Genomic DNA, 441493 nt, shown 5'->3' with positions numbered 1-441493 from the left:
CTTCTCAAAGAGTGAGCGGAAAAGAGAGGTAAATCCGATAAGAACTATTGATAAAATAGAAATTACCAATAAGGAGTGGGAAGAGGGGGTACTGGTAGAGCTCCTCTTCACGGGCCGCTCCTTCCTGAGGCACATGGTAAGGGTGATAGTTGCAACACTGGTAAAGGTGGGAACAGGGGAGGTTAAACCCCAAGAGGTGAAGGAGATGCTACAGGCAAAAGACAGGAGCAGAGCCCCCTTCCTGGCACCTCCCGACGGCCTCTACCTTGAAAGAGTCTTCTATGACGACTATCCTTACTGAAAACAATTTCCAATTAGGAAGAGGTGGAGATGGCAAAGTTTGTAACGCTCGTAATCCTCGACGGCTTCGGCTACAGCCCGAGGAAAGAGGGTAACGCCATAGCGCTCGCCAATACGCCGTTCTGGGACTACCTGTGGGAGACCTACCCTCACGGGCTCCTGAAAGCCTCCGGTGAGGCCGTGGGCCTTCCGGAAGGGCAGATGGGTAACTCCGAAGTGGGCCACACGAACATAGGGGCTGGAAGGATAGTGTGGCAGGACATAGTCCGCATAACCAAGGCGATGGAGAGGGGCGAATTCCTGAAAAACCCCGTAATAGTTAAAGCCGTAGAAACGGCCAAAGAGAAGGGGAAGAAGCTCCACTTCATAGGACTCCTCTCCGACGGCGGCGTTCACAGCCACATAAAACACCTCTTCGGACTGCTCGACGCGGCCAAGGCGCTGGGCGCTCCGAAGGTGTGCGTTCACGCCATACTCGACGGCAGGGACACACCTCCCAAAAGCGCCGAACCCTACCTGAAAGCCCTACTGGAGAAACTGAAAGAGGTGGGCAACGGAAAGGTTGCCACAATGGGGGGCCGCTACTACTACATGGACAGGGATAAAAGGTGGCAGAGAACGGAGAAAGCCTATAACGCAATGGTTCTCGGCGAAGGGTTCAGGTGCACCGACCCGATAAAGGCCCTCCACGACGCCTACGCCCGGGGAGAAACCGACGAGTTTGTTAAGCCCTACGTTATAAACCCCGACTGTCTCGTTGAAGAGGGAGATGTTCTCTTCTTCTTCAACTTCAGGGCAGACAGGATGAGACAGATAGTTGCAGCCCTCGGCCTAAAGGACTTTAACGGGTTTAAAAGGAAAAAGTGGCCTCAACCTTCCTACCTGGCAACCATGACCCTGTACGACGAAACATTCCCGTTCGACGTTGCATTTCCCCCTCAGGAACTCAAAAACGTTCTGGGGGAGGTTATATCCAAACTGGGCTACAAACAGCTGCGAATAGCGGAGACCGAAAAGTACGCCCACGTAACCTACTTTTTCAACGGCGGCAGGGAAGAGCCGTTTCCGGGGGAAGACAGAATACTCGTTCCGTCTCCGAAAGTGGCCACCTACGACCTTAAGCCGGAGATGAGCGCTCCGGAAGTTACAGAGAAGGTGGTGGAGCGGATAAAGAGCGGCGAGTACAAGCTCGTAGTTCTCAACTACGCAAACCCCGACATGGTGGGCCATACGGGTAACCTTCAGGCAACGATAAAGGCTATAGAGACCGTAGACTCCTGCCTGAAGCAGGTTGTAAAGGCCACCCTCGAGATGGGGGGAGTCTGCGTTGTAACCGCCGACCACGGAAACGCCGAGCAGATGATAGACCCGGAAACGGGAGGCCCTTGGACGGCCCACACAACAAACCCGGTTCCCTTTGTGGTTGTAAAGGGAAGCTGCGGAAGCTACCGGGTAAAGAGAAGAGATAAAAGCGACGTTGAACTCCCCCAAGAGTTTGCAGGAGTTCCAGTTGTTGGGATACTGGGAGACATCGCCCCCTCCATACTCTACATACTGGGAGAGGAGATACCGCCGGAGATGACCGGGTGTGTAATCGTAGAGGGAGACTTTACATAAGAAGTTAGAAAACCTAAATTGATATTTGAACCACTAAGAGAGTGAGGAGGGAGAGATGAGCATGGAAGTTCTTGCCACCAACCTTAAAGAGGCGATAGAGGCGTTCAAGGAGAAGGAGAGCTTCGGCAACGTAAACCTGCACAGGGCCCGCGAGCTCATCAAAGACCTGGGAGCCTACGTTTTAGACGTAAGGCCTCCCGAGCACGTAGAGAGGGAGAACGCTGAAGAAGCCGGCATACCCGGAGCCGTTTACATTCCGTTTACCGAGCTTCACCAGAACCTCGATAGGCTCCCAAAACCCAAGAACCATCCGGTAGTTGTGGGGTGTAAGCAGACAAAACTCGCAAACCGGGTAGCAGGGATACTTGCGGCTCTCGGCTACGTAAACGTTTACGTACTCGATACCGACATAGACAACCTAATAGAGTGCCACAAGGCCCACACCCAAGAGTAGCCTTAACCTTCCGCCACTTCCCTCCGGAAGTGGCGGAGTTCACCCCTGCCCTCCCCTATAAACTCCCCCAAAACCCTCCTCTGAGACTCCGTAAGCTGGTGGAAAGCCACCTCAACCTGCCAGCTCTTATCGCCGTTAAAGGAAAGCTTTAAGTTTTTAATGGAAATTTCAACGTCTACAGCAGAAAAGAGCAGGTCTCCTACGGCCCACTTCTGGGCTATTAAGAGCTCGGGAGCCCACGAAAGCCTACAGCCGGCAAGGGTTAGCTCCTCAACGGGTAGCCTAACACCGTCGACAACGAGAAAAACCTGCAGCTTGGGAGCCACCTTTTCCCCCTTAACGGATTATTTTTTCACTCTGATAAAATACTGCCATTCCAGCAGGAGGAAAACCTATGGCCGGTAGAGACTACAAAGAGACCCTCAACCTGCCCAAAACGGCCTTCCCCATGAGGGGGAATCTACCAAAAAAAGAGCCCGAAATCCTTAAAGAGTGGGAAAAGTTAAACCTTTACAGAAAACTCCTGGATAAACACCAGTGTGATGAAAAGTTCGTCCTCCACGACGGGCCTCCGTACGCCAACGGCCATATCCACATAGGACACGCCTTGAACAAAATCCTCAAGGATATCGTTAACAAGTCGAAGGCCCTCCAGGGCTACCAAACTCCCTTTGTTCCCGGTTGGGATTGCCACGGCCTACCCATAGAGAGGGCGGTATTTAAAAAGCTTAAAAAGCGCAAGCACGAAGTTGACCCGCTGGAAGTCAGGAAGAAGTGCAGGGAGTACGCAAAACAGTGGATAGAGACCCAAAGGGAGGAGTTCATCAGGCTCGGCGTTGTAGGCGACTGGAACAACCCCTACATAACGATGGACCCCAAATACCAGGCAGACATAGTAAGGGAGCTCGGGAAGTTCTACGAGAAAGGGCTCGTTTACAGGGCCAAGAAGCCGGTCTTCTGGTGCCCCTCCTGCGTTACGGCCCTTGCAGAGGCCGAGATAGAGTACGGAGAGGAGGAGTCTCCCTCCATCTTCGTAGCCTTCGAGGTAACAAACGGTAAAGGGGTAGTGCCCGAAGGAACGAGGCTGGTTATATGGACCACAACTCCGTGGACGCTGCCGGCAAACGTTGCCGTTGCGGCAAACCCCGAGCTCACTTACGTCCTCCTCAGAACAGAAAAAGGCAGATTTGTTGTTGCCAAGGAGCTACTCGAACAGTTCAAAGAGCAAACAGGAATAGACGGAGAGGTAGAGAAAGAGCTTCAAGGCGCCGAGCTCGAAGGCGTAGAGTACAGCCACCCGTTCATTGAGAGGAAGGGGCAAGTTGTCCTTGCCGACTACGTTGCCGCCGACACGGGAACCGGCCTTGTCCACATAGCCCCGGGCCACGGCGAGGAGGACTACCAGGTAGGCCTCAGGTACAACCTGCCCGTTCTGGTTCCCGTTGACGACTACGGCAGGTTTAACCAAGAAGCCCCCGAGTGGCTCCGGGGAGAGAAGATATGGCAGGCAAACTCCCTGATAATAGAGAGGCTGAAAGAGAGCGGTCACCTGCTCTTTGCCGGAACGATTTCCCACTCCTACCCCCACTGCTGGCGCTGTAAGGGGAAAGTGATATTCAGGGCAACTCCCCAGTGGTTCATTGCAATGGACAAGGGGAACCCCACTTTACGGGAAGTGGCCCTTAAAGAGATAGACAGGGTTCAGTGGATTCCCCAGTGGGGCAGAACGAGAATCAGGAACATGGTGGAGAGCCGCCCCGACTGGTGCATATCCCGCCAGAGGATTTGGGGCGTTCCAATTGTGGCCTTTTACTGTAAGAAGTGCGGAGAGGTCATATTCAGCAGGGAGATAGCCGAGAGGGTTGCCCAGATTTTCGAAAAGGAGTCGGCAGACGCCTGGTACCAAAAGAGCTGCAGCGAGCTTCTCCCCGAAGGCTTCACCTGCCCCAAGTGCGGCTCTACCGAGTTTGAAAAGGAGACCGACATACTCGATGTATGGTTCGACTCGGGCTCTTCCCACGCGGCGGTTCTCGAAAGGCGCCCGGAGCTTACCTGGCCGGCCGACCTCTACCTTGAAGGTTCCGACCAGCACAGGGGTTGGTTCCAGGCAAGCCTCTTAGAGTCGTGCGGAACCAGAGGCAAGGCTCCGTACAGGGCGGTTCTCACCCACGGGTTCACCCTGGATGAGAAGGGACTGAAGATGAGCAAGTCCCTCGGGAACGTAGTCTCTCCAACAGATGTCGTTAAGCGCTACGGCGCAGACATCCTAAGGCTCTGGGTGGCAAGCGAGAACTTCACCGAAGACGTGAGAATATCCGACAACATACTCAGGGGCGTTGCCGAAGTCTACAAGAAGATAAGGAACACCATAAGGTTTATGCTGGGCAACCTCAACGACTTCACGCCGGCTCAGATGCTCCCCTACGAGGAGCTTGAAGAGATAGACAAGTGGGCCCTCAACAGGTTCCACCAGCTGGTTAACGAGGTTGTGGAGCACTACAACAACTACAGGTTCAACAGGATATACAGGCGCATCTACGAGTACTGCTCCGTTGAGCTGAGCTCCGTTTACTTGGACATACTGAAAGACACCCTCTACTGCGAACACCCCCGCTCTAAAAAGAGGAGAAGCGCCCAAACGGCCATTTACCAAATTCTCTACGGACTTATAACCCTACTGGCCCCGATAATCTCCTTCACGGCAGAGGAGGCCTACTCCCACCTGCCGGGAAGGGAGAAGGAGTCGGTATTCCTCGAGGAGTTCCCGCCCCTGTGCGACGAGCTCGACGGGAAGCTCCTCGAGAGGTGGGACAAGCTCATAAGGGTTAAGTCGCTGGTTAATAAAGTTCTCGAGCAGCTTAGGAAGGAGGGAGTTGCAAACCACTCCCTTGAGGCAGCCGTAACCGTTTACGCAGACGGCGAGCTATACGAGCTGCTGAAGGAATACCAAGAGCAGCTTCCCTACATATTCATAACCTCTCAGGCCGAGGTTAAAAGGCTCTCTGAAGCTCCCGCAGACGCCGTTGAAGACCCCGAACTCATACAAAACGTTAAGGCCACAGGAAGGAGGGCAAGCGGCCAGAAGTGCCAGCGCTGCTGGATGTACAGCGAAACTGTGGGCAAAGACCCCGACTTCCCCGACGTGTGTAGCAGGTGCGCCGGCGTCCTGAGAGAGCTTGAAGGGGAGAGAGTTGAAACGGATTAAGGAGCTTCCCGCCGCCGACAGGCCCCGGGAGAAGCTGATTCAAAAGGGGCCTGCGGCCCTTACAGACTCGGAGCTCCTTGCCATACTCCTCAGAACGGGCTCAAGGGGCAAAAGCGCCCTCGCCCTGGCATCGGAAATCCTGAAGGAGTTCAACGGCCTTCAAGGCTTAACGAGGGCATCCCTAAGGGAGCTCACCTCCATTAAAGGGCTCGGCACGGCAAAGGCGGTAACCCTTGCGGCCGCCTTAGAGCTTGCAAGAAGGGCCTCAAGGAGAGAGGTAAGGCGGATAACCTCCCCGGAAGAAGCTTTCTCCGTTCTAAAACCCCTCTTCGGCCACAAAGAGGTTGAGCACTTCGGAGTAGTAACGCTGGCGGGAAACGGAGTGCTTCTCGGAATCCACGAAGTTGCAAAGGGGGCGGTAAACGCCGCCGCCATAACGCCGAAGGAGGTGTTTCGCCCGGCGGTTCGCGACCTTGCCGAGGCGGTGATACTGTTTCACAACCACCCCAACGGAGACCCCTCTCCGAGCGCCCAAGACCTAAAAGTGACCGAAAGGCTGATAGAGGCCGGGAAAGTTCTGGGTATAGAGGTCCTCGACCACCTGATAGTCACCGAAGAAACCTTCTTCAGCTTTAAAGGAGAAGGCCTTGTTTAACAGGGAGATTCTAAAAAAGTTCAAAGAGCAGAAGGTCCTCGTAATAGGCGACTTTATGCTCGACGAGTACATCACGGGGAAGGTGGAGCGGATATCGCCCGAAGCCCCCGTTCCCATAGTAGAGGCGAAAGAGGTAACCTTCAGGCCCGGCGGCGCGGCGAACGTAGTGGCAAACCTGAGAGCCCTCGGCAGCGAAGTTGTGGCCCTGGGAGTTGTCGGTGAAGACCAGGCCGGCGAACGGCTAAAAACTATGCTCAAACGGCTGGGAGCCGACACCGAAGGGCTGATTACAGACCCCTCAAGGCCCACAACGAGGAAAACCCGGATAATTGCGGGCTCCCAACAGCTGCTCAGGGTAGACTGGGAGAGCCGGGACTACCTTAGCAGACAGGTAGAGGAGAAGCTCTTAAAGTTCCTACTGGAGAACTACAGGAACTTCAGCGCAGTTATCATATCCGACTACGGCAAGGGGGTGATAACCGAGGGGCTCTTTAAGCTTACGGGGAAAATTAAGAGGGAAGTGCCCGTTTTCCTCGACCCTAAGGAGAAGAACTTCCACATCTACAAAGACATAACAACCATGACGCCGAACATAAAGGAGACCTACCAGGCGGTAGGGATTAAACCGGAAACCGCCGAAGAGGCCCAAAGGGCCGGAAAGTTACTCATAGAGCGCTACAAGCTCGACTACGCCGTGATAACAAGGAGTGAAAAGGGAATCTCTATAATTACTGAAAGTGAGGCCTACCACATTCCCACAAGGGCAAGACAGGTATTTGACGTAACGGGAGCCGGCGACACGGTTATAAGCGCATTTGCCCTCTCCGTTGCGTCGGGTGCAACGCTCTTTGAGGCTGCGGAAATCGCAAACCTGGCGGCCGGAGTTGTTGTAGGGAAGCTGGGAACAGCTACGGTAACCGTAGAGGAGATAGAAGAGGCGGCAAATGCTGTGCAGAATCTGCAAAAGTAAGGGAGAGCGAAAGAAGGCCGTTATTTTCATAAGGCACCACAGGCTCGCCCTGTGTAAGGAGCACTTTGTAGAGTGGTTCGAGAGGCAGACTGAGAAGACCATAAAGAAGTTCAAGATGTTCTCAAAGAGGGAGAAGGTCCTCGTGGCGGTTTCGGGAGGGAAGGACAGCCTATCCCTCTGGTTCGCCCTCCACAGGCTCGGCTACGAGACCTACGGCTTCCACGTTTCCCTGGGGATAAAGGGGTGGGATTACTCGGAGCGCTCACTGGAGATGTGCAGGAAGCTCTCTGAGAGAATCGGCAGGCCGCTGATAGTTTTTGACCTAAAGGAGGAGTTCGGGTACACAATAGAGGAGATAGCGAAGGGAACCGGCAGGAGAGACGTCTGTTCTGTGTGCGGAACCTTTAAGCGCTACCTGATGAACAAGGTGGCAAGGGAGCACGGCTTTAAGGTAGTTGCCACCGGCCACAACCTCGACGACGAGTCGGCACTGCTGCTGTCAAACACCATAAGGTGGGAGATAGGTTACCTGGGAAGGCAGGCTCCCGTTCTGCCGGAGGAGGGCGGGTTTGCAAGGAAGGTAAAACCTTTCTGCTTTTTAACCGAGAAGGAAACCGTAAGCTACGCGATTGTGAACAACATCGAGTTTTTAAAGAGCGGCTGCCCGAACGCCAAAGAGGCGACCTCTGCAACTTTCAAAAGGGCCCTTGCCCTCATAGAGCACGAGATGCCGGGAACGAAGCTCAGGTTTTACAAGGAGTTCTTGAAGAAGGCCCGTCCGCTCTTCGAGCGGGAGGTTAAAAGGGAGCTTCAGCTGAACGAGTGCCAGGTGTGCGGCATGCCGACAACGGCGCCGGTCTGTGCCGTATGTAAAGCCCTGGAGAGGTTAAGGGAGAGATGCTGAAGGTAGGGAAGATAGAGTACCTAAACACGGTTCCCGTTTACTACGGCTTCCTCACAGGTAGAGTGAAGGCCGAAGGAGTTGAGTTTGTAGAGGACGTTCCGTCGGAGCTGAACCGGCTGATGAGAGAGGGCTTCCTGGACCTTTCGGTAATCTCTTCCTACGAGTACATAGTAAACCAGGATAAATACCTGCTCCTTCCCGACCTCTCTATATCCGCAAGGAAGAAGGTTATAAGCGTTCTGTTCCTCTCTACCCTGCCCATCCACCAGCTCCACAGGAAGGATGTGTGGATAACGAGGAGCTCAATGACCTCCCGGGAGCTCCTTAAATACCTGCTGAAAAACGTTTACGGGGTTGAGCCCAACTTCCACTACTACTCTATGAAAGAAGAAGACCTACCCAAAAACGCCAAAGCACTGCTCGCAATAGGGGACGATGCCCTGAAGCTCCTTAGGAGCAAAAGGTTCCAGTTCACCTACGACCTTGCAGAGGAGTGGTACAACGTTACCGGACTGCCCTTCGTATTTGCCGTTTGGGCGGTTCGGCGCGACAGCTACAGGGAGAAGAGGAAAGAGGTGGAGCGGTTCTACAAGCTCCTCTTGGAGTCCAGGGAGATCGGACTCAAGAGCTTCACCCAAATCTGCAAGGAGTTCTCGGGCAGACTTGGACTGCCCGAGAGGCTGTGTGAGAAGTACTTGGAGTTTTTGAACTTCCACCTGGGTGAGCAGGAGATAGAGTCGCTGAAGCTCTTTGCCAAGAAGCTCGAACTTCCCCTTAAACCGGAGTTCATAGAGGTTTAACCTTCAAGAGAAGAGAGCTTCTCCCTGAGCACCCTCCTCTCTTCGTCGTCGTGGGCATGGGAGAGAATCACCTCAACGAGCTCCTCAAACGAGCTGCCACCCTTCTCCCTCCACTCAGAGAGGGAGTCCTCAAAAACGGGGTAGGCCATTATCCCGAAGACCTCTCCCAGAATCGAAACTATTTTATCCTCAAGCTCTGGCGTGAGCTTAAAGCCGGTTGCAAACTCCGAAAGCGCCTGTTTAAGCTCGCCCCTGACAAACTCGGCCTCGGACTCCTCAAGGCCGTCAACCAGCTTATCTATAAACTCCTCAAGGGAGTGGGACTCTGCGGCGGTCTCCTCAACTATGAAGCTCGTGGCAATTCCAAAGTAGGGTGCAAGTATCGGGAGTATGCGCTCTACAGCCTCGTCGGTAAGCTTAAAGCCGGCCCTCTTGGTTTCAACCTTCTTGCCGCCGCCGGTAAGGCGGGCAACTATGGAGTTGTGGAAGTCGCGAAGCTCCTTGTCAATCTCCTCCTCGGTAAGGTCGGAAGGGACCGACTTCTCCAGCCTTTTAACGGCAGCACCGTCTTTAAAAATATTGGTTACTATCTTCCCGGAGGATTGGTAGTATTCGGTTTGCAAGTGGTAAACGCTGCTACCTGCCTTAATATCCTGGTTGATGGATAGAGCCATACTCCTTTCCCTCTCAAGGGTTTTGTGATAACATCATTATACGATAAAACATTTATTTAGCCCGCGAGGACATTATGGAGTTAAGAGGGGACTTCACTTCCTACTCCGAGGTTCTCGACCTCCTGCAGATTATAAGCCTCGGGAAGAAAACCGGAGAAGTGAACCTACGGAGCGGCAGCGAGAGCATAACCATCAGGTTCAAAGACGGGAAAATCGTAGACTTCAACTCCAACGTCCCCGTTATTAAGCGTTTAAAAGAGCGGGTCACCTCCGGCGAGCTCCCACTTGCAGAAGCCGCCAAGTTCCTACTCCACTACACAACCCTGTGGGACCAGGGTAAGTTCAACTTCGTAGAGAAAGAGGTGACAGAGGGGATAGGGAGTGCCGACACGCTAAACGTTATGATGGACTTCACCAAAGAGCAGGACGAGCTTCCCGACTCCGTAAGGGAGGTTCTAAAGGAGAACAAGTCCTTCACCCTATCGGAAGAGGCCAAACTCCCAATCACCTTCGACGAAGGCACCTGGCACATGCTCGCCTACCTCTCGAAGGGAACGCCCGTGAGGGAAGTGCTCCTCACAAAGAGCGAGTCCTTCGGCAAGGGCACCCAGGAGATAGAGTTCCTGCTGAAGAACAGGGCCATAAAGGAGATAGAAAGGGGTGCTCAAAACCTCGAAGTTCAAACAGTACAGGAGAGCCAGCCCTCTGCAAGCCCGGTTGTCGGCCAGGATAAGCTGGATAAAATAAAGGAACTTCTAATAGAAACAATGGGCCCCATGGGTGAGTTCCTCATAGACGAAACCCTGGAGGATATGGACCTTTCACAGCTGACAACCGATATGGTTCCCCAGTTCATAGAGAACCTCATAGAGAAGATACCCGAAGCGTGTCTTGTAGAGGGGGAGAGCTGTAGGGAAAAGCTGAGGGAGATGATTACCCTTATCCTAGGAGGAGGTTCTAATGAGTCTTAAAAACCTGAGCGTGACCCAGAAGGTCTTCATAGTATTCGGCATCGTCGTTATACTGGCGACGCTGTCGTTCTTCCACCTGCTCAGCAAAACCTACGACGAGAGCCTAAAAATCCAGGGCCGAAGCATCGCCCAGGAAATCCTCATATTCCGTAAGTGGGCAGCAAGCTTCGGAGGAGTTTGGACGAAGGACAAATACTCACCCGACGTAGGCTACCTGCTCGAGATTAAGAGCAACGGCGGGAACCTCCTTGCCTACCAAGGAGAGGAGAACCTGGGAACAATTCCCGCCTTCCACATGTACCTTCACAACCCGGCCCTTGCAACAAGGGAGCTTTCCAACCTCTCCAACATCGAGTACGGCTGGAGCTTCCACGTAGTTTCCGACAGGTACATGACAAAGGCCGACAAACCCGACCCCTGGGAAGAGAAGGCCATAAAGGAGATAGAGAAGAAGATTAAAAGCGGCGACCGTAAGCACCCCGAGTACTGGGGCTGGGACGGAGACACCTTCAGGTACGCAAGGGCGATTTTCGTTAAAAAGTCCTGCCTGAAGTGCCACGGAACCCCCGACCAGATAGACCCCGTCCTCTACAAGGCCATGGTGGCCAAGTACGGCGAAGAGGCCGTTAAGAGGGCAACGGGCTACAAAGTCGGCGACCTCAGGGGTATCATCAGCGTAACGATACTCCCCGCCGGAATGCTCTCAACGGTTACAGACGTAGTAGACCTGTGGAACGTGGGAGCCCTCATACTCGCGCTCCTCATCTTCTGGTACTTTGCACAGAACGAGATTATCAAGCCGATTGAGAAGCTTACAAAGGCTGCCCACGATATCAGCCTCGGTAAGCTCGACGTTGACCTGGGAGTGAGGGGACTCAAAGAGGAAGAGGTTAAAGACGAAATAACCAAACTGGCAATTGCAATCGACAGGCTCAGGGCAAGTATCCAGATAGCCATGGAGAGGCTGAGGAAGAAAAAGTAAGGCCGACTTTAACTTAAAAACTCTCTGGGCCGCCCCGCAAGGGGCGGCCTTACCATTTGTAAGGAGGTAAAAGTGGAGCTTCCCTTCAAAAGAGAAAGAGAGGAACTCATCAGGGTGGGGCGCATAACCTTTGAAGCCGGCCTTACAGACACCCACGGGGGCAATATCAGCTGCAGGGTCGGCGATTACATACTCATAAAGAAGTCGGGAAAGATGCTGGGCTACCTGAAACCGGAGGACTTCGTTGTAACAACCCTTGAAGAGAACCCCCGGCTCGACCGCTACGCATCGATGGAGCTCATAGTCCACAGGGCGATTTACAGGGAGCTTCCCCACGTAAAGGCGATACTCCACGCCCACGCCCCCTTCACCGTAGCGTGCTCACTGCTCTACGACACGATAGTGCCGGCAGACTCCGAAGGCCGGCTCCTCATTAAAGAGGCTCCCGTTCTAAAGGCGGAGAAGGTGGTATCGTCGGAGGAGGTTGCCCGCAAGCTTCCGAAACTCCTGAAGGAGCACCCGGTTGCCGTTATCTGGAGTCACGGCCCCTTTGCGGTAGGAGGAAGCGCCGAAGAAGCCCTGAAGTTCCTGTCGGCCCTTGAGAATTCCTGTAAAATTCTGGCCGCCTACTCACAGCTCAAAGGGGTGTAACGGTGGAGTGGGAGTTTAAAGAGATATGCATAATCGGCCTGGGCCTCATAGGGGGATCCTTCGCCCTAAACCTGAGGCTGAAGGGCTTCCCAGGGAAGATAACGGCGGTAGATATAAACCCGGAGGCCATCGAAAAGGGACTGGAGCTGGAGGTTATAGACTCCGGCAGCATCAAACACTCAATGGCCGAAAGCGCCGACCTTGTTGTCCTTGCAACGCCCGTAGGGGCCTACGAGCCGGTTTTAAAGCAGCTGAAGCCCCACCTTAACGGCTCTCAGGTGGTTTCAGACCTCGGCAGCGTAAAGGGGAAGCTCGTTTACAGGTGCGAAGAGCTACTGGCAGACACCGCCCCCTTCGTTGGGGGCCATCCGATAGCGGGAACCGAGAAGTCGGGTGTAGAGTCGGCGGTTCCCGACCTTTTCGTAGGGGCGAAGTTCATAGTGACTCCCACAGAGAACACAGACCCAAAGGCCCTGGAGAAGGTTAAAAGGCTCTGGAAGCAGCTGGGCTCGGAAGTGATAGAGATGGCCCCCTACCACCACGACAGGGTCTTTGCCGCGGTAAGCCACCTGCCCCACGTTGTTGCCTACTCTATAGTATCGGCAATAGACGACCTCTCCGAGCAGGTGAATACGAACCTCTTTGAATTCACCGGAGGGGGCTTCAGGGACTTTACCCGAATAGCGATGAGCGACCCGATAATGTGGAGAGACATCTGCCTTGCCAACAGGGAGAACCTGCTCAACTCAATAAAGAGCTTCAAATCGGCCCTTGAAAAGGTGGAAAAGCTGATAGAAGAGGGCAACGGCGAAGGGCTCAAGGAGTTCTTCGAAAAGGCACGGGAGAAGAGGAAGCTGGTAAAGTGAGCCGGAAGAGACTAAAAGAGCTTGTAGAAGAGCTCTCCCAAAAAATAGAGCGGAACGAAAACCCCTTTGTAGTCGTAAGGCAGTTTACAACCTTCTTCGAGGTAGAGTGCCTCAGGTCGATTCAATCTCCCGTTTTTAAGGAGATAGGGGGAACGCTTCAGCGGGCCGCCCTGAAGGTGCTCGAGGAGAACCTTGAGAAGAGGAGAATCCTTTCAGACCAAGAGAGAACGCTCCTTGTAAAGAGAATCGTTGAAGAGGTTGAGAAGGCAGAGTGTAGCTACGGGCGGGCCCAGCTGATAGACAAGAGGATAAGGGGAATTCTCCAGTCGGGAACCGGCGAGGAGGAGCTTCTCTCGGCGGCAGAGCAGATAGAGGACTCAAGGCTGAAAGAGAAGCTCCTCCAAACCGTTGAACTGGTTAAAAGGTTTCAAGAGCTCCAAAAAGAGCTCACGGGCAGGAGCTTCCTCACAGTCTTAAAAGAGGCCACAGAGAGGCTCGAAAGCTCACCGCTCCCCTTTAGCTCCCTGGAAGTTGCAGCTCCCGTTTTCCTGTTTCCGCTGGAAACGGCCTTCCTCAAAAAGTGTCCCCACACCCTCTACTTCTACAGGGCCGAAGGGGAGCTTCAGGGCAAACTCCAGGAGGAGTTCCTGAAAGACTCCGTAAACGTAAGGGAGCTTGAGGGCAACTCCCTATCTCGGGCTTTAAACCGAAAGCCGGCAAAGTCCGAAACAGAGGTGCTCATAAAGAGCGTTTACACCGAGAACGAGCACGCAGTTGCCGCCGTTGAAGGGGTTCTGCTGGCACTGGAGAGGGGAGTAGAACCCCACAGGATAGCCGTGGTGGGAGACTCGATAGACCGGCTGCTACCCGTTCTCTACTCCCTCTTCAAGCAGTTTAAAATCCCCTTCAACTTCCAAACCCGAGGGCTCCCCCTAACCTCCACCGCCGTTGTAAAGGAGTTTCTCCACGAAATCAGGGAGTCGGAGGAGAGCCTGCCGCTTACAGAGTGGCTACGGAGGCTCTGGAGCCGCTCCTTCAGAAAGAGCGACAACCTTGAAAAACAGCTCTTAAAGCTCCTGCGGGAGATAGAGGGGCTCTCGGAAAGGGGCCTCTTCCTCGACCGCAGACTGAACGGCCCCCAGGCCAGGAAGGAGCTCCTAAAGCTCCTCCAGAACAGGTTCTACATGACCGACGACAACGACCCCTTCGGGGTTCACGTCTGCTCCCCCGAGTCGGCGGTGAGCCTCTTCCCCGAAGCGGTTATATTCATAGACCTGTCGGAAGGCTCATACCCGAGGGCGTTCCCCTACGACCCCGACTTCAGCTATGCCGAGAGGGAGCAGATTAACCGGCTCCTCAAGGCCTGCGGCCTCTCCAACCAGCCGTTCCCCTCAAGGAAGAACCTCATAGCTTACGACTTCTTAACCTTCCACAACATACTGTCGCTGCCGCTGAAGCTCTTCTTCGCCACGGTAAACAGAAGAAGGGGAGAGTCGCTCTTCACCTACCTGCTCAGGGAGTTCGCAGGGGCAAAAGAGGCCCCCGAATTTGCCACCCGAGAGGCGGTAAACGCCTTCAGAGTTTACAAAGGGGAGAGAGAGCCGGAAACGGAGCCGGAAAGGGGCATTGTCGGCTGGAAAGACCAAGGGCCGGAGAGGGCCTTTCTGGTTAAGGGTTCAAAGGCCCTCCGGAAGCGGCTGAAAGAGATAACCGTTTCCCAGCTGCTCTCTTACCTTAGGTGCCCCACCGAGGCCTTCATAGAGCTCTTCCTAACGCCGGATACCCAAGACTCTATCTTCAGCGCCGAGGGCACCCTCTACCACAGGCTCATAGCGGCGGGTGACAGCTGGGAGGAGGAGTTCGACCGAGAGTTTGAGAGGCTGTTTAGCCGGCTAAAGGCGGGCGAGAAGAAGCTCGAAATTCTCAAAGAGGCCCTTAAAAAGAACTTCAGCCGTTTCATAAAAAAGGCGGGTCCCATAGAGGGTAAGCATGAAGAGGAGCTCGCCGTTACGGTTGAGGGCACCGTTATCAGGGGGAGGGCCGATTTAATCGTAGAGGCCGAAAAGCTGAAGATAGTGGACTTTAAAAGGGGGAGCGTAAAGGTTAGAGTTACCGACTCGGAGGCCATTCAGCTACTCCTCTACGCTGCGGCCAAAAGCTGCGGAGAGCTTGAAAGCTGGGAGCCGCAGCTTGAGCTCCTTGAGCTCGAGCTCGTGAGCGTTTCACGCAGCTACGAAGCCGGCTGGAGGAACAGGCTGAAGCTCTCAAAAGGCGAGGTTGAAAAGGTAAAAAAGCTCGTTAGAACGGCGGTAAGGGGGATGAAGCTCGGAATATTCGTTCCCCACAGGCTCACGCTCAGGAGAGGAAGAATCGGACTCAACACATACTGCTGCAGAGGTTTTGAGCGGTTCCAGCTGAGCTTTGAAGAGCTCAAGAGAGTAGAAAAACTGCTGAGAGGTGAAGAGTAATGGAGAGGAAAACCCTCTACCCGTTCATAGAGCTCAGAAACGGAGAGCTCTACATAGAGGAGCTTCCCGCCCTGGAAATCGCCGAGAAGTTCTCAACCCCCGCCTACGTTTACAGCGCAAACGCCTTCAGGTGGTGGTTTAACGAGTTTAACTCGGCCTTTTCTCAGGTAGAGCACACAACCTGCTTTGCGGTAAAGGCCAACTCCAACGTTTGGGTTTTGAAGCTCCTTGCCGAGCTCGGAGCCGGTGCAGACACGGTTTCGGCAGGAGAAATCCACAGGGCTTTAACGGCCGGCATCAGCCCGAAGAAAATAGTGTTTGCCGGCGTCGGAAAGAGGCCCGACGAGATAGAGTTCGCCCTGGAGCGGGATATCCTGATGATAAACGTTGAATCGGAGTCGGAGCTGGAAACGGTTAACCGGGTAGGGGAGAAGCTGGGCAAAAAGGCCCCGATTGCCCTGAGGGTAAATCCGGAAGTTGACCCCAAAACCCACCCCTACATCTCAACAGGGCTCCACGAGGCCAAGTTCGGCGTAGACTACGAGCGGGCGGTTGAGCTTTACAAAAAGGCAAAGGAGATGAAGTGGGTTAACCCCGTAGGGATACACTTCCACATAGGCTCACAGATTACCGACACAAGCGCCTTCGGCGAAGCCGCCGAGAAAGTTGCAGAGCTGGTAAAGGAGCTCCACTCCCTCGGAATAGAGGTAGAGCTCTTCGACGCAGGCGGAGGGCTGGGAGTAAACTACAACCCCCAGGAGCCTCCGGTCCCATCAGAGGAGCTCGCTAAACAGCTCATTCCGGCAGTTAAAGAGCTCGGATGTAAGCTGATACTCGAGCCGGGAAGGAGAATATCGGCAAACGCCGGAGTGCTCCTTACAAAGCTCCTCTACATAAAGAGAAGGCCGAACAAAACCTTCTACATAGTAGACGCCGGAATGAACGACCTTGCAAGGCCGGCACTCTACGGGGCCTACCACCACATAGTTCCGGTGGTGAATAAAGGCAGAAAGACCGAAACCGTAGACGTTGTGGGGCCCATCTGCGAAACCGGAGATATCCTCGCAAAGGGCAGAGAGCTTCCCGAGTGCTCAGAAGGGGACATTCTTGCCGTTTTAAGTGCAGGCGCCTACGGCTTCACAATGGCCTCTAACTACAACTCACGGCCCCGCCCTCCCGAGATACTGGTAGAGGGAAGCTCGACAAGGGTAATCCGCCAGAGGGAAACTATCAGCGACCTACTTGCAAGGGAGTTCTAACCCTTCAACCTACCCACACAGAGGAAGACGGGGTACTCCCTGCCCCTCTTCCTTATAACGTTAAACACCTTATAGCCAACGGGCTCAACGCCTACACTCCGGAAAAGCTCCTCAACCTCCTCTTTCGAAAAGCCGAAGTGAAACACCCCCTCGTTGTTGGAGTGGAAAGTGCCGTCCTCTTTATCCAGGTCGCTGACGGCAAGCCATCCGCCGGGAGAGAGCCTCCTAACGAGCTCCCCGAGGAAAGCTCGGGGCTCCTCAACGTGGTGGAGCGTCATGTGGGTTACGGCCACGTTAAAGCCGGAGTAGGGGAAAGAGCCGTTTACAGTTCCCAGGTAGGGAACAACTTTTCCCTCAAGCCCAAGGGCCTCAACTTTTTCCCTTAGAACCTCAACCATTCCGGCCGAAGTATCAACGGCAACAATTTGGGAGACAAAAGGTTCAAGGAAAAGGGTCAAGAGCCCGGTGCCCGCCCCCACCTCGAGAACCTTTCATCCCTTCTCAAGGGGAACGAGCTCTCTAATGGCCCTTGCGCAGAGCTTGGCGTTCTCAACCCGAGAGGGCTTTTCATCCCAACGGCGCGCGGCTTTATCGAAAATCTCCATCTGAGGCTCCGCGGGAATCAAAAGTTACCGGAGATTCTACAAAAGGCGGGAAAATAGGGGAGGGAAAGGAGGGCAGAACGCCCCCCGAAGATTAAACGTCGAAGTAGAGCATAAACTCCATAGGAGTAGGCCTGAGCCTTACGGGGTCTATCTCCTCTTTACGCTTGTACTCTATGTAGTCCTCGAGGAACTGCTCGGTCATTACGCCACCCTTTGTGAGGAACTCGTAGTCCTTCTCAAGGGCGTCGATTGCCTCGGCGAGGGAGCCGGGAACGGTGGGAATATCTGTAAGCTCCTCGGGCGGAAGGTCGTAGAGGTTCTTATCAACAGGCTCGCCCGGGTGAATCTTATTCTCGATACCGTCGAGTCCGGCCATGAGTAGGGCGGTAAAGGCAAGGTAGGGTGCTCCGGAGGAGTCGGGGAACCTGACCTCAATCCTCTTGGCCTTGGAAGATGTAACAACCGGAACCCTTATTGCGGCAGACCTGTTCCTTGCGGAGTAGCAGAGGTTAACGGGAGCTTCGTAACCGGGAACAAGCCTCTTGTAGGAGTTAACCGTGGGGTTTGTAAAAGCACAAACGGCCTTTGCGTGCTTGATGATTCCGCCGATGAAGTAGAGTGCAGTTTCGGAGAGCCCTGCGTAGCTGTCGCCGTGGAAGAGGTTCTCGCCGTTCTTCCAGATAGACATATGGGTGTGCATACCGGAACCGTTGTCCCCGAAGAGGGGCTTGGGCATAAAGGTTGCGGTTTTGCCGAACATCTTGGCAACGTTCTTAACGATGTACTTGGCCCACTGGATGTTGTCTGCGGCCTCTATGAGGGTGCCGAACCTGAAGTCGATTTCACACTGGCCGCCTGTAGCAACCTCGTGGTGGAGGGCCTCAACTACAAGTCCGGCCTCCTCCATCTTAAGGGCCATAATCTTCCTGATGTGGTCGAGCTGGTCGTTGGGAGGAACCGGGAAGTATCCGCCCTTAACCTTTACCTTGTGGCCCAAGTTGGGGCTCTCGTCGGCACCGGTTCTCCAGATACCCTCTACCGAGTCAACTTCGTAGAAGCCGTAGTTCATACCTACGTCGTAGCGAACGTCGTCGAAAACGAAGAACTCGGGCTCGGGTCCGCAGTAAACGGCATCGCCGATGCCGGTGGACTTCAGGTACTCAAGGGCCTTCTTGGCTATGTTCCTGGGGTCCTTGTGGTAGGGCTCTTTTGTAACGGGGTCTACAATGTCGGCAATAACTACAAGGGTGGGAATTTCGGAAAGCGGGTCCACAGTTGCAGTTGTGGGGTCGAGCTTAAACATCATGTCGCTGGCGTTGATGGGCTGCCACTGCCTAATGGAAGAGCCGTCGAAGAAGAGTCCCTGCTCGAAGCTCTCCTCGCTGATTTCGTGGGCAGGGAACGTGATGTGGTGCCACGTTCCGAACATGTCGGTGAAGCGAAGGTCTACGAACTTAATCCCCTCTCGCTGGATAAGCTCTACAACCTCTTTAGCGTTTTGCGGCCTCATAGGTACCCTCCTTATTTAAATTGCGCTGTCTCCTCTTTCACCGGTTCTGATTCTAACCGCGTCTTCAACGGGAATCACGAAAACCTTACCGTCGCCTATTCTGCCGGTTCTGGCGGCGTTTACAATAGTTTCAACAACCTTCTCGGCTATGCTGTCGGGAACAACAACCTCTATTTTCACCTTCGGAATAAAGTCAACAACGTACTCGGCTCCCCTGTAGAGCTCGGTATGACCTTTCTGACGGCCAAATCCCTTAACTTCCGAAACCGTCAAGCCTTGAACGCCGATTTCGGTAAGGGCGTCCTTTACCTCTTCCAGTTTGAAGGGTTTGATGATGGCTTCTATCTTCTTCATGTCGGCTCCTCCCGCTGAACTTGCCAACTATTTTAACAAAGAGCGTGCCAAAGTGGATTTATCCTAAGAGAAACAAGGAATTTAACGGGAGGAGAAAGGGAAAGGGTGCACACTTCTTGTGCACCCCTTACTGAGAGATGCCCTCTTTCTGTGCACACTTACTGCAGAGGCCATAGAACTTGTACTCGATTTCGTCAACAACGTAACCTTTCTGCTCAACTTTCCTGCAGGTGTAGCGGCAAAGGGGGGTCTCAACGTCCTCTATACGGCCACACTTTTTACAGATAAAGTGGTGGTGAAAGTCGGTTCTGCGGTCGAAGTGGGACTGTTTGTTGACAATTATCTCCCTTATCTTGCCCTCGGATGCGAGCTCCTTTAACACCCTGTAAACGGTTCCGAGGCTGATGGTGGGAAGCTCCCTCTTGGCCCGTTCGTAAACCTTCTCGGCGGTAGGGTGGTCGTGAGAATCCATAACCACTTGATACACAACAGCCTTCTGCCTTGTATTCCTCTTCCTCTTCTGCTTTACACCGTCCAAAGTTTTCCTCCGTAATGGTTTGGCACCAATTAATAATAATCATTACCGAGAAAAAAGAGAACCCCTCCCTTTCGGGAGGGGCCTAAGGAGGGAAACCGAGGGGAAAGGAGGTAGAGGGGGGTCGGCCTTAAACTCTGAACTTCTCTTCCGGGTAAGCAGTAATCTTGTGAATGGAAAGGTCGGCTCCGTTGAACTCCTCCTCTTCACTCAGACGGAGTCCGAACACCGCCTTAAGGGAGCCGTAGAGTATAAAGCCGGCTACAAGGGCGTAAACAACCATCAGAACCGCACCGAAAATTTGGGCCGCAAGAGAGACACCGCCTAACCCCCCGAGAAACTTCTGACCGAAGATTCCGGCAGCTATTCCTCCCCATATACCGTTAAAGCCGTGGAGAGGAACAACACCGAGAACGTCGTCGATTTTCAGCCTCTCCTGGAAGATTACAAAGAACTTTATAAAGATGTAAGCGGCAACAACGCCTATAACGAAAGCTCCCACGGGGTTAACTATATCGGAGCCTGCACATATGGCCACAAGGCCCGCCAAAGCGCCGTTGTGGATAAATCCCGGGTCGTTCTTACCAAAGAGCAGGCCTCCGATTATACCCCCGGCAGTTGCCATTAAAGAGTTAACGGCAACAAGTCCGGAGATATCCGTTAACTTCTGGGAACTCATTACGTTAAAGCCGAACCACCCTATTATGAGAATCCAGCTGCCGAGTGCAAGGTAAGGAATGTTACTTACGGGTATGGGCTTAGACTTCCCGCGAACGTAACGGCCCATACGGGGTCCCAAAAGCAAAATGGCCGGCAGGGCTATAATGCCGCCGAGCCCGTGAACAACCATAGAACCGGCAAAGTCGTGAATGGGTGCACCGAAAATGTGCTCTACCCAGCCCTGGAAAGCCGGAGACCAGCGCTCACCCCAAATAAGGGCCTCGAAAATCGGGTAGATAACGCCGGCCAAGAAGAAGCCGGCTATAACGTAAGGCCTAAATTTCATACGTTCGGCAACACCTCCGGACACTATCGCCGATATACACGCGGCAAACATCAACAGGAAGAAGAACCTGACAAGCTCAAGGCCCTGGTCGGAAACAAGGGCCGACGCAGGCTTAATGAAGCACACTTTGTGTGCAAGGGGATAGCCTATAAAGTAGTAAGCTACAGTGGCCACAGCAACGTCAACTATGATTTTCACAAGGGCGTTAACCTGGTTTTTTCTCCTAACGGTTCCCGCCTCCAGAAAGGCAAAACCCGCGTGCATAGAGAGAATCATCACGGCGCCTGCAAGCAGGTAGAAAACGTTAAGCGACTGGACAAGGTGCTTAATGCCCTCTTCAACGGCCATCGCAACCTCCCGTTCCTTTTGTCACGCCAGAGCTATTAGCAAGTTCCGTGCCAATACTCTTTTGGTATTATTCTGGAAAATCTCCGGCGGAGAGGTCCGATGAAAAAAGCTTCCCTTCTGCTTTTGATTCCCGCGCTCTCTGCATCCTGCGCACTCAACCCCTTTGCCTCAAAGGAGCCTCAGTATACACCGCCGCCCGTTCAGTCCCAGGAAGGGGTGGGAATCGAAAAGAGCAAATTTCACGGGGTTAAAAACGTTGTTTACTACATGAAAAAGGCCTTCTCTCCCGTTGAAGGAGAGGTTGTTTTAAACAGCTACGACGGCTACATAATAGACGTAGGCAGAGAACAGGGAGTGTCCGTTGGAGATAGGTTCATATCCCAAAGCGGCGCGGTTTTAAAGATCACATCGGTAAGCAAAGAGTACTCAACCGCCCTTCCAACCTTAGGTAAGCCGGTAATAGGTGAGAAGGTTCAAAGGCTCACCTTCAACAGGGCGTTATTTATAAACTTCGCCGGCAAAAAGGGCTTAGAGCTCTACAGGGAACTGAAAAAAGAGGTTCCCTCCCTAAACCTTGCCCCCTACAAGGAAGGGGAAGCGTTTAAAGAGAAATTCCACCTGAAGTACCCTTCTGACTTCAGAAGGAGAGTCCCGGTTACACAACTTACAGGTTACGACGGCTTCATAGTGGTATCAGATGCCGGAGCAGCCGTTTACGATGCCACCAAGAAGCTGATAAGGCTGTTTCCCTGGGAGGGAACTCCCGTTACCTCTGTAACGTTATCTCCGGGCAAGAACTACAAGGTTGTTTTAGACTTCAAAGCCCACGCAACCAGCCTCTTCCTGAAGAACCTCGACTCCACCCCGGAGCCCGAGCTCCTCGTTACAACCGAGAACGACGTAAGGGTTTATAGATTAATCCCCAACACTTTAACGGTTAAAAAAATTTACCGTTTCAAAAACCCGCTCAGGGGTTCCTACCTGTTCCACACTTGCCCCGTAACGGTAAACGGACAGTCGGCCTTCGTTATAGACGGGTTCTTCCAGAACTCCAAAAGCGTCCGTTCGGGGCTTTTCACCATAAAACAGGGTAAGCTTGTAAAGCTTGCAGAGTCAGACCTCATACTCTCCTGTTTTGACGAAAACGGCGACGGCGTAAACGACACAGTTTGGGGTCAGAAGGTAAGCCGCATAAGCGATAAGCTCTTCAGTAAAAAGGTATGGAAGTTAAAGGTTCAAAACGGCCGCTTTGTGAAGATTTCAAGGGTGAATGTTCCCGAAGGTTTCCAGGTTACAAGCGCTCAGCTCTTTAAAAACCACGGAAAGCAGTTTATGGCCTACTACGACCTCAACTACTACTTCAACGTTGCCCAGGGAACGAAAATCGTATGGCGCTCTCCTATACAAATAGGCGCCTCTCCGAACTCCCTCTACTGGTACAGCAACGATATGATGGTGAGTTACTACATAACTCCCAAACCCGAGCCTACAGATGTAGACGGAGACGGAAACGAAGAGGTTTACTTCTCCCAGAACAAAAACGCCGTTCCCGGCATACTCAGAAACATCTATACCTTCGACGGCGGCAGGATTTTAATGCTCTACTACGGCGCCGGCGGCTTCGACTGGGAGGAGGCGACATCTCCTATTTACAAACTGGGAGGTATAGAGGCTTTCAGCTACTCACCGGAACTCGACGCCTTTGTGGCCGTATTTACATCGGTGAGCATTTTTAAACCTCCCCGCTCTAAACTGCTGATTATTAAGCCCAAGGAGTAGAAATGGTTGAAGAGGCCGCAAAAAAGATTAAAGAGCTACTGAAAGAGGAAGAGTTCTTCGCAGCAGTTGTGGGCGGCTCTGGTATAGAGCTACCGGGAGTGGAGAGAGAGATTCCCTACTCGGAAATTCCCAATATGCCCCTGCCAGCGGTTCCGGGACATAAAGGGGTGGTAAAGCTGCTCTCTCTAAACGGTAAAAAGGTCCTCTTTTTTGAGGGAAGGTTCCACTACTACGAGGGAAGGGAGGACTGGGAAATAAGGTTTATACCCGAGCTCTGCAGTTTACTGGGCGTAAGGGTTTTCATACCAACCTGCGCTTCGGGAGCCGTGTCGAGAAAGGCTGCAGAGTCGGAAATAGGAGTTATCTACGACCATATTAACCTGCTCGGAAGGAACCCGCTTGTCGGACTGATAAAGAGTTACGGAGCAAGAGTTTTTGTAAACGGCAAAAAGTTTTACAGCAAAAGGTTGGTTAACGCTTTTCTAAAAAAGGCCTTAGAGCTCGGGATAGATGCCGTTCCGGCGGTTTTAGCCGCAAACCTCGGTCCTAACTACGAAACTTACACGGAAATTAGACTGCTTGAGGTTTTAGGTGTAGACTGCGTGAGTATGTCTACGGTTCCAGAGGTTATAGCGGCAAATTTCTACGGAATGGAGTGCGTTGCTCTCACCGTGTTCACAAACGATACTTTAAACCCGGAAGCTTCCCATGAAGAGGTTTTAGAGAAAGCGGCCGAAAGGTCGGCAAAGCTCGGTAAGCTCATAGGAGAGGCCCTTATTCATCTTTAAGGGCCTCTAAGTCGTAAGACTTCACAGAGTAACTACCCTGTTCTGTAGAAACGTATTGGAACTCCCGAAAAGGCTGCAAGGAGAGTAGAGCTCCTACTATAGACACTATCTTCTTGCCACCGGTTACATCAAGAATGACCTCTTTTTCTCTAAAACCCTGTTCTTTTAGAAAAGAGTAAGCCTTCTCTACTGCTTCCTGAACTTGGTTGAAGCTCTCAAAAGAAGTTATGGGAATTTCTTTAAACTGAATCTGGGACTCGGGGAAAAGCAACTTAGCTACTTTAAGGAAGAGCGGGTAATAATTAGAGCTCTCCAAAGAAGATATAACAACAACGGAACGAAGCTCCGGTAAATGAAACTTCATAGCTTCAAAGGGCATTCTCCAGCTTCGAATAAATGAACCGTTTACTAACTCCAGTTTCTCTTCAATCGTCTCGGCCTTTCTTAGGGCATCCAAAAGTTCTCGGGAATTTCCCCCTTTACCCGGAACGCTTAAGAAAAGAATCAGTGCTTTTCTCTTCAGAGGCGTTCGCTCTACCGCGTAGAACCTCACGTTAACGAAAAGATACTTGGCAGCAACAAGAAGGAAAAGCAATATGGAACAAGAGCCCCCGAGCATAAAGAGACCTTTTAACCTTTCACCTTCAAAAAGGGCAGTTAAGCCGTCGGGTATCCAACCTGTTATCAGTGAAAGCAAGAGAAATATAAAAAAAAGCAAAACAATAGAAGGCCAATCAGAAAATATCGGGCCAAACTGTGAAGAGAAAGCCTTAGTATAAACAACCCGAATCCGGCTAAACAGCTTCATTCAAGTTTCCCCACAAAACAGCAATCTTAACTTGAAAAACTACCAAAAATCGGGAATCAATTCATCAAAAAGAATACAAAGAAAAAAACACAATCCCGCCGATTTTTTCGGGCATTTCAACGGCGCGCCTCCTCCCCCGAAAACTCTAAAAGAGGAGGTGCGAGGTCGCAATCCCGCCGATTTTCTCGGGCATTTCAACTAAAAATTGAGAAGATTATTAAGATAAGAGAAGGGCGGGAGTGTCGCAATCCCGCCGATTTTTTCGGGCATTTCAACCAGAAGGAAGAGGTGGTCGGGTCACTCGGAGGAGTACCGGTGACGTCGCAATCCCGCCGATTTTTTCGGGCATTTCAACTCGTGATTGACCAGCAAGTTGTTATCCCAGTAGCTCCATCAATGTGTCGCAATCCCGCCGATTTTTTCGGGCATTTCAACTAATAATAAAGTAACCTGGGTGGTGCGCGGCCCTCTGGGCCCCTCGTCGCAATCCCGCCGATTTTTTCGGGCATTTCAACTTGATTTTTCAGACCCTGAATCTGCAACTGACGAGCAGCTAGGTCGCAATCCCGCCGATTTTTTCGGGCATTTCAACCTATTAACGGAAAACTGATTATGCAGCTTACGGGCCTGTCGCAATCCCGCCGATTTTTTCGGGCATTTCAACCCGTTGGTACGAGGAAAACTACGGGGGCTAGGGCCCCCGTCGCAATCCCGCCGATTTTTTCGGGCATTTCAACAATTACTATAGAGACAGACGATCCCAGCTGATGGAGGATCGTCGCAATCCCGCCGATTTTTTCGGGCATTTCAACAAAGCTTTACTTGCAATTCATGAACCTTTAGATTTCTTTAGACCGTCGCAATCCCGCCGATTTTTTCGGGCATTTCAACCCTTGATGGGTAATAATCCTTATAAATCAAGGTATTCATTTCATGCTCAATCTTCATACCATTAATTTCTAAAGGCTTGGTCCAGTACAAGTTAGCAAGCCCTAACAAAAGGCCTATCCGGTTTTGAAAGACCACTTCTACCGCTAATTTTAGCAGATTTCTCACCTGAAGCAAATTAACCCGTAAATTAACCATAAAGCAGGAAATCGGCCGACATTAATGTTAATTAAATAACAGCTTACCGGTGTTTGTTAGCTGCCAGCACAGGCAAAAGAACAGAATAGCCGCAAATTAGAAGACAAGTTTTTGCAATAAACAGAATTATTTTCTGCTAATTTACCTTCTCCTACTGAAACAAGTGAATCCAAATGCTCCACGTATTAAGAAGAAATCACCATAACATGGTTGATAAACGGTAGAAAAACAACTAACTTACTTTTCCAATTTGATAGGGTAAGACCATAAAACCATACAACTTAAGTCAAATTAGACCGAGTTCTACCATGACTCTACGGAGCTTTTCTGAGCAGAGCTGGCAAAAATTTTCGCTTTTAGCGTCGGTATCTGCCAAGCTATTTGAAAAGTGCATAACACAGCTGGGATTCGGACAGTGAGGCAGACCGAAAACATGCCCCATTTCATGGGTCAGTTCTTTCCTGAAACGGGAAAGGAAGAGGCTGTCGTCTTCAGAGATTAAACGTGCATACGAGACTATGCAGCCTTTAAAAGGGTAAGCAACCCCAAAAACGAAGTTTAAGCCATTGGAGTAGAGGTCGTAAGGCGTTAAAACAACGACAAAGAGAGAGTCGGAAGGTTTTAGGGCAAGGGCATGCTGAAGCTGAACCTCGGCAAGAAGCTGAGAGCCTCTGGCTCCGGTAGAATCGGGAGGCAAGGCCCCCTCGAAACGGGGGCTCAGGTTAAACTTTTCCTTAAGGACCTTCTCGGCTTCTTCTTCTACAAAGGGAAGGGCTACTCCCACCGTGTAAAGGGACGCTAAAGCCATCAGTTGTTCCCCTGCTGTTTCTCTTTAAGTATCTCCTCAAGCTCTTCTTTGGAGAAGTGATACTCCTCACCGCAGAATTTGCACTTAACGGAGGCACCGCCTTCCTGAATCAGGGATTTTATCTCCTCTTCCGGCATTGCAACTATACCGCCCTTGGCAACTTCCTTACTACACCTACAGCGGAAAGAGAGCTCTTTAAGGGCAAGCAGTTCAGTAGTAAAGCCTTTGAATATAAGTTCTGCAATCTCTTCGGGCCTTTTACCCTCTTTTATAAGGGTGCTTACAGGGGGTAAAGAGGTAACGTTTTTCTCGAGCTTCTCTACAGCAGACTCGGAAGCGCCGGGAAGAGGTTGGGCAAGGAAACCTCCGGCAGCTTCCACTTTTCCGTCTTCACCCACAAGAACGCCTATAGCCACAGCAGAGGGAATCTGTTCCGATTTAAGCAGGTAGTAGGCAATGTCTTGGGCTATCTCTCCGGAAACAAGGGGAACGGAGCTCTCGTAGGGAGTTCCAAAGCCGAGGTCTTTAACAACGGTCAGGGTGCCTTTACCGACCGCTTTGGCTATATCGAACTTCTTCCTGCCGTTCTCCTCTTTTATGAAGGTTTCTACGTTCGGGTTCTGGACAAACCCTCTTACCTCTCCCTTGGCATTCGCCTCCGCTACAACAAGGCCTATAGGGCCATCTCCCTCTATTCTGAGGAGTACCCTCTGGTTGGTCCCGTGTTTGAGGAGAGAGGTTAACAGAATCGCTCCTGTTAAGGCACGGCCGAGAACCGCCGTTGCCATAGGAGAGAGTTTATGTCTGAGGCGCGCTATCTCACAGAGGTTGGTTGTTTTCACAATGAAGGCCCTGAGAGCGTCTTCCCTGGTTACCGCTATAACGCCGTAGTCTCGGTCTTTAAAGTAGTTCTTGAGGTCTTCTTTTACCTGGTCTGTTAGCTCCTTTACGAGCTGTTCCCTTTGGGGAAGGACTTTAAGGTTTTTCTGCTCCTTCTTCTCCATCTCTACCCTCCAACAGGTTTACTATTTTCTCCGGCAGTTTATCTCTGTTTTGAAGCGTAACTGTAATAACTTTAAATCTACCTGATGAGCGGATTTGGGCAACCAGCGGGTGAACGTCTTTCTGGGGAATGGTAACAAGGGCCGGGCCTTCGCTGAGAATAAGTTGCTCAACAAAGCGAGCAAACCGGCGGGAAAGCAGCTCCATTTTACCTATTTCATCTATAACGGCTACAGAGGTTGGGTTTAACGCAGAGTTGAGAAATGGGAAAAGGAAGGCCTCGAACTCCCGAACGAAAACCTTGTAACGGCCCACTTTATACGGTGAACGGCCTTCTACACTTGCAAGCAGAGCCTCTTTGCCGTCGGTTCTTACAACTTTAAAACCCCAGCGGCGGCCGTTTTTCCTTATCTCTTCGGTCCAGAAACCCACAGCGGGAACGGAAAGAAGAGAAACTGCCCTTTTAACACAGGTGGTTTTACCTATTCCCGGTCTTCCGGTTAGGGCAATTTTCATCAACGGCGCTGCCTCACAACTTCAAGGATGTTAAGGTCGATAATCATGTTATCGTAGGCGGCCAGAGTTTTAACGCCGGTCTCTTTTTCTATGGAAGCAGCAACTTCCCAAGGTTTTGCCGAGAGCATCGTTTTGCCAAAATGGGTCAGAACGGCAAGGGTAGGTTTAACGAATGCAATGATTTCCTTTGCGTCTTTTGCGCTTAGGTGGTCTATTTTTGGATTTGGAGAGTAGAGGGTTGTATTGATTATGAGGAGGTCTTTGGCAGGGGAGTAGGCCTCGAGGAGTTCGGGGAAGAATTTTGTGTCGGTTAGGTAACCGAAGTGTTTGCCGTTCCAATTAAAGATAACGCCGTAAGTTTCAACGCCGTGAACGTGGCGAACCGGGAAAGTGAGTTTAAGGTTTTCAAACAGCATAAGTTCTTTTTTCTCTTCTATTAGAATCGTCTCTTCTATGTTCTGACGGGTATACTCAAGAACTACGGGGTCTTGGTTAACCGCATCGGAAGGACAAAGGAGCTTCCCCTTCTTCCTCTTACCGCCCAAGGTCATGGCTTCAAGTATGTGGTTTACGTCGGCACAGTGGTCCAGGTGGCGGTGTGTAAGCAGAACGGCGTCTGTCCAGAAGGGCTCTATTCCCTTCCTGTGGGCGTGGACAAAGGCTCCGGGGCCCGGGTCTACGTGAAGGTTGTAGCCGCCGAAGTTCCAGTAAAGGCCTCCGGCCTGACGCATGAAGCCGAAGGCAACGTAACGGGCACCGGCAGTTCCAAGGAAAACAAGGCGGTTCTGGAGTGACTCCCTTGTCAGCTTCAAGCCGGACAGATACCTCTCTTACTGTTTCTGACGAACTCTACAAGCTCTCTCACTTCCGGAGAGTCTCCGAACTCCTCAAGGGCCCTTTCAAGGGCCTTCTGAATGGGCTCATCGGACTTAAAGATGACCTCAAAGGCGGCCGTTAGGGTTCTTATGGCCTCCCGGGAGAAACCGCGCCTTTTAAGGCCCACTATGTTTACTCCCTCAAGACGCGCCCTGTTTCCCTGAGCCAAGAGGAAAGGGGGCACGTCTCTGTGAACGGCGGAGGCCCCTCCTACCATGGCGTGTTTACCTATACGGACAAACTGGTGAATCCCCGTTAAGCCGCCGATAACGGCAAAGTCACCTATTTCTACGTGGCCGGCTATCTGAACGGCGTTTGCAACTATGGCGTTATTCCCGATGATAACGTCGTGGGCAACGTGGACGTAGGCCATAAGGAGCACGTTATTGCCCACCTTTGTGACTCCGCCTCCGCCGGCAGTTCCTCGGTGGATTGTCACGTACTCCCTGATTTTTACACCGTTACCTATGATAACTTCTGTATCCTCTCCCTTGTACTTTAAATCTTGAGGCTCAACGCCTATGTGGGAGGCGTATATTGTACAGTTCTCACCTATGGTAACTCTTCCCTCTATAACCGCACCCTTTTTTACAACCGTTCCCCTACCCACTTTAACGCGGGGACCGATATAGGCAAACGGTTCAACGATAACGCCCTCATCGAGCTCTGCACCTTTTTCCACAACCGCAAGGGGGTGAACCTGAGCCATCACTTCCTCGTAATCATCGCCATTATTTGGGCATCGCAAACGAGCTCATCGCCTACGTAGGCCTCTCCTTTCATCTTGGAGAGCCTGCTCTTTATAACGGTAGGTTCAAGGACGAACTTTACCGTGTCTCCCGGGCGAACCGGCTTTCTGAAACGGGCTTTGTCTATTCCCATGAAGTAGACAACGTACTCTTTGGGGGAGATGTCGAAGGACTTGAACATGAGAATGCAGCCCACTTGGGCCATTGCCTCTACGAGGAGCGCCCCGGGAAATATGGGATGGCCGGGGAAGTGGCCCTGGAAGAAGGGCTCGTTCATCGTAACGTTTTTGATGCCGACTATCCGTTTTTTCGGTTCAAACTCAACGATTTTGTCTACAAGGAGGAAGGGGTATCTGTGGGGAATGGTCTCCATAATCTCCACTATGTCCATTACCAACGCTCTATACCTCCGACTTCCCGTATTAGAACCACCGCCTGGGCAGATATGCCCTCTCCTCGGCCTTCAAAGCCCATTCCTTCGGTGGTTGTGGCCTTTACGGAAACTTGAGAGGGAAGTATACCAAGTGCACGAGCTATGTTCTCGGCCATCTGCCGCTTGTAGGGTTTGAGCTTCGGGGCCTGAGCAACCACCACAGTATCTACGTTAACAACTGTGAAGCCCTCCAGCCGGAGGAGCTGGGCCACTTTTTCAAGGAGCCTCAAGCTGGAGATTCCCCTGTACTTCGGGTCTGTGTCGGGGAAGTGTTCTCCTATATCGCCGAGGGCGGCGGCACCTAAGGCGGCGTCGCACACGGCGTGAACGAGAACGTCGGCGTCGGAGTGGCCCTTTAAGCCCTTATGGTAGGGGATTTCTACACCGCCCAAGACAAGCCTGTAGCCGCTTTCGAGCCTGTGGGCGTCGTAGCCTATTCCTACTCTAAACATCTCTCAGGCGAGCCTGCTCTTTATGAGCTTCTCTACCTCTTCCCTTATTACCTTCTCGGCTATTTCGGGTATTACTTCCCAGGCTATTTCCCTTATTATCTGCTCAACTTTCTCCTCGGGCAGACCTGCCTCTACCTTCTTGGCAATCTCCTTCTTAGCCTCCTCCACTACCTTAGACTCCGTAGATTGCGGTTTAACTGGCTCTTCAACGGGTTCCGGCTGAAGCTCAACCGGTTCAAGCTCTATGGTTTCAACGTGTTCTTCAACGGGCAGAACTTGAAGCTCCTCCTGGGGCTCCTCAATAACCGGAATCTCTACCATCTCGCCGGCGGAGGGAGCAACAATTTCGAGCTTCTCCTCAAGCTGAGGCTTGTGGGTCTTTATGTTCCTCAGAAGCTCAACAAGCTCTTCCACCGTGAAGGGCTTCTCGAGAACGGCAGACGCCCCTAAAGAGAGGGCCTTTTCGGGGTCGAACCCCTCTGCACGGTGGCCTATAACCACAACGGGAACGCCCCGGTCTTTGACCTTCTCTATAACCTCATAGGCAGTGCCGTGGGAGAGGGTAACGTCGAGTATCACAACGTCGGGCTTCTTCTCTACGGTCAGGTTTATAACCTCTTTGGGCGTGTAGGCGTGGACAACCTCTATACCCCGTAAAGAGAGGACTTTATCGAAAAGTTCGTGCCAGGTTTTTTTGTCGTCGCCGTAGACTACCCTCATCTGGCTACTCCTTCCAGCTCTTTTTTGATGCGCTCTTTCAGTTCTTCAAGTAAAACCACAAGCTCCTTGGCATTAAGGGCTTGAGCGTCTAAGTCCTTTGTCAGTTCCGAGCCGTCGTCGAGCTTTATAGAGTGGGCAAGGGCGAGAAGTTCGTCTTTCACAAGGGAGGCGTTTATGTTCCTCGAGATGGAAACTGCCGACTCAACAGTATCCAAAAGGTCCTTTAAGAAGACAGGGTCAACAGCAGGCTCCTTAGACTTCTGAGCCTCTATGGCAAGGTTTTGAACGTCGTTACGGAGTATAAGAAGGGAGTCTTTAACCTGGGTCAGGAGGGAGTTATCTATGGAGGGAAGGTTGAACTCTATCTCTTTTAAAATCTCCTCGCTCTTTTCAAGGGCTTCGTAACTGCTGGGAGAGAGGCTAACGGGCAGGGTTGCAAGCTCTTTTTTGAGTTTGTGGATTTCGAGCTGGAGAGCCTCGATTTCCTGACGGATATCCTTCAGCTTGTCCTCGCGGAGCTCCTTGATTTTCGACTTGAGCTCCTCGGCCATTGAGATGGTTCGCTCGGATACACCTATGAGGCGCTCCTCAAGAATGGCAAGGCGCTCTTCTTCTTCCTTTTTCCTTCCCCCCAAGGATTTGGCAATGATGAAGCCGAAAACAAGGCCGATGGCCCCGAAAACGGCAGCTACAACGACTGTGATAAGCTCCCAGTTCATTGTCCTACTTCCCCTTTATTTATTCAAGCTCTACGGTAAGTATATCGTATATTCTACTTACCGGTAAGCCCATAACTGTAAAGAAATCCCCATCTATACGCTCGATAAAGAGTGCCCCCTTCCCCTGAATTCCGTAAGCTCCGGCCTTATCCAGAGGCTCACCGGTGGAGATGTACCACTCTATCTCCGAAGGAGTCAGCCTTTTAAATTTTACAAGGCTCTCTTCGTAGTCGGTTACAACTCTGCCGTTTATAAGCAGCGAAAAGCCGGTAATTACCTTGTGCCACCTGCCGGAAAGACGCTTTAGGTAGAGGCGGGCTTCCTGGGAGTTTTTGGGTTTCCCAAGAATTTCGTCTCCGAGAACAACGATTGTATCGGCGGCAAGGGCCACCTCGCCCGGAAGCAGCTGTTCCTTCGCCGCCAGAACCTTCTTTTCTGCGTTTAAAGTGGCGGTTTTGTAGGAAGAGGGGTGAAGCTCTTCCTCTACAGAAACTTTCACCACCCTGAAGTTAAAGCCGGCCATCTGGAGGATTTCCCTCCTCCTGGGTGAGGAAGAGACAAGGGCCAGTTTAACTTTTTCCACCATCTATCACCCCCAGGGCCTTGAGCATCTCCCGGGCCGCGTCCTGCTCCGCGGCCTTTTTGGACTTGCCCTTACCGTAGGTGGTAATATCGTTTACCTGACACTCAACGGTAAAAGTCTTGTCGTGTTCCGGCCCCTCGGCCTTAACAACCCTGTACTTGGGAAGGACCTTATACTCCCTCTGGGTAATCTCCTGAAGGTAGCTCTTAAAGTCTTTGTAGGTAACGGCGTTTTCGAGAATCTCCCAGAGCTTCTTTAGGAACTTGTTCTTAAAAATCTCCTTGGCCTTTTCAAAGCCCGCATCAAGGTACAGGGCGCCGAAAACCGATTCAAAAACGTCACACAGAATAGAGTCTTTCTCTCTGCCGCCCGTCCTCTTTTCACCTTTACCCAGGTATAAGAACTGGCCCAAGTTAATCGTTCGGGCCAGCTTAGAGAGTGAAGGCTCGCTCACGAGAAAGGCCCTAATCTGGGAGAGCTCACCCTCACTCTTTTCGGGGAAACGCTTTATAAGCTCCTCGCTGACTATAAGGCCTATAACGGCATCACCGAGGAACTCGAGAACCTCGTAGTTCTCGCCGGTATCCTTCTCAAAGGCAAAAGAGCGGTGAATCAGCGCCCTCTTGAGAAGCTCCTTATCCTTAAAGGAGTAACCCAGCAACCTCTCAAGCGCTACCAGTTTATCACCCTCTATCAACCTTCATACCTCTTTAAAACAAGGCAGGCGTTGGTTCCGCCAAAGCCGAAAGAGTTCTTGAGCACGTACTTAACGTCGGCCTTAACGGCCTCGTTGGGAGTGTAATCCAAGTCACACTCGGGGTCGGGCTCTTCGTAGTTAATGGTGGGAGGTATAACCCCCGTCTGAAGGGTCATAACAGAGGCAACGGTCTCAACCCCTCCGGCAGCCCCGAGAAGGTGACCTATCATAGATTTAATGCTGCTTATCTTCACCTTGTAAGCGTAGTCGCCGAATACCCTCTTAATGGCCATAGTCTCAAACAGGTCGTTGAACTTGGTAGAGGTACCGTGGGCGTTGATGTAGTCTATATCCTCGGGTGATATACCGGCGTCCCTAATGGCGTTCGCCATAGCCCTTGCTGCACCTTCCCCTTCGGGAGCAGGAGCCGTCATGTGGTAGGCGTCGCCGCTCGTTCCGTAGCCCACAACCTCGGCAAGAATCTCCGCACCGCGCCTCTTTGCGTGTTCAAGCTCCTCAAGGACAACGATACCGGCACCTTCACCCATAACAAAGCCGTCGCGGTTCTTCTCAAAGGGACGGCTGGCCTTTTCCGGCTCGTCGTTTCGGGTGGAAAGGGCCCTTGCAGCGGCAAAACCGGCAACGGAAAGAGGGGTGATGCAGCTCTCTGCACCTCCGGCCACAACCACATCTGCATCGCCGTACTGTATAGTTCTGAAGGCTTCTCCTATGGCGTGAGTACCAGTAGCGCAGGCGGTAACAACCGAGATGTTGGGGCCCTTGTATCCGAACCTTATGGATATCATTCCGGAGGCCATGTTTATTATCTCCATGGGAACACAGTAGGGGGAAACCCTCTTCGGCCCCTTCTCCCAGAGGATTTTAAGCTGCTGCTCTATGGTGGTAAGGCCCCCTATACCGGAACCCACTACAACGCCGACCCTCTCTTTATCTACGCCGGAGGTTTCAAGGCCGGCCATATCAACGGCCTGCTGAGCGGCGGCCACTGCGAACTGGATAAACGGGTCGAGCCTCCTTACTTCCCGCTTGTCGAAGTAGTCTGCCGGGTTGAAGTCCTTAACCTCGGCGGCTATCTGAACCGGGTAGTTTGAGGCATCGAACTTGGTTATCTTACCTATACCGGACTTGCCTGCCGTAATGTTCTCCCAGAAAGTCTCAAGGTTGCTCCCAACAGGCGAAACAACTCCAAGTCCGGTAATAACTACTCTCCTTGCCATTCTCCCTCTCCTTCTTGTTTTAGAACTTTATGAGTGAAAATACCGGGTATCCCCGAGAGGTTATCTTCTCCCTCCCTCCCAGGAAGGTGAGCTCTATGAGGAAATCGACACCTACGATGTCGCCTCCGAGCTTCTCAACAAGGTCTATGGCGGCGCTCATGGTTCCGCCGGTTGCAAGAACATCGTCTACGAGAACGACCTTCGTTCCCCTTCTAACGGCATCTTCGTGAATCTCTATGGAGTCCTCTCCGTACTCAAGGGTGTAGGAAGCGCTAACGGTTTTGTAGGGTAGTTTCCCCGGCTTCCTTATTATCGCAAGGCCGGCACCGAGTTTATAGGCCAGAGCAGAGGCCAGTATAAAGCCCCGGGACTCTATACCGACAACCACTTCAACGCCGGAGCCTACATACCTGTTTCCCATGTAGTCTATAACTTTCTGAAACGCCCAAGGGGTTCCAAGGAGCGGCGTTATGTCTTTAAAAACGATTCCGGGCTTGGGAAAGTCGGGAACATCTCTGATAAGGGCCTTAAGCTGGTTTATTTCGGCCTCTACGTTAAGGTCGGTAATCTGAGCCATTACTCCTCCACCTTGAGCAGTTTTTTGACAATTTTAACAGCTTCCTGAGCGTCTCCTCCGTAAATTCCTCCTATGGACTCGGCGTACTCCGGGGTAACAACGGCACCACCGACTATAACCGGAACCTCTACTCCGGCATCCCTCAGGGCCTTAATGGTCTCCTCCATTGCCGGTAAAGTGGTGGTCATTAAGGCGCTAAGCCCTACTATATCGGCGTTGTGCTCCTTTGCCGCCCTAACAACTTCGGCGGGGGGAACGTTGGTTCCCAGGTCAATAACGTCGAAGCCGCTGTTTTCGAGCATAGTTATAACGATGTTCTTCCCTATCTCGTGGACGTCTCCGTGAACGGTGGCCATAACTATCTTGCCGCCCAGCTTCAGGTTGCCCCCTTTCTTTTTCATCTCCCTCTTTAAAACCTCGAAGGCGGCCTGAACGGCCTGTGCCGAGCGGAGCATCTGGGGCAGGAATATCTCCCCTTTTTCAAACCGTTTACCTACAACGTCGAGGGCGGGAATAAGGGCCCTATCGCTCACCTCAACAGGGTCAAACTCCTTCAGGGCCTCTTCGGTAGGCCCTACTATCCCCTCTCTGTCGCCCTCAAGAACCTTCTTAAAGATGGTTCCCAGTATACCGGCCGGAGCCTCGGAGTCGGAAGCCTCCTCTGTAGTCTCCCCTTTGGCTTTCTCCTCCGCTTCGTGGGAGAAGGCCTGAGGAACAGTTCCGAGAACTGCGCCGGCTATCTGGCATATCCTCTCAAGGGCCTTCCTACACTCGGCATCTTCGCCTTTAGGAGAGTAGTTCTGAAAACGAGAGACGAACCTTTCGGCTCCCCTGTCCTTCCCTACGAGAACGTCGCTTGCGAATATGGTTTCAACCATACGGGAGTCGCCGGGGTTAACAATGCCGGAGTCGAGCCCGGCGTAAATGGCCATAGCCATAAAGGCCGAGTTTATGAGGGAACGGGACGGAAGGCCGAAAGAGACGTTGCTGACTCCCAATGTTGTGGCAATGCCGAAACGCTCTTTAACGAGCCTTATGGCCTTTAGGGTTTCAACCGTAGAGTCGGGCATTGCGCTGACCGCAAGGTTTAAAACGTCGGCAACTGTGGAGCTTCTATCCACTCCCACCTTCTCGCACTCTTTAAGGAGGCGCTCTATTATCTCTACCCGCTCCTGGGCCTTCTCCTTAAGGCCTTCGTCGTCTATGGCAAGCAGGAGGACGTTTGCGCCGTACTTGGCGGCAACGGGGAGTATCTGTTCAACGTCCTTCTTCTCACCGGAGACCGAGTTTACCACCGGCCTGCCGTCGCACATCTTAAGGGCCTCTTCAACGGCCTTAGGGTCTTTGGTATCGATAACGAGGGGGACGTCTACGGCCTCCATAACCGTTTTAACCGCCTCCCTCATAAGGGAGGGTTCGTCGGCTCCCGGAACGCCTACGTTAACGTCGAGAAGGTCGGCCCCCTCTTCCACCTGCTTTTTTGCCTCCTGCTTAACCAGCGAGAAGTCTTTGGCTTTTAAGGCTTCTTGGAGTTTTTTCTTGCCGGTAGGGTTTATCCTCTCCCCTATTATCCTCGTAGGGTGTCCGGTTCCTATGAGAACGAGCTTCGTCCTGCTGGCAACTTTCACCCCTTTAACGGGGTTCCTCTCTACCGGCTTTAACCCTTCAACGGCCCGTTTTATGGCCCTTATGTGGTCGGGGGTTGTTCCGCAGCAGCCGCCAATTATATTGGCTCCGGCCTTTACAAACTCAACCGCGTACTTTTCGAAAGTTTCGGGAGGCTCGGGATAGACCGTTTTGCCGTTTTCAAGAACCGGAAGGCCGGCGTTTGCGTAAACGATAATCGGGGTGGTGGTAACGGAGGCGGTTCTCTTTATTATCTCGACGAAGCTCTCCGGGCCGAGGGAGCAGTTTGCTCCAACGGCGGCAACGTTGAACCCCTCAAAAACGGCGGCCGCAACCTCCGGAGGCGTTCCAAGGAGGGTTCTCCCGTCTTCCTGGTAGGTCATGGAGACGAGAACGGGAAGGTCGCACACCTCCCTTGCGGCAAAAACTGCGGCCTTCGCCTCCTTTATATCGGACATGGTCTCTATCAGGACAAGGTCGGCACCGGCCTCGGCTCCCGCTTCTATCTGCTCCTTGAAAACGTCTACCAGCTCATCGAAGGTGTAGTCTCCCACAGGCTCAGCGAAAACTCCGGTCGGGCCTACAGAAAGGGCAACAAGGGCTCTACCCCGGGCAGCCTCCTTGGCAAGCTTCACGCCGGCGGCGGTGAGCTCCTTTACCCTGTTTTCAAGGCCGTAGTGGGAGAGCTTTATCCTGTTACTGCCGAAGGTGTTGGTCTCTATGATATCTGCTCCGGCCTCTACGTACTCGGAGTGAATCTCCTTGAGAACTTCGGGTTTTTCAACGTTTAAAAGCTCGGGGGCAAAGTTAACGTCTACCCCCTTGGCCATGAGCATAGTGCCCATACCGCCGTCTAAAACCCAGATTTTCTCCTCTTGTTTGAAAGGGTTGGTCGGCAAGGCTCCTCCAGATGGGGTTATCGGAGGGCAAATTATAACAGCGGTTAACCAAAGTGCTCTTTAACCCGCTCGGCCTCCTGAAGAATCTGTCCCACAACCCAATCCGACTTGGGCTTACCCTTGGGGCAGTAACGCTCCTTCTCCGAGTAGAGACAGCCGCAGTACTGCTGCCGGTAGAGGCCGTGCTCCTTGGAGAGCTCTATCCCCTCTTTCCAGCCCTCCCTGAAGTCGATGTTCAGGAAGGGGATTCCGAACTTCTCCGAGGCGTTTTCGGCAAGGGGCACCATTAGCTCTCTGCTCTGGAACTTGCTGTAAAAGAGGGTGGAGGTGAAGGCATCGAACTTGCCCTTTTTGGCAACGGCAGCCGCCATTTCAAGGCGCATTGAGTAACAGATTTGACACCTTACGGGCTTTTCCTCCCTGAAGGCAACGGCCCTGAACCACTTTTCGGGCTCGTAGGTGTCGAAGTAGATGACCTTAATTCCGTAAACGGAGGAGAGCTTCCTAACGCTCTCCATCCGCTTCACAAACTCGGTGCAGGGGTGAATGTTGGGGTTGTACCACAGGCCTACCACCTGGTAGCCCCTGCTCAGTAGGAGCTCAAGGGGGTAGCAGGCACACGGGGCACAGCAGATGTGAAGGAGAACCTTCACTCTTCGAGCTCCACGTCCAGGTCGGTTTTCACCTGGTTTTTACCGGAACGCTTTGCAAGGTAAAGGGCTTTATCGGCCTTTTCAACGAGAGCCGTTTCATCGAGCCCGTCTCTCATCATGGCAACGCCAACGCTAATTGTAACAGGTATGACCTGGTCGTTGTACTTGAACAGGTGCTTTTCTACCGACTTCCTAAGGCGCTCGGCAACTCTTATCGCCTGGCTGAAGGTAACGCCCGGAAGCAGGATTGCGAACTCTTCTCCGCCGTAACGGGCTATAATGTCCCTGGCCCTGAGCTGGCTTTTAAGGAGCCTTGCAAGCTCCCTGAGGACGTAATCTCCCGCCTGGTGGCCGTAGGTGTCGTTTATCTTCTTGAAGTTGTCTATGTCTATCATGAGAAGGGCGAAGGGGTAGTTCCTGCGGTAGAAGTCGTTCACCATGTCGGTTATGGCCCTGTCGAAGCTGGCCCTGTTGGCAACCTGGGTGAGGAAGTCTATGGAGGCCTCTTTCTTAGTCTGCTCAAGCTCCTGTGTCAGCTTTTTTATCTGCTGATTGGCCTCCTCGAGCTTGTTCTTAAGCTCCTCGTTCTGCTGCCTGATTACGCAGAGCTCCTCGAGAACCTGACCGAGGAGGTCTTTTACGGAGCTGTCGGCAACCCTGTTCCGTATCTCCTTGAAGGAGTTCTCCTTCTCCTCCAAGGTGTTGTTGTGGTCTACTATAACCTCTATGAGCTTCTCTATCTCGGTGACTATCTCCTGGGCCACGCTCTTTAGGAGCTCTCTGTCTTCATCTTCAACTTGAAGCAGAACGGCCTCTACGTTGTCTACGGTCGGGTACTTCTCCTTAAAGAGGCCCATTATCTCAAGGTCGGAGAGCTCCAGGCCGTTTTCGTGGAGGTAGCAGAATATCTCAAACCAGAGGATGTAGTTCTCCGGTATGAGGGGTATGTTGTTCCTGGCCAAGAACTTCAGTTCCTCTTTGGCTATTTGAGTAATTTCCTGAAGCTCCGAAGGGGTAAGTTTCTTCTTCTGGCGCACCTTCTTCAGGAGTTTGCACTCTATTTTCTTCTCCATCTCAGCTCCACCCCCACCCTCTCGAAGTTGTGTTGGAAGGGAACGCTCAGCTTAACGGTCTCTATTATAGCTGAATCAATATTCCAGCGGTTCAAAACCTCTTTAAGCAGGGCTTCCTGAAACTCTTCAAGGTAGGTGTAGGTGTTGCGGGAGAGGCGAAGGATGAGGTTGTGAAGCTCTTGGTAATCTACAAACTCACCGGTAAGCTTCACGCTGAGCTTCACCTGAACTCCTAAGCTCCTCTCCTCGGGGTAGGTGCCGCACTTCAGGTGCAGCCTCATTCCCTCTATAAAAACGCTTCTCTCAACTTTCCCCTGCAACTTTCTCTACCTCCTCAACGAGCCTGTTAAGGGCCTCTTCCTGAGAGAGCTTACCTACAACCTTCCCCTTCACAAAGAGGATGAAGTGCTCTCCCGCACCGGCAATGCCCACGTCGGCAAACTTGGCCTCTCCGGGGCCGTTCACGGCGCACCCCATAACCGCTACTTTTAGGGGCTTTTCAACGTGCTCTAAGCGCTTTTCCACTTCTCTGGCAAGGCTTTCAACGTTCACCATACACCTGCCGCAGGTGGGGCACGAGATAACTTCAACTCCCCTGTGGCGCAGGTCCAGGGCCGAAAGTATTTTGTAGGCCACCTTAACCTCCTCTTTCGGGTCGGCAGAGAGCGAGATTCTCACCGTATCCCCTATACCCTGATAGAGGAGGATTCCCACGCCCACCGCCGACTTTACCGCCCCCGAAAGGAGAGTTCCCGCCTCGGTTATCCCTATGTGGAGCGGGTAGTCGGTCTGCTCGGCAAAAATTTTATTGGCGACAACGGTGCTTTTAACCTCGGAACCCTTTAATGAGAACTTTAGGTTGGTAAAACCCCAGTCTTCAAACATCTTGGCGTAGCTAAGGGCGGCCTCTGCAAGAGCTTCGGGAACGGGAGCTCCGAACTTAAAGAGGAGCTCTTTAGGGATGGAGCCGGAGTTAACGCCCACCCTTATGGCAACGCCCCTTTCCCGGGCAAGCTCTACAATCTCCTTCACCTTTTCCCGGCTCCCGATGTTCCCGGGGTTTATCCTCACGCAGTCTGCTCCGCTTTCAATGGCAAGGAGGGCAAGCCTGTGGTCGAAGTGGATATCGGCTATCAGGGGAATTCCTATCCTCTCCTTTATCGCCTTAACGGCCCGAGCGGCTTCCGGGGTTGGAACGGCGACCCTTACAAGCTCACAGCCGACCCTCTCCAGCTCTTTAATCTGCTTTACCGTCGATTCAACGTCTTCGGTGTAGGTGTTGGTCATAGACTGAACGACTACCGGGTGGCTGCCCCCCACCGGAACGGAGCCTACCCAAACGGTTCTCGTCTTTCTGCGCTCTATCCAGCCCATAAGCTCTCCACATCGGGTAAAACTTTCCATATTTTAACCCCTGCAATGAAGGAGCAGATTAGGAAGAACTTCTCGAGGGCCGCCGACAGGTACGAGCTTCACGCCGCCCTCCAGCAGGCCGCAGGCCGGGAAATCCTGAAGAGGTTACGCCTCTTTCCCCACCCTTACCCGCTCCTGGACGTTGGCGCAGGAACCGGGTGGCTGTTAAAAGGTAAAGGGGTTGTCAGCTTAGATATAGCGCTGGGGATGTGCCGTACCTGCAAAAGCAGGGGGAACAGAGCAGTCTGCGCCGACGCCGAAGAGATGCCCTTTAAAGAGCGTTCGTTCAGAACCGTAGTATCCAACTTTGCCCTCCAGTGGACAGACCTTGAAAAGAGCCTAAGGGAGTGCAGCCGGGTTTTAGAGCCCGGAGGGGCCTTGATAGTCACGGTTCCCGTTGAGGGAAGCCTCAGAACGCTCTTTGAGTGCTGGGAGGCGGCAGGGGGCGGGAAGCTCTTTAAGTTCCCAGAAGAGAAGGAGCTGATGGAGCTGATACGGAAGGAGTTCAAACCGGTGGAGTTCAGCAGGCTGTACCTTAAAAAGCGTTTTAACTGTGCAAAAGAGGCCCTGAAAGCGGTAAACGCAATAGGGGCAAAGAGCCCCCTGGCAAAGCCCAACAGGGCCACCCTGCTGAAGTTCAGAGAGCTCTTTGAAAAAACGCCCCTAATTGAGTACAGGGTTCTCGCTATAACTGCGGTAAAGGATTGAAAAGGAGCAGGAGCCGACCTGCCCCTTCTAAAGCTCTGCCTCTTTGTGGCGGGAAGCGTGACACTGGATATTGACGGCAACGGGAAGGGAGGCTATGTGACACGGGTACCACTCGATTTTCACGTCCAGGGCGGTTACCCTACCGCCGAAGCCCGAAGGCCCGATGCCCAGCTTGTTTATCTCCTCAAGAAGCTCCTCCTCCAGCGCAGCGTAGCGGGGGTCGGGGTTCCTGTGGCCTATAGGCCTGAGGAGGGCCTTTTTGGCAAGGAAGGCAACTTTCTCAAAGGTTCCCCCTATGCCCACCCCAACCGTTATGGGCGGACACGGGTTGGGGCCGGCCTCGCTTACGGTCTTCAGGACGAACTTCTTCACCCCTTCAACGCCGTCTGCAGGCTTTAACATGGCAAGCCTGCTCATGTTCTCGCTGCCGCCTCCCTTTGCGGCAACGGTGATTTTCACCCTATCGCCCGGGACTATGCTGTAGTGGATAACGGCAGGTGTGTTGTTCTTGGTGTTCTTCCTGTCGAAGAGGGGGTCGGAAACGATAGACTTCCGGAGGTACCCTTCCGTGTAGCCTTGGGCAACCCCTTCGTTAACGGCCTCTTCAAGGGAGCCGCCGACAAAGCGGACGTCTTGGCCGATTTCAAGAAAAACAACGGCAAAGCCGGTATCCTGACAGTAGGGAATCTGCTCCCTGGCGGCAATCTCTGCGTTCTCCTGCAGGATGTCAAAAACGTTCTTACCTACGGGGGATACCTCCTTCTCCTTCCCCTCTTTGAAAGCGTTTAAAACGTCTTGGGGAAGGAAGTAGTTGGCCTCCATACAGAGCCTTTTAACGGTTTCCCTGACCTTATCTACGTGAATTTCGCGCATCTCTCCTCCTAAAGGGGCAGCTTCTCAACGAGTCTCTTAACCGACTCAACGGACTTCCTCCAGTCTGCCCACTCCTCATCTGTAAGGTCGAGCTTGATTATCTCCTCTACGCCTTCTTTTCCGAGGATTATCGGAACGCCTACACAGAGGCCGCTTGCACCGTAGTACTCTCCGGCTTCTCCGTCGAGGTAAACGCTGGCAGAGAGAATCTTCCTCTTGTTCCAGAGGATTGCAAGAACCATCTCAAGGATTGAGGCAGCCGGCGCATAGAAGGCACTTCCTGTTTTGAGGAGCCGAACTATCTCTCCGCCGCCGAAACGGGTCCTCTGGATAACCTCCTCGAGCTCCTCCTTAGAGAGGAATTTGGTAACCGGCATTCCGGCCACTGTTGTAAACTTCCTCAGGGGTACCATATCGTCGCCGTGACCGCCTATAACGAAGGCGTTTATGTTCTCAACCGAGATGCCCGTCTTTTCGGAGATGAAGTAGGCAAAGCGGGCCGAGTCGAGAACTCCGGCCATTCCCATCACTTTGTTCTTCGGGAAGCCGGTAACTTTTAAAGCGGTGTAGGTCATTGCATCCAGCGGGTTGGTAACGACAATAACGAAAGCGTCGGGAGAGTACTTCTTAATCTGCTCGGAAACGCTCTTAACAACTTCGAAGTTTTTAAATAGAAGGTCGTCTCGGCTCATCCCCGGCTTTCTGGGGAAGCCGGCGGTGATGATAACTACATCGGAGCCTGCAGTCTCGGCGTAGTCTCCGGTTCCGTGGACGTGAGCGTTAAAGCCCAGAATCGGAGAGGCCTCCATTATGTCAAGGGCCTTACCCTTGGCAACGCCTTCGTTGATGTCTATGAGGGTGATGTCGGCGGTTTCTCTCCTTGCAAGGAGAAGGGCCAGAGTTGCCCCGATGTTACCTGCACCTACTATTGTTATCTTTTTTCTGTCCACACTACCTCCCCTAACGGTTTGATGAAAGCGGTTTCTATTTTATCAAGTGGAGCCCTTGCCCTGGCTTAGAGTCTCCACAGAAGGAAATCCTTAAACCGCTCCCTGTTGTAAATGCCCTTTACGTCTATGAGTATCGGAGGCTCCCCGAGAATGGAGCGGAAGAACTCGGGGGGAAGCTCTTTAAAGCTGTCGTGCTTAACCGCAACAACAACGGCGTCGTAAGGAGCTTCCGCCTCCACCGACTCTATAAGCTCAACGCCGTACTCCCGCTTAAACTCCTCTCCGTCGGCAACGGGGTCGTAAAGGAAAGCCTTCACACCGTAGGAGTTGAGCTCGTTATAGATATCTATAACCTTACTGTTCCTTACATCCTTCACGTTCTCCTTAAACGTTACGCCCATAACCAGAACTTTGGCGTTAAGAACCTGCTTACCGGCTTTTATCATCTGCTTAACGGTCTGTTCGGCAACAAACTTACCCATGTAGTCGTTAATCCGCCTGCCGGCAAGAATAACTTCGGGGTGATAGCCGAGCTCCTGGGCCTTAAAGGTAAGGTAGTAGGGGTCAACGCCTATACAGTGCCCTCCCACAAGGCCCGGCTCAAATTTCAGGAAGTTCCACTTGGTAGCCGCCGCCTCTATAACGTCTCGAGTATCTATTCCCATTCTGTGGAATATGAGGGCGAGTTCGTTCATAAGGGCTATGTTTAAGTCCCTTTGGGTGTTCTCTATAACCTTTGCGGCCTCTGCAGTTTTAATGTTGGGAGCCCTGTAAACGCCCGCCTCTATAACGGAACCGTAAACCTTTTCAAGGAGGTCTGCCGTTTCGTCGTCGCAGCCGGCAACCACCTTAACTATTTTCTCTATGGTGTGTTTTTTATCTCCGGGATTAACTCTCTCCGGGGAGTAGCCAACTTTAAACTCTTCCATGTACTTCAGCCCCGACTCCTTCTCCAGGAGCGGAACGCACACCTCCTCGGTAAGACCCGGGTAAACCGTAGATTCGTAAACAACCACCGTCCCGGGAACCATGTGTCTGCCAACTGTTTTCGTTGCAAGTTTCACAGGTCTTAAATCGGGTATGTTGTGCCTATCCACGGGAGTCGGAACGGTAACGATAATGAGGCGGCACCCTGAAAGCTCCTCCGGCTCGGTTGTAAACTCTACCGAGGCCTCCTCTATGGCCTCGCGGGAAACCTCACCGGTTTTATCGATGCCGGCCTTCAGCTGCGCAACCCTCTCCGGGTTTACGTCAAAACCGACAACTTTAAACTTTCTACCCAGGAGAACCGCCAAGGGAAGACCCACGTAACCTAAGCCTACAACCGCAACCTTTTCCCTTCCCGAGAGGAAATCTTCAAAAGTAGGAAACTCAACCATCTAACAACTCCCTGTAGAGTTTAAGGGTCTTTTCTGCTATTCGCTTTATATCAAACTCGGAGGCCGTCTGCCTGGCCCTCTCTTTCATCTTCCGGTTACGCAAGTTCTCCACCGCCAGCTCAAGACCCCGAACGAGAGACTTTACGCTTGAAGGCTCAACGGCTATACCGTTTTCAAGGTGCTTCAGGTAGCTTCTTATTCCGCCAACGTAAGAGGCAACAACAACCTTTTCCATGGCCATAGCCTGAAGCAGAGAGCCCGCAATTCCCTCGTTGAGTGAGGGGAAAACAAAGACATCTGCCCCTTTAAGCACCTGAGGGATATCACGGCGAAAGCCCAGGTGAAACACCCTGCCCACAAGCCCCAAGCTCTCTGTAAGCTCCCTTGCCTGCCGAGAGTCTGTATCCCTGCCGGCCAACGCAAGGTAGGCGTTAAGGCCCGTTTTATTCAGAAACTCCCTGAAAGCCGGCAGCAGAACGTGCTGCCCTTTAACGGAGGAGAAGTTTGCCACGTTGACAAACAGGAGAGCATCCGGGGGAAGGCCCAGTTCCTCTCTGAAACCGGACTCAACGGCCGGGTTAAACCTGTCCAGCTCCACTCCCGAAGGTATGTAGTGCACCTTCTTCCCAATCAGGGGGACGGAGCGGAGGTAGTCGAAGATGGCCGGGGAAACGGCAATAATCGCATCTGTAAAGAGGTTGTACTTTGTAAGGAGCGAGAAGGGGGAGAGCTTATAGGGAACCCTCCTGCTGTAAACCACCTTCGGCCTCCTGCCCGTAAAGGGAAGGGCACTCCACACGAACCAGTGTGCCTTTGAAATGTGGGTGTTTACAACATCGTAACCGGCCAAAATAGAGGCAAGGGCCTTCGCCTCTTTGAGGCTGAACTTTACGGTGTTGGGAAAGTAAACCCTCTTTATCCCGAGCTTCTCCGCCCTTTTGTCGAGCTCGGTTCCCGGGTAGGTAAGCAGGTGGGTCTCAACTCCCAGCCTGTTCATGTACTTTGCAAGGAGCAGGGCTTGTTCGGTGCCGCCGCTCCAGCCCCTTGCCGTTGTGGCCTGGAGAACTTTCATAGAAGCTCCCTTTCAATTTAAACTTAACCGGTAGTATAGCAGCGGAGGAGAGATGAAGGTTCTGATAATCCAGCTGAGGCAGCTCGGAGACGTTCTCCTTTCCACTCCCCTTGCAAGGGCACTAAAAGAGAAAGGGGTAAGGGTTCACTTTTTAACCTCGGAGGTGGGAAGGGATATAGTAGAGGGGAACCCGTTCATAGACGGCATTGAAACGCTAAAGGAGGGGAGCAGAGAGCTTCTCAAAACAGCGTTGGCCCTCAGAAAAGAGGGCTTCGACGCCGTTATAGACGCTCAGAGAACCGGACGTTCAAGGCTCATAACACTGCTATCGGGAGCTCCCCTTAGGGTGGCCTTTCGGAAGGAGAGGGGAAACCTCTTTTACAACAGGCTCGTAGAGTGGGAAAACAGGGGGTATACCGCCTGGGAGAGGCTGAAGCTCCTTGAGGGTTTAGGCCTAAAATTAGAGAGCTACCGTAACTACCTGCCGGAAATTTACAAGATACCGGAAAACCCCTTTAAGGGAAGGGAATACGCCGTTATAGTCCCTACCGCCAGAAAGAGCCACAAAATGTGGCCGGCCGAGAAGTTTGCGGAGCTCGCGGCAGAGCTCAGAAAAGAGATGGAAGTTATCGTTCTGTTCGGTCCGGGAGAGAGGGAAGCGGCCCTTAAGGTAAACGAACTTGCAGGGGGAGGACTCACAGTTCCCGAGAGCCCCTTCCCCATAAAGGCGGCAGCAGCCGTTATGAAGGGAGCCGGCGTAGTTATCGGCAACAACTCCTTTGCCCCCCACCTTGCGGTGGCGGTGGGCAGCAAGGTGGTTGTTATCGATAAAAAGCGTTCGGGCTGGTTCCCGCCCATCGAGAGGGTAAGGGAAGTTCACGGTAACAACTCCTTCCCCGAGGTTGAGCAGGTGAAAGAGGCGGTTGCCCAGCTACTGAACGGCTGAGAACTGAAGGTCTACAAGCTTTCTGTAGTCGGGAAGCTCCCTGTAGAGCTCTTCGTGGCTGCCCCTTGCAACCAGCTTCCCCTCCTTTAAAAAGAGTATCTCGTCGCTGTTTAAAACGGTAGAGAGCCTGTGGGCAACGGTGAGGAGTATCCGGTCCTTAAACTTCTCGTCTATGGCCTCCTGTATGGCCTTCTCGGTTTCAGAGTCGAGGGCACTTGTCGCCTCATCGAGAATCAGAAGGTCTGGGTCTTTTAAAACGGCCCTCGCTATTGCAATCCTCTGACGCTGTCCGCCCGAAAGTTCAATTCCCCCTTCACCTATGAGGGTGTAGTACTTCTGGGGAAGGCTCTCTATAAAGTCGTGAATCTGGGCGATTTTGGCTGCCTCTATCACCTCTTCCAAGGTGGCTCCGGGCTTGCCAACCGCAATGTTTTCAAAGATGGTTCCCCTGAAGAGAACAACCTCCTGCGAGACCATACCTATCCGTTTCCTGTAGGGAACAAGCTTTAGCTCTTTATAGTCGGTGCCGTTAACGAGAACCCTACCTTCCGTTGGGTCGAAGAAGCGGGGAATCAGGTTCACCAGCGTAGATTTACCGCTCCCGGAGCGGCCCACAACGGCGTACTTCTTGCCCCTCTCAAGGACAAAGGAGAGTCCCTTTAAAACCGCCCTTGAAGAGCCGGGGTACTTAAAGGAAACGGAGTCAAACTTCAGCCACTCTACCGGACCTTTAAGTTCAACGGCCCCGTCTTTTACAGAATACTCGTCGGGAAGGTCGAGTATTCTCTTTACCCTCTTTGCAACGGCAACCGACTGCTGAATCTTGTTGTAGTTCTGGCCGAGCTTCCTTATGGGCTCGTAAGCCATAATAAGGGCAACTATAAAGGAGAAAAAGGCCCCCGGGGTTGTGTGGCCGAGAACAACTTCTCTACCGCCGTAGAAGATGAGGAAACCTACAATCGCAGCCCCGGTAAGCTCAACCACGGGAGGGTAAATCCCCTCGACCAGTTTTATCTTCATAAACTCCCTGAGGTAGCGGGCGTTATCCTTCCTGAAGAGTTCAGAGAGTCTCTCCTCCAGGCCGAACAGCTTTATCTCCCGGGCGTTCCTGACGGCTTCAAAAAGGTGATTCGTAACAACGGCAAGTCTATCCTGCATCCTGTCGGTGTATCGCTTAATCCTCTTCCCTATCCGGGAGATAACAAAGCCTATAAGGGGCAACCCGACAAAGCCTATAAAGGCGAGCTTGTAGTCCTGGTAGAAGACAATCCCTATGAGCCCCAAGGCGGTGAGCAGGTTCCGCACGAACGTGGCTACCTGGCGGGAGGTGAAGTCCTGAAGGAGAGATGTGTCGTTTATAACTTTTGAGACGAAAGTGCCCGGAGGCTCCTTCAGAAAGTACTCAAGGGGAAGCCTTACAACCTTTTCGTAGAGCTCCTCCCTGAGGGAGGCAACAACCCTCTGGCCCAGGTAGGCCATTGTGTAGTAGTTCACAAAGAAAACAACCCCTTTAAAAAGAACAAGCAGGAACAGAATCAGGGGAATCAGTCTAACCATGTGGGCGTCGCGCTCCACAAAAACGGTGTTGATAACCACCTTAACGAAGTAGGCAAGGTAGGAGGTTATCGCGGCGTTGAGCAGAAGCGTAACAACCGCCACGAGAACGAGCAGCTTTAAAGGTCTCAGGTATTTAAAAAGCCAGGTGGGAAAGTCTCTCATCTCAACCCCCTTAAAGTGCGTAAAGGAGAGAGCGGCTCAAGAGCCACACGGGGCCTTTTGTATCCCCGACGGCAAGCCGTTTAACACGGCAGAGGTTACCCGGCCTGTTCCACCCTCTCTCGGTGGTGAAGCACGCCCTGTAGCCCAAAGTCCGGGCAAGCTTAACCAACTGCTCGCTGTAGATACCCCAAGGCCAGGCAACGGCCTCGACCTTAGTGCCGAGCTTGCTCTCGAGGAGCTCTCTTGAGAGCTTCAGTTCCCTCCGGGCCTCCTCAAGGTCTTCAACGAGCAGACTTGTCAGCGGCGTACCCGGAGAAACCTCCCGGCTCAAAGAGAAGACCCTCCAGTCTCCGGGAGGCTTAAAGGGCTTACCGCCACCTAATGCCGCCCTGTGGCTGTAACCGTGGGACTGAACGCTTACAAGGCCCGAGGCCGTTAGGCGGCGAAGCTCTCCCCACGACAGAAAAGCAGAGTTATCTCCCTCTTTAAAAGAGCGCCTGTAAGCTTCTACAGTTGAAACCTCTGAATCAGACGAGAGGTCCCTTACCTCATCGGAGCCGTAAACCCTTCCGGGAGGCACAAAGAGCACAGAGGGAACCCCGTAACGCTTAAGGAGGGGAAAGGCGTAACGGTAGAAGTCGTAAAAGCCGTCGTCGAAGGTCACCAGCAAGGAAGAAAATGGCCACCTACCAAACAAAAACTCATCGAAGCTCAAAGGCCTGAACACCCTGGTAACTACCTTCAGGTGCTCCTCAAACAGCCTCGGATGAACACCGAAACGGGGGTGGACCCTATGGTAAAGGAGAACCGTACAGCCCATCAAAACAGCACCCTCTCTCGGGGCAGTTTACCCGACAGAAGAGAGTCGTAGAAGTTTAAAAGCCTGCCGACGTAGCGGTCAACAGTTAAACCGGAAGCAACGGCCCTTGCCCGCTCCGAGAGCTCAAAGTAGAGCTTCGGCTCCGAAAGCAGCCTATCCATAGCCCGGGCGAAGGAGTCAACCTCCGAAGGGACAACTATCGAAGCTTCAGACAATATCTCCTTACTGGGAACGGCGGGCGTAATAACGGCCGGCAGGCCGAAATAGGCAGCCTCAAGGTGGGCAATCGACAGCCCTTCATACTCGGAAGGAACGAGCAGAGCGTAGGAAAGGGACAAAACAGAGGCCACATCTTTCCTGTAGCCGAGGAAAAAGACCCTCCCTTCCAGGGAGAGACTCCGGGTAAGCTCCTTGAGCCTATCCATCTCGCCGCCCTCACCCACAACTGCGAGAACCGCATCCGGATGCTTACCGGATATCAACTTTAATGCCCTAATGGCAACATCGTAACGCTTCTGAGGAACGAGCCTGCCCAAACAGAGGAAAACCCTCTTGCCCTTAAGGAAAGCAAGCTCAGGGGAAGGACGGGGCTTGAGCCTTTCCGGGTTGATACAGTTGTAGAAAACGTAGTTGGGCCTCTTAAAGAGGTTGTGCTCCCGCTCAACGTAGTCGTAAACGGCTTTTGAAACCGAGAGGAAAGCGTCGGTTCTATAAGAGAGTAATCTGTTGAAGAGCCTGCGTTCAAATCGCTTTTCCCGTTTTATGTTGTGAATGTGAGTAACCACCTTTACGCCACGGTTGAAAAGGAGGGCAAGCCGGGAAAAGTAATCCCCTGAGAACTGCATAGAGTGGACGATGGAAGCTCCCTCCTCCTCGACAAGCCTCTTCAGCCTCACCGCAGTGGGGAGGGAGAAGGTTTTTATATCCTTTAACCCCGAGCCGAGGTTAACAATCGGGATTCTGGCCTCCATGAACTCGGGGAGCTTCTGCCCGGTTCCGGAAAGGTTAACAACCTTAAACCGAACCCCGAGCTCCTGCAGCCGCCGGCAGATGTCAAAGAGTAAATTCTCTATACCGCCAAAGGGCAAACCGCCTACAACGTAGAGAATCCTCACCGACCCTCCGGATTGTTTGCTACAGTTAACTTAACCCAAAAGAGCGCGGGGGCAAATGAAGTTCAGGGTGGTCGTTAGAAGGCTCAGCAGCTACGGCGGAGCCGAGTTCATAGCGCTGAGGTTCGCAAACTACCTACACAAAAGGGGGCTCCTGGAAGAGGTTGTATGCGGCGTCAAGGAGGTAGAAGTCCCCTTCAAAGTAACCGAGCTCGGTTACTTAAAACCGGGTAGGTTTTTAAAAACTCTTTCCTTCCAGAAGAGAGCAGTTAAATACCTGAAAACCAAAGAGACCGTAAACTTCGCCTTCTCCAAAGTTCCCCACTGCCACGTCTACAGGAACGGAGGAGGAACCCACCTGGGGTTCTTAGAGGGCTCTCTGAAGGCCCTTCCTCCGGCAAGAAGGCTAATAAAAAAACTCACCCGAAGCCTAAACCCCGTTAACTACTTCAACCCCATCTTAGAGGGAGAGATATTCAGAAGCTCAAAAGTGATAATAGCCATCTCCTCAAAAGTAAAAGAGGAAGTTATCAAGTTCTACGGCAGAGAGCTCCTTAACAAAATCTACACCGTTCCCAACCCGGTAGACCTAAACCGGTTCAACAGGGAAGCAAAGGAGAAACTGCGAAAATCGGGAAGGGAACTCGTAGGCTTTAGAGAGGGGCGCTTCGTCCTCGGGTTTGCATCCTCAAACTTTACACTAAAGGGGCTGAAACAACTCATAGAAGCCCTTGCCATGTTGCCGAAAGATGTAACCCTTGCAGTAGCAGGGGGAAGAAACCCCAAGAGCTTCCTAAAACTGGCAGAGAAACTGGACGTAGCCGATAGAGTCCACTTCCTCGGCAAAGTGAACAGAATGGAGACCTTCTACGCCGGCATAGACCTGCTCGTCCACCCGTCGTTCTACGACACCTTCGCAAACGTGGTCACCGAAGCCCTTGCAACCGGAACGCCGGTAATCTGCTCCCGGGAAACGGGGGCCGCAGAGTTCATAACGGAAGGGGTTTCGGGCTTCATCCTCAAGGAGATAACGCCCGAGGAGATAGCGGAAAAAGTGGAGGCCGCACTGCCGAAAAAATGGGACTTCAACGTGAAACTGCCCACAGACGAAGAGGTATTCAGTCGCTACGTCTCCTTAGGAGAGCGTAGTTTATCCCGAGGCTAAAGAGAACCGCCGTTTGGACCTCGGCATCTGTAAAGTTGTTCTCGAAGAAGCCGGCGGCAAGGAAGCCAAGGTAACCGGCTGCAAACACAAGGTAGATAATTTTCTCCCTCTGCCAGAATGCACGGAAGTTCTCAAAAAGGGCGTAACCCCAAAAGTACAGGTAGGCCAAAAGCCCGAGCAAACCGTACTTCGACAGGAACTTCAGGTATATGTTATGGGAGAGTCCGTTATGGAGCCTCCTTACGTAGCCGTTACCTTCACACACCTTACGGGGGTAGAACTTCAAACAGGCCTCATACCCCTCCTTAAGGGCAATCTCCTCTGCCCTGTCGCCGGTGCCGAGTAGCAGGTCGGGCAGGGTGTAGTCTCTTTTAAAGGCGGTTAGGTAGGCCGTCCATATCGCAAGCCTATCGGTGTTGCTGCCGTTGGTTGTTGTGTTGCCTATGCTCTCAAACCGGTGTCTCAGCTGGGGAATCGAGAAAAGGGAAATGGCAAAAAGCCCAAAGAGAACAAGCGAAACAACCGCAAACCTCCTGTACTTCGCCTTTAGAAGGGAAACGAGGAAAAGGACGGCGAAAAAGACGAAAGTACCGACCCAGTAAGACCTGCTCTGGCTCAGAACCACCCCCAGAAGGGCAAGGGCAGAGAAGATGGAGAAAAGCCTGTTTTTAAAGAGTCGGTAGAGTGCAAGGTGCAGGAAAAAGAGGGTAAACAAAACCCCACCGGTTGTAAGGGGGTGATTAAGAAGCCCTTTGGCCCTTATAAGGGCAGTATGCAGCTGAAGGTGCGAGAAATCAACGTGTTTAACGTTCTGCCAGGTAACAGCCTCAAAGAGCTGGGATAGAACCATTAAGGCCGTTGAAAAGCCAAGAAGGTATCCCACCTTTTTCAGAAAGTCCCTATCCAGAGCACACCTAAAACCGACAAAGTAGGAAAGGAGGTAGAGCTTCAAATCCGTTGCCTTAAAAATCCTGCCCAGGTTCAACAAGTAGTGCCAAACTTCCGCAGCGAGCAGGAAGCCGAGAGGCCTAAGGGGAGGTAACGGTGAAAGTGCGCCCGAGAAGGCAAGCAGAAGAAAGCCCAAAAGGCCCAAAACAGCGGCACCGTTGTCCAGCGCAACAGAGGTGGGAATTGCAACCGCGAAAAGAAGGGCAGAAACCTTAACCAGGAGCTCTCCAAAGCGCTCAGCAGCCGGAGAGGCGCTCTTTAATCTCCCTTGCGTTGACAAAGGGGTCCCCCTTCTCAAAAAGTGCCCTCACAACGGCAACCCCTGCAGGTTTACACCTGCACACATCTTCAAGGTTCGAGGGGTTAATACCGCCGATTGCGACAACCGGAAGCTCCGAAAGCTCCACGGCCCTGCACAGAAGCTCTACGCCGGTTACCGGGTCGGGGTTCTCTTTAGTGGTGGTAGGGAAAACCGGGCCGAAACCGATATAATCGAGAAACTCCTTCTTTTCGTTGGCTTCCCTTACCTGCTCCAAGTTGTGGGTAGAGAGCCCAACTATAAATTCCTCACCGGCTATTCCCTTAACAAGCTCGAAGGGAAGGTCGCTCTGGCCCAAGTGAACGCCGTCTGCTTCAACTGCAAGGGCAAGGTCGAGCCTGTCGTTCACTATAAAAACGGCGTCGTGGTTACGGGTGGCCTCCCGCACAAGCAGGGCCTCCTCGTACATCTCCCGGGCACTCTTCCTCTTGGCCCTGTACTGGATTACCTTTGCACCGCCGAGAATCGCCCTCTCAACGGCTTCAACTATATTAAAAGGGTTGAGGAAGCGCTCGTCGGTAATTCCGTAGAGGAAGGGAGTTTCGGGAGGGAACTCAACCACTGGACTCTACTCCGGCGGGTTATGTTAATGGTAGGGCCGAGGGGTTTCGAACCCCTGACCTCCACCGCGTCAAGGTGGCGCTCTCCCGCTGAGCTACGGCCCTACGTACGTCGGTGCCTAATATAGGTAAGCCAAAGGCCCAGTGTCAACCCCTACTGGGCCTGAGCTGCAAGCTCCTTCTCAAGCTTGGCAACTGCAGAAGCAACCCTGGACTGCCTGCGGGCAGCTTCGTTCTTGTGAATCGCTCCCCTTGCGGCGGCACGCTCTATCCACTTCATAGCAACTTTGAGCTGCTCTTTGGCAAGCTCAAGGTTCTTCTCCTCAACTGCTTGGAGAACCTTCTTAGCCTCTGTCTTCATCCTGCGCACGTAGTACCTGTTCCTCTGCCTGCGCTTTATGCTCTGACGGAGCCTCTTCTTAGCAGACTTAGTGTTTGGCATTCCGCTCCTCCAAACCCTCTTTTGTTTGCGGAGTGAAGTTTATAGCAAAGAGTGTTTAAAGGCAAGCCCTACTGTTTTATAATGGAAACCGCTCTCTAACAAAGGAAATTTCGGAGGAGAAAGGTGCTGGAACCGGGAACAGAAGCGCCGGATTTCTGCCTACCCAGCGATTCAGGCACACAGGTGTGCCTTAAAGAGCTCAGAGGGAAGTGGGTTGTTCTATACTTTTACCCCAAAGACAACACCCCAGGCTGCACAAAAGAGGCCGAAAGCTTCACCCAGTTGCTGCCGGAATTTGAAAAGGAGGGAGCGGTTGTTCTGGGCGTCAGCCCCGACTCTGTAGAGAGCCACAAAAAGTTCAAGGAGAAAAAGGGGCTTAAGGTTACCCTCTTAAGCGACCCGGAGAAGGAAGTGATATCGGCCTACGGAGCGTGGCAGAAGAAAAAGATGTACGGCAGGGAGTTTATGGGGGTTGTAAGGAGCACCTACCTGATAGACCCGGAAGGGAAAGTTGCCCACGTGTGGAAAAAGGTAAGAGTGAAAGACCACGCCGAGTCGGTTCTTAAAAAACTGAAAGAACTTAAAGAGAGGGAGGAGTGATGAGAAAACTGCTGGTACTCACGGCACTTCTGGCCGTTCCCGCAGCGGCAAACGCAATAGAGATATCTGCGGGAGTCGGCGCCTGGCGCGAAAACCCCAGCGGTTGGGTTGAGTACGTAGACACAAACACCTACGGCACCACAAAGACCAAAGTAGACGTAGACAGCGACCTTAATCTGAGCACGAAGACAAGAGGAGAGGGGTGGTTTAAAATCTCCGGCATCCCGCTACTGCCAGACATAAAGGTGAGCTACACACAGATGAAGTTCTCCGGCAGCGGAATCGTTAACTCATCGTTTACCTTCGGAAAAATCACAGTTCCCACAAAGTCTTACGTTGAGTCTAAGCTCCGGGCAAACCAGGTGGACGCTACCTTAACCTACGGAGTGCCCTTCCTGAGCACGGTTACCGCCGGAAAGGTTAAGGCAAACTTTGGTCTCAACCTGAAAATCATAGACGGCTACATCAAGGTGAGGTATACAAACCCTACAGCCGGAACGGGAGAGGACTCAAAGTCTAAAACCATTCCCGTCCCGATGCTCCACCTGGACGGCGAAATCAGGCCGATAGACCTCATCGGAGTGTCTGCAAGCGGCAACTGGATAGGTTACAGCGGTAACCAGTTCTACGAGTACACCCTTGAGGCAAAGGTTTACCCGATACCCCACGGATTTGTGGGTGTAGGCTACAGGTATCAGCGCTTGAAAATAGACGATATCGGAGGCGTCTCCTCCGACCTCAAGGTTAAGGGTGCCTTTGCCGAAGCCGGATTCTACTTCTAAAGAGGAGGCCTATGAACCGGGCGATAAGGGAGCTTAAAAGCTACCCGATGGACAGGCTCAACAGGGCCAAAGAGGAGATAAAGAGAAAGGGACTTAAGCTGTTCGACTTCGGAACCGGAGACCCAAAGGAGCCCACTCCTTCCTTTATCAGAGAGGCCCTCATAAGGGCCGTTCCCGAGGTGAGCCAGTACCCGACGGTTAAGGGAAGGAAGGAGCTTCGGGAGGCGGCAGCCGGCTGGGTAAAAAGGCGCTTCGGGGTTGAGCTCAACCCCGAAGCGGAGGTGATTCCAACGGCCGGCTCAAAAGAGGCGATATTCCACCTACCCCTCGTTTTTATAGAGGCCGAAAGCGACAAGCGGAAAGTTGTGTTCGGGACTCCGGCCTACCCGGTTTACCTGCGGGGGACTCTGTTTGCAGGCGGGGAGCCCCACCCGGTTGAGTTAAAGTTCGAGGAGAACTTCCTGCTGAGGCTCGACAAGCTCCCCCGCTCGCTCCTTGAGGAGACGCGGATAGTCTGGATTAACTACCCCCACAATCCCACGGGGGCATCGGCACCGTTAAGCTACTTTGAAGAGGTTTACGGCATATGCCGTGAGCACGGGATAATACTGTGCTCGGACGAGTGCTACGTAGACATTTACTTTACCGAGCCCCCTCCGTCGGTGCTCCAGGTGGGGAAGGAGGGGGTTCTGGCGTTCCACTCCCTCTCCAAGAGAAGCGGGATGACCGGCTACCGCTCCGGGTTCGTCGCGGGAGACGGGAAGCTCGTTCAGGAGTACCTGAAGTACCGCTCCTCCTTCGGGGTGGCCTCTCAGGACTTCGTTCAGGCGGCGGCAACAGCGGCCTGGAGCGACGACGGTCACGTTGAGGAGAGGAGGAGGATATTCAAGGAGAAAGCCAAAGTTTTCTCCGAGTTCTTCAAAGAGATAGGCTTAGAGTTTTTACCGGCCGAAGCAACCTTCTACCTGTGGGTTAAAACCCCCAAAGGGGTTTCGGGGGAGAAGTACGCACTCCACCTGCTTAAGTACGGCATAGTGGTATCTCCGGGTGAGTTCTTCGGCAGGGGCGGAGAAGGGTTCTTCAGGATAGCCCTCGTTCCCACTCTTTCGGAGTGTAAAGAGGCCGTAGAGGTGTGGCGCAGAGCACACGCAGAGTTTGAGAGGGTGAGACGTTGAGAATAAGGGAGAAGAGGAAACCCCTCATAGCCGACATCAACCTCTCTCCGATACTGGACCTCTCGCTGATGTTGATTATTTTCCTTGCGGTTACCACCGAGTTTATCTCGGGCGGCGAGATAAAGGTCCAGGTTCCAAAAGGGGGCGCCGCAATAGAGGCAACCGGAGAGGTTGTAAAAGTGGTTATGGACAAGGAGGGGAGAATCTACTACAAGGGAAAGGTGTTTAAAGACCCCCTGCAGCTCGCCCGGGCCCTCCCGAAGGGCAGGGAGGTGTTCATAAAGGCCGACAGGGAAACGCCCTACCAGTTCGTATTCACGCTCCTTGACACTCTGAGAAAAGCCGGTTTCAGGAAGGTGGCACTCGTTGGACAGAGAGTTAAGTAAGTGCAGCTTCAAGGTAAGGGGAGCAGAGGAGACGAAAAAGCTGGGGGAGCTCTTTGCGAAGCTCCTACCTAAAGGTGCCGTAGTGGTTCTGAGGGGGGAGCTCGGCTGCGGAAAGACAACTTTCGTTAAGGGGGTGGCAAGGGCCCTGGGCATAGAAGAAGACGAGGTAACCTCCCCCACTTTCACAATTGTCAACGAGTTTGAGAAGCTGGTTCACGGCGACCTCTACAGGGTTTCGGACCCCGAGGAGCTCCTATTTGCAGGAGCCGACCAGTTCCTTGAGGACGAGAGGTTGAAGCTATTTGAGTGGGGAGACCCGATTGAGTCGCTGACGGAGGTGACTGCAGCGGTTGAGTGCCGCGGCAGCGGAGATTCAAGGCAATTCACCATATACGACTTTACAGGTAAAATCTGCCCCAAACTTAAACGGCTTTGGGAGGAGCTATGTCGAGAATAGTAGATGTAAGGGCAAGGGAGATTCTTGACTCAAGGGGAAATCCGACCGTAGAGGTAGAGGTTACACTCGAGAGCGGAGTTAAGGCAAGGGCCGCCGTTCCGAGCGGAGCTTCAACCGGCGAGAAGGAGGCCCTTGAGCTGAGGGACAAAGACCCCAAGCGCTACATGGGTAAGGGCGTTTTAAAGGCCGTAAAGAACGTTAACGAGGTTATAGCCCCCGAGCTCATCGGTGTTGAGTCTACCGACCAGGTGAACATAGACAGGCTGATGATTGAGCTCGACGGCACACCCAACAAGAGCAAGCTGGGCGCCAACGCAATCCTCGGCGTCTCCATGGCGGTGTGCAGGGCTTCTGCAATGGAGCTCGACCTGCCGCTCTTCAGGTACATAGGGGGAAGCAACGCCAAAGAGCTTCCCGTCCCCATGATGAACATCCTCAACGGCGGCGTCCACGCCGACAACAACGTTGACCTTCAGGAGTTCATGATTATGCCCGTGGGCGGCGGCTGCTACAGGGAGGCCCTGAGGATAGGTGTAGAGGTTTACCACACCTTAAAGAAGGTTCTCAAGCGTATGGGTCACTCCACAAACGTAGGTGACGAAGGCGGGTTCGCCCCCAACCTCTCCTCCAACGAGGAGGCGGTTCAGGTAATACTCAGGGCCATAGAGGAGGCCGGCTACACACCCGGAGAGGACGTTCTCCTGGCAATAGACGCAGCCTCTTCCGAGTTTTACAAGGGTGAGGGCATCTACGAGCTTGCCGGCGAGGGCAAGCGCCTCTCAAGAGAGGAGCTCGTAGACTTCTACAGGAAGCTGGTAGAGAAGTACCCGATAATCTCCATAGAGGACGGAATGGCCGAAGACGACTACGAGGGGTGGAAGCTCCTCACTGCGGCCCTGGGAGATAAAGTTCAGCTCGTAGGAGACGACGTTTTCTGTACCAACACCGAGCTCCTCAGGATAGGCATAAAGGAGGGCTTTGCAAACTCCATACTCATAAAGCTCAACCAGATAGGAACGGTAACAGAAACCCTTGACGCAATAGAGATGGCAAAGAGGGCAAACTACACCGCTGTTGTCTCCCACCGCTCCGGAGAGACCGAAGACCCCTTCATAGCCGACCTTGCAGTGGCCGTAAACAGCGGCCAGATAAAGACCGGTGCCCCCGCCCGCAGCGAGAGGAACGCAAAGTACAACCAGCTCCTCAGAATCGAGGAGACCTTAGGCCCTGCAGCCCTCTTCAGGGGCGTTGACGTCTTCTACAACCTGGAGTTCTAACCTCGGGCCCCTTCGGGGGCCTTACACGATTCTAATATTGCAATTTTCAGACTCCAGTCTAAATTTCCCCTCCAAACCGAAAACCCCCCTCAGGAGGTACGGATTGGAGCTCTCTAAGGTAATGGAGAACGTTTACTTCATAAGGCAGACCGTAGGGGAGCTCGGCTGCCAGAAGGCAGAGCCCGAGAAGGTGGCAGAGCTCGCCTACAACTACTACTGGGACTACAACTGCGAGTACGGCGTTATAACCGCCTTTAACGAAGCCGCCGGCTACCCCCTTACATACCAGCAGGTAAGGGAGGTATCCAAAGGACTGCCCCACAGGTGGAACGCCGTGTGCGGCGCAGTTACCGGAGCCTTCTTCGTTCTTGCAACCACTCTGCCGGAAGAGGAGCTGGAAAGGGGAGTAAAGGAACTGATAGCCTTCCACAACGAAACACCCCTGCCCCTGTTTAAAGGTAGGAGAGTTCCCGAGCTTCCGAAAGTTGCCGTAGGCTCGGTTCTATGCAGGGACTCCATAGTAAACTGGTGCAGGGCAACCGGGATAAACCCCAGGAGCCTCGAAAGGGCCGAAAGGTGTGCGGCCATAACGGCAGACGTGGCCGGGAAGTGTGCAGAGCTCGTCAGCTCCCTTGCAGGCCAGCTGATTAGGGAATGAACTTCACAGAGCTTTACTTTGTAATAGTAGGGGCAATAGGCTTCGGCTACGCAGCAGCGTCGCTCCTTGTAGAGACCCAGCTTGTAAACTGGCTGGGTCTTAAAACTGTAAAGCTCGCCAAGTTCGGCCTCCACCCGCTACTCACAAACGTGCCGGTTCTCTACCTTGTAACGCCGAGGGCGGCACACCTCCACGCGAGCAAACTCCTCAAAGAGGGCAAGATAAAGCCCGCCGACCTCTACCTTGCGATTCTGGCCTCTAACCTGCCCATGCGTCTGATGTTTCTCTACCGCTACTACCTGCCGGTTCTGCTCCCCCTGATAGGGGTTATAGCAGTTTACTACGCCCTGCTGCGGCTGGCCTTCGACGTTATCGTATTCCTGGCAGTTACTGCTATAGGCAGGGTAAGGTACAGGGGGCAGAAGGTAGAGCTCCCCCAGAGCAGCGTTAAGGTGACCTTTTCAAAGGAGGTTCTGAAGGAGGGACTTCTTAAGGGCTTGAAGGAGGCCGCCCTGTTCACGGTGAAGTTTACCCCCATGTTCCTTTTGGTCGTTTTCCTGATAAAGGCGGGGGCCATGAAGTGGTTGACTCAGAAGCTTCAGCCCTTCCTGGGTGGCGTAGGCTTCAACTCACTGGAAATCACCTACATAACAACGGCGGCAATCAGCCCGCCGGTTGCATACGGGCTCATAAAGGTAATGGTTAAGGAGGGGATACCGATTCCCCATATACTGGCAACAATGGCGGTAGGCAACGCGATGTTTTCGCTCCTGAGGAGTTGGTGGGCCTACCTGCTTCCCTACTATGTGGGCCTCTACCCGCTGAGGATTACCGCCGCGCTGCTGGCCCTGCAGGCCGGACTGCCGATAATTTACAATTTCACCGTAGGCCTCCTCCTGATGAAACTCTTTTAAGGTGTAGGATGGACAGGGAAGAGTTAAGGAGGCTCCTATCGGACCTGAGGAGCTTCACAGCCGAGAACCCCGACTGGGCGGTGGTGGTAGAGGGGAAGCGGGACCAGCACGCCCTTGAGATACTCGGGGTAGACAACGTTTACGCCCTGAAGGGGAAGCCCTTCCACGACGCAGCACAGGAGCTGTCGGAGCTGTTTAAGGGAGCCGTAATCCTCACCGACCTGGACAGGCAGGGGGAGGAAATCTTCAAGAAGCTCCAGAAGGTGCTGCCCAGCTACGGCCTTAAGGTTGATTCTTCATTTAGAGAGAGGCTGGGAGTTAGCGGCGTTAAGTTTGTAGAGAAAATACCACAGGAGATTAAGAGGAGGAGAGATGGACGCTAACATCGAAAAGGAGTTTGAGAGGGAGAAAGCTCTGGAGGAGGGAATATTCAAAGCCCTCCACCACTTTAATAAACCCCTTAAAGCGAGGGAGATAGCGAAGTTCCTCGGCATACCTCCGGAAGAGAGGGAAGGGCTGAGGGCGAAGCTGAAAGAGCTCGCAAGGAGCGGGAAGCTCGTGAAGCTCCGGGGCGGCAAGTTCGCCCTGCCCGAGAAGATGGGGCTCGTTGTAGGGAAGCTCTGCGTTTACAGGGAAGGCTTCGGGTTTGTGGACCCGATAGACGGCGGTAAGGGAGTGTTCGTCCCCGGAAGGAGCATGGCCGGGGCGATGAACGGCGACATAGTTGCCGTAGAGATAGTGAAAGAAGGGAGAGAGGGCCGCAGGGAAGGGAAGATTGTTTCGGTAATAGAGAGGGCCGTTAAGAAAGTTGTAGGAAGGGTAGAAAAGCACAAAGGGCAGTGCTTTGTAGTTCCGGAAGACAAGAGAATCAGGTACGACGTAATCCTCACCCACGGCGACTGTAAAAACGTGGAGAACGGCGATTACGTGGTGGTTGAGATAGTCTCCTACCCTTCGGAGACCAGGGGACCGGTGGGCAAGGTCGTTGAGAACCTCGGGAAAACCGGTCCCAAGCTGGACATAGAGCTGATTATAAGGAAGTACGACCTGCCTACAGAGTTCCCGCCGGAAGTCCTTGAAGAGGCCGAGCAGATACCCCTTGAAGTTTCGGAGGAGGAAGTAAAGGGCAGGGTAGACCTGCGACAGCAGCTCTGCTTCACCATAGACGGCGAAAACGCAAGGGACTTTGACGACGCAGTCGCCATAGAGAAGCTGCCCAACGGCAACTACAGGCTCTTTGTTCACATAGCCGACGTTTCCCACTACGTTAAGCCGGGCAGTGCCCTCGACAGGGAGGCCTACAGGAGGGGAACCAGCGTTTACTTCCCCGACAGGTGCATCCCGATGCTCCCCGAGAGGCTCTCAAACGGCATCTGCTCCCTGAACCCCAACGTAGACAGGCTCACCTTCACCTGCGAGATGGAGATTAACAAGAAGGGAATGGTTGTAGACTACAAAATCTACGAGAGCATAATCCACAGTAAGGCCCGGCTCACCTACACGATAGCCCAGAGAATCCTCGACGGCGACAGGGAGGCCATTGAGCAGTTTCCCCACGTTGTAGAGTCCCTGAAGACGATGCTGGAGCTTGCCAAAATCCTCAACAAAAAGCGCTACAAGAGGGGCTCCTTGGACTTCGACCTACCCGAGCCGGTGGTTGTGCTCAACGCAGAAGGGGAGCCAGTTGATATCTACAAGGCCGAGAGGCTGTGGAGCCACCGGATTATAGAGGAGTTCATGATAGCCGCAAATGAAACGGTTGCAGAGTATATGTTCTGGACCGACTACCCGAGCATCTACAGGGTTCACGAATCCCCCGACAGGGAGAAGCTCCAGGAGTTCCTGAACTTTGTAAGGTCTTTGGGAATCAGGGTGCCGGCCGTTAAGAACGATATACAGCCGAAGCTCCTGCAGAAGATACTGGAGCAGGTGGAGGGTAAACCGGAGGAGAAGTTGGTCAACTACCTGATGCTCCGGACTATGGCCCGTGCAAAGTACTCCCCCGACAACATAGGCCACTTCGGCCTTGCCTCTACCTACTACACCCACTTTACCTCCCCCATCAGGAGATACGCAGACCTGCAGCTCCACAGGCTCGTAAAGATGGCCCTGAAGGGGATGTTTAAGCCCGAGAGCATTCCCGCCTGGGAGGAGAAGCTGGAGGTTATCTGTAAACACGTTACAGAGCGCTCAATCCTTGCAGACGAGGCGGAAAGGGACGTTGTAGAGCTGAAGAAGCTCCAGTTTGCAGCAAACCACATAGGGGAGGTATTCGAGGCCATTGTTACCGGCGTAACCGAGCAGGGGCTCTTTGTGGAGACCATAGAGCAGGTAATCCCCGGCTTTGTGCACGTTACAAACCTTAAAAACGACTACTACATCTGCGTTCCCAAGCAGTACTGTCTGGTAGGTGAAAAGAGCGGAACGGTATTCAGAATCGGCGACAGGGTGCTCGTGAAGCTCCTGGCCGTAGATATAGAGAACAGGAAGGCCGAGTTTGAGGTGGTAAAGAAGTTAAAGTGAGGGCGGAGTGAGAAGCGCCGTTATTTACAGCGACATCTTCTTAAAGCACGACCTACCTACGCACCCGGAGAACGCCCTGAGGCTAAAGTACTTCATGGAGCCTGTGGGGGAGCTTCAGCTCCCCGTTATACCTCCGAAACAGGTCTCCTACGAACTCTTAAAAACCATCCACAGCGAGAACTACATCCAAGACGTTCTGATTGCCTGCAGGGAGAACGCCCCGGGCTTTTTCGACCCCGACACCTACTACAACAGCTACACCTGCAACGCCGCCCTTACCGCAGCGGGGGCCTGTGAGCTCGGGGTGGAGCTGCTCTCATCGGGGGAGTTTGAGGCCGTTTTCTGTGCGGTAAGGCCTCCGGGACACCACGCAGAGAGAGACAGGGCAATGGGCTTTTGCATATTCAACAACGTTGCGGTTGCCGCAGTTAAGGCCCTGAGCCTCGGGGCAAAAAGGGTGTTCATAGTGGACTTTGACGCCCACCACGGAAACGGCACCCAGCACGCCTTCTACAGCACTCCGGAGGTCTTCTACTTCTCCACCCACCAATTTCCCTTCTACCCGGGAACCGGCAGCGAGAGGGAGAACAACAGCCACGTCCTTAACGTTCCCCTAAGGGAGGGAAGCGGCGACTCTACGTTTAAGAGGGTTTACTCCATCACCTTCAGGGAGGCACTGAGGAGCTTCTCTCCCGACGTAGTTTTAGTATCTGCCGGCTACGACCTCCACAGGGACGACCCCCTCACGGGGCTCAACGTTACCGACGAAGGGGTTAGAGCCGTTGTAGAACAGGTGGTTGAGGGGGCAAAGGAGGTAGGTGCACCCCTCCTTTTCACCCTTGAAGGGGGCTACAACCTAAACGCCCTTAAACGGTGCAGCAGGATAACTTTTGAGACCCTGCTCAGCGGTTGAAGGCCACGGGGAGGAAGGAGCGAAGCTCTTCGAGCCAGTGGGGAATTTCAACCGAGAGCTCACCGGAGAGCCTACCGTTTGACATTGGGGAAAAACCGGGCCTTTTCGCGGGAAGGTTGAATTCGGCCATATAGGCGGGCCTTACAAACTTTTTAAGTCCGAGGGTTTTCAGCGCCTCCCTTGCCCATTCAAACCTGGAGGTAAAGCCCGTGTTTACAAGGTGGAACAGGCCGGTAAGCCCCTTTTTTAGGGCAAGTAGCGTATAGTCAACAACGGTTCGGGTAGAGGTGGGAACAGAGAACTCATCGCAGGCAACCTTCAGGTAGGGCCTCTCGCCCGCCCAGTTCAGCAGTTTCCAGACGAAGTTCTGCCTGCCCCTGCCGTAGAGCCAGCTCACCCTGAAGATGAGGTGGCGGTGGGGAAGCTCTTCCCTGAGAAACTCTTCTCCGAACAGCTTGCTCCTGCCGTAAACGTTAACCGGGTCGGGGGAGTCGTTCTCGGTGTAGGGGCCCTCCTCTTTCTTACCGTTGAAAACGTAGTCGGTGCTGAAGTGAACCACAAAGATCCCGAAGCGGCTCGCAGCGTGGGCAACGTTTCTAACGCCGAGCCCGTTAACCTTAAAGGCGGATACAAAGTCGGACTCGGCAGAGTCAACAAGGTTGTAGGCGGCACAGTTGAGTATAACGGTCGGACGAAAGGTCTCTACAGCCTCCAAAACGGCTTTCAAGTTTGTAACGTCGCACTCCCGGCTACTCAGGGCAACGCAGCTGTTGCCGAGCCTAAGGGCAAACTCACTTCCGAGTTGGCCCGAAGCTCCCAGCACGAGGAACTTCAACCGTTCCCTCCGTAAACCCTGTTCCAGAAGGAGCGAAGCTCAGAGAGTTTCCTCTCAAGCCAATCCCTGTTCTCAACCAACCACTTTACAGTACGCTCAATCCCCTCTTCAAACTTAACGGCGGGCTCCCAGCCGAGCTCCCTCCTTGCCCTCTCCCAGTCGAGGGCGTACCTGTAGTCGTGGCCGGGCCTGTCTTTTACAAAAGTTATCAAGCTCTCGGGCTTACCGAGGATAGATAGAATCGCCTTCACAACCTCTATGTTCCTCTTCTCCTGTGAGCTCCCCACGTTATAGACCCTTCCGGGCTCCCCTTTTTCAACTGCGGCAAAAACCGCCCTTGCACAGTCGGAGACAAAGAGCCACTCCCTAACGTTTGAGCCGTCGCCGTAAACGGGAATCGGCTCGTTTAATAGGGCCTTGAGAACAACCACCGGTATCAGCTTCTCGGGGTACTGCCACGGGCCGTAGTTGTTAGAGGGCCTAACGGTAACCACCGGTAGGCCGAAAGTCCTGTGGTAGGCCCTCCCCAACATATCGGCGGCAGCCTTAGAGGCCGAGTAGGGCGAGCTCGGGTTCAGCGGGCTCTCTTCGGTGAAGCGGCCCTGAGCAATCTCCCCGTAAACTTCGTCGGTTGAGATGTTCACGAACTTCTCAACGCCCGCCTCAACGGCGGCATCAAGGAGGTTCTGAGTTCCCAGAACGTTGGTTGTGACAAAAACGGTAGGCTCAACGATTGAGCGGTCTACGTGGCTCTCTGCGGCAAAGTGGACAACAACGTCGGGCTTTTCCTCCTTCAGCACGTTAAATACCCGAGAGCGGTCGGTAAGGTCTACCCTGTAAAAGCGGTATCTTCCCTCAACGGAGTGCAACCTTTCAAGGTCTCCTGCATAGGTAAGGGCATCGAGAACGCAGACGTCGTATCCCCTCTCAACGGCCTGCCTGACAAACTCGCTCCCTATAAAGCCTGCACCTCCGGTTACGAGTAGCTTCACTGCTCCCTCCACCTAAAGTTTATCTCGGCTTCAGAGAGGGAAGGAGCGTTCCGGTCTTTTTCGGAAAGGATAGGCTCACCGTCGAGGGGCCACTCTATACCGATTTGGGGGTCGTTCCACTTTAAAGACCTGTCGTGCTCGGGCGAGTAGGGGCTTCCCGTAACTTTATAGAAAACGAGGGCCTCTTCTGAAAGGGTCAGAAATCCGTGGGCAAACCCTTCTGGGATGTAGAGCATCTTCCCGGGGAAAAGCTCTGTGCCGAACCACCTGCCGAAGGTGGGGCTGCCCTTTCTCAGGTCTACGGCAACGTCGAAAACCTTCCCCCGGAGGCAGGTTACAAGCTTACCTTGGGCGGCAGGCTCAACCTGGTAGTGAAGCCCTCTTAAGACATTCTTCCTGGAAAGGGAGAGGTTATCCTGAACGAATGGCCCCTTTATACCCGCCGCTTCAAAGTCGGGGAGCTTAAAAAGCTCCATAAAGAAGCCCCTGCCGTCTTTAAAGAGCCTGGACTCAACAAGGAGAAGACCGGGGATGGGAAGCTCCTTAAAATCAAAGGGCAACTTTTCCCTCCGCAAGTTCGATAAGGTACTTGCCGTAGTCGGTTTTTGAAAGGGGTTCGGCTATTGAAAGAAGCTGCTCTCTGGTTATCCAGCCGTTTCTGAAGGCTACCTCTTCAACACAACCAATCAGGAGACCGGTCTTTTTCTCTATTGTGGCAACGAACTCTCCGGCCTCAAGGAAGCTGTCGTGGGTTCCGGCATCAAACCAGGCAAACCCCCTACCGAGGAGCTCCACTTTGAGCTCTCCCCTTTCCAGGTAGAGCCTGTTAACATCGGTTATCTCTAGCTCTCCGCGCCCGGAAGGTTCAACAGACCTGGCAAAGTCGAAAACTTTGCTGTCGTATAGGTAAAGCCCTACAACGGCGTAATTGGACTTGGGATTCTTGGGTTTCTCCTCTATCGAGACAACCTTCCCCGAAGAGTCGAACTCAACAACGCCGAACCGCTCCGGGTCTTTAACCGCGTAGCCGAACACGTAGGCACCGCCTCTGTTTTCAACCTCTTCTGCTGCCCGCCGGAGAACAAGGGGAAGGTTGTGGCCGAAAAAGATGTTGTCGCCGAGGGTAAGACAGACCGGAGAGCCGTGAACGTAAGGTTCGGCAAGCAATAGCCCTTCTGCAAGCCCCCTGGCTTCCTCTTGGGCAACGTAGTGGAAGGTCATACCCAGGTGAGAGCCGTTTCCGAGCAGCCTCTTAAAGTGAACGAAGTCTTCGGGGTTTATAACAAAAACTACCTCTCTTATCCCGATGAGCATGACAAGTGAGAGGGGGTAGTAAATCATTGGTTTATTGTAAACGGGAAGCAGGTGTTTATTAACGGTTTTGGTAACCGGGTAGAGCCTGGTTCCCCTGCCTCCTGCAAGTATTACGGCTTTCACCGCTACCTCCGGGTAATTCTGAAAATAAACTGGGAGGTTAGAAGGTTTGGGTTATCCACCTTTTTCGCAAGACGCCTGAGCTGGGCTACGACTTTCTCTTGAAGCTCTCTGGGAAGTGAGTCACCAAGTAAAACAGAGGGAGCTTCCACTCTACCTACGGTCTCAACGTTAACGTCAACTCCCCCGTTGGCGGCCACCGTTTCGACCCACTGGATAAACGAGCTTTCTGTGAAAAACCGCAGGTGGGTGTTATCGAGAATTCCCAAGAGAGAGTAGTTAAATCTGCCGATGAGGAGGTTGTAGATAACGTCTAAGTGACCCACGTTGGGAATTGAAACGATTATTTCGCTTTCCCCTTCAAGGGCCGAAAGGAGTTGCTCCATAAGGAAGTTGGGGTTCTTCAGGTGCTCTACAACGTCCATGGCAAGAACCGTTTTAAAGGGACCGTGCTTGCAAAACACCTCCTCAAGGGGCTCTGTATCAAGGTCGAGCCGGTAGAGGGCTCTGTAAACTTTTAGCCTCTCCGCCTCTTTAAGGGCACTATTGTCTATGTCTACGCCGACAACTTCTGCCTCCGGATAGCGCCTCTTCAGGTGGAGGCCAAAGTAGCCGGAGGAACAGCCGAGCTCTAAAATCTTCCCCCCCTTTACCATGTTCAGAACTTGAGCGTAGGTGGAGCCGGGAGGCAAACTCGCCTTTAAAGCGGAGAAGGCCAAGGTGTAGCGGTTTTCTGCAATCTCCTCCAGCTCTTTCGGAACCGCAAGGAGGTTTTTAGCGGCGTTTGCAACAGTGCCGAGAAGTTCACTTAACTCCACAGCTCCCCTCCCTCAAAACCGTGTGGGCATCTTTAAGGTACAGGGTAAAGGCCTCTTTGTCTTTTGGGAAGGTAAGCAGGTACTCGAGTCCCGCCTTTAGGGCGAGCCGCTTTGAGAAACGCCTAAGCGACATAAAGCGCTCCTTCAACTCCCTTCTTGAGCCTCTACCCTTAAAGCGGAGCAGTTCATCCAGATTCCGGCGCCTCCCGCTCACTCGGTCGACTCCGTCGTGAACGGCCAGAGTTAGAGCCCTCAGAACTTTTCTGTCTCTTACGTTTGAAAGGTAATAACCCAACACCTCAAGGAAGAAGCGCGCCCCCTTCTCTCCGTTTTTTATAAACTCTTCTGTTTCGTGGAAGCGGAAAAGTATTTCGTTCCTTATAAAGTAGTAGTACTGAACGGGGTTCTCGGGGAAAACTTCCCTGCCCCTGTGGACGATTGAGACAAAAGGCGTGTAAATAAGGGAGTAACCGGCAGCCTCAAGGTCGAGCTTAAAGCGGTTATCCTCAAAGTAAAGGAAGTAGTGTTCGGCCATAGGAATCCGTTTTAAGAGCTCGGGCCGGCAGAAAAAGGCAGAACCGGTCAGAAAGGCAACCCGTTTAAGGCGCCTGAAGGGGTCTTTAAAGGGGATAAAGGAGCACTTCAGGCCATCGTACTGAAGGAGCTCCGGGTTCCGAGAATCCCTTATCTCACAGGTTAAAAGGTCGGCCCCGGTGTAGAGGAAGTTCTTCAGCATCTCAAAGAGGGTCTTCCGGGAGGGAAGTTCAACGTCGGGGTTGAGGAACCAGGCAAACTCGGCCCCGAGAGAGAGGGATACGGAGGCCCCGCTGTTTACCCCGGCGGCAAAGCCCCTGTTCTCCCGAGGAATTACGCAGAATTTATCGGGAGGTAGGTAGCAAGAAACGGTATTCTTCAGTTTCTCAAGCTCTTCTTCGCTTTCGGAGTGGTCTATGAGAATCCAGGTAAAGTTTCCGTAACTCTGGCGGCTTAAACTCTCTGCAAGCTTGCCGATTACGCCGCTGGAGTAATAGCAGACCGTAACAACGGCAACTTTCGGCCCTCTAAAGAGGGTTCGGGCGGCAGAGGGGAAATCGACCGGCTCCCTGCCGTAACGGAACATAAAGCGAAACTTCTCCTTTGTGGGAACAAAGGGGTAGAAAAGGTGTCTGTCGAGGTGGGAGCTCCACAGCTCCTCCGGCGGAGGCACCCTGCCGTATCCGTACTTTTCAACGAGTTTATCGGCGAACCTGTTAACGCTGAGCTCGTTCAGCCTGTTACTTTCCGAGGGGGATTTTTTGAAGGAGTGGTGCCAGTTGTGCGAAACTGCAAGGCCTTTAAGGAGAACTGGCTTAAAGCCCCTCTCTCTAACGCGCAGGCAGTAGTCAAGGTCGTCCATACCCAGGATGAGCTCTTCGTCGAAGCCCCCCAGCTCTTCAAAGAGCTCTTTCGGCGTTGCAAGGAAGAAGCCCGAAAGGAACTTCCTCTCTTCAAGCCCGCTACCGAAAAGACTACTTACGTGAAAGTCGAGGGTCTCTATGAGCTCTGCCTCCTTTACCTCTTTAAGCCCGGTAAAAAGGTCAACCGCCGAGAATTTGCCCACATGCTGGGTAAAGTAAACTCCCACGCCCAGGACACTCAAGGCGCCTACACTTCTATCTTTAAAAGCCCTCTCTAACCTGCTGCGCCAGCCGGGAGGGAGAGCTGTATCGGGGTTCAGAAAGAGGAGCAAAGGTTTAGAGGCCAAATCGGCCCCCTGATTGGCAGCGGGAGCGTAACCGCGGTTCTCTTTGTTTAAAACGACTTTAACCCGCGAGTCTTCAGAAGCAAGCTCCTTTAAAAGGTAAGGGGTGGAGTCGGTTGAGGCGTTGTCAACAACTATAACTTCGTCGGAAGGCGAAAGGGAGGGCAGAAGGGTTTCAAAAAGCGGCCTAAGGGTCTCCTCGTTGTTATAGGTGACGATAACAACTGAAAGCCCGTTGGAGGAGGCTGAAGGTTTAGGCTTAGAGAAGCCTTCTATGTAGCGCCTGTAAAGCCTGTAGAGGGGATAAATAACTTCTTCCACTGGAACAAGACGAATCTCTCGCTGCAAAAGTTTCTCAAAACCGCGAGCTACCTCTTCCCTTGAAAGACTATAGCCGAGGAACGACCACACCTCTCTATTTAAGAGGAGGTTGGCAAGCTCAAACACCCCTTCAACAACCGTTTTAAGGGAGCTCTGGTCCTGCTGGGGGTGAACCGTGTAAGCTACGAGCCTATCGGGAATGTAGTGAAGCTTACTGCCGCTCCTTAAAAGGAGCCCCATCCACAGAACCCAGTCGGCGTTTGCGTGGAAAGGGACACCGGCCACGTTAAAGGGGTTGAAGTCGAGAAGCTCTTTTCTGAACATGTAGGCCGAGAACTCTCCAACCCTGTTTGAGAGCTCTTTTAGAGTGAGCTTAACGGCCCACTCAACATCTACACTTCCCTCCCTGTCAACAAGGGGTAGATAGGCGGGCAGGCCGTTTACAACCTCTCCTTCAAGGTCTACTGCGGCCCTTCCACAGGCCACAAGGCCAACGGAATCGTCTTTTTCAAAAGGCTCAACCATCCGCTCTATGGCTTCCGGGTGGAGGAAGTCGTCGTCGGAGAGGAACTTTACGAGCTCACCGGAGGCGCTCTCTAAGAGGACCCGGTAGTTGCCCACAACCCCGAGGTTCTCGGGGTTTTTCCTGTAGAAAACCCTGTCCTTGTGGGTCTCTACAAGGTCTTTTACTGCCCGGTAGTTCTCATCAAAGTCGGGGTTGTCGTCAAATATCAGAATCTCGTCGGGCAGGCGGGTCTGGTTAAGGGCAGACTCTAAGGCCCTCCTTAGGAAGAGGGGGCGGTTGTAAGTGGGAATGAGAAGGCTGACCTTAGCCATTGTAGTACCCCAACCGGGAAGCTAAAGAGATAACACGCTCGGGAGCTTCCGCCCAAAAGCGCTCTTCGTCGCTTTCGGTAAAGGGTTTTACCCTATCTGTATTAAACTTTTCAGAAAGGGTAGCTATGGTCTCTTCTGTTACCCGGGCTCCCACGAAAGAGGCAAGGCGGTGAAGCTCCCGCTCAGGCTGCAAGAGCAAAGACTCGTACTTCACAAAGAGACACCTGTCTCCGAGCCTCTCCCGCCACCCGAGTGCCTCCTCCTCGTAAAGGGCCCACAGCTTGGCACCTTCAACAACCGACTCAACCCTGGGAGAGCCGAAAAACTTAAAACCGAGGTACTCCGGAGAGAAGCCCTCAAGGGACTTCAAACGCCTGCTCACCTCTTTAAGAAGCCTTCTCTGCCTGTTTCGCAGGCTCAGGGCAACGCTTAAAGGGTGGCGGCACACCGAAATCACCTTTGCGTCCGGAAAGAGCGAGAGCCAGAACTCAAGGAGCAGAGTATTCCGCGGGTCCTTCCAGCCCCAACGCTCAAAACCGCTCCGGCCACCGAAGAAAAGCTCTGCAAACCACTCAGAGGCCAAAGCCCTCTTCAGAAACTCTAAAATCAAGGCCTTATGCCTACCCTGAAGGAACTTTAAAGCCTCCGGAAAATCCCAAGAGCCGTTAACCTGAGAGAGAACCCACCTGTTGAGCTCCTGAAAGGCAAGGGCTTCGGCGTTTGAATCCTTGTTGGCCCCCATGAAAACGCCGAAACTCTCAAGGAGGTCGGTAACGAGAGAGGTTCCGCTCCTGTGCATTCCGATTACTATAAACGGCCCTATCATATCTCCTCTACCGGCTTACCGAGGTAAAAGCCCTGACCGTAGTCTATGCCCAGCTCCTTAACCTTCTCCAGAATCTCCTCCGACGAGATAAACTCGGCAACGGTCTTTATGTTAAGGTCTTTACAGTAGGCAACAATGTACTTAATGAGCTTCTCAACCTCCTCCGACTGGGGAATCTTCTTAATAAGGCTGCCGTCGATTTTTATAAAGTCGGGCTTAACAGTGGCCAGGTACTCAAAATTGGAGTAACCGCTGCCGAAATCGTCTATGGCAAGGTAGGCCCCAATCTCCTTTATCTTGAAGTAGAAGTTCTCAAGGGCCTTTATGTCGCTGAAAGCCTCGGTTTCAACAACCTCAAAGGTGATTCGGTCGGCTATTCCGTACTGCTTTAAAGCGGTGAGTATCCAGTTAACCATAGAGCCGCCTGCAAGGTCCTCCGAAGAGAGGTTAACCGAAATCCTCACCCCCCTCTCCTTGGCAACCTCAAAGGCTTTCTCCATCATCTTCCGGGATAGGCGCCTGTAAATCGAAATCTTCTTGGCAACGGGAAGGAAAACGCCGGGAGAGAGGACCTCACCGTCTACCTTAATACGCATAAGGGCTTCGTACTTAACGGGCTCTCCCGTTTTAAGGTCAACTATCGGCTGAAACACGGGAACAACGCCGTCTTCCGCAAGGGCCTTTTTAAGCTGGGTTGCTACTTTTATGTTCTCCTCGAGCTGCTTGAATATAACGTTGAGGTCTTCATCGAACATAAAGGCGTCGAGCCCCCGCTTCTTGGCCTCTTCTTCGGCTATCTCCGCCTCTATGAGCATGTTGTCCTTGTTCTTTGAGATACCGGCCACAACGTCCAGTTTAAAGTTTACGTTGTTGTAACTGAAGTCCTTGCTCTCCAGGTTCTTAATGACCTTTTTAATGAAGTCCAGAAACCCACTGTCGTTAAAGTCGCAGCCGAGAACCCCGAACTTATCCCCCCTGATTCTGTAAACCCTGCACCGCTTACAGTCCCCCTTACTCCTTGCCTTAACAACCCGCCTGAGGGTAGAGGCAAACTCGGCAAGTATCCTGTTACCCCCCTCAAAGCCGAAGAGCTCGTTTAAGTCCCTAAAGTTCCTAATGTTCACAATGGCAAAGTGGAGGTTGTGCCCCTCGAGGTTCCTCAGGTCTTCAAAAAACTTCCGCCTGTTGGCAAGCCCGGTTATCTCGTCTTTGTAAGCAACAATCCTGAGGGAGCGGGCCATCTTCAGAAGGTCCCTACGCTTTGCGGCCAGCTCTTTAATGGCGTTCACAAGGTTAGTGTAGTAGTGGTAAAGCCCGCCGGAAACTATAACTACCAAGACGAAGATTCCCAAAGTGAGGAATATAACAATCCTGTTGGCTGTGGAGAGGAACTGCTCCTTCAGGTAGAAAACCTTGCGGAGTATCTCGTTACCGGTAATGTAGGCGCCTACAATCCAGTCCCACTCCGGGTAGTACTTGAGATAGTAGAACTTCTCCGGAGTTTTTATCAGAACGCCCTCTTTAAGCTGGTCTAAGGTGAGGCCCTTTAAGAACTTGTACTCCTTTTCCCTAAGGATGCGCTTTCCGTTATCGAGGATAAAGACGTTAAAGGAGTTGGAGATGGTGAGAACGTGGTGCATAACCCAGTCGTTAATGTAAGAGCGGTAAACGCCCCCACCGATAATCCAGTTGTAGGGTTTAAAGAGCTTCACAAAGGCTATCTTCTCGTCGGGCTTTTTCGTGCCGGGCAGATACCAGTAGTAGGTAACAAACCCCTCGTTGTTGGGAGCGTAAAGGTCAATCTCCTCGAACTTCCTGTGAACAAACTGCCCCTTTAGGTCTTTCCAGTTCCAGAAGTTCTTCCCCTCAATCTGGGGGAATTTTGGATTGAGAATCACTGTTCCTTTAACGCTGTCGATGAAGATGTAACCCTGACCGTTGAAGTAACTGTACTTTGAAAGGACCTGTTTTATGAGCTCTTTAATTGTGGAGTCTCTAAAGTGGTGGGCCTTGCCGTAAAGGTAAATAGCCTGCGCTACGGCCCAGGCGTTCTCAACCTCTTGTTTTACTTCCGACTTGAAGTAGTTGATACCGTCTTGCTCCTCCCTCTCTATAAGGGAGATTATCTGGGAAACCTGGTTCTCGAGCTGGGTCCTGGACTGGTTCAAAACGGAGGTGTATACCGCATCCTCTATCTGATGCCTGAAGAACATTATGTAGATAATGCAGAAAAGCCCCACCAGCCCTACAAGGCCGAGTAGAAGGTAGAGTCCGCGTTCATACTTACCTACAAGGCTCTTCACCGAATCCTTAGCCACTTAAACACCCGAGCTGGTAAAATTCCCCAAAAGCCTCAAGGAGGAAGCGTGAAAAAGCCACCTTACAAAGCCTACAGGCGGAAAGAGGAGAAGCAGAAACCACCTGTTCACCTCCCCGAGAAGGTAGACACCCCGGAAGCCGAACAGCTGGCATCGGACATCTACTCCGTCTACCAGTTTCTCCTCTCACACTGGAAGAAATTTGCCGCCCTTGTAGGACTCGCCATAATTATCGGCGGTTCCTTCCTCGGTTATAGGCTATACCTCTCAAACCTCGAAAGCAAGGCCTCTTTAATTGTAGATAAAGGAATCTACTTCCTCAACCGCGGAGAGGAAAAAAAGGCCTTACAGCTCTTTAAAGAGGCGGTAAAGGAGTACCCGAACGCTCCCTCGAGCAAAGTTGCAGGATTTCTGCTGGCAAAACTTGAAAAAGACGGGAAGCTCCTGAGTAAAGAGGCAAAGTTAAACGACTTCCTCGTGAGTCCACCCTCAAAAACGTCACTTGCCGCGCTGAAAATCGACAGAAAAGAGCTTCAATCCGCCCAGAAAATCATCTCTACTGCCCGAAGGGACGAAGACTGGACCTACCCGGAGGCCCTCTACGAGGGTCTGGTCATATCCCTCCTGAAAGGGGACAAAGCGGCGGCCAGGAACTACCTCGACAGGCTCAAAGGGGACTTTGGTAACCTACCGATAACCGCAGTTGCAGAGAGGCTACTGAAGTGAAGCTGATAGAGCTTCAGGGTACGCTGAAAGAGGAGCTACTACTCAAGCTCAGAAACCGCAACACCCCTTCCGGCACGTTTAAAGAGGCCCTCCACAAACTCGGCCTCCTGCTGATAGAGAGAGCCCTCAACACCCTGCCGGTAAAGAGGGTGAAGGTAGAAACGCCCGTAGCCGCGGCAGAGGCCGCAACTTTTAGCTCCCGGGTAACCTTCCTGCCGGTTCTAAGGGCGGGACTGGGCTTTCTGCCTCCGGCGGTGGAGCTGATGCCCAATGCGCGGCTGGGGTTCATAGGCGTTAAGAGAAACGAAGAGACCCTAAAACCGTTTATATACTACGCGAAAATCCCGATTACAGACGACCACTACATAGTGCTCGACCCGATGCTGGCAACGGGCGGAACCGCCCGGGCCGTTATAGAGCTCCTCTCTCTGAGAGGAGTGCCCCAGGAGAGAGTAATATTTTGCTGCGCCGTAAGCGCACCGGAAGGGCTCAGAGCCCTTGAAGGGCTTAACGTAACCCTTATAACAGCTGCGGTAGATAGCCACTTAAACGACAAAGGGTTCATAGTTCCCGGCCTGGGCGACGCCGGAGATAGGTACTGTCAAACAGAAGAGGTGGAGGTATTTGAAAGCTATGGAGTTCAAGGCAATCAGGGGTGTTGAAGACCTTCTCCCGCCCGAGAGCGAGAAGTTCGAAAAGGTTGTAGACACCTTTAAAAAGGTGGTCAAAAGGGCGGGGTTTAAAGAGGTTATTCTGCCGATATTTGAAGACGTGAGGCTCTTTACAAGAAGCGTAGGGGAGACGACCGACATAGTCCAGAAGGAGATGTACGTGTTCGAGGACAAGGGGGGCAGAACAATAGCCCTCCGGCCCGAAGGAACGGCATCGGCGGTAAGGGCGTACATAGAGCACGGAGTTTTTGCCAAAGAGCCGTTTACAAAGTGGTTCTACGTAGGGCCGATGTTCCGCTTTGAGCGGCCCCAGGCGGGAAGGAGGAGGCAGTTCTTCCAGGCAGGGTGCGAAGTTTTCGGCCTGGAGCAGCCCGGGGCAGACGCAGAAGTGATATACCTTGCCCACTCCCTCTTGAAAGCCCTGGCAGTTGAGGCCGAGCTGGAGCTCAACTCTATAGGGTGTAGCAGCTGCCGTCCTGAATACAGGGGGAAGCTCCTGGAGTTCTTAGAGGAGAACAAGGGGCAGCTGTGTGAAAACTGTCTCTCCCGCTTTGAAAGGAACCCCCTGAGGGTGCTCGACTGTAAGGAAGAGCAGTGCAGAGCCGTAGTTGAGAAGGCTCCGAAAATCACAGACTACCTGTGTAGGGAGTGTAAAGAGCACTACGAGAAGGTAAAGGAGCTTCTGAACCTTATGGAAGTTCCCTTTAAGGAGAACCCACTACTTGTAAGGGGGCTGGACTACTACACCAGAACCGTTTTCGAGTTTAAAAGCGATAAACTCGGAGCCCAGAGCACGGTCCTTGCCGGCGGCCGTTACGACAACCTTGTAAAGCAGCTGGGAGGGCCGAAAACGCCGGCCCTGGGCTTCGCAATGGGAATAGACCGGATAATGCTCCTCATAGAGAGCCCCGACCGGAAGCGGGAAGGGGTGTTCGTGGTTACCAGGGGCGAGGAGGGCTACAGAAAAGGCCTCGAGCTTGTTAAGTTCCTGCGGGAGAAAGGAGTAAAGGCGGAAATAGACCACAGGCAAGGGAGCTTCAAAGCCCAGATGAAGGCTGCCGACAGGTGCAGGGCCAAGTTCGCCGTAATAATAGGGGAGGAAGAGCTTCAAAACGACTTCCTCTCCCTGAAAGAGCTGGAAACCGGCAAACAGGAGAAGGTGGAAACCCCGGAGGAGCTCCTTGCGAGACTGTAAGAGGGTATTCATCCTCGGCTCTACCGGCTCAATAGGGCGCAACACCCTAAAGGTTATCGAGCAATTCCCCGACAGGTTCAAAGTTGTTGGGCTCGTAGCCGGCAGGAACAGAGAGGCCCTGCAGCTTCAAACCGAAAAGTTCGGGCCGGAAAGGAGCGTTTTAGTAGCGGAAGAGGGGCTTGAGGCCGTTAAAAGGGCCTTAGAAGAGGTGGAGTTCGACGTAGCGGTGTGTGCCATAACCGGCTCCGCCGGAATACTGCCGACCTACTGGGCGGCCCTTAAAGGGGCAAGACTGGCCCTTGCCAACAAGGAGTCGCTGGTCTGCGCCGGCAGGTTCATTACCGAAGCGGCAAGGGAGATAATCCCGGTAGACAGCGAGCACTCGGCAATATTCCAGTGCTTAGTAGGCGAAAAGCAAAGAGAGGTGGAGGAGATAATCCTAACCGCCTCCGGCGGCCCCTTCAGGGAGAGGGAAGACCTGGAGTCGGTAACGCCCCAAGAGGCCCTAAAACACCCCAACTGGAAGATGGGCCCCAAAGTCACCGTAGACTCTGCAACCCTTATGAACAAGGGGCTCGAGGTTATAGAGGCCTTCTGGCTCTTTAAACTCTCTCCGGAGCGGATAAAGGTTGTGGTTCACCCTCAAAGCGTTGTTCACTCCCTCGTAAGGTTTACCGACCAGTCGGTAAAGGCCCAGCTGGGAGTGCCCGATATGCGGGTGCCGATAGCCTATGCCCTCTCGTTCCCGGAAAGGCTACCGCTCGGGGAGGAGCTCAAGCTCAACCTCGTAGGGCAGAAACTGGAGTTCTACGAGCCCGACACGGAGAGGTTTCCCTGCCTGAAGCTCGCCTACAGGGCCCTTGAAGAGGGCTACCCCTACCCGATAATCTTGAACGCCGCCGACGAGGTGGCCGTAGAGCTCTTCCTCGAGGGCAAAATCGCCTTTACCAAGATTCCCCGCCTGATAGAAAAGACCTTAGAGTCTTCAAACTTTAAAGAGCCCGCCTCCGTTGAGGAGGTGGTTCAGATAGACAAGCGGGCCAGGGAGCTCGCAAGGCAGGTGGCAAAGTGGCTCTGAGGAAAGGACTCGTTCACCTGTACACGGGCAACGGCAAGGGAAAGACGTCTGCGGCCTTGGGGCTGTGCCTCAGGGCTGTGGGCAGGGGACTCAAGTGCTGCTTTATCCAGTTCGTAAAGGGAGCACCAACGGGAGAGCTGTTTGCGGCCAAGGAGCTTCCCAACTTTGAGTTCTTCCAGACCGGAAGGCCCGGATACGACTTTAAACCTACGCCGGCCGACAAAACCTACGCGGAACGGGGGTTGAAGCTCGCCGCAGAGAAGGCAAGGGAGGCAGACCTCTTAGTCCTCGACGAAGTTGTGGTTGCGGTTCACCTTAAACTCCTACCGGAAGAGGCGGTAGTAGAGTTCGTAAAGGGAAAGCCGGAGAAGCTCGAGCTGGTCCTCACCGGCAGGTACGCAACGGGAAGGCTGATAGAGGTTGCCGACTACGTCACCTACTTCCAACTTATAAAACACCCCTTCTACAAAGGGGAGAGGGCAAGGGAAGGAGTGGACTTTTAGGAGGAACCATGCTCAAGCTGGCGGCGCTCGCCCTGTGCGGAACTCTACTTACAGGCTGCGTTCCCCTTCTGGTGGCCGCAGGCGCAGGAGCGGCAGGAGGCTACTACGTGGGCAAACACTACGACATAAAGGTGAAATCTCCTGTAGAGGTCAAGAGGGAGAAGTGATAACCATATGCGAGACTTTCGTCTCCGTTCAAGGAGAAGGGCTTACCGTAGGAACGCCGGCCTTTTTCATAAGAACCGGAAAGTGTTCGGTAGGGTGTAGGTTCTGCGACACCAAGTACTCCTGGAGCAGCAGAGAGAGAAAAAGCGTTGAGGAGCTCGTTGCAGAGGCCGAAAGGGCGGGATTCCAAACGGTGATAGTAACCGGCGGGGAACCACTGGAAGAGGAGGAGCTTCCCCACCTCCTAACTGCCCTTAAAAGGGCAAAGCCGGTAAAGCAGGTCATAGTGGAAACCTGCGGCCACACCTTCAGAGACGACCTCCCCCGTAACGTAAGGCTCGTTCTGTCGCCCAAGCCCCCCTCTATGGGAGTTCCCTTCCCCTTCGAAAGCGTTAAGGCCTTTCTGAAACACTACCGGGAAGTGGAGCTGAAGTTCACCCTCTTCAACGGCGAAGACCTCAAGAGAATAAAGGAGTTCATAGAGGAGTCAGAGGGGCTACTGCCGAGCCCGGTGGTTTTCCAGCCCCTCGAAACCCCCCTTGAAGACTACGGCAAAACCTGCAAGCGAGTTGCCCAGATGCTCCTCTCAGACGGAGAGCTCAGAAAGCTCCCCTTCAGGGTTATACCGCAAGTTCACAAACTGATAGGGCTGAAGTGATGTTCTGGCTCTACAACCTTCTAACCCTCCTTTCGGTTCCGCTATTTCCGCTGATTAAGGCGAAAGCGGCCAAAAGGGGAGAGGTTCACCTGCTTCCCAGGCTCAACCCCGGCTTTAAAGAGGCCCGGGGAAAGTTCCTGCTCCACGTTGCAAGCGTTGGGGAGGCATCGAGCGTTAGGCCCCTTGTAGAGGCGTTAAAGGGGGAAGTGGCCGTTACAGCCTTTACCGACTACGGCCTGGAAAGGGTGAAAAAGCTCTATCCCAACGTTCCTTCAAGGGTACTCCCCTTAGACTTCTACCCGATTGTAAAAAGGTTCCTTGAGAGCGCCTCCCCAAAGGGGCTGCTCATATACGAGTCGGAGGTGTGGCCCTCGCTCCTTACGGCGGCGGCCCGGCTGAAGGTACCCACCTTCTTCGTAAGCGGGAAAATCTCCGAGAGGGCCTTTAAAAGGCTTAAGGCTTTCAAGGGGTTCCTTGAACCCCTCTTTAGGGAGGTGACCTTCCTGGCAAGGTGGGAGGAGGACGCCGAAAGGGCCAGGCAACTCGGCTTTAAAAGGGTTGCGGTTGTGGGGGACTTGAAGCTCGACTACACGCCTCCGAAGGAGCTTCCCCACTTTGAGGCCCCGGGAAGAACCGTTGTAATCTGGGGAAGCACCCACCCGGGTGAAGAGGAGCTTGCGGCAAAACTCCACGCCGCCCTCAAGGGAACGGTGAAGAACCTCCTTACGGTTATCGCCCCCAGACACGTTAAGAGGAACGTAACCCTGCCGGGAAAAACGGTCAAACGCAGCCAAACGGTTAAAGTGCCGCAAAACGCAGAGTTCTACCTTGTAGATACAGTGGGGGAGCTGGCAGGCCTCTACGGCCACGCCCACCTTGCTATTGTGGGGGGCAGCTTCACGGCAAAGGTGGGGGGGCACAACCCGGTAGAACCGGTAGCCCTCAAAGTTGCAACGGTTACGGGCCAAAACGCCTGGGCATTTAAAGAGGTGTGCAGGAAGCTGAACGTTCCCACGGTTTCGCCGGAAGAGCTAACCCGGCTGGCTAAAGAGCTGCTCACAGACCATAATTTTAGAGAGAGACAAGCCCGAGACTCCTTCTCCCGGTGGGAGAGGGAAAGGGGCGTAAGCCGCCGCATTCTCAAGGAGATAGGTTGGACGCGCTAAGGAAGAAAGTCATACGGAGGGAAGGAGCCTACACACTTTTATACCCGCCGCTGTGGCTTCTGTCGAAGCTCTACTGCCTCGGGGCATCTGTAAGGAATGCCCTTTACGACTGGGGAATCCTGAGCTCGTGGGAGTACCCCGTTCCCGTTGTGTCGGTAGGGAACATAACGGCGGGAGGAAGCGGCAAAACGCCGCTTGTTGAAACGGTTTACGGCTACCTTGAAGAGGCCGGCTTCTCCCCCGTGATAGTGGCCAAGGGCTACAGGGGAAAGGAGAAAGGACCCTGCTGGGCGGGCACAGACCCGAAGCTCTACGGAGACGAAGGGGCGGTTTACGCTTTAAAGGGATACAGGTGCGTTGTTTCGAAGAAAAAGTTCAAAGGGGTCTCCTTTGCCCTTTCACAGGGGGCAAAGTCGGTTGTTGTAGACGACGGCTTCCAGCACAGAAAAGTAAAACCTACTCTCAACATAGTTGCAGTTGACCCCTTTAACCCCTTCGGCGACGGCCACTGCCTCCCCTTAGGCCTGTTGAGAGAGCCCCTCAGAGGCTTTAACAGGGCCGACGCCTTCGTCATAACAAGGAGCAACTTGGTAAACCCCAAAAGGGTCGAATCCATCGAGCTCTACTTAAGGAGCTTCAAAAAACCCGTTTTCCTGGCGGAACAGAGCTTCAAAGGGTGGGTAAACGAGGAGTTTAAACCCACCCAACCGCCGGAAGGGGAGGTGGACCTCTTCTGCGGCATAGGCAACCCGTCCCAGTTCATCAAGATGGTTCAGAGCCTCGGCTACAAAATACGGAGCGTGAGGGTTTTCAACGACCACCACACCTACACCGAGGAGGACTTAAAAGAGCTATCACGGCTCCGGAACCCCGTAACAACCGAAAAGGACCTCATAAAGCTTAAAGGTAAACTAAAGGGCGTAAAGGCCCCGGTTTTAAGGCTTGACGCTTACGGCCTTAAGGAGTTTATTCTGGCAAACATAAAGAACGTAGAGAAGGCGCCAGAGGAGGAAGTTGAAGGAGAGCTTGCACCTTCTGGAATATCTACTTATGAGAGGCTCGGTTGAGTTGGTAAACGCCCTTCCCAGGAGCTTGGCCCTCAAAACGGCAAGGGGCTTGGGCGAGCTCTTTTACAACGTTCCCCGTGTAAAGAGGGTAACCGAGGAGAACTTAAAGTTCACAGGCTTTCCCCCCTCGGTCGGGAAGGAGAGCTTCAAAAACTTCCTCGCCTGCGCAGCAGACTTCCTTCGGCTCAAAACCTACACCTTCCAGGAGCTAAAAGAGCTCTTCCTCCCGGTAGACCCCTCAGTTGTGCCCCGGGAAGGGGGAATACTCCTCACGGCCCACATAGGCAACTGGGAGCTTATGGGAGCGCTCTTTTCAAAACTCTCGGGGGGAAGGCTCTCGGTTGTGGCAAAGCCCATGAAGAACAAAAGAGTCGACCGCCTCATAAACGGCATAAGGCAGAAGTGGGGCGTGAAAGTGATACCCACAGGCAGGGGGATAGAGATTATCAGGGAGCTCAAGAAGAAGCGGTTTGTAGGGATACTCCTGGACCAGCGGCCGAAAGTCAAAGAAGGGGTGCTCACAACGTTTCTCGGCAGGAAAACCTACACCAACAAAGGGGCCGCCCTCATATCGGTGAAAACCGGAAAACCGGTAATACCGGCCTTCTGCTTTGCAGAAGGGGAGAGGTACCGCATAGAAGTTTACGAGCCCATATACCCCCAAAACCGCTCGGTAGAGGAGCTCACACAGCTCTACACCGAAGCCATAGAGAGGGCGGTGAGGAAACACCCGGAGCAGTGGTTCTGGTTCCACCGCCGGTGGAAAAACTCCCCCGAGTTTAAGGAGTGGAAAGGTGAGAAAGTTCCTCAACGGAGTTAAGCTGTTCTTCAAAGGCGCCGTGGCCGAGGGCGCAACGGAGAAGCTCGAAAAAAGGGCCCACTACCTCAACCTGGATCTCCTGAGCGTAGTGCTGAGCCACGAGCTCGGAATCCCCAACCCCCTCTTCTACCACACGGTAGAGCTTCTGCCCTACCTTGCCCCACAGCTTGAGGTCTGGAGGAGAAGCGAAAAGGAGACGATACTGGGGAGGGCCCTCGGTGAGTGCGGTGAACCTTAAAGAGTTCAAGACATTTTTCCTGTCCGGTAAGGGGGGCGTGGGGAAGTCCACCCTCTCTGCGGCGCTGGCGGCGGCCCTATCGAGGAAGGGCTTTAAAACGCTGCTCGTCTCCCTCGACCCTGCCCACTCCCTCTCTCCCCTCTTTGAGCGGAAGATAGGGGCGGAGCCTACGGAAGTTCTACCGGGACTCTTCTGTCTGGAGGTTGACCTCGAGAGGGAGATGAGGGAGTACCTGAAGCGGGTTGAAAGGGAAGCAGAGAAGCTCGTGAGCCCTGCGGTAATTCAACAGGTAAAGGATCAGATAGAGCTCGCCTACCTTTCGCCGGGAGCCCTTGAGCTGGCCGCACTGGACGCCATCTACAAAATAGTTTCCCGGGAAAGCGAGCAGTTCGACAGGCTGGTGTTCGATACGGCTCCCTCGGGCTACACGGTGAGGCTTACGGCCTCAACGGGGAAGCTCGTTAACTGGGTAAACTCCCTCATAACCCTAAGAGAGGAGGCCCTCAAGTACAGAGCGATGGCCGGCAAAAGGGAGGAGGAAGACCCGGTAGTAGAGGCCCTGAAGAGGCGCAGGGAGGAGTACAGCTTCCTGGGGAAGCTCTTTAAAAGCCCCTCAACCCTGTTTGCGGTTGTGGTCAACCCGGGGAAGCTCCCCCTTGAAATAGGCCGAAGAACCGTTAAAGAGCTCGAGAGCGCCGGAGTTCCGGTAAAAGCCGTATTCGCCAACAGGTTCAAAGAAGAGGTAAAAGAGCTGTTTGGCAAACCTGCGGCCTGCTTCCCACCCTTAGACAGGGAACCGATAGGGACCAAAGCCCTTGAACCTCTGATAGAGCAGTTTGAGTCCCTCCTGTAACAAAACAGAGCCCAAAAGAATATAATTAGTTCGTCAACCATCTAAGGAGGGGCGATGAAACGGCTAACCGCAGCCCTCATAGCCGCTCTCCTGGGATTCACGGCACCTTCCTGCTGCCTCCACAGGTGCTGCAACTGTCCGTGCCACCGCTGCAGGTAACCCCTGCAGCCCTCCTTGCCTTCCCGCTCCCCGGGGCCTACCCTTAACTGAGAACGATAACCGTTTAGCCGGAGAGAACACTTGAAGAGAGTGGCCTTTTACACCTTGGGCTGTAAGATGAACTTCCACGAAACGGCCTACTTAGAGGAGCAGTTCAAAGGGGCCGGATACAGGGTAGTGCCCTTTGAAGAGGAGGCAGACGTTTACGTTATAAACACCTGCACCGTAACCCACACTGCAGACGCAAAGTCCAGGAAGGCGATAAGGCGGGCGAAACAGAGGAACCCAAAAGCACTGGTGGTTGTAACCGGGTGCTACAGCGAAGTGTACCCCGAAGACGTGGAAAAAGTGAAAGAGGCCGACCTTATAACCGGCAACGTAGAAAAGCAGAACCTTGTTGAGCTGGTTGAGGCCAGGCTCAGGGGAGAGCTTCCCCGCACCGTTGTAAAGGGAGTGTGGAGAGACGGAACATTTCAGCGCCTCACAATAGAGAGCTTCGAGGGCCGAACACGGGCCTTCGTAAAGGTACAGCAGGGGTGCCAGCTCTTCTGTACTTACTGCATAATCCCGAAGGCCCGGGGCCCGATGGTAAGCCTACCGCCCCAGGAGGCCCTCTCCCAGATAAAACGGCTGGTAGAGGCCGGATACAAGGAGATAGTTCTAACAGGAACGCACCTTGGGGCATACGGCAGAGAGTTTGAAGGGTGGAGCCTTGCAAGGCTCGTTGAAGAGGCCGTTAAAATCCCCGGCCTCTACAGGCTCAGGTTGAGCTCCGTAGAGCCGGTAGAGTTCACTCCCCACCTGATAGAGGTGATAACTGGCTCGGAGAAGGTGGCCCCCCACTACCACGTTCCCCTTCAGAGCGGCAGCAAAAGCGTCCTTGAGCGGATGGGAAGGCGCTATACCCCCTCGGACTACGAAAGAGTAATCGAAGAGCTCGTAAAGCGAAGGCCCGAGTGCTGCGTAGGAACCGACGTTATGGTGGGCTTTCCCGGCGAAAGCGAGGAGGAGTTCAACGAGACCTTAGAGTTCATAAAATCGCTGCCCCTGGGCTACCTCCACGTTTTCCCCTACTCAAGGCGTAGGGGAACGGTGGCGGCAAGGCTCAGAAATTCGGTTACGCCCCAGGAGAAGAGGAGGAGGGGCGAGCTGCTCAGGGAGGTAGGCACCGAAAAGAGCGTAGAGTTCAGGAAACGGTTCCTCGGGAAAGAGCTGGAAGGGCTCGTGATAAAACAGAGCCCCTACGGCAGCGTTGCCCTAACGGGAAACTACATCCAGACGATACTGAACGGGGAAGTCCCAACCGGCTCAACGGTGAAGTTTACACTCACAAAGGTGGGCAGAAAGAGAGAGGAGAACTATGGAGAAGTTTCAGATAGAGCCCTTCTACGTAATGCAGGTTCTTGAAAGGGCAAAGGAGCTTGAAAAGAGGGGCAGGGAGGTTATCCACCTCGAAATCGGTGAGCCCGACCTCCCGGTTCCTGAAAGGGTCAAGAGAAAAGCCGCCGAGCTTCTTACGGAAACGGAGCTCAAGTACACGCCGGCAACCGGTATACCCAAACTAAAGGAGGCGATAGCCGAGTTCTACTACAGCCGCTACAGGGTTGTTGTTGAGCCCGAGCAGGTTGTTGTAACGCCGGGAAGCTCGCCGGGATTAGTTGCGGCCCTCAAAACCGTTTCACGCCTTGTAGGGGAAATATCGTTTACAGACCCCGGATATCCGTGCTACAAGAACATCTTGAAGGTTCTCGGGGAAGAGGGGGTTGCCCTTCCGGTAGGCCCCGAAAACTCCTTCAAGGTCAGGCCGTTTCAGGTAAACACCCCGGCCCTGATAGTGAACTCGCCCGCAAACCCCTCCGGAGCCGTTTACACCAAAAGGGAGCTGGAGAAGCTCTCCAAAAGGGCCTTCCTCATTTCAGACGAGATATACCACGGGCTCACCTACGGGGAGGAAGCTCCGTCGGCCCTTGAGGTAACGAGGAACTGTATAGTTGTTAACGGCTTTTCAAAGTTCTTCCTGATGACCGGCTGGCGGGTGGGCTGGCTAATCGCGTCCCCGGATATGGTTGAACCGATAAACGCAATCCTCCAGAACACGGTGATAGCACCTCCAACCCTCTCCCAGCTGGCGGCCGTTGAGTGCTTCAGTGAAGAGGTATTAAGCGAGCTTCAGGAAAACGTTAAGGTATTCAGAAAGCGCAAGGAGATACTCCTAAACGGCCTGAAAGAGATTGGCTTTAAGGTTCCGGTAGAGCCCAAAGGGGCCTTCTACATCTGGGCAGACGCCTCTCCCTTCACCGAAGACTCCTTCAAGTTTGCGTTTGAACTCCTTGAGAGAACAAGCGTTGCAGTAACGCCCGGAAGGGACTTCGGCTATAATGGAACCGAGAAATTCGTTAGGTTCTCCTTCTGCACGGAAACGGAGAAGATACTGGAAGCCCTTGAACGCCTTTACAGCTACCTCAGGTAGGGAAGGAAGGAGTGGGGAAGAGAGAGATTAAAAAGCGAATCCCTCCTCAGTTCGGCCAGGAGAAAATCCTCGAAGTTGTAATGAAGTTCAGGGCCCCCCTCATCATAGCCCTGATAACCATCATGGTATCGACAATCGGCTACATGGTCATATCGGGGGTGGGGCTCCTCAAGGCCTTTTACATGACCGTTTTAACGGTTACCACCATAGGCTACGGTGAGATGTGGAACATGACGGCCAAGGATAGGGTTTTCAACCTGGCCGTTATGACAATAGGCGTGGGAGCCGTAATGGGCTACTCCCTGGCCGTTCTCATAAACATCGTAACCAGCGGAGAGGTAAAAAAAATTCTGAGGTTCAGGAAGATGGTTAACGACATCTCCGCCCTAAAGGGGCACTACATAGTGTTCGGACTCAACGACTACACCTTAAACCTGATAAGAGAGCTCCACTACTACAAAATCCCCGTTGTGGTGGTAGACGAAAACGAAAAGCTGGAAGAGCTGGCCCAGAAACACCAGATACGCTACTACCTGAACTTGCCACCAACAGAGGAGAACACCCTCTACCTTGCCAACATAGAGAGCGCAGTGGGAGCGGTGGTGGCAACCGCCGACGACTACAAGAACTTGGCGATTACCCTAACGGTTAAGAACGTGGTAAACAAGAACAACATCTACCCGTTTTTCACAATCGGCCTGGTAAAGAGGAAGGAGTTCAAGGAGAAGTTAAAGCTCGTAGGGGCCGACTACGTTGAGACCATCCCCGACATAATCTCAAAGAGGGTTGCGATACTCGCGAGAAAGCCTCCCATTTTCGGAGAGAAATCGCTGCTGGAGGAGATACTCTTCGGGGAGCACACCTTCATAGACATAGAGGAGCTCGTGGTTCAGCCCGACTCCCCCGTAGTGGGCAAGACCCTGAAGGAGCTCGACCTCCGGCGGAGGTTCGGCATCACCGTTATAGCGGTTAAAAAGCCCGACGGTAAAGTGATATTCACCCCCGGAGGCGACACAAAAATCGACGCCCTCGACATTTTAGTTGTTGTGGGCCCCAGGAAGCGGCTGGAGGAGGCGGTAAGGGTGCTGTTCAAGGGCAAGATAGCCTCCCGCTCTGCAATGCTCAAGAGGAAACTGAAAGAGAGACTCGGAGGTTAAGGTAATGGACTGGAGTAAAGTGGGTACGGCGTTCTTCGTTATGATGTCGCTGACAACAACGGTCGGCTTCGTTTACGACGGCGACCCCTTTGAGCTAATCGCCTCGGTTACCTTCAACCTGATAGCAACGCTTTTAAAGCTCGGCAGTAAAAAGACCTTAAGCGCAGAGCTCCTTGCAACGAGCCTTGCGGCAGACCTCCACCTTATACCGGCACTCATTTTCTACGAGATGGGAACGAGACACACCCTTGTAGAGGCCCTTGCCTGGGGAGCGCTGGTTGCAAACGTTTTCTCGGTTATCATCCTGATAGTGGAAACGGTGATTGAAGCCCGGGAGGAGGAGTGGTGGTAGGAGCTTCTCACGGGAGCTTCAGCCTCACAAGCAGCTGCCCCACAAGGAAAAGGAGCACCGAGTAGAGGAGCAGGAAAGTGCTCTTCCTGCAGGCCGAGAAGGCAGAAAGCAGGAAAACGGTAACGGTAAGGCTTACAAAAACGGCAACGGCAGCCTTAAAGGGCCAGAAGAAAAAGGAGAGGAAGGAGAGGGCCACGCCGTAGGGGGCTTCCCTGCAGAAGCTCCTGAGCTTCACGGAGTAGTAAAAGAGCAGAAAAAGCAGTAAGAGGGCCTCAAGTAACTGTTTCACCGCTTACCCCTTTCAGGAAAGCCGAAACGTCTGCAAGTTTTCTAGGAGCCACAAACTCCCTGCCGTTAAAGACGATAAGGCCACACCTGTAAAACCCTTTAAACCCTAACCAGAGGGATTCCCTGAGATAGAACTCTTCAAGCTCCTCCGGGGAGATATCAAACTCCTGCCGAGGCAAAATGAGAAGGGCGAAGGTGGAGATGTAGTGGTCCGGAGGAAGGGTGAGGAGCTTCCTGCTCTCAACCTTCAACAGGTTGAAAAGGCGCCGAAGCTCGCCCTTTACCGGAGGTGAGTCCGCGTAAACGCCCAGCAGGTAAAAAGGGTTAACGAGCTCGTAGTCTTTCATGAAAAAGGTGGTGTGAACCGTTTTCTGAACAACAGAGCCGAGGAAGGAGAAGTTGCCGAAAGGCTCCTTCCAGCTGCCGTAGGCAGAGAAGAAGGCCTTCAGGTTACTTAACAAAGAGGATAACATCTTCGTTGTCCTTGCCCTTTACGAACATCTCACGGGCGAGCTTCTTGTAGTAGAAGTCTTTGTTCTCCTTAAAAGACTGGAGCCTCTCCCTGAGAAGCTCGTTCCTGTCGGCCCAGTAGTCCCTCTCCTTCTTCAGGCGGCTGTAGGTCTCTTTAAGGCCCTTCAGGGTAGAAACGGAGTTCTCACCGTAGAAGTAGCTATAGAAGGCCCAGGGCCCGAAAAGGGCCCAGAAGACAACAAGGAGGGTAAAACTACACCTCAGACTCCGACTCCGGCTCAATCAGTCCCCTCTCTATGAGCTCTTCGTTGTAGTAACGCCTGTAAAGGGCGTACCACTCGGGAGTGCCCTCGTAAATGGGCCTTGAGTGGGAGGCAATCTTCTCCCTAACTTTCTGGTCTATCTCCTTACGGAGCTTGGCAACCTCGTCGAAGGAACGAACTATGGCTCCCCTTATAACCCCCCGCTCCTCGGTGTAGTCAAGGGTATCGTCGGTAAGTATCAGCCTCAGAATCTTCCCGGCAAGGTAGTTGGCCTTCTCCCGTGAAAACGGACTCCCTATAACGGGAATCCCCCTCTCCTTTGCCAGCTTCTCCTTAACGAGCTTCCTGGCCTTGGTTAAAGAGACCCCCCTGTAGAGCACCTCTTCGCTGTTCTCCTGGATTATCCTCTCCGCCTCCTCTTCAAGCTCCTTCTCGGTTTTGTAGTCCTCGTAGAGGATTGTGTAAACCTTCTCTTTAAACTCCTCGGGGTTGTCGGCTATAACCAACTCCCGCTCAAGGAGGTTATCGACAATCCTGTCGGCCAGGAGCTTCAGGAAGCGGTTTTTCTTAGGCATCACTCCTCCTCGTTCAGTCTTTGCAGGAGAGATTTTACCTTTTTAGCCGCAATCTCTCCCTCTTTTGTCCCCCTCTTCAGCTTGGCCACCTTCTCGTAGAGCTTCAAGGCCTGCCTGTAATCCCCTTTCTGCTCAAAGAGCTGAGCCGCCCTGTAAAGGGCAGTAGAGGCCCAAGGCTCATACTTGGAGTAGTCGTAGGCAATCTTCAGATAGTCTATTATGGCGTCGTCGATATCGCCCTGCTGAGCCTCTATGGCCGCCTTCCAGAAGGTAGACTCAACAACCTGCTCGGGCTTAACGGCCTTCTTCCGAGCCTGAAGTATCAGCTTCTTGGCAAGGTCCAGCTTCCCGCTCTCCTGAGCGAGTATCGCAAGGCTGACAAGGTCATCGTAGTCAACCCCTTTAAGGCCGAACCTCTCTATAAGCTCACGGGTAAGCTCAACGGCCCTCTCCTTGTTGCCGGTAAGCTTGTAGTAGCGGGCGAGCTTCGCAAGGAAAGAGGCCCTTACCCCTTCGGGCAGGTTATCAACGTCTTTAACTTTTTGAGCCGCAGAGTAGGCATCAACCAGCCTACCCATCGCAAGGTACGTTCTAAAGAGCAGGTAGTTCTTTAAGTCCCTATCCTTCTGGCTCTCCTCCGGAAGGAGCGAAGCGTCCTTTAAGGCCCTTGAGTAGTTCTTCTGCTTAAGGTCGAGCTCAACCAGCCTGTAGACAATCTCCCGGCGCAGGTCGGGAGAGGTGGTTCGCTCAAGGGCAAGCTTCAGCAGTCCGTAGGCCTTCCCGAACTGACCCGCAGAGGCGTAATCTTCTGCTTTCGCCACAAGGGTGGAGATGCTGGTCACGGCGTTCTCGGGGTTGTAGGCTATAAAGTATGGGTCGTTAAAGAGAACGGGCGTAAAGTCTCCGGTCTTGTAGGCCAGGTAGTTGAGGTAGTGCTTTGCGAAAGACTCAACATCGTCGGTAGAAGCAAGGTTCATAAGCTCGGCAATGTAGAAAAAGGCCTTTTTAGGGTCTCTGTTCTCGTAGTAGCGGGCCAGGAAGAGGGCAAGGGCGAGCCGCTCCCTCTGGGGAAGCCTCTGGTAAACCTGCTCGGCGAGCTTCACGTTCCCGAAAGCTACCGCCTCCATAGCCTCAACAACCGGCGAGTTCACTCTAATCCCTTTTAGCGGGTCTTTTGCCCTAACGGCCCTTGCAACAAAGAGGGCCCTGCCTCCGTTAACCTCGGGGAAAAGGCCGCTACTTTTCAGCTCCTTCCTCAGAACGGAAAGGGCCTCCTTACCCTTGCCCAGCTGGTAGAGAGAAAAGGCAAGCAGCGTGTAGCCCTCTCCGGAGAGGTGTCTGCAGTCGCCAAGCAGCTTCACAGCCCTTCTATAGTCTCCCAGCTGAACGAAGGCCTTGGCTTCAAGCTCCTTTACCCTGTCTGTATCGTAGCCGAGCTCCCTCCTTGCGTAGTCGAGGAGCTTCACGGCAAGGGCCGGGTTCCCCGACAGCAGGTAAACTTTAGCGGCCGGAACAACCGACTCCCTGTAGTAAGGGGTGTTCTGGTAGCTGTTCATCAGCTGAGTATAGACAACGTTACCAACCGAAGTGTTAACGGTTCCGACCCTACCCAAAAGGTAGAGGCTCCTCGGGGTCAGGTAGGAGTTGGCGGCCGACTGGAGAGCCTCCTCTAAGGCCTTAGAGGCCTCGGAGAACCGACCCCTTTCGTAAAGGTAGTAGCCCCTATCGTGGGGGGAGCCGACAGAGCCCTCAAGGGGAGCAGTGGAGAAGGAGAAGATGAGGGCCTTAACGTAGAGGTCGGGGTAGAACTTTTTAAGCTCGGGCAGGTTAAAGTAGCCGGCGTAAAAGTTTTCAAGAACCTTCAGCCTTTGGGGAACGGCCGGTTTTGAAACGTCCATCCCTATAACGCTCGGAATTAGGCGGGCCTTCCCCATCTTAAAGTAGGTCCAGGCAATCAGGTAACGCTCCTGAGGGGTAGAGGGGTTTTTAAGGAGCTTCAGCACCCGGTCGTACTTACCGTTAAGGTAGTAGGCCCTTGCAAGCTCCAAACGCGTCCTCTGGTTGGGGTAACGTTTGTAGAGCTTCTGGGCCTCAACCAGGGCATCTACAAAGCGCCCCTTCCTCTCAAGGTACCTGATGAACTGCAAGGTGGCCTCGGGGCTCGAAAACCACCTGCCGTAGTTGTCGAAGATGAGGTCTATGAGGGTGTAGTCGTTAGACTTCGTAGCCCTCTCAAGGGCGCTCTTTAAAAAGCCGCTCTCCTTAACGGCACCTTTAAGGTCTACGCTCTTTGAGGCCACCTTAAGGAGGTAGTAAACGGCCTCGGGGGGAAGGTCTGCCTGCGACAGGGCGTAGAAAAAGCCCACCTTTTCCGATATGGGGAGGGATTGAAGCTCTTTGGCGGGAAAGGCCTTCTCAATCGGAATACCGTTTTTCAGGGCGAGAACCGTCTGGAGGGCGAGAAGCTCACCCCTGTGGAAGTTCGGATATCGGCTCTGCCAAAAGTCAACCAGCTTCTTAAGGGCGGCGTAGTCGCGGGCCTTGAGAAAAGAGAGGTAGGCAACCCTGTAAAACTTCGTAAACTCCTTGCCCTCAAGGGTTTCCATATTTTCCTTGAAAGTTTTCGCGGCCAGAGAGTAAAGGCCGTCTCTGTAGAGCTTCACCCCGAGATTGAGGTCGGAAGCAAAGGCGGCAGAAGCGCTCAGAAGAAGGGCAACGAGTCCGGTCGAAATTCCCTTTTTCATAGAAACCTCCCTTGCGGTCGGAAACCCTGCTTTTCAAAGCAGGGAGGAGACCGCACTTGAAATTTCGCGGGTATCGAAGTAGTATATGAATATGAAACTGCAACGAACTCTCAAACTCGTCCTTAAACCTACCGAAGAACAAAAGCAAATACTCCTTGAAACGCTTGAACAGTATAAGTTCGCTTACAACTACACTTGCAGAATCGGGTGGGAAGCCGAAACTTGGAACGGAGTCCAGCTCCACAAACTCACCTACTACACCGTCAGAAACAAAACTTCTCTCCCTTCCCAGCTTGTAATCTCTGCAAGAGTCGTAGCTACTGAAAGTCTCAAATCTGCAATCAAGAGAAAGAAAAAGGGACTCAAAAGCAGGTGTCCAGAGAGCAAAAATCCTGTTATTCGCTACGATAAGCGTTCTTATACCGTTTGGCTCAACAGAGAAGAAGTGTCCCTTGCTACTGTCGGTGGAAGACAGAAGTTTAAAGTAAAAATTCCTGATTACTTCAAGCAGTATTTGGACTGGAAGGTTACCTCTACTAACCTCAAATATGACAAAAAGCTCAAAAAGTTTTTCCTCAACATTACCGTTGAGAAAGACTTTCCAGATGTAGAACCTGTTGACTTCTGTGTTGGAGTGGACTTGGGACTCCGAAAACTTGCAGTTGTCTCCACTCCCGACGGAAAAATCAATAGGTTCTTTAACGGTGGACACATTAGAACCGTATCTGAAAGATACTTTGCACTTCGCAAGAGACTGCAGTCCAAAGGCACTCCTTCTGCTAAAAGACACCTTAAGAAACTTTCGCAGAAGGAGAAACGGTTTCGGACTGCTGTTAACCACAAAATAGCTAAGGAAATAGTTGCCCTCGTTCCTGCTGGTGGAGTAATTGTTCTTGAGAAGCTCAAGGGAATCAGGCAAAGGATTAAGGTTAACAAGCAGAATAGACGCTGGATACACAGCTGGAACTTTGCACAGCTTCAGCAGTTTATAGAGTATAAAGCACAGGCTAAGGGAATAAGGGTTGTCTACGTAGATGCACGCTACACCTCTCAAAAGTGTAGTAGGTGCGGATACATTTCCCGCTCTAATCGAATTGACCAGTCTCACTTTGTTTGTAAGCATTGCGGTTTCTCTCTTAATGCTGACCTTAACGCCAGCAGGAACATAGTCAAGAACTATCTGACTTCTCTCCACAGGGGAGAAGTCAGGACTGGAGCTGGTATATCCGCTCCAGTGGGGCGTTGTCAACCGTCCTAATGTAGCGGTGCTACCACTGCGTAGCATCAGCTACAAGCCTCCGACTTTAGTCGGGGGTAGTTGACTATTAAACTCCCGCTACAGGATTTGTGCAACCTAAAAATAGCACTTCCTCGGCAACCCAACTCAGCCTATATTAGGCTACCGATATGGAGAGGCGCTTTAAAGTAGTTTCACCCTTCAAGCCAAGGGGAGACCAACCCAAAGCCATAAAGGCCCTTTCCGAAGGGGTAAAAGAGGGCCTAAAGTACCAAACCCTCCTGGGCATCACGGGAAGCGGCAAAACCTACACAATAGCCAAAGTCATAGAAGAGGTTCAAAAGCCCACACTCGTCATCTCCCACAACAAAGTCCTGGCCGCACAGCTCTACCACGAGCTTAAAAACTTCTTCCCAGAAAACGCCGTAGAGTACTTCATAAGCTACTACGACTACTACCAGCCCGAGGCCTACATACCCAGCCGCGACCTCTACATAGAGAAAGACTGCTCCATAAACCCGGTAATAGAGCGGATGCGCCACTCAGCAACGGTATCCCTCCTGACCCGGCCCGACACCATAGTTGTGGCCTCGGTCTCCTGTATCTACGGCTTGGGCTCGCCGGAGCACTACAAGAAGCTCGCCCTCCGGTTCGAGGTGGGAGAGATTGTAGAGAGGGAAGAAGTCATAAGAAAACTGGTCAGCCTCGGCTACGAGAGGAACGACTTTGAAGTAAGGCCCGGAATCTTCAAAGTCCGCGGCGACGTAATAGACATCTACCCTGCAGACACCGAAGAACACTTCATAAGGGTTGAGCTCTTCGGCGACGAAGTCGACTCCATAACCATGCTGACCTACTTCAACCACGAAACGGTTAAAGAGCTAAACACCTATACCGTTTACCCGGCCTCCCACTATGCAACCCCCCACTCCCGAATAGTAAGGGCCGTCCGGTCCATAGAGGAAGAGCTTCAAGAGCGCCTGCAGTACTTCCTCAGCCAAGGGAAAGAGTTAGAGGCGAGGAGGCTGGAGCAGCGAACCCGCTACGACATGGAGCTCCTGCTCGAGATAGGCCACTGCAAGGGAATCGAAAACTACTCCCGCCACCTTGAGGGAAGGAAGCCGGGAGAGCCGCCGTTTACACTCCTCGACTACTTCCCTGACGACTTCCTCGTAATCGTAGACGAGTCCCACGTTACAATCCCCCAGATAAAAGCGATGTACAGAGGAGACAGGGCCCGGAAGTTCAACCTCGTAGAGCACGGCTTCAGGCTCCCATCGGCCTACGACAACCGGCCCCTAACCTTTGAGGAGTTCCTCAAAAGGGTGCCCCAGGCCATCTTCGTCTCGGCAACCCCGGGTCCCTTCGAACTCGAAGTCTCCGAAAGAGTTGTAGAGCAGATAATAAGGCCCACAGGCCTCCTCGACCCGGAAGTGGAGGTAAGGCCCACCCAAGGTCAGATAGACTACCTCCTCTCCCAAATCAGAGAGAGGGTAAAGAGGAACGAGAGGGTTCTAATCACAACTCTAACGAAGAAAAGCGCCGAAGAGCTCACCAACTACCTGCTCGAAAAGGGGGTAAAAGCCAAGTACCTCCACTCCGAAATAGATTCGGTGGAGCGGGTGGAGATAATCAGAGGGCTCCGCCAGGGAGAGTTCGACGTGCTGGTGGGCGTTAACCTCCTCAGGGAGGGGCTCGACCTCCCGGAAGTTTCGCTGGTTGCCATACTGGACGCCGACAAGGAGGGTTTTTTAAGGTCCACAACCTCCCTGATTCAAACGATGGGGAGGGCCGCAAGGAACGTAAACGGTAAAGTTATCCTCTTTGCCGACCGCGTAACCCCATCAATGAAGAGGGCAATCGAAGAGACCCAAAGGCGCAGAAAAATCCAGGAGGCGTACAACAGAGAACACAACATAACCCCCCAAACGGTAAAAAGGGAGCTCGAACCCTCAATCCTGGAAGACGCCGGCCTATCTGCACTCGAAAGGATAAAGAGAAAAGGGATAGAGGAAGTTCCCAAAAACGAAGAGGAGCTCTTCGAGCTCATAGAGAAACTGGAAAAGGAGATGAAAGAGGCGGCCAAGAACTGGGAGTTTGAGCGGGCGGCCGAGCTTAGGGACAAAATCAGAGAGCTTCGCCGCCTTCTCCTTCCGGAGTAAAGGAAGGAGTTGTTGTAAACTCTATAACAAACCCGCTTTCAGGGAGGCCGCCATGTCCAAAGAACAGCTCGACCACCTCCTAAAAAAAGAGCTCGTAATTCCCCCGCCGGAGGAGTTCGTCAAAAACGCAAACGTAAAAGACTACGAAGCCGAGTACAAGCGTTTTCTCGAAAACCCTGAAAAGTTCTGGGAGGAAGTGGCCCAGCAGCTAATCTGGTTCAAGAAGTGGGAAAAAGTTTTAGAGTGGAACTACCCTTACGCCAAATGGTTCGTAGGGGGCAAAACCAACATAACGGTTAACGCCCTCGACCGCCACGTCAAGGGGGACAAGAGGAACAAGGTAGCCTTCTTCTGGGAAGACGAGCTGGGAAACGAGAAAGTTGTTACCTACGGAGAGCTCTACAGGCTCGTTAACAAACTCGCAAACGCCCTGAAAAGGGCAGGCATAAAGAAGGGAGACAGGGTAGTAATCTACATGCCCCTCGTAATAGAACAAGTAGCTGCAATGCTTGCGTGCGCCCGAATAGGGGCGATTCACTCGGTAGTTTACGCCGGCTTCAGTGCATCTGCCCTCCGCCACAGGATAGAGGACGCAGAGGCCAAAATGGTCATAACCGCCGACGTTACCATAAGACGCGGCAGGGCCATTCCCCTAAAACAGATAGTAGACCAGGCAATCCTCGACCTTCCCACAGTTGAAAAGGTTGTCGTCCTGAGGAGGCTCAGGCCCCTGGTAGACCTCATCGGCGAAAAGGAGGTTGACTTCTACAGCTTCATAGAGAACGAGCCCGACTACTGCGAACCGGAGGAGATGGACGCAGAAGACCCGCTGTTCATACTCTACACCTCCGGCTCAACCGGAAAGCCCAAAGGGGTGCTCCACACAACCGGCGGCTACATGGTGGGAACCTACTACTCGGTAAAAACCGTTTTCGACCTTAAAGAAGACGATGTTTACTGGTGCACCGCCGACCCGGGCTGGATTACAGGCCACAGCTACATCGTTTACGGCCCCTTAGTTGCCGGGGCAACCCAGGTTATAGCCGAGGGAGCTCCCAACTACCCGGACTTCGGAAGGTGGTGGAGGATAGTAGAGAAGTACGGTGTGAACATCTTCTACACGGCGCCCACTGCAATCAGGATGTTCATGAGGGCCGGAGAGGAGTGGCCCAACAAGTACGACCTTTCGTCGCTGAGGCTCCTGGGCTCGGTGGGAGAACCCATAAACCCCGAAGCCTGGCTCTGGTACTACAGGGTAATAGGTAAGGAGCGGTGCCCGATAGTTGATACCTGGTGGCAGACCGAAACCGGCGCCGTGATGATAACAACGATAGACGGGCTGCCCATGAAACCCGGTAAGGCCGGTAAGCCCGTCCCCGGAGTAATTGCAGACGTTGTCGACAAAGAGGGCAACCCGGTAGAGCCCGAAAAAGGCGGTTTCCTGGTAATAAAGTTCCCGTGGCCCTCTATGATGAGAACCATCTGGAAGAATCCTCAGCGCTACGAGCAGTACTGGAATACAATCCCCAACTGCTACACGGCGGGAGACGTAGCAGTTAAAGATAAAGACGGCTACATAATGATTCTCGGCCGTGCCGACGACGTTATAAACGTTTCCGGCCACAGAATAGGAACGATGGAGGTTGAGTCGGCACTGGTTTCCCACCCGGCGGTAGCAGAGGCGGCAGTTATAGGAAAACCCGACCCGGTTAAGGGAGAGGCAATAAAGGCCTTCGTTATACTGAAAGCCGGCGTTGAGCCCAGCGATAAGCTGGTAGAGGACCTTAAGTACCACGTAAAGATGGAGCTGGGAGCCCTTGCCGTTCCCAGCGAGATAGAGTTTGTTGAGAAGCTCCCCAAAACAAGGAGCGGAAAGATAATGAGAAGGGTCCTAAAGGCAAGGGAGCTCGGAATAGACCCGGGAGACCTCTCAACGCTGGAGGACTGAAACTCTTCAAAATACGGAGGGGGGTATCCCCCTCCGTCCATTAAAAGGTAGCCTTCGCTCCCTTCTCTAAATCCATGAAAATTAATCAAAATTAATGAAAACTTCAGGATTTCGACCGATATTTCATATTGAACAGTGATTCAACAGATTAAGCTTAATCAAAATTAAGCATAAGGAGGTAAAAAATGACAGCTTAAACCAAATTAAAGGAGGGAAAATGAAATTCTTAGAAAAAGTAGCTGCTTTTCTGCTCGGCGCTATCAGACTCGGGATTACGCTCCTAGCTCCCTTACTTCTCCAAAAAATTTGGGTGGTTATTCACATCTCTGTAGATATCATTTATACCACCCCTCCACCTGGACTTCTCGGTTGAGCCGCGGCTCGCGGCTCACTTTTCAGCTATAATAAAATTCCCCTGAAAGGGATTGACGCCTTTACCAAATTGGAAAGGCAGCTACTTTTTCTAAAAGAACTGTAATGCCCTGAAAGGGATGATGGTTCTCTACTTCGCTTACGGCTCCAACATGAACCCGGAGAGAATGAGGGAGCGGGGCGTGAAGTTTAAGAGCTTCCGCCCCGCCAAACTCAAAGGCTACAGGCTCGCCTTCAACAAGGCCTGCTACACCTTCCCCGGTTACGGGTGCGCAAACGTAGAGCCCGACCCAAACGGGGTTGTAGAGGGGGTCCTGTACGAAGTTCTGGAAGGGCTCGAGAGCCTCGACTCCTACGAAGGCTACCCCCGCCACTACGGCCGAAGGGAGGTCGAGGTGGAAACCCCATCGGGGGAAAAGGTAAAGGCTGTCTGTTATGTAGCTCAGCCCGCATTTATCAAAGAGGGCCTTAAACCCCACCCCAACTACCTGAAACACCTACTCAAGGCGTGTCAGCTTGGCCTTCTCTCCAAAAGTTACTGTAAGAAAATAGAGAGCCTCTTTCGGGAGAAACCTTGAGCCTCACAGTTGAATCCCTCTCCATAGAGAAAGGACCCGTTAAGCTCGTATGCGACGCCAAAGTGAAAGCGGCTCCTGGGGAGTCTGTAGCCGTTGTAGGCGAAAGCGGAAGCGGTAAGTCTTTAACGGCGCTTGCCGTTTTGAAGCTCTTGCCGGAAAACCTAAAAGTAAAGGGCAAAGTAGAAGTCGACGGAACAGACGTTCTCTCCCTTCAAGGGGAGCGGTTGAGGCGCTTCCGCTGGGAGAAGGTCTCAATGGTCTTTCAAGACCCCTCATCAAGCCTCAACCCCCTTATGAAGGTGGGAGAGCAGGTGGCAGAAGCCCTGAAGTTCCACGGCTTTAAAGGGGACTTCTTCAAAAGGGTAGTGGAGCTCTTCGAGCTGTGCGAAATACCCGACCCCGAAAGGGTATACCACGCCTACCCCCACCAGCTCTCAGGGGGGTTAAAACAGAGGGTAGCAATAGCCATGGCCCTTGCCTGCTCTCCCGGCTACCTGATAGCCGACGAGCCCACAACCGCCCTCGACGTAACCGTTCAAGCCCGAATTCTCAGGCTCTTTAAAAGGCTGGTAAGGGAGCAAAGGCTCGGGCTGGCGCTCATTACACACGACATGGGCGTTGTTAAAGAGGTTGCCCAAAAGGTATTCGTCATGTACGCCGGATACACGGTTGAGTGGGGGAGAACCTCAGAGGTTCTGGGCTCCCCCTTACACCCTTACACCGAAGGACTAATAAACTGCACACCGGAACTCAAGTGCTCGGGCAAAGGAAAGCTCCGGGCTATTCCCGGCTCGGTTCCAGACCCTTCCCAAAGGCCTTCAGGGTGTCCGTTCCACTCCAGGTGTTACAAGGCAAAAGAGGTCTGCAAAAAGAAAACCCCTCCCGTCAGGGAAGTTAACGGGAGGGGAGTAAGGTGCTTCTTTCCCAATTACTGAGAGAAAAACCTCTCTATCTGCAGGCGGGCAGCTTTTTCTGCCTTCAGAACAAACTCCTCTGTTGTATGGCCCTCCACTTCCGGGTAGCCGTCGAGGGTGGGTCTGGTGAGGAAGCTGTGGGTAACCCAGTTGGTCTCGTTGCCGAACATATACCAGCCGGGAAGGGCCTGAGGGTTGTCGAGGTCGGCTTCCCGGTAGGCAGAAAAGCCCGTTCTAACGGCAAGGGAAAGGTTTGAAACGTAGGGAACAACTGTATCGCCGTAGGCGCTCTGGATAATGGTTGAGTTGGAGTTCTCCGTTCCGATGTAGGCAGGGTCGGCAGGGTCAAGAACCATCTGGAAGAGCCCCAAGGTTACCGCATAGCCGTTTGTGTTCTTCTTCAGGCCCGTAGAGGTGAGCAGCCCCTCTATAAGCTCGTTTAAAGCTGCATCTATAATCGAAACGTAGTTGGCTCCGCCTACGTTCAGAACGGTCTTCTCCGGAGCGCCGTAGGCGGCAAATATGGAGCCCGTTATAGCCCCCATAGATTGGCCAACAAAGTAGAGGTGTTGAACCTGGTCTGGGGTTCCGTCGCCGTTAACGTCGTATAGGCCGGCTTTAAGCATAAGCTCCAGAAGCCTCAGGTTGAAAACGGCCTGGTAGATGTTAACCCTATCGGCCGCAACGTTGCCGGTAAGGAAGCACTTGCCGGTGGCCTCCCCTTCGTCGTTGAGGCAAGCCGGGTTGGGCTGCTGGTTGTTGGTCATGGAGGTGTAAGCCCCATGATAGGGGAGGTCTATGGCGGCAACGGGGAACTGAACGTCTTCAAGTAGGGCCTGAGCGCGGGTTCTATCTCCGCCAAGGCCGTGCTGGAAGATGTATAAAGTTCCGTTAAAGAGCTCACCGTTGCCGAAGTAAACCGGTATGAGCTTGTAGTAGTCGTTAAGGTCGAAGTCCACTCCGGGCTTTTTGCCTTCCTGAAGGAGGGTGAGAAGCTCCTTCAGCTTAGAGATGGAGAAAGCGGGGAAGTAACCCTGCTCTACAAGGGCCTTAAACTGAGGGTTTGCCGCCACTAAGCCCTGAACCAGGTTGAAAACGGCGTAAAGGGGCGAAGCCGTAGCGTTATCAGGGTCCAGGGAGCCGTAGTCTGCCCCAACGGAAGAGTAGGGCAATCCGGTAACAGAGAGAGCCGGAACTTCCCCTTCCAGGTAGGCCTTTATCGCCCCCAAATCTGCCAGAGAGAGGGTTTTATCTGCAGTGTAGAAAGTGAAAGACTCAAGAACCGTATCGGCATTTAAGGGAGAAGGCAAAGATATCAAACCTTTTTCGTAAAGGGAGTCAAGGGCGGGAAAGAGCTTCCCGTAAATCTCACTCTGGTACAGCTCCCTCAGCTGCTCAAGCTGGGGGTCGGAAAGGGGAGTTTGAGACTCAAGCTCGTTGTAAACTTGCGGAGGCAGAACAGCCTCTCCGTTAGAGTCCTCTATTCCGTTAATCAGAACAAAGAGATAGTGGTGGCCGGCCTCAAGGGGTTTAACGGGGTAAAACTTTAAAAACCTCCCCTCCTGCCTCACAAAGAGCCTGTCCGTCTGGTCAACAAGGGGTAAAGCGGCCTGGTTACCCGCAAGGAGCTCGCCCAGGGCCGTAACGTCTATGAGTTTAAAACGGCCCCTAACCGTTGAAAGGTTCAAAGGGGTATCTGCCGAAAGGGGAACGAAAATCGGCGTATTGGGGCTGAGCCCCTTAACCCGAAGCTGGTTAACAGCTTCGAGGAGCGCTTTCTGGGCCGGGTCCGAAACGGAAGCAGTATCAAACTGAACAACCGGCTCCACACCCTCCTTAGTGGAGCTCTGAAGCCAGAATAGGTCGTTGGGAAAAGGGATTCCCAAAGGTTCGCTTGCCTTTGTAGAGAACGGGTCAAACACCAGGTAACTCCTCTCAACAGGGTTATACGAAACCTGCTCGGGAGCCCCCGAGTTGCTCTGGAGGGAGCTTCCGCAGGAAAAGAGCAAAACAGAGGCCAAAACAACTCCTAAGAACCTTCTCATACCGCTTCCTCCTCAAACCTAAAAGAGGTAACTGACGGTTAAGCCGTAACCCCACAGGTGACCGTCGGCAGAGGTCGCAACCGTTCCCGGGTTACCGTTAACCCCCGGGTAGCTGTTGTTAAGGTTCACACTCTCACCGCCGATTTCCCGCTTGTACTCGGCTATTATGTACTGAACAACCGTATCTATCCTGAGTCTGCCGAACTTCAAACCTGCACCTACAGAGTAGGTTTTCTTATCGGCGTCGGGCCACAGCATATCGAAGGTGTGGTCGGGGATGGGAGAGGGGTCGTAAAAGTAACCGGCCCTAAGGGTAAGGATTTCACTCCACTTGTACTCTATACCGAGCCTCAGCTGACGGGTATCCTTCCAGTCCCTGGGGAAGTACTCCTGAGTTTTCCCCAGAAGGGGCCTGTCGAACTTAACGGTGTAACCGTGAATGAGGCTCCAGTTGGTCCAAACAACGTCGGCAGTAAGGGTGAGCCTCTTGTTGGGCCTGTACTTAAGGCCCACCTGAAGCTGGTCCGGGTGGTCTATCTTCGTTTCAGCCCCTACCTTATCGACTCCAACAACCTCAACGGTTCCCCTGAAGTTGGTATTGGTCCGAGAGCGGTAGGTTACACCTATGGAGAAGTTGTCGTAAGGCTTATAAAGGAGACCTACGTTAAACGAAACGTTGAAGTCGTCGTGGAGGTCTCCCTTGATTATCCTGTTATGAATCGAAGGAATAGAAGGTGCGTAGATACGGCGCTGAGTTCCGGCATCGGAGCGGCCGAAGGAAATTCCGAAACCGAACGCCCACTTATCGTTGAGCTTAAAGGCCAGGGTGGGGGTAACAACGCCCCTAACGTAGTAGGACTCAAAGCCGTTATACGCAGCCGGGTTCTTTGCAGGGTCCGAATCCCACTTTATATGGAGTCCGTAGGGAACGTAAGCGGCTACTCCGAAGTAAAGGCCACCGAAAACCGGGGTGGCAAACCCGAGGTAGGGAACCGTAAGGGCGTCTGAGTCGTCGGTAAACGAAGCGCCGTAGGGCTGAACCTTGTTGCCGTCGCCGTCTACGGCCCTGTAGTCGTGAACCTTTATGGTAGGTACCAGGTACTCGGCACCTACCGAAACTATCGGCTTTTCAATCTGAGTGAGTCCGGCGGGGTTGTAGTAAACAGCCGAAGGGTCGTCGGCGTAGGCGGAAAAGGCTCCTCCGAGGGCGGTTGCCTTTGCCCCTATGCCAAAGGTGTCAACGTTTCCGGCAAGAGCTGTGGAAGAGAGCGAGAAGGCCAAAAGGGAAAGCAGAAATTTACGCATAGTCCCTGTCCCTCCTCTCTGAGTCTGAGGGAAATGTTATCAAAAAGGGACAGGGTTCTTACTTATCAACGACCTTAATCTTGGGTTTCTCCTCTTCCTCCCCTTCCAAACCCTTCTTGAACTCCTCTTTGACCTGGAAAAAGGCTTTAATCAGGTTCACTATCTTGTCCCAGCCGAAAATCACGCCTACAACAACCAGCAGCAGAAGAATCTTAAAGAGCACACTCCACCTCGTGATAAAGGTTAAAGGGCCGAACCGGCCCCGCTCCTTAGCCTCAGCCAAACGGAGAGCAGAAGTTGGCTATGTCTATAACCTCTACGTTCTCGGAGCCGCAGTGGGGGCACTTAATCTCCATAAGTTGCAGGGGAGAGTAGATGGCCTCCTCAAACTCGGCCCCGCAGTCGTTGCACTCGAAGATGTATATTTGCATTCTAAACCTCCGGTAAGGTGTTAAGGTAAATTTAGGAGTTTTTCTGAAAATGGAAACCATTAAGATATTAGAATCTTCCCAGTTCGACGGCGAGTCGGGCGTTTTAGAGGTACTCAAAGAGGGAGAGGTTAAAAAGCTCGGGTTGACGCCGGCAGAGGAGCTTCCCCTCCCCCTACCGTTTAAAACCCTCAACCCCCTTCAAACGGCGTTTCACCTGTTCTACAGAGGAGGAAACGCCCTCATCTCCTCTCCCACAAGTTCAGGTAAAAGCCTAACGGCGCTGCTGTTCTGGCTTAAAAACAGAAAAGGCAAGTTCATCTACACCGCCCCCACACGGGCCCTCATCTGGGAGAAGTTCAAAGAGTTCAGGCAGTTCTTCCCCTCTGTAGGGGTAAGGAGCGGAGACGTAGTAGAGGAGCTCGAAGAGATAACCCAAGAGGCGGTTGTCTGCACCTACGAGAGCCTGCTTGCGGCCTCAAGGAGCAGGAGCAGGTGGTTTGAGGAGGCAGGAGCCCTTGTAATAGATGAAGTTCACGTTATAAGAGACCCCTCACGGGGAGCGGTGATTGAAGAGGTTGTGAGCTACGCAATAAACGAAGGGATACCCCTTCTTGCCCTTTCGGCTACCATACCGGGAGCCGTTGAGCTTGCAAAGTGGATAGAGGCAGAGCTGTTTATAGAGTCGGAGTGGCGCCCCGTTCCGCTGGAGAGGAAAGTGGTAAACATGAGTAAACTACTGAAAAGGAGCAAGCTCCCGAAAGCCACCCCCGAAGAGAAACTGGTTGCGGCTGTAGAGGAGCTGAAAACAGAGGGGAAAACCCTCGTGTTCGTTCCGAGGAAAGATTTGGGCTGGCAGGCACTACAGGTGGAGAACGCCCTTTACGGAAGGAGCGTCTTCAACGAAACGCTTCCGTTCGAGAAGGAAGAAAAAGAGGGCGAAGGGGTTGCCTTCCATAACGCCGACGTTCCCCAAGAGGAGAGGGAGGCTATAGAGAGGGAGTTCAAGGGGGGAGAGAAGCTCCACAGGCTCTACGCAACCCAAACCCTCGCCTACGGAGTGAACCTGCCGGCAGACTCCGTGGTGATATTCGTAAGGGGAAGGTTCGACAGGCTCACAATGGAGTACCGTTTCTTCCCCGACCTTTTAACGGTTATGCAGATGGAGGGTAGGGCGGGCAGGTTCGGCCTTTCGGAGAAAGGCTACTCCTTCATAGTGGTTTCGGGGGCAAGCGAGAAGGCCCTGGAGAGGGAGCTTCAGTCCGAGCTCGACAAACCGTTCCAAACTGCACTCTCCCAAGGGCTCTCCTTCAGGGGAGCTGTTGCCTGCCCAAACCGGGAAAAGTCGGTGCTGAGCCTCATGCTCCTCGGGCCGTTAATCAGATACGGAAGCGACTGGGAAAGGGCCCTCTCTGCGACTTTCAGCGTTAAGAAAAACCCGCTGCTCCTAAGGGAGCTGAAAGAGATTGAGCAAGAGCTTCAACAGATGGGATACATTACAGACGGTAAACCCACCCACCTTGCGAAGCTCCTCGTAGCCTCCTTCGTCTCCCCCTACTGCTACGAAGAGTTCACCGAGAGGCTACAGAAGGTAACCGGCCTGGCCCAGAGGGAGCCCACCACAGCCTACCTTTACGCGGTGAGGCCCTTCATAAGGAGGGAGCTGAACCCCAAAAGCGTAGAGCTCTTCACCGGAGAGGCCTTCAGGCGGGAGTCGCTGAAAATAGCAGAAACCATCTACAGAGAAACGGCCCACGAGGTTACAGACAACTCCGAGGTTCTCATATTCTACGCCCAAGGGGGCTTCTTCCCCTTCAAACAGGTTGCCCGACCGCCGGGAGAGCTCTCCAGCCTACCCCTTGAAAGCTCCCTGCTCGGGCAGCTGCTATGCAGGCTAAACGTTATGCCCTTTGAAACGGTCCACAGAACCGTTATGATGGTAAGGAGCGGCATACCCTACAAATTTGCCCTTCTGGGAAGCGTTGAGGGCTTGGGCTACATGAGGGGAAACGCCCTTGCCCGGGCCGGAAAGCTCCTCAACTACCCCAACGAGATAGCACTCATAAACGCCATTAAGGAGGGTAGAGGAGAGGCCCTCGAGGCCGTAAAGGAGGCACTCTCGGAGAGGTACAGCTCCGTAAAGAGCGTAGAGAAAGAGGCGACAGCCGTTGTTAAGGCGGTTGAGAGGATTAAATTTCCCCTTGGGAACCCTAAACTGCTTAAGTTCTTAGCCTCTCTCTTCGTCGGAAGGCGAAACGCGCTGAAGTTAACCAAAGAAGAAGCGCTGGAGGTGCTCTACAGAAATGTCACAGGAGAGAAGGCGACTCAGGATAAAAGTTGACGGCAAACCCTTAGAGTTCGAGGTGGGGAAGGAGTTCGACAACACACCGAACACCGGACTCTTGCGCCTCATAGAGTACAGGTACCTCTACCCGGAGAGGTCTATAAAGTACGTAGAGTTTAAGGGGGAGAAGCTCCACCCCTCTAAGGTGGACTTCATAAAAGAGCTGGAGGAGCTCAACATAGTTACCGAGCCCTCTGCAAACATGGTGAGAAAGCAGCTCGAGCTTTCGGTCCTTGCCCTTGAAGGAATGGCCAACGCAATAGAGCAGATAGCCTCCGACTGGCAGGAGCGCCCGGAGCTTGCCAAGCTAATGCTCCACAACCTACTGGACTCCCTCGACTGGTCGGTCAAAGTGGTTGAAAACGGCTCAAGGATAATCCCTATAGTAGACGGCATAGAGGAAGAGATAGCAAAGCTGGAAGATGCCGTCTTTAAACTCGACGACCTCATGTACGAAGGCAGAGAGGAAGAAGCCCTGCAGGTTCTAACCGGAGAGCTGAAGCAGGCGATAGAGCGGTGGAGAGACTTCTTAGGAAAAGTTGTTAAGTTCATAAGAGAAGCCCCCAAGGATACCCACTAATGGGAGTAGAGTGCCTGTTTGCCTTTGTTCTCGGAACAGTTATAGGGAGCTTCCTGAACGTCTGCATCTACAGAATTCCAAAGGGCAAGTCCATCGTTTACCCGCCCTCCTTCTGCCCCAGCTGCAAACGGCCCATAAAGTGGTACGACAACGTTCCCGTTGTAAGCTACATCCTACTGAAGGGCAAGTGCAGACATTGCAAGAGCCCGATACCCCTTCGCTACCCGATAGTCGAACTGCTCACAGGGGCGACAACGGCGGCCGTAACCTGCAAATTCGGACCGACCTTTGACACCCTCTACTACCTCGTACTCATCTACTACCTGATTGTGGTGGCCTTCATAGACCTGGACACCATGGAAGTGCCCGTGAAGCTCAGCTACTTTGCACTGCTGGCAGGGCTCTTCCTGTCAATTCCCGCCTCAATAAAGTTCGTAGACTCCATGCTCGGAGCCTCGTTCGGAGCCGGAGTTATCCTGTTCATCATAGAAACCTACTACGTATTCACCGGTAAAGAGGGCATGGGCTACGGAGACGCCAACATCATGGCGGTAATAGGGGCCTTCCTCGGGTGGAAAAAAGTCCTACTGACGCTCTTCTTTGCCTCCCTTACCGGAGCCGTATTAGGCGTTACCCTAATGGCACTGAGAAAGAGCTCCAAGGAACAGCCCCTACCCTTCGGCCCCTTCCTCGCAGCCGGAGCACTCGCAACACTGCTTGCAGGAGACAAGCTCCTAAACTGGTATCTCCACCTACTCAGAGGTTAACATGGTAAAAGTGGCCGTTGACCTTACCCTCCCCGAGGGGAGCGTAGCCCTTGAGGTAAACGGAGAGGTTGTCGGCTGCAGGTGCTGGAACAGGCCAAGACTCCACGCCGAAATAGTCTATGCTGAGCTCCTTTCACTGCTGAAAACCTTCAACCTGAGCCCCCAGGAGATAGACGAGTGCACAGTTACAACGGGGCCGGGCTCCTTCACAGGCGTAAGGCTTTCGGTTACCGTGGGAAAGGCGTTCAAAGCCTGCGGCGTAAAAGTCAGAGGGGTCTCCACCCTGTCTGCCCTGCTAACGGGAGCTCCCGAAGGGGCCGTGGCCGTTATACCCGCAATGAGGGGAAAAGTGTACGCAAGAGTAGGCAACCGGGAGCTCGACATCTCACCCCAAGAGCTTGCCGCACAGCTTGAAAAATCTCAGCGCCCCCTAATTTACAAGGGAGAACTTCCGCCCCCCCTCCAAACCTTTCCCTGCGTAAAAGACCTTACTCCCCTTGCGGTAAAGGCACTTCTCACAGCAGAAAGCCTTCCCCTCACCCCCAACTACGTGAGAGACCACGATGCAAAACCTCAGGCTGGAGGCCTTTAAGGAGCACCACCTATCGGATATACTAAAGATAGAGAGGGAACTCTTCAAAGAGCCCTACACAGAAGAGCTCCTCCGGCGGGAGCTGACGCTTCCCGTCGGGTTTAACGTAGTAGCTCTCCACCAAGGGGAGGTGATAGGCTACCTGATGGCCTGGATAACCGGTCCGACCTGCGAGCTTAACAGAATCGCAGTCATCCCCCGATACAGAAAACAGGGAGTAGCCCGAAAGCTCATAAACCGTCTCCTTGAAGAGTGTAGGGCGAGAAAAGTAGAAGAGGTCTTCCTTGAAGTCAGGAAATCCAACACCCCCGCCATTAACCTCTACAAAAAGATGGGGTTCAAACAAATCTCAGTGAGAAAAAACTACTACGGCGACGAAGACGCCCTAATCCTCAAACTAACCCTATAAGGAGGAGTTATGCTCAGAGACGAAAACCTCAAAGCCCTCGCAAGGGAGAAGTTCCACCACTTCAAAACCCTTGAAAGGAAACACCAGGAGCTCGACGACATCATAGACAAAATGGAGAAAAAGGCGGTTCTCACCCCTCAGGAAGAGGTTGAACTCAAAAAACTCAAAGCCGAAAGGCTCCGCCTCAGAGACGAAATGCTGGCACTCATGAAGAAGGCCCAGGAGGAAGCAAATGAGAAGTGACGTTCTCAGAGAGTTTGAAAAACTCCCCGCAAGGGCCCTGATGATGGCAACGGGCCTCCAGAGGAAAGACATAGACAAACCGCTCATCGGAATAATCTCCAGCTGGACCGACCTGGTTCCCGGTCACGCAGACATGTTCTCCCTCGAGAGGTTCATAGAGCGGGGAGTTGCAGCGGCAGGAGGAACCCCCTTCATAGTAAGGGTTCCTGCCATATGCGACGGTATAGCAATGGGACACGAAGGGATGCGCTTCTCCCTTCCCCTCAGGGAGCTCATTGCAGACGCGATAGAAGATGTAGTTAACGCCCACCAACTCGACGGAATAGTCCTCCTTACAGCGTGCGACAAAATAACCCCGGGAATGCTCATGGGAGCCGCCCGGGTAAACGTCCCGGCCATAGTGGTAACGGCCGGTCCGATGCTCGCCGGTAGGCGGGGAAAAGAGAGACTCGACCTTGTTACCCACACGTTTGAAGCAATCGGCCGCTACAAGGCCGGAGAGATAACCCTCGAAGAGCTCCTCGAGCTCGAAGGCGCCGCATGCCCCTCATCGGGCTCCTGTCAGGGGATGTTTACCGCAAACACAATGGCCTGCCTTACAGAGGCCCTGGGAATGTCGCTCCCCTACTGTGGAACTTCCCCGGCCCCCCTTGCAGAGAAAAAACGCATAGCGGAAGCCTCCGGAGAGAAAATCGTAGAGCTCGTTAAAAAGAACATCCGCCCCAGGGACATACTCACCCCCCAGGCATTCAGAAACGCCATAAGGGTAGACCTGGCCCTGGGAGGCTCAACAAACACCGTTTTACACCTGCCCGCCATAGCCCACGAGGCAGGCGTTCCGTTTGAGATAAAGCTCTTCGACCAGCTCAGCAGGGAAACCCCTAAAATCTGCTCAATGAGGCCGGGAGGCAAGTACCTGATGGAAGACCTCCACTACGCCGGCGGCATACCCGGAGTGATGAAACGACTGTACGACAAGCTGGAGAGCAACCCGACAGTTTTAGGCACAGACATCAAAGAGATAGCCGCAGCCGCAAAAATCTGGGACGACGACGTAATAAGACCCACAGACAACCCCTACAGCCCTGAAGGCGGCATAGCGATACTCTACGGCAACCTTGCACCGGAAGGGGCCGTGATAAAGCAGGGGGCGGTATCCGAGAAGATGAAAGTATTCACCGGAACCGCCAGGGTCTTCGACAGCGAAGAAGAGGCGATGAAGGCGGTAATGAACGGCCAAATCAAGGCCGGCGACATAATAGTAATCCGCTACGAAGGCCCCAAAGGCGGCCCCGGAATGAGGGAAATGCTTGCAGTAACGGCAGCAGTAATGGGAATGGGACTCGGAGAGTCGGTGGCCCTCATAACAGACGGCAGGTTCTCCGGAGGAACCCACGGCCCCTGCATAGGCCACATCTCCCCGGAAGCGGCAGAGGGCGGCCCGATAGGAGTTGTTCAAGACGGAGACAAAATCCACATAAACGTTCCCGAGAGGCGCCTTGAGCTGCTGATAAGCGAAGAGGAGCTCCAAAACCGCCTGAAGAGCTTTAAACCCAAACAGAAAGAGATTAAGTCCAAATTCTTGCGCAAGTACGCAAAACTGGTCACATCTGCCTCAAAAGGGGCAATTCAAGACGTGTAAATAAAAATGGCGGGGCCTTCGGCCCCGCCACTACCAACAACCCCGCTAAAGCAGAAATTACTCCTTCCTTCCCCTTCTTAAACCGGCAAGCCCAAACAGAGGCGCAAGCATAAAGAGGAAGTTAACGGCTCCGGTAGATGCAGGAACCGCCGGAGAGAGAGAACAGCTTGTAGAGTTTGTAGTAACGCCGGACTCCGAAGAGGAAACGGTAACACCTACAGAGCTCTTGGCCTCGTTTACGCCGTCTGTAACCACTAAAGTTGCAGTGTAGTTACCGGCATCCTGGTAAGTGTAGGAAGTAGAACCGCTTACACAGTTATAGATAACCCTATCCACAGAACCGTCGCCGTCGAAATCAAACTTACAGGTGAGGCTGTCGTGGTCGGGGTCGCTCACGTTAAAGTCGAACCTCACGGTTAAAGGCGCATCTCCGGAGGTGGGCGAAGCGCTGAAGCTTCCTATTGTGGGAGCTCCGTTGTAAACCTGAACGTCGGTTGTTGCATTGGCCGTAGCGTTGCCGTCTGTAACCGTTAGTGTGGCAGTGTAGTTGCCGGCTGCAGTGTAGGTGTAGCTAACAGTTCCGTTGGAACAGTTCTGAATAACCTGGTCGGGCTTACCGTCTCCGTTGAAGTCAAAGCTACACAGAAGACTGTCTCCGTTGATATCGCCTACCGAGTAGCTGAAGCTCACGTTTAGGGGGTAGTAACCGCTGGTGGGAGAAGCCGTAAAGCTATCAACGTAAGGCGGTGCATTAAGGGCAGAAACGATAACGCTCCTTGAAGCTGTAGTAGCACCGTCTGTAACCGTTAGTGTGGCAGTGTAGTTGCCGGCTGCAGTGTAGGTGTAGCTAACGGTTCCGTTGGAGCAGTTCTGAATAACCTGCTCGGGCTTGCCGTCTCCGTTAAAGTCAAAGCTACAGGTTACATTCTCGCCCGTAACGGAGTAGTCGAAGGCGACATCAAGCGGATAGTAACCGCTTGTAGGAGATGCCTTAAAGTAGTTAATTCCAACCCCGAGACCGGGAACTCTGAAAGAGATTACATCGCCGTCGGGGATATCAAGGGGAACGCCAGAATAAGAAACGCTGTTTCCGGAAGCATCCCTAATAACAAGGGAGGTAAGAGTTCCCGTATTTCCATACCCGTTTACGCTGTAGTTAAGGTCCCCCAGTATTGCCGTGTAGTAGGGTGGAAGACCCAAATCGGTTAAGTCTACAACCGCATGGATTCCCCTCCTTTGGTCGCCTCCGTTGGGCCAGTAGGAGGCATACTCCTGCCAGATATAGTCACCCATGAAAATAAAGGTTTGGTTGTTGGTTCCGTTAAAGGCTATTCCCGCATCGGCCCTGTAGAGGTTGTCTATGTCTATATCGGCAACAACGTTCCAGTTGTAGCCGATGCGGTCTACCATAGCAGCAGCTTCAAAAGAGTAGTTCTTAACGAAGTCGTAGGAGATGTAAGCTTCGCCGTTGTTACCCCAATCGGTTCCCCAGGAGTTCCTTATCTTAAAGCCTCCGGTGCCGTTACCGATGGAGTCGTCGTAACCGCAAATGATGATGGCGTGGCCGCCCAAGTAGGTCTCATTTGCGGTCGGACCGTTGTAGAAGTAGTTGGTTGAGTTAAGGCTCACGAATCCGTCGAAAACCGGAATTGCCATAACGAAAACGTCGCCGCTTGCAAGGTGAGCTTTAAGCTCCTCAATCTGCGTATCGGTAAGGGGAACGTCCCTCTTACAGTTGTTATAGTCACAGTCGTTGTCGTACTCGTAGAAGAAGCCGAAAGAGTCTGCCCTCCAGGGCAGGGCGTTGAGCATCTGCTCTTTAGTGGGAAGAGTTGTGTAGTCTTGGTCGTTGTAGGGCATATCTGCAAGGTTGTCACACCCCTCACGGGTAAGGAGTGTAAGGGCGTCGGCAATAATAGAGCCTTGGTCTTCACCGTTGTTTATCTGGTTGTAGATAAAGGCCGGGCTGCAGATGTGGGTCTCGTTTGAAACATCCCAGCCGTGCTCCCTTCCTTCCTGGAAGGTCTTGTAGTAGTAACCAACGGCCCACGCAACACAGGAGCCCTGATACCCTTGGTTACCGACCGGGGGAAGGTACTGACACAAGTCCACCGAAGTGGGAAGCTGAGAAGCCTTCACCTTAGGCGGTTTAAGCATGTGTTTCTCTGCAAAGGAAGCAGGTGTCGGCTTATAACCGAGTTTCCACTTGAGCTTTGTAGTAGCCCCGCTTGCAGAGGAGGTAAGCAGCGCCAGTGAGAGCACCGCAATCAAAGACCTGTAGCCGCTCATTTCATCCCCTCCCATACCACATTTATTTTCTGAAGGCAGCCGTTTTTGCGATTTCTTGCCTCAACGGTAAAGATGCAGCGGTTCCCCCTTCCCACAAGTTCTTCAACCGCTATCTCTTCACAGGAAAGGGGTTTTAAACTGCCGGTAACCTTCTTCTTAGAACAGTTGGAGAGCACCGTAAACTCAACTACAGCTCTGGTTATGTTACAGAGCTTCAAGCGCCTTTTACCCACTTCAACGTAAATAGAAGAACAGGTCTTCTTACCCTCAACGTACGAGGGCGGCGTAGGAATGTAACCCATACGGTACTTTTTCTCTTTGCCCTTCACGCCAGCAGCTTCTTCTTTAAATGTTTTTAAAGTTTTTTCGGAAGAGACTGTAGTTGAGCCGCAAGAGGCCAAAAAAACGGCAAAAGCCAGAAACAGCAACCTGCGGGACAACTCCCCCCTCCTGAAAAGGCGCGTTATCGCTCTTTAGTTATGAATAAGTTTATTCTACTGTAGAATCACATGTCAAGATTCTTCCCAAATCCGGGGAGTAGAAGGAGAGCCAAATGGTGAAAGCTATCTCTTTCATAGGCTACCACAACAGCGGTAAGACCACCCTTGCCGCCCAAGTTATAAAAATCCTCAAGGAAAAGGGCTACAAGGTTGCCGCCGTTAAATCGACAAAACATGAAAACGTACTGCCGGAAAAAGAGGGAACCGACACCTACAAACTGGCCAAAGTCGGAGCCGAAGCGGTAGCCTTGGTAGAGCCGCACCAGAGCATCATCAGAATTTTTAAAAATAAAGAAGAGCTCGAGCTTCAAACCTTCCTGAACAGGCACTTTTCCAACTTCGACGTGGTCATCTGTGAAGGCTTTAAAAACTACTCCCTGCCCAAAATAGAGGTCCTCCGAAAAGAGCAGAAAACAGAGCCTCTGTTTAAAAGGGTGGAAAACGTTGTAGCAGTGGCAACCGACTTTAAAGTTGAAGGTATAACAAACCTCCCCCTAAACAGCCCCGAGGAAGTTGCAGAATTTATAGAGTCGGAAATTATTAAAAGTGAAGAGGAACCTTTCACCGTAACCTTAAGCGTAAACGGCAAAGAGGTAGAGATGAAACCCTTCATAAGACACATGCTCGCTGAGCTACTCGGCGGATTCCTGAAACCCCTAAAAGGCATAGAGGAGCCGGTAGAGCTCATAGAGGTCTGCGTAAAAAGGAGGGAAAAGTGAGGTTCGTAATATACGGGGCGGGAGGCGTAGGCTCCCTCTACGGCGGATTACTCGCAAAGTGCGGAAAAGAGGTCGTTTTCATAGGCAGAGGCGAACACCTAAAGGCAATGAAGGAAAAGGGGCTCACCGTAAAGAGCTTCAAGTACGGCACCTTCACCGTTAAAGAGAGCGACAAAGTAAAGTTCGTATCGAGCCCCGAGGAGGCCGGAAAAGCCGATGTGGTTCTCGTCTGCGTTAAGTCCTACGACACCGAAAAGGTAGCTCCCCATATCCCCCAGATGCTCAAGGAGAACTCCGTTGTTGTTTCGGTCCAAAACGGCATAGAGAACGAGGAGATACTGGCAAAGTTCGTAGGAAAGGAGCGGGTGCTGGGGGCAACGGCCTTTGTAGGCACGTACGTTGAGCGGCCGGGAGTTGTTGTTCACGAGGCCGCCGGGCTGCTCGAGATAGGGGAGCTGAGCGGCAAGCCCTCTGAAAGGGTAGAGAGACTGGTAGAGGAGCTTCGCTCCTGCGGCATAGAGGCAAGGGCATCAAAGGACATCAACTACACCCTTTGGAAGAAACTGGTCTGGAACGTTGCCTTCAACCCCTACTCGGTAATAACCGGCGCAACGGTAGGGGAGCTCCTGGAGAACCCCCTCACTTTTGAAGTCCTTAAGAAGCTCATGGAGGAGTGTTACAAAGTAGCCGAAAGCTACGGAGTTAGGCTAAAACCGAAAATTATGGAGAACTACCTCAAGTCCTCCCCCGACCTGAAAAACTACAAAACGAGCATGCTCTTAGACTTTGAGAAGGGCAAACCAATAGAGATAGAGGGGATAACCGGAGCCCTCATCAGAAAGGCCCAAGCAAAGGGAGTAGAGGTTCCGTTCAACAGGTGCGTTTACGCCACGGTTAAGTTCTTAGACGAAAAGAGGAGAAAGTGATGGAGGCCAAAAAGAAGATAGGTTTCTGGGAGGTCTACTCCATAGGAGTGGGCGGAATGATAGGCGGAGGTATCTTCGCCGTTCTCGGCTTAACGATTCTCCTTGCAAAGGGGGCCGCACCGGTAGCATTCCTCTTCTCCGGCCTGATAGCCCTGCTCACCTCTTACTCCTACGCGAAGCTCTCAGTAAGGTACCCCAGCGAGGGTGGCACCGTAGAGTTCCTCGTTAGGGGATTCGGGAACAACCTATTCTCCTCTTACCTGAACACGCTGCTCCTTGCGAGCTACGTAATAATGCTCTCCCTCTACTCTTACGCCTTCGGCAGCTACGGCTCCGCCCTGCTGCTGGGCCACGAGGTAACGCTCGTTAAAAAGGCGCTGATAGTTGGAGTGGTTTCGTTTTTCGCCTTCATAAACTTCCTGGGAGCCTACGTGAGCGGTAAAGCCGAAGACATTATGGTGTTTGCAAAGCTCGGAATACTACTGTTCTTCTCGGCACTGGGTTTCCTCACAGGGGACTTCTCCAGGCTCTCTCCAGAGCACTGGGAGAGCATTTTGAAAATCATGGTGGGGGGCCTCATAATATTTCTGGCCTACGAGGGGTTTGAGCTCATAGCCAACACCGCCCGGGACGTAAAAGACCCGGAGAAGACCCTACCCAAGGCTTACTACGCAAGCGTTTCAACGGTTATACTCGTTTACGTTGTGGTTTCCGCCGTGGCGGTGGCAAACCTCACCTACCAGCAGGTTGTAAAGTACAAAGACTACGCCCTGGCCGTGGCCGCAGAGCCGTTTTTGGGGAAGCTCGGATTTTTCCTCATAGGAATTGCCGCACTCCTCTCAACGGCGTCGGCAATAAACGCAACCCTCTACGGCAGCGCAAGGGTGAGCTACCTCGTTGCCAAGCTGGGGGCCCTCCCAAAATCCTTCAGCAAAAAAGTGTGGAAGGAGGGAACGGAGGGGCTGCTCATTCTGACAATTCTCACCATTTTATTTGCAACAACGTTTAACCTTGAGAACATATCGGTTGCGGGGAGCTTCGGCTTCCTCGCAATATTTGCAGCTGTAAACTTCACGAACTTTAAGCTCTACAGGTTTACAAATTCAAACAGGTGGATATCGTTCATCGCCTTTATCCTGTGCATCGTTTCGGGGGCGGTGCTTTTAAGCTACAACCTAAAGACGAACCCAGAAGCCCTGAAGTCGGTTACGGTTGTGCTCGTTGGTACGTTCATATTCGAGCTCATCTACACAACGGTTAAGGGCAGAAGGCTTAAAGAGTATATAGACTGGCGGCTGAAGGAGGGAGAGGAGTTCATAAAAAACCACGAGAAGTTCCTGAGCAGGTTCGTAAAGCTCCTTAAGAAGCTCGACAGCTCGGCAGAAGTTGAGCTGGACGGGAACATAAAGGAGGGCAAAGAGAAGGCCGGCTTCTTAACGATAAAAGTGCTCTCTTCCAAACCTGAAGAGGTTAAAAAGCATCTCAAGGAGCTCCTGAAGAAAGCCGGAGCGAAGGAACACCACCCGGTTGTAGTGAAGGTGGAGGGAAGATGAGGCTGCTCTTTTTCTCGTCGGCAAGGTGTTCGGTGTGTGAGCCCCTTAAAGAGAAGGTAAAAGCGGCGGCAGAGGAGTTCGGAGTAGAGTTTAAAGAGCTTCCCCTCGAGCAGTTCCCCCAGGAGGCCGCCCAGAGGCTCATCTTCAGCGCCCCCACGGTGGTTGCAGAAGAGGAGGGAAGGGAGTTAAGGCGGTGGTCGGGGGTCTTTTCGGTAGAGTCGGTCAGAGAGTTCCTTCGGCGCTACAAGAGCTGAACCTGAAGCCAGTAAGAGGTCTCTGTGAAAACCGAGTGGCGCAAAGAGAGAGGCCTTACGGAAAACCTCCTTCCCGCCCTTTCGGCGGCGGCCAGATAGTGGGAGAAGGGCTGCGGGACCCTTCCCAAGTAGTGGCCGTCGTCTGTAAAGACCCTATAGATGCTCTCGCCTGTGAGCAGCTCACCCTTTAAAACCACTCCGGCTCCGCCGTTTTCAAGCCGCTCCCAGTTGGACCTGTAGAGCCTGAGGCTCTCTACCGGGAAGTAGAGCTTATCGCTTTTAGCAATGAGCTGGTGGCCGCTTTCAACTCCCGCAAGGGAGAGGAGAAACTCCTTCAGCCCCTTAACCAGCTTTCCCTTAACGGCGTAGTAGGCCACAAGGGGCCAGAGCTCTTTCTCTGTAAGGAGCTCCTTAAGCTCTGCCGACTTTGCCCTGAAAAAGGGCTCTCCCCTCCCCCAGAGGCCGTTAAGCCTTGAGGCGAACTCTTCGAGCTCCCCCGGCTCAAAGGAGAACTCCTTTAAAAACCTGAAAAAGGCCAAAACCCCTTTCTTGGCCTCCTTCCTTGCAAGGAGCCTTGAAACGAGCCAACTCCTGTTGACCTTAGAGTAGATATCCTCCACCATACGGTAGTCGATGAACCAGCTCAGGTAGAGTACCCCCTTGCCCAGCCTTTCGTCTGCCGTAGCATCAACAACCGGGCCGAGGCTAACGCCCTTAAACTTGGCCCTGCGGAACTCACCGAAAGCCCTCTCCACAAGGGAGAGGAGCTTCTTAAAAGAAGCTTTAAAGCTCTTAGGCTCCCTGAGAACAATCTCAAGGTTCAGCTCAACTCCCCGAAGCTCCTTTCTCTCCAGGGCCCTGGGAACTATCAGAACGCCTTCTCTATCTACTACTTCTCCGGCCGTGTAGGCAAGGTAGGTGGAGAAGTGCCTCTCGAGGGTCTGGGCAAGGAACTCCAAGAGGGCGGTTACGGCGGAGCTGAGCTTTTTATCCTCAACCTGAAAGAGGGGCTCGAACTTCAAGTTAATCGGCTGAGGCTCCAGACAAGGGAGCTCCGGGTTAACCAAAAGGCCCTTCTCCAGCTTCTCCCAGAAGGTCAACTCGGCGTCGGCACCTACCGGCTTTAGGGGGGATTTAAAGTCCTCGTAGCGCTTCAGCGACTCGAGAACCCTGCGGTAGCGGTGAAGCTCCTTTGCCTCCTCCCGGGCGAGGGAGAGGAGCTCGGGGGGAAGCTCCAAGAAGTCCCCTTCAACCGGCCAGAAGAAGTAGTTGCCGGCCACCTCCAGGAACCCTTTCCTGAGCAGCCCCGTGAACCGAGAGCGGAGCAGGAGGAAATCTGCCTGGGGAAGGTCGGCAGGGGAAACAAGAACAACCGATGGAGAGCGGGGGAAGAGCTGCCTGAAGCTCTGCACTTTTTCAGCCAAGTAGCCGGCAGTAACACCCTCAAAGGGGACGGCCGAAAAGAGGAGAAGGACCCTACTCTCCTCCCTCAGGAAAAGCTCCGACTTTAAGGGAATAGAGCTTCTATCCGAAAGGTAAACGGCAAAGGGCAGAACAAAAGGGTCGGCCGGGTAAAGGGCATCCACGTTTACCTTTAAACCCTTAAGGAGGGAGGCAAACTCCTCAAGAGCCTCAACAAGCACTTCCCTGCCGAACTCACCGGACTCAAAGAGGGTAAGGCTACCTGCCTCCATAACCCCTCAGCACCTCTCTCAGAACCGAGAGGCCGTAGTCCACCTCTTCCTCGGTTATCACAAGGGGCGGTAGGAATCTTAAAACCCTGCCGGCGGTGCAGTTAACTATAACACCGGCCTCAAGGAGCTTGCCCACAAGCTCCCCGCACTCAAAACGGCACACAAGCCCCAACATCATACCCAGTCCCCTAACGGCCTCAAAACGCCCGGGGAACTCCTCAACAATACTCTCCAGCCCCTTCCTCAGGTAGGCGGCAACCGCGTTCACCCTATCGAAAAACCCGGGAGCAGTCATAACCTTCAACACCTCCACCCCGGCCCTCGTAGAGAGGAAGTTGCCGCCGAAGGTAGAGGCATGAAGGCCCGGCTTTAAAACACCGGCCGCCCTTCCCTTTGCAACAACCGCCCCTATGGGAACGCCGTTACCCAAGGCCTTGGCGAGCGTCATAACGTCGGGCTCAACCCCGTAGTGCTGGTAGGCAAAGAGTCTGCCCGTTCTACCTATACCGGTTTGGACTTCGTCGAATATCAGGAGGGCGTTTACCCTATCGGCAATTTCCCTGAGCCCCTTAAGGAAGTCGGGCTCGGCGGGAACAACGCCCCCTTCACCCTGAACGGGCTCCACAATTATGGCGGCGGTCCTCTCCGAAACCACCTCCTCTACCGACTCAAGGTTGTTGAACTCGGCGAACTTAACCCCCTCCAGCATGGGGCCGAAGCCCTGACTGTACTTGCCCTGGCCGGTAACCGATACGGAAGCCACCGTCCGGCCGTGGAAGGAGTTTTTAAAGGCAACTATCTCGTACTTTTCCGGATTTAACTCGGTTCCGTAGCGCCTTGCCAGCTTTATAGCCCCCTCGTTCGCCTCGGCCCCGCTGTTACAGAAAAAGACCTTCTCGCCGAAGGAGTTCTCGCAGAGGAGCCTGGCCAGCTCCGCCTGGGGCCCTATGTGGAAGAGGTTCGAGGTGTGGATTAGGGTTTTTGCCTGCTCACAAATGGCTTCAGAAACCCTCGGGTGGCAGTGGCCCAAGTTGCAAACGGCAATACCCGCAAGCATGTCAAGGTACTTTTTTCCGCTTTCATCGTAGAGCCAGCACCCTTCTCCCCTAACGAAAGAAACCGGGTAGCGGTTGTAGGTCCTCATTACGAACTTCTCGGTTTTCTCAAAGGTCTCCATTTCTCAACTCCTCTAAACGGCCGATGGTGTTTGCCTAAATATAGCGCAAACGGCAAAGGGCTCAGTAAAGCTCAACAACAGTGGCGCCGTCACCGCCCTCTTCGGGCTTTCCGGGACGGAAGCTCTTAACGTAAGGGGAGTTTGCGAGGTAGTCTCTCACGAGCCGCTTCAGTATTCCCTCTCCGTAGCCGTGGACTATGCGAACCCGCTTAACCCCAACCAAATTGGCCTCGTCGAGGAACTTCTCTACGGCCCTAAGGGCCTCTTCGCCCCTCATACCCAGGAGCTTCAGCTCCGGGAAAAAGCGAGAAGGCTTAGGAGCGTTAACAACTACTTCGGGCCGCTCTCTCTTAACCTCTTCTTCAACAACCCTCAGCTGGCCGAGCTTCACCTCAACGGTAACGGCCCCTATCTGGACCTTGGCTCGCTTCCTGCCGGCATCTACGGAAACCACTTTCCCCTTCCTGCCTCCGGGCTCAACCTTAACGGTATCGCCCGGCTTAGGCTCCCTGGAGGGGGCAAGCTCGGGCTCAAGGGCGTTCCTGTTCTTTATGGAAACAACCAGCTTCTTAAAGTCTTCTCTGGCTTTAGAGGCGTTTTTCTCCTTAAGGGACTTTTCAAGCTGGGACTGAAGCTCTGCAATCGAGGCGTTCAGCCTCTCTTCAAACTCCTTCCTGAGCTTCTCCTCCCTCTCCCGAAGGAGCCGCCTCTGACGGTTCAGCTCCTCCTTAAGGCGCTCCACCTCCTCCCGCTGGCTCTGGAGGCGTTTAAACTCCTTCTCTAATGCCGAAATCAGCTCCTGGGCCATCTGCTCCTCGGCTCCAAGGAGAGAGAGGGCAGAGCGGATAACCTCCTTCGGCACTCCAAAGCGCTCTGCAACAACAAGAGCGTAGCTCTTTCCTATAACACCGTAGATGAGCTTATAGAGGGGTTTCAGGCTCTCCTCGTCGAAGAGAACAGAGGCCACCTGGAAGTAGTCGTCTTTGTAGGCAAAGAGCTTCACCGGCGAAAAGTGGGTTGTAACAACGGTTAAAGCCCTCTTCTCCTTCAGGTAGTTGAGTATCGCAACCGCAAGGGCAGAACCCTCAACGGGGTCGGTGCCGGAACCGAGCTCGTCGAGGAGAACGAGGGAGTGCTCGTCGGCTTCCTTGAGTATCTGAGCCACCCTCTTTATGTGGCCACTAAAGGTAGATAGAGACTGCTCTATGCTCTGCTCGTCTCCCAGGTCGGCAAACCACTTCCTAACAAAACGGAGGGTGCTGCCCTCGCCGGCAGGAACAAGGAAACCCGACTGAGCCATCATAGATATCAGCCCCAAAGTTTTCAGGGCAACGGTTTTACCGCCGGTGTTGGGGCCGGTGATAACCAGTCCCCTCTCAAGGAGGATATCCACGGGGACAACCTCTTTACCCGAAAGGGCAAGGAGGGGGTGGCGGGCGTCCTTGAGCTTAAACGAAGAGCCAAACTCCGGGAGGGTTCCGTTAAGGGCAAGGCTCAAAGAGGCAAGGGCCTGACGGAAGTCCACCTCTACAAGGGCGTTGTAGGCCCTCGCCACGCTCTCGTAGTGCTCCCGTGCAAGGTCTGAAAGCTCTGCGAGAATCCGCTTTACCTCTTTCTCCTCAAGGGAGCGCAGCTCCCTGAGCCGGTTGTTAAGTTCAACAACAGCCATAGGCTCAACGTAAAGGGTCTGGCCGCTGGAGGAACGGTCGTGAACAACGCCGTGGAAACGGCTCTTGAAGGCGGGCTTGGCAAGTATCACGTACCGGCCGTCCCTTTCCGTAACCACCCTATCGGGGCAGACATCGTCGTGGCGGTTCACTATGGAGTGGAGCTTCTCCCTTATCTTTGCAGAAACCGAGCGGATGGAGCGCCTCACGGACCTTAAAGTGGGAGAAGCAGAATCCTGAACGGCTCCGTAGTCGTCGAAGACCTTGTTAAAGCGCTTCAGGAGCTCTGCCGGAACGGAGAGCCTCCTGGCGTAACTCTCAAAAGGTCTAAAGCGCTCTCCCTCAAGGGAGCCGAAAAAGCGGCTGAGCCTGCTGGCAAGGTTGAGAGCCTTTAAAAGGGAGTGGAGCTCCTCCTGAGAGAGAACAGCCCCTTCTATCCGGAGCCGCCTAAGGGTTTCCGACAGGTTCGGAAAAAACTCAACGGGGAGGCTCTTCTCCCCCATCAGCTTACAGAAGAGCTCCGTTTGGGAGAGGTTCTCTTTAACCTCCTCGGACCTTGTAGAGGGTTTAAGCTCGAGGACCCTCTTCCTTCCCTCTTCGCTCTTTGCGTAAGCGGCAGCTCTCTCCAGGAGCTTGTCAAACTCGAGAAGCTCCAAAACGGACATCGGAAAACCTCGGGGTGAAGTTGGAAGAAAAGATAGTCTTTCGGCGGGGAAAGTGGAAGGGAGACAATCCTATCGGCACCCCACCCCTTTGAACGAATAGTATAAAGACCCCCCTCCTAATCACCCAAAGGAGCAGGGTGCCAGGATTGTGTTCCAAAGGCTGTATTCAACATTAATTATAAACTTAGGAGCCGCTTCCCGCAAGAAGCTCCTTAACTATACGGTTAACGAGGGAACCGTCGGCCCGCCCCTTTACCTTAGGCATAACCGCCTTCATCACCTTGCCCATATCCTTAGGGGAGGAAGCGCCGACTTCGGCTATAACCTGCTTTACAAGCTCTACAAGCTCCTCCTCGGAAAGCTGCTTGGGAAGGTAAGACTCGACAACGGCAAGCTCGGCCTTCTCCTTCTCTACAAGGTCGGGCCTGCCGCCCTTTTCGTACATCTCTATGGCCTCACGCCTCTGCTTGGCGTAGCGCATAAGGAGCTGAACTATCTCGTCGTCTGTAAGCTCGCCCCTCTTCTCTATCTCGGCGTTCTTAATGAGAGAGTTAATCATCCTGATGGTAGAGAGCTTCACCTTATCCTTGGCCTTTAAGGCCTCCTTCATATCGGCCTTAAGCCTCTCTTTAAGCCCCATATCGGCTCCTAACTTACTTTTTCTTCTTCTTACCCTTGGGAGGTAAAAGTCCGCGCTTCTTGAGGGCCTTAATCAGCCTCTTCCTGGCGGCCATAGCCTTTCTCTTGCGCTTTTCGGAGGGTTTCTCGTAGTACTCCCTCCTTTTAATCTCCGTGAGGATTCCTTCCCTTTCACAGAGCTTCTTAAACCTCTTAAGCGCCTTCTCAAAAGGCTCGCCGTCGCGGACGTATACTGTAGCCATTAAGCATCGCCTCCTTTTGCTGATTTTGCCGCCATATTATATGAACAAACGCCCTAAAGGGCAAGGCTACCTGTTTTTCAGTATCCTGCCTATCAAAGCCCTCGCCGGAGATTCCTCCTCAAGCAGGTCTATGCCGCACTTAAGCTCCTCCAAAAAGTCGAGGGCCTCTCCCACAAACTCCTTCGGTATTATGGAGCCGTGTTGCGGGGCTATGGCGTCTACGGGGAAGGGGCGCACCTTCTCAACAAAGTGCCTTAAGGCCTTATTGGAGGCCATGTAGTAAACGTGGAAGTAGGTGAGCTCGTTCTTATGCTCTTCAAAGTCCGAAACAACCAGCTCCCACCTCTGCTGAATGGCGGCGAATATATCGCCGGTGAAGAGTATCTTGGAGCGGCTGTCGTAAGTCACAAAAGCGTCGGGGAAGTGCAGAAAAGGAGCACTGAGGAAGACCAATGCCCCCTCTTCGAGCTCGAGCATAGTGTCGTCGAGGGGACTGACGTCGAGCCAGTTAACCTTAGAGCGGTCGAAGCCGTAGTAGGGTATGAGTACCTGAGTTCTCGGGGTTGTAACCACGGTTACATTGGGGTTCAACTTCAGCCACAGGGGAAGGGAGCCTATAACGTCTGGGTCTTGGTGGTGGGCAACGATATGGGTGACCTCTGAAGGCTCTATCAGCTGAGAAACCCTGGCCTTTACCTGTTCAAAGTGCTGGATTCCCCCCGGGTCGAGTAAAACCCTCTTATCTCCGGAGACTATAAGGTAGGCGTTACACCTGAAGATATACTCCTCGTAGCTCCCGACCCAGTATACCTCGTGTCCCTCCTCCTTAAAGAGGGGAACCGGTTTACTGTAATCTACAGCCGCCCCTTTAAGCTCACTGACGAGAAGGCCCATAACTTACCCCTTCAATTCCTTGTTCAGTTGAAAGAGGACGAACCTGGTATAGCCGAGGTTCGCCTTACTGTCCAGAACCGCAACGTGGTAGGTTTCGGTCCTGTAAAAGAGCCTCACCAAGATAAAGTACTTGGTGGTGCTCATAAGTATCTCCTTGGGAACTCCGGCGGAAAGGCCCCCGAGGGCCCTGTAAATTTCAAGGTAGTTTTCAACTATCGGCTTAACCTTAGAAACCACCTGCTCAAGGGGAATACCCTCGGCAACGGAGTCGAGAACCTCTCCGGAGAACTTTAAAGCGGCATACCCCTTAAGGTAGGGGATATCCTTTTTGGCCTTCTGGGCAACAGCTCCCATAGCTCCTCCCTATTCGTTTAACCACCTCGCCGCCTCAAGGGCGTGGTAGGTGAGAATCAGGTCGGCTCCCGCCCTCTTCATAGAGGTAAGGGTTTCGAGCACTACCCGCTTTTCGTCTATCCAGCCCTTAAGGGCCGCAGCCTTCACCATAGAGTACTCGCCGCTAACGTTGTAGGCGGCAGTCGGGTACTTAAAGGTCTCCTTAACGGCCCTGATAACGTCAAGGTAGGCAAGGGCGGGCTTTACCATAACTATGTCGGCACCCTCTTGAATGTCGAGGGCCACCTCTCTCAGGGCCTCGTTGAAGTTTGCAGGGTCCATCTGGTAGGAGCGCCTGTCGCCGAAAGCGGGGGTGGACTCTGCGGCATCCCTGAAGGGTCCGTAGTATGCAGAGGCGTACTTGGCGGCGTAAGACATAATCGGAATGTCTGTAAAGCCTGCAGCATCGAGGGCTTCCCTGATTGCCGCAATCATACCGTCCATCATTCCCGAGGGGGCCACCATATCGGCCCCGGCCTGGGCGTGGGAAACCACCTGCTTCTTCAGGAGCTCGAGGGTTCTGTCGTTATCAACGTCACACACCTCTCCGTGGCACTCAAGGTAGCCGCAGTGGCCGTGGCTTGTGTACTCACAGAAGCAGACGTCGGTAATAAGGTAGAGCTTCGAACCCTCCCCCTTTATTTTTCTCAGAGCCCTCTGGATTATGCCCTCCTCGGAGTAGGAGTCCGTTCCGAGCTCGTCCTTGTGGGAGGGAATTCCAAAGAGGATTACCGCCGGAATACCCGCCTTCTCAACCTCCTCAACCATTTCGGGAAGCCTGTCCACAGAGTAGCGGAACTGGCCGGGCATAGAGGGAATCTCCTCTTTCTTATTCTCACCGTCTACAACGAATATCGGGTATATAAAGTCGTTGGGGGTGAGAACGGTCTCCCTGACCATACGCCTTACGTTTTCGTTTTTCCTCAAACGCCTGAGTCTCAGCTGGGGGAACCTCCCGGTTAACATAAGAGCCCTCCTGAGCGGAAATTTCACCTGTCAGTAAAGTATAAACCAGCTACATCTTTTAAAGCAGCATCAACCTATCGTCCAGGTCGTCGTTTTCACGTAAGCTCTCCAGTGCCTTTATAACTTCGTCGGGAATCCTGTCTTTAACCGCGGCCCTCTCTACCTCCTCAAGGAAATACTGGGCAAAGTCGGGCTCCAAGTTCCAGGGGCCGAACTCCAAAAGCAGGTTCGCCAAACGAACCAACCCTTCAGACCTGCTCCCCTTGAAAACCCGCACGGCTTCCAGGTAGTAGTTGAAAAGCCCGATGCTCAGAGCCATATTCTCTTCAAGTTCCTCCCTGATTTGTCTCTCAATCTTTCCAAGAACTTCAGAAGCGTGAAGAGACTTAAAAACGGCCCTCTCAACAATATCAAACTCCCCATCCAGCTCCTTGTCTAAACACTCTTCCAGCTCTTTGGCCAGTAGTTCCTCCTTTCCGGTTACCGGAAGCTCCACAAAAGCAGCCTCGCTCCTTCCCTCAAACTTCAGGCTACAGGCCCACTTTACGTAGCTGTAGTCCACCACCACCGGTAGGCTTAAACGGCCCAAGGCGAGCTCGCGGCTCAAAGCGGCATTTACCTTACTTATAACCTCATCAACTCTTCTTGCCCCAAGGTAACAGTCTCTATTTAAGCGGAAGGCCTCTTCGGCAACGGCCTTGTAAGCATCAGGCTCAACTTTAACGAAAAGGTCCCCCATAAAGCCGGCAAAGTCCTTTAAACGGGCTATCTGCTCAAGCTCTTCAAGCCCCAACTCGTTGAACTTAACGGTAACGTTCAACCTTCCTCTAAATTCGGGGAAAAAGTCGTCGGGAGAGGTCTGGGAGAAGGCCCCCGCAAAAATGAAGGTCAGGTGGGAGGTGTCCATAGTCTTAACCTCTCTTTCCGTTTCACCGGTTACAACCGTCCCTTCAACCATTGTAAGCAGGAAGTTCTGAAGCCAGGTGTAGAAGCTGTTTTCAGATTCCTGTATGAGGATTTTGTCTATCTCGTCTATGAAAACTATCCCGAAAGGTTTATGGGAGAACTGCCTTTTCTCAACCTTGCCGGAACACCCATCTAAAAGGGGTGTAAGTTTCTTCATGCCCTCGAATTTACGGGCAAGCTGCTCAAGAAGCGATTTAAGCCTATCCCTGTGCTTGGGGTTTTTAAAACTGTACTTCGACAAGAGGAACTCAACAACGCGGTCCTTTTCGAAAAAGAGCATAGAGGCAAAGAGCTCAGCAGTCACCTTTAGGTAAAAGAGGAGGGAGTCTCTCCCTTTACCCCTTTTAAGGAGCTCTTCCTTTAAGTTTTTAAGCAGGTAAACAGCACCGCAGTACTTCCGCCGCTTCTCCTCCAAAACCTCCGCTGCTCGATAGGCACCTTTTTGGAGAACCCGGTCAAAGTCTTCTAAGACTATACTCTGAGGGTCCCTACCCTTGTACCCGGTTAAGGTGTAATCGGTAATGTTGACTCTAACGAAGGGGAGGTCAAGGAGCTCGGAGATTCTCCTTGCCAGCTCAGTTTTACCGCTGCCTGTAGGCCCCACCAGGAGGATGTTGTTCTTGGCCGTTTTTCGGGAGTTGCCAGAGAGGTAACTCTCCAGGTTCTCGCATATGGCCGTAACAACTTTCTTGACTCCTTCATCTTGGCCCACAAGCTCTTTTGAAATCTCGGCAGATATAATGTCTGAAGCTAAAGTCAGGAATTTAAAAGCCATTTCCACCTCCTTTCAAATCGGTTTGAGCTTAATCTGTGGCCCCAGGGAGAAGCCGGCAGTCTCGCCGCCTTCCCGCTAAACCCTTTATTGGAAATTCTATAAGTATTTGGAGAAAGAGAGAAACTCTCGTTATAGTTTGAACTAACAGGAAATAGCATATATTTAGATTGCGAAATACATTCGCAATCTAAAACAAAAATTCGGAGAAGGCTATGAGAATCAATGATTTAAAGGAAACATCGCAGGCGCCCAGCACGCTGAACCTGTCTAAACAGTTCATCTACAACATCTTTTGGCTGTCGGGCAGAGAAAGGGAGAAAAGCGGGAGGATATCCCTCAGCTACTACCGCGGAAATAAGAACCTGAAAACCACAATCACGGTAAAGGGCAATCCCGTCCCCTTTTGGGGAGACGCAAAGGTCCTTTTGGCACTGATGTTTCTGGCCCAAACCACAGAAAGCCCGGAGGTAAGAGTAAGCTACTTGAAGCTCCTTAAGTTGTTGGGGAGGGGAAGCTCCAGGGAGTCTTATAGCTCCCTAAAAGAGTCTTTAAAAGTTCTTAAAAACACTTCCGTCCACGTTGAGGTGGAGCTTCAAAGCAAGTTCAGAGACGAAATCTTCTCCTTCTCTACGGCCTACTCCCTAATAGACGAAGTCTGCTGGCCAAAGGAGAGAACGTCGCCCCTGGTTGTGAAGCTCAACGAAGAGTTTCTGAACAAGAGCCTGGGAGAAAGCTTTTCCGTTCCGATTCACGCCCTTATGGACTCTAAAGTAAAAGGGTTCTACCTCAAACTCTTACTTTTGGGGTTTTACTTCTTCCAAAACAACAACCACTTTCTCAACATAGGGTACGTAGAAAGGGGTGGCATTTTAGATGAGAACTTCTGCTACAAGTGGTTTAAGGAGAAGATAACTTTCCAAAGGCTGAAAAAGGCCGTTAACGCTTTAAACGGCATGAAGGAGCTTCCCTACCAAATCAAAATAACAAAGGGGAAAAGAGAGGGGAGGAACAAAACTTTAATTTTCCATAAGGCCGGGAACAGAGAGGAGCGGCCTTGAAAAGGGTGCATATTTTAATAGAGTCAACAGTTTACGGGAGAGGAAATGGGAAAACCAGAAGTTCTCGCACCGGCGGGAAGCCTTGAAAAGCTGAAGTTTGCGGTAGATTTCGGGGCAGACGCCGTTTACTTGGGGGGGAAGCTCTTTAACCTGAGGGCAAAGGCGGCCAACTTCACCCTGGAGGAGATGGCAGAAGCCATAGACTACGCCCACAAAAGGGGCGTTAAAGTGTACGTTACCCTCAACGCGTTCGTCAGGAACGGCGATTTTCCGGCAGTAGAGGAGTTTGTAAAAGAGGTAAGGCAGCTCAAACCCGACGCCTTCATAGTATCCGACCCGGGCGTTATAACAACGGTAAAGGAGCTGGCCCCGGAAGTTGAGCTCCACCTTTCCACACAGGCCAACGTTACAAACTACAGGGCGGTGAACTTCTACCGCTCTGCAGGCGTCAGCAGGGTGGTTCTTGCCCGTGAGCTCTCAATAGAAGAGATAAGGGAGATAAAAGAGCGGGTTCCAGACGTTGAGCTTGAAGTGTTCGTCCACGGGGCAATGTGTATGGCCTACTCGGGCAGGTGTCTGCTGTCTAACTACCTCTCCTACAGGGAGAGCAACAAGGGAGCGTGCTCCCAGAGCTGCCGGTGGAAGTTCTACCTGGTTGAGGAGACAAGACCCGGAGAGTTCATGCCGATAGAGGAAGACCAGCACGGCACCTACATTTTAAACTCCAAGGACCTGTGCGCACTCCCGCTGCTCGAGGAGCTAATAGAGGCGGGTGTCGATTCCCTTAAGATAGAGGGGAGGGTAAAGAGCGCCTACTACGTTGCAGTTACAACAAGCGTTTACAGAAGGGCAGTAGACCTTCTGACGGAAAACAGGGAAGCCTTCTACAGAGAGCTTCCCAAACTTATGGCAGAGCTCGAGAAGGTGAGCCATAGGCCCTACACAACCGGATTCCTCAAAGGGGAAAACGGCTCCCTTCAGCACTACGAAACGAGCTCCTACATAAGGAACTACAAGTTCCTCGGCATCTATAGAGATGGAGTGTGGCAGGTGAGGAACCCCATCCGGGTAGGCCAAGAGGTTGAGCTATTCCTGCCAACGGCCGAGAGCTTCAAAGCCAAAGTAACGGCCATAGAAGTGGAGAAAAAGGGCCGGATAATAAGGGCCGAGGAGGCCCACCCGAACCAGAGGGCAAAAATCCGGTTCGACAAAGAGGTTCCGGTTACGGAGAGAACCATTCTACGGAGGGAAGAGGCCCCCGTTGGGGCCGGAGTTTAACCCCTCCAGCCCCAACCCCAGTCTCTACCCCTTCCGCAGCCGCCTCTTCCTCTGCCGAATCCCCTCTCCGGCTGGCCGCCCCTAAAGCGCCAACCCCAGCCGCGGCCGCCCCTGCACCAACCGCCCTGAGCGTCGGCCCTTACAACGTTTTCGCTGCCGCACTTGGGGCACTTCACCATCCAGCGGGGCTTACCGAAGGGCTCCTCAAACTCGTAGCCGCAGTCGAGACACTGAAACTTCCTCTTGGGAAGGGCTTCCATACCGCACCTCCGAATAGGTTCTAAGAAGAAATTTAGGTTATACTAACTAATAGGGCAACCATTTGATTGATGTATCAATTTAGAATTTTTAATCTTGTATTAAATAAACATTCATAATCCGTTGCGATAGAAATTTAAAATCTGTTATATTGGTTCTTGGAGGGGCAAAAGGGGGGCTATTTAAGAGTAGCCACCGAGGGGGCGGGGATGGAGCGGGAGAAGAAGTACAAAGTGGGGAGGAGGTACTACGGAGTCGGCAGGAGCGCCCTCGACGGCATCCAGAGGTGCGAGTCGAGGCTGCGGAGAATAGAGCAGCAGGTTAAGGAGATAGAGAGGGAGCTTCTGTCAAATCAGCAGAAGCTCAAAAAGGTAATAGAGAAAGTAGAGGCCGCACTGAAGATGCTGGAGCCCGCAGGGCTCCGGAACTACGAAAGCAGACGGGATAAGTCGTCGAAGAAAGACGGGTAGGAGGTGGAAACGGAGTCTACTTCATCTATAACAACCGGCTCTTCGGTAATTAAGGAGGCAACCGCAAGGGTCATGGCTATCCGGTGGTCTCCGAAGGAGGAGACGGTGCCGCCCTTTAAGGGCGTTTTACCCCTTATCACCATGCCGTCGGGGAGCTCCTCAACGCAAGCGCCGATGGCGTTTAAGTTCTCAACGGTGCTCTTTATCCGGTCGCTCTCTTTCACCCTCAGCTCTGCGGCGTCTCTTATTACAGTCTCCCCCTCGGCCTGAGTCGCAAGGAGGGCTATAACGGGAAGCTCGTCTATAAGGCGGGGAATCTCCTCACCCTCTATCACGGTGGCCTTAAGGTGGGGGGTGAACCTTACCAGCAGGTCTCCCACCTCTTCACCGGAAACGGAGCGCCTGTTTAAAACGGTAATATCTGCCCCCATTCGGCTTGCAACGTCGAGAATTCCGGTTCTGGTGGGGTTGAGGATTACGCTCTTAAGGAGCACCTCAGAGCCGGGGGTTATAAGGGCTCCCACTATGAAGAAGGCCGCAGAGGAGATATCGGCGGGAACGTCTATCTCGAGGTCGGCAGCAAGCTCTCGGTTCTTACCGAGCCTAACGGTAAGGCCGTTTTCTTCAACGTCTACGCCGAAAGCCCTGAGCATCCTCTCGGTGTGGTCGCGGCTCTTGGCAGGCTCGGTTACCTCAACGGTTTCGTCGGTAAAGAGGCCCGCAAGGAGTATAGAGGACTTCACCTGGGCAGAAGCCTTGGGGCTCTTGTAGGATATCCCTCTCAACTTCTCCTTGCCGATAATCGTAAGGGGAGGGTACTTACCCCCTTCCCTTCCGTAGATTTGGGCCCCCATCATCCTCAAGGGAACGGCAACCCTGTCCATAGGCCTGCGCCTGAGGTACCTGTCGCCTGTGAGAACGGAGTAGAAAGGCTGGCCGGCAAGTATTCCGGCCATCAGCCTTATGGAAGTTCCGGAGTTCCCGAGGTCTATAACGTTAAAGGGCTCTTTAAGGCTCCTTTTACCCTTTCCCTTAATGATAAGTTCGGTGCCGGTATCTGTTACGTCGGCGCCGAGCTCCACAAAGGCTTTCAGGGTGTTCAGGCAGTCTTCAGAGCGGAGGAAGTGCTTTACAACAACCTCTCCCCTGTTGAGGCTGCCGAGCATAATGCAGCGGTGGGAGATGGATTTATCGGAAGGGACCCGAAGCTCCCCTTTAAGCTTTTTGCCCTTAAAGTGCAGCGTAACCATTAACGCCTCCTCTCAAGGTATGCAACGGCGTTGAGAGAGTCCAGGTAGTGCTCTATTCCTCGGGCTATACCCCTTGCAATTTCGTCTTGGTACCAGGGCTCAACAAGGCGCTTCCTGTCAAGGGGGTTGGTGATGAAGCCAGACTCTATAAGAACCGCCGGTCTGCCCGGCGTTTTAAGGACAACTATGTTGCGGCGCATGTCCTTTATGCCGTTTATGAGCTCGTCGTTAACGTGGGCCTTCAGGCTCTCCACTATCGCCCTTGCGAGTTTTGCACTCTCGGCGAAAGTAACGGTTGTGGAGAGGTTTATAAGGAGGGGGCTTATGCTCCAACACATGGTATCACTACACATCCTAACGTTCTTGGCAACCTTCCTGGCCATCTGTTGGGCCTTTGCAAAGAGCGCAGGAGAGGCCTTAAACACGGTAACGCCGCTCCAGTTGGGGTAGTTGGGCATAGAGTCGGCGTGGATGCTGACGAAGGCGTCGGCACACACCTTTGCGGCAATTTCGGCCCGCTTTAGAAGGGGGACGTAAACGTCCCTCGTTCTGGTCATAACAACCTTTATGTTGGGGTTGCGGCTCAAGTACTTCCTAACCTTCAGGGCTATGGCAAGAGTTATCCACTTCTCCTCTATCCTTGGGTGCTTTGAGCCAATCGGCCAAACGGCCCCGGGGTCCTTTCCGCCGTGGCCCGGGTCTATAACCACTATCCGCTGGGGCACCTTCCTAACGGCACACTCTATGGGGAGGTAGTCGGGGAAAACGTCTATAACTACCCTGAAGGGCCGCCTTCCGCAGGGCCTCAGGCCGAATATTTTGAACTTGTGGGGCTCCCGCATTACCACTTTTACACGGGCCTTCGTGTGGGTAACCGGAATGACCTCAACTTCCCTCACAAGGGGGCTGCGCCTTAAAAGACGGGCCATGCGGCGGGAAGCTCCCACTCCCTTAAAGGTTAGCCAGAGAGTATTGCCGGAGAAGTGCTCCTTTATCCAGCTCCTCTCTACTTTTCCGGTGCAATCAAGGACTATACGGGTTCTCTCCCTGGTTGCAGAGTAGCGAACCCTCAGTATTACCGGTCTGCTCCTTGCAACCGCCTCACCTACAAGGAGGAGCGGCGATGTCAGCAGGAGCTTCAAAGCTTCCCTTCTTCCCAGCATGGCAGGCTCTCTCTTTGCCGTTTCCTGAAGTTTAAATAATAACTTAATCTGGAAGCGCTTGCTTTACCTTTTACGTAAGGTTAATAATTAAAGTAGCAAGTAATGTAAAAAGCTTTTTTAAGGAGGGAGCGATGGTCATCCAGGTAGAGCCGAGGGAGGTGGACTACGACGCACTTGCCCTCAGGGTATTCCTGAAGGCCCTTGAGATACTCGGCGGACCGAGGAAGCTGTTTGAGTATAGAAACCTCACCTGGGTTCCGAGCCTCATAGAGGCCTCTTATGCAGTGGTTCTGAGGGAAGAGGCGATGAAAACCGAAGACGAAATCGCCGAGTTCCTCGGACTGACCAAGCAGACCGTTAGGAACATGCTCTCTGCCGACCCGGAGCTGGTTATGAAGAAGCTCCAAGGGGAGCTTGAGAGCAAGGAGATAAAGGTCCACACGGCAGGAGGGCTTGCAAAACTCGCCTACAGGGAAGTTAAAAGGGGTAACGACTACGTTGCCTTTGTTGCCTCCGTGTGCGAAGACTACGTTAAGAAGCACATGGAGACGGCAGAGACCTGCCCCGACGTTAACCTGGTGTGGCCCGTTCTGGTTCTGAAGGCCATCAAAGGGCTCGACTTCCCCGTAGATGAAGGGCTGAAAGAGGAGCTGAAGGAGCGGCTGAAGGGTATTAAGATTAAAGGAGTTGAAGCCGGCGAGCTTCTGGATAGGATAAAATACCCGATTGACAGCCCGGCCGAGCTCCTGCACAAACTGGCCGAGGCTGCAAAGGCCAACCAGTAAAGAGAGCATCTGATGCCGGTTAGAGCAGATGAAAACAAGCTTAAAAGCTTTATCGCAGACAGGTTGGGACTCCCGCTACAACTGCTCCAGGGGAAAGAATGGGAGAAGGAGCTCATAGAGAAGAAGATTGTTTCGGAGGAGAAGCTCCTCTCCCTCCTTTCCGAGTTCTTCGGCGTTCCCTACGTAGACCTAAGGAAAGTGGAAATCCCGCCGGACGTTGTAAAAATCGTTCCGAGGGTAACCGCAGAGAAACAGCTCATACTCCCCTTTGAAAAGAGGGGGCCGATTCTCCGGCTTGCAATGGCAGACCCCTCCGACGTCCAAACGAGGGAGCGGATAAGGTTCACCACCGGCTTCAAGATACAGCCTTTCGTTGCCCTCCCCTTCAGGATAAAGGAGAAACTGGAGGAGGTTTACGGAAAGGCCGAGGAGGAGTTCTTCTCGAGGCTCAAAAGCGAGATAATGAAAGAGAGCTCCTCTAAGGAGGAGACCCTTGAAGAGGTTCAGATATCCCAGCAAGTTCTGTCGCTGGACGACCTGAAGAGCCTCGCCTCACAAACCCCGATTGTAAAGCTGGTAAACGCAGTTATACTCGAAGCCCTCAAGAAGGGCGCAAGCGACATCCACATAGAGCCCTTTGAGAAGGAGCTTCGAATCCGCTACCGTATAGACGGCGTCCTCCACGTTGTAGCCAAGTACCAGCCCGACATAAAAGACGCCGTAGTGGCGAGAATCAAAGTCCTGAGCGGACTCGACATAGCAGAGAAGCGCCTGCCCCAAGACGGCCGAATGAGGGCCCGCTTCCAGGGCAGAGACATAGACTTCAGGGTCTCAACGGTTCCCACCGTTTACGGTGAGAAAGTTGTTCTAAGGATACTGGACAAAGGGGCCCTGAAGCTGAACTTAGAGGAGCTGGGCTTTGAAGAGAGGGAGTACAACCTCCTAAAAAAAGCGATACACTCGCCCTACGGCATGGTTTTAGTAACCGGCCCCACGGGCTCCGGTAAAACCACAACCCTCTACTCGTCGCTCCTCGAGGTGAACAAACCGGAAGTCAACATAATGACCGTAGAGGACCCGGTTGAGTACAACCTCTACGGCATAAACCAGGTTCAGGTGAACCCGGAAATAGGCCTCACGTTCGCAAGGGCACTGAGGGCCTTTCTCCGGCAAGACCCAGACATCATAATGGTCGGAGAAATCAGGGACACCGAAACCGCCGAAATTGCAGTTGAGGCCGCCCTTACAGGTCACCTGGTTCTCTCGACCCTTCACACAAACGACGCCCCGAGCACCGTAACAAGGCTCGTAGATATGGGAATAGAGCCGTTCCTCGTTTCATCCTCGGTAATTCTCGTAATCGCCCAGAGGCTTGCGAGGAAAATCTGCCCCTACTGCAAGGAGGAGTTTAAGTACCCTAAAGAGGTACTCGAAGAGGTGGGCTTCACGCCCGAGGAGATAGAGAAGATAAAAACCTACAAGGGCAAGGGGTGCGAAAAGTGTGACTACACCGGCTACAAAGGCAGGGTGGCCCTTTACGAGGTAATGGAGCTCGTTCCTGAAATCAGAGACGCAATAGTAAAGGGAGAAAACGCAGACAGAATAAGAGAGATAGCCAAAAAGTACGGAATGAGGACCCTAAGGGAAATCGGCAAAATTAAAATTGCCAAGGGCGTTACAACACCCGAAGAAGTTCTGAGGGTAACGAGGAGCTACTGATGAAAGGTCTTGTGGGAAAGAGGAAGCTGCTGAGGATTTTCATAAGCCTCGACGATAAGTTCAAGGGTAAACCGCTGTGGGAGTATATCCTCCGTATGGTAAAGGAGGAAGGGCTTGCCGGTGCCACCGTTTTCAAGGCGGCTGCAGGCATAGGAGCCCACTCGGAGCTGAGAACCTTTACCGTGTGGAGGCTGGCTCAGGACCTTCCCGTGGTAATAGAGATAATAGACTCCGAGGAGAAGATAAAACCCTTCCTTGAGAAGCTCGACCAGGTTATAGAGGAGGGACTCGTTGTCCTTGAAGATGTAGAGGTTATCTCCTACAGACACAGGAAAGGGGAGTAAGATGCTGCTGGGAACCGTAAAGCTGGGAGAGATTCCGAGGGTAATCGTAGCCCTGAACGGTAAAAACCTCAAAGAGAACCTTGAAAGGGCCAGGCGGCTCAGAATAGACCTTGTAGAGGCAAGGCTCGACCTGCTCGAGGAGGTAAAGCCGGAAACGGTAAGGGAGTTCCTCGATACCGTTGCAGACTACGGCTTTTACGCAGTAACAACCTTAAGGCCGGTGTGGGAAGGGGGAAGGTTTGAAGGGAGCGAGGAGGAGAGGCTCAAGCTCCTTGAACTTGCGGTAAACCACCCGGCAACCGCCGCCGTAGACGTGGAGCTACGCTCTAAGCTGACAGAGCCGGTGAGGCAAATCACAAAAGAGGCCGGCAAGAAGCTCATAGTCTCCTACCACGACTTTGAGAAAACGCCCAGAGAGGAAGAGATAGAGGAGCTGTTTAAAGCGTGCTTAAAAAAACAGGCCGACATAGTTAAGCTCGCCTTCGCGGGCAAAACCCACGCAGACGCGGCGAGGGTATGCTGCACGCTCTCGAAGTTTAAGGAGCCCAAGGTGTTTATGGTTATGGGGGAAGCGGGGAAGTTCACCCGAGTTGTGGGCTTTAGCTTCGGCTCACTGCTCACCTACACCTTTTTCGGCAGGCCCGTTGCCCCGGGCCAGATAGAGGCGGAGGAGCTGGTAAGGCTCATATCGGACTTCTACCCCGACTACGCAAAAGAGAAGCTGAAGCTCCAAGCGGAGCCGGTGATATAATCTCAGCCATGAGCCCGGAAGTTCTCATCTACTCTACAACCGTTCTCTACGCTATCTCTACGGTTCACTACCTGCTGTACCTCATATTCCAGAAGGAGAAGTTGGCGGTAGTCGGGCTCTACTCGGCACGGGTAGGGTTCCTCACAAACCTTGCAGCAGTAGTCGCCCTCGTTGTAAAGGCAGGAGCCATAAGCCTGTTTACACCCAAAGGGGCCTTTCTGCTTTTGGGCATAAGCGTAGTTACGGTGTTCCTCTACTTCTCAACAAAACACAGGCTCTCCCTGTCTGGGGCCTTTCTCATGCCCTGGGCCACCGTTTCGCTGATAGTTGCGTCGCTCGCCTCGGGCACGCCGAAGGTGGTTCTGCCGGTGGGAACGGTTGGAATGGTCCACATAGTTACAGCCTTCTTAGGATACAGTGCGTTCATCTTTGCCGCGGTGCTCTCGGTTATCTACCTGATATTTGAGAGGCACCTGAAGAAGAAGAAGTTCTCGGTCTTCTTCCACAAACTCCCCTCACTGAACCTGCTGGAGTCGGTAATTTACCACGCAATAACGGTCGGCTTTATGTTCATAACCGTTTCGATGTTTGCAGGCGCCGTTTGGTCGGAGAGGCTGTTCGGTACCTACTGGAGCTGGCACCCTAAGCAGGTTGCAACGCTGATATCGTGGTTCGTATACGCGGGGATAATCCACCTGTACCTCTACGGAAACTGGAAGGGCAAAAGGCTCTGCTACCTCTCGTTGGCAGGATTATCTGTAATAATGTTAAACTTTATCGGAGTAAATTTATTATCTTCTAAAGATATCCACTCGTTTAAGGGGTAACCATGGGAGAGCTGACGCTGTGCTGTCTGGGGGTGAGTCACAAAACGGCTCCCGTTAGCGTAAGGGAGAAGTTCTCGTTTAAGGGGGAGGAACTCGAAAACGCCCTTCTGAGGCTCAACGCCCTTCCCGACGTTGACGAGTGTTTCATACTATCAACCTGCAACAGGGTGGAGATATACTTCACAACCCGCTCACAGACCCCTTTTAAAGGGGTGATAGAGTTCCTCGTTGCCCATAAAGGGGCTTCGGTAGAGGAGATAACAAAGTTCTTCTACCGCAAAAGCGACCAAGACGCCGTAAGGCACGGGTTCTACGTTGCTTCCAGCCTCGATTCCATGATTGTCGGCGAGCCCCAGATAGTAGGCCAGTTTAAAGACGCCTTCTACACAGCAAAAGAGCTGGGAACCGTAGGCACGGTTCTGTGTAGGTTCTGCGAAACGGCCCTGAAGGTCTCGAAGAGGGTAAGGACCGAGACGGGAATCTCAAGGAACGCCGTTTCGATAAGTTTTGCCGCCGTTGAGCTCGCCAAGAAGATATTCGGAGATTTAAACGGCAAAAAGGTTGCCATAATAGGCGCCGGCGAGATGGCAGAGCTTGCGGTTAAACACCTCATCTCCAACGGTGCCTCGGAGGTGTTCGTTGTTAACAGAACCCTCGAGAAGGCCCAAAAGCTGGCAGAGGAGTTCGGGGGCAAGGCCTTTCCCCTTACAGAGCTTGAAACGGTTCTGAAGCTCGCCGACATAGTAATCAGCTCAACGGGAGCCCCGGGATACGTGCTTACTCCCAAAAACGTTCTCCCGGCCCTTAAGGCAAGGCCCGACAGACCGATGTTCCTCATAGATATAGCCGTCCCAAGGGACATAGACCCGGCCCTGAACGACCACGAAGGCCTCTACCTTTACGACATAGACGACCTGCAGCACGTTGTAGAGGCAAACATTAAAGAGAGGCTCAGGGAGGCGGAGGTAGCCAAGGAGATTATTGAAGGGTACGTTCAGCGTTTCATAAAGTGGTTGAGGGAGCTTGAGGTTGCCCCGCTTATAGCCGAGCTTAAAGAGAAGGCCGAGGCCATAAGGAAGGAGGTTTTAGAGAAGAGGCTTCCCAAGCTTGGCCTGACGCCGGAGCAGGAGGCGGAAGTCGACAATATAACGAGGATAATCATAAACAAGCTCCTCCACCAGCCGATTACCAACGTGAAGAAGAAGGCCGTTGAGGAGAGCACAAGCCAGGTTGTTCAGATATTCAGGGAGATTTTCGGACTGAGCAAGGAGTAGGGAATGAAGATAAGGATAGGCACGAGGAAGAGTAAGCTGGCCCTGTGGCAGTCTGAGTGGGTAAAGGCTCAGATAGAGAAGAAGTTCCCCGACGTTGAAGTTGAGCTTGTAAAGATAACAACGAAGGGGGATAAGATTCTGGACGTTCCTCTGGCAAAAATCGGAGATAAGGGGCTCTTTACCAAAGAGATTGAAGAGGCGATGCTCAGGGGAGAAGTGGACATTGCGGTTCACAGCCTTAAGGACGTTCCGAGTAAGCTCCCCAAAGGGTTGAAGCTCATTGCCTTCTCCGACAGGGAAGACCCCAGAGACGCACTTCTCTCCTGCGGCAGGTACACCCTTGAGACCCTTCCGGAAGGGGCCGTTGTAGGAACCAGCTCCTTGAGGAGAAAGGCCCAGCTGAGGATTTTAAGGCCCGACCTCCAGATTAAAGACCTAAGGGGCAACGTGGATACACGGATAAGGAAGCTCAAAGAGGGTCAGTATGACGCAATAATCCTTGCAGCCGCAGGAGTTAAAAGGCTGGGCTGGGAGGAGGAGATAGACGAAATCCTCTCACCCGAGAGGATGATTCCCTCGGTGTGTCAGGGCATACTGGGAATAGAAGGCAGGGAAGGAGACAGCGAGGTTGAGAGGATAGTGAGGGAAGCCGTTAACTCTTACGAGTCTGAAGTTGCCGCAACGGTGGAGAGGGCCTTTTTGAGGACGGTTGAGGGAGGATGTCAGGTTCCTCTGGGCTGCTACGCAGTTGTTAACGAGGACAGAATCCTTGTAAGGGCCTTTATCTCCGACCTCAACGGCAGGTTTTACCACAAAGAGGAGGGGGTTTTCAGGTTTAAAGACCTGAGGGAGGCAGACTCCATAGGGGTGGCCGTTGCAGAGAGACTGCTCTCTGCCGGCGGTAAAACGATACTGGAAGAGCTTCTGAAATGCCAGTAAAAGCGCGCCTTTTCATCTCTAAGGAGCTTCCGCCCCACCTTGCCGAAAGGCTCAGCAGCGAGGGAGTGGAGTTCCTCGCCACTCCCCTGATAAAAACCGTTCCCCTTGAGTTTAAACCAGAGGAAGTTACCGCCTTTTCACCAGATATTGCCGTTTTCTCAAGCAAAAACGGCGTAAAACACTTTTTCACAAGAGTTGACCCCCGGGAACTTGAGGGAGTTACGGTAGTTGCCGTAGGCTCTGCAACGGCAAAAGCCTTAGAGGAGCTCGGCTTCTCTCCCCTTGTTCCCGAGAACTTCAGCGGCGAAGGGGTAGTAGAGCTTCTAAAGGAACTGAGCGTAAAAGGGAAAAAAGTCCTTATAGTAAGGCCCAAGAAGGCAAGAAGCGTGGTCCAGGATTTCTTAGAGGCACAGGGGGCAGAGCTACTCGAAGCGGTCGTTTACGAAACCCTTCCCCGCCGGGAAGTTAAGGAAGAGCTGGAAAGGTTCTTCGAGAAAAAGGTGGACTACGCAGCCTTTACAAGCCCTTCCAACTTTAAGGCCTTCCTCTCCGTAACGGGAAGAGAAGAACTCCTTAAGGGGGTTAAGCTTCTGCCTATAGGCCACGTTACCCAAAAGGCCATAGAGAAGGCCGGGTTCAAACCCCTTGAGCCGCCTCGGGAGTACACAGTAGAGGGGATAGTAAACCGCCTGCTTAAGCAGTTGCACCGCTAAACAAAATTCCTACATTAACGATAATATTACCCGCCTCAAAGGGCCGTGGAAACTGCCGATAATAGTTAACGAACCTTAGGAGGGGTTTAACTTGAGGATAGAGAGCCTCTCTTCCGAACTGATGAAGCTCCTTGCCGGAAAGAGCTCAAGCGTGCGCTCCGGCAAGGTAAAGAGGGCCGGAGCTTCCGAAAGCTCCGAAGTTGAAGTCTCCGTTGAGATAACGGCAGAGATATCGGGCCTCAAGCCTGAGCCCGTGTCCAAGGAGAAGGTAGAGGCCATAAAGCGGGCAATTGCAGAGGGCAGGTATCCGATAAAGCCCGAGGCCATCTCCGAAGCAATCGTTAAGGAGCTTCTCGGCCTTTAGGGCCCTTCCCCGTAACCCTATAAACGTAGGCAAGGAGCTCGGCCACCGCCCTGTAGAGCTCCGGAGGAATCTCCGCTCCCAGGTCAACCTGCAGGAGGAACTCCACAAGCCCCCTGTTCTGAAGAACGGGAACGCCGCTTCGCCTGGCAATCTCTACAATCTTTTCGGCAACAACCCCCTCGCCCTTTGCAACAACCCTGGGGGCGCGCATCTTACCCCTTTCGTACTTTAAAGCGGCCGCCTTCTTCCTCTCCATCGTTTTAAGTTTATCAAGTTTAAAATAGAGGCCACAAAAGCTGGAGGTTGGAGAATGAGCGTCAGAGTGAGGTTTGCACCGAGCCCAACCGGCTTCATGCACGTAGGGAACGCAAGGACGGCCCTTTTTAACTACCTGTTTGCAAGGCACAACAACGGCACATTTATCCTCAGAATAGAGGACACAGACACGGAAAGGCACAGCGAAGAGGCCGTTAAAGTAATCTACGAAGCCCTGAAGTGGATGGGCCTCGACTGGGACGAAGGCCCCGACAGAGGCGGCCCGTACGGCCCCTACAGGCAGTCCGAAAGGCTCAACATCTACAAAGAGTTCATAGAGAAGCTGAAGGAGAAAGGGCTCGTTTACGAGTGCTACTGCACCCAGGAAGAGCTTGAGCAAATGAGGAAAGAGCAGCTGGAGAGGGGAGAGCCGCCCCGCTACACGGGGAAGTGCCGCCACCTTACCGAAGCCGAGAAGGAGAAGCTGAGAGCCGAGGGGAGAAAGCCCGTTTTAAGGTTCAAAGTCCCCGAAGACAGGGTAGTAAAGTTTAAAGACCTCGTTAAAGGGGAAATCGAGATAAACAGCAGGCAGCTGGGAGGGGACTTTGTAATCGTTCGCTCCAACGGAATGCCCGTTTACAACTTTGTGGTGGTTGTAGACGACGCCCTGATGAAAATTACCCACGTTATAAGGGGAGAGGACCACATATCAAACACACCCAAGCAACTGCTTCTCTACGAGGCCCTCGGGTTTGAAGCTCCTCAGTTTGCCCACCTGCCGATGATACTGGGAAGCGACAGGAGCAAACTCTCAAAGAGACACGGCTCAACCTCGGTAAAGGAGTTTAGAGAGAAAGGCTACCTACCAGAAGCCTTTACGAACTTCCTTGCGCTGCTGGGCTGGTACCCCAAAGACGGCAAAGAAATACTCTCCATGGAGGAGCTGATAGAGCGGTTCGACATAAAAGACGTTAACAGCGCTCCCGCCGTGTTCGACACCACAAAGCTCAACTGGATGAACCAGGTCTACATAAGGAACTACCCGATAGAGAAGCTCACAGAACTCGTGATTCCCTACCTCGAAAAGGCAGGCTTTAACCTGTCGGAGTTCGACAAACAGTGGCTCCAGAAGGTAGTGGAGGTAACCAGGGAGTACTTCACGGTCCTTGCCGACGCCCCCGAGTACATGGAGGTGTTCCTCAAGGACCAATTTGAAGTTGAACCGGAGGCCAAAAAGTTCATAGAGGAGAGCCCCGATAGACTCAGAGTTATTGAGCTCTTCTACGAAAAAGTGAAAGAGCTCCAAGAAGAACTAACGTCGGAAACCTTCAAGAAACTGGTTAAAGAAATAGGGAAAGAGCTCGGCGTTAAGGGTAAGAACCTTTTTATGCCGGTAAGAATCGGCCTAACGGGAAGAACAAGCGGAGTTGAGCTTCCGGTCCTCGTAGAGCTACTGGGGAAAGAGAGAGTCCTCAGAAGGCTCGAAAACAGCCTCTCGCAGCTTAAATAAAAGGCCGGACAGAGGTCCCGCCCAACCAACCGAAACCGGGAAGAGATGAAGAAAAAACCCTTGATAGTAATAACAGGACCAACGGCAACGGGAAAAACCGACTTCTCCCTCAAACTGGCAAGGGAAGTGGGAGGAGAGGTAATCTCTGCCGACTCCATGCAGGTTTACAAGGGGCTCGACGTAGGAACCGACAAAGTCTCCAAAGCGGTAAGGGAGGAGATTCCCCACCACCTCATAGACGTTGTAGAGCCTACCGAGAAGTTCTCGGTGGCCGACTTTGTAAGGGAGGCCGACCGGGCAGTAGAGGAGATTTGGAAGAGGGGAAAATACCCGATAGTTGTGGGAGGAACCGGCCTCTACATAAAGGCACTACTTTACGGCCTTCCCCAAACTCCCCCCTCCGACCCCGCCCTGAGGGAGGAGCTGAAAAGAGTCCCCACGGAGGAGCTCTTTAAAGAGGCCCTCAAAGTCTGTCCCGAGTACGCCGAGAAAGTGGGTCCCAACGACAGGAAAAGGCTCATAAGGGCCGTTGAGGTTTTTAGGCTCACAGGCAAACCGATAACGGCCTTCAAACAGTGGAGCGACACCCCCAGGTATCCGTTCTTAGGCTACTTCCTATTCAGGAACAGAGATGAGCTCTACAAACGCATAGAGAACAGAGTTGAAGACCAGGTAAGGAGGGGGCTCTTAGAGGAGGCAAAGTGGCTCCTCTCCCTCGGCGAGGACTTAACGGCCCTTCAGGCCCTTGGCTATAAAGAGATGGCAGGGTTCCTGCAGGGGAAAGCCTCCCTTGAAGAGGCAAAAAGGCTCCTTAAACGCAGGACCAAGGAGTTTGCCAAGCGCCAGTTCACCTGGTTCAGGAAGGAAAAGGGGTTCAAGTGGGTAAACCTCTCCGAAATCTCCGAAGAGGAGCTTTTAGAAATCATCAAACGGGAGCTTAAGAAAGTTGACACAAACAGCGAAGTATAGTCATATATTAATTTTTAAACTTGGGGCTGAAAAGGGAGGCAAGAGATGAACCTGCAGGACACCTACCTCAACAGGCTGAGGAAGGAGCGAATTCCGGTAAACGTATTCTTAGTGAAGGGAACGCGGCTTCAGGGAGTTATAACCTTTTTCGACCAGTTCACGCTCCTTTTAGAGAACGGCGGAACCCAACAGCTGGTCTATAAACACTCAATAGCGACAATAGTGCCCTCAAGGCCTGTTAAGAACCTCTTTACAGAACAGCAGGAGAGCGATAATGGCTAAAACCATCCTCTTCGGCGGCCTTACCCCCCTCCACGAGCTCTTCCTGAAGGGAGCGGTAGAGGCTTTCGGCTACAAGGCCAAATTTCTGCCGACTCCCGACAACCGCTCACTTGCAGTGGGTAGGGAGTTCTGCAACAGGGGAATGTGCAATCCTACCTACTACACTGTGGGCAACTTAATCAAGTTCCTCCTTGAGGAGAAGGAAAGGGGGGTAAACCCCGAAGATGAGTACCTCTTTGTAACGGTAGGGGCGTGCGGGCCGTGCAGGTTCGGAATGTACGAAACCGAGTACAGGCACGCCCTGAAAGAGGCGGGCTTCCCCAACTTTAAGGTGGCCATTCTCAACCAGAGTGACCTGTCGTCGGAAGGGGAGTTTGAGCTGACGCCCAAGCTCATCTGGCACATGGTAAAGGCCGTTTGGGCGGCAGACATAATCAGAGACTTGGGATATCAGCTCAGACCGTACGAAACCGCAAAGGGCAGCGTAGATTCAGAGATTGATAGCTTCTCTTGGGAACTCTACGAAGCCCTAAAGAGAAGAGCCGGCGTAAAGGAGATGCTCAGGCTCTTCAAAGGGTTCCGTTCCCGGCTGGAGAGGCTCGAGTTCGACTACACCAGGGTTAAACCGGTGGTAAGCGTAATAGGGGAGTTCTGGGCCCACACAACGGAAGGAGACGGAAACTACAGACTCCACCGGTGGCTCGAAGAGGAAGGAGCCGAGGTAAGGCCCGAACCAATAGCGGGATGGATAGACTACCAGCTCTTCATAGAGGAGGAGAAGCTCAAGAGGGACCTTAAAGTTAAAGGGTTCTCCGTTGAAAGGGTGAAAAAGCTCCTGGCCGTAAGGGCAATGGCGAAAACCTTTAGAGGACTCTACAACCTCTTCAGGTCGGCCTTCGATAACAGGCCGAAGGAGCTTCCCTCCCAAAGGGAGCTCGCCGAGCTTGCAAAGCCCTACTTCGACTACTTCGTAGTTGGCGGCGAAGGGCACCTTGAGGTTGCAAAGCATATCTACAACGTTAAGAAGAGAAAGACCCACATGGTTGTTTCGGTTAAGCCGTTCGGGTGCATGCCCTCTACCCAGAGCGACGGGGCCCAGGCCAAGGTGCTTTCCGACCTTCCCGATTCAATATTCATATCCGTTGAAACCTCCGGAGACGGCGAAGTCAACGTTAAAAGCCGAATACAGATGAAGCTCTTTGAGGCCAAAAGGGCTGCCGAGAGGGAGTACGAGGAGGCCCTCCGGAAACTCTCCCTTCCATTAGGAGCCGTTCACAGGACCTTCTCTGAAAACCCAGAGCTCCGTAAACCCTTTATTAGGCTGAAAGGGAACTACGCCGGAACGGCCGCAAGGGCCCTCTACGGAAACGCAAAGCTCGTTCTGCCCTACGCCGCAGTAGAGCCCGAGGCGGTCTGATGGACTACCTCTTCATAGAGAAGCTCTCCGGGGAGCTCAACAGGCTCCTGCGGAAGGGGAAAATCAGAGAGGTAAGGGTAGAGGGGAACCTGGTTTCCGTAGGGGTGGGGAAGCTCTGGCTGAACCTGTACTTTGGGAACCCGAACGCAGCCTTTGTATCTGAAGAACCCAAAGCCAAAAGGGGAACCAGAAAGCTCCCGGTAGAGGGGAGCTTCATCAAAAGCGTAAACCTCCCAACAACAGACCGGGTGCTGGAAATCGAGCTGGTTAAACTCTCTCTGTCGGGGCAGCCCACAGTCAGCTACCTGGTTATAGAGCTCACGGGGAAAAACGCCAACTTCTTCGTTCTGAACGGGGAGAGGAGAATTATCTACCAGCTCAAGGAAGTTAAAAGCAGCGTCCGCCCACTCAAACCGGGAGAGCTCTACCAGCTCCCCCCCAACGATAAAAAGCCCTTTGAGGAGCTGAAGTTCGGAGAGGTTACCCCCAAAGGGGTGGAGAAGAAGCTCTACAAGTTCGTTGCAGGCCTTTCACCCCTTAACGCAAAGGAGATTGCCCACATCTTCAAAGAGACAAAAAAGCTGACAGTAGCCTACGCCACCTTTATGGAAAAGCACGCAAAAAGCGACAAGAGCTACCTCTACTACCAAAACGGCAAACCCAAGTTCATGACAACCTTCCGGTACGGCTCACTCGAAGGGCTGCCGTTTAAGGAGTTTTCGGGCCATAATCCCTATAGCGACTGCTGGAGAACCTTCTTCGAAGAGGCAGTAGAGGAGAGGGAACTCGAGAACCTAAAGCGGGAAATCCTGAAAAGGCTTGCCAAAAGGGAGAAAGCGCTCAGAGAAGAGCTGCGGGAGTATGAAAACCCGGAGAAAATAGAGGCAGAAGCACTAAAGGCAAAAAAACTGGGCGAGCTACTAAAGTACAACCTCCACCTTGTAAAGCCGGGAAGCCGGAAAGCCCACGTAACAGACTACGAAACCGGAGAAACGGTAACAGTTGAACTCGACCCGGCCCTGAGCCCGAGGCAGAACCTTGAAAACTACTTCAAAAAGTACAGGAAACTCTCCAGGAAGCTCCAAAGGGCAAAGGAAACGGCTCAGAAGCTCAAAACGGAGCTCCTCCTTGTAAGCCTACTCAAAGAGAGGGTAGAGAAAGCAGAAAACAGAGAGGAGCTACTGCTCCTTGAACAGCCCCAAAAAGAAAAGAGTAGCAAAGGGCTACCCATAGCCGCATATACCCTACCTTCGGGCAGGAAGCTGCTCGTCGGCAAAAACAGCAGCGGCAACGAGCTACTGCTGAGGCTCGCCTCCCCCCACGACTACTGGTTCCACGCAAGGGAGGTTCCGGGCTCCCACGTTATTCTAAAAGTTGAAAGGGGAAAAGAGCCTTCGGAGGAAGAGCTTCTAACCGCAGCCTCCGCAGCGGCATACTTCAGCAAAGGTAGGGAATCGGGCAAAGTTAAGGTGGACTTTACAAAGGTAAAGTACGTCAGAAAACCGCCGGGAACAAGAAAGGGATTCGTTACCTACAAAAACGAAACAACGGTTACCGTAACTCCGGAGAAGTTCGAAAGGGAGGTTCTAAAGGGGAAAGCCCCCGAAGGGGGCCGCAATTAGTGGCTTGTAACGATTACGAAAGAAGTGATAAGAACTATGAGGATGTATATACCGAACACCCCGTAGAACATGAGTTTCTTAATTAGGCTGTTCTCCATTTTTCCCTCCTTCCAAAGAAGCTTTCAGAGCTTTAAGCTCGGCCTCAAAGCGGTCCCTGTTAAGGAACACAACAACGTAATGGCCGACAATTCCCTTAAGAGCAAACATAGCCGCTATAACAAATAGCAGCCTGGCTATAAAGTGGGCCGTTGTACCCGGCTCAAAGGCCACCTTCCACATGTAAAGCAGCGGCAGTATCAGGGAGCCTCCGATAAACAGAAAGTAGGTAAAAAGGTTGGGTCTGAAGAAGCTAAGCTCCTCCTTAAACTCCTCTTTTAGGAGTTTCTCAACCTCTTCCCAGCTGCCCGTATCCCTGTAGAGCTTACGGACCCTGCTGAGGAGTTCCCTCTTTTCCGCCAAGAACCTTTCCTTCAGACCCACAAAAGCGCCCATAACGGCTCCCCTTAAAAGGTAGGAGGGGGATTAAGCCCCTCCTCCTTCAAACTTAGACTTCGCCAAGGTATAGGTCAACCACGCTACGGCCACCCACCAGATGAAAGATATGATAAGCCACATACTCCACCTCCTTAGTGTTCTGCGGCCTCTTCAATCTCCCTCTTAATAGACTCGGGGGAGATTTTGAAGAGGAACATCTTGTAAACCCATGCCTGGTAAGCGATAACGATGGGAGTGAAGATAATCGCAGCAATCAACATAACCGTAAGGGTCAGGTGGCTGGAGGCACCGTTGTAGATGGTAATGGAGTGCTCAAGGGCAATGCTGGAAGGCACTGCAAGCGGGTAGGCACCAAACATTACGGCAAAGCCAGCAAAGAGGAACGTGAGAGTAGAGAAGAGGAAGGCAGATGCACCGTTGGCGTTCTTAACGGCAATGAGCCAGCCTACCGCACAGAGGGCGGCAAGAACTATGAGAGCTATCTCGATAACGGGGAACCTGAAGAGAGCGTGGTGGAGAACACCGTTAGAGTCGAGCATAGAGGCTATCTGCTGGAACATATCGGGCGGAAGCTCAAGGTACTTCTTGGCAAGCTCGGGGTTCTTAACCTTAAAGGAGATTGTGTAGGCAAGACCTGTACAGATAACGTACATAATCACGAAGGGCAGCCAAACCTTAAGACCGATGCTCCTTGCCCTCTCGGCGATGGAGCCTTCGGTTTTCCACAGAAGCCAGGAAACACCGTGCATGATGATGAAAAGAACGGTTGTCACACCAACGAGAAGACCGAAGAGGCCGTGGAATACGAAGGGGTTAACCAGGTTGATGAAGCTCATGGGAAACTTCTCGGCGTAGACAAAGCCGTGAAGGATGTCTCCCTTAATATGAGAGTTGATAATCGGAAGACCTGCAAGGATGTTACCGATGGCAACACCTATAAGAAGGGCAACGATTAAAGAAGACCAGAAGATGCTCTGGTCCCAGAACTTCCTCCAGCCCTCGCTCTCCTCCTTACTCCTGAACTCAAAGGAGACCGCCCTGTAGATAAGGGCAAGGAGAACCACAAAGAGGGCAATGTAAAGGGAGCTAAACAGAGCAGCGTAGAGCTCGGGGAAAGCGGCAAAGGCCGCACCACCGGCAGTGATGAACCAAACCTCGTTACCGTCCCAAACGGGACCGATTGCGTTGATGTTAACCCTTCTCTCTATATCGGTTTTGGCAACGAAGGGGTGAAGAATACCCACCCCCAGGTCAAAACCGTCTGTAACAACGTAACCGGCGACCAGTATCGTAACCAGAATCGCCCAGATAGTCTGCAAGTCAAAGTGCATAACCCACCTCCTCCATTAGTAGAGTTCTGCTTCTTTCTCTGGGCCTTTTGTAGCAAACTTGGAAAGCAGGTAGAAGTCTGCAATAGCAAGGCCTGTAAAGGTTACTGCGAAGAGGATGTAAGTGATGATAACCTCAACGCTTGTGAGGGGAGAAACGGCCTGGGCAGTTTTAAGGCCGATGTCGGGAAGGAGAATCTTACCGTAGTCATCTGTAAGCGGGTAGACAATCCAAGGCTGCCTTCCGACCTCAGCCGTTGCCCAACCGAGCCAGCAGGCAATGTACGGAAGAGGCAGGGAGTAGAGTGCAAGCTTGAGGAAGCCGGGGGAGTTTTCGAGGTCTTTGTACTTGATAAGACCTACGAGGAACAGCAGAACGAAGAAGAAACCGAGGTAAACCATAATGTGGAACGCCCAGAAGACAAAGTTAACGGGAGGAATGTACTCTCCGGGGCCGAACTTGGCCTCAAACATCTTCTGGAGGTCTTTGGCTCCGAGGAGCTTACCGTTAAAGTCGTGGGTTGCAAGGAAGCTGAGGAGTCCGGGAATCGGAAGGGGTATCTCAACTACGTTTTTCTGAGCCTTCTGGTCGGCCCAGGCAAAGAGGAGAACGTTGGCACCCTGCTTAGTATCCCAAAGAGCCTCCATAGCTGCGAGCTTTGTCGGCTGGGTCTTGGCAACTTCGTGAGCGTGGATGTCACCGATGATAATCTCGCCGACGGAAGCTATAAAACCGAAGATAAGGGCGATGTAAGCAGACTTTTTAAAGAACTCAACGTGCTGCTTCCTGAGAAGGTGGTAAGCACTAACGGAGAGAACAAAGACGGATGCGAGAATCATTCCAGCAGTAGCGGTGTGCCAGAACTTAACGTCGGCAACAGGGTTGAAGACAACAGCCCACCAGTCGCTCATTACGGCCCTCTTTCCGGCAGCTGCCATCTCAACCTTGGCGCCAACCGGGTGCTGCATCCAGCCGTTTGCAACGAGAATCCAGAGGGCAGAGAGGTTAGAACCGATAGATGAGAGCCAAGCTGCAAGAAGGTGAACTGCCTTTGGCACCTTGTCCCAACCGAAGAGGAAAACACCCATAAAGGTAGACTCCATGAAGAAGGCAAGGAGTCCCTCAATGGCAAGGGGTGCACCGAAGATGTCACCTACGAACCTGGAGTAGACCGACCAGTTCATACCGAACTCAAACTCGTGAACAAGACCGGTAGCAACTCCGAGGGCGAAGTTAATGGCAAAGAGCTTCGCCCAGAACTTTGCCATGTCCCGGTAAATCTCTTTACCGGTAGCGTAGTGGAGCGTAAGCATGATTGCAGAAAGCGTAGACAGCCCCAGTGTAAGCGGAACGAACACGAAGTGGAAGAAGGCTGTCATCGCGAACTGCAATCGCGATACCAGTAGTACGAAGTCCATCGCGGCACCTCCCATAGGGGTTTTATATCCCAATGTTCTAAACTGCGATTATATCAAAATCAGCTTAATAATTAGCCGAGTCAAATATTAAATAACACTTATATTATCTCTGTTCCAATACCCTCCTGAGTAAACATCTCTAAAAGGATGGAGTGTTTCACCCTTCCGTCTATTATGTGGGCCTTCTTAACCCCTCCCATAAGGGCCGCCTCACACGCCTTCACCTTCGGAATCATCCCTCCCGAAACGGTGCCGTCTGCAATTAACTGAGGAAGCTGGTCGCGACGAAGGGACTTGAGCAGCCTCCCCTCTTTATCCTTAATCCCCTCCACGTCGGTAAGCATTATCAGTTTTTCAGCTTTCAGGGCGGCTGCCATCTCTCCGGCTACAAGGTCGGCGTTTATGTTATAGGCCTCAAAGTCTTCACCTATTCCAACGGGAGCTATCACAGGAATAAATTTAGACTCAAGGAGTTTAGTGACAATATCGGGATTGACCCTTTTAACCCGCCCCACAAAACCCAAGTCGATAATCTCCGGAGCCTTCAACTCCGACAGGTACTCCCTGGAGTCTATTTTCTCGGCCACTATAAGGTTGCCGTCTTTACCCGAAAGGCCTACGGCGTTACCGCCGTGGGAGTTTATGAGCTTCACAATCTCCTTGTTAACCTTCCCGACAAGCACCATTTCAACCACGTTCATCGTCTCTCTGTCGGTAACCCTCATCCCGCCGACGAAACGGGTCTCTATGTTCAGCCTCTTGAGGAGCTCGCCTATCTGGGGCCCACCGCCGTGAACTATCACCGGGTTTATTCCCACGTACTTTAAAAGGGCAACGTCTTGGGCGAAAGCTTCCTTAAGCTCTTCGTTCACCATGGCGTTTCCGCCGTACTTAATAACAACCGTCTTACCGTAGAACTCCCTTATGTAGGGTAACGCCTCGAGCAGGGTAGACACTTTCTCTATTAGAGTTTCCACCAGACCCCTCCTGTAAGTGCTTTCTGGTTATAGGATAATAACCCAAACCCGCCGGGAGGTGAGCGTGACCAAAAGGGTAGTTGTGGGAATAACCGGAGCAAGCGGAAGCATCTACGGGAAAAGGTGCGTAGAGGTCTTAGTCGCAAACGGATACAGCGTAGAGCTCATCTTCTCTGAAACGGGCAAGAGAGTATTCCTCTTTGAAACCGGCCAGAGCCCGCAGGAATTCGTTGCAAGCCTTCCGAAAGAGCAGGTTAAGCTCTACGAGCCTACAGACCTCTTTGCACCGCCCTCCAGCGGCAGTCACCCGGTAAAGGGGATGCTTGTAGCTCCCTGCTCGGCGGGAACACTGGGCCACATAGCAAACGGCGTTGCCGACAACCTCATCCACAGGGCCGCAGACGTAACCCTCAAAGAGGGAAGGCCCCTGGTACTGCTGTTCAGAGAAACCCCTATAAACAGGGTTCACGCCCAGAACATCCTAAAGGCAATAGAGGCGGGAGCCAAAGTTGTTCCGGCCTCTCCGGCTTTCTACCACAGGCCGAAAACGGTAGAAGAGCTCGTTGACTTCGTTGTTGAACGCGCACTCAGAGCCCTGCTGAACGAGGAGTTTGGGCTCATTGAGAACTGGGAAGCTCCTCAAGAAGGGAGAGAGTAGAAAAGGGCATTACCTCTTTTAAGCAAGAGCTTCCCGTCAGAACCATAACGAGCCTGTCAAACCCCAAAGCCACCCCTTCACAGGGAGGCAGGGGTCTCTCTTCAAGGAGCTTCAAAAGGCCGTAATCCTCGGCCCCACCCTTTTTGGAAAAGACCCGCTTATACTCGGAGTAGGTTGTCAGCTCCGTGTAGCCGTTGGCAATCTCAACCCCCTTAAGGTAAACCTCAAACCTCCGGGCAGTGCCGCCTTCAACCTTCGCAACGGCCGAGAACTCCTCGGGGTAATCGTAAAGAACAACGGGAGAGTCAAAGCCTGAGAGGGCCGGTTCTACCTTCTCTACAAGCAACCTGAAAAAGGCCTCCTCAAAACTCCCCGAGCCGAACCTCTCAGCTACAAGCTCCCGGTTTGAAAGCTCTACTCCGGCAAACTCCTTATAGGCCTCCTCTACGGTTAAGTAAACGGGCTCGGAGAAAGGAGAAGCTCCCAGGGCCTTTGCTACCTCATTTATTAAAGAGAGAGTCTCCTCCATACCGGCCCTGTAATCTGCCCCGACCCTATACCACTCAACCATGGTAAACTCAACAGAGTGCAGAGGACCGGTTTCGCCGTCTCGGTAAACCTTACACACCTGAAAAATCCGCTCCATTCCGTGCCACAGAAGCCTCTTCATGAAAAACTCGGGAGAGGTGTGAAGGTACCAGTCAAAACGCCTGCCCCGCCAGTCGGAGAAGGTTGCCCTCACGTTCTCAACGTTGTCGTCCGGATTTTTATAGGGCACCAAGTTGGGGGTCTCCACCTCTACAAAGGAGCGGGAAGAGAAAAAACGTCTAACCGCCTCTAAGGCCTTTGCCCTTTTTATTAGAATCTCTATCACAGCAACCCCTCTTAAGCGGAGTAGAGTTGAAAATAGGAATAGTATCCGACATCCACGGAAACATCCACGCCCTTAAAGCAGTTGAAGAGGCCCTCAACAGACAGGGGGTGGAAGAGGTTTGGTCCCTGGGAGACACAATAGGTTACGGGGCCTTCCCCTCCGAATGTGTCTCGTGGGTGAGGGAGAACTGCTCAAAGGCAGTGCTCGGGAACCACGAGCTTGCAGCTTTGGGATTCGTAGAGCCGGAAGAGCTCAACGATGTAGCGGCAAAAGCCGTTAGGTGGAGCAGGGAGAGGCTCTCCCGGGAAGATATAGCTTACCTGCGCTCCCTCCCTCTTCACGACACGGCCTACGGATGCCGGCTGGTCCACGACACCCCTGCAGCCCCGGGAAGCATGGAGTACATCCTCGATAAGGGAAGCGCTTACAGGGCCTTGCTCTCCTTAAAGGAAAAGGTCTGCCTCTTCGGCCACACCCACATACCGGTTGCCTACAGGCTCCTGGGCTCCGCGGTAGATAAACTCTCCCTGCCGATAGTTCTGATAAGGGGAGGGAGATACCTCATAAACCCGGGAAGCGTTGGCCAGCCCAGAGACAGAGACCCGAGGGCCTCCTTCGGAGTTTTAGACCTTGAGGAGAACGCCTTTTACCTCCATAGGATAGAATACAACGTTAAAGAGGCGGCAAGGGCAATCCTAAACGCCGGTCTGCCCGAGTTCCTTGCCGCAAGACTACTGCTGGGGGTGTAAAGTGATTAAAGGGTACATGCTCATCGGCGGGAAAAAGGTCTTTAAAAAAGAGGAGATTGTAATCGACTTTCCGTTCGACGGCTCGCCCGTAGGAACCGTTCCCAGAGGCAAAAAGGAGGACGTGGAGCTTGCCGTTGAAACAGCCCTGAAAGGGTTTGAAAAGGTTAAGTCGATGACCGCCTACGAGCGCTACCAGGCGCTCCAAAAGGCGGCAAGGATAATAGCCTCCCGGAGCAGGGAGTTTGCCGAGCTTCTCACCTTAGAGGTCGGGAAAACCATAAAGGAGTCGATGGGCGAAGTCGGGAGGGCGGTAAACACGATAACCCTCTCGGCGGAAGAGGCCAAAAGGGTCCTCGGGGAAGAGGTGCGCTTCGACGCAGCACCGGGAATAAAAGGCAAGGTAGGCTTCTTCAGAAGGGTGCCCTTGGGAGTAATAGGCTGTATAACTCCCTTCAACTTCCCACTTAACCTCACCTGCCACAAAGTTGCACCGGCGCTCGCTGCCGGCAACGCCGTTGTTATAAAGCCCTCCGAGAATACCTCTTTAACCGTTATAAAGCTTGCCGAGGTTCTCGTAGAGGCCGGATTTCCCCCCGAGGCCGTTAACGTGGTAACCGGCTACGGAGAGGAGGCCGGAGACGCCCTCGTAAGGGACGAAAGGGTGAGGATGATTACCTTCACCGGAAGCGTGGCCACCGGCAAGATAATCATGAGCCGCGGAGGGCTTAAAAAATACGCAATGGAGCTGGGCTCAAACGCCGGAGTTTACGTAGACAAAGACCAAACAGGAAGGCTAAAGGAGCTCGCAGAGCGCATAGGCAGAGGGGGCTACGCCCTTGCCGGACAGGTATGCATTTCGGTTCAAAGGGTTTTCGTTCACGAGAGCCTCTTCGAGGAGTTTACGAAGGAGCTCTGCTCCTTTTCCAAGAGCCTTAAGGTAGGAGACCCAAGGCTCGAGGAGACCGACGTAGGCCCTGTAATAGACAGAAACGCTGCAGACAGGATAATGGAGTGGATAGAAGAGGCCCGCAGTATGGGGGCCCAGGTTCTCTGCGGGGGCAGAAGGCTCTCCGAGACCCTCATTGAACCTACGGTTGTTGTGAACGTTCCCAGAGAAGCCAAGCTGTTCAGGCAGGAAGTATTCGGCCCGGTAATAGTTGTTAACCCTGTAGACTCCTTAGAGGCCGCAATAGAGGCCGTAAACGACTCCCCTTACGGCCTACAGGCCGGTATTTTCACAAACGACCTAAAGGCGGCATTCAAGTTTGCAGAAGAGGTTGAGTGCGGCGGGATAATGGTAAACGAGATTCCCACCTTCAGGGTAGACCAGATGCCCTACGGCGGCGTTAAGGAGAGCGGCATAGGCAGGGAAGGACCGAAGTTCGCCGTAGAGGAGATGACCGAGATAAAGACCATCTGCTTCGACCTCAACTGAGCCGGGTAGGGGCCCTTCGCCCCTACCTTTTAAACTTCTCTTCGAGCTTTTTCCTGACAAACTCCGTAACGAACTGCGAGACGTCTCCGCCGTAGTAGGCAATCTCCCTAACGGCGGAAGAGGAGAGGTAGGCGTAGTCGTCGGACGGCATCAGGAAGACCGTCTCTATCTCCGGGTAGAGCTTCCTGTTCAAAGAGGCCATCGTAAACTCGTGGTCCATATCAGAAACTATCCGAATCCCCCTCAAAATCGCAACTGCGCCTTCCCTCTTTGCGAACTCAACGAGCAGCGAGTTAAAGGTCTTAACCTGAACTTTCCCGTTTAGCCCCACCTCTTTAAGGCTCTCTATAAACATCTCCCTCCTCTCTTCGAGGGAGAAAAGGGGGCGCTTCCTCGGGTTCTCGGCAATTCCCACTATGAGCTCTGGGAAGAGCTTCAATCCCCTCCTAACAATATCAAGGTGGCCGAGGGTAACGGGGTCAAAGGTTCCCGGGTAGATGGCTCTCTTTATCATGGTACCTCCTGCGGGAATTCTACAAAACGCTCCATAAGGAAAACCGTTTATGCGGAGTTTTTTATATTCAGCAGACTTTATAAATATTAGATATTTAGAAAAGTTTGACTTGAGAGATAACTTTATGTATATATAAAGGAACAAACATAACTCCCTTGCCCCGGAGGTTCCGTGGAGTTCCACATAGAGCGGGCAAAAGTGCTGCCCAAGGCAAACCTACACAGCTTCATAAGCGGGCTCAAAAAGTGGGGAAAGCTCATCGCCCCCGTCAGAAAAGGGGAGAAGTTCGTATTCACCCACGTGGAAAAGCCCGAAGAGGTAGAGCTCAACTACACCAGAACAATTCTGCCCCCGAAGAAATTCCTCGTTCCCTACAGAAGAGAGCGTTTCTCCTACAGCGTTGAGGATTTAAGCTTTAAAACCAACTTCAAGGCGGAGAACCAGGTAATCTTCGGAATCCACTCCTGCGACCTCCACGGAATCTCCATACTGGACTCCATCTACCTGAAGGAGAACCCCGACCCCCGCTACCTTGAAGTAAGGAAGAGAACGGTTCTGATAGGGGTCTCCTGCGTGCCCGACGAGTTCTGTTTCTGCCTGGCCACCGCCACGGCCTTCCCGGAAGGGGCAAGCTGGGACCTCTTCCTCACAGACATAGGGGCCGACTACTTCGTCTCCATAGGAAGCCCCAAGGGGGACGAAATCGTTTACAGCCAGAGGTCTCTCTTTAGAGACATAGAGAAGGAAGACCTAAACGCCTACAAGGCAACAACCTTAAAGAAGAAAAGCCTCTTTAAGCCCGAACAACTGCCCGACCTTGAGAGAATCTCCCACGTTGTAGAGCTGGAGTACGACTCGGAAGTCTGGCAGGAAGAGGCAAAGAGGTGCCTGGGCTGCGGAACCTGCACAAACGTGTGTCCAACCTGTTTCTGCTACACGAGTGTAGACGTTCCCAACATAGCGGGAACCGAAGTTAAGCGGATAGAGTTCACAACCTCCTGCCAGTACCCCTACTACTCGCTCGTTGCCGGAGGCCACTACTTTAAGGCAACCAGGGCCGACAGGTTCAAACACCGCTACTACCACAAGCTGGTGGGATACCCCTATCAGGTTGAGATGCTCGGCTGTGTAGGCTGCGGAAGGTGTAGTGCCGAGTGCCCGGCATCAATCAGCATGGTGGAGACAATAAAGCGGCTGAGAGGGTGCAATGAAAAAGAGCTTAGAGAAGTTACTGAATAAACCCCTACCGGTAGACCCCTACCTTCCCCACAAAGTTGTAATAACCGACGTAGAGGAGCTTGCACCCGACCACAAGAAGTTTTCTTTCACCTTCTTGAACGAAGAGCTGAACGCCAAATGGCACCACCTTCCCGGCCAGTTTGTAATGCTGACGGTTCCCAAAGCGGGCGAGATTCCGATTTCCATCTGCTCCTCACCTACCAGGCGAGGCACCGTAGAGCTCACGGTGAGGAAAGTGGGAAGGAAAACAGAGGTTCTCCACAGGATGAAACCGGGAGACCTTGCGGCGATAAGAGGCCCCTACGGGAACGGCTTCCCGGTGGAGATTATGGAGGGCCACAACCTCCTGATAATAGCGGGAGGTTTGGGTATAGCCCCCTTACGCTCCCTCATCTGGTTCGCCCTCGACAGGCGTCACCGTTTCAAGGAGATATACATCCTCTACGGAACGAGAAACTACCAAATGGTCCTCTACAAAGAGGAGCTCAAAAGGCTCAGAGAGCGCAGCGACGTTAAGTGCCTGTTCGTCCTCGACAGGTGCGAAACGGCAGAGGATAGGGAGTGGGCCGACGTTGAAGGGGTTCTAACGGCCCTCATTCCTCAGGTAGAGCTCGACCCCGCAGATACCTACGTTGCAGTCTGCGGCCCGCCGGTAGCCTACCGCTTCATAGGCAAGGAGCTCTTAAAGAACGGGTATCCCGAAAGCCAGATTTTCGTTTCCCTCGAAAGGAAGATGGAGTGCGGCATAGGTAAGTGCGGCCACTGCCAGATAGGCTACAAGTTCGCCTGTGTAGACGGCCCGATATTCCCCCTGTGGGACACCAAAAACCTTCCGGAGATGATTTAGATGGTAAGGATAGGCATCGTCGGTTTAACGGGGTGCTCCGGCTGCCAGTGTGAGATTCTCAACTGTGAAGAGGCTCTGAGCAAGATACTCCAAAGGGCAGAGCTCGCCTTCTTCCCGCTGGCAAAGGACGACCACACAGTTCCCGAGCTCGACCTTGCACTGGTTGAGGGCTCCGTTTCTACAGAGCTCGACGAGGAGAAGGTAAAAGAGGTTCGGAAAAAGTCAAAAGTTGTTGTTGCAGTAGGTTCTTGTGCCTGTTACGGAGGCGTTCAAGCCCAGAGGAACGACGAGGCGAGCCTCAAGGAGATGTTGGAGACCGTTTACGGCGGGGAGAAGCTCTTCTTAAAGGTGTTTAAGCCCCGCCCCGTTTCGGAGGTTGTCCGGGTGGATTACGAGCTTCCCGGCTGCCCCTTAGACAAGAGGCAGTTCATCTATACGGTGGCTTCCCTCCTTAACGGGGTAAAGCCGTTCTTCCCGAAGATTCCGGTGTGCCACGAGTGCAAGCTCTCGGAAACCGAGTGTTTAACCCTTAAAGGGATTCCCTGCCAAGGGCCCGTTTCCTTTGCGGGCTGCGGCGCACCGTGCACGGCCTCGGGAATAGGGTGCCAAGGGTGCAGGGGGAACTGTGACTTTCCCAACTTCGACGAGATGGTGAAGCTCCTTACAGAAAGGGGCCTCAAAAGGAGCGACGCCCTGAAGTTCCTGAAGGTTTTCAGGGGCAAAACGTTCAACACAGAAAAGCTGGGGAGCTACGCAGATGGAAAGGGAGCTTAAAGTAAACCACCTGACGAGAGTAGAGGGACACGGAGCCGTTGAGCTGAAGCTGGAGGGCAGCCAGGTAAAGGAGATAAAGCTCTCCTTTACCGAAGGTCCCCGTTTCTTTGAGTTCATAACGAGAGAGCGGCTCTTCAGCGAGATACCGAAAATCGTTTCCCGCATCTGCGGCATCTGCTACGTTTCCCACAGACTTGCTGCGGCAAAGGCAATAGAGGACGCATTTAAAACGGAAGTTCCCGAAGCCGTTGAGCTTATGAGAAGACTCCTCATCGTGGGGGAGTTCTTAGAGAGCCACGCCCTACACCTCTACTTCCTGGCCCTCCCCGACTACATGGGATACGGCTCGGCCGTTGAGATGGCGAAAGACTACCCCAACGTTGTCAGAAGGGGCTTCAAGATAAAAGAGGTGGGCAACAGGATTATGAAACTGCTCGGGGGCAAAACGGTTCACGGAGAGGCAATAGTTGCCGGAGGATTCACAAGGGCCCCAGAGAAGGAGGAGCTTGAGCTGGTCATAGACTGGCTCACCGAGATTCTGCCGGAGCTTGAGGCCACCGCATTCCTGTTTGACTCCCTCGAGTACTTCGAGCTTGAAAGTCCGGTTGAGCTCGAGGTATCCCTCGAGAACCCGGTTCCAAGCGAACCTTCAGACAGGGTCGCCGTATCAAACGGCTTAAAGTTCACGAAGCAGGAGTTTGAGCACTTTATCAAGGAAGAAGTATCCCCCTACAGCACGGCAAAGCGCTCAACCGTAAACGGAAAGGCTTTCAGGATAGGACCCCTCGCGCGGGTCAACCGGGGAGAGGATTTCTACACGGAGGAGACGAAAGAGGTTCTGTCGAGGCTGAAAAACAGGTTCCCCTCCCAAAACCCCCTCCTTGCAAACCTTGCAAGGGCCGTTGAGATGGTGGAGCTCGCCCACAGGGGCGTTAAGTATGCAGAGAAGCTCATAGAGCTCCTTCCCTTTGAGCCGAAAGCCGAGTTGGAACCCGGAGAGTTCGGCGGCTACGGGGTGAAAGAGGCTCCGAGGGGAGTTCTCTACCACCACTACAGGTTTTCCCCTTCCGGCCACTGTATCGGAGCCAACATAGTGACGCCCACAGCCCAGCTTCAGGCCTGCATAGAGGAAGACCTTAAAGCCCTTGCGGAGAAGTTCTCATACCTGCCCGACTCCCAGCTTAAGAAACGGGCAGAGATGCTCATAAGGGCCTACGACCCCTGAATTGCGTGTGCAGTCCACCAGTTCGGTGGTCAGTTTGAAACGGTAAAGGTTGTGAGGGTGTGATGGTATCTACCGAGCTTGTAGAGAAGTGCAGGCTGTTTAGGGAGTTTTCAGAAGAGGAGAAGGAGCTTCTCGCCCGCCACTTCCGGGAAGTCCGCTTTAAAAAGGGTGAGCTCCTGTTCGACGAGTTTGAGCCGGCAAAGGGTTTCTTCCTCATATCGAAGGGCAAAGTGGCACTGCTCAGAAGCGACAACTTCGGCAGGTGGACAAAAGTTGCCGCCGTTTACGGTGGAGTCCCTTTGGAAGAGTGTGCCTTCTTCCTCGGAACGCCCCACTCCCTAAGGGCGGTTGCAGAGGAGGAGGTTGAGGCCCTCTACCTGAGCAGGGAAGACTACGAGGCCCTAAAGGCCGAGAACCCGAAACTTGCGGTGAAGCTCCTTGAAGTGGTTCTCAACTTCCTTGCAGACAGGCTCAAGAGCGAAGACAGGAAATTTGCACAAGTCTGCGGTTTCTTCTCAGTAAGCGGAGGGAACAGATGGAGAAGGTAGTCTACGCGCTGTTTGTCGTTCCGTGGCTCCTTGCATTAATCGTTTTCGTTTCTCCGTGGCACAGGGTAAGGCAGGCGGTAACGCTCATCTCCCTGCCGGTTCTCTCCTACCTTACCTTCCTGCTCTGGAACTCCGAGCTTCCGCTCTTCATCCACACCCCCCGCTGGCTGGAGCTGGCATTCACCCTCTACGACTACGGCCTGCTGGCCTACTTCCTCTACCAGGGGTTCAAGTTCAGGAACTTCCTGGTAACGGTTCTGGCCGTTGCTCAGCTCTTTCTGCTCAGCTGGGCACTTACCGTTATGCCCCACTCAGAAACGGCCAACCTATACGTAGACAGACTGTCGGTTGCCATTTACGCCCTTGTGGCAACTGTAGGCTCGCTTATCTGCATTTACGCCACAAAGTACATGGAGCAGGAGAACTTAGAGAGGGAGAACCGCTTTGTTGCAATCCTGCTGTGGTTCTTAGGGGTTATGAACCTGGCCGTAACGGTAAACAACCTGGAGTGGTTCTTCGCCCTCTTCGAAACAACGACTCTCGCTTCCTACATACTGATAAGGTTCAGGTGGGACAGGGTATCGGTTGAAAACGCCCTCAGGGCCCTGTGGATGAACCAGGTGGGCGGTATAGCAATCCTGCTGGGCATTCTGTTCGCCGTTAAGTACTACGGCCTCTACCACTTTACCGACTTCCTGAAATTAAACAGAGCCTCCTTGGTTATGATTCCGTTCGGATTTCTGGCAATCTCTGCACTCGTTAAAGGAGCACAGCTGCCCTTCCACCGGTGGCTGCTCGGCGCCATGGTTGCCCCAACGCCGGTGAGCGCCATTCTCCACTCGGCAACCATGGTGAAGATAGCTCCCTACCTAATCCTCAGGCTCTCTCCGGTAATTAAGGGGACGCTTCTTGCGAAGCTCCTGATAATCACAACAGGCTTCGTTTTCGTTGCGGCGGGAATGTTTGCCCTAACCCAAGACAACTTTAAACGGATTCTCGCTTACTCAACAATCTCCCTGCTGGGGCTCATGATGCTCACGGCGAGTATGGGAAGCCCCATAGCGGTTCTCGCCTCGGTTCTGCTGATACTCTTCCACGGAGCGGTAAAGGCCCTCCTCTTTATGGAGGCGGGCATTATGGAGAAACTCTTTAAAGCAAAGAGAATCGAAGACATCAGGCGCCTTGTAGAAAAGGCCCCTATTACCGTTATGTTCGTTTCCATCGGCTTCATGAGCATGACCATAGTGCCCTTCGGGATATTCGTTGCCAAGTGGCTGGCCCTTGAGGAAGCCTCTAACTTCCTCGCCCACGGAGCCTACGTCGGTTCAATAATCTTCATGGCGGTCGGCGGCGTAATACTCACCCTCCTCTACTTCAAAGTAATCGGCATAATGACGAGAAAACGGGGCGAGTTCATAAGGTTCAAGCTCGAAAAACTCCCGCCCCTATACCTCCTGACCACCGTTCCCCTCGTTCTCTTCACCTTGGTTGCTTCACTCCTAATAGCGCTCTTCAGCCAGGAGTTTGTGAACCCGATTGTTGCAAGCGTGGTCGGTAAGCCCGCAGCAATTGCAGCCCAAGGGTTAACCCTTAAAACGCCCCTTTCTGAGCTATACGGCTGGCAGATAGTCGGAGCCCTCCTTCTACTGCTCGTAGTTCCGGTAATTGCCTACTTCGTCCACTTTGAAGGGACGGACAGGGTTTACCCCTACACCTGCGGAGAGAAGGTAGAGCTCACAATCGGAACCTACAACTTCTTCTGCATCAGCAGAGTTGAACCCCTCATAGAAACGGCTGCAACCGCCCTCTTCGTGCTTACCCTGATTCTGGGAGGAGGTCTGGTATGAACCTTGCAGCGGCTCTGATAGTAACGCTCCTGGCTCCCGTTATAGGGGGATTTATCTACGGCGTAGAGAGAATCGTAAGGGCGAGAATGCAGGCGAGGGTCGGCCCTCCGCTCCTTCAGCCCTTTTACGACTTCTTCAAGCTCATGGAGAAAAGGCCCGTAATAATACACTCGTTCCACGCCTTTATGGGCGTGATGTACCTGATAGGAACGTGGTTTGCCCTGTTCGTTCTGCTCTCGGGAGGCGACCTCCTCATAGCGATATTCTTCCACCTTCTCTCACTCGCATTCCTGGTTGTAGGCGGCTTCAGCGTCCGCTCCCCCTACTCGGTTATAGGGGCAATGAGGGAGCTTCTCCACATGGTAGCCTACGAGCCCCTATACGTTTTAGCCGCAGCGGGCCTTTACCTGGTTACCGGAACCTTTAAAGTATCGGGAATACTGGCCGCCCAAACTCCTCCCGTTGTAAGCCTACCCTTGGTTTTCCTTGCGCTACTTCTATCGCTCCCGACACTTTTAAAGAAGTCTCCCTTCGACCTTGCAGAGGCCCATCAGGAGATAATCGGCGGCCCGGAGATAGAGTACTCGGGAAGGTTCTACGAGGCAATCTACACCGCAAAGTGGATTGAGTACGTTTACAGCTTCTTCTTCGTTTTCCTCTTCGGAGGCTCCAACTACCTACTGGGAGCTTTTCTGGTGGTTCTGGCCTTCTTCCTGGTTAACCTCATAGACAACGTAACGGCAAGGGTCAACTTCCGCCAAATGGTGGGCTTCCACTGGTACGTTCTCATCCCGGTTGTAATCGTCAACCTACTTCTACTTGCGCTATGGAGGAGCTAAATGGGACTGGAAACCTTTAGGAAGAAGTCACCTTGGCTGCTCCACTACAACACAGGCAGCTGCAACGGGTGCGACATAGAGATACTGGCGTGCCTGGCCCCCAAATACGACCTTGAGAGGTTCGGGATTTTAAACAGGGGGAACCCGAAACAGTCAGACGTTCTGATAGTGACGGGGCCGGTGACAAAAAGGGCAAAGGAGAGGTTACTCAGGCTTTACTACGAGATGCCCGAGCCGAAAGTTGTTGTTGCAGTTGGGGCCTGTGCGTGCACCGGAGGCGTGTTCCGCCACATGTACAACGTAGAGAACGGCGTAGACTCCGTAATACCGGTAGACGTTTACGTTCCCGGGTGTGCCGCAAGGCCGGAATCGATAATAGACGGCGTAATAAAGGCCCTTGAAATCCTTGAACGGAAGAAGAAGAGCTTCGAGAAAGGAAAACTCTGCAAACCGATAGAGGCAAAAGAGCCCGTTAACAGGAAGAAATTCCTCGAAAAATGCCTGGAGGCGCTCCATGCAGGTAGAAGAGATTAAAGTTCCCCTCAGAGAAGTGAGAAGGGCGATAAAGGAGTTCTACGACCCGAAAAAGTGGCACTTCATAACGGTAAACGGCACCGACCTGGGCGGAAAAGTTGAACTAAAGTGGTTCTTCATGCCCTACGGCTCAAAAGAGACCTTTAAAGTTGTAACGGCAGAGGCCGGCTACGAAGACGAGGTTCCCACGATTACCTACCTTGTACCCTCTGCCTGGATTGCAGAGTGGGAGCTTGCAGACCTTTTAGGGCTGAAGGTGGAGGGTGCCAAAACCGGACTCTTCCTCGACCCCGACAGCCCCAAAGCCCCCCTTAGGAGAGGTTAAGATGGGAAAAAGGATTACCGTTCCCTTCGGTAGCCAACACGTTGCCCTACCGGAACCGGTAAGGTTCGTTTTCCAGACCGAGAACGAAAAGATTGTAGACGTAGATGTAGATGTAGGCTACGTTCACAGGGGCATTGAAAAGGCCTGCATGACAAAGTTTAAGTACCTGCAGGTGGGTTACGTTGTAGCAAGGGTGTGCGGCCTGTGTGCAATAAGCCACACTCTCGGCTACGTTACAGCAGTTGAGCGGTTAATGAAAGTTGAAGTTCCCAAGAAGGCCCTTTACCTCAGGCTCATAGTAAGCGAGCTGGACAGAATCCACTCCCACCTGCTCGCCATGGGCCACACTGCAGAGGTTGCCGGCTACGAGAACCTCTTCATGCAGACGTTCCGCTACAGAGAGCTTGTTATGGAAATCCTGGAGCTACTAACCGGCAACAGGGTTCAGTTCGACTTTGCAGCTCCCGGAGGGGTAAACAGAGACCTCACAAGGGAAGTTGAAATTGAGATAAGGCGGAAGCTCAAAGAGCTGAAAGAGCACTGCCTGTGGCTCAAAGACGTTTACGAAAACGACTTCTCCCTTTCCCTCAGGTGGAAGGGGATAGGGGTTGTAACTCCGGAGATGGCCACAGAGATGAACGTAGTGGGCCCACCGGCAAGGGCGGCAGGGCTGGCAACGGACGCACGGGCGGAGTTTAACTACCTCCCCTTTGAAGAGGTAGGATTTAAACTGATAACCCTTGAAGGGGGCTCAATCTACGAGAGGAACCTCCTCAGGGCCTTAGAAGTTCTAAATTCAATAGAAATGGTAGAAAACGCGTTAGAGGGCCTGCCCGAGGGCGAGATAAAAGTGCCCGTTAAGGGCGTGCCCGAGGGCGAATACTTCGTTAGGGTGGAAGCTCCCAGGGGAGAGCTCTTCTACTACATAAAGGCTTCAAAGAAGATGGTTCTCGATAGACTTAGAATTAGAGTGCCCACTTTTGCAAACATACCCGTTATGAAAGAGCTGTTCATAGGAATGGACTATGCAGACGTTCCGGCAACCGTTATCAGCTTTGACCCGTGCCTTTCGTGTACTGCAAGGTAGAGCCCTGTCAGGAGCTTTTGTGTTGGCTTTGGTTTTAGAAGCTCCCGCTCTTGCGTGCGGAAGCAACTGCTACATGTGCCACTTTAACATACCCAAAGACAAGGCCCACGCTCCCATAAAGGAGTGTGAAAAGTGCCACAAGAGCCACTCCGACAAGTACCTGTCGAGCTGCGGAGAGGACTGTTTTGAGTGCCACAACTACCAAAAAGTCATGGGAACTTCTAAGGCCCACAGGGTAATAAAGAAGTGCGTAAAGTGCCACGAGCGAATCAAAGCCGGAGCACTGCCGAATTACTACAACCAGCTACTCGGAGGTGGAAATTGAGGAAAATGGTAGTTCAGACCATAAAGAACCTCTTCAGTAAACCCGTTACGGTTAAATACCCCCAGGAGCTCTCGCCGCCACCTCCCAACTACAGGGGGGTGATTGTATACAAGGAGGAACTGTGTATATTCTGCACAAAGTGCGAGCTTGTTTGCCCGCCGGGAGCAATCCGCTTTACTTACAGCGAAGACGGAAGTAAAAAGTTCCACTACAACCCCTACCTGTGCATCTACTGCGGCGAGTGCGTAAGGGCCTGCCCGAAAGAGGGGTGTCTTACTCAAGTAGAGGAGACGGCACCTCCAGCAACAGAGTCTACAATCCCCGACTGGAACGGCGTAGAAAGAGAGGCCGTAGAGTCTAAAAAGGCCTGGCTTGCAGCCAGACAGAAGAGGGCCAAGAAGAGTTAGTGAAGCTCAACAACCGCAGCGGGCCGGCTTTAACTCGGCCTAAATAGAGGTCCGCTGCCCCCAACCCCTCTCACCGGCTTGCTACACCGGAGTTGAAGTAGCCCCTGAGAAACCATGCCTAGCTTCTACCTATCCTCTCCCCCTTTTTCGAGCGGCTCCGCAGGGTTAAGCAGAACACTTTCGGGACTATAGATACTCCGTTCCCATTTGCTCCCAGCGTTTACCCAGAGTAACCGGAAGGTAAAGGCAGGAATGAAAAGTATGCGGAAGTTCTCACAAGTCCTATTGGGTGGAATTTTAACCGTTTACCTAAAGGCAGATACCCTTCCGGTTTACTCGAACCAAGGAGTTTTAGCCCTTCTCTTCTATTGTTACTTTACCTATTCTACGGCCGTTGAGGCTGTTTACTGTGATTGTGTGGAGGGGAAGCTCCACCTTCTCGCCGGGCTGCGGGAAGCGACCGAGCTTCGAGAGAATCAGACCCGCAACGGTTGTATAGTCGGGGCTTTTGGGCAGTTTATGCCTTAAAAGTTTGTTTATCTCCTCCACTTCCACAAGGGCGTCTGCAGTTACGGTGTTTCCGGTTTTCGTAATATGCAACGTTGTTTTGTCAAATTCATCCTCTATTCTGCCGACAATCTCTTCAAGTATGTCTTCAACTGTAACTATTCCCAAAGTGGAGCCGAACTCATCAACAACAATACCGAGCTGCTCCTTAGACTTTCTAAACTCCCTGAGGGCGTCGAATATGCTCATATACTCGGGGAGAACAAGGACGGGACGCATAATCTCCTTTACCTTCATTGAGTCGTCGGTAACGGAGATAAGGTCCGATATGAGAAGGTAACCTACGATGTTGTCAAAGCGCTCCCTGTAAACGGGTAGCTTGGAAAAGCCGCTCTTTTCAAAAAGCTCAAGAGCCTCCCCCACAGCCGCATTGTCGCTAACGGCAATAACCGAAGAGAGGGGCGTGTAAATATCCCCAACCGACTTTTCTCTAAGGTTCAGTATATTCCCCAAGATTCGCCTCTCGGTCTTTTCAACCAGAAGGCGAGAGGAGCTCTCTACGAGCATTTTCAGCTCCTCTTTTGTAACAAAGGGGCTCTTTTCGGTTTCGGCCCCCAGAAGTTTTGAAAGGAGCCTCGCAAGCCCCATAACGAACAGGGAGACCGGCTTAAAGAGGGTGTAGAAAAAGTAAAGGGGGTAAGCCACCTTAAAGGCAATAACGTGGGAGTACTTCTGGAAGAGGCTTTTGGGTATAAGCTCGCCAAAAGTAAGGGTAACGGGCGTAAAGCAGAGAACGGTGACAAGCTCTGGATAGCTCCCTATAAGGGGCAAGTGTGAAGCAACCGCATCGAGCAGGTAGGTGGTAAACAGGGTAGAGCCGGTTACGGTTGAAAGGTTTGTACCTATAAGGGTAGTGGTCAAAAGCTTCTCCGGCTCTTTTAAAAGGCTTGCAAGGAGTTTGGCCGCTTTATCCCCTTTCTGAAGGCGCTTTTCAAGCTCTACTTTGGGCAGCGATATAACGGCAATCTCGCTACCGGAGAAAAACCCTTCAAAGAGAACACACAGAAGTATCACAAAGAGCGGCCACAGCTCCATTACTCAACCCTCTCGGCAACTACGCTCTTGACTCTATTGCCCTCCATCTCTTCAACGGTGAAGCGGTAACCCTGGTAAACTGCAGAGTCCCCGGGCTTGGGAATCTTCCCCAAAAGGGCCATCATAAGACCCGAAACCGTGTCCACTTCCTCGAGGATTTCGTCCTCCCGGAGCTTCAGAAGCTCCGCAAGCTCCTCCACCGGAAGGTCGCCTTTCAGACGGAACTTATCGTCCTCGAGGCGCTTTACCTCCTCTTCCCGCTGTTTCTTCCTCTCTTCGGGAAGCTCACCTACAACTTCCCTGAGAATGTCGTCCAAGGTTACAAGGCCGGCGGTGTTACCGTACTCGTCAACAACTATCGCCATGTGGCGCTTAGTCCGCTGCATCTGTTCAAGGAGCTTATCCAGGGTTAAGAACTCGGGGACGAAAAAGGGAGGGTCTGCAAACTCGGCTATGGGCTTATCTAAATCCTCCTTAGAGAGCTTCAGGGGCAAAATCCTCCTGGTGTAGAGAATCCCTGTTATCTGGTCTAAGAAGTCTTTAAAAATCGGAATCCGGGAGTAGCGGGTATCCTTCAAAAGCATAAGGGCTTCTCTAACAGGAAGGTCCTCCTTCAAGGCAAATATCTTGTGCTTTGGAACCATAACCTCCTTAACGAGCATCTCCCCGAGCTCCAAGGCCCTGCCTATCAGCTCCTTCTCCTCCCGCCTTATGGTGCCCTCCTTGGCTCCTTCCGAAACGAGAATGAGAAACTCCTCGTCTGTCATGGCTTTGGGTTTGTTAAAGAGCTCCACTCCGAAAGGTTTGAGGAGTAGGGAGGCAAATCCAACAAGGGCAAGGCGCACGGGCAGTATCAGGTAACTCACGAGCTTTATAAAGGGAAAAATGAAAAAGGCGTAACGCTCGCTGAACTTAATCGCCAAGGTTTTGGGAGTTACCTCGCCGAAGATTAAAAGGGTGAGAACCGTGACCGGAACGGCCAGGGCAGGCCCCTTTTCCTCCCCCAAGAGCTTCACAAACAGAACGGCCGAAGTGGCAGCTATGGCAACGTTAACCAGCTCGTTCCCGATGAGAATCGTAGCTATCAGGTCTGCAGGGTTCTGAAGGAACTTTAAAATCTCTTGGGCCCGTTTGTTGCCCTCCTTGGCAAGCCTCTCAAGCCTTAAAGTGTTAAGGGAGAAGAAGGCCGTTTCCGAGGCAGAAAAGAGGCCCGAAAGCAGAATGAGAAGGGGGAGCACGAAAAGGTAAACAGTCAGACTGCCCCCTTCCACGGCCTCTACCCTTTCTTCTCGAGTATCTTAAGGATTATGAAGTTCTGAATGGCCGTTATCACGTTGTTTGTGAACCAGTAGAGAACCAGACCCGCAGGGAAGGTGGCAAACATAACGGTAAAGATAACGGCCATAAGGATAAATATCTTCTGCTGCTGCTTGTTGGTAGTGGGAGTGAGGAGCTGCTGAACAATCATAGAGAGGCCCATGAGAACCGGAAGGATGTAGGTGTGGTCGGGCTGGGAGAGGTCGGGTATCCAGAGGAAGGAGGCCCCTTTCAGCTCAACGGCGTTGAGGAATATCTCGTAGAGGGCGAAGAAGATGGGAATCTGCAGGAGCATCGGCAGGCAGCCGCTTGCCGGGTTGACCCCCATCTCCTGGTAGAGCTTCATCGTCTCTTCTTGAAGCTTCTGGGGGTCGTTTCCGTAGCGTTTTTTCAGCTCCTCAAGCTTGGGGGCAAGCTCCTGCATCTTCTTCATCGAAACGTAGCTCTTGTGGGCAAGGGGGTGGAGGAGAATCTTGATGATGAGAACGAAGAGGATTATGTCCAGCCCCCAGTTGGGAACGAACTTGTGGAGGAAAAGGAAGAACTTTAAAAGCGGCTTTGCGAGGAAGCCGAAAATCCCGAAGTCTATCGCCGAGTCCATCCCCAAGGGTTCCAGCTGGTGAAGCTCCTTGGGACCGCCGTAGAAGATTCCGCTGCCTACGAAGTTCCTTACGAGGGTATCCTTGGGCCCTACCTTCTCAACGGTTGCGGTAAAGTCGGTATCCTTAACGGCCATGAGGAAGTACTTATCCTCCTCGCCGGCCCAAAGAACGTTGTTAAAGCTCATAAAGCCCTTTATCTCTTCGGGCTTCAGCCTGATTACCTTCTCCTGCGTCTCTATAACCGGACCTATGTGGCCCATTCTGGAGGTGTGGGCCTCGTTCACCTTAATGTCGGGCCCCACTATCGTCTGAAGGCGAGCCCCCTTCAGCTGAGCCTTAAAGTCTATCCGGTAGGAGTTTGGGTAGAAGGTGAAAACCTTCTTAAACACCCTGCCGTCGGGGAGCTTACCGGTAAAGGTGAGCTTTGCAGGAGCCTTTGTTACCTTTAGCTCCTTGGCACTGGGAGTGGTGTTAAGGTCTACCAGAACCTTAGAGAGCTCGGGATTTGCCGCAACCGTGGTAAGGGGGTAAACGCCAAGCTCCTTGGAAATAGGCGAAACAAGCTGAGCGTTGTACTTTTTAACCGTTAGTTTTACGAGCTTTCCGTTAACGGTAGAGAACTGGGCTGTGTAAAGGGGCGTTTCTACCGTAACGAGCTCCCCGAGCCTTTTGGAGGAGGGAACATCCTGCAGGGAGTAGGTTTTGGCGGAGGTGGGTTTTTGAAGCTCCTTCTTCTCCTCTCCGCGGTGGAAGAAGAACTGAAAACCGATTACTATCAGCAGAGCCAGTATCAACGACTGGATTAGGGTTCCGAACTTTCCTTCCTCCATATTCCCTCTCCTAAGGGTAGTCTACGCCGCCACGAGAGAAGGGGTTACACCTCAACACCCGCCAAACCGCCTTTACCCCTCCCTTCAGAAGGCCGTATTTCTCAACGGCCATTATGGCGTAACTGGAACAGGTGGGGTAGTACCGGCAGGTGCCGGGAGTGAGCGGCGATATGTAGCGCTGGTAGAACTTTATCAGAGCTATAACCAACTTTTTCAAGTCTGCTCCTTAAAGATACCCGCCTTTTTGGCAAGCCTCAGGAAGTCCGCTTCAACGTCCTGAAACCTCTTTCCGACTATACCCTTCCTCGCTATAAAAACGATGTCGAAGGGCCCGAGGCGGTGCTTATTCAGCCTGAACACTTCCCTCATGAGCCGTTTGGCCCTGTTCCTCTCAACGGCCTTACGGGAAACCTTCTTAGAGGCTATAAACCCCGCCCGAGGCCTGCCAACGTCGTTTTCCAGAAAATAAAAAGCCACGGTAGAACCGCCGAGGCTCTTCCCGTGGGCAAAAACTCTCTCAAAGTCACGCCTCTTCCTCAGGCGCTCTTCCTTGGTGAAGGTGAACCTTACCTTCTCTTCCACTCGTCGCTCACGGTAAGCTTCCAGCGCCCCTTCTTCCTGCGCCTTCTGAGGATTTCGCGACCGCTCTTTGTCTTCATCCTGGCCCTGAAACCGTGAACCCTTTTACCGTGAAGCCTGCTGGGCTGGTAGGTTCTCTTAGTGGACAATTTTCACCTCCACCCTGGTTGGGAATTTGATACTGGGAATTATAGGCAAAGGGCGTTGGTTGTCAAAATCGGCTAAAGAGTTCGGAAACCGCACTAAAGTCGAAACTCTCCTTGTAGCGGTTAAGGGCAGAGAGGAGCTCCTCCCTTGTAAGCCCGAGCTTTTCAAGGAGTTTTTCCCTTCTGAGCAGGTGGTAACCGGCAACCTGGAGCAGGTTCCGCGGGCGCTTTTTAAAGCGGGCACTCTCAAAGTCTATAACCCTAAAGCGGCTGCCGTCGAAGAGCAGGTGTTTTTCCCCCTTTAGCTCGGAGTGCTCTACACCGGCCCTATCAAGGAGGTGGGCGGCCTCAAGGGCCCGGGTAACTACCAAAGCAGCAGGGTAAAGCTCAAGGGCCCTCTCAAAGGGAAGGCCCTCTATCCACTCCTCAACCAAGAAGCCGTCTCCGAGCAGGTAGGGCTTAGGAGCAGGGTTTTCCGGGCCGAGGGCCCTTTCAAGGTGCTCTAAAACGGAAAACTCCCGCTCAAGGAGGGAGTCTTTGCCGGCGTCGCTCCTTTTAACCTTAACAGCAACCGGCTTACCCTTCAGGCTCCCCTTAAACACCACGCCGCGGTAGCCTTTGGCAACAAAGGAAAGCCCTTTTACGCCGGCAGACTCTATCCTTTCAAGGAGCTTCCTGCCCTCTCCTTCGTCTCCTCGGGGGTAGTCAAGTAACCGTAGCAGTTGTGAACTCGGGGACATTGTGCTTCTCCCAAAGGCACCTCTTTACAAGCGCCTGTTCCGTTAGGGCCAGAACTTTGTCGCTCCAGCGGGTTCTAAAGGGCTCCAGCTTCTTGCGGGCAAACTCCCTACACTCCTTTGCGTAGGGTGAGCGGGCGGCAAGCAGCTTGAAAAAGTGCTTCTCGAGGCTGTAGAGCTCCTTTTCAACCTCTAACAGGTCGTCGTCGGCGGCAAGCTCAAGGATGCGCTCTGCAATCGAGAAGTCGGAAACCCCGAGCTCGCCGAGAATCTCCCTGACCCGCAGGGCAAGGCGCTCAAGGGCACTCGAGGGCCCAACCGGAGAGGGGACAAAACTGACGTTTCTCTCCGAAAGGAAACGCCTTAAGACGAAGTCGCCTATGTCCCGGAGGGTGAAGCTCTCGGGAAGCTCATCCTTCAAACGGAGCAGGTAGTAGGGAGGAAGGTTGTAGCGGAACCACTGCCTTATAACCTCCATATCGTAGGGGCCCCCGAGCCGAAAGCCCTCAAAGTGGTCCTCGAGGAACTGGCTTATCTCCCTGTAGTAGTTCAGGAGAGCCTCTCTCTCATCCATTCAGTAAACTCCAGGTAAAAAGTTCTCACCTCCTCCCTGAGGTCGGCTATTCTATCACCGTAGGTAACGAGCTCCCCGAAGAGCCTCTTCTCGGTTTCGGCCTGTCTCAGCCGTCGGTAGAGCTCAACAAGCCGCTCAAAGCGGGGCTCCTGCTCGGCCAAAGTTCTAAGGGCTTTTAGGGTATTCCTCAACCACTTACCGCTGTAAAGCTGGTAGGTGTAGGAGATAAAGTCAAGGTCAACGGTGCCGCCCCTGCCGTACTTTAAGGGCTCCTTCCTGCCGAGCTCCCTTTCGAGCCGTTCCCTCATCTGAACTATGCCCTCTAAGGTCTCAAGATTCAAGGGCTCGGAGAATATAAACTCCCTTACCGCCTCCTCAACTTCCGAAGAGATGCTCCCTGCAAAGGGGCGGAACCTGGTAAAGGCGAGCCGCTCCCACAGGCGGGCGTTTTCCTTTAGGTACTTTCTGAAGTAGTTCAAGGTGAAAACGAGCTCCCCTTTCTCGCCGAAAGGCCTGAGCCTTGTATCAACTTCGTAGCCCAGCCCCTCGAGCCTCTTTATGAGCTCAACGGCAGAGCGAGCTCCCTCCTCGCCCGGAGGGGCAGACGAGACAAAGAGGAGGTCGAGGTCTGAGCCTACGGTCATCTCCCGGCTGCCGTGCTTGCCCAGAGACGACACCGTAAAGGGGGGCGAAACCTCCCGGTAAATTCTACTAAGGGCGAAGTCGCAAACGGTTGTAAACTCTTCGAAGAACTCCTCTACCTTGGTTCTTGCAAGCCTGTAACGCAGCAGGGCAACAACCTCAAACAGGTTCTTAACGAGCTGAAGGTTACCGAGAAGGCCGTAGTACCTCTCTATAACTTCGGAAGTTACCGGCTCCTCTATGAGCTCCGGACGGAAGATAAAGTCGACAAGCTCGGGTGTTGCCCTGAAGCGGGAGATAAAAAAGTCCTTGGTGGAGAGGAGAAAGAGGAGAAGCCTTAAAGCGTTCACCTGGTTCAGAATCGAGAAGAAGAATAGCTTCCCCTCCTCCCTATCGAAGAGGGCCACCAGGTTCTTCATGGCGTTTTTGGAGCTCGGAGCTTCAAGCAGAAGCTCTAAGAAGCGTTCCCCCATAACGTCGAGCCTGTTAAGCTCTTCCGGAGAGAGCTTCTTACTCGAAAGCAGCACCTCTATGAACCGCTTTACCTCGGCGGGCTCGGCAAACCCCATACGCCTTAAGTCCTCTTCCGTAATCGTAGAGAGGGGTCTGTTCTCCCCGGTGGGGAAGAAGCGGTTGAAGTAGCCGTTTACCCTCTCCATAACCTCCCTAAGGGCCGCCAGAAAGGCCTCCCTGCTGTCAAAGCCCATCTTCAGGGCGAGCTCAGCGGCCTCCTCACTTTCAGGGTGAAAGGTCTGAGTCTGCCTGAAGTGGGTAACCTGAAGCATATGCTCGGCCCTCCTCAAGAAGAGGTAGGCCTGCCTGAGGTCGGTGTAGGAGCGCCTGTCGAGGAATCCCCACTTAAAGAGCCTCTTTAAAGCTACAAGGGTATTGCGGGAGCGAATCTGGGGGAACTTCCCGCCGTAGATGAGCTGGAAGGCCTGAACTATAAACTCAACCTCCCGGATTCCCCCCTTACCCAGCTTAAGGTCTATTTTGGCGCCTTTTTTTTGAACCTTGGCCTTTATGAGCTCCTTGAGCCTCAAAACCTCCTCTATGAGCGTAAGGTCAACGTACTTCCTGAAAACGAAAGCCCTCGTAAGCTTCAGAAACTCAACGCCGAGTCCATCGCAGTCGCCGGCAAAGGGCTGAGCCTTAAGCAGGGCAAAGCGCTCCCAGGGCCTTGCAACGGCAGTGTAATACTGCTCAAGGGCCTGAAGGTCGTTTACAAGGGGACCCATAGTTCCGTTGGGCCTGAGCCTTGTGTCAACAACGCAGCAGATGCCCTCGGGGGTGTTGGCACTTAAAAGCTCAACAACCTCTTTAGCAAGGAGGGTAAAGTAGTCGTGGTTCTGGAGCTTCCCGTAAGAGCCTCCGGCCGTTTCGCCGTAGCGGCTGCCGTAAACGAATATGAGGTCGAGGTCGGAAGAGTAGTTGAGCTCAAAGCCTGCCGCCTTCCCCATACCGACAACAAGGAAGGTACTGGAGGGCTTACCGTAACGCCTCTCGAACTCCCGGGAGGCAAACTCAAGGGCGGCGGCAGTAACACCTTTGTGGATAAGGGTTACATCCCTAACCAGCTCCGAGAAGGGAGCAAGCCCCAGTATATCCCTCAGTAAAACCCTACACATGTGAAAGTGCTTAAAAACCCTCAGCCCCTTCATGAAAGAGGAGCGTTCCCCCTCAACAGGGGGCCTGAAGTCGGCCGGAGATAGAGTTTTCCCGTAAACCCTTTCAAGCTCGGGAAGGAGCTCAGGGTGGCGAACGAGGAACTCTCCGAGGAACTGAGAGTAGGAAAAGAGCCTTACAACGTGGCTTCCGAACTCCCCCCTCATAGGCTCGGGAAGGGCATTCACCTTCCTGTAGAGCTTCTCCAGCAGGATAAGGGCCCTGCGGGGATTGGGCAGCTTCTCCCGCTCTACAAACTCAACAAGGGGGTGCCACTCCTGCGGCAGAGAACTCTTAAGCTTTTCGACCAGAAGTTTCACGCTCCCTCCCTGACTTTTCGCTTAAAGGCTCCCGGTATGCCCATCTCCTCCCGGTACTTGGCAACCGTTCGCCTTGCAACCTTTATACCCTGCTCTGCAAGGAGCCGGGCGATTTTACTGTCGCTTAACGGTTTCCTCTTATCTTCAGACTCTATTATCCGCCTGATGGCCTCCTTTACAGAGTCCACGCTGGTTCCGGAAACCCCTTTTGGGAAAAAGAGCTTAAAAGGGAAAACTCCAAAAGGGGTCTCCACGAACTTATCCTTAACGGCCCTGCTGACTGTAGACTCGTGGATTCTGACGGCGGCGGCAACCTCGGAGTAGCTTAAAGGCCTCAAACTCTTACCGTCTTCGAGGAAACGGCGCTGACGGTTAAAAACGCACCTGGCAATCTCTGCAAGGGTCTTTCGCCTCTGCTCAAGGGCCTTCTTAAGGTAGAGCGCTCGCTGGTACTTCTCCCGAACGAACTTTTTAACCTCCTGCTCGTCTGCAAGCCGCAGGTAGGCGGGGTTTATTCGGAAGGAGGAGAGCCTCACCTCCGGAACCCAGACCTTAACAGAGCCCTCCTCTAACCACACCTTAACGTCGGGCTCTACTTTAACGGCGGCGTCGAGCTCCGCCCCCGGAGAGGGGTCAACCCTCTTAAGGAGCTCTTTGAACTCTTTAAGCTCACTCCTTTTCAGGCCGCTCTTCTTTAGGAAGAGCTCCTCCTGGGGAAGGAGCTCAAGGTAATCAACAGCCTTCAGGAACTTACCGGAGGCTCCCAGCTCTTCGAGCTGAGCCTTCACCGCCTCTTTAAGGTCTCTGGAGCCGCAGCCTGCGGGAGTAAAACGGGTGATTAGGCGCCTCACCCGCTCAACGAGCTCCTCCGAAACGCCGAACTTCTCCGCAACAGCAGAGGCGGGCTCTGTAAAGTAGCCCCCGGAGTCAAGGTTTTCGATTATGTAGAGGGCCACCGGAAGCTCTCCGTCGGAGAACTCCAGGCGGGCCTGCTCCTTCAGAATCTCCTGAAGGGAGGTTTTGGCAGGGAGCGGAAGCTCCTCTCTCTCTTCGGGAACAAAGAGGTTTCCTCCCTCTATTACAAACGAGAAGTCGTCCGGTTGGGTATCCTCCTCAGGAGAAGGGGAACTTTCCGGCTCTTCCAGCTCTATGAGAGGGTTGGACTCAAGCTCTTGGCGGAGAAGCTCTTCAAGCTGAAGAATCGGAAGCTGAAGAACCTCAAGGCCGAGAACCTGAGCCGTAGAGAGTCGAAGCTGCTGAGAGAGCTTCAGGTCGAACCCAAGACGCTGCTCCATAGTCCCCCGAATGCTGATACAATTCAACCACTATGAAGAGAATATATGCAGCGGCGGTAGGGTTAACACTAACGCTGTTTCTCTTTGCCTGCGGAGTGGTTCAAACGTCGCCGTTCGGGGAGCGCTCGCTCATACTCATCCCCACCTCACAAGAGGTGGCCATCGGCAGGGCCGCGGCCCTCCAGATTGAGCGGCGCTCAAAGATGTGTAAAGACCCGGTAATAAACGGCTACGTAAACTGGGTGGGCCAGAGGATAGCCGCAGTATGCGGCAGACACGACATAGAGTTCCACTACAAAGTAATCGAAAGCCCGGAGCTCAACGCCTTCTCCCTGCCTGGAGGGTGGGTATACATCTACACCGGGCTACTGAAACACCTGAAGGACGAAGCAGACCTTGCCTTCGTTTTAGGCCACGAAACGGGCCACATAGTGGGAAGACACGCAATAAGGAGGCTCCAGCTCATCTACGGGATAAACCTGCTGCTGAGCCTCACCCTGGGAGGCAAGAACCTCAGCCCCATAGAGGAAGAGGTTTTGAAGGTCCTCTACCAGATAGTTATCGCCGGCTACTCCCGAAAGGAGGAGTTTGAAGCCGACGCAATGGGGGCCTACTTTACCGGAAAGGCCGGCTGGAACCCGGTAGCCTCGGTGGAGACCATTCAGATACTCGACTCCTTAATGAAGTTCAAACCGTCGGGGGTGACGGAGCTCTTCATGGACCACCCCACGAACAAAAAGAGGATAGCCAACTTGGAAAGGTGGATAAGGACGTTCCCCAAGTCGTGGTTGAGGCAGCCCTTCAACGCCGAACGCTACAGGGAGAAGGTGTTAAGGAGGTTAAATGGAAAAGGAGGAGATATTAAAAGAAGGCAAGCGAGTACTGAGGGAGGAGGCAGAAACCCTCGGTCGGCTGGCAGAGCGGCTTAACGGCGAGTTCGTTAAGGCCGTTGAGCTCCTTGCCTCAACCAGGGGGAGGGTGGTCCTTACGGGAGTTGGGAAGTCGGGTCTGGTGTGTAAGAAGATAGCGGCAACGCTTGCAAGTACTGGAACTCCCGCCTTCTTCCTCCACCCGACAGACGCCGCCCACGGCGACCTGGGGATGCTAAAGGGAGAAGACACGGTAATAGCCGTTTCAAACAGCGGGGAAACTGCCGAGCTCCTCTCCATCATCCCGCTTATAAAGAGCTTCGGCATACCTGTAATAGCGATAACAAGCAACCCCGAGTCTACGCTGGCCAAGGTGGCAGACGTTACCATAAACCTCGGGGTAGAGAAGGAGGCGTGCCCCCTGAACCTTGCCCCCACCTCCTCAACAACCGCAACCCTTGCCCTGGGCGACGCCCTTGCGGCCGCCCTGGTAAAGGTTAAAGGCTTTACAAGCGAAGACTTTGCAAGGCTCCACCCGGGCGGTAAGCTGGGCGTAAGGCTGGCCCGGGTAAAAGAGCTCATGCACAAGGGAGGCGAGGTGCCCCAAGTTCCCCCCGAGGCAACCCTCAAAGAGGCGATAATAGAGATGTCGGCCAAGAAGCTCGGGGCAACGCTGGTTAAAGACGGTGAGAGGCTGCTCGGAATATTCACAGACGGCGACCTGCGCCGCGCCCTCGAAAGGGGAGCAGACCTCAACACTCCAATAAAGGAGATAATGACCGAAAACCCGAAAACAATAAGGGAAGACGCCTTCGGTGAGGAGGCCTTAAGGCTGATGGAGCTTCACAAGATAACGGTCCTGCCGGTTGTAGACGGCGAGGGCAGGGTAACGGGCATAGTCCACCTCCACGACATTCTCGGGAGGAGAATCCTCAAAACTTGAATAAAAGCCACTAAGAATTCAAAATTTTTGGTAAAATCCAAAACAAGACTATTATTTATCGGAGGATAAAGATGGCCAGGGGAAGGAAAGCGGGAAAAAGAGCGAACAAAACGGTAAAACTCTCCATTCCAAAAAGGCTCTACTACATCCTTTACGGGGTTGCAGGCAACAACGAACAGAAACTTAACAAGCTTATTAGGACCATAATCGAGGAGAAACTCGCCACCTCTTCGGTAGCAGAGCTTACAGAGCTTATAGAGTCCGGCAAGAAGGAGAAGGAAGAGAAGGCAGAAGCCGAAGAGTAACTACAGCTCAACCCCCAAAGACTCCAGAAGGGCCCTCCCCTTGTGGAGGGTTTCCCTATACTCCCTCTCCGGCCGAGAGTCTGCAACAATCCCCGCACCCACCTGAAGGTAAGCCCTGTTCCCCTTCAGAATCAGGGTTCTTATCACTATGTTGAAATCGGCCTCACCGTTGAACCCCAAGTAGCCCACAGAGCCGGTGTAGAGGTTCCGCCAGGTGGGCTCAAGCTGGGCTATTATCTCCATCGTTCTAATCTTGGGAGCCCCCGTTATGGTTCCTCCGGGGAAAAGAGCAACAAGGGCCTCAATCGGCGAAACGTCCTCCCTCAGGATTCCGCGAACGTTTGATACTATGTGGGTCACGTGGGAGTAGCGCTCGGGAACCATAAGCTCATCTACCTCAACGGTTCCGTAACGGCAGACCCTCCCGAGGTCGTTACGCTCAAGGTCTACAAGCATAACGTGTTCGGCCCGCTCCTTTTCCGAGAGAAACAGCTCCCGCTCAAGGGCCCTGTCCTCCTCTTCCGTTCTGCCCCGCCGCCTGGTGCCGGCTATTGGCCTGGTTTGGGCGAGGCGCCCCTCCAGCTTAAGGAGGCGCTCGGGGGAGCAGGAGACGGCAGTAAACCCGCCGAGCTCAAAGTAGAAGGCAAAGGGAGAGGGGTTTATGCTCCTTAAACGGCTGTAAAGGGCCACGGGGTCGCCTTCAAAGAGGAGGTCTATCCGCTGAGAGAAGTTCACCTGGAAGGTGTCTCCTGCGGCTATAAACTCCTTTATGCGGTTCACCGCCCAGTAGAAGTACTCCCTGTCCATGTTAAAGCCCAAAAGGCGCGACGAGTAACTGCCGCAGTAGTCGGGGAGCTCTTTCAGCTCCGGCAGAGGCCCTTCAAGGGAAACGCCGTAGAGTTTCCTCTTAACGTTGTCGAAGATGAGGAGCTGCTTGGGGAGTATGAAGTGGAGCTCGGGCATGCCGATGTCGTTAACGAAGGGGGTGGGAAGCTCCTCTATGAAGCGGTTTGCGTCGTAGGTTACGTAACCGAAAAGCCCGAAAGGTAAGTCACCTGCGGAGTAACGCTCCTTCAGGGCGAAAAAGAGGCGGTTGAGCTTCTCAAAGGCGGCAGGGTCACCGGCAAGGCGCAGCTCCTCCTCACACTCTAAACAGATAAAGGAGTAACGCCCAGTTTTGGGGTTAACCTGAGCCGAATCGAGGAACAGCCTAACGGGGTATCCCCTCTCCTTCAGCCAGAGGAACACCTTAAACGGGTCTGCAAAGGGAAGGTCGAAAACTCTCACGGCCTCCTCCTTGTAAGCTGCTCAAAATATAGTAGTGCCTTTGGCTATTTGCTATCATTCCCAATTACACGATTCAGGAGGAAGGCTATGAAGCTCTCCGGAGCAGAAATCCTTTTAAGGGCCTTAGAGCTTGAAGGCGTTGAGAAGATATTCGGATACCCGGGAGGAGCCGTATTAGACATATACGACAGGCTCCCCTTCTCGCCGATAAAACACTACCTAACCCGCCACGAACAGGGAGCCGCCCACGCAGCAGACGGTTACGCAAGGGTAACCGGTAAAGTGGGCGTCTGCTTTGCCACAAGCGGCCCGGGGGCAACAAACCTCGTAACCGGGCTTGCAACAGCTCAAATAGACTCGGTTCCGGTTGTAGCCTTTACAGGGAACGTTCCCACCTACATGATAGGCAACGACGCATTCCAGGAAGTTGACACGGTTGGCATAACCAGGCCGATAACGAAGCATAACTTTCTCGTAAAAGATGTTAAAGAGCTTGCCGATACCGTTAAGAAGGCCTTTTACATAGCCAGAACCGGAAGACCCGGCGTTGTTCTCGTAGACCTTCCCAAAGACGTAACGAGGGAGCTTGCAGACTTCTTCGAAGAGGAGTACAAAAGCCCTGTTCAGATAAGGAGTTACAAGCCGGTCCTTAAAGGCCACCCGGGCCAGATAAAGCGGGCGGCTAAAGCCATAGCCTCCGCCGAAAGGCCGGTTCTCTACATTGGGGGAGGTACCGTCTCGTCGGGGGCGGCAGACCTCGTTGTAAAGCTGGCGGAAGTGGCCAACATCCCGATGGTTGCCACCCTCATGGGCCTCACCGCAGTCCCCGGCGACCACCCGTTCTTCCTCGGCATGCTGGGCATGCACGGTACGTACGCCGCCAACATGGCCGTTCAGGAGTGCGACCTGCTCATAGCGGTGGGGGCACGCTTCGACGACAGGGTTACCGGGAAGCTCTCGGAGTTTGCACCCAACGCAAAGGTTATCCACATAGACATAGACAGCGCCGAGATAGGCAAGAACAGGGCTGTAGACATTCCGATAGTAGGCGATGCCAAACTGGTTCTGGAAGAGCTCCTTCCGGAAGTTGAAAAGCAGGTTGCCAAAAACAGGGAGTTTTACGGAGTTAGGGAGAAGTGGATAGTTAAGGTTCGCAGCTGGGCAGAGCGCTACCCCCTGTGGTACGAGCCGAGCGACAGGGTTATCAAGCCCCAGTTTGTAATCGAGAAAATCTGGGAAGTCACAAAGGGAGAGGCGATAATCACAACCGACGTGGGCCAGCACCAGATGTGGACGGCCCAGTTCTACAAGTTCCGCTTCCCCAGGCAGCTTGTAACCTCCGGTGGTTTGGGAACTATGGGATTCGGTCTTCCGGCAGCCGTTGGGGCAAAGGTGGGAAGGCCCGACAAAACCGTTTTCTGCATCTCGGGAGACGGCTCATTCCAGATGAACATGCAGGAGGTTGTAACCGCCGTCCACTACAACATCCCGATAAAGGTTGCCATAATAAACAACAGCTTCCTCGGAATGGTCCGCCAGTGGCAGGGAATCTTCTACGACAGGAACTACTCCCAGGTTCACTTAGACGTCCAGCCCGACTTTGTGAGGCTCGTTGAGGCAATGGGCGCCGTTGGCCTGCGTGCCGAAAGGCCCCAGGAGGTTGAAGAGGTTCTAAAAGAGGCCATGGCGATAAACGACCGCCCGGTAGTTATAGACTTTATAGTAGACAGGGAAGAGGACGTCTTCCCGATGGTTCCGCCCGGCGGAGCACTCCACGAGATGATACTACCCGACTACGGCAAGAAGAAAGCCAAGAAAGCGGTTTAAGGGGAAGCCATGGACAGGAAAGAGGAGCGCAAGCACGTTATAAGCGTTTTGGTTGAGAACCAGCCCGGAGCCCTCGCCCGGATAATAGAGCTCTTCAGCTCCAGGGGCTACAACATAGAGAGCTTGAACGTAGGGCAGACCGAGGACCCTACAATCTCCCGTATTACGATGGTTGCAAAGGGAGATGAGCACACGATAGAGCAGATAGTCAAGCAGCTCAGGCGGATAATAGACGTATTCAAGGTGAGAGACCTTACAGATAAGAAGAAGCTCGATAGAGAGCTTCTGATAGTAAGGGTAAACGCCGAAAAGAGCGAGAAAAAGGAGGAGATAAAAAGGCTGGTGGAGATATTCGGGGCCCAAATCGTCGACGTTTCCCACGACACCTACACAGTTGAGCTCACCGGAGACGAAGACCAAGTAGACGCCTTCCTCCAGCTCATAAAGCCCTTAGGCATCAGGGAGATGGCAAGAACCGGAAGGGTTGCAATGGTTAGAGCCCTTCAGGGCGACACATTCGGAGACTAAAACTTAAAAGGAGGTTCAAATATGGCAAAAATCTACTACGACGAGGACGCAAGCCTCGAATACTTAAACGGCAAAACGGTGGCCATCCTGGGCTACGGTAGCCAGGGCCACGCCCACGCTTTAAACCTCAGGGACAGCGGCGTAAACGTTGTAATCGGCTTAAGGCCCGGGAAGTCTGCAGAGAAGGCCAAGAAGGACGGGTTCGAGGTTTTAACCCCCGAGGAGGCGGCAAAGAGGGCCGACGTTATCATGTTCCTCCTCCCCGACCCGGTTCAGAAGAAGGTTTACGAGGAAGCGGTTAAGCCCAACCTTGAGCCCGGTAAGGCACTTGCCTTTGCCCACGGCTTTAACATCCACTTTAACCAGATTGTTCCCCCGGAAGATGTAGACGTGTTTATGGTGGCTCCCAAAGGCCCCGGACACCTGGTTCGCTGGACCTACCTTGAGGGAGCGGGAGTTCCGGCCCTTGTTGCGGTTCACCAGGACGCAACCGGTAAAGCAAAGGAGATTGCCCTCGCCTACGCCAAAGGCATCGGCGCAACAAGGGCTGGCGTGATAGAGACAACCTTTAAAGAGGAGACCGAAACCGACCTCTTCGGAGAGCAGGCCGTTCTGTGCGGCGGAGCCTCCGCCCTTGTAAAGGCAGGCTTCGAGACCCTTGTAGAGGCCGGCTACCAGCCCGAAGTTGCCTACTTTGAGTGCCTCCACGAGCTGAAACTCATAGTGGACCTCATGTACCAGCACGGCCTTGCCGGCATGCGCTACTCCATCTCCGACACTGCTGAGTACGGAGACTACACCCGCGGCCCGAGGGTAATAGACGAGCACGTTAAGGAGAACATGAAGAAAATCCTCAAAGAGATTCAGACCGGAGAGTTCGCAAGGGAGTTTGTCCTCGAGGCCCAGGCAAACTACCCGGTTCTCAACGCCTACAGGAAGATAGAGGCCGAGCACCCGATAGAGAAGGTTGGCAAGAAGCTCAGGGAGATGATGCCCTTCCTCAAACAGCAGAAGAAGGAGCTCAAGTAACCGAAGGGGGGTTATCCCCCCTTTTTAAACTCGGCGGCGTAGAGCTCCTCTGCTCTCTTCCTGAAACCTTCTGCAAGGATGTTGAGCCCCTTTTCCTCCAAATCCTTAGATATCTCCTCGTAAACGGCCGCAGCCTCTAAGAACCTGCCGAGCTTCTCGTAACTCTCCGCAAGGGCCTTCTTAACAAAGGTGTCTTTCGGGTTCTCTTCAAGGTAGGGAAGGGCAAACTCTATGAGCTCTTCGAACTTACCGTCGGCAAGGAGCTTGGCAACAACCGCTTGAGGCGTAGAGCTTCTCAGGGAACGCCTGCGCAGGAAGAGAACCGCAACTCCCAAGGCCAACAGGGCTCCAAAGCCGTAAAGGAGCTTCCTTGCAGGAAGGTGAAAGCTCCCCTCCCGCTCCGGGGTTTTCCCGGAGGGAAGGCTTTTAGGAGCGGAAGGTTCGGGGGTTTCAACCCGGGCGGTTCCGTTTACCTGCGGAGGTTTGGAAGTTTCAGAAGTTTTCGGTTTAGCTTCAGAACCTTTAGAAGCCTTCTCGTTTAAGGGTATAAAAGTGACAAGTTTAACCGAAGGGCGAAGCTCTGTAGCGTTTACGGTTTTTACCTCTTTTTTCGGAGGCTCACCTGCCAGCTCTACAATCCCCTTCGGGTAAAACCGCACAAGGGTCACGTAGTAGCTGTCCACCCTTTGGGGAATGTGGGCGGAGCGGCAGAACTCAAGGGCCTTCTTGTAGGAACTAAAGAAGCCCACCCTTACCTTATACCGCCCTCCCCTCAAAACAATCCTGGCCCCGGGAAGGTCTTTAACCTTTTCAAAAACCCAAAGGGCCTCCTCCTTCTTCAGGAAAGAGCCAACTTGAACGGTGTAAACCCTGCTTCCCGGAGGGGGGAGCTTCAACTGAGCTCCCAAAGCCCCCGCCGCAAACAGAAGGAAGAGCAAAAAAGGGATGAGCCTTCTCACTTCTTCATCTCTTTCTTTAAAGTTTTAACCTCAAGCTCAAGGTCGTGAATGAGGTTGAGCATCTCCTTAAGGGTCTCCATAACCGGGTCGGGGAGCTTCCCGTGCTCAAGGTCAACTTTTGTGGGCTTAATCCCCTCCCGCTTTACAACTTTCCCCGGAATTCCCACAACGGTAGAGTTGGGAGGAACGTCTTTCACAACCACTGAATTGGCCCCGATTTTACAGTTATCGCCAATTTTAACAGGTCCGAGAACCTTGGCCCCCGCCCCTATAACAACATTGTTACCAACGGTGGGATGCCTCTTCCCCTTCTTGGTACTCGTTCCCCCCAGGGTTACCTGGTGGTACAGGGTAACGTCGTCGCCTATCTCGGTTGTTTCGCCTATAACAACTCCCATACCGTGGTCTATAAAGAAGCGCCTGCCTATCTTGGCGCCGGGGTGAATCTCTATACCGGTAAGCCACCGGGAGAAGTGGGAAACAAGCCTCGCAAGGAGCTTCAAATCCCTACACCAGAGCCAGTGGGCAACCCTGTGGAGCCAGATTGCGTGGAGTCCCGGGTAACACAGCAGCACCTCCAAAACGCTCCGTGCGGCCGGGTCCCTTTCAAAAACCGTTTTAATATCCTCGCGAAGCCTTTTAAACATAACTGCTCCCTTGTGCTAAAATAGCAGAGTTAGAACGAGGGGAGGTGTCTATGCCTGACTCCTGCGGGAAAAAGTATAAAAAATACGGCCAGGTGGCCAAACTCTTCGAAGTCCTCTCAAACCCCATAAGGATAGGCATCATCGTCTCTCTTGCCGAAGGCCCCAAAAGACCCAAGGAGATAAGAGAAGAGCTGGGAGTTCCCCAACCGCTGCTCTCTCAACACGCAACAATCCTGAGGGAGATGGGGATAATAGAGAAAACCGACAAGTTCAACGTAAAATCTCCCTGTAGGCTGAAGGATAAAAAGGTCCTGGAAATACTCAAAGCCGCAGGAGTGGCCCTACCTGATTTTCAGCAGACTCAGGGAGACAAGGGCGAGGATAATTGAGACTATCCAGAACCTAACAGTAATCTTCGGCTCCTTCCACCCCTTCTTCTCAAAGTGATGGTGAAGCGGAGCCATCTTAAAGACCCTCTTCCCTTCACCGTAGAGGCGCTTCGTGAGCTTAAAAACGAACCGCTGAATAATAACCGACATGGTCTCCACAACGAAAATGCCTCCCGCAATGGCCAGAACAAACTCCTGCTTGGTCAGGAGGGCAACCGTTCCAAGGAGGGCACCTAAAGAGAGAGCGCCCACATCTCCCATAAACACTTCCGCCGGGTAAGCGTTGAACCACAGGAAGGCCAAGGAGGCCCCTATAACGGCGGCACAAACAACTGTAAGCTCTCCGGCCCCGGGAACGTAGGGCAGCTGCAGGTAAGTTGCCAGCCTGTAGTTACCCACAACGTAGGAGAAAATGAGGAAAACGAAGCTGGTGGTTATAACGGGTCCTATGGCAAGGCCGTCGAGGCCGTCGGTTAAGTTAACGGCGTTTGAAGTGCCGACAATTATGAAAACCGCCCAGGGGATAAAGAGGAGTCCCAAATCTACGTGAAGCTCCTTAAAAACCGGGAAGTACAAAACGGTAGAGAAACCGCTCTTGTAGAGGAAAAGGGCAACAGCCGTTGCGGCGGCCAGCTGCGAGAGGAACTTTGCCCTCTCGGATATCCCCTCGGGCCTTTTCAGCTTGGCCTTCACGAAGTCGTCTACAAAGCCTATAAGCCCGAAGGTAAGAACAACGAAAACGGTTACCCAAACGAAAGGGTTCTCCAGGTTGCTCCACAGTAGGACCGCAAGCAGCAGTGAAACTATGATGAGTATGCCGCCCATAGTGGGGATTTCGCTCTTCCCCTTATGGCCTTCGGGCATGTACTCCTTTATGGTCTGCTTGAACTGAAAGTCCTTCAGGAAGCGTTCAAAGTAAGGGTAGAGGTAAAAGCCCAGGAACATGGCGGTTATGGCCGCGTAGATGCTCCTAAAAGTTATGTACTTGAACAGGTTTACACCTAAGAGCTTGTAGAAAAGCAGGTAGAGCATTTCACCTCTCCAGCTTAACGTCTAAGAAGTCCCTTAAGCCGTCTCCCAACAGGTTAAAGGCTATTACAACTGCGGAGATTGCAAAGCCCGGCGCCAGCACCCACGGGTAGGCAGAGAGAACGTGAACGTTACTCGCCTCAGATAGCATATTTCCCCAGGAGGGAATCGGCTCCTGGATTCCCAGTCCTATAAGGCTCAAAGCTGCTTCTCCCAGTATGTAGCCGGGAATACTCAAAGTGGCTGCAATTATAACGTAGGAGAGGGTATTCGGTATAACGTGCCTTAATATTACGTACAGGTGGGAAGCGCCCAGAACCCTTGCGGCCTTCACGAAGTCGCTCTCCCTTATCGAAAGGACCATTCCCCTTATAACCCTTGCAAGGCCGGCCCAGCCTATAAGGGAGAGAATGGCCACTATGATTATGAAAACGAGGTAGCTGGGGATATCTATGGGGAACATGGAGCGGAGGGCAAGCATTAAGTAGAAGGCGGGGAAGGCCATGAGAAGCTCCACAAACCGCATCGTAACCGTATCTACAACGCCGCCGAAGTAACCGGAAACGGCACCTATAAGAACCCCGAGGGTGAAGGATATTAAAACGCCTATGAGGCCCACCGTAAGGGAGATTCTCGTTCCGTAGAGCAGCCTCGAGAAGATGTCCCTGCCCAAACGGTCGGTCCCCAGGAGGAATATGTGGGCATCGCCCTTAACGCCGAACAGGTGGTAGTCGGTTTTGAAAAGACCGAACAGGTAGTGGGGCTCTCCCTTAACGAAGAAGTAAATGGGGTAGCGCTTTGAGTAGTCGGTGGTGTAGGTTTTGTTAACCGGGTCTACGAGCCTGTGCTTATAGACAAAGGGCCTAAGGTGGAAGTGCCCTTCTCTGTCTATGAAGTGAATGGGAGTGGGAGGCTGGTAGGGGTGGTGCCTGAACTGAACGTCGTAAGGGTACGGGGCTATAAAGTCGGCAAAGAGGGCAACAAAGTAGAGGAGAGCGAGGAAAACCAGGGAGTACACGGCAGCCGGACTCTTAAGGTAAAGGCCAGAAATGAAAGCTCTGAGCTTAGCGAGCAACTCTTCCCTCCACCTCACGCTCCCTGATTCTCGGGTCGTTCAGGGCAAGGAGGAGGTCGGCTATAAGGTTGCCGATAACCAGCATTATACCCCCGATATAGAGGGAACCCATAACAACGAAGAGGTCCTGAGCCATTACGGCCTCGAACATGAGCCGCCCCATACCGGGCCAGGCGGTTATGATTTCCACAAGGGCAGCACCCGAAAGCAGGCCGGCAATATCAAAACCTATAAGGGTAAGAAACGGGTTGAGGGCGTTTCTGAAGGCGTGCTTCAGAACTACCCTCCTGTAGGGAAGGCCCTTGGCAATCGCCACCTTCACGTAGTCTTTCCCGAGCTCCTCTAAAACGGTACTCCTCACGAGCCTCAGGAGGCCGGCGATGCTCCCTACAACGAGAACAGTTAGGGGGATTGCCATATGCCAGAGCCTATCGAGAATTTTACCGTACCAGGGGAGCTGACTGTAGTTCTGGGAGACAACCCCTCCTATGGGAAAGAGGCCTGTTTTAGCGGCAAAGAACATAAGCAGAAAGGCGAGGAAGAAGTTCGGAACGGAGATTCCAAAGAGCGAAAAGAGGGTTATGGCCCTGTCGAGGAGCTTCCCCCTGTAAACGGCCGCAACTATCCCGAGGGGAACCGCAAGGAGCCAGGAGAGAACGAAGGAGGTAACGGTAAGCTCCAAGGTATTAAGGAGTCTCTCCTCTATGAGGGAGAGGACCGGCTTGTGGTAGGCGAAGGAGTAGCCGAGGTTGAAAACAAGGGCGTTCTTTAGCCAGTGGAGGTACTGAACGAAGATGTTCTGGTCGAGGCCGTAGAGGCGGCGAAGCTCCTGAATGGTCTCCTTAGAGTAGGAGGGGTTAAGCTCCAGCCTCGTAAGGAAGTCTCCGGGGGCGAGCTTTATCACAACGAACGAGATAAAGGTCATCCCTATAACGAGGGGAACCATCTGAAGGAGGCGCTTCAGAAGGTAGCGGAGCATCCTTTAAAGCCGCTCAAACTCTGTAATTACCTGATTTCCGCAGCGGAAAACCCTCTTTATCTTGAAGCGTTTTACGGCACTCAAGGTTTTAAAGCCCTCTCCGGAAACGAGGGAGGGAACGTCGTCGCCGCCGACAATCACGGGCAGGTGGATGAGCCTTATCTCGTCTACAAGGTCGTTTTTTATGAGCTCCCAGTTGACCGCGCTGCCGCCTTCAACCATGAGCTTCTCTATACCCCGCTCCTTCAAGAGCTTCAAAAGCAACGGAAACTCAATTTTCTCCTTTCCGGCAACCAGAACTTCGGCCCCCCTCTCCTTAAAAGCCTCTACCTTCTCCTTGGGAGCCCTCTCCGATACGGCGATAATAGTGGGGGCAACCTCGGTGTTCAAAACGTTGGCATCGAGGGGAATGTCGCCGGTTGAGGTGGGGATAACGCGGATAGGGTTCTTCCCCTCAACGTAGCGCACCGTAAGGTTGGGGTTATCTATCCTCACCGTGTTGGCGCCCACCATTATGCCGTCGCACTCAGCCCTAACGGCGTGGAGGTAACGGTTTGCCTCATCGTCCATGAGCTTCATTATCTCCTTGCTGGACACCCCTTTGGCAAGGGTGAGCTTCCCGTCTATGGTCACTTCCGAAACTATCAGAACGTAAGGCCTTTCCATCTTATACCTCGTAGTGGTCTCCGTAGCGTTTGTAGAGGTAGTAGAGCCTGTGGACAAAGGAGAGGAGCGACATTACGGCAATAAACTCTATTCCGTAGGTGAGTGCCTTGTGGTAGAAGGGGTAAATGAGGGAGGAAACCACAAGAACAATAAGGGTTTCGGGCCTGCCGAAAAAGCCGGTACTCTCAAGGGGGTCTTTAATCTTGCCCGTTGTCCGCTCCTGGTAGCCTATCTCGGCGTAGGCAACGGGCTTTATGAAGGTGTGGAGCATGGTGGCCACAACGGCCAGAAGTGCAACCCAGTCGCTTGCGTACCTGAGGGCAACAGCACCCAGAACAAAACCGTCTACCCACTTATCGGCCAGCCAGTCGAAAACGGCGCCGAACTTAGTGGCCTTTTTATTGTTAACGGCAACGTAGCCGTCGCACAGGTCGAAAAGGCCCGAAGAGAGCAAGAGGAAGGCCCCGACAACCGGGTGACCCGTGTAGTAGAGGAAAGCGGCCAGCGTTCCCGTGATAACGGCTGCAAGAGTTATAAGGTTTGGGGAAACGTTTGCCTTGGCAAGCAGCCACCCAAAAGGGGAGTATAGTTTTTTAAGGGTATCCCTCTTACTGGTTATGTTCATTTAGCTTCTCCCGATACTTTCGTAGGTGCAGTACTTCCTCATAAGGGTAGGATTCCAGAGGTTCCTACCGTCGATAACAACTTTTCCCCTAAGTTTATCAAAGTCAACCTCTTTGAACTGGGGCCACTCTGTAACAAGGATTAGGGCGTCGGCTCCCTCGAGGGCCGAGTACATGTCGGAGGTGAAAATGAGGCGTTGAGGGTGGGTGTGAAGCTCCTTCTCAAAAACCCGCCTGGCGTTCTCAACGGCAACAGGGTCGTAGGCCTTAACGGTTGCACCCCGGGCAAGGAGCTCCCTGATTATGGGAATGGAGGGAGCTTCCCTCATATCGTCGGTCTCCGGCTTGAAGGCAAGGCCCCAAACGGCAACGGTCCTGCCCTCAAGGTCGGGGATGTGCTTTAAGAGCTTCTCAACCGGCCTGAGCTTCTGCCTCTCGTTCACCTCTATAACCGATTCAAGGAGTCGGGGCTCTTCGCCCACAGACTTAGCCGTGTGGATAAGGGCCTTTACATCCTTAGGGAAACAGCTGCCGCCGAAGCCACAGCCGGCCCTGAGGAAGTGGGGGCTTATCCGGTGGTCCAATCCCATTCCCCTGGCGACAACGGTAACATCGGCCCCCAGTTTCTCACAGACGTTGGCAATCTCGTTTATGAACGAGATTTTCGTAGCCAGAAAGGCGTTCGAAGCGTACTTTATCATCTCGGCCGTAGGGAGGTCTGTAATGAGAATGGGGGGCTGAAGGGGCTCGTACAGAGAAGCAACGAGGCCCGCAACCTCCCTGTTGTCGGCACCTACAACTACCCTGTCGGGGTTCATAAAGTCCTCAACGGCTTTCCCCTCCCGGAGGAACTCCGGGTTTGAAACCACTTCGAACCGCTTCTCGGGCTCCTTTACGCCCTTTTCCCTAAGCAGGCCGGCTATAAACTCCTTTGCCCACCTGCCGGTTCCCACGGGAACGGTAGATTTATTCACTATCACCTTAAAGTCGTCGCCGTCTATAAACTCGGCTATGCTACGGTAGGCGCTCTCTACGTAGGAGAGGTCTGCAGAGCCGTCCTCCCGGGAGGGGGTTCCAACGGCTATGAAGATGTAATCGGCGTTCTTAACGGCGTAGCTGTAGTCGGTTGTAAACTCTATATTGCCGTCTTCTATCGCCTTCTTGAGTATCCTGTCGAGCCCGGGCTCGTAGATAGGAACCTCTCCCCTTTTGAGTCGCTCTATTTTGTTTGTATCCACATCGAGGCCTATAACTCTGTGGCCCAAGTAGGCAAAACAGGCTCCGGACACAAGCCCCACGTAACCTGTACCTATAACGGCTATGCGTTTTCCCTTCAACACCTTGCAGCCTCCCTAAGTGCTAAACCGTAAAGTAGTCCTACCTCACTGACCGTCAAACGCTCCTTCCCGAAAAGCTCACAGAACACCTTAAAGAAAGCAAGGCCGGGAATTATCACGTCGGCCCTGTTCTCCTCCAGGCCAACAACCTTCTTACGCTCCTCTACGGGAAGAGAGGCGAGCTTAGAGTACCACTTATCAATCATCCGAGACGTTACCGTGTAGCCGTGAACAACGTCTGCCCTGTAAACGGTCATCTCCTCTTCCATCGCAACAACGGAGGTTATGGTTCCGCCAACGGCGAAAACGGTAAAGTCCGAGCCGCCTATAACCTCCCTTATCGGCAGGAGCTCCTCCCTTATGAAGGACTCCATGGCGCGAAGCTCCTCGGCGGTGGGCGGGTCGCCCTTTAAAAACTTCTCGTAGAGGAAAACAACTCCGAATTTAAGGCTTTTAAGGAACTTAACCTCCGAAGGAGTCCCGTAAACAACCTCAGTGCTGCCGCCCCCAAGGTCTACCGTCATTGCCCTGCCCGAGGGGGAGAAAACCTTCATATTGGCGGCAAATACGAGCTCCGCCTCTTCCCGGTCACTGAGAATCTCTATCTGGAAGCCGAGCTCCCTAACGCGCCTTAAGAACTCCTCGGCGTTTTCGGCAAGCCTTGCGGCCTCGGTTGTTGCAACAACAACCCTTTCTGCCCCAAAGTCTTCAATGAGCTTTTTAAACTCCTTTAGGGTGGAAAGGGTCGCCTCTATGGCCTCCGATGAAAGCCTGCCGGTTTGCCTAACCCCCCTTCCGAGCCTGGTAACCCTTCCGGTTTTGAAAAGCGGCTTTATGCTCCCCCCTTCAACATCGGCTATGAGAAGCCGGGTTGAGTTCGTTCCCACATCGATGGTGGCTATCCTCAAGCCTTTCCCTCCCGCTATAATTGATTGCCAATTTTAACAAGCGGGCGGAAGATGTTTACAGGACTCGTTGAAGAAGTGGGAGAAGTGGTTCGGTTCGGAAGGAGCTCAAAGGGGGGAACCCTCCTGGTAGAGGCTCCGCTCTGCTCCCAGGGGACAAAGCTCGGCGACAGCATAGCCGTTAACGGAGTGTGCCTTACGGTAACGAAGGTAGAAGGAAACAGGCTGGAGTTCTTCGTTTCGCCAGAGACCTTAAAGCGTTCAAACCTTTCGCAGCTGAGGCCCGGCTTCCGGGTGAACCTCGAGAGGGCATTGAAGTTAGGAGACCGCCTCGGCGGCCACCTACTCTTAGGTCACGTAGATACAACAACGAAGATAGAGGGGATAAGGAGGGAGGGAGACAGCTTCCTGTTCCTCTTCAAACTCCCCAGGAGCTTCAGCCACCTGTTGGTTGAGAAAGGCTCTATCGGCATAGACGGCATCAGCCTCACCGTTGCGGGCCTGTTCCCAACTACCTTCTCAGTTGCGGTGATTCCCCACACCCTAAACAACACGAACCTGAAGTTCAGAAAGCCCGGAGAAACTGTAAACCTTGAGTTCGACGTAATAGGGAAGTACGTGGTGAGGCTTACAGAAACGGGAAGGTTAAAAGGGGGGACAACGCCCCCGGGAACTACTCCTCAACTTCTACTGTAACGTCTTCGCTGTGCCAGAGGCCGTGGAGGTTACAGTAGGCGTGAGCGGTTAAGGTTGTTGTCTCCTCGAGCTTAATCTTGAAAACTACTTCGGAAGCGGCCCTCTCGGGCTCAAGGTCTGCCCTTCCTGCAAGGAAGTCACCGGCCCACAGGGAGATGTGCTCAATCCAGTGCTCCTTGGTGTTGGGGTGGGGAATGTCCTTCCCTACAACAACCCTTACCTCGAACCACTCTCCCTTCTTAACCTTTGCGGGAGCTTCAATAACAGGTGTGTGCTTCCTCTTGCCTTCCGGCTCCGGTCCGTGAACCTTCATCCTTCCTCCTCCTATAAAGTGGTTTTATCTGAGCATTCCCTGGACGATAACGTCTACGGCCTCGTCTTCAGAGAGGCCCCTCGCCATCAGGGTTTCAAGCTGTTTCTTATCGATGCTGCCGATAGCGGCCTCGTGGGTCACCTTTGCAGTTTCGTCGTTAACAACTACAACGGGGACAGCCTTAACGGTTACGTCTTTACCCCTGATAATCTCGGAGCAGTCTATATGCCCCCTACACTTGGGGCCGTTACCGTAAGTCTCGCCTACGAAAGTGGCCTTTGTCTGGTCTACGGCGATTATCCTGCTCTTTGAGATGCCGCGGGATTCTTCACCCTCAAGGTGGATAACGTCTTCAACGTATATTTCGTCGTCCTTCTTCCCAATCATCTTGGTTTCAAAAACGGCAACGCCCTTCTTATCCACCTTGGCTCTAAGGACTATCCGCACCCTACCGGCACGGCCGCGGGTCTGTTTGAAGACAGAGCGGAAGTAGGCGTTCTCACCTACGTAGGCCTCGGTTTCGGTCTCCAGCTCCACAAAGGTCTCCTCGCCGTTGTAGTGGAGGTCGAGAAACTCAAAGCGAGCGTTCTTCTCAACCCGCACCTTCAGCTTGTTCTTGTGCTTCAGCTTTATCCCCTCGGCCATGGCGCCGTAAACCTGGAACTTTACGTCGGCCCCTTCGCCTACAACAATTTCGCCCTCGGTCGTTTGAACCTCGGTTGTTTCTGCGGCGCCAAAGCAGAGGGTAACGGGCTCTTCGAGCTTCGTGCCCGGCTCAACGTAGACCTTCGTTTTCACCCCTGTAGGGGTTTCAACAACTTCGGAGCGAACTCCGGGAGCCGGGTAGCGAACAACGACTTTGTTCCTGTCTACAAGGAGGTTAAACCTGTTCTTCTCGAAGAGCTCCCTGGGAAGCCCTATCTGAATGAACTTCCTACTAATCGTATCTAAAAGTTTCTTGGTTTCGGTGGCCATTACTCACCTCCAACAAGCTCGGGGTTACGAACCTCACACTTAACGCACATGTTCTTGAACTTACCGCCGACCTCTTTGGGGTCGCCGGTTTGAACCACCTTACCGTCGCACATGAGGGTCGCCCTGTCGGCGATTTCGGCTATCTCCTCCCGGTGGGTAATCATTAGAACCGTTGTTCCCCGGTCTCTCATAGTGCGAATCATGTTGGCTATGTCTTCCATAGAGGCAAAGTCTATTCCGGAGTCGGGCTCATCGAGGACGGCAAGCTCAGGCCTCATGGCCAGAACGGAGGCAAGCTCAACCCTCTTCCTCTCCCCGCCGGAGAGGGTATCGTCTACGAAGCGGTTAAGGTAGGAACAGTCGAGCCCTACAAGTTCAAGACACTCAACAACGTCAAGGTCGGGGTTGTTCCTGCCGGAGAGCTTCAGGTACTCCTCTACGGTAATGCCTTCAAACCTTGCGGGCTCCTGCCAGGCAAGGGTAACTCCGAGTTTTGCCCTCTCGGATATCTCAAGGCCGTTGAGGAGTTTATCTTTAAACACGATTTCTCCGGAATCGGGCTCTTTAAGGTCGTTTATCCCCATGATAAGGCTGGCAAGGGTAGACTTACCGGCTCCGTTGGGGCCGAGAACGGCGTGAATCTCTCCCTTGTTTACAACGAGGTTTACCCCTTTGAGAATGGGCCTTCCGTCTATGGTAAGCTTAACGTCGTTAACCGTGAGAATCGGCTCCATCGCTTCCTCCACCGTTAGTTAATCTTAATCTTAAGAGCTTCCCAACGGACTGTCAACCTCTACCTCTATCTTAATGGTAACCATTCTTATTTTTCTTTCGCCACCCCCTCAAACCAAGTATAAATTAGGACCAACACAGAAAGGAGCGTGGGAGAATGAAGCTCATCATCGTCGGTGCCGGCGAGGTCGGCAGGGAGCTGCTGAAAAGGCTCCAGAAAGAGTGGGAGATTGCCGTAATAGACCAAGACGCCGAAAAGCTCACCCGGGTCGTGGAGCTACTCGACTCCGAGTCCCTCAACAGGGTGATACTCCTGCAGGGAGACGGAACGAGCAAGCTGATGCTGAAAAAGGCCGGTATAGAGCAGGCAACGGCCTTCGCCGCCTGCACCGGAGACGACGAAGTGAACCTTGAGGCGTGCAGAATAGCCAAGGAGTTCAACGTTCCCAGCATATTCGCCGTTTCAAACAGCACTGAGAACGACCCCTTGTACGAACAAGAAGGGGTGAACTACGTAAACAAAGCGGCGGCAACGGCCTCCATCCTTGAAAGGCAGATAGAGTCGGGGGTTGTGATACCCACAAACATAGGCCTGGGGCAGGGGGAGATTATGGAGGTGGCCGTTATGCCCACCTCCATAATAGCCGGCTACCCGGTCGGGAAGTTCTCCTCCAAGAGGTGGCGGATAGTGGCCATCTTTAGGGGCGACAAGCTCATACTCCCCAGGCCGAGAACTGTCGTTAAACCGGGCGACAGGGTCCTGATAGTGGGAGACCCGAAAATCCTCAAGTACATAGCGGGGCTTATAAAGTCGGGAGAGCCCCAGTTCCCCCTACAGTTCGGAGTGGAGGAGGTGGTATTCCTCCCCAACTACAGGGAGGAGGTTGTAAAGGACGCCCTCTTCTTCTTCCGGAACACGAAGCTCCAGAAGGTAAGGCTCTACACCTGCAACGGAGGGGAAAGGGCAAAAGAGGCGTTCGAGCAGCTTAAAGTAAGCGAGCTCAAGTTCAAGAAGCTCAAGCTCTGCGAGAAGGAGTTCTTCCAGGAGATAAAAGAGGAGAGCTTCGGCCTCATCACAATGCCCGACAAGTACAGGGAGACCCCCCTCTTCTTCGGGATAAAAACGCTCCCCATTTTAGTTGCCGAAGAGACCCTATCCCCCGTTCTCATAGCCAGGGGAACAACGCCGGTAGAGCGGATACTGGTTCCCGTATCGGGCTCCTTTAGCGGCCTCAGGGCCCTGGAGGTGGCAATAGAGCTCTCCATAATGTGGCAGGCAAACATCACCGCCCTCTTCGTAACGCCGTCCGAGAACGACTCGAGAGTTCAGCCCCTCAGAGAACGGGTGGCCAAAATCTCGGGGCTCTACAGGGTCTCCATAGAGTTCAAACACAGGGTAGGAAACCCGGTTAACGAGTTCGCGAAGGAGAGCAAGAACTACCAGCTATCGGTAATCGGGGCGAGAAAGGGAAGGAAAACCAACTGGTTCAACCCCTACCCTCCCTACCACATGGTTCACAGGTCCAAGTGCAGTTCACTACTAATATGTGTAGGTGAGTAAGATGGAGAACTCCCTGCTTGCGATAATCCTTATAGCCGTAGGTATCCTCTTCGTTCCCTTCCTCAGCCGGGTTCTGAGGATACCGGTATCGGTGGGAGAGATACTCTACGGCGTAGTAATCGGCAAGTCGCTGCTGAACCTCGTTCACCACTCCCAGTGGCTCAACTTCCTCTCAACCTTCGGCTTCCTCTTACTGATGTTCATAGCGGGCCTCGAGGTGAAACTGAAAGAGATTGCCTCCCTGCCGCTAAAAACGCGCCTGCTATACACGGTCATACCGGTTCTCGTTTTCACAGTTGCCTTTGCAGGAACCCACTGGCTAAAGCTCAACGCTTTAACGGCAATAGCGATAGGGGCCATATCGGTCGGCATAGTGGTATCGGTTCTCAGGGAGAAGGGGCTACTCTCGACCCGCTACGGCAAAACCGTTTTCCTGGTAGGAATAGTAGGCGAAGTTATAAGTATCGCCCTGCTGACGCTCTTTTCCCTTTACACCGAGTTTGGCTTCAGTAGCGGTTTCTGGCTGGGGTTACTGAAGCTGGGAGTCTACCTGCTCGTTGCGCGGATTCTGCTGGTTTTCCTGAAGAGCATAGTCTGGTGGTTTCCCAACAAGTTCAAGTTCTTCTTCGAGAAGAACCCCTCGGAAATCGGGGTGAGGATAAGCCTTGCGGTTATGTTCATGCTCTCGGTTGCGGCGTCGCTCATAAACCTTGAACCGATTATAGGGGCATTCATTTCGGGCGTTATATTCGCCACGGTGTTTGAGGAGACCGAGAACATAGAGGAGAAGCTCTCCGGCATCAGCTTCGGCTTCCTAATACCTATATTTTTCATATACGTGGGGATAAACTTTAAAATGCCCCACCTGTCGCTCCACCTGCTCCAGCTGCTCGGAGTTTTAGTAGCCCTAAGCTTCACGGCAAAAATCCTGCCGTCGCTGCTGCTAAAACTTGAAGGGTTCACACTGAGGGAGTCTGTAGGAGCCGGAGCACTGCTGTCTGCGCCGCTGACCCTGGTTATTGTTACGGCGGAGCTCGGGACGAAGCTGAAGGTCATAGACCACCACACAGAGAACCTGCTGATACTCCTCGCAATAGTAACCGGCATACTTGCACCGGTTCTCTTTAACCTACTGGTTAAAGGGGAAGGGAGTGAAAGTAGCAATAGTTGACGGCTACGTAGATGAGCCCACCTGCCTGGGCGTTCCCCCGTTTATATCGACCTACGTCCGCTACTGTGCCGGAGCTCTGGTTAAGGCAGGCATACCTCAGGAGGCGATTTACTACACAACCGTAGACCAGCTGCGAAGGGAACCGGAAAGGTGGGAAGCCCTCAAAGAGGCCGACGTCGTTTTGCTCATAACCGGAATGACCGTTCCGGGCCGCTACCTCGGCGGCAGGCCGATAACAAAGGAGGAGATAGAGCGAATAGGGGAGCTGCCCACCTACACGGCGATAGGCGGGCCGGTAAAGTTCGGCTTTACCCTAAAGGGGGGAACGAGGGCAGAGAGCCTAAACCTTGAGAGTTTCAACCTTTTCATATCGGGAGACCCCGAGCTTGCGGCATTCCACATCGGCAGGGCCCTTGTAGGGGGCGAAGCCCTGCCGGAAGGGGAGTTCACCCTTAAAAGGAGTGCCCGGTTCGTAGATGAGGTGGCCCCATTAGGGGCCTTCATAGTGAAGCAGCACTTTTACTACCCCTTTGTAATCTGCGAAGTGGAAACCTTTAGGGGGTGCGAGCGGAGACACCACTGCTCCTACTGTACCGAGGCTTTCTACGGCAAACCCGACGAGCGGAGCGTAGAGGGCATAGTTAAAGAGGTTGAAGCCCTATACGGAGAGGGGGTAAGGTACTTCAGAATCGGCCGTCAGCCCAACATACTGGGGTTCAAAGCCCTCCCCGCCGAGGGAGAGTTTCCAAAACCAAACCCAAAAGTTATAAGAGAGCTCTTCGAGAGGATAAGGTCGGTTGGAGAGATAAAGACCCTCCACATAGACAACGTAAACGCCGGAACGATAAAGGCCCACCCGGCAGAGAGCAGGGAAGCCCTTGAGGCAATTGCCCGGCTCGACACCGAAGGGGACGTTGCACCTTTCGGCCTTGAGAGCGCAGACCCGGAGGTGATAAGGAGGAACTTCCTGAAAGTTGACCCCGAGGGGATTAAGTTTGCGGTAAAGGTCGTTAACGAGGTGGGGGCCTTTAAGGAAAGGGAAAACGGCCTCTACAAGTTACTGCCGGGTATTAACTTCCTCGTAGGGCTGCCCGGGGAAACCAAGAAGACCTTTCAGAAGAACAGGGAGTTCCTTGAAGCGATACTGGACGAAGGCCTGCTTGTAAGGAGGGTGAACATACGGCAGGTGATGGTATTTGAGGGAACGCCCATAGCCGAGATGGTCAAAAGGGCAAAGACGAAACACCGCAGGGAGTTTGAAAAGTTCAAGGAGTGGGTAAGGGAGCAGTTCGACCTGCCCATGATGAGGCGGGTTTTCCCGGTGGGAACCGTAATAAGGGAGGTTCTGCTGGAGGCCCACGACGGAGGCCATACCCTCGGCAGGCAGATAGGGAGCTACCCGGTTCTCGTTAGGATTCCCGAGCAGCTGCCGCTCTTTAAAACGGTTAACGCCGTGGTTGTTGGCCACAGGGAGCGCTCTGTAATCGGGCTCCCTACGCCGCTGAACGTAAACGAGGCCAGCGTTAAGCTCCTCTCTTTCATACCAGGAATCTCAAGGAAAACGGCCTCGGACATCGTTCTCAGGAGGCCCTTTAAGAGTAAGGAGGAGCTTCTGAAGCTCTTCCCCCAGCTGGAAAGCTTCAAAGAGCACTTAACCGTTTAAAGTAGGGGGAAGCTCCCCCTACTTGAGGTACTCTACGGCCTCTTTGGCGCTCTTACCCTCGTGAACTATCGCCGCTATCGCCCTTACTATCTTCTCGGGGTCGTCGTGCTGGAAGGCGTTCCTTCCTATAGAAACGCCCTTGGCTCCAGCCTTCATAGCCCCTTCAACCATCTCGAGAATCTCCATGTCGTTGCTCATCTTGGGGCCGCCGGCTATAACAACGGGAATGGGGCATCCCTTGGTAACCCTTTCGAAGGTTTGAGGGTCACCGGTGTAGGCAACCTTAACTATATCTGCCCCCAGCTCTGCAGCAACGCGGGCACAGTGGGCAACCGTGTCGGGGTCGAAGGGGTTCTCTATGTGCTCGCCGCGGGCGTACATCATCGCAATAAGGGGCATTCCCCACTCAAGACACTTCTCGGCAACCCTGCCGAGGTCTTCAAGCATCTTGTCTTCGTTTACATCACCGAGGTTCACGTGGACGGAAACGCCGTCGGCTCCGAGCTTTATCGCCTCCTCTACCGTGCAAACGAGAACTTTGGAGTTGGGCTTGGGGGAGAGGTTGGTACTGGCAGAGAGGTGAACTATGAGGCCCACGTCTTTACCCCTCTTCCTGTGGCCGTGGCGAACGAGCCCCTTATGGATGATAACGGCGTTGGCACCGCCGTTGGCCACCTTGTCTATAGACTCCCTGATGTCGATTATGCCGGGAATCGGGCCCATGGAAACCCCGTGGTCCATGGGTATTATGACCGTATTTCCCGTTTCCCTGTTAATAATCCTCTCCATTCGGATGGCCTTACCTATCTTCATGGCCGATACCTCCGGGATAAGTGGAATTTCTGTTCAGGCGTCGGTTAGGTGGTGATTTTACGAAATCGACGGTGACTTAGCCCTCTCCCTCCCCGGAGGGAGGGAAATAGCCGCTGGGGGAGAAAAGGTATTTCTCTATGAAGTCGCAGAGAACGTGACCCAGGGTTATGTGAACCTCTTGAATCCTCGGAGTGGAAAAGCTCTTAACGATGAAAGGGTGGTGACACAGGGAGGCGAGCTTCCCACCGTCTTTACCGAGAAAGCCGACTGTAAGAAGGCCAATCTCCTTTGCCTTCTCTACGGCCCTCACAACGTTTTCGGAGTTACCGCTGGTGCTAATGGCCAGGAGAACGTCTCCCTCTCTTCCCAAGGCCTCTACCTGACGCTCAAAAACGCTGGCAAAGGAGTAGTCGTTGGCAACGGCGGTTAAAACCGATGTATCGGTTGTAAGGGCTACGGCGGCAACGGGCGGCCTTTCAAGCTCGAAACGCCCTACAAGTTCGGCGGCTATGTGCTGGGCATCGGCCGCCGAACCGCCGTTACCGCAGATGAGGAGCTTCCCCCCCGCCTTCAGCCTGCGGGCAACCTCTAAGAAAGCGGAGTATATCCGCTCTTTGTTCTCCTCTATAAAGTCCCTCTTGAGGTCCGCACTCTCAAGGAAGGTGTAGTAAATCAGCTCCTTCATGCGTTCATCGCCTTCAGGAAATCTTCGTTCGTCTTGTACTTCCTCAGCTTCTCAAGGAGGAACTCCATAGCCTCAACCGGAGACATAGAGGTCAGGAGTCTCCTCAGAATCCACACCCTGTTAAGCTCCCACTCGGAGAGCAGAAGCTCCTCCTTCCTCGTTCCCGACTTGTGGATATTTATGGCCGGGAATATCCGCCTCTCAACAAGCTGCCTGTCGAGCACTATCTCCATGTTTCCGGTTCCCTTAAACTCCTCGAAGATAACGTCGTCCATACGGGAGCCGGTCTCCACAAGCGCCGTAGCGAGAATCGTCAGGCTACCGCCTTCCTCTATGTTCCTTGCCGCGCCGAAGAACCGCTTGGGCTTGTGGAAGGCGTGGGCGTCTATACCTCCCGATAGAATCTTACCACTTGGAGGGGTTAAGGTGTTGTAGGCCCTTGCAAGCCTGGTAAGGGAGTCAAGGAGTATTACAACGTCCTTTTTGTGCTCCACAAGGCGCTTGGCCTTCTCTATGACAATCTCGGAAACCTGGGCGTGGCGCTCGGGAGGCTCGTCGAAGGTAGAGGAGATAACCTCGTCGGCGAGGGTGTTCCTCTTCATATCGGTAACTTCCTCGGGGCGCTCGTCTATGAGGAGGATAATCAGGTAAGTATCGGGGTAGTTGGTCTTTATGGCGTTGGCAATTTTCTGGAGCAGAACGGTCTTTCCCGCCCGGGGAGGAGCAACTATAAGCCCCCTCTGACCCTTACCGACAGGGGTTATAAGGTCCACAACCCTGGTAGAGAGCTCGCTGGGGTCGTTTTCGAGCCTGAAACGCTCCGTAGGGTGCAGTGGAGTGAGCTGGTCGAACTGGGGCCTGGTTTTGGCAACTTCCGGGGGCTCCCAGTTAATAGCGTGGACTTTTAAAAGGGCATAGTACTTCTCACCCTCCTTGGGGGGGCGAACCTCTCCGGCAACGGTATCCCCGGTCCTCAGGCCGAACTTCCTGATTTGAGAGGGGGAAACGTAGATGTCGCTCGAGCTCGGCAGGTAGTTGTTCTCGGGAGAGCGGAGAAAGCCGAAACCGTCGGGCAGAACCTCAAGAACGCCAACTCTGAAAATTGCTCCCCTTCGCTCTGCGTCTTTTTCCAGAATCCTCTTTATAAGCTCCTGCTTTTTTGCGGACTTTACTTCCACTCCCAGGGACTTTGCAATCTTCCTCAGGTCGAAAATGCTCATTTTCTGGAGCTGGTCAATAGTAAAACCCTCTACAAGGTTTTCTGCCATAAACTTCTCCCTCCAACTGGTTTGAATGTTTATTCTGAAGCCTCTTCTTCTCTCTCTTTCGCACTTCTACCTGCAATGCGGGAGACCCAGATGCTAAGCTCGTAGAGAACCAAAAGGGGAAGTGCCATCATTATTTGAGAGAACACATCGGGAGGCGTAAGGACTGCCGCTACTATGAATATAACTAAGATAGCATACTTACGGTTATTTTCAAGCATTTTGTAGTTTATCACCCCGAGCTTTGAAAGGAGCCACACTATAACCGGCAGGAGGAAGACAAAGCCGAAGGCGAGAATCATCTGAATAACGAAGGAGACGTAGCTCCCTATGGTTATTTGGGGCGTAAGGAGGTCGCCCATAAAGCCCAGGAGGAACCTCAAGCCAAAAGGGAGGATAACGAAGTAGGCAAATGAGGCCCCGAGGAAGAAGAAGAGAACCGAGAAGAAGAGAAAAGGCAGGATAAACCGCTTTTCGTGCTCGTAAAGGCCCGGCTCTATAAACTTCCACACCTGGTAGAGGATGAAGGGCAGGGCAAAGAGAATACCCGCAAAGAACGAGATTTTAAGGGCCGTGAAGAAGGCCTCGGGAGGGGAGAGGAATATCAGCTTACCCTGCAGGTTCTTGGGAAGGGGCCTTTCAAGGAGCAGAAGGAGCTCCTTTTTGAATGGCCACGCAATAAGGAAACCTACAAATATGGCGGCCACCGACTTAAAGAGGCGTTCTCTCAGCTCTTCTATGTGTTCGGTTACCGGAAGTTCTTCGTCGGGAAGGGGGCGTTTCTCGGGCATCCTATTCCTTAACCTTTATCTTCTCTACCTGCTCTTCTTTTTTGGTCTGCTCAGACTTGGCAACGGTGGTCTCTTTCTTCTCCTGCTTCTCCTCTTCGTCCATAAGGCCGGAGGAGGCTTTCCTGAACTCGTTTATGGCCTTACCCATGGAACGGGCAAGCTCGGGGAGCTTCTTGGGCCCGAAAATCAGCAGGGCAATAACCAGAATAATTATTAGCTCTTGGGTTCCAATGCCGAACATGGCACCTCCAGAAGATAGGGCTTTATAGGGAACTGCGTTTCGTCGCTTCTTTCAGAGAGGAGAGAAGCTCTCTCAACCCTTCAAAGTCCTCCTGCTCTATACGCCTAACAACGGCGCTGCCTACAACAAAGCCATCTGGACTATTATACATCTCTTTTATATGCTCCGGCCGGGATATACCGAAGCCTACCACCGTCCTCTTACCGGAGATGCGCTTAACCCTTGCTATATCCTCCTCTATCTGCTTGTAGGCCAGCTTCTCCCTCTCGCCCGTTATTCCGGTAACGGAAACGTAGTAGATGAAGTCTCCCGTAACCTCCCCTATGAGCTTAACCCTCTCGTCGGTGCTGGTTGGGGCGGCAAGGAACACGGGAGAGAGCTTCAAAGACTTTGCCTTCCTCGAGAAGTCCCTCCCCTCCTCGGGAGGCAGGTCCGGGACTATGAAGCCGTCTGCTCCGGCGGCCTTTGCGTCTTTAATGAAGCGGTCTTCCCCGTATGCGAATATGGGGTTGTAGTAACCCATAAGGATTATGGGCTTTGTGGGAGCAAAAGCCCTGAGCTTCTCAACCAGCTCCAACACCCTTACCGTGTTTGCCCCGGAGGCAAGGGCCCTTTCGTGGGCTTTCTGAATCGTAGGGCCGTCGGCAAGGGGGTCGGAGAAGGGCATTCCCACTTCAACCATGTCGGCAAACTCAAGTATGAGTTTGAAGAAATCGAGGGACTTTGAACAGTTCGGGTCACAGGCAGTTGCGTAAACTATAAGAGGTTTCTCTCCCCTCGCCTCGAGCTCAGAGAAGGTGGCGGCTATTCTTTCCATAGCGTCTCCAGATTAGGTAAAGAGTAGGAACGAGAAGGATAACAGGGATAGCAACAAACTTATGGCTAATAATAAAGGAAAAGAGGTAACCTATCAAGTTTCCAAATAGCAGGTAAGAGAGTATCCACAGGAGGGCACCAACGGCGTTAAGGAGCGAGAACTTTAAAAAGGAGGGCCTGAAAGCTCCTATAACAACCGGCAGCAGAGGCCTTACAACGGGAAGAAACCTGCCCACAACCAAAGAGAGCTCCCCACGGGTCTCGATGAACCTCTTCGTTTTCTTAAGGCTTTCCTCCGAGAGCCCGAACTTTGCGGCAACAGAAGTTAGAAGCTCCTCCCCCAGCATAGCCCCGAAGAAGTAGGAAACCGTGTAGCCGAGAAACGTTCCTACGGTTCCGCACACCAGAAACTGAAGGGGTGAGATAATTCCCTTTGCCGCAAGGAGCGACGAGAGCAGCAACACTTTTTCCGCCGGGAGTAAGAGCCCCAAGAGCAGGGCGGTTTCAAGGAAGGCCCAGGTGAATATGACCAGGCAGGCCAGGTCTGGGTGGGCCTTTATAAAGTTAACGCTCTCGTTTACAAGGGAGTAGAGGGAAGAGAGGTCCACTTGACACCTTCAGAGAGGTAAACTAAACTTTCCAATCGCACGACGGCCAATTATATCAGGAGGTATCGGGTATGAAGAAGGGTATCCACCCCGAATACAGGGAGACAAGGGTTGTATGTGCCTGCGGTAACACTTGGGTAACAAGGTCCACTAAGTTTCCCGAGATAAAGGTAGAGGTTTGCAACCAGTGCCACCCGTTCTTTACCGGCACCCAGAAGCAGAAAGTTGTAAGGGGTAGGGTAGAGAAGTTTATGGCCAAGTACCAGGGCAAGTACTAAGATGGTTGAGCTCCTCTCCCAAACGGAGAACCTCCTCAAGGTTGTTGCAACGGCCGCCCGGGTCTGTTACTCCGGGCTTCCCCTTGAGGAGCTCCTCTCCCGCTACGGGGAGGAGGAGGACCGGGAGCTCGTAAAGAGAGTGGTCTCTATGGGCCACCTTTCGGTTGTTGAGCACGGCGTTTTAACCTTTAAAGTGGGAAAGGAGTTCAAGGAAGAGCTCTTTGAGCTTCTGTGTGATAAACCCTTCTTTAAGGTCTCGGAGAGGGAAGACTCCTTCATCTTATCGGTTAACCTGAGGACCCTCCTCGAGCTGAGAGAGGAGAAGCCTCACTTAAAGCTGGTTCGGGAGCTCTCAAAGTTCATCCCCGACTTCTTAGGCTAAGAACTCAAAAGAGCTTCCCTTCAGAAAGCCCTCTTCCCGGGGGTGAAGCTCTCCCGGAGAGAACTTGCAGTAAACCACCTTAAAGCCGACCGACTCAAGCTCTGCGGCAAGCTCTTCGGGCCTTAAAAGCTCTTTTAAAGGCTCTTCGGCCCAGAGGTCTACCGAGAGCTCATACCCCAAGAGCTTCAAAAGGGCCTTCAGCTCCCCCTTGGGGGTTTCAAGCTCGAGCAGCGCCTTAAAGAGCTCCCCCTCCCTTTTCACAAAGAGCCTCCCCTTAAAGTCCGAAACGGTTAAAAGGGGAACAATCACAGTTCCGGTAACCAGGTAGAGGGCGTAAACGCCCAAAAGGGTGTTCAGAAGCTCGGTGAGCTTCTCCTTGGTGACCCAGCGGGGTAGGCGGGGCTTAAACTGTTCAAAGTTGTCTATCAGAAGCAGCAGCCCAACAAGCGCATACCGGCTCACGGCGGCGGCAGGGTCTCCCTTAAGAAGGGCCTCCTTAAACTCCCCGAAGGCGGGGGCAAGCTGGGGAAGCTCTTTTTTAAAAAGCTCCTCAAGGTAGGTAACAACCGCAGGCGTAAATACGGCGTTTAAGGGAAGGGGTTCGCCCTTAAGGAGCTTACCCAGAACCGAAGCCACAAACTTTGAAAGTTCCTTCGGCGAAACTCCGGCGGAGACCAAAGAGAAAACGAGCTTCGGCGAAACCTCCTTCAGCCTGAGAAGGAGCTCCTGCCCCTCCTGAAGCTCAACCGGTAGCTTAACATCGGCAATAAGGGTCAACTTACCGGAGCGGAGCTTGGCCTTCCCCTCCGGGGTGTAGCCGAGGAACGTGGCCCTGATTATGTCCTCAAACTCCCCCTTTCCCTTCTGCTCCCCCTTGCTCACAAGGGAGAGTAGCTGCCTCATCTGCCGGTAGGAGAAGTTCTCCCACTTAACGGGCAGGTTCCGGGAGACTGCCTCTACGGGAATTATCCCCTCTATCCTCCTGATTTCCACCCGCTCCCTCACTCAAACAGGTCGGTCGAGAGGTAACGCTCGCCGGTATCGGGAGCAACCGTTACAACCGGCCCGTTGGGCTTCACGTCTTTTGCAACCCTAACGGCAACCGCCAGGTTGGCCCCGGTTGAAACGCCGCACAGAACCCCGAACTCTTTTGCAAGGCGCCTTGTAAACTCCCGAGCCTCTTCGTAGGAGACGGTTTCTACCCTATCAACAAGGCCTCTATCGAGGGTTTTAGGAACGAAACCGGCCCCTATTCCCTGTATCCTATGGGGGCCGACGGGGCCTCCCGAAAGGGGTGCACAGGTATCGGGCTCAACGGCAACGCACAGACAGTTGGGGTTCACCTCCTTAAAGCGCCTTGCCATCCCGGTAAATGTGCCTCCGGTGCCTATACCTGCAACAAAAAGGGCAGGAAGGCGCCCCAACTGGGTAAGAACCTCAAGGGCGGTCTGCTCGTAGTGAACTTTAGGGTTCACCGGGTTCTCAAACTGGCGCGCAGGGAAAAAGCGCTCGGGTTCCCTCTCTACCAGCTCTTGGGCCCGCCTAACGGCGCCTGCCACCCCCTCTTCTGCCGGAGTTAGCAGAAGCTCGGCACCGTAAGCCCTGAGAATCTTCTTCCGCTCTTGGCTCATGTTCTCGGGCATCACTATCAGGCACCTGTAGCCTTTAGCGGCACAAACCATGGCAAGGCCTATTCCGGTATTACCGCTTGTGGCCTCTATAACAGTTTTATCGGGTGTAAGCTCCCCGGAGCGCTCTCCCTCTTCGATTATCGCCTTTGCCACCCTGTCCTTTATAGAGCCGCCGGGATTGAAAGATTCGAGCTTCAGGAAAACCTCCACCCCGCCGAGCTCAACCCTGAGCAGGGGCGTATTTCCAACAGCGTCAAGGATACCTGACAACCACGTCTTCATCGTTAAGCTCCTTCAGAACAAAAACTTCCTTTCCCCTAACTCTCTCTCTACCGGTTACTTTATCAAAGATTGATGGGCGAAAAACGAAGAAACCGCCCACGTGCTTTGCCGCCTTCCGGAAGTAAAAATCGGTAAGGGAGAGCTCCTCCTTCCACTTTCGGTAAAGGTCGTAAGGAATGCCTCTTAGAAGCTCTCCCCTATACCTGAAGCGGACTATACTGTTTTGAACGAGCCGCCTCATAAAGTGGAGCTTAGAGTCCCTTGTAAGGTTGCGCCTTACGGCCTCGTAAAGGGAGGAGTCTGAAGTAAGGTAATCGCATACGATTTTTATTATCTCGTTTATCCTATCGGGAACCAGCTCAACTATACCTTTATAGGTGATTCTCCTGTGGAACGCCTCGGGAATTATCCGCCTGGTAGAGCCCTCAAGGCGTTTACTGCTGTCGACTATACCGCCTACAACTATCAGCGTGTTCGGGGTAACCTCCTCGTGGGTAAACTCCTTCTCCCCGGAAGGGTCAAGAACTATAACGGTATCGTAACCCTTAAGGCTACCGAGAACCGGAAAAGGTACCCGCGGTGAGAAAAACTCCCCGAGGAAGCGCTGGGCTTCGGGGGTAACGCCGGTCAGGAAAAAGTTCTCCGGAGTGAAAAAGTCTTTAACGGTGCCGTAGGCTATCTCGAGCTGAACGGCAAGGCTTTTACGCTCTTGGGGAAGAAGCTCCGAAGAGAGGGAAAGGTCTACGGCAAAGTCCGGGTAAGAGAGCTTCACCCCCGAAAGGTCAACCGTTCCCGGCCGCCTCACTACAGCGGCGTCGGCCTCTACGGCTCCGCGAAAAGCGAGGAGCTTCAGCTCGCCACACTCCTCTACAACCTTACCGGGCCTTATCTCCTCACCGAGCTCTTCAGCCCTAACAACTCCGTAATCCCCCTTAACGAGCCTGTAAGCTATGCGGTTAAAGAAATCTCCCCTGCCGGGCTGAAAAAGCAGTTTCGGGCGTTTCACTCCCGTCCGAACAAGGGCTTCAGCAACCAGCTCCTTGGGTTTCCTGAACTTCACGGCCCCTCCGGTGTTAAACTTACACAGAAGTAACCACAATTATAGAAAGCGGAGGCACTATGGCTAAAGGAATTGCCGAAGTTCCGGGAATAACCTGCGGAGTTGCAAGGGCCGGCATAAAAAAAACCGCCAAACCCCAGGAGAGGCCCGACCTCCTCGTTGTTGTAACCGAGGAGCCGGCAGAGTTTGCAGCCGTTTACACAACCAACGACGTTAAAGCCGCACCGGTAAAGGTGAGCATGGAGCTCAGCGGTAAGGTATCGGGCATTGTGGCAAACAGCGGCAACGCAAACGCCTGCACAGGCGAAAGGGGGATAAAAGACGCACTGGAAATGGCCTCACTCGCCTCTCAGCTCACAGGAAAGGGAAGGTTCCTGGTGGCCTCAACGGGAGTAATCGGAGAGCCGCTGCCCATGGATAGAGTCAGAACCGGCATAGCCCAAGCGGTGGCAAACCTCGGAAAGGCCCAAGGGGAAGAGCCCGCAAGGGCGATAATGACAACCGATATCTTCCCCAAACTGGCATTCAAAGAGAGCTCGGGCTTTGTGGTCGGCGGAATCGCAAAGGGGGCAGGAATGATAGACCCTGCAATGGCCACAATGCTCTCCTTCGTTGCAACAGACGCAAAGGTTCCCAAAGAGCTGCTTCAGCGGGCCCTAAAGGAGGCCGTAGAGGTAACGTTCAACGCAATCACCGTAGACGGAGATATGAGCACAAACGACTGCGTCTTCCTCCTCTCCACCGGAAAGTCCGGAGTGGAAATAACCGAGGAGAACTACTCGCTATTTAAAGTTGCCCTTACCGAAGTACTCGAAAAACTCGCCTACCAAATAGTAAAAGACGGCGAAGGCGCCACAAAGGTCATACGGGTTGTAGTTGAAGGAGCGGAAAGCCCGCAGCAGGCAAGGAGCGTGGCGAGGAAAGTAGCCCTGTCGCCCCTTGTTAAAACGGCCGTTTTCGGGAACGACCCCAACTGGGGCAGGGTGCTCGCCGCGGCCGGCTCTGCAGGAGCGGGCATAGTAGAGGAGCAGACGGAGCTCTACTTCGGCTCCTACCTGCTCTTTAAAGGGGGAAGAGCCGAGTTCTCGGAAGAGGCGGTATCCAACTACATGAAGGAGAGCCAAGAGGTTGTAATAAGGCTAAACCTCAACCTGGGGAGCTTTTCCTTCACCTACCTTACCTGCGACCTAACCTACGACTACGTGAGAATAAATGCAGAGTACAGAACGTAAACTGGTTGTCCTCGACGTAGGGAACACGGCGGTAAAGGCGGCCCTGTTTGAAGGGGGGAAGCTCTTCTCCCTCTTTACCGTTCCTACGGCAAGAGCCTCCGAGGAGCTTCCCCTCCAACTTAAAAACCTTTCCGGCACCCCCCTTGCCTACGCCTCGGTTGTTCCCGAAGTATCCCGACTCATAGACAAGCTCTTTCCCCAGAGCTTTTCAGTCTCCCGGGCCCAAAAGCTCCCGATAAACGTAAACTACGGCTCCAAAATGGGGGCCGACAGGCTGGCGGCAATGAGCGCCCTGCACCACTTTGAAAGCTACGTAGTTGTAAGCTGCGGAACGGCAACCGTAATAGACGCAGTAAAGGAGAAGGAGTTTGTCGGAGGCTACATACTCCCGGGCCTTTACACAATGGCAGAGGCCTTAAGAGAAAAGACCGCCCTGCTACCTGAAGTTAAAGAGTTCAAAACCTTAAAACCGGGGAGGTCTACCAGAGAGTGCATATCTGCCGGAATACTTGCGGCAACGGTGGGGGCCGTAAAAGCGGTAGTGGAACACATCGGCATAGAGCCAAACAGGGTATTCCTGACGGGAGGTGCCGCCAAAGATGTGGGCCGTGTAACCGGGTGGAGGCTGGTAGAGGGCTTAGTTCTACGGGGAATTGTTACGCTCTACCTGCTCAATAAAGGGGGGAAAATCCCCCCTACAGTTTACTTGCCGTAGAGCTCCTTAGCAGCAGCTTTAAGGGCGGCAACGTTGCCCTTAACTGCGGCCATCATCGGGTTGCTGGTTGTCTGAGCAGCCTTAACGAAAGCCTGAGGAGTCTTGAACTTGGCCTTCAGCTGAGCGGCGCTCGGAGCAAGGCTGCCGTTGTGGCAGGAAGCGCACTGGGACTCCCATACGCCGGCAGATGCCGGAGCTGCGAGCAGTGCAACTACCGCCATAGCACCTAAGAACCTTTTCATCCTCTTCCTCCTTAACGGTAGTTTAGCAGCTCTTAATTTATGGAAATTGTGTAGAACTGTCAAAGATTATAAAAAATTAATCCTACTTCCCGGCCTGCTGAGGGGCCACCTTCACCCTCACAATACCGTCGTCCCTCCAGACGAAGTTGAGGGCGTTTGTGGGGCAGGAGTCCACACATTCAGCACAGTTCCAGCAGTAAACGCTCTGGCTCTCGCCTACACTGGGCTTAATCCCCATCGGACAGCGGGAATCACACACCTTACACCCTACACACCTTGAGGCGTCGTACCTGATAACGAGCTGACGCCACTTGCCTATAAGGGCCAAAGTAGCCCCGAGGGGACACAGGTACCTGCAGAAAAAGCGCCTGGTAAACAGGTTCATCAGCAGAACAACAACAACTATCCAAACCTCAACGGTAATGTGCTTGTAGAAAACGTAAAACATAGTCTCCCTACCTATCAGACCCGGCGGAGACCACCACACAAACATCGGGTAGCCGATAATCATAGTAACCAGGAGCTCCGCTATGAGGGCAAACCAGAGGGTCCTCTTGGCAAGGCGCAGAAGGTCGGGCCTGTACTTCAGCTTCCTTCCCCACTTGGGAACGAGGCCGAGTACCTTGTCGGTAAGCATAGAGAGGAACTCAACAGGACACATCCAGCTACAGAAAACCCTACCCATCAGAAAAGCAAGGGCAACCGGAATAACCATTCCCACGAGAGAGGGCATGTAAAAGGCCTTGGCCGTAAGGATTGACTCTACACCTTCCAGAGGGGAAACAACCCACAGGTTGCCCACCCCGAGGGACTGAAACCAACCCTGAACGAAGTTAATATCCCACTTGTAGTTCAGGAACGGGTTTCCCACAACAGTAACGAAACAGACCAGAAGAAACAGGTAGCGCCAGAGGGTTATCCGTTTAAAGAAAGGTTTCTTTGCCACAGTCCACCCCGCTACGCCTTTTTAATATCGGAGAGCTTGATTTCCTTAATCTTCTTCCACTTAATAGGCATTATGGTGATTGCCTTTTTACCGTGGTTTTCGGGCCAGGTATCGGCAATGCAGGAGTAGGCGCAGATTCCGCAGCCGGTACAGTACTCCTCTACTATGTAAGGCCTGAAGTCGTGATCGATTTTAATTGCAACCCCGGAGAAGGGACAGACGCTAAAGCAGGTTTTACACATAAGCCCGGTTTTATCCTGCTGCCACGTTACGCAAATCTCCCTGTTGATAACCGCAACTCCCATACGAACATCTTCCTTGGCGCAGGGAACAAGGGAGCCGGTAGGACAGACGTAAACACACTTCATACAGAGGTAGCAGGGCTTTTCAAGAACGGCAACGTAAGGGGTTCCGGAGAAAACACCGGCCTCTTTAACGTCAAAGTACTTAATGCAGTGGTAAGGACAGACCTCTCCGCACCTACCGCACCTTATACACTTTTGGGCAAAGTGTTCTTCAGATACGGCACCGGGAGGCCTTAGGATGTTGGGGCCTATCGGCGATTTAATCATCGTTTTCGGGTTTTTCAACCTTGAAAGGTCGCAGGAGTTAAAGAGAGTTCCGGCCATAAAGGCACCGAGGGTAACTTTTAGAAATTCCCTTCTGTTAGTTCTCTTCTCCTTCATCGTCTTCTCCAAACCACATCTTCTCCGCCTTCTTTTCCGCCCTTTTTAGGCCGTGGAACGGGTTACCGGGGTGCAGCTCTCCCCTCTCTATCTTTTCAAACTCATCGAGGAAGTAAGCTTCAACAACAGCTAACTGTAAAACGCCGTCTATCTCTTTTATCTTCTTTTCAATTTCCTCAAGTTCTTCATATCGTTCAGCATCCAAAACAACTATTATGTAGTATGCATTATCTTTCTCCTTTAGTTCTCCGCCGTAAACTTCCACACCGGGAATGTCAAGTAACGCCCTCTCAACCTGAAACCCCTTATCGGGCTCTGCGGTAACAACGCAACTGACTATGGGCATACATCACCTCGCTGTTTTATTATATTCGGGAAATTGAATCAAAAGGGAATAAGAAAAGCGGGGGCAGAGCCCCCGCCAAAGTGTCCATTAAACCTCGTTCGGGTCAAGCTCGGCGTTGTGGAGGTATCCGCCCCTAACCTTCTCAAGCTTAACAAGGTACTGCTTGAGGGGTTGAGCAGGAGCATACTTCTTAATGCGGCAAGCACAAATCTTGAACTCGGGCTGCTTAGAGCCGGGATCGAACGCATCAATGGTACAGTAGTTAATCATCCTGTGCTTCTCCTGGTCGTACCAGTAAACGAAGACCATACCCTCCATCGGGCCTTCGTCGGTAGAGATGCGGGCGGGAATGATGTTCTTACCGCGACGGGTCTCGATGAGAACGAGGTCGCCGGGATTAATGCCGAGACGCTGAGCATCCTTCGGGTTAACCTCTACCCAAGCGTAGGGGTAGTCGTTTGCAAGCTCGGGGATACGGCCGGTCATTGTAGCGGTATGCCACATGTCGATAACACGGCCTGTAGAGAGGTAGAACGGGTATTCGGCATCTGGAGGCTCGGCAGGACCTTTGTAAGGCCTGAGCCAAATCCAGAACTTATGGTCCTTGTGGAGGTGGCCGTAGTCAACAACCTTCCAGTCGGTGAGACCCCACTCCTTGGCAAACTTGGTAGCAAGCGGGTCTTTACCAACAACGAACCTTCTGAGAGTTCCGCCCTTCATTGCAATCTCAACTGTAGGTGCAGGCCACTGAACGCCGTCGGGCCTTGCAAGGAGAACTTCGTAGGTGGCTCCGGAGAGGTCGTTGTCCTGCCCCTTCGTAACCCTACCGGCGTATTCACTCCAAACCTCTTTAGCAAGCTCCCACCAGGGGTCACGCTTGGCAGCCTCTATAAACGGAGCTACACACTGGTAAACGGTGTGGGCACGCTGCCTCATCCTCGGGTCACGCTCACGCCTGAGCTTCTTGGCAAGAACCTGAGCAAACTCAACGATGATTTGAAGCTCGGGCTTACACTGTCCGGGAGCTTTAACGGCAACAGGTGTCAGCTGAGAACGGCGCTCGGTACATCCGTAAACACCTGTCTTTTCAAAGTGGAACGGTGTTGGAAGAATGAGGTTTGCAAACTCGGTTGTCCTTGTGGGGAAGATGTCGTTTACAACAACGAAGAGGTCTTCCCTGTTACGGAAGGCTTCACGGAACCTCCTAAGGTTGGGGAGAGACTGCAGCGGGTTGGTCTCCTCTATCCACATGAAATAAATCTTCTTGAGGCCGGGGAACCTCTTCCTGTCCTCCTCGGTGTAGGAGCAAGCAGAGAACATCTTTACAGTGTGGTAACCGGGCTTGGGAGGAATGGTTCCCTGAGGAACGCCCCAGATTCTCTCAAGCTGATGCCTGTCGTGGGCACTCTTAACAAACCTGTGACCGGGAAGGATGTGACACAGACCGCCACCTTCACGAACACCACCACAGGCGTTGGGCTGACCAGTAAGGGAGAGGGCGTCTGCACCGTCCTTGCAGATGTTACCTGTAAGGAGGTGGAGGTTGGTTACCAGGTTGTTTGCCCATACACCGCGGGTCCTCTGGTTGAGACCCATTGTCCATATGGAAACCGTTCTTGTGGTTGCAAAGCGCCTTGCAACCTTTCTAATCATCTCGGGAGTGATGTTCCCGCCGCAGATTTGAGCAGCGTACTCGGGCGTGTACTTCTGGAGGAAACGCTTGTACTCCTCGAAGGATACCTGGTGACCGATAAGGGGAACTTTGTCCTTTCCTTTGGTGTAGATGTGGAAAGCACAGTACTTGTTCACGAACTCCTTATCGTAGAGGCCCTCGTTAACGATTACATGGGCTATAGCGTTGAGAAGGGCGAGGTCTGTTCCGGGCTTAAACTGCATGTGGATATCTGCAATCTTAGAGGTGGGAGAAATCCTCGGGTCTACGTTAATTACCATGTACTCGTTGGGCCTTGCAAGCTTGTTGTGCATAATACGGCGGTAGAGAATCGGGTGACACTCTGCAGTGTTGGAACCTATGATGAAGACGGTTTGAGCCTTGTCGAGGTCTGCATAACCACCTGCAGGCTCGTCTGTTCCGAAAGATGTAAGGTAACCACCAACCGCAGATGCCATACAGAGCCTGGGGTTACCCTCTACCTGGTTGGTTCCGATGCACCTGAAGAGCTTCTGGAAAAGGTAGGTCTCTTCCGTAAGGGCCTGACCGGAACCGTAGTAGGCAATGCCGGACCAACCGAAGGGAGTCCACTCTCCCTTCTTCATAGCTTTAATCATCTCGTCGGCAATGATGTTGTAAGCCTCTTCCCAGGAAATAGGCCTGAAGGGCTCCTTCTTGCTCTTCCTGTAGAGGGGCTGGGTAAGCCTGTCGGGGTGCCTGAAGAGCTTGTAAAAGAGCATTCCCTTCATGCAGAGGAAGCCGAAGTTAATCTGGGAGTGGCGCTCACCGCGGATTACTGCAGGTTTTCCGTTCCTGAAACCGAGCCATACCTTACACCCGGTTCCGCAGAAACGGCAAACACCCCTTACCCAGGTGTAACCTCCCTCTTTCTTGTAAGCAGGAGACTTCTTAACCTCCTCGGGAATTCTCATAAGGTTTTCTTCGGCCTTGGCCTCTTCAAAGGTGGGAAGCTGGTCTGCCTTTATCTTTAGGTTAACCCCAACAAGAGAAGCTGCCGTTAGAGCAGCACTCTTTTTGAGGAAGTCTCTCCTTCCAATTCCCATCGTACCCTCCTTAAGATTTAGTACTGAGCCGGGTTAAACTCTTTGGCGTTCTTGATGTTCTTAACGCCGTTACCGTGGAACTCAAACACGTGCGGTGTGTGGCAGGTCCAACATTTAAAGTTAGGCGCTTTCTCCTGCATGGTCACCACTTCCTGGTAGTGGCAAGCCATACACTTGGTAATGGGCGGAACTTTGTGGAAGTCGCTGAAAGTTCCGTGGCACTGGAAACACCTTACGTTAGCTATGGCGTGCTTGGAGTGTGCCCACTGCTGGTAAACCTTCGGGGTTACCTTCTCGTGGCACACCCTACACTGCTGCTGCTGAGGCGGAAGCTTGGCTATAACGCTCGGTGGAACCGGGTGCTGGTCTGCCATGGCAAGACCTGAGCCTGCCACCATCAGGCCTGCCAGTAGTGCTAGGGTCTTTACCTTCACTTTGCACCTCCCCGTTTTATTTCAGTTCTACTCGTGAGCCTCTCCAGTGGTTTCACTCTCTCCCTTCTTACTAAAATATTCCTTCAACTTCTGCTCTAAGTCAAATCCGTGGCCGACATACCAGTGGCAGGTAAGGCAGTCGCCCTTAATCTCGCCGGCCTTAAGCTTTTCGTGCATGATGTTGTCCGGCAGTGCCACATGGCAGTGCTCACAGTTAGACACGAATACGTAACGCTCACGCTCCTGTCTCTTCTCTATCCAGTGTTCCGGGTCGTTAACCCAGCCTCCGTGGAAGATGTGACCGATGAAGTCTCTCGTTCCGGACATACCCTTAGTTACAAGATATGTTACAACATTTCCGTGGGGCAGGTGACACTGGGTACACGCAGCCCTTATTGCCCCCCTCTTGTTCCCGAGGGGACCGTGGGGTCCGGTCTTCCAGGTCTCGTACATGGGCTTCATCTCGTGACAGGAGCTACAGAACTCAGGCGTTGAGGTCTCCTCTATCATCTGGGCCGCTATAAGGGCACCAACGCCTGCAACAACAGCTCCGACAATGGCACCTACTACAAAGGCCTTCTTCTCCGCCACCTCTACCTCCTAACCCTAATATTAAAACTTCCTTATTTCAGGCAACAATTTTACCATAGTTTTGTAGTTTTAAAGAAATCACTAATAGTCTTCGTCTTCAAAATAGTGTTTCAGCTCCTTCACTTCTTTGCCGTTAGGGTTAATCGACACCATACCAGAATAACACTTGAACGCCTCGTCAAGTTTACCCTCTTTTATATATCCTTTAGCCGCAAGGTAGTAGTAGTGGTAAGCTTCCTTGTACTTTTCGTCGTTATCAAGTAGAACCGCTCTCATATAGTTAAGCCTCGGGTCGTTAGGAGAGCAGTAAGCCTCCGCCTTATGTAACTCTTCCTCAGCTTCCGGGTAATCAGCAGCCGAAATGTACTGGTCTGTAAAGAGCAAGTATCTCGTACACTTATCCAATGAATTGGGATTCACAGGAGCAGAAAGGGGGAGTTCCTGAGGCATTGAACCTGCAAGCTTTCTGTCGAGGGGAGTTTGAGGGGGTGGAGGGGGAAGGTAGTTATTGGCGGTTTCGTTCTTTGGAGAGGTTGTTGCACAGGAAGCCAGCGCAAACGCAGTAAGGGCAAGAGCGACAAACTTACGCATTGCCGTTTTTCTCCAGCAGTTTAAGGTATTTAGAGTTGGGGTTCATCAGCTTGAGCCTTTTAACAACCTCCTTGTAGGCGGCAGTATCCCCTTCCTTCTTCAGTATAAGGGCCGCCTTGTAGTAGGCCTCTTCTGCGGCTTCAGAAGCCTCGGGCATATCTTCAGACATGGCTCCGCTGTAGAAGTTACCAAGCTGGTAGTAGGCCTCGGCGTTGTTCGGGTCGAGCTTCACGGCAGTTTGAAGCTCCTGAACCGCCTTCTGAAGGAGGGAAAGACGCTCTTTATCTACACGCTCAGCCGCGGCTTGAGACTCTTCCATAAGCCTATCAAGGTCGGACTCTTTAAGGCCCATTTTCTTTAAAAGTTCCCGATACTTCTTCTCTCGCTCTTTTGTCATATTTTCGGGGAAGAGCTTCTTCATACTGTAAAGGGTCATAAGCTCGTTAACCTGGAAGAAGTTAAAGCCCTTTTTCTCAAGTTTTGAGTAGAACTTACGGAACACCTTAGAGGTTGCAGTATCTTTCAGGTTCATTGCCTTCTTGTAGTAGAACATACCCAAAAGCATGTGAAGGTCGGAGGCGACTTTAAAGGCCCGGGGGTCTTTAAGACTTCCGAGTTTCTGTTTTGCATTCGGAATGGGCTTGTTTGGATTTTCCTTTAAAATGGGCTCAACCTCTTTAAGGGCCAGTTTTATCTTTTTTATACCGTCGTCGTACTTGTGATTGTGGTAATCCCTATAAATGCAGTAGAAGTAAAGGGGCGGATTCTGAAGGAAATCTTTAGGGCACTGAAGCCTTTTCTCTATCTGTTTTTCAAAGGAGGCGGGCTTTGCAAAACCTGAGGAAGCTGTAAAAACGGAAAGAGCGGCGGTCAGAAGGAGAATTTTCTTTTTCAATTTTTACCTCCAGAGGTTGTATAGGGGGGAAATTAAAAAGGGAGGGCCGAAGCCCTCCCAGAAAGAGTATAAAGGCTTACTGAGCAGCCTCTCCGTAACGCTTGACGTAGAACTCTGCAATCTTCCTGAGCTCTTCCTTGTTGAACTCGTGGAACCACTTGTGGTACGGGTTGGAGAAGAGCTTCTTCTTGAACTCAGCCCACTCCCTCTTAACACGCCTGTTGCCCTTCTCGGCAACAATCTTGTCGGCTTCGGGGAGGAGCTTGAAGTAGAAGTTGTAAGCAACTTCAAAGAGACCGTGCCAGTGGGTCCAGTCGGGAGCCATCATAGAAGCACCCATCCTTGCCCTACGACCTTCGTGGTGCCAGAGGAGGAAGTACTCCCACTCAATCTTCTGGTTGAACGGAATCGGGTCGATGAGCTTGTTCTGCCTGAGGAACTTCATGATGGCTGCGGCAGGCTTAGCAAACTTGTTGTTGTAGAGCTCAACAAGCTGGTCGTACTGGTAGTAGAAACCATCTATCCAGAGTTTCTGGTGGCAAGCTGCACAAACCTTCTTCATCTCGGCACGCTTAGCCTGCCAGTTGGGCTTGTGCTTGGAGATAGGCGGCCTGAGTGTCCAGGAGAGCCTTGCACCTACGTCGTGAGTCGGCTTAGCACCGGTTACAGAAGCTCCCATGTGGCAAGTTACACAGTTGGGAGCCTGGTAGTAGTCCTCACCGAGAACCCACTTAGCCCTGTCGAGGGTCTGCTCGATTTCAGACAGGTGAGCCTTGTAAGCGATACCGTGCTTGGAGAGCTCCCAAATCTCGATTTGCGGGTGGTCGGGACCCTGGTGACACTTACCACAAGTACCGGGCTCACGAACCTGCTTGAGGCTGAAACTGTGCCTGTAGTGGCAAGCAGCACAGTTACCCTTGGAGCCGTCGGGGTTAACCCTTCCGATACCCTCGTTGGGCCACGGTCCAAGAATCGGGAGGCCGTTCTTAACGGGGATTGTACGGCCGTGACACTGTGCACAACCGAGGTTGAAGAGAGGCTCACCCTCTACAATCCTACCGAGAACGTTGTCAAGAGAACCAACGAACTGGGCAGCTTTTGCGTGGTGGGACTCGGTAACCTCTTTCTCCTCTTTGGGGTGACACTTACCACAGTCGAGAGGAGATACGATTGTGGAGATTGTGAAGCCAAAGTGCTGGAAGGCGTCCTTGTCGCCCTTGTTGGCCTGGTGACACTCGTAACAGCCAACACCGGCATCGGCGTGCTTGCTGGTAGCCCACTGCTGAACAAGAGCGGGGTTCATGCCCTTGTGACAGCCGAGGCACGCCTGGGACTCCTTAGAGATGTACCTCAGGGCTGCGCTGGCGTCGGTAGTATTAAGACCAATCACTGCTGCTGCAGCGAAGGTAACCGCCAGCAGCCCTGTGCGAAGCTTGCTGAGCTTCCCCTTCATGGTTTCCCTCCTTAGGCTTGGAGTTTTCCCTTTTATTTCTAAAGTTTTATTATACTCAGCGCCAATTGGTTGTCAAGAGTTTATTGTTTTATTCGTTAGGAAGTAGATTAGGAATTTCTTATTCTCGCACCTCCCCCATAGACTTCATTCGGCGTATAGATTATATACCACGCACTTCTTAATCCTTAATAAATATATAGAACCGGAGCGGAAGATGACCCAGGTGATAAAGTTCAAGTACCCCGACACGGAGAAGGTAGGGCTCGCAAAGAGTAAAGAGGAGCTTCTGCCCTTAAACTACGGAGATTGGATAGTTGTCAGAACCGACAGGGGAGAGGAGCTGGTTAAAGTACTGAAAGTTTACGAGCTCGATAAAGAGAGCATGGAGAAGTTTGGAGTTAAAGAAGAGGAGCTCTACCAAGCCCTCCGCCGGGAAACCGCCGAAGACAGAAACCGCTTTGTAGACAACGAGCTGTTTGCCCAAGACGCCCTGGAGGTGTGCAAGAGGAAAGTTCTAAAACACGGACTCGAGATGAAGCTGGTTAAAGCCTACACAACCTTAAAGAGGGAGCGGATAGTCTTCTACTTTACGGCAAAGTCCCGGGTTGACTTCCGCCAGCTGGTCAGGGACCTTGCCTCCCACTTCAGAACGCGAATAGAGCTTCAGCAGATAGGGGTCCGCGACGAAGTGAAGATGATAGGCGCCGTAGGAATGTGCGGCAGGGTTTGCTGCTGCAAAGAGTTCCTCGAGTGCTTCAGCTCAATCTCCCTTAATATGGCCAAGCTCCAGGGGCTCCCCCCGAACCCTGCCAAGCTGTCGGGAACGTGCGGCAGGCTAATGTGCTGTCTCAAGTTTGAAGAGGCGAACTACTACATCAGGCAGTTCCTCCCCGAGGTGGGCCAGCAGGTTGAAACCCCCGAGGGGGCGGGAACTGTTGTCGATATAAACGTGCCCCTTGAAACCGTAGTGGTTGAAGTTCCCGAAAAGGGGAAGGTGGCCGTTCCGCTGAGGCTCTTTGTAACAGAGGAGCAGTGGGAGGAGTACGTTAACAAACTGAAGGAGAAAGCAGACGACAGAATCAAGTGCTTCTTCAAAGCAGGGGTAATAGGCGATGAGAATCACCACTGAGCTTAAAAGCCCCTTAAACAGGCTCTTCATATACGAAACGGCCGACGGCTACAGGGTAGAGTCGGTTTTCTACAAGGGAGAGCGACTCTGCGTTTCCAGCCAGGTGGGCTGCCCGGTGGGGTGCGCATTCTGCGCTTCGGGGCTTAAGGGGCTGAAGCGAAACCTCTCTGCCGAAGAGATATACGCCCAGTACTCCCTTTTAAAGGGGGAACTGCCGATAAGGGGTATTGCGATAGCCGGCATAGGAGAGCCGGCCCTTAACGCAGACTCCGTTGTTGAGGCGATAGGACGCTTTAAAAAGGAAGGGCTAAAGGTTACGGTAAGCTCTACAGGCTGCGACCTTGAGGGTTTTAGGAAGCTGGTTGAAGCCCCCCACAACGGGCTGACGATTTCGGTTCACGCGGTTAAGCCCCACATAAGGGAGCGGCTGTTTAAGCTGAAGCAGCCGATAGAGAAGGTGCTGGAAGTTGTTGAAGAGCACCTTGAGAGGAGCTCTTCAAGCAGGAGGAAGAGGTTCCAGCTGGGTTACCTGCTCATAAAAGGGGTGAACGACGACGAAGAGAGCTTGAAGCTCCTTGCCGAGCTTGCAAAGAGGCACCGCTTCACCGTTATGCTCATGGCGTACAACGAGGTTGAAGGGCTGCCGTTTAAGGGCCTCTCTGAAGAGGAGTACGAAAAGGCGTTCCTGAAGCTGAGGGAGCTGGGAGTGAGGGTAACTCTAAGCAACAGGTTCAGACGCGACAAACTCGGCGGTTGCGGAACGCTCACAATCGCAAGGGAGGTTAAAGATGAGGCTTAAAGCTCTCCTGACCTGCTGCCTGCTCTTTACGGCTGCCGGGTGTGTACACCAGCCCCAACAGCCCACAAAGAGCGAAGAGAAGGAAGTTGTGAAGCTCGGAAACGCCGCCTGCAGAAAGCTGATGGCAACCCTGAAGAGGAACCTCGGAATGGCCCTTAAAGAGGGAGGGCTGCCCGGCGCAATCGAGTTCTGCTCTCGGCAGGCCCAGGAGCTCACCGAGAAGGTAAACAGGGAGCTCGTTCTCGTAAAGGTGAGCAGAGTTTCGGACAAGTTCAGAAACCCAAAAGATAGGCCCACACCCCTCGACCTGAAGGTGATTAACTACTTCAAAGAGAAGTTAAAGGAGGGTAAACTTCCCCCCTACAAAGTGGTGAAGGTTAAAAAGGGCACAGAGACCTACTTCATCTACTACAAGCCCATCAGAGTTGGTGCTTTCTGCCTTAACTGCCACGGCGACCCGCGCCACATGGACCCGGAGGTTTTAAGGATACTTCGGGAGAAGTACCCCTACGACAGGGCCCTCGGCTACAAGGTGGGACAGTTAAGGGGTGTGTTTAAAGTTGTAATTCCCGAAAAGGCACTTAAGGAGGGGTAGATGTTCGTTAAAGAGGGTGAGCTTCCCGGCATAGGGAAGAAGTACTCCATGAAAACAGAAAACGGCGACACGATAGTTGTCGTAATCCACTACACGGGCAAGCGGGAGATTTACTACTTCGAAGAGGACAGCGAGGAGCCCACGGCGGTGATAGAGCTTACAGACGAAGAGGCCCGTACCCTCGGAACTATACTCGTGGGTGCACTCTTCCAGCCCACCTCCGACGAGGAGAAGATAGGCTTCCTGATGAAACACCTTGCCTTCGAGTGGATAAAAGTTCCGAAAGACTCCTTCCTTGTGGGCAAAAGCATCAAAGAGCTGGAAATCAGGAAGCGCTTCGGCGTGATAATCGTGGCAGTTATAAGGGACGAGAACGTGATAGTTTCCCCGTCGCCCCTGTTTGTTATTGAGCCCGGAGACACGCTGGTTGTGGTGGGAACCTTAGAGAACATAAAGAAGTTCGTTAAGGCCGTAGAGGGAGAGAAGAGGGAGTAATGGCCCACTTTACAACATACCTTGCCCTCTTTACCGGGGCCCTGCTCGCCTCCTACTTCGTTGCCCACAAGCTCAGGCTTCCCGTCATACCGGTTTACATACTGGCGGGGATTGGTGTATCGCTGTTCGTTCACGCCGGGGAAACCAAAGTATTTGAAGCCCTCGGAGTGATACTGCTTCTGTTTTACATAGGGCTCGAGTTCTCCCTGGCGGAGATGGAGAAGAACTTCAAGAACATACTCTCCGTTGGAATTGTAGACCTAACCCTTAACCTCTTTCCCCTGTGGGCCGTTTCGGCTGCCCTGGGGTTCGACCCCTTTACGGCATTTGTTCTTGCGGTGATTCTCTACCCCAGCTCGTCGGCAATTGTCTCTAAGCTCCTCATAGACCTTAAGAAGCTGGCCAACCCGGAAGTTGAGCCGGTTCTGGCCATACTGGTATTCGAAGACATAGCCGCGGCAACCCTTCTGGCGGTTCTGGTAAACATCTCTACAACGGGCAGTGCAGACCCCGTGACAGTTTTAAAGGTGGTGATTAAGATTGCCCTGTTCATCTTCTTCGCCGTTGTGTTCATAAAGAACTTCAACAAGGTGGTCGACGTTGTAATAGGTAAGTACGGAACGGCAACGGAGTTCCTGGTTCTGCTTGTGGGAACGGTTCTGTTTGCGTTCGTAGAGGTGGCAATGGGGTTCGGCCTCTCCGAGGCCATAGGAGCGTTTGCCGCCGGCACCCTGTTTGCCGAAACCTCCCACAAGGAGAGCGTTGAGCAGGTAGTAATACCCTACAGAGACCTCTTCGGGGCGCTCTTTTTCCTGACGTTCGGCATCTCGATAGACCTGAGCAAGATGGAGGCATCGCTCATTGTGCCCCTCGGGGTGCTTATTGTTGCCTCATTTGCGACTAAGCTCTTAACCGGCGTTGCGGCCGGGAAGCTCTACGGGCTCTCTCTTAAAAGGGGCGTTTCGGCGGGCCTCATGCTGCTGCCCCGGGGAGAGTTCTCCATACTGGTTGCAGCAACCGTTCCCAAGCTGGTTCCCATAACCGCCGTTTACGTTCTCGCCTCGTCGATACTGGGTTCGTTTGCGGTAAAGGAGTCCGGCAAAATACTGAACCTGCTGTTCAGGAAGAAGAAAAAGAGGAAGAGCAGGCTCTCAAAATCGCAGCTCTTGGGGGATTAGATGTTTATCACCTTTGAAGGGATAGAAGGGTGCGGGAAGAGCACCCAGGCTCGGCTAACCTACGAGTGGCTGCTGGATAGGGGTTACACTTCGGTTTTAACCAGGGAGCCGGGGGGAACACCGGCCGCAGAAAAGGTGAGGGAAGTGCTCTTAAAACGCTGGGAGGAGCGTTTTCCGCCTATGGCGGAGCTCTTTCTGTACGAGGCGGCAAGGGCGTTTCACGTTGAGAACCTGATAAAGCCGGCCCTGCAGGAAGGTTCAATTGTGATATGCGACAGGTTCACAGACTCCACCCTTGCCTACCAGAGCTTCGGCCGGGGGCTCAGCAGGGAGTTTGTAGCCTTGTTGAACCGGAAGGCCACCGGAGGCCTAAAGCCGGACCTGACGCTCCTCATAGACCTGCCGGTGGAGGAGGCCTTCAGGCGGATAGCCCAAAAGAGCCGCGACCGAATGGAGTCTGAGCCTTTAGAGTTCCACAGAAGAGTAAGAGAGGGTTTCCTCTCAATCGCCAGGGAAGAGCCCGAAAGAGTTGCGGTTATAGACGGCCGGGGCACGGTAAGCGAAGTGTTTGAAAGGGTGAAAAGGGTAATCGAAGAGAGGCTAAGGTGTTCAGCCAAGTAGTGGGTCACTCTAAAACCCTGGGGGTGATAAGGAGCCTCGTAGAGAGGGGACTCTTCCCCCAGAGCGCCCTCTTTGTAGGCCCGGAGGGAGTGGGGAAGAAAACGGTTGCCGTAGAAGTTTTAAAGGCGATAACGGGCTCTCCCCTTGAGGTAAAGGTGGTAGGGGAGGAAAAGCCGCCCACCGTTGAGGAGGTGAGGGAGCTTTCGAGCTGGCTCTTTACAAAACCCTCTTCGGGAAGGGGGAAGGGGGCGGTTATAGACATGGCCGACCGGATGAGAAGCGAGGCGGCAAACGCCCTTCTCAAAACCCTTGAAGAGCCCCCCGAGTACGGCTACCTGATTCTGGTGGCAAACAGCGAGGTGGCCGTTCTGCCGACCATAAGGTCAAGGTGTAAGGTTTTCCGGTTCTCCAGGCTCCCCGACACGAGCGTAGAGTACGCACTGAAGAGGCTGGGGGTTGAGGCCGACAGGAGGGTTGTAAAGCTGGCCGGCGGGAGCGTGGGCCTTGCCCTGAGGCTGAGCGAGAGCAACGTTCCACAGTTGGTAGAGGCTTTTCTAAAGGCGGTAAAGGGCCCCAAGCCCGCACGGGAAGTGGTCCCCCTGGGGGAGCTGTTCAGCAGCGTAAGCAGGGAGGAGGCCCTGCTCTTCCTCCAGGCCCTCGAGAACTACATCCGGGAGGAGGGCTCCCTGCTGGCCCTGGAGGAGGTGATTCAGAGAGCCAGGGAGTTTCTGAACTTTTACGGCAAACCTCAGTCGGTTGTAGAGTGGATGGTTTTAGAGCTCATCACCGGCAGTTCACGTAGTGGATAATCCTGCTGAAAAGGCTTACAAGGTTCACCCTGTTTGAGCAGTTTGCCTTTTTGAGAAGCTGGTTTATGTAGTACTTAACGGTCTGCTCCGATATCCCCAGCTCCCGGGCTATCTCCTTGTTTGTTTTACCCTCAACGAGGAGGGAGAGGACCTTCAGCTCCCTATCGGAGAGTGAGTCTATCTTCAGCGAGCCCTTGCTGCCGGAGATGAGGTTGAGAAGCTCCCTCTTAAACCACTTCTCTCCCCTTAAAACTGCGTTAAAACACTTGAGGAGCAGTTCCTTTGTTGTATCCGGGGAGATGACGCCCGAAATCGGGAAGTTGATAACGAGGAACAGAAGCTCCTCCTCACCGATTCCGGTGTCTACAAGCAGGTGTTTTACCCCCCTTTCCGAGAGAGCGCGGAGGTCGAAATTTATGATTCCCGATTTATCAAAGAGGAATATCTCCCCCTCGTCCGGAGTAGGAACAACCTTAATTTCTTTTAAAGTTTTTAAGAAACCCTCAAACGCCTCTTCAAGGAGGTTGTTGTAAAGCGAAACGCTTACCCTTACCATCTAATTCAACCCCTAACCCTTGTAGTTAAGCCGAACCGTGTTTTTGGCTTCAACCGAAAAAGTAAAACCGAAGAGTTTTTTAGCCTTAACAGGGCTTCAACCGGCAAATTAGCAGTTTATTCTATACCAAATCAGAGGAGCTCCTTATGGTAAGTTGTTAAGAGGCCGGGGTAGAGCTCGTCTATAAAGCGGACTATGGACTCTAAAGTGGCGTCTACAACTTTAGAGCTGGTCCCGACCACGGCAACCCCTATCACGGCCCTCTGCCAGCTGTCCTGGGCGTCTACCTCGCTAACGGAGGCGTTGAACTTCTTCTTTATTCTCTCAACCGTCCCTTTAACCACCCCCCTCTTCTCTTTAAGGGAGTGGGCCTGCGGTATGTAGAGCTCAAGCTCGAGGTAACCGATAACCGAAGCCACGGCTACTCCTTCAGCAGCTTGTTCCACTCCTGTCTAACCGTATCCCTTATCTCTTCGTACTTCTTACCCTGCTCGTAGAGGCTCTCTATGGTGGGGGAGAAGACTTTCTCGTAAAAGTCCCTGCCCATCCTGTTGACTATCTTCTCGTCGAACTCTGCGGCAGAGGCGAGCTTCTCCCACCACTTCTCCTTTGTTCTACCCTCAACGAAGGCCTTTGTTGCCCCCTTGTATTTTATCCTGTGACCGTAGAATTTGCGGGCGGCAACCACTTTGGCCACTGCAAGCCCGTAGGCCTTTGCGTCATCTTCGGTAAAGCCGAGCTCTTTCAGGGCTTTAAGCCTGTTCCACTCGGCAAAAACGTCAAAGCGCCTTATGGGGGCCAGGGGTTTTAAGAGCTTCACCTCCGGAGCGAGCTCCGCCTTCTTCACCGGGCTCTTCATAGCAACTCCTAAAAACGGTTTAAGGCCTAATTTTTAAGATAGTCCCGAGTCACCATCGGGAACTTTTAAAATCTCAGGAGGAGAAGGTGGAAGTAAGACACAAGCTCTGGCGCTGCACCGTTTGCGGCTACATCTACAACGTAGATGAGGGAGACCCCGAGAACAACATCCCTCCGGGAACGCCCTTTGAGGCACTGCCCGTAGATTGGGTGTGCCCGGTGTGCGGAGCCACAAAGGATAAGTTCGAACCAGTAGACGAATGAAAAGGGCCCTGGTAATAAGGCTCTCCTCCCTGGGAGACGTTGTTCTGGCAAGCTCCGTTATAGAGCCCCTGAAACGGGCCGGCTACAGGGTGGAGTTTTTAACCTTCAGGCCCTTTGGCGAGCTCTTCAGAAACCACCCGGGAGTTTCCAGGGTGTTAGAGACCTCCAGGGAGGAGCTTCGGGGCCTCTCAAACCTCAAAAGCTTCGCAGAGGGCCTAAAAGGCTACGACGCCGTTTTCGACCTCCAGGACAACCTCCGAACCAAACTCATGCGCCCGTTTATACCGGCAAAGGTGTTTGTATATCCCAAGAGGGCCCTGCTCAGGCGGCTCATGGTTGTTTTTAAGCCGTTTAAGGCAAAGTGGCTCTACGTGCCGGAGCTCTACGGAGAGGCCCTGAAAAGGGCCGGCATAGGGGCCGAGAGTCTCAGGCCGAAGCTCTACCCGGGAAAAGAGGAGCTGAACAAAGTTAAGAAGCTCCTCCCGGCGGGGAACGCAGTTGCAGTTGCACCGGGGGCAAAGTGGGAGGGGAAACGCTACCCGGTAGAGAAGTTTAAGGAGGTTGTGAAGCTCCTTAAAAGCAAAGGGTTTACGGTTTTAGTGGTTGGAGGAAGAGAGGAGTTTGAGCTGGGCGAAGCCCTAAAAGAGGAAGGGGCGGAGAACCTGTGTGGGAAGCTCTCACTCAGCGAAAGCCTTGCCCTACTAAGCCTTGTAAAAGGAGTGATATCCAACGACTCGGCCGTAGTTCACATGGCAAGGGCCGTAAAAACGCCGGTAGTTGCAGTTTTCGGCCCCACACACCCGGCATTCGGGTTTGCCCCCTACCCCGACGAAGGGGTGGCCGTAACCTTAAACCTTCCCTGCTCCCCCTGCTCCCTACACGGTAAAACGAGCTGTACCCACAGACGATGCTTTAACATCGAACCCGAAAGGGTAGTAGGTGAGCTCCTGAGGCTGGTAGAATCTGGCAGCAGAAAGGAGGAAGGGGTTGAAGTTAAAACGGCTACTGGCTGAGTTTCTGGTTATCTTCGCCGTCAGCTGGGTGATTGAGTTCGCCTACATGGGAATTAAAGGGGTCTTTGAGGGAACCACACTCTCGCTCCTTGAAATCTCCCTATCCTTCGACAACGCGGTAATGAACGCCGTAATACTGGCGGGAATGTCCCAGCTGTGGAGGCGGCGCTTCCTCACCTGGGGCATGGTAATCGCCGTTTTCGGAATGAGGTTCCTGTTTCCCGTTCTGATAGTGGCGGTTACGGCAGGTCTGCCGGTAACGAAAGTCGTAGAGCTGGCCTTTAAAGAGCCGGAGAAGTACGCCCACCACCTTGAACACGCCGAACCCCTCATCCTCGCCTTCGGCGGAGCGTTCCTGCTGATGGTGTTCATAAACTGGCTCTTCGACGCAGGCAAAGAGCTCTTCTGGATAAGGAAGCTGGAGGAGATGGCCTCTAAGGCTGCCAAAATGGGAGAGGTTAAGCTGATAATAGCCCTCTCCGTAATATTCACAGTAGGCTACCTGAAGAGGGAGCCGAACATCATACTGGCACTGATACTCGGGATACTGCTCTTTGAGGTGGTTCACTTTATAAAGGGGGCCATAGAGTACTTTAAGGAGCACGGGGGCGCCGTAGATGCAGGGCTGGGAAGCTTCATCTACCTGGAACTCCTCGACGCCTCCTGCTCACTGGACGGAACGGTAGGGGCGTTTGCAATAAGTAAAAACCTGATAATCATCACCGTGGGCCTTTCCGTAGGAGCCTTCATACTGAGAACCCTAACCCTCTACTTTGTAGAGAGCGGGAAGCTAAAAGAGCTTCCCTACCTTGAGCACGGCGCCCACTGGGGAATAGGGGGATTGGGCATAATGATGCTCCTTGAGCTCTTCATCCACATCCCAGAGCCGGTTATCAGCTCGGTTGCGCTCCTTTTCATACTCTCGTCCCTCTACTCTTCTGTAAAGCGGACCGAGCCGATGCTAAAGGAGTGACTCAACAAGGGCAACGGCCGCGTTTATACCGTCTACAGCCGAGCTCGTTATACCTCCGGCGTAGCCGGCCCCTTCCCCTATAGGGTAGAGGTTCCCGGCACTCACGCTTCTGAAAAGCTCGTCCCTTACGATTCTCACCGGAGACGAGGTTCTCGTTTCAACCCCTACAAGGGTTGCGTTGCTGGGAACGAAGAAAGAGTAACGCTCCCTCCAGTAGCTAAAGGCCTCCTTAAGGGGAACCGATATCTCCGGCGGCAGGAGCCTGTCGAGTCTGGCGCCCTTTATCTCGGGGATGTAGCCGCCCTCTATGAGCTCCGAGGAGCTACACCCTTCCAGAAAGTCCCACACCCTCTGGGCCGGCATGGCGTAGTTGCCGCCTCCCATAACAAAAGCCGCCCGTTCAAGGGCCCTCTGAAACTCTATGGCCTTAAAGGGGTCGTTGTCGAAGTCTGCGGGAAAGAGCTGAACAACTACGGCGCTGTTTGCGTAGCCGCTGTCCCTGGCGAAGTTGCTCATGCCGTTGCACACAACGGTGTTCTTCTCCGACGAGGCGCAGATAACGTAGCCGCCGGGACACATACAGAATGTGTAAACTCCCCGGCCGCTGCTTGAGCGGAAGGTAAAGGCGTAATCTGCCGGGGGCAGTTTCGGATTCTTAAACCACCTGCGGCCGTACTGAAGGCGGTTAATGGTTTTCTGCCTGTGGATAACCCTCAACCCTACGGCAAAAGGCTTTGCCTCCAGGGCCACGCCGGCCTCTTTCAGCAGGGAGAAGGTGTCCCTTGCACCGTTTCCCACTGCCAGAAAGTAAAAGTCGAACTCTTCGCTGTAACTCCTGCCGGAGGAAAGCTCCGTAAAGGTGGCCTCTACAACCCGGCCGGAGTCAAGCTCAAGGCCGCCGAGCAGAGTGGAGAACCTGAACTCAACCCCCATAGAGGAGAGCTTCCGCCTCAGGTTCGGAATAACCTCCCGCAGCTTGTCGGTTCCAAGGTGGGGTTTGCTGGAGTAGAGTATCTCCTCGGGGGCTCCACACTCTACCAAAACCTTATAAACGAAGTGCTTCTTCGGGTCCTTCAGCCGGGTTGTCAGCTTCCCGTCGGAGAAGGTTCCTGCTCCTCCCTCGCCGAACTGAACGTTTGAGTTTTCGTTCAGCCTCCTATACTTCCAGAAGCGGGAAACGTCTTTAACCCGTTCCTCTACGGGCTTTCCGCGCTCTACAACCACAACCTCAAGGCCGGCCCGGGCAAGGGTAAGGGCGGCAAACAGCCCCGCCGGTCCAGCACCCACAACCAGAACCCTCTTTTTCTTTGGGACCTTGGGCACGGTAAAGTCGGGAACGGGCTTGTGCTCCCTGGCAACCCCCGAGGAGATTAGCTCCTTTGCCCTCTCCTCGGGCAGGTCAAACAGCAGCCTGTAAACGAAGGTGGGCTTCTTCCGGGAGTCTATGGAGCGCCTGAGAACGGTGTAGTCGCCGGTTAAACCGAGCTTTTCAAGTTGGGCCTCTAAGGTAGAGTCAACGGGAACTTTAACCTCTACTTCAACTTTCATCGGGGAACCTCTCGTTAATGAGCTTCAGAAAAGAAAAGAACTCAGGGGGAAAGTTGGGCTCACCCTTTTCCATTTCAAGTCTGGCAGAGTCGGGAAGCTCCTCAAGCTCGAGCTCTATAACCTCTTTAAAGCTCTTAATACCCAACCTCTTTTCAACTCTCTCCTTCAGGTAAATCAGAGAGTCCCTCTTTAGAACCTCCGCCTTCTCGAGAACATCTCCAACGAACTTCTCGGCGTTGTCTATGTCCCGCTGCTTAACCCTTCCGGTAAGGTAGAAGGTGACCGATATCTTAACGGGGCGCTCTATGGGGAACTTATCGAGCCCGTAGGCGACTTTCTGCTTGTGGAGCTGCCAAACGGCGTCCTGCTGGGCTTTTATAACGTCGGGGTTGTTAACGATAAAGGGCTTTATCTCTCCGTTGACCCGCCGGTGGGATATCTTTTTGTAGTTGGCTTTACTGGGAATTTTCCCCACTATAAAGAACTTGAACTTCACAGTTCACCTACCTATAATAGAAATTAAGAATTTTCGCAATAAAGGAATCTATTTATAAAGTTATGACCGGGGAAGCCGCCTACAGGGATACGGTAAAGAAGTTTACAAAGATTTTAACAAGTCTGATTCTGCTGGTTGTAATCTCCACCGTCGGGATAAAGCTCATAGAGGGGTGGGACTGGCTCGACTGTCTCTGGCACACGATAATCACCATCTCTACGGTAGGCTACGGCGAGGTGAAGCCCCTCTCACCCTTGGGCAAGATATTCACAATGACCGTTATTGTGGTTGCCTTTGCAACGTTTGCCTACGGGGCTTCAACCGTTGCCGCAATGGTGTTTGAAGGGGAGCTTAAAAAGGTATTCACCGTAAAGAGGATGGAGAAGATGGTTACGAAGCTAAAGAACCACACGATTGTGTGCGGACTGGGAAGAACCGGACAGGCCGCAATAAAGGAGCTCTACCGGGAGAAGATTCCCTTCGTAGTTGTAGAGAAAGACGAGGCGAGAATCGAAGAGGCCCGGGAGAAGTACCCCAACCTCATCTACATCCAGGGGGACGCAACCCAAGACGAGACCTTAATCCGGGCGGGTGTAAAGTCGGCGGCAAACTTAATAGTTGCAACGGCAAACGACGCAGACAACCTGTTCATAACCCTGTCGGCAAAGAACCTGAACCCGAGGATACGGATAGTTACCCGGGCAAACAGGGAGGAAAACGTTATAAAACTCAAACGGGCAAAAACGTTATAAAACTCAAACGGGCAGGAGCAACCGAGGTTATCCTGCCCAACGTGATAGGGGGCATAAGGATGGCCTCGCTGGCCATAAGGCCCAGCGTTGTGAGCTTCTTAGACATAGTGACCCACCACGGCGAGGTGGACCTGAGGCTGGAGGAGGTGGAGGTTCCGAAAGGTTCACCCTTCCACGGGAAGCTCCTCAGAGACCTCGACATACCCAGGAAAACCGGCGTGATAGTTATCGGAATCCGCAGGGAAGACGGCTCGTTCATCTTAAACCCCACCTCAACAACCATGGTCCTTGAAGGGGATACCCTCATCATAATAGGGACCAAGGAGCAGGCGGAGAAGCTCAAAAAGCTCGTAACCTCTAAGGAGGCCGCCTGAGTCTTCCTTTGCCCTCCGGAATACAGATTCATAATTTAAACGTCGGTATATAATGGTCTTAAAGTGGCCCGCAGGAGTTGTTTTTCTACGAAAACCGCAATTAAGGAGAGGAGATGAGGGATAGTTTTAACTACCTTAAAGAACTTCTACGGACAAACAGGCTCGGAGACCTGTGCCCCGACGTTCAGGAAGGGGCCATAAACCTCTTAAGAGTTCAGGAAGAGGGAGATACATCGAAGCTGAGAAACGCCGTAAGCCAGCTCCACGGAGAGGGGAGCAGAAAGAGAAAGATGCTTAAATTAGTTGATGAACTAAAAAACAATCCCCAGAAATTTGAGAATATAAGGGAAGAGATTGCCCACGAGCTCGTTGAGATAATGTTCGACAGGTTCTCAAGGGCGGAGAAGCTCAGGGCAGAGATTCAGGAGCTCCTGAGAAGGGAGTAAGTGCAGGTAGAAACAAGAACAATACAATTAGGAGGGGAAGCTCCTGCGGGCTTCCTCAAAAAAAACCAGGGCAGTTAAAAGGAAAGTTTTTAGGGTCGAGTAAGGGGAATTCAGGTGTTTACCGGGTGGGATTTAAGAGGATTAAAGTGGTGCGGGAGGCGGGATTTGAACCCGCACGCCCGTAAGGGCACCGCCCCCTCAAGACGGCGCGTCTGCCGATTCCGCCACTCCCGCAACGGACGGTGAATAATATAGGAAGGCCCCTTCTGTTTGTCAAGCAGTTTAAAAAAATAAAAGGGGGCGGAAAGCCCCCTCTTAAGAACGAAAAAGGGTTACTTACCCTGGTTGTCTTCCCTCTTCTTCATGAGGTCTTCAAGGATTTTAGCGGCAACGTCTTTACCGCCCAGGCCGAAGGCAAGGGCAAAGGCGAGACCAACGCCGAAGCAGAGGGAGAAGACAACAATCTCGATAACAATCGGGGAGACGCCAACGTAGGGAAGGGCGATGAAGAAGGCGGCAACGATGAAGGCCACCTTTGCAAACTTCCCTATGGTCTCACTCTCAACCCTCTTCTCTATAAGGGAGCCTATGTAAGCTCCTACAAAGAGAATCACGGAAGCAACAACAATTCTGAAGGCTATTACCGTGAAGCGGTAGGTAATCTCGTAGAGAGCTTCCGCCTCCAGGTAGTGGAAAGCCTGAGAGAGGCCCAGGAGGACTGCAAAGGTGAGGATGAGGTACCTTACGAGGTCGTCGAACTTGAGCTTGTCGGAGCTGATGCCGATGTCCTTGGCAATCTCGTCGATGTTGAGCTCGTCTACAACTTTGGCGGCAACGTCGGCAACGATTCTACCCACGTAGAAGATGATGCCGAAGACCAAAACTGCGGCAACGATTCTCGGAATCGCCTCAAGAATCGCGCTGAGCATTGCAACGGCAGGAGCGGTAATCGCCTGAATCTGAAGGGCGTTCAGGGCGGCAATCACAACAAAAAGAAGGATAAAGAGGTAAACCAGGTTACCTACTGCACCGCCAAGGTCCTCTATGCCGTACTTCTTGCCCAGCTCCTCAATCTGGAAGGTCTCAAGGAGGGAGTTGACAAACTCCTTGGCCACCTTGGCGAAGAAAACACCCACAAAGAGGATAACCACAGCACCGATGATGTTGGGAATGTAAGCGGCAACCTTGTTGAGTAGGTCTAGGAAGGGCTGGGTAACGTACTTGAGCCCGAGCACCTCAAGGACGGCAACAACGGTAATCAGCAGAATGAAGTAGTAAACCAGGCTCGACGTGCTCTTGGGCAGCCCCTCGTGCTTTTTGATGGTCTCGATGCTGTTGCAGATTTTGTAGGTGATGCTCTTTGCAACGGCGGCAAAAATCCAGCCTACAACGAAAATGACCACCGCCTTTACCGCCACTACCACATAGGGCAGAAGGGCGTTTAGCGAGAGACCCATTTTTCCACCTCCCGTTTTATAGTTTTTCTCCACTTGTTAAGGTATGCTGTTTGACGGCCAAGTCCACCGCGGTTACATTTGAGCAGAGGCTAAACCCTTTAAAGGAGAGGAAGTGGGAAAGAAGCTCATAATCGTTGAGTCTCCGGCAAAGGCTAAAACGATACAGAAGTACCTGGGCAAGGACTTCATAGTAAAGGCTTCCATGGGCCACGTTATAGACCTGCCGGAAAAGGAGTTCGGCGTAGACATAGAAAAGGGGTTTAAACCCAAGTACACAACGATAAAGGGAAAGGAGAAGGTTCTAAAGGAGATTAAAGAGGCGGCAAAAAAGAGCGACGAGGTTTACCTTGCAACAGACCCGGACCGGGAAGGGGAGGCGATAAGCTGGCACATTGCAAACGCCCTGAAAAGGGTTAAGAAGGACAACATATACCGCATAAGGTTCCACGAAATTACAAAGAGGGCGATTCAGGAGGCGGTAAAAAACCCCGACACTATAGACGAGAAGAAGGTAAACGCCCAACAGGCCAGGAGAATCCTCGACAGAATCGTAGGCTACACGATATCTCCGCTCCTTTCCAGAAGGTTCAAACGGGCCCTCTCCGCCGGCAGAGTTCAGTCGGTAGCGCTCAGGCTCATATGCGACAGGGAAGAGGAGATAAGGAAGTTCGTCCCCAAGGAGTACTGGACGGTAGAGGCCAAGTTCGCCAAGGGGAGCGAGGAGCTTCCCGCCAAGCTGTGGAAGGTAGACGGGAAACGGCTGGAGAAGTTCGACATTCCAAACGAAAAGGCGGCCAAAGAGCTTGTAGAGAGAGCAAAGGGGGCCGCTTTCTCGGTTGCCAAGGTTGAGAGGAAGGAGAGGAGGAGGAAGCCGCCGGCTCCCTTCATAACCTCTACCCTTCAGCAGGAGGCCTCAAGGCGGTTCGGTTTCCCGGCCAAGGTAACGATGCAGATAGCCCAGGAGCTCTACGAAGGTATCGACTTGGGAAGCGAAAGGGTGGGCCTCATAACCTACATGAGGACCGACTCTACAAGGGTATCCGACGAGGCCGTAAAGGAGGTAAGGGAGTTCATAAAGGAGCACTTCGGCCAGAACTACCTGCCGAAAACGAAGCGCAGCTACGAAACGAAAAAGCCCAAGTCTGCCCAAGACGCCCACGAGGCCATAAGGCCCACCTCCGTTTTCAGAACGCCGGAATCTGTAAAACCCTACCTAACGCCGGAACAGTTCAAGCTGTACGACCTAATATGGCGCAGGTTCGTTGCATCCCAGATGAAAGACGCGGTGTTCAACACCGTTTCGGTAGACGTTGAAGGGGGAGGGCTCACCTTCAGGTCTACGGGCTCTACCTTGAAGGAGGAAGGGTTCCTGAAGGTCTACCCGGTAGAGGTTGAGGAGAAGCTCCTTCCCGAGCTGAACAAGGGTGAAGCCTTGGAGCTGAAAGAGGTTAAAGGGGTTCAACACTTTACAGAGCCACCCCCCAGGTACACCGAAGGAACCCTGGTAAAGGCCCTTGAAGAGGAAGGGGTGGGTAGGCCCTCCACCTACGCCACCATAATCTCCAACATCATCCAGAGGGGATACGTTGCAAAGGAGAAGCAGAAGCTAAAACCTACAGAGCTGGGAGAGTTCATCAACTCGCTGCTGAAGAAGCTCTTCCCCAAGATAGTAGACGTTAAGTTCACCGCAAACGTAGAAGAGGAGCTCGACAAAATAGAGGAGGGGCAGAAGGAGTGGAAGGAGCTTTTAAAAGAGTTCTACTTCGGGGAGTTTAAGGAGCTCCTTGACAGGGCCGAGAAGGAGCTGAAGCAGATAAAGGGCGAGGAAATCGGAAGAGAGTGCCCCCGCTGCGGCGCTCCCCTGGTGAAGATACACGGCAGGTACGGGGCGTTTATAGCCTGCTCGGCCTACCCGGAGTGCACCTACAAGGAGAGCATAAAGGAGGAGCCTCAAAAACTCGACAGGAAGTGTCCCGAGTGCGGAGGCGAGCTGGTAATCAAAAACGGCAAGTTCGGAAGGTTTATAGCCTGCTCCAACTACCCGGAGTGTAAGCACACCGAGCCGTTAACTTTCGGCAAGTGCCCCAAGTGCGGAGAGGGAGAGGTTGTGGAAAGGAGGAGCAAGAAGGGGAAGCGGTTCTACGGCTGCAGCCGCTACCCCGATTGCGACTTTGTCTCCTCTAAACCGCCCAAGGGAGGTGAAAGTTGAAGGTTGCGGTTGTGTCAGACAGCCACGACAACCTTAAAGCGGTGGAGCAGTTCATAGAGGAGGTGAACAACTCGGAAGTTGAGCTTGTTATCCACTGCGGCGACTTTGTTTCGCCCTTTACGGTTAAGCTGATGCTCCAGAAGCTCAAGTGTGACTTCACGGCCGTTTTCGGCAACAACGACGGGGAAGTGGCAGGGCTGTTAAAGGTTTCCGGAGGGCTCATAGAGAAGCCGCCGGTTCTGAAGGAGTTAAACGGCCTAAAGGTTGCCGTTATGCACGAGCCCCTGTTCGTTGAGGCGCTGGCAAAGTCCGGGGAGTTCGACGCCCTTTTATACGGCCACACCCACCAGCTCCGGGTAGAGGAGATAAACGGGTGTAAGGTTATAAACCCCGGAGAGCTGTGCGGCTACCTAACGGGGAAGAAGACCTTTGTTATACTTGATACCCGCGACCTTTCCGTTGAGGTGAGAGAGCTCAAATGACCCCGGCAAAAGTCATAGAGAAGCTGCTCGTTAAGGAGTGTGCTCCCTCTAAAAGGAGCAACAACTACGATTCCTGTATAGTTTGCGCAACGCCGGTTGTCTGGAGGGTTGCCTCCCTCTTCCCCGAGAGCTTCATAGTGGCAAACGCAGCGGCCCAGATTTTCCCGAACCTCGCCTCCGTTTACTACGCCGTCAGAGAGCTCAAAGTTTCACTGGTTGCAATAGTGGGGAGCAGCGGCCTGGAGCTTGAGCCTTTTATCAAGCTCAACCTCCAGGCCGCCGAGTTTGAGTTTAAGCTGCTGAAAAAAAGCTACGAAGAGAACGCAGAGATTCTGCTCTCGCTCTACGGCGAAAACAGGAAACAGTTTAACGCGGCCCTAATGGAGGTGAACATAGACAGCCAGATAGAGAAGCTCCTCTCTACGCCGGAAATCGGCGTTCTGGTGGAGAAGGGGGAGCTTGCCGTCTGCGGCCTTATTTTAGACGAGGAGCTAATATACGGCGACTCTGTAGGCTTCTACCTGATAAACTTTAATGGGATTAAAGACCCGGACGAGATACGGACAAGCGACGCCCTGAGCGAGATTCCCGAATCGGTAAGGAAGCAAAAAGTAAGGAGGATTCTCGTCCAGTTCTAACGGGAGGGCCACCGCAATAGGGAGAGTGGGTGGAGATACTTAAGAGGATATCCCTTAAAAAGCGGCTGATTCTGCTTGTTCTAATATTCGCTGTGCCCTTTCAGCTGCTCACCGGCTACGCAATTCTCACTGGCGTTAACAAGGTAACCAAGCTCAACAACGAGATAAAGGGGATAGAGCACGCCAAACGCTACACCAACCTGATATTCCTCCTCCAGCGCCACAGGGGGCTCCTGTACATCTACATGAACGGCTTTTCCGACCCCAAGGTGAAAGAGGAGCTCCTGAAGCTGGAAGAGGAGATGAACGGCTACTTTGAAGAGTGTATCGAAAAGTGTGAAGACGAAGAGATAAAGAGGCGGCTGGAATCTTTTAACAAGGAGTACCGGGAGCTTAAGCTCCCGGTAGTTCTCAAGCTGAGGCCCGACGAAGCCTTCAGGCTCCATACCGACCTCATAGAGAGGTTCATAAAGCTGCTCAGGAGCGAGGCGATAAAACACGGGATAGTGACCGACCCCAACGTTAAGGTGAGGATACTGGCAGACGCCACGCTCCTTGAGCTTCCCAACCTTGTAGAGATAGAGGGCCAGCTGAGGGGCCTCGGCAGCGGCTACCTGGCAAAAGGGGAGATTACCCCCGAGGAGAGGGGCAGAATTGTAGACCTCTACTCATCCCTTAACAGCTACGAGAACCTAATCGTTTGGACATTAAAAAACGCCTCCCTAAAGGGGGTTCAAGAGGAGCTTCAGTCAACCAGACAGAGCATCCAAAGGCTTGCGGCCATAGTTAAAACCCTCTTCCTCACGGGGGAGGAGGGGCGCATAAACCCGCTGACCTACTTCAACGAGGCGACCCAAACGGTAAACAGAACCTTCCTCTTCTACGACTTCCTGTCGCTGAAGCTGGAGAAGTTCCTAATCCGGGTGAGGAACGGGGCGGTTGCAGAGCTTACCCTTACGGTTCTGGTTTCTGCAACGCTTTCCGGAGTGGCCTTGCTATTCATCGCCAAAATCTACAGGCTCACAACAGCGTCGCTCGACGAGCTTACGAGGGTTGCCAACCAGGTCTCCAAGGGGAACTTCAAGGTTCAGGCAAAGATAGTGGTTCCCGATGAAACGGGAGAGGTTGCAAAGGCCCTGAACTTTGCCGTTAACAGGGTGAACGAAACGGTAAGGGAGTTAAGGAGAACCCAGAACAGGCTGAAAAAGCTCCTCTACTACGACACCCTTACCAACCTTCCCAACAGGGAGAAGCTGGTAGAGGAGGTTAAAAAGCTCCGGAAACCGGTAATATGCCTGATAGACGTTACAAACTTCCGCTTCATAAACGAGATATACGGTGAAAAGTGCGGAGACGAAATACTGAAAGAGCTGGCCTACAGGCTAAGCTCCCTCTTCCCGGGCAGGGTTTACCGGCTCTACTCCGACGACTTCGCCCTGATGCTGGAAGGGGAGGAGTTCTCTGAAAAGCGGCTGAGGGAAGCGCTCGGTTCAATAGAGGCGAAACCCTTCCACTGTAACGGCCTTGAGGTATCGGTATCCCTAACAGCCGGAGTCTGCATAGGCAGGGAGGGGAGCGAAAAGCTCATAAACCACGCGGAAGTGGCGCTGAACGAGGCGAGGGAGCAGAACAGGAAAGTTGTCATCCTGAAAGAGTCGGAGCTTCCCAAACAGACCTATCGCCGCAACCTGGAACTACTGAAAGAGCTTCAGTCGGCCCTCAAGGAGAACCGGATACTGCTCCTTTACCAGCCCATACTCAACAACTCAACCGACAGAGTCGAGAGGTTCGAGGCCCTCGTCAGAATAAAAACGAAAAACGGAGAAATTTTAAGGCCAAACGAGTTCCTCCCGATAGCGGTGAGGGCGAAGCTCTACCACGAGCTGAGCCGGCAGGTGATAACCAGAGCCCTTGCAGACTTCAGAGAGCTACCCTTCGGGGTAAGCATAAACTTGGGCTACCCCGACATCACCTCTAAGGAGACGAAAGCCACCATAACCGAAACCCTGAGCCGGTTTCCCAACCCCCACAGGGTAACCTTTGAAATACTCGAGAGCTACAGCATAGAGAGCTACCAACAGGTAAGGGAGTTCATAAAAAAGGTGAAAAAGCTCGGCTGCTCCATAGCGGTAGACGACTTCGGGGCGGGCTTTTCCAACCTGAAACACCTCATAGAGCTTCAGGTCGACTACCTGAAAATAGACGGCTCCATAATAAGCAGGCTCCTCAAAGACAAAGAAGCTCAAGTCCTGTGCGAGGCTATAGTCTCACTTGCCCAGGAACTAAAAGTGAAAACCGTTGCTGAGTTCGTCTCCTCAGAGGAGCTACTAAGGAAAGTAAAGGAGCTCAAAGTTGACTACTCCCAGGGGAACTTCATAGGTAAACCTATGGAGATTGAGAAGGTAAAGAAGCTCTTCCTTTAACAAGCCCTGCTATCTCGTCGGCACCTACGTAGACCCTGCCGGCAGAGTCAACGGCCACCGGAGTCCCGAAGAGCCCGTGGCGCTTCAAAACTGCCTGAACGCTCCAAACCTTCAGCTTCCCGAGGTTACACACCTTAAACGGACCGTTAAACCGGAAGAACTGGGAAGGCTTAAGCCCCAAACAGTAGGCGGAAACCGCAGCCTCAAACTCCCTTCCCTCAAACCCTACCGGAACAAACTCAACCCTGAAACGGGCGGCAAGCTCATCCAGCAGTGCCCTGTGGCTGCGACACGCGCTACACAAGGGGTTTGTAAGGAGGAGAAGCTCGGGCCCCTTCCCAACAGAGAAGAGAATCTCAGACCTCAAGATTTCCAGCTCCCTCTCCGAGAGCCTTAGCGGTTTTAGAGGCTTGAGCTTCCCCTCAACAACGAACCTCAAGTTGGAAGTTACCAGGAGCTCCTCTCCCGAAACTGTAAAGACCCTACACAGGGAAGTTCCGTTAACCGGTTCAACCCCCTTAACTATAAAGGGGTAACCGGAAGAAGCTAAAACCGCCTGTACCCTATAGAGGGACGGACACTCAGAGGCCAAAACTGTGGAAAAGAGAAACAGAGGGAATAAAATTGCTATCGCCCGAAACATAGCAGAATTCTAACAAACGGAGCACCCTTGGAAGAGAAGAAAATAGAGGAGATAGAGCGAGAACTCCACAACATAGAAGAGCAGCTTAAAGAGATAAACAGCCGGTTCAAGCTGCAGGAAGGGTTCAAGTTCAGCGACTTCATCCAGGAGATAGCGGGAGCCACCCTCATGGCCTTTCCGTTTGCGGCCAACTCCGACGTGTGGGAGCTCTCCCAAAAGATGAGCAACCTCCACGCACTACTGCTCGTAGTGCTGATAGTGGTGGGCCTTTACTTCGTAATTAAGTACGGGAAAATCGGGAACTGGAAGGTTCAAAACGTAGGAGGGTTCGTTCCCCTGCGGCTCATAACGATTCTGGCCGTTTCGTTTACCGTATCGGCACTGGCGCTGCTCATACTCGGCGTCTACCCGGCGATAGTGGACTCCAAAGAGTGGTTCCTGAGGGCGGTTGTGCTGGTCTCCCTCTTTTCGGTTATGGGCAGCTTTGGCCTTGACGCAGCCAAGTGAGATAATTAAATCAAAAAGGAGGAGCCGATGTTCGAAGAGCTTAAAGGGGCAGTTGTCCTGGTTACCGGAGGAACAAGAGGGATAGGAAGGGCAATCGCCGAGCGCTTCGTAGAGGTTGGAGCCAAGGTGTACATAACCGGAACAAACCAAGAAAGGGCCGAGGCGGTAGCCCGGGAAATCGGGGCCGTAGGCGTTAAGATGGACGTTTTCAACAGGGAAGAGGTTAAAGAAGTTATCTTCGACATCCTCGAGAAGGAGGGGCAGATAGACGTCCTCGTAAACAACGCAGGCATAACCCGCGACTCCCTCTTCATAAGGATGAAAGACGAAGACTGGGATGCCGTTATAAACACAAACCTCACCGGCGTTTACAACGTTACAAGGGCGGTTGTCCCCTCTATGGTGAAAAAGCGTAAAGGGGTGATAATAAACATCTCATCGGTTGTGGGCTTTACAGGAAACGTGGGGCAGGTAAACTACTCGGCCACGAAGTCGGCCCTTATAGGCTTTACGAAGTCGCTGGCAAAAGAGCTGGGAGGCAGGGGAATAAGGGTAAACGCGGTGGCCCCTGGCTACATAACAACCGACATGACAAAGGCGATTCCGGAGAAGATAAAGGCGGAGCTGCTGAAGTCCATTCCCCTTAGAAGGGAAGGGGAGCCCAGGGAGGTTGCAGACGCCTGCCTCTTCTTGGCTTCGGACATGGCCTCATACATAACGGGAACCACTCTCCACGTAAACGGTGGACTTTTCTAAGGGTTAGCTTATAATACGAAGCGCCATTAAATAACCTGGGAGGTAGAGCCATGGAAAACATCGAGCAGAAAGTTAAAGAGATTGTGGCCGATAGACTCGGTGTTGACCCCGAAGAGGTTACACCCGAGGCTTCTTTCGTTGAGGACCTCGGTGCCGACTCCCTCGACACTGTAGAGCTCGTTATGGCACTGGAAGAGGAGTTCGGCATTGAGATTCCCGATGAAGAGGCCGAGAAGATACAGACCGTAGGAGACGCAATAGAGTACATACAGAAGCACCTTTAAGTTCACCCATACCCTTAAAGCCACCGAAAGCCCCCTTGATTAAGGGGGCTTTTTTGATTTCCCTCATTACAGGGGTAAGGGGAAGCAGTTTAAATTGAAGTTAAAGTTATTGAGAGGTGACCGATGGGAGCGCTCATAGAGCCGAAAGACCTTCCTCTTACCGCCTACGAGGGGATGAACGCCGTCCACCTAAGGGAGCTGGGAATTTTAAACCGCCTCTACAGCGCTCTGGGAGGGGAGGCCGACGACTCAGAGGTTGAGAAGCTCTTCAGAGAGTTCATAGAGGACGTTGAGAACCACTTCTCCTACGAAGAAGAGCTTATGAAGCTCACCTACTTCTTCGCCTTCGACTGCCACCACGGAGAGCACAACAGAGTCCGGCAGGAGCTTAAAGAGGTGTTCAACCGCTGGCTGAAAACAAAGGACAGAAAGGCCGCCCTCAACTACTTTGAAAGCACCTTTAAGCCCTGGATAGTAGAGCACATAAACACCATGGACACCGTAACCGCCCAATGGGTGGCAAAGAGCCTCTTCAACATCGGCGGAGCTCTACCAGGTTAACAACCGCTACTGCGAACTCCCGCTCGTGGGATATGGAGAAAACCGGCCTGAGGTGAGCCGGCGCCCCTTCCACCGAGAGCCTAATTTCCCTACCTCCGCCGATAACCCTAACTGCCGAAAGCCCCACGGCAACCCCCGCCTGGGAGTAGGCCTTAACGGCCGCCTCCTTTAAGGCAAACCGGGCGGCCAAACAGCCTGCAAGCTCCCCGGGCCTTTTCTTCAGGCAATACTCAACCCCTTCGGGAAAGAGCCTCTTCAGCAACCTCTCTCCGTACCTTGAGAGCAGCCCCTCGAAACGGGCAACCGAAACTATATCTATTCCGATAGCAACAAGCACGGCTAACCGTTTATGAGCTTTATCATCTTCTCAACAGCCTCTTTAAGGCCGAGTAAAACGGCGTTGGCAACAATGGAGTGGCCGATGTTCAGCTCCTCTATTTCGGGAATTTCCGCTATAGGCTTTACGTTTTTGTAGGTAAGGCCGTGACCGGCGTAAACCCTGAGGCCGAGCTCCTTGGCAAGCTTGGCAGCCCTTTTCAGCCTCTCAAGCTCCTCCTGAACCTCTCCCTCATTACCGGCCGCAAAGGCCTCGGCGTAACGGCCGGTGTGAAGCTCAACCGCATTGGCTCCCACCTCGGCGGCAGCCCTTACCTGCTCCTCTTCCGGGTCTATAAAGAGGTTTACAACTATACCAGCCCCTTTCAAACGTTCAACGGCCGCACGAACCCGCTCCAGCTGCCCCTTAACGTCGAGCCCCCCTTCCGTGGTTACCTCCTCCCTCCTCTCGGGAACGAGGGTAACCTGGTGGGGCCTAACCGAAGTGGCTATCTGAAGCATCTCCTCGGTGACGGCCATCTCAAGGTTTACTCTTGAGTGGATGAGCTCCTTTATGAGCTTCAGGTCCCTCTCGTTAACGTGCCTGCGGTCCTCCCTTACGTGAAGGGTTATCTGGTCGGCCCCTGCAAGGTCGGCAATAACGGCGGCGTGAACAGGGTCGGGTTCAAAAGTCCTCCTTGCGTTCCTTACGGTGGCAACGTGGTCTATGTTAACTCCGAGTCTGATTCTCCTTCCCACTGCTACCTCCCGGCGTTATAATCGGTTTCATGAGGTACGGCTTCACGCTACTCGAGGTTCTGATAGCCACAGCCATAGTGGGTATGGCCTTCGGTGCTTTTATTCTACTAACAACTTCGGCAGTTTCAACGGCAGACCAGCAGTTTAAAACGGCAGTATCCGCCGTTGCCGCCCACAACTGCATAAACGAGGCCGTTTACCTGAACCGCTCTTGCCAGAACAAAAAGGTAGAGGTCCTCGGTTGCACAGTAGAGCTGAAACAGGACTTCCAGGAGATTATGGGCATAAGGGTTGTGAGAGTAGAGGCCAGAACACCTAACTGGGGGAAGCTGGTTGAGGTCTACGAAGCCCGCTAAGGGTGGCTTTACGCTCCTTGAGCTCCTGATAGCGGTTGCCCTTGCCGGTATAGTTCTCACGGTGGCCTACCAGTTTTTCAACTTCGTGGAAAGGGGAGGGAAAGCGGCCGTTGAAACCTCAAAGGCTTCAAACACGATAACTCCCCTCTTTTACCTGCTGTTGAAAGATTTAGAGTCGGTCAACGGAGCATACGGACCGCTAACGGCCCGCAGAGACCTGGACGGCAACGTGACCCAGATAACCTACTACACCGAGAACTGCTACTTCTTCAAGGGAGTCTGCCAGGTGAAGCTCTGGATTCTAAAAAAGGAGGAAAAACCCCTTTTCCTCGTAAGGAGTGAAAGGCCGATAAACGCACTTACGGCAACGCCCTGGAAGGATTCATTCATAAGCGGGAAGGTCTCTTCAATCGACCTACTGGCACCCTCTACAGACGGCTGGAAAGAGGTTAACGTTGCAAGAGGAGGGTTAATCAAGCTAATTCTAAAGATAAAAGGCGAGGGGGAGCTTCCCCTCACCTTCAAGCTCAGAACCTGAACATCTGACTGATTGAATCCCCGTAGTGGATACGCCTGATGGCCTCTGCAAGCATTGCAGATATCGAAAGCACCTTAACGCCCTCGAACTCCTGCTGAAGGGGAATAGTATCGGTAACAACAACCTCCTTAATAACCCCCTCCTTAACGGCCGTTGAGAGCCTCTCAACAGCCGGCCCGGAGAATACAGGGTGAGTGCAGGCCGTATAAACCTCAACAGCTCCGGCTTCCTTAATGGCCCTCGATGCGTTTACTATAGTTCCCGCAGTGTCTATGATGTCGTCTATGATGATGGCCCGCTTCCCCTTCACCTCTCCGATAATGTTCATAACCTCTGAAACGTTCGGACGCGGACGCCTCTTGTCTATTATCGCTATCGGAGAGCCCAGAACCTTTGCAAAGTTCCTGGCCCTTGCAACGCCGCCGATATCCGGGGAAACCACAACGGTATCCTCGCCCCCCATTCCCATCCTTAGGAAGTAGTCGGTCAGAACCGGACGGGCCTCCAGGTGGTCAACCGGGATGTCGAAGAAGCCCTCAACCTGCTTAGCGTGAAGGTCTACAACAACAACGTGGTTAACGCCGGCGGTGGTAATTATATCGGCAAGAACCTTGGCACTAATGGGGTCCCTCGGATTAACCTTCCTGTCCTGACGGCCGTAAGCGTAGTAGGGAATAACGGCGGTAATCCGTCCGGCAGAAGCCCTCTTAAGGGCGTCTGCAAGGAGGAGAAGCTCCATTATGTTGTCGTTTGCCGGCCTGCACAGGGACTGAACGATAAAGACATCACAGTCCCTTACGCTTTCGTTGACAACCACTTGAATCTCTCCGTCGCTGAAACGGCCAACAGTAACGTCTGCAAGCGGAACTCCCAAGTTTGCGGCCACCTTCCTTGCAAGCTCGGGATTGGCGGTTCCGGTCATCAGCTTAACCTGCTTCATATCACCTCTCCCCAAATCGGTTTAACTTCTCTTTAAAGGCTGCAACGTTCTCTGCCGGGTTTCCCTTAAACACGGCCGAGCCGGCCACAACAACGTCGGCACCCGCTTTCAAAACATCTTCCACGTTCGATAGCTTCACCCCTCCGTCAACCTCAATAACAAGCGAAGGGTTCAGCTCAACTGCCAGCTCCCTTAACCTGCGAATCTTCCCAAGGGAAGTGGGTATAAACTTCTGCCCGCCAAAGCCCGGGTTAACCGACATAACCAGAACAAAATCGAGAAAGGGCAGTATCTCCACCAGGAAGTCAACGGGAGTAGAAGGGTTTATAACAATCCCCGCCTTGGCTCCCAGCTCCTTTATCTGCTCAACTATACGGTGGTGGTGAACGGCCGCCTCAAAGTGAAACGACACCCAGTCGGCCCCGGCCTTTACAAAGGCAGGAATATACCGCTCGGGCTCAACAATCATCAGGTGAACGTCTAAAGGAAGCTCCGTTACCTGCCTCAGAGACTCAACAACGGGAATACCAACGGTGATATTGGGGACAAAACGGCCGTCCATAACATCAACGTGCAGGAGGTCTGCTCCGGCCCTCTCTACGGCCGAAACCTCCTGGGCCAGGCGGGCAAAATCCGCAGACAGTATGGAAGGAGCAAGCATCGGCACCATCTCAACCTCCGGTGAAGCCAAATTCTACCAGCGCCCTACAAATAAAAAAAGGGGGCAAGAGCCCCCTTAAAGAAGAGAAATCGAAGAGGGAGTGGTTAGCCGCTTAAACGGCGTCTCCTCCTGAGTAGGGCAAGGGCAACAGCCGCCGGGAGGTAGGAGAGGAGACCTGCCGGCCCAGACGGGGAGAAAGAGCACCCCCCACCTCCGGAGCTAACCCCTGCCGAGGAGCCGGAACCGGCCACCTCCTTAACAAGACCAACCACAACACTTCTACCGGAAGCGGGAGCAACCTGAACCTCAAGACGGTTACCGCTAACAACCTTCGAAGTAACCGTGCCGTTAACCACCTTAACACCGTAATCGGATAGAGGCTCCTTAATCTCAAAGAGCACCTTAAACGGGTTATCGGAGGGAGCAACCGCAACCGCGGCTATTAAATCACCGGCCGAAACCCCTAAAGCAGAAGCGGCTTCCTCGGTTTGAGCACGGGTGGCAATAACTTCACCGTCTACCTCTACCTTAACCGTAGAGTAGTCGAGGATGGCAGCAGGAAAGCCCATAGACTCAATCTCTCTCCTGGTCCAATCTGCAAAGGCATACTCGGTAAGCGTCCGCTGAACCTTCGGCACGAAAGCGGTAGAGTTCTCAACCGCAGGGTCAAACGGGAAGTAGAGGTTTACCTTCCTCGTGAAAACGGCCCCTTGAAGCTCACTCTCCCTACCGCCGTGGCAGTCGTCACACCTCAAAGCCTCCGGAGCAGGTCTTACGTTATGAGAAACCCCGAAAGGAATAGCCGTTGCAATGAGCTTCACCTCCACATCCCGCCCAACGGCACCGGAAACAACCTTTTTCACCGTAGAAAGGGCCGCGCTCACCTCCCGTTGGGTGTTAACCTCGGGAACTCCGTCGGGAGAGCCGTCAAGGCCGGTATCGTCGGTTATCTGAACATCAACGCCGGGAGTAAAGGCTCCGTCCTGGTCAACGTCTATAAAGTTGGGGAGGGCGTTAATAAGCCTCCAACCGCCAGCAGCAAGGTCTGAATCCTGGGATATAACCCCGCTCTTCACCTTCAGAACCAGGTGACCGAAACTACCGACCCTAACCGGTTTACCGCTCGAGTCCACCTCCTCAATAATGTAGCGGGTCGGCAGGTCGTAACTGAGGCCGAAAACCTTAGCCAAGTAACGGGGAATCACCGGCCTAAAGGTCCCTTCCGAATTATCGGCAAAGAACAGAACCCCCATGGCATTGGCAGCACTTAACTTCCAAACCACCTCACCCGTTGAAAAGTCCCTAATCGGGAAGAGGGCAACGTCAACCGGTGTTCCGTTAACGGAGTCGCCGCCCACGTAAACGTTCTTAGTAAGGCCGAGGAAGGTGTAGCCGTTACTGTCACCGGACACCACAAACATAGGTAACGTCCAGTCCATCAGCTTAGCCTCAAAGAAGTACTTCTTAGGAATGTGGCAAGTTGTGCAGGCTACCTTCTCCAGGTGCTCGGCTGCTGCCGGGCCGAAAGCTCTCGAGTGAAGCCCAACCGGGTTCTCATGACAACTCTCGCAGGAAGCGCTACCTGCAAGCTGGTGCCACCTTACCGTAAACGCCGGACCGGCGTTACCCTTTGCAAAATCGTGGGACGGAATGAGCGAGGGGACATCGGGGAAGTAACCGGTTCCTATATAGTCGTGCTTAACAGGGGCGTGGCAATCTACACACCCTTTAACGTTGCCATCTCCTACGTACCTTGCCCACCTGTGAACGTCAACGTTCCTGGGCACCGGAATGAGAGAGCCGTCTACCTTAGAGGAGACGTAGTTCCCGTCGGTAATGGTCTCGTTAAAGAACCAAACTTTAGCCTCCTTTAAACCGTCCGGCTGAAGGTAGCGCAGGTCCTTAACCTGAAGGAGGAAATCCAGCTTGGTTATCCTGCCGTCACCGTCGAAGTCGTCCCAGCCGCCGCCGTGACACTGACTACAGTGCATATCGTTGGAGTGAACTATAAAACTACCGTCAACCTGTAACCCGGCAGTGGCGTTATCGGCGTCAAAGGCAAGGTTGTAGTTAAAGGTGTTATCGGGGTTCAGGGTTGCAATTCCCGAAGAGAGAGTTCCGGCACCTGAAAAGTAACGCAGCTTAAAAGTCGCCAACCTGTAAGAGAGCAGGGGCATATTAAACGTAGAAGAGGGAGCGTAGGGGTTCTGAGAGCCGATAACGCTCGAATGGCACATAAAACAGTTGGGAGCAAGGGTGTTATTTACAGTCTCGTTTCCGGCGGAAATGGTCCAGACAAAAGGAACGAACCGCTTCTCCTTCGGACTCCAAACCGTGTAATCACCGAGAACCTCACCGTTACTGAGGGCGGCCTCTATCTCCGACAGGGACTTCTCGTGAAGGAAATTCCCCTCCCGGTCCCTCTCCATAGGACCGCCGCCAGGGTGGCACATGCCGCAGGCAGCATCGTACTCGGGGGTAGTCATATCAACAGTTTGAGGGTTAGAAGACTTAACGGGCGCCAACTGGCGGTAAGCGGGCGCTCAGAGCTTTCCGTACATTCCCATGTCGAGCTTGCTCAGCTCTTTCGGAAGGCCGTTAGTAAACTGAGAATCGCCGAACCTTTCGTAGTAAAGCTTGTAAACCTCGTCAGAAAGAATCGCCAACCTACCCTGCTGAAAGTGAAAAGAGGAGCCGATAAAATCGACATCGTGGCATGAACCACAGCTCCTCCTGATATCAATAGGCAGGTGACTTTCGCTAACAGGCCTACCGAACTGATCCTTAAGGGTGATAATCGGGTGTGCTTGGGCGGCATACCCCAGAAAAATTGAAGCAGTTAGAAGTTTTAAAAGCAATCGCATGGCCCCTCCCTTTAAGTTTTATTTACTTTTTTGCTTTTTTAAAGGCCATAAATGAAATTAAAGCGGAAATTCCGTCATCAATAATTAAAACTCAACTGCAACGGAAAGGCATTAATAAAATTCATAGATAGACCACTTTTGTAAACTTCTCACTAAATAGGTAAAAGGAGGTAAAAGTTGATTAAGCCCTACAAAGGAATAGAACCGAAAATAGGCAAAAGAGTTTTCATAGCCGAGAACGCAACCGTCATAGGCGACGTTGAAATCGGCGACGACAGCAGCATCTGGTTCGGAGCAATCCTCAGGGGAGACGTAAACTTCATAAAGGTAGGGGCCTGCACGTCCATTCAAGACGGCACTGTAGTCCACGTAACAAACAGAACCCACCCCACAATAATCGGAGACTACGTAACCGTAGGACATGCAGTTAAACTCCACGGGTGCACCGTAAAAGACAACTGCCTTATAGGCATAGGGGCAATCATACTCGACGGCGCAGTAATAGGAGAGAACTCCATAGTTGCCGCAGGGAGCCTTGTCCCTCCCGGCAAAGAGTTCCCTCCGGGCAGCCTCATAATGGGCTTTCCCGCAACGGTAAAGAGGGAGCTTACACCCGAGGAGATTAAAGGCCTTAAAGAGCACGCCCTTAGATACGTTAAATATAAGAACGAGTACCTTGAAAGCTTTAAGTAAGGAGCGCCTCATTGGAAGAGAGACTGACCGAAAGAGAGAGGGATATACTTTTAAAACTTACCGAGCTCTACATAAGGGAAGGAGAGCCGGTGGGCTCGCGAACTCTTCAAAAAACCTTCAAACTCCCCTTTAGCCCTGCCACTATCAGAAACGTAATGGCAGACTTAGAGGATAAAGGGTACCTTTACCAACCCCACACATCTGCCGGCAGAGTCCCCACGGATAAAGGGCTCAAAATTTACATAAATAGCCTCTTCCTCGCACTCGGCGAAGAGGAAGAGATCCTTGTAAACAGGCTGATAGACTACTTAAAGAGCGAAAAAGTCCAAGACCGCGACGAAATACTCCTGAAAGTCTTAGACTACCTGCAGTCTTTTACGGGTTATGTAGGCTTCGGCGTCAACTTGGTAGAGAATCTAACAGTTGAATCGATAACCCTGGTGAAGGTGGCTTCCGAGAAAGTTTTAATAGTTATCAACTTCAAACCCGACTACGTCCTCCACAAGGTCATCCGAGCTTCAATCCCCGAAGGAGAGCTTCAAAAACTCAGCAGAGCCCTAACCCAAAAGTTCCGGGGCAAAACGCTCAGGGAAGTAAAAAGGGAACTGATAGAAGAAATAGACGGCCTCCGAAAGGAGATAGCCGAGCTCTCGTTCAAGCTCAACACCCAAATCCTGAAAACGCTAAACGAAGTCAACCACCTGGAAATCCAGGGAACCGCAAACATAGTAAACATGGTGGCCGACGACATAGCCCGTATGAAGAAGGTCCTTGAAATACTTGAAGAGAAGAGCCTCTTCTTAGAGATACTCAGGAACTTCCTCGAGGAGAAAAAAGAGGTATCGGTAATTCTCGGCTCCGAAACCGAAGTAGAGCCGTTAAAACCCTTCAGCCTGGTTATAAGCAAGTTCAGGATAGGCTTTAAAAACAGCGGAGTCGTAGGGATAATAGGCCCCAAGAGGATGGACTACACAAGTGTTATTCCCCTGGTGGAAAACGTAGCCCGGGCTCTGTCGAAACTGCTTGAAGAGAAAAAATAAGAGCCGGAGCCTTACTGCACACGCCCTTCAGGCTTACCGTTGCTCCCTTCCGGGCCTGGCGGGGTTCACCCTCCGGGCGTTGCAGAGACCCCGGCTGCTATTAATATATGCCCGGTGAACTACTTTTGGGAAGCTTTAAAGCTTTTAAAAGGGTGAAAGAGCTTCAAACCCAAAACCAGCGATAGCGCACTGAACTTGTCAAAAAGAGAAGGCTTATAATCTTGATAGTACGAGGCCCTGTTAACCTTAACTCTAACCTCCTTTTTTTCAGGGTCCACTCCGAACTTCAGAATCCCTATATCGAGTAGCATATCAACTACGCGCCGAAGCTCCTCGTCGTCTTCGGGATAGACTCCCCCGTTAACGTACCTCTCAATAACAGCATCGATATCTATAGCCTTATCCACGGCCGTCTCCAAATATAACTGTTACCTCAACAGCCCAACTAAACCAAGAAAAACACCTAACCCCTCGAGCAGAACCCCTATAGCTCCAAGCTGATATGCCTTAAGCTCAAGAGACTCCATCATCCTTGATTTAAAAACCCCAACCGTTAGCTTATAACAGAAATTTACACATGAACACTATGTAAGTTTTCACAGGCCTTAAAGAAAACAAGCTCCCTTAAAAACTACCTAATATTCAAACGCCAAATCCTTTTTTGTAACAGAGGAGAGGAACTCAGGAAAAGTCTTGAAAACAGAAAAGCTCAAAGGTGGGAATCCAACTGCCGACTATAAACTTAGACCTTTCCCCCACAACGTTTATTTTTAATTTAAAATGGCGGAGGGGGCGGGATTCGAACCCGCGGTACCCCTTTTAGGGGTACACACGATTTCCAATCGTGCCCCTTCAGCCAGGCTCGGGCACCCCTCCGTGCAGAGTGCAAATATAGTCTCTTTGAGCGGTGTTGACAAGTGATTGCTCCTTTAGTAAATTTCCGCTGCCCGCTACATTTTCGGCGTTTTACAAAAACGCCAATTTTCGGAGGAACACAGGATGAAGACCTTCATGCAGAAGAAGGAAGAGGTTCAGAGGGAGTGGTTCCTGGTAGACGCAACCGGGAAAACGCTCGGTAGGCTCGCGTCTGAAATCGCAAAAATCCTCATGGGCAAGCACAAGCCCACCTACACCCCCCACGTAGACGGTGGAGATTTCGTAGTTGTAATCAACGCCGACAAAATCCACGTTACCGGAAGGAAGCTGGAGAAGAAGATTTACTACAAGCACACCCTCTACCCGGGTGGCCTTAAGGAGACCAAGCTCAAGGACATGCTCAAAGAGAAGCCGGAAGAGGTTATCAGGCTTGCCGTTAAAGGCATGCTTCCCAAGAACAAGCTCCGCGACAGGAGGATGAAGAGGCTCAAAGTTTACGCAGGCTCTGAGCACCCCCACGGAGCACAAAACCCTAAACCCCTTGAGCTTTAACGGAGGAGACAATGGCTGAAATAAGATACTACGGTACCGGCAAGAGGAAGACTGCAATCGCAAGGGTTTGGCTTATCCCCAACGGAGAGGGGAAGATATTCGTAAGGGTATCCAAGAAGAAGGAGATACCCGCAGAGGAGTACTTCAACAGGCTCACGCTCCTGAAGATAATGCAGCAGCCCTTTGACGTAACCGGAACAAACGGAAGGTTCAACGTTCTCTGCACCGTAAAGGGCGGCGGTAAGTCTGCGCAGGCAGACGCGGTTAAGTACGGTATAGCCAAGGCTCTCCTCGCCTTCAACCCGGAGCTGAGGCAGACCCTCAAGAAGGCCGGATTCCTCACAAGGGATGCAAGAATCAAAGAGAGGAAGAAGTACGGTCAGAGGGGAGCTCGTGCAAGGTACCAGTGGTCCAAGCGTTAAGGTCGGTATTGTCGGCGCTTCCGGATATACAGGGGCGGAGCTTCTCCGCCTCCTCTCCATTCACCCCAACGCAACCGTTACCTATTTAACCTCCCGCCAGTTCAGGGGAAAGCAGGTTAAAGAGATTTTCCCCCACCTGATTAGAAGCCCCTTTGAAGAGCTCTCCTTCGATGAGTTCAACCCGGAAAGGGCCGTTGAGCTGTGCGACGTTGTCTTCTGCTGTTTGCCCCACAGGGCCTCTTTCCCGGCCGTAAAGGCCCTTATGGAGGCAAGCAGTAAGGTTAAGGTGATTGACTTCAGTGCAGACTTCCGGTTCAACTCCTTTGAAACTTACGAGTCGGTTTACGGAGTTGAGCACGGCGCAAGGGAGCTTTTCAAAGAGGCGGTTTACGGCCTTCCGGAGCTCTTCAGGGAGCAGATAAAGAGAAGCAGGCTCGTTGCAAACCCGGGGTGTTACCCGACAAGCGCCATCTTGGCCCTATACCCGGCGGTAGAGGCAGGAGCCGTGGATACAGACCACCCCGTTGTGGTCGACAGTAAGTCGGGGGTGAGCGGAGCCGGTAGGAAGGAGAGCGTCACTTTTACCTTCTGCGAGGTGAACGAGGATTTCAGAGCCTACTCGGTAGACGGCCACAGACACGGACCGGAGATTGCCGAGAAGCTGGGGTTAAAGAGCGTAAGGTTTACCCCCCACCTTGTTCCGATGAACAGGGGGATTCTGACAACCGCCTACTTTAAAACGGAGCTCTCTAAAGAGGAGCTTCAGCACCTTTACGAAAACCGCTACAAGGGGGAGTTCTTCGTAAGGGTCAGAACCTCCCCGCCGAGAACCCACGACGTAGCCGGAACCAACTTCTGCGACATCTACGTTACAAAGGATAAAGAGAGCGGCCTTGCGGTTGTTGTATCTGCAATAGATAACCTGGGGAAAGGGGCGTCCTCCCAAGCGGTTCAAAACATGAACTTGATGTTCGGCCTGCCGGAAGAGGCCGGACTGAAGCTCTTCAGCCTGTGGATATAGCAACTCCGCCTGCCCTCGGCAGCTCTTTCGCTGTTTTATAATGGTCTTAAGTTCAAAGAGAGGGCAGGAGATGGAGTTTACCACCCTAACCGTAGACCTCCTCGAGGGGAAGGCAACCCTTAGAAGGGAAAAGGGGAAAGGCGTTTTCGGCGTTCTCGACTACGGCTTAAAAGTCCACGAGGAGCTGAAAACCTACAAGCACGCCCCCTACTCCCCTTATAACGCAGTTGTTTTCGGCAAGGGCCCCTTTGCCGGCTCGATACTTCCCGGCTCTCACCGGCTCGTCTTCTTCTTCAGGTCTCCCCTCTACAAAACCCTCTACCCCTCAACCATGGGAGGGGCAGCCTACACCTTCCAGAGGACCGGCGTTGACTTTGTGACACTCATAGGAAAGGCCCAAAAGCCGTCGGTTCTGGTTATAGAGGGGCTCGAAAGGAGCGTAAAGGTTTACGTAGAACCTTTAGAAGAGGAGCTTCAAACCCTCTGGAAGGGAACGACCGAGCGCTTCGGCGTTTACAGCTTCACCGACTACTTAGTGGAGAAGTTCAAAAACAGGATAGCGGGCGAATTCAGGGTTGCCTGCGTGGGGCCCGCATCCCTCACAACCGACTACGGGGCAATCTTTTCGCAGACCCTCAGAAACGGCACTCCCGTAGAGGGGAGCGAAGACTGGGCCGCAAGGGGCGGAGGAGGCAGCGTTCTCCTGAGAGCCCACAACATAGCGGCCGTAATTTTCGGAGGAATCTACAGGGAAGAGAAGAGGGTTATCTCCAACCCCGACCAGACGAAAAAAGTCTTCGGGGCCGTTTACTCCAAGCCCCTCTTCCAGGTGATAACCGAGAAAACGACCAAGTACCGCTACAACCCGAAACACAAAACCGGGGGAACCTTCGGAGAAGACTACTACGCCGAAAGGGAAAAGACCCCGGTTTTAAACTGGCAGATGCCCTACATACCCCGGGAAGAGAGGGTGAAGCTCTTCAAGGTGATAGAGAAGGAGTACCTTGAAATCTTCAACAAGGAGGCGATAGAGACAAAGAGCTGGACAACCTGCGGCGAGCCGTGCCCCGCCGCCTGCAAAAAGGTCAGGAACGGACTGAAAACCGACTACGAACCTTACAACGCCAACGGCCCCCTTGCAGGGAACGTTTACCTGAAGGCGGCAGACAGCGCAGTCAGAACGGTAGACGCCTTAGGGTTCGACGCCATAGAGTTCGGCGGCGCGGCCGCCTGGATATTTGAGCTCGTGGCAAGGGGGATTTTAAAGCCGGAAGAGGCGGGTATAAGCGGTAAGCCCGTTCTCGACCTGAACGAGATTCAAAAAAGCCCCAAGGAGGTATCGAAGAAGAACGCAGAGCTTCTGGTAGAGCTTGCCCACAAAGTGGCATACCCCGAAGCGGAGCTCCACAAACTCCTGGGAAAGGGCAAACGGAAGGCGGCAGCCTTCATAGATAGCCGCTACGGCGAGAGGCTGCCCAAGGGGAAGAGCTCCCTGGACTACGCCGTTTTAGTTGCACTCGGAACGGAAGGTGAGGTAAACCCCACAATGTACTGGGCCGTGGGGAACTTCGTTCCGCTGCCGGTTCAGGGAAAGTACTGGACCTACTACAAGTTCGGGGTATTCCCGGAGCCCGAGGCCCTGGCCGAGAAAATTGCGGAGAGCTCAATATCTGAGTTCTGGTACGACAACGTGGGCTGGTGCAGGTTCCACAGGCGTTGGCTTACGGCAGGGCCGAGCAGCTGCGAGCTGGAGGGTGAGTGTGAGCTTGAGCGAAGCCTCTCAAAGCCCGTTCTCGAAAGGCTGTTTGAGGTTGTTTACGGCGAGAGGATAGACCTTGCAGAACACGCCAAAAACGTTCTATCAAGGCTTTGCGACTACGCCCTCAAGGCGGACTGCTACCCGGTGTTCCCGCCCTCGGAGCGGGTTGTAGACCTCATAGCCGCGGCAAGCAGCGAGTTCGGCAACAAGAGGTGGGAAGAGCGGTTCAAAGAGAGTAAAGTGAAGGCGGTCAGGGAGTACTTAAGCAGCACCCTAACCGCCTACGGAGAGCTCATAGGTTACGACAGGTGGAGGCTATAACTCCTTGAACAGGATAAGCTCCACCGAGCTCCCCTCCGGGAGCTTCCTTACCCCCTTGGGAACAACCATCAGGGCAACGTTGCCGGCCAAAGTAGAGAGGGCCCCGGAGCTCTGGTTCTTCAAGGGCACGGCAACGTAGCGGCCCCTCTCCCTGCTGAAGCTGTAAAGGCAGCGGGCAAACTCCGTCCTCTCGGCCCTCTTCCGGGAGTAAGGCGCCGAGAGCTCTGCAACCACCTTCCTCCTGAAGAGCTCCTTCGCCCCCTGAAGGGCCCTTAAAAAGGGGAAGAGGAAGAGGTTAAAGCTTACAGCCGTTGAGACCGGAAAGCCCGGAAGCCCAAAGAGGAATCTGCCGCCTCCTGCGGCAAAGAGAACCGGTTTCCCGGGCTTTACCTGTACTTTGTAAAAGACCACACTAAGCCCGAGCTCGGGCACCACCTCCTTCACGAAGTCGTAGTTCCCCATGGAGACTCCGCCGGTTGTAACAACAACGTCGAACTCCGCCAGGGCCTCCTTCAGCCTGCCGAGCACCTCTTCCCTTGAATCCCTCAGAATTCCGAGGTAGTGGGGCTCGCCCCCTGCCTCCTCAATGTAGGCAAGAAGCTGATAGGCGTTTGCGTTGTAAACCGCCTGAGGGGAGGGAAGGGGAGAGAAGGGCTCAACAACCTCGTTACCGGTGGCAAAAACCGCCACCCGGGGCCTTCTGTAAACTTCAAGCTGGGAATAACCGGCCTCGGCGGCTATTCCTACTTCGGCCGGGCCCAAAAGGGTGCCCCTCTCCAACAGGAGCTCTCCTTCTTTAAAATCCTCTCCAACCTCCCTAACGTTGCAGCCCGAAGGGAAGGGCCTCTCTACAACGACAAACCCACCCTCTACCTTCGCCTGCTCGAAGGGAACAACGGCGTCGGCCCCCTTGGGAACGGGGGAGCCGGTGTAAACCGTTACCGCCTCGCCGCGGCCCAACCTGCCACTCCAGGCAGAGCCCGCAGGAACCTCTCCTACGAGCCTCAGCCGGGCGGGAAGCTCGCTGAGGGAAGCTACGGAAACGGCATAGCCGTCCATAGCCGAAAGGGGAAGCCGGGGCTGGTTAAACGGAGCGATAACGTCGCAGGCCAAAACCCTGCCGGAAGCCTCGGTGAGGAAAACCCTCTCGGTGCCCAACCTAACGGCCCTTTCAAGAATCAGGCTAACAGCCTCCTCAAACGAAACGTAAACCCTCACGCTCCCTCCTGAAGAGATATCCTTGTTCTGCGTGAAAGTAGAACCTATAATCAAAGTTTAAACTTCCAACCTACTGGCCGGAGGCGGTTCTATGGCTCTAATCGTCCAGAAGTTTGGCGGAACCTCCATGGGCTCCATAGAGAGAATAAGGCTGGTGGCCCAAAGGGTCCTTGAGGAGAAGGAGAAGGGCAACCAGGTTGTAGTGGTAGTATCGGCAATGGCCGGCGAGACCGACAGGCTCATAGAGCTCGTAAAGTCCATAACCCCCGAGCCCAACGAGCGGGACATGGACTTTGTGGTCTCTACGGGGGAGCAGGTATCGGCAGGGCTCCTCTCTATAACCCTAAACCACCTGGGACACCCGGCAGTGGCCCTGTCGGGGTGGCAGGCCGGCATAAAGACCGACGACGCCTTCACCAAGGCGAGGATAATCTCGATAGACACGGAGAGAATCCTAAAGCACCTTAAAGAGGGCAAGATAGTTGTAATTACAGGCTTCCAAGGCATAACCGAAGAGGGCGAGATAACAACGCTGGGCAGGGGAGGTTCCGACACTTCGGCGGTGGCCCTTGCGGCGGCACTCAACGCCGACCGGTGCGACATCTACACCGACGTAGACGGCGTTTACACCGCAGACCCCAGAATAGTTCCCGAGGCGAGGAAGATACCGGTACTCTCCTACGAGGAGATGTTGGAGCTCGCCTCACTCGGTGCGAAGGTTTTACAGATTCGCTCCGTTGAGTTTGCGATGAAGTACAAGGTCCCGCTTAGGGTGCGCAGCACCTTCCAGCCAGACGAGGGAACCCTCATCAAGGAGGAAGACGAGACCATGGAGAGAGTGGTAGTAAGGGGAATAGCCCACAACAAGAACGAGGCGAGGATTACGGTTGTAAGGGTGCCCGACAAGCCGGGCATTGCGGCTAAGCTCTTCGACGCCCTGGCAGAGGCGAACATACCGGTAGATATGATAGTTCAGAACGTTTCGGTAGACGGCTACACCGACATCTCCTTCACCGTAGACAAAAACGACGCCCAGAAGGCCGAGAAGATAACCCAGAAAGTGGCCCAAGAGATAGGGGCAAGGGAAGTTATAAGGGACGACAAAATAGCCAAGGTCTCCATTGTAGGCCTCGGAATGAGGAGCCACGCCGGAGTTGCCGGCAAGGTGTTTGAAACCCTTGCCAACTACGGAATCAACATACTGATGATTTCCACATCGGAGATAAAGATATCCTGCATAATCGACGAGAAGTTCACAGAGCTCGCGGTAAGGGTTCTCCACGAAGCCTTCGGCCTCGATAAGGAACATTAGAGGGGTGCAGATGGTTTACATCTACGACACCACCCTGAGAGACGGAGCACAGACTAAAGGGGTCTCTTTCTCCCTTGAGGATAAGCTCAGAATCACCCAAGCCCTCGACGAGCTCGGGGTTCACTACATAGAGGGCGGCTGGCCCGGCTCAAACCCCAAAGACCTTGCATACTTTGAGGCCGTTAAGGGGTTAAGGCTCGGGAACTCAAAGGTTGTTGCGTTTAGCTCAACCAGGCGGAAAGGTTTAAAAGTTGAAGAGGACCCCAACATCCAGCAGCTTGTAAAAACGGAGGTTCCGGCTGTTACCGTGTTCGGCAAGTCCTGGGACCTTCACGCCACCCAGGCTTTGGGCATCAGCCTTGAGGAGAACCTCCAGCTCATATACGACACAATCTCCTACCTGAAGCGCTACTTTGAGGAGGTTTTCTTCGACGCAGAACACTTCTTCGACGGCTACAAGTCGAACCCCGAGTACGCCGTTAAGACCTTAAAAGTTGCAGAGGAAGCGGGAGCCGACTGCCTCGTCCTGTGCGACACAAACGGCGGAACTTTATGGTTTGAAACCGAGGAGATATTCGACGCGGTGCTAAAGGAGGTTAAGGCTCCCCTGGGAATTCACGCCCACAACGACGCCGATATGGCCGTTGTGAACTCGCTCATAGCCGTAAGGAAGGGGGCAGTTCAAGTTCAGGGAACGATAAACGGCTTAGGGGAGCGAACCGGAAACGCCAACCTGTGCTCGATAATCCCCAACCTGGTCCTGAAGATGGGGGTTGAGTCGATTCCAAAGGAGAACTTGAAGAAGCTCTACAAGGTGTCGCGGCTGGTTTCGGAGCTATCAAACAGACCCCACCCTGCAAACCTGCCGTTTGTAGGGGAGAACGCCTTTGCCCACAAGGCCGGAGTTCACGTTTCGGCGGTTGAGAAAAACCCCAAGCTCTACGAGCATATGGAGCCAGAGCTGGTAGGGAACAGGAGGAAGATTACGGTCTCGGAGCTCTCGGGAAGGAGCAACATCGTTAACAAGGCCAGGGAGTTTGGCGTAGAGCTCGAGAAGGGCTCTCCGGAAGTTAAAAAGGTCCTCGAAAGGGTTAAGGAGCTTGAAGCCCAAGGCTACCATTTTGAGGGGGCGGAGGGGACTTTAGAGCTCCTCTTTAAGGAGAGCGTGGGCAAGGCGAAGAAATACTTTGAGCTCAAAGGCTTTAGGGTTTTAACCGAGAAACGCTCCGACAACGACGAGGCCTACGCAGAGGCCACAATCAAGGTTGAGATACCGGAGGAGGTTGCAAGGGAGAAGGGATTAGAAGAGAGAGTAGAGCACACCGCAGCAGAAGGCAGAGGGCCGGTTGAGGCCCTGGACAAGGCCCTGAGGAAGGCCCTTGAGAAGTTCTACCCCGAGCTCAAGAGCGTGAAGCTCACCGACTACAAGGTGAGAATCCTGAACGAGGCGGCCGGAACGAAGGCGCTGCCGAGGGTTCTGATAGAGTCTACAGACGGCGAGAGCAAGTGGGGAACGGTGGGCGTTTCTCCCAATATAATTGAGGCGTCGTGGCTGGCCCTGGCAGACGCCTTTAAGTACAAGCTGATGAAGGAAGAGGAGAAGAAGAGAAGATGAGGGACTACAAGGTTCTCGGGGGATTGGGGGCGGTTTTCATCTGTTTAAGCGTAGTTCCCTACATAGGCCCCCTGCTCACACTGACAGGGGTTATCCTTCTCGGCTTGGCCTTAAAGAGCCTCGGGGAGCCGCAGCTCTTTAGGGATTTTCTGCTGTGGGTTGCCGTGGGGATTGTAGGCGGTGCGGCTGCCGCCCTTTTGGTTTTTACGGGAACCCTACCGGCAATTAAGGGAACCGGGGCACCGAGTTACGTTATAACCGGTGCGGGGCTGCTATTGGGTTACGTGACCGGAGTTGTCCAGGCCCTTTTCTTAAAGAGGGTTTTCGACAACCTACAGCGCCTTACGGGTCAGGAGCTTTTCGGCTGGGCCGGGAAGCTATTTTTAGCAGGCGCCGTTTTGCTCGTTTTGGGTATAGGCGTGGTTGTGGCCTGGGCAGGCTGGGTTGTTGCGGCCGTTGCCTTCTTTACAGCACCCGAGAGGCTCAGGCCATCTCCTTGAAGGTTTTCAAGGATTTAACCGCCTCCTTGAGCTTAGCAAGGAGCATCAGAGCTTCAAGGGGGGTGGTTGTAGATATCTCCACCTGAGCAATTTCCCTGAGTATTTTTTCAACTTCCGGCTCAAGGTTGGGGCCGGAGCCGTACTCAACCCTTTTCTGGGCAACCTGAAGGAGGGGAAGCTCGGAGCTTCCAGCGGAGTAGGTAAGGCTCTTACTGCCTTTACGGCCGCCCGACTCAAGGCTTTTTAGTATCTCCCTTGCCCTCTCTACCACCTCTTCGGGAAGGCCTGCAAGCTCGGCAACGTGGATGCCGTAGGATTTCTCCGAAGGCCCGGGCTTTACCCGGTGGGTGAAAACGACCTTGCCGTCTACCTCTTTAACGCAGACGTGGTAGTTCTTCACTCCCCTCACCTGCCCCTCAAGCTCGGTAAGCTCGTGGTAGTGGGTGGCAAAGAGGGTTTTGGCACCTATTCTGTTGCATATGTACTCAACTACGGCCCGGGCTATGCTCATACCGTCGTAGGTGCTTGTGCCCCTACCGATTTCGTCGAGGATTATGAGGCTCTTCTCGGTGGCGTTCTTTAAGATGTTGGCGGTTTCAACCATCTCCATCATAAAGGTAGAGAGGCCTCGGCTGAGGCTATCGGAAGCGCCAACCCGGGTAAATATCCTGTCTACAACGCCTATTCGGGCACTCTCGGCCGGAACAAAGGAGCCCATTTGGGCCATGGCAACTATGAGGGCGGTCTGCCGGAGGAAGACCGACTTTCCTCCCATGTTCGGACCGGTAATAAGGAGGAAAAACTGCTCCCTGTTAAGGGTGGTGTCGTTGGGTATGAACTCCTCCTGGAGGCTCCTTTCAAGAACGGGATGGCGCCCCTGAACTATCTCTACTTCGTAGAAGTCGCCCACCTCCGGCCGGGTGTAGTTAAAGTCCCTTGCCACCTTCGCAAAGGAGAGGAGAACGTCTATCGTGGCGAGCTTCTCGGCCGTTTCAACTATACGGGAGGCCCTGTCTGAAATAAAGCGGCGAAGCTCTTTAAAGAGTTCGTACTCTATCTTCTCTATGCGCTCCTGAGCCGAGAGGACTTTCTCTTCGAACTCCTTGAGCTCGGGAGTGATGAAACGCTCGGCGTTAACGAGGGTCTGCCTCCTTATGTAGTCGGAGGGAACCAGGTGCAAATTGGGCTTTGAGACCTCGATGTAGTAGCCGAAAACGTTGTTGAAGCCTACCTTAAGGCTCTGAATACCGGTTCTTTTCCGCTCCCTCTCCTCAATCTCCCTGATTATCTGCTCGGCGTTCTCCTTTATGCGGCGGAGTTCATCGAGTTCCGGGTGAACACCCTTCCTTATGAGGCCCCCCTCCTTGGGAGAGAGGGGCGGAGAGTCAACGAGAACCCTTTCAAGCTCGCAGTAGATATCGTAGAGGTCGTCGAAAGTTGAGGCAAGCTGAGATAGAAGCTCGGAGGAGAAGCTCTCAAGGAGCTTCTTAATTTTAGGCAGAGCCTTCAAGGAGGCCCTGAGCGAGGCCATCTCTTTGGGGTTTATGATTCCGGCCGTTGCCTTGGTAACAAGGCGCTCTACATCGTAAACCCCCGAAAGGAGCTCCGAGAGCTCGTCGGCGAGGAGGAAGCTCTCCTTCAGCTCTCCAACGGCATCAAGCCGCCTGTTGATTTCGCTTACGCTCCTTAAAGGGTGGAGTATCCAGAACTTTAAGAGCCTGCGCCCCATTCCCGTTTTCGTTCTGTTAAGGGTAGAAAAGAGGGTATCCCTGGAGAGGTTCTCAACAAGGGGCTCTGTAAGCTCCAGGTTCCTCTGGGTATAAGGGTCTATGTAAACGTAGCGCTCCCCCGTGTAACGCCTGGGGGATTTCAGCTTGGGAACAAACTCCTTCTGGGTCTCTTCAACAAAGCGGTAAATGGCGTTAACGGCCGAAAGTTCGCCGTTATCTGCGGCATCGGGCAGTTTAAGCTCGGGCTTAAAGTAGTCCCTCTCCTGAACAAGCGCGGCGGGAAGCTCTTCCTTAACGAGGGGGAGCTTCACCCCGGGAGGCAGGATAACCTCCTTGGGCCTAAACTTATTCAAAAGGGAGCGAAGCCCTTGGGCATCTACGGTTGTAAACAGGAAGTCTCCGCTTGAAAGCTCTGCCCAGGCAACGGCAAAGCGCCCCCTGGAGGCGGGGAAAACCGCCATGAGAAAGCGGTCTTCACTTTCGTCCTCAAAATAGGTTCCGGGAGTAATCACCCTTACAACGCCGCGCTTAACCACCTTCTTACCAGGCTTAGGCTCCTCCAGCTGCTCGCAAACGGCCACCTTGTAGCCCTTCTTAACCAGCTTGGCTATGTAGCCCTCAACGGCGTGGTAGGGAACGCCGCACATCGGGGCCTTCTCGCCCCCCTTGCCGAAGGAGCGCTTTGTAAGGGCAATCTCGAGCTCCCGGGCGGCAACTTCGGCGTCTTCAAAGAACATCTCGTAAAAGTCGCCCATCCGGAACATCAAAATGGCGTCTTTATACTGCTCCTTAAGCTCCAAGTACTGCCTAAGAGCCGGAGTCACCTTCTTCTTCAAGGACTATCTCCTCCACAACTGCGTACTCTTCGTTCAGCCACTTTGAGAGGTCTGCCAGCTTACACTGCTCACAGCAGAAAGGACGGAAAGGGTTGTTCTCCCACTCCACCTCCTTTCCGCAGTTAGGGCACTTTACCTTTTTCAAGGGAAGCCTCCGCAAAGGTTCCTATGAAATATAGATTTATCACCACCTAAGTGCACGGAGGGACAATGGAGAAGGTGGCCACCCAGAAGCAGCGGCTCGACCAGTTCGTTGCCGAGGCGGCCCAGATATCCAGAAGCCAGGCAAAGGAGATTATCGAGAAAGGCCTTGTAAAGGTCAACGGAAAGACCGTTCAGAAACCGGCATATAAAGTTAAAGAGGGTGAGAGGGTAGAGTTTGAAGTCCCGGAGCCCGAGCCCATAGAGGTCAAACCGGAGGCCATCCCCTTAGAGGTAATTTACGAAGACCAAGACGTTATAGTGATAAACAAACCGGCGGGAATGGTTGTCCACCCCGCCCCCGGCCACTACTCGGGAACTCTGGTTAACGCGCTCCTCCACCACTGTAAGGACTTGGGAGGAATAGGCGGGGCCCTCAGGCCGGGAATAGTCCACAGGCTCGACAAAGACACCGCCGGCCTAATTGTTGTTGCAAAGAACGACCTTGCCCAGCAGTCACTAATTGAGCAGTTTAAAAACAGAAGCGTAGGCAGGTTTTACAGAGCCCTAATCTACGGAATTCCAAAGAGAGAGCACGACAGAATAGTCCTTCCGATAGGAAGGGATAAGTTCGACAGGAAGAAGTTCTCTCCCAACACCACAAGCCCCAAGGAGGCCATAACCAACTACTGGGTTATTGAAAAGTTCCCCGAGCACAACGTTGCAGAGATAAAGTGCAAACTGGAAACGGGAAGAACCCACCAGATAAGGGTCCACATGTCTAACCTGGGCCACCCGCTACTTGGAGACAGAACCTACGGCTACAAACCAAGTAGAATAGAGGATGAAAAGCTCCGCAGGCTGATAGACGAGATGGGAATGCACGCCCTCTGCGCTTACTACCTCGCCTTCGACCACCCCAGAACCGGCAAGAGAATGGAGTTTGAGGTGGAGCTTCCGAAAGGCTACCAAAGGGTTCTGAACTACCTTAAAGGTTTTTATAGCACCGAGTAACCCCCCGGCGGATAATTAAAGTGTAAAACCTTTAAAACCCACGGGTAAAAAAGTGTTTACAGAACCTACGGAGTTCCAACCGGCAGTAATACCGGCAACCTACCCTAAAGAGAAGAGGCCGTGCTTTAAAGAGCGGCTCAAGCAGTTTACAGATGAACTCAAAATGTTAGAGGCGGTTTGCGGCGTTAAAAAAGTAACCTCCCCCGAAGGAACTGCCCTTTTGCTTGAGGTGACCGAAGGCCTAACCGAGAATGAAAAGGAAACCTTAATAGAAAAAGCCTATAGCCTGTTACTCACCAGGTATAAGGACCTTGCCATCGAGGTGGGTATAGAGCTTGATGAGTAACCACTTTCGCTGGGAAGAGCTTCTGAACACCGCCAAGTTCCTGCTGAAAGTTTCAAACTCACCCCTTTCAACTTCGCTGGGCAACAGACAGGCCTGCTACAGAACCGTGTGCAACAGGTGTTACTACGCAGTATTTAAGAACCTCGAAGACTACTTTAGAAAAGTCGGCGTTCTGTCCGAAAACAGCAGCCACAAAGAGCTTCTAACCTACGTGAAAGGGCACTACCCAAAGCTGTTCACCAAGCTCAAAAGACTCCAAACCCTGCGCATCGCAGCCGACTACGACCGCAAAGTACAGATAACCGAGAAGAAAGCCTCAAAAGCCCTTAAACTCGGGGAGGCGCTTCTCTCGGAGCTCAAAAAGAGCAACCTTACACCTTAAACTGAGAGAGGAGCTCCTTAAGGACGTTGGCCTCCCGCTTCAGGGCCTTTGTTGCCTGCTGAACCTCTTCAACGCCTTTCTTCTCCTGCTCAACCGCACCGTCTATCTCCTCTACCCTGCCTTCAAGCCCTTCCATAAGCTCAACGAGCTCTTCCTGACGGCGGGTGAGCAGGTCGGTCTTCTCCTCTGCCTCAACAAGGCTCTCCTTGGTCTTTTCCGCTTCTGCAACAAGGCCCGAGAAGCTCTCCGACATCTCCTCCATCTGAGCCGCCATCTCTTTAGTTTGAACGGCAACCTGTTTTATCCCCTTGGTGATAAACTCGGTTATCTGGCTGATTTCAAGGAGGGAGCTTCTCACCTTCTCGGCGAGCTTCCTTACCTCGTCTGCAACAACGGCGAACCCTTTGCCGGCCTCACCGGCCCTCGAGGCCTCTATGGCCGCGTTCAGGGCAAGGAGGTTGGTCTGCTCTGCAATGTTGGAGATTATGTCCACTATCCGTTTTATCTCTCCGGTTTTGCTCTCTATCGAGGAGACAAGCTCTTCAAGCTCTTCCTGTTTAGCCTTACCGCTCGAGACAACTTCGGTGAAAGAGGTAACGCTTTTTAGAAGTTCGTTCACAACGCCGCCGGCCTCTGAGAGAACCTGGGCGATTTCAGAGGCGGTCTGCTTGTTAACAAAGGCGTCTTCCTTCGTTGTAGAGATGCTCTCCCTTATTTCGGCAACGTCCTCGGCAACCGAATCACTGAGCTCCTTGAGTTTTTTGGCAATCTGGTCCAGGTGCTCGCTCTCTTTGTAGTTAACCTGAGCAACCTCCAAGGAGCGCAGCAGAAGCTCCTTGATACGCTGGATAACGCCGTTGAGGGAGCGGACCATATCGGCAATCTCGTCGTTACCCTCAACCGAGAGGTCAACGGTAAGGTCGAGCTGTTCCAGCCGGCCGACTTTTTCGTTGAGAAGCTCTATCCTCCTGCTTATGCTCCTACTCACAAGGTAGAGGAAGAGGGAAATGCCGACCATAAAGACCAGAGATGAAACTCCCACCGCAATGGCCTTGGCCTCGTTCTTCCTGTAAAGGCTCTTTATAAGCTCGCGGTTGCTCTCGGATATGAAGTCGTCAACCTGTTTCATAAGGTCTATCATCCTCGTGATTGTCTTGTACCAGTAAACGCTGTCTACGCCGAACCCTCCGGTTTCGGCTTTCTCAAGGGCTATACGCCTCATCCTCTCAACTTCAGAAACAACCGGAGAGTTCATCTTCTCCCTGTAGAACTCTAAAACCCTGTCGCTGGCTATAGACTTGAAGGCATCCAGGTAGGCCTCTTGCTGGGCAACAAGCTGAAGCCACTTGGCGAACATTCCCGGAGCGAACTTATCGGCGGCAAAGGCGTTGCTGAGAATGGCCCGCTCTATGCCGACCCTCTCCTTCGCCTTCAGGAAGCAAGAGTAACCCTTTAGAGCCTTTACGAGAGATGAAGTGCTTGCGTGCTTTGCAGAGAGGGCAACTGCGTCGAGCAGAACCTTGTTGAGGTTGGTGTAGTAGGCCACCTCTTCCTTAACCGGTATGGATAGTGAATCAACCTTCTGCCTTACCTGGGGAAGCTGAGCAAGGTAAGCGAGCGCCTCCTGAAGCTTCTCCCTTATATCCTCGGGGAAGGCATCGAGCCCAACGCGTGAGAGGAACTCCTTAAACTGAGCAACCCGTTCATCGGTCCTTAAACGCTGCTGCCTCAAAATAGCGGCAAACTTCTTCCCCCTGCTACCCAAGTAGCCGGCGCTGGCTCCGCGCTCCCTCTGGGTTTCATGGACGAGAAGACTGATTTTAGACGAGAGGTCATTTAAAACCTTCTCCCTGTTCAGAGCTTCCATCTGAAGCTTCACGTCGAAGAAGAAAAACCCCACAAGGGCAATAACGAAGGCCAGAATGACAACGTTTATGAGCAGCAACTTCTGCTTTATGGTCATCAGACCTCTCCGCGGCAGGAGTCTCACCTATATAATCGGCATTGGATTCAAAAGTTTTAACCAAACCATAGAGTAATACTCTTAACTTCTGAAGCTTCAAGGAGGGCAGGGAATCAGAGGTTCTCAAGGGCCTCTTTAAACAGCTCGGCCGTTTCAGAGTCTAAGGCGGTGAAGTGAAGCTCCTTCACAGAAGAGTTCGGAGTGTCTTTAAAGTAGTTAACAGCCTCGCTGACTATCACCTTAACCCCTTCCCTCTTGGGATAACCGAATATCCCGGTGCTTATCGCAGGGAGAGCCACAGAGCTTACACCCAAAGAGTCGGCAACCCTCAAGGCCGAACGAACGGCCCGCCTCAGTTTCTCCTCCTCGTTTCCCTCGCCCCAAACCGGGCCGACCGTGTGAATAACGTACTTCGCCTTTAAGTTCCCTGCAGAGGTGTAAACGGCACTTCCAACGGGAACAGGGCCGTTCCTCTCAACCAAAGCGTCGCTCTCTTTTTGAATAACCGCTCCCCCTTTTCTGACTATCGCACCGGCAACACCTCCGCCGTGTTTCAGAAGGGAGTTGGCCGGGTTCACAATAGCCTCGGTAGATTCCTCGGTAATATCACCCTGAACAGCCTTAAAAGTGCAACCGTTTACCTCTCTTTCTGCAAGTACCTTCAATTTTGCCTCCCGAGCGTATAAGTTTAAGTTAAACCCACCTTGAAGGAGTCGATATGGAGCTGTGGGTTCCGCTTGTAGTAGGAGCCGTAGGCATCTGGCTGGTTCTCAGGCTAAAAGACGGGAAAGAGTGTAGCGGAGACAGCTGCTCTCTATCCCAGGTCTCCCCAGATGAACTGGACAAGTGTAACTCCTGCAATAGCCGCCGTTTCCGCCCTTAGTATCCGCTTGCCCAAATAGATGGGCTTAAACCCCTTAGACTCAAGCAGCTCTATCTCTCCCTTCTCAAGGCCGCCTTCCGGGCCTACAAGGAGGGAAACGGAGGAGGCAACGTAGTCCTGGTAGTTCTTCAGGGACTTACCTCCCTTCTCCCAAAGAACAAACTTAAGATCGGAGTCGTCTTCCACCTCGGGTAGCGGCACGGGTTCCAAAAGCTCGGGCAAAACACTTCTGCCGCATTGCTTTGCAGCGTTAACAACTATCTCCTGCCACCTGCGCATCTTCCCCGACCAGTTCTTTACCAGCTGGGCGGTTGACGAGCGGGCACAAACCACCGGAACAATCCTCGTAACGCCGAGCTCGGTAACCTTCTGGAGGGCAAGCTCAAACTTCTGAAGCTTGTTGGTAAGACCCATATAGAGGGTGGAGTTCAAGGGGGAATCTCTGTTTACGTTTATCTCCTCAACGATTTTGAGCTTCACAGAGGTGGGCGAAGCGGCCTCTATAACGGCAGAGTACTCCTTACCTTCGCCGTCGAAAACTATTATCTCGTCGCCCTTTTTGAGCCTAAGAACTTTAAGGGCGTGGCGGGCCTCCTGCCCCCGCAGGTAGGCCACGCTTCCCTTGATTGAGTCTACTTTAAACCTTCTCATTTGTTGGCAAGCTCCGTAGGCTTCTCCGTTTTCTTCCGCTTCTTCTTCTCCCTGACGGAGATTCTACCCTTAGGCGTAACGTCAAAGAGGACTTCACCACCCTCTGTGAACCGCCCCATTAGGATTTCGTCTGTGAGCCTATCTTCCACAAGGGTCTGGATGGCCCTTCTGATTGTTCGGGCACCGTACTCCTTCTTAAACTCACGGGCAACTATGTAGTCTATGAACTTCTTGGTAACGTGAACTTTGAGACCCTTCTCCTCGAGCTCCTTGTTGAGCCGCTCAATCTGCTTCTTAACGATTTCTTTAACCTCCTTCTCGGTAAGGGGATGGAATACGACTATGCCGTCGAGCCTGTTTATGAACTCGGGTTTGAAGTAGCGCTTCACTTCGTCGAGGACGAGGGACTTCATACGCTCAAAGGAGCGCTCTTCCTCTTTGCCGTCGGCCACTTCAAACCCCATTCCCCTCTGGGCGGAGATGAGGTGTTTTGCCCCGAGGTTGCTGGTCATAATGAGTATGGTGTTGGTGAAGGAGACGGTTCTGCCCAGGCCGTCTGTAAGCCTGCCGTCTTCCATGATTTGAAGGAGTATGTTGAGAACGTCTGGGTGGGCCTTTTCTATCTCGTCGAGGAGTATTACAGAGTAGGGCTTACGCCTTACAGCCTCGGTAAGCTGGCCGCCCTCTTCGTAGCCTACGTAGCCCGGAGGCGAACCTATAAGCCTTGAGACGGAGTGTTTCTCCATGTACTCGGACATGTCTATCCGTATAAGGGCCTTCTCGTCGCCGAAGAGGTACTCGGCCAGGGCTTTTGCAAGCTCGGTTTTACCCACGCCAGTAGGCCCGAGGAAGAGGAAGCAACCTATGGGCCTGTTTACGTTTGCCCTTATACCAAGGCGGGAGCGCTTAATGGCCTTTGCAACGGCCTCTACAGCCTCGTGCTGGCCGACAACCCTCTTGTGGAGCTCTTCCTCAAGGCGTTTGAGCTTCTCGGCCTCTTTTTCTTGAAGCTGCTGAACGGGAATACCCGTCCAGAGGGCCACTATCTCCTCTACCTTCTTCTCGTCTATTACAACCCTCTCCTGCTTCTGCCTGAGGCGAGCCTCTCTCTTGAGCTCCTCCAGTTCGGCAAGGAGCTTCAGCTCCTTCTGCTTGTACTCGTGGGCCTTTTCGTACTCGGCCATGGCAAGGGCCTCTTCTTTCAGGGCCTTAACCTCTTCTATTTTTTTCTCAAGGGCCCTTACCCTGTCGTCTTTAGCACTAACCTGAAGCTGGGCCTTAGCCCCCGCCTCGTCTATTATGTCTATAGCCTTATCGGGGAGCTTCCTGTCGTTTATGTAGCGAACCGAGAGCTTCACCGCCCTCTCTATGGCCTCGTCGGTTATAACAACGTTGTGGAACTCCTCAAACTTAGGCTTGAGCCCCTTAAGTATCTCTATGGTGTCCTCAACGGAAGGCTCCTCAACCATAACGGGCTGGAACCTCCTCTCCAGGGCTCCGTCCTTCTCGATGTACTTGCGGTACTCGTCTATGGTTGTTGCACCGATTACCTGAATCTCTCCCCTTGAAAGGGAGGGTTTGAGTATGTTGGAGGCGTCCATGGAGCCCTCTGCCGCACCGGCGCCTACAAGGGTGTGAAGCTCGTCGATAAACAGAATCACGTCCTTGTTGTTCTCAAGCTCCTTAACTATCGCCTTTAAACGCTCCTCAAACTGCCCACGGTACTTCGTGCCGGCAATAAGGGAAGCCATATCAAGGGACACTATCCGCTTGTTCTTCAGCTTCTCGGGCACTTCACCCTTGGCGATTTTAAGGGCAAGTCCCTCTACTATGGCCGTTTTACCTACACCCGGCTCTCCAACAAGCACCGGGTTGTTCTTCCTCCTGCGGGCAAGGATATGGGTAACCCTCTCTATCTCCTTTTCCCGGCCTATAACGGGGTCGAGCTTACCCTCTTCGGCAAGCTTGGTTAAATCCCTACCGAACTTATCCAGGTTGGGAGTAGAGCTCTTCTTGGGCCCCTTCTTCTCGGTTGTTATCCCCTTAAGGAGGGTTGCAACCTCCCTGCGAAGGGTGTAGTGGTCGAGCCCGTAGCTTCTGAGAATTCTCCCCGCAAGGCCGAGCTTCTCCTTAGCAAGGGCTATAAAGAGGTGCTCGGGGCCAACGTAGGGGCTGGCCATAAGCTTGGCCTCTTCAACTGCATGCTCCAAAACCCTACGGGCCTCGGTAGAGAAGGTAACAGTGTTTATATCCACCTCGTAAGGTGCAGGCTGAATCTGAGACAGGATAATCTCCTGAATTCTCGCCTTGGATATGTTGTAACGGGCAAGAATCTGGTTGGTTATCTCATCTTCCTTTAAAAGGGAAAGGAGTATATGCTCCGTTCCCAGTTTCTCACACCGTAAGGATACCGCCTGCTCTTTGGCCTTTATAATTATTTGGCGGGCTTTTGTTGTAAACCTTTCAAACATCTACGCTCCTTTGATTTGGTTTGAAGCCTAAAGGATTACACCATCCTTAATAAAGTATACTTTGTCGGCAAAAGATTCCAGCTCGCTGTTGTGGGTGGCTATCAGGAAGGTGGTTCCGAGCTCGCGGTTGAGTTCCCTCATGAGCTCAACTACCGAACGGGCCGTTTGAGAGTCGAGGTTACCGGTAGGTTCATCGGCCAGAACCACCTCTGGCTCGGTGACAAGCGCCCTTGCAACTGCCGTCCGCTGCTTCTCTCCGCCCGAAACCTCAAACGGTCTGTGAGATAATCTATGCCCCAGACCTACCCTCTTCAACACCTCCTCTGCCCTAACTGCCGCCTCATCCCTTGGGAAACCCCCAACAAGCAGAGGAGCCATAACGTTTTCAAGCAGGGTGAGCTCGTTTATAAGGTAGTGAAACTGGAAAACAAAACCCACCTTCCTGTTCCTGAACTTGGCAAGCTCCCCTTCGGGCAGGGCAAAGAGGTCTCTTCCCCTGTACAGCACCCTGCCCTCCGTCGGCCTGTCGAGAGTTCCAAGTATGTGAAGGAGCGTAGATTTACCCGAGCCGGAAGCTCCCATAAGCAGAGAGAACTCACCGGCCGTAAGCTCAAGGTTTACCCCCTTAAGGGCAACAACCTCGTCCCCTTCGCTCCTGTAAACCTTAACCAAGTTTTCGGCCTTTATAATTACTTCCACCTTACCTCCCGGAGACTTAAATGGAGAAGCGGATACACAAGTTTACCTTTTACCACCCGAAGCTGGAGAAGCTCCAGGAGTGCCTTGTAAACGGCCGCTGCTACATAGTGGGAGGCTTCATAAGGGACCGCCTCCTGCGGGTTGCAAAGGAGAAAGTAGACATAGACGTAGTTTGCTTTAAACCCCAAGAGTGCGCCCGTTGCATAGAGGAAACCTTAAAGAAAAAACCGTTTGTAATAGAGAGGGAAAAGGCCGTTTTCAGCTTCTGCGGCCCGGACTGGAGAATAGACCTCACCCGAGTAGACGGCGCAACCGTAGAAGAAGACCTCCTGAAAAGGGACTTTACGATAAACGCCCTTGCAGTAGACCTCAGAGAGCTCTTCCTGCCCTTTAACGACGACGCCCTGATAATAGACCCAACCGGAGGCCTTGAAGACCTCCAGAAAGGCCTTGTGAGGCCAGTATCCGAAGGTGCACTCAGGGCAGACCCCCTCAGAGTTCTGAGAGGAGTTCGGATAAAAAACGAGCTCGACTTCACCTACCATCCTTCCTTCCTTAAACTCGCCCGGGAAGCAGCAGAAGGGCTAAAAAGCGTTGCTCCCGAACGGATAAAGGAGGAACTCGTAAAGTGCCTAAAGGGAGGGTTCTTTGCTTTGGCCCTCAGGGAGCTGGACGAAATAGGAGCCCTCTTCCCGGTTTTCCCAGAGCTCCAAGGAATAGAGAAAGTTCCACCTTCCGGCTTCCACCAGTTCAACCTTAAGGAGCACACCTTAAGAACGGTAGAGTGGGTGGAGAGGCTCGCCGAACGGGCAGAAGAGATGCTCTCTGAAGAGGCAGAGGTGCTCTTTAAAAACAGCCACCTGCCGGAACTGCCCGACATCGGGCTCTTAGAGCTTGCGGCACTATACCACGACGTTGCCAAACCCCAAACGATGAAAGAGGAGAACGGGAAGCTTACCTTCTACGGCCACGACGCCTTAGGAGCCGAAATAGCCTTCAACGCAATGCTGAGGCTGTCCTTCGGGAAAAGAAGCGCGAAGCTCGTTAAAAACGTTATCCGGCACCATTTACGCCCATTCTTCCTTTTTGAACTCTTCAAAAAGGGAGAGCTTACAGAGAGGGCCATCTACCGGTTCTTCCGAGACACAAAACCCTACGCCCCCCACGTTCTCCTACACGGAGCCGCCGACCTGTGCGCAACCTCCCGGGAGAAAGAGAAAGAGCTTCCCCTCTACACCGAGTTCACCCGCCACCTGATTAAATTCTTTAAAGAACGAATTAAAAACCTAAAGCCCCTACTTACAGGCGAGGAGATAATGGAAATCAAAGGGCTCTCAAAACCGGGCAAATGCGTAGGGAAAATAAAAGAGAAACTACTGGAGCTTCAGGCCCTCGGCAAAGTCTCTACAAAAGAAGAGGCCGCAAAACTGGTAAAAGGAATCCACTGTGAGAGCGGTAATTAACCCATCCTGGGCCGTAAAACCGAACGGGGAAGTCCTTAAAAACCCCTTCATAGTAATAAAAAACGGCCGAATAGAGGCCTACCACAGGCGCAAGCCGGAAGGCGAGTTCAAAAAGTGGATTCAAATAGAAGGGGTTCTCTACCCGCCCTTTGTAAACTGCCACACCCACTTAGAGCTCTCAAACCTCAACTTCAACCCCGATAACTTCAAAGACTTCTTCCAGTGGCTCCTGTGGATAATCGGAAGCAGGGCAACAAAAACGCTCCCAGAGATAGAAAGGGCCGTCAGGAAAGGGGCAGAGCTGATAAAAAAGAGCGGAACCTACTACGTAGGCGATATCTCCTCCTTCGGGGTTGCCCCCAGCGTAAAACTGCCGGTTAAAGCAGTTACCTTCAGAGAGTTCATAGGAAAAGACCTAAACCCCAAAGAAATCCCCCCTCCCCTCTCAATCCACTCAATCTACTCGGTTTCGGCAACGGCCATAAAAAAGATAGCAACCGACAGCCTCGAAAGGGGATACAAATTCCAGATGCACCTTGCAGAAACCCCCGACGAACAGCTCTTTGCCAAGTGCCTGCCCAACAGGTTCGAAAGCCTCATCTACCCCACCATAGGCAGAAAACGGTACGAGAAACTCTGTGCAGAAGGGATAGTGGACTACCTCAAAAAACTCAACGCCCTAAACGAAAACCTCATAGCAGTCCACTGCACAAACCTGAGCCCCAAAGAAGCAAAAGAGCTGAGGAAGGCCAAAGCCTCGGCAGTTCTGTGCCCCAGAAGCAACCTCCACCTTAAAACCGGCTTCCCGCCCGTTGAAGAGCTACTCACATTAGAGAAAGTAGGGCTCGGGACCGACGGACTCAGCAGCAACGTTTCACTATCGGTAGTTGAAGAGCTTCGGTGCCTTTACTACCAGCTCGGCTGCAGAGTTCCGCTGAGGGAGCTCCTACCCCTCATCACCTACAAAGGTGCAAAGGTTTTAAACCTACAACACTATGGCGAAACCGCACTATTTACAGTAGCAAAAGGAAACCACTCAACCCCTTTCGAGCCTTTGATTAAAGAGGGGCAACAATTTGGAATTCTTGACTTTTCTAATACCCTTTGATTAAATATCCTGAAAGTGCGAAAACACAGACAGCAAGGAGCCGCCGATGTTCAAAGCCATATACGACTTCTTCAGCTCGGTTAAGCTGGCGATTGTTCTCCTCCTCACCCTGGCAGTCACCTCCATCGTCGGAACAATCATCGAACAGCAGCAGAACCCCGAAAAGTACCTCATGGAATACGGTGAAACCACCTACAAAATAATGAAGTTCCTCGGTTTCACCGACGTTTACCACTCCTGGTGGTACATCTCGCTCCTCACGCTCCTTGCCATAAACCTGATTGTCTGCTCAATAAAGAGGCTCCCGAAAATCTGGAAAGTGGCCATGGAGCCCCGGAAAACGCTTCCTCCGGGGTATGAAAAGAGCCTCAGGGTCTCCCACTCCATAACCCTATCGGCACCCGCTCAGGCAGTAAAAGAGAAGGTAATAGAAGCCCTAAAACAGCTGAAATACAAAGTAGAAGTGGCCAAAGAGACCGAAAACGAAATCCACGTATTCGCCGATAAACACGTATTCGCCCGGTTCGGCGTGTACATAGTCCACCTGGGAGTTCTGGTCGTTCTCATCGGCGGGCTCGTAACCGCCATATTCGGCTACAGGGGCTACATGAACCTTGCAGAGGGAACGGCAAGCAACCTCGTAAGCTTCTTCTCGGGCCCCAAAATAATAGAGCTGCCCTTCTACGTTAAGTGCAACAAGTTCAAAATAGACTTCTACCCCTCTGGAATGCCGAAAGCCTACATCTCCGACCTAACCATCATAGAGAACGGTAAACCCGTTCTAAGGAAAACGATAGAAGTTAACAAGCCCCTAAAGTACAGGGGCATCTACTTCTACCAGGCAAGCTACGGGCAGGGAGAGGCCTTCCTGAGGGTAAGGGACACCAAAGGCCACGAAAAACTGGTGGGTGTGGCCTTCGGCCAACCTGTGAAGTTCGGTAAAGGCGTTTACCTGAGAATAGTCAGCCTCGACGGTAACACCGGAACCCTGGGCGTTGAGCTGATAGAGAACGGAAAGGTCCAAGACGCCACAATAAGGCCCTTCATGTTCTACAGAGTTCCGGGAACCGACAAGCTCTTCTCGGTTGTAGACTTCAAGCCAGTCTTCTACACCGGACTCCAGGTATCCAAAGACCCGGGAACTTGGATAGTATGGGTGGGCAGCACAATATTAATAGTGGGACTTATAGTCGCCTTCTTCGTTCCCCACAGGAGAGTGTGGGCGAGAATAGAGAAGAAGGGTGAAGAGAAAACGAGGCTTGTAATAGGAGGCCTTACAAATAAAGGAACAGAGGGGCTGGCCCAAGACTTGGAGAAGGTCTTAGGGGTTTTAAAGTCTTCATACTGCCAAAATACCCCTAAGGAGGATGAGTCATGACAATCACCTCGGTAACGCTGTTTAACGCCGGAATGGTTGCCTACTTCCTGGCGTTTCTCTTCTACACCATCTACACCTTCTCCAAGTCTTCGTGGTCGTCTAAGCTGGCCACGGGCTTTGCCTGGCTCGGCGTAATCATCCAGGGAGCCGGTTTCATCCTGAGGGGTATAGAGAAAGCCCGGGTGAACATGGTCTCCGACTGGACCGCCTTCTACAAGTACGCCCCCTTCACCAACATGTACGAATCCCTCATGCTCTTTGGCTGGACCGCAGTTCTCCTCTACCTGCTCTTTGAGTGGAAGTACAAGAACAAGGCCTTCGGGATGTTCGTAATCCCCTTGGCCCTCATAGGGGAGCTCTCAACCCAAATCCTCGGCTTCAGCGAGGAAGCCCAACCCCTCGTTCCCGCGCTCCAGAGTAACTGGCTACTGTTCCACGTTGTAACAACCTTCATTGGCTACGCAGCGGCAGCCGTAAGTGCAGGTGTAGCCTACGCCTACTTTGCCAAGAGGGACGACACAACGGCAAAAGACTGGGCGGTGGTTTTCGTAACCACTTGGTTCATCTTCTTCTTCATCATCTACTCTGCCTACAGGGAGAACGTTCCCCTGTTCCTTGCCGTTTCTGCAGTTGCAGCCGCCATTTTCTGCGGAATACTCTACCTCATTAAGAAAACCGGCGTATCGAAGATATTCCCCTCTACTCAGCTGATGGAACAGATTATGTACCAGTCGGTTGCAGTCGGATTCGTTTTCTTAACAATCGGAATCATCCTCGGTGCCGTTTGGGCAAAGTACGCTTGGGGCGGCTACTGGTCTTGGGACCCTAAAGAGACCTGGTCGCTGATTACCTGGCTCGTTTACGCAGCATACCTCCACGCCCGCTACATTAAGGGACTTTCCGGTAAACCCCTTGCCTACTTCACAATTGTGGGATTCCTCAGCGTTATATTCACCTACTACGGCGTAAACCTTATAATTCCGGGCCTTCACAGCTACGCGCAGTAGGAATATAATGGTGGGGGCTCTGCGCCCCCACTTTAAAAAAACCGAGAAGGAGTCCGATGCGCGTAGCTATAATTGGAGCCGGCGTTGTCGGCAGTTACCTTGCAAAGAGGCTCTCTAAAGAGGGCTACGAGGTAGCCGTAGTAGACGTAGACCCCTCAAAGGTTGAGCAGATAGCCTACAGCTACGACGTTCTCGGGGTTACCTGCAACGCCCTTGAAGTTAACTGCCTGAAGCAGGTCAAAGACTTCGACCTTTTCATAGTTGTTACCGAAAACGACGAAAAGAACGTTTCCATAGCGGTTCTTCTACGGTCGCTGTTTCAGAAGAAACACATCATCGTAAGGGTAAACAATAAGGCCTTTTCGTCTCCGCCGGTAAAGGAGCTTTTGGGCTACGAAACGGTTAACGTTTTAAGCGAGGTGGTCACAACGGTTGTAATGGCCGTTCGTTACCCCTTTGCCCTGTCTGTAAGCAGGCTGGAAAACGAAGGACTCCTGATTTTCAAGTACGAAGTTAAGGTAGAGGACTTCCTTGCCGGCAAACGGCTCGAAGAGCTCCAAGAAGCGCGCCGCTCGGTAGAGTTTACAGTTGTAGCGGTAGAAAGGGAAGGAGAGATACTGATACCCAACGGCAAAACCACCCTCTACCCCGGGGATAAAATCTACGTTGCAGTTAAAGAGCAAGACGTTTACAGGCTGGTTGAGACCCTACAGATATCCTACACACCTACAAGGCTGGTTTTCGTTTTGGGTTACTCACGCTACACCGACGAGATACTCCTTAAGCTCTCTGAGACGAAGGAGGTAACCGTTAAGTTCATCTCGCCGGACCTCAGCGTGTGCGAGGAGATTGCAGGCAAGTTTCCCAACGTTATGGTTCTACACGGAGAACCTACCGACGTAGAGCTTTTGAAGGAAGAGGAGATAGAGAAGGCCGACTTAACGGTTGCCGTATCGGACGACGAAGAGAGTAACGTTCTCTCTGCAATTCTCGCAAAGAAGTTTAAGTGCAAAAGGGCGTGCGCCCTCATATTCCACCCGGAATACGAAACGATTATAGAGTCTATAGGCGTTGACATACCGATAGTTCCGAGGAAGCTCATAGCCTCTAAGGTTTACAGGAGCCTAAGCAAGAGGGCCGTTTTGGAGTTCCTGGAGCTTGCCGAGAACTTAGACGTTATAGAGATTCGGGTATCGGCAGAGAGGTCTTTCAAAGTGAAAGAGGCCAAGCAGTTCCTAAAAGGTGAGTGCAATTTGATTATCGCCATAAAGAGGGGGAACACCGTTCTCTTAGCAACCGGGGAAACGGTAATTGAGCCCGGAGATACGGTTATCTGCGTAAAGAGAAGGTAGGCAATGAGGTTTCAGCTGGTATTCAAATACGTTGCCACTTTACTCTTTTTCCTGAGCCTCTCCTACTTTATCCCCTTCTTCTACTCCCTCTGGTGTAAAGACGGCCTGTTCCACTACTACTTATACCCCGTAGCCCTTACGGGGGCGCTGTTCCTGATAGCCCTGCAGATAGAGGGTGGGGAGCTGAACATAAAAGAGGCCCTGCTTACAGTCAGCCTTACCTGGTTTCTGTTCCCGGCGATATCGGCACTTGTCTACCAGGAGACCGGAGCAATAAAAAACTTTATAGACGCCTACTTTGAATCGGTTTCCGGTTTTACAACCACGGGAGCCTCTATTCTCACAAACATAGAGGCGCTACCAAAGAGCGTTCTACTGTGGCGCTCAACAACCCACTGGATAGGGGGCGTAGGGTTCGTTGTCTTCTCCCTTTCGGTTCTGCCGGCCTTCGGAGCGGGAGGAGCCCAACTGATGCGGTTCGAGGCGTCGAAAGCGGTAGAGGAGCGGCTCGTTCCCAAAGTTAAAGAGATGGCAAGGGTGATTCTCGCCGTTTACGTGGCTCTAACGGCGGCAGAGGTGATAGCCCTTGTTGCGGCCGGTATGCCCCTTTACGACGCAGTTAACCACGCCTTTGCAACAATAGCAACGGGAGGGTTCTCAACGAAAAACGGCAGTATAGGTGAATACCACTCCCCCCTTATAGAGGTGATTGTTTCCTTTTTCATGCTGGCAGGAGCCACAAACCTGCTCACCTACTACCTGGCCCTTAAAAACCGCTCGCTGAAAGCGATTTACTCCTATTACGAGTTCCGCTCCTTTATGGCCATAGTTGCTTTTGCCGTAGCGTTTACCACTTTGGTTCTATACTTTAAGGGGACCTACCACTCGCTACTTGAGGCCCTGAGGTTCGGCTCCTTTGCAGTTATATCTGCAATAACAACAACAGGCTTTGGCGTAGCCGACTACACCAAGTGGCCGCCGGTTACACAGGCCTTAATGATGCTGCTTGAGATTATGGGGGGAAGCTCGGGCTCTACAGCCGGAGGGTTAAAGCAGTTCAGAATAGTAACAATGGCAAAAACCACCTACTACGAGATGAAGAAAACCCTTCACCCGCGAATGGTTTACAGGATAGTCCTCGGGAAGAAAGTTGTAGACTACTCGCTGATGAACAACATATGGGCGTTTATCTCGATATTCTTCTCTACAACCCTGCTGTTCGGGTTCCTAATTTCCCTTTCCGGCCACGACATAATCACCTCGTTTTCGGCATCGGTTGCCTGTATAACCGGCTCGGGCCCCGGGCTCGAAAAAGTAGGGCCGGCAGGGAACTTTGCCTTTTTCTCACCGATAGACAAACTGCTCCTTTCCATAGAGATGGTTTTAGGAAGGCTCGAGGTAATGTCTGTTCTGACCCTGCTGCTCCCCTCCTTCTGGAAAGAGTAGGCTTAAGCAACCATTAAAACCGAGCTCAGGGAAAGCCCTGCTATTCCACTCACCACAGCCGCCCGATGTAATCCCTTGTAGGGCGTTTCAAACCGTTAAGAAGGCCTACTCCGAGTTCGTGAAAAAGCAAGGCACAATCCCTTATAGGGTGCCGTGGTCCGCTACGACTACGATTACTCGTCGCAATCCCTTATAGGGCATTTCAAACCTGAACCTAATCAACCGCCGCCCGTCGGCCAGACGAGGGTCACAATCCCTTATAGGGCATTTCAAACTTTGCTTCTCACAGGTTTGAAAAACTTATTCGTAAAAAGTCACAATCCCTTATAGGGCATTTCAAACCCGGTAATGAACGACACGCCCCAGACTCTCACCCTTGGTCACAATCCCTTATAGGGCATTTCAAACCGCAGCAGGGAAGCTGATTTCGGCCCTCGAAAGCGTGTCACAATCCCTTATAGGGCATTTCAAACGTAACTCCTCAGAGGGTTAACCAGATGGTTCTCGAAGTCACAATCCCTTATAGGGCATTTCAAACCCGTCAACGGCCACTACGTCCTCTACAACCACCTGACGTCACAATCCCTTATAGGGCATTTCAAACCCACATTTGCCGTATTCGGAAAGTTAAAGAGCCGCTTCTGCTATCTCAAAATTAGAACAGCGTGAAAAGGGGGTCAAGTGCAGCGAACCTCCATTAAGCTTATGATGATAATCTAATATAAAGTCTGAAAACCTTGTGGCCCTATGAAAAAGTCTGGTTCTGAAGATTTTATGATGGAATGCAGCAAATCTTTTAAAATCTCCTTTTAGAACAAGCTCAAACCACAAGTGCAGAGAGAAACTCTACGGCCGTAAGCCGAACGGGGCCTGCCGAAAGGTTCAAAAGGGGTTCTGGCCAAGCCTGCCAATCACTTTAAAACTTCTAACGGATTGATGTGGTAGGTTTTCCCCCTGTAAACTTTACTGATATCGAAGTAGATGCCGCTCCTTCCCCAAACTCCCGAGGTGCCGGCAGTGCCTATAACCTGACCCCTTTTCACAAGTTGATTGGGCTTTACGTCTATGGAGCCTAAGTTTGCGTAAACCGTTCTGTAACCTTCGGGGTGCTGAATGATAACCATTTTACCGTAGGCTTTAAGGAGCTTACTGTCTTCTCCTGCAAACTTCACTATTCCCGTTTCGGCGGCCTTTACAGGAGCCCCGGGAGGGCTGAGTATGAATATACCGGGGTATCCCTTCTCTCTAACGGTTGGGTCTACGCGGCCGTCGAGGGGGAAGCGGAAGGCTATGGGTCTGTTTAGTTTGAGAACGTCTTTGTAGCCTACGAGTATCTTCAACCTCTGGCCGGGCCTGAGTATGTAAGGTCTTTTAAGGTGGTTGAGTCTTATTATCATTCGGGGCGACACGTGGAGCTTTTTGGCAATTTTTAAAACGGAATCGCCCCGTTTAACCCTGTAATACTTGTATATCGGCACCTTTGTGAGCCCTTCGGGAACGAAAACGGCGCCTCCCTTTCTTACGATTCCGGCCGAAGTGGCGGCTTTAGAAGAGGATGCAGAAGCAACTTTTACTCTAACGGGAACCTTTAACCTTTGCCCTACGTATATACGGTTACTCCTGAGGCGGTTAATCTTTTTAAGCTCCCTTACGGTTGTGTGAAAGCGGGCAGCGATTTTCCCCAGCGTATCGCCCCGCTTTACCCGATAAATTCTGTAAACGGTTCTGGTAGCGCTCTTCTCCCTTTTTAAACGGCCGTTAGATTTAACGGGGATTACGAGCTTCTGCCCCACGTATATGGTATTCCCCTTAAGGCGGTTGGCCCTTTTAAGCTCCCTTACGGTTACGTGGAACTTCTGGGCTATTTTGCCGAGGGAATCTCCCCTCTTTACCCGGTAGATAACCTCTCCCAAAGCCGCATTGCAAGCAAACAGCAGGCTAATAAGTAATAACAAACTCCTCATAGCCACCTCTTGGCTCCGTGGTGGTAACCTCTATAGAGTCTACCCTCGCAAAATATGGCCCCTTCTTAAGGTGCCGAAGGAGCTCCTGCAGCTTCTCCTCCTCCCCTTCCGCGTAAACTTCAACTCTGCCGTCGGGCAGGTTGCGAACGAAACCCACAAGCCCGAGCTCTCTTGCAACCTTGCGGGTAAAGGCCCTGTAGCCTACCCCCTGAACCCTGCCCGAGACGAAAGCGTGAATGGCCTTTACAGCCAAGGCACCCCTCCTTCAAGTTTTTTTAAGGTTTCATCGTAGCCGGTTCTGTAAAAGAGCTCTACCATATCGAAGCTCAAGGGGTTACCTTCAAGTGAAAGGTTCACAATGATATCACAGTAGCGCTCACGGGTTTCCTGGTTCTCTATTACGGTGGCAAGGGAAGCCCTAACGGCAACGTCGAGGAGGGAGTTGGGGTTAAAGGCGTAGGTGTAGCCGTTAACGCTGCAACAAACGTTTAACTCAACGCCGGCGGCCTTAGCCATTTCGGCGGGAAGGCAGTTTCTGAGGCCGCCGTCGGCGTAGTAGTCGCTGCCTACTTTCCAAGGAGAGAAAAGAGGGGGAACCGAGCAGGAGGCCACAACCAGGTCTGCAAGAGGGCCCTCCCGTTTAAATTCCACTTTTAGGGTTCTCAAGTTTACAACCGCAAGGCCGAAAGGGAGGGGAAGCTCTTCTATACGGGCATCGCCAACGATTTCCTTCAAAATGGAGTAGAGCCCCTCGAGCTTGAAAAGCCCCCCTTTCAGGGAAGGCCTTGCAAGGTCTTTCCAGGACAAACCTTTGGCTATTTCTAAGATTTTTTTCGTGGAGAGTCCGAAAGAGTAAAGGGCGCCTACAAGCGCCCCTGCACTTGAACCGGCAACGAAAGAAGGGGGGATACCTTTATACTCCAGCGCTTCAAGGAATCCGATGTGGGCGACCCCTTTCACGAAGCCGCCCGAGAGAGTAGCACCAATCCGCATTAGAACTCTAAGGTATCACCGGGTTGTAGAACCTCTACGGGAACGCCCCTTGCCTCTGCAAGAGCTTTAAACTCTTCGGGTTCGGCCTCTATTATGGGCCAGGTCTTAAAGTGCATGGGAACGGCCAGTTTGGGCTTAACCATTTCGGCGGCAATGGCCGCATCCCTCACATCCATTGTGAAGTTGCCGCCTATCGGAAGGAGGGCGATGTGGATATCTTCGTAGCGGCCCAGAAGCTCCATATCGGCTATAAGGCCGGTGTCTCCGGCGTGGTAAACGGTTTTACCCTCTACCTCTATAAGGATTCCGCAGGGAGTTCCGAGGGTAATAACCTGGTCGTTCTCTATAACCGAGGAGCCGTGGGCGGCGGGAACGAGCTTCACCCTCCCGAAGGGGAAGTTGTAAGAGCCCCCTATGTGCATTGCGTGAATGTTGTTAACCCCTTTGAGGTTGCAGTACTGGCACACCTCGAAGATGCTGACAACGGTGGCGCCTGTTCTTTTTGCAATCTCTACGGCGTCTCCCAAGTGGTCGCCGTGGCCGTGAGTTACGAAGATGTAGTTGAGGTCTGTAAAGTCCTCCGGAGATGCTATCTTCCACGGGTTCCCGCTTAAAAACGGGTCTATAAGGGCCTTAACGCCTTCACCTTCCAGGTAGAAAGTGGAGTGGCCCAGGTACCAGAGCTTCGCCATCTCTCCCCTCCTGCTACAGCTGTTTTATCACCTCTTTTAATTTAGACCTGAGCCTGAACCTCAGGCGGCCGTAAAGGGGCGTTCTGGAGGAGACGGCAACGAGGAAGGTCTCGTTCACCAGTTTATAAACGAGGAAGAGGTAACGCCTCGAGAAGACTATAAACTCCTCGAGCCCCTTTTCCTCTTCCAGGGAGTCGTGAAGGAACTCGTCTATTCTGGTGCTGGGCGTGATGAGCTCTACGGCCGCTTCCTCCGGGTCGAACGGCAGCCCTTCCCGGCTCTCCTTGTAAACAACTATACCCTCCTCGTCTACAACGAGGAGGGCTTGAAGCTCAGGGTTTTCACTTAAAAGTTGCTTTAAAAGCTCTTCCATCGAAGTTCCCCCTTAAACGAGCCCCTTTTCAACGAGGAGTTCCGCAATCTGAACGGCGTTGAGGGCCGCGCCTTTCCTAAGGTTATCGCCGACAATCCACAGGTTGAGGCCGTTTTCTATTGTATCATCTCGCCTGATTCTGCCCACAAGCACAGGGTCCTTGCCCGCAACGTCTATGGGGGTGGGGTAAATGTGGTTTTTAAAGTCGTCAACCACCTCAACGCCGGGAGCTCTCTCGAGGGCCTCCCTCGCCTGCTCAACTGTTATGGGCTTCTCAAACTCGATGTTCACAACCTCTGAGTGACCCACGAAAACCGGAACCCTAACGCAGGTGGGGGAAACCTTTATGGAGTCGTCGTGCATAATTTTTTTGGTCTCGTTAATCATCTTGTGCTCTTCCCGGGTGTAGCCGTCGTCGAAGAACTTGTCTATGTGGGGAACGCAGTTGAAGGCTATCTGGCGGGGTATCTTGTTGGCCGGAGGAACGGGCCTTCCCTCAAGAACGGCCTTCGTTTGTTCCTTAAGCTCCTCTATAGCCTGAGCGCCGGCCCCGGAAACAGCCTGGTAGGTTGCAACAACAACCCGTTTTATTTTTGCAAGGTCGTGAAGGGGCTTTAAGACAACAACCATCTGTATGGTGGAGCAGTTGGGGTTGGCAATTATCCCCTTATGCCACTCAACGTCTTCGGGGTTAACTTCGGGAACAACCAGGGGAACGTCGGGCTCCATCCTGAAGGCGGAGCTGTTGTCTATAACCACTGCTCCCCGCTTTACCGCCTCGGGGGCAAACTGCCTGCTCCTGTCGCCGCCGGCGGAGAAGAGGGCGATATCTACGCCTTCAAAGCTTTCGGGGCGAAGCTCCTCAACGGTAACCTCTTCTCCCTTAAACTTCACCTTTTTGCCGGCAGAGCGGGCAGAGGCAAGGGCTTTCAGCTTTGCAACGGGAAAGTCCCTCTCCTCGAGTATCTTCAGCATCTCCTGCCCGACTGCTCCCGTGGCACCTACAACGGCAACGGTGTAACCTTTCATAGCTCACCCCTTTAAAGGTTCTTAAGTTCTTCTGCTATAAGGTCTCCCATCTCCTCGGTGGAAACGAGCTTCGTTCCCTCGGAGTAGATATCCCTCGTCCTGTAACCTTTTGCCAGAACTGCTCTAACCGCTTTATCTATCGCCTCCTCAACTTCCGGCATATCAAAGGAGTAGGTGAACATCATACCGGCAGAGTTTATGGTGGCTATCGGGTTGGCGATATTCTGACCGGCAATATCCGGGGCGGAGCCGTGAATCGGCTCGTAAAGCCCTATCTTGCCGCCGATAGAGGCAGAGGGGAGCATTCCCAAAGAGCCAGTAAGCATTGCACAGGCATCGGAGAGGATGTCGCCGAACATGTTGGTGGTTACTATTACGTCGAACTGCTTGGGCCACCTGATAATCTGCATTGCGGCGTTGTCTACGTACATGTGTTGAAGCTCAACGTCGGGGTAGTTCTCGTGAACCCTCTCAACAACCTCCCGCCACAGAACGGTAGCCTCCAAAACGTTCGCCTTATCTACGCTCGTTACCTTCTTATTCCTCTTGCGGGCAACCTCAAAGGCAACCTTCGCGATTCTCTCAACTTCGTGCTCGTAGTAGCGAAGGGTGTTGATTCCCACCCTCTCGTCGCCGTCTACGAATATCCCCTTCGGGATACCAAAGTAAATGCCGCTCGTCAGCTCCCTTATAACCATAATGTCTACGCCCCTTACAACCTCGGGCTTTAAAGTGGAAGCGTCTATGAGCTCATCGTAGAGCCTTGCGGGGCGCAGGTTGGCGAAGGCGTTAAGGAGCTTCCTCATCCCCAAAAGCGCCCTCTCGGGCCTTATCTCAAAGGGGAGGTTATCCCACTTGGGCCCTCCAACGGCTCCGAGGAGAACCGCGTCAGACGACAGAATGAGCTCCTTTGTCTCCTCGGGGAAAGGAACGCCGGTTTCGTCTATCGCGGCGCCGCCGATGAGGCCGTAGTTGAGCTCAAGGCCGAAACCGAACTTCTCGGCAGCAGCCTCCATAACCTTTACGGCCTGCTTTACAATCTCCGGACCTATACCATCACCGGGCAGAACTGCAATCTTGAACTTACGCACCTTCTCACCTCCTACTTTAATCCCAACTTCTGCTTGGCGTATTCCATAAGGCCGCCGGCCTCCATAATCTTCCTTATATCCTCGGGAATCGGGGTGGCCTTAAACTCGGTCCCCTTAGTCAAATTCCTTATCACTCCGGTTTCTGGGTTGATTTCAACAACATCACCCTCTTCAATCCCCTCAACAGCCTCGGGAGACTCAAAAATCGGAAGGCCGATGTTGATTGCGTTCCTGTAGAAAATCCTCGCGAAAGACTTGGCTATAACCGCAGAAACACCGGCCGCCTTAATGGCTATGGGAGCGTGCTCCCTCGAAGAGCCGCAGCCGAAGTTCTTACCGGCAACGATAATATCCCCGGGCTGAACCTTTTTGGGAAACTCGGGGTCTGCGTCCTCCATAACGTGCTTTGCAAGCTCCTTAGGGTCCGAAGTGTTAAGGTAACGGGCCGGTATTATCTCGTCGGTATTAACGTCGTCTCCGAACTTAAAAGCCCTTCCCTTGAGAACTTCCGACATACCTTCCTCCTGCTGGTAAAATTGGTTTCTACAAACTGTTGAGTAAATTCTATTCATTTCGGGAAACCACGCCCAGAGGGGGCAGCCGTGACCGTAAAAATCATCGAGAGGGAAGTTCAAAAGAGGATAAAAGTCAACAGCTCCGAGTTCTGGAAAGCCCTGAAAGAGAAGGGGGAAGTTGAAGTCTACCTGAAAAGAGGCGAAGTTATAGTGCTCGACGCCGTGCTAAAGTGCAGAGAGAAGGAAGAGTGCTTTAAGGAAATCGGGAAGCTACTGAAAAAAATCGCAAACCACGAAGGGCTAAAAGGGTTCCTCGTAGTGAGAACAAAACGGGGAGAAATCCTCGTTAACAAGGTTATATTCTCACCAATCGACTGACCTAACCGCCCCTGTACTTCGCCAAGAACTCCCTCTTAAACTCGGTAAAGTATCCGCCTTTTATCGCCTCCCTTATACGCTCCATTAACTTAGCGTAAAAGTGAAGGTTGTGGATAGTGTTCAGTATAGAGGCGTTCATCTCGCCGGAGGCGTAAAGGTGCCTTAAATAGGCCTTAGAGAAGTTCCTACAGGTGTAACAGTCACACTCGGGGTCCGGAGGGGAGAAATCTTTCCTATACTTGGCGGCCTTTATGTTAATCTTGCCCCTGCTCGTAAACAGCGTCCCGTTCCTTGCGTTCCTCGTGGGCATAACGCAGTCGAACATATCAACACCGGCCTCAACCGCCTCCAAAATATCCTCGGGAGTTCCCACTCCCATCAGGTATCGGGGCTTATCAGGGGGAAGCTTCGGTGCAACAAGGCGGGTAATCCTGTACATCTCCTCCTTAGGCTCACCTACGCTGAGCCCTCCAATGGCAAACCCGTCGAACGGAAGCTTAACAAGCTCTTCAACGCACTTCAGCCTTAAATCTTCATAAACCCCTCCCTGAACAATTCCGAAAAGGGCAGTTTTATCGGTAGTCCTCGCCTCTATGCTCCTCTTAGCCCACCTGAGAGTCCTCTCCATAGAGTGCTTTGCGTACTCGTAGGTTGCAGGGTAGGGGGTGCACTCGTCTAAAACCATTCCTATATCAACGCCTATTCTCTCCTCAAACTCAACTACAAACTCCGGAGAGAAAAAGTGCTTACTGCCGTCTACGTGGGAGCGAAACTCTATTCCCTCTTCCTTTATCTTCATCAGCCTGCCGAGGCTAAAAACCTGGAAACCGCCGCTATCAGTTAAAATCAGGCCGTTCCAACCTATAAAAGAGTGAAGCCCCCCGGCAGCCTCAATCACCTCCAACCCCGGCCTGAGATAAAGGTGGTAAACATTGGCAAGAACGAGGGAATAACCCATTCCTTTAACCTGCTCCCACGTTAACCCCTTAACCGCTCCGAGAGTTCCCACCGGCATAAAACAGGGGGTTTCCGTCTGCCCGTGGGTTCCCATAAAACTAGCACTACGAGCAAACCCTTCCTGCGCTAATATCCTAAACTTCATAAGACCTCCGTAAGGATTGATTATTGGAGACACTTATGATATCCTAAATAAAACTTTTGACCCAAAAAATCCATAACCTGAGGGATGGGTGAAAAAGGAGATAGCTGTAAAATTTAACACAATAACTCCCTTATGGACGGGCGATGCCTGGCGGGAAAATTGTGAAATACGACCTTCTTCTTTAATTGGAAGTTTAAGATTTTGGTTCGAAGTTATTTGTTATTTTAGTGGGATTTGTAAAAGAAAACACTTTAGCCCCAAATTAGGTAGGTTTGAAAAAGAAGTAAATAGAAAAGATTTTAAAAATTGCTTGGCTAACAAAGGGAATTCTTTTAAAGATAAAATTAAATGTTTATTAGAACAAGATATACCTTATCCCTCAATTATCTTTGGGACAACAAATTGGAAAAGTTTGATAGAAATAAAGGAGATTAAATACTCAAGCGGTTACTGTTTCGGGGATAAACTCAATTTACCAAATAGAATATGCTTAAATAAGGTAAATTATGAAATTAAAGAAAACGGAGATTGCCCCCAAAGGTCTAACAAGACATGGTCAGTTTTTTATTTCGCTAAACCATACTTTTATGGGAACTTTGAAGTTATCTTTGAAGTAGAGGAAGAAATTATAGAACTAATTTTCTATCCACTTTTAACTTTTATGGATAAATACGGCTTTTGGGGTGGGAAGTGGAATATAGGATATGGGAGGTTAGAAGTTTTGGAAGTAAAAGAAAATAACAATAATAATCCTATTAACAACTGGAGAAAAACTGATTTTGAATTATTTGACAAAACTCATTTTTCCAAAACTCATTTTTCTTGGAAAGAACTAGTGTTATCTTGTGAAATTGGTTTAAATTCTTCTCCTCATTCTTCAATCTTATATATAAATAAGAAAAATTTTCAATTTAATTGTAAAAAAGAGGAAGTTTTTAAAGAAAATATAAAAAATATACCTGAAAGATTTATTATTTTTAGACTCTCAGAAAATAGCGATAGTAGTAATATCTATGAAAATATAAAATATCTCCTTAAAAAGAAATTAGATATAAGAGATTGCTTAAGACATATTTGTGAAGAAAAAGAACAAAATAATAAAAGTAAATTTGAAAATGAATGTTTTAATAATAGGAAAGAATTTCAAAAAAATAAAGAGATAGAATGTAAAGGTAAAAGCTATAAATGTGAAGATATTATGCAATGGAAAAAATTCAGGCACAAATTATTGGGCGAGCGAGGAGAAGGTTCAAAAATACTTCCATTTATACATAAAGAAAATAAACAACTGAAAGCAGGATTTTTATCTATTGCCGGATTACTAAATTTGGAAGGTAAAAGTGATGGCTAAATTTGAAGTTTATGTTGAATATAAGGAAAATAGCGGAGAAATTTTCAGAAAAACAGAAAATTCATTTAAAAGTTTTATTAGGTTAAAATTTGGTTATGTGAAGAATAAAACTAAAGAGTTAGAAAATCATAAAGGTTCTATTAAGAATAGAAAAAATAAAAAATATGAGATTGGTAATAATCAACAAATAAAACGGATTTCGGGCATTTTTGAAAATGATGAAAACAATAACTTATCAAATCTACAAAGCTATGTAGAAAAACTTCCTAAATATTCCTTTGCAATTTGGTTTAAATTTAAACTCAAAGCTCCTTATTTTTCAAAAGATGATGATGAATTTTATATAATTCAAAACCCTATTTTAAAAGAAACAAATTTCAAAGTTCCAATGATTAGAGGCTCTGCCTGGAAAGGAGCTTTAGCCCATGCGTTTAGAGAATTAATAAATAAAGCTAATACTTTAGAAAACAGTCGAAAAGCTATAGAAAGTTTTCTAAGAATATTCGGAGCAGGTTCAGAAAGTATAAAAACATTGGAGGAGTATCTAAAAAATAAACTCAAAAGGAATGAACATGAAAATTTACAAAAATATAAAGAAGAGTTTCTAAAATTTGTTCTGTTTGAGTTAGGATTGGAAATAAATCAGGAACTAATAGAAAATGTAAATAACGCACAAAACTATAAAGATATTAGTAACTTACTTGCTGTCAAAGTATGGGAAAAATACAAAAACTCCTATTCTTATCTTTCTTTAGAATTCCAAACTCACAAAGGAAGAGCCATATTTTATCCAACCTATTTTGATGAACTTTCTCTTGAAATAATCAATCCTCACGATAGAAGAAAAAGAGCCGGAAAAAATCCAATTCATTACGAAGTAGTCCCAGCAGGAACAGAAGGAATTTTCCAATTAATTTATATTCCTTTTGACGGGATTTTGAAAACAGATGAAGAGTTAAGAGAGGAAATCCAGAAAGATTTAGGCAACTTAATTGAAGCTTTAAAAGTTTTAGCAAACAAAGGAGTTGGAGCTAAAACAAAATTAGGCTGGGGAAGGTTTGAAATTTTAGAATCAGAAAAGAAGATTTGTTTAGATAAAAATATAGAATTACCCGAAAAACCAAAGAACAAAGGGTGGGAAAGATGTCAGGATTAGATTTAAATAGATTAGAACAATACAGAGGTGAAATTTTAAAAGCTGAAATAGGAAGTTTATTTGCTTTATGGGAAAAAGTAGTTGGTTTGAATAAACAAGAAGATATGGACTTAGAGTTAGAAAATTTGTTTAGTATAGATGTTCATATACTAGGTGAAAGATTTTATTTATATAAAGATTTTTTAAAAAATTGGAGGAATAAATGGGATAATTTATTAAAAATCTACTATAACCTTAGCGAAATAACAAATAGTCAGTTTGAAAAAGCAAATATAAAATCAGAAAAAATTAACAATTTATCCAACCCATTTGGAGCTATAAAAGATTCAAAATATACAAGAGGAGACTTTACTAAAGATGAATTAATTAAAGAGATAAAAAAAATCTTTTTTATTCTTGGAGATACAAAAAAAGAAGAATATCAAAATAAAATAGATGAAATTTACAAAAATTGCATTGGATTAAAAATAAAATTAAAAAAATATCTAGATAATTTAATATCAGATGATAGATTTCCTAATAATGAAGTCTCATTGTGGCAACAAACTTTTGTAACTTCTTCTTTATTTAAAGCTCTCATATCTAATTATATTTTAACATCTAAAGTAGTGGAAAGTATCAGAGAGGTAAAATGGCGAATTTTAGGAATACAATATGACAAATTTGGACTAGCAGAAAAAGGTTTAAAACTTGCTTCTATCCAGTGGTATAGAGAAATTACAGAAAAAATAGATGAAGAGATTAAAAAACTTTTAGAAGTTGAGTATCCAATAGGCAATGAAATTTATAGAGATGAAACAGGAATTTATTTTATAGTTGGGGATAATTTAGGAGCAGATGAAAATGTAAATATGACTAAATTAAAAAATGAACTTAGAGAACTGGAAAATAAAATTTATGAAATTTTTGAAAGAGAAACTGAAGATGAATTTTACCCTGCTATTTTCCTAACTAAAGCTTCAAGAGGATTAATGAACCTTTCTTATTTATTAGAAAATGCTAAAAATAACTTCTTAAAAGCTAAAAGAAAGAAAGATTTGAATTTATGGCTATTAAGAACTAAAAAAGGAAAAGCTATTGGAATATGTCCAATATGCCAGGTTAGATTAATTTACGAAAGTGATAAAGAAAAAAACAATAGTCCGACAATTTGTGAAGTTTGTGATAATAGAACTCATCACAAACAGGTTTCCCAATGGATTGATAATATTTCTGGTGAAACCATCTGGCTGGATGAGGTAAAAGATAAAAATAATAGAGTTGCCTATATTTCCCTAAAATTTGAGCTTGAGGATTGGTTGAATGGGAATTTGTTGAATACAATCATAAAAATCGAAGAAAATAAAAGTCAACAACTTATTGAGAGCATAAAAGAAAATATTATTTCAAAGAAAAAAAGAGTAGATAAAGATTGGTTACATTTAAGTTTTACTAGAAATGAAGAATTAAAAAAAGTGGGAAATTTAAATGCTGAAAGCCTATTCTTTGATAATATACTCGGGACACAATGGGAAAGCTGGATAAAAGAAACTTCTTTGAACTCTAAGATAGATTGGATAAATGAAAAAATAAAATGGGAAGAATTTACTAGTGAAAGCGACCCTGCTGTAGACCTTTTAGCGATTCTCTTACTCCAATTTTTACTCAGAAAAAACCCTTCACCTGCTAGACTTAGAAGAATTTGGGAAACAACGAGGGAATTTTTTGAAGATATACACATAAATTTGGATACTATTTTGGATATTCCAAAATGGAGAAAACAAAGAATTTGTTTTGAAATAGAAAACGAAAATATTGCTAATAAAATTAAAAGCACTGGAGAAGAATTAGAAGGAGATGGACTTCTATATTGGGCTCAACCTAAAGGAAATAAAGTTAGATTCTACTTAATTTCTAGTATTGAAGATTTTATAAAAAAATATGGAAATAAGTCTAAGGAAATTTTAGGCGAGCTTAGAAAAGAAAGTAATCCAGAAAACATTGAAAAGTTAAATGAAAAACTTAATAACTTATTTTCCTCTATTGAGCAAGAAAGGAATTTCCTCCAAGAGTTTAATTTCCACAGTATAAAATTTAGGAGGTCAAATGATAAAAATGAGCTATTTTCAATATCTAGTAGCGATATAAAAGCCATCAAATTTATTTCCTATAAACCTTTTGCTAAAATTACTGACCCATCACCTAAAAGCTATCAAGTTGTTATCCCTGCAGAGTATTTAGAGAAATTTATAGACGGAGTAATGGAAAGATACAATAGAGAATTTAAATATGTGCATGGTAAACTTCCGCTACATATAGGAATTGTGGTTTCTCATTATAAAAGACCTGCTTATGTAAATTTGAAAGCTTTAAGAAGGATAAGAAGAGATGTTAAAGATATAAATAAATTGTATGAGTCAAAATGTATTAGTGAATTCTGTATTTATCAAAAGAAAAAATTATCTTTAGCCTCGATAGAAGAATCAATAAACAACACTGAAAGGTATTACTCTCTCTATTGGAACAACATGTATGAAAAAGATTATAACTTTTACATTAAACCAAACAACAATTGGAAAAAATGGATTAGCACAATAGACAAATTCCCTCAAAATAGTAGTGTGGAAATAGTCTCAAACACTTTCGATTTTGAATTCATGGACACGAATACAAGAAAAAACGATATTTTTTATGATGAAAACAATAAATACAAAAGAGCTATTAAGCGTAAATCTAATAGACCTTATGAGATAGAGAAATATTGGGATAAATTTAAAGCGTTCAAAAAATTAATTACGGGGAAAAATTATCAAAGAAGTCGATTATTCAAAATCGTAGAGTTTATATACTCAAAGCTTCCAGAAATAGAAGACGAAAACTTCGGAACAGATTACAGTTATATGTTTGCTCCAATGTTTTATAGATACTTAGACTTACATGATATAAACAGAAGAATACTTTTTAAGGAAATCTTCGACATAGACGTAAATTTAAATTCACAGGAATATTTAGAGAAATTAAGAGAAGCTTTATCTAACACAAAAAACCTTTATCTATTCATAGATATGTTTGAATTCTGGCATACAATGTTAAAGGAGGTTTAAGATGAGCCAGAGGACGGGAAATAATAACCCAGTAAAAGAATTAGAAATATTTGCAATGGCTTCCGACCCAATTTACATTGGAACTGGTGGATACACAATCGGTAGGGTGGACAATACTATTGTAAGAGACCCAATAACAAATGTTCCCAAAATTCCCGGTAGCAGTTTAGCCGGAACTTGGAGATATTATGTTGTCTTAGAGGTTCATAAATATTTTTCTAATGATAAATTCAAAATTAATAAATCTGAAAGGAAAAATAAGTTGAACGAATTCCTAAGATCAAAGGGAAAATCAATTTGGTCAGCGTTAGATTCCAATGAAAGAAAGGAATTTATGAAGCAAATCTTTAACATAGAAGATTCAAATAACAAGAAATGGATTCTATTTGAAGGGAATAGATTTATCGGAATTAAATGTGCTGGGCAAGATGAAGCTCCTGATAAATATTTTGAAGATTTAAACGACTCAGTAGAAAATACAGGGCACTGTGGACATTGTATAGTTTGTAAAGGTTTTGGTTTTTCTAAAAAAGATATTAGCTGGCAAGGGATGTTATTTTTTAGTGATTTGGAAATTATACTTTTCCCCGTTTTTACAATAAAAGGAACAAAATGGATAACAACAGCTTCAAAACTGAGAAAGACAGGAATTGATGAAAGTAAACCTACAGACAAAAAAATAAGAATTCACAATAGTGAAGAAGATATTTCTCATTTAAATCTAGGCTGGTTATATTTGGAAGTAGATACTAGCAAACATAATATAAGCCTCACCAACGACATAAGTGAGTTTGGTAGCTTTAAATTAGAACCTAAAGATATAATCATTGTTCCCGAAGATTTATTTCCGCACATAGTTAACTCAAACCTTGAAGTTAGAACTTCTGTTTCTATAGACCCAATCACTGGTGCGGCAAAAGAAGGTGCGTTATTCACATCTGAAGCTATTCCAAGGGGCACAATCTTTTACGGAAATATAAGAATCTTCGATAAGAAAAGCTTTGGAGAGATTGAAGAAAAATTAACCCCCCTTCCTGAAGTAGGGGATTTAAAAAATGCTTTAGAGGACAGCAAACATTTTTATGAAACCCTTGGTATAGGTGGTATGACAACAAGAGGCTTTGGAAGGTTAGTAATAAATTTACAAGAGAAAAAAAACAATTCAGATGGAGGAAATCAAGATGTCTAACCAAAAGGTAGAAAGTTTAGAAGCTCTAATAAGTAAAATTTCTTATGAAATAGTGTCGGAAGGAATATTAGAAGAAACTGAAATAAATAAACTACTTGGAGTTTTAGCAAACAATGGTGTCTATGCTATGTGGGTTTGGGCAAGATCTCGAAAAGACATAAATGATCATGCTTTATTCAACGAATTAATGAGAGTAATGAAATTTGTAAAAGAAAAAAGCGAAGAAGAGAGTTTTGAAAATTATTTTCAATCTATATCTGAAGATCTACATAAACTTCTTTTCATCAAACAACTTTTAGAAAAGACTCTTATCTATGCCAGATATCATGCAAAAAGTTTAGGAGATTAACAGTGGGTTGGTATAAATTGGTTTTCAGACAAGAACAACCTATTCATATAGGTTCATTTAAGTGGGGTGTTATAAAAGAAACAGCAATCTTCATTCCAGGGCAAACTATGTGGGGAGCTCTAACTAACCATTTTTCAATTTTTTTTAAAGATGAGGCGGCTAAATTAGACAAAGATGAAACAAGCTCTTTATTCGAAGAAATAACTAACTTCTATCCCAGTTTCGATGCTAACGGCACAAAATTGCTAAAGCCTTCTTATAAAGAAGGTATGTTCTGCTTTGATATTAACTCAAACTGTCTTTACGAAGACATGTTTAGATTCTACTTAGTGGACAATATTATACAAACAGCGATAGAGCCACTAAGCAGAAGAGCAAAAGACGAAAGTCTACATGAGCTTGACTTCATTCTACCAAATCCCAAACAGGAAGTTCCTTTTAAAGATTTTTCTATAGAAAAACACGAGCAAATACACTGGATAGGATTCGTCAATTTAAAAGAGCAAGAGCATGAAAATTACCTTAAAAATATGAAAAACCGCCCTATTTACATTGGAGGAGATGTAAGATACGGTTATGGAGAACTCTCTCTAATCGAGGTAATTGAAGTCAGCGATGATAGAACTAAGGATGAGTGGCAACTGGAAAAAATCCCACAAAATTCACCTTCTTTACACTTTATAGATTTAAATCTGGTAAAAGAATATGAAGTAGAAGGAGAAATAATTTTATTAACCAAGTTTAAATTTGGAAAGAATACTCCTGTAATAGAAGAAGCAGACTTCTTTTTAAACGTAGGAAGTAAAGTAGAGAAAGAAATAACTGATTTTAAAATCCGATTAGGCAGAGTAGTTAAACGATGACATGTGAAATAAGGAAACTTCCCTCAACAGTGACAAGGCAGTCGTCTTCTATTCGAACGCCGCCGAGCTCCGGGATGTAGATACCCGGCTCAACGGTAACAACGTTTCCCTCTTGAAGGACTTGGTCTGAACGGATAGAAAGAGTGGGAGCTTCATGCACCTCTATTCCTATTCCGTGACCGAGGGAGTGGACGAAGAACTCCCCGTAACCTTTAGAGGCGATAAACTCCCTAACGGCCGAATCCATCTCTTTACAGGCCTTCCCCGCCTTTAAAAGGGAAACCCCGAGCTCCTGAGCCTCTTTAACTACGGTGTAAACCTCTTTCATCTGCGACGGAACGTTCCCTACGAGGAAAGTCCTTGTAATATCGGAAACGTAGCCGCCGTAAACGGTTCCGAAGTCTACTATTACAACGTCGCCGTCTTTTATCTCCCTGTTTGAGGTCTGCCAGTGGGGAATTGCGGAACCGGGACCCGAGGCGACTATGGTGGGGAAGGCCTCTCCCTCTCCCCCGAACTTAAAGAAGGCGTTTATAAGCTCCCTGCGGAACTCAAGCTCTGTAATTCCGGGTTTTAGAAGGTGCAAAACGCTTTTCAGGGAAAGCTCTGCTATCTGAACAGCCCTTGTGATGAGGGAGATTTCCCGGGGAGTTTTCCTGGCCCTGAACTGGGATATAAAGCCGGGAGCCTCCACAACTTGAATGAACTCCTGAAGCTTTCGGTAGTTTGCAAGGGAGAGCCTTGAAGGGTCAACAGATACAGACTCCAAAGAGAGCCCTTTTAACACCTCTTTCAGGGTTTCCCAACCTTTCCAGAGAACAAGCTTAAAGTTCTTCACCTGCTTCTTGGCCTCTTCAAAGTAGCGGCCGTCTGTGAGGAAAAGGGCGTCTCCCTTAGCGGTAACCACCGTAACGCCAAAAGTTGAGCGAAAGCCCGTAAGGTAGAAGTTCTCGGGCTGGCTGAAGGTAAGGTAAGCCTCGCCTATAACGGGAACTTTTTGAAAAATCTCCTCAAGCCTCAAAACAACTCCTAAAGAACGTACTTGGTAAGGTCTTCGTCTTGAATTATGTCGGAGAGCTTCTCCCTCACAAAATCCCTATCTACTACAACTTTCTGCCCCTTCATCTCCGGAGCCATAAAGGAGACCTCTTCAAGGAGCTTCTCCATAACCGTGTGGAGCCTCCTGGCACCTATGTTCTCGGCCCTCTCGTTTGCCTCCTCGGCTATGCGGGCAATCTCCTCTATGCCGTCCGGGGTAAACTCAAGCTCCACCCCTTCGGTTTCAAGCAAGGCTTTATACTGCTTTGTAAGGGCGTTTTTGGGCTCTGTGAGGATTCTCACAAAATCTTCCTTTGTAAGGGGTTTAAGCTCTACCCTTATGGGGAAGCGGCCCTGAAGCTCGGGAAGGAGGTCCGACGGCTTTGCAACGTGAAAAGCTCCGGCGGCTATAAAGAGCATGTGGTCGGTTCTCACAAGGCCGTACTTGGTAGAAACTTTAGAGCCTTCAACTATAGGAAGAAGGTCCCTCTGGACTCCCTCCCTTGAGACATCGGGGCCCCGCGCCCCTTCACGGGAGGCCACCTTATCTATTTCGTCTATGAAGATGATTCCCTGATTTTCGGCCCTGTCTATAGCCTCCCTGATAACCTCATCCATATCTATGAGCTTGGAGGCCTCTTCCTGGGTGAGGTAGCGAATGGCTTCCTTAACCTTCATCTTTCGGAGCTTCTTGGGCTTGGGCAGTATGGAAGAGAGAACATCTTGAAGGTTCGAGATGTCCCCTCCTAAGCCCACAACGTTTATACCGGGAGTAGTCTCTACAGTAACGGGAATCTCAACAATCTCGTCGTCGAGCTTCCCCTCCTTTAGAAGCTTCTTAATCCTGTTCCTCTCGTCCTTAAGCCTTGAAAGCTCGGCCTCGTAGTCGTGGTCCTTCTGCCTTGCCGGAGAGGGGAAGAAGATGTCGAAAAGGTTCTGAACCGACTGCTGCTGAGGGTGTTTGGGTTCGGGAACCATATACTCGGCAAGGCGCTCATAGGCAAGCTCTCTGGCCCGCTCCTCCACTTGGGCCATCTTCTCTTCCTTCACCATATTAACGGCTATCTCTACAAGGTCGCGGATTATAGACTCAACGTCTCGGCCTACGTAGCCGACCTCGGTAAACTTCGTAGCCTCAACCTTTATGAAGGGAGCCTTAACGAGCTTCGCCAGCCTGCGGGCTATCTCCGTTTTCCCCACACCCGTGGGCCCTATCATAATGATGTTCTTCGGGACAACCTCGTCCCTCATCTCCTCGGGGAGCCTCTGACGGCGCCACCTGTTCCTGAGGGCTATTGCAACGGCCTTCTTGGCCTCCCTCTGGCCGACAACGTACTTATCGAGCTCCTCAACTATCCGGCGGGGGGTGAGGAACTCCTCGGTAGAGCCGGACTCCCTGCGAGGCTCTTCGCCCCCAAAGAGGCGTTTCAACATACTTCCTCCTTAAAGCTCTTCAACAACGATATTCGTGTTGGTATAAATACAGATGTTACCTGCAATCTCCAGGGCCTTGCGGGCAATTTCGGCGGCGGGAAGCTCGGTATTCTGATAGAGAGCGGTAGCCGCAGCCTGAGCGTAAGGGCCCCCTGAACCAACGGCCATAACCGGGATATCGGGCTCTATAACGTCGCCGTTCCCGGAAATAAGGAGGATTCTGCTCTTATCGGCAACAAGTAGCATAGCCTCCAAACGCCTGAGAATCCTATCGGTTCTCCAATCCTTCGCAAGCTCAACGGCCGACTTCAAAAGGTTACCGCCGTAAGTCTGCAGCTTATCCTCAAACCTTTCAAGCAAGGAAAAGGCGTCGGCAACAGAACCTGCAAAGCCGGCAAGAACGCGCCCTCCGTAAAGCTTCCTTACCTTCCTTGCGCCGTTCTTAAAAACGGTATTGCCGAGGGTAACCTGGCCGTCTCCGGCCATGGCCACCTTGCCGTCTCTCAAAACGGCACAGATGGTAGTTCCATGAAAATCCATTACTCCTCCACAACCATTTGGCGCCTGCGGAGCCTTGCACCTACCGCCTGACCGAGAATGGCAACAACGATGAGAAGGGGAGCAAACTTCCAAGGAACGCCAAGACCAATCCTTAAAGCTATTATAAACGGAATCGGCAGGTGAACGTAGAGAAACCACTGAGGAGAGAACTTCCTCACACCCTCTCTGAGCCAGCCGAAGGGCAGGTTCATCAGGAAAGTAACGGCAATCACAAAGAGAACAACGTCCATGGCGAACCTCCTGGAGGGGGGTCTTCGGCTCAATAATTTAGTGACTACTAACTCCTATTGCAAAGGAGTTGCAGGGAGGCTCGAACTTTACCAAGACATCACTATAAACTTGCAGCAGATAGAATATTCTCCTAAATTCTAAAAGCAGAACTAACTTCATAGGGGGATAAAATGCCTCTAATGTTATCTACAGACAGAATCAAAATTCGCAACATTATTGAAAAGGCTTTCAAGAGTGAAATTTTAATTCCCGAATTCCAAAGAGACTTTATATGGAAAGCAGAAGATATAAAAGAGCTTTTAACATCAATACTTGGAGGTTATTTTATAGGAACTATCCTTTTTCATCAAAATACTAAAGGGAAAATTGACTTCCAAGTAAAACCTCTACCAGCATTAAAAAACCAAAATGTAAAGTCCCCTGATGAGAACACTATAGTAAACGTTGTCTTAGATGGTCAACAAAGACTTAATTCTATCCTTTACTCTATTACACCTACAGACCAAGTTTTACAAGGTAGCAAAAATCCCCATAGATTCTACCTATATATTCCCCAATTAATAAAAGGAGAACTTCAAGATTCTATAGTGTATGCTACCGAAAGTGAAACTAATCGGGAATACAGAAAAATACTACAAAAAGAATATTTTCATTTGAAAGAAAAATTTGAGAGTCTCAAAAAAGAAACTAATTCAGAACTTAAATTTCAAGAGTTCTTAAAAAACATCAACGGTAGTATTGAATATATCAATTTATCAAAACTTATCAGTAATGGCAGAATTGACGACACAATTATCGATGAAATTTACGATAACTTAAGAGAAATTCTTGAACAAGAAAAAGCTCAAAAGGTAAGAAGCGCTCTTAGAAGATTTTTTGAATTTGAAGTATTTTATATCACTGTTCCTCAAGATGTTAAACTTGAAGATGTAGTAGAAATTTTTGAGCGGATCAATAGAACCAGCTATAAACTTTCCACCACAGACTTGCTTTTTGCTAAACTTCGAAAAGAAGGTCTGAAAAAACAAGATGTAGAGATTGTAATAGAAGAAATAAAGGATAAGTTCTCATACTTTAAAGATCTTAAAGAGCTTAACAGCTCACTAATACTAAAAGTTCTAGCTCTTCTTCTAAACAAAGAACCTAAACCCAAACAGCTAATTACAATTTCAGCTAAAGACTTCAAAAGCTATAAAGAAACTTTAGAAATAGGCTTAGAGAAAAGCTTAGACTTTCTCCAAAACGAGTTAGGAACAGTTAGCAAAAACCTCCCTTACACTTCAATGTTGGTTCCATTAGTTGCCATGTTTGCTTTTCTTACACACATAAAGCAACAAACCTCCGATAAAGAAAAGCAACAGCAACTATTAGGCAATTTTAATTTTCTTACACACATGAAGCAACAAACCTTTACTGATATTAAGAAGTGGCTATTAAGTAATGAAGATATACTTACAAAATACATAAAACAGTGGTACTTCCTAAACGTATTCTCAGAACGCTATGACGAAGGAGCTGCCACAAAATCCTACCAAGACTTTAAAAATTTTCTACGCTTTATAAATGAACTGCTTTCAAAAGGTAGAGATGTAGAAGAGAAAATACAGCACTTCATTGGTATAGAGTCTATCAATCTTTCAGAACTTCTTAAACCAAAAGCCAAAAGTTCTGCACTTCTCAAGGGCTTTATAGCTCTTTTACTCTTAAACAAAGTAAAAGACTTTGCATCCGGAAATACCTTAACTCTATTTAAGGCTACAGACGAACATATATTCCCCAAAAAGTTTTTTAGCAATAAGAAAAGAGCAGATATAGTTCTTAATAGAACATTATCTAGTTCAGAGACTAATAAAATTTTAAAAGGAGCCCAGAAACCTTCAGAATTTCTTAAAAAACTAAAAAGTAATGGAAGAAATACTAAAGAGTTAAACAGAATTTTAAAAAGTCACTTCATAAACGAAGCTGCTATTAAAGCATTAGAGGAAGATGACTTTGAAAATTTCATAGCTGCACGATTAAAAGCAGTTAAGAAATTTTTAATAAACAAAGGGCTCATTCCCAAAGATTTAATTAAAACATAGCTAGTGCCGCTAGATTTAACATTGTCTTTAAATTTTGATTATCTCATAATTTGGAATCTTAGGCAACCACCTAACTCTAAGTTTCAAAAGCTCCAAAACTATCCCAAGTAAGATAGATTAATCAGAATTTAAACTTGAATATCTAAAGGAGGCTCAACCAATGGTGCCCGGGGCGGGAATCGAACCCGCACGGCCTTGCGGCCCCGGGATTTTAAGTCCCGTGCGTCTGCCAGTTCCGCCACCCGGGCTCTATTGTTTTTGTTTTTTCGGCGGGAAAAATAAAAATGGTGCCGAGGGGCGGAATCGAACCGCCGACACGAGGATTTTCAGTCCTCTGCTCTACCAACTGAGCTACCTCGGCAACCGCACCACAAAATATAGATTTCTCCCCCCGTTGTGTCAAGTTATCTGGCAGTAGTTCGGGAAGTTTATCTGAGCAGTAGTAACGTTAAGGAAACCAAGCTCTATACAGGGTTTATTCGCTCCGTGAAAGTCGGAGCCGGCGGTCGTGAAGAGGCCTAACTCCTTAGCCATACAGTTAAGGGCCGCAACGTCTTTCGGAGTGTGACGGTAGTGGTAAACTTCTACCCCTTTAAGGCCGGCCTCTTTGGCCTCCTTGAGGAAGCAGTAGAGCTGAGAGTGGCTAAGGCCGGTGGTAACCGGGTGGGCGATAACCGGCAGGCCTCCGGCTTCGGTGATGAGTTCTAAAACAGTTCTGTAGTCCATTTTCTCCCGCTTAACCCCCAAGGAGGAGAGGAAGTCTATGGCCTGTTCCCTGTTAGTGAAAAAACCTGCATCTATGAGAACCCTCGCAATGTTGGGCTTTCCGAAGTTCTCCCCGAAGCGTTTCACCATTTGGGCGTAGGTTACGGGAAATCCCCTCTCTTCAAGCCTTGCAAGGAGCTCCTTGTTTCGCTTTATTCGGGACTCTTTAAAAAAGGCGGTAAGGTGTCTGATGGGCTCTGAGTCGGGGTCAAAGTAGTAGCCGAGGATGTGAAGCTCCCTCTTCCCGGGGCCGAGGAAGGAGGTATCGGCGGTTACCTCTATGCCGGGGATAACGTTTACCCCAAGCTCTCTGCCCCTTAAACGGGCCTGAGGAAGGCCGTCTACCGTGTCGTGGTCTGTGAGGGAGAAGAGGGTTATTCCCTTCAGATGGGCAAGCTCAACAAGTTCCGACGGAGTGAAGGTTCCATCGGAGGCGGTTGAGTGGCTGTGAAGGTCTACTTTCTCGCCACGAACGCGCACCACTCCCCCTCTTTGGCCTCTTCAACAACTCTGAGGCCGAGCTTCTCAAGGGTTTTAACAAACTGGTCTCTTTGCGAGGTGAGAATCCCGGAAAGAATAAGGGTGCCTTTGAACTTTTCGGCAAGGAGCGGAAGCAGGGGTTCAAGGTGGTGTTTCTCTATGTTCGCAACTACAAGGTCGAACTTGCCGTTTACGGCGTTAACGCTGCCTTCAACAAAGGTAAACTCAATGCCGTTGAGCCTCTGGTTTTCCTCTATCTCCTCTTGGAGGTTGGGCTGGATGTCGCACCCAACAACTTCAGAGGCCCCGAGTTTTGCCGCAAGTATCGAGAGTATTCCGCTGCCGCAGCCGACATCGAGGAAGGAGTCTCCCTCTTTAAGGAGCTTCTTTATAAACCTCATAGCGAGCTTTGTAGTTTCGTGAGTTCCCGTCCCGAACCCCCTGCCGGGACGGATGTAGATAACGAGCGAACCTTCGGGCTCTTTAAACTCCCCCTTCATCCAGGAGGGAACAACCCAGATGCCGCTGCCCACGTTTACAGGGGCGTAGTGTTTCTTCCACTCGCTGTTCCAGTCTCTCTCCTCCAGGGGGGAAACGCTTTTAAGGTAGGGCTTCAGCCTTTCGGGAAGGGAGCCCTCTTTAAAGTAGGCTTTAAAGGTTACGGTTTCTCCTTCGGAAACTACCTCTACTCCGAGGGCACCGGCCTCAAAGAGTTCAGAAGTTGCAAGGTCGTATTCGGAGGCCGGAACTTCAAGTTCGTAAACTCTGTAATCCACGGTAAACCCTCTCTACTCTGGGACTAATTCTACACATTAGTTCGTAGGGGATGGTACCTGCAAGGCGGGCCAGTTCTTCAAAGGGAAGCTCAAGGCCGGTTACGGTTGCAACACCCCCCTTGCCGGCAACAACGCCCTCAAGGGAGATAACGGTCATATCCATACAGACCCGCCCCCTAATCGGGCAGCGCCTGCCGTTTACGATGAAGCTTCCCCTGCCCGACAGGCTCCTCGGAAGGCCGTCGGCGTAGCCGAAGCTTACAACCCCCACCCTCTCCTTCCCGGAGGTGGTGTAGGTTCTCCCGTAGGAGACGGAGTGGCCGGGGGGAAGCTCTTTTACCGAGATTATCCGGGCCTTAACCTCCATTACCTGCTTTAAGGAGGCCGGGTAGCCGCCAAAGGGTTTTGAGCCATAAAGCGCAAGGCCCACCCTTGAGTGGGTAAAGAGGCCGTTCAGACCAAGGGGCAGGGCGGCGCTGTTATCGCAGTGGACCCACAGTTTCGGGAAAGCCCCTTTTAAGGCCTTTACAAACTCCCCGAAGAGCTTCGCCTGACCGGCGGTAAACTCCGGGTCTTCGTCGGCGGAGGGGAAGTGGGTCATAACCCCGGCGAGTTTGGCTCCACGAAGGGAGCAGAGGAGCTCCTGCCACTGGGAGGGGAGGAAACCGAGCCTTCCCATTCCGGTGTCGAGCTTCACGTGAAACGGAACTTCAAGCTCCTTTGCCCTTTCCAGCTCCCAGAAGTCGTAAACAACGGGCATCAGGCGAAACTCCCTGGCCCTGCCGAGCTCTTCCTCTAAGGTAGAGGACATAACGATAATCGGCCTCTGTATGCCTGCCTCACGCAGTTGAACCCCTTCTGCATAGGTGGCAACCGCAAAGGCGGAAACGGCCGTCTGCTCCTGGAGGAACCGGGCAACGGCTACGCTCCCGTGGCCGTAGGCGTTGGCCTTTACAACGGCTATCAGTTTCTTGGGGCCGGAAAGTTTTTCAACCTGCCTGTAGTTGTAAAGCAGCCTGTCGAGGTGAACTTCCGCCCACCTAAGCATCTTCCTCTTTCTCCACCAGCAGCTTGTTCCCCTTAAGGCCCACAACCCTAACGCGGTCGCCGTACTTGAGCTCCCTCTCGCAGTAGGCGTTCCAAACCTCTTCGCCGCCGGCACCTAAGGGGAACCTGACAAGGTAGGTAAATTCGTCTACGCGGGATATTACCACGCCTTGCTGGGTGCGAAGCTCCTCGAGCAGGTTCTCCTTTCCCTTAAGACGCTTCAGGTAGATAAAAGAGAGGGTGTAGCCTGCAGAGGCAACGCCGAAAAAGAGGGCAAGGGCCGCCCATCGGGACAGGTGAAAGAGGAGGGCAAAACCGAGTGCTATAAAGGCAAAGCCTATCGGGAAAACAACGAAGCTCCACAGGAAGAACTCCACAACGAGCAGGAGGAAGCCCACCGTAACAAGCAGGAATGGCAGGATATCAGCCGTTACCACCTTTCTCTCCGAGGAGCTTGAAGAGGGACTCTACAGAAGGGGGAAGAACCACAAACTTCGCGTTCTGAGAGGCGGCAAGCCTTTCTATACCTTTAACGAGGTCTCCGCCGATTAGGAGCTTAGCCGCAAGCTCCGGGCTCGAGGTGGCCTCCACAACGCTTCTGAGGGCGTTCGCCTGGGCCTTTCCTATACGTTCTATGGCCTCCGCCTCCTGCCACTTGGCAAGTTTATACCCTTCCGCCTCGAGCACTTGGGCCCGCTTTTTACCTTCGGCCTCTGTAATCATGGCCCTCTTCTTCCTGTCTGCCTCTATGAGCATACTCATCGCCTGAACGATGTTTGAAGGGGGCTCAATCTCTTTAACTTCAACCCTGTTAATCAGTATTCCCCAGCTGGAAGCGGCACCCTGAAGAACCTCTTTAATCCTGGCGTTTATCTTCTCGCGGGAGGAGAGAATCTCGTCAAGTTCCATCCCTCCTATGATGTCCCGCAGGTTGGTCTGGATAGTTTGAACAATTGCGTATTCAAGGTTCTCTATGTTGTAAACGGCGTCTTCGGGCTTAACCACGGTGTAGTAGCAGACGGCGTCTATCCGCACAACAACGTTGTCCTTGGTGATAACCTCCTGCTTCGGGATATCGAGAACCTGTTCCTTCAAGCTCACCTTCGCCCTTACAACGTCCAGGAACGGAACTATGAAGTGGAGGCCGGCGTAGAGGGTCCTGTGGTACTTGCCCAGCCTCTCCACTATCCAGGCCTGTTTCTGAGGGACGATTTTCACAGAGGCAACGGCCAGTATGAGGGCACCGAAGCCGGAGAAAACTATTAGAGGAAAGAGCGATTCCATTGTTATCCCCCAACCGAACTTAGGTTATTTTACGACAGAAAAAGGCGTTCCTGTAAAATTTGCTCCACAACAGCTTACGGAGGAGAAGATGCGCCCTGCAAGAGCCCTGATTTCCGTTTCGGATAAGACCAACATAGTGGAGTTTGCCAAAGAGCTCAGCAGGCTCGGAATCGAAATCATCTCCACGGGAGGAACGGCGAAGCTCCTGAAGGGGGCCGGCATTCCGGTGAGGGAGATATCGGAGCTGACGGGATTCCCCGAAATTATGGAGGGAAGGGTCAAAACGCTCCACCCGAAGGTCCACGGAGGCATCCTTGCTCGCCGCGACAAAGACGAGCACCTTCGGGCCATGAAGGAGCTGGAGATAGAGCCCATAGACCTGCTGGTTATTAACCTCTACCCGTTTAAGGAAACCGTTGCAAAGGGTGCAGACCTTGAAGAGATAATCGAGAACATAGACATCGGCGGCCCGACCATGGTTAGAGCCGCCGCAAAGAACTACAAGTTCGTTGCAATAGTGACAGACCCGGCCGACTACGACAGAGTTCTGAAGGAGCTGAAGGAGACCGGTGAAATATCTTTAAAAACGCGCTTTTACCTTGCAAGGAAAGCCTTTAACCTTACGGCCCACTACGACGCCCTCATAGCAGACTACCTCTACTCGATAGATGAAGAGGGTAAACCACTGGCGTGCAGGGAGCTCCGCTCCCCCCTAACGGTAACCTTTGAGAAGGTTCAAGACCTCCGCTACGGCGAGAACCCCCACCAGAGGGGGGCCTTCTACAGGGAGGTCTTCGTAAAGGAGCCCTGCGTAACCAGGGCGAGGAAGCTCCACGGGGAGAAGGAGCTTTCCTTTAACAACATCTACGACCTCGACGGAGCGCTGAACCTCGTTCTCGAGTTTGAGCCCGAAACCGAAGGGGTGGCGTGTGCAATCATAAAACACGCAAACCCCTGCGGCGTTGCCCTGGGTAAAACGCCCCAGGAAGCCTACGAGAAGGCCCTGAAAGTGGACCCAATCTCGGCCTTTGGCGGCATTATCGCCTTTAACGCAAAAGTTACGAAAGAGGCGGCAGAGCTTATAACCGAAAGGTTCTACGAGTGCATCATCGCCCCCGAATACGACGAGGAAGCCCTGGAAGTTCTAAAGAGGAAGAAGAACCTCAGGGTTCTAACAACCGACGGGCTTACAGGGATTGAGAAGAGGGGAGCAGATTCGCCCTTCGACTACAGGCGGGTTGTCGGCGGACTGCTCGTTCAAGATAGAGACCTCGTAACCGTAGACCCCGAAAAGCTCAAAGTGGTTACAGACAGGGAGCCCACCGAGAAGGAGTGGAAGGACCTCCTGTTTGCCTTTAAGGTGGTTAAGTGGGTTAAATCCAACTCAGTTGTTTACGCAAAAGACGGCGTTGCCGTTGCCATCGGCGTAGGCCAAACCTCCCGGGTAGACTCCGCCAGGTGCGCAGCCGAGAAGGCCCAAATGGTAGGCATAGACCTCAACGGCTCGGTTCTGGCTTCGGAAGCCTTCTTCCCCTTCAGAGACAGCGTAGACGAGGCGGCAAAGGTGGGCGTAACGGCAATCATCCAGCCGGGAGGTTCGATAAGGGACAAAGAGGTTATAGAGGCGGCCAACGAACACGGTATGGCAATGGTGTTCACGGGCATTCGCCACTTCAGACATTAAATAAGGGGGCGCAAGCCCCCTTTAACTTTATTAATCGGGCAGTTTATCCTCCCCGGATACTTTCAGCTCGAGTTCTTTTACGCCTATGGGAACAACCTTCCTTATGGACTCAAGGAGGGCTCTGTTCTCTAAAACTCTTGCGGCGGTTGGGCTCTTGGTGAACTTGTAGTGTTTCATGAGCAGCGAGGTGAGAACGTCGATGTCCTGCCTGTTCAGCCTTCTTACTTCTACGTAGTCTCTGTTTATCTTCTCTTCGATTTCCGGGTCGAGAACGAAGGCCGTTCCGCCGGTCATTCCCGCCCCGAGGTTCTTACCGACGCTGCCCAGAATTACAACGATACCCCTTACCATGTACTCGCAGGCGTGCTGACCTGCCCCTTCAACAACTGCAACGGCTCCGCTGTTTCTAACGGCGAACCTCTCGCCTACAACGCCGGAGGCAAAGAGGGCACCGCCGGTGGCTCCGTAGAGTATGGTGTTACCGGCTATTACGTTCTCGGTGGGGTTGCCCCTAAACTCCTCGGGGAAGTGTAAAACTACTATCCCGCCGCCGAGCCCTTTGGCAACGTAGTCGTTGGCCTCGCCGACAACTTCCAGGAGAACCCCCGAAGGGAGGAAGGCACCGAAGCTCTGACCGGCAACACCTTTGAATCTTAAGTGAACAAGGTTTGTGGGAAGCCCTTCGTTTCCGAAGAGCTTAACTATGTGGTAGGCAAGGGAAACTCCTACGCTCCTGTCGGTGTTCTTTATGGGGTATTCCTTAAAGACCCGCTCTCCCTTTTTAAGGTGGGGAAGAACGTCTTTGACTATCTGTTCGTTGAGTTTGGAAACTACAGGGTTGTAGGGAAGCTCTTTCCTCTTCAGCCTGTAAGCGGGAACGCCGGTGATGAAGGAGAGGTTGAGCTTCCTCGCAAGGGGATAGCGCTCTTTCAGCTCGGTATTTTCCGCCAGGAGGTCTGTTCTGCCTATGATTTCGTCGAGGCTCCTGTAGCCCATTTGGGCAAGTATGCGGCGGATATCCTCGGCAACCAGCTTAAAGTAGTTGACAACGGTTTCAACGGCTCCCCTGAACTTCTTTATGCGTTTTTCGTCTTGAGTGGCTATGCCCACCGGACAGCGGTTCGTATGGCAGTCGCGGTCCATAACGCAGCCTTCGGCAATCATGGCGGCGGTGCCGAAACCAAACTCTTCGGCCCCTAAAAGGGCTGCAATAACAACGTCTCTGCCGATTTTGAAGCCGCCGTCTACCCTGAGGCCTACAGACTCTCTGAGCTCATTCTGGATAAGCTCTTTCTGGGTTTCCGCAAGGCCCACCTCCCAGGGCAGACCCGCCCCCTTAATGGAGGAGAGGGGAGAGGCTCCGGTTCCGCCGGAAGCTCCGCTCACCTGAACGATGTCGGCCTTGGCCTTTGCAACTCCGCAGGCAACGGTTCCAACGCCCACCTCCGAAACGAGCTTCACAGCTATTCTCGCCTCGGGGTTTGCAAGTTTCAGGTCGTATATGAGCTGGGCAAGGTCTTCAATGGAGTAGATGTCGTGGTGGGGAGGCGGCGATATAAGGGCAACACCGGGAACGGAGTACCTGAGGGAGGCTATGTAAGGGGTAACTTTGTGGCCCGGCAGGTGACCGCCCTCGCCGGGCTTTGCACCTTGAGCAATTTTTATCTCTATCTCCTCTGCGGAGGCAAGGTAGGCGGGCGTAACGCCGAACCTACCGGAAGCAACCTGTTTTATTTTGCTGTTCTTTATGGTTCCGTAGCGGGCAGGGTCTTCTCCTCCTTCGCCGCTACAGCTTTTTGAGCCGAGAATATTCATAGCCTCGGCTATTACCTCGTGGGCAACTTTCGAGAGAGCCCCGATAGACATCCCGGGAACCATAAGCCTTTTCACTATCGACTCTACAGGTTCAACTTGGTCTATGGGAATGGGCTCCCTGTCGCTCTTAATTTCAAGGAGGTCTCTGAGGTATGTGGGCCTCTTGAGGACTTCCTCTACAACTTTTCTGAACTCTTCGTAGCTACCGCTCTTTGCGGCCTTGAATATGCCGGCAACCACTTTGGGGCTCCAGGAGTGGTGGATGCCGCCGGGGCGGAACTTCAGCTCACCGCTGGGAGAGGGCTCGTGAAGCTCTTTGGAGAGCTTCACCCTCTCCCTTACGGTCTGTTCTATCTCCTCAAGGCCTATGCCGTCAACGGGGGAGGCCGTATGGGGGAAGAACTCCTCAACAACTTCCCTGCCTATTCCGAGAATGTCAAACAGGTGGGAACGGTGGTAGGAGGAGATAACCGAAATCCCCATTTTGGACATAATCTTCAAGAGGCCGGCGTTTACGGCCTCCTTGTAGTTGGCCTCGAGCTCTGAGTAGGGCTTGTTCAGCTCCACCTCTTTAGATTTCAGGTACTCGAAAACAAGGTAGGGGTGAACGGCCGAAGCTCCGAAGGCCACAAGGGCGGCCGTCTGATGGGTATCGCGGACTTCCCCGGTTTCAACAACCAGCGAAACCCTGTGGAGGAGCTTCTCCCTCTCCAGAAAGGCACACAGGCCCGAAGTTGCAAGGAGCGATGGGATTGGAAGCTCAACGTCTCTGTCGGAAAGGATTATTATCTCTACGTTCTCCTCGAGGATGGCCCTCTTAACCGACTCAAAGAGCCTCTTGAGCCCTTCCCTGAGGGTCTCGTCCTCGCGGAACTCAAGCTTAAACTCCTTAACGTTGAGGAACTCGGTTCCCTTTATCTCCTCAAACTCCGAAGGGGTAAGGAGGGGGGAGTCAACCTCTATCCTCCGCCTCAGCTTCCCAGAGAGCTCCAGGAAGTTAACCTTAGCCCCGAGACGGAGCTTCAAGCTCATAACCGCCTTCTCCCTAATCGGGTCTATCGGCGGGTTCGTAACCTGGGCAAACCTCTGCTTAAAGTGGCGGAAGAGCAGGTAGGGCCTATCGAGGAGGTTGGGTATGGGGGTATCGTCCCCCATAGAGAAGACGGGCTCCTTGCCCATCTCCGCCATATACTCCACAACCTCTTCAAGGTCTTCGGTAGAGTAGCAGAACTTCACAAGCTCTCTGCCGAGCCCTTCCCTTACCCGGGGCTCTACCTTCTTTTTACCCTTAAGCCTGTAGAGCTTCCTCCTTACCTCGCGCTCAACCCGAAGCTCTGAAGCTATCTCCGACAGAATCTCGTCGTTATCCTTAAACTCTCCGGTCTCAACGTTAACGGTGAATATCTCTCCCGGCATCAACCTGCCGAAGCGCACAACCTCACTCTCGGGAACCTCAACCATTCCCACTTCGGAGCCGAAGATAACGTCTCCTCCCTCGGTAACCACGAAGCGGGCGGGCCTCAGGCCGTTTCTGTCGAGCTTCCCGCCCACAACCGTTCCATCTGTAAAGGCTATAGCGGCAGGGCCGTCCCAGGGCTTCATAAGGAGGGAAGCGTACTCAAAGAAGGCCCTCTCCTCGCCGGTAAGGTGGGTGAGAAGCTCGTAAGCGGGAGGAATCAAAACAGTTATGGCAGTTGCAGGGTCTATCCCCGCAACAACCATCAGCTCGTAAACCCTGTCGAGGGATGCCGAGTCGCTCTCATCAAACTCAACAAGGGGTAGAACCTCCTTTATCCTCTCCCCGAGAGCAGGTGTAGAGAGTATCGGCTCAAGGGCCTTAATGAGGTTTCTGTTTGCGGTAATCGTGTTAATCTCCCCGTTGTGGGCTATGAACCTGAGGGGCTGAGCAAGCCTCCACTCCGGGTTCGTGTTTGTAGAGTAGCGCTGGTGGAATATCGCAAAGGAGGAGGTGAGCTCCTCGCACCGGAGGTCGAGGAAAAACCTCTTAAGGTCAGGGGCAAGGAGCATCCCCTTGTAAACAACGAGCCGACTCGAAAGGGAGACAACGTAGTTTCGTCTGTCTATGCTCTTTAACCCCTTCTCGAGCCTGCGCCTCAGAACGTACTCCTCAACAGGAGTAGAGGCGGGAGCTATCACCTGAACGATTTTCGGCAACGAGCGCCTTGCTATCTCACCGCACTGGGAAGGGTCAATAGGAACGTCCCTTAAAACGGCATCGCCGAGGACGGCCTTAACCTCAGATTCAATAAGCTCAAGGGCTTCATCTACACTGCCGCTCAAGAAAAACGTTCCAACGGCAACCTCTGTCGCCTTAAAGTCGGGGGAGAGCCTCCTGGCCTCTTTAGAGAAGAAGTCGTGTGGCACCTGAAACAGAATACCCGAGCCGTCTCCGGTTCTGCCGTCTGCAAGTGTGGCGCCCCTGTGGGTAAGGTTGGATACCGCCGCAAGGGCCCTATCTATAACCCTGTAAGAGCGCTCCCCTTTAAAGTTTGCTATAAAGCCGACTCCGCAGGAGTCTTTATGAAAGTTTCCCATTGCTCTGCTACCTCTAAAAGAAGTTTATTGAGAATCAATTCTAACAACTAAAGCTTCAAAAGGTACTTGCCCTTAGGGGAATCAACATCCTCAAGCCCTATGTAAACCGTATCCCCAACCCGCTCCTTCCTGTAAGAGGCCGCCGGGTAAAAGAGATACCTGGGTCTTGTAACCTCTACCACCCGCTTGAAGGGAGGTCTCTCCGGCGAATCGGCAAGGACGAGGAAATCGAGCCGCTCTATCCCCGCCCTCTGGAAGGGAACGAGCAGGGCCTCTATATCTTCGGCGAAAACGGCGTTGCCGTGCCGCTTACTCAGCTTTCCCCTCGCCTTTACCCACTGGGCCCTGGTGAACTTCGAGGCCACGGGGTCGTAGTAGCCGCTGATGCCGGAGAAGGTAACACCTTCCTTGGTCCTGAAAACCCGGGAGAGCATATCTATACCGTCGCTCTTTGCAAGGGGGGTAAGGGAATCCTCTTTCCCCCTCACGAAAAACCAAGTTCTGCCGAGCTTCAGAGGCTCCGAAAGCCCAAGGGGACCTATGGCAACAACCAAGTCGGGTGAGGCCACCTCAACGAGCCCTTTAAACCTCTCAACGTTGCCCCTAACGGGACCAACAACGAGAATCTCCATTGCCACCACCTGAACATTAAGGTTGGGCCAGAATTATAGAAAAATCCCTTGACACTCCAGGACTGCTTCCTATATTATTCGGTGGCCACAGTGAGTGCCGGCTTAGCTCAGCTGGCTAGAGCGGGTGACTTGTAATCACCAGGTCGGGGGTTCGACTCCCTCAGCCGGCACCAGAGTGGAGGGGTGGCCGAGTGGTCAAAGGCAGCGGACTGTAAATCCGCCGGCGTAAGCCTACGCAGGTTCGAATCCTGCCCCCTCCACCACTGACGCGGGGTAGAGCAGTCTGGTAGCTCGCCGGGCTCATAACCCGGAGGTCGCGGGTTCAAATCCCGCCCCCGCAACCAATGAGCGGGCGTAGCTCAGCTGGCTAGAGCATCAGCCTTCCAAGCTGAGGGTCGCGGGTTCGAATCCCGTCGCCCGCTCCATCCTCCCATTTATACTCCCTCTAACTATACCCACCCCAACCGAGTAAACTATATCTCCTCTTTAATCAAAAAGCCGAGGAAGGAATCACTCCTCCCTCGTTAACTTGTAGCCCAGCCTGGGAAGGGTTTTGAGGAATTTACCCTTGTCTCCCAGCTTCTTCCTCAGCCTGCTTATGTAAACGTCTACCGTTCTCGTTGTCTCGTTGTGTTCAACGCCCCATATCTTCTCCAGGAGCTCTTCCCGGGAGAAGAGCTGCTCCGGGTGTTCCAGGAAGAACTCAAGGAGCTGAAGCTCCGTTTTTGTAAGGTGAATCGGCTTTCCGTCTACGGTAACCGACTTAGAGCGCTTGTCCTCTACTATCCCCTCAAACTCAAGCACCTCGCTGTAGCCGGCACGCCTTAGAACCGCCTCTATGCGGGCAAGGAGCTCCTTAATGCTGAAGGGTTTTGTAACGTAGTCGTCGGCTCCGGCCTCAAGGCCGTGGACTTTGGTGTCTTCGTCGCCGATAGCGGTAAGGACGATTATCGGGGTGTCCTTGTTGATTCCCCTGAGGCGAACCTCCCTACAGAGGTCTAAACCGTTTACCCCGGGGAGCATAAGGTCTAAAACAATTATGTCGTACTTACGGCTCTTAAGGAGCTCCCTGGCCTCTAAGCCGTCTTGAACCCACTCTACGTCGTAGCCCTTGTTCTTTAAGTAGTAGGTGACAAGTTCCCCTATGGAGTCGTCGTCTTCAACCAGGAGAACTCTGGCCATTGCACCTCCTTTAGAGCTTGAAGTTGAAGGGGAGAAGCTCTCCGAGGGTGAACTTCTCTTCCTCCTTACCGTTTGTCACAACAACCTGAAAGTCTTCAGGGAAGAACTCCGAAAGCACCTGCCTGCAGGCGCCGCAAGGGTAGGGCATAACCTGGGGAGAGTAGATGAAAATCCCTTCAAAATCCCGCAACCCGCGGGAGACGGCAGAGAATACAGCACTTCGCTCTGCACATACGGTAAGGCCGTAAGAGGCGTTCTCTACGTTCACCCCAACAACGGGACCTTTTGGGCCGAACAGGACTGCAACAACCTGAACGCCCGAGTAGGGGCAGTAGCAGTTCTCAAGGTGCTCCCTGGCAACTTTTAAAAGCTCTACGCTCTTCAACTCTCCTCCGTTAAAAGAAGTCCTCTGCGCCTTAAATCTTGAAGGTAAGCCAGAACTTCCTCATCGGTCAAGTCGTGGAAGTCTGCGTAGAAGGAGGCAACGGCGAAGGGAAGCTCCCTGCTAACGTGAAGGCAGAAAACCCGGTCGCAGAACTCCCTCAGAACCTTCAAAGCCTTTTCGGAGCAGACGGGAGCAACGCACCATATCCGCTCGGGCTGAAGCCATCTTAAAAAGCTGGCTCCCCTGGCAGCGGTATAGCCGGAGGCAAAACCGTCGTCTATCACAACGGCGAGCCTGCCGAAAAGGTCCGGGTAGCGAGAGCTCCCCCTGTAAACCCTCTCCCTTCTCTTCACCTCTTCAAGGACTTTCCGGCCGACCTCAACAACCGTGTCCATAGAGACTCTTCCCCCCAAAGTATCGGCCCAAAAAACCGTGCCGTCTGGTGCCATGGCCCCAAAGCCGGCCTCGGGGTTCCAGGGAGCGGGGAGCTTCTTCACAACAACAAGGTCAAGGGGTAACTCCTTCTCAACGGCAACTGCGTAAGCAACGGGAACCCCCCCGCGGGGAACGGCAAACAAAACGGCATTATCAGGAATCTGAAGCTGCTCGGCAAGCTTCAACCCGGCATCGAATCTGTTCTCAAAAAGGAGCACATTCAACCCCAAAAACTCCTTTCTTTAAAATTAGAACCCTTACGGAGGAAACGGTGAAAAGCGTTAAAGCGGTATTCCGAAACGGAGTCTTCGTTCCGTTAGAGCCCTGTAACCCCAAAGAGGGAACGGAAGCGATAGTGGTGTTTGCAGAGGAAGGGGAGGCGGAAAGACCCCGGTGGTGGGACAAACTGGCCGTTCCGGAGGAGAAAAAGCGGGCGGTCAGAAGGCTCTCCCAACTACTGAGGTCCCTTCCCCACAGGGAAGTGAGGGCCGTTGTAAGGGAAGGAGAGGTGGAGCTCTTTGTAATAGTGGAGAACGAAAGGGAGGCGGTAAAACCCGTAATGGAAAAAGGGATAAAGGTGTTTGAGGAGACGGGCACCTACCTGCCGATTCAGGTTATCTCCACCCGAAGGCTCAAGAGGTGGCAGGAGCTCAACTCTCCCATCTACTCTGAAATCACTTCGGGAGTTAAGGTAGATGAACCGTAAAGAGATAGAGCGCTTGCCGGTAGGCGGACTCGAGGTTACAGAGGTAAAAATCTACCCTTTCGACCTTACGGGAATAGGCGGTAGCGTAAAGGCGGTGGCAACTGTGAAGATTAACGATATCCTGCAGATAAAGGATATAAAAATCATATATTCAAATAAGGGCTACTTCATACAGATGCCCTCCAAGAAGAGCCGAACCGGGGAGTTTATCCCGGTTGTAGAGCCGCTCAGCAAGGAGCTTTACGCCCACATAAGGCGTAAGGTCCTTGATGAGTTTAAGCGGATTATGGAGAGGTACGATGAGGAAGTTGATATTAACCCTTAGCGGGCTGGCCCTTCTGGCAACCGCCGGCTGCGGCACCGACACCACCCTCTCAAAAGAGGACGCAGCCCTGCTCGGAGCCTTAGGGGGAGCCGCAATAGGGGCCGCAACCCACAAACACTACAAGTCGCCGGCAAAAGATGCAGCCCTATACGGCGCCGTTGCCGGGGGAATTCTCGGCTACGTTTTCGGAAGCGACAGGGAGAGCACCCACACAGTAAGCGCCCAGAGCGACTACGAAATAAAGACGAAAGACGGCAGGGTAATCCACGTCCACGAAGACTGGTACACCGTAGACAGCCAACCGGCCCCCTCTGTTAAGTAGGGCTACATCGGGCCGAGGGTCTCTTTCACCCACGGAGTCACAAAGCCGTTACGGTAGAGGAAGAGGGCAAGGAGGTGCTTCGGCGCCTGAGAGTGCCACAGCCCCAAGTGGATAAAGAGGCCTATAAAGCCGAAAAAGAGGGCCACCGATAGAAGGGCGTGTAAAAGGGGTGAGAAGCGCCTTCCGAGAACCTCCGGGGCAATAGAGGCCGTAGGGCACTTGCCGGAGCAGTCTAAACAGGCCGTACACTCGGTGTTGTTAAACTCAACCATATTCGAAGGTTTCAGCCCCACGAAACAGCCGTTACACGAGCCGCACCCCTTGCAGGTACACCTGTCGCGGCGAATCCTAACCAGGGAAAAGAGGTTGAAAACCCCGTAAAGGGCACCCAGCGGACACAGGTACCTACACCAGAAGCGGGGGATAAAGAGGGAAAAGAGAAGAATCAGCGCCATAACGGCTGCTGCAAGGGGGTGTTCACCTTTGAGGAGCTCCACCCACCACTTAAAGAGGGAGATATCTGCCGAGGCGTTGGATGTTTGGGCTATGGCGACCATAACCTGCGGGGGAAACCGGACCATAGTGTAGATAAACCAGCCGGCAATTAAAAACTTGGGAGTTCTTAAAAGGAGGTCCAAAAGGCCGTAGTAGCGCCAGGAGGTAAGCCTCTTGCCTAAACCGCTCAGGGCCTTTAGGTTAATGAACCTTTTCCTAAGGCCGGTGAGGAGGTCAAGGAAAGTCCCGACAACGCACACGTAGGAGCAGAACACCTTCCCCACAAGGAGGGTTGTCAGCACGGAGGCAAGGATAATAGCCATTGCGGCAGGGTGGAAGGGGTCGGTAATTCCGGTTTTCAGTTTCATTATGATGTCGAAGGTGCCCACTATCGGACAGAAGGCGTCGGTAGCGTCGGGCTTGGGAGCACCGTAGTAGACAAAGCGGTAGAAGCGGTAAACCTCCCACACCATCAGAACGAAGACTGCAGCCTGAACAGCCCTCCTGAAAAGGGGTCTTAAGCGGGAACCGTTCAACAGGCACTCCAGCGGAGTTTAAGAATTGAATCAATCTAATTATTAATCAAGTTATCAAAATATGCAAGAAACGGGGCAACAACCCCCTTGTTCTCGGTAAACAGCCCCCTGCCGCCGGAGTAAACGTATAGGAGCTTCCCGCCGTCGACTATAAGCAGGTAACTGCAGTCCACCTTCTTCTCAACGTAAACGCCCCCTAAGCGCGATATCTCCCTCTTACACGGCTCATCGAAAACGCCAACGGCCAAAACCTTAACCCCCTCTTTCAGGTAGCGGCCGAGGTTCCCCCTGCAGCCGAATGTGAACAGCGGCCTGATGCCCGCCACCTTCACGCTCTCCCGGGCCGAGGAGATAAGCCTTAGGGCGGTTGAAGTTATCGCCTTTTCACCCTCTATGGTGAAAACTTCACCGCCGGAGGGCGAGGGAAACTCAACCTGCCTCGATACGAGCCGCTCAACCTCCTCTATCAACCCCCTCAGGAAGCGCTCACGCCGCTCAAACTCGAGCTTCAGTTGGTAGAGTCTGTTCAGGAGGGCCTCCCTCACGGGAAAGGGAACGTAGAGCTTGGGGCGGGAGTTAACAACCTGAACGAAACCCTTATCCTCAAGGGAGGAAAGGGAGTCGTAAACCCGCTGAGGCGGAACAGAGGATACTTTGGAAACCTCTGAGGCGGGTGCCTTACCCAGCCTCAGGAGCGCAAGATAGCAGCGGGCCTCGTAGGAGTTGAGGCCGAATTCTTTTAGAAGCTCTTCTACTTCGAAGCTCTCTCTCTGAGACAACCCCACTCTCCAACAGATGAAGTTCTGCTATGTTATACTAAACCAAATTTCACCACTTTAAAGTGGTAAAAGGAGGGACCATGGAAAGGAGAGACTTCCTCAAGAAGGGGCTCATAGCCGGACTCGGGGTTGCAGTTGGGGGTGTTACGGGCCTGAAGGCGGCACTCGGAGAGACAAAAGACCCGAAGCTCCCCTTCCCCTACGTTAAACTCGACCCGAAAGAGATAGCAGACAGGGCATACAGCGAGTACTTCAAACACGAATGCTGCGACGGCGTTTTCAGAACGATAATAGACGCACTCAAGGAGAAAGTCGGTGGCCCTTACATGGGAATACCCTCCCTTATGTTCTGGTACGGCGGGGGCGGTATAGCCGGCTGGGGAACTGTATGCGGAACCCTAAACGGCGCAGCCGCCATTTTTAACCTTACCTGTAAAGACTTCAAGCCGATGATAGACACCCTGTTTGAGTGGTACCAGAACACCCAGCTACCCACCTACCAGCCGCCGGTCTGCAAGCCGGGCCTTGAGAAGTTTCCCAAGAGCGTGGCCCACTCTCCCCTGTGCCACGTATCGGTTCAGAGGTGGTGCCAGGTGGCTTCGGTCTTCTTCGGCAGGCCGATACTCTACAACAGCAAAGAGCGCTCAGAAAGGTGCGCAAGGCTAACGGCCACAGTTGCGGCCAAAACGGTAGAGCTACTGAACGCCTACCACTTCGAGGGCTTCAAGCCCAAGCCGATAAAGGGAAGGCAGAAGACTAAGATGGACTGCCGCGTCTGCCACGAAGCGGCAATGAAAGAGCTCTCTTAAAGAAGGAGGGCTTAAAGCCCTCCTTCCGTTAAAAGGTCAGAACCTTATCGCTGTCGAGAACCCACTCAACAAGGTCGTTCATCGTGGCCTTCTCCGCCCCCTCAAAGTAGGGCTTACCCTTATGAATCCCGCAGCGGGCCATACAGGTTCCGCACACTTTAACGGGAACTCCCTTTGAAATCAGCTCCTTAAGCATCGCAACAAGGTCTTGGTCGTAGGAGTCGGGTTTAACGGTTTCCTCCCTTGCAAGGTCAACAGCATCGTTCATCAGGAAAATCCTCACAACGGCTCCCTTTTCAAGGAGCTTTCCCGCAAGCCGCAGCGCATTCCAGGTAACATCGGTGCCGTCGTAAGGCTGCCTGTTCAGAATCAGCAAGACCCTCATACCAACCTCCGAAACCGGTTTAAGCCCCTATTTTAAGGGAGGCCCCGGGTAAAAAGGTTAACCGAGAAGCTCCCTTAAAAACCTACCGGTCCAGGTATTCGTTTTTGCAACCTCCTCGGGGGTTCCGGTGGCAACAACCTCTCCGCCCCTGTCTCCCCCTTCGGGGCCCAGGTCCACTATCCAGTCTGCACACTTTATAAGGTCGAGGTTGTGCTCAATCACAATAACGGTGTTACCCTTATCAACGAGCCTCTGAAGAACCGATATAAGCTTCTTAACATCGTGAATGTGAAGCCCCGTTGTAGGTTCATCGAGAATGTAAACCGTTTTTCCCGTAGCCCTCTTAGAGAGCTCCTTAGCAAGCTTTACCCTCTGGGCTTCCCCTCCCGAGAGGGTGGTTGCCGGCTGTCCGAGCTTTATGTAGCCGAGGCCAACATCGTACAAAGTCTTCAGCTTGTTAAAAATTTTCGGGTGGTTCTTGAAAAACTCCATGGCCTCTTCAACCGTCATCTCCAGAACTTCGTAGATGTTCTTACCCTTATAGGTAATCTCAAGGGTCTCCCTGTTAAACCGCTTACCCCCACAAACGTCGCAAGTCACATAAATATCGGGGAGGAAGTGCATCTCCACCTTTATAAGCCCTTCCCCCTTACACGCCTCACACCTGCCGCCCGGAACGTTAAAAGAGAAACGTCCTTTCTTATAGCCCCTGGCCCGCGCCTCGGGAGTTGAGGCAAAGAGCTCCCTTATGGGAGTAAAAACGTCAACGTAGGTGGCCGGGTTGGAACGAGGAGTCCTGCCGATTGGAGACTGGTCCACCCTAACCACCTTATCAACGTACTCAAGCCCCTCTATACGGTCGTGCTCTCCCGGGTGAACCTTACTGCCGTAGATGTGCCTTGCAAGGGCCTTATAAAGAATCTCGTTAACGAGCGTAGACTTACCCGAACCGGAAACACCCGTAACGCAGATAAACAGCCCCAACGGGAACTCAACCGTGATGTTCTTTAAGTTGTGCTCCCTTGCCCCCACAACCCGGAGCTTCCGCTCCCCGGGCCTCCTGCGCTTTTTCGGCACCTCTATCGATAGCTTCCCCGAAAGGTACTTACCCGTAAGGGAGTCCGGGTGTTTCTTCACCTCTTCCGGGGAGCCGCAGGCAACCACCCTACCCCCGTGCTGGCCGGCTCCGGGGCCCATGTCAACTATGAAGTCGGCGCTCTCTATGGTTTCAAGGTCGTGCTCAACAACCACAACGGTATTCCCCAAATCCCTCAGACCCTTAAGGGTCTCTATCAGCCTCCTGTTATCCCTCTGGTGAAGCCCTATACTGGGCTCGTCGAGAACGTAGAGAACACCCGAAAGCCTTGAACCCACCTGAGTTGCAAGCCTTATCCGCTGAGACTCCCCTCCGGAGAGGGTAGAGGTTCTCCTATCGAGGGTCAGGTAATCGAGGCCCACATCCAAAAGGAACTTCAGCCTGTTCTTTATCTCCTTCAGAATGGGGGTGGCGATTTTCTCCTTCTGCCCCGTAAACTTCAGGCCCTCTATAAAGGCGTAACACTCACCGACCGACATAGACTCAACCTGGGCGATGTTCCTACCTCCAACGTAAACCGAAAGGGCCTCCCGGTTGAGCCTCTTCCCCTTACAGGCTTCACACTCAACCTCGGTAAGGTAGGGCTCTATCAACTCCTTCACGGTTTCCGACTCGGTCTCCCTGTAACGCCGCTCAAGGTGGCGGGCTATCCCCTCAAAGTAGTAGGGCCTGTAGTTTCCCCTGCTGTAGGGAACGGTGTTGTAAACCCGCACCGAACCCTTGGGAGAGTAAAGGAGGAAGTGAAGCTGCTCCCGGGTGAGCTCCTTAACCGGCGTGAGGGGTGAAATTCCCAACTGCTCACAGCCGGTTTCTATAAGGTCCATAAGGTACTCGAACTTCGCCCACTTGGTTATCTCAAAGGCGTAAAGGAGCGGCTTCTCGAAATCGATGAGGAGCTCCGGGTCAACTGCGAGCCTAAAACCGAGCCCCCCGCACTCGGGACACGCCCCCAGAGGGCTGTTAAACGAAAAGAGCCGGGGTGATATCTCCTTAAAACTGAAACCGCAGATGGGACACGAACTCCTCGTGGAGTAGAGCTTCTCCTCGCCGGTATCGTAGTCGTGAACCACAATGAGCCCCTCCGAAAGGGCCGTTGCAAGCTCCACAGAGTCGGCTATGCGGGTCTTATCCTTAGAGGAGACCTTCAGCCTATCTACAACCACCTCAACGGTGTGCTTTACCTTCTTCTCCAACTTAAGAGAAAGAACCTCTTCGGCCCTGTAGAACTTCCCGTCAATCCGGAAACGCCTGAATCCCTGCTTCAAGAGCCTCTCAAGGAGCTCCCTGTGCTCTCCCTTCCGCTCCCTGACAACCGGCGAGAGAATGAGAACCCTCTTACCCTCAAGCTCCAGAACCCTATCCACAATAGACTCTACGGTTTGGGGCTCAACGGGAACGTTACACTCCGGACAGTAGGGCGTTCCCACCCTCGCAAAAAGGAGCCTGAGGTAGTCGTGAATCTCGGTTGTAGTTCCCACAGTTGAGCGGGGGTTTTTAGAAACCGTTTTCTGGTCGATGGCTATGGCCGGAGAGAGTCCCTCTATGGAGTCTACATCGGGCTTCTCCATAAGCTCGAGGAACTGCCTGGCGTAGGCCGAAAGGCTCTCAACGTAACGCCTCTGCCCCTCGGCGTAGAGGGTATCAAAGGCCAGAGAGGATTTCCCGGAACCGGAAACTCCCGTTATAACAACAAGGCTGTTTTTCGGAATCTCAAGGTCTACGTTCTTCAGGTTGTGCTGCCTGGCTCCCCTTACAACAATCTTGCCGCTCATACTCTCCCGAACAAAAGGGTTTAACAGGAAAAAATAGACGCCCGGGAAGCCGTTTCCAACACTTCAACAACTATTTAGAAAATTAGACTTGCACTATTTTGATTTGAAACATAAGTTAAATTCTACCCATCGTCCCTCCGGCACCTCCCCGAAAAAAGAAAGGCCGCCCGAAGGCGGCCCATTCGACTCTTCTACTATATGCAAATGCTACTTGAGAACCACTTCCTTCCAGTACTCCCTGACCATCTCCTTGGTTTTCTCGGGAAGGGGAACGTAGCCGAGTTTAACGGCTATCGGGTCTCCGTGCTTGAAAGACCAGTCGAAGAACTCAATAACGAGCTTGTTACGCTCCTTCCTCTCCCTGGGGAGGAGAATCATACTTGCGGCGGTAAGGGGCCAGCTCTCCTTCCCAGGCTGTAAGAGCAAGTTACCCGGCAGGTAGAAGTGGTCCTTCATAGTCCAGGAAGCGTGGGAGGCCGCAGCTTTAAAGGCTTGCTCCGAGGGCTTCACGAAGTTGCCCTCCTTGGTCTGAAGCTGAGCGGCCGCAAGGTTGTTCTGGAGCTTGTAGGCGTATTCAACGTAGCCTATGGCACCCGGGGTCTGTTTAACGTAGTTTGTAACACCGGCGTTACCCTTTGCGCCTATTCCGGTGGGCCAGTTTACAACTTTGCCGTAACCCACTTTTTCCTTCCACTCCGGAGAAACCTGGCTCAGCCAGTAGGTAAAGTTCCAGGTGGTTCCGGAGCCTTCGGCCCTGTGGATTACGGTTATACGCTGGTGGGAAAGCTTCACACCCGGGTTATCCGACTTAATCTCGGGGTTGTCCCAGTACTTCACCTTACCCAGGAAAATGTCGGCAACGGTCTTGTTGGAGAGCTTCAACTCCCCGTCGCCAACGCCGGGCAGGTTATACACAACAACAATCGCCCCAACTATGGCCGGAAACTGGTAAAGGCGCCTCTTGTCGAGCTCCTTCGGAGAGAGCATCTTGTCGGAACCGCCAAAATCAACGGTTCTCTCGGTAACCTGCCTGATTCCGCCGCCGGAGCCTATACCCTGGTAGTTAACCTTTATACCTGTAGCCTTGTAGTACTCTTTGGCCCAGTTCACGTAAACCGGGTAGGGGAACGTAGCACCTGCACCGTTTATAACCACCTTGGAGCTTTTGTGCCCGGCACTTTCGGACTTACCGCTCTCTTTAGAGCCCGAACCGCCGAAACAGCCGGCAACCAGGGTAACGGCAGGTAGCATTAAGGCAAAAACAGCTTTTTTCCCTTTTAACATAAGAGTTCCCTCCTATCGGCTTTTTCGGTAATTAAACCACAAAACAAATCGGCCTACCACTTAACCTCCGCAACCGCCATAACGGTGTTTGCGTCGGACATACCGGAGTTGGAACCCGCAATGAGCCTATCGTCTGCAACGGTAAGCTTAACGTGGTGGTTGAGCCTATAGTAAACGCCGGCAACGTAGTGCTTCTTCACGTCGTTGGAGCGGTCGGTGTTAGGGTCCCAGTGGTCGTAGCGGGCAAGCAGGCCGGCGGGAACGCCAGTAAAGGGCCTGAGCTTCAAGTCGGCGTTAAAGGAATACCCCCTCTGTTTCACGTCGGGGGCGCTGTAGTAGTGGTCCTTGTCCCAGATGTACTGGCCCGCCACAAGGAAGTAGGGGCCGTTGTAAACGGCGTGAACCTGGTAGATGTGCCTGTCCATACCCAGACCCTTGTAGTCGAAGTTGTGGGCGGTATGGCCCGAGAGCCAGAAGTTCTTGAAGAGGTTCAAAGAGAGCCTTGCCTCAACGGACTTTCCGAAGTGGGAACTCTCCTCCTCTCCGTGGTAACCCTCGCCGTTGAACAGGCCGAACTCCCAAGAAGCTATGCCGTAGTGGCCTTTAAAGTCGGCACCCAGGTCTGCCGAGTTCATAAGGTGGGCACCCCTCTTGTTCTCTATAAGCGTCTCCTCAAGGTCCCTGTGGAACCAGGCATGGTGCTCCTCCCAGTCTATCCAGGGCCTGTGAACCAGACCCAGCTCAACCCCGGTGTGGGGCAGAACACGGTGGAAGTAAACGTAGGCGTACTTGAGCCTTACAACGTAAGAGCCGTTGTCTACGGCGTCGCTCTGCTTAACGTCCAAGGTTGTCCTGAAGTAGTCTTTACCGTTGAAGTAGCCCCTCAGCTCAACGTAGTTCCTTGTTATCTTAAAGGCGTTATGCTCCTTAGAGTTTTCGGTGTCGTAGTCCCAGTGAATGTAGGCCGTTCCCCCAACCTTCAGCTTCCTATCCGACGTGACAACGGGCGTAGAGGGCGAAACGGTGCTCTTGGGAATGGAAATCTCAACGGGCTTCCTGCCAGGCCCCGGAGTAAGGTAGAGCCTACCTTCACTGTCTACGTAGAGCTTGCTCACAGGCACGCCGTTGATGAGAATAGTCGCTCCGCTTGCGGCTCCGCCCGAAAGTAGGGCAACCAAAGCCCCCAAAAGCAGTTTTCTCATCGGCTCCTCCCGTTGTATACTGTGTTACCGTAGAGTTTATTACCAAAGGAGTTAAGAATTTGTTAAAGGGAGGGGCAATGAAGAGGTTTATTCCCCTTTTAAGCTCCCTGCTGATTCTCGCATCCTGCGTCAGCTACACGCTAACGGTTCCGCAAACGGAGGTTAACGCCAAAGTAAAAAAGGTTTTCCCCGTTAAAAAGCGCTACTCGCTTGCAGAGGTAGTTCTAAAGAACCCCCAAGTTAACCTCCTCAACGGCAACAGGGGAGAAGTTAAACTGAGCTACGTGCTGAACCTGGCGGGAGTGAAGAAGATAAAGGGAAGCCTGGACGCCATAGGCCGCTTCGAGTACGACCCGAAGAGTGCAACCGTTTACCTTACCGGGCTTGAAGTTAAGGGCATTAAGCTCGGCGGAAAGGAGTTTAACGCCCGGAAGTGGAGCAGCCTCATAGAACGGCTGCTGGGGGAGAAGCTCTACAGAATTCCCGTTTATACAATTAAAGGCTCAAAGGCGAAGCTGGTAAAAGGAGTAGAGGTGAAGAACGGCAAACTCCTGATAAAACTGGGGATGTAGCCTGCCGGCTACTTCCCCTTAGACTGGGCCTTCTCAAGGTAGGTGGCTATAAGCCTTGAAACTTTAAAGTTCTTACTCTCGTTTGCAAGGTCGAGGGGAGTTTTACCCCTGTTGTTCTTAACGTTGGGGTTTGCTCCGTTTTCAAGGAGAACCTTGGCAACGGCTTCACTCCCCTTGGTAGTGGCACAGTAGTGGAGGGGAGTGTTCCCGTAGTTGTCCTTAGCGTTCACATCTGCCCCGTGTTCTATTAAGAGCTTGGCAAGCCTGGGCCTGTTGTAAATGGCCGTAAGGTGAAGGGGGGTGTAGCCGTACTTATCGGTGGCGTTTACCTTTGCACCGTGCTCTATAAGGAGCTTGGCAACTCTATAGCTACCCCTTACGACCGCCTCGTGTAAGGGGGTGAGGCCGAAGTAGTCGGTGGCGTTCACATTTGCACCGTGCTCTATAAGGAACTTGGCGAACTCAACGTTGTCTGCGTCTACGGCGTAGTAGAGGGGAGTTTGGTCGAACTTGTTACGGTAGTCTACGGGTACTCTACCCGACGCAATGAGCTCTTCCGCTTTCTTAAAGTCGCCGCTCCTTAGAGAGAGGAAGAACTCCCTCTTTGTCTGCCTGTCGAGCTTCACCTCCTTAACAGGCTTTGCCGGAGGCTGAGCGGCAAAGGCTCCGGTAGCAGAAACGGCAAAAGCGGCAAAAGCTGCTAAAGCTGCTCTTCTCATATCAGCTCTCCTTTAAGGAAGACAGGGTATTGATAAGGTCGTCGAGGTCTTTAACCTGAATGTAGAGCTTCCTGTCGGGGGTAAAAGTTCCCCCGCTCTCCTTAACAAACTCCACCAAGCGCTCGGGCGACACGGCAACCTCATCGCCGAAAGCTATTATAACCCTTCCGGAGGGGGCCATGGCTACCTCCTTCACCCCGAGCTCCTTGGCTATCCGCTTGAGCTTCATAACCTTAAACAGGTTAACGAGGGGGTCTGGAAGGTATCCCCTAACCTCTTTCAACTTCTCAAGGAGCTCGTCGGGGTTGGCAGAGGCGGCAAGCTGGCTGTAGAGCTTGAGCTTCTCCTTCGGGTCTTCCACAAAGTCTTCGGGTATAAAGGCTTCGTAGGGAAGGTTTATCTTAACGTCTCCCGACTCCTCCTGCTCCTTGGCCACCTCTTCAAAGAGCTTCATGTAAAGGTCGAGCCCCACAGACTCTACAAAACCGCTCTGCTTGGGCCCGAGCAGCGTGCCGGCACCCCTTATCTCAAGGTCTTTAAGGGCAAGCCGGAAACCTCCCCCCAGGGGGGCGAGCTTCTTCATCGCCTCCAGCCTCTTAACGGCCTCGGCTGTAAGCTTCACCCCGGGAGTTGTAAACAGGTAACAGTAACCCTTCTCAACGCCCCTGCCGACCCTACCTTTAAGCTGGTAGAGCTGGGAAAGGCCGAACCTTTCCGCCCCTATAACTATCAGGGTATTGGCCGTGGGAACGTCAAGGCCCGACTCAACTATTGCCGTAGAGACAAGGACCTGAAGCTCTCCCTCGAAGAACTGGTGCATAACCTTTTCTATCTGGGAGCTCCTCATCTGACCGTGAACAACCCCCACCTTAACGCCCGGGAAGAGCCGCTCAACCTTCTCCTTTATCTCCTCAAGCTTTGAGATGTCGTTCTGAACTATGAAAACCTGGCCGCCCCTGGCCAACTCCCTCTCTATCGCCGCCTTAAACAGCTCGTCGCTGTAGCGGGAAACAACAACCTTGGTTCCGCGCCTCCCCGCCGGAGGGGTCTCTATGAGGGAGATATCCCTAAAGCCAGAAAGGGCAGAGTAGAGGGTTCTGGGGATGGGCGTAGCCGAAAGGTAGAGAACGTCTATGTTAGACTTCAGCTTAGTCAGCTTCTCCTTGGTCTTCACGCCGAAGCGGTGCTCTTCGTCTATTATCAAAAGCCCCAGGTCTTTAAACTCAACGTCGTCCTGGGTTAACCGGTGGGTTCCTATAACTATGTCCACTTCGCCCCTTTTGAGCTTCTCGAGAATCTCCCTCTGCTCCTTCTTGCTCTTAAAACGGGAGAGCATCTCTATTTTTACGGGAAAGCCCTTAAAACGCTTTCTGAAAGTCCTGTAGTGCTGGTCGGCAAGAACGGTAGTAGGGGCTATAACTGCAACCTGTTTACCCGACGTTACCGCCTTCATGGCGGCCCTCATGGCAACCTCGGTCTTCCCGAAGCCCACGTCGCCGCAGATGAGGCGGTCCATCGGGCGTTCCGACTCCATATCCCTGTAAACTTCCCTTATGGCCTTCGACTGGTCCGGGGTGAGCCTGTAGGGGAAGCGCCTCTCGAACTCCCTTAAGAGGGCCTCGTCGCCCTTGAGCCTTTCGCCTACGGCGCTCTTACGCTCCTTGTAGAGCTGGGCAAGCTCCTTTGCAAACTTCACCAGAGAGGCCTTTACCCGCCTCTCAAGGTTCTTCCAGGAGGTTCCGCCCAGCTTGTCGAGCTTGGGGGTCTTCCCCCTGTAGCCGGTGTACCTGTAGATGCGGTCTATCTGGGTAAAGGGAGCGTAAAGCCTCTCGCCGCCGGCATACTCAATCTCGATAAAGTCGTAAGTTTTCCCTCCTATCTCCCTGCTTACTATTCCCTGGAAAATTCCTATACCGTAATCCCTGTGAACAACAAGGGTTCCCGGTTCAAGGGCCGTAACGTCTTCCTTCTTAGGAGCTTGAGCAACAAAGAGGCTCTCGGTAAGCCAGGCCCTCTTTGAGACATCGAGCCTGAAGCCTCCGGCTGAGTCCCCCTTGAAGAGCTCCAGCTCAACGCCGTAGCCGGCCGCAAGCTTCTCTGCCTCCTCCCTCAGGGTCTCCGTTTGGTAAACAAGGGTCACCCTGTAGCCGGAAAGGCCCTTTAAAACCTCTTTTAGGTTGTCGTCGTCTACCGAGGGCAGGGGTTGAAGCTGGAAGTCTACGGCGTTCTTCACCTTCTTGTCGTACAAGAAGAGCTTCTGGGGCAGCTCAAGCTCACACACAAACTCCTCGGGGGCGGCAGAGGGGATACCTTCCCTCTCAAGGAGCTTGTAGTTCTCCCTCACCTGGGAGAAGAAAGAGTCGGTAACGGCCCTCACCTGGTCGGGCTCCACAACCACGAGGGGAAGCTCACCGGTGTACTCGGTAACTGGAACGAGTTTAACCACCTCGGGCAGAAGCCTCTCTGCACCGCTGAGCTCTCCCAACAGCAGGTGCCTCTCAACCAGCTCTGGGTAGAGCTTCTCAATCTCCTTAAGCCTCTCCCTGCTCTGGGGAAGCTCAAGGGCCGGAGGCAGAATAAACCTCTCTGCAGGAGAGCCGTTTACGCTCAGCTCCTCTACCTCGTCGCCGAAGAACTCAACAACAACCCTCTCGCCGAGGGGAGTCACAAACTCAAGGCTGGAGCCCTTCAACGAGAACTCAAGCTCCTCGGGCTCAGAGTCAACCCTCCTAAAGCCGAGCTCGATAAACCTTTCGGGAAGGCCGGAAACGTCGGCGGTTTCTCCCCTTTTAAACTCAAGGGAGAGCTCTATCAGGAACTCCGGAGGCAGAACCCGCCTGTAGAGGGACTCGGGGGTGAGGACAACGTAGTCAAACTCCCCCTCTAAAAGCTCAAGCAGCGCCCTGTGGCGCAAGTACTGGCTCCTTGCCAGGGGAGAGGAGAGGTCCAGCGGGAGAACGTCGAGGGGAGGCAGGAAGAGGGCCCTAACGCCCAACCTGTTTAAATCTTGGGCAAATGCGTCTGCAAGCTGAGGGGTGGGAACAACCACGAAGCTCGGGGCAACGAGCTTCTTCAGTTTCTTCAGAACGAGGGCTTTTGAAGCTCCCGGAAGGGAGGAGGCCTTTGCCGTCCCCTCTTTGAGCTGGCCGGAAAGAACCTTTAAAGCCCTGTCAAACATCTAAACCTTTAACGGCTCTCCAGGAGTTTCGCTTCTCTCTGCATGAGCTTGTTGAAGAGGTTATCCCAAAAGAGGGTAAGGTTTCCGCCTGCGTTCTCCTTGTAGAAGGCAACGGAGTCCTCTATCTCGCCCTTAAGGAGCTCAAAGAGGTTATCGTTCAAAAGGCCCTTATCTATCTTATCCTGGTTGTAGAGGAAAAAGTCTGCAACGATTGTCCTTGCAAGTCTCTCCGCCTTGGTAGAAGCCACCTTAGCCTCCGAGAAGAGTTATCAGCTTAGAGAGAACTCCCTTCAGCTTCGGCCTCTCCACAACCATATCTATAAGGCCGTGCTCCAGGAGGAACTCCGCCCTCTGGAACCCTTTGGGGAGCTTCTGTCTTATCGTCTGTTCAATAACTCGGGGGCCGGCGAAACCTATAAGAGCCTTAGGCTCTGCAATAATCACGTCTCCAAGAAAGGCAAAGCTTGCCGACACCCCACCCATTGTTGGATGGGTGAGGACCGATATAAAAGGCACCCCCCTTTCCTCAAGACGTGCAAGGGCCGCCGAGGTTTTAGCCATCTGCATAAGGGAGATTATCCCCTCCTGCATCCTCGCCCCGCCGGAGGCGGTGATGCAGATGAAGGGGATACCCTCTTCGGCAGCCCTTTCTATGTTTCTCGTTACCTTCTCGCCGGCCACCGAGCCCATACTGCCGCCCATAAACCGGAAATCGAAGCAGCTTACAAGGGCCTCTTTACCGTCTATTCTGCCCCTGGCGTTAACAACGGAGTCTTTAAGGCCCGTTTTCTTCTGGGCTTCCTCTATCCGCTGAGTGTAGGGCTTACGGTCTTTAAAAGAGAGGTAGTCTACCGGCTCAAGGTCGGCGTCAAGCTCCTGAAAGTCCCCGTTGTCAAACAGCATGTAGAGCCTGTCCCTTGCCGGCACCGGAAAGTGGTAGCCGCACTTAGGACAGACCCACTGGGCGTTCTCAAGCTCCCCCTTAAAGAGGAGAGCCTTACACTCCTCACACTTTACCCACAAACCCGAGGGAAGCTGAAGCTGCCCTTTCTGCTCCGGACGCCTCCTCTTAAAGAGCCGGTCTAACATCTACTATCCCCTGAAGCAGGCTATCTGAGGGAGCAGGTTCAGAAGCTCCCTGAAGGCCTCGGAAGAAATCGTATAGTAAACTTTATTCCCCTTACGGGTTTTGGCAACGATTCCCTTGTAACGCAGGGTCCTCAGGTGCTGAGAGAGTGAAGACTGGGAGATGCCGAGCTCCTGCTCAAGGTCGGTAACGCACATGGGTTTGTCTTTAAGCGTAAAGAGGATTTTTAGCCTCACAGGAGATGCCAGAGCCTTCAGGCACTCAGCGCCCTCTTCAATCCTGTCGTCGTCGAGGATAATGTTCTCCTTCTTCTCCGCCATACCGCCTCCCACAGAATCTTTACTAAAGATTTTATAGTAAACTTCAATTTTGTGCAACTATTAATAATATAAAACAAGTGGAATAAAAACTTTAAATTTAGCGAGCATTAATCTATAATTATTTATGTCTCAATTCAACACGTCGGAGCTCCAATGAAGGTAATAAAAACCGACAAAGCCCCTCTTCCCCTTGGGCCCTACAGCCAGGGAATCCTCTACGGAAACCTAATTTTTGTATCGGGCCAGCTGGGGATAGACCCTAAAACGGGAAAGCTCAAGGAGGAGTTCAGGGAGGAGGCCCTTCAGGCACTCAACAACCTGAAGGCCGTTGTTGAGGCGGCCGGAGGGAGCAGGTGCAGCATAGTAAAGGTAACCGTTTACACAACCGACATAAGTAGGTTCAAAGAGTTTAACGAAGTTTACAGGGAGTTCTTCTCGGGCTGCCCCGTTCTGCCGACGCGGGCGGTGGTAGAGGTAAAAGGGCTTCCGGCAGGGGCAAGTGTAGAGGTGGAATGTATAGCGGTAAGGGGGTAGGAAGGCTATACGTTGTAGCAACTCCCATAGGGAACCTAAAGGACATAACGCTCCGGGCGCTGGAAGTTCTTAAAGGCTGCGACTTTATAGCCTGCGAGGATACACGGCAGACGAGAAAACTCCTTAAGCACTACGGCATAGAGGGGAAAGAGCTTCTCAGCTACCACGAGCACAACGAGGAGCAGGCGGCAAAGGAGATAGTTGAGAGGCTGAAGGGGGGCGAGTCCTGCGCCCTTGTAAGCGACGCCGGAACCCCTTGCATAAGCGACCCCGGCTACAGGGTTGTTAAACTGGCACGGGAAGAGGGAATTGAGGTTACGCCCGTTCCGGGGCCGTCTGCGGTAACTGCGGCCCTATCTGCGTCGGGCCTTCCCACCGACAGGTTTCTGTTTGTAGGCTTCCTGCCGAGGAAGGAGGGGCAGCTAAAAGAGGCCCTGAAAGAAGCCGTTGAGCTTCCCTACACGGTGGTTGCCTACGAGTCTCCCCACCGCCTCGAGAAGACCCTTACGCTGCTGTCGGAGCTCTACCCCGACGCAACCGTGGCCCTGTTCAAAGAGATAACGAAGGTGAACGAAGCCTTCCTGAAGGGTACACCGGAAGAGCTTTTAAAGGAGCTGCGGGAGAGGGGAATGGTAAAGGGGGAGTTCGTTTTACTCTTTCCGCCCGGTAGGGAGAGGGTTGAGGAGCCGGAAGAGGTCCTCAGGAAGCTGCTCGAGTCGGGAATGAAACTGAAGGAGGCTGCGAAGGAGGCGGCCAGGATAACCGGCCGCCCCAAGGGTGAGCTCTATAAGTTGGGGTTAAAGTTACTTGGCAAGTGAGGGCTCACAAGGGGTGAGCTTGCCGTCTTTGTACTCGTAGGCCTTTATGATGCACGGACCTCCGATGTAGCGCTCAACGTCTACAAAGGAGGCGTACTCAACCTTAAACCACTTAACGGTAAGCTCAAAGGCCACCATAGGGTCAAAGTCTTTACAGGAGTAGGCGTCGAGGCTGAAGAACTTCTCCTCGGGCCAGGTGTGGATTGTGCAGTGGCTCTCGAGCCAGATGGAGACTCCCGAAACGCCGCTGTCTTCGGTAGCCCTCCTCTTGAGGGTCTCCTCCATAAACTCGAGAGTCCTGCTCTTAACGTTCTCCTCCGAGAGCTTCTTTACGAACTGCTCAAGCTCCGACTGGGCAAAGGGGAAACGGGCCACAATAGGAGGGTAGACCAGGGTCATATCGAGCTTCCTGGCCAGCTCCTCCATGTAGTCGTAAACCGGCTGAATTGCGTTAATACGGCTTATGTCGCTTACGGTTGCGTCCATCATAATGTGTCTTCCGACAAACTCCATGGCCTACCTCCTTAAGTTGGGCCCACGGCCGCTGGTTACTTCTTCAGGGGAACAACGTCTACCGTTACGGTAGCCTCAACGTCTTTAAAGAGGTGAATCTTAACCTCGTAAGTTCCGGTCTCCCTGATGGGCCTCTCAAGGATAATCTGCTTCTTCTCAACATCCTCAAAGCCGGCTTGGTGGAGGGCCTTTTCAATCTGGGAAGTTGTAACGGAGCCAAAGAGCTTGCCCTCTTCTCCGGCCTCGTGCTCAATTGTGATGCGGGTTGCGTTGAGCTTCTCGGCAAGCTCCTTGTACCTGGCCAGCTGCCTCTCGGCCTTCTTCTTAAGGGACTGAAGCTCGTTCTTAACCCTTGCGATGTTAGACTTTGTAGCGGGAAGGGCTATGCCGGAAGGTATAAGGTAGTTCCTTGCGTAGCCGTCCTTTACCTTCACTATGTCGCCAACCTTTCCGAGGTTCTCCATATCCTTAAGCAGGATTACTTCCATCTTCCTCACCTCCTTTCAGTTTTCTGAAGTCGAACCAGTTATCGAGAAGCCCCAAAACAAGGGCCGTGGCCAAAAACCCCAGTGGAAAAATTAGCACCGCAAAGAAAATAATCAACTTCATAAGGGGAGAAAACCGCCTAACGAAGTGGAAGAAAACCGGTATTCCCTGAGCCGTAAGAAAGCCGAGGGAAGCTATGAGGAAGTTCTCGGAAACAACCTTAGCGCTCCCCTTAAGGAGCAGAGAGGCTGCGGCGGAAATGATAAAGAAAACCGCAGTCCAGAAGCCGAACTTCAGCTTGAAGAAGAGCTCCCCCCGCCTTTCAAGCAGAAGGGTTAAGCCGTAAGCCGCAACGCTTACAAGGAGGGCCGTGTAAGCGTAAATACCCAGCCTAAGGGCCATAAACTCCTTAAACTGGGTAACCTCCTTGGGGAGGCCAAAGAGAAGCTCCTCTATTAAGCTTCCCCCAAAGAGAAGAGCGGCACCCGACAGAACCGCAGCGGCAGGCCTTTCCTTAAACAGGTAAAAGAGAAGGCCCAAAAACGGAAAGTACCCCACATCAAGGGCCACCTGGGGATTCAACAGGGCGAGCAGAACCTCAACAACTGCCGTCCCAAAGAGCACAGCGGGCAGTGAAACGCCCCTTAAGGCCAGGTTGAAAAGGGCCGGAACGAAAAGAGAAAGCCCCAGCCCTGTAGGTGCCAGGGCCGGGCTCTGATAAAGCACTCCGGCTCCGGAAAGAACAAGCAGGTAAACGAAAAAAGGCCTTCTCTCCCCTGCCATCTCCTTAGTCCATCTTAACAAATGGAAGGAGAGCAAGGTGCCTTGCCCTCTTTACGGCCCTTGCAAGCTGCCTCTGGTGCTTGGAGCAGACGCCGGAAATCCTCCTGGGGATTATCCTACCCCTCTCGGAGATGAAGGACTTGAGAAGCTCAACGTTTTTATAGTCAATCCTCTCTATCTTCTCAGCACAGAACTTACAGTATTTCCTCCTCCTAACAAAACGCCTCTGAGGAAGTCCGTTACTCATCCTCTTACCTCCCAATTAGAATTCGATATCGTCGTTAATCTCTTCAAGACCCCCTTCCTGCTCCCTTGAACGGGGGTCGAGGGCTAAAACCCTATCGGCGCGAACCTCTATACGGCTGCGCTTCTCTCCGGACTCGGTCTCCCAGGAAGACTGCCTGAGGCTTCCCTCAACGAAGACCCTGTTACCCTTAGAGATTCTGCTCACAATTCTGTCTGCAGCATCACCCCAAACAACTACGTCGATGAAGAGGGTATCCTCCTGCCAGTTGCCGTTCCGGTCCCGGTAAGGCCTGTTAACGGCAATCCTGAACCTGGTGAAAGGGGTTCCCCCTTGGGTGTGCTGCAGCTGAGGGTCGGCAACGAGGCGACCGATAAGCAAAACCCTGTTGAGCATTACTCTTCTCCCTTATTCTCTTCGGAGGAAGCTGCTACAGCCTCCTCTTTCTTACCGAGCTTCTCCTTCAACTCCTTAACCTCTGAAGGCTTCAGCCTGAAGAGGAGGAACCTTATAACGTCTTCGTTAATTCTAAAGAAGTTCTCCATATTCCTAACGAAGTCCCTCTTGTCGGTCCTTATGTACTCAAGGACGTAAAAGCCTTTGTCGTAGTCGTTAATGGGGTATGCAAGCTGCCTCTTACCCCACTTGTCTACCTTGAGGACCTCTCCGCCGTACCTCTCAACGTAGGAGTTTACCTTCTCTATGGCGGCGTTTGTCTCTTCGTCGCTCATTGTGGGCCTGAGTATGTAAACCATCTCGTAGTAGTACTCCCTCATCTTTACCTCCCTAACTGTTGCATTTTGATGCTACCGTTTGGAGCGGCTCTCCGCTTATTAAAAGGTTCAGGCAGTCGGAAGCCCTATCAACGGCCTCCTCGATTGCCGGCCACTGCTCTCTGCCAAAGGGGGAGAGGACGTAATCTACAACCTCCTCCTTCCTGGCCGGCCTTCCTATTCCAACTTTTAGCCTGGGAAAGTTGGACGTCCCGAGCTCCCGTATTATCGACTCTACCCCCCTGTGGCCTCCGCTGCTGCCTTTGGGCTTCAAGCGGAGCTTCCCAAGGGGAAGGTCGAGGTCGTCGTAAACGACAACCATCTCCTCGGGGGCGATTTTAAAGTAGCGGAGGAACTGGGATACGCTCTCACCGCTCCTGTTCATGTAGGTTAAGGGCTTAAGCAGTATAACTTTACCGTTTTCACCCCTATACTCGCCGTAAAGGCCCTTAAACTTCTCCCGGTTCAGAGAGACCCCCAGCTTATCGGCAAGCCTGTCGAGGACCATCCAGCCGACGTTATGACGGGTCTTCTCATACTCTCTTCCCGGGTTTCCGAGGCCCACGACGAGCTTCACCATTACTCTTCCTTAGCCTCCTCGGAAGCTTCCTCTTCTGCCTCTTCGGGCTGAGCTTCAGGCTCGGTTACAACAACAACCGTTTCGTCGGGGCTGTCTACGAACTTGGCACCCTCGGGCAGGGGCAGGTCTTTCACGTGGAGAGCGTCTCCTGCGTGAAGGTTGGAGATGTCAACAACGATTTTCTCGGGAATCTCCCTGGGAAGGGTCTCGATTGCAACTTCACGCTTGAGGATTTCGAGAACACCGCCCTCTTCGGAAACACCGACGGGAGTTCCCACGAACTCAAGCTCAACTACAACTTCGAGGGTCTCACCGAAGGTAACTTCCTGGAAGTCGACGTGAATGGGAACGTCGCCGAGCCAGTTGTACTGGATGTCCTTGAGGATGCACATCCTCTCTTCGTCGCCCAGGTCCACCTTGATGAGGCCGTGGTGGTGCTTGATGCGGCGCACCTCTTTGGCGGGAATGGCAATCGGTGTGGCTTCCGGTCTTCCCCCACCGTAGATAACGGCAGGAAGAAGGCCTTCCCTGCGCAGCTTCTTGGCTACCTCTTTCCCGGTCTTCTCCCTTCGGGTAGCCTTCACCTCTACTACTTTCATCTACTACCTCCTTAGTGGTGTTTGCGGGAAAGCAGCCAATATTTACATTCAACTCCCCGTTTTGTCAAGTGGAGAAATTTTTAGCCGGAAAGTTGACACATCCGGCTAAAGAGCCTATATTCTGCAGTGCGCAAGTTAGAAGCGTCCCCGTCGTCTAGCCAGGCCTAGGACACCGGCCTTTCACGCCGGCGACGCGGGTTCGAATCCCGCCGGGGACGCCACTTCTTCAGACGCGTAAAAGGGTGGATTTGAGATAGTCTTCATAATCCCCCCTTTTCCCCCTCCCTCCCCTTTATGGAGAAAGGGGCAGCAAAAGGCTGCCCCCTCTTTCCGAACTTAGATTCACTCCTCAAACCCTCCCCTTCGGTTACAATGGAGTCAAACAGTTTCCGGAGGAACTTTGGAGAGGAAGGATTTTGGCAACATCTCTAAGCTCGGCAGGAAAACCGAGTACACCTTCAAATACAGCCCCCAGCTCCTTGAGAGGTTCCCCAACAGGTTTCCCGACCGCTTCTACTGGGTGTCGTTCAACTGCCCGGAGTTTACAACCCTGTGCCCGATAACGGGTCAGCCCGACTTTGCAACCATTTACATCCAGTACATCCCGGATAGGTGGCTGGTTGAGAGCAAGTCGCTGAAGCTATACCTCTTTTCCTTCAGGGACGCAAGAGACTTCCACGAAGATGTAGTGAACCGAATAGCCGACGACCTCTTCAACCTGCTCGAGCCCTTTTACCTGGAGGTTTACGGAGAGTTCAACCCCCGGGGGGGAATCTCCATAGACCCGTTCGTTCAGCGCTTCCGCTCCGAGCTCGACTGGGTAAAGGAGCTCGCCTCGGAGCGCTTCAAGCTCCACAGGATAACACCACCGCCCATAAGGAGAAACCGTGGGTAAGGTTCTGGTAATAGGGGGAAGCGGCGCCTATACGCTGGAGAAAGGGGAGTTCGGAGAGGTAGTCGGCGTTAAAAGGGTGGAGACTCCCTTCGGGCTGAGCAACCCGATTTACACCATAAAGCACCCTAACGGATTCGAGTATCTGTTTCTCTCGAGGCACGGCGAGCGGGACTACACGAAAACCGCCCCCTTCGTGAACTACAGGGCCAACATATACGGAGCTAAGGAGCTCGGGGCAGAAAGGGTTATCGCCTGGACGGGCCCCGGCTCGCTGAAAAGGGACCTTAAACCCGGGGAGTTTGTTGTACCCCACGACATTCTGGACTTTACAAAGGGCAGGAAGACCACCTTTTTCGAGAACGGGGGCTTGGGGTTTGTAAGGCAGAGCCCCGTTTTCTGCCCGCAGGTGAGGGAGTGTCTGCTGGAGAGTTTAAAGGAGTTAAAGGAGACCGTCCACGACGGAGGCGTTTACTGCTGTACCGAAGGGCCCAGGCTCGAAACCCCTGCCGAGATAAGGGCAATGGAGAGGCTGGGAGGAGAGCTTGTGGGTATGACGCTCGTTCCGGAGGTTTTCCTGGCAAAGGAGCTCGAGATGTGCTACGGGGCAGTGTGCTACGTTACCAACTTTGCCGAAGGGGTAAAGGAAGCAGCATTCAAGGAGGGAGAGCTCTTTGAGGGTATGGTGTCGGGAGAGGAGATGGAGAGGGTGAACCAGGCGGTTAGAAGGTTCCCGGAGGTTGTGAAGCTCTGCGTGGAGAAGCTCTACAGGTTAGAGCGAACCTGCCACTGCCCCAAGCTTATGGAGCGCTACAGGAGGAAGGGAAGAATCGGCACCGATTGGAGGCAGTGGATATTAGAAGAGTTTGACTATCAATAGTTTCAACGGTTGCCCTCTTTGTGTGCAGGCCTATATTATAGTGCTGGACAGTTGAATACGGGGGTGAACGGTTTCGACGGGGGTGCAGAGGTTCAGGTAGTGGCAGGCCGAGGCGCCAACCTCGTAAAAAAGGCACCCAAAATAGTTGCCGACGAAACACTCGCTCTCGCCGCCTAACTAAACGCGGCGACGCCCCTCAGAGCTTCGCCCGTCGGCTCTGAGTAGGGCGACAGAGAGGCGGGCTCGGTAGCTCTGCCCGCCCTCGGCAGGGCTACGACACCCAAGAGGGCTGGCCTCGGGGCGCCTGCCCGTGGGCTAACCCCGAGGCGAGAGCTTAAAACACGGGCTAAGCCTGTAGAAGCTACCTGAGCCGCACCTCCGGACGCGGGTTCGAATCCCGCCACCTCCACCAAATATTAATACTTTAAGCGTAATTCCCCTGCCCGGGAGTGAACGTGGATTCAATACTCAAAAAAGCGGGAACCGCCCTCCTACTAACAACCCAATTGGCACTGGCCCAAACGGCTACTTCCCCCCAAACAACAACTACGGCCCCAAATCAGGGAGTTTCAGCGCAACAGGGAGCCGTTACGCCATCTGCACCCGCTTCACAGGACTTCAGCTTACCCCAGTCGCCCTCAGTTGCCGGTATGCTCGAAAACTACGTAAGCGGAGCTGAGAGCCACTACTGGTTCGTAACGTGCCAGAAGAGGAACGTTCTGGGCGACAAGTGCTGCCTGAGGTGGGAAAACGGCAGGTGTAAAAAGGCTGTAAAGTTAACAGAGCTTCCCAAAACCCTTGTGAAAAAGAAGCGGGTAAAGGTGGTAAAGGTAGAGAAGACCGATTCCGGAGCCGTGGTTTACTACTACTGGTGGGAGTAGCTGTTAGAATTTAACGTATGAGGGTTATCTCTGGTTACCTGTGGCTCTGGGTTCTCGTTGCCGTTTTTGCCGCCTTAAAGCTCCCCTTTCTCTTTTTAGGGTTGAAACCCGTAATAAAGCCTCTCTTAGCCTTCGTTCTGCTCTCTATGGGTTTAACTCTTAAACCGGAAGAGTTCTCCCTGCTACTGAAAAAGCCCAAACTGGTGGTTGTAGGGCTTTTCACCCAGTACACGGTTATGCCGTTTGTAGGTTTTGCGGTTGCGAAGCTCCTGTATAAGGGGCTGCCGAAAGTCTTTACAGCAGGCGAGGTTCTAACCGGAAGCTGCCCTACGGGGGTTGTTTCAAACGTTTACAACTTCCTAACGGGAGCAAACCTGGCGTTGTCGCTTGCGCTATCCGGGGTTAATACGTTGGTGTCGCCCTTTCTGACTCCCCTGCTTACAAAGCTGCTGGCGGCAAAGGTTGTAGAGGTTAACGCCCTTTCCCTCTTTAAGGATATGGTCCTGCTTACACTGCTACCCGTAACGGTTGGCCTTGCCGCTTCGGGCCTTTTTAAAGAGCGGGTGGAGAGGGTAAAGCCGGTTCTGCCAGAACTTTCGGCCCTTGCAGTGGTTCTGATAGTGGGCTTTGTTGTGGCGGCAGGGAAAGACAAAATAGAGGCCCTGCCGGCAGAGGGACTTTTACTGCTCGTAGCCGGAGTGACGGTTCACCTGCTCTTGGGTTTCTGGCTCGGCTACCTGATTCCGAGATTTCTAGGCATACCGCCGAGGGAGAGGGTAACGATTTCGATAGAAACGGCCATGCAGAACTCGGGGCTTGCCACCGTTTTGGCGGTTACCCACTGGGGGCCCTTGGCGGCCCTGCCCGCCGTTGTTTACAGCGTTGTGCAGAACTTGGTGGGACCGTTTGTTGTGAAGCTGTTTAGAGCAATTCACGGAAGGCATTTAAAGTAGGGGAGGGAGAACTCCCTCCCCCGGGTGTTTAAGTTGTTGAGCTCTCTGCGTCGTTGTAGATGTCGCCAACAATGGGCTCATTGAAGCCTTTGAAGCCCCTGATGGTTTCGACCCTGAACTGGGTGGATTTGTACCAAATCTCCTTAGGAGGCTCTTTAACCGGAGTGAGCTGCCAACCCCTCATCTCTTGGTAGTAGTCCCAGTTTACGTACTCGTTGAAGTTGTGAAGGAGGTCGGTTATAACGAGGCCCATATCAAGGAGAACTTTCTGGATTCGGGCCCACTTGTCAAGGGAGGACTCCCTACGGGTTACGCCGAAGTAACCGGCACACCTAGGGCCTTTAAGGGTTGCAACGCCCCTTCCGACGAAAGCTTTTATGGCTTCAACTGTTTCGGGAGGGTCTGTGAAGAAGGTGTCGTAAGCTCCCACAACGTCTTCGGGAAGGGGCTGGCGGAGGTCGTGAACCCTTGCGTCTATGTTGAGGCCGTACTTATCGGAAACTTCTTTAATGAAGTTTACGAGCCTCTCGTCGATTTCGAGAATGGTCACCCTTGCCGGAAGGCCCGTAAGGGCAAGGGCGATGCTCATAAGGTCGTCGTCTCCGAGGACGCAGACCTTTTTGCCCCTGAGGTCTCCCCTGTCGTCTGCAAGGGCTACCCTTGCAAAGGTGTTCTCGGGGGTAACGTAGCCCTGGTCGTACTGGTGGATGGCAGGAGGCCTGTTCTTCTGGATTTCGAGGAACTTCTCGAAGGCGGGCCTGAGGGAGTCGTCGATTACAACGCCCCTGCCGTTGCAGGTAGGACATCTGTGGGAGGCAAAGGGCTCTATGCCGAGCTTCTTGGCAAGCTCCGCTCCCGCCTCGGTGAGGAGGATTTGGTTCCCTTCAAAGACTACAAGGTCCCTCTTGTTCAGGAGCTTCAAAATCTCCGCAACAAGGGGCAGCGGCTCATCGGAGAGGTCTACGATTTTCCAGAAGTTGGGAGATGACATCACCGCCGCTATAACCTTTTCTACGCTCCTGGGATAGGCGGGAACCTGGGTGTTCTGCTCCGCCTCCTGGGCAATCTGCTCCAGTATCTCCATTTCTACTCCTCCATATATACGAAGTTTGGTATCGCAAAGGCTCCGTAGTGGACTTCCGGGTTGTAGTACTTCGGTTGGCCGTTCCTCTTCTTAAACTCCTCGTAGAGTCTCTGGAGGGTAACGGGGTGAACGCCCAGAGGGTCGAGGGTTTTGCTGCCTATGGTGAAGCTCCACATACCGCTGGGGTAGGTGGGTATAAAGGCGAGGTAGGGCCTTACTATCTGGAAGACCTTCTCCAGCTCTTTAACAACCTGCCTGTGGATTTTCCGCTGTGCAAAGGGGGATTCAGACTGGGTAACGAAGATACCGTCTGGCACAAGGGCTTTAAAGCAGTCTCTGTAGAACTCCTCCTGGTAGAGAACGGCAGAGGGCCCTATGGGGTCGGAGCAGTCTACGATTATGAGGTCGTAAACCCCTTCTTTTCCTTTCACGAACTCCCTGCCGTCTGCAAAGTGGACCGTAACCCTCTCGTCTTTAAGGGCAGAGGAGATGGTGGGGAGTTCGTTCAGGGCGGTTTCTACAACGTCTCTGTCTATTTCAACGAGTTCTACTTTCTCAACGTTGTGCTTCAGAAGCTCCCTTACGGTTCCGCCGTCGCCGCCGCCTATAACGAGAGCCCTACTTACTCTCCTGTTGAAGGTAAAGAGGGCCGGGTGGACTATCATCTCGTGGTAGATGAACTCGTCCCGCTCCGTTGTCTGGACGGCTCCGTCAAGGACGAGCATTTTACCCCAGTCGTAGGTGTCAAGGAGGAGAAGCTCCTGGTATGGGGTTTTAACCCGTTTGGCGCTCTTTACTTTGAAGGTGAGGCCAGTGGCCTGAAGCTCCATTCCCTCGCCGCCGTAGAACTCGGTAAACTGCAGCATCTCACCCCCAGAACTTGAGCATCACCTCCCTGACCACTTTGGCCCCGAGGGCCTGGGTGATTCCGGAGGGGTCGTAGGGAGGTGCCACCTCTACAAGGTCGAACCCTACCAGCTTGACGGCTGGTAATTTATAAAGGGTGGTGAAGAATTCAAGCGGTGAAGCTCCGCCGGGCTCGGGAGTGCCGGTTCCGGGTGCGTAAGCCGGGTCGAAGTAGTCTATATCAACGGTTATGTAAACGGGCTCCTCGAGGGAGCTGAAGAGGGTGGGAAGCTCTGAAAGCTCCACATCGAAGACGAAGGGGGAGGTCTCCCTGTAGAGGAACTCCTCCCGGGCTCCGCTCCTTATCCCAACTTGGTAAACGGTACATCCAAGCTCTGCTACCCTTCTCATAACGCAGGCGTGGGAGTAAGGGGTTCCGGAGTACTCATCCCTGAGGTCGGCGTGGGCGTCAAAGTGGATAACGGTTAGGGAACCGTAACGCTCCTTAAGGGCCTTTACAACAGGGTAGGTGACAGAGTGCTCACCTCCCAGAACAACGGGAAGCTCGACCTCTTTCACGAAGGAGTAGAGGTGTTCAACCATCTGTTCGGGAGGGGCGGGAAGTTCAACGTTTCCGAGGTCACAGAACTGAAGCTCTTCCAGGGTTTTATTGAGAGCCGGACTGAACTCTTCAAGGTTGTGGGAAAAATTCCTTATCCCGTCGGGACCGAAACGGGCCCCAGGCCTAAAACAGGTGGTAGAGTCGTAGGGTGCACCGACAACTGCTATCTTTCCTTTTTCCTTGGCACAGAGGAACTTCAAGCCGACCTCCAAAGTGTAAAATTTCTACACTAAACAACGGAGAATTCTAACCGATGGAGCTGAAACTAAGGGGCACCAACGTAATAGGTATAGAGCTTCTCATAGGCGGAGAAGGCTTCCAAATCGACAAAATCAAACAGTTCCTCCTGGAGAAGAAACAGCTCCTCAAAGGGGCCAGACTCGTCCTCACCGTAGAGAACTACAAGCTCTCGCCGGAAGAGCTCGAAGAGCTTCTGAAAATCGCAAAAGAGCTCGACGGCGTAACCTTTTGCGGCTTCAAAACAAACGTTAAGGAGAACCGGGAGCTGTGCATAGGCCGCAGAATTCCCTGCGACCTTTCAACCCTTCAGGTAGAGAGAGAGAAGGAGCGCTCGGAAAGCGAGGAGATTAAGTTCGTTAAAAAAACACTCCGTTCAGGCGATAAATTAACTTCAACCGGAGACCTCATAATAATGGGGGATGTTAACCCCGGAGCGGAAGTGGAGGCCGGGGGGAATATATACGTTATGGGAAGCATTAGAGGCCTTGTCAGGGCCGGGATAGGCAAAAGCGAAGGGGAAGTAAGGGCGCTGTTCTTCAGCGCTCCGAGGATAGAAGTGTGTGGCAAGAACCTCTCTTTCGAGAGAGGTGAAGAGTTTGTAAACTTTAGAGCAAAGGTTAAAAGTGGCAAAATTAAAATAGAACACTCTAAAAGGGGAAGTTAATGGCTGACAAAGTCATATGCGTTACGTCGGGGAAGGGCGGTGTCGGTAAAAGTACGGTAACTGCCAACGTTGCCACCGCATTGGCCCTTAAAGGTTATAAAGTAGTAGCCATAGACGCAGACATAGGATTAAGAAACCTTGACCTCGTCTTGGGGCTTGAGAACAGGATAGTTTACGACCTGGTTCACGTTGTTGAAGGGGTAGTGCCCCCCGAGAAGGCACTAGTAAAGGACAAGAGGACAAAGAACCTCTACCTGCTTCCGGCGGCCCAAACAAAGGATAAAAGTGCCGTAAAGCCGGAAGACCTGGTTAAAATCGTAGAGGAGCTCCGCGACAAGTTCGACTTCATCTTCATAGACTCACCTGCCGGCATAGAGGAGGGCTTCAAGACCGCCGTAACGCCGGCAGACACGATAATTGTTGTTGCAAACCCCGAAATGGCCTCCATCAGGGACGCCGACAGGGTAATAGGCCTGTGTGAGGCCATGCAGAAAAGCGAGCCCAAGCTGGTGATAAACCGGATAGACCCCAAAAAAGTGGCCCGAGGAGAGATGCTCGACGTAGACGACGTTCTACAGATACTCGGCCTCGACCTCATAGGCATAGTGCCGGAAGACCCCAACATGGTTGCCTACATAAACAGGGGAGAACCTGCCGTTCTCTTCCAGGAGTCGGTGGCCGGAAGGGCCCTCAGGAACGTGGCAGAGAGGCTGCTCGGGAAAGAGGTTCCCTTCGATGAACTCAAACAGCAAGGAGAGGGACTTCTGGACAAACTCAAAAAACTGTTCGGGAGTGGTTAGCAATGGGGATTTTCTCTAAGATAAAGGGGGCTCTCGGTAAACCTCCGGCAAAAGAGGTGGCCAAACAGAGGCTCCAGGTCATTCTCAAGTACGACAGGGCCGGCCTTCCTCCAAACGCCATAGAGGAAGTTAAAAAGGCGATACTTGCAGCCCTCGAGAAGTTCCCCTTCATCGACACAAGCGGCGTGAACATCAGCATTCCAGAAGACAAAGACAAAGGCAAAATAGAGATAGAGATACCGGTAAAGGACCAGTAAACAGACGTTTGCAGGCTGCAAATAAAAAAGGGGGCCCTAAGGCCCCCCCTTTCTATTTGGCTAAAACTCCACACTAACCTTCTGCCTTCTCCTCGGCCTCCTGCTTCTCCGCCTTGCCTTCTCCGGCCTCTACAAGCATAACTATGGCGGTAGGTGCGGCGTCTCCCTTACGGAAGTCGTAGTGGAGCATCCTTGTGTAACCGCCCTGCCTGTCCTTGTAACGGGGAGCTATCTCGTTAACAACCTTGAAGGCAATCTCTTTCTTGGTAACAATAGCCAGCACGTCCCTTATGGCCTTTAGCTTGTCTTCCTGCTTTGCCTTGGTGATTACCTTATCCGCAAGACGCCTGAGCTCCTTTGCCCTTGCAACGGTAGTAACAACTTTGCCGTGCTCCATAAGATCGGTAACAAGGTTCCTGAGCATCAGCATCCTGTGCTCTGTAGGCCTTCCGAGCTTCTTACCCTTTACTCTATGTCTCATCTCTACTTACCTCCGCCCAGTTCAAGTCCAAGTTGAGAGAGAAAGGCCTCGATGTCTGCAATAGACTTCTTACCAAGACCTTTGAGACTCTCAAGCTCCTTCCTATCAAGGGCCACAAGGTCTTTAACGGTTTCTATACCGTGCTCTTTGAGCACTTTAAGGGCCCTTCCGGAAAGTCCGGCTTCCTCAAGGGTCTGATTGAGAACCTCCGAAACCTCCTCTTTGGGTTCTTGGGCCTCCTCAACGGCAAAAAGGGCCTCAACGAGCCTATCCCTGATTTGAGAGAAGTGGTCTATGAGGATGTTGGACGCCCTGACAACTGCGTCCTTCGGGGTTATGCTGCCGTCTGTCCAAATCTCAAAGGTGAGCTTGTTGTAGTCGGTTCTGCGGCCTACCCTCGTATCCTCAACTTTAAATGTAACCTTCTTTATGGGGGAGAAGTCGGCATCAAGGGGTATCCAGCCGAGCGTGGAGATGTCGAAAATCTCCTGGATATCTTCGGAGAGAACGAACCCCTTTCCTTTATCTACCCTGAGGTGAATCTCTATCTCCGAAGACTCGTTATCGAGGGTAGCTATCTCCTGGTCGGGGGTGAGAAGCTCAAGCTGAGACGGAAGCTCAAAGTCCTTGGCGTAAACCTTACCGGGCCCTTTCTTCTTCAGCTCTATGAAAACCGGCCCCTCGCCGTGGAGGACGAACCTAAGCTTCTTTATGTTAAGGACAATCTCCGTTAAATCCTCAACAACCCCCGGCAGAGTCGTAAACTCGTGATAAGCCCCCTCAAACTTAACGGCAGTAGGAGCAGCACCCTCTATAGAGGAGAGCAGAACCCTACGAAGGGCGTTACCTATGGTAACGCCGTACCCCTTCTCGAGAGGTTCAACCACGAACCTACCGTAAGTGTTGGTATGCTCCTCCCAGGTGAACCTCTCAGGAGTTATAAATTCAACCATTCTTTCCTCCATAAGAGCATTAACTAACTATTACTTGGAGTAGAGCTCTACGATGAGGTGCTCCTCGATAGGAATCTCAATCTCCTCCCTTGTAGGCTCGGCCTTAACAACACCCTTAAAGTTCTCGGGGTCAAGCTCAAGCCAGGAGGGAATACCTCTCCTCTGAGCGAGCTCCATACCCTCCTTAATCTGGGGAATGTCCCTGCTCTTTTCCTTAACCTCTATAACATCTCCGGGCTTAACAAGGTAGGAAGGCCTGTCTACCTTCTTGCCGTTAACGAGAATGTGGCCGTGAACTACAAGCTGCCTTGCATGCCTGTGAGACTTGCCGAATCCCAGCCTGTAAACAACGTTATCAAGCCTGCTCTCGAGGAGCTTGAGGAGGTTCTCACCGGTCTGCCCCCTCATACGCTCGGCCATCTCGTAGAAGCGCCTGAACTGCTCTTCCCTTACGCCGTAGTAGTACTTAACCTTCTGCTTCTCCATAAGCTGACGGCCGTAGTAGGAAATCTTCCTACGGGAACGGCCGTGCTGACCGGGAGGATACGGACGCCTGTCGAGAATGGACTTACCTTTTTGAGACTTCTCCTCTCCTACGTATATGTTAACGCCAAGACGCCTTGCAATACGCCACTTGGGACCTGTGTACCTACCCATCTACTACCTCCATTAAACCCTTCTTCTTTTTGGTGGCCTACAGCCGTCGTGGGGAATGGGAGTAACGTCCCTAATAACCTTAACGTTTAAACCGGCAGCTGCAATAGCCTTAATGGCGGTTTCCCTTCCTCCGCCGTTACCCTTTATCCTTATTTCAACGTCCTTAACGCCGAACTCCTTCATGGCCCTTTGGGCCGCCTTTGTAGCGGCAAGCTGAGCGGCGTAAGGAGTGCTCTTCCTCGTTCCCTTAAATCCTACGGTTCCGCCGCTCTCCCAGCAGAGGGTATTACCCTCTTTATCGGTAAAGGTAATAATGGTGTTGTTGAAAGAGGTTTGAATGTGCGCTATAGCGAAACCAACGGTTCTCTTCTGCCTCTTCTTTCCCTTCTTGGCCTTAGCCATCAAAAACCTCCTTTAATTACTTCTTGGGTGCCTTCTTCTTACCGGCAACCGTCTTCCTCGGTCCCTTCCTCGTTCTGGCGTTTGTCCTCGTCCTCTGGCCGCGAACGGGAAGGCCGAGCCTGTGACGAACGCCACGGTAACAGCCGATTTCAATCAGGCGCTTGATGTTCATTGCAATCTCTTTACGGAGGTCACCTTCAACCTTGTACTCGTTCTCGATAATGCGCCTTATCTTGGCAATCTCCTCTTCGGTTAAGTCCTTAACCCTCTTTTCCGGGTCTACGCCGGCCTTTTCGCAGATTTTAAAGCCGCTCTTAATCCCGATTCCGTAAATGTAGGCAAGGGAATAGGGGACCTTCTTGTTGTCTGGAATGTCTACTCCAGCAATCCTCGCCACAGCTCTCCTCCTTACTTACCTTGTCTCTGTTTGTGCTTAGGGTTCTCACAGATAACCCTAACTACCCCTTTACGCCTGATAATCTTACACTTGGGGCAAATCTTCTTCACAGACGGTCTTACCTTCATCTGCTACCTCTCCTGTTTGTGTTTCGTGCCTTCAGCCGCGGTATTAGGAAAGGGACGGTTATCCTTTGCGGTAAACTATCCTCCCCCTTGTAAGGTCGTAGGGACTGAGCTCAACGACCACACGGTCGCCTGGCAGAATCCTTATAAAGTGAACCCTCATTTTGCCCGAAGCGTGGGCGAGAACTTGATGTCCGTTATCGAGCTCTACCTTGAAGTAGGCGTTGGGCAGGGCCTCAACCACCTTTCCTTCAACCTGAATACCTTTTTCCTTTGCCATAAGTGCCTCTCCCTTAAAGGGTTCCAGCTGGAACCTCAAATTGCGGACATAATTATAGTCCCCTCATCTGTAATAGCAACATCGTGCTCAAAATGGGCAGACAGCTTCCCGTCCCTGGTTACAACGGTCCACCTATCACGCTTCACCTTCACCTTACCCGTTCCCTCGTTAACCATAGGCTCAATTGCGAACGTCATGCCCGGCTCGAGAGTTATGTCGGGGTAACCTTTAAAAACGTAGTTTGTTATCTGGGGCTCCTCATGGAGGGAGCGCCCTATACCGTGACCGGCATACCCCCGTGTAACGTTAAATCCGTGGGACTCCACAAAACGCTGAATCGCCCTTGATATATCGATGAGTTTGCCGCCCACTTTAGCGGCCTCTATACCCTTGTAGAGCGCTTTCTCCGTTACCTCTATGAGCTTCTGGGCAACGGGAGAGACCTCACCTACGGGAACAGTTACCGCCACGTCCCCTATCCAGCCGTCAACAACTGCCCCGAAGTCGAGGGAGACTATGTCCCCCTCCTTAAAGACTTTGTTTTTAGTCGGGAGACCGTGGACAACCTCCTCGTTCACGGAGACGCATATGGCTCCGGGGAAGCCCCCGTAGCCGAGAAAGGCCGGCCTAACGCCGTACTCCTTACAGTAGCTTCTTGCAAGCTTGTCTATGTCGAGGGCGGTTATACCCGGAGCCACGTTCTCCGCAATTTTAAGGAGAATCTCCATAGTGGTAGCAGCAGCCGTTCGGAGCTTGGCTATCTCTTCGGGGGTTTTAAGGATTATTCCGTGCTTTGTCCGCTTCAACTTTAACCCTTCAACCCGAGAGCTTCTTCAATTTTGGCAGTTATCTCGTCTATGTCTCCCACTCCGTAAATCTCAACAAGGAGGCACTTTTCGGAGTAGTAGTCTATAAGAGGAGCGGTCTGCTCCCTGTAAACTTTTAGCCTCTTCCTTATAACCTCTTCGGTATCGTCTTCCCTTCCCCTCGCAAGGAGGCGTTTAACAATCTCTTCATCGTCTACGTTGAGGTAGATTACCCTGTCGAGGGGCATGTTGAGCTCTTCGAGCATCTGGTCGAGGGCTTTGGCTTGGGCGATTGTCCGGGGGAAACCGTCGAGGATAAAGCCCTTCTCTTTAACGTCGGGCTCGGATAGCCTCTCCCTGATGATACCTATTATTACGTCGTCGGGAACGAGCTCTCCCCTGTCCATGTAAGTTTTCGCAAGCTTTCCGAGCTCAGTCCCCTCTTTAACGGCGGCACGCAGGATGTCGCCGGTAGATATGTGGGGAACGCCGTACTTGGCCGCAATCCTCTGGGCCTGAGTTCCCTTTCCGGCTCCGGGAGGGCCTAAGAAGACTACTTTTATCATCTGGAACCTCCTGCTCCCAAGCGCATCTTTCTCCGTCTTCTTCCGAGGAAGCCTTCGTAAGAGAGCATAAGGGCGAAAGCTTCCATCCTCTTGAGGGTATCGAGGGCCACACCTACAACAATCAGGATGGCCGTACCGCCGAAGTAAAAGGGCAGGTTCATCTTCTGAACGATAATCATCGGAATTAAGGCCACAAGCGTCAGGAAGACCGCCCCTGCAAAGGTGAGTCTCGATACGATTCTGTCGAGGTACTTGGCGGTGTCGGTTCCCGCCCTAACGCCGGGGATGAAGCCTCCGGCTTTGTTGAGGTTTTCGGCTATCTCTTCAGGGTTGAAGACTATTGCGGTGTAGAAATAGGTGAAGAAGAAGATTAAAGCGCCGTAAACAACCAGGTAGAGCGTAGTTCCCGGCTGAAGGGCCTCATAGATTGACTGGGCAATCGGGTTGTGAATGAAGCGAACAACGGTTGCCGGGAACATCAGGATAGAGGCTGCAAAGATTATGGGAATAACGCCGGCCGGGTTGAGTTTAATGGGAAGATAGCTGGTGTAGCGCCCTACGGCCTGACGGCCGACTGTTCTCCGGGCATACTGGAGGGGGACTCTCCTTTCGGCCTCTTGAATGTAAACTATGGCGGCAATCATCAAGACTATGATTGCCACAACCGTCAGGAGTTTAAAGAGGGACATGTCCCCGCTCTTCACCATTGTGAGCACCCTTATAACGGCAGAGGGGATGCTCGCAACGATACCGGCGAAAATCAAAAGAGACATTCCGTTACCGATACCTTTTTCGGTTATCTTCTCGCCGAGCCACATCAGGAAAGTTGAGCCGGCAGTAAGGGTGGTAACGGTTACGAAGAGGAAGGTAAAGCCGGGGTTGGGAACTATGGGAACGCCCGTAGGGCTCGTCATGCTCTCAAGGCCTATCGCTATTCCGAGGGCCTGAATGAAGGCAAGGAGAACCGCACCGTAGCGGGTGTACTGGTTGATTTTCCTCCTGCCGTACTCCCCTTCCTCTTTCGCAAGTTTCTCTATAGAGGGAATGGCTACAGTGAGAAGCTGCATGATGATGGAGGAGCTGATGTAGGGCATAACGCCGAGGGCAAAGATGGTGAGTTTCCTCAGGGCCCCTCCGGAGAAGATGTCCATCATGCCGAAAACGGTCCCCTGGGCCCTTTGGAAGAAGTCTACAAGGGCTTCAACGTTTATACCGGGGACGGGAATATGGGCTCCCAGCCGGAAAACGGCCAGGAGCGCTAAGGTAAAGAGGAATCTCCTCCTGAGCTCAGGAACCGCCGTAACGTTGGCAAATATTTTGGAAAGGTTCATTTACCTTCTCCTTAGGCTATCTCTTCCCAGGAGCCTCCCGCCTCCTCAATTTTACGCTTAGCAGATTCGGAGAACTTGTGGGCCTTAACTACCAGCTTCTTGGTGAGCTCTCCGTCCCCGAGAACCTTAACGGGAAGGTTCCTTTTTACAAGGCCAACCTGCTTTAAAAGTTCAGGGGTAACTTCGGTTCCCTCTTCGAAGCGCTCCTGGAGGTCCCTTACGTTAACAACGGCGTACTCCTTCTTAAAGGGAGCGTTGGAAAAGCCGCGCTTGGGAAAGCGCATGTAAAGGGGAGTCTGGCCACCTTCAAATCCGGGCCTGGTTCCGCCCTTCCATCCGGAGCGGGCCTTCTGACCCTTCTGTCCCCTTCCGGAGGTTTTACCGTGGCCAGAGCCGTGACCCCTACCTACACGCTTCTTCTCACGGACAGCTCCAGGGTTGGGCTTAAGGTTATTCAGTCCAAGTCCCATTTTACTCCTCCACAGGTTCTACTTTTACGAGTTCTTTAACTTTCTCAATCATTCCCTCAATTGCGGGATTCAGCTCCTTAACGGTGGAAGCTCCTCTCTTCCTGAGGCCGAGAGCTTCGAGAGTTGCCTTCTTCCTCTTGCTCTTACCGGCAAGGCCGCGAACGAGCGTTATCTTAACCTTAGCCATTGTTACCTCCTGATAATCTCACCTTCTTTTGTTACTTTGCGGCCCGGAAGCTTCCAGCGCCTGCGAAGCTCCTCAACGGGAACTCCGCGGAGCTTGGCAAACTCCTCGGGAGTCTTAAGTTGCTCAAGGCCTTTGAGAACAGCCCTAACAACCGTGTGGGGGTTTGTAGAGCCTATAACCTTTGTGAGAATGTCGGTTACGCCGGCAGACTCAAGAACGGCACGAACCGGAGCAGACGCAATAACTCCGGTACCGGGAGCGGCCGGCCTCATAATAACCTTGGAGCCGCCGAACTTGGCCTCAACCTCGAAGGGAATGGTTCCGTCTACAACGGGAACCTTTATAAGGTTCTTCTTGGCATCTTCAGTGGCCTTCCTTATAGCGTCTGGAACCTCTGCAGCTTTACCCCTTCCAAAACCGACAACGCCTTTACCGTCGCCTACAACAACGAAGGCGGTAAAGCTGAACTTCCTTCCGCCGGTTACAACCTTAGCGTTCCTGTTAATGTGAACAAGTCTCTCTTTAAGCTCTAAACCGTCAGGTTTTACCCTCTTCGCCATGATACCTCCTTAGAATTCAAGTCCGCCTTCCCTTGCACCTTCGGCAAGGGCCTTAATACGGCCGTGGTAGATGAAACCGCCCCTGTCAAAAACTACCTTCTTTATGCCCTTTTCAAGGGCACGCTTCGCGATAAGCTTACCGACCTCAAAGGCCTCTTCGGTTTTGGTAAGCTCGGGCATCCTCGGCCTGATTTCCTTGTCGAGAGTAGAGGCGGAAACAAGTGTAACACCCTTTGTATCGTCAATAATCTGTGCATAGATGTGCTTCAAGCTCTTGTAAACCGCCAGCCTCGGCCTTTCGGGCGTTCCGAATACCTTTTTCCTAACCCTTCTGTGCTTCTTCGCAATTCTCTCACGCCTTGTTAACTTAGCCATCTTCTCACCCCTTTAAGGTTACTTCTTAGCAGACTTACCGGCCTTGAGGATAATCCTCTCACCCCTGTACCTGATACCTTTACCCTTGTAAGGCTCAGGCGGCCTGAAGGAGCGGATTTCGGCCGCAACCTGGCCTACCTTCTGCTTATCTATACCGCGAACGTAGATGTTGTTGTCCCTGTCGACCTCAATCTGAATACCCTCCGGAATCTTGTAGAGAACCGGGTGGGAAAATCCAAGGTGAAGCTCCAGAGTATCACCCTTAACGAAGGCCCTGTAACCCAGACCTTTAACCTCAAGAACCTTCTCAAACCCTTTTGAAACTCCGATAACCATGTTGTTTATTATGGCCCTGGTGGTTCCGTGAAGGGCCTTCATCTGCTTCTCGTCGTTGGGCCTCTCAACGATAACCTTGTTGTCTTCAACCTTAATTGTTAACTTCGGGTTGAAGGTAAACTCGAGTTGCCCCTTAGGGCCCTTAACAACAACGTGGTTCCCGGGCTTAACCTCTACCGTTACTCCTTGCGGTATCTCAACGGGAAGCCTACCTATCCTGGACATCTTCTCACTCCTCGCTTAGTTGTTTTTACCAGACGTAGCAGAGAACCTCTCCACCTACGCCGAGCTTCCTGGCCTTGTATCCGGGGATAATCCCCTTGTTGGTGGAGAGAATGGCAACACCGAGACCTGCCTTTACAAGGGGTATCTCGTCCTTACCTACGTAAATACGCCTACCGGGCTTAGATACCCTCTTAATCTCGTTGATGACCCTCTCCTTATTGGGGCCGTACTTCATATGAACCCTGATAACCTTCTTCTTGTTCTCAGGGTTCTTGGCCCTCTTGAAGGGCACCTCTATAACCTCGTAGTCCTTTATAAAACCTTCCTCTTTCAGGATTTTCGCTATGGCCTCGTTAACCTTAGAATAAGGAGCTTCTACAGTCTCGTGGTAAACAAGGTTCGCGTTCCTAATCCTCGCGAGGAAATCGGCAACAGTATCCATCATCATGGCTTCTCTACCCCTCTAACCAATTTTTACCAGCTGGCCTTCTTCAGGCCCGGAATTTTTCCTTGGAGTGCAAGGGTTCTAAAGCAAAGCCTGCACATTCCAAATTCCCTTATGTAACCCCTCGGACGACCGCAGAGGGGACAGCGGTTGTACTTCCTTACTTTGAACTTCGGCTCCTTTTGAGCCTTTACGATTAAAGCTTTCCTTGCCATAAATGCCTCCTATTCGGGTTACTTCCTAAACGGAAATCCGAGAGCCTCCAGGAGGGCTTTTGCCTCCTCGTCGGTTTCGGCAGTTGTAACTATAGTGATGTTCATACCACGGATTTTGTCAACTTTGTCGTAGTCAATCTCGGGGAAAACGGTCTGCTCCTCAAGACCGAAGTTGTAGTTTCCGCGGCCGTCAAAGGACTTCGGAGAGAGCCCTTTAAAGTCCCTAACCCTCGGAAGGGCCATGGAGATGAGCCTGTCAAGGAAATCCCACATACGGTCCCTTCTGAGGGTCACTTTGGCTCCGATGGGCATTCCCTTACGGAGCTTAAAGCCGGCCTCGGAACGCTTTGCCCTCCTAACGGAAGGCTTCTGACCGGTAATGAGGGCAAGGTCGTTCATGGCGTTCTCAAGCTCCTTTATGTTCTGAACGGCCTCACCCACACCCATGTTAACAACAATCTTCTCTATTCTCGGCACCTGCATAACGTTTTTGTAGCCGAACTTCTTCATAAGTGCAGGTATAACTTCCTCTTTGTACTTCTTCTTCAGTCTCGGAACGTACTTCTCCTCTGCCATACTACCTCCCTACGCGGATTACCGACCCGCCTTCTGTGGTTTGCTAATCTCGTCAATAATCTCTCCAGACTTCTTAGCGTAACGAACCTTTTTGCCGTCTACAAACTTTATGCCAACCCTTGTGGGCTCGCCAGTCTTGGGGTCAACAAGCATAACGTTGCTGATGTGTATGGGGGCCTCTTTCTCTATGATGCCGCCCTCGGGGTTGGTTTGAGAGGGCCTAACGTGCTTCTTAACGATTCTTACACCTTCAACTATCACCCTCTCCTTCTCAGGGAGAACCTTCAAAACCTTACCTACTTTACCCTTATCTTTACCGGCGATAACAATAACCTTGTCGCCGGCCTTTATCTTGAACTTCTTCTTAGCAGCCATTAGCAGCCCTCCTTAAATAACTTCAGGAGCAAGAGTGGTTATCTTGGTGAAGCCTTTCTGCCTTGCCTCCCTTGCAACCGGACCGAGAATACGAGTTCCCAACGGCTCTCCCTGCTTGTTGAGGAGAACGCAGGCGTTGTCGTCGAACTTGATGTAAGTTCCGTCGGGACGCCTCACTTCTTTCTTAGTCCTGACAACTACCGCCCTGTAAACCTCTCCCTTTTTGGCGGTAGCGTTGGGAGCAGCCTCCTTAACGGTAACAACTATCTGGTCACCGAGGGAGGCGTACCTGCGGTTTGAACCGCCGAGAACGCGGATACACTGGACCTTTTTGGCTCCAGTGTTGTCTGCCACGTTAAGGTATGTCTGAACCTGAATCATCGCCTCACTCCTTTAGTAAGGATTTACTCCTGTTCCTCTGTGGTTTCACCGAGTTTCTTGGCCTTCTCGATAATCTCAACGACCCTCCACCTCTTGTGACGGGAGAGGGGACGGGTCTCCATAATCTTTACAACGTCTCCAACCTGGCACTGGTTGAGCTCATCGTGTGCCATGTACTTTTTAGACTTCTTAACCCTCTTACCGTAGAGGGGGTGACGAAACTCCCTGGTTACACGGACAACAACGGTTTTGTCCATTTTGTCGCTAACGACAACTCCTATCCTTACCTTACGCCTGTTAACTCTGGTCTCTGCCATAGTCTCCTCCGTTAAGCCTTAACGCCACGCTCTCTGAGGATTGTGAGAATGCGGGCTATCTGACGCCTGGTCTTACGAATCTCCATAGGGTTATCGAGTTGACCGAAGGCGTTCTTAAACCTGAGCTTAAGGAGCTTCTCCTTAAGCTCGGCTACCATCTTCTTAAGCTCCTCGGTGGACTTCTGTCTGAGCTCCTCTGTGTACTTCTTCATTACTTACTCCCCTTCCGCTTGGGTTTCTTCCCTCTTAACGATACGACACTTCATGGGAAGCTTGTGTATTGCAAGCCTGAGAGCTTCCATGGCCACATCTTCGGGAACGCCGGCAACTTCAAACATTATCCTGCCGGGAAGGACTTTGGCAACCCAGGTCTCTACGTTACCCTTACCCTTACCCATACGGGTCTCAAGGGGCTTCTTGGTGTAAGGTTTGTCGGGGAAGATACGAATCCAAACCTTACCGCCCCTTTTCATGGTCCTGGTTATGGCAACCCTTGCAGCCTCAATCTGGTTTGTTGTAACGTAGTGAGGCTCAAGGGCCTGAATTCCGTAGTCTCCAAAGGCGAGCCTGTTTCCGCGGTAGGACTTTCCTTTAAGCCTACCCCTCTGCTGCTTCCTGTACTTGGTTCTCCTCGGCATTAACATGACTACTCACCTCTCGCCATCTCTTGTTTTACTTCTTTCTCAATCTTTTTGAGAAGCTCTTCGGTTTCGTCCTTGTAAACGTCGCCCTTGTAAATCCAAACCTTTACGCCGATAACACCGTACTTGGTCTTGGCAATTGCAGTGCCGTAATCTATGTCGGCACGAATCGTCTGCAAGGGCACCCTTCCCTCCCTGTACCACTCCTTACGGGCCATGTCGGCACCGCCGAGCCTTCCGGCACACATCACCTTGATTCCCTTGGCGCCGGCCTTCATGGCATCTGCAATAACCCTCTTCATAGCCCGCCTGAACGCCACACGGCGCTCTAGCTGCTGAGCAACGTTCTCAGCAACGAGCTGAGCGTTGAGCTGAGGGTACTTAACCTCTTCGATGTTAATGTAAACGTTCTTGCCGGTAAGCTCTTCGAGGAAACGCCTAAGGGCCTTTACCTCCGCCCCTTTCCTCGCAATAAGCAAACCGGGACGTGCAGCCCATATCCTTATGTTTATCCTCTCGGGAGTCCTCTCGATGTCGATACGGGCTATACCGGCGTGGTAGTACTTCTTCTTTATAAGGTCGCGGATTTTAAGGTCTTCGTGAAGGTTGTGAACGTACTCACCCTTCTTCTTCGTTACCCACTTAGACTCCCAGTCTTTTGTGATTCCCAGTCTAAATCCTACAGGATGAACTTTCTGTCCCAAGGTTTACCTCCACAATCAGTTACTTTTTAGCCTCAGGCTTTCCTACCACAACGGTTATGTGGCAGGTTCTCCTGCGCCTGATATTGGCCCTTCCCATAGCCCTCGGCCTCACCCTCTTCATAGTGGGGCCTTCATCTACGTAAGCCCTTCTAACTACAAGCTCTTCCGGGTTTAACCCTTTCTGCTCTGCGTTGGCTATGGCGCTCTTTAAAACCTTTTCAATCATACGGGCTGCTTTCTTCGGGGTGTTCTGAAGGATGGCAAGGGCCTGGTCTACCTGCTTTCCTCTTATGAGGTCTATCACGAGCCTTACCTTAGAGGCAGACATACGGGCTCTTCTCCATATAGCCCTTGCCTCTTCCGGGGTTGCAATCCCCCTTTCACCTGCCTGATAGTAGTCTCTCTGCTCAACCGCCATGGTCTACCTCTCCTTACTTCTTCTTGGCTACTTTCTGGCCTGCATGGCCGCGAAACGTTCTCGTAAGGGAGAACTCACCGAGCCTGTGGCCTACCATCTGCTCGGTTACGTAAACGGGAATGAACTTCTGGCCGTTGTAAACGGCAAAGGTGTGGCCGATAAACTCGGGAACGATTGTGCAGGCCCTATCCCACACCTTTATAACCTTCTTCTCGCCGGTTTCGTTCATCTTACGAACTTTCTTCAGTATCTTAGGGTTCACGTAGGGACCCTTCTTCAGTGAGCGGCCCATTTAAACCTCCTACTTCTGGTTACGGCGTTTAATAATGAACTTGTCGGAGTACTTCTTGGAGCGCCTTGTCTTGTAGCCCTTAGTGGGTTGACCCCAAGGAGTAACAGGGTGCTTACCGAACGTCCTACCCTCACCACCACCGTGGGGGTGGTCTACCGGGTTCATAGCGGTTCCGCGGACGGTCGGCCTGATACCCAGCCACCTGGAGCGACCGGCCTTACCGATAACTATGTTCTCGTGGTCGAGGTTACCAACCTGACCGATTGTGGCCATACAGTCAAGGTGTACCAGGCGAAGCTCACCGGAGGGGAGCCTCAGCTGAGCGTAGTCGCCCACCTTACCCATAAGCTGGGCAAAAGAGCCTGCAGCACGGGCAAGCTGACCACCTTTACCGGGCTTAAGCTCTACGTTGTGAACGATTGTACCTACGGGAATGTTCCTTAAAGGCAGGGCGTTACCCACCTTAATCTCGGCATCGGGTCCGGCAACTACAGTGTCACCTACCTTGAGGCCGTCGGGCCAAATGATGTAACGCTTCTCTCCGTCTGCGTAAACGAGAAGCGCTATACGGGCAGAACGGTTCGGGTCGTACTCGATAGCCGCTACCTTAGCGGGAACGCCGATTTTATCGCGCCTGAAGTCGATTATCCTGTAGCGGCGCTTGTGTCCGCCGCCTTTATGACGGCAGGTGATTCTACCCTGGTTATTCCTACCTGTTCCCCTTACGAAACCTACAGTAAGGGACTTTTCAGGCTCGGTCTTTGTAATCTCGGCAAAGTCCGAGACGGTCATAAAACGCCTGGACGGCGTGTATGGCTTAAACCTTTTAATTCCCATCTTTCAACCCCTTACTTAGAGTTTCTCAAGGTCTATCTCGTAGCCGGGCTTAAGGGTAACAATAGCCTTCTTCCAGTCCTTCTTCCTTCCACGGAGGAACCTGATACCCTTCCTCTTGCCCTTAACAATCATGGTGTTAACCTTCTCAACCTTCACGCCGAAGATTTTCTCTACCGCCTCCTTAATCTCCGGCTTTGTGGCGTCCATTGCCACTTCGAAGGTAACCTTCGTAATCTTCTTAGGCTCCTTCGTTTTGGAGCTCTTAACCTCAAGGTTCGCAAGCCTTACGCTCTTTTCGGTAATCACAGGGCGCAGGATTATATCATAGGGGGTTCTCATGACAGCCTCTCCTCTATTTTGGGTAGGATTGACTTGAATACTACACACTTGTCGTAGCAGAGAATGTCGTAAACGTTAAGCCCTTCAACGGGAAGAACCTTAACGTTGGGAAGGTTCCTGAAGGAGAGGTAGGTGTTCTCGTCGAGCTCTGCAGGAACCACAAGGAGAACCTTGGAGTTCTCAAGGCCCAGGTTCTTCAGGAACTCAACGGCCTGCTTGGTTTTGGGCTTCTCAAAGGAGAAGTCCTCAACTACTATGAAGTTGCCCTCCTGAATCCTTCCGGCAACAACGCTCTTGAGGGCAACCTTCCTTACCTTCTTGGGAAGGTTGTAAGAGTAGTCGCGAGGCTTAGGACCGTGGACGACGCCACCGCCGACCCACTGAGGAGCCCTGATGGAACCCTGACGAGCCCTACCTGTGTGCTTTTGAGGCCAGGGCTTCCTACCTCCACCCCTCACTTCTCCGCGGGTCTTGGTGGAGTGGGTTCCCCTTCTCCTCTTGGCAAGTTGCCACTTTACGGTTTCCCAAACGGCATGCTGCTTAATAGGAGCGTTAGCTATCTCGTCCTTTATCTGTACAGTTCCGGTCTCTTTGTTGTTGAGGTCTACTACCTTAATCTCCATCGTTCACCCCTTACTTTCCTTTAACTATTACAAGGCTTCCCTTGTGTCCGGGAATCGCCCCCTTTATGAGAAGGAGGTTTTTCTCGGGGATAACGTCAACAATTTCAAGGTTCTTCACGGTAACCGTTTCGTTACCGTAGTGACCGGCCATCCTTTTACCCTTGTGAACCCTTCCCGGGTCTGCACAGGCACCGATGGAACCGGGACCTTCGTGGAAGTCGGAACCGTGGGAGCGCCTACCGCCGCCGAAGCCGTGCCTCTTGTGGTAACCGGCAAATCCCCTTCCCTTGGAGGTTCCGGTAACGTCCACTTTCTCACCGGGCTTGAAGATATCAACGGTTATCTTGTCGCCTACGGCGTACTCCTCTACGTTGTCGAACTTAACCTCCTTCAGCCACCTGGTAGGCTTGATGCCCGCCTTCTTAAAGTGGCCGAGAAGGGGCTTGGGGAACTTGCTCTCTGCCTTGTTCTTCTCTATAAAGCCAAGCTGAAGCGCAGAGTAGCCGTCACGCTCGGGAGTCTTTTTCTGAACAACGGTACACGGACCTGCCTCTATAACGGTAACGGCTATGGCTTTACCGTCTTCGGTAAAGACCTGTGTCATTCCTACTTTTCTTCCGAGGATACCCTTCATCACCTCACCTCTTTATTAGTCAAGCTTTATCTCTACATCCACACCGGCGGGAAGCTTCAGGTCCATGAGAGCTTCCACGGTTTGCGGCTTGGGGTTCTTTATATCGAGAAGCCTTCTATGCTTCCTGATTTCAAACTGCTCCTGGGAGTACTTGTACTTGTGTGGAGAGCGAATAACGCTCCACCAGGAGCGTTTAGTTGGAAGAGGTATGGGACCGGCAACGATAGCGCCGGTCCTCTTAACTGTGTCTATTATCTCCTGAACAGACCTGTCGAGAAGTCTGTGGTCGTAAGCAGTAAGTTTTATCCTAATGCGGTCCTGAGCCATAACTACCCCTCTCCGAATTGTTAGTCAAGAATCTCGGTAACAACACCTGCACCTACTGTCCTTCCACCTTCACGAATCGCAAACCTCAGCCCTTCCTCAATAGCTACGGGCTTTAAAAGCTCTACTTCAAAGGTAACGTTGTCTCCAGGCATCACCATCTCTACGCCTTCAGGCAGCTTAACTTTCCCTGTTACATCCGTCGTCCTGAAGTAGAACTGCGGCTGGTATCCGTTGAAGAACGGGGTGTGCCTTCCCCCTTCTTCTTTAGACAGTATGTAAACTTCCGCCTTGAACTTCCTGTGGGGCTTGATGCTACCAGGCTTGGCTACTACCATTCCGCGCTCTACTTCGTCTTTCCCTACTCCCCTAAGCAGCACTCCTATGTTGTCTCCAGGTAAGGCTTCGTCAAGTACTTTCCTGAACATTTCTATTCCTGTCGCCACTGTCTTTATGGGCTCGTCCCTTAATCCAACTATTTCTACTTCGTCTCCTACTTTCAGGGTCCCCCTCTCTACTCTTCCTGTTACTACTGTTCCACGTCCAGAGATGGAGAATACGTCTTCTATCGGCATCAGGAAGGGTTTGTCGATTTCTCTTACAGGCTCAGGTACATATTCGTCAAGGGCTTTTACAAGTTCGTATATCGGCTGGCACCATTCGCAGTTGGGGTCGGTGCATTCAAGGGCTTTAAGGGCAGATCCCCTGATTACGGGTACTTCGTCTCCAGGGTAGCCGTATTCGGAGAGGAGTTCTCTAACTTCAAGTTCAACAAGTTCAAGAAGTTCTTCGTCGTCTACCATGTCTACTTTGTTGAGGAATACTACTATCGCAGGTACGTTAACTTGTCTCGCAAGAAGTACGTGTTCCCTCGTTTGGGGCATCGGGCCGTCTGCCGCAGATACTACGAGTATCGCTCCGTCCATCTGGGCCGCACCGGTTATCATGTTTTTGATGTAGTCGGCGTGGCCCGGGCAGTCTACGTGGGCGTAGTGGTATTTGTCGGATTCGTATTCTACGTGGGCTGTCGCAATTGTGATTCCCCTTTCTCTCTCTTCAGGGGCTTTGTCGATTTGGTCGTAGGATACTTCCTGGGCTTTTCCTTGCAGCGCAAGGCAGTGGGTGATTGCCGCTGTCAGGGTAGTCTTGCCGTGGTCAACGTGGCCGATTGTTCCCACGTTCTTGTGGGGCTTCGTCCTTTCAAACTTCTGCTTCGCCATGATTATCCTCCTAAATAGCCATATTGGTTTTTGAAAGAACAAAAACTCTTTTGCAGGCTGGTATTATATGCAAAGTTACCCAATTGTAAAGGGCATAATGAAAAAAGGGCCCGAAAGGGCCCCGGAAGTTTACTTGTTCCTCTCTCCTATTATCTGCTCGGCAACGTTGGGAGGAACTTCCTCGTAGTGGCTGAACCTCATTATGTAGTTCGCACGTCCCTGTGTCATGGAACGGAGGTCGGTTGCGTAACCGAACATCTCGGCAAGGGGAACGAGGGCTTTGATAACCTGAGCGTTTCCGCGAGCCTCCATTCCCTGAACCCTTCCGCGACGCTTGTTGAGGTCGCCGATAACGTCTCCCATGAACTCTTCGGGAGTTGTAACTTCAACTTCCATTATGGGCTCAAGGAGAACGGGGTTCGCCTTTTTGGCTCCCTCTTTGAAGGCGATGGAGCCGGCAATCTTAAAGGCCATTTCGGAGGAGTCTACCTCGTGGTATGAACCGTCGAAGAGGGTAACTTTGATGTCGGTCATCGGGTAGCCGGCAACAACACCGGTCTCCATGGCCTCCCTTACGCCGGCCTCAACGGCAGGGATGTACTCCTTGGGAACTACACCGCCCTTAATGGTTTCGTGGAACTCAAAGCCTTTACCCCTCTCGAGGGGCTCAATTTTGAGCCATACGTGACCGTACTGACCGCGACCACCCGTCTGCTTGATGAACTTACCCTCTTGGGTAACTTCGCTCTTGATGGTTTCACGGTAGGCAACCTGGGGCTTACCTACGTTAACCTCAACGCCGAACTCACGCTTTAAGCGGTCTACGATGATTTCGAGGTGAAGCTCTCCCATTCCGGAGATGATTGTCTGACCGGTTTCGTGGTCTGTGGAGACCCTGAAGGAGGGGTCTTCCTTGGCAAGTTTCTGCAGGGCTATGGAGAGCTTCTCCTGGTCGGCCTTTGTCTTGGGCTCAACGGCAATGGAGATAACGGGCTCGGGGAACTCCATTGCCTCAAGGAGAATCGGGTGCTCAGGGTCACAAAGGGTATCACCTGTAAAGGTCTCCCTAAGGCCTACGGCGGCAGCGATATCTCCGGCACCGAGAACCGGAATCTCCTCACGCTTGTTTGCGTGCATACGGAGGATTCTCGCGAGCCTCTCCTTTTTGTCCCTTGTAGCGTTGTAAACGTAGGAACCGGACTCCATAAGGCCGGAGTAAACCCTTACGAAGGTAAGCTGACCTACGTAGGGGTCGGTAAGAATCTTAAAGGCAAGGGCCGCAAAGGGTGCATCGTAGGATGCGGGCCTCTCTTCCTCCTCTCCGGTTTTGGGGTTGATTCCCTTAATCGGCGGGATGTCGAGGGGAGAGGGAAGGTAGTCTACGATGGCGTCGAGCAGAGGCTGAACGCCTTTGTTTTTAAAGGCAGAACCGCAGAGCATCGGGAAGAACTTGAGCTCAATGGTTCCCTTCCTGAGGGCGGCTTTGATTTCGTCTTCGGTAATCTCTTCGCCCTCAAGGTACTTCATCATTATCTCTTCATCTATGTCGGCAATGGCCTCGAGCATCTTCTCGCGCCACTCTTCGGCCAGGTCTTTGAGGTCGTCTGGGATTTCCTCGTAGTGGTACTTGGCGCCGAGGGTCTCCTCCTCCCAGACGATTGCCTTCATTGTAATCAGGTCAACCACTCCTTTAAACTCATCTTCGGCACCGATGGGTATCTGAACGGGAACGGGCTTGGCTCCGAGCTTCTCCTCTACTTCGCCGACAACGCGGAAGAAGTCGGCACCTATACGGTCCATCTTGTTAACGAAGATGATACGGGGAACCCTGTACTTGTCGGCCTGACGCCAAACGGTTTCGGTTTGGGGCTGAACGCCGCCAACGGAACACAGGATTGTTACCGCACCGTCAAGAACCCTGAGGGAACGCTCAACTTCAATTGTAAAGTCTACGTGACCGGGGGTGTCAACGATGTTAATCCTGTGGTCGCGCCAGAAGCAGGTGGTTGTAGCGGAGGTAATGGTAATACCCCTCTCCTTCTCCTGCTCCATCCAGTCCATTTCGGCCGCACCCTCGTGAACCTCACCGATTTTGTGGATACGGCCGGTGTAGTAAAGGATACGCTCGGTGGTTGTAGTCTTTCCGGCGTCGATGTGGGCAATGATTCCTATGTTCCTAACCTTTTCGAGAGGAACTTTAATCTGCTTTATAAGAGCCTGCTGCTTGCTCAAGGCTTTCCTCCGTTAAATTCGTTTTACCACCTGTAGTGGGCAAAGGCCTTGTTGGCCTCGGCCATCTTGTGGGTGTCTTCCTTCTTCTTGAAGGCGCCGCCCCTCTCGTTGTAAGCGTCTATGAGCTCGTTTGCAAGCCTGTTAACCATTCCGCGCTCGGAACGAGCACGTGCAGCGTCCACGATCCACTTGAGGGCAAGGTGAATCTGCCTCCTCTCGTTTACTTCCATGGGTACCTGGTAAGTGGCACCACCTACACGGCGTGGACGGACTTCCATTAGGGGTTTTACGTTCTCTACGGCTTTGTGGAAGACCTTGAGCGGGTCCTCTCCGAGCTTCTCCTTGATGATGTCGAAGGCGCCGTAAACGATTTTCTCGGCTTTGCTCTTCTTGCCGTCTTTCATCACCTTGTTGATGAGCTTAGCTACAAGCTTGTCTCCGTAAACGGGGTCCGGAAGTATTTCCCTTGGTGGAACTGGTCCTTTCCTGGGCATCCTCGTCCTCTCCTAATTATTTTTGGTCTTTAGGTCTTTTGGTTCCGTATTTGGAACGGGACTGTCTTCTGCCTTCAACGCCTGCGGCGTCGAGGGCTCCGCGGATAATCTTATACCTAACACCCGGAAGGTCTTTAACCCTTCCGCCCCTGACTAAAACCACGGAGTGCTCCTGAAGGTTGTGTCCGATTCCGGGAATGTAGGCGGTAACCTCGATTCCGTTGGAGAGCCTTACCCTCGCAACCTTACGGAGGGCGGAGTTAGGCTTCTTAGGCGTGGTTGTAAACACCCTTACGCAGACCCCTCTCTTTTGGGGGTTACCCTGAAGGGCTGGTGCCTTGGAGCGCTTTACCTTCTTTTCACGCCCCTTTCTAACCAGCTGGTTAATTGTGGGCATACTACTCCTCCTAATGTTGTTTGACGGGCTGAATATAAGCAAAGGGGTTTCGATTTGTCAAGGAAGGGATTACCCCTTCCTCTGCTTGAGGAGTTCCCAGGAAATTATAAGGCTCTTTTTCAGCCTGAGGAGGGAGTCGTGAATCTCCTTGAGGTCGCGGTCTACTATGGGGCTGAGCTCCGGGTTGTAGGCGAAGTTGCCCCTGGAGATTTCGTGGGCAAACTGCTTCACCTTCTTGTAGTCGGTGGAGGAGACAAAGGCGTAAACAACGCAGATTGCGAAGAAGAGCACCCCCATGGCGAGGATTACGAAGAAGAGCTTCTCGATGACCGCATTGAGCAGCTGCTCACTCTTTAAGTATCCCGCGAGCACCTGCCGTGCAGAGAGGAGAAAAATGGCAGAGAGCACCCAGTAGAAAATCCCCATTCTCAGGGGGTAGGAGAGGTTAATCGGTGCGTCCGACAGGAAAAGTAGCCTGAGAAGTCTCTTCAGCGCGCCCATTTTCACCTCCTCTTCTCCCATTTTTAAAAAATTATAGTTCAATAATTTCTTGAATCAAGAATTAAAAATAATAAATTCCGAATTTAAATCGGATAATCAGATTGAAAGGCCGAATAGGGAAGAAAAGGGAAGGCAATAGGTGCAAAGGAAAAGGGAGAGGTTACTTCCTCTCCCTCCTCTTGGCGAGCCTGTTGAGAGCCTCTACAAAGGCAAGGGCGGAAGCTCTGACTATATCGGGGTCAACACCCCTTCCGCTCACCCTTATCCCTTCGCTCTCTATTGTGAGGAACACCTCGGCCAGGGCGTCGGTTCCGGCAGTCAGAGCCCTTATTTTAAAGTCCTTGAGCTGCACCTCCTCTCCGAGGCCGAGGGCGTTCTTTATCGCCTTGTAGGTTGCGTCAACCGGGCCGTTACCAACCGCAAGGCCGAGCTTCTCACCCACGGGAGTCTCTATCTTAACCGTGGCAGAGGGGATTACCCCTTCGCCGCTAACGGCCTGGTTGTAAAGGAGCTTGTAGGTCTTCTCTCCGCGGCCCTCAAGCCCTTCAACCAGGAGTTCAAGGTCGATTTCGTAAATCTCCTTCTTCCTTGAGGCGAGCTCCTTGAACTTACGGAAGGCCTCGTCGAGCTTCTCGGGGGGAAGCTCAATTCCCATCTCCTTCAGCTTCGCCTCAAGGGCGTGGCGGCCGGAGTGCTTACCGAGAACTATCTTCGATTCCGAAAGGCCCACGTCCTCGGGTCTCATTATCTCGTAGGTCTCCCTGCAGGCGAGAACGCCGTGCTGGTGAATACCCGACTCATGGGCAAAAGCGTTATCGCCCACAATGGGCTTGGTCTTAGAGATGAGGAGGCCGGTAAGCCTGCTGACAAGCTGCGAAGTTTTGTATATCTGCTTCGTATCTATATCGGTGTAAACGGGAAACTGGTCGGAGCGCACCTTAACGGCCATAACAACTTCCTCGAGGGCTGCGTTTCCGGCACGCTCCCCTATTCCGTTTATGGTGCACTCAACCTGGCGTGCCCCGGCCTTAACGGCCATAAGGGAGTTGGCAGTTGCAAGGCCGAGGTCGTTGTGGCAGTGCACGCTGATTATCGCCCTATCTATGTTGGGAACGTTCTCCTTCAGGTAGAGAATCCGCTCGTACCACTCGTCGGGAACGGCATAACCGACGGTGTCGGGTATATTCACAACTTGAGCACCCGCCTCTATAACGGCCTCTACAACCTCGGCCAAGTACTTAAGGTCGGTTCTGCCGGCGTCCTCGGCCGAAAACTCAACCTCTGCCCTGCCCTCGCTTACCTCCCTGACGAGCCTTACAGCCTCAACGGCCCTCTTGAGGGCCTCTTCCCGGCTCATTCTGAGCTTATACTTTAAGTGGATATCAGAGGTAGCTATAAAGGTGTGAATCCTGACCCTGTGGCCCTCCTTAAGGGCATCCCAGGCGGTTTTTATATCCAGCTCAACGGCCCTTGCAAGGGAACAAACGGTAGAGTTCCTCACCTCTTTGGCAATTCGCCTAACGGCTTCGAAGTCGGCGGGAGAGCTAACGGCAAAGCCGGCCTCTATAACGTCAACGCCGAGCCTCTCGAGCTGCTTGGCTATTTGGACCTTCTCATCCACGGTTAAGTTGACCCCCGGGGTCTGCTCCCCGTCCCGCAGGGTGGTGTCGAAGATGTAGAGCTTCTCCCTTTCCAAGGCAGCCTCCAAATGCAAATTACTTGCAATTAAACTTATGGTGTGGCCCGAGAGAATTCAAGGAACTAATTCTACTTTAAACCCTACCTTAAAACCCGCAAAATGTCCCGTTTAAGCCTTAACCTTCCGGGAAAAGCGGGAGGTTAAGTTGAGGCGCTGGTGCGACGAAGAAGAAGCGGTAAAGGAGCTGAAGTGGGGCCTCTGGAAGGTAAAACTCTGGGTAAGGGGCATCACAAAAAAGAGCGTTGAAGAGCTCGAAAAGGCCCTGGAGGAGAAGTTTAGAGTTTTTCAGAGCAAAACCGTAACAGAGGGTGCAGAGCGAACAGAGGGACTTCTTGTTCTAAGCGGGGAGTCTGAGAGCCTCGGGTTTATCTCCTTCAGGTGGGAGTGCACAATCACAGGAGACGGCTCTATACCCGTTTTAGTCCTCCTTGAAAAGAGGAAAGAGGCTCGAGAAGTCGAAAAAATAGTAAGGGAAAAACTCAAGCCGTTTCTCATTCCGGGAAGGGGAGTAAAACTCAGCTTCTACAACCCCTACGGCAGCAGCCCAGAGTACGCAGTGTCGCCGGAGGCGCTTAAAGAGGGAATAGACCCGGAGCTCTTCTACGGTATAGAGCCAGAAGCTCTCGCCCGAGCCTTCTTCTCCTCCCGAGAGAGTTTGCTGATACTTTCGGGGAAACCGGGAACCGGAAAGAGTAAACTGATTCAGTTCCTCCTTTCGGAAGCCCCCAAAACCTTAAAGAGAGAAGTGGAAGTTCTCGTTCTAAAGGGAAATGAAGCCTTAGAGGAGGCAGGAAGAGACCTTCAGACCTTCCTCTACTACGACGTGGTAGTCCTTGACGACCTTGAGACTCTAACTCTCAAGAGGGGAGCGAACGAGGAGATAACAAACCTTATATCAACAATACTCTCTGCAACCGACAGTTTCATTCCCAAAAGGGCAAAGGTAATCATAAGCACAAACAGGCCTCTGAAAGAGATAGACCCGGCCCTCCTTAGGCCCGGAAGGCTGTTTGACCTGCTCGAGCTCCCCGAAGTGGAGAGAGGTTTCATAGAGAAACTGGCGGAGAAACGCCCGGAGTTTAAGAGGGCAACTGTCCTCTTTGAGAAAATCGACAGAGTTCCAATAGCCAAGGTTGTTGAGTACATAAAAGGCGAAAGAAGGAGGAACTACCTGAAGGACCCTTCCATATCGAAGAGGGAGTCTCCGAGCTTAAGGAGCGTAGGGTTCTGACGCCGGCTTTAAACGCTTGTAGAGAGCAGCAACCAATAGGCCGGCAACAAAGCCGCCGATGTGGGCAAACCAGGCAACGCCGCCGAAGGAGAGGTGTTGTATCGAAAAGAGGGCGCTGACAAACTGAAAGAAGAACCACACGGCAATCCAGACAAGGGCCGGAACAACCACAACGTCTACGAAGAAGAAGATGAATATAAGCGTCACTATTCCCGCCCGGGGAAAAAGGATGGCGTAGGCACCGAGAACGCCGCTAATGGCGCCGGAAGCTCCTATGAGGGGGAGTTTCGAATCGGGTGTAACGAAAACCTGGGTAAGCGCCGCAACAACGCCGCAGAAGGTATAAAAGAGGAAGTAGGAGAGCCTGCCGAACCTCTCCTCTACGTTATCGCCGAAAACCCACAGAAAGAGCATATTCCCGAGTATGTGAAGCCACCCTCCGTGAAGGTACTGGTAGGAGATTAGGTTCCCGTAAGGGGTGAAAGGGTCCGGAGGGGGAAGGTCTACGCCGTGGCTTATCTCAAACGGAATAACTGCAAACATCCTGATAAAAACCTCCCGCAGGTGGGGAGGCAGGTAGAGCTCGTAGAAGAAAACGAGGAAGCAGGAAAATATTATGAGTATGGTAACAACCGGCGTGCGCCGGCTCGGGTTCAGGTCCTTTATCGGAATCAACCCGCTCCTCTCGCTTCAGGTAATCTTAAAGGCTATTGTAACAACAGTGGTCGGCTAACCGGTGCTTCCGAATCCCCCTTCCCCTCTAAGGGTAGGGTCTAAGGTTGCAACCTGCCTTCCCTCAAGGGGGTAGAAGCGCCTCGGAATAAGCTGAACAGCCCTCCAGGGTAGCTCCGGTTCGGGAGCTTCCGGGTCCACCTTAACAAGGGGCACCTTGACGGTTCCCCTGTAGGTCATATCGATAATCCCAACGGAGTTTGCAAGCATAAAACCGCTTTTAAAAATTGAGGAGCGGGGAACTAAGTCGAAGTAGTAACCGGGAGGGGGCGACACCCTAACGCCCGTATCGAAGAAGTAGAGGTTTCCCCTCTTCTCAACGAGCCTAATCAGGTGAAGGTCAAAGCCGCTGTCGGAAACCCTCTTCTTATAGGGAGGAAGAGCTCCCTCCTCAAGGGAGTAGCTGAAAAATGTTCTCTCCCAGCTCTCTCCGGTTATAAACTTTAAGAACTTCTCAAAGAAGAACTCGCTCCTCTCTTCCGGCTCTTCATCGTAAAGGGAGTGGAGGAAGAGGTTTGCACCCTCTCCCCTTATGAAGAAGCCGCCTGCACAGTAGTGGGCTCCAAAGGGAGCCAGAAGCTCAGAGAGGCTACTACGGAAACCCTCCGGAGAGGGAACGTAAACCGTTTTGCTGCCCCAAGAGCCGGCAGACTCAAAAAGTCCCCTGACGAAGGAGAGGTCCGGGCCTTCTACTTTAGGAAAGGTTCCAACTCTAACGAGGAAACCGCCCCTCCGGGGCTCCACAGAGGCCCCGAGGAGGCGGGCAAGTTTTAAAGCAACGTCGGCAAAACGCTCTTCAAGCTCAAACTCAAGGCCCCTGCCGTAAACCCAGCCCGCGGCCCAGTTACTCATCCTTCTTCTCCTTTTCGGGCTGAGAGTAGAAACCTCCGGTCTCGCGGAGTTTCTTCTCCTCCTCCCTCGTAACGTCTATGCGGCTGAGCTTGGGCCTGCCGAACTGGTCGAACTCAACGATTTTGACCGGAATGAGGTCGGAAACCTTAATCTTCTCGAATATGTTCTCCCTGAGCTCGGGCGGGAGCTTGGAGATGTGAACAAGCCCCACTTTACCCGGCGCAAGCTCAACAAAGGCACCGTAGTTCTCTACCCGCGTAACTTTACCCAGGTAGGTGTTTCCTACCTCGAGGTCTTTGGTTACGTCCTCTATCATCTTCAGAGCTTGAGCCGCAGCCTCTTCAGACGGTGCGGAGACGAGAACGGTTCCGTCTTCCTTAATCGTTATTTTCACTCCGGCTTTGTCTATGATGGTCTTGATGGTCTTACCGGACGGACCGATAAGGTCGCGGGTCTTCTCGGGGTCTATCTTCGTTGTAACTATCCTCGGAGCGTAAGGGGAGAGCTCTTTCCTGGGCTCGCTTATAACTGCATCCATCTTATCGAGGATAAACATCCTGCCCCGACGGGCCTGCTCAAGGGCCTTGGAGAGAACCTCACGGCTAATGCCCTTAACTTTAAGGTCCATCTGGATGGCCGTTACACCTTTTCTGGTTCCCGCCACTTTAAAGTCCATATCTCCTAAATGGTCTTCGTCTCCGAGGATGTCGGAGAGAACCACGAACTTGTCGCCCTCCATGATGAGGCCCATTGCTATACCGGCAACCTGAGCCTTTATGGGAACGCCGGCATCCATGAGGGAAAGTGAACCGCCGCACACGGTAGCCATAGAGGAGGAGCCGTTGGACTCGAGGATGTCGGAAACGACCCTGATAACGTAGGGAAACTCCTCCTCGGGGGGAATAACCGGAGCAAGAGCCCTTTCGGCAAGGGCACCGTGTCCGATTTCACGGCGTCCGGGCCCCCTCATGGGGGAGATTTCGCCTACACAGAAGGGGGGGAAGTTGTAGTGGAGCATAAAGCGCTTCTGCTCTTCGGGCATAAGGCCTTCAACGAGCTGGTACTCCTCGGGAGTTCCCAAGGTGGTGGTGACAAGAGCCTGGGTCTGGCCGCGGGTAAAAAGGGCAGAGCCGTGGGCCCTGGGGAGGAGCCCAACCTCTATGGAGATGGGCCTGATTTCGTCGGGTTTCCTGCCGTCTATCCTCACGCCCCTTTCAAGGACCATCTTCCTGACAAACTCCTTCTCGGCCTCATTAAAGGCCTCTTTGGCAAGGTGGTGGTCTTCTTCGGGAATGTTGAGCTCTATGAGCATAAGCTCTTTAAGCTCGCGAAGTTTCTCGCGCCTTTCGTGCTTGTCCTTTATGGTTATTACAGGCTCTATACGCTCAAATACCCACTGTTTTATGCGCTCTTTGGTGGCGGGGTCGAGCTCGGGAGCAACAAACTGGTACTTGGGCTTTCCGGCAAGGTTGCGAAGCTCGTCTTGAGCCTTAACAATCTTTTTAATCTCTTCGTGGGCAAGGAGGATGGCATCGAGGACTTCCTCTTCGGGAACCTCCTTGGCACCCCCTTCAACCATAACAACGGCGTCTTCCGTTCCGGAAACGATGAGGTCTATATCGGCCCTCTGCCTCTCTTCGTAAGAGGGGTTTATAACCAGCTTACCGTCTACCCTTGCAACCCTTACGGCTCCTACCGGTTTTTCAAAGGGTATCCGGGATATGTGCAGGGCGGCGGAAGCTCCGTTAATTGCAAGAACAGCAGGGTCGTTCTCCTGGTCGGCAGATATGACAAAGGCTATAACCTGAACGTCGTTCCTGAAGCCTTTCGGGAAAATCGGCCTTATGGAGCGGTCTGTAACGCGGGCTTTCAGAATCTCCTCATCGGTGGGCTTACCCTCACGTTTTATAAAACCGCCGGGAATCTTACCTGCGGCGTAAGCCCTCTCCCTGTACTCCACCAGCAGGGGGAAGAAGTCTACATCTTCCCTGGGCTCATCGCTCATAACGGCGGTTACAAGAACGATGGTGTCTCCCTGGGAAACGAGAACGGAGCCGTCTGCCTGCTTGGCCACTTTTCCGGTCTGAAAACGCATAGGACGGCCGCCAACCTCTATTGCAACCTCTGATATGGACATCTTTCTCCTCCGGTTAAAGTTGTTTTTGGTGCTTCTGACAATAAAAGAATAGGAAATTTACGACGGCGGTGGAATGATATCACAGGGAGGGGAAGGCTTGAGAAGGGGGCCGAGCCCCCGGGGAGTTACTTCCTGAGACCAAGCTTCAGAACGATGTTCTGGTACCTGTTAAAGTCCTTCTCCTTCAGGTACTTAAGGAGTTTCTTACGCCTACCTACGAGCCTCTGAAGGGCCCTCTTGTTGTAGTTGTCGTGCTTGTGCTCTTTAAAGTGTTCGGTCAGGTTCTTAATCCTCTCGGTGAGAATGGCAATCTGAACTTCAGGAGAACCGGTATCTTTCTCGTGGAAGCCGTACTTCTTAACAATCTCCTGGATAACGTCCTTGTCAACAGCCATCTAAAACCTCCCATTTCGTTTCACCGGTGGCAAAAGGCAACTGGAAATTTAACAAAGCAGCCAGCGCTTGTAAAGAGGTCAACCGGAGAACTCCTCCTTAATCCTCAGTAAGTTAGAAACGAGCTCTTCACAGCTCTTACTTCTCATAATGGCGTCGTTGAGCTTCGCCTTACCGCGCACCCCTTTAAAGAGCTGACTTATCTGGGCCTTTATCGCTTTGCACGCCTTTTCCTTCGGGAAGTAACCCCACATCAGCTCAAGCTCGCGTAGAATAAAATCTACCCGCTCGGCCAGCGAAACCTCAATATCTCTGCGCTCTTTATACTCTTTGAATATCCAGGGGTTTGAAACGGCGGCCCTGCCCACCATAACGCCGTTACAGCCCGTCTGCTCGAACTTCTCGTCTATTTGGCGCCAGCTCCTCACATCGCCACTCCCTATAACCGGAACGGAGCCCGCAATCTCCTTTAGTGCCTTTACCCTGCTCCAGTCAGCACTGCCGCTAAAACCCTGAACGGCAAGTCGGGGATGGAGAGCTATGGCGGAAACTCCCGCCTTCAGCAGGTTTTCGGCTATCTCCTCGAGGGTATCCTCGTAAAACCCGAGCCTTATCTTTACCGTAACCGGAATTCCTAAAGGCTTCAAGGCTTTAACAGTTTCTTCTACTATTCTTCCCATCTCCTCCGGGTACTGGAGGAGGTAGCCCGCAGCCTTCGCCTTGAGCACCTTCTTAACCGAGCAGCCGAAGTTTATGTCTATCGCCTCCGGCCTGTACTTAGAGGCAAGTACGTAGGCTCCCTGGGCAATCTCCTCAGGGTTTTGGCCGTAAACCTGAAGGTGAATCGGGCGTTCCGAGTCGGTAAAGAAGGAGAGCTCCTTCTCCTCTCCCCTGCGGGCTATCCCCGTTGCGTTCATAAGCTCGGAGTAGGTTCTATCTGCCCCCAACTCCCTACATAAAAGCCTGAAGGCCGAGTGGGTGTAGCCGGCCATAGGGGCCAGTATCACCTCTCGGTCTATTTTTAAGCTCACCGGAGCTTCTCCCGAGGAATAACTGTGCCTTCACTTACCCCCCTCCAGTGGGAAGCAACAACAACCGCCCCCAAACGGGGGTCAAAAACGGCCACCCAGCGGGAGGGGTGGTAAGCATGAAGGAGTCTTCCGTAAAACCAAATAGGCCCTCTCCCACTGAGAATAACACCCTTATCAAAAGGGACTTCAGGTAACTCTATCGAAAAACCTTCTTCAACAGATAAAACACCGTCGACTATCTCAAACTCAACCAAGGTAGCATCAATTTCTGAAAGTTCTTTCACCTCAAACCTAACCACTTGCCCCCTCCCTCGCCTTCTGTTTCAGGTAAGCCTCTATGAAGAGGTCTATGTCGCCGTCCATAACGGCGTCTATGTTGGAGGTTTCTACTCCCGTCCTGTGGTCTTTAACGAGCCTGTAGGGCTGGAAGATGTAAGAGCGTATCTGGTTACCCCAGGCTATACTCTTATGCTCGCCCCTGGCCTGGGCAATCTTCTCCTCCCTCTTCTGACGCTCAAGCTCGTAGAGGCGGGCCTTCAGTATCTTCATTGCCCGCTGACGGTTCTGAATCTGGGAGCGCTCGCTCTGACACGTTACAACTATACCCGTAGGGATGTGGGTTATCCGAACGGCGGAATCTGTTTTATTAACGTGCTGACCACCGGCACCGGAGGCCCTGTAGGTGTCTATCCTCAGGTCCTCCTCTTTTATCTCAACCTCTATGTCTTCGTCGATTTCCGGAACAACTATAACGCCGCAGAAGGAGGTGTGGCGGCGGGCGTTAGCGTCAAAGGGTGAGATTCTCACGAGCCGGTGGGTACCGTGCTCGGCCCTAAGGAAGCCATAGGCGTAAGGGCCTTTAATGAGCAGGGTTGCGCTCTTTATTCCGGCCTCTTCGTTCTCCTGAAGGTCGAGTATCTCAACTTCGAAGCCCTTTCTCTCGGCCCAGCGAATGTACATTCTCATCAGCATCTGGGCCCAGTCGCAGCTCTCGGTTCCGCCGGCTCCTGCGTGAATCGTAACTATGGCATTGTTTTTGTCGAACTCTCCCGAGAGGACCTTTTTAACCTCGAGACGGTCGAGGGTTTTATCGAGGTCGGAGAGCATCTGCTCGGCTTCGTCAAGGAGAGAGCCGTCCTGCTCTTCCTCGGCCATCTCTATGAGAACTTCGCTGTCTTCTATTTTCTGTTCAACCGACTTAAAGGCCTCGAGTTCCTGTTCAAGGTGGTTCCTCTCAACGGAGAGGCTCTGAGCCTTCTTGGGGTCGTTCCAGAAATCCGGGGAGGCCATCTCCTCCTCTATCTCGGAGAGACGCCTCTTCATCTTATCGAGGTCAAAAATACCCCCTTATTTCGGCATACTTCTCCTTGAGCTTCGAAACCTGCTCTTTAAGCTCCTGAACCCGCTCTATCATCTCGCTCCCCTATAAACTTTTCCCGGCTTAATGTAGGGCCGTTAACCCTTCTCAGCAACCCAAAGGCCAACGGTTATGCCGCCGTTTGAGAAATGGGTAACCTGCTCTACCGGCAACCCCGTTTCACGGGCCAGCCTCCTGCCGGGAGCAAGGAACAGGAGTTTGTATCGTTTGAAGTTCGTCTCTACCCACTCCCCAAGCCGCCTGTAAACTTGAGAGGCCCGAACGAAGGTAAGCCTTACGCCATAAGGAGGGTTCGTAACTATGAAGGCTTCGCTGAAGTTGAGCTCGGGGAAGGAGAGGTTCTTAAAGGTGACAAACCTCTCAACCCCCGCGGCACGGGCGTTTTTCTCGGCAGCCGAAACTGCATCGGGGTCTATGTCGAACCCGAGAACGGGAACGTTGACTGGGCGTACACCGGATAGGGCCTCGGACTTAACCTCCTCCCAGAGGGAACTATCGAAGTTGGGCCACTTCATAAAGGCAAACTCCCTCTTGAAGCCGGGCGGAATATTTGCAGCAATGAGGGCCGCCTCTATCGGTATGGTTCCGGAGCCGCAAAAGGGGTCTACAAGGGGAACTTCTCCCCTCCAGCCGGAAAGCAGAACCATTGCGGCCGCCAGGTTCTCCCTGAGGGGAGCTTCGGTTTCGGCAACCCTGTAGCCCCTTCTATGGAGGAGAGCTCCGGAGCTGTTTACGCTAATCGTGCAGATATCGTTCTCGAACCGAACTATTACGCTGGTTCCCTCGTCTTCGTAGTCGGTGGTTTTGGGCTCAAAGCCGACTACCTCTTTAATGGCACGCAGGACTCTCTCCTCTATTGCCTTGGTGTGGTAAAGCTTGGAGCGGCGCGACGTTGCCCTCACTTTTATGGGAAGCTCGGGGGTGATGTAGTGGCTCCAGGGGCATTTGGAGGCCTTTCTCACAAGCTCGGCAAAGTGTTTTGCCCTGAAAGTGCAGAGCCTAACGAGAACCCTGCTTGCGCTCCTGAGCCAGAGGTTCGCTCTGTAGAGCTCCCTCAGGCCCCCTTCGAACTCAACGCCCCCGGGCAGGATGGTGCCGTTAAGGCCGAGGGTTTGAAGCTCATCGGCGGTCACCTGCTCTATTCCCGGCTGAGATACTGCAAAGAGCTTCACCTCACCTCCAACAGCTCTTTAAGTTCAAGGGCTAAGCGCTCAATCGCCCCGCCCGAGAGCTTCTGCTTAACGTCGGTTTGAAGCTCCTTTCTCAGGGAGTCCCTCTTCCCGAGAAGCTCCTTAAAAGCCGGAACGAGGCACTCGGGTCGAACCCTATCTTGAAGGAGCTCCGGAACCACCTCCCTGCCGGCAACTATGTTGGGAAGCGATACGTAGGGAAGCTTTACCACCCTTTTCGCAACGGCGTAGGTGAGCCTGTTGAGCCTGTAAACAACAAGGTGGGGAAGTCCTGCAATGGCCGCCTCAAGGCTCGCCGTTCCCGAGGCTACAATGCCGGCTTCTGCAAAATAGAGCAGGTCGTACCGAAACTCCGGAGGGACGAGAGTAACGTCTGCTCCCGAATCAAGAACCTCCCTTTCAACGGCAGAGAAGTTAAGGCTCTCGGCAACCGGCAGGGCGAACTTTAGCTTAAGCTCTCGGGCGGTCTGAAGGAGAGGCCGGAGGAGGTACTTCATCTCCGAAGGCCTGCTTCCGGGAAGTAGGGCGTAAAAGGGCACTTCAAGGCCGAAACGGGAGGCAAACTCCTCCCGGGAGAGCTTCGGCCTCACCATATCCACAAGGGGGTTGCCAATAAACAGGGCGTTTACCCCCCGTCGAAGGTAGAACTCCTCCTCGAAGGGGAATATAACAAAGACCTTCTCCACACACTCTTTCAGAACCTTAACCCTCCTCTCTCCCCAGGCCCACAGCTTGGGAGGAATGAAGTAGAAAACCCTAATGCCGAGCCTCTTTGCCTCCCTGGCAAGCCAGAGGTTAAAACCGGGAAAGTCCACGAGCAAAACGGCATCGGGCCTTTTCTCCCGAAGGAAGGAAACGAGCCTGCGCCTTGCCCGAAAAACCTCCGGGAGCTTTGAAATCACCTCAAAGAGGCCGAAGGCCGTAAGGCGGGAAGTGTCAAGGACAAGCTCCACACCGTCAACGGGAGCAAGGAGGGCGCCGTAGAGCTCAACGCTCCCCTTAAGGTAGGGGACAAGCTCCCTAACGTAGTTAAACCCGGAAAGCTCCCCGGAGACTATAAGGAGTGAGCTCATATCAGCTTCAGGAAGTTCTCGATGATTTTTATACCGTCTTCCGTAAGAACCGACTCGGGGTGGAACTGAACGCCGTATATGGGGTACTTCCTGTGGCGAATCCCCATTATCTCCCGGTCGTCTTCGCTCTCGGCAGTTATCTCAAAGTCGGAAGGGAGGGTTTCCCTATCGATAACCAAAGAATGGTAGCGAATGGCCGAGAAGGGGTTCTTCATTCCGTTAAACAGGTAGCGGCCGTCGTGAACGATGTTTGAAGCTTTTCCGTGCATAAGCTTCTTGGCCCGGACAATTTTTGCGCCGAACGCAAAGCCTATAGACTGGTGCCCCAAACATATTCCGAAAATGGGGAGCTTCCCGGCAAAGTGCCTTATCGCCTCAACGGAAACCCCGGCCTCACGGGGGGTGCAGGGGCCGGGGGAGATTACGAGGGCTTGGGGGTGAAGCTCCTCAATCTCGGGAACCGTAATCTTATCATTCCTCACAACCCTCACATCGGCCCCGAGCTTACCGAAGTACTGGACAACGTTGTAGGTGAAAGAGTCGTAGTTATCTATCATCAAAATCATCTCGTCTCCTTAAACCCCTTACAGATTTTCTCTCCCCACTCGGCAAGGGCGGAAACGTAGTTATCGGAAGGCAGCGGATTCAAAACCAAAAGCCTGCCCCCTATCTCCTTGGCAACAAGTTCGGGAACCTTACGGTCGGAGAAGCTCTCAGAAACAACAAGCTTTGCCCCCAGGCTCTTGGCCTCCTCAACAACCTCCCTTATCCTCTCGGGAGTTACCTGCTCCTCCGGGCTCCTCGCAATCTCTATAACCTTAATGCCGAAAGTATCAAAAAAGGGCTTCCAAACGGGGTGGTAAACAACAACCGCCTTGGCACCGCTCTCCTTAAAACACCCCTCCATCTTACCTATCAGCTGCTCAATCATAGAGGCGTAATCCTCGGCCCGCTTTGTATAGTAAGTCTCCCTTTTTGGATAAAAGGCGGTAAGCCTGTGGGCAACCTCAAAATAAACGTCCTCCATAATAACCGGGTTCATCCACAGGTGGTAGTCGGGCCGCTTTATCTGCGGGTACTTCTTGGCAAACAGAGCTCCCAGGTCAAGAACCTTCTTCCTGTCTATCCCCTTAAGGGCCCAGTCATCAAGGCCGAGGCCGTGAATAATAACCAAAGAGGCCTCCTTAAGCTTCTTATAGTCGGAAGGTTTTGGCTCATAACCGTGGGGAGACTCCCCTCCCTTCAAAATAGAGTAGTAGCGGAAATCGGTTCCACCGATGTAGTAGGCAACACTCTTCCACACCGGCAGTGTAGTGGTAACCAAGGGCTTACCCTTCTCCCCCTTAAAACAGGAAACGAGCAGAAGCGGGAAAACCAGCAGCAAGAAGAGAAGGCGCTTCATAACAGAAACCTCCGGTTAAGCTAAGGCTATTTTAATTCAACTGTTATAATTTAGCCCAACCTTCCCCCTACCACAAAAGAGCCAGAGGTCGGCATGCTCAAGAGGAAAAAGGCGATTCTCGCCCTCGAAGACGGCACCTACTACGAGGGGCTCAGCTTCGGTGCCGAAGGAGAAACCTCCGGAGAGGTTGTCTTTACAACCTCCATGACCGGCTACCAGGAGATAATAACCGACCCCTCGTTTAAAGGCCAGATAGTTGTAATGACCTGTCCGCTCATAGGAAACGTAGGCGCAAACAGCGAAGACGTTGAGTCCGATGGCCCGAAAGCCGAAGGCTTTGTAGTTAAAGAGATATCCGAAATCTACTCCAACTGGCGGGCCGAAAAGTCCTTCGAAGACTACCTGAAAGAGTACGGCGTTGTGGGCATATGCGAAATAGATACCAGGGAGCTTACAAAGAAGCTCCGCTCGGCAGGAACCATGAGAGGGGTCATCTCCACAGTAGACCTCGACCCCGACAGTCTCATCACAAAGGCCCGCTCAATCCCGCCCATGGAAGGGCTAAACTTGGTAGACCTGGTAACAACCAAAGAACCCTACGAGTGGAAATGGGGAACCTGGAAACTGGGGGAAGGCTACCCTGAAAGGAAAGACTTCAAGTACTCGGTTGTAGTCCTCGACTTCGGAATAAGGTACAACATACTGAGGAACCTCGTAGACGTAGGGATAAAGCCGATAGTTGTCCCCGCCCAAACCCCGCCGGAAGAGATACTGAAAATGAACCCCGACGGTATATTCCTCTCCTGCGGCCCGGGAGACCCTGCGGCAGTCACCTACGCCATAGAGACAATCAGATACCTAATAGCGACCTACAACAAACCCATATTCGGCATCTGCCTGGGCCACCAACTGACCGCCCTCGCCCTGGGAGCCTCAACCTACAAACTGAAGTTCGGCCATAGGGGTGCAAACCAGCCGGTGAAGAACCTAAAAACCGGCAGAGTGGAGATAACGGCCCAGAACCACGGCTTTGCCGTAGACGAATCCACACTGCCAGACGAACTGCAGGTAACCCACTACTCCCTCAACGACGGAACCGTAGAGGGGCTTAAACACAAAACAAAACCCCTCTTTACAGTTCAGTACCACCCGGAGAGCTCTCCCGGTCCCCACGACTCCAGGTACCTGTTCAGAGAATTTGAAAAACTAATTGCCGACTATAGGGGGAAGTAGAGGGTTGGACTTCGACGTCATAGTCTCGGGCCTTGGGCCCGCCGGCTGCACGTTTCTGAGAGAGCTCCGCAGGAGAAATCCCGACCTGAAAGTCCTTGCCCTCGATAGGGCCGAGTTTCCCAGACACAAGCCGTGTGCCGGAGGGCTCACTCCAAAGGCCTACAGACTCTTAAAGGAACTGTTCCCCGAGCTCGACACCGTAGTCGAAAGAAGGGTAAACAGATTCAAGCTCTTTTTCAAAAACAGAGAAGTGGAGCTTCCCTCCCCCAACCCACTCGTCTACCTCACAAAACGCAAACGGCTCGACCATCTACTTTTCAAACTGGCAACGGAGAACACAGAAGTAAAACTCGGAGAAACGGTTCTCGGCGCAGAAAAGTACAAAAACGGCTGGAAAGTCAAAACCGACAAAAGAACGTACACAACAAAACTTCTCATAGGGGCAGACGGCGTTAACAGCCGCTTGTCGAGGCAGTTTAAGGTTAAACGGGAAATCGGGTTCACCTACGAAGTAGAAGTTGAAGCAGAGCTCAACCACATAACCATAGACTTTACAGGCTTCAAATGGGGCTACTACTGGGCCTTCCCGAAAGAGGGCAGCGTAACCACCGGAGCGGGCGAGTTCAAAAGGGGCAACTTTAAAAAGCTGAGAGAGCTCACAACCCTGCTAAACAGAAAACACGGCCTAACGGGCAGGAACCTCTGGGAGGGCGGATTTCCCATACCGGCAGGAAGGCCCGAATGCGACGTTCAAAGGGGTCCACTGCTCTTCCTGGGAGACGCTGCAGGCCTTGTGGACCCCTTAACGGGAGAGGGAATATACTACGCAGCCCGCAGCGGTCAAATCGCGGCAGCTGCGGTTTCAAACTTCTTCAGCAAAGGGCCGAAAGCGCTCGAAGAGTACCGAGTGAGAATAAACCGTGAGTTCGGCGGCGAGTTCCGCTGGGCAAGGGTAGTGGGATGGCTCTTTTTCAAGTTCCCCTCCCTCAACCTGAAAGTGGTTAAAAACTCCCCCCAACTCATCAAGATAACCGCAGAGCTCCTCACGGGGGAACTGCCCTACAGAGCGGCATTCCTTAAATTTATTAAATTGGCTCCAAAAGCGCTCTTAAAGGGGTAAACAATGCTTCAAGTATCGGTGAAAAAGGGAAAAGAGAAGCGTATAAGAGGGTTCCACCCTTGGGTCTATAAAAACGACATACTCTCCTTCTCCCGAAAGCCCAAGCCGGGCGAGCTCTGCACAGTCAGAGACTACAGAGGTGCGTTCCTCGCAAAGGGCTACATAAACCCCGACAGCTACATAGCGATTCGACTCCTCACCTTTAAGAAGGAAGAAGAGATAGACCTTGAGTTCTTCAAAAGGCGCATAAAAGAGGCACTCGACTACAGGCGAGCAGTCGTTCCGGAAAACTGTACGGCCTTCAGGCTGATTCACTCTGAAGCCGACTACCTACCCGGCCTCATAGTAGACTACTACAGCGGATACCTGGTCATCCAGGTTACCACCTTGGGAATGGAGATACTTAAAGAACAAGTAGCTAAAGCCTTAGTAGAAGTAGTAAAACCGAAAGGAATATACGAAAAATCAACCGTCCAAACCAGGGAGCTCGAAGGGCTACCCCTCGTTGAACAGCCGCTCTACGGAGACATTCCCGAAAGGGTTGTGATTCTGGAAAACGGCATAAAGTTTAACGTCCAGATAGTGGGCGGCCAGAAAACCGGCTACTTCCTCGACCAGAGGGAGAACAAGCTCCTCTTTGCCACAGAGTTCGTGAAGGAGGGAGACAGAGTACTGGACGCCTTCTGCCACCTGGGAGGTTTCGGAATTCACGCGGCGGTCATAGGAAAGGCCGGTGAAGTGGTGGCAGTAGACAGCTCCCAGCTGGCACTCGACCTTGCAAGGGAGAACGCCGCCCTCAACGGGGTTGAAGAGAAGTTCACCTTCGTTAAGGGAGATGCCTTTAAGGTTCTGAAGGAGATGAGCCTTTGGGGGGAGAAGTTCGACTCGATAGTTATAGACCCTCCGGCCTTTGCAAAGAGCAAGAAGGTCCTTGAGCAGGCTAAGAAAGGCTATAAGGAGCTCTTTTTAAGGGGACTGAAAATGCTCAAACCCGGCGGGAACATAGTGGTCTGTTCGTGCTCCCACCACGTAACGCCGCCGATACTCGAAGAGATCCTGCTCTCTGCAGCCTACGATACGAGAACCCCCTTAAAAGTCCTTTATACAACCTACCAGGCAAAAGACCACCCCTTCGTTCTCCAGATACCCGAATCCCGCTACTTAAAGTGTATATTTGCTAAGAGCTTTCCCTGGGAAATTTAAATAACAAACCAAGCACTGGGAGGGGCGAATGGTCAGGAAAGCAGTAATTCCGGTTGCGGGCCTCGGCACCAGGTTCCTGCCCGCAACGAAGGCACAACCGAAAGAGATGCTGCCGCTCGTTGACAAGCCGGTAATCCAGTACATCGTAGAAGAGGCGGTAGCGGCGGGCATAACCCAGATAATCTTCGTAACGGGCCGCCACAAACGGGCGATAGAGGACCACTTCGACAGGAACTTAGAGCTCGAAAGGGCCCTCGAGGAAAAGCAGAAGGAGGAGCTCCTTAAAACCGTTAGGGAGATATCGAAGCTGGCCGACTTTATCTACATTAGGCAGAAAGAGCCCAAAGGACTGGGCCACGCAATACTTACGGCCGAGCCAGCCGTGGGAAACGAGCCCTTTGCCGTGCTGCTGGGAGACGACATAATGGTCTCTGAACCGCCCGGTATAAGGCAGCTTATTGAAGTTTTCCACAGGTATAAGTGCTCGGTTGTCGGCCTTGAGAGGGTACCTCAGGAAGAGGTTGACAGGTACGGAATCGTGAAAGCCACGGAGATAGAAAGGGGCATTTTTAAAGTAGAGGATATGGTTGAAAAGCCGGCTGTAGAGGAGGCCCCTTCAAACCTTGCAATAGCCGGACGGTACGTTCTCACACCGTCTATATTTGAAACCTTAAGGAGAACTCCCCCCGGTAAGGGTGGAGAGATTCAGCTCACAGACGCCCTCAAGCTGTTGAGCAACAAAGAGGCCATCTATGGTAGGATATTAGAGGGTAAACGTTACGACACCGGCAACAAGCTCGGATTCCTTGAAGCCACCGTAGACTTTGCCCTCATGAGAGACGACCTGAGAGAGCCGTTCCTCCGTTTCCTAAAAAGAAAGGTAGAAGAGGAGTTAAACGATGGCCGAGCTGATACAGCACCACAATAACGTAGAAGAGCCGAAGTTTCCTGAAGAGCTTCCCGTCCTACCTCTAAGAGACGTTGTAGTCTTTCCGATGATGATAGCTCCGCTCTTTGTGGGGCGTCCGTTCTCACTGAACGCCGTAGAAGAGGCCCTGAAAGAGCACAAACTCATCTTCCTCGCCACCCAAAAAGACAAAGACGTAGAAGAGCCCAAAAGGGAAGACCTCTACGACTACGGAACCGTCGCCGTAATCCTGAAGGCGATGAAGATGGGCGACGGCCGAGTAAAGATACTGGTTCAGGGCCTCGGAAGGGCAAAAATCAAGGAGCTCAAACGGGAAGGAGAGCTCTACAAGGCCGTCCTCGAACACATTCCGGAAGGGGAGTACAGGCCAAAGAGCATCGAAGAGGAGGCGCTCGTCAAGCTGGTTAAGGACCAGCTTGAGCGGGTTGTTGCCCTCGGGAAGCAGATTCCGCCCGATATGGTGGCGATACTCCGCTCCGTAGAGGACCCGGGCAGGCTTGCCGACCTTATAGCCGGCCAGCTCGACCTCTCTACAGAAGAGGCCGTGGAGATACTCTCCACCGTAGACCCCATAGAGAGGCTCAAGAAGGTAAGCGAGAAGCTGGAGCACGAGATTAAAGTCCTCGAGGTTCAGGAGCTCATAAGGGCCAAAGCCCGGGAGTCTATGGAGAAGGAGCAGAGGGAGTACTTCCTTCGACAGCAGCTCAAGGCCATAAGGAAAGAGCTCGGAGAGGAGGAAGAGCGGAGCAAGGAGATAGAGGAGTACAGGGAGAAGATAAAGCGGGCGAAGATGCCCAAAGAGGTTGAAGAGGCCGTTTTAAAAGAGCTTGCCCGCCTTGAGAAGATGCACCCCGAATCTGCAGAGGCCGCAGTTCTAAGAACCTGGCTCGAGTGGATGATAGAGCTTCCTTGGTCTAAGAGGACAAGGGACAGGCTCGACATAGAGAGGGCCCGAAGGATACTGGACGAAGACCACTACGACCTCGAAAAGGTAAAAGACAGAATCCTCGAGTACCTGGCAGTTAAAGCTCTCATAAAGAAGAGGAAGAAGCGGATAAAGGAGGTTAAACAGCCCACAATCTGCTTCGTAGGCCCACCGGGAGTGGGTAAAACCTCGCTTGCACGCTCGATAGCCAAGGCACTCGGCAGGAAGTTCGTGAGAATCTCCCTGGGAGGTGTAAGGGACGAAGCGGAAATCAGGGGTCACAGGAGGACCTACGTAGGGGCAATGCCGGGCAAAATCATACAGGCCATTAAGAAAGCCGGAACGAAGAACCCGGTGATACTCCTCGATGAGATAGACAAAATGGCCTCCGACTTCAGGGGCGACCCTGCCGCGGCACTCCTTGAAGTTCTCGACCCGGAGCAGAACAGGGAGTTCGTAGACAACTACATAAACCACCCGTTCGACCTCTCGGAAGTCCTCTTCATAGCAACTGCCAACACGCCCCACACCATCCCCGAACCCCTCTACGACAGGCTGGAAGTTTTAAACATTCCCGGCTACACCGAGTACGAAAAACTCCAGATAGCCAAAAAGTACATAGTTCCCAAACAGCTCAAAAACCACGGTCTCACCCCCGAAGACGTTGAGTTTACAGACTCCGGGCTTCTCCACATCATCAGACACTACACCAGGGAGGCCGGGGTCAGGAACCTCGACAGGAAGATAGCCGCCATATGCCGTAAGGTGGCCCTCTGGATAACCGAAGGGAAGGAGAAGAAGTACCGGGTAACCAAGAAGCTCGTTGAGAAAATCCTCGGGGCTCCCAAGTTCGTCCCGGAGCTCGAGCTGGGAGAGGACGAAGTGGGAGTTGCTACGGGACTGGCCTGGACTCCGGTAGGAGGAGACGTCCTCTTCATTGAGGCGATAGTTACCGGAGGGAGCGGAAGGCTCATACTCACCGGACGGCTCGGCGAGGTGATGAAGGAGTCGGCCCAGGCGGCCCTCGGTTTCATAAAGGCAAACGCCGAAAAGTACAACATAGACAAGGACTTCAGTAAAATCGATATCCACGTCCACGTGCCGGCGGGAGCAATTCCAAAGGACGGGCCGTCTGCGGGGATAACAATAGCAACAGCAATGCTCTCTGCCCTCACCGGCAGGAAAGTCCGCAAGGACGTTGCAATGACCGGAGAGATAACTTTAGGCGGCAAGGTTCTGCCGGTAGGCGGGCTTAAAGAGAAGGTACTGGCGGCCCTGAGGTACGGGGTGAAAACCGTTATCCTGCCGGAGAAGAACAAACAGGAGGTTCTCGAAGAGCTTCCCGAAGAGGCAAAGCGCAAAATCAAGCTGGTCTTCGTAGACAGGGTAGAGCCGGTATTTGAGCTGGCCCTCTACCCGGAGGAGAAGCGGAAACAAAAGAGTAAGCGGAAGAAGAAGGCAAAAGAGGAGGCAAAGAAATAGGGGGGCTTTAAGCCCCCTATTTTTAACCCCCAACTTTGGTTTTCGCGTAGATAAACCTTCCGCAGTAGGGGCACCTGCTCCTACCGGGAGTCAGGTTCTTCAGGAGCTCCTTAAACTCCGCCGGGGAGAAGGTCATTCCGCACCCTTCACAGGCCCCAGAGGAGATATCTGCAAACACGAGGCCGTTGAACTTGCTCTTCAGCTTCTCAAACTGCTCAAGCTCCTCCTTGGGAACCGAGGCCTTTATGGACTCAATCTCCTCTTCAACTTTGGCTATCTTACCGTTGAGCCTCTCGAGCTCCCGCTCCAGCTCCCTAATTTCCTCCTCGAGCACGGCTTTTTTGGGCTCCACCTGCTCTTTAACCTTCTGGTAGGCCTCCTGAAGGGCCTCAACTTCGGCCTCAACTTTGGCAATTTCCTGGCGGGTTTTGATTATCTCGTCTTCGTTCTTGGCTATCGCCCTGAGGATTTTCTTGTACTCCTCTCGGCTGCGGGCCTGCTCTTTCTGCCTCTGAAGCTCCTCTATCCGCTGCCTTTTATGCTCAACGAAGTTTTTAAGCTCACGGAGGTGCTCCTCCTTCTCTGCAAGCTTCTGGGCAGCCGCCTCTACCTGGGCAAGGAGACTCCTCAGCTGCTCTCTCTTCTCCTGAAGCTCCCTCTCAAGCTCTCCCTTCTTGGTAAGGAGGCGGAGAAGCTCAACCTCTTTATTCTGAAGCGTTAAAAGCTCAACGCTCAACATCGCACACCTCAAACGGGGAGTTTTCGTCCAGAACGATAAAGTTAACCGAAGGGAAAGTCTGGACAAGTAGGGGAAGGAGCTTCCTGTAAAAGAGCCTCTCCGTCCCGAAGTGACCGGCGTCAAAAACGGTAAGGCCGAGGTCTTGGGCCGCCAGGGCGTCGTGGTACTTCACGTCGCCGGTTATGTAAACGTCTGCCCTGCCGGCAACCGCCTTTACGAAAGAGCCTCCGCTGCCCGAACACACGGCAACGCGCCTCACAACCGCCTCGGGCCTGTAGTTAACGCACCTGAACACGTCTGCCCCTACGCCTAAAACTCCGGCCAACTTCACAAGGAGCTCCCTCTGGGTCTTAGGTTCGCCAAGCTCCCCCACCGCACCGTAAGCAGGGGAATCAACAATGGGCTCACAGCCGTTAAGCCCCAACTCCTCGGCTATGTAGGCGGTAGGCCCCAAAGGAGAGACATCGAGGTTGGTGTGCAGGGCGTAAACCGAGATTGAACTCCTTGCAAGCTCCAAAAACAGGTTTGCAGGGTAGCTGGTGGGAACAAGGGCCTTAACTCCCGAAAGGGTCAAGGGGTGGTGGGTAACTATCAGGTCCACCCCCCTCTCCTTGGCGCACTCTATAACCTCCCTACTCACAGAAAGGGCAAAGCCGACAACCGATACCTCCTGCTCCTCCCATCCCACCTGAAGGCCGGAGTTATCCCAGGAGTCCTGCATAGAAGGCGGAACCAGAGACTCAAGAAAAGCCTTTATTTCCCTTAGCTTAGCCATCTTTCCCTCCGCTTAAGTGGTAGAATTCTACAAAAATCCGGCTCGGAGAGGTAATGGCCTACAAAGACTTAAGAGACTTCATTGAAAAGCTCAAAAAAGAGGGAGAGCTAAAGGAGATAGAGCTACCCGTCAGCTCCTACCTGGAAATCACCGAAATTGCCGACAGGGCCGTTAAGGCGGGAGGGCCCGCGCTCCTTTTCAAAAACGTAGACGGCGGGAAAATCCCCGTTGCAATAAACCTCTTTGCAAGCTACAGAAGGATGAAATGGGCCCTTGAAGACGACCCGGATTCCATCGGCCGGAAGGCGGCGAAGCTCCTAAAACCGGAAAAACCCTCCGGCTTCATCGACAAACTTAAAAAGCTGGTAGAGTTAAAGAAGATTGCAGACATCTTCCCCAAAGAGGTTCCCAAGTCTAAGGCGCCGTGCAAGGAAGTGGTAATCAAAGAACCGGACCTTTCCATATTCCCCATTCTCTTCTGCTGGCCGAAAGACGGAGGCCGCTTCATAACCCTGCCCCTGGTGTTCACAAAGGACCCCGAAACAGGCGAGCGAAACTGCGGAATGTACAGACTCCACGTCTACTCGAAAAACACAACGGGAATGCACTGGCACTGGCACAAAGTAGGGGCAAAACACTTCTGGAAGGCCAAGCGAATGGGGATAAAAAAGTTCCCCGTTGCAGTAGCCATCGGCTCAGACCCTGCCGTCATCTACTCGGCCACTGCACCGCTGCCGGAAGACGTAGACGAGATGGTCTTTGCCGGCTTTATAAGGGGAAAAGCCGTAGAGATGGTCAAGTGCGAAACGGTAGACCTCGAAGTTCCGGCAAATGCCGAAATAGTCCTTGAGGGCTACGTAGACACCGAGGAGTTCAGGTTTGAAGGGCCCTTCGGAGACCACACCGGTTACTACTCCCTGCCCGACTTCTACCCGGTTTTCCACGTCACCTGCATAACTATGAGGAGAGACCCTATCTACCCGGCCACAATCGTAGGTAAGCCCCCGATGGAGGACTGCTACATAGGAAAGGCAACAGAGCGCATCTTCCTGCCCCTTTTAAAGACTCAACTCCCCGAGATTGTAGACATGAACCTCCCGATTGAAGGTGTGTTCCACAACTTCGCATTTATCTCGATAGACAAGAGGTATCCGGGCCACGCAAAAAAAGTTATATCTGCGCTGTGGGGACTGGGACAGATGAGCTTCACCAAGAACATCGTCATCTTCGATAAGGACACAAACGTCCACGACATAGGAGAGGTAATCTGGCGCTGGGGCAACAACGTAGACCCCAAAAGGGACGTAATCTTCACGGAAGGCCCGGTAGACGCCCTCGACCACACCGCCCCGCTTCCCTTCTACGGCAGCAAAATGGGGATAGATGCAACCAGAAAGTGGCCGGAAGAGGGCTTCACCCGCGACTGGCCCCCTGACATCGAGATGGACCCGAAAATCAAGGCGAAAGTGGACAAAATATGGGATAAACTGGGATTACCTTCTCCCGTAAGGAAACCCGGCCCCTGGGACTGGGGTTGGTGATTGATAAATTTGAATCTAAATATCTGTTATACTTGACACAGGTCAAAAAAATGCCGAAATTTGAATATGGCTGAAGCAGCAATAATAATAACAACCAGCGGGAGCAGTTGTAGCGCGGGCCTGCCGGCCCGCATTCCTTACTCGGTTTTTAGCCTATTAACAAAATAGGACCTAACGAATCGAAATTCAAGTAAGGTTCGCAAGGTCAAGCTCGTCACATACCACGCAGTAACGCTTGCCCCCCAACCTTCCCACGATTCCCTTCTGGGAAGAGAGGAGCCCTTCCCTGTAGTGGAAAGCAACAACACGGGCAACCACAACGAGCATCGGCGTGGAGCCGAGCTCAAGGGTCTCCTCAACCACACACTCCATAGAGGCAGGAACCCCCTTAACCCTCGGGGGCTTTACAACTAAAGAAGGCTCAAGCTCAACGCCGAGCTTCTCAGCCTCACTCTCGGTAGGGGGAAAGTCCTTCCCCGATAGGTGCATAACCTTCAAAAACTCTTCAGATACTACGTTAACAACGAGCTCCCCGGTATCGAGAACGTTTCTCGCAGTATCCTTGAGCTCGCCGCTCTTCCTCTTCCCGATAGAGACCATAAGGAGCGGAGGCTTTGTGGTTACAGCGTTGAAGAAGGAGAAGGGAGCCAGGTTGACAACTCCCTCTCCGGAAAGGGTCGTTATCCAGGCAATCGGCCGGGGAACCACGGCGTTGAAAATGAACTTAGAGATGAGCTCCTGAGGCGCCTGCTCAACCCTGTAGGAGTTCACCTAAACCTCCTCTTTCTTAAGAACCTTCACCCTAAAGGTCAGAGGAACGCCTGCAAGGGGGTGGTTCTGGTCGATGGTTACGCTCTGGTCATCGAAGCTCACAACCCTAACCAGGAACTTGTGCCCCTCCGGAGTAGTTCCCTGCAGAACTTGCCCTTCGTGGAGCTCTATGCCTGCAAACTGCTCCCTCGGGAGGGTTTGAACGAGACTCTCATCGCGCTCTCCGTAGGCTTCAGAAGGCTGCAGGGTAAAGGTTTTCTCCTCTCCCTCCTCCACAGAGGCCACTTCTCTCTCAAAGCCGGGAATAACCTGACCCTCACCTGTAACAAAGGTGAAGGGCCCTCTGCCTTCGGTGGTGTCGATAACGTTACCCTCCGGGTCGTAGAGGGTGTAGTCAACGGTAATTCTGTACTTCTTCTCCATACCTGCTCCTTTTACTGTAGGTTGCCTCCACTATACTACACGGAGGCGAAAAACTCCATAGCGGCCCTAACGCCGTCTCCGAGGGAGAACTCCCTGTAGCCCAGCTTCCACAGGGCGAACTCGGCAACCTCAAGGCCGGTTAGAACGTCGAACTGGTCTACGTAGCCCATGTGTGAGAGCCTGAATATCTTCCCCTTTAAGTGCTCCTGCCCGCCGGCTATGGTTACGCCGAACTCCTCCCTTGCAATCTTCACAACGTCCTGACCGTTTATCCCCTCCGGGGCGATAACGGCAGTTACCCCGTTTGCCGGCCTCTCAGAGAGGAGCTTCAGCCCCAAAGCCTGAACGCCCCGTCTTGTGGCCTCGGCAAGAAGGGCGTGTCTGCGGGCCACTTCCTCCAGGCCCTCCTCCTCAATCATCTTAAGCGCCTCGTTAAGGGCAACAACCAGGTTTGTAGCGGTAGTGTAAGCGGTTTGGCCTTTGGACTGCTGCTTAAGCTCCTTTTTCAGGTTAAAGTAGTAGGCCGGAGGGTTATCAACGAGCCTCTCCACTGCCCTTTCGTTCAGGGAGATAACGGCAAGGCCCGGTGGAGTCATTAAGGCCTTCTGGGAGCCGGTTATGGCAACGTCTATCCCCCACTCGTCTGTGGGTATGTCGTAAACGCCGTAGGCCGTTATACCGTCTGCAACAAGCAGAACATCGGGGTAGTTTTTAAGGCGCCTGCCTATCTCCTCAAGGTCGTAAACGGTCCCGGTTGAGGTCTCACATATCTGAATCAGAACGCCCTTAACTCCGGGGTTTTCCCTGACTGCCGCTTCAACCGCTTCGGGCGCAACCGCCTTACCCCACTCAACCTCAACGGTAATGGGGTTAACGCCGAAGGTCCTGCACAGCTCAGCCCAGCGCTGGCCGAACTTCCCGCCGACCACAACAACCGCCGAATCGCCGGGCTTGAAAAGGTTGGCAACGGCAGCCTCCATGGCTCCGGTACCCGACGAGGTAAGTATTAGAACCTCCCCTTCGGTCCTAAAGAGCCTCCTCAACCTCTGACGCGCCTCAAGGAAAATCTCCTTAAACTCAGGAGACCTGTGGTAGAGCGTAGGCCTGGAGAGAGCTTCAAGCACCCTCTCCGGAACCATCGTCGGTCCGGGAGTTAAAAGCCTCTTCTTTATCGGCTTCAACTTCTACCTCCTATCCCAATACTTTCAGGAACTTCATAATTATCGTCTTCTCTCCGTGGCCTGCAAAGAGGGCCGTTACTTTGGCAGAGTCCCCCGAGCCCTCTACCCTCTTTACAACCCCCTTGCCGAACTTCGGGTGGTAAACGAGCTTCGGCCTTGCAGCCGAACCTTCGGGCCGCGGGGCCCGGGCCTTCACCCGGGGGTCAGAGCCGGAAGGGGCAACCCTTTGCCTCCTCCTGACCTCACAGAGGAGATGCTGGGGAATCTCGCTTAAAAAGCGGGAGGGCTTTGTCTCCCTGTAGGAGCCGAAAACCCTGCGCCTCTTGGCGTAAGAGAGGAAGAGCCGCTCCTTCGCCCTGGTTACGGCAACGTAGAAGAGGCGTCGCTCCTCCTCCAGCTCCCTCGGGGAGCCGCTGGAGCGGGAGTGGGGGAAGATACCCTCTTCCAGGGCGGTTATGAAAACAACGGGAAACTCAAGCCCCTTAGAGGCGTGAACCGTCATAAGGGTAACCCTCTCCTGGCCCTCCTCCAGCTGGTCCTGGTCGGAGGAGAGGGCAAGGCTCGAGAGGAACTCCAGCAGGAGCTCCCTGCCTGTAAGCCCCTCCTTTTCTGCAAACTCCTGAAGGGTATTACCCAGCTCCAGAACGTTCTCAAGCCTCTGCTCCCACTCCTGGGGGTACTCCTCCTTCAGGAACTCCTCGTAACCGACAGTCGAAACCACGAACTTAACAAGGTCGTAAGGGGGAAGAGTTTCAACTTTTTCCCTTATCCTCTCAAGGACTTCAAGGAGCTCCGAAACTCCCCTTCTCTGCTTCTCGAGCCTCAGCTCCCGGGAAAGCCTACCGAGAACCTCAAAAGCATCTTTAAGCTCGGCAAAGAGCTCCTTCACCTTGGCCTCTACGGCGGGGCCGAGCCCCCTGCGGGGCGTGTTCAGAACCCTCAGGAGGGAGAGAAGGTCGGAAGGGGATACGGCAAGCCTCAGGTAGGCGATAACGTCTTTTACCTCCCTCCTCTCGTAGAACCGGACGCCGCCGACTATCTGATAGGGGATGCCGGCCCTCCGGAGGGCGTCCTCAAAAATACGGGAGAGAGCGTTTGTCCTGTAGAAAACGGCAATGGAAGAGGGCGAAACACCCCTTTCAATCAGCCGTTTAACGGCGGCCACAAGGAACTGGGCCTCTTCAACATCGCTGGAGGCCCTAAAGAGCCTGATATCGTCCCCTTCGGGGTTTTCCGTGTAGAGAACTTTCCCTTTGCGCTCCCTGTTGTTGGCTATAACGGCGTTTGCAGCCTCAAGGATTTTCTTGGAGCACCTGTAGTTCTGCTCCAGCTTAATAACCTTTGCGTTCTTAAAATCCCTCTCGAAGGAGAGGATGTTGTTGATATTGGCGCCCCGCCACGAGTAGATGCACTGGTCGTCGTCGCCTACGGCACAGATGTTGCCCTTCCTTAGAGTGAGGGCCTTTACTATGTCGTACTGAACGGCGTTCGTATCCTGGTACTCATCTACGAGAACGTAGCGGAAGTAGTTGCTGTAGTAGTCTCTCCACTCTTCCCGGCTCAGAAGCTCCCTGCCGTAAAGGAGCAGGTCGTCAAAGTCTACCGCGTTCAGCTCCCTGAGCCTCCTGTTGTAAAGCTCAAAGAGCTGGCCGAACTTGTCAAACTCAACCGAGAGCCCCTCCAGCGAGTAGAGGCCGTTTTTCACGTTACTTACAAGGTTCGAAAGGGAAGAGGGGGAGTAGCGCTCTGGGTCGAGGTTCAGCTCCTTCACAACTTCCGAAAGGAGCCTCTTTCTATCTTCCCCGTCGAGTATCACAAACTCCCGGCTCAGTCCCACCTCTTCTGCGTGCCGCCTCAAAAGCCTTACGCAGAAGGAGTGGAAGGTGGAAACGAGAACGGGAACCGAGCGGCCCAAAAGCTGCTCAACCCGCTCTTTCATCTCCCGGGCAGCTTTATTTGTAAAAGTTACGGCCAAAATCCTCTCCGGTTCGAATCGGAGCTCCTTAACCATATAGGCAACTTTGAAGGTTATTACCCTCGTTTTGCCGGAACCGGCACCTGCAAGGACAAGCAGTGGAGAATCGAAGTGGAGAACCGCCTCTCTCTGAGAGGGATTGAGGGTTTTAAGAAGCTCTTTCAAGTCGCTCTCCCGGTGGAAATTGTTCCAAAATTATACTTTGAGGGGGAATCGGAAACTGCTAATTCATAGTATATTCAACATTAAGTTAAATACTACTTAATCTAAGTAAACTGCATATTCTGTTAGAATGCAAAACTAAAAAGCTATCAAGTGGGGGGATTTCACATGAAAAGAGTCTTTGTAATTGGCTCTCTTCCCAACGACCGCCTTGCCAAAAAGGCCGTGGAAGAGCTTAGGTTCCAAGGTCCCGTTAAGCTAATCTCTCAGGACATCTCCTACACATCCTCCTCTAAGAAGCACCACCTGCTGGACTGTTGTTTGGTCTTCTTCAGCGAAACCTCCAGCAAAGACCTCGTAGAGAGGGTAAAGGAGGCAACCGACGCACCGGTTGTGGTGGTCAGCGAGCATAAAACGCTGGAGCGTTTCGAAACTCCTCAACGTGATATAGAAATCTACTATACCTGCAACCTAAAAGTCAACATATGGTCTATCCTCTCGGCAATACTGGCAAGGAGCGAAAACCCGAAAGTTCAGCTGGGGGAGGGGGAGTTTATAAAACTCACCGCAAACCTAAAAGAGCCGAAAATCGAGAAGATATCGGGCAACGAGGTGGTATCGGCCGAGCAGCTGACGCTGAGAGAGGCCTTGGTTCTAAAGCTCCTGTTTCAAAACCCTCAAGAGCCCGTTCACTACAGGGACTTCTACTTGCTCGGCATCAGGGAAGATAGCCTTCCGGTTTACATCTCCCACCTAAGGAAGATTCTCGGGAAGATAGACCCTCAACTAACAATAAGAAGTGTAAGGAGGAAGGGGTACACGCTAAGTTACGGCTTGTAAACAATCGTAGATATGGCGTGTTTATAGGCCAGCATGTTACCCATATAGTTCCTCAGCTTCAGGCAGAAACGGTCGAAACCCTTTAACTTGGCCTCTACCTTACTACCGTTCCTGAAGTAGACTATTACCCTTTTCCCGAGGGCGCTTCGGAGTTCCCTGCTCTGAACGCCCCCCATAGTGGAGCAGGCTATAACCTTGTAGCCCTCTTTGAGCTTCTGTTGAACCTCTTGCTCTTGCTCGGGAGTTAGGGTGGGAGGCACAACGGGAACCATCATCGCCGGCCTCACTATGAGGCCCTCCTCGCTCTCTTCATAGAGAACGTCGCCCGAGGACTTCAGCAGCTGAAGGAGAGGCCTTATGTTCTCGGGTTTTACGTTGAGCCTATCTGCAAGCTCGTTCAGGGTTCCCCTGAACTCACCCTCCTGCTCGAGTAGCTCTATGAGCTCTATCTGAGCCTCTTCAAGTGTTTTGAACTTCTTCATATCCCCCTACTCAAAAAGGATTGTGGCTACGGCGTGCTTGTAAACCAGCGATTTCCCTTTGGGCGCCGTCATTGCAAGGGTAAAGTTGTCAAAATCCAGGAGCTTCCCTTCAAGCCTGGTTCCGCTGATGAGGAAAACCACAACGTCTTTCCCGAGGAGAGAAGAGAGCACCTGGTCCTGAAGGGACTTTTTCTTCTCCTTCTTCTTCTCCTGTGTAGTCTCCTTGGCTTCCACCTTCTCCTCCCCAACAGGTTCAGATGGTTCCGGCTGAATAACCGATATGAAGAGCCCCCTTCCTCTCTTGGAGTCAGATTTTAAAAAACCTTCCTCCTCGAGCTCACCTATCACCTTTTTAATAAGGTAGGTGGAAGCTCCGGCGAGCTTCGCAAGCTCTTCAACGGTTCCGGAGTACTCTTTAAACTCGCTTAAATAATCTTTAAGCCAACTCTTAACTTTTTCAGACTTTGAAGTTGCCATAACGCCTCCAGAAATGTAATTAAGGAGCAGAAGGGCGGTTCACTCTTACGTGATTTCAGGAAGTATTTTATCTTCTAAGGTTTTCGTGTCAATCTCTCCCCTCAAAAATAGTTCGTTCTCCAGCAGTTTTAGGTGAAACGGTATAGTTGTCTTCAAGTCTCCCTTTATCACGAACTCCGAAAGGGCCCTCTTCGCCCTCTTTAACGCCTCTTCCCTCGTTTCTCCCCAAACCACAAGTTTGGCAAGAAGGGAGTCGTAGTAAACGGGAACCTTGTAGCCCTCGTAAAGGTGAGTGTCCACCCTCACGCCAAACCCGCCGGGAAGGAGGAGCTTCTCCACCTTTCCCGGAACGGGCCTAAAACCGCTCCTGTAGTCTTCACAGGTTATCCTGAATTCTACGGCGTGTCCGTTCAATTTAACTTGACTAAAGTCAAGCTCTTCACCGGCAGCCGCCGCTATCTGCTGCGCTATAAGGTCTTTACTCGTAACCATTTCCGTAACCGGGTGCTCAACCTGAATCCTGGTGTTCATCTCTATAAAGTAGAAGTTCCCCTTACCGTCAACCAGGAACTCTACAGTTCCGGCACCCTCATAGTTTATGTATCGGGCGATACTGGCCGCCGCTTTAGAGAGCTCCCGGCGGAGCTCCGGGGTAACAAAGGGGGAGGGCGCTTCCTCAACAACCTTCTGATGCCTCCTCTGGAGGGAACACTCCCTCTCAAAAAGGGTGAAAACGTTGCCCTTAGAGTCGGCAATAACCTGAACCTCTATGTGGCGGGGGTTCTCAACGAACTTCTCTACGTAAACCTCCCCGCTACCAAAGGCGGCTTCGGCCTCCGCCATAGCGGTGGCTATCTGCGTTTCCGCATCCCGAGCAGACTCTATAAGCCGCATTCCCCTGCCGCCGCCACCGTGGGCCGCCTTAACCAGAACCGGGAAGCCTATCCTCTCAGCCTCCCGAAGGGCCTCCTGAACCGTTTTGACAACGCCGCTGCCGGGAACAACCGGAACGCCGGCCTTCTTTGCAACTTCCCTCGCCTTGGCCTTATCTCCCATGAGGAGCATGGTTTCCGGGGAGGGGCCTATGAACTTTATGCCGCAGGCCTGGCAGATTTCGGCAAATCCCGGGTTTTCAGAAAGGAAGCCGTAACCGGGATGAACGGCGTCGGCCCCGGTCAGCTCGGCCGCGGCAATAATAGCCGGAACGTTCAGGTAGCTCTGAGAGGGCTGGGGGCCGCCTATACAGACCGACTCGTCTGCAAGGTAAACGTGCAGGGAGTCCCTATCGGCAGTGGAGTAAACGGCAACCGTTTTTATACCGAGTTCTCTGCAGGTTCTGATTATCCTTACGGCGATTTCGCCTCTGTTGGCTATGAGAACCTTTTTAAACATCTCCCTCCCTACTTAGGCTCTATATAAAAGAGCGGCTGGCCGTACTCAACCGGCTGACCGTTCTCTACGAGAATCTTCCTGACTATTCCGGAAACTTCAGACTCTATCTCGTTCATAACTTTAAGGGCCTCTATGATACAGAGGGTCTGCCCCTTCTCTACGTAGTCCCCTTCCTTCACGAAGGGCTCTGCACCGGGAGCAGGCGCCCTGTAAAAGGTTCCCACCATAGGAGACTCTACAACGTAGTAGCTGGCCTCCTTTGCCTCCTCAACAGGAGGCTCGGAGCCACCCGACCCTGCAGCCTCTTGCGGCTGCTGAGCCTCAGGTGCAGGCAAAGCAGGGGCGGCGGAAGCTCCCCTGCTGAACTTCACCCTAACCTTTAACCCTTCCGTTTCGAGCTCAAGCTCTTCAACAGAACTATTCTCAAGGGACTTTAAGAGCTTCTCCAGCTTCTCAAGCAAGATAACCCCCTTACTTAACGTTAACCCGCTCTATGTACTCTCCGGTTTCAGGGTTCACCCTGACCATATCGCCGACGTTTATAAACATCGGAACCTGAATAACGGCACCGGTTTCAAGGGTTGCCGGCTTCGTAACGTTGCTCACCGTATCTCCCTTGAATCCGGGCTCGGTATCTACAACTTCCAGAACGATACTCTTGGGAAGCTTAACGGAAATCGCCTCTCCCTTGTAGAACTGAACAACAACGGGGGTGTTCTCCTTCAGGAACTTTGCCTTCTCGCCGAGGGCAACGGAGGGGACGGCAACCTGCTCGTAAGTTTTGGTGTCCATAAAGTAGTAGAACTCACCGTCGTTGTAAATGTACTCCATCTCCCGCTCTTCAAAGTCGGCAAGCTGGAGCTTCTCGCCCACTTTGTAGGTCTTCTCAACAACGTTTCCGGTTTTCAGGTTCTTAAGCTTAATCCTCGCAAAGGCTTGCCCCTTACCGGGTTTTACGTGCTGGTAATCTATAATCTCGTAAGGAGCGCCCTCTATCTCCAGCTTCATACCTTTTGCTATCTGGTTTACGTCTATGGAAGCCACTTTTACACCTCCGAGAAGTTTTGGGAAAATTATACTGCCCTTTACAAAACGGGAGGCAGCTTGCGTAAACTCCTAATACTCTTCCCTTTGCTGCTGTCGTTTACAACCTGCGGCCACAGAGAGGCACCGAAACCGCCTCTCACGTTTAAACCGGCCACACCCGAGCTTTCCGGGGCTATCCAGGAGTTTCGCTCTCCCCTGATTTACTGGAAGCCCGTGAAAACCTTTGAAGACGGCAGGAAGATTTCGGCTCCCGGAAAGGTTAGCTACATAGTAATTGTAAATTTTGGAGGGAGAAAAGTTAAGCTTAGTGAAACCTACTTCAAAGACTCCCCGATAAAACCGAAAGAGAAGCGTTGCTACCAGGTTGTAGCCGAATACAAAGGACACTTCAGCATACCCTCCGAGCCCGTGTGCATTGTGGGACAGAAACCGATAGAGGCCGTCCCGAAAGTAAAGGAGGCTAAAGGGGAAGACGGCAAAGCGGTGGTGAAGTTTGCAGAAGCTCCCTACCCGATAGAGGTGTTCAAAAACCAAAGTCCGCCCTTTATAAAACCCTACCGGGTTATCAACGGCACCCTGTTTGAAGATGAAAACGTGAAAAACGGCGAAACCTACACCTACAGGTTCCGGTTTTCACAGGGAAACCTAAAGGGGAGGCTCTCTCCGCCTGTAAAGGTTGAGCCTGCAGACACTATACCGCCCGCACCGCCCCAGCACCCGTTTATTGTATGCGGTAGCGGCTGCACCCTTATATGGGAGCCATCACCGTCGGAGGACGTTAAGTACTACCTTGTGGTGGCCGGCGGTAAAAAGGTTAAGGTAAATGGGTTATATTTCTTAGCCGAAACCTGCCCCGAGGCGTTTACCCTGTATGCAGTAGATAAGGCCGGCAACTTATCGAAACCTGTGAAAGTGGAGGTGGGAAGTGAAGAAAGTTGCTGTTGTAATGGGAAGCAAGTCGGACCTACCGGTGATGGAGAGCTGCACAAAGACGCTGGAGGAGTTCGGAATTCCCTACGACGTTAAGGTCCTCTCCGCCCACCGGACCATAGACGAAGTGCTCGCCTTCTGCGAAAGGGCGGAAGAGGAGTACGACGTAATAATAGCGGCCGCCGGTTACGCCGCCCACTTAGGAGGAGTGATTGCAGCAAAAACCGTCCTCCCGGTTATTGGAGTTCCCCTCGACGCATCTCCCTTAAAAGGAATAGACTCCCTGCTCTCCATAGTTCAGATGCCCGGAGGTATACCGGTTGCAACGGTAACCATAGGAAAGGCGGGTGCCAAAAACGCGGCCGTTCTGGCAGCGGAGATAATGGCGATTAAGTACCCGGAGCTGAAAGAGAAGCTCAAAGAGTACAGAGAGAAGATGAAGAAGAAGGTATTAGAGGGATAAGATGAAAGTTTACCCCTTGTGCCTCCCCTGCTACCTGAACCAGATAAGAAAAGTTGCCGAGGTTGCGGGCCTTCCCGCCGACAAAACCATAGAGATTCAAAGAGAGGCCGCAAAGTTCATATGGAAGGAGCTTCAACCCCACAAATCCCCCGGCCACAACGCAACCTTCATCCACAGGATATTCAAAAAGCGCAGCGGGGTCGAAGACCCCTACAGGGAGCTGAAGGAGAAGTACAACACCCTCGCCCTCAGGCTGGAGCCAAAACTGAAGAAGGAGCTCTACGAGAAGGCCGAAAACCGCCTTGCAGCTGCAATAAAACTGGCGGCTCTGGGGAACGTCATCGATTTCGGCGTTCCCAGCTCCTTCGACCTAATGAAGGAAATCGAGAACTTCTTCAAAACACCATTTGCCTACTTCGACGAGGCGATACTTGAGAGGTTCCTGATTCCGGGCAAAACCGTCCTTTACGTGGCCGACAACGCAGGAGAGATAGTGTTCGACAAGTTCCTCATGAGGGAGCTCAAAGAGAGAGGCTTGAAAGTTGTCCTTGCCGTAAGGGGTGCTCCCATACTCAACGATGCAACGGTAGACGACGCCCTCAAAACCGGGGCCGCCGAGATAGCCGACGAGCTCATAACAACGGGCTCAGACTACATCGGCGTAGACTTTGAGTTCGCCTCCGAAGAGTTTAAAGAGCACTGGAGAAACGCCTTCTTCGTAATCTCCAAGGGCCAGGCAAACTTCGAGACCTTAGACGGAGTTACAGACAAAGATATCTTCTTCATACTGAAGGCAAAGTGCGAGCCGGTTGCCAAGGAGCTCGCCTGCAACTTAGGGGAGCTCGTCTTCCTCTACAACAAACACCTCCTTGAGATAAAAGAGGCCGATGAAGATTAAGTGGAGCAGGGAGGAGCTTCCCACCATCGCCTCACTCATAAACGCCGGAGCCGTAGGGTGTCTGCCCACAGACACCCTCTACGGCCTTGTGGGCAGTGCCCTTAACGGGAATGCCGTTTCAAGGGTTTACAGAATAAAGGGCAGAGACCCAAACAAACCGCTGATTGTTCTCTTTAAAAGCCCCGAGCAGCTGGGAGAGCTCGGCGTTAAAGTTCCGAAGGCCTTAGAGAAGGGCATTAAAGCCCTCTACCCGGCTCCGGTAACGCTGGTTCTACCCCTGTCGGAGAGCTCCCCCTTCAGGAGCATCTTTAAAAGGGATGACTTGGCAGTAAGAGTCCCGAACAGCCCCCTGTTACTGGAGCTTTTAGAGCTCACAGGGCCCCTCTTTGCCCCCAGCGCAAACCCCCAAGGACTTAAACCGGCAGAGAACTGCCGAGAGTGCCTAAAGTACTTTAAAAACGCCGTAGACTTCTGCGCAGAGGGGAGGGCGGGAAACGTTGCCTCAACAATCGTAAAGGTGCTTCCCGAAGGGGAGCTGAAGCTCTTAAGGGAAGGAGCCGTAGAGTTTGAAAAGGTAAAGGAGGTTCTCCTTGGAAAAGAAAAAGCTTAAAGTGGTATTCATGGGAACGCCGGACTTTGCAGTGCCCTCGCTTAAAGCACTTGTAGAAAGCGGATTTCAAGTTCCCCTCGTTATAACCCAGCCCGACAAACCCGCAGGCAGGGGCAAAAAGCTCAAGCCCCCTCCGGTGAAAACGGTAGCCGAGAAGCTCGGTATAGAGGTACTCCAGCCCGAGAGAATAAAAGAGAACGCCGAACTGAAAGAAAAACTCCGGGCTATAAAGCCCGACCTCATAGTGGTTGCAGCCTACGGCAAAATTCTGCCCCGGTGGCTACTCGACCTTCCGCGGTTCGGAACGGTAAACGTTCACGCCTCCCTGCTTCCAGAGTACAGGGGAGCCTCCCCCATTCAGGCCGCCCTCCTCGACGGCAAGGAGGAGACCGGCGTAACGATAATGAAGGTGATACCCGAGCTCGACGCAGGCCCCATAATCGCCCAGGAGAAGGTGAAAATAGAGCCCGAAGACAACGCCCAAACCCTCCACGACAAGCTCTCGGAGCTGGGGGCCAAACTGCTGGTAGAAACCCTACCCCGCTACGTAAAGGGGGAGCTAAAGCCCGTTGAGCAAGACGATTCAAAAGCTACCTACTGCAAGCAGATAACCAAAGAGATGGGAAAGATAGACTGGAAGGAGAGCGCCCGTAAGATATTCAACGCGGTAAGGGCCTTTACGCCGTGGCCCTCTGCCTACACCTTCTACAAGGGCAAGAGGGTAAAAATCACCTCGGCAGAGCCGGTTGAGGGGAGCGGCAGACCCGGAGAGGTGATTAAGGCCGACAGAGAGCTGGTAGTTGCCTGCGGAAAGGGAGCACTCAAAATCAAGCGCCTTAGGCCCGAAGGCAAAAAGGAGATATCCGGAGAGGAGTTCATAAGGGGCTACAGAGTGAAGGAAGGGGACCTGTTCGGTGAGAGTTAACCTCTACTCAACCACCTATGCCAAACATTTAATATATTTATGTAGCTGACAATAATTTACAGGAGAACCGAAAGTGCTTGCCGAAAAGAAAGTTGAAGAGTTTAAAAAGAAGGCCCGGGCCATGGGCCTTAAAGTTACACCTCAAAGGGTTGCCGTTTACAGGGAGATAGTCTCCCGGAACGACCACCCGAGCGCAGAAGAGCTCTACGAAAGGCTTAAAGACCGGTTAGAGGGGATATCCTTAACAACCGTATACAGAACCCTTGCAAGCCTTGAAAACGCCGGGCTCGTTAAAAGGGTTCCGACCCTAAAGGATAAAGTCCGCTACGACGCCCGGGTTGAACCCCACAGCCACTTCATATGCGAAAAGTGTGGAAGGATTTTCGACCTCGACCTCCTGCCCCAGGTGGAGCCCAACGCGGTGAAGGAGATAGGAAGGGTAAACAGCTGCTCCCTCATCTGCTACGGAATCTGTAGAGAGTGTGAAGGTGGAGAGGTATAAACTGCTGATGGACCCCGTTTACGACGAGTTCATACTCGTCGAACGGGGCTCTCCGGTTGAAAAGGCCCTGAAGAGCTCCCTCCTTCAGCGGCTCCGCTACATCAGACAGCTCGGCCCCTGCTACCTGGTCTATCCCGGAGCCGAACACACCCGGTTTCAGCACTCCCTCGGGGTTATGTGGCTCGTCAGGAAAACCCTGAACTTCCTCAAGCTTAAAGGCTTCTCGCCGGAACCGCTAACCGAAAACGCCCTGCTCCTTGCAGGCCTGCTACACGACCTCGGCCACTCCCCCTTCTCCCACGCCCTCGAAGGGGTAATAGTTCCAGAGAGCCACGAGAAGATAACGGTAGAGGCCTTTAAACTTCTGGCCCAGGAGGTGGGGCTCGAAAGGGAACTGACAGAGGAGGTCCTCTCCATCTTCACAAAGAGCCACAGCCAGCCGTACACCTACCAGCTGATATCGAGCCAGCTGGACTGCGACAGGCTGGACTACCTGAAAAGGGACGCCTTTTACACCGGCGTTTCCTTCGGCAGGATAGAGGTTAACAGGATACTCATCTCTGCAATCGTAGAAGGAGGAGAGCTCCTGTGGAGCTACAAGGGGTTCAATGCCCTTGAATCCTACGTTATGTCACGCTACCAGATGTACTGGGCCGTTTACTTCCACAAAGTGAACATTGCCGCCCAGGTGCTCCTTGAGAAGATTGTGAAGCGTATGAGGGAGCTTCTTCTCGCAGGGGAGAAGCTCTGCTGCGACCCGCAACTTGCACGAACACTAAGAGAGGGGGACACCGAGAACCTGCTCAGGCTCACAGACGGAAACGTTGTAGTTTCCATCTACAACTGCCAAAACTCCAAAGACCCCATACTCTCAGACCTCTCAAAACGGTTCATAAAGCGGGAGCTGTTCAAAACGGTTGAAGTTAAGCCCAGCCGGCTCATAGAGCTCAGGGAAGCGGTTGAAAGGGCGGGCTACAACCCCGAATACTACTTTGAAGTTGTAGAGCCCTCCAAAGTGGCCTACTCCTACTACTCGCCGGAAAGCGAGCAGCTCATAAAGGTGAAGCTCGAAGAGGGCGTTGCCGAACTCTCTACAGTCGCTCCTACAGACGCCGTTAAAGCCCTCTCAAGGAAGGTCTCAAAAACCTACGCCGTTATCCCAAAGGAGCTTCACCCCCACAGTAACGCTCAACCACCCTCTCTACAATCTTAGAGGTTGAGATATCAAACCTGAAGGGAATCCTCACAACCTCATCTGCAAACTCCCTGCCTACAATCTTCTCAAGGGGCCAATCTGCCCCCTTAACCAAAACGTTGGGCCTCACCGCCTCTATCACCTTCAAAGGATTCTCCTCGTCAAAGAGGACCACGTAGTCAACAGCCTTCAGCCCCAGCAGAACCCTTACCCTCATCTCCTCAGGGACTATGGGCCTTTTATCGCCCTTTATCTTCCTTACGGAAACATCGCTGTTCACCCCTACTATGAGAACGTCCCCCAGGGACTTTGCCCTCTCAAGGTAGTCAACGTGACCGGCGTGGAGAATATCGAAACAGCCGTTCGTAAACACAACCCTCTTCCCTTCACTCTTCAGCCGCTCAGAGAGCTCCCTGAGCCTATCGAGCCCTTCAACAAGTCCCACGGCAGACCTCCGGCGATAGATTGATTTAAGATAATAGACCAAACCGGCAGCAGACCCGGAGAGGAAATGGAAAAAGAGAAGGTAATCAACGTAATCGGCGGGGGCCTTGCGGGCGTAGAGACCGCATGGCGCGCGGCAAACGAAGGCAGCAAAGTCCGCCTATTTGAGATGCGGCCCGAGAAAACCACCCCTGCCCACAGAACCGATAAGCTGGCAGAGCTTGTATGTTCTAACACCTTAGGCGGCAAAGAGATAACCACACCCAGAGGGCTCCTAAAGGCGGAAATGGAGCTCCTGAACTCCCTGGTTGTTGAAGCGGCAAAGAAAACGGCGGTTCCTGCAGGAGGAGCCCTGGCAGTAGACAGGGAGAAATTCGCAGACTACATAACCGAGAAAATAGAGACCCACCCCAACATAGAGGTAATCAGACAGGAAGTGACCCAACTCCCGGAAGAGGGGATAACAGTTGTTGCAACGGGACCGCTAACCTCCGATACTTTTTCCCGGTTCCTCAGAGAGTACCTGGGAGAGGAGGAGCTTCACTTCTACGACGCCATATCCCCCATAGTTTACGCCGACACTATAGACTACACCAAGTGCTTCTGGGGCTCCCGTTACGGCAAAGGCGGAGACGACTACCTAAACTGCCCGATGACAAAAGAGGAGTACGAAAAGTTCTACAACGCCCTGATGGAAGCGGAGAAAGTTCCGCTGAAAGAGTTTGAGAAGGCCTGCTACTTTGAAGGGTGCATGCCCATAGAGGAGATGGCCGAAAGGGGGAAGGAGACCCTGCTGTTCGGCCCCTTAAAACCCGTAGGCCTCATAGACCCCAGAACGGGGAAACAGCCCCACGCCGTTGTTCAGCTCCGGAAAGAGAACAGAGAAGGAACCCTTTTGAACCTTGTGGGATTCCAAACGAAGCTCAAATACCCCGAACAGAAAAGGGTCTTCAGGCTCATTCCCGGCCTTGAGAACGCAGAGTTTGCCCGGTACGGAAGCATCCACAGAAACACGTTCATAAACTCGCCCAAACTGCTACTTCCCACCCTACAGCTGAAGAAAAACCCGAAAGTGCTCTTTGCGGGTCAGATTACGGGAGTTGAAGGCTACCCCGAGTCGGCCGCCACCGGGATAGTGGCAGGCCTGAACGCCTCCAGAATTGCCAATAACAAAGAGCCCGTTGTCCCTCCGAGGGAAACGATGATAGGAGGGCTCCTGCGCTACATAACAGAGGCCGACCCAAAAAGGTTCCAGCCGATGAACGCAAACTTTGGCCTTTTACCTCCCCCTGAACGGCGGATAAAAGGTAAACTTGAGCGGAGGAAATACCTGGCCAACCGGGCACTCGAGGTGATGAGGAGATGGTTAAAAGAGCTCTCTTAGCCTGTCTGGTTACCGCCCAGGCCGCCTACGGCGCCGTTTACCAGATAAATATAGTGAAGGAGAAAAAGCCCAAAGAGGAAAAGCCCAGCAGCTTCATAATCTACAAGGTGAAGCCCGGAGACACCCTATCGGAAATCCTGAAGATGTTCAACATCCCCTTACGGCTCCTGTACGAGGTGGCAAGGTTAAACCACATAAAGAACCCGAACGTAATCTACGTGGGCCAGAAGATTAAGCTCCCCGGAGAGAGCCCGGCGCCCAAGCGGCAGAAAGGGAACCTGTCGGAGGGAGAGGTCCTCAGCATACTGAAGCGGTTCGGCGCAAAGGTTGAGCAGCGGGGTTACCTGTTCGTAGGGGGCTACAGAGTCCCCCTCTCCCGCTACCCGAAGGTAACAGTCAACCAGAGCTCATTTATCCTTGACTTCGACAACTCCCTTAAACCCAAGGTGAAAAGTGAGCTCCGCCAGATAGGTTTCTCCGTTTTGGGGGGGAGCAACATCTCCCAGGCGGTAAAGGCAGCCCTCAGCAAGAACTTTGCCGAGCTTCAAGAGAACGGCACCCTGATACTCGGAGTAAAAGACCTGCTCACCTACCACTACGACTTTATGGGAATAGACCGGTTCTCGGGCCTTCGAACGGTTATAAACCTAAAGGCCGACACGCCGCCGCCCCTGGAAAGGCTCTTAAACGCCTACGACATAGCGCTGGTTCAGCCAAAGTGGAAAAAGCTCGACACAAAAGAGGGGAACGGAAAGCTGAAGATACTAACCGGCGAGGGAATAGAGAAGCTGGCTGCCCTGGTAAAGCTGGTAAGCGGCGAGAAGGGAGAGGTAACCGACAAAGGGCTGAAACTGCCCAAGAGCCAAGTGTACGTAGTTTACGACTTTGTAACGCCCGAAGAGCGGGTAAAACTACAGCTTCAGGGATTCAAAGTGGTCGTTCTCAGCGGAAATTTCCTTAAAGACTCCCAGCGCATTCTCTCGCTCATACCCGTTGCAAACAAACCGGTGAAGCTTGTCCTGTACGAGCCGCCAGGAACAAAAGGTAAACGCTCAACCTTCGAGATAGAAGGGCTCCTGATATCGGCACCCAAAAGGGACTGGTTCATGGTAGATTCGGTAGACAAGCCCGAGGAAATCCCCTACCTCCGCTACAGGGGAGTGAATTTGATAATCTACTAAAGCCCGCCGTTAATCAAAGAGCAAAAAAACAACATTTATGTTCATTTATGCACTTTTCATCCCGGCAGTCTAATATAGTCAAAACGCTAAAAACGGCGGAAATCCATGGACAAAAGAAGAAAAAATACCAAACTTTTAATATTAGGAATGGATTTTTTAGCACATATCCCGCCCGAAAAGCTCCTTAAGCTTACTCAAACTCTTTTAAAAGAGGGAGGGTTAAACGGAATTGAGGGGGAAGTTGTGTCTATCCACGAAGGAGCCAAATGGGTCCTGAAAAACAGGGAGACTTTCGAGAAAATTCTGAGAACCTACAAAGGAGTTCTCAGCAACTTTACCGTTGTACCCCAAGTGGAGGAGTGGAACGGCTCCAAACAGGTGGTTGTCACGGTTATCTCTCAAGACCTCAAGGAGAAGTTTCCCCAGGCCTTACGGGCAACTTCCGAACTTGCAAAGCAGCTAAACGGAAACGTAGTTGTAGAGCTCTTCTCACTGTAAGTTTAAAGCCAACCAAAACTTCTGACCGCCAAGTGTGTTACAAGTTTGAAAAAACGGGAGGCATCGGAAGTTGCCCCAACCGGTAAAGAAGAGCCGGGCCATTTTTGAAAAGTTCCTCGCGGCAAGGAGCCGCCAGGAGAAACAAAAGGCGTTAGAGGAGCTTGAGGAGTACCTCAGAAACCACTCCTACGACTACAGCGGCTGGCAGCTCTTAGGGCTGATGCTCCTTGAGCTGGGCCTATTTGAGAAGGCCGTTGAAGTCGCCAAAAAGTGCCAAAGGGAAAAACACCCGGAGTGCCTGCTGACGGCCTGTGAGCTCTTCAACGCAGCCGGCTACTCCGTAGAGGCGATAAAGGTTGCAGAGCGCCTGAGGAACACTCAGAGCGCCCCAAAGAACTTAAAAGCCCGGGCACTCCTGATAGAGCTCCTTGCCCTGCTGAACGCAAAGCGATTCGATATTGCCTCAAACCTTTTAAGGCAGGAGCTGGAATTGTTTGAACTCCTCAAAAAGAGCCAAAGCCCCAAAGTAAGGGAGCTTACCCTTCTAATAGAGGAAAACATCGAGCTCTTTGAAAGGGGCAGCAGGTGGTTCGAGAGGCGCCCCGACGTTGTTAAAACGGTTAAGGAAACGGCAAAAAAGTACTTTTCCGATTTCACCTTAACGTACACCTACAGTTCTGAGCTTCAGCTCCCACAGATTACCATCTTCGCAAAGGTCTCCCGAGAGGAACCGCTCAAAGCCATGGTGGAGAAAGAGTTTCGCTTCCACATGGAGGTTGCCGAGAAGCTCAACGAAACCACCCTGATAACGGTAGAGTTCGGAGAGCGGAATGTTTGACCCTAAGGAGTTTATCGAGCTCGCCCGTGAGCTGGCGAAAGCGGGCTCGCCGGAGGCAAAACTAAGGAGCGCAATAAGCAGAGCCTACTACGGGTGTTTCCTGATTGCGAGGGAGAAGTTAGCGGCCTGCCTGAGTAACAAAGAGCTGAAGAGGCTCCACTCCGGGGAGGCCCACGCCCTTGTGATTAAAACGCTGCTGTTTTCGGAGAACGCCAGGCTGAGAGCCATGGGAAACATGTTGTGGGAGTTAAGGGGAAGCAGGAACGACAGCGACTACAACCTGAACCTTACGCTGTCGCCCAAGGCCTCGGCAACGGCCGTTTTACTGGGAGAGATGCTCTACCGGGAGATAGAGAAGAGCCAGAACCTGTGCAGCAGCGTTAAGGAAAGCTTTAAAAGGGTAAGCGGCCGGGTTTAACCGGCCGGCTTATCGGTAAGGGCCACTATGGCGGGAAGCTCTTTACCTGCAAGGAACTGAAGGAAGGCTCCGCCGCCTGTGGAAACGTGGTCTATCTCGTGCTCAAGGCCGAGCATCTCTATGGCGGCAACGCTATCGCCACCACCTACAATCCTCAGGGCCTCTTTATGCTCGGCAACTATCTTCCCTATAGCCATTGTGCCGAAGCGGAACTTCTCCATCTCAAAAACGCCCATAGGGCCATTCCAGAGTATAGTCTTGGCGTCGGAGAGGGCCTCTTTGAAAAGCTCAACGGTGGCCGGCCCTATATCCAGACCCATCATATCCTCGGGAATCTCCTTGTAGGTCGTAAGCTTGGTGTGGGCGGTCTCTGAGAACTGGTCGGCGTTGTTGCTGTCTACAGGAACGTAGAACTTAACGCCCCTCTGGTCGGCCTCCTCCATAATCCTCTTGGCGGTGGGGATAAGGTCGTCTTCAACGAGGGACTTACCCACCTGGTAGCCCATAGCCTTGAGGAAAGTGTAGGCCATACCGCCGCCCACCAGCATCTTATCCACTTTTGTAAGGAGGTTCTCTATAACCTCCAGCTTACCGGAAACTTTCGAGCCTCCGATTATGAGAACGAGAGGTCTTTCGGGGTTCTCGAGGGCCTTCTGAAGGTACTTTATCTCCTTTTCAAGCAGAAAGCCTGCAACCGCAAGCTCAACGAACTGAGTGATACCGTAGGTGGAGGCGTGTTTCCTGTGGGCCGTCCCGAAGGCATCGTTAACGTAGATTTCGGCAAGCTCGGCCAGCTGACGGGCAAACTCAGGGTCGTTCTTGGTCTCTCCCGGGTAAAACCTCACGTTCTCCAGGAGGGCAACTTCGCCCGGCTCAAGAGAGTCAACGGCCTCCTTGGCAACTTCGCCGATGCAGTCGGGGACGAACTTCACCTCCTTTTCAAGGAGCCTCGAGAGCCTCTCCGCAACGGGCTTGAGGGAGAGCTTCGGGTCCCAACCTTTCGGCCTGTCGAGGTGGGAGCAGAGTACAACTTTCGCACCGTGGTCAAGCAGGTAGTTTATGGTGGGCAGGGCCGCCCTGATGCGCTTGTCGTTGGTTATAACGCCGTCCTCTATCGGGACGTTAAAGTCGACCCTTACGAACACCTTCCTCCCTTTCAGCTTCTCGGGTGGAACGTCCCGCAGGGTCATCTTGTTAAACATTTTGCTGTAAGCCATCCCGCCACCTCCTCAGAATTTTCTCAACTTGCTCGGGAACAAAGTAAGAGATAGAGTCTCCCTCAAGGAGCCTTCTCCTGATTTCCGTTGCGCTGATGTCCAGAAGACGCCCCCTGTAAAGAGCTACGTCCCACTCCTGCGGAAGCTCTACCCCCTCTTTTTCAACAATTATAAACTTCGGGCAGAGGCCCAGCTGCCGGAAAACCTCCTCAAAATCGGGGCTGTAACCGGGCCTGGCCATAACAACCAGCCTTGCAAGTTCAAGAACCCTTTGGGGTTCCTTCCACCTGGGAAGGGAGGCAAACGAGTCGGCCCCTAAAACGAACGCGGGCCTCTCGCCGTAGAGCCGGTGAAAGTGCTCGAGGGTTCTGTAGGTGTAGGAAACTCCCTCACTTTTAAGCTCGAAGTCCCAAACGTCGAAGCGGGGGTAGAGGGAAACCGCGGCCCTCAGGGCCGACAGCCTAACTTCGGGGGGAATGAGGAGCTTCCCCTTCAGGGGCTGAACTTTTGCGGGAACGAAGAAGAGCTTCTCAAAGCCGAAGTCCTCAACAACGTCGCGGGCAAGGATTAAATGGCCGTTGTGGACGGGGTTGAAGCTCCCCCCGAAGAGAGCCTTCATAGGGCCTCCTGCCTAAATTGTCAGCACAAGTATAACCGCGGTAAGCAGGAGGTAGAAGAGACACACGGCAACGGCGTTCTCCGGCCCACTATTCGCCCTATTAGCCCCTGCCGTTCCTGCGGTGTTTCTCTCCTCGGGAGGCTTCAACTTTAAAAACGTCAAAATCTTCCCGGCCAGTTTAGAAACTCCTCTACAGATGTAAGAAAACAGAGCCCCTTTTTCCTCTTTCTGCTCCTGCTGACCCTGGAACAGCTCAATCGAGATAGATTTGGCCGTAATGTTGTTACGGTAACGCACGGCTCCCTCAAAAGCACCAGAGATTAAAATGGGAACGGGGGAGAGGACAACGTTAAACACCAACGCAACAAAGGAGAAACAGAAAAACAGGAAGAACATCGCCAGAACGAAAAGGGCAAGGCTCCGCAGGTAGTTCAAAGTAAAGAGACACTCTTCTTCAGATGCATTTAAACCTTCGGCTACAGAGCGAAACTCGAAGTAACCGGAGAGGAGCCTTTCAAACAGCCGGGAAACCAGCATAACAAACAGGAACGTAAACAGGTAGGAGAGAAACTTCCACGACTTATAGGGTTTATAAAGGGTAAGGAAGGCGGCAGCGTGGATGAAAAGGCCCGGCATCTTCCCCTGGGGGGTGTAGAAGTAATCCCTGCCGTCGAAACTCCCCCCTACAAAGGCAACTTCAGCGTTGGAAGGTCCTCTCTTAAAAGAGACGTCCTTATAGGAGATGAGGAACTCCTTCTTCGGACGCTCTCCCCCTGCCAGGGCGAAGGCCACAGAGGCAAGGGAGTTCGGCGGGTAGGAGAGGACAACGCCGCCCGAGGCCAAAAGGTAAGGGCTCGCAAAGTGAACCCCCGCCCTTTGAAGCTCTTCCTTCCACCTCTCCACACAGGCTCCCGTGCCCGAAACGGCCGAAGGCTCCATAACAACAACCAAACTACCGGAGGAGGCAAGGAGCTTCAGTTCCCCGTCGAGCCTCCTCTGACACCTATCGTAGTAAGCGGAAAAGGGAGTAGAGCCCGAGCACAGAGGGGAGAGGTCGAGGTCGAAAACTATGAGCCTGTAACCTTTACGTTCTATACCGTCTACAAGCTCTGCAAGCTTACACCTGTCGAGGGGCGAAACCCTCCCGAAGAGCAAGCTGTAGAGCCCGGGCGTTACAGTGTAGATGTCTACCTTGTGCCCCGAACCGGAGTAGGCGGTAACCGCAAAGGAGTTAAAGTTCTTCACCTCACCGTTTACCGCCTGAACAACGGCCCACAAAAGCCTGTTCACCGACTCTGTAACGCCGGAAAAGAGGGAAAAGAGGGGCGTTTTCACCTGAAAGAAGAGGATAAGAGCGCTGAGGAACGCAACCCTGGTTACAGTTTTGCACAGGACGGGAAGGCTCAAATTCCTCTTTTTTAAGAGCTTTAGAACAACCTCAAGCAGCCCGTTTTTCAGCCTGTCAAACTCCATCTCCTCCCCTAACCGTGGCCGTGCTCGTATTTGGAAAGCAGCGACTCAAGGAAACGCTCCCTCTCCTTGGAGGAGGGGTGGATGAAGTTGCTCTGCTCTATGTAGAAGTCTATGAGCTGCTTAAAGTCGGTTCCTGCGCTTGTAACCAGCTTCTCAAGGGACGGGTTGAAACTGAAAGGCTCCCGCTTCTTATAGTAGGACACGTCGGGAAGGTTCCTGAGGAAGTTGTTAACAAGGGAGGGAAGCTCCTTCCTGTCGTACTCTACAGAGAGAATCCTTAAAGCACAGGCGTCTGCCTCCTTCTCGAAGTTTCCGTAAACAAACAGAGATTTCCTCTTCTCCTCAAGCATACGCTTCACGCCCCGGTCGAACAGGGAGATTAGCGTCTTAACGTCGTTGTCAACCTCTTCTACCTGGTGCTGGAACTTATCTAAATCCTTGGCACTGAACTTAAGGTGCTTCAGGTCTATAAGGGCGTAGGAGTCTTTAAGCCCCTTCAGAAGCCTTTTCAGGGCCTGCTGGTCTTCAATTCCGTTAACGATTACGTCCTGCACCTTCAGGGAGTAGTGGCGCCTTAAGTTGTGGGATATCTCGTGGGCAAGGGTAAACCGGAGGAAGTCCCTCTTATCGTGCCTTTTGGTCTTAAAATGCCTGTTGCGCCTCTCCTCCATCCTGACCTCTTCAACGAGGCGCTTACTCACCAAAATGTACCCTCCGGGCAGGGAGAAGGCGTTTTTATCCAGTGAGTCGTAAATGTAGAAGTGGAAACGGTAGGGAAGCTCCTGGGTTCCAACGAGCTTCTTAACCCCCTTAAGGACAAAGTCGGCCTGGGCGTCTAAGATTGCGTAGAGCTTCGGAGCCTCCTTCCTCGTCAGAATCACTCCCTTTTCAATGTTGTTATCCACAACCCTCTTGCCTATCATCTCCTCAACGGAGACGGGAAACCAGGGGGTGCTCCTCAAGTAGGTCTCGATGAGCTTCAGGTTATCCTCCCTACCGTAGGAGGCAACAATCTTCAGCAGCACCGTCTTATCAAAGGTTCGAACCGGCTCCTTACAGTCAAAATCAAACCGCAGCTTATCGTCCGTTTTAATTCCCACTTCGTTCATAATCTTCAAAGTGGCAACAGCCGCCTTCTGAAGAACGGAAAAGTCAAAACCGTAGGCAGAAGAGTGCAGAAAGAGCAGCGCAGCAGCAACGGCAACCCTTCTCACATCCCCTCCCCGCTACAGTATCTGTATCTCCAAAGGTTAAAGTCCCTGTTGTAGGAGAAGTCGTAATCTCCCCGGCTCATCTTCTGGAAGAAGAGGCTCCAGGCCAGGAACCTGTCGCACTTACCCAGAGAAGAGTTAGCCAGCCTCTGGGAGAACTCCTCAAAGGCCTTCTTCAGGTCACCGGAGAGCTCAACAACCTCAAACTCACCGCTCTCCTCCATCTGAGCCACCTTACCGCCGGCTTTCTCGGTGAAAACAACCTTAACCGTGTAAAAGCCGGGCTTGAGTTCGGGAAGCGTAACGAGTCGAGAGTCGGTCTTCAGTTTGAGAACCGACTTACCCGAATCGTCGCTTACGGAAACCTCTTTAACCGTTACCCCCTCCTTCTCCGCAATAACGCCCCAATCGGGAACGGTAACAACCGTATCAACCGGGTAACAGATGTAAACCGCATTAGAAAGCCTGCTGCCGCCTACAAAATGCTGGGAGTTAAAGGTGGCAACAACCCTCTTCACCAGTTTCGGGTCGAAAATCTTCAGAGCCTTGGCAACGGAAGAGAGCTTCTCCTCCACTCCCGCCTGTGCACCCCCTCCGAAGGTGAGCACCGCGGCAAGGAGAAGTACCCCAATCTTCTTCTTCCTCATCTCCTCCCTCGTTCATTAATTTTTCTTAATTTTTCGACCGTGTATAATTTACCACCTAACTAAGCGGCCTTTCAACAACTCTTTCAAGAGGTAACGCCATGGGAATGACGATAACTCAGAAGATTTTGGCAGACCACGCCGGGAAGAAAGAGGTTCACCCGGGCGAGCTGATAATGTGTAAAGTCGACATCGCCCTTGCCAACGACGTTACGGCACCGATAGCGATAAAGCAGGTTAAAGCGATAGGTGCCAAGCAGGTTTGGGACAGAGAGCGCATAGCGCTCGTTCCCGACCACTTCGTTCCCGCAAAGGACATAAAAGCTGCAGAGCAGGTTAAGATGATGCGGGAGTTCGCCAGGGAGTTCAACATCAAACACTTCTGGCCCGAAGGAAGGGTAGGGATAGAGCACGCGCTCCTTCCCGAGCAGGGCGTTGTGGTTCCCGGAGATGTTGTAATAGGCGCAGACTCCCACACCTGCACCTACGGAGCACTGGGAGCCTTCTCTACAGGTGTAGGCTCAACCGACATGGCCTACGCCTGGCTCACCGGAGAGGTCTGGTTTAAAGTGCCCGAACAGATGAAGTTCATTTACTACGGAAAGCGCCAAAGGTGGGTCGGCGGAAAGGACATAATCCTCTACGTTATAGGGATGATAGGGGTCGACGGAGCTCTCTACAAAACGATGGAGCACACAGGGGAGGCCATAAGGGAGCTCCCGATGGACGACCGCTTCACAATCTGCAACATGGCCATAGAGGCCGGAGCCAAAAACGGCATAATCGAGCCCGACGAAAAGACCCTGGAGTACGTTAAGGGAAGGGCAAAAAGGCCCTACAAGCTCTACAAATCCGACCCCGACGCAGAGTACTCCGAAGTTTACGAGATAGACGTCTCCAAAATCGAGCCCCAGGTTGCGTTCCCCTACCTGCCTTCAAACACAAGGCCGGTAACCGAGGCCACCCACGTAACCATAGACCAGGTTGTCATAGGCTCCTGCACAAACGGAAGGCTGAGCGACCTAAGGGTTGCCGCCCAAATCCTCAAAGGCAAAAAGGTCAACCCCAACGTAAGGTGCATAGTTATTCCGGCCACTCAGGAAATCTACAGGCAGGCCCTCAAAGAGGGACTGATAGACATCTTCCTCGAAGCAGAGTGCGTTGTATCCACCCCCACCTGCGGACCGTGCCTGGGCGGCCACATGGGAATCCTCGCCAAGGGAGAGCGTGCAGTGGCAACAACCAACAGGAACTTCGTGGGCCGTATGGGTCACCCCGAAAGCGAAGTTTACCTTGCATCCCCTGCAGTGGCCGCAGCTTCCGCCGTTCTGGGAAGGATAGCCCACCCGGACGAAGTTGTAGGCTCAAACTAAGACCTCCATCGGGGGCTTTCGCCCCCTTCCTTAACCTTTCCGGAGATTTCCATGGACTACTACGAAATCAGGAACTGGTTTGCCCATAGGCTCTGCGACTACCTGAGGGAGAAAGAGGAGGAGCCCTTTAAGGAGCTCGAGGCGGCAGTTGAGGCTATACTGAACAAGGGGGTTCAGGTAGAGCCGGAGCTGGGTGAGTCGGTGGCAGAGGGCCTTCCGCTCCTTGAGTTTAAGGGAGGCAAACTCAAGTTAAAGGAAGAGGAGCTCGACCCGATAACCGAAGAGATACTGAAAGACAAGGCCGAGCACTACCAGCGCTTCCTGTCGAAGCTCCCCAAAGACTTCAACCCGGTCGGCGAAGACCTTGAGGTAAACGTCAAGATGGCAAGGGAGCTCTTTAAGGCCGAACTCTACTTTGAGGTTCACGAGCTCTTAGAGGAAGTGTGGATGGGCGAGTTCGGCAGGCTCAGGGACTTCCTTCAGGCCCTCATCCAGGTAGGGGTGGCTTACTACCACCTGAAAAACTTCAACGAGAGGGGATTTAAACTCCTCCTTGAGAACGCCCTCGAGCTACTACAGGGGTACTCGGGTACGGTTCTCTCGGTAAACGTCGACAACCTCAAAAACTCCATTAAAAGGGCCCTTGAAACCCAAGAGGTTATTGAATTTTAATATTTTTTAAATAAACTTGGCCAAATGTTATAATTCTATTTTGAACTGATACTCTCAGGGGGTGTAGTATGTCCAAAAGCTTTAACGACGGACTGGCCAAGGGTTTAGGCGTAGGGGCAACGATTGTAGGAATCTACATGATGACTATGTTCTCCCTACTGCCCCTCGGAATATTCTCCCAGGTCCTCGACCTTAAACACTACTTGGGACTCAAAACTGCACTGGCCGCAGTGTTCGCGCTTATAACTTTCCTATACTACACCCGTTACGTAAAGGCCCTGAAGCTTCCCCCGATAGTCTGGGGATTCGGTGCAGCAATCTCGCTGGTTATGCCCGGAGTACTCTTCTTCGTAACGGTAGACGTGGTTCTCAAGATTTTAGGGTTAGAGTAAGATGGATATACGGCAGCTGGAAGTTTTCGCCAAGGTCTTCGAGAACCAGAGCTTCTCACGGGCGGCCCAGGAGCTGGGACTCTCTCAGCCGACGGTAAGTACTCACATTCAGCACCTTGAAGACTTCCTCGGGAAGAAGCTCTTCGATAGAGTAGGTAGGAAGGTTATTCCCACGGCAGAGGCGAAAATCCTCTACCGCCACGCCGTTGAGATACTGAAAAAGCGGGAGGAGGCCCTCGCCTCTTTGCTTTCGCTCAACGGAACCCGGATGAGCGGAACGGTAAAGATAGCGGCCAGCAACATCCCCGGCGACTACCTGATACCCCACGCCCTTAAAAAGCTCAAGGAGCTCCTGCCGGAAGTTACCTTCTCGGTGGAAATCGTCGACTCAAGCAGGGTAGTAACGCTGCTCAAAGAGAGCATTCCCAGCTACGACCTCGGTTTTGTCGGAATGGAGGTAGAGGACCCGAAGCTCGAAACCCGCAAAATCCTCAGAGACGAGATTACCCTCATTGCCCACCCGGAGTTTGAAAGGGACGAAATTGAGCTTGAAGAGCTGTTAAACCTTCCGCTCCTACTGAGGGAGGAGGAGTCCGGCACCCGCAAGAGCATTGAATCGTCGCTCAAGAAGGTGGGAATAGGGCCCACCGAGCTGAACGTTGTAGCGGTTCTGGGCAGCAACACGGCAATAAAGGAGGCTGTAAAAACCGGTGCCGGCTTCGGGCTCGTTTCAAAATACTCGGTTTCAGACGAAGTGGAGTGCGGAAAGCTCAAATTGGTAAAAATAAAGGGGTTCAGCATAGAGCGCTGCTTCTTTGCAGTAAAGAGGAGGGACATAACGCCCCTGCCCTCCGTTAGAACCCTGTGGGAGCGGATAGAGGAGCTCTTCAGCCTGAAAAGCGGAGCTTGTTAAGGGCGTCCTTGTAGATGGGCTGGTCTATAAAGAGGCCTTTGTAGGTTACGCCTCCCCTGCCCTCTTTAAGGGCCTCTTCGTAGAGCTTCACTATCTCCTCGGCTTCGCGAAGCTCCTCCTCCGACGGCGAGAAGACCTTGTTCGCAATCTCAACCTGCTTGACCGATATGCATATCTTACCGGCAAACCCCAGGGATTTCTCTTCAAGTGCTTCCCGCTCAAAGCCTTCAAGGTCTTCAAACTGCTGATACGCCGGGCCTATGGGGTAAACCCTGAAAGAGCGGGCCTCGAAAACGAACTTACACTTTAAGTAGCGGGCAAGGTGGGAATCTGTAAGCCGTTGGGAAACTCCGAGCTCGGCAAAGAGGTCCAGAATTCCCAAGTAAACGGCGTTTACCCTGGGAGAAGCGGCAACAACCTGAGAGAGCCTCTTTACCGCCTGGGGAGTCTCTACAGAGAGCTGAATCTTTATAAACCCTTCCTGAACGCCCCGTGAGCGCTCAAAGGCGGAGATTACTTTATCGAGGGTAGTAACGTCTTCAACGGAGCGGACCTTACTGAGCCTGATTGCGTGGGGAACCGCAGGGAGAATGGCAGTTAAGTCGTCCCAGTAGTAGGGAGAGTCGGGGGCGTTCACCCTTACAACAACCTCTTTTGAGCCGTCGAAGTCGGTATTAAGGAGGAACTTCCTCAGGAACAAGCGGGCAAAAGGCTTGTGTGAATCGCTGACTCCATCTTCAAGGTTGAAGATTAGAACGTCGGCGGGGCGCAGAAAGGCCTTTTTCAGGTGACGGAGCCTGTCGGCAGATACGATAAGTGCCGACCTTTTAAAGGGGTTCTCTACCGGAACCCTTCTTGGTCTCCTCTCGGGATAATCCCTGAGGGCTTCAAGGGGGAGCTTCCCTTCAAGAACGGCCTCTCCAAGCTTAAAGAGCTCCTCCATCGGCCACTCCGAGTTTAAAGGTAGTTAACAAACGTTGTCTTTTATCATTTTATACTGCTCCAAATCAAGGCCGCCGATACCCAAAATGGCCGCCGGGAGCAAAAGGGACTTAGGAACTTCAAACACTTTCCTGTTCATCCCCAGTTCCCTCAAAACCCTTTCAAAGAGCTCCTTCATGGTGATAACCCTGTCGCCGCACAGCTCAACCGTGCCCGATATCCGCCGTTTAACCGCCCAGTAGATGGTATCCACCACGCTGCTTACCGGAACCGGCTTTACCCTCATCTTCGGCGCAACGATAAAGGGCAACACCCTTGCAACTCTCCTTAGGTCCCTGTAGAGCTTCTGGCCGCTACCCAAGATAATGGAGGGCCTGAGAATGGTGTGCTGAAGTCCGGAGCTCCTGATAAGCTCTTCACCGAACCACTTGCTTTTAAAGTAACGGCTCTCGCTGTCGGGAGAGACCCCGAGGGCGGAAAGGTGGATGAACTTCTCAACGCCCAGAGCTTTTGAGAGGTCGAGCAGGTGCTTGGTAAAGCCTACGTGAACATCCTCGTAGGTTACTCCCCCCTCTTCCTTCAAAATGCCTACCGTATTTACAACGTAGGAGGGCTTTTCCCTCTCGAAGGCGAGCTCCATCGAGCTTACGTGGTAAACCGGGAGGCCCCGGTGAAGCTCCCTAACCCTATCGGGATTCCGGGAAACGAGAACCAGCGGATACTCAACCTTTAAACGCTCTATCAGGTGAGTTGCCACAAAGCCGGAGGCACCGGTTACAAGAACTTTCCCAAACACTCTTAATTCTTCTAAAACCGATTTAGGGTTATTAAAGTTTTTATTAGCTTGAATTTTAAGCTGAAGGAGGGAAACAAACCTTAAAAGATAATAAAGTAGGGGCGGGGCCCCTACTTGAAGGAGACCGTAGCCCCCACAAACAGTGCCCTGCCCATAGTGTTGTAACCGTAGGCCAGGTAGTACTTCTTATCCGTAAGGTTCACACCCTTGGCGTAGAGCTTAACCCTGTCGTTAAGGGCGTAAGAGGCGTAGCAGTTGAAGGTAGTGAACCCGCCCAAGTGCTTACCGTTAGAGTCGTCCCTGTCGGAGTAGTGAAGTGCTTTGGCAGAGAAGGCGAATTTCTCATAGCTGACGTTAAAGCCGAGGGTATAGGTAAACTTCGGCCTCCTGGGTAGCCTGCTCCACTCCCCTGTAGCTCTATCGTACTTTTTGGCCCTGAGGTGGGTGTAGTTACCGAAGAGCATAAGCCACCTGAACGGGGAGACCTTAGCGGTCAGCTCAAGGCCCTCGGAAAGCTCCTTTCCGTAGTTAACGTAACCACCCCAAGGGCCGAGGTTCGTCGCAGCGTAGTCCCAGTCTATCAGGTTCCACACGTGGTTTTTAAAGTAAGTCACGCCGAACGAACCGTTTACCCCGGATAAAGAGAGCTTCTGAACGGCACCTACGCTCCACCCTTCGCTGGTCTCCGGCTTCAGGTCGGGGTTGGAGCCGTAAGGCCCGAAGAGCTGATAGAGGGAAGGAGCCTTAAAGCCGGTTCCGTACTGGGCTTTAAAGGTTGTATCTGTAACAGAGAGGTTGTAGGCGGCCGAGAGCTTGTAGGTGGTTTTGGCCCCGAACTGGCTGTGGAAGTCCCTGCGAACCGCCGCAGTAAAGCCGGCACCGTAGAGGTCTGTGTGAAGCTCGGCAAAGAGCGAGCGCAGGTGGGCAGAGGCGTAGTCTCCGAAATCTGCGACCTCCTGCCTGTAGTTTACGCCGCCCGTTAGGAAGGTGGAGTCGTTAAGGTAGTAAACCGGCTGAACGGAGAGGTAGCGCACTATGCCGGTGTAGGGCCCGTAACCTGTATAGTCCCTGAACTCCCTGTTGTGCCCGGCGGTTACATCTACAAGGAGGGAGTCGGTTACGGCCTTTTCAACTCTAAGGTCTGCGAAGAAGTTGGAGTAGTCGGCCTTGTCGTTTTGGGGTGTATAGGAGTTGTCGTAGTCAACAGAGCCCTGTTTAACTTTGAGGTCTCCAGAGATTTTCAGAGTATCTGTAGGCCTGTAGCCGAAGCTGAACCAGCCGGTTTTGTACCTGTAGCCGTCTCTGTCGGGCTCGTAGTAAGAAGAGTCGGAGTTTGTAGCGCTGAAGCCGTTGGTTTTGAAGTTCTCAAAGGAGACAGAGAGGTAACCGCTATCGAGCTTCAACCCGGAGTAAAAATCCTCTTTAAAGGTCTTGTACTTCCCTCCCTCAAAAGAGGCGGAAAAGTGGGTCTTCTTAGGAGACTTGGTGATAATGTTGATAACGCCCGCAACGGCGTCGGAGCCGTAGATGGCACCCTGAGGTCCCTTAATCACCTCTATCCTCTCAACATTCGAGAGGTCTATGTAGCTGAAGTTCGCCTCACTCCCTGTAAGGGAGGGGTCGTAAACGGGAACGCCGTTCACCATAACGAGAACGTGCTTTGGCTCAAGGCCGAGTACGTAGATGCTCTCTGTCTGACCGGGACCTCCGTTAGAGCTGAAGCTGATGCCGGCCACGTACTTTAAGACGTCTGTAATCGAGGTAAAGCCGTAGCGCTCGATTTCGTCGCGGGTGATTACCGTAACGTCGTCGCCTACGGCATCTACCGGAACGGCCACGCGGGTTGCCGTAACCGTTACCTCGGGCTCCTGGGCAGACGCACCTGCCGCAAGGGCCAGAACAAGCGCAGAGAGGGCAAGAAGCTCTCTCCTCATCTCCTCACCTCCTAAACGTTTGGTTTTATGAAAAGGGAGTTGTCAATTTCCAAAACCTCAAATCCTCCACCGTAAAGCTCAGGAATCTGCTCCTTAAGGGTGCTTCTATCGCCGTAAAATAGCTGCTTTCCGTCTTTTAAACCGAGGAAACGGGTGCAGACCCGGGAGAGGAAGGTAAGGTCGTGGGAAACCACGAGAACAACCTTCCCCCGACCCAAAAGCTCCTTCACAAACCTGCCCAGCAGGGGCAGAACGGAAACGTCGAGGAAGGCAGAGGGCTCATCGAGGAGGTAAACATCAGGGTCAAGGGCGTAAAGCCTTGCAAGGAAAACCTTTACAAGCTCCCCGCCGCTTAAAGAAAGGAGGCTCCTGCCGGAAAGCCCGGCTATCTGAAAGTAGTCGAGGGCCTCTTCAACCTTAAAAGGGTTTGAAACAGAAAGAAGCAGAAACTCCTCCACCGTGTAGTAGCCGGAGCGGGAAAGAAGCTGGGGCAGGTAGTTAACGAGCTTCACTCTCTTTCCCACGGGAAGCTCTCTAACCTCCACTCCGTTCACCCTAACCGAGCCGCAGTAACTCAAAAATCCCCCGATACACCTCAAAAGGGTGGTCTTCCCCGAGCCGTTCTTCCCCACAACGCCAACAGAACTTCCGGCAGGCACCCTAAAAGAGACACCTTCCAAAACGCCTCTCCAGCCGAGTCCCCTAACCTCCAGCACCCTTAAACCTCCAGAGAATAAACAGGAAAACGGGAACCCCGAAAAGAGTAGTGAGAACCCCCACAGGCAGCAACGTCGGGTAGAGGAGCTCCCTGGCTCCAAAGGCAGACGTAACAAACAGACCTCCCCCTGCAAGGAAAGAGAGGGGAATCAACTCCTTAGAAACCCTAAACCCCAGAAAACGCAGAAGGTGGGGAACTATAAGCCCCAAGAACCCCACCACCCCGCACTTGGCAACAAAGAGGGCAAGCGCCGCCGAGGAAGCGGTCACCAGCAAAATCCGCTCACTCCGCGGGTTTACGCCGCTAAAGTAGGCCAGCTCATCTCCTAAGCTCAGAAGGTCTACGCTCCGCCACCTCGTAAAGGTAAAAAGAGTAGCAGCAACCGCCGCCCCTAAAAGCAGCAGCGCCTCCTTCAAAGAGAAGGGGGGCATGTATCCCAGCATAAAGAGAACGGCGTCCTGCAGAGTGTAGGCCGGCATAAGGGCGTAAACAATAAGGAGGAACGCCGACAACATGGCGCTCAACCCCACCCCGAAAAGTAAAAGGGCAAGGGCGTCTTTAAACAGTGAGTAGCCGAGCACCAACAGAAAAACCGAAAAGAGGCCGCCTACCAGAGCTCCAAGCTCTACCGGGAGGTGAAACAGAAGAGAAAGAGAAGCACCGAGAGCGGCACCGGAGGCCACTCCGAGGGTGTAGCCGTCTGCAAGGGGGTTCCTCAGGGCCCCTTGGAAAACCGCTCCGGAAACGGCCAGCACTCCCCCGTAGGAGAAAGCAACAAACAGCTGAGGCAGCCTAAGGGACACCAGAACCGCCTCGGAGGGAAGGCGGTAAAAGAGGAACAGGCCGGCAAGAGCAAAGTTAACCAAAACAAGAAAGACTACCTGCAAACTTCCCTCCCCAGGGTCTCAAGGCCCCTGATGAAAACGGGGCTGGGGTGAAGGAGCAGGTCTTTCAGGGGAAGAGCGTTAACCGTTCTAACCTTTTTCAAACAGGCCGGAAGCGAAACCTCGGAAAGGAGGACAACAACGTCGGGAGAGAGGCTGCACAGGTAGTCCCAAGAAACGGCCTCAAAGGCAGCATCGGGGTAAACCTTAGCTCCGGCAAGCTCTAAGGCCTCCCCTAAGTAACTTCTGCTCCCTGCAACGTAAGCCACCCTTTTTCCCAAAAGCAGAACCACCCGCTTCCCGGAAAGGCACCCGAGCTTCAGAACCGCCGCCCTCAGCTCGGCCTCAAACTCCGCCCTCTTTTGAGAACCGTTTCCCCCTAAAAGATTGCCGAGCCTCTCAACGGCAAACTCAACGTCTTTAAGGGTAACAAGCCTGAAACGCTCTACCTTCACGCCCCTGCTCTTTAAAAAGTCCAGGTAGCGCTCGGGGGTAAGGGTGGTGGCAACAACAAGGGTGGGCTTAAGGGAGAGTATGACCTCAACGTTCGGGTCCACAATTCCCCCTACCCGTTTCAGCCCCTTGCACTGGGGCACAGTACAGTAGCGGGTAACACCAACAAGCTCCTTCCCCGCACCTACAAAGAAGAGGGTTTCGGTAAGGGCAGGAGAAAGGGAAACGACCCTCTCGGCGGCCGACGCAGCAACCGAAACCAACAGAAAAACAAAGAGTAAAAGCCGAATCACCTCTCCTCCCCGCCCCGAACCCCCGCGGGGCAGTAGGCAGATTGCACGGGCCGGTCTCCCGGCTCGCAGGCCTTTAAAGGGCTTAACCTTCCCGGGAAGGCGGCTTATCACCTACCCTTCCCAGTGGTTAAACCCCGTTTTATACCTGCTCACGGTTGCGGGGACAGCGCCGGACTCTCACCGGACTTCCCGTTCACCCGTGCTGGCAAATTATACGGTTTAGGGCCTATAATAAGAATTCACCAAAAACCCTACTTAACGGTTTGGAGCAGAAAATGTCCAGGTTTCAGTTCGCCCGCATAGACAGGCTCCCCCCTTACGTTTTCGCCGTTGTCAACGACCTTAAGATGAAGCTGAGGCGGGCTGGGGAGGATATCGTAGACCTTGGAATGGGAAATCCCGACCTACCCACTCCCAAACACATAGTAGACAAACTGTGCGAGGCGGCACAGAACCCGAAGAACCACAGATACTCCCAAACGAAAGGACTCTACAAACTAAGGGAAGCCCTTGCCCTGTGGTACAACAGGAAATACAGCGTTGAACTGGACCCGGAAACGGAGGTGATAACAACAATAGGCTCCAAAGAGGGGCTTGCCCACCTGGCGCTGACGCTCATAAACCCGGGCGACGTTGCAATCGTTCCCACACCGGCCTACCCAATACACCCCTACTCAATTATCATAGCCGGCGGAGACGTCAGGAGCGTTCCGCTCCTCGACGAGGAAGACCACTTCAACGAAGAGCTCTTCTTAGAAAGAATAATAAAGGCTTACAAGGAGAGCTGGCCCAGGCCGAAAGTTCTAATTCTCAACTTTCCCCACAACCCCACAACGGCAACAGTGAGCCTCTCCTTCTTCGAGAAGGTTGTAGACTTTGCAAGGGAGAACAACCTGATAGTGATTCAGGATATAGCCTACGCAGAAATCGCATTCGACGGATACGTTCCCCCCAGCATCCTGCAGGTTAAAGGCGCAAAGGACGTAGCCGTAGAGTTCTACTCCCTCTCAAAAACCTACTCCATGGCCGGCTGGAGGGTCGGCTTTGCGGCCGGCAACAAGGAGATTATTCACGCCCTTTACAGGATGAAGAGCTACCTGGACTACGGAATGTTTCAGCCCATTCAGATAGCGGCAATAATCGCCCTGAAAGGGGATCAGTCGTGCGTTGAAGAGTACAGGAAAATTTACGAAAGTAGGCGCAACACGCTGGTTGAGGGGTTAAACAGAATAGGGTGGCACGTTGAAAAGCCCAAGGCTACTATGTTCGTTTGGGCTAAAATTCCCGAGAAGTTCCAGTCTATGGGCTCACTGGAGTTTGCGAAGATGCTGCTGCTGGACGGAAAAGTTGCGGTGTCTCCCGGAATAGGGTTCGGAGAGTACGGAGATAAGTACGTAAGGTTCGCCCTGGTGGAGAATGAGCTCCGTATAAAACAGGCCGTTAGAGGTATAAAGCGGGCCTTTGAGAAGTACGGCCTGAGAAACATCAAGGTTTGACCGGAGGAACGGTTGGACAGCTTTAAAGTGGGAATTGTGGGGTGCGGAACCGTAGGGGGAGGAGTTGTGAAGCTCCTCCTCGAGAACGGAGAGCTCATCAGAGAGCGAATAGGCCGCCCCGTAGAGATAGCCTTCGTTGCAGACCCTCAGAGAGAGAGGGCTCTGGCCCTTGGAGTCCCGAAGGAGAAAGTGTTCCCAGACGGAATTGAAGCCCTAAAAGCAGACTGCGACGCGGTTGTTGAGCTCATAGGCGGAACGGGCATAGCAAAGAGAGTTGTAGAAGAGGCCCTTAAAAAGGGGCGTCACGTGGTAACTGCGAACAAAGCCCTCCTTGCTGACTACGGCGAGGAGCTATTCAGGCTGGCGAAAGAGAACGGGGTATCTCTGAAGTTTGAGGCCAGCGTAGGCGGAGGAATCCCGGTTATAAAGGCGCTCCGGGAGGGACTTGCCGGAAACAGAATAGAGGCCATTTACGGAATCATAAACGGAACGGCAAACTTCATACTAACCCAGATGAGCCAAAGGGGCATCAGCTTCGAAGAGGCCCTTAAGGAAGCCCAAGAGCTGGGGTACGCAGAGGCAGACCCAACCCTCGACGTAGACGGCTACGACGCCGCCCATAAAATAGCAATTCTCGCAACCCTTGCCTACTGCAGATTTGTAAAAACCGAACAGGTATTCGTAAGGGGAATCAGGGAAATCACCCCCCTCGATATAGAGATAGCAAGGGAGGAGTTCGGATACGGGGTGAAGCTTTTGGCAATCACAAAGCTTGTAAACGGAGAGATAGAGGTAAGGGTTCATCCTACAATGATTCCCGAAAACCACATACTCGCAAGCGTTAACGGTGTGTTCAACGCCTGCTTTGTAGAGGGAGACTTTGTGGGAGAAACACTTTTCTACGGCAAAGGGGCCGGAAGGGAGCCTACCGCAAGTGCAGTTGTAAGCGACATAGTAGACCTTGCCCTGGGTAACACCTACGCCGTTCCCGAGTGCCTATTTAAAGGAGAGAACCTGCGGGTAAGAGAGCCCGAGGAGTTCACTTCAAGCTTCTACCTAAGGTTCACTGCGCTGGACAGGCCCGGCGTTTTGGCGAAAATAGCCAGCATCCTCGGAAAACACAACATAAGCATAAAAATGGCCCTCCAGAAGAGCATAGAGTTCGACGGAGGCGTGCCGGTAGTTATGACAACCCACCCGGCACCGAAAAAGGCCATCAGTCTCGCAATAAAAGAGATAGACGCACTCGACGTTATAGTTAAACCCACCTTTGTATGCATGATAGAGGAACTGGAGGAGAGAGCGTGAAACCCGAGTTGATAGTTGCCCTCGACTTTGACTCAAAGGAAAAAGCTCTGAAGCTGGTTGAAGAGCTGGGAAGCTCCGTCAAGCACTACAAGGTAGGACTGGAACTCTTCTCAAGGGCCGGAACCGAAGCGGTTAAAGAGCTATCTAAACTGGGTAAAAAAGTCTTTCTCGACCTCAAATACCACGATATTCCAAATACCGTAAAGTCTGCAGCAAAAGTTGCCATAGAGGCCGGAGTATTCATGTACAACCTCCACGCCCTCGGGGGCTTTGAGCTTATGAAACAGGTGGCCGAGTTTAACGCCGAATACGCAGAGAAAATCGGAGTAGCAAAACCGTTAGTTATAGCGATAACCGTACTTACCAGCATGAAGGAAGAAGACTTAAAAGAGGTGGGTATAGAGCGCAGCGTAAACGAAGAGGTTTTAAAACTGGCAGAACTTGCCAAGAGGGCAGGCCTCAACGGCGTGGTCTGCTCCGCCAAAGAGGTCCGTTTAATTAAGGAGAACTTGGGGGAAGATTTCCTAACTGTTACTCCCGGAATAAGGCCTACCTGGGCTGCTGCAAACGACCAGAAAAGAGTGGTAACCCCGAAAATGGCAAAAGCGCTCGGAACAGATTTCATAGTAATAGGAAGACCAATAACTAAGGCGGAAAACCCCAAAAAGACGGCAGAACGTATCCTTAAGGAGACCAAAAGTTAATGAATTTTAAAGAAAGCACGGAAGGAATTTTTAATAATTGAATTATTACTGTGAACAGGAAATCACTCTTTAGAGGAAAAGATGACTAGAAGCACAAAAAGCAAAAGGATAATAGACTTAACTATTGAAGGGCCAAAGACTTTTTCCTCACTTGATGAAGTTAAAGAAAGCATTAACGGAGAAATCATAAAAATTGCTCTAGAGAAGCTTAACAGAATAATCGAAAATATCTCGGATAACTCACAAAATATGCCAAATAACAACTCAAAAACTAGCAAGTTTACCCCCAATAACCTATTTATAAATGGTAAACGTGGAAGCGGAAAGACCTCTATACTTCTTACTATTAAAGAGTTACTATCCAAACAACCTTTAAATTTTGATTATTCTAACCTTAAAAATGTGGAAATAGCGGAAAATTTAATAGATACATCTATAAATACAGAGAGTCTAACATTCTATTTTCTAAGTTGGCTAAAGCAAAAATTGGATGAGAACTGTTTCACAGATGAACCAGCTCTTTTAAACAGAGACAAACTCCTAAAACATCTCAGTATTTGTTTAAACAAATTTCCCTCATCCCTTCCTCCGAGAAAACTTTCCAAAGAGGACTTACTACTGGAGGAAATAATCGATAAAAGCGATATAGCTTTACGTAACGAATTATTCAAACTTATTGATCTTTACATTAAAGAGAGAAAAGTTAACGCAATTCTAATGTTTGTAGACGATCTCGACATCAGTTTCCCTCCGGAAAGGCTCATAAGTCTTTTAACAGAAATATACATGTTCTTAAGTCATCCTAAGCTCATAATTATTTCAGCAGGCAACTATAAAAATATTCAGGATATCATCTTTAATTACATAAGCAAAGAATTTATAAAAAATGAAGAAAATGCAAGATACTACGCAAAATCTTTCATAGAGAAAATCTTTTCTTCAAACATGGTAGATATTCCAACTATAAGTTGGGAAACTCTCAAAAATTGCAAAGTCAAGTTCCATAAAGGAGAAGATGTCATCACCGAAGAAGCTAAAGATTTCCTACAGCGACTTCCTATTCTAAAAGTGTTGAATACTGGAAGAGAAGAGGAATTATATCTTCCCTTCTTTGTCAGAACTCTTTTTTCAGATATATCTCTTAGAGAACTTTACCTAATCCTTAAGGGAATAAGTAACAAAATTTCGAAACTAGAACAGAAAGAAATAAGCAGTAATACAACTCTACTATACGGCTTCGAAGACAAAATCTCAGAACTATGTCTGTCAGATATAATTCAAAAAGTACTAGGTATAAATCTCGAAATTCAAACAGAAACAAGACAAACTGAGAAAGTAGGAGATAAAGAAAGACATAATGAGTTCTTATTCATTTTAAAGGAAATAGATAAAATTCTACAAGAAGTTCAATCACTAGATAAAAATTACAAAACTCAGAAAAAGAACAAATACATAGGGATTAGCCTGCCATTTTACGCACAAAAGTTTACTTTAATCCAACTTGAAGAACATTTATCTAATAAGTTTAGAAACACAAAAGAAAAAGCTTTGTTTAAACTATGGTTTAATGAATATCTTCTTTTTTCTAACGGAATAAGTAGAGGTTTGTTAAGGCTTATTTTCTTAGAAACAATAAGACACTTTGTAGAACTAAACGAAGAGCCACCAGTAGCAGCAAGAGCAGTATCTGAATTCATAAATTCATGGATAGACCGAAGAGCCAGTTTCTACGAATTAATAAAAATTTCAGAGAGCATCTACGGATTTACTCCCGAAATAGAAAGGTATATACTAACTCAAATACAATTCAGGAAATCCGAGGAAAGAATAAAAAAAGTTATTAAGGTCCTATTTGATGACTTAGAAGTACCAATAAATACAGGTAAGTCCAAACTCACTCTCAGATTTTTAAGTAGAAAACCTGAGGGCAACGAGAACCTATCTTTATTAAGAACACTAAACAGCTTTGACAATTTACTAAAACACATAAACAGCTCTATTATATTTTCAATTAATCTTAAGCATAAAGTAACTAGAAATAGCTACAGCGATAGTCTAATATTCTTCATTTCAAACTTCAAAGACAAAATCCTCCTAAGTGTTAAAGAATCTTCAGAGGACATAAGCGTTATCACAAGATATTTGTATATGCTTCAAACTTATATAACCTTACTTGATCAAATAATTAACATTCTTCTAAAAGGAGAAATAAAGTATGAGATATCTTGGCAAATTCAAGAGGACATAAACAATATAATAAACGAAAATTATGATATAAATAAATATTTAGACAATTTAGACAAATACATAAAAAGATTACAATCACTCAGCTCCCCAATGTCTGAGTTTCCAGTAACACACTATGTTATTACTGGATTAGAAGAACTAAAAAAGGAAGTCGAAAATGCAAGAGAATTACCTAGAGAAAAGAAAATTAAAGAAATAGACCACAGGAAACTCAACTTCAACAAACATAAAATTTATATAACTCTCTACATAGGACTACTTAAAGTCTACAGCCTAGCTACCGAAAAACTGAAGGAGATAGAAAATGCTATTAAAGAGCATGATGATAAAGAAATTCCTGAAAGAATAAAAAACGAACTTCTGCATGGTTTGAAAATTTTAAAAGATATTTTACTTAAAATAAAAGAAAGAGCAGAACAAATATAGAATAAACGAAGGTAGACCTACGAATGGAAATCAAGAAAATTTCCTTTGAACCTTACATAACGTTTCTTTCGGAGTTTAGCTTATTCCTCGAGAGTCAAACACAAAATGAATCTCCAATAAATAAGTTATACGAAATTCTAAAGAAAAAATACCCGTATGTTCCATTCTATTACTTAAAAGAACAACTAAGAAGAATTACCAACATTGAGTCTCCAAACTATACAAAAGAATCTCTTATTTACCTAACTACCAAACTCTTTCAAAACTTCCAAATCAAAGAGCTTCAACTCTTTAAGATAGTAACATCAGAAGTCAGAAGGGAGTTCCTGCTTCAAGCCTTTCTACTACAAAACGAGTATTACCCAAACACAAACCTACAAAATTTAATGTCAATAGAACCCTATGTTGAGGTTCCCTACTACATGAGAACCCTTGCGGATTTACACACCCATTTGGGACTACTTTCAAATTTTCCGGAAAATATAGAATTTATTATGCAAGAGCTTCAAAACTTTAACAGAGAACTTTTAAAGTCCATAAATAAAAACCCAAAAATAGAGCATAAAAAGAGGTATATAAAAGCAAGAAAACTACTACTAATGTTGGCAACAATCTGGTATATATACAAAAAAGGGGAAATTCCCCAAGAAGACAAGCTTCTATTCCTTATAAACTCTATCTACAAGCACAACCTAGCAATAATCCCCGTGCACGAACTGACACATGAAACAAAAGACTTCAGCTACCCCAAATTCGTTGATATATCAATATATTACGTCTTTAGTAGACATAAAAGAAAAAACTTACTGGGATCCACTGCAGTAACGCTAACAAACTCACTATACAAAGAAACTGTTCACGACAGATACTTCAAAGGTCTCGACTACTTCTCTAAAAAGTTCGTAAACAATCCAATAAAAAAGGAAGTAGGAAAGATTAAAAAACTCAACAACAAGATAACAAAGACCTTTATCGAAAAACAAAACAGACTGTCAATATTAGAAGTTAGATTTTTTCCTGATAAAAGGAAAGTAGAATACGCAACACAACTACTAACCGAAATAATGAGCAAAGATACCAACCTTAAAAGCGGATACATACTGCACTACCCCAAGTTTCCCGATTCAGAGGCAATATTTAGACTTAAAATCAAAGAAAAGGAGATATTCGAACAGACAAAAAGACTGGCAGACTTTTTTAAAAAGAACCCCGAACATTTAAAGTTTCTGCTGGGCTTCGACGCAGCCTCTCAGGAATACTGGACACCTGCGTGGTTCTTTTCAACACCTTTCAGGTTCTGGAGAAGGTTAGCTCACATCTACATACCTCAAATCATGGAGAAAAGATCACCCTACCTGCGATTTACATACCACGCAGGAGAAGACTACGTAGACGTAACAACCGGGTTAAAGAACATATACGAAGCGTTGTTCTTCTTAGAACTAAACCAAAACGACAGAATAGGACACGGGCTTGCCCTTTTAAGGGAAGTCGACGACTACCTACTCGAACACCGAAATGTCCCAATGGACCCTTTCAGGTATTTTCTTCACTTATTATGGTTGTTTCACGTTACTTACACTCACCAGCACGAATTTAACAAGAACTATAGTAAGCTTATAATCAGAGAGATCTCTTACTTCCTCGAAAAAGAGGATTTAGAACCTAAAGAGCTTCCCCTCCGGTTCGAAGAGTTTCTGCTGAGAACCTACGAAGCGTTACAGTTCAATCTGTATCCCATCGGAGATACCAGTCCGTTCTCAAACTTTTGGGAAGTAAAAAAAAGAAATTTCTATAAAAGAGAGATAAACTTTCTAAGACACCTGATTAAAAAATACAAACTTAAACCTAGGGAGGACTACCTAATTAACCCACTGCTGGGCTCAAGTAAGTTCGTAAGCTTTGAAGAGCAGGTTGAGCTCATAAAGAACATACAATCTCTAGTTACGAAGCTCATCGTAGAAAGGGGGGTAGCCATCGAAATCTGCCCCAGTTCAAACATCTTCATAGAGAGGTTACCTGACTACAAAAACTATATAAGAGAAGAGATCCTAGAACTCATAGAAGAAAGAAAATTTAAAGCCTTCCTTAACACCGACGACGCCCTTACCTTCGACACAACAATATTTGAGGAGTATCTGCTAATAAGAGAGAGTCTTCCTGAAAACGGAAGAGACAGAATCACCAAGATCCTCATCGAAAACGCTAAAGAGGCATCTTTCTTAGCTTAAGAAAACACTCTGTCTTCTCTCCTTGACTTTTCAGCCGCAAGTTCATTAATTCAGTTGCAGAAGTAAATTTTTTACAATTACAAATTCTTTCTGGAGGGTACCGTGGGAAGACGCAAGCTGAAAGTAAGACTCCTCTACCAAAGGGGAGGGGAACAGAATCCCTTGAAGAACTTCAACTACAAGGAGGCCTTCGAAAGATTAAACATCAAACAGGTTAAAGAGGAACTCTTCAAGGTTATGACCGACTCAAAAGCTTGGTGGCCGGCAGACTTTGGCCACTACGGCCCGCTCTTTGTCCGACTCGCATGGCACAGCGCCGGAACTTACAGAATTAAAGACGGGCGCAGAGGAGCAAACAGGGGGTTTATCCGTATATGGCCCATATACAACTGGCCCGACAACACAAACCTCGATAAAGCTATAAGGCTACTGTGGCCGGTGAAGAAGAGGTTCGGTCCGTCGATTTCGTGGGGAGACTTGATAATCCTTGCAGGGAACGTAGCGCTTGAGTCTATGGGGTTTAAAACTATCGGCTTTGCCGGCGGCAGGGTAGACTCCTACCTGTTTGAAGAGGATATCTACTACGAGAAGGAGCTTCAGCTCTTCAAACAGGAGCGCTCCCTAAAGAGTGAGAAACCGAGCGAGCTTCCCACCGCCGCATCAACAATGGGCCTCATCTACGTTAACCCCGAAGGGCCAAAGGGTAAGCCCGACCCCGTGGAGTCGGCCCTTGAAATCAGAGAGGCCTTCAGGCTGATGGGAATGGACGACGAGGAGACGGTTGCCCTCATAGCCGGCGGCCACTCCTTCGGGAAATGCCACGGGGCCGGCCCGGTTTCGTGCCTGGGAGAGCCCCCCGACGAAGCCCCGCTCGAGGAGGCAGGGCTCGGCTGGAAGAACAGCTGCGGAAAAGGGCGCGCAGAAGACACCATAACAAGCGGCTTTGAGCTTGCCTGGACCAAAACCCCGGTAAGGTGGAGCATCGACTTCTTAGAGCACCTTTTCAAGTACAACTGGAAGCTTACCAAAAGCCCCGCAGGCCTGTGGCAGTGGGTTGCCCAAGATGCCCCCGAAGTGATACCCGACGCCTTCGACCCCAACAGACGCCACAGGCCCATGATGCTTACAACCGACCTCGCCTTAAGGTTCGACCCCGTTTACAGGGAGATAGCCCTGAAGTTCCTCAGCAACCCGGAACGGTTCGAAGAGGCCTTTGCAAAGGCGTGGTTCAAACTTACCCACAGAGACCTCGGACCGGAAAACCGCTACCTCTGGAAGGAGCGCCCCCGGGAGCTCTTCGTGTGGCAGGAGCCCCTTCCGCCCGGAAGCTCCACCCTTTCAGGAGAAGAGCTCCAAAGCCTAAAAAGGGAGATAAAAGAGAGCGGCATCCCATTAAGGGACTTCCTCTACACCGCCTGGTCGGCAGCCTCCACCTACAGAGACTCCGACAAGCGGGGCGGTGCCAACGGGGCGAAAATAGCCCTTGAACCTCAGATAAGCTGGGAGGTAAACGAGCCCGAAACGGTAAAGAGGGTAGCTAAGGCCCTGAAGAAAGTGGCAGAGGAGTTTTCAAACTCCACGGGAAAGAGAGTCTCCCTTGCCGACCTCATAGTGCTTGCGGGAAACGTAGCCGTTGAAGAGGGGGCGAAACGGGCAGGCCTCGAGGTAGAAGTTCCGTTTACCCCGGGAAGGGCCGACGCAGAGCAACACCAGGTAGACGTAGAGACCCACAGATACCTCGAGCCCGAAGCAGACGGCTTCAGAAACTACCTAAAGGCGAAGCCGAAAGAGTTCACTCCCGAGGAGCTCTTCATAGACAAAGCTCAGCAGCTAACGCTAACCGCTTGGGAGATGGCGGTTCTCACGGCAGGCCTGCGGGTTTTAGGAGGAAACTTCAAAAAGAGAGACTACGGAGTTCTCACAAACAGGCCGGGAGCCCTCACAAACGACTTCTTCGTTAACTTACTGTCGCCGGAGGTTAGGTGGCAGAAGAAGAGCCCTAAGAACGACTTTATTTACGAAGGCTACAGCAGGGAAACCGGTAAAAGGCTGTGGGAGGCCACAAGGTTCGACCTGATATTCGTTGCAGATTCAGAGCTCAGGGCCGTTTCAGAAGTTTACGGTTTTGAAGGCAGTCTCGAGAAGTTCGTAAGGGACTTTGTCTCAAGCTGGGTGAAAGTGATGGAGCTCGACAGGTTCGACGTAAACTGGAGGTAACTCGGGAGGGGCCTCCCCTCCCCTTTAAAACTCGGCCGAGTAGATAATCCTCAAGGGACAGGCCGGTATGCAGTGTCCGCACCCTACGCACTTATCCTTATCAAACTCAACTCTGAAGGTCTCCCTATCGAGGTAGAAGGCGTTTGTGGGACACGGAGCAATACACGCCCCGCAGTGAACGCACTTCTCATCCTCCCTGAAGATGTCAAGCTCAAGGGGCTTAATCTTTATGTTGAGGCTCCTCAGGAACTTAACCGCCTCTCCTATCTTCTTCCTGTCACCCTTTAGCTCAACAACGGCGGAGCCCTCCATCTTGGGCAGAATCTCCGCCCTCAGTATGTTCACTATAAGGTCGTAATCCTTTACGAGCTTGTAGATAACGGGCTTATCCCACGTCTCCTTCGGAAAGTGGAGAACAAGGCGAGTAGAGGTCTCCTTCAACTTCCGCCACCTCTCACGAGAAGTCCACCCCCTTTAAAACCCTAAAACGTCGAACATGGAGTAAAGGCCCGGCCCCTTGCCGGCCATCCACTTGGCTGCAACAATCGCTCCCCTTGCAAAGGTCTCCCTGCTGGTAGCCCTGTGGGTGAGCTCGAGCCTCTCTCCCAGAGTCGCAAAGAAGACGGTATGGTCGCCTACAACGTCTCCCATCCTCGCAGAGAGTATGCCCATCTCATCGGGTTTCCTGGGGCCCACCATACCTTGCCTGCCGTAAACGGCCATCTCTTTAAGGCTCTTCCCGAAGGCCTGGGCAACTATCTGGCCCAGCTTCACAGCAGTCCCCGAGGGGGCGTCCTTTTTAAACCTGTGGTGAATCTCGAAGATTTCAACGTCGTAACCCTTGTCCTTCAGGGCTTTTGCCGCTTCGGCAACCAGCTTAAAGAGGAGGTTCACCCCCAAGCTCATATTCGGAGAGAGGAGAACCGGAAGCTCCTTAGAAGCCTCCTCCACCTTTGAAAGCTGCTCGGCCGAGAAGCCGGTTGTCCCTATAACGAGGGCCGTGCCGAGCTCCTTGGCCTCTTCCAAGAGCTTCAACGTGGCCTCTGGTGTTGTAAAGTCGATTACAACTTCGGGCTTTTCCTCCATCTGGAGGATTGAAGGGTAGAACTTCACACCGGGGGCAAACTCGCCTCCCATTAGCGGGTGGTCGGGGCGCTCCGTAACGCCCACAAGTTTCACCCCTTCGTCTTCAAGGGCCAAACGGGCTATAAGAGAGCCCATTCTACCGCCTGCACCTGTAACAGCAACTTTAACCATTACTTAAGCCCCCTTCTCCTGCTCTGCTTCAGCTCAAAGAACTTAACTATTCCGTAAACTATTCCGAGTATGAAGATAAGAGCCCCTATACCGAGCTTAAACTCTATGGGCTTATTGTGCTCCAGTGAAACAACCAGTGCCTCCCTGATGGTTGCGGCCAGAGCAACGCTAACGAAGGCACTAACCGCAAGCTCTCCGCCCAGCATAAACTTGATTTCGCTGTTTAGGAGCTCGAGAACGGTCCAGAGTATCAGAAGGTCGCCCATTGCCGCAATGAGGCCGTGGGCCAGGTTGCCGTGGAAGAAGTGGGAAATGTCTATTCCGAAAAGGGCTATAACGAACAGGGCAAGGAACATCAGGCCGAGCAGAATCGCTATGTCCATGAAGATTGCGAACTTCTTGCTGAAGTTGATAACGGTCCGCTCAACTTTGCCGGCCTCAAGGAAGGTGCGAAGCTCGGAATCTACGTAGTAGGAAACGAGAACGTCTTCGTTAAGGGCCAGTATCTTCCTCAGGGAGCGGGTAAGGTCCTCCATACGCTCGAAGACCTCTTCCAAAACGAAACCTTCCAGTATCTCCGCCCTCGCCGGGTCGCAGACAACGTCCTGCTCCTTCCTGTAGTGCTCGAAGAACTCCCGGGCCTTCTTGGCGAAGAACTCGGCTATACGTCTCGTGCAGAAACGGCTGACGAAGTTCATGGCAACTATGATGTAGTGGGGAGGAATCCCCTCCTCAACGTGAACCTTTGCAATCCTCAGCAGATAGAGGAGGTACTCGGAGTCGTACTTACCCGAAAAGAGCTTCTCGTACCACTCCTGAATGGTGGTTTTAAGCCTCTGGAGCTTCTCCTCAGGAATGTACTCCTTTATATCCTCAAACTTCATTAGGTTGTCGTAGAAGGCGTCTGCAAACTCCTTCTTGTAGGGAAGGAGTATGTTGCCCAAAAACCTGAGGTTCTGGACGTCCTTCTCCCTTATCTCGAAGTAGAGGAACAGCTTCTCAAGGTCTCTGTAATCTACGCCGGAAACGAGAGACATTTCAAATCACTCCGTACTCTTTTAGGGTTTGGGCGATTACCTCTTCTTTCTCCGGGGTTGTGGGACACAGGGGAAGCCTGAACTCCTTCTCCATTCGGCCCATCATAGAGAGGGCGGTTTTCACCGGAATCGGGTTGGTGTCTATGAACATCACCTTGGAGAGGTTGTAAAGGTGGCGGTGAAGCTCCTGAGCTTTCTCCCACCTTCCGTTTACGAACTCCCTGTGCATCTGAACCATTCTGTCGGGCACAACGTTTGCAGTAACCGAAATCACCCCAACTGCCCCCACCGCAAGGAGGGGGAAGAAGGTAAGGTCGTCTCCCGAGAGGACCTCTATCTCACCTTGGGTGAGGTTCAGAATTTCGGTTGCAACGTTGGTGCTGCCGGTTGCCTCCTTAATGGCCACTATGTTGTCAATCTCAGAAAGCCTTGCAACGGTTTCCGGAAGCATGTTAACGCCCGTTCTGCCGGGAACGTTGTAAAGGACTATCGGTATCGAAACGGCCTCGGCAACCGCCTTGAAGTGCCTGTAGAGCCCCTCCTGGTTGGGCTTGTTGTAGTATGGGGTAATCAGGAGGGCTCCGTCTGCCTTTACTTCCTGAGCGAACTTGGTAAGCCTGATAGCCTCTTCCGTTGAGTTGGAGCCGGTTCCGGCTATAACCTTTACCCTTCCGGCCGCCTGTTCTATGGTAAGGGCTATAACTTCTTCGTGCTCCTCGTAGGAGAGGGTGGCGCTCTCGCCGGTAGTGCCGCAGGGCACTATGCCGTCTACCCCCTGCTCTATGAGGAACTCAACGTGGTCTTTAAGGGCCTGAGTGTCAACCTTCCCGTCCTTAAAGGGGGTGGGAATTGCAACGTAGATACCTTCAAACATACTACCTCCGGTTTCTGTTGGGAGGGTCCTACCGTCTATAATTCAACAAGTTAATTTTAGCCGTTTTAACTGGAGGTGTAATGAGAGCCTGGAGAGGTATTATAGAAGAGTTCAGGGAGTTCCTACCCGTTTCCGAGAAGACCCCCGTCATCACCCTGCTGGAGGGAAACACCCCCCTCATAAAGGCCGACAACCTCGCAAGGGAGATTCTACCAGGACTCAACCTATACCTGAAGTTTGAAGGGCTTAACCCCACAGGCTCCTTCAAGGACAGAGGCATGACTATGGCCGTCTCCAAGGCGGTTGAGGAGGGGGCAAAGGCGGTTATCTGCGCCTCCACCGGTAACACCTCCGCATCGGCGGCGGCCTACGCGGCAAAGGCCGGGCTTAAAGCCGTTGTCCTCATTCCCGAGGGGAAGATAGCCCTGGGGAAGCTCTCCCAGGCAGTTATGTACGGAGCCGAGGTCGTCCAGATAAAGGGGAACTTCGACGACGCCCTCGAGATAGTAAGGGAGATAGGGGCCGAGTACCCGATAACCATAGTAAACTCCATAAACCCCTACAGACTTCAGGGTCAGAAAACCGCCGCCTTCGAGATATGTGAGCAGCTGGGCAGGGCCCCCGACTACCACTTCATACCTGTGGGCAACGCCGGCAACATTACAGCCTACTGGATGGGCTACAAAGAGTACTTCGAGGCTGGCAAGGTGGACTCAAAGCCGAAGATGTGCGGCTGGCAGGCGGCAGGGGCGGCACCGATAGTGCTGGGCCATCCGGTAAAGAACCCGGAGACCATAGCAACGGCCATAAGAATAGGAAACCCGGCAAGCTGGAAGGGTGCCGTTAACGCCGCGAAGGAGTCGGGGGGCTTCATAGACATGGTTACAGACGAGGAAATCCTTGAGGCCTACAGGCTCGTTGCCAGAACCGAAGGGATTTTCTGCGAGCCGGCATCGGCGGCATCGATTGCGGGAGTTATAAAGAGCGTTCGTACCAAGGGCCTCCTTAAGGCCGGAGACGTTGTGGTCTGCACCCTTACCGGCCACGGACTCAAAGACCCGGACACCGCAATCTCCATGGGGGTTAAACCGATAACCCTGCCTGCAGATAAAGAAGAAATCGTTAAAGCTTTAGGGTTTTAAAGATGAAACTGACCGAAATCCCCAAAGGTTTTAAAACGCTACTGCCGGAAGAGGCGGCAAGGCGGGAACAGATAGTAGAGAAGGCAAAAAGGGTTCTAAAAAGCTGGGGCTACGAACCCCTGGTTCTGCCAACAGTTGAGTTCCTCGAGACCTTTAAGGCCGTGGAGCCCACACTTGAGGAGCTCTCGTTTAAGCTGGTAGACCGCTTCACCGGCCGGCTTATGGCGGTAAGGCCCGACTTTACGCCGCAGGTGGCAAGGGTTGTGGCCTCGTCGTTCAAAGACGACGAGCCCCCCTTCAGGTTCTTCTACCAGGGCAAAGTGTTCAGGGACAAAGACGGCGACAGGGAAGTGGGTCAGCTGGGGTTTGAGCTCATAGGAGTGCCGGAAGTTGAGGCGGATGCAGAGGTTGTAGCGGTTGTCGTAAACGTCCTCAAGGAGCTCGGACTCCGCTCCTTCCAGATAGACGTAGGACACGCCTCCTTCCTGGAGGGAGCGCTGGAGGAGCTCGGACTGGAGGGAGAAGAGAGGGACGAAGTTTTAGAGATTCTGAGCCACAAAGACTACTCCCGACTGCTACTGTTCAGCGAGCGGCTGGAAGATGGGAAACGGAGTAAGCTCCTCGCCCTGCTTGAGCTCTACGGCGGAGAGGAGGTTTTAGAGAGGGCGCTGAAGCTCTTTAAAAACGAAAAGAGCACCAGAGCCGTAGAGGAACTTCAACAGGCCTACAAAATCCTCACAAGCTACGGCTTCGCAGAGAACGTAATCTTCGACCTGTCGGAGAAAAAGGGAATGGAGTACCACACCGGCATAACCTACGAGGTGCTCCACCCCCTATACGGCTTCCCCCTTGGCAGGGGCGGAAGGTACGACACCCTATTAAAGAAGTTCGGCAGGCCTCTTTCTGCAACGGGGATGGCACTCAACACAGACGCCCTCCACGAGCTCCTGGAGAAGAAAGGCCTCTTTAAAGAAGAGGCCGAGAAGGAGTTCTACCTGATAGACCTTAAAAAAGAGCTTCACCTGGCCTACCACCTCGCAAGGGAGCTGAGGAAACGGGGCTACACCGTTACCCGCGACATAGTAAAGAGAGACTACAAACGCTCGGTGGAGGTTGCCTTCAAAAAAGGCTACCGGTTTGTGGTGGTTCTAAACCGGGAGTCTGAGCCGAAGCACCTCATCTACACCTCTCCGAACGAGTGGAAACCCCTGAAAGGAGAGCCTTTAAAGGAGATAGAGCGGATTCTAAACGGAAGGCTATAATTACAGGTCGCAAACGCCAAGCGCTTTTACAGGGAGGACCTTGAATGTCCACACTCGCCATTGTCGGAACCCAGTGGGGTGACGAGGGAAAAGGGAAGATAGTCGACATCCTCTCGGAAGGGGCAGACTACATAGTAAGGTACCAGGGGGGGAACAACGCGGGCCACACCGTTGTTGTAAACGGCGTGAAGTACGTTCTCCACCTGCTTCCGTCGGGAATCCTGCACGACGGGAAGAAGTGCGTCCTCGGCAACGGAATGGTCATAGACCTTGAAGGTCTGTGGAACGAAGTTGAGTTCATAAAGAGGGTGGGGAAAAGCCCCGAAGGGAGGCTCTTTGTAAGCGAAAGGGCCCACGTAATATTCCCCTACCACAAGGCGCTGGATGCAGCAAGCGAGAAGCTGAAGGGAGACGGCTCCATAGGCACAACCCTAAAGGGTATAGGCCCGGCCTACAGGGACAAGGCCGGAAGGGTCGGGATAAGAATCGCAGACCTAAAAGACGAAGAGAGCTTCAAGGAGAAGCTCCGCTGGAACATAAGGGAGAAAGAGCTCACCCTGAAACATGTTTACAACTACCCGGTCTCCTTCAACTTCGACGAAATCTACAGCCACACAATGAGGATATACGAAAAAGTTGCAGACTTCGTCTGCGACACCGTCTCCCTGCTGAACAGGGCCATAGACGCCCAGGAGAGGGTTCTCTTTGAAGGGGCACAGGCAACGCTGCTGGACATAGACGTAGGCACCTACCCCTTTGTAACCTCTTCAAACTCCTCCGCCTTGGGGATACCGGCGGGGGCCGGAGTGAGCCCCAAAAAGGTAGAGAAGGTTTACGGAATAGCCAAAGCCTATACAACCAGGGTGGGCGGAGGCCCATTCCCCACAGAACTTAAGGACAACACCGGAGAGCTCCTGAGGGCAAGGGGGCACGAGTACGGCTCAACAACCGGCAGGCCCCGCCGCTGCGGGTGGCTCGACCTGTTCGCCGTTAAGTTCTCGGCCCAGGTGAACCAGCTGGACGGGCTGGTTATAACCAAGCTGGACGTTTTAGACGCCTTCGACCAGATAAAAGTGTGCGTAGGATACGAGCTCAACGGCCAGCTTATAGACAGGTTCCCCTCAACGGCCAGGGAGCTGGAGCAGGTGAAACCCGTTTACGAAACCCTCCCCGGCTGGAAGCAGAAAACCACAAACGTAAAGAGCTTCAACGAGCTTCCCGAGGAAGCCAAAAACTTCATAAAGTTCGTAGAGGACTACCTCGGAATCCCCGTTCCCATAATCTCCACCGGCCCTCAAAGGGACGAAACCGTTATCAGGGAGAGAATCTGGTAGCCCCCGGGCTACCCTCTCCCTTCAAACTTCCCCGTTAAAACCTTGAAACGCCTCCCCATATCCACAAGGAGCGTAAGGAGCTGAACCGTGTGCTCCGGCGAGGCAAACCGCTCTATTCCCCAGCTTAACAGGAACTCCGACTGAGGGCAAAGCTCAAGGTTCTCAAAGCCGAGCTCTCCGAGAATCTTGCTCAGGTAATCAAAGTCGACAAGGGCGGTAAGGTCCACCTCTCCGGGCCTCTCCAGCCAGTCGTCTGCAAGGGCGTGGCCGCTGAAGGCCTTAAAGGTCTGCCTGCCGGAGAGCTCGGTGCACCTTCCCCCGTAGTCGAAGGTGACGAAGTAACAGCGGGATAGCTTCCCGGCCAGCTCCTCCAAAAAAGGCCGCCACGAAGAAAAGAGGGGATATTCTCCCTCAAACCCTTCACAAGGGGAACCGGCCTCTCCCTCAAAGGGCAAAAGGGTCTCAAAGAGCCTGCTCTCCTTGCCGTCTATGAACACCTCAAGCCCCCTTCGGGGCAGAACCCTCCTGAAGGGGAAGGCGTCGAAGAACTCGTTGGAGACAACAAACCCTTCAAAGCCCCCTTCAAGCTCCTCAAGGGAGGTCAAACCCTTAACGCCCTTCAGATTCATGGGGCCCTTCTCCAGCAGCAGGTACTCCTCCGGCCGAAGCTCCTCAAGGAGGTCCTTCGCGAGAAAGCCCTTACCGCCTCCCAGCTCGAGAATCCTTAAAGGGAGCTTCTCCCTTCGGGCAACTTCGCCGATGTGGCGGGCCAGAACCTTGCCGAAAACGGGGGTCAGCTCAGGGGCGGTGAAAAAGTCCTGACCGGGAACGGGTAGCGTCCTCACTCTCGTGTAGTAGCCAAACTCAGGATGGTAGAGGCAGAGCTCAACGAACCGGTCGAACCTTAAAGGGCCCTCCCTCTCTATCAGCTCAACTATAAGCTCCTTCAGCACGCCCGGTAAAGTCCTCCTTCCCGTGAAACAAGGCCCAGAAGCTCCATCTGGGCAAGGAGCCTTAAGGCCTCGTGAATCTGAACCCCCAGTTTAACCGCAAAGGCGTCGGCAGTCAAAGGGGCAGAAAGGAGAGAGTAGGCCCTCTCAAACTCCGGAGGCACCCTCACCTCTGCCCTCTTCACTCCCAAAAACTCCAAAAGCTCGGAAAGCTCCGTGAGGGGAACGGCTCCCTCCTTTAAGAGGTGGTTCGTACCCCGGCTGTAGGGTGAGTCTATGGGGCCGGGGACGGCAAAGACCTCCCTTCCCTGCTCAAGGGCGTAGTCAACGGTTATAAAGGTGCCGCTCCTTTCGGTCGCCTCAACCACAACCACGGCGGAGGAGAGGCCGCTGACTATCCTGTTCCTCCTGGGAAAAAACTCTTTACGGGCCTTTGTTCCCAGGGAAAACTCAGAGAGAAGTCCACCTCCGGACTCAACGATTTCTTCGGCAAGGTGAAGGTTCGTAAGGGGGAAAACCCTATCTACGCCGCTACCCAAAACGGCCAGGGTTAAGCCGCCGCCCCTTACGGCTCCCCGGTGGGCCTCGGTGTCTATACCCTGGGCAAGGCCGCTTACAACCGTAACGCCGGCTTCAGAAAGGAGCTTACCCAGCCTAAAGGCTACCCGCCTGCCGTAAGGGGAGCACCTCCTCGAGCCGATAACGGCAACCCGGGGGCCCGAGGGCAGCTCTCCCCGCAAGTAAAGAGCAAGGGGCGGAGAGGCCACCTGAAGGAGCTCCTTGGGGTAGCCGGGGGAAGCAACCGTTAGGATTTTTACACCGAGCTTCTCCGCCCTCTCAACCTCTCCTTCGGCGGCGCTGAGCTCAGCAGAGAGCTCCACCGCTCCCAGCCCTACTGCAGACTCTAAAGAGCCGAACTTTTCAACGAACCGGCGGTAGGCGGCGTAGCCGAAGCCCTTTTTAAGGTGCAGGGCAAGGGCGAGAAGCTCCTCACGGGTCATCAGAGAATCCTTATGGCAGAGAGGGTTCTCTTGTCGGTCTTCTCCTTCCTGTAGGAGTAGAAGCGGTCGTTGTTGCAAACGCTACACAGCCCCATATCGGCTATAACTTCAACGCCTGCGGCTTTAAGCTGAATCCTGTTGGCCTCTTTAAGGTCGAACAGGAACTTCCCCTCTCCCGCAGGTATAAAGCAGCGTTCGTACTCCTTGGGGAACTTCACTTTAACGTCTTTTCCCACTTCGTAGCAGGCTTTACATATCCCTACGCCGAGTATCGCCCTGCGGACCCTGGTAAAGCGGGACATGTAGTTAACGGCGTTAAAGGTAACCCCCTTTAAAGTGCCCCTCCAGCCGGCGTGAACTATACCTACCGCTCCCTCCCCTATGAGGAAAACCGGCAGGCAGTCGGCCGTCAGAACGCCTATCCAGAGCCCCTTGTTGTCGGTAACGAGGGCGTCGGCGTGGGGAGGCTTTTTCCTTCCCCTTCCCACAAAGTAAACGCTGCTGCCGTGAACCTGTATAGGTTTGAAAACCGGAAGGCCTTTTATTTCAGTTATTTCGCGGCCGTCCTGCGGTTTTTCCGAGATAAATATCTCAAAGTCCATAGTGCTAAAATTTTAGCATGGCAAAGGGCAGACTAAGCGTAAGGGTAAAAAGAAGAAAGATTCCGCCCCTTTACCTGCTGAAACCTTCCGAGCTCTTTTCGCTGTTCGAGGAGAAAATAGAGAAGGCCCTGAGCCAGCTCAATATGGCGAGAACAACAAACAGGGCTCTCCAAGAGAGCTTAAGGAGGAAGGGAATACGGAAGCTGAAAGAGCTCCGCTCCTTCTTTGAAGAGCTCGACAAGGCTCCCCTTAACCGGAGGAAGCTCGCCTACAACGCCTTCTACAGGCTCTTTCAGCGCTACCAGTGGGCCCTTGAGTCGGGAAGCGAGAAGGAGATAGAGCTGAAGGTGTGGGTAACCTCCTCAATCGATTACCTCACCACGTTTGCAAAAACCGTAAGGGAGCTTGAGGATGCTTGAGACAGGTAGTTTCTGGGTCCTCCAGGAACTATTCGTGGAGCCCTCCGTTGCCGGAACAGAGGTTGAGTGCAGCGCAGAGCTTAAAGTGGCCTCGGAGCTGGTGGAGCGGCGCGAGGGCAGGTGTAAGGTGGTTGTGGAGATATCGGGAAGCCTAATAGAGGGCCACAGGCAGGTGGCAAACCTGCGGTTTGTGAACATCTCAAACGTTGAGCTTAAAAAGAGGGTAACGTCGAAAACCCTCTTAAAGCGGCTCGAGAAGAAAAAGCTGGAAGAGCTCCTCTCGCTCCTCCCCATATACGCGCTGAAAGCGGGCATTTCCATAACAAGGGTTGAGCATGAGCTGTAGCTGCAGAAAGGGAGCCCAGATAGAGAAGCTGCTCTCCCCACAGGTGGAAGAGCTTTTGAAGCTCCTTCAGCAGAACCCCGGTGCCTTTGAGCTGCTCCTGGAGGTTGTAAACAGCTTCAGGCCCACCGACCCTCCGGCGGTTAAAGCCGAGAGGATATTCCTCGCCGTTAAAGATATGGTGGAGCTGAAGCTCCTGAGCCCTGCCAAGATAGAGAAGGTAACCGCCGCTTTAAACGGACTCCTCTTTTCGAGCAACGAAAAGGACAGGGGAAACTTGCTCGAGGTCCTCGTTTCAAAGCTGGGGCCCTTCTACGCAGAGTTCCCCTATAGGCGGGTGAACCAGTGTAAGGTTTTCAAAAAGAGCCGGAAGCTCTCCGACAAAGAGATAGACGTTGCATTTTCATCTAAGAGGACCTTAGAGCTTCACGAGTGCAAGTCGAACATGGTCCGCCAGTGGAGGGGCCCTCTCTCAAGGAAGAGCAAAAGGGGAGGGAAGCTCCACTTCCTAAACCAGCTCCCCCAGCTGTGTAAAAACGGCAAAAGGGTTGTTCCCGTCTGCAGCGGACTCGACGGGGAGATGGCCGTTGAGTACCTGAAGCTCGTTTTCAAGTTCTACAGGTTCAAACAGGTGAAAATAGTGGGAAGGGAGAAGCTCCTGGAAAAGCTCAAGAAGAAGAGGAAACTGCTAAAATAACCTGCGGAGAACAAAATGGACCAGAAGCTACTTGAACTGATAGCCGTTTTTCTCGTAGGCTTCACAGGCTCAATGGTATTCCTCTACTTCGTCCTGAAGAAGCTGTAAATCCCACCCCGACAATTCATATAAAATAACCACCACACCTAACCAAAAGCGGAGAGGCCATGGCCGTTAAAGACATCCACGAGAGCAAAATACTGATACTCGATTTTGGCTCCCAGTACACCCAGCTGATTGCAAGGCGTTTAAGGGAAAAGCACGTCTACTGTGAAATCCACCCCTTCAACACTCCCATCGAGAAGATAAGGGAGTTTAAACCCAAGGGAATAATCCTCTCCGGAGGCCCAGCAAGCGTTTACGCTCCGGGCTCTCCCAAGGTGAGCAAGGAGGTTTTCGAGCTCGGAGTTCCGGTTCTGGGCATCTGCTACGGAATGCAGCTGATTACCTACCTCTTCGGCGGAGAGGTTGTAAGGGCCGAAAGGCACGAGTACGGAAGAGCAGAGCTTCAAGTCCTCGACCACTCCGACCTCTTCAAGGGCCTACCGGACAGGTTCACCGTCTGGATGAGCCACGGAGACAGGGTTCTGAGAATTCCAGAAGGTTTTGAGCCCATAGCCAAAACCGAAAACGCCCCTTACGCCGCAATAAGGAACGGGAAGAGGAGAATCTACGGCGTCCAGTTCCACCCGGAAGTAAAACACACTCAGTACGGAGACAAAATCCTTGAGAACTTCGCCATTGAAATCTGCGGCTGCGAGCCCACCTGGACTATGGAGAACTTCATAGAGTATGAAATAGAGAAAATCAGAGAAACCGTAGGCGATAAAAACGTAATCTGCGCCCTCTCCGGAGGCGTAGACTCTTCCGTAGTTGCGGCTCTGCTCCACAGGGCAATAGGAGACCAGCTCTACCCCATCTTCGTAGATACCGGCCTACTGAGGAAGGGCGAAAGGGAGAGCGTTGAAAGGACCTTCAAAGAGAAGTTTCACATGAAAAACTTTAAAGTCATAGACGCCTCTGACCTTTTCCTCGAAAGGCTAAAAGGGGTAACAGACCCCGAACAGAAGAGGAAAATAATAGGCCACACCTTCATAGAGGTGTTCGAGAAGGCGGCAAAAGAGATACCGAACGCCGAGTTCCTCGCCCAGGGAACCCTCTACCCCGACGTTATAGAGAGCGTTTCGGTTAAAGGGCCTTCTGCAACAATAAAGTCCCACCACAACGTCGGCGGCCTTCCCGAAAGGCTCAACTTCAAACTGATTGAGCCCCTGAGGGAGCTCTTTAAAGATGAAGTTAGAGAGCTCGGAAAGGAGCTGGGGCTGCCCGAGGAAATCATTAAACGCCAGCCCTTCCCCGGCCCCGGCCTTGCAATCAGGATTATCGGAGAGGTCAAACCGGAATACCTTAAGATTCTAAGGGAGGCCGACGCTATAGTCCTGGAGGAGATAAAGAAGGCCGGCCTCTACGACAAAATCTGGCAGTCCTTTGCCGTTTTCCTCCCCATCCAAACGGTAGGGGTTATGGGAGACGTCAGAACCTACGACTACGTTATAGCCGTAAGGGCCGTAGAGAGCGTAGACGGCATGACTGCCGACTGGGTGAAGCTACCCTACGAGCTCCTTGAGAGGATTTCAAACCGGATTATCAACGAAGTAGAGGGCGTAAACAGGGTTGTTTACGACATAACCTCTAAACCGCCGGGGACTATAGAGTGGGAGTAGAGATGAACCGTGAAGAGTTTATAAACCGGATAGGCGAGCTAAAGAGGGAGAAAGAGGCCGTAATCCTCGCCCACTACTACGTAGACGGCCTCATTCAAGACGTTGCCGACTTTGTGGGCGACTCCTTAGAGCTTGCGAGGAAGGCCAAAGAGACTCAGGCCCGGATAATCCTCTTCTGCGGCGTCTACTTTATGGCGGAGACGGCAAAAATCCTGAACCCTTCGAGGAAAGTTCTCATACCTTACTACAAGGCCGGCTGCCTCATGGCCGACATGGCAATAGCCGAAGAGATAGAGGAGTTCCGCAGGAAAAACCCCGACTACGCGGTGGTCACCTACGTTAACTCCTCGGCCGACGTAAAGGCCGTTTCCGATATCTGCTGCACCTCGGCCAACGCGGTGAAAGTTATAAAATCGCTGAAGGCCGATAAGGTCCTATTCGTTCCAGACAAAAACCTCGGGAGCTTCGTGGCCGAGCAGGTGCCAGGCAAAGAGGTTATCGTTTGGAGCGGCTACTGTCCGGTCCACCAGAAGCTCACCCCGATGGAGGCAAGGAGGAAACTCCAGGAACACCCAGACGCCCTCTTCGTTGTCCACCCCGAGTGCAGGAAAGAGATAAGGGACATGGCCCACTTTGTAGGCAGCACCTCCCAAATTGTCCGTTTTGTGAAAAACGAAAGGGCCACCAAGTTCATAGTGGGAACCGAGAAGGGAACGATTCACCAGCTCCAAAAGCTCAGGCCCGACGCCACCTTCATACCCGCCTACGAAGAGTTTACCTGCGACCAGATGAAGATGATAACTCCGGAAAGGGTGCTGAAAGCCCTGGAGAGGGAGCAGTTCGAGGTTGAAGTTAACGAAGAGGTTGCCGCAAGAGCCAGAGAGGCCATAGAGAGAATGCTCGAGGTAGTGTAGAGATGAAGGCGAAAGAGTTTTCGGTAAAACAAGACCTTGCCTTTGTGGTGGTTCCTCTGATATTCGACCTGCTCTTTTTCATCGTGGGCCTGTTTATGCCCGGGCTGTGGAAGCTCGCCTTCGCGGCGGTTGCGTTAATCATGGCGGGAGTTGTTCTGTGGCAGGCAAGGCCGTTCCTGAAGCAGTTCCAGCTGACTGTAACCCCGAAAGAGGTAACCGTTAAAGACTTCAGGGGCAACACGGTAAGGAAGCTCGACTGGAAAAGGGTGGAAGCGGTAGCCGCCGGTTACAAGAAGAACTGGATGCTCTACACCTACAGCTTCTACTTCAGAGTGAGGGGAGACGAAGACCTCCTCTTCGGAGCAATCACCAGGGAGCCCGGCCTTACCGGGAAGTTCCAGCAGTTCGTAAAGGTGTTCGTAAGGAAGAAAGTCCCGGTTCAAGTTGTAAAGGCCCAGTAGGAGGTGAGCGTGTTTAGGGTTATTCCGGCAGTTGACATAAAAGGGGGAAAGTGCGTAAGGCTCTACCAGGGAAAAGCCGACGCCGAGAAAGTCTACTTTGAAAACCCCGTAGAGGTCGCCAAGAGGTGGGAAGAGGAAGGAGCTTCAATCATCCACGTAGTAGACCTCGACGGCGCCTTTGAAGGGGTCCCGAAGAACCTTCCTATAGTAAAGGAAATCGTTCAAGAGCTGTCGATACCCGTTCAGTTCGGCGGCGGCGTAAGAACCCGCAAGGCCCTTGAAGAGCTGTTCAAGGCGGGAGTCTCCCGGGTTGTAGTGGGCACCGTTGCCGTTGAAGAGCCGGAACTGTTCAAGAAGTGGACAGAAGAGTTTCCCGACAAACTGGTAGTCGGAATAGACGCCAAAAACGGCATAGCCACAACCCGCGGCTGGGTAGAGCTCTCCGGAATACCTGCAACGGAGCTTGCCCGAAACCTCGACCAACTTCCCATATGGGGGTTCGTCTATACAGATATCTCACGGGACGGAACCCTCACAAGCCCCAACTTCGAAGAGGTGGAGAAGTTTGCCTCCGCCGTTGAGCACCCCGTTATCGCCTCCGGAGGGGTTTCCTCACCTGAAGACCTTAAACGGCTTTCCAAAATTAAAAACGTAGCCGGAGCAATAGTGGGGAAGGCCCTTTACGAGGGCAAGGTAAACCTGAAAGAGGCGATAGAGCAGGTAGAGCGTGGAAATAACCCTTGAGAAAGCCCTAAAAGAAATCGAGGGCAACAAGTTCTTCAAAGTCCTGAAAGAGAACGATCTCGTAAAAGTATCCTACAGATTCAACGCCCCTCAAACCTTCGATACCCCCCTAAAGAGGGAGCTGAGGGGCATCACATTCTCCTCAAAAACCGGCCGGGTTGTATCCCGTCCCTTCCATAAGTTTTTCAACCTCGGAGAACACCCGGAAACGGAAAAAGAGAGGCTCAAAGGGAAGCTCTTTATACTCCGGGAGAAACTCGACGGCACGATGCTCCATCCCGCCGTTGTTGAAGGAAGAGTCAGGCTTTTTACCCAGAAAGACTTCGCCAACCCCCAAATAGAAAAAGGGGAAGAGTTACTGAGAAGAAACGACAAACTGCTTAAAGCGACCCGGAGGCTCCTGGAAAAGGGGCTAACCCCCATATTTGAGCTCATCTCACCCGAGTTTCAGCTCGTTATACCCTACGAAACCGAAGAGCTGATACTCACAGAGGTAAGGGACAACCGAACCGGCCACTACCTGCTCGAAGAGGCCGAGAACGAGCTCATACAGATGGGCTTCAAACTCCCCCGAAAGAGAGTTGGAACAGTAGAAGAGGCAGAGAGGCTGATTGAAGAGGCCGAGAACGTAGAAGGCTTCGTTGCCAAAAACTTCGATGAATCCGAGCCCTTCCCGCTCTTTGTCAAGATAAAGTCTCCCTGGTACCACCGGGCCCACTACGCCTTCACCTACCTGCACAACATACCGGACCACAAGCTGTTTAACCTTTTCCTGAACAACCGAGCCGACGACATCTTCGCCACGGTAACAAACCCGGCAGTTAAAGAGAAGAAAAGCAGAAGGCTCAAAATTTTAACCGACATCTACCACAGCTTGCTCTCCTCGGCGGAGAAGCTCTCACAACTATACGGTAAAGTGAAAGAGGAGACCCTAAAAGCAGAAGCTCAAAAGGAGCTGAAAAAAATCGAGCGGGAATTCAAGGAAGAGCTCAAACTCTTTAACTTCCCCGTTGAACACCTAACAGAGGCTGCAAGGCTCGCCAAACAGAAAAAGAAGTTCGATAAATTCTTGGGGACGAAGCTCTACACAGCCCTCAAACACCAAACCGTCAAACTCAAAAC

The 441493-nt window shown here is 52.3% G+C and carries 476 protein-coding genes, 10 tRNA genes, 2 other RNA genes, 2 CRISPR repeat arrays and 1 riboswitch (2 of these 491 only partly in view); of the genes, 220 read left to right on the top strand and 268 right to left on the bottom strand.

Annotated elements, in window-relative coordinates:
- The 3 genes in view from truA to THEAM_RS03270 are tightly spaced (at most 55 nt apart) and all read left to right on the top strand, a layout consistent with a single transcriptional unit that may run on beyond the window.
- Positions 1–301, top strand: partial view of a tRNA pseudouridine(38-40) synthase TruA gene (gene truA / locus THEAM_RS03280; protein ID WP_013537402.1) — the 3' end only. The gene continues 464 nt to the left of window position 1, outside the view; the window shows 301 of its 765 coding nt (coding positions 465–765); its start codon lies beyond the left edge, outside the window; its stop codon occupies positions 299–301.
- A gap of 29 nt (positions 302–330) precedes the next feature.
- Positions 331–1917, top strand: a complete 1587-nt coding sequence (gpmI, locus tag THEAM_RS03275; protein ID WP_013537401.1) for a 2,3-bisphosphoglycerate-independent phosphoglycerate mutase — start codon at positions 331–333, stop codon at positions 1915–1917.
- 55 nt (positions 1918–1972) lie between these two features.
- Positions 1973–2371 carry a rhodanese-like domain-containing protein gene (locus tag THEAM_RS03270; protein WP_013537400.1) on the top strand — a complete coding sequence of 133 codons (399 nt, stop codon included), beginning with the start codon at positions 1973–1975 and terminating at the stop codon, positions 2369–2371.
- 2 nt (positions 2372–2373) lie between these two features.
- On the opposite strand, the gene THEAM_RS03265 is transcribed toward THEAM_RS03270, so the two are convergent.
- Entirely contained in the window at positions 2374–2697 is a 324-nt protein-coding gene (locus THEAM_RS03265) for a hypothetical protein (protein WP_013537399.1), read from the bottom strand.
- A 68-nt stretch (positions 2698–2765) separates the two neighbouring features.
- On the opposite strand from THEAM_RS03265, the gene ileS reads away from it, so the two are divergent.
- The 5 genes from ileS to THEAM_RS03240 are packed head-to-tail and all read left to right on the top strand — an operon-like array spanning position 2766 to position 8905.
- Positions 2766–5576, top strand: coding sequence for an isoleucine--tRNA ligase (ileS, locus tag THEAM_RS03260; protein WP_013537398.1), 2811 nt, complete (start codon positions 2766–2768; stop codon positions 5574–5576).
- Positions 5563–6231: a RadC family protein gene (gene radC / locus THEAM_RS03255; RefSeq protein ID WP_013537397.1), complete on the top strand. Its 669-nt coding sequence runs from the start codon at positions 5563–5565 to the stop codon at positions 6229–6231. The genes ileS and radC overlap by 14 nt, the downstream gene beginning before the upstream one ends.
- Positions 6224–7201, top strand: a complete 978-nt coding sequence (gene rfaE1 / locus THEAM_RS03250) for a D-glycero-beta-D-manno-heptose-7-phosphate kinase (RefSeq protein WP_013537396.1) — start codon at positions 6224–6226, stop codon at positions 7199–7201. Before radC ends, rfaE1 begins: the two co-directional genes overlap by 8 nt.
- Positions 7176–8105, top strand: a complete 930-nt coding sequence (locus THEAM_RS03245) for a PP-loop family protein (RefSeq protein ID WP_013537395.1) — start codon at positions 7176–7178, stop codon at positions 8103–8105. The genes rfaE1 and THEAM_RS03245 overlap by 26 nt, the downstream gene beginning before the upstream one ends.
- A complete protein-coding gene (locus THEAM_RS03240; RefSeq protein WP_013537394.1) occupies positions 8099–8905 on the top strand; it encodes a menaquinone biosynthetic enzyme MqnA/MqnD family protein in 807 nt (268 codons plus the stop codon). The genes THEAM_RS03245 and THEAM_RS03240 overlap by 7 nt, the downstream gene beginning before the upstream one ends.
- Here the strand turns inward: THEAM_RS03240 and THEAM_RS03235 are convergent.
- On the bottom strand, positions 8902–9579 hold the full coding sequence (locus THEAM_RS03235) for a hypothetical protein (protein ID WP_041439403.1): 678 nt from the start codon (positions 9577–9579) through the stop codon (positions 8902–8904). The two genes, THEAM_RS03240 and THEAM_RS03235, sit on opposite strands and share 4 nt — an antisense overlap.
- Before the next feature lie 74 nt (positions 9580–9653).
- Between THEAM_RS03235 and THEAM_RS03230 the strand changes: the two genes are divergently transcribed.
- From THEAM_RS03230 to lysA, 6 genes are all read left to right on the top strand, one after another.
- On the top strand, positions 9654–10550 hold the full coding sequence (locus THEAM_RS03230; protein WP_013537393.1) for a DUF4388 domain-containing protein: 897 nt from the start codon (positions 9654–9656) through the stop codon (positions 10548–10550).
- Complete coding sequence (locus THEAM_RS03225) at positions 10540–11532, top strand: c-type heme family protein (RefSeq protein ID WP_013537392.1); 993 nt, start codon at positions 10540–10542, stop codon at positions 11530–11532. Before THEAM_RS03230 ends, THEAM_RS03225 begins: the two co-directional genes overlap by 11 nt.
- 72 nt (positions 11533–11604) lie before the next feature.
- Positions 11605–12183 (top strand): class II aldolase/adducin family protein, encoded by a 579-nt coding sequence (locus THEAM_RS03220; RefSeq protein ID WP_013537391.1) that lies wholly within the window; start codon positions 11605–11607, stop codon positions 12181–12183.
- Between the two features lie 2 nt (positions 12184–12185).
- Positions 12186–13049: a prephenate dehydrogenase gene (locus THEAM_RS03215; RefSeq protein ID WP_013537390.1), complete on the top strand. Its 864-nt coding sequence runs from the start codon at positions 12186–12188 to the stop codon at positions 13047–13049.
- Positions 13046–15517: a PD-(D/E)XK nuclease family protein gene (locus THEAM_RS03210; RefSeq protein WP_013537389.1), complete on the top strand. Its 2472-nt coding sequence runs from the start codon at positions 13046–13048 to the stop codon at positions 15515–15517. Before THEAM_RS03215 ends, THEAM_RS03210 begins: the two co-directional genes overlap by 4 nt.
- Positions 15517–16776 (top strand): diaminopimelate decarboxylase, encoded by a 1260-nt coding sequence (lysA, locus tag THEAM_RS03205; protein WP_013537388.1) that lies wholly within the window; start codon positions 15517–15519, stop codon positions 16774–16776. Before THEAM_RS03210 ends, lysA begins: the two co-directional genes overlap by 1 nt.
- Here lysA and THEAM_RS03200 read toward each other — a convergent pair.
- The 5 genes from THEAM_RS03200 to THEAM_RS03180 form a co-directional block, all read right to left on the bottom strand.
- Positions 16773–17255, bottom strand: a complete 483-nt coding sequence (locus THEAM_RS03200) for a class I SAM-dependent methyltransferase (protein ID WP_049767033.1) — start codon at positions 17253–17255, stop codon at positions 16773–16775. The genes lysA and THEAM_RS03200 overlap by 4 nt on opposite strands.
- Before the next feature lie 217 nt (positions 17256–17472).
- Complete coding sequence (gene glnA, locus THEAM_RS03195; RefSeq protein ID WP_013537387.1) at positions 17473–18891, bottom strand: type I glutamate--ammonia ligase; 1419 nt, start codon at positions 18889–18891, stop codon at positions 17473–17475.
- A 15-nt stretch (positions 18892–18906) separates the two neighbouring features.
- Positions 18907–19245, bottom strand: a complete 339-nt coding sequence (locus tag THEAM_RS03190; RefSeq protein WP_013537386.1) for a P-II family nitrogen regulator — start codon at positions 19243–19245, stop codon at positions 18907–18909.
- Between the two features lie 127 nt (positions 19246–19372).
- On the bottom strand, positions 19373–19783 hold the full coding sequence (locus tag THEAM_RS03185; RefSeq protein ID WP_013537385.1) for a Fur family transcriptional regulator: 411 nt from the start codon (positions 19781–19783) through the stop codon (positions 19373–19375).
- 127 nt (positions 19784–19910) lie between these two features.
- Complete coding sequence (locus THEAM_RS03180) at positions 19911–21134, bottom strand: ammonium transporter (protein WP_013537384.1); 1224 nt, start codon at positions 21132–21134, stop codon at positions 19911–19913.
- Positions 21135–21233: 99 nt separating this feature from the next.
- Here THEAM_RS03180 and THEAM_RS03175 point away from each other — a divergent pair, with 99 nt between their 5' ends.
- Together THEAM_RS03175 and THEAM_RS03170 are read left to right on the top strand one after the other, a co-directional pair.
- Entirely contained in the window at positions 21234–22913 is a 1680-nt protein-coding gene (locus THEAM_RS03175) for a hypothetical protein (RefSeq protein ID WP_013537383.1), read from the top strand.
- Positions 22914–22915: 2 nt separating this feature from the next.
- Positions 22916–23701 (top strand): purine-nucleoside phosphorylase, encoded by a 786-nt coding sequence (locus tag THEAM_RS03170; RefSeq protein WP_013537382.1) that lies wholly within the window; start codon positions 22916–22918, stop codon positions 23699–23701.
- Here THEAM_RS03170 and THEAM_RS03165 read toward each other — a convergent pair.
- From THEAM_RS03165 to ispG, 19 genes are all read right to left on the bottom strand, one after another.
- On the bottom strand, positions 23688–24509 hold the full coding sequence (locus THEAM_RS03165; protein WP_013537381.1) for a hypothetical protein: 822 nt from the start codon (positions 24507–24509) through the stop codon (positions 23688–23690). The two genes, THEAM_RS03170 and THEAM_RS03165, sit on opposite strands and share 14 nt — an antisense overlap.
- An 86-nt stretch (positions 24510–24595) precedes the next feature.
- A CRISPR array of direct repeats spans positions 24596–25400; the repeat unit is 35 nt; unit sequence GTCGCAATCCCGCCGATTTTTTCGGGCATTTCAAC.
- Positions 25401–25881: 481 nt separating this feature from the next.
- Positions 25882–26403 carry a peptidase zinc-dependent gene (locus THEAM_RS03160; RefSeq protein WP_013537380.1) on the bottom strand — a complete coding sequence of 174 codons (522 nt, stop codon included), beginning with the start codon at positions 26401–26403 and terminating at the stop codon, positions 25882–25884.
- On the bottom strand, positions 26403–27407 hold the full coding sequence (hslO, locus tag THEAM_RS03155; protein WP_013537379.1) for an Hsp33 family molecular chaperone HslO: 1005 nt from the start codon (positions 27405–27407) through the stop codon (positions 26403–26405). Before hslO ends, THEAM_RS03160 begins: the two co-directional genes overlap by 1 nt.
- Positions 27379–27921: an NTPase gene (locus THEAM_RS03150; RefSeq protein WP_013537378.1), complete on the bottom strand. Its 543-nt coding sequence runs from the start codon at positions 27919–27921 to the stop codon at positions 27379–27381. Before THEAM_RS03150 ends, hslO begins: the two co-directional genes overlap by 29 nt.
- Positions 27921–28733, bottom strand: a complete 813-nt coding sequence (locus THEAM_RS03145; RefSeq protein WP_013537377.1) for an MBL fold metallo-hydrolase — start codon at positions 28731–28733, stop codon at positions 27921–27923. Before THEAM_RS03145 ends, THEAM_RS03150 begins: the two co-directional genes overlap by 1 nt.
- Positions 28730–29506: an acyl-ACP--UDP-N-acetylglucosamine O-acyltransferase gene (lpxA, locus tag THEAM_RS03140; RefSeq protein ID WP_013537376.1), complete on the bottom strand. Its 777-nt coding sequence runs from the start codon at positions 29504–29506 to the stop codon at positions 28730–28732. The genes THEAM_RS03145 and lpxA overlap by 4 nt, the downstream gene beginning before the upstream one ends.
- Positions 29506–29937: a 3-hydroxyacyl-ACP dehydratase FabZ gene (fabZ, locus tag THEAM_RS03135; RefSeq protein ID WP_041439399.1), complete on the bottom strand. Its 432-nt coding sequence runs from the start codon at positions 29935–29937 to the stop codon at positions 29506–29508. The genes lpxA and fabZ overlap by 1 nt, the downstream gene beginning before the upstream one ends.
- Positions 29937–30431, bottom strand: a complete 495-nt coding sequence (gene ispF / locus THEAM_RS03130; protein WP_013537374.1) for a 2-C-methyl-D-erythritol 2,4-cyclodiphosphate synthase — start codon at positions 30429–30431, stop codon at positions 29937–29939. Before ispF ends, fabZ begins: the two co-directional genes overlap by 1 nt.
- 3 nt (positions 30432–30434) lie before the next feature.
- A complete protein-coding gene (locus THEAM_RS03125) occupies positions 30435–31151 on the bottom strand; it encodes a response regulator transcription factor (RefSeq protein WP_013537373.1) in 717 nt (238 codons plus the stop codon).
- Positions 31148–31870, bottom strand: a complete 723-nt coding sequence (locus tag THEAM_RS03120; RefSeq protein WP_013537372.1) for a hypothetical protein — start codon at positions 31868–31870, stop codon at positions 31148–31150. The genes THEAM_RS03125 and THEAM_RS03120 overlap by 4 nt, the downstream gene beginning before the upstream one ends.
- A 19-nt stretch (positions 31871–31889) precedes the next feature.
- Complete coding sequence (locus THEAM_RS03115; RefSeq protein ID WP_013537371.1) at positions 31890–32456, bottom strand: Maf family protein; 567 nt, start codon at positions 32454–32456, stop codon at positions 31890–31892.
- Positions 32440–33150 (bottom strand): ribonuclease III, encoded by a 711-nt coding sequence (rnc, locus tag THEAM_RS03110; protein WP_013537370.1) that lies wholly within the window; start codon positions 33148–33150, stop codon positions 32440–32442. Before rnc ends, THEAM_RS03115 begins: the two co-directional genes overlap by 17 nt.
- On the bottom strand, positions 33147–34388 hold the full coding sequence (fabF, locus tag THEAM_RS03105; RefSeq protein WP_013537369.1) for a beta-ketoacyl-ACP synthase II: 1242 nt from the start codon (positions 34386–34388) through the stop codon (positions 33147–33149). The genes rnc and fabF overlap by 4 nt, the downstream gene beginning before the upstream one ends.
- Positions 34389–34407: 19 nt before the next feature.
- Entirely contained in the window at positions 34408–34929 is a 522-nt protein-coding gene (locus tag THEAM_RS03100; protein ID WP_041439807.1) for an adenine phosphoribosyltransferase, read from the bottom strand.
- Between the two features lie 35 nt (positions 34930–34964).
- On the bottom strand, positions 34965–37490 hold the full coding sequence (locus tag THEAM_RS03095) for a homocysteine S-methyltransferase family protein (protein ID WP_013537367.1): 2526 nt from the start codon (positions 37488–37490) through the stop codon (positions 34965–34967).
- Between the two features lie 44 nt (positions 37491–37534).
- Positions 37535–38143 carry an epoxyqueuosine reductase QueH gene (locus tag THEAM_RS03090; protein ID WP_013537366.1) on the bottom strand — a complete coding sequence of 203 codons (609 nt, stop codon included), beginning with the start codon at positions 38141–38143 and terminating at the stop codon, positions 37535–37537.
- Positions 38140–39216, bottom strand: a complete 1077-nt coding sequence (locus THEAM_RS03085) for a diguanylate cyclase (protein ID WP_013537365.1) — start codon at positions 39214–39216, stop codon at positions 38140–38142. The genes THEAM_RS03090 and THEAM_RS03085 overlap by 4 nt, the downstream gene beginning before the upstream one ends.
- Complete coding sequence (locus tag THEAM_RS03080; protein ID WP_013537364.1) at positions 39201–39536, bottom strand: dihydroneopterin aldolase; 336 nt, start codon at positions 39534–39536, stop codon at positions 39201–39203. The genes THEAM_RS03085 and THEAM_RS03080 overlap by 16 nt, the downstream gene beginning before the upstream one ends.
- Positions 39520–40590 (bottom strand): flavodoxin-dependent (E)-4-hydroxy-3-methylbut-2-enyl-diphosphate synthase, encoded by a 1071-nt coding sequence (gene ispG, locus THEAM_RS03075; protein WP_013537363.1) that lies wholly within the window; start codon positions 40588–40590, stop codon positions 39520–39522. Before ispG ends, THEAM_RS03080 begins: the two co-directional genes overlap by 17 nt.
- Positions 40591–40635: 45 nt before the next feature.
- Between ispG and THEAM_RS09415 the strand changes: the two genes are divergently transcribed.
- Positions 40636–41337, top strand: coding sequence for a methyltransferase domain-containing protein (locus tag THEAM_RS09415; RefSeq protein ID WP_013537362.1), 702 nt, complete (start codon positions 40636–40638; stop codon positions 41335–41337).
- A 27-nt stretch (positions 41338–41364) separates the two neighbouring features.
- Here THEAM_RS09415 and THEAM_RS03065 read toward each other — a convergent pair whose 3' ends face one another.
- The 4 genes from THEAM_RS03065 to THEAM_RS03050 form a co-directional block, all read right to left on the bottom strand.
- Positions 41365–42210, bottom strand: coding sequence for a fumarate hydratase (locus tag THEAM_RS03065; RefSeq protein ID WP_013537361.1), 846 nt, complete (start codon positions 42208–42210; stop codon positions 41365–41367).
- An 8-nt stretch (positions 42211–42218) separates the two neighbouring features.
- Positions 42219–43160, bottom strand: a complete 942-nt coding sequence (gene mdh, locus THEAM_RS03060; protein ID WP_013537360.1) for a malate dehydrogenase — start codon at positions 43158–43160, stop codon at positions 42219–42221.
- Between the two features lie 65 nt (positions 43161–43225).
- A complete protein-coding gene (locus THEAM_RS03055) occupies positions 43226–44539 on the bottom strand; it encodes a nucleotide sugar dehydrogenase (RefSeq protein WP_013537359.1) in 1314 nt (437 codons plus the stop codon).
- A complete protein-coding gene (locus THEAM_RS03050; protein ID WP_013537358.1) occupies positions 44532–45611 on the bottom strand; it encodes a glycosyltransferase family 4 protein in 1080 nt (359 codons plus the stop codon). Before THEAM_RS03050 ends, THEAM_RS03055 begins: the two co-directional genes overlap by 8 nt.
- A gap of 52 nt (positions 45612–45663) precedes the next feature.
- Between THEAM_RS03050 and THEAM_RS03045 the strand changes: the two genes are divergently transcribed.
- A complete protein-coding gene (locus THEAM_RS03045; RefSeq protein WP_013537357.1) occupies positions 45664–46557 on the top strand; it encodes a glycosyltransferase family 9 protein in 894 nt (297 codons plus the stop codon).
- On the opposite strand, the gene THEAM_RS03040 is transcribed toward THEAM_RS03045, so the two are convergent.
- The 3 genes from THEAM_RS03040 to THEAM_RS03030 are packed head-to-tail and all read right to left on the bottom strand — an operon-like array spanning position 46543 to position 50211.
- Positions 46543–48276 (bottom strand): ABC transporter ATP-binding protein, encoded by a 1734-nt coding sequence (locus tag THEAM_RS03040; RefSeq protein ID WP_013537356.1) that lies wholly within the window; start codon positions 48274–48276, stop codon positions 46543–46545. The two genes, THEAM_RS03045 and THEAM_RS03040, sit on opposite strands and share 15 nt — an antisense overlap.
- A 10-nt stretch (positions 48277–48286) precedes the next feature.
- Positions 48287–49096, bottom strand: a complete 810-nt coding sequence (locus tag THEAM_RS03035) for a polysaccharide deacetylase family protein (protein WP_013537355.1) — start codon at positions 49094–49096, stop codon at positions 48287–48289.
- Complete coding sequence (locus tag THEAM_RS03030) at positions 49096–50211, bottom strand: glycosyltransferase (RefSeq protein WP_013537354.1); 1116 nt, start codon at positions 50209–50211, stop codon at positions 49096–49098. The genes THEAM_RS03035 and THEAM_RS03030 overlap by 1 nt, the downstream gene beginning before the upstream one ends.
- Before the next feature lie 55 nt (positions 50212–50266).
- Here THEAM_RS03030 and THEAM_RS03025 point away from each other — a divergent pair, with 55 nt between their 5' ends.
- The gene (locus THEAM_RS03025; RefSeq protein ID WP_013537353.1) at positions 50267–51373 is read left to right on the top strand and encodes a glycosyltransferase family 4 protein; all 1107 of its coding nucleotides are present in this window, start codon (positions 50267–50269) and stop codon (positions 51371–51373) included.
- Here the strand turns inward: THEAM_RS03025 and THEAM_RS03020 are convergent.
- The 4 genes from THEAM_RS03020 to rpsT all read right to left on the bottom strand — a co-directional run bounded on the left by THEAM_RS03020 (position 51327) and on the right by rpsT (position 53642).
- Positions 51327–52601, bottom strand: coding sequence for an O-antigen ligase family protein (locus THEAM_RS03020; RefSeq protein ID WP_013537352.1), 1275 nt, complete (start codon positions 52599–52601; stop codon positions 51327–51329). The two genes, THEAM_RS03025 and THEAM_RS03020, sit on opposite strands and share 47 nt — an antisense overlap.
- On the bottom strand, positions 52558–53202 hold the full coding sequence (thiE, locus tag THEAM_RS03015; protein ID WP_013537351.1) for a thiamine phosphate synthase: 645 nt from the start codon (positions 53200–53202) through the stop codon (positions 52558–52560). The genes THEAM_RS03020 and thiE overlap by 44 nt, the downstream gene beginning before the upstream one ends.
- 28 nt (positions 53203–53230) lie before the next feature.
- Positions 53231–53305 (bottom strand) — tRNA-Val (locus THEAM_RS03010).
- A 49-nt stretch (positions 53306–53354) separates the two neighbouring features.
- A complete protein-coding gene (gene rpsT, locus THEAM_RS03005; protein ID WP_013537350.1) occupies positions 53355–53642 on the bottom strand; it encodes a 30S ribosomal protein S20 in 288 nt (95 codons plus the stop codon).
- 123 nt (positions 53643–53765) lie between these two features.
- Here rpsT and bcp point away from each other — a divergent pair, with 123 nt between their 5' ends.
- From bcp to THEAM_RS02950, 11 genes are all read left to right on the top strand, one after another.
- Positions 53766–54242, top strand: a complete 477-nt coding sequence (gene bcp, locus THEAM_RS03000) for a thioredoxin-dependent thiol peroxidase (RefSeq protein ID WP_013537349.1) — start codon at positions 53766–53768, stop codon at positions 54240–54242.
- On the top strand, positions 54242–55024 hold the full coding sequence (locus THEAM_RS02995; protein ID WP_013537348.1) for a TIGR04219 family outer membrane beta-barrel protein: 783 nt from the start codon (positions 54242–54244) through the stop codon (positions 55022–55024). Before bcp ends, THEAM_RS02995 begins: the two co-directional genes overlap by 1 nt.
- An 11-nt stretch (positions 55025–55035) precedes the next feature.
- Positions 55036–56199 carry a succinyldiaminopimelate transaminase gene (dapC, locus tag THEAM_RS02990; protein WP_013537347.1) on the top strand — a complete coding sequence of 388 codons (1164 nt, stop codon included), beginning with the start codon at positions 55036–55038 and terminating at the stop codon, positions 56197–56199.
- Positions 56196–56585: an ExbD/TolR family protein gene (locus tag THEAM_RS02985; protein ID WP_013537346.1), complete on the top strand. Its 390-nt coding sequence runs from the start codon at positions 56196–56198 to the stop codon at positions 56583–56585. Before dapC ends, THEAM_RS02985 begins: the two co-directional genes overlap by 4 nt.
- Complete coding sequence (gene tsaE / locus THEAM_RS02980; protein WP_013537345.1) at positions 56566–57042, top strand: tRNA (adenosine(37)-N6)-threonylcarbamoyltransferase complex ATPase subunit type 1 TsaE; 477 nt, start codon at positions 56566–56568, stop codon at positions 57040–57042. Before THEAM_RS02985 ends, tsaE begins: the two co-directional genes overlap by 20 nt.
- Positions 57030–58319 carry a phosphopyruvate hydratase gene (gene eno, locus THEAM_RS02975; protein WP_013537344.1) on the top strand — a complete coding sequence of 430 codons (1290 nt, stop codon included), beginning with the start codon at positions 57030–57032 and terminating at the stop codon, positions 58317–58319. Before tsaE ends, eno begins: the two co-directional genes overlap by 13 nt.
- 103 nt (positions 58320–58422) lie before the next feature.
- Positions 58423–58977, top strand: coding sequence for a C-GCAxxG-C-C family protein (locus THEAM_RS02970; RefSeq protein WP_013537343.1), 555 nt, complete (start codon positions 58423–58425; stop codon positions 58975–58977).
- On the top strand, positions 58974–59891 hold the full coding sequence (locus THEAM_RS02965; RefSeq protein WP_013537342.1) for a hypothetical protein: 918 nt from the start codon (positions 58974–58976) through the stop codon (positions 59889–59891). The genes THEAM_RS02970 and THEAM_RS02965 overlap by 4 nt, the downstream gene beginning before the upstream one ends.
- An 8-nt stretch (positions 59892–59899) precedes the next feature.
- The gene (locus THEAM_RS02960) at positions 59900–60274 is read left to right on the top strand and encodes a toprim domain-containing protein (protein WP_013537341.1); all 375 of its coding nucleotides are present in this window, start codon (positions 59900–59902) and stop codon (positions 60272–60274) included.
- Positions 60264–62414, top strand: a complete 2151-nt coding sequence (gene rnr, locus THEAM_RS02955) for a ribonuclease R (protein ID WP_013537340.1) — start codon at positions 60264–60266, stop codon at positions 62412–62414. The genes THEAM_RS02960 and rnr overlap by 11 nt, the downstream gene beginning before the upstream one ends.
- Positions 62415–62421: 7 nt before the next feature.
- Positions 62422–63327, top strand: coding sequence for a histone deacetylase family protein (locus THEAM_RS02950; RefSeq protein WP_013537339.1), 906 nt, complete (start codon positions 62422–62424; stop codon positions 63325–63327).
- Here THEAM_RS02950 and rfbD read toward each other — a convergent pair.
- From rfbD to THEAM_RS02910, 8 genes are read right to left on the bottom strand one after another with little or no spacing between them, the layout of a single operon-like run.
- Entirely contained in the window at positions 63317–64162 is an 846-nt protein-coding gene (gene rfbD, locus THEAM_RS02945) for a dTDP-4-dehydrorhamnose reductase (protein WP_013537338.1), read from the bottom strand. The two genes, THEAM_RS02950 and rfbD, sit on opposite strands and share 11 nt — an antisense overlap.
- Positions 64159–65154, bottom strand: coding sequence for a dTDP-glucose 4,6-dehydratase (gene rfbB, locus THEAM_RS02940; protein ID WP_013537337.1), 996 nt, complete (start codon positions 65152–65154; stop codon positions 64159–64161). Before rfbB ends, rfbD begins: the two co-directional genes overlap by 4 nt.
- On the bottom strand, positions 65151–65714 hold the full coding sequence (rfbC, locus tag THEAM_RS02935) for a dTDP-4-dehydrorhamnose 3,5-epimerase (protein ID WP_013537336.1): 564 nt from the start codon (positions 65712–65714) through the stop codon (positions 65151–65153). The genes rfbB and rfbC overlap by 4 nt, the downstream gene beginning before the upstream one ends.
- Positions 65704–66591, bottom strand: a complete 888-nt coding sequence (gene rfbA / locus THEAM_RS02930; RefSeq protein WP_013537335.1) for a glucose-1-phosphate thymidylyltransferase RfbA — start codon at positions 66589–66591, stop codon at positions 65704–65706. Before rfbA ends, rfbC begins: the two co-directional genes overlap by 11 nt.
- A gap of 2 nt (positions 66592–66593) precedes the next feature.
- The gene (locus tag THEAM_RS02925; protein ID WP_013537334.1) at positions 66594–67406 is read right to left on the bottom strand and encodes a class I SAM-dependent methyltransferase; all 813 of its coding nucleotides are present in this window, start codon (positions 67404–67406) and stop codon (positions 66594–66596) included.
- Positions 67393–70305, bottom strand: a complete 2913-nt coding sequence (locus THEAM_RS02920; protein WP_013537333.1) for a glycosyltransferase family 2 protein — start codon at positions 70303–70305, stop codon at positions 67393–67395. Before THEAM_RS02920 ends, THEAM_RS02925 begins: the two co-directional genes overlap by 14 nt.
- Positions 70298–71131, bottom strand: a complete 834-nt coding sequence (locus THEAM_RS09410; protein ID WP_013537332.1) for a sulfotransferase family protein — start codon at positions 71129–71131, stop codon at positions 70298–70300. The genes THEAM_RS02920 and THEAM_RS09410 overlap by 8 nt, the downstream gene beginning before the upstream one ends.
- On the bottom strand, positions 71128–73449 hold the full coding sequence (locus THEAM_RS02910) for an EAL domain-containing protein (RefSeq protein WP_041439391.1): 2322 nt from the start codon (positions 73447–73449) through the stop codon (positions 71128–71130). Before THEAM_RS02910 ends, THEAM_RS09410 begins: the two co-directional genes overlap by 4 nt.
- A 48-nt stretch (positions 73450–73497) precedes the next feature.
- On the opposite strand from THEAM_RS02910, the gene THEAM_RS02905 reads away from it, so the two are divergent.
- From THEAM_RS02905 to THEAM_RS02835, 16 genes are all read left to right on the top strand, one after another.
- Positions 73498–74175: a YfgM family protein gene (locus tag THEAM_RS02905; RefSeq protein WP_013537330.1), complete on the top strand. Its 678-nt coding sequence runs from the start codon at positions 73498–73500 to the stop codon at positions 74173–74175.
- Entirely contained in the window at positions 74172–74837 is a 666-nt protein-coding gene (gene upp, locus THEAM_RS02900; RefSeq protein ID WP_013537329.1) for a uracil phosphoribosyltransferase, read from the top strand. The genes THEAM_RS02905 and upp overlap by 4 nt, the downstream gene beginning before the upstream one ends.
- A complete protein-coding gene (gene hisS / locus THEAM_RS02895; RefSeq protein WP_013537328.1) occupies positions 74809–76041 on the top strand; it encodes a histidine--tRNA ligase in 1233 nt (410 codons plus the stop codon). Before upp ends, hisS begins: the two co-directional genes overlap by 29 nt.
- The gene (gene dxr, locus THEAM_RS02890) at positions 76028–77119 is read left to right on the top strand and encodes a 1-deoxy-D-xylulose-5-phosphate reductoisomerase (protein ID WP_013537327.1); all 1092 of its coding nucleotides are present in this window, start codon (positions 76028–76030) and stop codon (positions 77117–77119) included. Before hisS ends, dxr begins: the two co-directional genes overlap by 14 nt.
- Positions 77110–77622, top strand: coding sequence for a cob(I)yrinic acid a,c-diamide adenosyltransferase (locus THEAM_RS02885; protein WP_013537326.1), 513 nt, complete (start codon positions 77110–77112; stop codon positions 77620–77622). The genes dxr and THEAM_RS02885 overlap by 10 nt, the downstream gene beginning before the upstream one ends.
- Positions 77623–77630: 8 nt before the next feature.
- Positions 77631–77789, top strand: a complete 159-nt coding sequence (locus tag THEAM_RS09710) for a hypothetical protein (RefSeq protein ID WP_013537325.1) — start codon at positions 77631–77633, stop codon at positions 77787–77789.
- The gene (locus THEAM_RS02880) at positions 77786–78445 is read left to right on the top strand and encodes a 7-carboxy-7-deazaguanine synthase QueE (RefSeq protein WP_013537324.1); all 660 of its coding nucleotides are present in this window, start codon (positions 77786–77788) and stop codon (positions 78443–78445) included. Before THEAM_RS09710 ends, THEAM_RS02880 begins: the two co-directional genes overlap by 4 nt.
- Positions 78445–79611 (top strand): 3-deoxy-D-manno-octulosonic acid transferase, encoded by a 1167-nt coding sequence (locus THEAM_RS02875; protein WP_013537323.1) that lies wholly within the window; start codon positions 78445–78447, stop codon positions 79609–79611. Before THEAM_RS02880 ends, THEAM_RS02875 begins: the two co-directional genes overlap by 1 nt.
- Positions 79599–80678, top strand: a complete 1080-nt coding sequence (gene lpxK, locus THEAM_RS02870) for a tetraacyldisaccharide 4'-kinase (protein WP_013537322.1) — start codon at positions 79599–79601, stop codon at positions 80676–80678. Before THEAM_RS02875 ends, lpxK begins: the two co-directional genes overlap by 13 nt.
- Positions 80626–81498, top strand: coding sequence for a lysophospholipid acyltransferase family protein (locus THEAM_RS02865; RefSeq protein ID WP_013537321.1), 873 nt, complete (start codon positions 80626–80628; stop codon positions 81496–81498). The genes lpxK and THEAM_RS02865 overlap by 53 nt, the downstream gene beginning before the upstream one ends.
- Positions 81473–81736 carry a DUF7990 family protein gene (locus tag THEAM_RS02860; protein WP_013537320.1) on the top strand — a complete coding sequence of 88 codons (264 nt, stop codon included), beginning with the start codon at positions 81473–81475 and terminating at the stop codon, positions 81734–81736. The genes THEAM_RS02865 and THEAM_RS02860 overlap by 26 nt, the downstream gene beginning before the upstream one ends.
- Positions 81717–82589 (top strand): ArsA family ATPase, encoded by an 873-nt coding sequence (locus THEAM_RS02855; RefSeq protein WP_013537319.1) that lies wholly within the window; start codon positions 81717–81719, stop codon positions 82587–82589. Before THEAM_RS02860 ends, THEAM_RS02855 begins: the two co-directional genes overlap by 20 nt.
- A gap of 249 nt (positions 82590–82838) precedes the next feature.
- Entirely contained in the window at positions 82839–84155 is a 1317-nt protein-coding gene (mtaB, locus tag THEAM_RS02850; protein WP_232203435.1) for a tRNA (N(6)-L-threonylcarbamoyladenosine(37)-C(2))-methylthiotransferase MtaB, read from the top strand.
- Complete coding sequence (locus tag THEAM_RS02845; protein ID WP_013537316.1) at positions 84109–85218, top strand: aminotransferase class I/II-fold pyridoxal phosphate-dependent enzyme; 1110 nt, start codon at positions 84109–84111, stop codon at positions 85216–85218. Before mtaB ends, THEAM_RS02845 begins: the two co-directional genes overlap by 47 nt.
- 11 nt (positions 85219–85229) lie before the next feature.
- Positions 85230–86375, top strand: a complete 1146-nt coding sequence (locus THEAM_RS02840; RefSeq protein WP_013537315.1) for a potassium channel family protein — start codon at positions 85230–85232, stop codon at positions 86373–86375.
- A 4-nt stretch (positions 86376–86379) separates the two neighbouring features.
- Positions 86380–86727: a DUF6394 family protein gene (locus tag THEAM_RS02835; protein WP_013537314.1), complete on the top strand. Its 348-nt coding sequence runs from the start codon at positions 86380–86382 to the stop codon at positions 86725–86727.
- Between the two features lie 7 nt (positions 86728–86734).
- On the opposite strand, the gene THEAM_RS02830 is transcribed toward THEAM_RS02835, so the two are convergent.
- From THEAM_RS02830 to THEAM_RS02810, 5 genes are read right to left on the bottom strand one after another with little or no spacing between them, the layout of a single operon-like run.
- Positions 86735–87016: a hypothetical protein gene (locus THEAM_RS02830; RefSeq protein WP_013537313.1), complete on the bottom strand. Its 282-nt coding sequence runs from the start codon at positions 87014–87016 to the stop codon at positions 86735–86737.
- Entirely contained in the window at positions 87000–87488 is a 489-nt protein-coding gene (locus tag THEAM_RS02825) for a hypothetical protein (protein WP_013537312.1), read from the bottom strand. Before THEAM_RS02825 ends, THEAM_RS02830 begins: the two co-directional genes overlap by 17 nt.
- Positions 87466–87768 carry an FtsB family cell division protein gene (locus tag THEAM_RS02820; RefSeq protein WP_013537311.1) on the bottom strand — a complete coding sequence of 101 codons (303 nt, stop codon included), beginning with the start codon at positions 87766–87768 and terminating at the stop codon, positions 87466–87468. The genes THEAM_RS02825 and THEAM_RS02820 overlap by 23 nt, the downstream gene beginning before the upstream one ends.
- Positions 87740–88324, bottom strand: a complete 585-nt coding sequence (locus THEAM_RS02815; RefSeq protein WP_013537310.1) for a DUF507 family protein — start codon at positions 88322–88324, stop codon at positions 87740–87742. Before THEAM_RS02815 ends, THEAM_RS02820 begins: the two co-directional genes overlap by 29 nt.
- A complete protein-coding gene (locus tag THEAM_RS02810; RefSeq protein WP_013537309.1) occupies positions 88324–91068 on the bottom strand; it encodes a tetratricopeptide repeat protein in 2745 nt (914 codons plus the stop codon). Before THEAM_RS02810 ends, THEAM_RS02815 begins: the two co-directional genes overlap by 1 nt.
- Before the next feature lie 85 nt (positions 91069–91153).
- Here THEAM_RS02810 and THEAM_RS02805 point away from each other — a divergent pair, with 85 nt between their 5' ends.
- The 5 genes from THEAM_RS02805 (at position 91154) to THEAM_RS02785 (ending at position 98300) form a co-directional block, all read left to right on the top strand.
- The gene (locus THEAM_RS02805; protein WP_041439386.1) at positions 91154–92326 is read left to right on the top strand and encodes an RNA-guided endonuclease InsQ/TnpB family protein; all 1173 of its coding nucleotides are present in this window, start codon (positions 91154–91156) and stop codon (positions 92324–92326) included.
- A 149-nt stretch (positions 92327–92475) separates the two neighbouring features.
- On the top strand, positions 92476–94467 hold the full coding sequence (uvrB, locus tag THEAM_RS02800) for an excinuclease ABC subunit UvrB (RefSeq protein ID WP_013537307.1): 1992 nt from the start codon (positions 92476–92478) through the stop codon (positions 94465–94467).
- 52 nt (positions 94468–94519) lie between these two features.
- Positions 94520–96415: an acetate--CoA ligase gene (gene acs / locus THEAM_RS02795; protein WP_013537306.1), complete on the top strand. Its 1896-nt coding sequence runs from the start codon at positions 94520–94522 to the stop codon at positions 96413–96415.
- Between the two features lie 494 nt (positions 96416–96909).
- Positions 96910–97365, top strand: coding sequence for a gamma-glutamylcyclotransferase family protein (locus THEAM_RS02790; protein ID WP_013537304.1), 456 nt, complete (start codon positions 96910–96912; stop codon positions 97363–97365).
- The gene (locus THEAM_RS02785) at positions 97362–98300 is read left to right on the top strand and encodes an ABC transporter ATP-binding protein (protein ID WP_013537303.1); all 939 of its coding nucleotides are present in this window, start codon (positions 97362–97364) and stop codon (positions 98298–98300) included. Before THEAM_RS02790 ends, THEAM_RS02785 begins: the two co-directional genes overlap by 4 nt.
- Here THEAM_RS02785 and THEAM_RS02780 read toward each other — a convergent pair.
- From THEAM_RS02780 to THEAM_RS09550, 4 genes are read right to left on the bottom strand one after another with little or no spacing between them, the layout of a single operon-like run.
- On the bottom strand, positions 98294–100324 hold the full coding sequence (locus tag THEAM_RS02780) for a hypothetical protein (RefSeq protein WP_013537302.1): 2031 nt from the start codon (positions 100322–100324) through the stop codon (positions 98294–98296). The two genes, THEAM_RS02785 and THEAM_RS02780, sit on opposite strands and share 7 nt — an antisense overlap.
- A gap of 18 nt (positions 100325–100342) precedes the next feature.
- The gene (locus tag THEAM_RS02775; RefSeq protein ID WP_013537301.1) at positions 100343–101629 is read right to left on the bottom strand and encodes an OmpP1/FadL family transporter; all 1287 of its coding nucleotides are present in this window, start codon (positions 101627–101629) and stop codon (positions 100343–100345) included.
- A gap of 58 nt (positions 101630–101687) precedes the next feature.
- Complete coding sequence (locus THEAM_RS02770) at positions 101688–101852, bottom strand: twin-arginine translocase TatA/TatE family subunit (RefSeq protein WP_013537300.1); 165 nt, start codon at positions 101850–101852, stop codon at positions 101688–101690.
- 52 nt (positions 101853–101904) lie between these two features.
- Positions 101905–102060 (bottom strand): FmdB family zinc ribbon protein, encoded by a 156-nt coding sequence (locus THEAM_RS09550; RefSeq protein ID WP_013537299.1) that lies wholly within the window; start codon positions 102058–102060, stop codon positions 101905–101907.
- Positions 102061–102109: 49 nt separating this feature from the next.
- Here THEAM_RS09550 and THEAM_RS02765 point away from each other — a divergent pair, with 49 nt between their 5' ends.
- The 7 genes from THEAM_RS02765 to ilvD are packed head-to-tail and all read left to right on the top strand — an operon-like array spanning position 102110 to position 108634.
- Positions 102110–104398, top strand: a complete 2289-nt coding sequence (locus THEAM_RS02765; protein ID WP_013537298.1) for a DEAD/DEAH box helicase — start codon at positions 102110–102112, stop codon at positions 104396–104398.
- Positions 104361–104981, top strand: coding sequence for a hypothetical protein (locus THEAM_RS02760; RefSeq protein ID WP_013537297.1), 621 nt, complete (start codon positions 104361–104363; stop codon positions 104979–104981). The genes THEAM_RS02765 and THEAM_RS02760 overlap by 38 nt, the downstream gene beginning before the upstream one ends.
- Positions 104981–105748, top strand: coding sequence for a prepilin peptidase (locus tag THEAM_RS02755; protein ID WP_013537296.1), 768 nt, complete (start codon positions 104981–104983; stop codon positions 105746–105748). Before THEAM_RS02760 ends, THEAM_RS02755 begins: the two co-directional genes overlap by 1 nt.
- Position 105749: 1 nt before the next feature.
- Positions 105750–106340: a tRNA (adenosine(37)-N6)-threonylcarbamoyltransferase complex dimerization subunit type 1 TsaB gene (gene tsaB, locus THEAM_RS09405; protein WP_013537295.1), complete on the top strand. Its 591-nt coding sequence runs from the start codon at positions 105750–105752 to the stop codon at positions 106338–106340.
- Positions 106312–106749, top strand: coding sequence for a ribosomal protein S18-alanine N-acetyltransferase (rimI, locus tag THEAM_RS02745; protein ID WP_013537294.1), 438 nt, complete (start codon positions 106312–106314; stop codon positions 106747–106749). The genes tsaB and rimI overlap by 29 nt, the downstream gene beginning before the upstream one ends.
- A 9-nt stretch (positions 106750–106758) precedes the next feature.
- Complete coding sequence (locus THEAM_RS02740; protein ID WP_013537293.1) at positions 106759–106992, top strand: DUF465 domain-containing protein; 234 nt, start codon at positions 106759–106761, stop codon at positions 106990–106992.
- Positions 106982–108634 carry a dihydroxy-acid dehydratase gene (gene ilvD, locus THEAM_RS02735; RefSeq protein WP_013537292.1) on the top strand — a complete coding sequence of 551 codons (1653 nt, stop codon included), beginning with the start codon at positions 106982–106984 and terminating at the stop codon, positions 108632–108634. Before THEAM_RS02740 ends, ilvD begins: the two co-directional genes overlap by 11 nt.
- Positions 108635–108691: 57 nt before the next feature.
- Here ilvD and THEAM_RS09400 read toward each other — a convergent pair whose 3' ends face one another.
- Positions 108692–110923 (bottom strand): C1 family peptidase, encoded by a 2232-nt coding sequence (locus tag THEAM_RS09400; protein ID WP_013537291.1) that lies wholly within the window; start codon positions 110921–110923, stop codon positions 108692–108694.
- Positions 110920–111363 carry a hypothetical protein gene (locus tag THEAM_RS02725; protein ID WP_013537290.1) on the bottom strand — a complete coding sequence of 148 codons (444 nt, stop codon included), beginning with the start codon at positions 111361–111363 and terminating at the stop codon, positions 110920–110922. Before THEAM_RS02725 ends, THEAM_RS09400 begins: the two co-directional genes overlap by 4 nt.
- Positions 111364–111476: 113 nt before the next feature.
- Here THEAM_RS02725 and mobB point away from each other — a divergent pair, with 113 nt between their 5' ends.
- From mobB to THEAM_RS02705, 4 genes are read left to right on the top strand one after another with little or no spacing between them, the layout of a single operon-like run.
- On the top strand, positions 111477–112142 hold the full coding sequence (gene mobB / locus THEAM_RS02720) for a molybdopterin-guanine dinucleotide biosynthesis protein B (RefSeq protein WP_013537289.1): 666 nt from the start codon (positions 111477–111479) through the stop codon (positions 112140–112142).
- Positions 112139–113068 carry a ketopantoate reductase family protein gene (locus THEAM_RS02715; RefSeq protein WP_013537288.1) on the top strand — a complete coding sequence of 310 codons (930 nt, stop codon included), beginning with the start codon at positions 112139–112141 and terminating at the stop codon, positions 113066–113068. The genes mobB and THEAM_RS02715 overlap by 4 nt, the downstream gene beginning before the upstream one ends.
- Entirely contained in the window at positions 113068–114621 is a 1554-nt protein-coding gene (locus THEAM_RS02710) for an APC family permease (protein ID WP_013537287.1), read from the top strand. Before THEAM_RS02715 ends, THEAM_RS02710 begins: the two co-directional genes overlap by 1 nt.
- Positions 114618–114875 carry a thioredoxin family protein gene (locus THEAM_RS02705; protein WP_013537286.1) on the top strand — a complete coding sequence of 86 codons (258 nt, stop codon included), beginning with the start codon at positions 114618–114620 and terminating at the stop codon, positions 114873–114875. Before THEAM_RS02710 ends, THEAM_RS02705 begins: the two co-directional genes overlap by 4 nt.
- Here THEAM_RS02705 and THEAM_RS02700 read toward each other — a convergent pair.
- From THEAM_RS02700 to THEAM_RS02660, 9 genes are all read right to left on the bottom strand, one after another.
- Positions 114863–116569 carry a hypothetical protein gene (locus THEAM_RS02700; RefSeq protein ID WP_013537285.1) on the bottom strand — a complete coding sequence of 569 codons (1707 nt, stop codon included), beginning with the start codon at positions 116567–116569 and terminating at the stop codon, positions 114863–114865. The genes THEAM_RS02705 and THEAM_RS02700 overlap by 13 nt on opposite strands.
- Positions 116556–117746, bottom strand: coding sequence for an aspartate aminotransferase family protein (locus THEAM_RS02695; protein ID WP_013537284.1), 1191 nt, complete (start codon positions 117744–117746; stop codon positions 116556–116558). Before THEAM_RS02695 ends, THEAM_RS02700 begins: the two co-directional genes overlap by 14 nt.
- Positions 117747–117807: 61 nt before the next feature.
- A complete protein-coding gene (locus THEAM_RS02690) occupies positions 117808–120078 on the bottom strand; it encodes an endonuclease MutS2 (protein WP_013537283.1) in 2271 nt (756 codons plus the stop codon).
- Positions 120079–120262: 184 nt separating this feature from the next.
- Positions 120263–120718, bottom strand: coding sequence for a GatB/YqeY domain-containing protein (locus THEAM_RS02685; protein WP_013537282.1), 456 nt, complete (start codon positions 120716–120718; stop codon positions 120263–120265).
- Positions 120719–120731: 13 nt separating this feature from the next.
- Positions 120732–120959: a 30S ribosomal protein S21 gene (gene rpsU / locus THEAM_RS02680; protein ID WP_013537281.1), complete on the bottom strand. Its 228-nt coding sequence runs from the start codon at positions 120957–120959 to the stop codon at positions 120732–120734.
- A gap of 66 nt (positions 120960–121025) precedes the next feature.
- A complete protein-coding gene (locus THEAM_RS02675; protein ID WP_013537280.1) occupies positions 121026–121853 on the bottom strand; it encodes an oxygen-binding di-iron domain-containing protein in 828 nt (275 codons plus the stop codon).
- Positions 121854–121856: 3 nt separating this feature from the next.
- Positions 121857–122207, bottom strand: a complete 351-nt coding sequence (locus tag THEAM_RS02670; protein WP_013537279.1) for a hypothetical protein — start codon at positions 122205–122207, stop codon at positions 121857–121859.
- Between the two features lie 9 nt (positions 122208–122216).
- Positions 122217–123212, bottom strand: a complete 996-nt coding sequence (gene hemB / locus THEAM_RS02665; RefSeq protein WP_013537278.1) for a porphobilinogen synthase — start codon at positions 123210–123212, stop codon at positions 122217–122219.
- 58 nt (positions 123213–123270) lie between these two features.
- Positions 123271–124953 carry an AAA family ATPase gene (locus THEAM_RS02660; RefSeq protein WP_013537277.1) on the bottom strand — a complete coding sequence of 561 codons (1683 nt, stop codon included), beginning with the start codon at positions 124951–124953 and terminating at the stop codon, positions 123271–123273.
- Positions 124954–125165: 212 nt separating this feature from the next.
- Between THEAM_RS02660 and THEAM_RS02655 the strand changes: the two genes are divergently transcribed.
- A complete protein-coding gene (locus tag THEAM_RS02655) occupies positions 125166–126011 on the top strand; it encodes a replication initiator protein A (RefSeq protein WP_013537276.1) in 846 nt (281 codons plus the stop codon).
- A gap of 45 nt (positions 126012–126056) precedes the next feature.
- A complete protein-coding gene (locus THEAM_RS02650) occupies positions 126057–127289 on the top strand; it encodes a peptidase U32 family protein (protein WP_013537275.1) in 1233 nt (410 codons plus the stop codon).
- On the opposite strand, the gene THEAM_RS02645 is transcribed toward THEAM_RS02650, so the two are convergent.
- Positions 127286–127549 (bottom strand): hypothetical protein, encoded by a 264-nt coding sequence (locus tag THEAM_RS02645; protein ID WP_013537274.1) that lies wholly within the window; start codon positions 127547–127549, stop codon positions 127286–127288. The two genes, THEAM_RS02650 and THEAM_RS02645, sit on opposite strands and share 4 nt — an antisense overlap.
- Positions 127550–127756: 207 nt before the next feature.
- Between THEAM_RS02645 and THEAM_RS02640 the strand changes: the two genes are divergently transcribed.
- The gene (locus THEAM_RS02640; RefSeq protein WP_013537273.1) at positions 127757–128017 is read left to right on the top strand and encodes a hypothetical protein; all 261 of its coding nucleotides are present in this window, start codon (positions 127757–127759) and stop codon (positions 128015–128017) included.
- On the opposite strand, the gene aroA is transcribed toward THEAM_RS02640, so the two are convergent.
- Complete coding sequence (gene aroA, locus THEAM_RS02635; RefSeq protein WP_013537272.1) at positions 127975–129267, bottom strand: 3-phosphoshikimate 1-carboxyvinyltransferase; 1293 nt, start codon at positions 129265–129267, stop codon at positions 127975–127977. The genes THEAM_RS02640 and aroA overlap by 43 nt on opposite strands.
- Positions 129267–130430: an N-acetylmuramoyl-L-alanine amidase family protein gene (locus THEAM_RS02630; RefSeq protein WP_013537271.1), complete on the bottom strand. Its 1164-nt coding sequence runs from the start codon at positions 130428–130430 to the stop codon at positions 129267–129269. Before THEAM_RS02630 ends, aroA begins: the two co-directional genes overlap by 1 nt.
- Before the next feature lie 131 nt (positions 130431–130561).
- Between THEAM_RS02630 and THEAM_RS02625 the strand changes: the two genes are divergently transcribed.
- The 9 genes from THEAM_RS02625 (at position 130562) to THEAM_RS02585 (ending at position 138146) form a co-directional block, all read left to right on the top strand.
- Positions 130562–131215, top strand: a complete 654-nt coding sequence (locus THEAM_RS02625; protein WP_013537270.1) for a hypothetical protein — start codon at positions 130562–130564, stop codon at positions 131213–131215.
- Positions 131216–131227: 12 nt separating this feature from the next.
- On the top strand, positions 131228–132934 hold the full coding sequence (gene pilB / locus THEAM_RS02620; protein WP_013537269.1) for a type IV-A pilus assembly ATPase PilB: 1707 nt from the start codon (positions 131228–131230) through the stop codon (positions 132932–132934).
- On the top strand, positions 132934–133278 hold the full coding sequence (locus tag THEAM_RS02615; protein ID WP_013537268.1) for a DUF190 domain-containing protein: 345 nt from the start codon (positions 132934–132936) through the stop codon (positions 133276–133278). Before pilB ends, THEAM_RS02615 begins: the two co-directional genes overlap by 1 nt.
- Before the next feature lies 1 nt (position 133279).
- Complete coding sequence (gene aroD, locus THEAM_RS02610; protein ID WP_013537267.1) at positions 133280–134029, top strand: type I 3-dehydroquinate dehydratase; 750 nt, start codon at positions 133280–133282, stop codon at positions 134027–134029.
- A gap of 8 nt (positions 134030–134037) precedes the next feature.
- Positions 134038–134856, top strand: coding sequence for a cytochrome C assembly family protein (locus tag THEAM_RS02605; RefSeq protein ID WP_013537266.1), 819 nt, complete (start codon positions 134038–134040; stop codon positions 134854–134856).
- A 2-nt stretch (positions 134857–134858) separates the two neighbouring features.
- Positions 134859–136130 (top strand): glutamyl-tRNA reductase, encoded by a 1272-nt coding sequence (gene hemA / locus THEAM_RS02600; RefSeq protein WP_013537265.1) that lies wholly within the window; start codon positions 134859–134861, stop codon positions 136128–136130.
- A gap of 3 nt (positions 136131–136133) precedes the next feature.
- Positions 136134–137069 carry a hydroxymethylbilane synthase gene (hemC, locus tag THEAM_RS02595; RefSeq protein ID WP_013537264.1) on the top strand — a complete coding sequence of 312 codons (936 nt, stop codon included), beginning with the start codon at positions 136134–136136 and terminating at the stop codon, positions 137067–137069.
- A complete protein-coding gene (locus tag THEAM_RS02590; protein WP_013537263.1) occupies positions 137060–137782 on the top strand; it encodes a uroporphyrinogen-III synthase in 723 nt (240 codons plus the stop codon). The genes hemC and THEAM_RS02590 overlap by 10 nt, the downstream gene beginning before the upstream one ends.
- Before the next feature lie 91 nt (positions 137783–137873).
- The gene (locus THEAM_RS02585) at positions 137874–138146 is read left to right on the top strand and encodes a flagellar biosynthesis anti-sigma factor FlgM (RefSeq protein ID WP_013537262.1); all 273 of its coding nucleotides are present in this window, start codon (positions 137874–137876) and stop codon (positions 138144–138146) included.
- On the opposite strand, the gene THEAM_RS02580 is transcribed toward THEAM_RS02585, so the two are convergent.
- The gene (locus THEAM_RS02580) at positions 138124–138402 is read right to left on the bottom strand and encodes an EscU/YscU/HrcU family type III secretion system export apparatus switch protein (protein WP_013537261.1); all 279 of its coding nucleotides are present in this window, start codon (positions 138400–138402) and stop codon (positions 138124–138126) included. The two genes, THEAM_RS02585 and THEAM_RS02580, sit on opposite strands and share 23 nt — an antisense overlap.
- Before the next feature lie 54 nt (positions 138403–138456).
- Between THEAM_RS02580 and gltX the strand changes: the two genes are divergently transcribed.
- Genes gltX through THEAM_RS02555 form a run of 5 tightly spaced genes read left to right on the top strand, consistent with a single transcriptional unit; the run spans position 138457 to position 144201 of the window.
- Positions 138457–139911 (top strand): glutamate--tRNA ligase, encoded by a 1455-nt coding sequence (gene gltX / locus THEAM_RS02575; protein WP_013537260.1) that lies wholly within the window; start codon positions 138457–138459, stop codon positions 139909–139911.
- A 45-nt stretch (positions 139912–139956) separates the two neighbouring features.
- Complete coding sequence (miaA, locus tag THEAM_RS02570) at positions 139957–140880, top strand: tRNA (adenosine(37)-N6)-dimethylallyltransferase MiaA (protein WP_013537259.1); 924 nt, start codon at positions 139957–139959, stop codon at positions 140878–140880.
- A gap of 45 nt (positions 140881–140925) precedes the next feature.
- Positions 140926–141162 (top strand): RNA chaperone Hfq, encoded by a 237-nt coding sequence (hfq, locus tag THEAM_RS02565; RefSeq protein ID WP_013537258.1) that lies wholly within the window; start codon positions 140926–140928, stop codon positions 141160–141162.
- The gene (locus THEAM_RS02560) at positions 141155–142579 is read left to right on the top strand and encodes a hypothetical protein (protein ID WP_013537257.1); all 1425 of its coding nucleotides are present in this window, start codon (positions 141155–141157) and stop codon (positions 142577–142579) included. The genes hfq and THEAM_RS02560 overlap by 8 nt, the downstream gene beginning before the upstream one ends.
- Entirely contained in the window at positions 142579–144201 is a 1623-nt protein-coding gene (locus THEAM_RS02555) for an Rqc2 family fibronectin-binding protein (RefSeq protein ID WP_013537256.1), read from the top strand. The genes THEAM_RS02560 and THEAM_RS02555 overlap by 1 nt, the downstream gene beginning before the upstream one ends.
- A gap of 78 nt (positions 144202–144279) precedes the next feature.
- Here the strand turns inward: THEAM_RS02555 and THEAM_RS02550 are convergent, their stop codons facing one another.
- The 4 genes from THEAM_RS02550 to argB form a co-directional block, all read right to left on the bottom strand.
- Complete coding sequence (locus THEAM_RS02550) at positions 144280–144693, bottom strand: hypothetical protein (RefSeq protein ID WP_013537254.1); 414 nt, start codon at positions 144691–144693, stop codon at positions 144280–144282.
- A 134-nt stretch (positions 144694–144827) separates the two neighbouring features.
- The gene (cydB, locus tag THEAM_RS02545) at positions 144828–146027 is read right to left on the bottom strand and encodes a cytochrome d ubiquinol oxidase subunit II (RefSeq protein WP_013537253.1); all 1200 of its coding nucleotides are present in this window, start codon (positions 146025–146027) and stop codon (positions 144828–144830) included.
- Positions 146028–146042: 15 nt separating this feature from the next.
- Positions 146043–147443, bottom strand: coding sequence for a cytochrome ubiquinol oxidase subunit I (locus THEAM_RS02540; RefSeq protein ID WP_013537252.1), 1401 nt, complete (start codon positions 147441–147443; stop codon positions 146043–146045).
- A 98-nt stretch (positions 147444–147541) separates the two neighbouring features.
- On the bottom strand, positions 147542–148420 hold the full coding sequence (gene argB, locus THEAM_RS02535; RefSeq protein ID WP_013537251.1) for an acetylglutamate kinase: 879 nt from the start codon (positions 148418–148420) through the stop codon (positions 147542–147544).
- 64 nt (positions 148421–148484) lie between these two features.
- On the opposite strand from argB, the gene THEAM_RS02530 reads away from it, so the two are divergent.
- Complete coding sequence (locus tag THEAM_RS02530) at positions 148485–149078, top strand: UbiX family flavin prenyltransferase (RefSeq protein WP_013537250.1); 594 nt, start codon at positions 148485–148487, stop codon at positions 149076–149078.
- Here THEAM_RS02530 and THEAM_RS02525 read toward each other — a convergent pair.
- Positions 149038–149952, bottom strand: a complete 915-nt coding sequence (locus THEAM_RS02525) for an amino acid--tRNA ligase-related protein (RefSeq protein ID WP_013537249.1) — start codon at positions 149950–149952, stop codon at positions 149038–149040. The two genes, THEAM_RS02530 and THEAM_RS02525, sit on opposite strands and share 41 nt — an antisense overlap.
- A 26-nt stretch (positions 149953–149978) precedes the next feature.
- Between THEAM_RS02525 and THEAM_RS02520 the strand changes: the two genes are divergently transcribed.
- A complete protein-coding gene (locus THEAM_RS02520) occupies positions 149979–150701 on the top strand; it encodes a metallophosphoesterase family protein (RefSeq protein ID WP_013537248.1) in 723 nt (240 codons plus the stop codon).
- 1 nt (position 150702) lies between these two features.
- On the top strand, positions 150703–152136 hold the full coding sequence (locus tag THEAM_RS02515; RefSeq protein WP_013537247.1) for an aldehyde dehydrogenase family protein: 1434 nt from the start codon (positions 150703–150705) through the stop codon (positions 152134–152136).
- 22 nt (positions 152137–152158) lie between these two features.
- Here THEAM_RS02515 and coaD read toward each other — a convergent pair whose 3' ends face one another.
- Positions 152159–152650 (bottom strand): pantetheine-phosphate adenylyltransferase, encoded by a 492-nt coding sequence (gene coaD / locus THEAM_RS02510; RefSeq protein WP_013537246.1) that lies wholly within the window; start codon positions 152648–152650, stop codon positions 152159–152161.
- Positions 152651–152821: 171 nt separating this feature from the next.
- Here coaD and THEAM_RS02505 point away from each other — a divergent pair, with 171 nt between their 5' ends.
- The 12 genes from THEAM_RS02505 (at position 152822) to THEAM_RS02450 (ending at position 162647) form a co-directional block, all read left to right on the top strand.
- Entirely contained in the window at positions 152822–153889 is a 1068-nt protein-coding gene (locus THEAM_RS02505; RefSeq protein ID WP_013537245.1) for a 4Fe-4S dicluster domain-containing protein, read from the top strand.
- Positions 153858–154736 carry an FAD/NAD(P)-binding protein gene (locus THEAM_RS02500; RefSeq protein WP_013537244.1) on the top strand — a complete coding sequence of 293 codons (879 nt, stop codon included), beginning with the start codon at positions 153858–153860 and terminating at the stop codon, positions 154734–154736. Before THEAM_RS02505 ends, THEAM_RS02500 begins: the two co-directional genes overlap by 32 nt.
- A complete protein-coding gene (locus tag THEAM_RS02495) occupies positions 154737–155510 on the top strand; it encodes an NADH-quinone oxidoreductase subunit B family protein (protein ID WP_013537243.1) in 774 nt (257 codons plus the stop codon).
- Positions 155494–156735, top strand: a complete 1242-nt coding sequence (locus THEAM_RS02490; protein ID WP_013537242.1) for a Ni/Fe hydrogenase subunit alpha — start codon at positions 155494–155496, stop codon at positions 156733–156735. Before THEAM_RS02495 ends, THEAM_RS02490 begins: the two co-directional genes overlap by 17 nt.
- A gap of 62 nt (positions 156736–156797) precedes the next feature.
- Entirely contained in the window at positions 156798–157283 is a 486-nt protein-coding gene (locus tag THEAM_RS02485) for a Crp/Fnr family transcriptional regulator (protein WP_013537241.1), read from the top strand.
- Positions 157271–159130, top strand: a complete 1860-nt coding sequence (locus tag THEAM_RS02480; RefSeq protein ID WP_013537240.1) for a proton-conducting transporter transmembrane domain-containing protein — start codon at positions 157271–157273, stop codon at positions 159128–159130. Before THEAM_RS02485 ends, THEAM_RS02480 begins: the two co-directional genes overlap by 13 nt.
- Positions 159127–159969: a respiratory chain complex I subunit 1 family protein gene (locus tag THEAM_RS02475; RefSeq protein WP_013537239.1), complete on the top strand. Its 843-nt coding sequence runs from the start codon at positions 159127–159129 to the stop codon at positions 159967–159969. The genes THEAM_RS02480 and THEAM_RS02475 overlap by 4 nt, the downstream gene beginning before the upstream one ends.
- The gene (locus tag THEAM_RS02470; RefSeq protein ID WP_013537238.1) at positions 159970–160503 is read left to right on the top strand and encodes an NADH-quinone oxidoreductase subunit B family protein; all 534 of its coding nucleotides are present in this window, start codon (positions 159970–159972) and stop codon (positions 160501–160503) included.
- The gene (locus tag THEAM_RS02465; protein ID WP_013537237.1) at positions 160484–160828 is read left to right on the top strand and encodes an NADH-quinone oxidoreductase subunit C; all 345 of its coding nucleotides are present in this window, start codon (positions 160484–160486) and stop codon (positions 160826–160828) included. The genes THEAM_RS02470 and THEAM_RS02465 overlap by 20 nt, the downstream gene beginning before the upstream one ends.
- 1 nt (position 160829) lies before the next feature.
- A complete protein-coding gene (locus tag THEAM_RS02460; protein ID WP_013537236.1) occupies positions 160830–161915 on the top strand; it encodes a hydrogenase large subunit in 1086 nt (361 codons plus the stop codon).
- 22 nt (positions 161916–161937) lie between these two features.
- Positions 161938–162240, top strand: a complete 303-nt coding sequence (locus tag THEAM_RS09395; RefSeq protein WP_013537235.1) for a hypothetical protein — start codon at positions 161938–161940, stop codon at positions 162238–162240.
- A 5-nt stretch (positions 162241–162245) separates the two neighbouring features.
- Complete coding sequence (locus THEAM_RS02450) at positions 162246–162647, top strand: 4Fe-4S binding protein (protein WP_232203434.1); 402 nt, start codon at positions 162246–162248, stop codon at positions 162645–162647.
- Positions 162648–162998: 351 nt separating this feature from the next.
- Here THEAM_RS02450 and THEAM_RS02445 read toward each other — a convergent pair whose 3' ends face one another.
- From THEAM_RS02445 to rpoN, 10 genes are all read right to left on the bottom strand, one after another.
- Complete coding sequence (locus THEAM_RS02445; RefSeq protein WP_013537233.1) at positions 162999–164249, bottom strand: hemolysin family protein; 1251 nt, start codon at positions 164247–164249, stop codon at positions 162999–163001.
- Positions 164249–165520, bottom strand: coding sequence for a hemolysin family protein (locus tag THEAM_RS02440; protein ID WP_013537232.1), 1272 nt, complete (start codon positions 165518–165520; stop codon positions 164249–164251). The genes THEAM_RS02445 and THEAM_RS02440 overlap by 1 nt, the downstream gene beginning before the upstream one ends.
- Positions 165521–165525: 5 nt before the next feature.
- A complete protein-coding gene (yidC, locus tag THEAM_RS02435) occupies positions 165526–166998 on the bottom strand; it encodes a membrane protein insertase YidC (RefSeq protein ID WP_013537231.1) in 1473 nt (490 codons plus the stop codon).
- A 10-nt stretch (positions 166999–167008) separates the two neighbouring features.
- Positions 167009–167215, bottom strand: a complete 207-nt coding sequence (yidD, locus tag THEAM_RS02430) for a membrane protein insertion efficiency factor YidD (RefSeq protein ID WP_013537230.1) — start codon at positions 167213–167215, stop codon at positions 167009–167011.
- Positions 167212–167580 carry a ribonuclease P protein component gene (gene rnpA, locus THEAM_RS02425; protein ID WP_013537229.1) on the bottom strand — a complete coding sequence of 123 codons (369 nt, stop codon included), beginning with the start codon at positions 167578–167580 and terminating at the stop codon, positions 167212–167214. Before rnpA ends, yidD begins: the two co-directional genes overlap by 4 nt.
- Positions 167565–167726 carry a 50S ribosomal protein L34 gene (gene rpmH, locus THEAM_RS02420; protein WP_013537228.1) on the bottom strand — a complete coding sequence of 54 codons (162 nt, stop codon included), beginning with the start codon at positions 167724–167726 and terminating at the stop codon, positions 167565–167567. Before rpmH ends, rnpA begins: the two co-directional genes overlap by 16 nt.
- Positions 167727–167788: 62 nt before the next feature.
- On the bottom strand, positions 167789–168463 hold the full coding sequence (locus tag THEAM_RS02415) for a tyrosine protein kinase (RefSeq protein WP_013537227.1): 675 nt from the start codon (positions 168461–168463) through the stop codon (positions 167789–167791).
- The gene (locus tag THEAM_RS02410; RefSeq protein ID WP_013537226.1) at positions 168429–169034 is read right to left on the bottom strand and encodes a hypothetical protein; all 606 of its coding nucleotides are present in this window, start codon (positions 169032–169034) and stop codon (positions 168429–168431) included. Before THEAM_RS02410 ends, THEAM_RS02415 begins: the two co-directional genes overlap by 35 nt.
- Entirely contained in the window at positions 169010–171661 is a 2652-nt protein-coding gene (locus THEAM_RS02405; RefSeq protein ID WP_013537225.1) for a [protein-PII] uridylyltransferase family protein, read from the bottom strand. The genes THEAM_RS02410 and THEAM_RS02405 overlap by 25 nt, the downstream gene beginning before the upstream one ends.
- Complete coding sequence (gene rpoN / locus THEAM_RS02400; RefSeq protein WP_013537224.1) at positions 171658–172956, bottom strand: RNA polymerase factor sigma-54; 1299 nt, start codon at positions 172954–172956, stop codon at positions 171658–171660. The genes THEAM_RS02405 and rpoN overlap by 4 nt, the downstream gene beginning before the upstream one ends.
- A gap of 32 nt (positions 172957–172988) precedes the next feature.
- On the opposite strand from rpoN, the gene THEAM_RS02395 reads away from it, so the two are divergent.
- The 3 genes from THEAM_RS02395 (at position 172989) to THEAM_RS02385 (ending at position 175073) form a co-directional block, all read left to right on the top strand.
- Positions 172989–173885: a M48 family metallopeptidase gene (locus THEAM_RS02395; protein ID WP_013537223.1), complete on the top strand. Its 897-nt coding sequence runs from the start codon at positions 172989–172991 to the stop codon at positions 173883–173885.
- Positions 173800–174768, top strand: coding sequence for a KpsF/GutQ family sugar-phosphate isomerase (locus tag THEAM_RS02390; RefSeq protein ID WP_041439380.1), 969 nt, complete (start codon positions 173800–173802; stop codon positions 174766–174768). The genes THEAM_RS02395 and THEAM_RS02390 overlap by 86 nt, the downstream gene beginning before the upstream one ends.
- A 71-nt stretch (positions 174769–174839) precedes the next feature.
- Complete coding sequence (locus THEAM_RS02385; RefSeq protein ID WP_013537221.1) at positions 174840–175073, top strand: hypothetical protein; 234 nt, start codon at positions 174840–174842, stop codon at positions 175071–175073.
- On the opposite strand, the gene THEAM_RS02380 is transcribed toward THEAM_RS02385, so the two are convergent.
- Complete coding sequence (locus THEAM_RS02380) at positions 175074–176360, bottom strand: anthranilate synthase component I family protein (protein WP_013537220.1); 1287 nt, start codon at positions 176358–176360, stop codon at positions 175074–175076.
- Positions 176361–176447: 87 nt separating this feature from the next.
- Here THEAM_RS02380 and ilvB point away from each other — a divergent pair, with 87 nt between their 5' ends.
- The 3 genes from ilvB to ilvC are packed head-to-tail and all read left to right on the top strand — an operon-like array spanning position 176448 to position 179744.
- The gene (gene ilvB / locus THEAM_RS02375; RefSeq protein WP_013537219.1) at positions 176448–178187 is read left to right on the top strand and encodes a biosynthetic-type acetolactate synthase large subunit; all 1740 of its coding nucleotides are present in this window, start codon (positions 176448–176450) and stop codon (positions 178185–178187) included.
- Between the two features lie 9 nt (positions 178188–178196).
- On the top strand, positions 178197–178715 hold the full coding sequence (ilvN, locus tag THEAM_RS02370) for an acetolactate synthase small subunit (protein ID WP_013537218.1): 519 nt from the start codon (positions 178197–178199) through the stop codon (positions 178713–178715).
- Positions 178716–178736: 21 nt separating this feature from the next.
- A complete protein-coding gene (ilvC, locus tag THEAM_RS02365; protein WP_013537217.1) occupies positions 178737–179744 on the top strand; it encodes a ketol-acid reductoisomerase in 1008 nt (335 codons plus the stop codon).
- A gap of 11 nt (positions 179745–179755) precedes the next feature.
- On the opposite strand, the gene THEAM_RS02360 is transcribed toward ilvC, so the two are convergent.
- Complete coding sequence (locus tag THEAM_RS02360) at positions 179756–180703, bottom strand: SPOR domain-containing protein (RefSeq protein ID WP_013537216.1); 948 nt, start codon at positions 180701–180703, stop codon at positions 179756–179758.
- Entirely contained in the window at positions 180700–181350 is a 651-nt protein-coding gene (gene cysE, locus THEAM_RS02355) for a serine O-acetyltransferase (protein WP_013537215.1), read from the bottom strand. The genes THEAM_RS02360 and cysE overlap by 4 nt, the downstream gene beginning before the upstream one ends.
- A 50-nt stretch (positions 181351–181400) precedes the next feature.
- Between cysE and THEAM_RS02350 the strand changes: the two genes are divergently transcribed.
- Positions 181401–181739, top strand: coding sequence for an ArsR/SmtB family transcription factor (locus tag THEAM_RS02350; RefSeq protein ID WP_013537214.1), 339 nt, complete (start codon positions 181401–181403; stop codon positions 181737–181739).
- Here the strand turns inward: THEAM_RS02350 and mraY are convergent.
- From mraY to THEAM_RS02315, 7 genes are read right to left on the bottom strand one after another with little or no spacing between them, the layout of a single operon-like run.
- Positions 181692–182771: a phospho-N-acetylmuramoyl-pentapeptide-transferase gene (mraY, locus tag THEAM_RS02345; protein ID WP_013537213.1), complete on the bottom strand. Its 1080-nt coding sequence runs from the start codon at positions 182769–182771 to the stop codon at positions 181692–181694. The two genes, THEAM_RS02350 and mraY, sit on opposite strands and share 48 nt — an antisense overlap.
- 1 nt (position 182772) lies before the next feature.
- Positions 182773–183843, bottom strand: coding sequence for an ABC transporter permease (locus THEAM_RS02340; protein WP_013537212.1), 1071 nt, complete (start codon positions 183841–183843; stop codon positions 182773–182775).
- The gene (locus tag THEAM_RS02335; protein WP_013537211.1) at positions 183833–184822 is read right to left on the bottom strand and encodes an ABC transporter permease; all 990 of its coding nucleotides are present in this window, start codon (positions 184820–184822) and stop codon (positions 183833–183835) included. Before THEAM_RS02335 ends, THEAM_RS02340 begins: the two co-directional genes overlap by 11 nt.
- Positions 184823–184825: 3 nt before the next feature.
- Positions 184826–185488 (bottom strand): 2,5-diamino-6-(ribosylamino)-4(3H)-pyrimidinone 5'-phosphate reductase, encoded by a 663-nt coding sequence (locus tag THEAM_RS02330; protein WP_013537210.1) that lies wholly within the window; start codon positions 185486–185488, stop codon positions 184826–184828.
- Between the two features lies 1 nt (position 185489).
- Positions 185490–186113 carry a CDP-alcohol phosphatidyltransferase family protein gene (locus tag THEAM_RS02325; protein ID WP_013537209.1) on the bottom strand — a complete coding sequence of 208 codons (624 nt, stop codon included), beginning with the start codon at positions 186111–186113 and terminating at the stop codon, positions 185490–185492.
- Positions 186114–187451, bottom strand: coding sequence for a UDP-glucose dehydrogenase family protein (locus THEAM_RS02320; RefSeq protein ID WP_013537208.1), 1338 nt, complete (start codon positions 187449–187451; stop codon positions 186114–186116).
- Positions 187445–188356, bottom strand: a complete 912-nt coding sequence (locus tag THEAM_RS02315; protein ID WP_013537207.1) for a Ppx/GppA phosphatase family protein — start codon at positions 188354–188356, stop codon at positions 187445–187447. The genes THEAM_RS02320 and THEAM_RS02315 overlap by 7 nt, the downstream gene beginning before the upstream one ends.
- Before the next feature lie 51 nt (positions 188357–188407).
- Here THEAM_RS02315 and THEAM_RS02310 point away from each other — a divergent pair, with 51 nt between their 5' ends.
- Entirely contained in the window at positions 188408–189049 is a 642-nt protein-coding gene (locus THEAM_RS02310; RefSeq protein WP_013537206.1) for a riboflavin synthase, read from the top strand.
- Here the strand turns inward: THEAM_RS02310 and THEAM_RS02305 are convergent.
- The 3 genes from THEAM_RS02305 to THEAM_RS02295 are packed head-to-tail and all read right to left on the bottom strand — an operon-like array spanning position 189027 to position 191071.
- The gene (locus tag THEAM_RS02305) at positions 189027–189362 is read right to left on the bottom strand and encodes a class II SORL domain-containing protein (protein WP_013537205.1); all 336 of its coding nucleotides are present in this window, start codon (positions 189360–189362) and stop codon (positions 189027–189029) included. The genes THEAM_RS02310 and THEAM_RS02305 overlap by 23 nt on opposite strands.
- Positions 189363–189386: 24 nt before the next feature.
- Positions 189387–190337 (bottom strand): SufB/SufD family protein, encoded by a 951-nt coding sequence (locus THEAM_RS02300; protein WP_013537204.1) that lies wholly within the window; start codon positions 190335–190337, stop codon positions 189387–189389.
- Positions 190337–191071, bottom strand: a complete 735-nt coding sequence (locus THEAM_RS02295) for an ATP-binding cassette domain-containing protein (RefSeq protein WP_013537203.1) — start codon at positions 191069–191071, stop codon at positions 190337–190339. The genes THEAM_RS02300 and THEAM_RS02295 overlap by 1 nt, the downstream gene beginning before the upstream one ends.
- Positions 191072–191226: 155 nt before the next feature.
- Between THEAM_RS02295 and THEAM_RS02290 the strand changes: the two genes are divergently transcribed.
- From THEAM_RS02290 to THEAM_RS02280, 3 genes are read left to right on the top strand one after another with little or no spacing between them, the layout of a single operon-like run.
- Entirely contained in the window at positions 191227–192630 is a 1404-nt protein-coding gene (locus THEAM_RS02290; protein WP_013537202.1) for an NAD-binding protein, read from the top strand.
- Between the two features lies 1 nt (position 192631).
- Positions 192632–193801, top strand: a complete 1170-nt coding sequence (locus THEAM_RS02285; RefSeq protein WP_013537201.1) for a cation:proton antiporter — start codon at positions 192632–192634, stop codon at positions 193799–193801.
- A complete protein-coding gene (locus tag THEAM_RS02280) occupies positions 193782–195464 on the top strand; it encodes a radical SAM protein (RefSeq protein WP_013537200.1) in 1683 nt (560 codons plus the stop codon). Before THEAM_RS02285 ends, THEAM_RS02280 begins: the two co-directional genes overlap by 20 nt.
- Before the next feature lie 18 nt (positions 195465–195482).
- On the opposite strand, the gene THEAM_RS02275 is transcribed toward THEAM_RS02280, so the two are convergent.
- The 7 genes from THEAM_RS02275 to THEAM_RS02245 form a co-directional block, all read right to left on the bottom strand.
- Positions 195483–196277: a 2-amino-3,7-dideoxy-D-threo-hept-6-ulosonate synthase gene (locus THEAM_RS02275; protein WP_013537199.1), complete on the bottom strand. Its 795-nt coding sequence runs from the start codon at positions 196275–196277 to the stop codon at positions 195483–195485.
- Positions 196278–196353: 76 nt separating this feature from the next.
- Entirely contained in the window at positions 196354–196962 is a 609-nt protein-coding gene (gene gmhA, locus THEAM_RS02270; protein ID WP_013537198.1) for a D-sedoheptulose 7-phosphate isomerase, read from the bottom strand.
- Complete coding sequence (gene rho / locus THEAM_RS02265; RefSeq protein WP_013537197.1) at positions 196959–198230, bottom strand: transcription termination factor Rho; 1272 nt, start codon at positions 198228–198230, stop codon at positions 196959–196961. The genes gmhA and rho overlap by 4 nt, the downstream gene beginning before the upstream one ends.
- Positions 198231–198259: 29 nt before the next feature.
- A complete protein-coding gene (tatC, locus tag THEAM_RS02260; RefSeq protein ID WP_013537196.1) occupies positions 198260–199018 on the bottom strand; it encodes a twin-arginine translocase subunit TatC in 759 nt (252 codons plus the stop codon).
- Position 199019: 1 nt separating this feature from the next.
- A complete protein-coding gene (tatA, locus tag THEAM_RS02255) occupies positions 199020–199259 on the bottom strand; it encodes a twin-arginine translocase TatA/TatE family subunit (protein WP_013537195.1) in 240 nt (79 codons plus the stop codon).
- A gap of 22 nt (positions 199260–199281) precedes the next feature.
- Positions 199282–200076 (bottom strand): tryptophan synthase subunit alpha, encoded by a 795-nt coding sequence (gene trpA / locus THEAM_RS02250; RefSeq protein WP_013537194.1) that lies wholly within the window; start codon positions 200074–200076, stop codon positions 199282–199284.
- A complete protein-coding gene (locus tag THEAM_RS02245; RefSeq protein WP_013537193.1) occupies positions 200048–200683 on the bottom strand; it encodes a DedA family protein in 636 nt (211 codons plus the stop codon). The genes trpA and THEAM_RS02245 overlap by 29 nt, the downstream gene beginning before the upstream one ends.
- A gap of 71 nt (positions 200684–200754) precedes the next feature.
- Here THEAM_RS02245 and rpmE point away from each other — a divergent pair, with 71 nt between their 5' ends.
- Together rpmE and THEAM_RS02235 are read left to right on the top strand one after the other, a co-directional pair.
- On the top strand, positions 200755–200961 hold the full coding sequence (rpmE, locus tag THEAM_RS02240; protein WP_013537192.1) for a 50S ribosomal protein L31: 207 nt from the start codon (positions 200755–200757) through the stop codon (positions 200959–200961).
- Position 200962: 1 nt separating this feature from the next.
- Positions 200963–201343 (top strand): FAD-dependent thymidylate synthase, encoded by a 381-nt coding sequence (locus tag THEAM_RS02235; protein WP_013537191.1) that lies wholly within the window; start codon positions 200963–200965, stop codon positions 201341–201343.
- On the opposite strand, the gene THEAM_RS02230 is transcribed toward THEAM_RS02235, so the two are convergent.
- The 3 genes from THEAM_RS02230 to THEAM_RS02220 are packed head-to-tail and all read right to left on the bottom strand — an operon-like array spanning position 201335 to position 204316.
- Positions 201335–202336 carry a hypothetical protein gene (locus THEAM_RS02230; RefSeq protein ID WP_013537190.1) on the bottom strand — a complete coding sequence of 334 codons (1002 nt, stop codon included), beginning with the start codon at positions 202334–202336 and terminating at the stop codon, positions 201335–201337. The genes THEAM_RS02235 and THEAM_RS02230 overlap by 9 nt on opposite strands.
- An 8-nt stretch (positions 202337–202344) precedes the next feature.
- A complete protein-coding gene (gene cysK, locus THEAM_RS02225; protein WP_013537189.1) occupies positions 202345–203256 on the bottom strand; it encodes a cysteine synthase A in 912 nt (303 codons plus the stop codon).
- A complete protein-coding gene (locus THEAM_RS02220; protein WP_013537188.1) occupies positions 203228–204316 on the bottom strand; it encodes a tRNA (guanine-N1)-methyltransferase in 1089 nt (362 codons plus the stop codon). The genes cysK and THEAM_RS02220 overlap by 29 nt, the downstream gene beginning before the upstream one ends.
- Before the next feature lie 59 nt (positions 204317–204375).
- Here THEAM_RS02220 and argJ point away from each other — a divergent pair, with 59 nt between their 5' ends.
- Together argJ and THEAM_RS09390 are read left to right on the top strand one after the other, a co-directional pair.
- Positions 204376–205548, top strand: coding sequence for a bifunctional glutamate N-acetyltransferase/amino-acid acetyltransferase ArgJ (argJ, locus tag THEAM_RS02215; protein ID WP_013537187.1), 1173 nt, complete (start codon positions 204376–204378; stop codon positions 205546–205548).
- Complete coding sequence (locus THEAM_RS09390; RefSeq protein ID WP_013537186.1) at positions 205529–206263, top strand: type III pantothenate kinase; 735 nt, start codon at positions 205529–205531, stop codon at positions 206261–206263. Before argJ ends, THEAM_RS09390 begins: the two co-directional genes overlap by 20 nt.
- Here THEAM_RS09390 and THEAM_RS02205 read toward each other — a convergent pair.
- The 10 genes from THEAM_RS02205 to THEAM_RS02155 all read right to left on the bottom strand — a co-directional run bounded on the left by THEAM_RS02205 (position 206251) and on the right by THEAM_RS02155 (position 215183).
- On the bottom strand, positions 206251–206505 hold the full coding sequence (locus tag THEAM_RS02205) for a hypothetical protein (RefSeq protein ID WP_013537185.1): 255 nt from the start codon (positions 206503–206505) through the stop codon (positions 206251–206253). The genes THEAM_RS09390 and THEAM_RS02205 overlap by 13 nt on opposite strands.
- Before the next feature lie 82 nt (positions 206506–206587).
- Entirely contained in the window at positions 206588–207451 is an 864-nt protein-coding gene (locus THEAM_RS02200) for a 4Fe-4S binding protein (RefSeq protein WP_013537184.1), read from the bottom strand.
- An 11-nt stretch (positions 207452–207462) separates the two neighbouring features.
- Positions 207463–208137, bottom strand: coding sequence for a 4Fe-4S dicluster domain-containing protein (locus tag THEAM_RS02195; RefSeq protein WP_013537183.1), 675 nt, complete (start codon positions 208135–208137; stop codon positions 207463–207465).
- Positions 208118–208483, bottom strand: a complete 366-nt coding sequence (locus tag THEAM_RS02190; RefSeq protein ID WP_013537182.1) for a chaperone NapD — start codon at positions 208481–208483, stop codon at positions 208118–208120. The genes THEAM_RS02195 and THEAM_RS02190 overlap by 20 nt, the downstream gene beginning before the upstream one ends.
- 87 nt (positions 208484–208570) lie before the next feature.
- A complete protein-coding gene (locus THEAM_RS02185) occupies positions 208571–211219 on the bottom strand; it encodes a molybdopterin-dependent oxidoreductase (RefSeq protein ID WP_013537181.1) in 2649 nt (882 codons plus the stop codon).
- Positions 211220–211236: 17 nt separating this feature from the next.
- Positions 211237–211653 (bottom strand): hypothetical protein, encoded by a 417-nt coding sequence (locus tag THEAM_RS09385; protein WP_013537180.1) that lies wholly within the window; start codon positions 211651–211653, stop codon positions 211237–211239.
- Positions 211654–211680: 27 nt separating this feature from the next.
- Positions 211681–212244 (bottom strand): cytochrome c3 family protein, encoded by a 564-nt coding sequence (locus THEAM_RS02170; protein WP_013537179.1) that lies wholly within the window; start codon positions 212242–212244, stop codon positions 211681–211683.
- An 81-nt stretch (positions 212245–212325) separates the two neighbouring features.
- A complete protein-coding gene (locus THEAM_RS02165; protein WP_013537178.1) occupies positions 212326–212835 on the bottom strand; it encodes a tetratricopeptide repeat protein in 510 nt (169 codons plus the stop codon).
- Entirely contained in the window at positions 212828–213730 is a 903-nt protein-coding gene (locus tag THEAM_RS02160; protein WP_013537177.1) for a tetratricopeptide repeat protein, read from the bottom strand. Before THEAM_RS02160 ends, THEAM_RS02165 begins: the two co-directional genes overlap by 8 nt.
- Positions 213731–213806: 76 nt before the next feature.
- Positions 213807–215183 (bottom strand): multiheme c-type cytochrome, encoded by a 1377-nt coding sequence (locus THEAM_RS02155; RefSeq protein WP_013537176.1) that lies wholly within the window; start codon positions 215181–215183, stop codon positions 213807–213809.
- 214 nt (positions 215184–215397) lie between these two features.
- On the opposite strand from THEAM_RS02155, the gene THEAM_RS02150 reads away from it, so the two are divergent.
- Genes THEAM_RS02150 through THEAM_RS02120 form a run of 7 tightly spaced genes read left to right on the top strand, consistent with a single transcriptional unit; the run spans position 215398 to position 220809 of the window.
- A complete protein-coding gene (locus THEAM_RS02150) occupies positions 215398–216312 on the top strand; it encodes a PSP1 domain-containing protein (protein ID WP_013537175.1) in 915 nt (304 codons plus the stop codon).
- The gene (locus THEAM_RS02145; RefSeq protein ID WP_013537174.1) at positions 216296–217111 is read left to right on the top strand and encodes a radical SAM protein; all 816 of its coding nucleotides are present in this window, start codon (positions 216296–216298) and stop codon (positions 217109–217111) included. Before THEAM_RS02150 ends, THEAM_RS02145 begins: the two co-directional genes overlap by 17 nt.
- Positions 217101–217706, top strand: a complete 606-nt coding sequence (locus THEAM_RS02140) for a Tll0287-like domain-containing protein (RefSeq protein ID WP_013537173.1) — start codon at positions 217101–217103, stop codon at positions 217704–217706. Before THEAM_RS02145 ends, THEAM_RS02140 begins: the two co-directional genes overlap by 11 nt.
- Positions 217707–218201, top strand: coding sequence for a cation:proton antiporter regulatory subunit (locus THEAM_RS02135; RefSeq protein WP_013537172.1), 495 nt, complete (start codon positions 217707–217709; stop codon positions 218199–218201).
- On the top strand, positions 218201–219379 hold the full coding sequence (locus THEAM_RS02130) for a cation:proton antiporter (protein ID WP_013537171.1): 1179 nt from the start codon (positions 218201–218203) through the stop codon (positions 219377–219379). The genes THEAM_RS02135 and THEAM_RS02130 overlap by 1 nt, the downstream gene beginning before the upstream one ends.
- The gene (tmk, locus tag THEAM_RS09640; protein WP_013537170.1) at positions 219380–220000 is read left to right on the top strand and encodes a dTMP kinase; all 621 of its coding nucleotides are present in this window, start codon (positions 219380–219382) and stop codon (positions 219998–220000) included. It abuts the gene before it with no gap.
- A complete protein-coding gene (locus THEAM_RS02120; protein ID WP_013537169.1) occupies positions 219985–220809 on the top strand; it encodes a DNA polymerase III subunit delta' in 825 nt (274 codons plus the stop codon). Before tmk ends, THEAM_RS02120 begins: the two co-directional genes overlap by 16 nt.
- Here the strand turns inward: THEAM_RS02120 and THEAM_RS02115 are convergent.
- The 3 genes from THEAM_RS02115 to THEAM_RS02105 form a co-directional block, all read right to left on the bottom strand.
- Positions 220784–221365 (bottom strand): helix-turn-helix domain-containing protein, encoded by a 582-nt coding sequence (locus THEAM_RS02115; protein ID WP_013537168.1) that lies wholly within the window; start codon positions 221363–221365, stop codon positions 220784–220786. The two genes, THEAM_RS02120 and THEAM_RS02115, sit on opposite strands and share 26 nt — an antisense overlap.
- Before the next feature lie 131 nt (positions 221366–221496).
- Positions 221497–221784, bottom strand: a complete 288-nt coding sequence (locus tag THEAM_RS02110) for a DUF503 domain-containing protein (protein WP_013537167.1) — start codon at positions 221782–221784, stop codon at positions 221497–221499.
- Positions 221785–221786: 2 nt separating this feature from the next.
- A complete protein-coding gene (locus THEAM_RS02105; RefSeq protein ID WP_013537166.1) occupies positions 221787–222224 on the bottom strand; it encodes a hypothetical protein in 438 nt (145 codons plus the stop codon).
- Positions 222225–222310: 86 nt separating this feature from the next.
- Between THEAM_RS02105 and rd the strand changes: the two genes are divergently transcribed.
- The 3 genes from rd to THEAM_RS02090 are packed head-to-tail and all read left to right on the top strand — an operon-like array spanning position 222311 to position 224473.
- Positions 222311–222487: a rubredoxin gene (gene rd / locus THEAM_RS02100; RefSeq protein ID WP_013537165.1), complete on the top strand. Its 177-nt coding sequence runs from the start codon at positions 222311–222313 to the stop codon at positions 222485–222487.
- Complete coding sequence (locus THEAM_RS02095) at positions 222484–223500, top strand: glycosyltransferase family 9 protein (RefSeq protein WP_013537164.1); 1017 nt, start codon at positions 222484–222486, stop codon at positions 223498–223500. The genes rd and THEAM_RS02095 overlap by 4 nt, the downstream gene beginning before the upstream one ends.
- The gene (locus THEAM_RS02090; RefSeq protein WP_013537163.1) at positions 223475–224473 is read left to right on the top strand and encodes a DUF475 domain-containing protein; all 999 of its coding nucleotides are present in this window, start codon (positions 223475–223477) and stop codon (positions 224471–224473) included. Before THEAM_RS02095 ends, THEAM_RS02090 begins: the two co-directional genes overlap by 26 nt.
- On the opposite strand, the gene THEAM_RS02085 is transcribed toward THEAM_RS02090, so the two are convergent.
- Both THEAM_RS02085 and THEAM_RS02080 read right to left on the bottom strand, forming a co-directional pair.
- On the bottom strand, positions 224462–226021 hold the full coding sequence (locus tag THEAM_RS02085; RefSeq protein WP_013537162.1) for an NAD(P)/FAD-dependent oxidoreductase: 1560 nt from the start codon (positions 226019–226021) through the stop codon (positions 224462–224464). The two genes, THEAM_RS02090 and THEAM_RS02085, sit on opposite strands and share 12 nt — an antisense overlap.
- Positions 226011–226517 (bottom strand): RusA family crossover junction endodeoxyribonuclease, encoded by a 507-nt coding sequence (locus tag THEAM_RS02080; protein ID WP_013537161.1) that lies wholly within the window; start codon positions 226515–226517, stop codon positions 226011–226013. The genes THEAM_RS02085 and THEAM_RS02080 overlap by 11 nt, the downstream gene beginning before the upstream one ends.
- A gap of 62 nt (positions 226518–226579) precedes the next feature.
- Here THEAM_RS02080 and THEAM_RS02075 point away from each other — a divergent pair, with 62 nt between their 5' ends.
- The 3 genes from THEAM_RS02075 to THEAM_RS02070 all read left to right on the top strand — a co-directional run bounded on the left by THEAM_RS02075 (position 226580) and on the right by THEAM_RS02070 (position 228089).
- Positions 226580–227269, top strand: coding sequence for a potassium channel family protein (locus THEAM_RS02075; protein WP_049767030.1), 690 nt, complete (start codon positions 226580–226582; stop codon positions 227267–227269).
- A gap of 59 nt (positions 227270–227328) precedes the next feature.
- The gene (locus THEAM_RS09380) at positions 227329–227643 is read left to right on the top strand and encodes a cation:proton antiporter regulatory subunit (RefSeq protein WP_049767029.1); all 315 of its coding nucleotides are present in this window, start codon (positions 227329–227331) and stop codon (positions 227641–227643) included.
- A gap of 113 nt (positions 227644–227756) precedes the next feature.
- Complete coding sequence (locus THEAM_RS02070) at positions 227757–228089, top strand: hypothetical protein (protein WP_013537160.1); 333 nt, start codon at positions 227757–227759, stop codon at positions 228087–228089.
- A gap of 147 nt (positions 228090–228236) precedes the next feature.
- Here THEAM_RS02070 and THEAM_RS02065 read toward each other — a convergent pair.
- Positions 228237–228323 (bottom strand) — tRNA-Leu (locus THEAM_RS02065).
- A gap of 98 nt (positions 228324–228421) precedes the next feature.
- Complete coding sequence (locus tag THEAM_RS02060) at positions 228422–229546, bottom strand: mechanosensitive ion channel (RefSeq protein ID WP_013537159.1); 1125 nt, start codon at positions 229544–229546, stop codon at positions 228422–228424.
- Positions 229547–229658: 112 nt separating this feature from the next.
- Here THEAM_RS02060 and topA point away from each other — a divergent pair, with 112 nt between their 5' ends.
- Genes topA through THEAM_RS02040 form a run of 4 tightly spaced genes read left to right on the top strand, consistent with a single transcriptional unit; the run spans position 229659 to position 235298 of the window.
- On the top strand, positions 229659–231755 hold the full coding sequence (gene topA, locus THEAM_RS02055) for a type I DNA topoisomerase (protein WP_013537158.1): 2097 nt from the start codon (positions 229659–229661) through the stop codon (positions 231753–231755).
- Positions 231752–232237, top strand: a complete 486-nt coding sequence (locus THEAM_RS02050) for a metallophosphoesterase (RefSeq protein ID WP_013537157.1) — start codon at positions 231752–231754, stop codon at positions 232235–232237. The genes topA and THEAM_RS02050 overlap by 4 nt, the downstream gene beginning before the upstream one ends.
- On the top strand, positions 232234–232875 hold the full coding sequence (locus tag THEAM_RS02045) for a carbonic anhydrase (protein ID WP_013537156.1): 642 nt from the start codon (positions 232234–232236) through the stop codon (positions 232873–232875). Before THEAM_RS02050 ends, THEAM_RS02045 begins: the two co-directional genes overlap by 4 nt.
- Positions 232876–232904: 29 nt before the next feature.
- Positions 232905–235298: an EAL domain-containing protein gene (locus tag THEAM_RS02040; protein ID WP_013537155.1), complete on the top strand. Its 2394-nt coding sequence runs from the start codon at positions 232905–232907 to the stop codon at positions 235296–235298.
- On the opposite strand, the gene THEAM_RS02035 is transcribed toward THEAM_RS02040, so the two are convergent.
- Positions 235261–235941 (bottom strand): hypothetical protein, encoded by a 681-nt coding sequence (locus tag THEAM_RS02035; protein ID WP_013537154.1) that lies wholly within the window; start codon positions 235939–235941, stop codon positions 235261–235263. The two genes, THEAM_RS02040 and THEAM_RS02035, sit on opposite strands and share 38 nt — an antisense overlap.
- A 27-nt stretch (positions 235942–235968) precedes the next feature.
- On the opposite strand from THEAM_RS02035, the gene THEAM_RS02030 reads away from it, so the two are divergent.
- From THEAM_RS02030 to THEAM_RS02015, 4 genes are all read left to right on the top strand, one after another.
- Positions 235969–236448 (top strand): DUF2391 family protein, encoded by a 480-nt coding sequence (locus THEAM_RS02030; RefSeq protein WP_013537153.1) that lies wholly within the window; start codon positions 235969–235971, stop codon positions 236446–236448.
- 27 nt (positions 236449–236475) lie between these two features.
- Positions 236476–237204 (top strand): 3-oxoacyl-[acyl-carrier-protein] reductase, encoded by a 729-nt coding sequence (gene fabG, locus THEAM_RS02025; protein WP_013537152.1) that lies wholly within the window; start codon positions 236476–236478, stop codon positions 237202–237204.
- A gap of 50 nt (positions 237205–237254) precedes the next feature.
- A complete protein-coding gene (gene acpP, locus THEAM_RS02020; RefSeq protein WP_013537151.1) occupies positions 237255–237488 on the top strand; it encodes an acyl carrier protein in 234 nt (77 codons plus the stop codon).
- Between the two features lie 123 nt (positions 237489–237611).
- Positions 237612–238049: a bacteriohemerythrin gene (locus tag THEAM_RS02015; protein WP_013537150.1), complete on the top strand. Its 438-nt coding sequence runs from the start codon at positions 237612–237614 to the stop codon at positions 238047–238049.
- On the opposite strand, the gene THEAM_RS02010 is transcribed toward THEAM_RS02015, so the two are convergent.
- Positions 238021–238386 carry a holo-ACP synthase gene (locus THEAM_RS02010; RefSeq protein WP_013537149.1) on the bottom strand — a complete coding sequence of 122 codons (366 nt, stop codon included), beginning with the start codon at positions 238384–238386 and terminating at the stop codon, positions 238021–238023. The genes THEAM_RS02015 and THEAM_RS02010 overlap by 29 nt on opposite strands.
- A gap of 2 nt (positions 238387–238388) precedes the next feature.
- Positions 238389–239123, bottom strand: coding sequence for a pyridoxine 5'-phosphate synthase (locus THEAM_RS02005; RefSeq protein ID WP_013537148.1), 735 nt, complete (start codon positions 239121–239123; stop codon positions 238389–238391).
- A gap of 29 nt (positions 239124–239152) precedes the next feature.
- Here THEAM_RS02005 and THEAM_RS02000 point away from each other — a divergent pair, with 29 nt between their 5' ends.
- Together THEAM_RS02000 and THEAM_RS01995 are read left to right on the top strand one after the other, a co-directional pair.
- Positions 239153–239479 carry a type IV pilus modification PilV family protein gene (locus THEAM_RS02000; RefSeq protein WP_013537147.1) on the top strand — a complete coding sequence of 109 codons (327 nt, stop codon included), beginning with the start codon at positions 239153–239155 and terminating at the stop codon, positions 239477–239479.
- Positions 239457–240017 carry a PulJ/GspJ family protein gene (locus tag THEAM_RS01995; protein ID WP_013537146.1) on the top strand — a complete coding sequence of 187 codons (561 nt, stop codon included), beginning with the start codon at positions 239457–239459 and terminating at the stop codon, positions 240015–240017. The genes THEAM_RS02000 and THEAM_RS01995 overlap by 23 nt, the downstream gene beginning before the upstream one ends.
- On the opposite strand, the gene THEAM_RS01990 is transcribed toward THEAM_RS01995, so the two are convergent.
- The 4 genes from THEAM_RS01990 to THEAM_RS09785 all read right to left on the bottom strand — a co-directional run bounded on the left by THEAM_RS01990 (position 240007) and on the right by THEAM_RS09785 (position 244284).
- A complete protein-coding gene (locus THEAM_RS01990) occupies positions 240007–240957 on the bottom strand; it encodes a ribose-phosphate diphosphokinase (RefSeq protein ID WP_013537145.1) in 951 nt (316 codons plus the stop codon). The genes THEAM_RS01995 and THEAM_RS01990 overlap by 11 nt on opposite strands.
- Before the next feature lies 1 nt (position 240958).
- On the bottom strand, positions 240959–241627 hold the full coding sequence (rpe, locus tag THEAM_RS01985) for a ribulose-phosphate 3-epimerase (RefSeq protein ID WP_013537144.1): 669 nt from the start codon (positions 241625–241627) through the stop codon (positions 240959–240961).
- Between the two features lie 95 nt (positions 241628–241722).
- Entirely contained in the window at positions 241723–244047 is a 2325-nt protein-coding gene (locus THEAM_RS01980; RefSeq protein ID WP_013537143.1) for a cytochrome c3 family protein, read from the bottom strand.
- A gap of 114 nt (positions 244048–244161) precedes the next feature.
- Positions 244162–244284, bottom strand: a complete 123-nt coding sequence (locus THEAM_RS09785) for a hypothetical protein (RefSeq protein ID WP_269667534.1) — start codon at positions 244282–244284, stop codon at positions 244162–244164.
- A gap of 375 nt (positions 244285–244659) precedes the next feature.
- Here THEAM_RS09785 and THEAM_RS01970 point away from each other — a divergent pair, with 375 nt between their 5' ends.
- Positions 244660–245175 carry a gamma carbonic anhydrase family protein gene (locus THEAM_RS01970; RefSeq protein WP_013537141.1) on the top strand — a complete coding sequence of 172 codons (516 nt, stop codon included), beginning with the start codon at positions 244660–244662 and terminating at the stop codon, positions 245173–245175.
- 11 nt (positions 245176–245186) lie between these two features.
- On the top strand, positions 245187–246215 hold the full coding sequence (gene hrcA / locus THEAM_RS01965; protein WP_013537140.1) for a heat-inducible transcriptional repressor HrcA: 1029 nt from the start codon (positions 245187–245189) through the stop codon (positions 246213–246215).
- Here the strand turns inward: hrcA and ffs are convergent.
- The 3 genes from ffs to THEAM_RS01955 form a co-directional block, all read right to left on the bottom strand.
- An RNA gene (ffs, locus tag THEAM_RS09545) (signal recognition particle sRNA small type) lies at positions 246214–246311 on the bottom strand. The genes hrcA and ffs overlap by 2 nt on opposite strands.
- A gap of 23 nt (positions 246312–246334) precedes the next feature.
- The gene (locus THEAM_RS01960; RefSeq protein WP_013537139.1) at positions 246335–246622 is read right to left on the bottom strand and encodes a hypothetical protein; all 288 of its coding nucleotides are present in this window, start codon (positions 246620–246622) and stop codon (positions 246335–246337) included.
- Between the two features lie 374 nt (positions 246623–246996).
- Positions 246997–247091: transfer RNA gene (locus tag THEAM_RS01955), tRNA-Ser, on the bottom strand.
- Between the two features lie 123 nt (positions 247092–247214).
- Between THEAM_RS01955 and rplM the strand changes: the two genes are divergently transcribed.
- The 4 genes from rplM (at position 247215) to THEAM_RS01935 (ending at position 251166) form a co-directional block, all read left to right on the top strand.
- Complete coding sequence (gene rplM, locus THEAM_RS01950; protein ID WP_013537138.1) at positions 247215–247643, top strand: 50S ribosomal protein L13; 429 nt, start codon at positions 247215–247217, stop codon at positions 247641–247643.
- Positions 247644–247654: 11 nt separating this feature from the next.
- Entirely contained in the window at positions 247655–248065 is a 411-nt protein-coding gene (gene rpsI / locus THEAM_RS01945) for a 30S ribosomal protein S9 (RefSeq protein ID WP_013537137.1), read from the top strand.
- On the top strand, positions 248037–249086 hold the full coding sequence (argC, locus tag THEAM_RS01940; RefSeq protein ID WP_013537136.1) for an N-acetyl-gamma-glutamyl-phosphate reductase: 1050 nt from the start codon (positions 248037–248039) through the stop codon (positions 249084–249086). The genes rpsI and argC overlap by 29 nt, the downstream gene beginning before the upstream one ends.
- 70 nt (positions 249087–249156) lie before the next feature.
- Entirely contained in the window at positions 249157–251166 is a 2010-nt protein-coding gene (locus tag THEAM_RS01935) for an aldehyde ferredoxin oxidoreductase N-terminal domain-containing protein (protein ID WP_013537135.1), read from the top strand.
- Here THEAM_RS01935 and THEAM_RS01930 read toward each other — a convergent pair.
- Entirely contained in the window at positions 251161–252384 is a 1224-nt protein-coding gene (locus THEAM_RS01930; protein WP_013537134.1) for a molybdopterin molybdotransferase MoeA, read from the bottom strand. The two genes, THEAM_RS01935 and THEAM_RS01930, sit on opposite strands and share 6 nt — an antisense overlap.
- A 91-nt stretch (positions 252385–252475) precedes the next feature.
- Between THEAM_RS01930 and THEAM_RS01925 the strand changes: the two genes are divergently transcribed.
- The 3 genes from THEAM_RS01925 to THEAM_RS01915 are packed head-to-tail and all read left to right on the top strand — an operon-like array spanning position 252476 to position 255811.
- Entirely contained in the window at positions 252476–253696 is a 1221-nt protein-coding gene (locus THEAM_RS01925) for an aspartate kinase (protein ID WP_013537133.1), read from the top strand.
- A gap of 10 nt (positions 253697–253706) precedes the next feature.
- Entirely contained in the window at positions 253707–255311 is a 1605-nt protein-coding gene (gene cimA, locus THEAM_RS01920; RefSeq protein ID WP_013537132.1) for a citramalate synthase, read from the top strand.
- Positions 255308–255811 carry a DUF996 domain-containing protein gene (locus THEAM_RS01915; protein WP_013537131.1) on the top strand — a complete coding sequence of 168 codons (504 nt, stop codon included), beginning with the start codon at positions 255308–255310 and terminating at the stop codon, positions 255809–255811. Before cimA ends, THEAM_RS01915 begins: the two co-directional genes overlap by 4 nt.
- On the opposite strand, the gene mutS is transcribed toward THEAM_RS01915, so the two are convergent.
- Together mutS and THEAM_RS09540 are read right to left on the bottom strand one after the other, a co-directional pair.
- Positions 255795–258377, bottom strand: coding sequence for a DNA mismatch repair protein MutS (mutS, locus tag THEAM_RS01910; RefSeq protein WP_013537130.1), 2583 nt, complete (start codon positions 258375–258377; stop codon positions 255795–255797). The two genes, THEAM_RS01915 and mutS, sit on opposite strands and share 17 nt — an antisense overlap.
- Positions 258349–258522, bottom strand: a complete 174-nt coding sequence (locus THEAM_RS09540; RefSeq protein WP_013537129.1) for a DNA gyrase inhibitor YacG — start codon at positions 258520–258522, stop codon at positions 258349–258351. Before THEAM_RS09540 ends, mutS begins: the two co-directional genes overlap by 29 nt.
- A gap of 65 nt (positions 258523–258587) precedes the next feature.
- On the opposite strand from THEAM_RS09540, the gene THEAM_RS01905 reads away from it, so the two are divergent.
- From THEAM_RS01905 to THEAM_RS01895, 3 genes are read left to right on the top strand one after another with little or no spacing between them, the layout of a single operon-like run.
- Positions 258588–259532, top strand: coding sequence for an RluA family pseudouridine synthase (locus THEAM_RS01905; RefSeq protein ID WP_013537128.1), 945 nt, complete (start codon positions 258588–258590; stop codon positions 259530–259532).
- A gap of 52 nt (positions 259533–259584) precedes the next feature.
- The gene (locus THEAM_RS01900; RefSeq protein ID WP_013537127.1) at positions 259585–259878 is read left to right on the top strand and encodes a hypothetical protein; all 294 of its coding nucleotides are present in this window, start codon (positions 259585–259587) and stop codon (positions 259876–259878) included.
- Positions 259871–260260, top strand: coding sequence for a HEPN domain-containing protein (locus THEAM_RS01895; protein ID WP_041439372.1), 390 nt, complete (start codon positions 259871–259873; stop codon positions 260258–260260). The genes THEAM_RS01900 and THEAM_RS01895 overlap by 8 nt, the downstream gene beginning before the upstream one ends.
- Here the strand turns inward: THEAM_RS01895 and THEAM_RS01890 are convergent.
- The 5 genes from THEAM_RS01890 to THEAM_RS01870 all read right to left on the bottom strand — a co-directional run bounded on the left by THEAM_RS01890 (position 260250) and on the right by THEAM_RS01870 (position 266927).
- On the bottom strand, positions 260250–262223 hold the full coding sequence (locus THEAM_RS01890; RefSeq protein ID WP_013537125.1) for a methyl-accepting chemotaxis protein: 1974 nt from the start codon (positions 262221–262223) through the stop codon (positions 260250–260252). The genes THEAM_RS01895 and THEAM_RS01890 overlap by 11 nt on opposite strands.
- Positions 262224–262336: 113 nt before the next feature.
- Complete coding sequence (locus THEAM_RS01885) at positions 262337–262888, bottom strand: macro domain-containing protein (RefSeq protein WP_013537124.1); 552 nt, start codon at positions 262886–262888, stop codon at positions 262337–262339.
- Positions 262889–263037: 149 nt separating this feature from the next.
- Complete coding sequence (locus tag THEAM_RS01880) at positions 263038–263757, bottom strand: 16S rRNA (uracil(1498)-N(3))-methyltransferase (protein ID WP_013537122.1); 720 nt, start codon at positions 263755–263757, stop codon at positions 263038–263040.
- Positions 263754–266228: an ATP-dependent Clp protease ATP-binding subunit gene (locus THEAM_RS01875; RefSeq protein ID WP_013537121.1), complete on the bottom strand. Its 2475-nt coding sequence runs from the start codon at positions 266226–266228 to the stop codon at positions 263754–263756. Before THEAM_RS01875 ends, THEAM_RS01880 begins: the two co-directional genes overlap by 4 nt.
- Positions 266229–266255: 27 nt before the next feature.
- Positions 266256–266927: an ABC transporter ATP-binding protein gene (locus THEAM_RS01870; protein ID WP_013537120.1), complete on the bottom strand. Its 672-nt coding sequence runs from the start codon at positions 266925–266927 to the stop codon at positions 266256–266258.
- Positions 266928–266947: 20 nt separating this feature from the next.
- Here THEAM_RS01870 and THEAM_RS01865 point away from each other — a divergent pair, with 20 nt between their 5' ends.
- Genes THEAM_RS01865 through THEAM_RS01840 form a run of 6 tightly spaced genes read left to right on the top strand, consistent with a single transcriptional unit; the run spans position 266948 to position 274681 of the window.
- Positions 266948–268390, top strand: coding sequence for an HD domain-containing protein (locus THEAM_RS01865; RefSeq protein ID WP_013537119.1), 1443 nt, complete (start codon positions 266948–266950; stop codon positions 268388–268390).
- Positions 268374–269498 carry an amidohydrolase family protein gene (locus THEAM_RS01860; protein WP_013537118.1) on the top strand — a complete coding sequence of 375 codons (1125 nt, stop codon included), beginning with the start codon at positions 268374–268376 and terminating at the stop codon, positions 269496–269498. Before THEAM_RS01865 ends, THEAM_RS01860 begins: the two co-directional genes overlap by 17 nt.
- A 46-nt stretch (positions 269499–269544) precedes the next feature.
- The gene (resB, locus tag THEAM_RS01855; protein ID WP_013537117.1) at positions 269545–270876 is read left to right on the top strand and encodes a cytochrome c biogenesis protein ResB; all 1332 of its coding nucleotides are present in this window, start codon (positions 269545–269547) and stop codon (positions 270874–270876) included.
- Positions 270873–271883, top strand: coding sequence for a c-type cytochrome biogenesis protein CcsB (gene ccsB, locus THEAM_RS01850; RefSeq protein ID WP_013537116.1), 1011 nt, complete (start codon positions 270873–270875; stop codon positions 271881–271883). Before resB ends, ccsB begins: the two co-directional genes overlap by 4 nt.
- 56 nt (positions 271884–271939) lie before the next feature.
- Positions 271940–273235: an NAD-binding protein gene (locus THEAM_RS01845; protein ID WP_013537115.1), complete on the top strand. Its 1296-nt coding sequence runs from the start codon at positions 271940–271942 to the stop codon at positions 273233–273235.
- A gap of 3 nt (positions 273236–273238) precedes the next feature.
- On the top strand, positions 273239–274681 hold the full coding sequence (locus THEAM_RS01840; RefSeq protein ID WP_013537114.1) for a TrkH family potassium uptake protein: 1443 nt from the start codon (positions 273239–273241) through the stop codon (positions 274679–274681).
- A 179-nt stretch (positions 274682–274860) separates the two neighbouring features.
- A CRISPR array of direct repeats spans positions 274861–275285; the repeat unit is 29 nt; unit sequence GTCACAATCCCTTATAGGGCATTTCAAAC.
- 307 nt (positions 275286–275592) lie between these two features.
- On the opposite strand, the gene THEAM_RS01835 is transcribed toward THEAM_RS01840, so the two are convergent.
- The 8 genes from THEAM_RS01835 to leuD are packed head-to-tail and all read right to left on the bottom strand — an operon-like array spanning position 275593 to position 281338.
- On the bottom strand, positions 275593–276645 hold the full coding sequence (locus THEAM_RS01835) for a LysM peptidoglycan-binding domain-containing M23 family metallopeptidase (protein ID WP_013537113.1): 1053 nt from the start codon (positions 276643–276645) through the stop codon (positions 275593–275595).
- Positions 276620–276898 (bottom strand): acylphosphatase, encoded by a 279-nt coding sequence (locus tag THEAM_RS01830; protein ID WP_013537112.1) that lies wholly within the window; start codon positions 276896–276898, stop codon positions 276620–276622. The genes THEAM_RS01835 and THEAM_RS01830 overlap by 26 nt, the downstream gene beginning before the upstream one ends.
- Complete coding sequence (locus THEAM_RS01825; RefSeq protein ID WP_013537111.1) at positions 276889–277638, bottom strand: patatin-like phospholipase family protein; 750 nt, start codon at positions 277636–277638, stop codon at positions 276889–276891. The genes THEAM_RS01830 and THEAM_RS01825 overlap by 10 nt, the downstream gene beginning before the upstream one ends.
- Positions 277638–278330, bottom strand: coding sequence for a metal-dependent hydrolase (locus tag THEAM_RS01820; RefSeq protein WP_013537110.1), 693 nt, complete (start codon positions 278328–278330; stop codon positions 277638–277640). Before THEAM_RS01820 ends, THEAM_RS01825 begins: the two co-directional genes overlap by 1 nt.
- 13 nt (positions 278331–278343) lie before the next feature.
- On the bottom strand, positions 278344–278703 hold the full coding sequence (locus THEAM_RS01815) for a roadblock/LC7 domain-containing protein (RefSeq protein WP_013537109.1): 360 nt from the start codon (positions 278701–278703) through the stop codon (positions 278344–278346).
- A 12-nt stretch (positions 278704–278715) separates the two neighbouring features.
- Positions 278716–279732, bottom strand: coding sequence for an aspartate-semialdehyde dehydrogenase (locus tag THEAM_RS01810; protein ID WP_013537108.1), 1017 nt, complete (start codon positions 279730–279732; stop codon positions 278716–278718).
- Positions 279733–279743: 11 nt separating this feature from the next.
- Positions 279744–280823, bottom strand: coding sequence for a 3-isopropylmalate dehydrogenase (gene leuB, locus THEAM_RS01805; RefSeq protein WP_013537107.1), 1080 nt, complete (start codon positions 280821–280823; stop codon positions 279744–279746).
- Positions 280824–280834: 11 nt separating this feature from the next.
- Positions 280835–281338 carry a 3-isopropylmalate dehydratase small subunit gene (gene leuD, locus THEAM_RS01800; protein WP_013537106.1) on the bottom strand — a complete coding sequence of 168 codons (504 nt, stop codon included), beginning with the start codon at positions 281336–281338 and terminating at the stop codon, positions 280835–280837.
- An 87-nt stretch (positions 281339–281425) separates the two neighbouring features.
- On the opposite strand from leuD, the gene THEAM_RS01795 reads away from it, so the two are divergent.
- Positions 281426–281716, top strand: a complete 291-nt coding sequence (locus THEAM_RS01795) for a hypothetical protein (protein ID WP_013537105.1) — start codon at positions 281426–281428, stop codon at positions 281714–281716.
- Between the two features lies 1 nt (position 281717).
- Here the strand turns inward: THEAM_RS01795 and tgt are convergent, their stop codons facing one another.
- Positions 281718–282818: a tRNA guanosine(34) transglycosylase Tgt gene (gene tgt, locus THEAM_RS01790; protein ID WP_013537104.1), complete on the bottom strand. Its 1101-nt coding sequence runs from the start codon at positions 282816–282818 to the stop codon at positions 281718–281720.
- A gap of 88 nt (positions 282819–282906) precedes the next feature.
- On the opposite strand from tgt, the gene cmr1 reads away from it, so the two are divergent.
- The 6 genes from cmr1 to THEAM_RS01760 are packed head-to-tail and all read left to right on the top strand — an operon-like array spanning position 282907 to position 290809.
- Positions 282907–284169 (top strand): type III-B CRISPR module RAMP protein Cmr1, encoded by a 1263-nt coding sequence (gene cmr1, locus THEAM_RS01785; protein WP_013537103.1) that lies wholly within the window; start codon positions 282907–282909, stop codon positions 284167–284169.
- On the top strand, positions 284162–285325 hold the full coding sequence (locus THEAM_RS01780; protein WP_013537102.1) for an RAMP superfamily CRISPR-associated protein: 1164 nt from the start codon (positions 284162–284164) through the stop codon (positions 285323–285325). Before cmr1 ends, THEAM_RS01780 begins: the two co-directional genes overlap by 8 nt.
- Positions 285313–288408, top strand: a complete 3096-nt coding sequence (locus THEAM_RS09375) for a CRISPR-associated protein Csx11 (protein WP_013537101.1) — start codon at positions 285313–285315, stop codon at positions 288406–288408. The genes THEAM_RS01780 and THEAM_RS09375 overlap by 13 nt, the downstream gene beginning before the upstream one ends.
- Before the next feature lies 1 nt (position 288409).
- Positions 288410–289597 (top strand): RAMP superfamily CRISPR-associated protein, encoded by a 1188-nt coding sequence (locus THEAM_RS01770; protein ID WP_013537100.1) that lies wholly within the window; start codon positions 288410–288412, stop codon positions 289595–289597.
- Positions 289590–289946, top strand: coding sequence for a hypothetical protein (locus THEAM_RS01765; protein ID WP_041439369.1), 357 nt, complete (start codon positions 289590–289592; stop codon positions 289944–289946). Before THEAM_RS01770 ends, THEAM_RS01765 begins: the two co-directional genes overlap by 8 nt.
- A 2-nt stretch (positions 289947–289948) precedes the next feature.
- Positions 289949–290809: a hypothetical protein gene (locus tag THEAM_RS01760; RefSeq protein WP_013537098.1), complete on the top strand. Its 861-nt coding sequence runs from the start codon at positions 289949–289951 to the stop codon at positions 290807–290809.
- Here the strand turns inward: THEAM_RS01760 and THEAM_RS01755 are convergent.
- From THEAM_RS01755 to THEAM_RS01740, 4 genes are read right to left on the bottom strand one after another with little or no spacing between them, the layout of a single operon-like run.
- Complete coding sequence (locus THEAM_RS01755; protein ID WP_013537097.1) at positions 290799–291830, bottom strand: aminopeptidase P family protein; 1032 nt, start codon at positions 291828–291830, stop codon at positions 290799–290801. The two genes, THEAM_RS01760 and THEAM_RS01755, sit on opposite strands and share 11 nt — an antisense overlap.
- An 8-nt stretch (positions 291831–291838) precedes the next feature.
- The gene (gene hslU / locus THEAM_RS01750) at positions 291839–293281 is read right to left on the bottom strand and encodes an ATP-dependent protease ATPase subunit HslU (protein ID WP_013537096.1); all 1443 of its coding nucleotides are present in this window, start codon (positions 293279–293281) and stop codon (positions 291839–291841) included.
- A 9-nt stretch (positions 293282–293290) separates the two neighbouring features.
- Positions 293291–293821: an ATP-dependent protease subunit HslV gene (gene hslV, locus THEAM_RS01745; protein WP_013537095.1), complete on the bottom strand. Its 531-nt coding sequence runs from the start codon at positions 293819–293821 to the stop codon at positions 293291–293293.
- Positions 293821–294072 (bottom strand): hypothetical protein, encoded by a 252-nt coding sequence (locus THEAM_RS01740; protein WP_013537094.1) that lies wholly within the window; start codon positions 294070–294072, stop codon positions 293821–293823. The genes hslV and THEAM_RS01740 overlap by 1 nt, the downstream gene beginning before the upstream one ends.
- Before the next feature lie 180 nt (positions 294073–294252).
- On the opposite strand from THEAM_RS01740, the gene THEAM_RS01735 reads away from it, so the two are divergent.
- A complete protein-coding gene (locus THEAM_RS01735) occupies positions 294253–296154 on the top strand; it encodes a DUF262 domain-containing protein (RefSeq protein WP_198005520.1) in 1902 nt (633 codons plus the stop codon).
- Between the two features lie 161 nt (positions 296155–296315).
- Here the strand turns inward: THEAM_RS01735 and THEAM_RS01730 are convergent.
- The 7 genes from THEAM_RS01730 to THEAM_RS01700 form a co-directional block, all read right to left on the bottom strand.
- A tRNA-Leu gene (locus THEAM_RS01730) sits at positions 296316–296402 on the bottom strand.
- 37 nt (positions 296403–296439) lie between these two features.
- Positions 296440–296515: transfer RNA gene (locus THEAM_RS01725), tRNA-Phe, on the bottom strand.
- 38 nt (positions 296516–296553) lie between these two features.
- Positions 296554–297402 carry a PHP domain-containing protein gene (locus THEAM_RS01720; protein WP_157629603.1) on the bottom strand — a complete coding sequence of 283 codons (849 nt, stop codon included), beginning with the start codon at positions 297400–297402 and terminating at the stop codon, positions 296554–296556.
- Positions 297375–298175 carry a 50S ribosomal protein L11 methyltransferase gene (locus THEAM_RS01715; protein WP_013537091.1) on the bottom strand — a complete coding sequence of 267 codons (801 nt, stop codon included), beginning with the start codon at positions 298173–298175 and terminating at the stop codon, positions 297375–297377. The genes THEAM_RS01720 and THEAM_RS01715 overlap by 28 nt, the downstream gene beginning before the upstream one ends.
- Entirely contained in the window at positions 298150–299223 is a 1074-nt protein-coding gene (gene alr / locus THEAM_RS01710; protein ID WP_013537090.1) for an alanine racemase, read from the bottom strand. The genes THEAM_RS01715 and alr overlap by 26 nt, the downstream gene beginning before the upstream one ends.
- A complete protein-coding gene (locus THEAM_RS09370) occupies positions 299216–299659 on the bottom strand; it encodes an NfeD family protein (protein ID WP_013537089.1) in 444 nt (147 codons plus the stop codon). Before THEAM_RS09370 ends, alr begins: the two co-directional genes overlap by 8 nt.
- Entirely contained in the window at positions 299646–300506 is an 861-nt protein-coding gene (locus tag THEAM_RS01700; protein ID WP_013537088.1) for an SPFH domain-containing protein, read from the bottom strand. The genes THEAM_RS09370 and THEAM_RS01700 overlap by 14 nt, the downstream gene beginning before the upstream one ends.
- An 88-nt stretch (positions 300507–300594) precedes the next feature.
- Here THEAM_RS01700 and purH point away from each other — a divergent pair, with 88 nt between their 5' ends.
- Positions 300595–302190, top strand: a complete 1596-nt coding sequence (purH, locus tag THEAM_RS01695; protein WP_013537087.1) for a bifunctional phosphoribosylaminoimidazolecarboxamide formyltransferase/IMP cyclohydrolase — start codon at positions 300595–300597, stop codon at positions 302188–302190.
- 30 nt (positions 302191–302220) lie between these two features.
- Here the strand turns inward: purH and gltB are convergent, their stop codons facing one another.
- Together gltB and THEAM_RS01685 are read right to left on the bottom strand one after the other, a co-directional pair.
- A complete protein-coding gene (gene gltB, locus THEAM_RS01690) occupies positions 302221–306561 on the bottom strand; it encodes a glutamate synthase large subunit (protein ID WP_013537086.1) in 4341 nt (1446 codons plus the stop codon).
- Positions 306562–306608: 47 nt separating this feature from the next.
- A complete protein-coding gene (locus tag THEAM_RS01685) occupies positions 306609–307193 on the bottom strand; it encodes a hypothetical protein (RefSeq protein WP_013537085.1) in 585 nt (194 codons plus the stop codon).
- Positions 307194–307289: 96 nt separating this feature from the next.
- On the opposite strand from THEAM_RS01685, the gene THEAM_RS01680 reads away from it, so the two are divergent.
- The 4 genes from THEAM_RS01680 to THEAM_RS01665 all read left to right on the top strand — a co-directional run bounded on the left by THEAM_RS01680 (position 307290) and on the right by THEAM_RS01665 (position 307618).
- A tRNA-Thr gene (locus THEAM_RS01680) sits at positions 307290–307366 on the top strand.
- A 4-nt stretch (positions 307367–307370) separates the two neighbouring features.
- Positions 307371–307456 (top strand) — tRNA-Tyr (locus THEAM_RS01675).
- Positions 307457–307460: 4 nt separating this feature from the next.
- Positions 307461–307537: transfer RNA gene (locus tag THEAM_RS01670), tRNA-Met, on the top strand.
- Between the two features lie 4 nt (positions 307538–307541).
- Positions 307542–307618: transfer RNA gene (locus tag THEAM_RS01665), tRNA-Gly, on the top strand.
- 85 nt (positions 307619–307703) lie between these two features.
- Here the strand turns inward: THEAM_RS01665 and THEAM_RS01660 are convergent.
- From THEAM_RS01660 to THEAM_RS01650, 3 genes are read right to left on the bottom strand one after another with little or no spacing between them, the layout of a single operon-like run.
- Positions 307704–308375, bottom strand: coding sequence for a response regulator transcription factor (locus THEAM_RS01660; RefSeq protein WP_013537084.1), 672 nt, complete (start codon positions 308373–308375; stop codon positions 307704–307706).
- Positions 308376–308385: 10 nt separating this feature from the next.
- A complete protein-coding gene (gene cdd, locus THEAM_RS01655) occupies positions 308386–308760 on the bottom strand; it encodes a cytidine deaminase (protein ID WP_013537083.1) in 375 nt (124 codons plus the stop codon).
- On the bottom strand, positions 308757–309413 hold the full coding sequence (locus THEAM_RS01650; protein ID WP_232203433.1) for a phosphoribosyltransferase: 657 nt from the start codon (positions 309411–309413) through the stop codon (positions 308757–308759). The genes cdd and THEAM_RS01650 overlap by 4 nt, the downstream gene beginning before the upstream one ends.
- Positions 309414–309466: 53 nt before the next feature.
- Between THEAM_RS01650 and THEAM_RS01645 the strand changes: the two genes are divergently transcribed.
- The 3 genes from THEAM_RS01645 to THEAM_RS01635 are packed head-to-tail and all read left to right on the top strand — an operon-like array spanning position 309467 to position 310548.
- Positions 309467–309901, top strand: coding sequence for an antitoxin AF2212-like protein (locus THEAM_RS01645; protein ID WP_013537081.1), 435 nt, complete (start codon positions 309467–309469; stop codon positions 309899–309901).
- A complete protein-coding gene (locus tag THEAM_RS01640) occupies positions 309891–310226 on the top strand; it encodes a SpoVG family protein (protein WP_013537080.1) in 336 nt (111 codons plus the stop codon). Before THEAM_RS01645 ends, THEAM_RS01640 begins: the two co-directional genes overlap by 11 nt.
- A complete protein-coding gene (locus THEAM_RS01635; RefSeq protein WP_013537079.1) occupies positions 310201–310548 on the top strand; it encodes a glycine zipper domain-containing protein in 348 nt (115 codons plus the stop codon). Before THEAM_RS01640 ends, THEAM_RS01635 begins: the two co-directional genes overlap by 26 nt.
- A gap of 2 nt (positions 310549–310550) precedes the next feature.
- Here the strand turns inward: THEAM_RS01635 and THEAM_RS01630 are convergent, their stop codons facing one another.
- Both THEAM_RS01630 and THEAM_RS01625 read right to left on the bottom strand, forming a co-directional pair.
- Entirely contained in the window at positions 310551–311579 is a 1029-nt protein-coding gene (locus tag THEAM_RS01630) for a 4Fe-4S binding protein (protein ID WP_013537078.1), read from the bottom strand.
- 35 nt (positions 311580–311614) lie between these two features.
- A complete protein-coding gene (locus THEAM_RS01625; protein WP_013537077.1) occupies positions 311615–312358 on the bottom strand; it encodes a TrmB family transcriptional regulator in 744 nt (247 codons plus the stop codon).
- 80 nt (positions 312359–312438) lie between these two features.
- Between THEAM_RS01625 and THEAM_RS01620 the strand changes: the two genes are divergently transcribed.
- On the top strand, positions 312439–313167 hold the full coding sequence (locus THEAM_RS01620; protein ID WP_013537076.1) for a C-GCAxxG-C-C family protein: 729 nt from the start codon (positions 312439–312441) through the stop codon (positions 313165–313167).
- Positions 313168–313195: 28 nt separating this feature from the next.
- Here THEAM_RS01620 and THEAM_RS01615 read toward each other — a convergent pair whose 3' ends face one another.
- The 4 genes from THEAM_RS01615 to THEAM_RS01600 all read right to left on the bottom strand — a co-directional run bounded on the left by THEAM_RS01615 (position 313196) and on the right by THEAM_RS01600 (position 318906).
- Positions 313196–313552, bottom strand: a complete 357-nt coding sequence (locus THEAM_RS01615; RefSeq protein ID WP_013537075.1) for a DsrE/DsrF/TusD sulfur relay family protein — start codon at positions 313550–313552, stop codon at positions 313196–313198.
- A gap of 57 nt (positions 313553–313609) precedes the next feature.
- Positions 313610–316420, bottom strand: coding sequence for an excinuclease ABC subunit UvrA (gene uvrA / locus THEAM_RS01610; RefSeq protein WP_013537074.1), 2811 nt, complete (start codon positions 316418–316420; stop codon positions 313610–313612).
- A gap of 207 nt (positions 316421–316627) precedes the next feature.
- Positions 316628–317704, bottom strand: a complete 1077-nt coding sequence (pstS, locus tag THEAM_RS01605) for a phosphate ABC transporter substrate-binding protein PstS (protein ID WP_013537073.1) — start codon at positions 317702–317704, stop codon at positions 316628–316630.
- A 53-nt stretch (positions 317705–317757) separates the two neighbouring features.
- Positions 317758–318906 (bottom strand): hypothetical protein, encoded by a 1149-nt coding sequence (locus THEAM_RS01600; protein WP_013537072.1) that lies wholly within the window; start codon positions 318904–318906, stop codon positions 317758–317760.
- A 77-nt stretch (positions 318907–318983) separates the two neighbouring features.
- Between THEAM_RS01600 and THEAM_RS01595 the strand changes: the two genes are divergently transcribed.
- Positions 318984–319478: a DUF1439 domain-containing protein gene (locus THEAM_RS01595; RefSeq protein ID WP_013537071.1), complete on the top strand. Its 495-nt coding sequence runs from the start codon at positions 318984–318986 to the stop codon at positions 319476–319478.
- Between the two features lie 8 nt (positions 319479–319486).
- On the opposite strand, the gene THEAM_RS09365 is transcribed toward THEAM_RS01595, so the two are convergent.
- From THEAM_RS09365 to THEAM_RS01570, 5 genes are read right to left on the bottom strand one after another with little or no spacing between them, the layout of a single operon-like run.
- The gene (locus tag THEAM_RS09365; protein ID WP_013537070.1) at positions 319487–320197 is read right to left on the bottom strand and encodes an ankyrin repeat domain-containing protein; all 711 of its coding nucleotides are present in this window, start codon (positions 320195–320197) and stop codon (positions 319487–319489) included.
- A gap of 1 nt (position 320198) precedes the next feature.
- Positions 320199–323375, bottom strand: a complete 3177-nt coding sequence (gene mfd / locus THEAM_RS01585; RefSeq protein WP_013537069.1) for a transcription-repair coupling factor — start codon at positions 323373–323375, stop codon at positions 320199–320201.
- 8 nt (positions 323376–323383) lie between these two features.
- Entirely contained in the window at positions 323384–323623 is a 240-nt protein-coding gene (locus THEAM_RS01580; RefSeq protein WP_013537068.1) for a hypothetical protein, read from the bottom strand.
- Position 323624: 1 nt separating this feature from the next.
- The gene (gene accD / locus THEAM_RS01575) at positions 323625–324464 is read right to left on the bottom strand and encodes an acetyl-CoA carboxylase, carboxyltransferase subunit beta (protein ID WP_013537067.1); all 840 of its coding nucleotides are present in this window, start codon (positions 324462–324464) and stop codon (positions 323625–323627) included.
- A 3-nt stretch (positions 324465–324467) separates the two neighbouring features.
- A complete protein-coding gene (locus THEAM_RS01570) occupies positions 324468–324782 on the bottom strand; it encodes an ArsR/SmtB family transcription factor (RefSeq protein WP_013537066.1) in 315 nt (104 codons plus the stop codon).
- Positions 324783–324935: 153 nt separating this feature from the next.
- Between THEAM_RS01570 and THEAM_RS01565 the strand changes: the two genes are divergently transcribed.
- Both THEAM_RS01565 and rsmI read left to right on the top strand, forming a co-directional pair.
- Complete coding sequence (locus THEAM_RS01565; protein ID WP_013537065.1) at positions 324936–325316, top strand: Rid family detoxifying hydrolase; 381 nt, start codon at positions 324936–324938, stop codon at positions 325314–325316.
- The gene (rsmI, locus tag THEAM_RS01560; RefSeq protein WP_013537064.1) at positions 325295–326134 is read left to right on the top strand and encodes a 16S rRNA (cytidine(1402)-2'-O)-methyltransferase; all 840 of its coding nucleotides are present in this window, start codon (positions 325295–325297) and stop codon (positions 326132–326134) included. Before THEAM_RS01565 ends, rsmI begins: the two co-directional genes overlap by 22 nt.
- Here rsmI and THEAM_RS01555 read toward each other — a convergent pair.
- The 8 genes from THEAM_RS01555 to THEAM_RS01520 form a co-directional block, all read right to left on the bottom strand.
- Positions 326120–326647, bottom strand: a complete 528-nt coding sequence (locus THEAM_RS01555) for an S-adenosylmethionine decarboxylase family protein (protein ID WP_013537063.1) — start codon at positions 326645–326647, stop codon at positions 326120–326122. The two genes, rsmI and THEAM_RS01555, sit on opposite strands and share 15 nt — an antisense overlap.
- 35 nt (positions 326648–326682) lie before the next feature.
- Positions 326683–327135 carry a 50S ribosomal protein L9 gene (rplI, locus tag THEAM_RS01550; protein WP_013537062.1) on the bottom strand — a complete coding sequence of 151 codons (453 nt, stop codon included), beginning with the start codon at positions 327133–327135 and terminating at the stop codon, positions 326683–326685.
- Complete coding sequence (locus THEAM_RS01545) at positions 327116–327859, bottom strand: hypothetical protein (protein ID WP_157629601.1); 744 nt, start codon at positions 327857–327859, stop codon at positions 327116–327118. The genes rplI and THEAM_RS01545 overlap by 20 nt, the downstream gene beginning before the upstream one ends.
- 61 nt (positions 327860–327920) lie before the next feature.
- Complete coding sequence (gene rpsR, locus THEAM_RS01540; RefSeq protein WP_013537060.1) at positions 327921–328163, bottom strand: 30S ribosomal protein S18; 243 nt, start codon at positions 328161–328163, stop codon at positions 327921–327923.
- Positions 328164–328178: 15 nt separating this feature from the next.
- Positions 328179–328556 (bottom strand): single-stranded DNA-binding protein, encoded by a 378-nt coding sequence (locus THEAM_RS01535; protein WP_013537059.1) that lies wholly within the window; start codon positions 328554–328556, stop codon positions 328179–328181.
- Positions 328556–328936: a 30S ribosomal protein S6 gene (gene rpsF / locus THEAM_RS01530; protein ID WP_013537058.1), complete on the bottom strand. Its 381-nt coding sequence runs from the start codon at positions 328934–328936 to the stop codon at positions 328556–328558. Before rpsF ends, THEAM_RS01535 begins: the two co-directional genes overlap by 1 nt.
- 10 nt (positions 328937–328946) lie before the next feature.
- A complete protein-coding gene (pth, locus tag THEAM_RS01525) occupies positions 328947–329513 on the bottom strand; it encodes an aminoacyl-tRNA hydrolase (protein WP_013537057.1) in 567 nt (188 codons plus the stop codon).
- Entirely contained in the window at positions 329513–330112 is a 600-nt protein-coding gene (locus THEAM_RS01520) for a 50S ribosomal protein L25 (protein WP_013537056.1), read from the bottom strand. Before THEAM_RS01520 ends, pth begins: the two co-directional genes overlap by 1 nt.
- A gap of 143 nt (positions 330113–330255) precedes the next feature.
- On the opposite strand from THEAM_RS01520, the gene THEAM_RS01515 reads away from it, so the two are divergent.
- The 6 genes from THEAM_RS01515 (at position 330256) to THEAM_RS01495 (ending at position 333718) form a co-directional block, all read left to right on the top strand.
- Positions 330256–330333, top strand: a tRNA-Glu gene (locus tag THEAM_RS01515).
- A gap of 179 nt (positions 330334–330512) precedes the next feature.
- Positions 330513–331007 carry a preQ(1) synthase gene (gene queF / locus THEAM_RS01510; protein WP_013537055.1) on the top strand — a complete coding sequence of 165 codons (495 nt, stop codon included), beginning with the start codon at positions 330513–330515 and terminating at the stop codon, positions 331005–331007.
- On the top strand, positions 331000–331884 hold the full coding sequence (locus tag THEAM_RS01505; RefSeq protein WP_013537054.1) for an MTAP family purine nucleoside phosphorylase: 885 nt from the start codon (positions 331000–331002) through the stop codon (positions 331882–331884). The genes queF and THEAM_RS01505 overlap by 8 nt, the downstream gene beginning before the upstream one ends.
- A gap of 59 nt (positions 331885–331943) precedes the next feature.
- Positions 331944–332296, top strand: a transfer-messenger RNA (tmRNA) gene (ssrA, locus tag THEAM_RS09535).
- Positions 332297–332339: 43 nt separating this feature from the next.
- On the top strand, positions 332340–332765 hold the full coding sequence (locus tag THEAM_RS09635; RefSeq protein WP_013537053.1) for a hypothetical protein: 426 nt from the start codon (positions 332340–332342) through the stop codon (positions 332763–332765).
- 17 nt (positions 332766–332782) lie between these two features.
- Positions 332783–333718 carry a bile acid:sodium symporter family protein gene (locus THEAM_RS01495; RefSeq protein WP_013537052.1) on the top strand — a complete coding sequence of 312 codons (936 nt, stop codon included), beginning with the start codon at positions 332783–332785 and terminating at the stop codon, positions 333716–333718.
- A 28-nt stretch (positions 333719–333746) separates the two neighbouring features.
- On the opposite strand, the gene THEAM_RS01490 is transcribed toward THEAM_RS01495, so the two are convergent.
- Genes THEAM_RS01490 through speB form a run of 3 tightly spaced genes read right to left on the bottom strand, consistent with a single transcriptional unit; the run spans position 333747 to position 336470 of the window.
- On the bottom strand, positions 333747–334802 hold the full coding sequence (locus tag THEAM_RS01490) for a bis-aminopropyl spermidine synthase family protein (RefSeq protein ID WP_013537051.1): 1056 nt from the start codon (positions 334800–334802) through the stop codon (positions 333747–333749).
- Between the two features lie 2 nt (positions 334803–334804).
- A complete protein-coding gene (gene speE / locus THEAM_RS01485; RefSeq protein WP_013537050.1) occupies positions 334805–335668 on the bottom strand; it encodes a polyamine aminopropyltransferase in 864 nt (287 codons plus the stop codon).
- A gap of 1 nt (position 335669) precedes the next feature.
- Positions 335670–336470, bottom strand: coding sequence for an agmatinase (gene speB / locus THEAM_RS01480; protein ID WP_013537049.1), 801 nt, complete (start codon positions 336468–336470; stop codon positions 335670–335672).
- A 53-nt stretch (positions 336471–336523) separates the two neighbouring features.
- Here speB and THEAM_RS01475 point away from each other — a divergent pair, with 53 nt between their 5' ends.
- The 3 genes from THEAM_RS01475 to minE are packed head-to-tail and all read left to right on the top strand — an operon-like array spanning position 336524 to position 338231.
- Positions 336524–337174 (top strand): septum site-determining protein MinC, encoded by a 651-nt coding sequence (locus THEAM_RS01475; RefSeq protein WP_013537048.1) that lies wholly within the window; start codon positions 336524–336526, stop codon positions 337172–337174.
- Complete coding sequence (gene minD / locus THEAM_RS01470; protein WP_013537047.1) at positions 337174–337974, top strand: septum site-determining protein MinD; 801 nt, start codon at positions 337174–337176, stop codon at positions 337972–337974. Before THEAM_RS01475 ends, minD begins: the two co-directional genes overlap by 1 nt.
- Positions 337975–337976: 2 nt before the next feature.
- Positions 337977–338231, top strand: a complete 255-nt coding sequence (minE, locus tag THEAM_RS01465; protein ID WP_013537046.1) for a cell division topological specificity factor MinE — start codon at positions 337977–337979, stop codon at positions 338229–338231.
- 73 nt (positions 338232–338304) lie between these two features.
- Here minE and rplQ read toward each other — a convergent pair whose 3' ends face one another.
- The 37 genes from rplQ to THEAM_RS01280 form a co-directional block, all read right to left on the bottom strand.
- Positions 338305–338712, bottom strand: coding sequence for a 50S ribosomal protein L17 (gene rplQ, locus THEAM_RS01460; RefSeq protein WP_013537045.1), 408 nt, complete (start codon positions 338710–338712; stop codon positions 338305–338307).
- A 2-nt stretch (positions 338713–338714) separates the two neighbouring features.
- On the bottom strand, positions 338715–339665 hold the full coding sequence (locus THEAM_RS01455; protein WP_013537044.1) for a DNA-directed RNA polymerase subunit alpha: 951 nt from the start codon (positions 339663–339665) through the stop codon (positions 338715–338717).
- Positions 339666–339695: 30 nt separating this feature from the next.
- A complete protein-coding gene (rpsD, locus tag THEAM_RS01450; RefSeq protein WP_013537043.1) occupies positions 339696–340322 on the bottom strand; it encodes a 30S ribosomal protein S4 in 627 nt (208 codons plus the stop codon).
- A 12-nt stretch (positions 340323–340334) separates the two neighbouring features.
- A complete protein-coding gene (gene rpsK / locus THEAM_RS01445) occupies positions 340335–340724 on the bottom strand; it encodes a 30S ribosomal protein S11 (RefSeq protein WP_013537042.1) in 390 nt (129 codons plus the stop codon).
- 16 nt (positions 340725–340740) lie between these two features.
- On the bottom strand, positions 340741–341121 hold the full coding sequence (gene rpsM, locus THEAM_RS01440) for a 30S ribosomal protein S13 (RefSeq protein WP_013537041.1): 381 nt from the start codon (positions 341119–341121) through the stop codon (positions 340741–340743).
- Positions 341122–341132: 11 nt separating this feature from the next.
- Positions 341133–341249 (bottom strand): 50S ribosomal protein L36, encoded by a 117-nt coding sequence (gene rpmJ / locus THEAM_RS01435; protein ID WP_013537040.1) that lies wholly within the window; start codon positions 341247–341249, stop codon positions 341133–341135.
- A gap of 58 nt (positions 341250–341307) precedes the next feature.
- Positions 341308–341526 (bottom strand): translation initiation factor IF-1, encoded by a 219-nt coding sequence (gene infA, locus THEAM_RS01430; RefSeq protein WP_041439693.1) that lies wholly within the window; start codon positions 341524–341526, stop codon positions 341308–341310.
- Between the two features lie 35 nt (positions 341527–341561).
- Complete coding sequence (map, locus tag THEAM_RS01425; protein WP_013537038.1) at positions 341562–342332, bottom strand: type I methionyl aminopeptidase; 771 nt, start codon at positions 342330–342332, stop codon at positions 341562–341564.
- 2 nt (positions 342333–342334) lie between these two features.
- Entirely contained in the window at positions 342335–342898 is a 564-nt protein-coding gene (locus THEAM_RS01420) for an adenylate kinase (RefSeq protein ID WP_013537037.1), read from the bottom strand.
- Positions 342895–344229, bottom strand: a complete 1335-nt coding sequence (gene secY / locus THEAM_RS01415) for a preprotein translocase subunit SecY (RefSeq protein WP_013537036.1) — start codon at positions 344227–344229, stop codon at positions 342895–342897. The genes THEAM_RS01420 and secY overlap by 4 nt, the downstream gene beginning before the upstream one ends.
- Before the next feature lie 11 nt (positions 344230–344240).
- A complete protein-coding gene (gene rplO, locus THEAM_RS01410; protein WP_013537035.1) occupies positions 344241–344699 on the bottom strand; it encodes a 50S ribosomal protein L15 in 459 nt (152 codons plus the stop codon).
- 1 nt (position 344700) lies between these two features.
- Entirely contained in the window at positions 344701–344886 is a 186-nt protein-coding gene (rpmD, locus tag THEAM_RS01405) for a 50S ribosomal protein L30 (protein WP_013537034.1), read from the bottom strand.
- A 2-nt stretch (positions 344887–344888) separates the two neighbouring features.
- Positions 344889–345446 (bottom strand): 30S ribosomal protein S5, encoded by a 558-nt coding sequence (gene rpsE / locus THEAM_RS01400; RefSeq protein ID WP_013537033.1) that lies wholly within the window; start codon positions 345444–345446, stop codon positions 344889–344891.
- Between the two features lie 9 nt (positions 345447–345455).
- Positions 345456–345821, bottom strand: a complete 366-nt coding sequence (gene rplR, locus THEAM_RS01395) for a 50S ribosomal protein L18 (RefSeq protein WP_013537032.1) — start codon at positions 345819–345821, stop codon at positions 345456–345458.
- An 18-nt stretch (positions 345822–345839) separates the two neighbouring features.
- Entirely contained in the window at positions 345840–346382 is a 543-nt protein-coding gene (gene rplF, locus THEAM_RS01390) for a 50S ribosomal protein L6 (protein ID WP_013537031.1), read from the bottom strand.
- A gap of 25 nt (positions 346383–346407) precedes the next feature.
- On the bottom strand, positions 346408–346830 hold the full coding sequence (gene rpsH, locus THEAM_RS01385; protein ID WP_013537030.1) for a 30S ribosomal protein S8: 423 nt from the start codon (positions 346828–346830) through the stop codon (positions 346408–346410).
- Positions 346831–346856: 26 nt separating this feature from the next.
- Positions 346857–347042 (bottom strand): type Z 30S ribosomal protein S14, encoded by a 186-nt coding sequence (locus THEAM_RS01380; RefSeq protein ID WP_013537029.1) that lies wholly within the window; start codon positions 347040–347042, stop codon positions 346857–346859.
- A gap of 18 nt (positions 347043–347060) precedes the next feature.
- Positions 347061–347618, bottom strand: a complete 558-nt coding sequence (gene rplE / locus THEAM_RS01375) for a 50S ribosomal protein L5 (RefSeq protein WP_013537028.1) — start codon at positions 347616–347618, stop codon at positions 347061–347063.
- 18 nt (positions 347619–347636) lie between these two features.
- Positions 347637–347993, bottom strand: coding sequence for a 50S ribosomal protein L24 (gene rplX, locus THEAM_RS01370; RefSeq protein ID WP_013537027.1), 357 nt, complete (start codon positions 347991–347993; stop codon positions 347637–347639).
- Between the two features lie 12 nt (positions 347994–348005).
- Entirely contained in the window at positions 348006–348374 is a 369-nt protein-coding gene (gene rplN / locus THEAM_RS01365) for a 50S ribosomal protein L14 (protein ID WP_013537026.1), read from the bottom strand.
- A gap of 23 nt (positions 348375–348397) precedes the next feature.
- Entirely contained in the window at positions 348398–348691 is a 294-nt protein-coding gene (gene rpsQ / locus THEAM_RS01360; protein ID WP_013537025.1) for a 30S ribosomal protein S17, read from the bottom strand.
- Positions 348692–348702: 11 nt separating this feature from the next.
- Positions 348703–348903, bottom strand: a complete 201-nt coding sequence (gene rpmC, locus THEAM_RS01355) for a 50S ribosomal protein L29 (RefSeq protein WP_013537024.1) — start codon at positions 348901–348903, stop codon at positions 348703–348705.
- A 3-nt stretch (positions 348904–348906) separates the two neighbouring features.
- Positions 348907–349335 carry a 50S ribosomal protein L16 gene (gene rplP, locus THEAM_RS01350; RefSeq protein WP_013537023.1) on the bottom strand — a complete coding sequence of 143 codons (429 nt, stop codon included), beginning with the start codon at positions 349333–349335 and terminating at the stop codon, positions 348907–348909.
- A gap of 2 nt (positions 349336–349337) precedes the next feature.
- Positions 349338–350036: a 30S ribosomal protein S3 gene (gene rpsC / locus THEAM_RS01345; protein WP_013537022.1), complete on the bottom strand. Its 699-nt coding sequence runs from the start codon at positions 350034–350036 to the stop codon at positions 349338–349340.
- Between the two features lie 19 nt (positions 350037–350055).
- The gene (gene rplV, locus THEAM_RS01340; protein ID WP_013537021.1) at positions 350056–350454 is read right to left on the bottom strand and encodes a 50S ribosomal protein L22; all 399 of its coding nucleotides are present in this window, start codon (positions 350452–350454) and stop codon (positions 350056–350058) included.
- A 13-nt stretch (positions 350455–350467) separates the two neighbouring features.
- Positions 350468–350746, bottom strand: a complete 279-nt coding sequence (gene rpsS / locus THEAM_RS01335) for a 30S ribosomal protein S19 (RefSeq protein ID WP_013537020.1) — start codon at positions 350744–350746, stop codon at positions 350468–350470.
- Positions 350747–350755: 9 nt separating this feature from the next.
- Entirely contained in the window at positions 350756–351583 is an 828-nt protein-coding gene (gene rplB, locus THEAM_RS01330) for a 50S ribosomal protein L2 (protein ID WP_013537019.1), read from the bottom strand.
- Positions 351584–351598: 15 nt separating this feature from the next.
- Positions 351599–351922, bottom strand: a complete 324-nt coding sequence (gene rplW / locus THEAM_RS01325; RefSeq protein WP_013537018.1) for a 50S ribosomal protein L23 — start codon at positions 351920–351922, stop codon at positions 351599–351601.
- Entirely contained in the window at positions 351919–352545 is a 627-nt protein-coding gene (rplD, locus tag THEAM_RS01320) for a 50S ribosomal protein L4 (protein WP_013537017.1), read from the bottom strand. Before rplD ends, rplW begins: the two co-directional genes overlap by 4 nt.
- A gap of 10 nt (positions 352546–352555) precedes the next feature.
- Entirely contained in the window at positions 352556–353179 is a 624-nt protein-coding gene (rplC, locus tag THEAM_RS01315) for a 50S ribosomal protein L3 (RefSeq protein ID WP_013537016.1), read from the bottom strand.
- A 15-nt stretch (positions 353180–353194) separates the two neighbouring features.
- Positions 353195–353506 carry a 30S ribosomal protein S10 gene (gene rpsJ / locus THEAM_RS01310; protein WP_013537015.1) on the bottom strand — a complete coding sequence of 104 codons (312 nt, stop codon included), beginning with the start codon at positions 353504–353506 and terminating at the stop codon, positions 353195–353197.
- A gap of 20 nt (positions 353507–353526) precedes the next feature.
- A complete protein-coding gene (gene tuf / locus THEAM_RS01305) occupies positions 353527–354723 on the bottom strand; it encodes an elongation factor Tu (protein WP_013537014.1) in 1197 nt (398 codons plus the stop codon).
- 129 nt (positions 354724–354852) lie between these two features.
- Positions 354853–356955: an elongation factor G gene (gene fusA, locus THEAM_RS01300; protein ID WP_013537013.1), complete on the bottom strand. Its 2103-nt coding sequence runs from the start codon at positions 356953–356955 to the stop codon at positions 354853–354855.
- 23 nt (positions 356956–356978) lie between these two features.
- Positions 356979–357449 carry a 30S ribosomal protein S7 gene (gene rpsG, locus THEAM_RS01295; protein ID WP_013537012.1) on the bottom strand — a complete coding sequence of 157 codons (471 nt, stop codon included), beginning with the start codon at positions 357447–357449 and terminating at the stop codon, positions 356979–356981.
- Positions 357450–357465: 16 nt separating this feature from the next.
- Positions 357466–357846, bottom strand: a complete 381-nt coding sequence (gene rpsL, locus THEAM_RS01290) for a 30S ribosomal protein S12 (RefSeq protein WP_013537011.1) — start codon at positions 357844–357846, stop codon at positions 357466–357468.
- A gap of 69 nt (positions 357847–357915) precedes the next feature.
- A complete protein-coding gene (locus THEAM_RS01285; RefSeq protein WP_013537010.1) occupies positions 357916–358347 on the bottom strand; it encodes a hypothetical protein in 432 nt (143 codons plus the stop codon).
- Positions 358348–358507: 160 nt separating this feature from the next.
- The gene (locus THEAM_RS01280) at positions 358508–360043 is read right to left on the bottom strand and encodes a 2-isopropylmalate synthase (protein WP_013537009.1); all 1536 of its coding nucleotides are present in this window, start codon (positions 360041–360043) and stop codon (positions 358508–358510) included.
- A gap of 148 nt (positions 360044–360191) precedes the next feature.
- Here THEAM_RS01280 and THEAM_RS01275 point away from each other — a divergent pair, with 148 nt between their 5' ends.
- Positions 360192–361277 carry an AAA family ATPase gene (locus THEAM_RS01275; protein ID WP_013537008.1) on the top strand — a complete coding sequence of 362 codons (1086 nt, stop codon included), beginning with the start codon at positions 360192–360194 and terminating at the stop codon, positions 361275–361277.
- Here the strand turns inward: THEAM_RS01275 and THEAM_RS01270 are convergent.
- The 11 genes from THEAM_RS01270 to THEAM_RS01220 form a co-directional block, all read right to left on the bottom strand.
- Positions 361257–361952: a rhomboid family intramembrane serine protease gene (locus THEAM_RS01270; protein WP_013537007.1), complete on the bottom strand. Its 696-nt coding sequence runs from the start codon at positions 361950–361952 to the stop codon at positions 361257–361259. The two genes, THEAM_RS01275 and THEAM_RS01270, sit on opposite strands and share 21 nt — an antisense overlap.
- Positions 361953–362006: 54 nt before the next feature.
- Positions 362007–362861, bottom strand: a complete 855-nt coding sequence (locus THEAM_RS01265; protein ID WP_013537006.1) for a dUTP diphosphatase — start codon at positions 362859–362861, stop codon at positions 362007–362009.
- Positions 362854–364998, bottom strand: coding sequence for a polyribonucleotide nucleotidyltransferase (locus THEAM_RS01260; protein WP_013537005.1), 2145 nt, complete (start codon positions 364996–364998; stop codon positions 362854–362856). Before THEAM_RS01260 ends, THEAM_RS01265 begins: the two co-directional genes overlap by 8 nt.
- Before the next feature lie 125 nt (positions 364999–365123).
- Entirely contained in the window at positions 365124–365393 is a 270-nt protein-coding gene (gene rpsO / locus THEAM_RS01255; RefSeq protein ID WP_013537004.1) for a 30S ribosomal protein S15, read from the bottom strand.
- Between the two features lie 78 nt (positions 365394–365471).
- Complete coding sequence (locus tag THEAM_RS01250; protein WP_013537003.1) at positions 365472–366422, bottom strand: tRNA dihydrouridine synthase; 951 nt, start codon at positions 366420–366422, stop codon at positions 365472–365474.
- Complete coding sequence (gene crn3, locus THEAM_RS01245; protein WP_013537002.1) at positions 366419–366721, bottom strand: CRISPR-associated ring nuclease Crn3/Csx3; 303 nt, start codon at positions 366719–366721, stop codon at positions 366419–366421. Before crn3 ends, THEAM_RS01250 begins: the two co-directional genes overlap by 4 nt.
- Positions 366714–367836 (bottom strand): peptide chain release factor 2 gene (prfB, locus tag THEAM_RS01240; protein WP_013537001.1). Its coding sequence is split into 2 segments (ribosomal slippage): positions 366714–367760 and positions 367762–367836, totalling 1122 coding nucleotides; the frame shifts between segments, so codons are not numbered across the junction. Before prfB ends, crn3 begins: the two co-directional genes overlap by 8 nt.
- A gap of 41 nt (positions 367837–367877) precedes the next feature.
- Positions 367878–368972, bottom strand: a complete 1095-nt coding sequence (locus tag THEAM_RS01235; RefSeq protein ID WP_013537000.1) for a THUMP domain-containing class I SAM-dependent RNA methyltransferase — start codon at positions 368970–368972, stop codon at positions 367878–367880.
- Positions 368969–370063, bottom strand: coding sequence for a lipid-A-disaccharide synthase (gene lpxB / locus THEAM_RS01230; protein ID WP_013536999.1), 1095 nt, complete (start codon positions 370061–370063; stop codon positions 368969–368971). The genes THEAM_RS01235 and lpxB overlap by 4 nt, the downstream gene beginning before the upstream one ends.
- The gene (locus tag THEAM_RS01225) at positions 370060–370629 is read right to left on the bottom strand and encodes an anthranilate synthase component II (RefSeq protein ID WP_013536998.1); all 570 of its coding nucleotides are present in this window, start codon (positions 370627–370629) and stop codon (positions 370060–370062) included. Before THEAM_RS01225 ends, lpxB begins: the two co-directional genes overlap by 4 nt.
- Positions 370626–371465 carry a metal ABC transporter substrate-binding protein gene (locus tag THEAM_RS01220; RefSeq protein WP_013536997.1) on the bottom strand — a complete coding sequence of 280 codons (840 nt, stop codon included), beginning with the start codon at positions 371463–371465 and terminating at the stop codon, positions 370626–370628. The genes THEAM_RS01225 and THEAM_RS01220 overlap by 4 nt, the downstream gene beginning before the upstream one ends.
- Positions 371466–371558: 93 nt before the next feature.
- Here THEAM_RS01220 and carA point away from each other — a divergent pair, with 93 nt between their 5' ends.
- Genes carA through lon form a run of 5 tightly spaced genes read left to right on the top strand, consistent with a single transcriptional unit; the run spans position 371559 to position 378356 of the window.
- Positions 371559–372698 carry a glutamine-hydrolyzing carbamoyl-phosphate synthase small subunit gene (gene carA / locus THEAM_RS01215; protein ID WP_013536996.1) on the top strand — a complete coding sequence of 380 codons (1140 nt, stop codon included), beginning with the start codon at positions 371559–371561 and terminating at the stop codon, positions 372696–372698.
- A gap of 4 nt (positions 372699–372702) precedes the next feature.
- Positions 372703–373818, top strand: coding sequence for a geranylgeranyl reductase family protein (locus THEAM_RS01210; RefSeq protein WP_013536995.1), 1116 nt, complete (start codon positions 372703–372705; stop codon positions 373816–373818).
- Between the two features lie 3 nt (positions 373819–373821).
- Positions 373822–375021 carry a class I SAM-dependent rRNA methyltransferase gene (locus tag THEAM_RS01205; protein WP_013536994.1) on the top strand — a complete coding sequence of 400 codons (1200 nt, stop codon included), beginning with the start codon at positions 373822–373824 and terminating at the stop codon, positions 375019–375021.
- A 28-nt stretch (positions 375022–375049) separates the two neighbouring features.
- Positions 375050–375949, top strand: a complete 900-nt coding sequence (gene galU, locus THEAM_RS01200; RefSeq protein ID WP_013536993.1) for a UTP--glucose-1-phosphate uridylyltransferase GalU — start codon at positions 375050–375052, stop codon at positions 375947–375949.
- A complete protein-coding gene (gene lon, locus THEAM_RS01195) occupies positions 375921–378356 on the top strand; it encodes an endopeptidase La (RefSeq protein ID WP_013536992.1) in 2436 nt (811 codons plus the stop codon). Before galU ends, lon begins: the two co-directional genes overlap by 29 nt.
- A gap of 22 nt (positions 378357–378378) precedes the next feature.
- Here the strand turns inward: lon and THEAM_RS01190 are convergent, their stop codons facing one another.
- Positions 378379–379095 (bottom strand): zinc ribbon domain-containing protein, encoded by a 717-nt coding sequence (locus THEAM_RS01190; protein ID WP_013536991.1) that lies wholly within the window; start codon positions 379093–379095, stop codon positions 378379–378381.
- Positions 379082–379870, bottom strand: coding sequence for a Nif3-like dinuclear metal center hexameric protein (locus tag THEAM_RS01185; RefSeq protein ID WP_013536990.1), 789 nt, complete (start codon positions 379868–379870; stop codon positions 379082–379084). Before THEAM_RS01185 ends, THEAM_RS01190 begins: the two co-directional genes overlap by 14 nt.
- A gap of 53 nt (positions 379871–379923) precedes the next feature.
- Here THEAM_RS01185 and THEAM_RS01180 point away from each other — a divergent pair, with 53 nt between their 5' ends.
- A complete protein-coding gene (locus THEAM_RS01180; protein WP_013536989.1) occupies positions 379924–381411 on the top strand; it encodes a menaquinone biosynthesis decarboxylase in 1488 nt (495 codons plus the stop codon).
- Positions 381412–381597: 186 nt separating this feature from the next.
- Here the strand turns inward: THEAM_RS01180 and THEAM_RS01175 are convergent, their stop codons facing one another.
- The 4 genes from THEAM_RS01175 to THEAM_RS01160 are packed head-to-tail and all read right to left on the bottom strand — an operon-like array spanning position 381598 to position 385926.
- Complete coding sequence (locus THEAM_RS01175) at positions 381598–382182, bottom strand: flavin reductase family protein (protein ID WP_013536988.1); 585 nt, start codon at positions 382180–382182, stop codon at positions 381598–381600.
- On the bottom strand, positions 382183–382605 hold the full coding sequence (locus THEAM_RS01170) for an FKBP-type peptidyl-prolyl cis-trans isomerase (RefSeq protein WP_013536987.1): 423 nt from the start codon (positions 382603–382605) through the stop codon (positions 382183–382185). It lies immediately after the preceding gene.
- Positions 382606–382640: 35 nt separating this feature from the next.
- On the bottom strand, positions 382641–383786 hold the full coding sequence (locus THEAM_RS01165) for a pyridoxal-phosphate-dependent aminotransferase family protein (RefSeq protein WP_013536986.1): 1146 nt from the start codon (positions 383784–383786) through the stop codon (positions 382641–382643).
- Positions 383787–383796: 10 nt separating this feature from the next.
- Positions 383797–385926: an ATP-dependent helicase gene (locus tag THEAM_RS01160; protein ID WP_013536985.1), complete on the bottom strand. Its 2130-nt coding sequence runs from the start codon at positions 385924–385926 to the stop codon at positions 383797–383799.
- Positions 385927–386091: 165 nt separating this feature from the next.
- Here THEAM_RS01160 and THEAM_RS01155 point away from each other — a divergent pair, with 165 nt between their 5' ends.
- On the top strand, positions 386092–386763 hold the full coding sequence (locus tag THEAM_RS01155; RefSeq protein ID WP_013536984.1) for a helix-turn-helix domain-containing protein: 672 nt from the start codon (positions 386092–386094) through the stop codon (positions 386761–386763).
- Here the strand turns inward: THEAM_RS01155 and THEAM_RS01150 are convergent.
- The 5 genes from THEAM_RS01150 to efp are packed head-to-tail and all read right to left on the bottom strand — an operon-like array spanning position 386751 to position 390158.
- Positions 386751–387245: an RNA chaperone Hfq gene (locus THEAM_RS01150; protein ID WP_013536983.1), complete on the bottom strand. Its 495-nt coding sequence runs from the start codon at positions 387243–387245 to the stop codon at positions 386751–386753. The genes THEAM_RS01155 and THEAM_RS01150 overlap by 13 nt on opposite strands.
- Positions 387246–387251: 6 nt before the next feature.
- Positions 387252–387722 carry an RNA chaperone Hfq gene (locus THEAM_RS01145; protein ID WP_013536982.1) on the bottom strand — a complete coding sequence of 157 codons (471 nt, stop codon included), beginning with the start codon at positions 387720–387722 and terminating at the stop codon, positions 387252–387254.
- Between the two features lie 45 nt (positions 387723–387767).
- Positions 387768–389114, bottom strand: a complete 1347-nt coding sequence (gene accC, locus THEAM_RS01140; RefSeq protein ID WP_013536981.1) for an acetyl-CoA carboxylase biotin carboxylase subunit — start codon at positions 389112–389114, stop codon at positions 387768–387770.
- 8 nt (positions 389115–389122) lie between these two features.
- The gene (gene accB / locus THEAM_RS01135; RefSeq protein WP_013536980.1) at positions 389123–389575 is read right to left on the bottom strand and encodes an acetyl-CoA carboxylase biotin carboxyl carrier protein; all 453 of its coding nucleotides are present in this window, start codon (positions 389573–389575) and stop codon (positions 389123–389125) included.
- 10 nt (positions 389576–389585) lie between these two features.
- A complete protein-coding gene (gene efp, locus THEAM_RS01130) occupies positions 389586–390158 on the bottom strand; it encodes an elongation factor P (protein WP_013536979.1) in 573 nt (190 codons plus the stop codon).
- A gap of 60 nt (positions 390159–390218) precedes the next feature.
- On the opposite strand from efp, the gene THEAM_RS01125 reads away from it, so the two are divergent.
- The 7 genes from THEAM_RS01125 (at position 390219) to THEAM_RS01095 (ending at position 395702) form a co-directional block, all read left to right on the top strand.
- Positions 390219–391187, top strand: a complete 969-nt coding sequence (locus tag THEAM_RS01125; protein ID WP_013536978.1) for a fibronectin type III domain-containing protein — start codon at positions 390219–390221, stop codon at positions 391185–391187.
- Positions 391087–391554: a 5-(carboxyamino)imidazole ribonucleotide mutase gene (gene purE / locus THEAM_RS01120; protein ID WP_013536977.1), complete on the top strand. Its 468-nt coding sequence runs from the start codon at positions 391087–391089 to the stop codon at positions 391552–391554. Before THEAM_RS01125 ends, purE begins: the two co-directional genes overlap by 101 nt.
- Before the next feature lies 1 nt (position 391555).
- On the top strand, positions 391556–392452 hold the full coding sequence (locus THEAM_RS01115) for a damage-control phosphatase ARMT1 family protein (protein ID WP_013536976.1): 897 nt from the start codon (positions 391556–391558) through the stop codon (positions 392450–392452).
- The gene (locus tag THEAM_RS01110; RefSeq protein WP_013536975.1) at positions 392442–393062 is read left to right on the top strand and encodes an L-threonylcarbamoyladenylate synthase; all 621 of its coding nucleotides are present in this window, start codon (positions 392442–392444) and stop codon (positions 393060–393062) included. The genes THEAM_RS01115 and THEAM_RS01110 overlap by 11 nt, the downstream gene beginning before the upstream one ends.
- 10 nt (positions 393063–393072) lie before the next feature.
- A complete protein-coding gene (gene fmt / locus THEAM_RS01105) occupies positions 393073–393987 on the top strand; it encodes a methionyl-tRNA formyltransferase (protein WP_041439686.1) in 915 nt (304 codons plus the stop codon).
- Positions 393988–394060: 73 nt separating this feature from the next.
- The gene (locus THEAM_RS01100; protein WP_013536973.1) at positions 394061–394489 is read left to right on the top strand and encodes a Fur family transcriptional regulator; all 429 of its coding nucleotides are present in this window, start codon (positions 394061–394063) and stop codon (positions 394487–394489) included.
- A complete protein-coding gene (locus tag THEAM_RS01095; protein WP_013536972.1) occupies positions 394476–395702 on the top strand; it encodes an HD domain-containing protein in 1227 nt (408 codons plus the stop codon). The genes THEAM_RS01100 and THEAM_RS01095 overlap by 14 nt, the downstream gene beginning before the upstream one ends.
- Here THEAM_RS01095 and rfaE2 read toward each other — a convergent pair.
- On the bottom strand, positions 395644–396129 hold the full coding sequence (rfaE2, locus tag THEAM_RS01090) for a D-glycero-beta-D-manno-heptose 1-phosphate adenylyltransferase (protein WP_013536971.1): 486 nt from the start codon (positions 396127–396129) through the stop codon (positions 395644–395646). The genes THEAM_RS01095 and rfaE2 overlap by 59 nt on opposite strands.
- A 66-nt stretch (positions 396130–396195) precedes the next feature.
- Between rfaE2 and trmFO the strand changes: the two genes are divergently transcribed.
- From trmFO to THEAM_RS01065, 5 genes are all read left to right on the top strand, one after another.
- The gene (trmFO, locus tag THEAM_RS01085) at positions 396196–397512 is read left to right on the top strand and encodes an FADH(2)-oxidizing methylenetetrahydrofolate--tRNA-(uracil(54)-C(5))-methyltransferase TrmFO (RefSeq protein ID WP_013536970.1); all 1317 of its coding nucleotides are present in this window, start codon (positions 396196–396198) and stop codon (positions 397510–397512) included.
- Positions 397491–398693 (top strand): LysM peptidoglycan-binding domain-containing protein, encoded by a 1203-nt coding sequence (locus tag THEAM_RS01080; protein ID WP_013536969.1) that lies wholly within the window; start codon positions 397491–397493, stop codon positions 398691–398693. Before trmFO ends, THEAM_RS01080 begins: the two co-directional genes overlap by 22 nt.
- A gap of 243 nt (positions 398694–398936) precedes the next feature.
- The gene (locus THEAM_RS09630; protein ID WP_157629599.1) at positions 398937–399191 is read left to right on the top strand and encodes a hypothetical protein; all 255 of its coding nucleotides are present in this window, start codon (positions 398937–398939) and stop codon (positions 399189–399191) included.
- 70 nt (positions 399192–399261) lie between these two features.
- Positions 399262–400029, top strand: a complete 768-nt coding sequence (locus THEAM_RS01070; protein WP_013536967.1) for a hypothetical protein — start codon at positions 399262–399264, stop codon at positions 400027–400029.
- Positions 400022–400447 carry a hypothetical protein gene (locus THEAM_RS01065; protein WP_013536966.1) on the top strand — a complete coding sequence of 142 codons (426 nt, stop codon included), beginning with the start codon at positions 400022–400024 and terminating at the stop codon, positions 400445–400447. Before THEAM_RS01070 ends, THEAM_RS01065 begins: the two co-directional genes overlap by 8 nt.
- Here the strand turns inward: THEAM_RS01065 and THEAM_RS01060 are convergent.
- The 5 genes from THEAM_RS01060 to THEAM_RS01040 are packed head-to-tail and all read right to left on the bottom strand — an operon-like array spanning position 400444 to position 405614.
- Positions 400444–401649, bottom strand: a complete 1206-nt coding sequence (locus THEAM_RS01060; protein WP_041439683.1) for a phosphoglycerate kinase — start codon at positions 401647–401649, stop codon at positions 400444–400446. The two genes, THEAM_RS01065 and THEAM_RS01060, sit on opposite strands and share 4 nt — an antisense overlap.
- Positions 401642–402283, bottom strand: coding sequence for a nicotinate (nicotinamide) nucleotide adenylyltransferase (nadD, locus tag THEAM_RS01055; protein ID WP_013536964.1), 642 nt, complete (start codon positions 402281–402283; stop codon positions 401642–401644). The genes THEAM_RS01060 and nadD overlap by 8 nt, the downstream gene beginning before the upstream one ends.
- A 12-nt stretch (positions 402284–402295) precedes the next feature.
- The gene (locus THEAM_RS01050; RefSeq protein ID WP_013536963.1) at positions 402296–403756 is read right to left on the bottom strand and encodes a CHASE2 domain-containing protein; all 1461 of its coding nucleotides are present in this window, start codon (positions 403754–403756) and stop codon (positions 402296–402298) included.
- An 8-nt stretch (positions 403757–403764) separates the two neighbouring features.
- Positions 403765–404970 carry a M48 family metalloprotease gene (locus THEAM_RS01045; RefSeq protein WP_013536962.1) on the bottom strand — a complete coding sequence of 402 codons (1206 nt, stop codon included), beginning with the start codon at positions 404968–404970 and terminating at the stop codon, positions 403765–403767.
- Positions 404967–405614 carry a hypothetical protein gene (locus tag THEAM_RS01040; RefSeq protein WP_013536961.1) on the bottom strand — a complete coding sequence of 216 codons (648 nt, stop codon included), beginning with the start codon at positions 405612–405614 and terminating at the stop codon, positions 404967–404969. Before THEAM_RS01040 ends, THEAM_RS01045 begins: the two co-directional genes overlap by 4 nt.
- 98 nt (positions 405615–405712) lie before the next feature.
- Between THEAM_RS01040 and leuC the strand changes: the two genes are divergently transcribed.
- The 4 genes from leuC (at position 405713) to THEAM_RS01020 (ending at position 408961) form a co-directional block, all read left to right on the top strand.
- Positions 405713–406984 carry a 3-isopropylmalate dehydratase large subunit gene (gene leuC / locus THEAM_RS01035; RefSeq protein WP_013536960.1) on the top strand — a complete coding sequence of 424 codons (1272 nt, stop codon included), beginning with the start codon at positions 405713–405715 and terminating at the stop codon, positions 406982–406984.
- 51 nt (positions 406985–407035) lie between these two features.
- Positions 407036–407656, top strand: coding sequence for a DUF309 domain-containing protein (locus tag THEAM_RS09360; RefSeq protein WP_013536959.1), 621 nt, complete (start codon positions 407036–407038; stop codon positions 407654–407656).
- A gap of 68 nt (positions 407657–407724) precedes the next feature.
- Positions 407725–408048, top strand: coding sequence for a hypothetical protein (locus tag THEAM_RS01025; protein ID WP_013536958.1), 324 nt, complete (start codon positions 407725–407727; stop codon positions 408046–408048).
- A 1-nt stretch (position 408049) separates the two neighbouring features.
- Complete coding sequence (locus THEAM_RS01020) at positions 408050–408961, top strand: selenium metabolism-associated LysR family transcriptional regulator (protein WP_013536957.1); 912 nt, start codon at positions 408050–408052, stop codon at positions 408959–408961.
- Here THEAM_RS01020 and THEAM_RS01015 read toward each other — a convergent pair.
- The 6 genes from THEAM_RS01015 to THEAM_RS09355 form a co-directional block, all read right to left on the bottom strand.
- A complete protein-coding gene (locus THEAM_RS01015) occupies positions 408936–409904 on the bottom strand; it encodes an HpcH/HpaI aldolase/citrate lyase family protein (protein ID WP_013536956.1) in 969 nt (322 codons plus the stop codon). The two genes, THEAM_RS01020 and THEAM_RS01015, sit on opposite strands and share 26 nt — an antisense overlap.
- 24 nt (positions 409905–409928) lie before the next feature.
- On the bottom strand, positions 409929–410699 hold the full coding sequence (locus tag THEAM_RS01010) for an NAD(P)H-binding protein (protein ID WP_013536955.1): 771 nt from the start codon (positions 410697–410699) through the stop codon (positions 409929–409931).
- Positions 410700–410809: 110 nt separating this feature from the next.
- Positions 410810–412633 carry a TonB-dependent receptor domain-containing protein gene (locus tag THEAM_RS01005; protein ID WP_013536954.1) on the bottom strand — a complete coding sequence of 608 codons (1824 nt, stop codon included), beginning with the start codon at positions 412631–412633 and terminating at the stop codon, positions 410810–410812.
- Positions 412634–412644: 11 nt separating this feature from the next.
- A complete protein-coding gene (locus THEAM_RS01000; protein WP_013536953.1) occupies positions 412645–413349 on the bottom strand; it encodes an ABC transporter ATP-binding protein in 705 nt (234 codons plus the stop codon).
- Positions 413336–414238: a FecCD family ABC transporter permease gene (locus tag THEAM_RS00995; protein WP_013536952.1), complete on the bottom strand. Its 903-nt coding sequence runs from the start codon at positions 414236–414238 to the stop codon at positions 413336–413338. The genes THEAM_RS01000 and THEAM_RS00995 overlap by 14 nt, the downstream gene beginning before the upstream one ends.
- Positions 414229–414981: a helical backbone metal receptor gene (locus tag THEAM_RS09355; RefSeq protein WP_013536951.1), complete on the bottom strand. Its 753-nt coding sequence runs from the start codon at positions 414979–414981 to the stop codon at positions 414229–414231. Before THEAM_RS09355 ends, THEAM_RS00995 begins: the two co-directional genes overlap by 10 nt.
- Before the next feature lie 31 nt (positions 414982–415012).
- Positions 415013–415197: riboswitch (cobalamin riboswitch) on the bottom strand.
- A gap of 59 nt (positions 415198–415256) precedes the next feature.
- Here THEAM_RS09355 and THEAM_RS00985 point away from each other — a divergent pair.
- The 6 genes from THEAM_RS00985 to katG all read left to right on the top strand — a co-directional run bounded on the left by THEAM_RS00985 (position 415257) and on the right by katG (position 425610).
- On the top strand, positions 415257–416477 hold the full coding sequence (locus tag THEAM_RS00985; RefSeq protein WP_013536950.1) for an aminotransferase class I/II-fold pyridoxal phosphate-dependent enzyme: 1221 nt from the start codon (positions 415257–415259) through the stop codon (positions 416475–416477).
- 12 nt (positions 416478–416489) lie between these two features.
- Positions 416490–417785: a homoserine dehydrogenase gene (locus THEAM_RS00980; RefSeq protein WP_013536949.1), complete on the top strand. Its 1296-nt coding sequence runs from the start codon at positions 416490–416492 to the stop codon at positions 417783–417785.
- Positions 417782–418489 (top strand): orotidine-5'-phosphate decarboxylase, encoded by a 708-nt coding sequence (gene pyrF / locus THEAM_RS00975; protein ID WP_013536948.1) that lies wholly within the window; start codon positions 417782–417784, stop codon positions 418487–418489. Before THEAM_RS00980 ends, pyrF begins: the two co-directional genes overlap by 4 nt.
- 81 nt (positions 418490–418570) lie before the next feature.
- Positions 418571–421162, top strand: a complete 2592-nt coding sequence (locus tag THEAM_RS00970; protein WP_013536947.1) for a hypothetical protein — start codon at positions 418571–418573, stop codon at positions 421160–421162.
- Positions 421163–421185: 23 nt separating this feature from the next.
- On the top strand, positions 421186–423393 hold the full coding sequence (locus THEAM_RS00965) for an amidohydrolase family protein (RefSeq protein ID WP_013536946.1): 2208 nt from the start codon (positions 421186–421188) through the stop codon (positions 423391–423393).
- A gap of 102 nt (positions 423394–423495) precedes the next feature.
- On the top strand, positions 423496–425610 hold the full coding sequence (gene katG, locus THEAM_RS00960; RefSeq protein WP_013536945.1) for a catalase/peroxidase HPI: 2115 nt from the start codon (positions 423496–423498) through the stop codon (positions 425608–425610).
- 24 nt (positions 425611–425634) lie between these two features.
- Here the strand turns inward: katG and THEAM_RS00955 are convergent, their stop codons facing one another.
- Genes THEAM_RS00955 through dapA form a run of 4 tightly spaced genes read right to left on the bottom strand, consistent with a single transcriptional unit; the run spans position 425635 to position 428778 of the window.
- A complete protein-coding gene (locus THEAM_RS00955; RefSeq protein ID WP_013536944.1) occupies positions 425635–426051 on the bottom strand; it encodes an NIL domain-containing protein in 417 nt (138 codons plus the stop codon).
- A 33-nt stretch (positions 426052–426084) separates the two neighbouring features.
- On the bottom strand, positions 426085–426867 hold the full coding sequence (dapB, locus tag THEAM_RS00950) for a 4-hydroxy-tetrahydrodipicolinate reductase (RefSeq protein WP_013536943.1): 783 nt from the start codon (positions 426865–426867) through the stop codon (positions 426085–426087).
- Entirely contained in the window at positions 426867–427904 is a 1038-nt protein-coding gene (locus THEAM_RS00945; RefSeq protein WP_013536942.1) for a protoglobin domain-containing protein, read from the bottom strand. Before THEAM_RS00945 ends, dapB begins: the two co-directional genes overlap by 1 nt.
- Position 427905: 1 nt before the next feature.
- The gene (gene dapA / locus THEAM_RS00940) at positions 427906–428778 is read right to left on the bottom strand and encodes a 4-hydroxy-tetrahydrodipicolinate synthase (protein ID WP_013536941.1); all 873 of its coding nucleotides are present in this window, start codon (positions 428776–428778) and stop codon (positions 427906–427908) included.
- Positions 428779–428858: 80 nt separating this feature from the next.
- Here dapA and thrC point away from each other — a divergent pair, with 80 nt between their 5' ends.
- The 3 genes from thrC to THEAM_RS00925 are packed head-to-tail and all read left to right on the top strand — an operon-like array spanning position 428859 to position 432516.
- Positions 428859–429920, top strand: a complete 1062-nt coding sequence (thrC, locus tag THEAM_RS00935) for a threonine synthase (RefSeq protein ID WP_013536940.1) — start codon at positions 428859–428861, stop codon at positions 429918–429920.
- A 2-nt stretch (positions 429921–429922) separates the two neighbouring features.
- Positions 429923–431182: an ATP phosphoribosyltransferase regulatory subunit gene (hisZ, locus tag THEAM_RS00930; protein WP_013536939.1), complete on the top strand. Its 1260-nt coding sequence runs from the start codon at positions 429923–429925 to the stop codon at positions 431180–431182.
- Between the two features lie 44 nt (positions 431183–431226).
- On the top strand, positions 431227–432516 hold the full coding sequence (locus THEAM_RS00925) for an adenylosuccinate synthase (RefSeq protein WP_013536938.1): 1290 nt from the start codon (positions 431227–431229) through the stop codon (positions 432514–432516).
- Positions 432517–432524: 8 nt separating this feature from the next.
- On the opposite strand, the gene THEAM_RS00920 is transcribed toward THEAM_RS00925, so the two are convergent.
- From THEAM_RS00920 to THEAM_RS00910, 3 genes are read right to left on the bottom strand one after another with little or no spacing between them, the layout of a single operon-like run.
- Positions 432525–433469 carry an SAM-dependent methyltransferase gene (locus THEAM_RS00920; RefSeq protein ID WP_013536937.1) on the bottom strand — a complete coding sequence of 315 codons (945 nt, stop codon included), beginning with the start codon at positions 433467–433469 and terminating at the stop codon, positions 432525–432527.
- On the bottom strand, positions 433463–434467 hold the full coding sequence (gene dprA, locus THEAM_RS00915) for a DNA-processing protein DprA (protein ID WP_013536936.1): 1005 nt from the start codon (positions 434465–434467) through the stop codon (positions 433463–433465). Before dprA ends, THEAM_RS00920 begins: the two co-directional genes overlap by 7 nt.
- Positions 434467–435069, bottom strand: a complete 603-nt coding sequence (locus THEAM_RS00910) for a purine nucleoside phosphorylase YfiH/LACC1 family protein (RefSeq protein ID WP_013536935.1) — start codon at positions 435067–435069, stop codon at positions 434467–434469. Before THEAM_RS00910 ends, dprA begins: the two co-directional genes overlap by 1 nt.
- Positions 435070–435086: 17 nt before the next feature.
- Between THEAM_RS00910 and THEAM_RS00905 the strand changes: the two genes are divergently transcribed.
- The 8 genes from THEAM_RS00905 to THEAM_RS00870 all read left to right on the top strand — a co-directional run.
- The gene (locus tag THEAM_RS00905; protein ID WP_013536934.1) at positions 435087–435488 is read left to right on the top strand and encodes a hypothetical protein; all 402 of its coding nucleotides are present in this window, start codon (positions 435087–435089) and stop codon (positions 435486–435488) included.
- Positions 435481–435834 carry a hypothetical protein gene (locus tag THEAM_RS00900; protein WP_013536933.1) on the top strand — a complete coding sequence of 118 codons (354 nt, stop codon included), beginning with the start codon at positions 435481–435483 and terminating at the stop codon, positions 435832–435834. The genes THEAM_RS00905 and THEAM_RS00900 overlap by 8 nt, the downstream gene beginning before the upstream one ends.
- On the top strand, positions 435824–436528 hold the full coding sequence (locus tag THEAM_RS00895) for a hypothetical protein (RefSeq protein ID WP_013536932.1): 705 nt from the start codon (positions 435824–435826) through the stop codon (positions 436526–436528). Before THEAM_RS00900 ends, THEAM_RS00895 begins: the two co-directional genes overlap by 11 nt.
- Before the next feature lie 167 nt (positions 436529–436695).
- Positions 436696–438252, top strand: a complete 1557-nt coding sequence (gene guaA, locus THEAM_RS00890) for a glutamine-hydrolyzing GMP synthase (RefSeq protein WP_013536930.1) — start codon at positions 436696–436698, stop codon at positions 438250–438252.
- 2 nt (positions 438253–438254) lie between these two features.
- Positions 438255–439166, top strand: a complete 912-nt coding sequence (gene nadA / locus THEAM_RS00885) for a quinolinate synthase NadA (protein WP_013536929.1) — start codon at positions 438255–438257, stop codon at positions 439164–439166.
- Positions 439167–439168: 2 nt separating this feature from the next.
- A complete protein-coding gene (locus THEAM_RS00880) occupies positions 439169–439627 on the top strand; it encodes a hypothetical protein (protein WP_013536928.1) in 459 nt (152 codons plus the stop codon).
- Positions 439628–439636: 9 nt separating this feature from the next.
- Positions 439637–440371, top strand: a complete 735-nt coding sequence (hisA, locus tag THEAM_RS00875; RefSeq protein WP_013536927.1) for a 1-(5-phosphoribosyl)-5-[(5-phosphoribosylamino)methylideneamino]imidazole-4-carboxamide isomerase — start codon at positions 439637–439639, stop codon at positions 440369–440371.
- Positions 440355–441493 carry the 5' portion of an RNA ligase gene (locus THEAM_RS00870; protein ID WP_013536926.1) on the top strand. The gene runs 4 nt beyond the window's last position, so 1139 of the gene's 1143 nt are visible here — the first part of the coding sequence; the start codon lies at positions 440355–440357; its stop codon lies off the right edge, out of view. Before hisA ends, THEAM_RS00870 begins: the two co-directional genes overlap by 17 nt.

The sequence above is a fragment of the Thermovibrio ammonificans HB-1 genome (assembly GCF_000185805.1).
GTDB lineage: Bacteria > Aquificota > Aquificia > Desulfurobacteriales > Desulfurobacteriaceae > Thermovibrio > Thermovibrio ammonificans.
The sequence above is the reverse complement of the archived record's forward strand: the minus strand, read 5'-3'. Positions and strand labels throughout refer to the sequence as shown.

Excerpts from the sequence above, each read along its gene's own strand:
- rpmE (WP_013537192.1), top strand. The coding sequence starts at position 200,755 with ATGAAGAAGGGTATCCACCCCGAATACAGGGAGACAAGGGTTGTATGT.
- THEAM_RS01620 (WP_013537076.1), top strand. The coding sequence starts at position 312,439 with ATGGAAAGGAGAGACTTCCTCAAGAAGGGGCTCATAGCCGGACTCGGG.
- THEAM_RS09400 (WP_013537291.1), bottom strand. The coding sequence starts at position 110,923 with ATGAGCGGCTACAGGTCTTTGATTGCGGTGCTCTCACTGGCGCTGCTT.
- THEAM_RS00945 (WP_013536942.1), bottom strand. The coding sequence starts at position 427,904 with ATGTCTCTCGTTTCCGGCGTAGATTACAGAGACCTTGAGAAGCTGTTC.
- THEAM_RS03235 (WP_041439403.1), bottom strand. The coding sequence starts at position 9,579 with ATGGCTCTATCCATCAACCAGGATATTAAGGCAGGTAGCAGCGTTTAC.
- THEAM_RS02045 (WP_013537156.1), top strand. The coding sequence starts at position 232,234 with ATGACCCCGGCAAAAGTCATAGAGAAGCTGCTCGTTAAGGAGTGTGCT.
- speE (WP_013537050.1), bottom strand. The coding sequence starts at position 335,668 with ATGCTGCAGTTTACCGAGTTCTACGGCGGCGAGGGAATGGAGCTTCAG.
- THEAM_RS09365 (WP_013537070.1), bottom strand. The coding sequence starts at position 320,197 with ATGAGAAGAGCAGCTTTAGCAGCTTTTGCCGCTTTTGCCGTTTCTGCT.
- fabG (WP_013537152.1), top strand. The coding sequence starts at position 236,476 with ATGTTCGAAGAGCTTAAAGGGGCAGTTGTCCTGGTTACCGGAGGAACA.
- THEAM_RS00970 (WP_013536947.1), top strand. The coding sequence starts at position 418,571 with ATGACTAGAAGCACAAAAAGCAAAAGGATAATAGACTTAACTATTGAA.
- ilvN (WP_013537218.1), top strand. The coding sequence starts at position 178,197 with ATGGACAGGAAAGAGGAGCGCAAGCACGTTATAAGCGTTTTGGTTGAG.
- THEAM_RS01180 (WP_013536989.1), top strand. The coding sequence starts at position 379,924 with ATGGCCTACAAAGACTTAAGAGACTTCATTGAAAAGCTCAAAAAAGAG.
- THEAM_RS03045 (WP_013537357.1), top strand. The coding sequence starts at position 45,664 with ATGAAGGTTCTGATAATCCAGCTGAGGCAGCTCGGAGACGTTCTCCTT.
- THEAM_RS02150 (WP_013537175.1), top strand. The coding sequence starts at position 215,398 with ATGACCCAGGTGATAAAGTTCAAGTACCCCGACACGGAGAAGGTAGGG.
- THEAM_RS02805 (WP_041439386.1), top strand. The coding sequence starts at position 91,154 with ATGAATATGAAACTGCAACGAACTCTCAAACTCGTCCTTAAACCTACC.
- THEAM_RS01935 (WP_013537135.1), top strand. The coding sequence starts at position 249,157 with ATGGAGTTTACCACCCTAACCGTAGACCTCCTCGAGGGGAAGGCAACC.
- uvrB (WP_013537307.1), top strand. The coding sequence starts at position 92,476 with ATGGAGAGGCGCTTTAAAGTAGTTTCACCCTTCAAGCCAAGGGGAGAC.
- gmhA (WP_013537198.1), bottom strand. The coding sequence starts at position 196,962 with ATGAAGGAGCTGATTTACTACACCTTCCTTGAGAGTGCGGACCTCAAG.
- THEAM_RS02000 (WP_013537147.1), top strand. The coding sequence starts at position 239,153 with ATGAGGTACGGCTTCACGCTACTCGAGGTTCTGATAGCCACAGCCATA.
- THEAM_RS03180 (WP_013537384.1), bottom strand. The coding sequence starts at position 21,134 with ATGGCCGTTGAAGAGGGCATTAAGCACCTTGTCCAGTCGCTTAACGTT.
- THEAM_RS02325 (WP_013537209.1), bottom strand. The coding sequence starts at position 186,113 with ATGAACATAACCAGTAAGAGGGATACCCTTAAAAAACTATACTCCCCT.
- THEAM_RS03175 (WP_013537383.1), top strand. The coding sequence starts at position 21,234 with ATGAAAAAAGCTTCCCTTCTGCTTTTGATTCCCGCGCTCTCTGCATCC.
- THEAM_RS01220 (WP_013536997.1), bottom strand. The coding sequence starts at position 371,465 with ATGAAGCGCCTTCTCTTCTTGCTGCTGGTTTTCCCGCTTCTGCTCGTT.
- THEAM_RS02965 (WP_013537342.1), top strand. The coding sequence starts at position 58,974 with ATGAACTTCACAGAGCTTTACTTTGTAATAGTAGGGGCAATAGGCTTC.
- THEAM_RS02650 (WP_013537275.1), top strand. The coding sequence starts at position 126,057 with ATGGGAAAACCAGAAGTTCTCGCACCGGCGGGAAGCCTTGAAAAGCTG.
- THEAM_RS02085 (WP_013537162.1), bottom strand. The coding sequence starts at position 226,021 with ATGAAAGTTGAAGTAGAGGTTAAAGTTCCCGTTGACTCTACCTTAGAG.
- THEAM_RS02675 (WP_013537280.1), bottom strand. The coding sequence starts at position 121,853 with ATGGGCCTTCTCGTCAGTGAGCTTAAAGGGGCGGCTGTAGATTACAGT.
- THEAM_RS02590 (WP_013537263.1), top strand. The coding sequence starts at position 137,060 with ATGCCAGTAAAAGCGCGCCTTTTCATCTCTAAGGAGCTTCCGCCCCAC.
- accC (WP_013536981.1), bottom strand. The coding sequence starts at position 389,114 with ATGTTTAAAAAGGTTCTCATAGCCAACAGAGGCGAAATCGCCGTAAGG.
- lpxB (WP_013536999.1), bottom strand. The coding sequence starts at position 370,063 with ATGAGCTCACTCCTTATAGTCTCCGGGGAGCTTTCCGGGTTTAACTAC.
- THEAM_RS01700 (WP_013537088.1), bottom strand. The coding sequence starts at position 300,506 with ATGGAATCGCTCTTTCCTCTAATAGTTTTCTCCGGCTTCGGTGCCCTC.
- THEAM_RS02660 (WP_013537277.1), bottom strand. The coding sequence starts at position 124,953 with ATGGCTTTTAAATTCCTGACTTTAGCTTCAGACATTATATCTGCCGAG.
- pth (WP_013537057.1), bottom strand. The coding sequence starts at position 329,513 with ATGGTGAAGCTCGTCGTGGGCCTCGGAAACCCGGGAAGAGAGTATGAG.
- dapA (WP_013536941.1), bottom strand. The coding sequence starts at position 428,778 with ATGTTTGAAGGTATCTACGTTGCAATTCCCACCCCCTTTAAGGACGGG.
- argJ (WP_013537187.1), top strand. The coding sequence starts at position 204,376 with ATGGCTAAAGGAATTGCCGAAGTTCCGGGAATAACCTGCGGAGTTGCA.
- ilvB (WP_013537219.1), top strand. The coding sequence starts at position 176,448 with ATGAAGCTCTCCGGAGCAGAAATCCTTTTAAGGGCCTTAGAGCTTGAA.
- THEAM_RS02625 (WP_013537270.1), top strand. The coding sequence starts at position 130,562 with ATGGTCATCCAGGTAGAGCCGAGGGAGGTGGACTACGACGCACTTGCC.
- THEAM_RS00985 (WP_013536950.1), top strand. The coding sequence starts at position 415,257 with ATGTCCAGGTTTCAGTTCGCCCGCATAGACAGGCTCCCCCCTTACGTT.
- THEAM_RS02290 (WP_013537202.1), top strand. The coding sequence starts at position 191,227 with ATGAAGCTCATCATCGTCGGTGCCGGCGAGGTCGGCAGGGAGCTGCTG.
- THEAM_RS01040 (WP_013536961.1), bottom strand. The coding sequence starts at position 405,614 with ATGAGGAAGAAGAAGATTGGGGTACTTCTCCTTGCCGCGGTGCTCACC.
- THEAM_RS02070 (WP_013537160.1), top strand. The coding sequence starts at position 227,757 with ATGAGGGATAGTTTTAACTACCTTAAAGAACTTCTACGGACAAACAGG.
- secY (WP_013537036.1), bottom strand. The coding sequence starts at position 344,229 with ATGAACCTTTCCAAAATATTTGCCAACGTTACGGCGGTTCCTGAGCTC.
- hslO (WP_013537379.1), bottom strand. The coding sequence starts at position 27,407 with ATGGAGAAGAAGGAGCAGAAAAACCTTAAAGTCCTTCCCCAAAGGGAA.
- THEAM_RS01495 (WP_013537052.1), top strand. The coding sequence starts at position 332,783 with ATGAGGGTTATCTCTGGTTACCTGTGGCTCTGGGTTCTCGTTGCCGTT.
- THEAM_RS03245 (WP_013537395.1), top strand. The coding sequence starts at position 7,176 with ATGCTGTGCAGAATCTGCAAAAGTAAGGGAGAGCGAAAGAAGGCCGTT.
- THEAM_RS02350 (WP_013537214.1), top strand. The coding sequence starts at position 181,401 with ATGCCTGACTCCTGCGGGAAAAAGTATAAAAAATACGGCCAGGTGGCC.
- rpsU (WP_013537281.1), bottom strand. The coding sequence starts at position 120,959 with ATGGCTACAGTATACGTCCGCGACGGCGAGCCTTTTGAGAAGGCGCTT.
- THEAM_RS01265 (WP_013537006.1), bottom strand. The coding sequence starts at position 362,861 with ATGAGTAACTGGGCCGCGGGCTGGGTTTACGGCAGGGGCCTTGAGTTT.
- THEAM_RS02445 (WP_013537233.1), bottom strand. The coding sequence starts at position 164,249 with ATGGAGCTGTGGCCGCTCTTTGTGATACTTCTGTGTGTTCTCTTTGAA.
- THEAM_RS02710 (WP_013537287.1), top strand. The coding sequence starts at position 113,068 with ATGGAGGCCAAAAAGAAGATAGGTTTCTGGGAGGTCTACTCCATAGGA.
- trpA (WP_013537194.1), bottom strand. The coding sequence starts at position 200,076 with ATGGAAAGAATAGCCGCCACCTTCTCTGAGCTCGAGGCGAGGGGAGAG.
- resB (WP_013537117.1), top strand. The coding sequence starts at position 269,545 with ATGTTCAAAGCCATATACGACTTCTTCAGCTCGGTTAAGCTGGCGATT.
- THEAM_RS02560 (WP_013537257.1), top strand. The coding sequence starts at position 141,155 with ATGGCTAAAACCATCCTCTTCGGCGGCCTTACCCCCCTCCACGAGCTC.
- hslV (WP_013537095.1), bottom strand. The coding sequence starts at position 293,821 with ATGGATTTTCATGGAACTACCATCTGTGCCGTTTTGAGAGACGGCAAG.
- THEAM_RS03240 (WP_013537394.1), top strand. The coding sequence starts at position 8,099 with ATGCTGAAGGTAGGGAAGATAGAGTACCTAAACACGGTTCCCGTTTAC.
- THEAM_RS01600 (WP_013537072.1), bottom strand. The coding sequence starts at position 318,906 with ATGAGAAAACTGCTTTTGGGGGCTTTGGTTGCCCTACTTTCGGGCGGA.
- mfd (WP_013537069.1), bottom strand. The coding sequence starts at position 323,375 with ATGTTTGACAGGGCTTTAAAGGTTCTTTCCGGCCAGCTCAAAGAGGGG.
- THEAM_RS01815 (WP_013537109.1), bottom strand. The coding sequence starts at position 278,703 with ATGGAAGAGCTTTTAAAGCAACTTTTAAGTGAAAACCCTGAGCTTCAA.
- THEAM_RS02700 (WP_013537285.1), bottom strand. The coding sequence starts at position 116,569 with ATGGAGGCAGGTAGCCTTACCCTCTTTGAGTCCGGTGAGTTCGGCAGG.
- rplR (WP_013537032.1), bottom strand. The coding sequence starts at position 345,821 with ATGGCTAAGTTAACAAGGCGTGAGAGAATTGCGAAGAAGCACAGAAGG.
- tgt (WP_013537104.1), bottom strand. The coding sequence starts at position 282,818 with ATGAAGTTTAGGATATTAGCGCAGGAAGGGTTTGCTCGTAGTGCTAGT.
- rplE (WP_013537028.1), bottom strand. The coding sequence starts at position 347,618 with ATGGCAGAGGAGAAGTACGTTCCGAGACTGAAGAAGAAGTACAAAGAG.
- THEAM_RS01535 (WP_013537059.1), bottom strand. The coding sequence starts at position 328,556 with ATGCTCAACAGGGTTTTGCTTATCGGTCGCCTCGTTGCCGACCCTCAG.
- THEAM_RS02465 (WP_013537237.1), top strand. The coding sequence starts at position 160,484 with ATGCAGGTAGAAGAGATTAAAGTTCCCCTCAGAGAAGTGAGAAGGGCG.
- rho (WP_013537197.1), bottom strand. The coding sequence starts at position 198,230 with ATGGCAGAAAACCTTGTAGAGGGTTTTACTATTGACCAGCTCCAGAAA.
- THEAM_RS01990 (WP_013537145.1), bottom strand. The coding sequence starts at position 240,957 with ATGAAGCAGGTTAAGCTGATGACCGGAACCGCCAATCCCGAGCTTGCA.
- THEAM_RS01065 (WP_013536966.1), top strand. The coding sequence starts at position 400,022 with ATGTTTGACCCTAAGGAGTTTATCGAGCTCGCCCGTGAGCTGGCGAAA.
- THEAM_RS01925 (WP_013537133.1), top strand. The coding sequence starts at position 252,476 with ATGGCTCTAATCGTCCAGAAGTTTGGCGGAACCTCCATGGGCTCCATA.
- coaD (WP_013537246.1), bottom strand. The coding sequence starts at position 152,650 with ATGATAAAGAGAGCCATCTACCCGGGAACCTTTGACCCCGTTACCCTC.
- THEAM_RS02690 (WP_013537283.1), bottom strand. The coding sequence starts at position 120,078 with ATGTCCGTTTTGGAGCTTCTCGAGTTTGACAAGCTCCTGGAGAGAGCT.
- eno (WP_013537344.1), top strand. The coding sequence starts at position 57,030 with ATGTCGAGAATAGTAGATGTAAGGGCAAGGGAGATTCTTGACTCAAGG.
- aroA (WP_013537272.1), bottom strand. The coding sequence starts at position 129,267 with ATGGTTACGCTGCACTTTAAGGGCAAAAAGCTTAAAGGGGAGCTTCGG.
- rplF (WP_013537031.1), bottom strand. The coding sequence starts at position 346,382 with ATGTCCAGGATAGGTAGGCTTCCCGTTGAGATACCGCAAGGAGTAACG.
- THEAM_RS01685 (WP_013537085.1), bottom strand. The coding sequence starts at position 307,193 with ATGGAGATTCTCGTTGTTGGTCCCGTTAGGGGCAACGTTGAGAGGTTT.
- THEAM_RS01875 (WP_013537121.1), bottom strand. The coding sequence starts at position 266,228 with ATGTTTGAAAGGTTTACAACAAAAGCCCGCCAAATAATTATAAAGGCC.
- THEAM_RS01980 (WP_013537143.1), bottom strand. The coding sequence starts at position 244,047 with ATGGAGAGGGACCGGGAGGGGAATTTCCTTCACGAGAAGTCCCTGTCG.
- THEAM_RS01570 (WP_013537066.1), bottom strand. The coding sequence starts at position 324,782 with ATGGCGGAGAAGAAGGAGAACATTATCCTCGACGACGACAGGATTGAA.
- rpoN (WP_013537224.1), bottom strand. The coding sequence starts at position 172,956 with ATGGAGCAGCGTCTTGGGTTCGACCTGAAGCTCTCTCAGCAGCTTCGA.
- THEAM_RS03120 (WP_013537372.1), bottom strand. The coding sequence starts at position 31,870 with ATGAACTGGGAGCTTATCACAGTCGTTGTAGCTGCCGTTTTCGGGGCC.
- THEAM_RS02835 (WP_013537314.1), top strand. The coding sequence starts at position 86,380 with ATGGACTGGAGTAAAGTGGGTACGGCGTTCTTCGTTATGATGTCGCTG.
- lysA (WP_013537388.1), top strand. The coding sequence starts at position 15,517 with ATGGAGAGGAAAACCCTCTACCCGTTCATAGAGCTCAGAAACGGAGAG.
- miaA (WP_013537259.1), top strand. The coding sequence starts at position 139,957 with ATGAAGAAAAAACCCTTGATAGTAATAACAGGACCAACGGCAACGGGA.
- rplM (WP_013537138.1), top strand. The coding sequence starts at position 247,215 with ATGAAGACCTTCATGCAGAAGAAGGAAGAGGTTCAGAGGGAGTGGTTC.
- rpe (WP_013537144.1), bottom strand. The coding sequence starts at position 241,627 with ATGGTGCCGATGCTTGCTCCTTCCATACTGTCTGCGGATTTTGCCCGC.
- guaA (WP_013536930.1), top strand. The coding sequence starts at position 436,696 with ATGGCCGTTAAAGACATCCACGAGAGCAAAATACTGATACTCGATTTT.
- THEAM_RS02790 (WP_013537304.1), top strand. The coding sequence starts at position 96,910 with ATGGTTCTCTACTTCGCTTACGGCTCCAACATGAACCCGGAGAGAATG.
- THEAM_RS02155 (WP_013537176.1), bottom strand. The coding sequence starts at position 215,183 with ATGAAGGGGAAGCTCAGCAAGCTTCGCACAGGGCTGCTGGCGGTTACC.
- gltB (WP_013537086.1), bottom strand. The coding sequence starts at position 306,561 with ATGGGAAACTTTCATAAAGACTCCTGCGGAGTCGGCTTTATAGCAAAC.
- THEAM_RS02875 (WP_013537323.1), top strand. The coding sequence starts at position 78,445 with ATGTTCTGGCTCTACAACCTTCTAACCCTCCTTTCGGTTCCGCTATTT.
- THEAM_RS02495 (WP_013537243.1), top strand. The coding sequence starts at position 154,737 with ATGGTAAGGATAGGCATCGTCGGTTTAACGGGGTGCTCCGGCTGCCAG.
- rpsI (WP_013537137.1), top strand. The coding sequence starts at position 247,655 with ATGGCTGAAATAAGATACTACGGTACCGGCAAGAGGAAGACTGCAATC.
- THEAM_RS02485 (WP_013537241.1), top strand. The coding sequence starts at position 156,798 with ATGGTATCTACCGAGCTTGTAGAGAAGTGCAGGCTGTTTAGGGAGTTT.
- THEAM_RS01155 (WP_013536984.1), top strand. The coding sequence starts at position 386,092 with ATGAAAAGAGTCTTTGTAATTGGCTCTCTTCCCAACGACCGCCTTGCC.
- ileS (WP_013537398.1), top strand. The coding sequence starts at position 2,766 with ATGGCCGGTAGAGACTACAAAGAGACCCTCAACCTGCCCAAAACGGCC.
- THEAM_RS02630 (WP_013537271.1), bottom strand. The coding sequence starts at position 130,430 with ATGCTGGGAAGAAGGGAAGCTTTGAAGCTCCTGCTGACATCGCCGCTC.
- THEAM_RS02655 (WP_013537276.1), top strand. The coding sequence starts at position 125,166 with ATGAGAATCAATGATTTAAAGGAAACATCGCAGGCGCCCAGCACGCTG.
- THEAM_RS02845 (WP_013537316.1), top strand. The coding sequence starts at position 84,109 with ATGGAGAAGTTTCAGATAGAGCCCTTCTACGTAATGCAGGTTCTTGAA.
- THEAM_RS02415 (WP_013537227.1), bottom strand. The coding sequence starts at position 168,463 with ATGTCCCCGAGTTCACAACTGCTACGGTTACTTGACTACCCCCGAGGA.
- THEAM_RS02285 (WP_013537201.1), top strand. The coding sequence starts at position 192,632 with ATGGAGAACTCCCTGCTTGCGATAATCCTTATAGCCGTAGGTATCCTC.
- rplX (WP_013537027.1), bottom strand. The coding sequence starts at position 347,993 with ATGGCTGCTAAGAAGAAGTTCAAGATAAAGGCCGGCGACAAGGTTATT.
- THEAM_RS02775 (WP_013537301.1), bottom strand. The coding sequence starts at position 101,629 with ATGCGTAAATTTCTGCTTTCCCTTTTGGCCTTCTCGCTCTCTTCCACA.
- THEAM_RS03025 (WP_013537353.1), top strand. The coding sequence starts at position 50,267 with ATGAAGTTCAGGGTGGTCGTTAGAAGGCTCAGCAGCTACGGCGGAGCC.
- THEAM_RS01420 (WP_013537037.1), bottom strand. The coding sequence starts at position 342,898 with ATGATAAAAGTAGTCTTCTTAGGCCCTCCCGGAGCCGGAAAGGGAACT.
- THEAM_RS00965 (WP_013536946.1), top strand. The coding sequence starts at position 421,186 with ATGGAAATCAAGAAAATTTCCTTTGAACCTTACATAACGTTTCTTTCG.
- rplW (WP_013537018.1), bottom strand. The coding sequence starts at position 351,922 with ATGAGAACCCCCTATGATATAATCCTGCGCCCTGTGATTACCGAAAAG.
- THEAM_RS02190 (WP_013537182.1), bottom strand. The coding sequence starts at position 208,483 with ATGCCCATAGTCAGTTGCGTTGTTACCGCAGAGCCCGATAAGGGGTTT.
- THEAM_RS01455 (WP_013537044.1), bottom strand. The coding sequence starts at position 339,665 with ATGGTTGAATTTATAACTCCTGAGAGGTTCACCTGGGAGGAGCATACC.
- rnr (WP_013537340.1), top strand. The coding sequence starts at position 60,264 with ATGGACGCTAACATCGAAAAGGAGTTTGAGAGGGAGAAAGCTCTGGAG.
- nadA (WP_013536929.1), top strand. The coding sequence starts at position 438,255 with ATGAACCGTGAAGAGTTTATAAACCGGATAGGCGAGCTAAAGAGGGAG.
- THEAM_RS01905 (WP_013537128.1), top strand. The coding sequence starts at position 258,588 with ATGGAGAAGGTGGCCACCCAGAAGCAGCGGCTCGACCAGTTCGTTGCC.
- THEAM_RS02410 (WP_013537226.1), bottom strand. The coding sequence starts at position 169,034 with ATGGATGAGAGAGAGGCTCTCCTGAACTACTACAGGGAGATAAGCCAG.
- ccsB (WP_013537116.1), top strand. The coding sequence starts at position 270,873 with ATGACAATCACCTCGGTAACGCTGTTTAACGCCGGAATGGTTGCCTAC.
- rplQ (WP_013537045.1), bottom strand. The coding sequence starts at position 338,712 with ATGAGACATAGAGTAAAGGGTAAGAAGCTCGGAAGGCCTACAGAGCAC.
- alr (WP_013537090.1), bottom strand. The coding sequence starts at position 299,223 with ATGCTTAGGTGGGCGGAAGTTCACCTCGACAGGCTGCTTTACAACTAC.
- THEAM_RS02740 (WP_013537293.1), top strand. The coding sequence starts at position 106,759 with ATGCTCAGAGACGAAAACCTCAAAGCCCTCGCAAGGGAGAAGTTCCAC.
- rsmI (WP_013537064.1), top strand. The coding sequence starts at position 325,295 with ATGTATAGCGGTAAGGGGGTAGGAAGGCTATACGTTGTAGCAACTCCC.
- rplO (WP_013537035.1), bottom strand. The coding sequence starts at position 344,699 with ATGGGACTTGGACTGAATAACCTTAAGCCCAACCCTGGAGCTGTCCGT.
- THEAM_RS01115 (WP_013536976.1), top strand. The coding sequence starts at position 391,556 with ATGAAAGTTTACCCCTTGTGCCTCCCCTGCTACCTGAACCAGATAAGA.
- rplV (WP_013537021.1), bottom strand. The coding sequence starts at position 350,454 with ATGGCGGTTGAGCAGAGAGACTACTATCAGGCAGGTGAAAGGGGGATT.
- gltX (WP_013537260.1), top strand. The coding sequence starts at position 138,457 with ATGAGCGTCAGAGTGAGGTTTGCACCGAGCCCAACCGGCTTCATGCAC.
- THEAM_RS00900 (WP_013536933.1), top strand. The coding sequence starts at position 435,481 with ATGCTTGAGACAGGTAGTTTCTGGGTCCTCCAGGAACTATTCGTGGAG.
- rplN (WP_013537026.1), bottom strand. The coding sequence starts at position 348,374 with ATGATTCAGGTTCAGACATACCTTAACGTGGCAGACAACACTGGAGCC.
- nadD (WP_013536964.1), bottom strand. The coding sequence starts at position 402,283 with ATGAAGGCTCTCTTCGGGGGGAGCTTCAACCCCGTCCACAACGGCCAT.
- THEAM_RS01880 (WP_013537122.1), bottom strand. The coding sequence starts at position 263,757 with ATGAGAAGGTTTAAAGTAGACTCAATCAAGGGAAGCGTGGCCTACCTG.
- THEAM_RS02450 (WP_232203434.1), top strand. The coding sequence starts at position 162,246 with ATGGTAGTTCAGACCATAAAGAACCTCTTCAGTAAACCCGTTACGGTT.
- THEAM_RS02140 (WP_013537173.1), top strand. The coding sequence starts at position 217,101 with ATGAGGCTTAAAGCTCTCCTGACCTGCTGCCTGCTCTTTACGGCTGCC.
- THEAM_RS02235 (WP_013537191.1), top strand. The coding sequence starts at position 200,963 with ATGGTTGAGCTCCTCTCCCAAACGGAGAACCTCCTCAAGGTTGTTGCA.
- THEAM_RS03085 (WP_013537365.1), bottom strand. The coding sequence starts at position 39,216 with ATGGAGAAGAAAATAGAGTGCAAACTCCTGAAGAAGGTGCGCCAGAAG.
- THEAM_RS01260 (WP_013537005.1), bottom strand. The coding sequence starts at position 364,998 with ATGTCCATATCAGAGGTTGCAATAGAGGTTGGCGGCCGTCCTATGCGT.
- rpmJ (WP_013537040.1), bottom strand. The coding sequence starts at position 341,249 with ATGAAGGTAAGACCGTCTGTGAAGAAGATTTGCCCCAAGTGTAAGATT.
- THEAM_RS03165 (WP_013537381.1), bottom strand. The coding sequence starts at position 24,509 with ATGAAGCTGTTTAGCCGGATTCGGGTTGTTTATACTAAGGCTTTCTCT.
- THEAM_RS02295 (WP_013537203.1), bottom strand. The coding sequence starts at position 191,071 with ATGGAGCCGATTCTCACGGTTAACGACGTTAAGCTTACCATAGACGGA.
- minE (WP_013537046.1), top strand. The coding sequence starts at position 337,977 with ATGGGGATTTTCTCTAAGATAAAGGGGGCTCTCGGTAAACCTCCGGCA.
- THEAM_RS00880 (WP_013536928.1), top strand. The coding sequence starts at position 439,169 with ATGAAGGCGAAAGAGTTTTCGGTAAAACAAGACCTTGCCTTTGTGGTG.
- THEAM_RS01810 (WP_013537108.1), bottom strand. The coding sequence starts at position 279,732 with ATGAAAGGTTACACCGTTGCCGTTGTAGGTGCCACGGGAGCAGTCGGG.
- tsaB (WP_013537295.1), top strand. The coding sequence starts at position 105,750 with ATGGTAAAAGTGGCCGTTGACCTTACCCTCCCCGAGGGGAGCGTAGCC.
- rpsK (WP_013537042.1), bottom strand. The coding sequence starts at position 340,724 with ATGGCTAAGGCCAAGAAGGGAAAGAAGAGGCAGAAGAGAACCGTTGGT.
- THEAM_RS01150 (WP_013536983.1), bottom strand. The coding sequence starts at position 387,245 with ATGAAGAAGTTCAAAACACTTGAAGAGGCTCAGATAGAGCTCATAGAG.
- dapC (WP_013537347.1), top strand. The coding sequence starts at position 55,036 with ATGAACCGGGCGATAAGGGAGCTTAAAAGCTACCCGATGGACAGGCTC.
- THEAM_RS01475 (WP_013537048.1), top strand. The coding sequence starts at position 336,524 with ATGGAGCTGAAACTAAGGGGCACCAACGTAATAGGTATAGAGCTTCTC.
- rpsL (WP_013537011.1), bottom strand. The coding sequence starts at position 357,846 with ATGCCCACAATTAACCAGCTGGTTAGAAAGGGGCGTGAAAAGAAGGTA.
- THEAM_RS01865 (WP_013537119.1), top strand. The coding sequence starts at position 266,948 with ATGGAGAAGCGGATACACAAGTTTACCTTTTACCACCCGAAGCTGGAG.
- THEAM_RS09710 (WP_013537325.1), top strand. The coding sequence starts at position 77,631 with ATGCTCAAGCTGGCGGCGCTCGCCCTGTGCGGAACTCTACTTACAGGC.
- THEAM_RS02145 (WP_013537174.1), top strand. The coding sequence starts at position 216,296 with ATGAGAATCACCACTGAGCTTAAAAGCCCCTTAAACAGGCTCTTCATA.
- THEAM_RS02305 (WP_013537205.1), bottom strand. The coding sequence starts at position 189,362 with ATGAAGGTTCACGGACCGGAGCCGGAAGGCAAGAGGAAGCACACACCT.
- THEAM_RS02580 (WP_013537261.1), bottom strand. The coding sequence starts at position 138,402 with ATGGAGAGGAAGAAGGCGGCCGCTTTAAAGTACGAAAGGGGTAAGATG.
- THEAM_RS02460 (WP_013537236.1), top strand. The coding sequence starts at position 160,830 with ATGGGAAAAAGGATTACCGTTCCCTTCGGTAGCCAACACGTTGCCCTA.
- THEAM_RS02275 (WP_013537199.1), bottom strand. The coding sequence starts at position 196,277 with ATGAAGATAGGTAAGGCCATCCGAATGGAGAGGATTATTAACAGGGAA.
- THEAM_RS02555 (WP_013537256.1), top strand. The coding sequence starts at position 142,579 with ATGGACTACCTCTTCATAGAGAAGCTCTCCGGGGAGCTCAACAGGCTC.
- THEAM_RS02135 (WP_013537172.1), top strand. The coding sequence starts at position 217,707 with ATGTTCGTTAAAGAGGGTGAGCTTCCCGGCATAGGGAAGAAGTACTCC.
- THEAM_RS01635 (WP_013537079.1), top strand. The coding sequence starts at position 310,201 with ATGAGGAAGTTGATATTAACCCTTAGCGGGCTGGCCCTTCTGGCAACC.
- THEAM_RS02550 (WP_013537254.1), bottom strand. The coding sequence starts at position 144,693 with ATGGGCGCTTTTGTGGGTCTGAAGGAAAGGTTCTTGGCGGAAAAGAGG.
- THEAM_RS02695 (WP_013537284.1), bottom strand. The coding sequence starts at position 117,746 with ATGGAGACCTTTGAGAAAACCGAGAAGTTCGTAATGAGGACCTACAAC.
- THEAM_RS02035 (WP_013537154.1), bottom strand. The coding sequence starts at position 235,941 with ATGTTTCGGGCGATAGCAATTTTATTCCCTCTGTTTCTCTTTTCCACA.
- tmk (WP_013537170.1), top strand. The coding sequence starts at position 219,380 with ATGTTTATCACCTTTGAAGGGATAGAAGGGTGCGGGAAGAGCACCCAG.
- THEAM_RS01050 (WP_013536963.1), bottom strand. The coding sequence starts at position 403,756 with ATGGAGTTTGACAGGCTGAAAAACGGGCTGCTTGAGGTTGTTCTAAAG.
- rpsJ (WP_013537015.1), bottom strand. The coding sequence starts at position 353,506 with ATGGCTCAGGACCGCATTAGGATAAAACTTACTGCTTACGACCACAGA.
- THEAM_RS01740 (WP_013537094.1), bottom strand. The coding sequence starts at position 294,072 with ATGGACGTTGTTCTCTTTGTGATTGCCGTTACTTTCCTGATGAACCTG.
- THEAM_RS01640 (WP_013537080.1), top strand. The coding sequence starts at position 309,891 with ATGAACCGTAAAGAGATAGAGCGCTTGCCGGTAGGCGGACTCGAGGTT.
- THEAM_RS01020 (WP_013536957.1), top strand. The coding sequence starts at position 408,050 with ATGGATATACGGCAGCTGGAAGTTTTCGCCAAGGTCTTCGAGAACCAG.
- rplP (WP_013537023.1), bottom strand. The coding sequence starts at position 349,335 with ATGTTAATGCCGAGGAGAACCAAGTACAGGAAGCAGCAGAGGGGTAGG.
- trmFO (WP_013536970.1), top strand. The coding sequence starts at position 396,196 with ATGGAAAAAGAGAAGGTAATCAACGTAATCGGCGGGGGCCTTGCGGGC.
- THEAM_RS03160 (WP_013537380.1), bottom strand. The coding sequence starts at position 26,403 with ATGGCTTTAGCGTCCCTTTACACGGTGGGAGTAGCCCTTCCCTTTGTA.
- THEAM_RS02540 (WP_013537252.1), bottom strand. The coding sequence starts at position 147,443 with ATGGACTTCGTACTACTGGTATCGCGATTGCAGTTCGCGATGACAGCC.
- hemB (WP_013537278.1), bottom strand. The coding sequence starts at position 123,212 with ATGTTAACCGGGAGGTTCCCCCAGCTGAGACTCAGGCGTTTGAGGAAA.
- tatC (WP_013537196.1), bottom strand. The coding sequence starts at position 199,018 with ATGCCCGAGAAACGCCCCCTTCCCGACGAAGAACTTCCGGTAACCGAA.
- THEAM_RS02640 (WP_013537273.1), top strand. The coding sequence starts at position 127,757 with ATGGAGCGGGAGAAGAAGTACAAAGTGGGGAGGAGGTACTACGGAGTC.
- cydB (WP_013537253.1), bottom strand. The coding sequence starts at position 146,027 with ATGCACTTTGACTTGCAGACTATCTGGGCGATTCTGGTTACGATACTG.
- THEAM_RS09380 (WP_049767029.1), top strand. The coding sequence starts at position 227,329 with ATGGCCTCGCTGGCCATAAGGCCCAGCGTTGTGAGCTTCTTAGACATA.
- THEAM_RS02960 (WP_013537341.1), top strand. The coding sequence starts at position 59,900 with ATGGACAGGGAAGAGTTAAGGAGGCTCCTATCGGACCTGAGGAGCTTC.
- thrC (WP_013536940.1), top strand. The coding sequence starts at position 428,859 with ATGAGAGCCTGGAGAGGTATTATAGAAGAGTTCAGGGAGTTCCTACCC.
- THEAM_RS01025 (WP_013536958.1), top strand. The coding sequence starts at position 407,725 with ATGTCCAAAAGCTTTAACGACGGACTGGCCAAGGGTTTAGGCGTAGGG.
- glnA (WP_013537387.1), bottom strand. The coding sequence starts at position 18,891 with ATGAGGCCGCAAAACGCTAAAGAGGTTGTAGAGCTTATCCAGCGAGAG.
- THEAM_RS01520 (WP_013537056.1), bottom strand. The coding sequence starts at position 330,112 with ATGAAAGTAGTAGAGGTGAAGGCTACCCGAAGGGAGAAGACCGGGAAA.
- THEAM_RS03170 (WP_013537382.1), top strand. The coding sequence starts at position 22,916 with ATGGTTGAAGAGGCCGCAAAAAAGATTAAAGAGCTACTGAAAGAGGAA.
- THEAM_RS02685 (WP_013537282.1), bottom strand. The coding sequence starts at position 120,718 with ATGGGGCTTAAAGAGAGGCTTAAGGCCGATATGAAGGAGGCCTTAAAG.
- cimA (WP_013537132.1), top strand. The coding sequence starts at position 253,707 with ATGGTTTACATCTACGACACCACCCTGAGAGACGGAGCACAGACTAAA.
- THEAM_RS01565 (WP_013537065.1), top strand. The coding sequence starts at position 324,936 with ATGAAGGTAATAAAAACCGACAAAGCCCCTCTTCCCCTTGGGCCCTAC.
- carA (WP_013536996.1), top strand. The coding sequence starts at position 371,559 with ATGCTCAAGAGGAAAAAGGCGATTCTCGCCCTCGAAGACGGCACCTAC.
- THEAM_RS01170 (WP_013536987.1), bottom strand. The coding sequence starts at position 382,605 with ATGGAGAAGAAGTACAGAATTACCGTTGACTACACCCTCTACGACCCG.
- rpmD (WP_013537034.1), bottom strand. The coding sequence starts at position 344,886 with ATGGCTAAGGTTAAGATAACGCTCGTTCGCGGCCTTGCCGGTAAGAGC.
- THEAM_RS01225 (WP_013536998.1), bottom strand. The coding sequence starts at position 370,629 with ATGATTTTGATGATAGATAACTACGACTCTTTCACCTACAACGTTGTC.
- THEAM_RS02490 (WP_013537242.1), top strand. The coding sequence starts at position 155,494 with ATGGAAAGGGAGCTTAAAGTAAACCACCTGACGAGAGTAGAGGGACAC.
- rplB (WP_013537019.1), bottom strand. The coding sequence starts at position 351,583 with ATGGGAATTAAAAGGTTTAAGCCATACACGCCGTCCAGGCGTTTTATG.
- THEAM_RS02195 (WP_013537183.1), bottom strand. The coding sequence starts at position 208,137 with ATGAAGGAGAAGAGAACTAACAGAAGGGAATTTCTAAAAGTTACCCTC.
- THEAM_RS01895 (WP_041439372.1), top strand. The coding sequence starts at position 259,871 with ATGAGTAACCACTTTCGCTGGGAAGAGCTTCTGAACACCGCCAAGTTC.
- rimI (WP_013537294.1), top strand. The coding sequence starts at position 106,312 with ATGCAAAACCTCAGGCTGGAGGCCTTTAAGGAGCACCACCTATCGGAT.
- aroD (WP_013537267.1), top strand. The coding sequence starts at position 133,280 with ATGCTGCTGGGAACCGTAAAGCTGGGAGAGATTCCGAGGGTAATCGTA.
- THEAM_RS00925 (WP_013536938.1), top strand. The coding sequence starts at position 431,227 with ATGTCCACACTCGCCATTGTCGGAACCCAGTGGGGTGACGAGGGAAAA.
- galU (WP_013536993.1), top strand. The coding sequence starts at position 375,050 with ATGGTCAGGAAAGCAGTAATTCCGGTTGCGGGCCTCGGCACCAGGTTC.
- THEAM_RS02310 (WP_013537206.1), top strand. The coding sequence starts at position 188,408 with ATGTTTACAGGACTCGTTGAAGAAGTGGGAGAAGTGGTTCGGTTCGGA.
- rpsQ (WP_013537025.1), bottom strand. The coding sequence starts at position 348,691 with ATGGCAGAGACCAGAGTTAACAGGCGTAAGGTAAGGATAGGAGTTGTC.
- THEAM_RS02015 (WP_013537150.1), top strand. The coding sequence starts at position 237,612 with ATGGGAGCGCTCATAGAGCCGAAAGACCTTCCTCTTACCGCCTACGAG.
- THEAM_RS01185 (WP_013536990.1), bottom strand. The coding sequence starts at position 379,870 with ATGGCTAAGCTAAGGGAAATAAAGGCTTTTCTTGAGTCTCTGGTTCCG.
- THEAM_RS01835 (WP_013537113.1), bottom strand. The coding sequence starts at position 276,645 with ATGAGGAGTTTGTTATTACTTATTAGCCTGCTGTTTGCTTGCAATGCG.
- THEAM_RS02095 (WP_013537164.1), top strand. The coding sequence starts at position 222,484 with ATGAAAAGGGCCCTGGTAATAAGGCTCTCCTCCCTGGGAGACGTTGTT.
- THEAM_RS01015 (WP_013536956.1), bottom strand. The coding sequence starts at position 409,904 with ATGGAGGAGCTCTTTAAGCTTGGAGAGGCCGTTCTTGAAGGGAAGCTC.
- hisZ (WP_013536939.1), top strand. The coding sequence starts at position 429,923 with ATGAAACTGACCGAAATCCCCAAAGGTTTTAAAACGCTACTGCCGGAA.
- pilB (WP_013537269.1), top strand. The coding sequence starts at position 131,228 with ATGCCGGTTAGAGCAGATGAAAACAAGCTTAAAAGCTTTATCGCAGAC.
- THEAM_RS01770 (WP_013537100.1), top strand. The coding sequence starts at position 288,410 with ATGAGCCAGAGGACGGGAAATAATAACCCAGTAAAAGAATTAGAAATA.
- THEAM_RS02825 (WP_013537312.1), bottom strand. The coding sequence starts at position 87,488 with ATGTTATCCTCTTTGTTAAGTAACCTGAAGGCCTTCTTCTCTGCCTAC.
- rpsD (WP_013537043.1), bottom strand. The coding sequence starts at position 340,322 with ATGGGTAGGTACACAGGTCCCAAGTGGCGTATTGCAAGGCGTCTTGGC.
- rpsF (WP_013537058.1), bottom strand. The coding sequence starts at position 328,936 with ATGAGGGAGTACTACTACGAGATGGTTTACATACTCAGGCCCACAATG.
- THEAM_RS02755 (WP_013537296.1), top strand. The coding sequence starts at position 104,981 with ATGGGAGTAGAGTGCCTGTTTGCCTTTGTTCTCGGAACAGTTATAGGG.
- leuC (WP_013536960.1), top strand. The coding sequence starts at position 405,713 with ATGGGAATGACGATAACTCAGAAGATTTTGGCAGACCACGCCGGGAAG.
- THEAM_RS02475 (WP_013537239.1), top strand. The coding sequence starts at position 159,127 with ATGAACCTTGCAGCGGCTCTGATAGTAACGCTCCTGGCTCCCGTTATA.
- fmt (WP_041439686.1), top strand. The coding sequence starts at position 393,073 with ATGGGAACGCCGGACTTTGCAGTGCCCTCGCTTAAAGCACTTGTAGAA.
- ilvC (WP_013537217.1), top strand. The coding sequence starts at position 178,737 with ATGGCAAAAATCTACTACGACGAGGACGCAAGCCTCGAATACTTAAAC.
- THEAM_RS09390 (WP_013537186.1), top strand. The coding sequence starts at position 205,529 with ATGCAGAGTACAGAACGTAAACTGGTTGTCCTCGACGTAGGGAACACG.
- lpxA (WP_013537376.1), bottom strand. The coding sequence starts at position 29,506 with ATGGCTCAGGTTCACCCCCTTGCGGTTGTGGAAAAAGGTGCAGAGCTC.
- dapB (WP_013536943.1), bottom strand. The coding sequence starts at position 426,867 with ATGGTTAAAGTTGCTGTTACAGGTGCAGGCGGTAGAATGGGCTCTCTT.
- THEAM_RS03050 (WP_013537358.1), bottom strand. The coding sequence starts at position 45,611 with ATGAAAGTTCTCCAGGCCACAACGGCAAGGGGCTGGAGCGGCGGCACC.
- THEAM_RS01145 (WP_013536982.1), bottom strand. The coding sequence starts at position 387,722 with ATGGCAACTTCAAAGTCTGAAAAAGTTAAGAGTTGGCTTAAAGATTAT.
- THEAM_RS03040 (WP_013537356.1), bottom strand. The coding sequence starts at position 48,276 with ATGAGAGACTTTCCCACCTGGCTTTTTAAATACCTGAGACCTTTAAAG.
- hemA (WP_013537265.1), top strand. The coding sequence starts at position 134,859 with ATGGGAGAGCTGACGCTGTGCTGTCTGGGGGTGAGTCACAAAACGGCT.
- THEAM_RS02765 (WP_013537298.1), top strand. The coding sequence starts at position 102,110 with ATGGAAACCATTAAGATATTAGAATCTTCCCAGTTCGACGGCGAGTCG.
- dprA (WP_013536936.1), bottom strand. The coding sequence starts at position 434,467 with ATGACCCGTGAGGAGCTTCTCGCCCTTGCCCTGCACCTTAAAAAGGGC.
- THEAM_RS01615 (WP_013537075.1), bottom strand. The coding sequence starts at position 313,552 with ATGAGGGTCTTGCTGATTCTGAACAGGCAGCCTTACGACGGCACCGAT.
- THEAM_RS03115 (WP_013537371.1), bottom strand. The coding sequence starts at position 32,456 with ATGGTGGAAAAAGTTAAACTGGCCCTTGTCTCTTCCTCACCCAGGAGG.
- yidC (WP_013537231.1), bottom strand. The coding sequence starts at position 166,998 with ATGGAGGAAGGAAAGTTCGGAACCCTAATCCAGTCGTTGATACTGGCT.
- accD (WP_013537067.1), bottom strand. The coding sequence starts at position 324,464 with ATGTTAGACCGGCTCTTTAAGAGGAGGCGTCCGGAGCAGAAAGGGCAG.
- THEAM_RS02385 (WP_013537221.1), top strand. The coding sequence starts at position 174,840 with ATGGCCAGGGGAAGGAAAGCGGGAAAAAGAGCGAACAAAACGGTAAAA.
- THEAM_RS02920 (WP_013537333.1), bottom strand. The coding sequence starts at position 70,305 with ATGGCTAAGGTCAGCCTTCTCATTCCCACTTACAACCGCCCCCTCTTC.
- hisS (WP_013537328.1), top strand. The coding sequence starts at position 74,809 with ATGGAGTTCAAGGCAATCAGGGGTGTTGAAGACCTTCTCCCGCCCGAG.
- rpsT (WP_013537350.1), bottom strand. The coding sequence starts at position 53,642 with ATGCCAAACACTAAGTCTGCTAAGAAGAGGCTCCGTCAGAGCATAAAG.
- THEAM_RS01660 (WP_013537084.1), bottom strand. The coding sequence starts at position 308,375 with ATGGCCAGAGTTCTCCTGGTTGAAGACGACGACTCCATAGGGGAACTT.
- THEAM_RS02330 (WP_013537210.1), bottom strand. The coding sequence starts at position 185,488 with ATGGAAAGGCCTTACGTTCTGATAGTTTCGGAAGTGACCATAGACGGG.
- THEAM_RS02605 (WP_013537266.1), top strand. The coding sequence starts at position 134,038 with ATGAGCCCGGAAGTTCTCATCTACTCTACAACCGTTCTCTACGCTATC.
- pstS (WP_013537073.1), bottom strand. The coding sequence starts at position 317,704 with ATGTTAAAAGGGAAAAAAGCTGTTTTTGCCTTAATGCTACCTGCCGTT.
- THEAM_RS09550 (WP_013537299.1), bottom strand. The coding sequence starts at position 102,060 with ATGCAAATATACATCTTCGAGTGCAACGACTGCGGGGCCGAGTTTGAG.
- THEAM_RS03055 (WP_013537359.1), bottom strand. The coding sequence starts at position 44,539 with ATGGTTGAGTTTCCTACTTTTGAAGATTTCCTCTCGGGAAGGGAAAAG.
- THEAM_RS00910 (WP_013536935.1), bottom strand. The coding sequence starts at position 435,069 with ATGGACTTTGAGATATTTATCTCGGAAAAACCGCAGGACGGCCGCGAA.
- THEAM_RS02470 (WP_013537238.1), top strand. The coding sequence starts at position 159,970 with ATGGGACTGGAAACCTTTAGGAAGAAGTCACCTTGGCTGCTCCACTAC.
- lon (WP_013536992.1), top strand. The coding sequence starts at position 375,921 with ATGGCCGAGCTGATACAGCACCACAATAACGTAGAAGAGCCGAAGTTT.
- THEAM_RS09415 (WP_013537362.1), top strand. The coding sequence starts at position 40,636 with ATGAAGGAGCAGATTAGGAAGAACTTCTCGAGGGCCGCCGACAGGTAC.
- THEAM_RS02815 (WP_013537310.1), bottom strand. The coding sequence starts at position 88,324 with ATGCCTAAGAAAAACCGCTTCCTGAAGCTCCTGGCCGACAGGATTGTC.
- THEAM_RS02165 (WP_013537178.1), bottom strand. The coding sequence starts at position 212,835 with ATGCGTAAGTTTGTCGCTCTTGCCCTTACTGCGTTTGCGCTGGCTTCC.
- THEAM_RS02780 (WP_013537302.1), bottom strand. The coding sequence starts at position 100,324 with ATGAGAAGGTTCTTAGGAGTTGTTTTGGCCTCTGTTTTGCTCTTTTCC.
- THEAM_RS01060 (WP_041439683.1), bottom strand. The coding sequence starts at position 401,649 with ATGTTTAACAAGATGACCCTGCGGGACGTTCCACCCGAGAAGCTGAAA.
- THEAM_RS01380 (WP_013537029.1), bottom strand. The coding sequence starts at position 347,042 with ATGGCAAGGAAAGCTTTAATCGTAAAGGCTCAAAAGGAGCCGAAGTTC.
- THEAM_RS02390 (WP_041439380.1), top strand. The coding sequence starts at position 173,800 with ATGGAAAAGGAGGAGATATTAAAAGAAGGCAAGCGAGTACTGAGGGAG.
- THEAM_RS02810 (WP_013537309.1), bottom strand. The coding sequence starts at position 91,068 with ATGAAAAAGGGAATTTCGACCGGACTCGTTGCCCTTCTTCTGAGCGCT.
- mraY (WP_013537213.1), bottom strand. The coding sequence starts at position 182,771 with ATGCTCTACCTGCTTTTCTACAAGCTCTTAGGTGTAAACCTGTTCAAG.
- leuD (WP_013537106.1), bottom strand. The coding sequence starts at position 281,338 with ATGTCGGAAGTTCTCAAGGGAAGGGCTTTTAAGTTCGGAGACGACGTT.
- rpsG (WP_013537012.1), bottom strand. The coding sequence starts at position 357,449 with ATGCCCAGGAAAGGACCAGTTCCACCAAGGGAAATACTTCCGGACCCC.
- THEAM_RS01780 (WP_013537102.1), top strand. The coding sequence starts at position 284,162 with ATGGCTAAATTTGAAGTTTATGTTGAATATAAGGAAAATAGCGGAGAA.
- ilvD (WP_013537292.1), top strand. The coding sequence starts at position 106,982 with ATGAGAAGTGACGTTCTCAGAGAGTTTGAAAAACTCCCCGCAAGGGCC.
- THEAM_RS02130 (WP_013537171.1), top strand. The coding sequence starts at position 218,201 with ATGGCCCACTTTACAACATACCTTGCCCTCTTTACCGGGGCCCTGCTC.
- THEAM_RS01080 (WP_013536969.1), top strand. The coding sequence starts at position 397,491 with ATGGTTAAAAGAGCTCTCTTAGCCTGTCTGGTTACCGCCCAGGCCGCC.
- THEAM_RS02615 (WP_013537268.1), top strand. The coding sequence starts at position 132,934 with ATGAAAGGTCTTGTGGGAAAGAGGAAGCTGCTGAGGATTTTCATAAGC.
- THEAM_RS01555 (WP_013537063.1), bottom strand. The coding sequence starts at position 326,647 with ATGGAGTTTGTCGGAAGACACATTATGATGGACGCAACCGTAAGCGAC.
- THEAM_RS01735 (WP_198005520.1), top strand. The coding sequence starts at position 294,253 with ATGTTATCTACAGACAGAATCAAAATTCGCAACATTATTGAAAAGGCT.
- tatA (WP_013537195.1), bottom strand. The coding sequence starts at position 199,259 with ATGTTCGGCATTGGAACCCAAGAGCTAATAATTATTCTGGTTATTGCC.
- ispG (WP_013537363.1), bottom strand. The coding sequence starts at position 40,590 with ATGGGCTGGATAGAGCGCAGAAAGACGAGAACCGTTTGGGTAGGCTCC.
- acs (WP_013537306.1), top strand. The coding sequence starts at position 94,520 with ATGTCCAAAGAACAGCTCGACCACCTCCTAAAAAAAGAGCTCGTAATT.
- THEAM_RS03125 (WP_013537373.1), bottom strand. The coding sequence starts at position 31,151 with ATGAGGGTAGTCTACGGCGACGACAAAAAAACCTGGCACGAACTTTTC.
- THEAM_RS01110 (WP_013536975.1), top strand. The coding sequence starts at position 392,442 with ATGAAGATTAAGTGGAGCAGGGAGGAGCTTCCCACCATCGCCTCACTC.
- tuf (WP_013537014.1), bottom strand. The coding sequence starts at position 354,723 with ATGGCGAAGCAGAAGTTTGAAAGGACGAAGCCCCACAAGAACGTGGGA.
- THEAM_RS02075 (WP_049767030.1), top strand. The coding sequence starts at position 226,580 with ATGACCGGGGAAGCCGCCTACAGGGATACGGTAAAGAAGTTTACAAAG.
- THEAM_RS02500 (WP_013537244.1), top strand. The coding sequence starts at position 153,858 with ATGAAAAAGAGCTTAGAGAAGTTACTGAATAAACCCCTACCGGTAGAC.
- THEAM_RS01595 (WP_013537071.1), top strand. The coding sequence starts at position 318,984 with ATGAAGAGGTTTATTCCCCTTTTAAGCTCCCTGCTGATTCTCGCATCC.
- THEAM_RS01840 (WP_013537114.1), top strand. The coding sequence starts at position 273,239 with ATGAGGTTTCAGCTGGTATTCAAATACGTTGCCACTTTACTCTTTTTC.
- THEAM_RS02300 (WP_013537204.1), bottom strand. The coding sequence starts at position 190,337 with ATGGCCACCGAAACCAAGAAACTTTTAGATACGATTAGTAGGAAGTTC.
- rplC (WP_013537016.1), bottom strand. The coding sequence starts at position 353,179 with ATGAAGGGTATCCTCGGAAGAAAAGTAGGAATGACACAGGTCTTTACC.
- THEAM_RS02335 (WP_013537211.1), bottom strand. The coding sequence starts at position 184,822 with ATGCTCCGCTACCTTCTGAAGCGCCTCCTTCAGATGGTTCCCCTCGTT.
- mobB (WP_013537289.1), top strand. The coding sequence starts at position 111,477 with ATGGTGAAAGCTATCTCTTTCATAGGCTACCACAACAGCGGTAAGACC.
- THEAM_RS03270 (WP_013537400.1), top strand. The coding sequence starts at position 1,973 with ATGAGCATGGAAGTTCTTGCCACCAACCTTAAAGAGGCGATAGAGGCG.
- rpsO (WP_013537004.1), bottom strand. The coding sequence starts at position 365,393 with ATGGCTGTTGACAAGGACGTTATCCAGGAGATTGTTAAGAAGTACGGC.
- rplD (WP_013537017.1), bottom strand. The coding sequence starts at position 352,545 with ATGGAGATTAAGGTAGTAGACCTCAACAACAAAGAGACCGGAACTGTA.
- THEAM_RS01190 (WP_013536991.1), bottom strand. The coding sequence starts at position 379,095 with ATGTTGAGCGTTGAGCTTTTAACGCTTCAGAATAAAGAGGTTGAGCTT.
- THEAM_RS02760 (WP_013537297.1), top strand. The coding sequence starts at position 104,361 with ATGTCACAGGAGAGAAGGCGACTCAGGATAAAAGTTGACGGCAAACCC.
- THEAM_RS02705 (WP_013537286.1), top strand. The coding sequence starts at position 114,618 with ATGAGGCTGCTCTTTTTCTCGTCGGCAAGGTGTTCGGTGTGTGAGCCC.
- minD (WP_013537047.1), top strand. The coding sequence starts at position 337,174 with ATGGCTGACAAAGTCATATGCGTTACGTCGGGGAAGGGCGGTGTCGGT.
- THEAM_RS01845 (WP_013537115.1), top strand. The coding sequence starts at position 271,940 with ATGCGCGTAGCTATAATTGGAGCCGGCGTTGTCGGCAGTTACCTTGCA.
- THEAM_RS03150 (WP_013537378.1), bottom strand. The coding sequence starts at position 27,921 with ATGAAAATTGCCCTAACCGGAAGACCGGGAATAGGTAAAACCACCTGT.
- THEAM_RS01490 (WP_013537051.1), bottom strand. The coding sequence starts at position 334,802 with ATGGAGATACTGGAGCAGATTGCCCAGGAGGCGGAGCAGAACACCCAG.
- rpsE (WP_013537033.1), bottom strand. The coding sequence starts at position 345,446 with ATGGCGAAGAGGGTAAAACCTGACGGTTTAGAGCTTAAAGAGAGACTT.
- rpmC (WP_013537024.1), bottom strand. The coding sequence starts at position 348,903 with ATGAAGAAGTACACAGAGGAGCTCAGACAGAAGTCCACCGAGGAGCTT.
- THEAM_RS02115 (WP_013537168.1), bottom strand. The coding sequence starts at position 221,365 with ATGGTAAGGGTAAGCGTTTCGCTTTACAACAACCTCCTTGAAGAGGCG.
- THEAM_RS02395 (WP_013537223.1), top strand. The coding sequence starts at position 172,989 with ATGAAGAGAATATATGCAGCGGCGGTAGGGTTAACACTAACGCTGTTT.
- THEAM_RS02670 (WP_013537279.1), bottom strand. The coding sequence starts at position 122,207 with ATGGGAGCTGTTGCCCAGAAGGCCAAAAAGGATATCCCCTACCTTAAG.
- THEAM_RS09375 (WP_013537101.1), top strand. The coding sequence starts at position 285,313 with ATGTCAGGATTAGATTTAAATAGATTAGAACAATACAGAGGTGAAATT.
- cysE (WP_013537215.1), bottom strand. The coding sequence starts at position 181,350 with ATGTTTAAAAGGCTTCGCGAGGATATTAAAACGGTTTTTGAAAGGGAC.
- THEAM_RS00905 (WP_013536934.1), top strand. The coding sequence starts at position 435,087 with ATGGCAAAGGGCAGACTAAGCGTAAGGGTAAAAAGAAGAAAGATTCCG.
- THEAM_RS01825 (WP_013537111.1), bottom strand. The coding sequence starts at position 277,638 with ATGCGGATTGGTGCTACTCTCTCGGGCGGCTTCGTGAAAGGGGTCGCC.
- THEAM_RS02205 (WP_013537185.1), bottom strand. The coding sequence starts at position 206,505 with ATGAAAAGGTTCTTAGGTGCTATGGCGGTAGTTGCACTGCTCGCAGCT.
- uvrA (WP_013537074.1), bottom strand. The coding sequence starts at position 316,420 with ATGAGCGGCAAGATTGTTGTAAGGGGAGCCAGGCAGCACAACCTGAAG.
- THEAM_RS02995 (WP_013537348.1), top strand. The coding sequence starts at position 54,242 with ATGAGAAAACTGCTGGTACTCACGGCACTTCTGGCCGTTCCCGCAGCG.
- rpsS (WP_013537020.1), bottom strand. The coding sequence starts at position 350,746 with ATGGGCCGCTCACTGAAGAAGGGTCCCTACGTGAACCCTAAGATACTG.
- cysK (WP_013537189.1), bottom strand. The coding sequence starts at position 203,256 with ATGAAGACGTGGTTGTCAGGTATCCTTGACGCTGTTGGAAATACGCCC.
- fabF (WP_013537369.1), bottom strand. The coding sequence starts at position 34,388 with ATGGCAAGGAGAGTAGTTATTACCGGACTTGGAGTTGTTTCGCCTGTT.
- THEAM_RS02645 (WP_013537274.1), bottom strand. The coding sequence starts at position 127,549 with ATGGAAGCCCTTCCCAAGAGGAAGTTTCAGTGTCTCGACTGCGGCTAC.
- rpsH (WP_013537030.1), bottom strand. The coding sequence starts at position 346,830 with ATGATGATGGATACTGTTGCCGATTTCCTCGCGAGGATTAGGAACGCG.
- hslU (WP_013537096.1), bottom strand. The coding sequence starts at position 293,281 with ATGTTGAAACGCCTCTTTGGGGGCGAAGAGCCTCGCAGGGAGTCCGGC.
- THEAM_RS02480 (WP_013537240.1), top strand. The coding sequence starts at position 157,271 with ATGGAGAAGGTAGTCTACGCGCTGTTTGTCGTTCCGTGGCTCCTTGCA.
- gpmI (WP_013537401.1), top strand. The coding sequence starts at position 331 with ATGGCAAAGTTTGTAACGCTCGTAATCCTCGACGGCTTCGGCTACAGC.
- rpsR (WP_013537060.1), bottom strand. The coding sequence starts at position 328,163 with ATGAGTAACGGACTTCCTCAGAGGCGTTTTGTTAGGAGGAGGAAATAC.
- THEAM_RS09360 (WP_013536959.1), top strand. The coding sequence starts at position 407,036 with ATGGACTACTACGAAATCAGGAACTGGTTTGCCCATAGGCTCTGCGAC.
- THEAM_RS03035 (WP_013537355.1), bottom strand. The coding sequence starts at position 49,096 with ATGGGCTGTACGGTTCTCCTTTACCATAGGGTCCACCCCCGTTTCGGT.
- THEAM_RS02185 (WP_013537181.1), bottom strand. The coding sequence starts at position 211,219 with ATGGGAATTGGAAGGAGAGACTTCCTCAAAAAGAGTGCTGCTCTAACG.
- THEAM_RS01915 (WP_013537131.1), top strand. The coding sequence starts at position 255,308 with ATGAGGGACTACAAGGTTCTCGGGGGATTGGGGGCGGTTTTCATCTGT.
- THEAM_RS09410 (WP_013537332.1), bottom strand. The coding sequence starts at position 71,131 with ATGATAGGGCCGTTTATAGTAATCGGAATGCACAGGAGCGGAACCTCT.
- THEAM_RS01820 (WP_013537110.1), bottom strand. The coding sequence starts at position 278,330 with ATGGCGAAGCTCTGGTACCTGGGCCACTCCACTTTCTACCTGGAAGGT.
- THEAM_RS03190 (WP_013537386.1), bottom strand. The coding sequence starts at position 19,245 with ATGAAGAAGATAGAAGCCATCATCAAACCCTTCAAACTGGAAGAGGTA.
- rplI (WP_013537062.1), bottom strand. The coding sequence starts at position 327,135 with ATGGAAGTAATCCTGCTTAAGGATATGGAGAACCTCGGAAAGGTTGGC.
- THEAM_RS03065 (WP_013537361.1), bottom strand. The coding sequence starts at position 42,210 with ATGCGCGAAATTCACGTAGATAAGGTCAGGGAAACCGTTAAAAGGCTC.
- THEAM_RS02105 (WP_013537166.1), bottom strand. The coding sequence starts at position 222,224 with ATGAAGAGCCCGGTGAAGAAGGCGGAGCTCGCTCCGGAGGTGAAGCTC.
- THEAM_RS01005 (WP_013536954.1), bottom strand. The coding sequence starts at position 412,633 with ATGAGGAGAGAGCTTCTTGCCCTCTCTGCGCTTGTTCTGGCCCTTGCG.
- ispF (WP_013537374.1), bottom strand. The coding sequence starts at position 30,431 with ATGTTTAGAGTAGGAATAGGCTACGACGCCCACAGGCTCGAAAGCGGC.
- infA (WP_041439693.1), bottom strand. The coding sequence starts at position 341,526 with ATGGCAAAGGAAAAAGGTATTCAGGTTGAAGGAAAGGTGGTTGAGGCC.
- THEAM_RS01285 (WP_013537010.1), bottom strand. The coding sequence starts at position 358,347 with ATGGGCGCGCTGAAGAGACTTCTCAGGCTACTTTTCCTGTCGGACGCA.
- hemC (WP_013537264.1), top strand. The coding sequence starts at position 136,134 with ATGAAGATAAGGATAGGCACGAGGAAGAGTAAGCTGGCCCTGTGGCAG.
- THEAM_RS01765 (WP_041439369.1), top strand. The coding sequence starts at position 289,590 with ATGTCTAACCAAAAGGTAGAAAGTTTAGAAGCTCTAATAAGTAAAATT.
- THEAM_RS01205 (WP_013536994.1), top strand. The coding sequence starts at position 373,822 with ATGCTTCAAGTATCGGTGAAAAAGGGAAAAGAGAAGCGTATAAGAGGG.
- THEAM_RS01890 (WP_013537125.1), bottom strand. The coding sequence starts at position 262,223 with ATGACCATAAAGCAGAAGTTGCTGCTCATAAACGTTGTCATTCTGGCC.
- THEAM_RS00895 (WP_013536932.1), top strand. The coding sequence starts at position 435,824 with ATGAGCTGTAGCTGCAGAAAGGGAGCCCAGATAGAGAAGCTGCTCTCC.
- fabZ (WP_041439399.1), bottom strand. The coding sequence starts at position 29,937 with ATGGACATAGTGGAGATTATGGAGACCATTCCCCACAGATACCCCTTC.
- hfq (WP_013537258.1), top strand. The coding sequence starts at position 140,926 with ATGAACCTGCAGGACACCTACCTCAACAGGCTGAGGAAGGAGCGAATT.
- THEAM_RS02060 (WP_013537159.1), bottom strand. The coding sequence starts at position 229,546 with ATGGGTCTCTCGCTAAACGCCCTTCTGCCCTATGTGGTAGTGGCGGTA.
- purH (WP_013537087.1), top strand. The coding sequence starts at position 300,595 with ATGCGCCCTGCAAGAGCCCTGATTTCCGTTTCGGATAAGACCAACATA.
- acpP (WP_013537151.1), top strand. The coding sequence starts at position 237,255 with ATGGAAAACATCGAGCAGAAAGTTAAAGAGATTGTGGCCGATAGACTC.
- THEAM_RS03230 (WP_013537393.1), top strand. The coding sequence starts at position 9,654 with ATGGAGTTAAGAGGGGACTTCACTTCCTACTCCGAGGTTCTCGACCTC.
- THEAM_RS03225 (WP_013537392.1), top strand. The coding sequence starts at position 10,540 with ATGAGTCTTAAAAACCTGAGCGTGACCCAGAAGGTCTTCATAGTATTC.